Annotated in this window: 422 protein-coding genes, 3 tRNA genes, 1 other RNA gene, 4 pseudogenes and 1 riboswitch (2 of these 431 cut by a window edge); of the genes and pseudogenes, 275 read left to right on the plus strand and 155 right to left on the minus strand. The window is 71.0% G+C overall.

The window, feature by feature from the left end:
• From rpmG to truA, 53 genes are all read left to right on the plus strand, one after another.
• Positions 1-22, plus strand: the final stretch of a protein-coding gene (gene rpmG, locus ACQP2Y_RS04415; protein WP_067495822.1) for a 50S ribosomal protein L33. Its footprint begins 146 nt before the window's first position; the window shows 22 of its 168 coding nt (coding positions 147-168); its start codon lies off the left edge, out of view; its stop codon occupies positions 20-22.
• An 87-nt stretch (positions 23-109) separates the two neighbouring features.
• Positions 110-556: a MaoC family dehydratase N-terminal domain-containing protein gene (locus ACQP2Y_RS04420; RefSeq protein WP_360551777.1), complete on the plus strand. Its 447-nt coding sequence runs from the start codon at positions 110-112 to the stop codon at positions 554-556.
• A gap of 2 nt (positions 557-558) precedes the next feature.
• Positions 559-954, plus strand: a complete 396-nt coding sequence (locus ACQP2Y_RS04425; protein WP_433724830.1) for a MaoC family dehydratase — start codon at positions 559-561, stop codon at positions 952-954.
• A 97-nt stretch (positions 955-1051) separates the two neighbouring features.
• Positions 1052-1124 (plus strand) — tRNA-Trp (locus ACQP2Y_RS04430).
• Between the two features lie 126 nt (positions 1125-1250).
• Positions 1251-1613, plus strand: coding sequence for a preprotein translocase subunit SecE (secE, locus tag ACQP2Y_RS04435; RefSeq protein WP_433724832.1), 363 nt, complete (start codon positions 1251-1253; stop codon positions 1611-1613).
• A 27-nt stretch (positions 1614-1640) separates the two neighbouring features.
• Positions 1641-2369 (plus strand): transcription termination/antitermination protein NusG, encoded by a 729-nt coding sequence (gene nusG / locus ACQP2Y_RS04440; RefSeq protein ID WP_360813668.1) that lies wholly within the window; start codon positions 1641-1643, stop codon positions 2367-2369.
• A gap of 70 nt (positions 2370-2439) precedes the next feature.
• A complete protein-coding gene (gene rplA / locus ACQP2Y_RS04445; RefSeq protein WP_433724835.1) occupies positions 2440-3156 on the plus strand; it encodes a 50S ribosomal protein L1 in 717 nt (238 codons plus the stop codon).
• 62 nt (positions 3157-3218) lie between these two features.
• Complete coding sequence (locus ACQP2Y_RS04450; protein ID WP_433724837.1) at positions 3219-4172, plus strand: ATP-binding cassette domain-containing protein; 954 nt, start codon at positions 3219-3221, stop codon at positions 4170-4172.
• Positions 4169-4870, plus strand: a complete 702-nt coding sequence (locus ACQP2Y_RS04455; protein WP_433724839.1) for a hypothetical protein — start codon at positions 4169-4171, stop codon at positions 4868-4870. Before ACQP2Y_RS04450 ends, ACQP2Y_RS04455 begins: the two co-directional genes overlap by 4 nt.
• Before the next feature lie 274 nt (positions 4871-5144).
• Complete coding sequence (rplJ, locus tag ACQP2Y_RS04460) at positions 5145-5690, plus strand: 50S ribosomal protein L10 (RefSeq protein WP_433724841.1); 546 nt, start codon at positions 5145-5147, stop codon at positions 5688-5690.
• Between the two features lie 57 nt (positions 5691-5747).
• Positions 5748-6131, plus strand: a complete 384-nt coding sequence (rplL, locus tag ACQP2Y_RS04465) for a 50S ribosomal protein L7/L12 (protein WP_360227878.1) — start codon at positions 5748-5750, stop codon at positions 6129-6131.
• A gap of 612 nt (positions 6132-6743) precedes the next feature.
• On the plus strand, positions 6744-10184 hold the full coding sequence (locus ACQP2Y_RS04470; protein WP_433724843.1) for a DNA-directed RNA polymerase subunit beta: 3441 nt from the start codon (positions 6744-6746) through the stop codon (positions 10182-10184).
• 108 nt (positions 10185-10292) lie between these two features.
• Positions 10293-14183 (plus strand): DNA-directed RNA polymerase subunit beta', encoded by a 3891-nt coding sequence (locus ACQP2Y_RS04475; protein WP_433724845.1) that lies wholly within the window; start codon positions 10293-10295, stop codon positions 14181-14183.
• A 112-nt stretch (positions 14184-14295) separates the two neighbouring features.
• Entirely contained in the window at positions 14296-14610 is a 315-nt protein-coding gene (locus ACQP2Y_RS04480; protein ID WP_433731742.1) for a hypothetical protein, read from the plus strand.
• An 89-nt stretch (positions 14611-14699) separates the two neighbouring features.
• Entirely contained in the window at positions 14700-15194 is a 495-nt protein-coding gene (locus ACQP2Y_RS04485; RefSeq protein ID WP_360551798.1) for a hypothetical protein, read from the plus strand.
• Positions 15195-15581: 387 nt separating this feature from the next.
• A complete protein-coding gene (rpsL, locus tag ACQP2Y_RS04490; RefSeq protein WP_014440718.1) occupies positions 15582-15956 on the plus strand; it encodes a 30S ribosomal protein S12 in 375 nt (124 codons plus the stop codon).
• Between the two features lies 1 nt (position 15957).
• Positions 15958-16428: a 30S ribosomal protein S7 gene (rpsG, locus tag ACQP2Y_RS04495; protein WP_125812313.1), complete on the plus strand. Its 471-nt coding sequence runs from the start codon at positions 15958-15960 to the stop codon at positions 16426-16428.
• A 90-nt stretch (positions 16429-16518) separates the two neighbouring features.
• Positions 16519-18615 (plus strand): elongation factor G, encoded by a 2097-nt coding sequence (gene fusA / locus ACQP2Y_RS04500; RefSeq protein WP_433724848.1) that lies wholly within the window; start codon positions 16519-16521, stop codon positions 18613-18615.
• 127 nt (positions 18616-18742) lie between these two features.
• A complete protein-coding gene (gene tuf / locus ACQP2Y_RS04505; protein ID WP_433724850.1) occupies positions 18743-19936 on the plus strand; it encodes an elongation factor Tu in 1194 nt (397 codons plus the stop codon).
• A 369-nt stretch (positions 19937-20305) separates the two neighbouring features.
• Entirely contained in the window at positions 20306-20614 is a 309-nt protein-coding gene (rpsJ, locus tag ACQP2Y_RS04510; RefSeq protein ID WP_097322778.1) for a 30S ribosomal protein S10, read from the plus strand.
• Between the two features lie 11 nt (positions 20615-20625).
• Positions 20626-21279, plus strand: coding sequence for a 50S ribosomal protein L3 (gene rplC / locus ACQP2Y_RS04515; RefSeq protein WP_360551803.1), 654 nt, complete (start codon positions 20626-20628; stop codon positions 21277-21279).
• Positions 21276-21926 (plus strand): 50S ribosomal protein L4, encoded by a 651-nt coding sequence (gene rplD, locus ACQP2Y_RS04520; protein ID WP_433724853.1) that lies wholly within the window; start codon positions 21276-21278, stop codon positions 21924-21926. The genes rplC and rplD overlap by 4 nt, the downstream gene beginning before the upstream one ends.
• Positions 21923-22225, plus strand: a complete 303-nt coding sequence (gene rplW, locus ACQP2Y_RS04525; protein WP_203776595.1) for a 50S ribosomal protein L23 — start codon at positions 21923-21925, stop codon at positions 22223-22225. Before rplD ends, rplW begins: the two co-directional genes overlap by 4 nt.
• A 14-nt stretch (positions 22226-22239) precedes the next feature.
• The gene (gene rplB, locus ACQP2Y_RS04530) at positions 22240-23079 is read left to right on the plus strand and encodes a 50S ribosomal protein L2 (RefSeq protein WP_212987329.1); all 840 of its coding nucleotides are present in this window, start codon (positions 22240-22242) and stop codon (positions 23077-23079) included.
• A 13-nt stretch (positions 23080-23092) separates the two neighbouring features.
• Positions 23093-23374, plus strand: coding sequence for a 30S ribosomal protein S19 (gene rpsS, locus ACQP2Y_RS04535; RefSeq protein ID WP_020513590.1), 282 nt, complete (start codon positions 23093-23095; stop codon positions 23372-23374).
• Positions 23375-23405: 31 nt separating this feature from the next.
• Entirely contained in the window at positions 23406-23882 is a 477-nt protein-coding gene (gene rplV / locus ACQP2Y_RS04540; protein WP_433724856.1) for a 50S ribosomal protein L22, read from the plus strand.
• Positions 23882-24736 (plus strand): 30S ribosomal protein S3, encoded by an 855-nt coding sequence (rpsC, locus tag ACQP2Y_RS04545; protein ID WP_360813686.1) that lies wholly within the window; start codon positions 23882-23884, stop codon positions 24734-24736. Before rplV ends, rpsC begins: the two co-directional genes overlap by 1 nt.
• 3 nt (positions 24737-24739) lie before the next feature.
• Positions 24740-25165, plus strand: a complete 426-nt coding sequence (gene rplP, locus ACQP2Y_RS04550) for a 50S ribosomal protein L16 (RefSeq protein ID WP_360551813.1) — start codon at positions 24740-24742, stop codon at positions 25163-25165.
• Positions 25165-25401, plus strand: a complete 237-nt coding sequence (rpmC, locus tag ACQP2Y_RS04555) for a 50S ribosomal protein L29 (RefSeq protein ID WP_433724859.1) — start codon at positions 25165-25167, stop codon at positions 25399-25401. The genes rplP and rpmC overlap by 1 nt, the downstream gene beginning before the upstream one ends.
• Positions 25398-25673 (plus strand): 30S ribosomal protein S17, encoded by a 276-nt coding sequence (gene rpsQ, locus ACQP2Y_RS04560; RefSeq protein ID WP_360551816.1) that lies wholly within the window; start codon positions 25398-25400, stop codon positions 25671-25673. The genes rpmC and rpsQ overlap by 4 nt, the downstream gene beginning before the upstream one ends.
• Positions 25674-25778: 105 nt before the next feature.
• Positions 25779-26147, plus strand: coding sequence for a 50S ribosomal protein L14 (gene rplN / locus ACQP2Y_RS04565; RefSeq protein ID WP_360551818.1), 369 nt, complete (start codon positions 25779-25781; stop codon positions 26145-26147).
• Positions 26144-26464: a 50S ribosomal protein L24 gene (gene rplX, locus ACQP2Y_RS04570; RefSeq protein WP_433731744.1), complete on the plus strand. Its 321-nt coding sequence runs from the start codon at positions 26144-26146 to the stop codon at positions 26462-26464. The genes rplN and rplX overlap by 4 nt, the downstream gene beginning before the upstream one ends.
• Complete coding sequence (rplE, locus tag ACQP2Y_RS04575; protein ID WP_212987322.1) at positions 26464-27033, plus strand: 50S ribosomal protein L5; 570 nt, start codon at positions 26464-26466, stop codon at positions 27031-27033. The genes rplX and rplE overlap by 1 nt, the downstream gene beginning before the upstream one ends.
• A 2-nt stretch (positions 27034-27035) precedes the next feature.
• Positions 27036-27221 (plus strand): type Z 30S ribosomal protein S14, encoded by a 186-nt coding sequence (locus ACQP2Y_RS04580; protein WP_014440734.1) that lies wholly within the window; start codon positions 27036-27038, stop codon positions 27219-27221.
• Between the two features lie 73 nt (positions 27222-27294).
• Positions 27295-27702, plus strand: coding sequence for a 30S ribosomal protein S8 (gene rpsH, locus ACQP2Y_RS04585; RefSeq protein ID WP_203776587.1), 408 nt, complete (start codon positions 27295-27297; stop codon positions 27700-27702).
• Between the two features lie 13 nt (positions 27703-27715).
• On the plus strand, positions 27716-28258 hold the full coding sequence (gene rplF / locus ACQP2Y_RS04590; protein ID WP_433724862.1) for a 50S ribosomal protein L6: 543 nt from the start codon (positions 27716-27718) through the stop codon (positions 28256-28258).
• Positions 28255-28650, plus strand: a complete 396-nt coding sequence (gene rplR / locus ACQP2Y_RS04595) for a 50S ribosomal protein L18 (RefSeq protein ID WP_433724864.1) — start codon at positions 28255-28257, stop codon at positions 28648-28650. The genes rplF and rplR overlap by 4 nt, the downstream gene beginning before the upstream one ends.
• A 12-nt stretch (positions 28651-28662) precedes the next feature.
• On the plus strand, positions 28663-29283 hold the full coding sequence (gene rpsE, locus ACQP2Y_RS04600) for a 30S ribosomal protein S5 (RefSeq protein ID WP_125811511.1): 621 nt from the start codon (positions 28663-28665) through the stop codon (positions 29281-29283).
• On the plus strand, positions 29283-29465 hold the full coding sequence (gene rpmD / locus ACQP2Y_RS04605) for a 50S ribosomal protein L30 (RefSeq protein ID WP_203776584.1): 183 nt from the start codon (positions 29283-29285) through the stop codon (positions 29463-29465). Before rpsE ends, rpmD begins: the two co-directional genes overlap by 1 nt.
• Positions 29465-29914, plus strand: coding sequence for a 50S ribosomal protein L15 (rplO, locus tag ACQP2Y_RS04610; protein WP_433724867.1), 450 nt, complete (start codon positions 29465-29467; stop codon positions 29912-29914). The genes rpmD and rplO overlap by 1 nt, the downstream gene beginning before the upstream one ends.
• A 275-nt stretch (positions 29915-30189) precedes the next feature.
• Positions 30190-31536: a preprotein translocase subunit SecY gene (gene secY / locus ACQP2Y_RS04615; RefSeq protein WP_433724869.1), complete on the plus strand. Its 1347-nt coding sequence runs from the start codon at positions 30190-30192 to the stop codon at positions 31534-31536.
• A 74-nt stretch (positions 31537-31610) separates the two neighbouring features.
• Entirely contained in the window at positions 31611-32264 is a 654-nt protein-coding gene (locus ACQP2Y_RS04620) for an adenylate kinase (RefSeq protein ID WP_125804098.1), read from the plus strand.
• A gap of 2 nt (positions 32265-32266) precedes the next feature.
• Positions 32267-33121 (plus strand): type I methionyl aminopeptidase, encoded by an 855-nt coding sequence (gene map, locus ACQP2Y_RS04625; RefSeq protein ID WP_433724871.1) that lies wholly within the window; start codon positions 32267-32269, stop codon positions 33119-33121.
• 7 nt (positions 33122-33128) lie between these two features.
• Positions 33129-33563: a DUF1707 SHOCT-like domain-containing protein gene (locus ACQP2Y_RS04630; RefSeq protein ID WP_433724873.1), complete on the plus strand. Its 435-nt coding sequence runs from the start codon at positions 33129-33131 to the stop codon at positions 33561-33563.
• A gap of 51 nt (positions 33564-33614) precedes the next feature.
• Complete coding sequence (locus tag ACQP2Y_RS04635) at positions 33615-34175, plus strand: DUF1707 SHOCT-like domain-containing protein (RefSeq protein WP_433731747.1); 561 nt, start codon at positions 33615-33617, stop codon at positions 34173-34175.
• A gap of 217 nt (positions 34176-34392) precedes the next feature.
• On the plus strand, positions 34393-34614 hold the full coding sequence (infA, locus tag ACQP2Y_RS04640) for a translation initiation factor IF-1 (protein ID WP_007073013.1): 222 nt from the start codon (positions 34393-34395) through the stop codon (positions 34612-34614).
• 52 nt (positions 34615-34666) lie between these two features.
• Entirely contained in the window at positions 34667-34783 is a 117-nt protein-coding gene (gene rpmJ, locus ACQP2Y_RS04645; protein ID WP_015619018.1) for a 50S ribosomal protein L36, read from the plus strand.
• A gap of 170 nt (positions 34784-34953) precedes the next feature.
• Positions 34954-35334, plus strand: a complete 381-nt coding sequence (gene rpsM / locus ACQP2Y_RS04650; RefSeq protein WP_023358218.1) for a 30S ribosomal protein S13 — start codon at positions 34954-34956, stop codon at positions 35332-35334.
• A gap of 17 nt (positions 35335-35351) precedes the next feature.
• The gene (rpsK, locus tag ACQP2Y_RS04655) at positions 35352-35759 is read left to right on the plus strand and encodes a 30S ribosomal protein S11 (RefSeq protein WP_015619020.1); all 408 of its coding nucleotides are present in this window, start codon (positions 35352-35354) and stop codon (positions 35757-35759) included.
• Between the two features lie 15 nt (positions 35760-35774).
• On the plus strand, positions 35775-36401 hold the full coding sequence (rpsD, locus tag ACQP2Y_RS04660; RefSeq protein ID WP_433724877.1) for a 30S ribosomal protein S4: 627 nt from the start codon (positions 35775-35777) through the stop codon (positions 36399-36401).
• A 96-nt stretch (positions 36402-36497) separates the two neighbouring features.
• On the plus strand, positions 36498-37520 hold the full coding sequence (locus ACQP2Y_RS04665) for a DNA-directed RNA polymerase subunit alpha (protein WP_023358222.1): 1023 nt from the start codon (positions 36498-36500) through the stop codon (positions 37518-37520).
• Between the two features lie 65 nt (positions 37521-37585).
• Entirely contained in the window at positions 37586-38173 is a 588-nt protein-coding gene (gene rplQ, locus ACQP2Y_RS04670; RefSeq protein ID WP_433724880.1) for a 50S ribosomal protein L17, read from the plus strand.
• A gap of 100 nt (positions 38174-38273) precedes the next feature.
• Positions 38274-39089, plus strand: coding sequence for a tRNA pseudouridine(38-40) synthase TruA (truA, locus tag ACQP2Y_RS04675; RefSeq protein WP_433724882.1), 816 nt, complete (start codon positions 38274-38276; stop codon positions 39087-39089).
• On the opposite strand, the gene ACQP2Y_RS04680 is transcribed toward truA, so the two are convergent.
• Positions 39078-40409: a hypothetical protein gene (locus tag ACQP2Y_RS04680; protein WP_433724883.1), complete on the minus strand. Its 1332-nt coding sequence runs from the start codon at positions 40407-40409 to the stop codon at positions 39078-39080. The two genes, truA and ACQP2Y_RS04680, sit on opposite strands and share 12 nt — an antisense overlap.
• A 108-nt stretch (positions 40410-40517) precedes the next feature.
• Between ACQP2Y_RS04680 and ACQP2Y_RS04685 the strand changes: the two genes are divergently transcribed.
• The 9 genes from ACQP2Y_RS04685 to thiC all read left to right on the plus strand — a co-directional run bounded on the left by ACQP2Y_RS04685 (position 40518) and on the right by thiC (position 48750).
• Positions 40518-41132, plus strand: a complete 615-nt coding sequence (locus tag ACQP2Y_RS04685; RefSeq protein ID WP_433724885.1) for a class I SAM-dependent methyltransferase — start codon at positions 40518-40520, stop codon at positions 41130-41132.
• A gap of 31 nt (positions 41133-41163) precedes the next feature.
• A complete protein-coding gene (locus ACQP2Y_RS04690; RefSeq protein ID WP_433724887.1) occupies positions 41164-42819 on the plus strand; it encodes an ABC-F family ATP-binding cassette domain-containing protein in 1656 nt (551 codons plus the stop codon).
• Positions 42820-42959: 140 nt separating this feature from the next.
• Positions 42960-43071, plus strand: a riboswitch (TPP riboswitch).
• A gap of 14 nt (positions 43072-43085) precedes the next feature.
• Positions 43086-43709 (plus strand): thiamine phosphate synthase, encoded by a 624-nt coding sequence (gene thiE / locus ACQP2Y_RS04695; RefSeq protein WP_433731750.1) that lies wholly within the window; start codon positions 43086-43088, stop codon positions 43707-43709.
• Positions 43706-44743: a glycine oxidase ThiO gene (thiO, locus tag ACQP2Y_RS04700; RefSeq protein ID WP_433724889.1), complete on the plus strand. Its 1038-nt coding sequence runs from the start codon at positions 43706-43708 to the stop codon at positions 44741-44743. The genes thiE and thiO overlap by 4 nt, the downstream gene beginning before the upstream one ends.
• Positions 44740-44937 (plus strand): sulfur carrier protein ThiS, encoded by a 198-nt coding sequence (gene thiS / locus ACQP2Y_RS04705; protein ID WP_433724891.1) that lies wholly within the window; start codon positions 44740-44742, stop codon positions 44935-44937. The genes thiO and thiS overlap by 4 nt, the downstream gene beginning before the upstream one ends.
• 1 nt (position 44938) lies before the next feature.
• Positions 44939-45679, plus strand: a complete 741-nt coding sequence (locus tag ACQP2Y_RS04710; protein WP_433724893.1) for a thiazole synthase — start codon at positions 44939-44941, stop codon at positions 45677-45679.
• Positions 45673-46317 carry a thiamine phosphate synthase gene (locus ACQP2Y_RS04715; RefSeq protein ID WP_433724895.1) on the plus strand — a complete coding sequence of 215 codons (645 nt, stop codon included), beginning with the start codon at positions 45673-45675 and terminating at the stop codon, positions 46315-46317. Before ACQP2Y_RS04710 ends, ACQP2Y_RS04715 begins: the two co-directional genes overlap by 7 nt.
• Positions 46314-47081 (plus strand): bifunctional hydroxymethylpyrimidine kinase/phosphomethylpyrimidine kinase, encoded by a 768-nt coding sequence (gene thiD, locus ACQP2Y_RS04720; protein ID WP_433724897.1) that lies wholly within the window; start codon positions 46314-46316, stop codon positions 47079-47081. The genes ACQP2Y_RS04715 and thiD overlap by 4 nt, the downstream gene beginning before the upstream one ends.
• Before the next feature lie 82 nt (positions 47082-47163).
• A complete protein-coding gene (gene thiC, locus ACQP2Y_RS04725; protein ID WP_433724899.1) occupies positions 47164-48750 on the plus strand; it encodes a phosphomethylpyrimidine synthase ThiC in 1587 nt (528 codons plus the stop codon).
• Here thiC and ACQP2Y_RS04730 read toward each other — a convergent pair.
• The 5 genes from ACQP2Y_RS04730 to ACQP2Y_RS04750 all read right to left on the minus strand — a co-directional run bounded on the left by ACQP2Y_RS04730 (position 48738) and on the right by ACQP2Y_RS04750 (position 53369).
• Complete coding sequence (locus tag ACQP2Y_RS04730; protein ID WP_433724901.1) at positions 48738-49178, minus strand: ribonuclease domain-containing protein; 441 nt, start codon at positions 49176-49178, stop codon at positions 48738-48740. The two genes, thiC and ACQP2Y_RS04730, sit on opposite strands and share 13 nt — an antisense overlap.
• Positions 49179-49313: 135 nt before the next feature.
• Positions 49314-51293 (minus strand): hypothetical protein, encoded by a 1980-nt coding sequence (locus ACQP2Y_RS04735; RefSeq protein ID WP_433724903.1) that lies wholly within the window; start codon positions 51291-51293, stop codon positions 49314-49316.
• Positions 51294-51367: 74 nt separating this feature from the next.
• The gene (locus ACQP2Y_RS04740; RefSeq protein ID WP_433724905.1) at positions 51368-51682 is read right to left on the minus strand and encodes a cupin; all 315 of its coding nucleotides are present in this window, start codon (positions 51680-51682) and stop codon (positions 51368-51370) included.
• A complete protein-coding gene (locus tag ACQP2Y_RS04745; protein ID WP_433724907.1) occupies positions 51679-52608 on the minus strand; it encodes an LLM class F420-dependent oxidoreductase in 930 nt (309 codons plus the stop codon). The genes ACQP2Y_RS04740 and ACQP2Y_RS04745 overlap by 4 nt, the downstream gene beginning before the upstream one ends.
• A gap of 11 nt (positions 52609-52619) precedes the next feature.
• Entirely contained in the window at positions 52620-53369 is a 750-nt protein-coding gene (locus ACQP2Y_RS04750) for an ABC transporter ATP-binding protein (protein WP_433724909.1), read from the minus strand.
• Between the two features lie 274 nt (positions 53370-53643).
• On the opposite strand from ACQP2Y_RS04750, the gene ACQP2Y_RS04755 reads away from it, so the two are divergent.
• Entirely contained in the window at positions 53644-54636 is a 993-nt protein-coding gene (locus ACQP2Y_RS04755; RefSeq protein WP_433731752.1) for an ABC transporter substrate-binding protein, read from the plus strand.
• A gap of 69 nt (positions 54637-54705) precedes the next feature.
• Positions 54706-55530, plus strand: coding sequence for an ABC transporter permease (locus ACQP2Y_RS04760; protein ID WP_433724911.1), 825 nt, complete (start codon positions 54706-54708; stop codon positions 55528-55530).
• Between the two features lie 67 nt (positions 55531-55597).
• Here the strand turns inward: ACQP2Y_RS04760 and ACQP2Y_RS04765 are convergent, their stop codons facing one another.
• Entirely contained in the window at positions 55598-56761 is a 1164-nt protein-coding gene (locus ACQP2Y_RS04765; protein ID WP_433724913.1) for an ABC transporter substrate-binding protein, read from the minus strand.
• A 472-nt stretch (positions 56762-57233) separates the two neighbouring features.
• Here ACQP2Y_RS04765 and ACQP2Y_RS04770 point away from each other — a divergent pair, with 472 nt between their 5' ends.
• Genes ACQP2Y_RS04770 through ACQP2Y_RS04785 form a run of 4 tightly spaced genes read left to right on the plus strand, consistent with a single transcriptional unit; the run spans position 57234 to position 61978 of the window.
• The gene (locus tag ACQP2Y_RS04770; RefSeq protein WP_433724915.1) at positions 57234-60545 is read left to right on the plus strand and encodes a nitrate- and nitrite sensing domain-containing protein; all 3312 of its coding nucleotides are present in this window, start codon (positions 57234-57236) and stop codon (positions 60543-60545) included.
• A 2-nt stretch (positions 60546-60547) separates the two neighbouring features.
• Positions 60548-60961 (plus strand): roadblock/LC7 domain-containing protein, encoded by a 414-nt coding sequence (locus ACQP2Y_RS04775; RefSeq protein WP_199515804.1) that lies wholly within the window; start codon positions 60548-60550, stop codon positions 60959-60961.
• A 53-nt stretch (positions 60962-61014) separates the two neighbouring features.
• Positions 61015-61377, plus strand: a complete 363-nt coding sequence (locus ACQP2Y_RS04780; protein ID WP_360551876.1) for a DUF742 domain-containing protein — start codon at positions 61015-61017, stop codon at positions 61375-61377.
• A complete protein-coding gene (locus ACQP2Y_RS04785; protein ID WP_203776533.1) occupies positions 61358-61978 on the plus strand; it encodes a GTP-binding protein in 621 nt (206 codons plus the stop codon). The genes ACQP2Y_RS04780 and ACQP2Y_RS04785 overlap by 20 nt, the downstream gene beginning before the upstream one ends.
• Before the next feature lie 138 nt (positions 61979-62116).
• Here ACQP2Y_RS04785 and ACQP2Y_RS04790 read toward each other — a convergent pair whose 3' ends face one another.
• Complete coding sequence (locus ACQP2Y_RS04790) at positions 62117-63262, minus strand: uroporphyrinogen-III synthase (protein ID WP_433724918.1); 1146 nt, start codon at positions 63260-63262, stop codon at positions 62117-62119.
• A gap of 650 nt (positions 63263-63912) precedes the next feature.
• On the opposite strand from ACQP2Y_RS04790, the gene rplM reads away from it, so the two are divergent.
• From rplM to glmM, 3 genes are all read left to right on the plus strand, one after another.
• Positions 63913-64356, plus strand: a complete 444-nt coding sequence (gene rplM / locus ACQP2Y_RS04795) for a 50S ribosomal protein L13 (protein ID WP_433724920.1) — start codon at positions 63913-63915, stop codon at positions 64354-64356.
• A gap of 185 nt (positions 64357-64541) precedes the next feature.
• The gene (gene rpsI, locus ACQP2Y_RS04800) at positions 64542-64976 is read left to right on the plus strand and encodes a 30S ribosomal protein S9 (RefSeq protein ID WP_433731754.1); all 435 of its coding nucleotides are present in this window, start codon (positions 64542-64544) and stop codon (positions 64974-64976) included.
• Between the two features lie 150 nt (positions 64977-65126).
• Complete coding sequence (glmM, locus tag ACQP2Y_RS04805; protein ID WP_433724922.1) at positions 65127-66479, plus strand: phosphoglucosamine mutase; 1353 nt, start codon at positions 65127-65129, stop codon at positions 66477-66479.
• Positions 66480-66596: 117 nt separating this feature from the next.
• Here glmM and ACQP2Y_RS04810 read toward each other — a convergent pair whose 3' ends face one another.
• Complete coding sequence (locus ACQP2Y_RS04810; RefSeq protein WP_433731756.1) at positions 66597-67745, minus strand: pyridoxal phosphate-dependent aminotransferase; 1149 nt, start codon at positions 67743-67745, stop codon at positions 66597-66599.
• Positions 67746-67831: 86 nt separating this feature from the next.
• The gene (locus tag ACQP2Y_RS04815) at positions 67832-68986 is read right to left on the minus strand and encodes an MmpS family transport accessory protein (protein ID WP_433724924.1); all 1155 of its coding nucleotides are present in this window, start codon (positions 68984-68986) and stop codon (positions 67832-67834) included.
• A 199-nt stretch (positions 68987-69185) separates the two neighbouring features.
• Between ACQP2Y_RS04815 and glmS the strand changes: the two genes are divergently transcribed.
• Positions 69186-71069 (plus strand): glutamine--fructose-6-phosphate transaminase (isomerizing), encoded by a 1884-nt coding sequence (glmS, locus tag ACQP2Y_RS04820; RefSeq protein ID WP_433724926.1) that lies wholly within the window; start codon positions 69186-69188, stop codon positions 71067-71069.
• Here the strand turns inward: glmS and ACQP2Y_RS04825 are convergent.
• Together ACQP2Y_RS04825 and ACQP2Y_RS04830 are read right to left on the minus strand one after the other, a co-directional pair.
• Positions 71056-72534, minus strand: coding sequence for an alpha/beta hydrolase (locus ACQP2Y_RS04825; protein ID WP_433724928.1), 1479 nt, complete (start codon positions 72532-72534; stop codon positions 71056-71058). The genes glmS and ACQP2Y_RS04825 overlap by 14 nt on opposite strands.
• Entirely contained in the window at positions 72531-72809 is a 279-nt protein-coding gene (locus ACQP2Y_RS04830; protein WP_433724930.1) for a hypothetical protein, read from the minus strand. The genes ACQP2Y_RS04825 and ACQP2Y_RS04830 overlap by 4 nt, the downstream gene beginning before the upstream one ends.
• A gap of 161 nt (positions 72810-72970) precedes the next feature.
• Between ACQP2Y_RS04830 and ACQP2Y_RS04835 the strand changes: the two genes are divergently transcribed.
• The 12 genes from ACQP2Y_RS04835 to ACQP2Y_RS04890 all read left to right on the plus strand — a co-directional run bounded on the left by ACQP2Y_RS04835 (position 72971) and on the right by ACQP2Y_RS04890 (position 84425).
• Entirely contained in the window at positions 72971-73339 is a 369-nt protein-coding gene (locus tag ACQP2Y_RS04835; protein ID WP_360834870.1) for a holo-ACP synthase, read from the plus strand.
• 19 nt (positions 73340-73358) lie between these two features.
• Complete coding sequence (locus ACQP2Y_RS04840; RefSeq protein ID WP_433724932.1) at positions 73359-74807, plus strand: NAD(P)H-hydrate dehydratase; 1449 nt, start codon at positions 73359-73361, stop codon at positions 74805-74807.
• Positions 74808-74844: 37 nt separating this feature from the next.
• Complete coding sequence (gene alr / locus ACQP2Y_RS04845) at positions 74845-75996, plus strand: alanine racemase (RefSeq protein ID WP_433724934.1); 1152 nt, start codon at positions 74845-74847, stop codon at positions 75994-75996.
• Positions 75993-77099, plus strand: a complete 1107-nt coding sequence (locus ACQP2Y_RS04850) for an alpha/beta fold hydrolase (RefSeq protein ID WP_433724936.1) — start codon at positions 75993-75995, stop codon at positions 77097-77099. Before alr ends, ACQP2Y_RS04850 begins: the two co-directional genes overlap by 4 nt.
• Entirely contained in the window at positions 77096-77587 is a 492-nt protein-coding gene (gene tsaE, locus ACQP2Y_RS04855; protein WP_433724938.1) for a tRNA (adenosine(37)-N6)-threonylcarbamoyltransferase complex ATPase subunit type 1 TsaE, read from the plus strand. The genes ACQP2Y_RS04850 and tsaE overlap by 4 nt, the downstream gene beginning before the upstream one ends.
• A gap of 11 nt (positions 77588-77598) precedes the next feature.
• Positions 77599-78261 (plus strand): uracil-DNA glycosylase, encoded by a 663-nt coding sequence (gene ung / locus ACQP2Y_RS04860; RefSeq protein ID WP_433731758.1) that lies wholly within the window; start codon positions 77599-77601, stop codon positions 78259-78261.
• Between the two features lie 249 nt (positions 78262-78510).
• Complete coding sequence (tsaB, locus tag ACQP2Y_RS04865) at positions 78511-79167, plus strand: tRNA (adenosine(37)-N6)-threonylcarbamoyltransferase complex dimerization subunit type 1 TsaB (RefSeq protein ID WP_433724940.1); 657 nt, start codon at positions 78511-78513, stop codon at positions 79165-79167.
• Positions 79167-79595 carry a ribosomal protein S18-alanine N-acetyltransferase gene (gene rimI, locus ACQP2Y_RS04870; protein WP_433724942.1) on the plus strand — a complete coding sequence of 143 codons (429 nt, stop codon included), beginning with the start codon at positions 79167-79169 and terminating at the stop codon, positions 79593-79595. The genes tsaB and rimI overlap by 1 nt, the downstream gene beginning before the upstream one ends.
• Complete coding sequence (tsaD, locus tag ACQP2Y_RS04875; protein WP_433724944.1) at positions 79588-80640, plus strand: tRNA (adenosine(37)-N6)-threonylcarbamoyltransferase complex transferase subunit TsaD; 1053 nt, start codon at positions 79588-79590, stop codon at positions 80638-80640. The genes rimI and tsaD overlap by 8 nt, the downstream gene beginning before the upstream one ends.
• Positions 80641-80648: 8 nt before the next feature.
• On the plus strand, positions 80649-80903 hold the full coding sequence (locus ACQP2Y_RS04880) for a hypothetical protein (RefSeq protein WP_360830909.1): 255 nt from the start codon (positions 80649-80651) through the stop codon (positions 80901-80903).
• Between the two features lie 43 nt (positions 80904-80946).
• Positions 80947-82644, plus strand: a complete 1698-nt coding sequence (locus ACQP2Y_RS04885; protein ID WP_433724947.1) for an ABC transporter ATP-binding protein — start codon at positions 80947-80949, stop codon at positions 82642-82644.
• Entirely contained in the window at positions 82641-84425 is a 1785-nt protein-coding gene (locus ACQP2Y_RS04890; RefSeq protein WP_433724949.1) for an ABC transporter ATP-binding protein, read from the plus strand. Before ACQP2Y_RS04885 ends, ACQP2Y_RS04890 begins: the two co-directional genes overlap by 4 nt.
• A 24-nt stretch (positions 84426-84449) precedes the next feature.
• Here the strand turns inward: ACQP2Y_RS04890 and ACQP2Y_RS04895 are convergent, their stop codons facing one another.
• From ACQP2Y_RS04895 to ACQP2Y_RS04920, 6 genes are all read right to left on the minus strand, one after another.
• On the minus strand, positions 84450-85625 hold the full coding sequence (locus ACQP2Y_RS04895; protein ID WP_433724951.1) for an ROK family transcriptional regulator: 1176 nt from the start codon (positions 85623-85625) through the stop codon (positions 84450-84452).
• A 38-nt stretch (positions 85626-85663) separates the two neighbouring features.
• A complete protein-coding gene (locus tag ACQP2Y_RS04900; protein WP_433724953.1) occupies positions 85664-86920 on the minus strand; it encodes a sugar ABC transporter permease in 1257 nt (418 codons plus the stop codon).
• Positions 86917-87732: an ATP-binding cassette domain-containing protein gene (locus ACQP2Y_RS04905; RefSeq protein ID WP_433731760.1), complete on the minus strand. Its 816-nt coding sequence runs from the start codon at positions 87730-87732 to the stop codon at positions 86917-86919. The genes ACQP2Y_RS04900 and ACQP2Y_RS04905 overlap by 4 nt, the downstream gene beginning before the upstream one ends.
• A gap of 79 nt (positions 87733-87811) precedes the next feature.
• The gene (locus ACQP2Y_RS04910) at positions 87812-88909 is read right to left on the minus strand and encodes a sugar ABC transporter substrate-binding protein (RefSeq protein ID WP_360556056.1); all 1098 of its coding nucleotides are present in this window, start codon (positions 88907-88909) and stop codon (positions 87812-87814) included.
• A gap of 138 nt (positions 88910-89047) precedes the next feature.
• Positions 89048-89530 (minus strand): Cys-tRNA(Pro) deacylase, encoded by a 483-nt coding sequence (gene ybaK, locus ACQP2Y_RS04915; protein ID WP_433724956.1) that lies wholly within the window; start codon positions 89528-89530, stop codon positions 89048-89050.
• A gap of 11 nt (positions 89531-89541) precedes the next feature.
• On the minus strand, positions 89542-90708 hold the full coding sequence (locus ACQP2Y_RS04920; protein ID WP_433724958.1) for a class I SAM-dependent methyltransferase: 1167 nt from the start codon (positions 90706-90708) through the stop codon (positions 89542-89544).
• Positions 90709-90939: 231 nt separating this feature from the next.
• Here ACQP2Y_RS04920 and groES point away from each other — a divergent pair, with 231 nt between their 5' ends.
• From groES to ACQP2Y_RS04940, 4 genes are all read left to right on the plus strand, one after another.
• Entirely contained in the window at positions 90940-91254 is a 315-nt protein-coding gene (groES, locus tag ACQP2Y_RS04925; RefSeq protein WP_084297906.1) for a co-chaperone GroES, read from the plus strand.
• Between the two features lie 74 nt (positions 91255-91328).
• Positions 91329-92981 carry a chaperonin GroEL gene (groL, locus tag ACQP2Y_RS04930; protein ID WP_433724960.1) on the plus strand — a complete coding sequence of 551 codons (1653 nt, stop codon included), beginning with the start codon at positions 91329-91331 and terminating at the stop codon, positions 92979-92981.
• 95 nt (positions 92982-93076) lie between these two features.
• A complete protein-coding gene (locus ACQP2Y_RS04935) occupies positions 93077-93700 on the plus strand; it encodes a hypothetical protein (RefSeq protein WP_360556048.1) in 624 nt (207 codons plus the stop codon).
• Between the two features lie 286 nt (positions 93701-93986).
• Positions 93987-95567 (plus strand): molybdopterin-dependent oxidoreductase, encoded by a 1581-nt coding sequence (locus ACQP2Y_RS04940; RefSeq protein WP_433731762.1) that lies wholly within the window; start codon positions 93987-93989, stop codon positions 95565-95567.
• 169 nt (positions 95568-95736) lie between these two features.
• On the opposite strand, the gene ACQP2Y_RS04945 is transcribed toward ACQP2Y_RS04940, so the two are convergent.
• A complete protein-coding gene (locus tag ACQP2Y_RS04945) occupies positions 95737-96126 on the minus strand; it encodes a WhiB family transcriptional regulator (protein ID WP_433724962.1) in 390 nt (129 codons plus the stop codon).
• Between the two features lie 230 nt (positions 96127-96356).
• Here ACQP2Y_RS04945 and ACQP2Y_RS04950 point away from each other — a divergent pair, with 230 nt between their 5' ends.
• Entirely contained in the window at positions 96357-97199 is an 843-nt protein-coding gene (locus tag ACQP2Y_RS04950) for a response regulator transcription factor (protein WP_360556044.1), read from the plus strand.
• Between the two features lie 710 nt (positions 97200-97909).
• On the opposite strand, the gene ACQP2Y_RS04955 is transcribed toward ACQP2Y_RS04950, so the two are convergent.
• Positions 97910-98311: a DUF5319 domain-containing protein gene (locus ACQP2Y_RS04955; protein ID WP_433724965.1), complete on the minus strand. Its 402-nt coding sequence runs from the start codon at positions 98309-98311 to the stop codon at positions 97910-97912.
• Between the two features lie 119 nt (positions 98312-98430).
• On the opposite strand from ACQP2Y_RS04955, the gene guaB reads away from it, so the two are divergent.
• From guaB to ACQP2Y_RS04970, 3 genes are all read left to right on the plus strand, one after another.
• A complete protein-coding gene (guaB, locus tag ACQP2Y_RS04960) occupies positions 98431-99918 on the plus strand; it encodes an IMP dehydrogenase (protein ID WP_433724967.1) in 1488 nt (495 codons plus the stop codon).
• A 14-nt stretch (positions 99919-99932) separates the two neighbouring features.
• Complete coding sequence (locus ACQP2Y_RS04965; protein WP_360556041.1) at positions 99933-101051, plus strand: GuaB3 family IMP dehydrogenase-related protein; 1119 nt, start codon at positions 99933-99935, stop codon at positions 101049-101051.
• Positions 101052-101119: 68 nt separating this feature from the next.
• Positions 101120-102556 carry a M1 family metallopeptidase gene (locus tag ACQP2Y_RS04970; protein ID WP_433731764.1) on the plus strand — a complete coding sequence of 479 codons (1437 nt, stop codon included), beginning with the start codon at positions 101120-101122 and terminating at the stop codon, positions 102554-102556.
• A gap of 6 nt (positions 102557-102562) precedes the next feature.
• Here the strand turns inward: ACQP2Y_RS04970 and ACQP2Y_RS04975 are convergent, their stop codons facing one another.
• Positions 102563-103657, minus strand: a complete 1095-nt coding sequence (locus tag ACQP2Y_RS04975) for an LCP family protein (RefSeq protein WP_433724969.1) — start codon at positions 103655-103657, stop codon at positions 102563-102565.
• Positions 103658-103804: 147 nt separating this feature from the next.
• On the opposite strand from ACQP2Y_RS04975, the gene ACQP2Y_RS04980 reads away from it, so the two are divergent.
• The 3 genes from ACQP2Y_RS04980 (at position 103805) to guaA (ending at position 108960) form a co-directional block, all read left to right on the plus strand.
• Positions 103805-105571, plus strand: a complete 1767-nt coding sequence (locus ACQP2Y_RS04980) for a S8 family serine peptidase (protein WP_433724971.1) — start codon at positions 103805-103807, stop codon at positions 105569-105571.
• A 111-nt stretch (positions 105572-105682) separates the two neighbouring features.
• Positions 105683-107386: a S8 family serine peptidase gene (locus ACQP2Y_RS04985; protein WP_433724973.1), complete on the plus strand. Its 1704-nt coding sequence runs from the start codon at positions 105683-105685 to the stop codon at positions 107384-107386.
• Positions 107387-107406: 20 nt separating this feature from the next.
• On the plus strand, positions 107407-108960 hold the full coding sequence (gene guaA / locus ACQP2Y_RS04990; protein ID WP_433724975.1) for a glutamine-hydrolyzing GMP synthase: 1554 nt from the start codon (positions 107407-107409) through the stop codon (positions 108958-108960).
• Between the two features lies 1 nt (position 108961).
• Here guaA and ACQP2Y_RS04995 read toward each other — a convergent pair whose 3' ends face one another.
• Positions 108962-109237, minus strand: coding sequence for a PspC domain-containing protein (locus ACQP2Y_RS04995; RefSeq protein WP_433724977.1), 276 nt, complete (start codon positions 109235-109237; stop codon positions 108962-108964).
• A 228-nt stretch (positions 109238-109465) separates the two neighbouring features.
• Here ACQP2Y_RS04995 and ACQP2Y_RS05000 point away from each other — a divergent pair, with 228 nt between their 5' ends.
• The 3 genes from ACQP2Y_RS05000 (at position 109466) to ACQP2Y_RS05010 (ending at position 112556) form a co-directional block, all read left to right on the plus strand.
• Positions 109466-110413 (plus strand): NUDIX hydrolase, encoded by a 948-nt coding sequence (locus ACQP2Y_RS05000; RefSeq protein WP_433724979.1) that lies wholly within the window; start codon positions 109466-109468, stop codon positions 110411-110413.
• Between the two features lie 5 nt (positions 110414-110418).
• Positions 110419-111324: an NUDIX domain-containing protein gene (locus tag ACQP2Y_RS05005; RefSeq protein ID WP_433724981.1), complete on the plus strand. Its 906-nt coding sequence runs from the start codon at positions 110419-110421 to the stop codon at positions 111322-111324.
• 257 nt (positions 111325-111581) lie between these two features.
• Positions 111582-112556: a CDP-alcohol phosphatidyltransferase family protein gene (locus tag ACQP2Y_RS05010; protein WP_433724983.1), complete on the plus strand. Its 975-nt coding sequence runs from the start codon at positions 111582-111584 to the stop codon at positions 112554-112556.
• Between the two features lie 191 nt (positions 112557-112747).
• On the opposite strand, the gene ACQP2Y_RS05015 is transcribed toward ACQP2Y_RS05010, so the two are convergent.
• From ACQP2Y_RS05015 to ACQP2Y_RS05025, 3 genes are all read right to left on the minus strand, one after another.
• Positions 112748-113992: a phosphatidylserine decarboxylase gene (locus tag ACQP2Y_RS05015; protein ID WP_433724985.1), complete on the minus strand. Its 1245-nt coding sequence runs from the start codon at positions 113990-113992 to the stop codon at positions 112748-112750.
• A gap of 105 nt (positions 113993-114097) precedes the next feature.
• Positions 114098-114799: a hypothetical protein gene (locus ACQP2Y_RS05020; protein WP_433724987.1), complete on the minus strand. Its 702-nt coding sequence runs from the start codon at positions 114797-114799 to the stop codon at positions 114098-114100.
• Complete coding sequence (locus tag ACQP2Y_RS05025; protein WP_433724989.1) at positions 114796-116232, minus strand: PspC domain-containing protein; 1437 nt, start codon at positions 116230-116232, stop codon at positions 114796-114798. Before ACQP2Y_RS05025 ends, ACQP2Y_RS05020 begins: the two co-directional genes overlap by 4 nt.
• Positions 116233-116719: 487 nt before the next feature.
• On the opposite strand from ACQP2Y_RS05025, the gene ACQP2Y_RS05030 reads away from it, so the two are divergent.
• The 8 genes from ACQP2Y_RS05030 (at position 116720) to ACQP2Y_RS05065 (ending at position 126436) form a co-directional block, all read left to right on the plus strand.
• Positions 116720-117949, plus strand: coding sequence for an ATP-binding protein (locus tag ACQP2Y_RS05030; protein ID WP_433731766.1), 1230 nt, complete (start codon positions 116720-116722; stop codon positions 117947-117949).
• On the plus strand, positions 117946-118611 hold the full coding sequence (locus ACQP2Y_RS05035; protein ID WP_212986720.1) for a response regulator: 666 nt from the start codon (positions 117946-117948) through the stop codon (positions 118609-118611). Before ACQP2Y_RS05030 ends, ACQP2Y_RS05035 begins: the two co-directional genes overlap by 4 nt.
• A 14-nt stretch (positions 118612-118625) precedes the next feature.
• Positions 118626-120260, plus strand: a complete 1635-nt coding sequence (locus ACQP2Y_RS05040; RefSeq protein ID WP_433724991.1) for a peptide ABC transporter substrate-binding protein — start codon at positions 118626-118628, stop codon at positions 120258-120260.
• Positions 120261-120706: 446 nt separating this feature from the next.
• Positions 120707-122320, plus strand: coding sequence for a peptide ABC transporter substrate-binding protein (locus ACQP2Y_RS05045; protein WP_433724993.1), 1614 nt, complete (start codon positions 120707-120709; stop codon positions 122318-122320).
• 155 nt (positions 122321-122475) lie between these two features.
• A complete protein-coding gene (locus ACQP2Y_RS05050; protein ID WP_433724995.1) occupies positions 122476-123402 on the plus strand; it encodes an ABC transporter permease in 927 nt (308 codons plus the stop codon).
• Between the two features lie 7 nt (positions 123403-123409).
• On the plus strand, positions 123410-124378 hold the full coding sequence (locus ACQP2Y_RS05055) for an ABC transporter permease (RefSeq protein WP_433731768.1): 969 nt from the start codon (positions 123410-123412) through the stop codon (positions 124376-124378).
• 8 nt (positions 124379-124386) lie between these two features.
• Positions 124387-125421, plus strand: coding sequence for an ABC transporter ATP-binding protein (locus ACQP2Y_RS05060; protein ID WP_433724997.1), 1035 nt, complete (start codon positions 124387-124389; stop codon positions 125419-125421).
• The gene (locus ACQP2Y_RS05065; protein WP_433724999.1) at positions 125414-126436 is read left to right on the plus strand and encodes an ABC transporter ATP-binding protein; all 1023 of its coding nucleotides are present in this window, start codon (positions 125414-125416) and stop codon (positions 126434-126436) included. Before ACQP2Y_RS05060 ends, ACQP2Y_RS05065 begins: the two co-directional genes overlap by 8 nt.
• Positions 126437-126519: 83 nt before the next feature.
• On the opposite strand, the gene ACQP2Y_RS05070 is transcribed toward ACQP2Y_RS05065, so the two are convergent.
• A complete protein-coding gene (locus ACQP2Y_RS05070) occupies positions 126520-126810 on the minus strand; it encodes a chorismate mutase (RefSeq protein WP_203773738.1) in 291 nt (96 codons plus the stop codon).
• Positions 126811-127039: 229 nt separating this feature from the next.
• The gene (locus ACQP2Y_RS05075; RefSeq protein WP_433725001.1) at positions 127040-128902 is read right to left on the minus strand and encodes a bifunctional metallophosphatase/5'-nucleotidase; all 1863 of its coding nucleotides are present in this window, start codon (positions 128900-128902) and stop codon (positions 127040-127042) included.
• Positions 128903-129064: 162 nt separating this feature from the next.
• Between ACQP2Y_RS05075 and pcrA the strand changes: the two genes are divergently transcribed.
• Positions 129065-131500 carry a DNA helicase PcrA gene (gene pcrA / locus ACQP2Y_RS05080; RefSeq protein WP_433725003.1) on the plus strand — a complete coding sequence of 812 codons (2436 nt, stop codon included), beginning with the start codon at positions 129065-129067 and terminating at the stop codon, positions 131498-131500.
• Here pcrA and ACQP2Y_RS05085 read toward each other — a convergent pair.
• Together ACQP2Y_RS05085 and ACQP2Y_RS05090 are read right to left on the minus strand one after the other, a co-directional pair.
• Positions 131497-132306 (minus strand): M23 family metallopeptidase, encoded by an 810-nt coding sequence (locus tag ACQP2Y_RS05085; protein WP_433725005.1) that lies wholly within the window; start codon positions 132304-132306, stop codon positions 131497-131499. The two genes, pcrA and ACQP2Y_RS05085, sit on opposite strands and share 4 nt — an antisense overlap.
• 161 nt (positions 132307-132467) lie before the next feature.
• Entirely contained in the window at positions 132468-133199 is a 732-nt protein-coding gene (locus tag ACQP2Y_RS05090; RefSeq protein WP_433725007.1) for a M23 family metallopeptidase, read from the minus strand.
• A gap of 437 nt (positions 133200-133636) precedes the next feature.
• Here ACQP2Y_RS05090 and ACQP2Y_RS05095 point away from each other — a divergent pair, with 437 nt between their 5' ends.
• The 5 genes from ACQP2Y_RS05095 (at position 133637) to ACQP2Y_RS05115 (ending at position 138844) form a co-directional block, all read left to right on the plus strand.
• Positions 133637-134041 carry a cobalamin B12-binding domain-containing protein gene (locus ACQP2Y_RS05095; RefSeq protein ID WP_360821677.1) on the plus strand — a complete coding sequence of 135 codons (405 nt, stop codon included), beginning with the start codon at positions 133637-133639 and terminating at the stop codon, positions 134039-134041.
• A gap of 226 nt (positions 134042-134267) precedes the next feature.
• The gene (locus ACQP2Y_RS05100; protein ID WP_433725009.1) at positions 134268-134831 is read left to right on the plus strand and encodes a hypothetical protein; all 564 of its coding nucleotides are present in this window, start codon (positions 134268-134270) and stop codon (positions 134829-134831) included.
• A 197-nt stretch (positions 134832-135028) separates the two neighbouring features.
• On the plus strand, positions 135029-136207 hold the full coding sequence (sucC, locus tag ACQP2Y_RS05105) for an ADP-forming succinate--CoA ligase subunit beta (RefSeq protein ID WP_360556006.1): 1179 nt from the start codon (positions 135029-135031) through the stop codon (positions 136205-136207).
• A gap of 4 nt (positions 136208-136211) precedes the next feature.
• Positions 136212-137093 carry a succinate--CoA ligase subunit alpha gene (sucD, locus tag ACQP2Y_RS05110; RefSeq protein WP_433725011.1) on the plus strand — a complete coding sequence of 294 codons (882 nt, stop codon included), beginning with the start codon at positions 136212-136214 and terminating at the stop codon, positions 137091-137093.
• Between the two features lie 311 nt (positions 137094-137404).
• Positions 137405-138844: a cell division protein PerM gene (locus ACQP2Y_RS05115; RefSeq protein WP_433725013.1), complete on the plus strand. Its 1440-nt coding sequence runs from the start codon at positions 137405-137407 to the stop codon at positions 138842-138844.
• Positions 138845-138919: 75 nt separating this feature from the next.
• Here ACQP2Y_RS05115 and ACQP2Y_RS05120 read toward each other — a convergent pair whose 3' ends face one another.
• Positions 138920-139192, minus strand: coding sequence for a DUF4190 domain-containing protein (locus tag ACQP2Y_RS05120; protein ID WP_433725015.1), 273 nt, complete (start codon positions 139190-139192; stop codon positions 138920-138922).
• A 164-nt stretch (positions 139193-139356) separates the two neighbouring features.
• Here ACQP2Y_RS05120 and purN point away from each other — a divergent pair, with 164 nt between their 5' ends.
• The 4 genes from purN to mdh all read left to right on the plus strand — a co-directional run bounded on the left by purN (position 139357) and on the right by mdh (position 143174).
• A complete protein-coding gene (purN, locus tag ACQP2Y_RS05125; protein WP_360555999.1) occupies positions 139357-139974 on the plus strand; it encodes a phosphoribosylglycinamide formyltransferase in 618 nt (205 codons plus the stop codon).
• A complete protein-coding gene (purH, locus tag ACQP2Y_RS05130) occupies positions 139971-141530 on the plus strand; it encodes a bifunctional phosphoribosylaminoimidazolecarboxamide formyltransferase/IMP cyclohydrolase (protein WP_433725017.1) in 1560 nt (519 codons plus the stop codon). The genes purN and purH overlap by 4 nt, the downstream gene beginning before the upstream one ends.
• Positions 141530-142123 (plus strand): pentapeptide repeat-containing protein, encoded by a 594-nt coding sequence (locus ACQP2Y_RS05135; protein WP_433725019.1) that lies wholly within the window; start codon positions 141530-141532, stop codon positions 142121-142123. Before purH ends, ACQP2Y_RS05135 begins: the two co-directional genes overlap by 1 nt.
• Before the next feature lie 100 nt (positions 142124-142223).
• Positions 142224-143174, plus strand: a complete 951-nt coding sequence (gene mdh / locus ACQP2Y_RS05140; RefSeq protein WP_433725021.1) for a malate dehydrogenase — start codon at positions 142224-142226, stop codon at positions 143172-143174.
• Between the two features lie 46 nt (positions 143175-143220).
• Here the strand turns inward: mdh and ACQP2Y_RS05145 are convergent, their stop codons facing one another.
• Together ACQP2Y_RS05145 and ACQP2Y_RS05150 are read right to left on the minus strand one after the other, a co-directional pair.
• Positions 143221-143790 carry a Uma2 family endonuclease gene (locus ACQP2Y_RS05145; protein ID WP_433725023.1) on the minus strand — a complete coding sequence of 190 codons (570 nt, stop codon included), beginning with the start codon at positions 143788-143790 and terminating at the stop codon, positions 143221-143223.
• An 11-nt stretch (positions 143791-143801) separates the two neighbouring features.
• Positions 143802-144617, minus strand: a complete 816-nt coding sequence (locus tag ACQP2Y_RS05150; protein WP_433725025.1) for an MBL fold metallo-hydrolase — start codon at positions 144615-144617, stop codon at positions 143802-143804.
• A gap of 128 nt (positions 144618-144745) precedes the next feature.
• Between ACQP2Y_RS05150 and ACQP2Y_RS05155 the strand changes: the two genes are divergently transcribed.
• Positions 144746-145960: an NADP-dependent isocitrate dehydrogenase gene (locus ACQP2Y_RS05155; protein WP_433725027.1), complete on the plus strand. Its 1215-nt coding sequence runs from the start codon at positions 144746-144748 to the stop codon at positions 145958-145960.
• Between the two features lie 440 nt (positions 145961-146400).
• Here ACQP2Y_RS05155 and ACQP2Y_RS05160 read toward each other — a convergent pair whose 3' ends face one another.
• The gene (locus ACQP2Y_RS05160) at positions 146401-147039 is read right to left on the minus strand and encodes an FMN-dependent NADH-azoreductase (RefSeq protein WP_433725029.1); all 639 of its coding nucleotides are present in this window, start codon (positions 147037-147039) and stop codon (positions 146401-146403) included.
• Between the two features lie 124 nt (positions 147040-147163).
• On the opposite strand from ACQP2Y_RS05160, the gene ACQP2Y_RS05165 reads away from it, so the two are divergent.
• Entirely contained in the window at positions 147164-147673 is a 510-nt protein-coding gene (locus tag ACQP2Y_RS05165; protein WP_433725031.1) for a MarR family winged helix-turn-helix transcriptional regulator, read from the plus strand.
• 2 nt (positions 147674-147675) lie between these two features.
• On the opposite strand, the gene galT is transcribed toward ACQP2Y_RS05165, so the two are convergent.
• The 4 genes from galT to ACQP2Y_RS05185 form a co-directional block, all read right to left on the minus strand.
• The gene (gene galT, locus ACQP2Y_RS05170) at positions 147676-148767 is read right to left on the minus strand and encodes a galactose-1-phosphate uridylyltransferase (RefSeq protein WP_433725033.1); all 1092 of its coding nucleotides are present in this window, start codon (positions 148765-148767) and stop codon (positions 147676-147678) included.
• Positions 148764-149540, minus strand: coding sequence for a DeoR/GlpR family DNA-binding transcription regulator (locus tag ACQP2Y_RS05175; protein WP_360555984.1), 777 nt, complete (start codon positions 149538-149540; stop codon positions 148764-148766). The genes galT and ACQP2Y_RS05175 overlap by 4 nt, the downstream gene beginning before the upstream one ends.
• A 92-nt stretch (positions 149541-149632) precedes the next feature.
• The gene (locus ACQP2Y_RS05180; RefSeq protein ID WP_433725035.1) at positions 149633-150547 is read right to left on the minus strand and encodes a glycosyltransferase family 2 protein; all 915 of its coding nucleotides are present in this window, start codon (positions 150545-150547) and stop codon (positions 149633-149635) included.
• A complete protein-coding gene (locus ACQP2Y_RS05185; protein ID WP_360555981.1) occupies positions 150547-151497 on the minus strand; it encodes a sulfotransferase in 951 nt (316 codons plus the stop codon). The genes ACQP2Y_RS05180 and ACQP2Y_RS05185 overlap by 1 nt, the downstream gene beginning before the upstream one ends.
• A 62-nt stretch (positions 151498-151559) precedes the next feature.
• Here ACQP2Y_RS05185 and ACQP2Y_RS05190 point away from each other — a divergent pair, with 62 nt between their 5' ends.
• The gene (locus tag ACQP2Y_RS05190) at positions 151560-152342 is read left to right on the plus strand and encodes a WecB/TagA/CpsF family glycosyltransferase (protein ID WP_433725037.1); all 783 of its coding nucleotides are present in this window, start codon (positions 151560-151562) and stop codon (positions 152340-152342) included.
• Positions 152343-152396: 54 nt separating this feature from the next.
• On the opposite strand, the gene ACQP2Y_RS05195 is transcribed toward ACQP2Y_RS05190, so the two are convergent.
• The 8 genes from ACQP2Y_RS05195 to cysC all read right to left on the minus strand — a co-directional run bounded on the left by ACQP2Y_RS05195 (position 152397) and on the right by cysC (position 162754).
• A complete protein-coding gene (locus ACQP2Y_RS05195) occupies positions 152397-153395 on the minus strand; it encodes a glycosyl hydrolase (RefSeq protein ID WP_433725039.1) in 999 nt (332 codons plus the stop codon).
• A gap of 8 nt (positions 153396-153403) precedes the next feature.
• Positions 153404-154132 (minus strand): methyltransferase domain-containing protein, encoded by a 729-nt coding sequence (locus ACQP2Y_RS05200; RefSeq protein ID WP_433725041.1) that lies wholly within the window; start codon positions 154130-154132, stop codon positions 153404-153406.
• Positions 154129-155748, minus strand: coding sequence for a lipopolysaccharide biosynthesis protein (locus tag ACQP2Y_RS05205; RefSeq protein WP_433725043.1), 1620 nt, complete (start codon positions 155746-155748; stop codon positions 154129-154131). Before ACQP2Y_RS05205 ends, ACQP2Y_RS05200 begins: the two co-directional genes overlap by 4 nt.
• Positions 155745-156623 (minus strand): sulfotransferase family protein, encoded by an 879-nt coding sequence (locus ACQP2Y_RS05210; protein ID WP_433725045.1) that lies wholly within the window; start codon positions 156621-156623, stop codon positions 155745-155747. Before ACQP2Y_RS05210 ends, ACQP2Y_RS05205 begins: the two co-directional genes overlap by 4 nt.
• 34 nt (positions 156624-156657) lie before the next feature.
• Positions 156658-157887 carry a hypothetical protein gene (locus ACQP2Y_RS05215; RefSeq protein ID WP_433725047.1) on the minus strand — a complete coding sequence of 410 codons (1230 nt, stop codon included), beginning with the start codon at positions 157885-157887 and terminating at the stop codon, positions 156658-156660.
• A complete protein-coding gene (locus ACQP2Y_RS05220) occupies positions 157874-159289 on the minus strand; it encodes an O-antigen ligase family protein (protein ID WP_433725049.1) in 1416 nt (471 codons plus the stop codon). Before ACQP2Y_RS05220 ends, ACQP2Y_RS05215 begins: the two co-directional genes overlap by 14 nt.
• Positions 159286-161118 carry a Wzz/FepE/Etk N-terminal domain-containing protein gene (locus ACQP2Y_RS05225; RefSeq protein WP_433725051.1) on the minus strand — a complete coding sequence of 611 codons (1833 nt, stop codon included), beginning with the start codon at positions 161116-161118 and terminating at the stop codon, positions 159286-159288. The genes ACQP2Y_RS05220 and ACQP2Y_RS05225 overlap by 4 nt, the downstream gene beginning before the upstream one ends.
• 112 nt (positions 161119-161230) lie before the next feature.
• Positions 161231-162754, minus strand: coding sequence for an adenylyl-sulfate kinase (gene cysC, locus ACQP2Y_RS05230; protein WP_433725053.1), 1524 nt, complete (start codon positions 162752-162754; stop codon positions 161231-161233).
• Positions 162755-162910: 156 nt separating this feature from the next.
• Here cysC and ACQP2Y_RS05235 point away from each other — a divergent pair, with 156 nt between their 5' ends.
• Positions 162911-164230: a glycosyl hydrolase gene (locus tag ACQP2Y_RS05235; protein WP_433725055.1), complete on the plus strand. Its 1320-nt coding sequence runs from the start codon at positions 162911-162913 to the stop codon at positions 164228-164230.
• Between the two features lie 16 nt (positions 164231-164246).
• On the opposite strand, the gene ACQP2Y_RS05240 is transcribed toward ACQP2Y_RS05235, so the two are convergent.
• The gene (locus tag ACQP2Y_RS05240) at positions 164247-168257 is read right to left on the minus strand and encodes a hypothetical protein (protein WP_433725057.1); all 4011 of its coding nucleotides are present in this window, start codon (positions 168255-168257) and stop codon (positions 164247-164249) included.
• A gap of 146 nt (positions 168258-168403) precedes the next feature.
• Between ACQP2Y_RS05240 and ACQP2Y_RS05245 the strand changes: the two genes are divergently transcribed.
• Genes ACQP2Y_RS05245 through ACQP2Y_RS05265 form a run of 5 tightly spaced genes read left to right on the plus strand, consistent with a single transcriptional unit; the run spans position 168404 to position 172546 of the window.
• A complete protein-coding gene (locus ACQP2Y_RS05245; RefSeq protein WP_433725059.1) occupies positions 168404-169318 on the plus strand; it encodes an ABC transporter ATP-binding protein in 915 nt (304 codons plus the stop codon).
• Positions 169311-170174, plus strand: a complete 864-nt coding sequence (locus tag ACQP2Y_RS05250) for an ABC transporter permease (protein ID WP_433725061.1) — start codon at positions 169311-169313, stop codon at positions 170172-170174. Before ACQP2Y_RS05245 ends, ACQP2Y_RS05250 begins: the two co-directional genes overlap by 8 nt.
• Positions 170171-171082, plus strand: coding sequence for an ABC transporter ATP-binding protein (locus ACQP2Y_RS05255; RefSeq protein ID WP_433725063.1), 912 nt, complete (start codon positions 170171-170173; stop codon positions 171080-171082). The genes ACQP2Y_RS05250 and ACQP2Y_RS05255 overlap by 4 nt, the downstream gene beginning before the upstream one ends.
• Before the next feature lies 1 nt (position 171083).
• Positions 171084-171794 (plus strand): ABC transporter permease, encoded by a 711-nt coding sequence (locus ACQP2Y_RS05260; protein WP_433725065.1) that lies wholly within the window; start codon positions 171084-171086, stop codon positions 171792-171794.
• Positions 171795-171814: 20 nt separating this feature from the next.
• A complete protein-coding gene (locus tag ACQP2Y_RS05265; protein WP_433725067.1) occupies positions 171815-172546 on the plus strand; it encodes a class I SAM-dependent methyltransferase in 732 nt (243 codons plus the stop codon).
• Here ACQP2Y_RS05265 and ACQP2Y_RS05270 read toward each other — a convergent pair.
• The 3 genes from ACQP2Y_RS05270 to ACQP2Y_RS05280 are packed head-to-tail and all read right to left on the minus strand — an operon-like array spanning position 172539 to position 174942.
• Positions 172539-172961: a hypothetical protein gene (locus ACQP2Y_RS05270; RefSeq protein ID WP_433725069.1), complete on the minus strand. Its 423-nt coding sequence runs from the start codon at positions 172959-172961 to the stop codon at positions 172539-172541. The genes ACQP2Y_RS05265 and ACQP2Y_RS05270 overlap by 8 nt on opposite strands.
• Before the next feature lie 12 nt (positions 172962-172973).
• Positions 172974-173879 (minus strand): endonuclease/exonuclease/phosphatase family protein, encoded by a 906-nt coding sequence (locus tag ACQP2Y_RS05275; RefSeq protein ID WP_433725071.1) that lies wholly within the window; start codon positions 173877-173879, stop codon positions 172974-172976.
• 31 nt (positions 173880-173910) lie between these two features.
• Entirely contained in the window at positions 173911-174942 is a 1032-nt protein-coding gene (locus tag ACQP2Y_RS05280) for a hypothetical protein (protein WP_433725073.1), read from the minus strand.
• 105 nt (positions 174943-175047) lie between these two features.
• On the opposite strand from ACQP2Y_RS05280, the gene ACQP2Y_RS05285 reads away from it, so the two are divergent.
• Positions 175048-175635: a TetR/AcrR family transcriptional regulator gene (locus ACQP2Y_RS05285; RefSeq protein WP_433725075.1), complete on the plus strand. Its 588-nt coding sequence runs from the start codon at positions 175048-175050 to the stop codon at positions 175633-175635.
• On the opposite strand, the gene ACQP2Y_RS05290 is transcribed toward ACQP2Y_RS05285, so the two are convergent.
• From ACQP2Y_RS05290 to ACQP2Y_RS05305, 4 genes are read right to left on the minus strand one after another with little or no spacing between them, the layout of a single operon-like run.
• On the minus strand, positions 175622-176344 hold the full coding sequence (locus tag ACQP2Y_RS05290; protein ID WP_433725077.1) for a hypothetical protein: 723 nt from the start codon (positions 176342-176344) through the stop codon (positions 175622-175624). The genes ACQP2Y_RS05285 and ACQP2Y_RS05290 overlap by 14 nt on opposite strands.
• A gap of 10 nt (positions 176345-176354) precedes the next feature.
• Complete coding sequence (locus tag ACQP2Y_RS05295; protein ID WP_433725079.1) at positions 176355-176996, minus strand: maleylpyruvate isomerase family mycothiol-dependent enzyme; 642 nt, start codon at positions 176994-176996, stop codon at positions 176355-176357.
• Complete coding sequence (locus ACQP2Y_RS05300; RefSeq protein WP_433725081.1) at positions 176993-177436, minus strand: MarR family winged helix-turn-helix transcriptional regulator; 444 nt, start codon at positions 177434-177436, stop codon at positions 176993-176995. Before ACQP2Y_RS05300 ends, ACQP2Y_RS05295 begins: the two co-directional genes overlap by 4 nt.
• A gap of 5 nt (positions 177437-177441) precedes the next feature.
• Positions 177442-177813 (minus strand): MerR family transcriptional regulator, encoded by a 372-nt coding sequence (locus ACQP2Y_RS05305; protein ID WP_433725083.1) that lies wholly within the window; start codon positions 177811-177813, stop codon positions 177442-177444.
• A 78-nt stretch (positions 177814-177891) separates the two neighbouring features.
• Between ACQP2Y_RS05305 and ACQP2Y_RS05310 the strand changes: the two genes are divergently transcribed.
• Positions 177892-178584: an SDR family oxidoreductase gene (locus ACQP2Y_RS05310; RefSeq protein WP_433725085.1), complete on the plus strand. Its 693-nt coding sequence runs from the start codon at positions 177892-177894 to the stop codon at positions 178582-178584.
• Positions 178585-178650: 66 nt separating this feature from the next.
• Here the strand turns inward: ACQP2Y_RS05310 and ppc are convergent, their stop codons facing one another.
• Complete coding sequence (ppc, locus tag ACQP2Y_RS05315; protein WP_433725087.1) at positions 178651-181446, minus strand: phosphoenolpyruvate carboxylase; 2796 nt, start codon at positions 181444-181446, stop codon at positions 178651-178653.
• Between the two features lie 212 nt (positions 181447-181658).
• Between ppc and ACQP2Y_RS05320 the strand changes: the two genes are divergently transcribed.
• Together ACQP2Y_RS05320 and ACQP2Y_RS05325 are read left to right on the plus strand one after the other, a co-directional pair.
• A complete protein-coding gene (locus ACQP2Y_RS05320) occupies positions 181659-183236 on the plus strand; it encodes a lysyl oxidase family protein (RefSeq protein WP_433725089.1) in 1578 nt (525 codons plus the stop codon).
• Positions 183237-183396: 160 nt separating this feature from the next.
• Complete coding sequence (locus tag ACQP2Y_RS05325; RefSeq protein ID WP_433725091.1) at positions 183397-184971, plus strand: lysyl oxidase family protein; 1575 nt, start codon at positions 183397-183399, stop codon at positions 184969-184971.
• A 73-nt stretch (positions 184972-185044) separates the two neighbouring features.
• Here ACQP2Y_RS05325 and ACQP2Y_RS05330 read toward each other — a convergent pair whose 3' ends face one another.
• The 4 genes from ACQP2Y_RS05330 to ACQP2Y_RS05345 form a co-directional block, all read right to left on the minus strand.
• A complete protein-coding gene (locus ACQP2Y_RS05330; protein ID WP_433725093.1) occupies positions 185045-186112 on the minus strand; it encodes a glycoside hydrolase family 6 protein in 1068 nt (355 codons plus the stop codon).
• A gap of 3 nt (positions 186113-186115) precedes the next feature.
• Entirely contained in the window at positions 186116-188065 is a 1950-nt protein-coding gene (locus ACQP2Y_RS05335) for a galactose oxidase-like domain-containing protein (protein WP_433725095.1), read from the minus strand.
• A complete protein-coding gene (locus ACQP2Y_RS05340) occupies positions 188062-189891 on the minus strand; it encodes a glycosyltransferase family 2 protein (RefSeq protein ID WP_433725097.1) in 1830 nt (609 codons plus the stop codon). The genes ACQP2Y_RS05335 and ACQP2Y_RS05340 overlap by 4 nt, the downstream gene beginning before the upstream one ends.
• A gap of 84 nt (positions 189892-189975) precedes the next feature.
• Positions 189976-191769 carry a hydrogenase maturation protein gene (locus ACQP2Y_RS05345; RefSeq protein ID WP_433725099.1) on the minus strand — a complete coding sequence of 598 codons (1794 nt, stop codon included), beginning with the start codon at positions 191767-191769 and terminating at the stop codon, positions 189976-189978.
• 226 nt (positions 191770-191995) lie between these two features.
• On the opposite strand from ACQP2Y_RS05345, the gene mfd reads away from it, so the two are divergent.
• From mfd to ACQP2Y_RS05365, 4 genes are all read left to right on the plus strand, one after another.
• On the plus strand, positions 191996-195622 hold the full coding sequence (gene mfd / locus ACQP2Y_RS05350) for a transcription-repair coupling factor (RefSeq protein WP_433725101.1): 3627 nt from the start codon (positions 191996-191998) through the stop codon (positions 195620-195622).
• A 56-nt stretch (positions 195623-195678) separates the two neighbouring features.
• On the plus strand, positions 195679-196449 hold the full coding sequence (locus ACQP2Y_RS05355; protein ID WP_433725103.1) for a hypothetical protein: 771 nt from the start codon (positions 195679-195681) through the stop codon (positions 196447-196449).
• Positions 196449-197399, plus strand: coding sequence for a MazG family protein (locus tag ACQP2Y_RS05360; protein ID WP_433725105.1), 951 nt, complete (start codon positions 196449-196451; stop codon positions 197397-197399). The genes ACQP2Y_RS05355 and ACQP2Y_RS05360 overlap by 1 nt, the downstream gene beginning before the upstream one ends.
• A gap of 187 nt (positions 197400-197586) precedes the next feature.
• Positions 197587-199203 (plus strand): DUF885 domain-containing protein, encoded by a 1617-nt coding sequence (locus tag ACQP2Y_RS05365; protein ID WP_433725107.1) that lies wholly within the window; start codon positions 197587-197589, stop codon positions 199201-199203.
• Between the two features lie 716 nt (positions 199204-199919).
• On the opposite strand, the gene ACQP2Y_RS05370 is transcribed toward ACQP2Y_RS05365, so the two are convergent.
• Complete coding sequence (locus ACQP2Y_RS05370) at positions 199920-200609, minus strand: hypothetical protein (protein WP_433725109.1); 690 nt, start codon at positions 200607-200609, stop codon at positions 199920-199922.
• 44 nt (positions 200610-200653) lie between these two features.
• Entirely contained in the window at positions 200654-201271 is a 618-nt protein-coding gene (locus tag ACQP2Y_RS05375) for a hypothetical protein (protein WP_433725111.1), read from the minus strand.
• Positions 201272-201440: 169 nt separating this feature from the next.
• Between ACQP2Y_RS05375 and eno the strand changes: the two genes are divergently transcribed.
• From eno to ACQP2Y_RS05465, 18 genes and pseudogenes are all read left to right on the plus strand, one after another.
• Positions 201441-202724 (plus strand): phosphopyruvate hydratase, encoded by a 1284-nt coding sequence (eno, locus tag ACQP2Y_RS05380; protein WP_360555922.1) that lies wholly within the window; start codon positions 201441-201443, stop codon positions 202722-202724.
• 110 nt (positions 202725-202834) lie between these two features.
• Positions 202835-203458 (plus strand): FtsB family cell division protein, encoded by a 624-nt coding sequence (locus ACQP2Y_RS05385; RefSeq protein WP_433725113.1) that lies wholly within the window; start codon positions 202835-202837, stop codon positions 203456-203458.
• A complete protein-coding gene (locus ACQP2Y_RS05390; RefSeq protein ID WP_433725115.1) occupies positions 203459-203959 on the plus strand; it encodes a DUF501 domain-containing protein in 501 nt (166 codons plus the stop codon).
• 10 nt (positions 203960-203969) lie between these two features.
• Positions 203970-204473, plus strand: coding sequence for an amino-acid N-acetyltransferase (locus ACQP2Y_RS05395; protein WP_433725117.1), 504 nt, complete (start codon positions 203970-203972; stop codon positions 204471-204473).
• Positions 204474-204482: 9 nt separating this feature from the next.
• Positions 204483-205379, plus strand: a pseudogene (locus tag ACQP2Y_RS05400) (exopolyphosphatase); the annotation flags it as partial.
• Between the two features lie 242 nt (positions 205380-205621).
• Complete coding sequence (locus ACQP2Y_RS05405) at positions 205622-205951, plus strand: PadR family transcriptional regulator (protein WP_360555919.1); 330 nt, start codon at positions 205622-205624, stop codon at positions 205949-205951.
• Complete coding sequence (locus ACQP2Y_RS05410; protein ID WP_433725120.1) at positions 205948-206976, plus strand: HAAS signaling domain-containing protein; 1029 nt, start codon at positions 205948-205950, stop codon at positions 206974-206976. Before ACQP2Y_RS05405 ends, ACQP2Y_RS05410 begins: the two co-directional genes overlap by 4 nt.
• Positions 206977-207069: 93 nt before the next feature.
• On the plus strand, positions 207070-207699 hold the full coding sequence (locus ACQP2Y_RS05415) for an LppU/SCO3897 family protein (RefSeq protein WP_433725122.1): 630 nt from the start codon (positions 207070-207072) through the stop codon (positions 207697-207699).
• A 69-nt stretch (positions 207700-207768) separates the two neighbouring features.
• Positions 207769-208506 (plus strand): uracil-DNA glycosylase, encoded by a 738-nt coding sequence (locus ACQP2Y_RS05420; RefSeq protein WP_433725124.1) that lies wholly within the window; start codon positions 207769-207771, stop codon positions 208504-208506.
• A 52-nt stretch (positions 208507-208558) separates the two neighbouring features.
• On the plus strand, positions 208559-209257 hold the full coding sequence (locus ACQP2Y_RS05425) for a DUF4129 domain-containing protein (protein ID WP_433725126.1): 699 nt from the start codon (positions 208559-208561) through the stop codon (positions 209255-209257).
• The gene (locus ACQP2Y_RS05430; RefSeq protein WP_433725128.1) at positions 209254-209859 is read left to right on the plus strand and encodes a hypothetical protein; all 606 of its coding nucleotides are present in this window, start codon (positions 209254-209256) and stop codon (positions 209857-209859) included. The genes ACQP2Y_RS05425 and ACQP2Y_RS05430 overlap by 4 nt, the downstream gene beginning before the upstream one ends.
• Before the next feature lie 13 nt (positions 209860-209872).
• On the plus strand, positions 209873-210883 hold the full coding sequence (locus ACQP2Y_RS05435; protein WP_433725130.1) for an AAA family ATPase: 1011 nt from the start codon (positions 209873-209875) through the stop codon (positions 210881-210883).
• Positions 210884-210903: 20 nt separating this feature from the next.
• Entirely contained in the window at positions 210904-212247 is a 1344-nt protein-coding gene (locus tag ACQP2Y_RS05440) for a DUF58 domain-containing protein (RefSeq protein WP_433731770.1), read from the plus strand.
• A gap of 1 nt (position 212248) precedes the next feature.
• Positions 212249-212812: a hypothetical protein gene (locus ACQP2Y_RS05445; protein ID WP_433725132.1), complete on the plus strand. Its 564-nt coding sequence runs from the start codon at positions 212249-212251 to the stop codon at positions 212810-212812.
• 126 nt (positions 212813-212938) lie between these two features.
• A complete protein-coding gene (locus ACQP2Y_RS05450) occupies positions 212939-214294 on the plus strand; it encodes an NAD(P)/FAD-dependent oxidoreductase (RefSeq protein ID WP_433725134.1) in 1356 nt (451 codons plus the stop codon).
• Positions 214295-214364: 70 nt separating this feature from the next.
• Positions 214365-214446 (plus strand) — tRNA-Leu (locus ACQP2Y_RS05455).
• 108 nt (positions 214447-214554) lie between these two features.
• A complete protein-coding gene (locus tag ACQP2Y_RS05460; protein ID WP_433725136.1) occupies positions 214555-215388 on the plus strand; it encodes a Bax inhibitor-1/YccA family protein in 834 nt (277 codons plus the stop codon).
• Between the two features lie 83 nt (positions 215389-215471).
• Positions 215472-215789, plus strand: coding sequence for a hypothetical protein (locus tag ACQP2Y_RS05465; RefSeq protein ID WP_433725138.1), 318 nt, complete (start codon positions 215472-215474; stop codon positions 215787-215789).
• A gap of 217 nt (positions 215790-216006) precedes the next feature.
• On the opposite strand, the gene ACQP2Y_RS05470 is transcribed toward ACQP2Y_RS05465, so the two are convergent.
• The 3 genes from ACQP2Y_RS05470 to ACQP2Y_RS05480 all read right to left on the minus strand — a co-directional run bounded on the left by ACQP2Y_RS05470 (position 216007) and on the right by ACQP2Y_RS05480 (position 219254).
• Positions 216007-217251 (minus strand): acetyl-CoA C-acetyltransferase, encoded by a 1245-nt coding sequence (locus tag ACQP2Y_RS05470; protein WP_433725139.1) that lies wholly within the window; start codon positions 217249-217251, stop codon positions 216007-216009.
• A gap of 67 nt (positions 217252-217318) precedes the next feature.
• Entirely contained in the window at positions 217319-218125 is an 807-nt protein-coding gene (locus tag ACQP2Y_RS05475; RefSeq protein ID WP_360555903.1) for an SGNH/GDSL hydrolase family protein, read from the minus strand.
• 28 nt (positions 218126-218153) lie between these two features.
• Positions 218154-219254, minus strand: a complete 1101-nt coding sequence (locus ACQP2Y_RS05480; protein WP_433725141.1) for an SGNH/GDSL hydrolase family protein — start codon at positions 219252-219254, stop codon at positions 218154-218156.
• Between the two features lie 187 nt (positions 219255-219441).
• On the opposite strand from ACQP2Y_RS05480, the gene ACQP2Y_RS05485 reads away from it, so the two are divergent.
• Together ACQP2Y_RS05485 and ACQP2Y_RS05490 are read left to right on the plus strand one after the other, a co-directional pair.
• Positions 219442-219798: a YkvA family protein gene (locus tag ACQP2Y_RS05485; RefSeq protein WP_360555902.1), complete on the plus strand. Its 357-nt coding sequence runs from the start codon at positions 219442-219444 to the stop codon at positions 219796-219798.
• Positions 219799-219847: 49 nt separating this feature from the next.
• Positions 219848-221206, plus strand: a complete 1359-nt coding sequence (locus ACQP2Y_RS05490) for a cystathionine beta-synthase (RefSeq protein ID WP_433725143.1) — start codon at positions 219848-219850, stop codon at positions 221204-221206.
• A gap of 51 nt (positions 221207-221257) precedes the next feature.
• Here ACQP2Y_RS05490 and ACQP2Y_RS05495 read toward each other — a convergent pair whose 3' ends face one another.
• Complete coding sequence (locus ACQP2Y_RS05495; protein WP_433725145.1) at positions 221258-222172, minus strand: SDR family NAD(P)-dependent oxidoreductase; 915 nt, start codon at positions 222170-222172, stop codon at positions 221258-221260.
• 101 nt (positions 222173-222273) lie between these two features.
• Between ACQP2Y_RS05495 and ACQP2Y_RS05500 the strand changes: the two genes are divergently transcribed.
• A complete protein-coding gene (locus ACQP2Y_RS05500; protein ID WP_433725147.1) occupies positions 222274-222939 on the plus strand; it encodes a TetR/AcrR family transcriptional regulator in 666 nt (221 codons plus the stop codon).
• A gap of 27 nt (positions 222940-222966) precedes the next feature.
• Here the strand turns inward: ACQP2Y_RS05500 and ACQP2Y_RS05505 are convergent, their stop codons facing one another.
• Complete coding sequence (locus ACQP2Y_RS05505; RefSeq protein WP_433725149.1) at positions 222967-223911, minus strand: S1C family serine protease; 945 nt, start codon at positions 223909-223911, stop codon at positions 222967-222969.
• Positions 223912-224045: 134 nt separating this feature from the next.
• Here ACQP2Y_RS05505 and ACQP2Y_RS05510 point away from each other — a divergent pair, with 134 nt between their 5' ends.
• The gene (locus ACQP2Y_RS05510; protein WP_360555893.1) at positions 224046-224408 is read left to right on the plus strand and encodes a hypothetical protein; all 363 of its coding nucleotides are present in this window, start codon (positions 224046-224048) and stop codon (positions 224406-224408) included.
• Between the two features lie 255 nt (positions 224409-224663).
• Here ACQP2Y_RS05510 and ACQP2Y_RS05515 read toward each other — a convergent pair whose 3' ends face one another.
• The 4 genes from ACQP2Y_RS05515 to ACQP2Y_RS05530 all read right to left on the minus strand — a co-directional run bounded on the left by ACQP2Y_RS05515 (position 224664) and on the right by ACQP2Y_RS05530 (position 228869).
• Entirely contained in the window at positions 224664-225191 is a 528-nt protein-coding gene (locus ACQP2Y_RS05515; protein ID WP_433725151.1) for an N-acetyltransferase family protein, read from the minus strand.
• The gene (locus ACQP2Y_RS05520; protein ID WP_433725153.1) at positions 225163-226092 is read right to left on the minus strand and encodes a ribonuclease Z; all 930 of its coding nucleotides are present in this window, start codon (positions 226090-226092) and stop codon (positions 225163-225165) included. The genes ACQP2Y_RS05515 and ACQP2Y_RS05520 overlap by 29 nt, the downstream gene beginning before the upstream one ends.
• Positions 226093-226366: 274 nt before the next feature.
• Entirely contained in the window at positions 226367-227368 is a 1002-nt protein-coding gene (ppk2, locus tag ACQP2Y_RS05525; protein WP_433725155.1) for a polyphosphate kinase 2, read from the minus strand.
• A gap of 76 nt (positions 227369-227444) precedes the next feature.
• Positions 227445-228869, minus strand: a complete 1425-nt coding sequence (locus tag ACQP2Y_RS05530; protein ID WP_433725157.1) for a CHAD domain-containing protein — start codon at positions 228867-228869, stop codon at positions 227445-227447.
• A 110-nt stretch (positions 228870-228979) separates the two neighbouring features.
• On the opposite strand from ACQP2Y_RS05530, the gene ACQP2Y_RS05535 reads away from it, so the two are divergent.
• Positions 228980-229156 carry a hypothetical protein gene (locus tag ACQP2Y_RS05535; RefSeq protein ID WP_433725159.1) on the plus strand — a complete coding sequence of 59 codons (177 nt, stop codon included), beginning with the start codon at positions 228980-228982 and terminating at the stop codon, positions 229154-229156.
• A 230-nt stretch (positions 229157-229386) separates the two neighbouring features.
• Here ACQP2Y_RS05535 and ACQP2Y_RS05540 read toward each other — a convergent pair whose 3' ends face one another.
• The 3 genes from ACQP2Y_RS05540 to ACQP2Y_RS05550 all read right to left on the minus strand — a co-directional run bounded on the left by ACQP2Y_RS05540 (position 229387) and on the right by ACQP2Y_RS05550 (position 231077).
• A complete protein-coding gene (locus ACQP2Y_RS05540; RefSeq protein WP_433725161.1) occupies positions 229387-229710 on the minus strand; it encodes a hypothetical protein in 324 nt (107 codons plus the stop codon).
• 100 nt (positions 229711-229810) lie between these two features.
• Entirely contained in the window at positions 229811-230383 is a 573-nt protein-coding gene (locus tag ACQP2Y_RS05545; RefSeq protein ID WP_433725163.1) for a dihydrofolate reductase family protein, read from the minus strand.
• A gap of 82 nt (positions 230384-230465) precedes the next feature.
• A complete protein-coding gene (locus tag ACQP2Y_RS05550) occupies positions 230466-231077 on the minus strand; it encodes a dihydrofolate reductase family protein (protein WP_433725165.1) in 612 nt (203 codons plus the stop codon).
• Positions 231078-231247: 170 nt separating this feature from the next.
• Here ACQP2Y_RS05550 and ACQP2Y_RS05555 point away from each other — a divergent pair, with 170 nt between their 5' ends.
• On the plus strand, positions 231248-232327 hold the full coding sequence (locus tag ACQP2Y_RS05555) for an NAD/NADP octopine/nopaline dehydrogenase family protein (RefSeq protein WP_433725167.1): 1080 nt from the start codon (positions 231248-231250) through the stop codon (positions 232325-232327).
• Positions 232328-232868: 541 nt separating this feature from the next.
• Here the strand turns inward: ACQP2Y_RS05555 and ACQP2Y_RS05560 are convergent.
• A complete protein-coding gene (locus tag ACQP2Y_RS05560) occupies positions 232869-234719 on the minus strand; it encodes an AIPR family protein (RefSeq protein ID WP_433725169.1) in 1851 nt (616 codons plus the stop codon).
• A gap of 271 nt (positions 234720-234990) precedes the next feature.
• Between ACQP2Y_RS05560 and ACQP2Y_RS05565 the strand changes: the two genes are divergently transcribed.
• Together ACQP2Y_RS05565 and ACQP2Y_RS05570 are read left to right on the plus strand one after the other, a co-directional pair.
• A complete protein-coding gene (locus ACQP2Y_RS05565; RefSeq protein ID WP_433725171.1) occupies positions 234991-236370 on the plus strand; it encodes a YaaC family protein in 1380 nt (459 codons plus the stop codon).
• Between the two features lie 362 nt (positions 236371-236732).
• Positions 236733-236960: a winged helix-turn-helix domain-containing protein gene (locus ACQP2Y_RS05570; protein WP_433725173.1), complete on the plus strand. Its 228-nt coding sequence runs from the start codon at positions 236733-236735 to the stop codon at positions 236958-236960.
• Positions 236961-237308: 348 nt separating this feature from the next.
• On the opposite strand, the gene msrA is transcribed toward ACQP2Y_RS05570, so the two are convergent.
• The gene (gene msrA / locus ACQP2Y_RS05575) at positions 237309-237959 is read right to left on the minus strand and encodes a peptide-methionine (S)-S-oxide reductase MsrA (RefSeq protein WP_433725175.1); all 651 of its coding nucleotides are present in this window, start codon (positions 237957-237959) and stop codon (positions 237309-237311) included.
• 22 nt (positions 237960-237981) lie between these two features.
• Positions 237982-238404, minus strand: a complete 423-nt coding sequence (locus ACQP2Y_RS05580) for an HIT family protein (protein WP_433725177.1) — start codon at positions 238402-238404, stop codon at positions 237982-237984.
• A gap of 24 nt (positions 238405-238428) precedes the next feature.
• Here ACQP2Y_RS05580 and ACQP2Y_RS05585 point away from each other — a divergent pair, with 24 nt between their 5' ends.
• Genes ACQP2Y_RS05585 through ACQP2Y_RS05600 form a run of 4 tightly spaced genes read left to right on the plus strand, consistent with a single transcriptional unit; the run spans position 238429 to position 243497 of the window.
• Entirely contained in the window at positions 238429-239580 is a 1152-nt protein-coding gene (locus ACQP2Y_RS05585; protein ID WP_433725179.1) for a cystathionine gamma-synthase, read from the plus strand.
• Positions 239581-239604: 24 nt separating this feature from the next.
• A complete protein-coding gene (locus tag ACQP2Y_RS05590; RefSeq protein WP_433725181.1) occupies positions 239605-240972 on the plus strand; it encodes an amidase in 1368 nt (455 codons plus the stop codon).
• Between the two features lie 22 nt (positions 240973-240994).
• On the plus strand, positions 240995-242218 hold the full coding sequence (gene ilvA, locus ACQP2Y_RS05595; protein WP_433725183.1) for a threonine ammonia-lyase: 1224 nt from the start codon (positions 240995-240997) through the stop codon (positions 242216-242218).
• 46 nt (positions 242219-242264) lie between these two features.
• Positions 242265-243497: a M48 family metalloprotease gene (locus ACQP2Y_RS05600; RefSeq protein ID WP_433725185.1), complete on the plus strand. Its 1233-nt coding sequence runs from the start codon at positions 242265-242267 to the stop codon at positions 243495-243497.
• Here ACQP2Y_RS05600 and greA read toward each other — a convergent pair.
• Together greA and ACQP2Y_RS05610 are read right to left on the minus strand one after the other, a co-directional pair.
• Positions 243494-243988 carry a transcription elongation factor GreA gene (gene greA / locus ACQP2Y_RS05605; RefSeq protein WP_360823098.1) on the minus strand — a complete coding sequence of 165 codons (495 nt, stop codon included), beginning with the start codon at positions 243986-243988 and terminating at the stop codon, positions 243494-243496. The genes ACQP2Y_RS05600 and greA overlap by 4 nt on opposite strands.
• Positions 243989-244078: 90 nt before the next feature.
• Positions 244079-244498, minus strand: coding sequence for a DUF4307 domain-containing protein (locus ACQP2Y_RS05610; protein WP_433725187.1), 420 nt, complete (start codon positions 244496-244498; stop codon positions 244079-244081).
• A 112-nt stretch (positions 244499-244610) separates the two neighbouring features.
• Here ACQP2Y_RS05610 and mca point away from each other — a divergent pair, with 112 nt between their 5' ends.
• The 6 genes from mca (at position 244611) to purE (ending at position 252420) form a co-directional block, all read left to right on the plus strand.
• A complete protein-coding gene (gene mca / locus ACQP2Y_RS05615; RefSeq protein WP_360823092.1) occupies positions 244611-245492 on the plus strand; it encodes a mycothiol conjugate amidase Mca in 882 nt (293 codons plus the stop codon).
• 17 nt (positions 245493-245509) lie between these two features.
• On the plus strand, positions 245510-245866 hold the full coding sequence (locus ACQP2Y_RS05620) for a hypothetical protein (RefSeq protein WP_433725190.1): 357 nt from the start codon (positions 245510-245512) through the stop codon (positions 245864-245866).
• 259 nt (positions 245867-246125) lie between these two features.
• Positions 246126-248678: an EAL domain-containing protein gene (locus ACQP2Y_RS05625; protein ID WP_433725192.1), complete on the plus strand. Its 2553-nt coding sequence runs from the start codon at positions 246126-246128 to the stop codon at positions 248676-248678.
• Positions 248679-248713: 35 nt separating this feature from the next.
• Positions 248714-250702, plus strand: a complete 1989-nt coding sequence (locus tag ACQP2Y_RS05630; RefSeq protein ID WP_433725194.1) for a thioredoxin domain-containing protein — start codon at positions 248714-248716, stop codon at positions 250700-250702.
• Between the two features lie 51 nt (positions 250703-250753).
• Complete coding sequence (locus ACQP2Y_RS05635) at positions 250754-251926, plus strand: 5-(carboxyamino)imidazole ribonucleotide synthase (RefSeq protein ID WP_433725196.1); 1173 nt, start codon at positions 250754-250756, stop codon at positions 251924-251926.
• Positions 251923-252420: a 5-(carboxyamino)imidazole ribonucleotide mutase gene (gene purE, locus ACQP2Y_RS05640; protein ID WP_433725198.1), complete on the plus strand. Its 498-nt coding sequence runs from the start codon at positions 251923-251925 to the stop codon at positions 252418-252420. The genes ACQP2Y_RS05635 and purE overlap by 4 nt, the downstream gene beginning before the upstream one ends.
• A 6-nt stretch (positions 252421-252426) precedes the next feature.
• On the opposite strand, the gene ACQP2Y_RS05645 is transcribed toward purE, so the two are convergent.
• From ACQP2Y_RS05645 to ACQP2Y_RS05655, 3 genes are all read right to left on the minus strand, one after another.
• Positions 252427-252969 carry a Uma2 family endonuclease gene (locus ACQP2Y_RS05645; protein ID WP_433725200.1) on the minus strand — a complete coding sequence of 181 codons (543 nt, stop codon included), beginning with the start codon at positions 252967-252969 and terminating at the stop codon, positions 252427-252429.
• A gap of 19 nt (positions 252970-252988) precedes the next feature.
• The gene (locus tag ACQP2Y_RS05650; protein ID WP_433725202.1) at positions 252989-258076 is read right to left on the minus strand and encodes an SCO7613 C-terminal domain-containing membrane protein; all 5088 of its coding nucleotides are present in this window, start codon (positions 258074-258076) and stop codon (positions 252989-252991) included.
• Positions 258077-258243: 167 nt separating this feature from the next.
• Complete coding sequence (locus tag ACQP2Y_RS05655) at positions 258244-259683, minus strand: UDP-glucose dehydrogenase family protein (protein ID WP_433725204.1); 1440 nt, start codon at positions 259681-259683, stop codon at positions 258244-258246.
• A gap of 169 nt (positions 259684-259852) precedes the next feature.
• Here ACQP2Y_RS05655 and ACQP2Y_RS05660 point away from each other — a divergent pair, with 169 nt between their 5' ends.
• On the plus strand, positions 259853-261007 hold the full coding sequence (locus ACQP2Y_RS05660) for an acyl-CoA dehydrogenase family protein (protein ID WP_360555852.1): 1155 nt from the start codon (positions 259853-259855) through the stop codon (positions 261005-261007).
• A gap of 34 nt (positions 261008-261041) precedes the next feature.
• Here ACQP2Y_RS05660 and ACQP2Y_RS05665 read toward each other — a convergent pair whose 3' ends face one another.
• Complete coding sequence (locus tag ACQP2Y_RS05665) at positions 261042-262283, minus strand: Fic family protein (protein WP_433725206.1); 1242 nt, start codon at positions 262281-262283, stop codon at positions 261042-261044.
• Positions 262284-262350: 67 nt separating this feature from the next.
• Positions 262351-263886 (minus strand): hypothetical protein, encoded by a 1536-nt coding sequence (locus tag ACQP2Y_RS05670; RefSeq protein WP_433725208.1) that lies wholly within the window; start codon positions 263884-263886, stop codon positions 262351-262353.
• A gap of 50 nt (positions 263887-263936) precedes the next feature.
• Between ACQP2Y_RS05670 and ACQP2Y_RS05675 the strand changes: the two genes are divergently transcribed.
• Both ACQP2Y_RS05675 and ACQP2Y_RS05680 read left to right on the plus strand, forming a co-directional pair.
• Positions 263937-264452: an acyl-CoA thioesterase gene (locus ACQP2Y_RS05675; protein WP_433725210.1), complete on the plus strand. Its 516-nt coding sequence runs from the start codon at positions 263937-263939 to the stop codon at positions 264450-264452.
• Positions 264453-264468: 16 nt separating this feature from the next.
• Positions 264469-266412 carry an acetoacetate--CoA ligase gene (locus tag ACQP2Y_RS05680; RefSeq protein ID WP_433725212.1) on the plus strand — a complete coding sequence of 648 codons (1944 nt, stop codon included), beginning with the start codon at positions 264469-264471 and terminating at the stop codon, positions 266410-266412.
• Here the strand turns inward: ACQP2Y_RS05680 and ACQP2Y_RS05685 are convergent.
• Positions 266383-267111 (minus strand): TIGR03089 family protein, encoded by a 729-nt coding sequence (locus ACQP2Y_RS05685; RefSeq protein WP_433725214.1) that lies wholly within the window; start codon positions 267109-267111, stop codon positions 266383-266385. The two genes, ACQP2Y_RS05680 and ACQP2Y_RS05685, sit on opposite strands and share 30 nt — an antisense overlap.
• 172 nt (positions 267112-267283) lie before the next feature.
• Here ACQP2Y_RS05685 and ACQP2Y_RS05690 point away from each other — a divergent pair, with 172 nt between their 5' ends.
• Positions 267284-268429, plus strand: a complete 1146-nt coding sequence (locus ACQP2Y_RS05690; RefSeq protein ID WP_360555843.1) for a glycosyltransferase family 4 protein — start codon at positions 267284-267286, stop codon at positions 268427-268429.
• Between the two features lie 45 nt (positions 268430-268474).
• Positions 268475-269590 (plus strand): mannose-1-phosphate guanylyltransferase, encoded by a 1116-nt coding sequence (locus ACQP2Y_RS05695; protein ID WP_433725217.1) that lies wholly within the window; start codon positions 268475-268477, stop codon positions 269588-269590.
• Here ACQP2Y_RS05695 and ACQP2Y_RS05700 read toward each other — a convergent pair.
• From ACQP2Y_RS05700 to cofD, 3 genes are all read right to left on the minus strand, one after another.
• Positions 269587-270174: an NUDIX hydrolase gene (locus ACQP2Y_RS05700; RefSeq protein ID WP_433725219.1), complete on the minus strand. Its 588-nt coding sequence runs from the start codon at positions 270172-270174 to the stop codon at positions 269587-269589. The two genes, ACQP2Y_RS05695 and ACQP2Y_RS05700, sit on opposite strands and share 4 nt — an antisense overlap.
• A 178-nt stretch (positions 270175-270352) precedes the next feature.
• A complete protein-coding gene (locus ACQP2Y_RS05705; protein ID WP_433725221.1) occupies positions 270353-271384 on the minus strand; it encodes a coenzyme F420-0:L-glutamate ligase in 1032 nt (343 codons plus the stop codon).
• Positions 271384-272340 (minus strand): 2-phospho-L-lactate transferase, encoded by a 957-nt coding sequence (cofD, locus tag ACQP2Y_RS05710; RefSeq protein WP_433725223.1) that lies wholly within the window; start codon positions 272338-272340, stop codon positions 271384-271386. Before cofD ends, ACQP2Y_RS05705 begins: the two co-directional genes overlap by 1 nt.
• A 144-nt stretch (positions 272341-272484) precedes the next feature.
• Here cofD and ACQP2Y_RS05715 point away from each other — a divergent pair, with 144 nt between their 5' ends.
• From ACQP2Y_RS05715 to ACQP2Y_RS05730, 4 genes are all read left to right on the plus strand, one after another.
• Entirely contained in the window at positions 272485-273516 is a 1032-nt protein-coding gene (locus ACQP2Y_RS05715) for a hypothetical protein (RefSeq protein ID WP_433725225.1), read from the plus strand.
• Positions 273517-273580: 64 nt separating this feature from the next.
• The gene (locus ACQP2Y_RS05720; RefSeq protein WP_433725227.1) at positions 273581-274465 is read left to right on the plus strand and encodes a hypothetical protein; all 885 of its coding nucleotides are present in this window, start codon (positions 273581-273583) and stop codon (positions 274463-274465) included.
• A 117-nt stretch (positions 274466-274582) separates the two neighbouring features.
• A complete protein-coding gene (locus tag ACQP2Y_RS05725) occupies positions 274583-277096 on the plus strand; it encodes a bifunctional FO biosynthesis protein CofGH (protein ID WP_433725229.1) in 2514 nt (837 codons plus the stop codon).
• Positions 277097-277409: 313 nt separating this feature from the next.
• A complete protein-coding gene (locus ACQP2Y_RS05730) occupies positions 277410-277667 on the plus strand; it encodes a WhiB family transcriptional regulator (RefSeq protein ID WP_015619224.1) in 258 nt (85 codons plus the stop codon).
• A 32-nt stretch (positions 277668-277699) separates the two neighbouring features.
• Here the strand turns inward: ACQP2Y_RS05730 and ACQP2Y_RS05735 are convergent, their stop codons facing one another.
• Complete coding sequence (locus ACQP2Y_RS05735) at positions 277700-278185, minus strand: metallopeptidase family protein (protein ID WP_433725232.1); 486 nt, start codon at positions 278183-278185, stop codon at positions 277700-277702.
• Positions 278186-278360: 175 nt separating this feature from the next.
• Between ACQP2Y_RS05735 and ACQP2Y_RS05740 the strand changes: the two genes are divergently transcribed.
• Positions 278361-278726, plus strand: coding sequence for a DUF3499 domain-containing protein (locus ACQP2Y_RS05740; RefSeq protein WP_023358955.1), 366 nt, complete (start codon positions 278361-278363; stop codon positions 278724-278726).
• Here the strand turns inward: ACQP2Y_RS05740 and ACQP2Y_RS05745 are convergent.
• On the minus strand, positions 278707-279618 hold the full coding sequence (locus ACQP2Y_RS05745) for a polysaccharide deacetylase family protein (RefSeq protein WP_433725234.1): 912 nt from the start codon (positions 279616-279618) through the stop codon (positions 278707-278709). The genes ACQP2Y_RS05740 and ACQP2Y_RS05745 overlap by 20 nt on opposite strands.
• A gap of 167 nt (positions 279619-279785) precedes the next feature.
• Entirely contained in the window at positions 279786-280340 is a 555-nt protein-coding gene (locus ACQP2Y_RS05750; protein ID WP_433725236.1) for a DUF3455 domain-containing protein, read from the minus strand.
• 114 nt (positions 280341-280454) lie between these two features.
• Here ACQP2Y_RS05750 and ACQP2Y_RS05755 point away from each other — a divergent pair, with 114 nt between their 5' ends.
• Positions 280455-280973, plus strand: coding sequence for a GNAT family N-acetyltransferase (locus tag ACQP2Y_RS05755; RefSeq protein WP_433725238.1), 519 nt, complete (start codon positions 280455-280457; stop codon positions 280971-280973).
• Here ACQP2Y_RS05755 and ACQP2Y_RS05760 read toward each other — a convergent pair.
• Positions 280970-282406, minus strand: a complete 1437-nt coding sequence (locus tag ACQP2Y_RS05760) for an aldehyde dehydrogenase family protein (RefSeq protein ID WP_433725240.1) — start codon at positions 282404-282406, stop codon at positions 280970-280972. The two genes, ACQP2Y_RS05755 and ACQP2Y_RS05760, sit on opposite strands and share 4 nt — an antisense overlap.
• Positions 282407-282463: 57 nt before the next feature.
• Between ACQP2Y_RS05760 and ACQP2Y_RS05765 the strand changes: the two genes are divergently transcribed.
• The 22 genes from ACQP2Y_RS05765 (at position 282464) to hpf (ending at position 306050) form a co-directional block, all read left to right on the plus strand.
• The gene (locus ACQP2Y_RS05765) at positions 282464-283609 is read left to right on the plus strand and encodes an SUKH-3 domain-containing protein (protein ID WP_433725242.1); all 1146 of its coding nucleotides are present in this window, start codon (positions 282464-282466) and stop codon (positions 283607-283609) included.
• A gap of 72 nt (positions 283610-283681) precedes the next feature.
• Positions 283682-284956 (plus strand): GAF domain-containing protein, encoded by a 1275-nt coding sequence (locus ACQP2Y_RS05770; RefSeq protein WP_433725244.1) that lies wholly within the window; start codon positions 283682-283684, stop codon positions 284954-284956.
• Between the two features lie 38 nt (positions 284957-284994).
• A complete protein-coding gene (gene adh, locus ACQP2Y_RS05775; RefSeq protein WP_433725246.1) occupies positions 284995-286518 on the plus strand; it encodes an aldehyde dehydrogenase in 1524 nt (507 codons plus the stop codon).
• A 3-nt stretch (positions 286519-286521) separates the two neighbouring features.
• On the plus strand, positions 286522-286896 hold the full coding sequence (locus ACQP2Y_RS05780) for a DUF779 domain-containing protein (protein WP_433725248.1): 375 nt from the start codon (positions 286522-286524) through the stop codon (positions 286894-286896).
• Positions 286897-286963: 67 nt separating this feature from the next.
• Positions 286964-287644, plus strand: coding sequence for a deoxyribonuclease V (gene nfi, locus ACQP2Y_RS05785; RefSeq protein WP_433725250.1), 681 nt, complete (start codon positions 286964-286966; stop codon positions 287642-287644).
• Between the two features lie 78 nt (positions 287645-287722).
• Positions 287723-289102: a phosphomannomutase/phosphoglucomutase gene (locus tag ACQP2Y_RS05790; RefSeq protein WP_433725252.1), complete on the plus strand. Its 1380-nt coding sequence runs from the start codon at positions 287723-287725 to the stop codon at positions 289100-289102.
• Between the two features lie 47 nt (positions 289103-289149).
• Positions 289150-289332 carry a Trm112 family protein gene (locus ACQP2Y_RS05795; protein WP_212986348.1) on the plus strand — a complete coding sequence of 61 codons (183 nt, stop codon included), beginning with the start codon at positions 289150-289152 and terminating at the stop codon, positions 289330-289332.
• Complete coding sequence (locus ACQP2Y_RS05800; RefSeq protein WP_433725254.1) at positions 289332-290555, plus strand: SIS domain-containing protein; 1224 nt, start codon at positions 289332-289334, stop codon at positions 290553-290555. Before ACQP2Y_RS05795 ends, ACQP2Y_RS05800 begins: the two co-directional genes overlap by 1 nt.
• Positions 290552-291517 carry a cation diffusion facilitator family transporter gene (locus tag ACQP2Y_RS05805; protein WP_433725256.1) on the plus strand — a complete coding sequence of 322 codons (966 nt, stop codon included), beginning with the start codon at positions 290552-290554 and terminating at the stop codon, positions 291515-291517. The genes ACQP2Y_RS05800 and ACQP2Y_RS05805 overlap by 4 nt, the downstream gene beginning before the upstream one ends.
• A 22-nt stretch (positions 291518-291539) precedes the next feature.
• Complete coding sequence (manA, locus tag ACQP2Y_RS05810) at positions 291540-292727, plus strand: mannose-6-phosphate isomerase, class I (RefSeq protein ID WP_433725258.1); 1188 nt, start codon at positions 291540-291542, stop codon at positions 292725-292727.
• Positions 292728-292778: 51 nt separating this feature from the next.
• Positions 292779-293198, plus strand: a complete 420-nt coding sequence (locus ACQP2Y_RS05815; RefSeq protein ID WP_433725260.1) for a GNAT family N-acetyltransferase — start codon at positions 292779-292781, stop codon at positions 293196-293198.
• 514 nt (positions 293199-293712) lie between these two features.
• Complete coding sequence (gene ahcY, locus ACQP2Y_RS05820; RefSeq protein ID WP_433725262.1) at positions 293713-295197, plus strand: adenosylhomocysteinase; 1485 nt, start codon at positions 293713-293715, stop codon at positions 295195-295197.
• A 249-nt stretch (positions 295198-295446) separates the two neighbouring features.
• Positions 295447-296295 (plus strand): helix-turn-helix domain-containing protein, encoded by an 849-nt coding sequence (locus tag ACQP2Y_RS05825; RefSeq protein WP_433725264.1) that lies wholly within the window; start codon positions 295447-295449, stop codon positions 296293-296295.
• A 43-nt stretch (positions 296296-296338) separates the two neighbouring features.
• Positions 296339-296539 (plus strand): DUF397 domain-containing protein, encoded by a 201-nt coding sequence (locus ACQP2Y_RS05830; protein WP_433725266.1) that lies wholly within the window; start codon positions 296339-296341, stop codon positions 296537-296539.
• A gap of 140 nt (positions 296540-296679) precedes the next feature.
• Entirely contained in the window at positions 296680-297537 is an 858-nt protein-coding gene (efeU, locus tag ACQP2Y_RS05835) for an iron uptake transporter permease EfeU (RefSeq protein WP_433725268.1), read from the plus strand.
• Between the two features lie 11 nt (positions 297538-297548).
• A complete protein-coding gene (gene efeO / locus ACQP2Y_RS05840) occupies positions 297549-298691 on the plus strand; it encodes an iron uptake system protein EfeO (protein ID WP_433725270.1) in 1143 nt (380 codons plus the stop codon).
• A gap of 12 nt (positions 298692-298703) precedes the next feature.
• Positions 298704-299975, plus strand: coding sequence for an iron uptake transporter deferrochelatase/peroxidase subunit (gene efeB, locus ACQP2Y_RS05845; protein ID WP_433725272.1), 1272 nt, complete (start codon positions 298704-298706; stop codon positions 299973-299975).
• 103 nt (positions 299976-300078) lie between these two features.
• Complete coding sequence (gene mtrA / locus ACQP2Y_RS05850) at positions 300079-300768, plus strand: MtrAB system response regulator MtrA (RefSeq protein ID WP_023358973.1); 690 nt, start codon at positions 300079-300081, stop codon at positions 300766-300768.
• A 52-nt stretch (positions 300769-300820) separates the two neighbouring features.
• The gene (mtrB, locus tag ACQP2Y_RS05855; RefSeq protein ID WP_433731772.1) at positions 300821-302515 is read left to right on the plus strand and encodes an MtrAB system histidine kinase MtrB; all 1695 of its coding nucleotides are present in this window, start codon (positions 300821-300823) and stop codon (positions 302513-302515) included.
• Positions 302512-304332, plus strand: coding sequence for an LpqB family beta-propeller domain-containing protein (locus tag ACQP2Y_RS05860; protein WP_433725275.1), 1821 nt, complete (start codon positions 302512-302514; stop codon positions 304330-304332). Before mtrB ends, ACQP2Y_RS05860 begins: the two co-directional genes overlap by 4 nt.
• A gap of 10 nt (positions 304333-304342) precedes the next feature.
• Positions 304343-305182 (plus strand): ComF family protein, encoded by an 840-nt coding sequence (locus ACQP2Y_RS05865; RefSeq protein WP_433725277.1) that lies wholly within the window; start codon positions 304343-304345, stop codon positions 305180-305182.
• A gap of 247 nt (positions 305183-305429) precedes the next feature.
• Entirely contained in the window at positions 305430-306050 is a 621-nt protein-coding gene (gene hpf, locus ACQP2Y_RS05870) for a ribosome hibernation-promoting factor, HPF/YfiA family (protein ID WP_433725279.1), read from the plus strand.
• A 43-nt stretch (positions 306051-306093) separates the two neighbouring features.
• On the opposite strand, the gene ACQP2Y_RS05875 is transcribed toward hpf, so the two are convergent.
• Both ACQP2Y_RS05875 and ACQP2Y_RS05880 read right to left on the minus strand, forming a co-directional pair.
• Complete coding sequence (locus ACQP2Y_RS05875) at positions 306094-307227, minus strand: GNAT family N-acetyltransferase (protein WP_433725281.1); 1134 nt, start codon at positions 307225-307227, stop codon at positions 306094-306096.
• The gene (locus tag ACQP2Y_RS05880; RefSeq protein ID WP_433725283.1) at positions 307224-308348 is read right to left on the minus strand and encodes a GNAT family N-acetyltransferase; all 1125 of its coding nucleotides are present in this window, start codon (positions 308346-308348) and stop codon (positions 307224-307226) included. Before ACQP2Y_RS05880 ends, ACQP2Y_RS05875 begins: the two co-directional genes overlap by 4 nt.
• A 185-nt stretch (positions 308349-308533) precedes the next feature.
• Here ACQP2Y_RS05880 and secA point away from each other — a divergent pair.
• Together secA and ACQP2Y_RS05890 are read left to right on the plus strand one after the other, a co-directional pair.
• Positions 308534-311054, plus strand: a pseudogene (gene secA / locus ACQP2Y_RS05885) (preprotein translocase subunit SecA); the annotation flags it as partial.
• 71 nt (positions 311055-311125) lie between these two features.
• Positions 311126-311425: pseudogene (locus ACQP2Y_RS05890) on the plus strand (SEC-C metal-binding domain-containing protein); the annotation flags it as partial.
• A gap of 198 nt (positions 311426-311623) precedes the next feature.
• Here ACQP2Y_RS05890 and ACQP2Y_RS05895 read toward each other — a convergent pair.
• Positions 311624-312277: an NAD(P)-dependent oxidoreductase gene (locus ACQP2Y_RS05895; protein ID WP_433725285.1), complete on the minus strand. Its 654-nt coding sequence runs from the start codon at positions 312275-312277 to the stop codon at positions 311624-311626.
• Positions 312278-312367: 90 nt separating this feature from the next.
• Here ACQP2Y_RS05895 and ACQP2Y_RS05900 point away from each other — a divergent pair, with 90 nt between their 5' ends.
• Positions 312368-312751, plus strand: a complete 384-nt coding sequence (locus ACQP2Y_RS05900) for a winged helix-turn-helix transcriptional regulator (protein ID WP_433725287.1) — start codon at positions 312368-312370, stop codon at positions 312749-312751.
• 997 nt (positions 312752-313748) lie between these two features.
• Here ACQP2Y_RS05900 and ACQP2Y_RS05905 read toward each other — a convergent pair.
• From ACQP2Y_RS05905 to ACQP2Y_RS05915, 3 genes are all read right to left on the minus strand, one after another.
• On the minus strand, positions 313749-314336 hold the full coding sequence (locus ACQP2Y_RS05905) for an Rv3235 family protein (RefSeq protein ID WP_433725289.1): 588 nt from the start codon (positions 314334-314336) through the stop codon (positions 313749-313751).
• A 107-nt stretch (positions 314337-314443) separates the two neighbouring features.
• Positions 314444-314656, minus strand: a complete 213-nt coding sequence (locus ACQP2Y_RS05910; RefSeq protein ID WP_433731774.1) for a helix-turn-helix domain-containing protein — start codon at positions 314654-314656, stop codon at positions 314444-314446.
• Positions 314657-314721: 65 nt separating this feature from the next.
• Complete coding sequence (locus ACQP2Y_RS05915) at positions 314722-315192, minus strand: Lrp/AsnC family transcriptional regulator (protein WP_433725291.1); 471 nt, start codon at positions 315190-315192, stop codon at positions 314722-314724.
• Positions 315193-315285: 93 nt separating this feature from the next.
• Here ACQP2Y_RS05915 and ACQP2Y_RS05920 point away from each other — a divergent pair, with 93 nt between their 5' ends.
• Both ACQP2Y_RS05920 and ACQP2Y_RS05925 read left to right on the plus strand, forming a co-directional pair.
• Entirely contained in the window at positions 315286-315705 is a 420-nt protein-coding gene (locus ACQP2Y_RS05920) for a rhodanese-like domain-containing protein (protein WP_433725293.1), read from the plus strand.
• 207 nt (positions 315706-315912) lie between these two features.
• Positions 315913-316374, plus strand: coding sequence for a DUF6912 family protein (locus tag ACQP2Y_RS05925; RefSeq protein ID WP_433731776.1), 462 nt, complete (start codon positions 315913-315915; stop codon positions 316372-316374).
• A 5-nt stretch (positions 316375-316379) separates the two neighbouring features.
• Here the strand turns inward: ACQP2Y_RS05925 and ACQP2Y_RS05930 are convergent, their stop codons facing one another.
• The gene (locus ACQP2Y_RS05930) at positions 316380-317525 is read right to left on the minus strand and encodes a hypothetical protein (RefSeq protein ID WP_433725295.1); all 1146 of its coding nucleotides are present in this window, start codon (positions 317523-317525) and stop codon (positions 316380-316382) included.
• Between the two features lie 124 nt (positions 317526-317649).
• Between ACQP2Y_RS05930 and pruA the strand changes: the two genes are divergently transcribed.
• The 9 genes from pruA (at position 317650) to ssrA (ending at position 326097) form a co-directional block, all read left to right on the plus strand.
• Positions 317650-319278: an L-glutamate gamma-semialdehyde dehydrogenase gene (gene pruA, locus ACQP2Y_RS05935; protein WP_433725297.1), complete on the plus strand. Its 1629-nt coding sequence runs from the start codon at positions 317650-317652 to the stop codon at positions 319276-319278.
• A gap of 277 nt (positions 319279-319555) precedes the next feature.
• Positions 319556-320071, plus strand: a complete 516-nt coding sequence (locus ACQP2Y_RS05940; protein ID WP_125809187.1) for a PadR family transcriptional regulator — start codon at positions 319556-319558, stop codon at positions 320069-320071.
• A 66-nt stretch (positions 320072-320137) separates the two neighbouring features.
• Positions 320138-321250, plus strand: coding sequence for a peptide chain release factor 2 (gene prfB, locus ACQP2Y_RS05945; RefSeq protein ID WP_433725300.1), 1113 nt, complete (start codon positions 320138-320140; stop codon positions 321248-321250).
• A 164-nt stretch (positions 321251-321414) separates the two neighbouring features.
• Positions 321415-322095 carry a cell division ATP-binding protein FtsE gene (ftsE, locus tag ACQP2Y_RS05950; RefSeq protein ID WP_023358989.1) on the plus strand — a complete coding sequence of 227 codons (681 nt, stop codon included), beginning with the start codon at positions 321415-321417 and terminating at the stop codon, positions 322093-322095.
• Positions 322096-322156: 61 nt separating this feature from the next.
• On the plus strand, positions 322157-323032 hold the full coding sequence (gene ftsX / locus ACQP2Y_RS05955) for a permease-like cell division protein FtsX (protein WP_433725302.1): 876 nt from the start codon (positions 322157-322159) through the stop codon (positions 323030-323032).
• 116 nt (positions 323033-323148) lie between these two features.
• On the plus strand, positions 323149-324414 hold the full coding sequence (locus ACQP2Y_RS05960; RefSeq protein WP_433725304.1) for a M23 family metallopeptidase: 1266 nt from the start codon (positions 323149-323151) through the stop codon (positions 324412-324414).
• A gap of 78 nt (positions 324415-324492) precedes the next feature.
• Positions 324493-324969 carry an SsrA-binding protein SmpB gene (smpB, locus tag ACQP2Y_RS05965; protein WP_433725306.1) on the plus strand — a complete coding sequence of 159 codons (477 nt, stop codon included), beginning with the start codon at positions 324493-324495 and terminating at the stop codon, positions 324967-324969.
• A gap of 45 nt (positions 324970-325014) precedes the next feature.
• Positions 325015-325668: a cellulose binding domain-containing protein gene (locus ACQP2Y_RS05970; RefSeq protein ID WP_433725308.1), complete on the plus strand. Its 654-nt coding sequence runs from the start codon at positions 325015-325017 to the stop codon at positions 325666-325668.
• Positions 325669-325721: 53 nt separating this feature from the next.
• Positions 325722-326097, plus strand: a transfer-messenger RNA (tmRNA) gene (gene ssrA, locus ACQP2Y_RS05975).
• Positions 326098-326259: 162 nt separating this feature from the next.
• Here the strand turns inward: ssrA and ACQP2Y_RS05980 are convergent.
• The 3 genes from ACQP2Y_RS05980 to ACQP2Y_RS05990 all read right to left on the minus strand — a co-directional run bounded on the left by ACQP2Y_RS05980 (position 326260) and on the right by ACQP2Y_RS05990 (position 327459).
• Positions 326260-326634: a type II toxin-antitoxin system VapC family toxin gene (locus ACQP2Y_RS05980; protein WP_433725310.1), complete on the minus strand. Its 375-nt coding sequence runs from the start codon at positions 326632-326634 to the stop codon at positions 326260-326262.
• On the minus strand, positions 326631-326882 hold the full coding sequence (locus tag ACQP2Y_RS05985) for a type II toxin-antitoxin system Phd/YefM family antitoxin (RefSeq protein ID WP_433725312.1): 252 nt from the start codon (positions 326880-326882) through the stop codon (positions 326631-326633). Before ACQP2Y_RS05985 ends, ACQP2Y_RS05980 begins: the two co-directional genes overlap by 4 nt.
• Before the next feature lie 91 nt (positions 326883-326973).
• On the minus strand, positions 326974-327459 hold the full coding sequence (locus ACQP2Y_RS05990; RefSeq protein ID WP_433725314.1) for a MarR family winged helix-turn-helix transcriptional regulator: 486 nt from the start codon (positions 327457-327459) through the stop codon (positions 326974-326976).
• 77 nt (positions 327460-327536) lie between these two features.
• Between ACQP2Y_RS05990 and ACQP2Y_RS05995 the strand changes: the two genes are divergently transcribed.
• Positions 327537-328721: an FAD-dependent monooxygenase gene (locus tag ACQP2Y_RS05995; RefSeq protein WP_433725316.1), complete on the plus strand. Its 1185-nt coding sequence runs from the start codon at positions 327537-327539 to the stop codon at positions 328719-328721.
• On the opposite strand, the gene ACQP2Y_RS06000 is transcribed toward ACQP2Y_RS05995, so the two are convergent.
• The 3 genes from ACQP2Y_RS06000 to ACQP2Y_RS06010 form a co-directional block, all read right to left on the minus strand.
• Positions 328718-329089: a GntR family transcriptional regulator gene (locus ACQP2Y_RS06000; RefSeq protein WP_433725318.1), complete on the minus strand. Its 372-nt coding sequence runs from the start codon at positions 329087-329089 to the stop codon at positions 328718-328720. The genes ACQP2Y_RS05995 and ACQP2Y_RS06000 overlap by 4 nt on opposite strands.
• Entirely contained in the window at positions 329089-329865 is a 777-nt protein-coding gene (locus ACQP2Y_RS06005; RefSeq protein WP_433725320.1) for a hypothetical protein, read from the minus strand. The genes ACQP2Y_RS06000 and ACQP2Y_RS06005 overlap by 1 nt, the downstream gene beginning before the upstream one ends.
• A gap of 69 nt (positions 329866-329934) precedes the next feature.
• Positions 329935-330171, minus strand: coding sequence for a hypothetical protein (locus ACQP2Y_RS06010; protein WP_433725322.1), 237 nt, complete (start codon positions 330169-330171; stop codon positions 329935-329937).
• Between the two features lie 68 nt (positions 330172-330239).
• Here ACQP2Y_RS06010 and ACQP2Y_RS06015 point away from each other — a divergent pair, with 68 nt between their 5' ends.
• The gene (locus ACQP2Y_RS06015; RefSeq protein ID WP_433725324.1) at positions 330240-331061 is read left to right on the plus strand and encodes an MBL fold metallo-hydrolase; all 822 of its coding nucleotides are present in this window, start codon (positions 330240-330242) and stop codon (positions 331059-331061) included.
• Here ACQP2Y_RS06015 and ACQP2Y_RS06020 read toward each other — a convergent pair.
• Positions 331058-331489: a universal stress protein gene (locus ACQP2Y_RS06020; protein ID WP_360816293.1), complete on the minus strand. Its 432-nt coding sequence runs from the start codon at positions 331487-331489 to the stop codon at positions 331058-331060. The genes ACQP2Y_RS06015 and ACQP2Y_RS06020 overlap by 4 nt on opposite strands.
• A gap of 221 nt (positions 331490-331710) precedes the next feature.
• On the opposite strand from ACQP2Y_RS06020, the gene ACQP2Y_RS06025 reads away from it, so the two are divergent.
• From ACQP2Y_RS06025 to ACQP2Y_RS06040, 4 genes are all read left to right on the plus strand, one after another.
• Positions 331711-333621 carry an MFS transporter gene (locus ACQP2Y_RS06025; protein WP_433725326.1) on the plus strand — a complete coding sequence of 637 codons (1911 nt, stop codon included), beginning with the start codon at positions 331711-331713 and terminating at the stop codon, positions 333619-333621.
• 73 nt (positions 333622-333694) lie between these two features.
• The gene (locus tag ACQP2Y_RS06030) at positions 333695-334477 is read left to right on the plus strand and encodes an endonuclease/exonuclease/phosphatase family protein (RefSeq protein WP_433725328.1); all 783 of its coding nucleotides are present in this window, start codon (positions 333695-333697) and stop codon (positions 334475-334477) included.
• Positions 334478-334511: 34 nt separating this feature from the next.
• Positions 334512-335138, plus strand: a complete 627-nt coding sequence (locus tag ACQP2Y_RS06035; protein WP_433725330.1) for a hypothetical protein — start codon at positions 334512-334514, stop codon at positions 335136-335138.
• 68 nt (positions 335139-335206) lie between these two features.
• A complete protein-coding gene (locus ACQP2Y_RS06040) occupies positions 335207-337027 on the plus strand; it encodes a diguanylate cyclase domain-containing protein (protein WP_433725332.1) in 1821 nt (606 codons plus the stop codon).
• Here the strand turns inward: ACQP2Y_RS06040 and ACQP2Y_RS06045 are convergent.
• Positions 337002-337808: an S-methyl-5'-thioadenosine phosphorylase gene (locus tag ACQP2Y_RS06045; protein WP_360555350.1), complete on the minus strand. Its 807-nt coding sequence runs from the start codon at positions 337806-337808 to the stop codon at positions 337002-337004. The two genes, ACQP2Y_RS06040 and ACQP2Y_RS06045, sit on opposite strands and share 26 nt — an antisense overlap.
• Before the next feature lie 125 nt (positions 337809-337933).
• Here ACQP2Y_RS06045 and ACQP2Y_RS06050 point away from each other — a divergent pair, with 125 nt between their 5' ends.
• On the plus strand, positions 337934-338491 hold the full coding sequence (locus ACQP2Y_RS06050) for a YqgE/AlgH family protein (protein WP_433731778.1): 558 nt from the start codon (positions 337934-337936) through the stop codon (positions 338489-338491).
• A gap of 84 nt (positions 338492-338575) precedes the next feature.
• A tRNA-Ala gene (locus ACQP2Y_RS06055) sits at positions 338576-338648 on the plus strand.
• A 72-nt stretch (positions 338649-338720) separates the two neighbouring features.
• Here ACQP2Y_RS06055 and ACQP2Y_RS06060 read toward each other — a convergent pair.
• Positions 338721-341849, minus strand: coding sequence for a BTAD domain-containing putative transcriptional regulator (locus tag ACQP2Y_RS06060; RefSeq protein ID WP_433725335.1), 3129 nt, complete (start codon positions 341847-341849; stop codon positions 338721-338723).
• 267 nt (positions 341850-342116) lie between these two features.
• On the opposite strand from ACQP2Y_RS06060, the gene ACQP2Y_RS06065 reads away from it, so the two are divergent.
• Both ACQP2Y_RS06065 and ACQP2Y_RS06070 read left to right on the plus strand, forming a co-directional pair.
• Positions 342117-343241 carry a HesA/MoeB/ThiF family protein gene (locus ACQP2Y_RS06065; protein WP_433725337.1) on the plus strand — a complete coding sequence of 375 codons (1125 nt, stop codon included), beginning with the start codon at positions 342117-342119 and terminating at the stop codon, positions 343239-343241.
• Entirely contained in the window at positions 343238-344458 is a 1221-nt protein-coding gene (locus tag ACQP2Y_RS06070; protein WP_433725339.1) for a hypothetical protein, read from the plus strand. Before ACQP2Y_RS06065 ends, ACQP2Y_RS06070 begins: the two co-directional genes overlap by 4 nt.
• Positions 344459-344468: 10 nt before the next feature.
• Here ACQP2Y_RS06070 and ACQP2Y_RS06075 read toward each other — a convergent pair whose 3' ends face one another.
• Positions 344469-345596 carry an ATP-binding protein gene (locus ACQP2Y_RS06075; RefSeq protein WP_433725341.1) on the minus strand — a complete coding sequence of 376 codons (1128 nt, stop codon included), beginning with the start codon at positions 345594-345596 and terminating at the stop codon, positions 344469-344471.
• A 129-nt stretch (positions 345597-345725) separates the two neighbouring features.
• On the opposite strand from ACQP2Y_RS06075, the gene ACQP2Y_RS06080 reads away from it, so the two are divergent.
• Entirely contained in the window at positions 345726-346142 is a 417-nt protein-coding gene (locus ACQP2Y_RS06080) for a hypothetical protein (protein WP_433725343.1), read from the plus strand.
• Here ACQP2Y_RS06080 and ACQP2Y_RS06085 read toward each other — a convergent pair.
• From ACQP2Y_RS06085 to ACQP2Y_RS06095, 3 genes are read right to left on the minus strand one after another with little or no spacing between them, the layout of a single operon-like run.
• A complete protein-coding gene (locus ACQP2Y_RS06085) occupies positions 346128-346622 on the minus strand; it encodes a GNAT family N-acetyltransferase (protein WP_433725345.1) in 495 nt (164 codons plus the stop codon). The genes ACQP2Y_RS06080 and ACQP2Y_RS06085 overlap by 15 nt on opposite strands.
• Positions 346622-347581, minus strand: coding sequence for a helix-turn-helix domain-containing protein (locus ACQP2Y_RS06090; protein ID WP_433725347.1), 960 nt, complete (start codon positions 347579-347581; stop codon positions 346622-346624). The genes ACQP2Y_RS06085 and ACQP2Y_RS06090 overlap by 1 nt, the downstream gene beginning before the upstream one ends.
• Before the next feature lie 9 nt (positions 347582-347590).
• On the minus strand, positions 347591-348571 hold the full coding sequence (locus tag ACQP2Y_RS06095; protein WP_433725349.1) for an alpha/beta hydrolase: 981 nt from the start codon (positions 348569-348571) through the stop codon (positions 347591-347593).
• Between the two features lie 183 nt (positions 348572-348754).
• Here ACQP2Y_RS06095 and ACQP2Y_RS06100 point away from each other — a divergent pair, with 183 nt between their 5' ends.
• Positions 348755-349660: an LLM class flavin-dependent oxidoreductase gene (locus ACQP2Y_RS06100; RefSeq protein WP_433725351.1), complete on the plus strand. Its 906-nt coding sequence runs from the start codon at positions 348755-348757 to the stop codon at positions 349658-349660.
• Positions 349661-349662: 2 nt separating this feature from the next.
• Here the strand turns inward: ACQP2Y_RS06100 and ACQP2Y_RS06105 are convergent, their stop codons facing one another.
• The gene (locus ACQP2Y_RS06105; RefSeq protein WP_433725353.1) at positions 349663-350313 is read right to left on the minus strand and encodes a GntR family transcriptional regulator; all 651 of its coding nucleotides are present in this window, start codon (positions 350311-350313) and stop codon (positions 349663-349665) included.
• Between the two features lie 74 nt (positions 350314-350387).
• Here ACQP2Y_RS06105 and ACQP2Y_RS06110 point away from each other — a divergent pair, with 74 nt between their 5' ends.
• Both ACQP2Y_RS06110 and ACQP2Y_RS06115 read left to right on the plus strand, forming a co-directional pair.
• Entirely contained in the window at positions 350388-351683 is a 1296-nt protein-coding gene (locus ACQP2Y_RS06110) for a PQQ-binding-like beta-propeller repeat protein (protein WP_433725355.1), read from the plus strand.
• A gap of 46 nt (positions 351684-351729) precedes the next feature.
• Entirely contained in the window at positions 351730-352299 is a 570-nt protein-coding gene (locus tag ACQP2Y_RS06115) for a MerR family transcriptional regulator (protein ID WP_433725357.1), read from the plus strand.
• A gap of 3 nt (positions 352300-352302) precedes the next feature.
• On the opposite strand, the gene ACQP2Y_RS06120 is transcribed toward ACQP2Y_RS06115, so the two are convergent.
• From ACQP2Y_RS06120 to ACQP2Y_RS06175, 12 genes are all read right to left on the minus strand, one after another.
• Positions 352303-353835 (minus strand): ricin-type beta-trefoil lectin domain protein, encoded by a 1533-nt coding sequence (locus ACQP2Y_RS06120; RefSeq protein WP_433725359.1) that lies wholly within the window; start codon positions 353833-353835, stop codon positions 352303-352305.
• Entirely contained in the window at positions 353832-354473 is a 642-nt protein-coding gene (locus ACQP2Y_RS06125) for a type IV pilus modification PilV family protein (RefSeq protein WP_433725361.1), read from the minus strand. The genes ACQP2Y_RS06120 and ACQP2Y_RS06125 overlap by 4 nt, the downstream gene beginning before the upstream one ends.
• Positions 354470-356200 carry a putative Ig domain-containing protein gene (locus ACQP2Y_RS06130; RefSeq protein WP_433725363.1) on the minus strand — a complete coding sequence of 577 codons (1731 nt, stop codon included), beginning with the start codon at positions 356198-356200 and terminating at the stop codon, positions 354470-354472. Before ACQP2Y_RS06130 ends, ACQP2Y_RS06125 begins: the two co-directional genes overlap by 4 nt.
• A 59-nt stretch (positions 356201-356259) precedes the next feature.
• The gene (gene pilO / locus ACQP2Y_RS06135; protein WP_433725365.1) at positions 356260-356862 is read right to left on the minus strand and encodes a type 4a pilus biogenesis protein PilO; all 603 of its coding nucleotides are present in this window, start codon (positions 356860-356862) and stop codon (positions 356260-356262) included.
• A complete protein-coding gene (locus ACQP2Y_RS06140; RefSeq protein ID WP_433725367.1) occupies positions 356862-357575 on the minus strand; it encodes a hypothetical protein in 714 nt (237 codons plus the stop codon). Before ACQP2Y_RS06140 ends, pilO begins: the two co-directional genes overlap by 1 nt.
• Positions 357575-358600 (minus strand): type IV pilus assembly protein PilM, encoded by a 1026-nt coding sequence (gene pilM / locus ACQP2Y_RS06145; protein ID WP_360555318.1) that lies wholly within the window; start codon positions 358598-358600, stop codon positions 357575-357577. The genes ACQP2Y_RS06140 and pilM overlap by 1 nt, the downstream gene beginning before the upstream one ends.
• 15 nt (positions 358601-358615) lie before the next feature.
• Positions 358616-359401, minus strand: coding sequence for a prepilin peptidase (locus tag ACQP2Y_RS06150; protein ID WP_433725369.1), 786 nt, complete (start codon positions 359399-359401; stop codon positions 358616-358618).
• Between the two features lie 70 nt (positions 359402-359471).
• Positions 359472-359966: a prepilin-type N-terminal cleavage/methylation domain-containing protein gene (locus ACQP2Y_RS06155; protein ID WP_433725371.1), complete on the minus strand. Its 495-nt coding sequence runs from the start codon at positions 359964-359966 to the stop codon at positions 359472-359474.
• Between the two features lie 97 nt (positions 359967-360063).
• Positions 360064-361296, minus strand: a complete 1233-nt coding sequence (locus ACQP2Y_RS06160; protein WP_433725373.1) for a type II secretion system F family protein — start codon at positions 361294-361296, stop codon at positions 360064-360066.
• A gap of 1 nt (position 361297) precedes the next feature.
• Positions 361298-362434 (minus strand): type IV pilus twitching motility protein PilT, encoded by a 1137-nt coding sequence (locus tag ACQP2Y_RS06165; RefSeq protein ID WP_433731780.1) that lies wholly within the window; start codon positions 362432-362434, stop codon positions 361298-361300.
• Between the two features lie 132 nt (positions 362435-362566).
• The gene (locus ACQP2Y_RS06170; RefSeq protein WP_433725375.1) at positions 362567-364231 is read right to left on the minus strand and encodes a GspE/PulE family protein; all 1665 of its coding nucleotides are present in this window, start codon (positions 364229-364231) and stop codon (positions 362567-362569) included.
• Positions 364232-364320: 89 nt separating this feature from the next.
• Positions 364321-365304 carry a GlxA family transcriptional regulator gene (locus ACQP2Y_RS06175; protein WP_433725377.1) on the minus strand — a complete coding sequence of 328 codons (984 nt, stop codon included), beginning with the start codon at positions 365302-365304 and terminating at the stop codon, positions 364321-364323.
• Between the two features lie 52 nt (positions 365305-365356).
• On the opposite strand from ACQP2Y_RS06175, the gene ACQP2Y_RS06180 reads away from it, so the two are divergent.
• Both ACQP2Y_RS06180 and ACQP2Y_RS06185 read left to right on the plus strand, forming a co-directional pair.
• On the plus strand, positions 365357-366682 hold the full coding sequence (locus ACQP2Y_RS06180) for an MFS transporter (RefSeq protein ID WP_433725379.1): 1326 nt from the start codon (positions 365357-365359) through the stop codon (positions 366680-366682).
• Between the two features lie 109 nt (positions 366683-366791).
• Positions 366792-367331, plus strand: a complete 540-nt coding sequence (locus tag ACQP2Y_RS06185; protein ID WP_433725381.1) for a snapalysin family zinc-dependent metalloprotease — start codon at positions 366792-366794, stop codon at positions 367329-367331.
• Positions 367332-367378: 47 nt separating this feature from the next.
• Here ACQP2Y_RS06185 and ACQP2Y_RS06190 read toward each other — a convergent pair whose 3' ends face one another.
• Positions 367379-367696 (minus strand): STAS domain-containing protein, encoded by a 318-nt coding sequence (locus ACQP2Y_RS06190; RefSeq protein ID WP_360555302.1) that lies wholly within the window; start codon positions 367694-367696, stop codon positions 367379-367381.
• Between the two features lie 104 nt (positions 367697-367800).
• Between ACQP2Y_RS06190 and fxsT the strand changes: the two genes are divergently transcribed.
• Positions 367801-370221 (plus strand): FxSxx-COOH system tetratricopeptide repeat protein, encoded by a 2421-nt coding sequence (fxsT, locus tag ACQP2Y_RS06195; RefSeq protein WP_433725384.1) that lies wholly within the window; start codon positions 367801-367803, stop codon positions 370219-370221.
• Positions 370222-370224: 3 nt separating this feature from the next.
• Here fxsT and ACQP2Y_RS06200 read toward each other — a convergent pair whose 3' ends face one another.
• From ACQP2Y_RS06200 to fxsA, 3 genes are all read right to left on the minus strand, one after another.
• On the minus strand, positions 370225-371883 hold the full coding sequence (locus tag ACQP2Y_RS06200) for a putative bifunctional diguanylate cyclase/phosphodiesterase (protein ID WP_433725386.1): 1659 nt from the start codon (positions 371881-371883) through the stop codon (positions 370225-370227).
• A gap of 77 nt (positions 371884-371960) precedes the next feature.
• On the minus strand, positions 371961-373433 hold the full coding sequence (locus tag ACQP2Y_RS06205) for an aKG-HExxH-type peptide beta-hydroxylase (RefSeq protein WP_433725388.1): 1473 nt from the start codon (positions 373431-373433) through the stop codon (positions 371961-371963).
• Between the two features lie 3 nt (positions 373434-373436).
• Complete coding sequence (fxsA, locus tag ACQP2Y_RS06210; RefSeq protein ID WP_360831405.1) at positions 373437-373649, minus strand: FxSxx-COOH cyclophane-containing RiPP peptide; 213 nt, start codon at positions 373647-373649, stop codon at positions 373437-373439.
• 184 nt (positions 373650-373833) lie between these two features.
• On the opposite strand from fxsA, the gene ACQP2Y_RS06215 reads away from it, so the two are divergent.
• Together ACQP2Y_RS06215 and ACQP2Y_RS06220 are read left to right on the plus strand one after the other, a co-directional pair.
• Complete coding sequence (locus tag ACQP2Y_RS06215; RefSeq protein ID WP_360831408.1) at positions 373834-374058, plus strand: hypothetical protein; 225 nt, start codon at positions 373834-373836, stop codon at positions 374056-374058.
• The gene (locus ACQP2Y_RS06220; protein ID WP_360831411.1) at positions 374048-374443 is read left to right on the plus strand and encodes a hypothetical protein; all 396 of its coding nucleotides are present in this window, start codon (positions 374048-374050) and stop codon (positions 374441-374443) included. The genes ACQP2Y_RS06215 and ACQP2Y_RS06220 overlap by 11 nt, the downstream gene beginning before the upstream one ends.
• Positions 374444-374499: 56 nt before the next feature.
• Here ACQP2Y_RS06220 and ACQP2Y_RS06225 read toward each other — a convergent pair whose 3' ends face one another.
• The gene (locus ACQP2Y_RS06225; protein ID WP_360555289.1) at positions 374500-374784 is read right to left on the minus strand and encodes a DUF427 domain-containing protein; all 285 of its coding nucleotides are present in this window, start codon (positions 374782-374784) and stop codon (positions 374500-374502) included.
• A 152-nt stretch (positions 374785-374936) separates the two neighbouring features.
• On the opposite strand from ACQP2Y_RS06225, the gene ACQP2Y_RS06230 reads away from it, so the two are divergent.
• The 3 genes from ACQP2Y_RS06230 to ACQP2Y_RS06240 are packed head-to-tail and all read left to right on the plus strand — an operon-like array spanning position 374937 to position 378048.
• Positions 374937-375521 carry a hypothetical protein gene (locus tag ACQP2Y_RS06230; protein ID WP_433725391.1) on the plus strand — a complete coding sequence of 195 codons (585 nt, stop codon included), beginning with the start codon at positions 374937-374939 and terminating at the stop codon, positions 375519-375521.
• A complete protein-coding gene (locus ACQP2Y_RS06235; protein ID WP_433725393.1) occupies positions 375518-376579 on the plus strand; it encodes a hypothetical protein in 1062 nt (353 codons plus the stop codon). Before ACQP2Y_RS06230 ends, ACQP2Y_RS06235 begins: the two co-directional genes overlap by 4 nt.
• Positions 376576-378048, plus strand: a complete 1473-nt coding sequence (locus ACQP2Y_RS06240) for a hypothetical protein (protein WP_433725395.1) — start codon at positions 376576-376578, stop codon at positions 378046-378048. The genes ACQP2Y_RS06235 and ACQP2Y_RS06240 overlap by 4 nt, the downstream gene beginning before the upstream one ends.
• Here ACQP2Y_RS06240 and ACQP2Y_RS06245 read toward each other — a convergent pair.
• Positions 378025-379830 (minus strand): SpoIIE family protein phosphatase, encoded by a 1806-nt coding sequence (locus ACQP2Y_RS06245; RefSeq protein WP_433725397.1) that lies wholly within the window; start codon positions 379828-379830, stop codon positions 378025-378027. The two genes, ACQP2Y_RS06240 and ACQP2Y_RS06245, sit on opposite strands and share 24 nt — an antisense overlap.
• 92 nt (positions 379831-379922) lie before the next feature.
• Positions 379923-380780, minus strand: coding sequence for a bifunctional DNA primase/polymerase (locus ACQP2Y_RS06250; RefSeq protein WP_433725399.1), 858 nt, complete (start codon positions 380778-380780; stop codon positions 379923-379925).
• Between the two features lie 98 nt (positions 380781-380878).
• Here ACQP2Y_RS06250 and ACQP2Y_RS06255 point away from each other — a divergent pair, with 98 nt between their 5' ends.
• Entirely contained in the window at positions 380879-381622 is a 744-nt protein-coding gene (locus tag ACQP2Y_RS06255; RefSeq protein WP_433725401.1) for a hypothetical protein, read from the plus strand.
• On the opposite strand, the gene ACQP2Y_RS06260 is transcribed toward ACQP2Y_RS06255, so the two are convergent.
• Positions 381619-382638: a beta family protein gene (locus tag ACQP2Y_RS06260; RefSeq protein WP_433725403.1), complete on the minus strand. Its 1020-nt coding sequence runs from the start codon at positions 382636-382638 to the stop codon at positions 381619-381621. The two genes, ACQP2Y_RS06255 and ACQP2Y_RS06260, sit on opposite strands and share 4 nt — an antisense overlap.
• A 109-nt stretch (positions 382639-382747) precedes the next feature.
• Between ACQP2Y_RS06260 and ACQP2Y_RS06265 the strand changes: the two genes are divergently transcribed.
• Complete coding sequence (locus ACQP2Y_RS06265) at positions 382748-384049, plus strand: AAA family ATPase (RefSeq protein WP_433731782.1); 1302 nt, start codon at positions 382748-382750, stop codon at positions 384047-384049.
• Here ACQP2Y_RS06265 and ACQP2Y_RS06270 read toward each other — a convergent pair.
• A complete protein-coding gene (locus ACQP2Y_RS06270) occupies positions 384046-384411 on the minus strand; it encodes a nucleotide pyrophosphohydrolase (protein ID WP_433725405.1) in 366 nt (121 codons plus the stop codon). The genes ACQP2Y_RS06265 and ACQP2Y_RS06270 overlap by 4 nt on opposite strands.
• 51 nt (positions 384412-384462) lie before the next feature.
• On the opposite strand from ACQP2Y_RS06270, the gene ACQP2Y_RS06275 reads away from it, so the two are divergent.
• From ACQP2Y_RS06275 to ACQP2Y_RS06295, 5 genes are all read left to right on the plus strand, one after another.
• Positions 384463-384822, plus strand: a complete 360-nt coding sequence (locus ACQP2Y_RS06275) for a YbaB/EbfC family nucleoid-associated protein (RefSeq protein ID WP_433725407.1) — start codon at positions 384463-384465, stop codon at positions 384820-384822.
• Positions 384819-385133: a type VII secretion target gene (locus tag ACQP2Y_RS06280; RefSeq protein WP_433725409.1), complete on the plus strand. Its 315-nt coding sequence runs from the start codon at positions 384819-384821 to the stop codon at positions 385131-385133. Before ACQP2Y_RS06275 ends, ACQP2Y_RS06280 begins: the two co-directional genes overlap by 4 nt.
• Positions 385134-385302: 169 nt before the next feature.
• Positions 385303-385689 (plus strand): hypothetical protein, encoded by a 387-nt coding sequence (locus ACQP2Y_RS06285; RefSeq protein WP_433725411.1) that lies wholly within the window; start codon positions 385303-385305, stop codon positions 385687-385689.
• The gene (locus ACQP2Y_RS06290; protein ID WP_433725413.1) at positions 385686-386942 is read left to right on the plus strand and encodes a hypothetical protein; all 1257 of its coding nucleotides are present in this window, start codon (positions 385686-385688) and stop codon (positions 386940-386942) included. Before ACQP2Y_RS06285 ends, ACQP2Y_RS06290 begins: the two co-directional genes overlap by 4 nt.
• On the plus strand, positions 386939-388015 hold the full coding sequence (locus tag ACQP2Y_RS06295; RefSeq protein ID WP_433725415.1) for a S8 family serine peptidase: 1077 nt from the start codon (positions 386939-386941) through the stop codon (positions 388013-388015). The genes ACQP2Y_RS06290 and ACQP2Y_RS06295 overlap by 4 nt, the downstream gene beginning before the upstream one ends.
• Here the strand turns inward: ACQP2Y_RS06295 and ACQP2Y_RS06300 are convergent.
• The gene (locus ACQP2Y_RS06300; protein ID WP_433725417.1) at positions 387975-389231 is read right to left on the minus strand and encodes a hypothetical protein; all 1257 of its coding nucleotides are present in this window, start codon (positions 389229-389231) and stop codon (positions 387975-387977) included. The genes ACQP2Y_RS06295 and ACQP2Y_RS06300 overlap by 41 nt on opposite strands.
• Before the next feature lie 346 nt (positions 389232-389577).
• Here ACQP2Y_RS06300 and ACQP2Y_RS06305 point away from each other — a divergent pair, with 346 nt between their 5' ends.
• The 8 genes from ACQP2Y_RS06305 to ACQP2Y_RS06340 all read left to right on the plus strand — a co-directional run bounded on the left by ACQP2Y_RS06305 (position 389578) and on the right by ACQP2Y_RS06340 (position 397214).
• On the plus strand, positions 389578-390246 hold the full coding sequence (locus ACQP2Y_RS06305) for a hypothetical protein (RefSeq protein ID WP_360819712.1): 669 nt from the start codon (positions 389578-389580) through the stop codon (positions 390244-390246).
• Between the two features lie 138 nt (positions 390247-390384).
• Positions 390385-391110, plus strand: a complete 726-nt coding sequence (locus ACQP2Y_RS06310; protein WP_433725419.1) for a GntR family transcriptional regulator — start codon at positions 390385-390387, stop codon at positions 391108-391110.
• Between the two features lie 80 nt (positions 391111-391190).
• Positions 391191-392720, plus strand: a complete 1530-nt coding sequence (locus ACQP2Y_RS06315) for an NCS1 family nucleobase:cation symporter-1 (RefSeq protein WP_433725421.1) — start codon at positions 391191-391193, stop codon at positions 392718-392720.
• Positions 392721-392722: 2 nt separating this feature from the next.
• Positions 392723-393484, plus strand: coding sequence for an aspartate/glutamate racemase family protein (locus ACQP2Y_RS06320; protein ID WP_433725423.1), 762 nt, complete (start codon positions 392723-392725; stop codon positions 393482-393484).
• A gap of 9 nt (positions 393485-393493) precedes the next feature.
• Positions 393494-394504 (plus strand): 1-aminocyclopropane-1-carboxylate deaminase, encoded by a 1011-nt coding sequence (locus tag ACQP2Y_RS06325; protein ID WP_360555260.1) that lies wholly within the window; start codon positions 393494-393496, stop codon positions 394502-394504.
• 45 nt (positions 394505-394549) lie between these two features.
• Positions 394550-395383 carry a hypothetical protein gene (locus ACQP2Y_RS06330; protein WP_433725425.1) on the plus strand — a complete coding sequence of 278 codons (834 nt, stop codon included), beginning with the start codon at positions 394550-394552 and terminating at the stop codon, positions 395381-395383.
• Complete coding sequence (locus ACQP2Y_RS06335) at positions 395380-396465, plus strand: hypothetical protein (protein WP_433725427.1); 1086 nt, start codon at positions 395380-395382, stop codon at positions 396463-396465. The genes ACQP2Y_RS06330 and ACQP2Y_RS06335 overlap by 4 nt, the downstream gene beginning before the upstream one ends.
• Positions 396447-397214, plus strand: coding sequence for an SDR family NAD(P)-dependent oxidoreductase (locus ACQP2Y_RS06340; protein WP_433725429.1), 768 nt, complete (start codon positions 396447-396449; stop codon positions 397212-397214). The genes ACQP2Y_RS06335 and ACQP2Y_RS06340 overlap by 19 nt, the downstream gene beginning before the upstream one ends.
• On the opposite strand, the gene ACQP2Y_RS06345 is transcribed toward ACQP2Y_RS06340, so the two are convergent.
• Entirely contained in the window at positions 397215-398132 is a 918-nt protein-coding gene (locus tag ACQP2Y_RS06345; protein ID WP_433725431.1) for a hypothetical protein, read from the minus strand.
• 90 nt (positions 398133-398222) lie between these two features.
• Between ACQP2Y_RS06345 and ACQP2Y_RS06350 the strand changes: the two genes are divergently transcribed.
• Both ACQP2Y_RS06350 and ACQP2Y_RS06355 read left to right on the plus strand, forming a co-directional pair.
• Complete coding sequence (locus ACQP2Y_RS06350; RefSeq protein WP_433725433.1) at positions 398223-402443, plus strand: AAA domain-containing protein; 4221 nt, start codon at positions 398223-398225, stop codon at positions 402441-402443.
• A 108-nt stretch (positions 402444-402551) separates the two neighbouring features.
• Positions 402552-404159, plus strand: coding sequence for a restriction endonuclease (locus ACQP2Y_RS06355; protein WP_433731784.1), 1608 nt, complete (start codon positions 402552-402554; stop codon positions 404157-404159).
• A gap of 3 nt (positions 404160-404162) precedes the next feature.
• Here the strand turns inward: ACQP2Y_RS06355 and ACQP2Y_RS06360 are convergent, their stop codons facing one another.
• On the minus strand, positions 404163-405137 hold the full coding sequence (locus ACQP2Y_RS06360) for a GlxA family transcriptional regulator (protein WP_433725435.1): 975 nt from the start codon (positions 405135-405137) through the stop codon (positions 404163-404165).
• Positions 405138-405189: 52 nt separating this feature from the next.
• Here ACQP2Y_RS06360 and ACQP2Y_RS06365 point away from each other — a divergent pair, with 52 nt between their 5' ends.
• Positions 405190-405573 (plus strand): cupin domain-containing protein, encoded by a 384-nt coding sequence (locus ACQP2Y_RS06365; protein ID WP_433725437.1) that lies wholly within the window; start codon positions 405190-405192, stop codon positions 405571-405573.
• Here ACQP2Y_RS06365 and ACQP2Y_RS06370 read toward each other — a convergent pair.
• Complete coding sequence (locus ACQP2Y_RS06370) at positions 405570-407153, minus strand: restriction endonuclease (RefSeq protein WP_433725439.1); 1584 nt, start codon at positions 407151-407153, stop codon at positions 405570-405572. The genes ACQP2Y_RS06365 and ACQP2Y_RS06370 overlap by 4 nt on opposite strands.
• Before the next feature lie 379 nt (positions 407154-407532).
• Here ACQP2Y_RS06370 and ACQP2Y_RS06375 point away from each other — a divergent pair, with 379 nt between their 5' ends.
• The 4 genes from ACQP2Y_RS06375 to ACQP2Y_RS06390 all read left to right on the plus strand — a co-directional run bounded on the left by ACQP2Y_RS06375 (position 407533) and on the right by ACQP2Y_RS06390 (position 410759).
• The gene (locus tag ACQP2Y_RS06375; protein ID WP_433725441.1) at positions 407533-409299 is read left to right on the plus strand and encodes an EAL domain-containing protein; all 1767 of its coding nucleotides are present in this window, start codon (positions 407533-407535) and stop codon (positions 409297-409299) included.
• Between the two features lie 18 nt (positions 409300-409317).
• The gene (locus ACQP2Y_RS06380; RefSeq protein ID WP_433725443.1) at positions 409318-409707 is read left to right on the plus strand and encodes a cupin domain-containing protein; all 390 of its coding nucleotides are present in this window, start codon (positions 409318-409320) and stop codon (positions 409705-409707) included.
• Positions 409708-409824: 117 nt separating this feature from the next.
• On the plus strand, positions 409825-410007 hold the full coding sequence (locus tag ACQP2Y_RS06385) for a hypothetical protein (protein WP_433725445.1): 183 nt from the start codon (positions 409825-409827) through the stop codon (positions 410005-410007).
• A 278-nt stretch (positions 410008-410285) separates the two neighbouring features.
• A complete protein-coding gene (locus ACQP2Y_RS06390; protein WP_433725447.1) occupies positions 410286-410759 on the plus strand; it encodes a MarR family winged helix-turn-helix transcriptional regulator in 474 nt (157 codons plus the stop codon).
• Positions 410760-410783: 24 nt separating this feature from the next.
• Here ACQP2Y_RS06390 and ACQP2Y_RS06395 read toward each other — a convergent pair whose 3' ends face one another.
• A complete protein-coding gene (locus ACQP2Y_RS06395) occupies positions 410784-412790 on the minus strand; it encodes a TPM domain-containing protein (RefSeq protein WP_433725449.1) in 2007 nt (668 codons plus the stop codon).
• Positions 412791-412855: 65 nt separating this feature from the next.
• On the opposite strand from ACQP2Y_RS06395, the gene ACQP2Y_RS06400 reads away from it, so the two are divergent.
• A complete protein-coding gene (locus tag ACQP2Y_RS06400) occupies positions 412856-413944 on the plus strand; it encodes an S-(hydroxymethyl)mycothiol dehydrogenase (protein ID WP_433725451.1) in 1089 nt (362 codons plus the stop codon).
• Positions 413941-414534 (plus strand): MBL fold metallo-hydrolase, encoded by a 594-nt coding sequence (locus ACQP2Y_RS06405; protein ID WP_433725453.1) that lies wholly within the window; start codon positions 413941-413943, stop codon positions 414532-414534. The genes ACQP2Y_RS06400 and ACQP2Y_RS06405 overlap by 4 nt, the downstream gene beginning before the upstream one ends.
• Positions 414535-414538: 4 nt before the next feature.
• On the opposite strand, the gene ACQP2Y_RS06410 is transcribed toward ACQP2Y_RS06405, so the two are convergent.
• Together ACQP2Y_RS06410 and ACQP2Y_RS06415 are read right to left on the minus strand one after the other, a co-directional pair.
• Positions 414539-415885 carry an MGH1-like glycoside hydrolase domain-containing protein gene (locus ACQP2Y_RS06410; protein WP_433725455.1) on the minus strand — a complete coding sequence of 449 codons (1347 nt, stop codon included), beginning with the start codon at positions 415883-415885 and terminating at the stop codon, positions 414539-414541.
• 131 nt (positions 415886-416016) lie between these two features.
• A complete protein-coding gene (locus ACQP2Y_RS06415) occupies positions 416017-417087 on the minus strand; it encodes a DNA polymerase ligase N-terminal domain-containing protein (protein ID WP_433725457.1) in 1071 nt (356 codons plus the stop codon).
• 74 nt (positions 417088-417161) lie between these two features.
• Here ACQP2Y_RS06415 and ACQP2Y_RS06420 point away from each other — a divergent pair, with 74 nt between their 5' ends.
• The 3 genes from ACQP2Y_RS06420 (at position 417162) to ctaD (ending at position 420947) form a co-directional block, all read left to right on the plus strand.
• Positions 417162-417827 carry a helix-turn-helix domain-containing protein gene (locus tag ACQP2Y_RS06420; protein WP_433725459.1) on the plus strand — a complete coding sequence of 222 codons (666 nt, stop codon included), beginning with the start codon at positions 417162-417164 and terminating at the stop codon, positions 417825-417827.
• 132 nt (positions 417828-417959) lie between these two features.
• Entirely contained in the window at positions 417960-419069 is a 1110-nt protein-coding gene (locus tag ACQP2Y_RS06425; protein ID WP_433725461.1) for an FAD-dependent monooxygenase, read from the plus strand.
• A 123-nt stretch (positions 419070-419192) separates the two neighbouring features.
• On the plus strand, positions 419193-420947 hold the full coding sequence (ctaD, locus tag ACQP2Y_RS06430; protein WP_360555222.1) for an aa3-type cytochrome oxidase subunit I: 1755 nt from the start codon (positions 419193-419195) through the stop codon (positions 420945-420947).
• An 871-nt stretch (positions 420948-421818) separates the two neighbouring features.
• Here the strand turns inward: ctaD and ACQP2Y_RS06435 are convergent.
• From ACQP2Y_RS06435 to ACQP2Y_RS06450, 4 genes are all read right to left on the minus strand, one after another.
• Positions 421819-423105 carry an MFS transporter gene (locus ACQP2Y_RS06435; protein ID WP_433725463.1) on the minus strand — a complete coding sequence of 429 codons (1287 nt, stop codon included), beginning with the start codon at positions 423103-423105 and terminating at the stop codon, positions 421819-421821.
• 68 nt (positions 423106-423173) lie between these two features.
• Positions 423174-423743 (minus strand): isochorismatase family protein, encoded by a 570-nt coding sequence (locus ACQP2Y_RS06440; RefSeq protein ID WP_433725465.1) that lies wholly within the window; start codon positions 423741-423743, stop codon positions 423174-423176.
• A gap of 11 nt (positions 423744-423754) precedes the next feature.
• Positions 423755-424993, minus strand: a complete 1239-nt coding sequence (locus ACQP2Y_RS06445) for a nicotinate phosphoribosyltransferase (protein ID WP_433731786.1) — start codon at positions 424991-424993, stop codon at positions 423755-423757.
• 116 nt (positions 424994-425109) lie between these two features.
• Entirely contained in the window at positions 425110-427701 is a 2592-nt protein-coding gene (locus ACQP2Y_RS06450; RefSeq protein WP_433725467.1) for a LuxR C-terminal-related transcriptional regulator, read from the minus strand.
• Positions 427702-428029: 328 nt separating this feature from the next.
• On the opposite strand from ACQP2Y_RS06450, the gene clpS reads away from it, so the two are divergent.
• Together clpS and ACQP2Y_RS06460 are read left to right on the plus strand one after the other, a co-directional pair.
• On the plus strand, positions 428030-428320 hold the full coding sequence (gene clpS, locus ACQP2Y_RS06455) for an ATP-dependent Clp protease adapter ClpS (RefSeq protein WP_212992473.1): 291 nt from the start codon (positions 428030-428032) through the stop codon (positions 428318-428320).
• Positions 428321-428340: 20 nt separating this feature from the next.
• Positions 428341-428850: a DUF2017 domain-containing protein gene (locus ACQP2Y_RS06460; RefSeq protein WP_433725469.1), complete on the plus strand. Its 510-nt coding sequence runs from the start codon at positions 428341-428343 to the stop codon at positions 428848-428850.
• Here ACQP2Y_RS06460 and ACQP2Y_RS06465 read toward each other — a convergent pair.
• Positions 428847-429710: an aldo/keto reductase gene (locus ACQP2Y_RS06465; protein ID WP_433725471.1), complete on the minus strand. Its 864-nt coding sequence runs from the start codon at positions 429708-429710 to the stop codon at positions 428847-428849. The two genes, ACQP2Y_RS06460 and ACQP2Y_RS06465, sit on opposite strands and share 4 nt — an antisense overlap.
• Before the next feature lie 88 nt (positions 429711-429798).
• Between ACQP2Y_RS06465 and ACQP2Y_RS06470 the strand changes: the two are divergent.
• The 3 genes and pseudogenes from ACQP2Y_RS06470 (at position 429799) to ACQP2Y_RS06480 (ending at position 431654) form a co-directional block, all read left to right on the plus strand.
• Positions 429799-430301: pseudogene (locus ACQP2Y_RS06470) on the plus strand (Mov34/MPN/PAD-1 family protein).
• Between the two features lie 67 nt (positions 430302-430368).
• Positions 430369-430683 (plus strand): MoaD/ThiS family protein, encoded by a 315-nt coding sequence (locus tag ACQP2Y_RS06475; RefSeq protein WP_360828883.1) that lies wholly within the window; start codon positions 430369-430371, stop codon positions 430681-430683.
• Between the two features lie 5 nt (positions 430684-430688).
• Positions 430689-431654 carry a PLP-dependent cysteine synthase family protein gene (locus ACQP2Y_RS06480; RefSeq protein WP_433725474.1) on the plus strand — a complete coding sequence of 322 codons (966 nt, stop codon included), beginning with the start codon at positions 430689-430691 and terminating at the stop codon, positions 431652-431654.
• A gap of 46 nt (positions 431655-431700) precedes the next feature.
• On the opposite strand, the gene ACQP2Y_RS06485 is transcribed toward ACQP2Y_RS06480, so the two are convergent.
• Positions 431701-432090 (minus strand): hypothetical protein, encoded by a 390-nt coding sequence (locus ACQP2Y_RS06485; RefSeq protein ID WP_433725476.1) that lies wholly within the window; start codon positions 432088-432090, stop codon positions 431701-431703.
• Between the two features lie 334 nt (positions 432091-432424).
• Between ACQP2Y_RS06485 and ACQP2Y_RS06490 the strand changes: the two genes are divergently transcribed.
• The 5 genes from ACQP2Y_RS06490 (at position 432425) to ACQP2Y_RS06510 (ending at position 437131) form a co-directional block, all read left to right on the plus strand.
• Entirely contained in the window at positions 432425-433171 is a 747-nt protein-coding gene (locus ACQP2Y_RS06490; RefSeq protein ID WP_360555203.1) for an MBL fold metallo-hydrolase, read from the plus strand.
• 61 nt (positions 433172-433232) lie between these two features.
• The gene (locus ACQP2Y_RS06495; protein ID WP_433725478.1) at positions 433233-434489 is read left to right on the plus strand and encodes a glycosyltransferase; all 1257 of its coding nucleotides are present in this window, start codon (positions 433233-433235) and stop codon (positions 434487-434489) included.
• A gap of 24 nt (positions 434490-434513) precedes the next feature.
• Positions 434514-435242 carry a ribonuclease PH gene (rph, locus tag ACQP2Y_RS06500; RefSeq protein ID WP_360555199.1) on the plus strand — a complete coding sequence of 243 codons (729 nt, stop codon included), beginning with the start codon at positions 434514-434516 and terminating at the stop codon, positions 435240-435242.
• On the plus strand, positions 435239-435853 hold the full coding sequence (gene rdgB / locus ACQP2Y_RS06505; protein WP_433725480.1) for an RdgB/HAM1 family non-canonical purine NTP pyrophosphatase: 615 nt from the start codon (positions 435239-435241) through the stop codon (positions 435851-435853). The genes rph and rdgB overlap by 4 nt, the downstream gene beginning before the upstream one ends.
• A gap of 15 nt (positions 435854-435868) precedes the next feature.
• Positions 435869-437131 carry a hypothetical protein gene (locus ACQP2Y_RS06510; protein WP_433725482.1) on the plus strand — a complete coding sequence of 421 codons (1263 nt, stop codon included), beginning with the start codon at positions 435869-435871 and terminating at the stop codon, positions 437129-437131.
• On the opposite strand, the gene ACQP2Y_RS06515 is transcribed toward ACQP2Y_RS06510, so the two are convergent.
• The 10 genes from ACQP2Y_RS06515 to ACQP2Y_RS06560 form a co-directional block, all read right to left on the minus strand.
• Positions 437128-438441, minus strand: coding sequence for an FAD-dependent oxidoreductase (locus tag ACQP2Y_RS06515; protein WP_433725484.1), 1314 nt, complete (start codon positions 438439-438441; stop codon positions 437128-437130). The two genes, ACQP2Y_RS06510 and ACQP2Y_RS06515, sit on opposite strands and share 4 nt — an antisense overlap.
• A gap of 10 nt (positions 438442-438451) precedes the next feature.
• A complete protein-coding gene (gene hutH / locus ACQP2Y_RS06520) occupies positions 438452-439987 on the minus strand; it encodes a histidine ammonia-lyase (RefSeq protein WP_433725486.1) in 1536 nt (511 codons plus the stop codon).
• The gene (gene hutI / locus ACQP2Y_RS06525; RefSeq protein WP_433725488.1) at positions 439984-441132 is read right to left on the minus strand and encodes an imidazolonepropionase; all 1149 of its coding nucleotides are present in this window, start codon (positions 441130-441132) and stop codon (positions 439984-439986) included. The genes hutH and hutI overlap by 4 nt, the downstream gene beginning before the upstream one ends.
• Positions 441129-442412, minus strand: a complete 1284-nt coding sequence (locus ACQP2Y_RS06530) for a formimidoylglutamate deiminase (protein ID WP_433725490.1) — start codon at positions 442410-442412, stop codon at positions 441129-441131. The genes hutI and ACQP2Y_RS06530 overlap by 4 nt, the downstream gene beginning before the upstream one ends.
• Complete coding sequence (locus ACQP2Y_RS06535) at positions 442409-443587, minus strand: allantoate amidohydrolase (protein WP_433725492.1); 1179 nt, start codon at positions 443585-443587, stop codon at positions 442409-442411. Before ACQP2Y_RS06535 ends, ACQP2Y_RS06530 begins: the two co-directional genes overlap by 4 nt.
• Positions 443584-445218 carry a urocanate hydratase gene (gene hutU / locus ACQP2Y_RS06540; protein WP_433725494.1) on the minus strand — a complete coding sequence of 545 codons (1635 nt, stop codon included), beginning with the start codon at positions 445216-445218 and terminating at the stop codon, positions 443584-443586. Before hutU ends, ACQP2Y_RS06535 begins: the two co-directional genes overlap by 4 nt.
• An 11-nt stretch (positions 445219-445229) precedes the next feature.
• Positions 445230-446078, minus strand: coding sequence for a MurR/RpiR family transcriptional regulator (locus ACQP2Y_RS06545; RefSeq protein WP_433725496.1), 849 nt, complete (start codon positions 446076-446078; stop codon positions 445230-445232).
• Between the two features lie 82 nt (positions 446079-446160).
• Complete coding sequence (locus ACQP2Y_RS06550; RefSeq protein ID WP_433725498.1) at positions 446161-446790, minus strand: hypothetical protein; 630 nt, start codon at positions 446788-446790, stop codon at positions 446161-446163.
• 29 nt (positions 446791-446819) lie between these two features.
• The gene (locus ACQP2Y_RS06555; protein ID WP_433725500.1) at positions 446820-448241 is read right to left on the minus strand and encodes a WGR domain-containing protein; all 1422 of its coding nucleotides are present in this window, start codon (positions 448239-448241) and stop codon (positions 446820-446822) included.
• Positions 448242-448374: 133 nt separating this feature from the next.
• On the minus strand, positions 448375-448606 hold the 3' portion of the coding sequence (locus tag ACQP2Y_RS06560; protein WP_433725502.1) for a hypothetical protein. It continues 5 nt past the right edge of the window; the window shows 232 of its 237 coding nt (coding positions 6-237); its start codon lies off the right edge, out of view; it ends in the stop codon at positions 448375-448377.

Genomic DNA, 448606 nt, shown 5'->3' on the forward strand with positions numbered 1-448606 from the left:
CCTGCACCGCGAGACCCGCTGATCTTTCGTACGACGGCGTGGCGGTGACCCTCCGGGGTCGCCGCCACTTCTGTTTACCCGGGCCGTGACGGGCAGGTAGTTTCGCCTCATGCCCCTCGACCAGTCCTTCGTAGGCCGCAGCTGGCCGGCCACCGCGCCCTATCTCGTGGGCCGCGAGAAGATCCGCGAGTTCGCCGCCGCGATCGGTGCCACCGACGCCGAGTATCACGACCCGGAGGCTGCTCGCGCGGCCGGCTATCCCGACGTGGTGGCGCCGCCCACCTTCCCGGTCGTGATCACCATGGCGGCCAGCCGGCAGATCGTCGCGGACCCGGCCCTCGGCCTGGACTACAGCCGGGTGGTGCACGGCGACCAGAAGTTCGCCTACACCCGTCCGGTGGTGGCCGGCGATTCCCTCGTCTGTGTGAACACGGTGGACGAGATCACCTCGCGGGGCGGCCACGACTTCCTGACCACCCGCACCGAGGTCACCACCGAGGCCGGCGAGCCCGTCGTCACGGTCTGGTCCAAGCTCGTCCAGCGCGGGGAGAACTGATCATGACGGACACGCTGCCCACCCAGACGTTCACGGTCACCCGGCTCGACCTGGTCCGCTACTGCGGCGCCTCCGGCGACTTCAACACAATCCACTGGAGCGACCGGATCGCGAAGAGTGTCGGGCTGCCCGGCGTCATCGCCCACGGGATGTACACGATGGCTCTAGCCGGCCGCGCGGTCACCGCGTGGGCCGGTGCGCCCGACGCGGTCGTCGAGTTCGGCGTGCGGTTCAGCCGCCCGGTGCCGGTGCCGGACACCGACGAGGGCACCGAAGTGGTGATCAGCGGGGTGATCAAGGAGGTCACCGACGACGGGCTGACCAAGCTGGAACTGACCGCGACCTGCGGTGGCGACAAGGTGCTGTCGCTCGCGAGGGCCACCATCCGCAAGAGGTAGGCCCGGGTTGGGAATCACGCGGACCTACCCGTACACTGGTCCGCCGTGGGGTAGTGAACCCTGCCTTTCGCGCTGCGACGGGCAGGATGCCTCACAAAGGGGTGTAGCTCAATTGGCAGAGCAGCGGTCTCCAAAACCGCAGGCTGCAGGTTCAAGTCCTGTCACCCCTGCGCACCGATCGGCCCAGTAACCGGACCGGCCCCATGGCCGGTTCGCCCGGCGGCGGGCGGCCGGCTTGACCGACCGCCGCATACGGCGCCGATGCGACATCCCATCGACGACGGAAGAGGGCGGAAGTGGCCGAGAGGAAGCGACCCGGTGACGACGCTGCAGGCGACCGCCCCGAGGACGAGGCCTACACCGACAGCGACGTCCAGGACGACGCCGTCGAGGCAGCCGACGAGTCCGAGAGCCGTGGCGGCGACAAGGCCGAGTCCGGCAGCGTGTCGACCAAGCGTGAGGGCCGGCGCGGTGGCAACCGCATCGGCGGTTTCTTCCGCGAGGTCGTCAGCGAGCTGCGTAAGGTCATCTGGCCGACCCGCAAGGAACTGCTGACCTACACGGGCGTCGTGATCGCCTTCGTCACCGTGATGACCACCATCGTGGCGCTCCTGGATTACGGGTTCGGCAAGGCCATCCTGGCGACGTTCGGCAACTGAAGCTGAGAGTTACGGAAGTGAGCAAGCGTGCCTGAGTACGACGACGAGACCGCCCTGGCCGCCGACGAGCAGTCCGCGGTCGCGACGGCGGACGATGCCGAGTCGGTCGAGGCCGCCAGCGAAGAGCCAGCCGCCGAGGTGGAAGCCCCGGAGGCTGACGAGAACTACGACCCGGTCGCCGAGCTGCGGCAGAAGCTGCGCTACGCCCCCGGCGACTGGTACGTGGTGCACTCGTACGCCGGTTACGAGAACAAGGTCAAGACCAACCTCGAGACCCGGATCACGAGCCTCGACATGGAGGAGTTCATCTTCCAGGTCGAGGTGCCGACCCGCGAAGAGGTCGAGGTCAAGAACGGCAAGCGCCTCCAGGTGCAGAACAAGGTCTTCCCCGGCTACATCCTGGTCCGGATGGATCTCACCCCCGAGTCGTACTCGTGCGTGCGCAACACGCCCGGTGTGACCGGCTTCGTGGGTGCCACCGACCGGGTGGACCGCCCGGCGCCGCTCTCGCTCGACGAGGTGCTCAAGTGGCTCGCCCCGGCCGTCGAGGCCGAGGAGAAGAAGGCCAAGCCCGAGGTCCGCGTGCTGGACTTCGAGGTCGGCGACTCGGTCACCGTCACGGACGGCGCCTTCGCGTCGCTGCCGGCCTCGATCAGCGAAATCAATGCCGACCAGCAGAAGTTGAAGGTACTGGTCTCCATCTTCGGTCGCGAGACGCCGGTGGAGCTCAACTTCAACCAGGTCGCCAAGATCTAGTTCACAGACGGAAGTCGTGGGAGGGGCGCGAACGGCGCGTCCCGCCATCTACCACAGGAGTAAGAGAGACATGCAGCGCAGCAAGGCGTACCGCAAGGCAGCCGAGCAGATCGACCTCAACGCGCTCTACGCGCCGGCCGAGGCTGTCAAGATCGCCAAGAACGCCAGCCCCACCAAGTTCGACGCCACGGTCGAGGTCGCGATGCGCCTCGGCGTGGACCCCCGCAAGGCCGACCAGATGGTTCGCGGCGTGGTCAACCTGCCGCACGGCACCGGCAAGGTCTCCCGCGTGATCGTCTTCGCCCAGGGCGCCAAGGCCGAGGAGGCCGTCGCGGCCGGCGCCGACGAGGTCGGCACGGACGAACTCGTCGCCCGCATCCAGGGCGGCTGGCTCGACTTCGACGCCGCGATCGCCACCCCGGACCAGATGGCCAAGATCGGCCGGATCGCCCGCATCCTCGGCCCCCGTGGCCTGATGCCGAACCCGAAGACCGGCACGGTCACCATGGACGTGACCAAGGCGATCTCGGACATCAAGGGCGGCAAGATCACGTTCCGGGTGGACAAGCACTCGAACCTGCACCTGATCATCGGCAAGGCCTCGTTCTCCGAGGAGCAGCTGGTGGAGAACTACGGTGCGGTCCTCGACGAGGTCCTGCGGGCCAAGCCGTCCGCGGCCAAGGGCAAGTACCTCCGGAAGGTCACCGTCAGCACCACCATGGGCCCCGGCGTGCCGGTCGACCCGAACGTCGTCAAGAACCTGCGCGGCGACAACGCCGACGCCTGACGTATCCACAGGAAGCCCCCGGGGATCATCCCGGGGGTTTTCTTTGTGCCAAGCTGTCCGGCGTGCGATTCGACCAGGTCTGGTTCCGGTACGCACGCCGGGCCGAGTGGACCCTGCGGACGGTGGACGCCACTGTCGAGCCCGGCTCCACCGTGGTCGTGCTCGGCCGCAACGGCGCCGGCAAGTCGACGCTGCTCCAGCTCGCCGCCGGAGTGCTGCGCCCGGGCCGAGGTGCTGTGCGGGAGAGGCCGCCGGTCGTCGGCTGGGTCCCCGAGCGCTTCCCGGCCGACCAGCCCTTCACCGCCGGGCAATATCTGACGCGGATGGCGGCCCTGCGCGGGCTGCGCGGCACCGCCCGGGTCGAGCACTGGGTCGAGCGCCTCGGCCTCGCCGAGCACCGTCACACCCGGCTGGCCGACCTGTCCAAGGGCACGGCGCAGAAGGTCGGCCTGGCCCAGGCCCTGCTGGTCACTCCCGGCCTGCTGGTGCTGGACGAGCCGTGGGAGGGCCTCGACTCCGTCGCCCGCACGCTGATCCCGCGCATCGTCGGTGAGGTCACCGCGGCCGGGGGAGCGGTGCTGGTCAGCGACCACCGTGGCGAGATCGCCGGCCTGCCGGACGCGGTCCGCTGGACGGTGGCCGACGGCGCCGTCCACGTCGACGCGGCGCCTGACCCGGCCGGTGACCGCGACGAGGTCGTGGCCGACGGTGCCGTCCATCTCGACGCGGCGCCTGACCCGGCCGCTGAACGCGACGAGGTCGTGGCCGACGGTGCCGTCCATCTCGACGCGGCGGCCGACCTGGCCGATGACCGCGACGAGCTCGTGGCCGACCGTGCCGTCTACGTCGACGCGGCGGCCGACCGGATCGGTGATCGCGACGAGGTCGTGGTCGAAGTCGCCGTCCGCCGGGCGAACGCCGACGACACGGTGGCCCGGCTGCGTGCCGACGGTCACCGTGTCCTGGGGATACGCCGACCCGGCGGCGCACCGGCAGACGGGGAGGCGGCCCGGTGATCGCCCTCGTCCGCATGCGCCTCGCCGCCTTCGTGCGCGGTGGTCGCGCCCTCGCCCCGCTGATCGCCGCCCTGGCCCTGCTCGGCGTCATCCACGGCGGCGGCCAGTCACCGGCCGCCCCGGCCTACGGCTACTCAGCCGTGATGCTCTTCCCGGTGCTGGCCTGGCAGGCCAAACTCGTGCTCGACACCGAGCCGGACGGCCAGCGGCGATTGGCCCGCCTGGCCGTCGGCGCCCGCCGCGAGGCAGCAGCCGGATTGCTGGCCGCCACGATCCTGGGCCTGGCGTTCTGCGTCGTGGCCCTGCTCGTGCCGTGGTGGCCGTTCCACGCCATCAGCTCCCCGGAGGCCGGCTCCGCCGAGCCGTCCCTGGCGGCCGGCATCGCGCTCGGCGTCCTGGCTCATCTGCTGGCTGTGCCCGCCGCCGTGGCGCTCGGTGCCCTGGCCAGCCGAGCCGTGACCCGGACGGTCCGTAACGGCCTCATCGTGCTGGTGACCGGTTCCGTGCTGGTGGTCGTGCTCGGCCTGAGCGGCTCGGTCGCCCCGTGGCTGGTGCCGCCGGTGATGGCGACGGCGCGTGCGCTGAGCGCCGACCACCTGCCCGCGGCGGGGACGTTCTGGCTGCTCGCCGGCTGGACGACGCTGTGGTGCGCGGTTGCCTTCGGCGGTTACGGGCGCCTGCGCCGCAGCCGCTCATGACGGTGATTTGGAGGTAGCGCTCGCGCTCGCGTACAGTTTGCCGAGAAGTTCCACCCATAGACCGCTGGTCGTCGCCCTTCCTGTCGTTTGACGGAAGTGGCGGTCGAAGGTCCCGCAGCATTCGGGCGGCCCGCGCAGGGGAGAACGGTTCGTGATCATGTCGACGCGGCAACGTGTCCATGTCCCGCCCCGTGCGCCCTGCGCCGGGGCGTTTCTCGTGCTCGGGCCCGCTGAGAAGTTCCGGCCAGCGGCTGAGCACTGAGAGAGGAGGGACATGGCGGACAAGCCGGTCCGGGCCGACAAGGCCTCTGCCGTCGCCGAGCTCACGGAGAACTTCCGTAACTCCGCGGCCACCCTGCTGACCGAGTACCGCGGCCTCACGGTTTCCGAGATCACCGAGCTGCGGCGCTCGCTGGGCAACGACACCAAGTACTCCGTGTCGAAGAACACGCTCGCCAAGCGGGCGGCGACCGACGCGGGTATCGAGGGCCTCGACACGCTGTTCACCGGTCCTACCGCGCTCGCCTTCGTGGGCGGGGACCCGGTCGAGGCGGCCAAGGGCCTTCGTGCCTTCGCCAAGGCCCACCCCGTCCTGATCATCAAGGGCGGCGTCTTCGAGGGCAAGGCCGTCTCGGCCGAAGAGGTCAGCAAGATCGCCGACCTCGAGTCCCGTGAGGTGCTGCTGGCGAAGCTCGCCGGCGCCATGAAGGGCAACCTGACCAAGGCGGCGGCCACGTTCCAGGCCCCGCTCGTCCAGGTCGCCCGCCTGGCCGCGGCTCTGCAGGACAAGCGCGCACAGGACGGTTCCGCCGAGGCCTGATCGGGCCGCGCGGAAGTTCGACTTTCCATTCACAGAAACAACGAAAGGTTGCCAGACATGGCGAAGCTCAGCACCGACGAGCTGCTTGGCGCGTTCAAGGAAATGACGCTGATCGAGCTGTCCGAGTTCGTGAAGCAGTTCGAAGAGGTCTTCGAGGTCACCGCGGCCGCGCCGGTCGCCGTCGCCGCCGCCGGTGGCGCTGCTGCCCCGGCCGAGGCCGAGGCCGAGAAGGACTCGTTCGACGTCGTCCTCGAGGGTGACGGTGGCAAGAAGATCCAGGTCATCAAGGTCGTGCGTGAGCTGACCGGCCTGGGCCTCAAGGAGGCCAAGGACGCCGTCGAGGCCGCCCCCAAGGCGATCCTCGAGGGTGTCAACAAGGAGAAGGCCGAGGCCGCCAAGGCCAAGCTCGAGGGCGAGGGCGCCAAGGTCACCCTCAAGTGACCTGAGCTCCACCGCTTCACCTCGGCGCAGGCGAGGACCCGCAAGGGTCCTCGCCTGCCCCGTTTCCGGACGATGAAATCCCTGGTCAGAGGCGGTTTCGCCGGCCGTCGGATGGCTGACGGACAAATGTGGCCAGCCCCCGCTTTTCGTACGCTAAAGTCGCTATGCCGCGTCCGGTGGACGACGGCGCAGGACCGACCCGTGGCCGAACCCTTGACTGTGTGTCCGCTGACAGGCACGCTGACATCAGCAAGTTTCCGCGCTTGCGACAGCCGTCCTGTGGGTACACCCGCTTCAACCGGGTTCTCGCAGACCGGCACCCGAGGGAGAGACGCCGCGTTCCGAGCGGCCCCGCACGAGGCACTGACCATGAAGGCGCAGGTCAGAGGCCGCGGGGACACCGTTCCGCAGGCCCCCTCCGGTGTGGGCTGGACAGCGGTTAGCCGAGCGGCTACACTGCTAGTTTGCGCTGCCTTCTGTCATGAGCCCTGCAGGAACATCGATCCGGATGATTTCCTGGGGGTTCATTGGAGTGCACGCACACAAGTGACGCAGACAGTTGCATCAGCAGCTCAGCCGCATCAGCAGCACCGGTCCTCGGAAGGACGCATCTTGGCAGCTTCCCGCCCTGCGAAGACCAGTCGTACGTCGAGCGCTTACGCTCCCCGCCGTATCTCGTTCGGCAGGATCGATGAGCAACTCGAAGTCCCCAACCTCCTCGCCCTCCAGACGGAGTCCTTCGACTGGTTGGTCGGGAACGAGGCTTGGCAGACGCGCTCTACGGACGATCCACATGCCCACTCGGGCCTCGCAGAGATCCTCGAAGAGATCAGTCCCATTGAGGACTTCTCCGGCACCATGTCGCTGTCCTTCTCAGCGCCGCGCTTCGACGAGGTCAAGGCCTCTATCGAAGAGTGCAAGGAGAAGGACCTGACGTACTGCGCACCGCTGTTCGTGACCGCGGAGTTCACCAACAACACCACTGGCGAGATCAAGAGCCAGACGGTGTTCATGGGTGACTTCCCGATGATGACCCCCAAGGGGACGTTCGTCATCAACGGCACCGAGCGCGTCGTGGTGAGTCAGCTCGTCCGCTCGCCGGGCGTGTACTTCACCAAGGAGCCGGACAAGACCTCCGACCGTGACCTCTCCAGCGTCAAGGTCATTCCGAGCCGGGGTGCCTGGCTCGAGTTCGACATCGACAAGCGCGACACCGTCGGTGTCCGCATCGACCGCAAGCGCCGGCAGGCCGTCACCGTCCTGCTGAAGGCGATCGGTTGGTCGGCGGACCAGATCCGGGAGCGGTTCGGCTGGTCCGAGCTGCTCATGACGACGCTCGAGAAGGACCACATCGGCGGGCAGGACGAGGCCCTGCTCGACATCTACCGCAAGCTCCGTCCCGGCGAGCCCCCGACGCGTGAGAACGCGCAGACCCTGCTCGACAACCTCTTCTTCAACCCGAAGAGGTACGACGTCGCCAAGGTCGGCCGGTACAAGTTCAACAAGAAGCTCGAGATCGACGTCCCGATCGTCCGGGGCACGCTGACCGAGGAAGACATCGTCAAGACCGTGGACTACCTCTGCCGGCTGCACGCCGGTGAGGAGGGCTACGAGGCCGACGACATCGACCACTTCGGCAACCGGCGCCTGCGCACCGTGGGCGAGCTCATCCAGAACCAGGTCCGCGTGGGCCTGTCCCGGATGGAGCGCGTCGTCCGCGAGCGCATGACGACCCAGGACGTCGAGGCGATCACGCCGCAGACCCTGATCAACATCCGCCCCGTGGTGGCGGCGATCAAGGAGTTCTTCGGCACGTCGCAGCTGTCGCAGTTCATGGACCAGACCAACCCGCTGGCGGGCCTGACCCACCGGCGCCGGCTGAGCGCGCTCGGCCCCGGTGGTCTGTCCCGTGAGCGGGCGGGCTTCGAGGTCCGTGACGTGCACCCGTCCCACTATGGCCGGATGTGCCCGATCGAGACGCCGGAAGGCCCGAACATCGGCCTGATCGGTGCCCTCTCGACGTTCGCGCGGGTCAACCCGTTCGGATTCATCGAGACCCCGTACCGCAAGGTGGAGAACGGCCGGGTCACCGACCAGGTCGACTACCTCACCGCGGACGAGGAGGACCGCTTCGTCAAGGCGCAGGCCAACGCGACGCTGGCGTCCGACGGCACCTTCGCGCAGGATCGCGTCCTGGTCCGCCGTAAGGGCGGTGAGGTCGACTACGTGCCCGGCACCGAGGTCGACTACATGGACGTCTCGCCGCGGCAGATGACCTCGGTCGCGACGGCGATGATCCCGTTCCTCGAGCACGACGACGCCAACCGCGCCCTGATGGGTGCGAACATGCAGCGTCAGGCCGTTCCGCTGGTCAAGGCCGAGGCGCCGCTGGTCGGCACGGGCATGGAATACCGTGCCGCGGTCGACGCCGGTGACGTGGTCGTGGCCGAGGTCGGCGGTCTGGTCGAGGACCTGTGCGCCGACTACGTGACGGTGCACCAGGACGACGGCCACCGCCGGACCTACCTGCTGCACAAGTTCCGTCGCAGCAACGCCGGCTCCTGCGTCAACCAGAAGCCCGTCGTCTTCGAAGGCGACCGGGTCGAGGCCGGCCAGGTCATCGCCGACGGTCCGTGCACCGACGAAGGGGAGATGGCCCTCGGCCGGAACCTGCTCGTCGCGTTCATGTGCTGGGAAGGCCACAACTACGAGGACGCGATCATCCTGTCGCAGCGCCTCGTGCAGCAGGACGTCCTCACCTCGATCCACATCGAGGAGCACGAGGTCGACGCCCGCGACACCAAGCTCGGCCCGGAAGAGATCACCCGCGACATCCCCAACGTCAGCGAGGAAATGCTCGCCGACCTGGACGAGCGCGGCATCATCCGGATCGGTGCCGAGGTCGTGCCCGGCGACATCCTGGTCGGCAAGGTCACGCCCAAGGGCGAGACCGAGCTGACCCCGGAGGAGCGGCTGCTGCGCGCGATCTTCGGTGAGAAGGCCCGGGAGGTCCGGGACACCTCGCTCAAGGTGCCGCACGGCGAGACCGGCACGGTCATCGGTGTCCGCACGTTCTCGCGGGAGGACGGCGACGAGCTGCCCCCCGGCGTGAACGAGCTGGTCCGGGTGTACGTCGCCCAGAAGCGCAAGATCCAGGACGGTGACAAGCTCGCCGGACGCCACGGCAACAAGGGCGTCATCTCCAAGATCCTGCCGATCGAGGACATGCCGTTCCTGGAGGACGGCACCCCGGTCGACATCGTGCTCAACCCGCTGGGTGTGCCCTCGCGCATGAACATCGGCCAGGTCCTGGAGACCCACCTCGGGTGGATCGCCAAGACGGGCTGGGAGGTCGAGGGCGAGGACGCCGACTGGAAGCGCCAGCTGCGCGCCATCGAGGCCCACGAGTCGCCGAAGGACAGCAACGTGGCGACCCCGGTCTTCGACGGAGCCCAGGAGGACGAGATCAAGGGCCTGCTGGAGTCGACCCTGCTCAACCGCGACGGTAAGCGGCTGGTCAACGGCGACGGCAAGGCGCAGCTCTTCGACGGTCGTTCCGGTGAACCGCTGCCGGACCCGATCTCGGTGGGCTACGTCTACATCCTGAAGCTCAACCACCTGGTCGACGACAAGATCCACGCGCGGTCCACCGGCCCGTACTCGATGATCACGCAGCAGCCGCTGGGTGGTAAGGCGCAGTTCGGTGGCCAGCGCTTCGGTGAGATGGAGTGCTGGGCGATGCAGGCCTACGGTGCGGCCTACGCACTGCAGGAACTGCTCACCATCAAGTCCGACGACGTACTCGGCCGCGTGAAGGTCTACGAGGCGATCGTCAAGGGCGAGAACATCCCGGAGCCGGGAATCCCCGAGTCCTTCAAGGTGCTTCTCAAGGAGCTCCAGTCGCTGTGCCTGAACGTCGAGGTGCTCTCCAGCGACGGTGTTGCCCTGGAGATGCGCGAGACGGACGACGAGGTCTTCCGGGCCGCGGAAGAACTCGGCATCGACCTGTCCCGGCGCCCGAACGAGGGCGTCAGCAGCGTCGAAGAGATCTGACGGAGAGCGTCCCCGGCGGTCCGGCCCACTGCAAGGTGAGCCGAGCGCCGGGGACGCCCCCGCCGGCCTGGAATTTATCCGAGCAACGAAACACGAGGGATAGTCCAAGTGCTCGACGTCAACTTCTTCGACGAGTTGCGTATCGGCCTTGCTACCGCTGACGACATCCGGCAGTGGTCTCACGGCGAGGTCAAGAAGCCCGAGACGATCAACTACCGCACGCTCAAGCCCGAGAAGGACGGACTCTTCTGCGAGAAGATCTTCGGCCCTCAGCGGGACTGGGAGTGCTACTGCGGCAAGTACAAGCGGGTCCGGTTCAAGGGCATCATCTGTGAGCGCTGCGGCGTCGAGGTGACCCGGTCCAAGGTCCGTCGTGAGCGCATGGGTCACATCGAGCTGGCCGCGTCGGTCACGCACATCTGGTACTTCAAGGGTGTGCCGAGCCGGCTGGGCTACCTGCTCGACCTGGCGCCCAAGGATCTCGAGAAGATCATCTACTTCGCCTCGTACGTGATCACGAGCGTGGACGCCGAAGCGCGTCACCGCGACATGTCCACGGTCGAGAACGAGATCTTCGCCGAGAAGCGGCAGTCCGAGAACAGCCGCGACTCCGAGATCGAGAAGCGCGCCGGCAAGCTCGAGCAGGACCTTGCCGAGCTGGAGGCCGAGGGGGCCAAGGCGGACGTGCGCCGCAAGGTCAAGGAGGCCGGCGAACGCGAGATGCGCCAGATCCGTGACAAGGCGCAGCGCGAGATCGACCGCCTGGACGAGGTGCTCGACACCTTCCGCAAGCTCGACAGCAAGCAGCTGGTCACCGACGAGCTGCTCTACCGCGAGCTGCGCGACCGCTTCGGTGAGTACTTCACCGGTGGCATGGGTGCCGAGGCGATCAAGGCGCTGCTGCAGAACATGGACCTCGACGCCGAGGCCGAGTCGCTGCGCGAGACCATTCGCAGCGGCAAGGGCCAGCGGAAGATCCGTGCGCTCAAGCGCCTCAAGGTCGTCGCGGCGTTCCTGAACACCCGCAACTCGCCGCTCGGCATGGTCCTGGACTGCGTCCCGGTCATCCCGCCGGACCTGCGCCCGATGGTGCAGCTCGACGGTGGCCGCTTCGCCACGTCCGACCTGAACGACCTCTACCGCCGTGTGATCAACCGGAACAACCGGCTCAAGCGGCTGATCGACCTCGGCGCCCCCGAGATCATCGTCAACAACGAGAAGCGGATGCTGCAGGAGGCCGTCGACGCACTGTTCGACAACGGCCGCCGCGGCCGGCCGGTCACCGGCCCGGGTAACCGTCCGCTGAAGTCGCTGTCCGACATGCTCAAGGGCAAGCAGGGCCGGTTCCGTCAGAACCTGCTCGGCAAGCGCGTCGACTACTCCGGCCGTTCCGTCATCGTCGTCGGCCCCCGGCTCAAGCTGCACCAGTGCGGCCTGCCGAAGCAGATGGCGCTGGAGCTGTTCAAGCCGTTCGTGATGAAGCGCCTGGTGGACCTCAACCACGCGCAGAACATCAAGTCGGCCAAGCGCATGGTCGAGCGGCAGCGCGCGGTCGTGTGGGACGTCCTCGAAGAGGTCATCAGCGAGCACCCGGTGCTGCTGAACCGCGCACCGACGCTGCACCGCCTGGGCATCCAGGCCTTCGAGCCGCAGCTGGTCGAGGGCAAGGCGATCCAGATCCACCCGCTCGTCTGTACGGCGTTCAACGCCGACTTCGACGGTGACCAGATGGCGGTGCACGTGCCGCTGTCGGCCGAGGCGCAGGCCGAGGCCCGGATCCTGATGCTGTCGTCGAACAACATCCTCAAGCCGGCCGACGGCAAGCCCGTCACCATGCCCACCCAGGACATGGTCATCGGCCTCTACTACCTGACGCACCTCACCAAGGGTGCGAAGGGTGAGGGCCGGGTTTTCAGCTCGGACGCCGAGGCACGGATGGCGTTCGACAACGGCGAGCTGCACCTGCAGGCGCTCGTGAAGATCCGCCTGCCCGAGGTGCTCGAGGTCGACAACGGCGCCGGCGCCCCCACCTGGGAGCGTCCGGAGGGCTGGGAGTCGGGCGACAAGCTGACCGTGGAGACCACCCTGGGACGGGTGCTCTTCAACGAGACGCTGCCGCCGGGCTACCGCTACGTCAACTACGAGATCCGCAAGGGTCAGCTCTCCGCGATCGTCAACGACCTCGCCGAGCGCTTCCCCAAGGTCGCCCTGGCGGCGACCCTGGACGCGCTCAAGGAGGCCGGTTTCCACTGGGCCACCTGGTCCGGTGTGACGATCGGTATGGGCGACGTCGTCGCCCCGCCGCGCAAGCCGGAGATCATCGCCCGCTACCAGGGTGAGGCCGACCGGATCGACAAGCAGTACCAGCGTGGCCTGATGACCGCCGAGGAACGTCGCGGCGAGCTCATCGACATCTGGACCAACGCGACCAAGGACATCTCGAAGGAGATGGAGACGGCGCTGCCGCAGGAGAACCCGCTCTGGGTCATGATCAACTCCGGCGCCCGCGGTAACCTCCTCCAGCTCCGGCAGATCGCCGCGATCCGTGGTCTGGTGGCCAACCCCAAGGGCGAGATCATCCCGCGCCCGATCACCTCGTCGTACCGCGAGGGTCTGACCGTGCTGGAGTACTTCATCTCCACGCACGGTGCCCGTAAGGGTCTGGCCGACACCGCGCTGCGTACCGCCGACTCGGGTTACCTGACCCGGCGTCTGGTGGACGTCTCGCAGGACGTCATCATCCGCGAGGAGGACTGCGGCACCGACCGCGCGATCCCGATGCAGGTGGCGGACCGCGAGCCGGACGGCACCCTCGCCGTGCACACGCACGCCGAAACCGGCGTGCACGCCCGGACGCTGGCCGACGACATCGACGACGCCCAGGGCAACCGGGTGGTGTCGCGTGGCGACGACCTCAACTCGATCATGGTCGACAAGCTGGTCGCGGCCGGCGTGGAGACGGTCCGGGTGCGCAGCGTCCTGACCTGTGAGTCGAAGCTGGGTGTGTGTGCGGCCTGCTACGGCCGTTCGCTGCCGACCGGCAAGGCGGTCGACATCGGCGAGGCCGTCGGCATCATCGCGGCCCAGTCCATCGGTGAGCCCGGCACGCAGCTGACGATGCGTACCTTCCACACCGGTGGTGTCGCGGGTGAGGACATCACCCAGGGTCTGCCGCGTGTGCAGGAGATCTTCGAGGCCCGCGTGCCGAAGGGCAAGGCGCCCATCGCCGACACCCCCGGCCGTATCCGCATCGAGGACGGCGAGCGTTCGCGGAAGATCATCGTGATCCCGGACGACGGCAGCGAGGAGATCGTGTACGACAAGATCTCCAAGCGCGTCAAGCTGCGGGCCCACGACGGCGACCACGTGGCGGTCGGCGAGAAGCTCACCGAGGGCACCATCGATCCGCACGAGCTGCTGCGCATCATGGGCCCGCGGGCGGTCCAGGTCCACCTGACCAGTGAGGTCCAGGAGGTCTACCGCTCGCAGGGTGTGCTCATCCACGACAAGCACATCGAGATCATCATCCGCCAGATGCTCAAGCGGGTCACGGTCATCGATTCCGGCGCGACCGAGTTCCTGCCGGGCGTGCTGGTCGACCGGGCGCTCTTCGAGTCGGAGAACCGCCGGCTCGTGGGCGAGGGTGGCGAGCCCGCCGCCGGTCGTCCGGTGCTGATGGGTATCACCAAGGCCTCGCTGGCGACCGACTCCTGGCTCTCGGCGGCCTCCTTCCAGGAGACCACCCGGGTGCTCACCGACGCTGCGATCAACTCGCGCAGCGACTCGCTGGTGGGCCTCAAGGAGAACGTCATCATCGGCAAGCTCATCCCGGCCGGTACCGGTATCTCCAAGTACCGCAACATCCGGGTCGAGCCGACCGAGGAGGCCAAGGCGAAGGTGTACTCGATGACCGGGTACCCCGAGACCGACTACGGCTTCGGGCCGGCCAGCGGGCAGGCTGTGCCGCTGGACGACTTCGACTTCGGGTCGTACCGCTAAGGGTTCTGCTCTCCACCGCTGGGCGGTCGCGCTTCGATGCGCGGCCGCCCTTCGGCGTTCCTAAGATGAAGGGGTGACGTATCCCGCGATGACCGCACCCACCCGGCACCCGATGGATCCCGAACCGGCGCCGTCGACCAAGGCCCGGGCGGTCTTCGCGCTGGGGGTCGTGGCATTGCTGACCGGGGCGCTGGTCGGCGGCGTGATTCCCGCCACGGTCGCCCTGATCCTGGCCCGGCAGGTCCGCCGCCAGGCCTACGCCGCCGGCGGCTATCTCCTCGGGGCCGCCTGGGTCCGCCGCGGGGAGCGGCTGGCCTGGGCCGGGATCGTGCTGGCGCTGACCGCGCTGGTCGTCGCGTCGATCGCCGGCCTGCTGCACCTGGCCGGCACGGCCGGCGGCCAGGACTTCGACTCCAACACCGACTGAGCGCCCGGTAGCGGCCCCAGGGCTGCGCCGGACCACGTTCGGGTGACATGCTCGAAGATCCAGGGGTACGCGGCGAGAGGGACGGTCCGGTGACGCAGCAACCAGGTTCGTGGCCACCGGCCGGACAGCCGGTGTCGATGGCCGGCCCGCCCCCGCCGGTGCTGCTGCCCAAGCCGAGCGAGGCGTGGACCCCGGAACGCGTCGAGCCGGTCGCCGGCACCGAGTTCGCCCTGGTCCAGTTGCGGGTGGCGCCGATCACGTCCGGTCTGGCCACCGGCTCGCTCATCGCCGGCATCGGCGCGATCATGATCTCCACACTGGTGCTCTGCTTCGGCCTGCTCGGCCAGTCCGAGGGCTGGGGTGCCGTGGTGGCGGGCGCGTTTGCGCTGCTGGGAGTGCTGGTCGGCGGGGGCGCGGTGGGTGTCGGGCTGGCCGCCCGGCGCCAGATCAAGCGTTCCGGGCAGGACGGCAAGGTCCGTTTCGTGGGCCGGGGCGTGGCCACCGCGGGGATCTCCTGTGGTGCCGCGGGGCTGGGAATTGCGGCGCTGACGCTGCTGTTGGTAGTGGTGTTGCAGTTCTCGTGAGGCCTTGTGACGCCGGATCCGACACCGAGGCGTCGGCACGCCGAGGCACCCGGTACACTTGTTAGCTGGAGATGTCCATCAGGGGAAACAGTTCTCGTTTTGACCTGTGTCCCTGTGGTGGGTACTCTTTCCCCTCGTGCCCGGGCTAGCCCGGGCAACTCGTGCGTGCGCCCGAGTCTGTAGTAACCGACGGGGCAGTGGCACGACAGGGTTACAGCCCTGACAAAGACAGAATCCGCAGCGTGCGTCAAGCGCGCGGCGGGACCGTGAGCCGGACGACACGCCCGACCGCGGGTGCCGGGGATCCAAACGGGATCTCTCGGTGCACAAGGCAGAACGAAGACGGTGCGGCCGCTGAAGGGCGGCCGAAGGGAGCGGAGAAACCCGGTGCCCACGATCCAGCAGCTGGTCCGAAAGGGCCGCCAGGCGAAGACGAGCAAGACCAAGACGCCGGCGCTGAAGGGAAGCCCTCAGCGGCGCGGCGTGTGCACGCGCGTGTACACCACTACCCCCAAGAAGCCGAACTCTGCGCTGCGCAAGGTCGCTCGTGTGAAGCTCAGCAGCCAGATCGAGGTGACGGCGTACATCCCGGGCGTCGGCCACAACCTGCAGGAGCACTCGATCGTGCTCGTGCGTGGCGGTCGTGTGAAGGACCTCCCGGGCGTCCGCTACAAGATCGTCCGCGGTTCGCTGGACACCCAGGGTGTCCGCAACCGCAAGCAGGCCCGCAGCCGTTACGGCGCGAAGAAGGAGAAGAGCTGACATGCCCCGTAAAGGCCCAGCGCCGAAACACCCGCTGGTAGCGGACCCGGTCTACAACTCGCCGCTGGTCACCCAGCTGGTGAACAAGATCCTGGTCGGCGGCAAGCGTCAGCTCGCCGAGCGCATCGTCTACGGCGCCCTCGAGGGCTGCCGCGAGAAGAGCGGCACCGACCCGGTGGTCACGCTCAAACGAGCCATGGACAACGTCAAGCCGACCCTCGAGGTCCGCAGCCGCCGCGTCGGTGGCGCGACCTACCAGGTGCCGGTCGAGGTGCGCACCCCGCGCCAGACCACCCTCGGTCTGCGCTGGCTGGTCCAGTACTCCAAGGCCCGCCGCGAGAAGACCATGATCGAGCGGCTGCAGAACGAGCTGCTCGACGCCAGCAACGGCCTCGGCGCAGCTGTGAAGCGGCGCGAGGACACCCACAAGATGGCGGAGTCCAACAAGGCCTTCGCGCACTACCGCTGGTAAGACCCGCTGCCGGCCCGGTTCCCGCCGGGCCGTCGCAGTTCAGTCGTACCGGTCCTGCAGAGACGACGACGAAGAAGAGTAGGGATTGAAGTGGCTGCCGCAGACGCGCTCGCCAAGGTACGCAACATCGGCATCATGGCGCACATCGACGCTGGTAAGACCACGACGACCGAGCGGATCCTGTTCTACACCGGTATCACGTATAAGATCGGTGAAGTCCACGAGGGCGCGGCCGTCATGGACTGGATGGAACAGGAACAGGAACGCGGCATCACCATCACTTCCGCCGCCACGAAGTGCGAGTGGAAGGGCTACACGATCCAGATCATCGACACGCCCGGCCACGTCGACTTCACGGTCGAGGTCGAGCGGTCGCTGCGGGTGCTCGACGGCGCCGTCGCGGTCTACGACGGTGTCGCCGGCGTGGAGCCCCAGACGGAGAACGTCTGGCGTCAGGCCGACAAGTACCACGTTCCCCGGATGTGCTTCGTCAACAAGCTCGACCGGACTGGCGCGGACTTCTTCCGGTGCGTGCAGATGATGATCGACCGGCTCAACGCCACGCCGCTCGTCCTGCAGATCCCGATCGGCCTCGAGGGCGACCACATCGGCGTCGTGGACCTGGTCACCATGAAGGCGTTCACCTGGCGCGGGGAGACCCAGAAGGGTGACGACTACGCGATCGAGGAGATCCCGGCAGATCTGCTGGACTCCGCGACCGAGTGGCGCGAGAAGCTCATCGAGACGCTCGCCGACGTGGACGACGACGTCATGGTGAAGTACCTCGACGGCGTCGAGGTGCCCCAGGACGAGATCAAGGCCGCCATCCGGCGCGCCACGATCGCCAGCAAGGCGAACCCGGTGCTGTGTGGTTCGGCGTTCAAGAACAAGGGCGTTCAGCCCATGCTCGACGCCGTGGTCGACTACCTGCCCTCGCCGCTGGACGTCCCGGCCATCGACGGCACCGCGGCCGACGGCGAGACGCCGATCGTGCGCCGGCCGTCGAACGACGAGCCGTTCTCGGGCCTGGCCTTCAAGATCCAGACTGACAAGCACCTCGGCAAGCTGACGTACGTCCGGGTCTACTCCGGCACGCTCGATTCCGGTACCCAGGTGGTCAACTCCACCAAGGACCGCAAGGAGCGGATCGGCAAGATCTACCAGATGCACGCCAACAAGCGTGAAGAGCGTCCGACGGCGTGGGCCGGCGACATCATCGCCGTCCAGGGTCTCAAGCAGACCACCACCGGCGACACACTCAGCGACCCGGCACACCCGGTCATCCTGGAGTCGATGACGTTCCCGGAGCCGGTCATCCAGGTCGCGATCGAGCCGAAGACCAAGTCCGACCAGGAGAAGCTGGGTGTCGCCATCCAGCGCCTGGCCGAAGAGGACCCGACCTTCCGCGTCTTCAACGACGAGGAGACCGGGCAGACCGTCATCGCCGGCATGGGCGAGCTGCACCTGGACATCCTGGTGGACCGGATGCGCCGCGAGTTCAACGTCGAGGCGAACATCGGTAAGCCGCAGGTGGCGTACCGCGAGACGATCCGCGGCAAGGTGGAGAAGCTCACCTACGTGCACAAGAAGCAGACCGGTGGCTCGGGCCAGTACGCGAAGGTCGTCGTCACCGTCGAGCCGCTCGAGCTCAGCGCCGACGGCCCGACCTACGAGTTCGTCAACGCGGTGTCCGGTGGTCGTATCCCGAAGGAGTACATCCCTTCGGTTGACGCCGGTGCGCAGGACTCGCTGCAGTACGGCGTCCTCGCCGGCTACCCGATGGTCGGCGTCAAGCTGACCCTGGTGGACGGCCAGTTCCACGAGGTCGACTCGTCGGAGATGGCGTTCAAGATCGCCGGCTCGATCGTGATGAAGGAGGCGTGCCGCAAGGCCGACCCCGCCCTTCTCGAGCCGATGATGTCCGTCGAGGTCACCACCCCCGAGGACAACATGGGTGACGTCATCGGCGACATCAACTCCCGTCGTGGCATCATCCAGTCGATGGAGGAGCGTTCCGGCGCTCGCGTCATCAAGAGCCTGGTGCCGCTCTCGGAAATGTTCGGCTACGTCGGCGACCTCCGGTCGAAGACACAGGGCCGGGCGAGCTACAGCATGCAGTTCGACTCCTACGCCGAGGTTCCTCAGAGCGTCGCGAAGGAGATCATCGCCAAGGCCACGGGCGCGTAAGCTCCCAGCCTGATGAGGCACGTGCGGTCCGTCGAGGACCGCACGTGCACGAGCAGTCGACAGAGTCCTGATCGCCTTATCGGCGTGCCGGACGAGAAGAAGAGATCCAGTCCACAGGAGGACACCAGTGGCGAAGGCGAAGTTCGAGCGGACTAAGCCGCACGTCAACATCGGCACCATTGGTCACATCGACCACGGTAAGACGACGCTGACTGCGGCCATCACGAAGGTTCTGCACGACGAGTATCCGGACCTGAACCCCTACACGCCGTTCGACGAGATCGACAAGGCGCCGGAGGAGAAGGCCCGCGGCATCACGATCTCGATCGCGCACGTCGAGTACCAGACCGCGACGCGGCACTACGCGCACGTGGACTGCCCCGGCCACGCCGACTACATCAAGAACATGATCACCGGTGCCGCCCAGATGGACGGCGCGATCCTGGTGGTCGCCGCGACCGACGGCCCGATGCCGCAGACCAAGGAGCACGTGCTCCTGGCCCGCCAGGTCGGCGTGCCGTACATCGTCGTCGCCCTGAACAAGAGCGACATGGTGGACGACGAGGAGCTCCTGGAGCTCGTCGAGCTCGAGGTCCGCGAGCTGCTGAGCACCTACGAGTTCCCGGGCGACGACCTTCCGGTCGTGCGCGTCTCGGCGCTCAAGGCGCTCGAGGGCGACGCGGAGTGGACCGGCAAGCTGCTCGAGCTGATGAACGCGGTCGACACCGCGATCCCGCAGCCCGAGCGCGACACCGACAAGCCGTTCCTCATGCCGATCGAGGACGTCTTCACGATCACCGGTCGCGGTACGGTCGTCACCGGCCGGGCCGAGCGTGGCATCCTCAAGCCGAACGAGGAGGTCGAGATCGTGGGTATCCGCGAGAAGTCGACCAAGACCGTCTGCACCGGCATCGAGATGTTCCGCAAGCTGCTCGACGAGGCCCGCGCGGGTGAGAACGTCGGCCTCCTGCTGCGCGGTATCAAGCGCGAGGACGTCGAGCGCGGCATGGTCGTGGTGAAGCCGGGCTCCAGCACTCCGCACACGGAGTTCGAGGGCCAGGTCTACATCCTCTCGAAGGAGGAGGGCGGCCGCCACACGCCGTTCTTCCAGAACTACCGCCCGCAGTTCTACTTCCGCACCACGGACGTCACCGGCGTCGTCACGCTGCCCGAGGGCACCGAGATGGTCATGCCGGGCGACTCCACCTCGATGTCGGTCAAGCTGATCCAGCCGATCGCCATGGAGCAGGGCCTGAAGTTCGCGATCCGTGAGGGCGGCCGCACCGTCGGCGCCGGCACGGTCACGAAGATCAACGTCTGATTGAGGCCTCCGCCTCAATGGTGACCCCGATTAGCATTGCCGCGATCGATACGGCATACTAGTCAGGTTGCGTCCGCGCAGGGTGGTTGGCTGCTCTCGCTCTTGAGAGAGGGCGGTCAGCCACCCTCGCCGGGTGTCCGGCGTGTTTTGACTGGCCGCCGGCATCCCCGATCCCGACGGATCAAGGGCTTCCCTCCGGGGGAATCCTTGCGGGCAAGATCGCTCCAGAGTCCTGGGGCGGAGCTTGAACCCAGAGCGCGACACGCCCGACCGCGGGGGTCGGACATCGCAGGACCAACGGTCCTGCGGGCATGCGAGGGCCACAGCTTTCGCACGTAGCGGCATCGAGAGAAGGAAACAGAAGCCACCATGGCGGGACAGAAGATCCGCATCCGGCTCAAGGCCTATGACCACGAGGTCGTTGACTCGTCGGCACGCAAGATCGTCGAGACGGTCACGCGCACCGGAGCTTCGGTCGCGGGCCCGGTGCCGCTGCCCACGGAGATCAACCGTTTCTGCGTCATCCGTTCGCCGCACAAGTACAAGGACTCGCGCGAGCACTTCGAGATGCGCACGCACAAGCGTCTGATCGACATCATCGACCCGACTCCGAAGACGGTCGACTCGCTGATGCGCCTCGACCTGCCGGCTGGCGTCGACATCGAGATCAAGCTGTAGGGATCCGGACAATGGACAGGCAAGTGAAGGGCATCCTGGGCGCCAAGCTCGGCATGACCCAGGTCTGGGACAACAACAAGGTCGTCCCGGTAACCGTGGTGCAGGCCGGCCCGTGCGTCGTGACCCAGGTCCGCACCTCCGAGACTGACGGCTACACCGCGGTTCAGCTGGCGTACGGCGCCATCGACCCGCGCAAGGTCAACAAGCCGGAGGGCGGCCACTACGCGAAGGCGGGTGTGTCGCCGCGGCGCCACATCGTGGAGCTGCGCACCACCGACGCCACCGAGTACGAGCTCGGCCAGGAGGTCACCGTCGAGACGTTCCCGGTCGGCACGCCGATCGACGTCACCGGTAAGACCAAGGGCAAGGGCTACGCCGGCGTCATGAAGCGGCACGGCTTCCACGGCCTCAAGGCCAGCCACGGTGTCGAGCGTAAGCACCGCTCGCCCGGTTCGATCGGCGCCTGCGCGACCCCCGGCCGTGTCTTCCGGGGCACCCGGATGGCGGGTCGCATGGGTAACAAGCGCTTCACCGTGCAGAACCTGACGGTGCAGGCAGTCGACCTCGAGAACAACCTGCTGCTGGTCAAGGGCGCTGTGCCCGGTCCCAAGGGCGCGCTGATCCTGGTCCGCACGGCGGCGAAGAAGAAGGGTGGTGCCAAGTGAGCTCGGTTGACGTGATCAACGCCGAGGGCACGAAGGCCGGCTCGGTCGAGCTGCCCGACGACATCTTCGACGTGCAGGCGAACATCCCGCTGATGCACCAGGTCGTCGTGGCCCAGCTCGCCGCCGCCCGTCAGGGCACGGCCAAGGCCAAGACGCGCGGTGAGGTCGCCGGTGGCGGCAAGAAGCCGTACAAGCAGAAGGGCACCGGTCGCGCCCGTCAGGGCTCGATCCGCGCGCCGCAGTTCACCGGTGGTGGCGTGGTGCACGGCCCCGTGCCGCGCGACTACAGCCAGCGGACCCCGAAGAAGATGAAGGCCGCCGCTCTGCGGGGCGCCCTCTCGGACCGGGCCCGCGACGGCCGCGTCCACGTGATCGAGGCGTTCATCGTCGGCGACAAGCCGTCGACCAAGGCCGCGATCGCGACGCTGCGCAAGGCGACCGAGTCCACCAAGGTCCTGGTCGTGCTCAGCAGCTACGACGAGCTGAACTGGATCTCGCTGCGCAACGAGCCGACCGTGCACCTCATCGAGGCCGGCCAGCTGAACACCTACGACGTGCTGGTCGCCGACGAGGTCGTCTTCACCAAGGAAGCTCTCGACGAGTTCCTGGGTGTGCCGGCCGAGGCTGCCGAGGAGGGGGACAAGTGAGCACGATCGCCGACCCGCGCGACATCATCGTCGCGCCCGTGGTCTCCGAGAAGAGCTACAGCGTTCTCGACCAGAACTGGTACACGTTCCTGGTCCACCCGGACGCGAACAAGACCGAGATCAAGATCGCGATCCAGCAGATCTTCGATGTCCGTGTGCTGACGGTGAACACCATCAACCGCCAGGGCAAGCGCAAGCGCACCAGGACGGGCTTCGGTCAGCGTAAGGCGACCAAGCGTGCCCTCGTGAAGCTGGCTGACGGTGACCGTATCGAGGCCTTCGGCGGCCCGGTCAGCTAAGGGGTTTGTAAATCATGGCTATCCGTAAGTACAAGCCGACCACGCCGGGCCGTCGAGGCTCCAGCGTCGCCGACTTCGCTGAGATCACCCGGTCGACGCCGGAGAAGTCTCTGCTGGTTCCGCTGCCCAAGAAGGGTGGTCGCAACGTCCACGGCCGCATCACCACGCGGCACCAGGGCGGCGGCCACAAGCGGCAGTACCGGCTGATCGACTTCCGGCGCAACGACAAGGACGGCGTGCCGGCCAAGGTCGCTCACATCGAGTACGACCCGAACCGCACGTCCCGCATCGCACTGCTGCACTACGCCGACGGCGAGAAGCGCTACATCCTCGCGCCGAAGGACCTCAAGCAGGGCGACCGCGTCGAGTCCGGCGTGGGCGCGGACATCAAGCCGGGCAACAACCTGCCCCTGCGCAACATCCCGGTCGGTACGACGATCCACGGTGTGGAGCTTCGTCCCGGCGGTGGCGCCAAGCTGGCCCGTTCGGCCGGCGTGGGCATCCAGCTGCTCGGTCGTGAGGGCGTGTACGCCACGCTGCGTATGCCCTCCGGTGAGATCCGTCGCGTCGACATCCGCTGCCGCGCGACGGTCGGCGAGATCGGCAACGCCGAGCAGTCGAACATCAACTGGGGCAAGGCCGGCCGCATGCGATGGAAGGGCAAGCGCCCGACCGTCCGTGGTGTCGCCATGAACCCGGTGGACCACCCGCACGGTGGTGGCGAGGGTAAGACCTCAGGTGGTCGCCACCCGGTCAACCCCGCCGGTAAGCCGGAGGGCCGTACCCGCCGCAAGGGCCAGGAGAGCGACCGCATGATCGTTCGCCGCCGCTACGCCACCCGCAAGCGCGGGTAACGGGAGTTAAAAGATGCCTCGCAGCCTGAAGAAGGGCCCGTTCGTCGACGACCACCTGCTCAAGAAGGTGGAAGTCCAGAACGAGAAGAACTCGAAGAACGTCATCAAGACCTGGTCGCGACGCTCGACGATCATTCCCGACATGCTCGGGCACACGATCGCCGTGCACGACGGGCGCAAGCACGTCCCGGTGTTCATCACCGAGGCCATGGTCGGTCACAAGCTCGGCGAGTTCGCTCTGACCCGCACGTTCAAGGGTCACGAGAAGGACGACCGCAAGAGCCGTCGCCGCTAATCAGTCCACGGATCAGAAAGGGGTTACAGCGATGCCAGTCAAGAGCGATGCTCCGGTCCTTCCGGGCGCTCGGGCAGTTGCGCGCCACGTGCGCATCTCGCCGAACAAGGCGCGCCGTGTGATCAACCTCGTCCGCGGTCTGCCCGCGAAGGAGGCTCTCACGGTCCTGCAGTTCGCGCCGCAGGCTGCGAGTGAGCAGGTTTACAAGGTGCTCGCGAGCGCGATTGCGAACGCAGAGAACAACGAACGGCTCGACCCGGACGCGCTCCTGGTCAGCACAGCTTTCGTGGACGAGGGCCCGACGCTCAAGCGGTTCCGGCCGCGGGCGCAGGGCCGGGCGTACCGGATCCGCAAGCGGACCTGCCACATCACCGTGGCGGTCGAGGCGGTCCAGGTGACCACGCCGGCCCGCAAGGCCACGGCCAAGAAGGCCGCGCCGGCCAAGAAGGCTGCTCCGGCGGCCCAGCCGGCCGAGTCCCAGAGCAGCAGCACGGAAGGCGCCGAGTAATGGGTCAGAAAGTTCACCCCACCGGGTTCCGCCTCGGCATCTCCACCGACTGGAAGAGCCGCTGGTTCGCGGACAAGCTCTACAAGGACTACATCGGCGAGGACGTCAAGATCCGCCGCATGATGTCCAAGGGCCTCGAGCGTGCCGGCATCTCCAAGGTGGACATCGAGCGCACCCGCGACCGGGTCCGCGTGGACATCCACACCGCCCGGCCGGGCATCGTCATCGGCCGTAAGGGTGCGGAGGCCGACCGGATCCGCGGCGAGCTCGAGAAGCTCACCGGCAAGCAGGTCCAGCTGAACATCCTCGAGGTGAAGAGCCCCGAGTCGGACGCGCAGCTCGTGGCGCAGGGCGTCGCCGAGCAGCTGTCCAGCCGGGTCAGCTTCCGCCGGGCCATGCGCAAGGCGATGCAGTCGGCGATGAAGAACCCGATCTGCAAGGGCATCCGGGTGCAGGTCTCCGGCCGCCTGGGTGGCGCGGAGATGAGCCGCACGGAGTTCTACCGTGAGGGTCGCGTTCCGCTGCACACGCTGCGCGCCAACATCGAGTACGGCTTCTTCGAGGCCCGTACGACCTTCGGCCGCATCGGCGTGAAGGTCTGGATCTACAAGGGCGACTTCGTGCCCGGACGTGAGGTTGCCCCCGAGGCGCCCGCGCGTCCGCGCCGTGACCGCGCCGAGCGTCCCGACCGTCCGCGTCGTGGCCGTTCCGGCTCGTCCGGTACGACCGCGGGTGGCACCGAGGCCGGTCGCGCCGCTCAGGCCGCGGCTGCTACCCCCGCTCCGGCGGAGGCTGCGCCCACGACCGACACCGCCGTTGCTCCGGCTGCGGCCGAAACGCAGCAGGAGGGCTGACACATGCTGATGCCGCGTAAGCCCCCGAAGGGCTTCCGCAAGCCGCACCACCCGGACCGCCACGGCGCGTCCAAGGGCGGCAACCGGGTGGTCTTCGGTGAGTTCGGTATCCAGGCCCTGGAGCCGGCGTACGTGACCAACCGGCAGATCGAGTCGGCTCGTATCGCCATGACCCGCCACATCAAGCGTGGCGGCAAGGTGTGGATCTCGATCTTCCCGGACCAGGCACTGACCAAGAAGCCCGCCGAGACCCGCATGGGTTCCGGCAAGGGCTCGCCGGAGTGGTGGGTGGCGAACGTCAAGCCGGGACGCATTCTCTTCGAGATGTCGTTCCCGAACGAGACGATCGCGCGCGAAGCTATGCGTCGCGCGATCCACAAGCTTCCGATGAAGTGCCGCATCGTGACGCGCGAAGGTGGTGAAGGCTGATGGCAGCCGGCGTCAAGGCTTCCGAGCTGCGGGAGCTCTCCGAGCAGGAGCTGATCTCGCGGCTGCGTGAGTCCAAGGCGGAGCTGTTCAACCTCCGCGTACAGGGTGCGACCGGTCAGCTCGACAACCACCGTCGTCTGCAGGTCGTCCGCAAGGACATCGCGAAGATCTACACGATCATGCGTGAGCGTGAGCTGGGGCTCTCGGCCGCGCCGACTGAGGTGACTACAGCATGAGCGAGAACGCAGCAGCTGCGCCCCGGACCCAGCGCAAGGTGCGTGAGGGCCTGGTGATCAGCGACAAGATGGACAAGACCGTCATCGTCGAGGTCGAGGACCGCGTCAAGCACGCCCTTTACGGCAAGGTCCTGCGGCGCACCCGCAAGCTCCAGGCGCACGACGAGCAGAACGCGTGCGGCGTCGGTGACCGGGTCACCCTGATGGAGACCCGTCCGCTGTCGCGTACCAAGCGGTGGCGTGTCGTGGAGATCCTCGAAAAGGCCAAGTGAGTTTGCTGGGCCGGCCGGGACATCCCGGCCGGCCCAGCGGACCATCGTTCCGCCAAGCTCTGGTACGTCCCCGTGCCGGAGAACTGGCAGACATAGGAGACAGACGTGATCCAGCAGGAGTCGCGACTGCGCGTCGCCGACAACACGGGTGCCAAGGAAGTGCTGTGCATCCGCGTTCTGGGCGGCTCCGGTCGCCGTTACGCGAGCATCGGTGACGTCATCGTGTGCACGGTCAAGGACGCCATTCCGGGTGCCGGTGTGAAGAAGGGTGACGTCGTCAAGGCCGTCATCGTCCGCACCGCCAAGGAGCGGCGCCGTCCCGACGGCTCGTACATCCGCTTCGACGAGAATGCCGCTGTCATCATCAAGGACGGTGGCGACCCCCGCGGTACCCGCATCTTCGGCCCGGTCGGCCGCGAGCTGCGCGACAAGCGGTTCATGAAGATCATCAGCCTGGCGCCGGAGGTGCTCTGACCGTGAAGATCAAGAAGGGCGACACGGTCGTCGTCATCGCCGGCAAGGACAAGGGCGCCAAGGGTAAGGTCATCGCCGCCTTCCCGAGGCGGGACAAGGTCCTGGTCGAGGGCGTCAACCGTATGAAGAAGCACGAGAAGATCCGCACGACGCAGCGCGGTTCCAAGACCGGCGGCATCGTCACGCAGGAAGCCCCGATCCACATCTCGAACGTGCAGATCGTGGACTCCGAGGGCAAGCCGACTCGCATCGGCTTCCGGCGGGACGAGAACGGCCAGAAGGTTCGTATCGCGCGTAGCACCGGTAAGGACCTGTGATGACTGCCGCTACCGAGACCAAGACGCTGCCCCGCCTGAAGCAGAAGTACCGCAGCGAGGTCATCGCCGCGCTTCAGGAGCAGTACAAGTACGGCAACCCCATGCAGATCCCCGGCCTGGTGAAGGTCGTCGTGAACATGGGTGTCGGCGAGGCTGCTCGCGACGCCAAGCTGATCGACGGCGCCGTGCGTGACCTGACCACCATCACCGGTCAGAAGCCGCTGGTGCGGCGGGCGACCAAGTCCATCGCGCAGTTCAAGCTGCGCGAGGGCATGCCGATCGGCGCGAAGGTCACCCTGCGCAACGACCGGATGTGGGAGTTCCTGGACCGGCTGCTGTCGATCGCGCTGCCGCGTATCCGTGACTTCCGCGGCCTGGACGGGCGCAAGCTCGACGGGCACGGCAACTACACGTTCGGTCTGACCGAGCAGTCGGTGTTCCACGAGATCGACCAGGACCGGATCGATCGGACCCGGGGCATGGACATCACGGTGGTCACCACCGCCACGACCGACGAGGAGGGCCGGCAGCTGCTCAAGCTTCTGGGCTTCCCGTTCAAGGAGAACTGAGCATGGCTAAGAAGGCGCTGATCATCAAGGCGGCCGCGAAGCCCAAGTTCGCCGTACGGGCGTACACCCGCTGCCAGAAGTGCGGACGTCCGCACTCGGTCTACCGCAAGTTCGGTCTGTGCCGGGTGTGTGTCCGGGACATGGCCCACCGCGGTGAGCTGCCCGGCGTGTCGAAGGCTTCCTGGTAATCCTTGCAATACCGCTTCGCCGTAGGCCTGGGACTTCCCTGGGAACCCCGGCGAGAAAGGTTGACGAATACCCATGACGATGACGGACCCGATCGCAGACATGCTCACGCGTCTGCGTAACGCCAACCAGGCGTACCACGACAAGGTGACCATGCCCTTCTCGAAGATCAAGGCGAGTATCGCCGAGGTCCTCAAGGCAGAGGGCTACATCGCTTCCTGGTCGGCCGAGGAGCCCGCGGAAGGCGAAGTCGGCAAGCGCCTGGTGGTTGAGCTCAAGTACGGCCAGAACCGCGAGCGCAGCCTCGCCGGTATCAAGCGCGTGTCCAAGCCCGGCCTCCGGGTGTACGCCAAGTCCGACGAGCTCCCGCGCGTGCTCGGCGGCCTGGGCGTCGCGATCGTTTCGACGTCCCAGGGGCTGCTGACCGACCGGCAGGCCCGCAAGCGGAGCGTTGGCGGGGAAATCCTCGCCTTCGTTTGGTAACGGAGACTTAGACATGTCGCGAATCGGACGTAAGTCGATCCCGGTCCCGGCCGGCGTCGACGTCACCATCACGGGCCAGACCGTCAAGGTCAAGGGCCCCAAGGGCGAGCTGTCGCACACCGTCGCCGAGCCGATCACCGTCGAGAAGGCGGAGAACGGCGAGCTGGCGGTCAACCGGCCCAACGACGAACGTCGGGCCAAGGAGCTGCACGGCCTCTCGCGTACCCTGGTCGCCAACATGATCGTCGGCGTCACCGAGGGCTACAAGAAGACGCTGGAGATCAACGGCACCGGTTACCGCGTGACCGCCAAGGGCAAGGACCTCGAGTTCGCCCTGGGCTTCTCGCACCCGGTCAACGTGGTCCCGCCGACCGGCATCACCTTCACGGTGGAGCGGCCGACGCAGTTCACGGTCGCCGGTATCGACAAGCAGCTCGTCGGCGAGGTCGCTGCGAACATCCGGAAGATCCGCCCGCCGGAGCCGTACAAGGGCAAGGGCGTCAAGTACCAGGGCGAGGTCATCCGCCGCAAGGCTGGAAAGGCAGGTAAGAAGTGACCGCCACGCTGCTCAAGCGCCGCAATGGCGGCGGTGCGTCGTACAAGCGCGCCGTCGGCAAGGCACGTCGGCACTTCCGGGTCCGCAAGAACGTCCGCGGCTCCGCCGAGCGCCCCCGTCTGGTCGTCACCCGGTCCACGCGGAACATCACCGCGCAGATCGTCGACGACCTCAAGGGCCACACGCTCGCGTCGGCCTCCACCCTCGACCCGTCCCTGCGGGGCGGAGAGGGTGACAAGAGCTCGCAGGCCGCCAAGGTCGGAGCTCTCCTCGCCGAGCGGGCCCAGGCCGCGGGCATTTCCAAGGTCGTCTTCGACCGCGGCGGTAACCGGTACGCGGGGCGGATCGCCGCGCTTGCCGCAGCCGCCCGCGAAGCCGGACTCGAGTTCTAGGAGGGAAGACCTATGCCTGGTCAGCAGCGCCGAGGCGGCGGGTCCGGCGGTAACAACGAAGGTGGCCGCCGCGACAACCGCCGTGAGGGCGGTCGCGGTAACGCGCCCGTCGAGAAGACCCCGCATCTTGAGCGGGTCGTAGCGATCAACCGTGTCGCCAAGGTCGTCAAGGGTGGTCGTCGCTTCAGCTTCACCGCCCTGGTGATCGTGGGCGACGGCGACGGTACCGTCGGCATCGGCTACGGAAAGGCCAAGGAGGTGCCCGCGGCGATCGCCAAGGGTGTCGAAGAGGCCAAGAAGCACTTCTTCAAGGTGCCGCGCATCGCCGCGACGATCCCCCACCCGATCCTGGGTGAGGCCGCCGCCGGTGTCGTGCTCCTCAAGCCGGCGTCCGCCGGTACCGGCGTCATCGCCGGTGGCCCGGTGCGGGCCGTCCTGGAGTGCGCCGGCATCCACGACGTGCTCTCGAAGAGCCTCGGCTCGTCGAACCCGATCAACATCGTGCACGCGACGGTGGCGGCCCTGAAGGGCCTGGAGTCCCCGGAGGCCGTTGCGGCCCGCCGTGGCCTCCCGGTCGAGGACGTCGCCCCTGCGGCCATGCTGGCGTCGCGCGCGGAAGCGGCGGTGCGCTGATGGCACGCTTGAAGGTCACGCAGCTCCGGTCCGGTATCGGCCGTAAGCAGAACCAGCGGGACTCCCTGCGGTCGCTCGGGCTGAAGCGGATCAACGATGTGGTGGTCAAGGAAGACCGTCCCGAGATTCGGGGCATGATCTTCGCCGTGAGCCACCTCGTCAGTGTCGAGGAGGTCGAGTAATGGCGATCAAGGTTCACCACCTGCGCCCCGCGCCCGGTGCCAAGAAGGCCAAGACCCGCGTGGGTCGTGGTGAAGGCTCCAAGGGCAAGACCGCGGGCCGCGGTACCAAGGGCACCGGCGCCCGTTACCAGGTCTCGGCGGCGTTCGAGGGCGGGCAGATGCCCCTCCACATGCGCCTGCCGAAGATCAAGGGCCTGGGCAACCGCCCGCGCAACAAGGTCGTCTTCCAGGTTGTCAACCTGGACCGGCTCGCCGAGCTGTTCCCGAACGGTGGCGAGATCGGTCCGCTGGAGCTGGCCGACGCCGGCGCGGTCCGTCGGGGCCAGCCGGTGAAGGTTCTCGGCTCGGGCGAGCTGGGTGGCGTGGCGCTGCAGGTCTCGGCGCACGCCTTCAGCGAGTCCGCCAAAGAGAAGATCGCAGCCGCCGGCGGTTCCGTCACCGAGCTGTGAGGTTTTCCGGGGATGCTGGCCCGGGCATCGCGAGATGCTCGGGCGGCATCCCCGTTGTGGCGTCTGACCTGGCATTTCGCCGGGCCGGAGGCCGCCGCTCCCCAGGTCGTCCGGTTGCCCTTCGTCCCAGGGTGTTGCACATAGGGCGACCGTGCCTCACAACAGGCACGTCAGACTGTTAAAGTCCGTTCCCAGCTAGGGATATCGGTCGTCCGGACCGATGCCTCCCCCCATCCGCCGGATACTTGGCGGTCACCTCGCGCAGGAGGAAGAAGTTGCTCTCCGCCTTTTCCAGTGCGTTCCGGACGCCTGACCTGCGCAAGAAGTTGCTGTTCACAGTAGCGATCATCGCGGTCTATCGGCTCGGCGCCACTCTGCCCAGCCCAGGCGTGTCCTACACCAACGTCCGTAACTGTCTGGACGTAGTGAACAGCACCAACGCCGGCGGCGGGGTGTTGAACCTGCTGAACCTCTTCTCCGGTGGCGCGCTGCTCCAGCTGTCCGTCTTCGCGCTGGGCATCATGCCGTACATCACGGCGTCGATCATCCTGCAGCTGCTGACCGTGGTGATTCCCCGCCTCGAGCAGCTCCGCAAGGAAGGCCAGTCCGGCCAGGCCAAGATCACCCAGTACACCCGTTACCTCACCCTGGGCCTCGCCGTCCTGCAGTCCTCGGCGTTCGTCGCGCTGGCCCGCTCCGGCCAGCTCTTCGCCAACGCGTGCCCGCAGGACCAGTCGAACTTCCAGATCGTGCCGGAGAACACCGGCGTCCCGGTCTGGCTGACCCTCGTCATGCTCGTCGTCACGATGACGGCCGGCACGGGCGTGGTCATGTGGCTCGGCGAGCTCATCACCGACCGCGGCGTCGGCAACGGCATGTCCGTTCTGATCTTCACCTCGATCGCCGCCCGCCTTCCCGGCGAGGGCTGGACGATCAAGGAGAGCAGCGGCGTCGCCAAGTTCCTCCTGGTGATCGCGCTCGTGCTGATCGTCATCTGTGCGGTCGTCTTCATCGAGCAGGCCCAGCGCCGCATCCCCGTGCAGTACGCCAAGCGCATGATCGGCCGGCGCATGTACGGCGGCACCTCGACGTACATCCCGCTGAAGGTCAACCAGGCCGGTGTCGTCCCGGTGATCTTCGCGTCCTCGCTGCTCTACCTGCCGCAGCTGTACCTGCAGTTCTTCGACCAGAACAACCTCAAGGGTTATCAGCAGTGGATCCAGAACAACCTGGCCAACCCGAGCCACTGGATCTACATCACCACGTACTTCCTGCTGATCATCTTCTTCACGTACTTCTACGTCTCGATCACGTTCAACCCGACCGAGGTCGCGGAGAACATGAAGAAGTACGGTGGTTTCGTCCCGGGCATCCGGCCCGGTAAGCCGACCGCCGACTACCTGGACTTCATCCTCAGTCGGATCACCCTGCCGGGTGCGCTCTACCTCGGCTTGATCTCGGTCCTGCCGAACTTCTTCTTCATCTGGCTGAACAGCGCGCAATACCAGAACTTCCCGTTCGGTGGTACGGCGGTGCTGATCATGGTGGGTGTGGGCCTGGAGACGGTCAAGCAGATCGAGAGCCAGCTGATGCAGCGCAACTACGAAGGGTTCCTCCGGTAGTGGGGGCGCGGAGCCGGGGGGCTCTTGCGTCTGTGGTTTGCGAGGCTCGTTCTCACCGAAGCGAGGCGATGTAGGTGCGGCTGGTACTGGTGGGCCCCCCGGGGGCCGGCAAGGGGACCCAGGCTGAGTTCATCGCTGCCCATCTCGCCGTACCGAAGATCTCGACCGGTGACATCTTCCGGGCCAACGTCTCGCAGGGGACACCGCTCGGCGTCGAGGCGAAGCGTTACATGGACGCGGGCAATCTCGTCCCTGACGAGGTGACCATCAACATGGTCCGCGACCGGCTCGCCGAGCCCGACGCCGGCGACGGCTTCCTGCTGGACGGTTTCCCGAGAACCGTCCCGCAGGCGTCGGCGCTCGACAAGCTGCTGGCCGACCTCGGCATCGCGCTCGATCTGGTGATGGAACTGGTTGTCGACGACGACGAGGTGATCCGGCGGCTCTCGGGCCGCCGGACCTGCCGTGGTTGCGGCAAGATCTGGCACGTCGAGTTCGACCCGACCAGCAAGGAGAACATCTGCGACCGGTGTGGCTCCGAGCTGTTCCAGCGTGACGACGACAAGGCGGAGACGATCGCCAACCGCCTCGTCGAGTACGCGGACAAGACCGCGCCGCTGGTCGACTTCTACGGCGCCCAGGGCAAGCTGGTGGGCATCGACGCCACCGGGCCGGTCGAGGACGTCACGGTGCGCGCCATCGACGCCCTGCGGTCGTACGGGGGATAACGATGCGCCGTCCGCAGCTGGACATTCAGCTGAAGACCCCGGAGCAGATCGAGCTGATGCGCGGTGCCGGCCTCGTCGTCGCCGCCGCCCTGGCGGCGATGCGCGAAGCGGTCGCCCCGGGCGTCTCCACCGCCGACCTGGACGCGATCGCCGAGAAGGTCATCCGGGACGCCGGCGCGGTCCCGTCGTTCAAGGGCTACCACGGCTTCCCCGCCTCGATCTGCGCCTCGGTCAACGAGCAGGTCGTGCACGGCATCCCGGCCGCCGAGCAGGTGCTCAAGGAGGGCGATCTGCTCTCCCTCGACTGCGGCGCCATCCTGCACGGCTGGCACGGCGACTCGGCGATCACCGTCGGCGTCGGTGAGACCGACCCGGCCTTGCTCACCATGGCCCAGGTGGCCGAGGACGCCATGTGGGCCGGCATCGCCGCCGCGGCCCGCGGTGCCGCCAACGGCCGGGGCCGGCTGACCGACATCTCGTTCAACGTCGAGAAGGCCGTCCGCAAGGCGGGCCGCTACGGCATCGTGGACGGCTACGGCGGGCACGGCATCGGCACCGAGATGCACCAGGACCCGCACGTGCTCAACCACGGTAAGCCCGGCAAGGGCCCGCGCCTGGTGCCCGGCCTGTGCCTGGCGATCGAGCCGATGATCACCATGGGCTCGCCCCGCACGGTGGAGCTCGAGGACGGCTGGACCGTGGTCACCCGGGACGGCTCGATGGCCGCGCACGTGGAGCACACGATGTGCCTGCTCGACGACGGCGTCTGGGTCACCACGGCGGCCGACGGCGGCCGGGCCCGGCTGGGCGAGCTGGTCACCGCCCGCCAGCCGGCCGTTGACTCCCTGGCGGAGTGAAAGACCGATGAGCCGTGACGAGATGCGGGCCGGCGACAGCGACCGTCAGGCCATCGCCGACAAGCTCAAGACCGCGCTCGACGAGGGCCGGCTGGATCTGCACGAGTACGACGAGCGGTTGCAGCGGACGTACGGCGCCAAGACCTTCGGCGAGCTCGACTCCCTGGTGACCGATCTGCCCGGCACCGTCCCGGCCCAGCAGTCACGCGTGCAGCCCTATCAGCCGCCCGCTGCGCCCTCGCCGGCACCCGGGGCGGGCAATGTGCCCCAGCCGGGCGGCCCGCCGTTCCTGGCCTCGTACGGCGGCGTGGTGCTGGTCTGCTTCGTCATCTGGGGTGTGTCCTGCATCGCCTCCGGTGACTTCATCTACCCCTGGCCGCTCTGGATGCTGATCCCGCTGGTCTTCGGTGTGCTCGGCCGGTGGGGCAAGCGCGATCGCTGACGCCGGTCCTGGCCCGCTGCTGGCATGCTGGAGGGTATGGGCCGGGACGAGATGAGAGCGGCCGACGCCGATCGGCAGGCCGTGGCGGATCAGCTGAAGGCCGCGCTCGACGAGGGCCGGCTGGATCTGCACGAGTACGACGAGCGGTTGCAGCAGGCCTACGCCGCGAAGACCTACGGTGACCTGCGGGCTTTGCTCGATGACCTGCCGTCGGCCAGAGTGCCGGTGCCCGCCCAGCGCGAGCCTTCCGGCTCCGTCGTCGACCGGGACGCCTCCGACGCCGAGGTGACCCGCCGCTGGCTGCTGGCGGTGTGGTCCAGCTGGATCCTGGTCGTCGGGATCAACACCGTGGTGTGGCTGATGGTGAGCATCGGCAGCGCCGAGCTGATCTACTTCTGGCCCGTCTGGGTGGCCGGCCCCTGGGGCGTCGTGCTCGTCTTCGTCACCGTGGCCGGGCTCGTCGGTGGGGAGCCACGCAAGCAAGCCGACAAGAAGGCCCGCAAGCGCCAGGCGAAGCAGGTCAAACGGGAGCGCCGGGCTCTGGAACCGGACCCGATCCGGCCTGACGAAACACTCCACGAGCGTCCGAAGAGGGACAAAACGGCGGGCTGACCGGTCGTCCGACACACCCGACCCCGGGTTACGGGGACCTCGGTTTGGTGTCAATGCTCCTCGCGCGTACACTGGCTAGCTGGCGCGCAGCGTCCACTCTTCCATGTCCACCAGCGCTTCGGTGGCGGAGGAGCCGCGGCTGGTCCCGGTGCGAACCCTCAACCCGGGATGAACGTTGTGAGCCCGCCCCAGAACCCGATGTCAGGTAGCGGAGGACATGCCAAAGAAAGACGGAGCCATCGAGATCGAAGGCCGAGTGATCGAGCCTCTGCCGAACGCCATGTTCCGTGTGGAGCTTGCCAATGGTCACAAGGTACTGGCTCATATCAGCGGCAAGATGCGGCAGCACTACATCCGCATCCTCCCGGAGGACAGAGTCGTCGTCGAGCTTTCGCCGTACGACCTGACCCGAGGGCGAATCGTCTACCGCTACAAGTAAGGGTCGCGGGGGCTTTGCCTAGTCCCGTCTGACAGAGAGTCAAGGCACAACCGTGAAGGTCAAGCCGAGCGTCAAGCGGATCTGCAACAACTGCCGGGTCATCCGGCGGCACGGCCGCGTCATGGTCATCTGCAAGACCGACGCGCGCCACAAGCAGCGCCAGGGCTGAGTCCAGCTCCTCGCTGCCAGATCCGTACCACCGAACAAGCTCGTCCCAGCCGCGGATTCGTCTCACGATGAAGCGCGGCTTCACCCCCGGTCGGAGGCCGGGGCCCGCCCGGGCAGGCGGGGTGGGCCGGGCACAGACCTCCGTGAGACATCTGAGGAGTAAGCCCACCTATGGCTCGACTCGTCGGCGTCGATCTTCCCCGCGAGAAGCGGATGGAGATCGCGCTCACCTACATCTTCGGGGTCGGTCGGACCCGCGCCGTGGAGGCGCTCACCTCGACCGGCATTGACCTGAACAAGCGCGCCAAGGACCTCACGGACGAGGAGCTGGTCCAGCTCCGCGACTACATCGAGGGCAATTTCAAGGTTGAAGGCGACCTGCGCCGCGAGGTCGCCGCCGACATCCGCCGCAAGGTCGAGATCGGCTGCTACGCCGGCATCCGCCACCGCCGGGGTCTCCCCGTCCGCGGACAGCGGACGCGGACCAACGCTCGTACCCGCAAGGGTCCGAAGCGCACGGTCGCTGGCAAGAAGAAGCCCGGTCGGAAGTAATAGGAGCGCACTGACTTATGCCACCGAAGGCACGCGCCGGAGCACCCGTCAAGAAGGTCCGGCGCAAGGAACGCAAGAACGTCGCCCACGGGCAGGCGCACATCAAGAGCACCTTCAACAACACCATCGTGTCGATCACCGACCCGACCGGTGCTGTGATCTCCTGGGCCTCGTCCGGCCAGGTGGGCTTCAAGGGCTCCCGCAAGTCGACTCCGTTCGCCGCGCAGCTGGCCGCCGAGGCCGCCGCCCGCCGGGCCATGGAGCACGGCATGCGCAAGGTCGACGTGTTCGTCAAGGGCCCCGGTTCCGGCCGGGAGACCGCCATCCGTTCGCTGCAGGCCGCGGGCCTCGAGGTCGGTCAGATCTCCGACGTCACGCCACAGCCGCACAACGGTTGCCGTCCGCCTAAGCGTCGCCGGGTCTAAGGGAGAGATCGAAGCATGGCTCGTTACACAGGGGCGGACTGCAAGCGCTGCCGCCGCGAGAAGATGAAGCTGTTCCTCAAGGGCAGCAAGTGCGACGGGCCGAAGTGCCCGTTCGAGTCGCGTCCCTTCCCGCCCGGCCAGCACGGCCGCGGTCGGACCAAGGAGACCGAGTACCTGCTCCAGCACCGCGAGAAGCAGAAGGCCCGCCGCACCTACGGCGTGCTCGAGAAGCAGTTCCGCGGTTACTACGAGGAGGCTGTCACCAAGCCCGGCAAGACCGGTGAGGTGCTGCTGCAGATCCTCGAGTCGCGTCTCGACAACGTCGTCTACCGGGCCGGCTACGCCGCGTCCCGCGACATGGCCCGTCAGCTGGTCAAGCACGGCCACCTGCTGGTCAACGGGGTCAAGGTCGACATCCCGTCGTACCGGGTGAAGGACCACGACATCGTGCAGGTCCGGGAGAAGTCCCGCGAGATGACGCCGTTCGTGGTCGCGCAGGCCCAGGCGGGTTCCCGCCCGGTGCCGGCGTGGCTGGAGCCGATCCCGAGCGACATGAAGATCCTGATCCACTCGCTCCCGGCCCGCCAGGTGATCGACACCCAGGTCCAGGAGCAGCTGATCGTCGAGCTCTACTCCAAGTAGCGCTCTGGTCCCGGCACCCTCCGCGGAGGGTGCCGGGACTGCACCACCACAGGACGGGCTTCATATAGCGGAAGCCCCGAACGAAAGAAGAAACACGTGCTCATCAGCCAGCGCCCGAGCCTCTCGGAAGAGTCGCTCAGCGAGACCCGCTCCCGGTTCACCATCGAGCCCCTGGAGCCGGGCTTCGGCTACACCCTCGGCAACTCGCTGCGCCGGACCCTGCTGTCGTCCATCCCGGGCGCGGCGGTCACCAGCATCAAGATCGACGGCGTGCTGCACGAGTTCACCACGATCCCCGGTGTCAAGGAGGACGTGGTCGAGCTCGTCATGAACGTCAAGGAGCTCACCGTCAGCTCCGAGCACGACGAGCCCGTCAGCATGTACCTTCGCAAGCAGGGCCCGGGCGACGTCACCGCGGGCGACATCCAGCCCCCGGCCGGCGTCTCCGTGCACAACCCCGACCTGAAGCTGGCCACGCTCAACAGCAAGGGCCGGCTCGACATGGAGCTCACCGTCGAGCGGGGTCGTGGCTACGTCACGGCCGCGCAGAACAAGAGCGCCGGCGCCGAGATCGGCCGCATCCCGGTCGACTCCATCTACTCGCCGGTCATGAAGGTGACCTACCGCGTCGAGGCGACCCGTGTCGAGCAGCGCACCGACTTCGACCGCCTGATCATCGACGTCGAGTCGAAGGCGTCGATCTCGCCCCGTACCGCGCTGGCTTCCGCCGGTTCGACCCTGGTCGAGCTGTTCGGTCTCTGCCGTGAGCTGGACGAGACCGCCGAGGGCATCGACATCGGCCCGTCCCCGCAGGACGCGCAGCTGGCCGCCGATCTGGCGCTGCCGATCGAGGAGCTGGACCTCACCGTCCGGTCGTACAACTGCCTCAAGCGCGAGGGCATCAACACCGTCGGTGAACTCATCGGGCGGACGGAGGCCGACCTTCTGGATATAAGGAATTTCGGTCAGAAGTCGATCGACGAGGTCAAGATGAAGCTCGCCGGCATGGGCCTGGGCCTCAAGGACAGCGCGCCGTCCTTCGACCCCGCGCACGTGGTCGACTCGTTCGGCGACGTGGACTACGACACCGACGACTACCGCGAGACCGAGCAGCTCTAATCCCGGCTGCCGCGTGAGCTGGGCGGCTGAGCCGCCCGGCAGGAATTTCAACGAGGAGCAAGAAGATGCCCACGCCCACCAAGGGTCCCCGCCTCGGCGGCAGCCCGGCGCACGAGAAGCTGCTGCTGGCCAACCTGGCCACGGAGCTCTTCCGGCACGGGAAGATCAAGACCACCGAGACCAAGGCGAAGCGCCTGCGCCCCTTGGCGGAGCAGCTCATCACCAAGGCCAAGCGCGGCGACCTGCACGCCCGCCGCCGGGTCCTGGGTGTCGTCAAGGACAAGGACGTCGTCTACTCGCTGTTCGAGCAGATCGCGCCCCGGTACACCAACCGCCCGGGTGGCTACACCCGGATCACCAAGGTCGGTATCCGCAAGGGCGACGCCGCTCCCATGGCCGTCATCGAGCTGGTCGAGGAGCTGCAGGTCGCGGCCACCACGGCGCCGGCCAAGAAGGCAGCCCGCAAGGCCGCCGCGCAGCAGGACAAGGTGGAGGCGCTCGCCCGCGAGGACGAGGCTCCGGCCACTGCGGCCCCGGCCGAGACCGCTGCCGACCAGGACGCCGAGCCGCCGGTGAACGCTTCCGGCGACAAGGGTGCCGAGGGCCCGGGCGACCAGGCCGAGGGCGAAGACCCCGCCGACGCCAAGGCCTGATCTTCAGCTAGGTAGGAAAGCCCGGCACCCTTCGTGGGTGCCGGGCTTTCTTTTTCCGTACGGCTTCCTTGTCCACGAATCAGCGGAGGACTGCCCCCACATGACCGACGCGACCCGCCTGCGCCTGGACGTCTCCTACGACGGACGCGAGTTCTCGGGCTGGGCCGTGCAGCCGTCCCGGCGTACCGTCGCGGGCGTGCTCGTCGAGGCGCTGGAGCGGCTGGTCGGCGCCGATCACGACCTGGGTCTGACCGTGGCGGGCCGCACCGACGCGGGCGTGCACGCGACCGGTCAGGTGTGCCACATCGACCTGCCCACGGCTGTGTGGGAGTCGCTGGCGGACTCGCTCGTGCGGCGGCTCGCCGGGCTGATGCCGCCGGACGCGCGGGTGCGGGCCGTCACGCCCGTACCGTCGACTTTCGACGCCCGGTTCTCCGCCACGTTCCGGCGGTACGAATACCGGGTGGCCGACACCGTTTTCGGGCCCGAGCCGCTGCGGCGCTACGACACCATCGGCTGGATGCGGCCTCTCGATCTGGGACGGTTGCAGGAGGCGGCCGCCGGGCTGGTCGGGCTGCACGACTTCGCGGCGTTCTGCAAACGCAAGGAGCACGCCACCACCGTGCGGGCCATCACCCGGCTGGAGTGGCGCCGCGAGCCCGACGGGGTCGCCGTGGCCACCGTGCAGGCCGACGCGTTCTGCCAGGCGATGGTGCGCAGCCTGGTCGGGGCCATGCTCAGCGTGGGCGACGGCCGCCGCGACCCGGACTGGCCGGCCAAGCTGCTGACCCTGCGGGAGCGGTCCAGTGAGGTCACCGTCGCGCCGGCCCACGGGCTCACCCTGATCGCGGTCGGCTATCCCGACGAGACCGAGTACGCGGACCGCGCTGACGCCACCCGCCGGCTACGCGTTTAGGGTCCGCTTCCCGATGACCTGCTCGCCCAGGTACCGCTCGACGAGCTCGGTGGTGATCCGGGCCGCGTACGGGTCGTCGTCGGTGACGAGCTGACCGTCGGGCCGGGCGATGACGCAGTACAGCAGATAGTGACCGCGGCTGTGCCAGCCCACCTGGGCCAGCGGCTCGCCGAGCGGGTCGCCGGCCGCGCCGCCCAGCATGGCGAAAGTGCCCCGGCCGTTCTCGACCAGAGTCGCGGTCAGCTCACTGACCTGCGCCGCACCCTGCTCGTCGGCGAGGTTGAAGATGCCCGCGGTGACCTGGTAGCCGCCGTAGGGAGCCAGCATCCGGGCCCGGACGACGTGCTCGCAGCCGTAGTCGTCGAGGAGCGCGCCGAGGTCACCCGTCGTGGCGGTCCGGCACACGCTGTCGCTGTGGGTGAGGTCCACCCGGTAACCCGTGTCGCCGGCGGCGAGCCGGACCGCGGGCTCCGGGAACACCTCGCGCTTGGTCAGCGGCTCGGCGTCGACGGCCCGGGAGGCGATGCCCGGCTCGGAGCCGGGGGTGGCGGCGGATTCCCGCCCGTCCCCGCGGCGCTGCTCGGCGATGATGAAGAACGCGCTCAGCCCGACGATCGCCAGGACGATCAGCGCGGCGAGCCCGCGCATCAGCGTCTGCAGGGCCTGCTGTGGTTCCCGGGGCGCCCGCCGCTGCGGCGTGTGCCGCTGATGTGCGGCGGGGCCCGGCCATTGGCCGCTGCGATGCTGCCGGTGCTGCGGCGTCGCCGGCCGGTCGGTCACCACGGGGTCGGATCCCACCCACTCCATGGCGGGGGACTCGGCCGGTGGCAGGTCGCTCGCCGGAAGCCTGGTGCCCAGGAATCGGGCCCCGGGAATCCGGGTCCCCGGAATGCGGGTAGCCGGGAGCCGGGCCGCCCGGACCTGAGCGGCTTGAAACTCCGCGGCCAGCCGCACCACGGTCTGCAGCCCGACCGGCCGCAACCGGACCGTCCGCAGCCCGGCGGTCTCCCGTCCGGCGGTCTCCCGCCCCGCGGTCTCCCGCGCTGAGTCCTGTCGGCCTGAGTGCCGAGGGTCTGACGAATGCCGGCCCGCGTGCGGCGGATCCAGGCAAAGCCGCGCGGAGGATGTCCCGCCCGGGGTGTGGCGGTCGGCGGCTCGGCGGCCGCTGGTCTGGCGGGCCAGGGCTTGGCGGATGATCGCCTGCCGGGCCCGGGCGTGTCCCGCCTGCGCCTGGCGGACCAGGCCCTGCGGGGTCAGCGACGCGAGTCCGCCCGCCGGGCCGGCGCGGTGGGCGGAGCGGGGGTGCGGATCGCCAGGCATGCAGGCCACGGTAGGAGGGCACCCTGATCGATGGACGCACAGCGTGTGCGGCACCCTCCGGTGGCCTCCCGTCGTTGCGGTCGTGGGCATTGGGGGAGGATGGGCGGTGTGACCGCCGACCATTACTTCAGCGCCGAGCCCGCCGCGCCCGCCAAGCGGAGCCGTATCGAGTTCACCGCCGCCGGCCGGGCCTACGACCTGGTTGTCGCGGGCGGGGTGTTCTCCGCCGGGCGGCTCGACCCGGGCACCGCCGTACTGTTGCGCAAGGGTGACCTGCCCACGGCCGCGACCACCGGCACCCTGCTCGACCTCGGCTGTGGCTACGGCCCGATCGCGTGTGTGCTCGCCAGCGAGGCGCCGGAGGCCACTGTCTACGCGATCGACGTCAATGCCCGGGCCCGGGAGCTGACCGCGGAGAACGCCGCCGCCCTCGGGCTGGCCGGCCGGGTGCGGGTCGCCGCCCCCGACGAGGTGCCGGACGACGTCACCTTCGCGCAGATCTGGAGCAACCCCCCCACCCATGTCGGCAAGGCCGAGCTGCGCGCGCTGATGGAACGCTGGCTGCCCCGGCTCGCGCCCGGCGGGGTCGCCTGGCTGGTGATCAACCGCAACCTCGGTGGTGATTCGCTGCACACCTGGCTCGTCTCGCTGGGCTGGGAAGTGACGCGTACGGCCAGCCAGCGCGGCTTCCGGGTGCTGCGGGTGACCGGAAAAACCGGCTGACCACCGGCGGGTCGTCGGGGAGGATGCCCACGTGGGTTACGTAGACGTGTCAGGGGTCGGATTTGTGCTGCCGGACGGCCGGGAGCTCTTCTCCGACGTGTCGTTCCGGGTCGGCGAGGGTGCGAAGGTGGCGCTCGTCGGGCCGAACGGGGCCGGCAAGACGACGCTGTTGCGGATGGTCGCCGGGGACACGTCCACCCCGATCGGCACCATCGCGCGGGCCGGCGGGCTCGGGGTGATGCGCCAGTTCATCGGGATGATCGGCGACGACCGTACCCTCGACGACCTGGCCCTGTCGCTGGTCGCGCCGCCGCTGCGGGCCGCCGGCGCGGTCCTGGCCGCGGCCCAGTCCGCGCTGGAGAGCAACCCCGACGCCGAGAAGGCGCAGCTGGCCTACGCCAACGCGATCGCCGGCTGGGGCGAGGCCGGTGGCTACGACGTCGAGGTGCTGTTCGACGTCGTGGCCGTGGCCATCCTGGGCAAGCCGTGGGAAGAAGTCCGGCACCGGCCGGTGCGCACGCTCTCCGGCGGCCAGCAGAAACGCTTCGCGCTCGACCTGCTGCTGCGCGGCGGCGACGAGGTGCTGCTTCTCGACGAGCCGGACAACTTCCTCGACGTGCCCGGCAAGCGCTGGCTCGAGGCGCGGCTCAAGGAGTCGTCGAAGTCGGTGCTCTACGTCTCGCACGACCGGGAGCTGCTGGCCCAGACGGCGAGCCGGGTGGTGGCCGTCGAGGGCGGCAGCGCGTGGACGCATCCCGGTGGCTTCGCGTCGTGGCACGAGGCCCGTTCCGACCGGCACGAACGGCTTCTGGAGCTGCGCCGGCGTTGGGACGAGGAGCACGAGAAGCTGCGCGAGCTGGTCTTCACGCTGAAGAACAAAGCGGCGTACAACGACGGGCTGGCGTCGCGGTATCAGGCGGCGCAGACGCGGTTGCGCAAGTTCGAGGAGGCCGGGCCACCGCCGTTGCCGCCCAAGGAGCAGTCACTGCGGATGAACCTGCGCGGCGGGCGTACGGGTAAACGCGCGGTGATGTGCACCGGGCTCGAGCTGGAAAATCTGACATTCCCGTTCGACCTGGAGATCTGGTACGGCGACCGGGTCGCGGTGCTGGGCGCCAACGGCACGGGCAAGTCGCACTTCCTGCGGCTGCTCGCGGCCGGCGGCACCGCCCCCGACGTGGACAACAAGCCGGTCGACGGGGCACCGCTGGCCCACGTGGCGCACAACGGTGTCGCGAGGCTCGGCGCGCGGGTCCGCCCCGGTCACTTCTCGCAGACGCATGACCGGCCGGAGCTGCTGAAACGTACCCTGGTCGAGATTCTCTGGCGGGGTGACGACCACCGTTCCGGGATGGACCGAGCGGGTGCCATGAAGGCCCTGAACCGCTACGAGCTGGCGGCCCAGGGAGATCAGCTCTTCGGCACGCTCTCCGGCGGCCAGCAGGCGCGTTTCCTGGTGCTGCTGCTGGAGCTGTCCGGCGCGACCGTGCTGCTGCTCGACGAGCCCACGGACAACCTGGACCTGGCGTCGGCCGAGGCGCTGGAGGAGGGGCTGCAGGCGTTCGAGGGCACGGTGATCGCGGTGACCCACGACCGCTGGTTCACCCGCGGCTTCGACCGTTTCGTCCTTTTCCAGAGCGACGGCGAGGTCGTGGAGACCCCCGAGCCCGTCTGGGACGTCCGCTAGCGCGGCGTCCACGATGGACGGGCAGCTATTTTCCGCTGCCCGTTCTCCCAGCGTGCGGGCGCTGAGCGACGACGTGACCACCCACAGTGGAGGCGTGTGGGGGTTTACGGGCGGCGGGGCGCGGGTTACCGTCTGCTCGGAACCAACCCCACGGGAGTCCGGTGCACCGGGCTGAGAGGGGGGCTGTCGCGGCCCCCGACCGTCGAACCTGATCCGGGTAATGCCGGCGCAGGGAGGAGTGTGTTGTGGGCCTTGCCTTTCCGCACCTGCACGTCATCACGGACGCCCGGCACGGCCGGCAGCCGCTGACCGTCGTGGCCGCCGCCATCGCTGCCGCCCGGCGGCTGGATGCGTGTCAGCGCCTGGCGATCCAGGTCCGGGTCGAGGACGACGTCAGCGACCGGGACGCGTACGACCTGGCCGACGCCGTGCTGGAGCTGTGCCGCCCGTACGGGGTGTTGTGCCTGGTCAATGACCGGTTGCACGTGGCCCTCGCGGTCGGCGCGGACGGTGGGCACGTGGGCGCCGCCGATCTGCCGGTTGCCGTGGCCCGCAAGGTGCTCGGGCCGGTGGGCGTGCTGGGCGCAACGTGCCGGGACGTTGCCGCGGCCCGGGCAGCGCGGCGGGCCGGCGCCTCGTATCTCGGTGTCGGTCCGGCCTTCGCCACCACCACCAAGACCGGACTGCCGACTCCACTCGGGCCGGCCGCGGTGGGGGCGGTTGCTGCGGCCGTACCGGACACACCGATCGTCGCCATCGGGGGAGTGACCGCGGGCAACGCGCGGTCGCTGGTCGGCGCCGGAGCCGCCGCGGTCGCGGTGGTCGGCGCCGTCGCGGCCGCGGCGGACCCGGGCCGGGCGACCGAGGATCTGCTGCGGGCGCTGGCATGAGCAGCACCGAGGTCGTGGTCATCGGCGGCGGCATCATCGGGCTTTCGATCGCGTGGCGGTGCGCGCAGCGCGGGCTGTCGGTGACCGTCCACGACAGCGGCGGCGACGACGGTGCCTGGTACGCGGCGGCGGGCATGCTGGCCCCCGCCGGCGAGGCGGGATTCGGTCAGGAAGCGCTGACCGAGCTCATGGTCGACTCCGCCGCGCGGTGGCCGGACTTCGCCGCTGGGCTGCGGCGCGAGACCGGCATCGACGTCGGCTACGACACGGTCGGCACTTTGAGCGTCGCCCTCACCGCGGACGACCTCGCCGAGGCGCGACGGCTGTGGGAGTACCGCCGTGAGCACGGCCTCGGGGTGAGTCCACTGCTGCCCAGCGCCATCCGTGAGCTGGAGCCGGCGCTGTCACCGCGACTGCGCGGCGGTGCCCACGCTCCCGACGACCGGCAGGTCGACCCGCGGCGGGTTGTCGCAGCGCTCCGGGCCGCCCTCGGCCCGGCGATCGTGCCTGGACCAGTAGCGGACCTCCCGGCCTCGCGACCCGTGGTGGTCGCGGCGGGATCCGGTACGGCCGCACTGACCGGCCTGCCCGTGCGACCGGTGAAAGGCCTGGTGTTGCGGCTGCGCGGCGAGCCTGGACTGCTGCGGCACGTGGTCAGCGGCTGGGCCGACGGGCGGCACGTCTACCTCGTACCGCGCGCCGACGGTGAGGTGGTCGTCGGCGCCACCCAGGAGGAACGGGCGGACGCCACGGTGACCGCCGGGCAGGTGCTCGACCTGCTGCGCGCAGCCACCGACCTCGTGCCCGACCTGGGCGAGTGCGAGCTGGTCGAGACGCTCGTCCGGCACCGGCCGGCCACTCCCGACAACGCGCCGCTGCTCGGTGCGTACGGGCCGGGCGTGGCCGTCGCCGCCGGGCACCACCGCAACGGGGTGCTGCTCGCCCCGGTCACCGCCGATCTGATCGCCGAACTGGTGGCGACCGGGAAGTCGGCACCACTGCTGGACGCGTTCGCACCGGGGAGGTTCGGATGAAGGTCATCGTCAACGGCGCCGCCCGCGACGTCGATGTGGTCAGCGTCGAGGGGCTGGTCGAGCAGCTGACCACGGCCCGGCGCGGCGTCGCGGTCGCCGTCAACGGGGAGGTCGTGCCGCGTTCGTCGTGGCCGGCCGCGCGCCTGCGGGACGGCGACCGGGTCGAGGTCCTCACCGCGGCGCAGGGAGGCTGAGATGTTCGGCGAATCCCGGCTGATCCTGGGCACCGGTGGCGCAGAGAGCCTCGCCGCACTCGAGGCGGCGATCGTCGCCTCGGGCACCGAACTGGTCACCGTCGCGCTGCGCCGGGTCGACGCCGCAGGTCCCGGCCTGCTCCCGATGCTCGACCGGCTGGGCATGCGCATCCTGCCCAACACGGCCGGCTGCTACACCGCGACCGACGCCGTGAAGGCCGCCCACCTGGCCCGCGACGCGTTCGAGACGGACCTGGTGAAGCTGGAGGTCATCGGGGACGAACGGACCCTGCTGCCGGACGGCGTCGAGCTGTTGCGGGCGGCCGAGACGCTGGTCGCGGACGGGTTCCAGGTGTTGCCGTACACGAGCGACGACCCCATCCTCGCGCGCCGGCTCGCCGACGTGGGTTGCGCGGCAGTGATGCCCGCCGGGGCGCCGATCGGGTCGGGGCTGGGCATCTCCAACCCCCATCACATCCGGCTCATCCGCGACAGCGTGGACGTGCCGGTGGTCCTGGACGCGGGCATCGGCACCGCCTCGGATGCGGCGCTGGCCATGGAGCTGGGCTGTGACGCCGTACTGATCGCCAGCGCTGTCACCCGGGCCGTCGATCCGGCGCGGATGGCCGCGGCGATGCGGCACGCCGTCGAGGCCGGGCGGCTGGCCTTCGGCGCCGGCCGGATCCCCAAGCGCTACCACGCGCTGGCGTCCACATCGGATGAGGGGCGGCCGGCATGGTGATCCCGTCCGGCGTCGTCGTGCTCACCGACCGCCGGCTCGCGGCGCGGCCGCTCGTCGAGGTGGTCGCGGCCGCGGTCCGCGGCGGCGCCGAATGGGTCATCCTGCGCGACAAAGACCTGGGGTACGGCGAAAGGTACGCCCTCGCGGAGAGTCTGCGCGCGGTGGTTCCGGTGGGACGACTCGTGATCGCGGGCCCCGATCCGCTCGGTGGCGACGCCGTGCACCTGTCGGCCACCGACCCCGTGCCGCCGGGTGTCGGCCTGGTCGGCCGCTCCTGCCATGGGGTGCCGGAGCTGTCTACTGAGGACTACGTGACGTTGTCGCCGGTGTATCTCACGCCCACCAAGCCCGGCTATGGGCCCGCGCTGGGGCCGGACCGGGCGGCGGCACTGGCCGGTGGGGTGCCGTGGCTGGCGCTCGGCGGGGTGCACTCGGTGCAGCGGGCCGCTGCTTGCGCGGCTGCCGGGGCGAGCGGGATCGCGGTGCTGGGTGCGGTGATGCGCGCGGAAGACCCCGAGTCGGTGACCCGGACCCTGGCTCGGGCCTTCGCGGAGGCGGTGGAGGCGCGATGCGGCTTCGGACGAAGCGCCGGCCACGGCGCGGGCATGACGCTGGACGTGGCGGGGGTGTGGGCGTGACGCCGCGGGTGGTGTTGACCATTGCCGGGTCCGACAGCGGGGGTGGGGCCGGGATTCAGGCCGACCTCAAGACGTTCGCCGCGCTCGGGGTTTATGGGGTTTCTGTGTTGACGGCGGTTACCGCCCAGAACACGCTCGGCGTCACGGCCATCCATCCCGTGCCGGTGGAGGTGGTGGCGGCCCAGCTCGACGCGGTGCTCGGGGATCTGGCGCCTGATGCGGTCAAGGTGGGCATGATCGGAGACCCCGCGGTGGCTGAGCTCATCGCTTCCCGGGTCGGTGAGCTGCCCAATCTTGTCGTCGATCCGGTGCTCGTGGCCACCAGCGGGAGCCGGCTGTCCGGAGTGGACGCCGTTACGCCGCTGCTGCCGTACCGCTGCGTCTTGACGCCGAACCGGCAGGAAGCCGGCGCTCTGGTCGGTCGCCGGGTGACGACGGTGGCCGAGGCGGCCGAAGCGGCCGCTGAGCTGGCCGCCCGCGGTCCGGGGGCCGTCGTGGTCACCGGCAGCGAATCCGCCGTGGACGTGCTGCACGCGGACGGGGTGACCACCGTGCTCGACGGCGACCCGGTGCCCAGCGGCAACAACCACGGCTCGGGGTGCACCTTCTCGTCGGCGATCGCGGTGCGGCTGGCCCAGGGTGATCCGCTGCCGGTCGCCGTGCGCGCGGCGAAGGACTACGTGGGGCGGGCCCTCGCCGGCTCCCGCGACTGGAAGCTCGGCGCGGGACCGGGCCCCCTGGACCATTTCGGCTTCTCCCACTGAGCAACGACTGACCGGCTGTACCGGCGATCGGCGGTTCCGTGCTGCCGAATGCCGCCCTGTTTGCCCCTATATAGGAGGAACCATGAGGCGCAAGGTGTACGTCGAGGGCTCCCGTCCCGACCTGCAAGTGCCGTTCGCCGAGATCGATCTGACCGGGGACAACCCGCCGGTCCGGCTCTACGACACGTCCGGTCCCGGCAGTGACCCGGAGGTCGGCCTGCCGCCGCTGCGCGGGCCGTGGATCGCCGAGCGCGGCGACGTGGCACCGGTGGCCGGTCCGGGCACGCCGCTGGCCGGCACCCGGCCCACCCAGCTCGCGTACGCCCGGGCCGGGATCGTCACGCCGGAGATGGAGTTCGTCGCCATCCGGGAGAACGTCGAGCCCGAGGTCGTCCGGGAGGAGATCGCGGCCGGGCGCGCGGTGCTGCCGGCCAACGTCAACCACCCGGAGATCGAGCCGATGATCATCGGCTCGCGCTTCCTGGTGAAGATCAACGCCAACATCGGTACGTCCGCAGTGACGTCGTCCGTAGCCGAGGAGGTCGAGAAGCTCACCTGGGCCACCCGCTGGGGCGCCGACACCGTCATGGACCTGTCCACCGGCAAGCGCATCCACGAGACCCGCGAGGCGATCGTGCGCAACTCCGCGGTGCCGATCGGCACAGTCCCGATCTACCAGGCCCTGGAGAAAGTGGACGGCGACCCGGTGCAGCTGTCCTGGGAGGTGTTCCGGGAGACCGTGATCGAGCAGGCCGAGCAGGGCGTCGACTACATGACCGTGCACGCCGGGGTGCTGCTGCCGTACGTGCCGCTGGCGGTGGACCGGGTCACCGGCATCGTGTCGCGCGGCGGCTCGATCATGGCGGCCTGGTGCCTCGCCCATCATCGGGAGAACTTCCTCTACGAGAACTTCGCGGAGCTCTGCTCGCTGTTGGCCCGCTACGACGTGACGTTCTCGCTGGGGGACGGGCTGCGGCCGGGGTCCATCGCGGACGCCAACGACGCGGCGCAGTTCGCCGAGCTGCGTACGCTCGGGGAGCTGACCCACGTCGCCTGGGAGCACGGGGTGCAGGTGATGATCGAGGGGCCGGGTCACGTACCCATGCACAAGATCAAGGAGAACGTCGACCTGCAGCAGGAGCTGTGCGGCGGGGCGCCGTTCTACACGCTCGGCCCGCTGACGACGGACATCGCGCCCGCGTACGACCACATCACCTCGGCCATCGGTGCGGCGATGATCGGCATGTTCGGCACCGCGATGCTCTGTTACGTCACGCCCAAGGAACACCTCGGGCTGCCCGACCGGGACGACGTGAAGGCCGGGGTGATCGCGTACAAGATCGCCGCGCACGCCGCCGACCTGGCCAAGGGGCACCCGGGCGCGCAGGACTGGGACGACGCGCTGAGCAAGGCCCGGTTCGAGTTCCGCTGGGAGGACCAGTTCAACCTGGCCCTCGACCCGGAGACCGCGCGGGCGTACCACGATGCGACCCTGCCGGCGGCGCCGGCGAAGACGGCCCACTTCTGCTCGATGTGCGGGCCCAAGTTCTGCTCCATGAAGATCACCCAGGAGCTCAAGGAGTACGCGGCCCGCGGCATGCAGGACAAGAGCGAGGAGTTCGTCTCCGCCGGCGGCAAGGTGTACCTGCCGATCTCTCAGAGCTTGTAGAAGTTGACGTAGTGGTCGGGGGTGAACCAGGTCTCCCGGGTGGACCGGTTCACCACGATCCGGTACGCGTCCCGCGCGGCGCTCCGCGCCCGCGGGTACACGTCGTACTCGCTGTAGGTGGCGTTGACCGGCAGCTGGCGCTCGCGGTTCTGGAACGTGCCGCCGGTGTAGTTGTACTGCCCGTACGGCCAGCTGTACCAGCCCGCGCCGGTCGGCCAGCCGAGCGAGCTCCAGCCGGTGCGCGCGGTCCGGGCCGCCGAGCACCGGGACAACGTGCAGGTCGAGTACACAGCGGCCTCGGCGGCGGCGGTGTGCGTCGGCGCGACCACGGCGGGGGCGACGAGGCTGCCGCCGATGAGCGCGAAGGCGAGGGCGACCGCCGACAACAGGCGGCGCAGGCGGGACGGGCGGGGTGCGTCAACGGACATGGCGGACTCCGTAGCGTCGGGGGCCCGTCCGGGCCGGGCCGTGCCCCCATCCTGGAGCCGCCGGGCCCCGCCGCGGTACATCCCCGACGCATCATTCCATCGGCGTTCGCCTATGCGTCGGCTCCCGCTGGCCGGCTATTTGCCGAGGCCGCTGACCCAGTCCACATAGTCCTCGTCCTTGCCGCTGCCCTTGGACCGGCGCTTGCCGTCCGGGGTCCCATCAACCGGGCTCGGCGCCGCCTCCGCCCGCGGGGCCGGGGTGACCGACAGCGGCGGGGTGACCGGATCGGGGTGCGGCAGCGGCGCGCTGATCGGCGTCGGCTCCGGCGTCAGCGGCTCGGCGGACTTGCCCCGGCCGAACGGGCGCAGGCCACGACCCAGCCGGCCGCCGGCACCGCGCGGCTGCTCCGGGACGGACGTGCCGACACCGGGCGGGAGTGGGCGGGTGGCGGGCTCGGGGACGTATGGCTGCGGCTCGGGGCGGGGCGCCTGGGCGGCCGGGGACCACGGGGCGCCGCCGGATCGGGGAGCCGTCGTCGGGTCGGGCCTGCTGAAGGCATCGAACGGGGCCGGCTCGTGGTCGTCGGGCCTGGACCGGCCGGTGGTGTCCTCGTGCCGGGGTGTGGGAGTGCCGCTCGCCGGGGCGGCCGGGAACTCGCCGGTGCGGCCGATGAAGGCGTCGGCGAAGCTCGAACGGCGTCCGCGGCGGCGGGGCTTCTCGGGCTTGGTCGCGACCGGCGGCGGTCCACCGAGACCCGCGCCGAGATCCGCCGGCCCGGCAGCCGTGGCCCCGGACCCGGGACCAGATCCCGAGCCGTGAGCGGACCCGGGACCAGATCCCGAGCCGTGACCGGACCCCGGACCACCACGATCAGGGCCCGGACCACGATCGGACCCCGGACCACGATCGGACCCCGGACCACGATCGGACCCCGGACCACGATCGGACCCTGGACCGTGCTCAGCCCCGGCGCCGTGGGAGGGGCCGGCACTGTGTGATGGGCCGGTGCTGTGTGATGGGCCGGTGCTGGGAGAAGGAGTGGCAGTGGGGTCGGCCGCGGGGAAGGCGGGCGTGGGCGCGTCGCCGGGGCGGCCGCGTGGGGGCAGGTCGAAGACGCCGGTGTCGACCGGGCGCAGCGGCTGATCAACAGCCGGCCCGCCGCCCGCCGCCGCGATCGCCGACTCGGGCTGGTTGGTGCGCTTGGGCAGCGGCGGCTTCTCCGGCTCCTGACCGTCCAGCTCGCCGTCGTCGTCCGGCTCGGGACCGCGGCGCAGCACTGCGGCCAACACCGACCCGAGCACCCCGGCGCCCGTGGCGGTCATCGCCGCCCAGTACGGCACCACCTGGTAGCGGTCGTTGCCGCCGCCCGGACCCGCGATCAGGTAGGCGATGGTCAGCAGCGCCGGTCCGGGCAGCCCGGCCAGCGCGATCGTCAGTGTCGGCAGCTCGCGCCGCCGGGCCGTCCAGCCCAGCAGCGCGCCGATCACCAGGGCCAGCGCCGGCATCGTGGCCAGGGCCGTCCGCTGGGTCACCGCCGGGGACAGGAAGCCGGCGTCGAAGACACCCAGTCGGATCGCGGGCAGCGGATCGCTCGGCGCCAGCGACGGCGCCACCGACACCAGCGCGATCGCCCACACCGCCGCGCCCATCGTCACGAGACTCCACCGGGCGACCGCCTGGGCCAGCGCGGCCCACGCGGCGAACACGCCGACCAGCGTGCCCAGGCCGGCGCAGATGGCGATCACGACCACCGGGTTCACCCCCGCGACCTGCGCGGTCCGGGCCGGCTGCATGGTCAGCGGCACCACCACGCCGGCACCGATCGCGGCCGAGAGGGCCAGCGCCAGCTCGGTGCCCGGACCGACGGCCGGTGTGCCCGGCGACCAGCGCCGCAGCAGCACGGCCCCGGTCAGGGCGCCCACCACGGCCGCCACCATCGGCACCCAGGCGACCCAGGCCAGCTGGGCCGTCCACTGATCACGCGTGGTCACGTCCAGCACGCGGGTGAGCCGTACGATGCCGAGGCCGTACGCCAGTCCCAGCTGGCTCGCGCCGGCCAGCGCGCCCACGCCGAGGGTGGCGGCCAGCAGCTTGGCCCACGTCCGAAATGCCATGCCGGGCAGGGTACGGAATGGTCCGTGCCGCGGCCAGTCCAGAGCCTGCTTCTTAAGGCAGGCCAAATTTCCGCTCAGGCCGCTTCGGCGCCGTCCTTCAACTCAACGATGCGACCGACATACACAGTGTCACCGGCGTTGGTCAGCATGTGCGTCTGGCCGGGCTCGCGGTAGACGACGCTGCCGGTCTCCTCCTCGACGTCGATGCGCTCGCCCGCCGCCGTGTGGATCACGTTCTTGGCGCCCTGCACGGCGATCACCACGTACGCGAGGCCGTGGTGGTGCAGCGGCTGGGTCTCGCCCGGCGCCAGCGTGATGTGCCAGACGCGCACCCGGTCGTTCTCCAGCAGAATCTCCTGGCCGACCTGGCCCAGCACCTGCTCTGTCATAGCTCTCCCACCTGAGGCAGGACCCGGGACGCGATCAGCTCCACGTGCTCCAGGTCGGACATGTCGATGACCCGCAGGTGCACCCGGGTGGCGCCGATCGCGGCGAACTCCCCGATGCGCTGGACCAGGGCGTCCGGCGAGCCGACCACCGGGTCCTCCGGCGGTAGTGCGCTGGGCACGTGCAGGGGAGCGGCCCGGCGCTGGGCTTCCTCGTCGGTGCGGCCGAGGGCCACGACGATCCCTGCTGACAGCGTGACGCTGCGCCCGTACCGCCGGCTCACGGCCCGGACCCGGTCGAAGGCCGCCGCCGTCTCCGTCACCGTCTTGAACGGCATGTTGAATTCGTCCGCGTAGCGGCCGGCCAGCTCCGGGGTGCGTTTCGCACCGCGGCCGCCGACGATGATCGGTGGGCCGGGCCGCTGCACCGGCTTGGGCAGCGCCGGCGAGTCGAGCAGCTGGTAGTGCTTGCCCTCGTAGGAGAACCGGGCACCGTCCGGGGTCGACCACAGGCCGGTGATGATCGCCAGCTGCTCCTCCAGCCGGTCGAAGCGCTCGCCCAGCGGCGGGAAGGGGATGCCGTAGGAGGTGTGCTCGCGTTCCAGCCAGCCGGCGCCCAGTCCCAGCTCGACCCGGCCGCCGCTCATCGCGTCCACCTGGGCCACCATGATCGCCAGCGGCCCGGGCAGCCGGAACGTCGCCGAGCTGACCAGGGTGCCCAGCCGCAGCCGGGAGGTCTCGCGGGCCAGCCCGGCCAGGGTCAGCCAGGCGTCGGTCGGGCCGGGCAGGCCCGGGTCGGCGCCCATCGACTGGTAGTGGTCGGCGCGCAGGAAGCCCTCGAAGCCGCCGTCCTCGGCGTGCCGGGCCAGCCGCAGCTGGTCGTCGTAGGTCGCGCCGCGGTGCGGCTCGGTGAACAGGCTGACGCGCATCGGCGGATCCTTCAGGCCATCAGGAGTTCGTGCAGCTCGGCGCTGCATCGGGCGACCTCTTCGAGGTGCGCGCCCCGGCCCAGGGTGCGGGGCCGCGGGATGTCGATGTCGATGATCTCGCGGATCCGGCCCGGGCGCGGGCTCAGCACGACCACCCGGTCGGCCAGCAGCACCGCCTCGTCGATCGAGTGGGTGACGAAGACGATCGTGGTGCCGAGCTCCATGTGCACCCGCTGCAGCTCACCGGAGAGCTCCTCGCGGGTCAGCGCGTCCAGCGCGGAGAACGGCTCGTCCATGAGCATGACCCGCGGCTGGGCGATCATCGACCGGCACAGGGCGACCCGCTGCTGCATGCCGCCGGAGAGCTCGTGCGGCAGCCGCTTCTCGAAGCCGGTCAGCCCGGTCATGCTCAGCAGCTGCTGGGCGCGGTCGCGGTGGTCCGCCTTCTTGGCGCCGAAGATCTGCATCGGGAGCAGCACGTTGTCGAGCACCGTGCGCCACGGCAGCAGGGCCGGCTTCTGGAACATCATCGCGATGTCCCGGCGCGGCTTGGTCACCCGTTCGCCTGACACCTGGACCTCGCCCGCGCTCACCGGCAGCAGGCCCGAGATCAAACGCAGCAGTGTGGACTTTCCGCAGCCAGAGCGGCCGAGCACGGCGACGAACTCGCCGTCACCGACCGCCAGATCGATGCCGCGCAAGGCCTCCACCGTGCCGGATCGGCCGGCGAAAGTCCGGGAGACGCCGGTGAGACGGATCATCGTCGGGTGCTCCCGATAGTTTCGGATCGATGCGCTGACACTGTAGCCAGCCGTTGCCTCATTGCCGCGACCACCCCGTCCACAAGGGCTTCTGAGACATACCTGTCATCGATCATCCGCCCGGGGTCCCCTACGCTAACGCGCGAGTTCCCGCACACCACCATGCGGCGCCGGTGCACCCTCCGCCCCGACGCCGACTGCCTCGACACCCCCTCGGTTGGGAAGGAACACGGTGCACAGAAGAACGTTCACCCGCACGCTCGTGGCCGCCGCGCTGGCCACGACCCTCGCCGCCGCAGCCGGTTGCAGCGACGACGGGGATGACAGCAGCGCGTCCGGCGGCACGCAGACGCTGGAGAAGATCACCTACCTGACGTCGTTCGGCACCTTCGGCCGCGACTCGTACGCATACGTGGCCAAGGAGAAGGGCTACTTCCGCGACGCCGGCTTCGACGTCGAGATCAAGCCCGGCGGCGGCAGCGGTGAGGGCATCAAGCAGATCGTCGCCGGCACCGCCCAGTTCACGCCCATCGACCTGACCGGCGGCCTGCTCGCCGCGGGCGGCCCGGCCAAGGCCACCGGCTTCACCGCCGTGGGCGCCGTGCAGCAGCGCACGATGGCCGCGATCATGTCGCTCGACGGCTACGGCATCACCTCGCCCAAGGACCTCGAGGGCAAGACGCTCGCCGACACCCCCGGCTCCGTCGTGCGCAACCTGTTCCCGACGTACGCCAAGCTGGCCAACGTGGACGCGTCCAAGGTCAACTTCGTCAACGGCAACCCGCAGACGCTGTTCGGCACGCTGGCCTCGCACAAGGTGGACGGCATCGGCCAGTTCGTGGTCGGCAAGCCCACCATCGAGGGCATCGCCAAGAAGCCGGCCGTGCTGCTGCCGTACAGCGACTACCTCCAGGACCTCTACGGCAACGTGCTGATCACCAGCACCAAGTACGCCAAGGACAACCCCGAGAAGGTCAAGAAGTTCACCGCGGCCCTGCTCAAGGGCCTCGAGGACGCCATCACCAACCCGGACGAGGCCGGTACTCTGCTGAAGAAGAACGTGCCGACCGCCGACCCCAAGTCGGCCGCGGCGGAACTGACGCTGATGGCGCCGTTCGTGCGGTCCGAGGCCTCCGGTGTGCCGGTGGGCGCCCTGGACAGCCAGCGGGTCGCGCGCAGCATCGCCATCCTGCAGGGCTCCGGCCAGATCCAGGCCGGACTGACGCCCGAGCAGGTCATCAGCTTCGACCTGGTGCCGAACGCCTGATCCGGCCGGGCACGGGGCCTGTCATAGCCGGCCGGCCCCGTGCCTGGACCAGGGGAGCGAGAAAGACTGATGACTGACGTGGCGACAGCGCCCGCCCCGGCGCCGGCGGACCGGGCGCCATCCACCCGCCGCCGTACCCTCTCGGCCGTGGCCTGGCCGCTGCTCGGCCTGGCCGTCGCGATCGGCCTCTGGTGGGCCGGCACGGCCCTCTTCGCGATCAACACGGTCGTGCTGCCCTCACCGCCCGCGGTGATCGACGGCTTCAACCGCTACCGCCAGTTCCTCGTCGACGAGGCCGGGCACACCACCGCGGCGACGGTGGAGGGCTTCCTGCTCTCGGTCGCCGTCGGCGTGCTCCTCGGGGTGGCCATCGCCGCCTGGGGGCCGTTCGAGCGGATGTTCTCCCCGCTGCTGGTGGCCTTCAACGCGGTGCCCAAGGTGGCCCTCGCGCCGCTGGTGCTGATCTGGTTCGGCTACGGGCGCACACCGATCCTGGCGATGGCGTTCATGGTGTGCTTCTTCCCGATCGTGCTATCCACCGCGACCGGCCTGACCAGCACCCCGGCCGACCTGGTGGAGCTGGCCCGCTCGATGGACGCGTCCCGGGTGCAGACCTTCGCCCGGATCCGGCTGCCCGCCGCACTGCCGCAGATCTTCGTCGGGCTCAAGGTGGCGATGCCCCTCGCGGTCATCGGCGTGGTGGTCGGCGAGATGCAGTACGGCGAGAGCGGCCTCGGCACCATCATCGTGCAGACCAGTGGCCAGGGGGACACCTCGACGGCGTTCGCCGCCATCACCCTGCTGGCCCTGATCAGCATCGTCCTCTACTACGCGCTGGTCCTCGTGGAGCGGCTCGCGCTGCCCTGGGTGCGCGCCACGACCTCGCAGCGCTGATCCCGCGTACGAAGAAGCCGGCCGACTCCTCGTGAGTCGGCCGGCTTCTCTGTGTCCGAGGTGGAGATCAGCTCAACAGCCGCCAGCGGCCGCTGCGGGCCACCAGCAGGGTCAGAGCCTGCGGCATCAGTCCGGAGTGGTTGTCCGGGGTCAGCCGGATCGGGCCGGCCAGGCCGTCGGTCTGCGAGGTCTCCAGCACGTCGCGGATCCGCTGACGGTCGCCGCCGACCTTGGCCACCGCGTCGGCGATCAGCTCCACCGCGTCGGCCGCGAACGCCGCGACCCCCGAATAGCTGCCGTAGCGAGCGGTGTAGTCGCGGAACCACTGCTTGCGGGCCGCCTTCGCCGGCGTCGTGGCGATCACGTCGTCGATGGCCAGGATCTGGGTGAAGACCATGGTGGTCTTGTCGGTGGCGCTCGCGGCCGCCTGCGGCAGGAAGAGGTCACCGGCCGCGGCGGCGTCGAAGTAGACGCTGCCGGTGAAGCCGGCCGCCTTGGCGCTGGTGGCCGCCAGCGTGGCCAGATCCGAGCCGGCCAGCACCACCAGGGCCTCGGGGCCGGCGTCGGTCAGCGTGCCGACCGTCTGGCTGATCTCGGTGGCCGTCGGCTTGACGCTGCGGTTGCCGGACAGCGTGATCTTGGCCGCCTTGAGCTGTTCGACCATCTTCTTCTGCGCGGCCCGGCCGTAGAGATCGTCGGCGTAGAGCAGCGCGGCGGACTTGGTCTTCTTGCGGGTCAGCTCGGCCACCATGGCGGCCACGCTGTCGGTCGAGTTCGGACCGAGCTTGAAGACGTACCGGCGGCTCTGCACCGGCGTGGTCACCTCGTCGGCGGCGGCGAGCGCGATGGTCGGGATCCGCTGGTCGTTGATCGTCTTGGCCGAGTCGACCACACACTGGCCGCAGGAGCCGGCGATCACCGCGGCCACCGCCGGGTCCGCCGCGAAGGTGCTGATGTTGCGCAGCGAGGCGGTCGGGTCCGACCGGTTGTCCTGGGTGCGCAGCACCAGCTCCCGGGATCCGAGGACGCCCGAGGCGTTCACCTGGTCGATCTTGAGCTGCAGCGCGCGGGTGTACGCGTAGTCGACCGCGGAACCGGAGGCGTCCAGGTCGGCGCCGATCACGATCTGCGTCTTGTCGCCGGTCTCGGGGTCCGAGTCGCAGCCCGTCAGCGCGGCGACGGCGAGCGTCGATACAGCCACGGACGCTGTCAGACGGCGGGGGAGCCTCACTGCGGGTGCCTCCTAGGGGGCGGAGCCCGGGATTGAACCATCCCGGTGAACGCAACGTTGTCCGGTGTGGACCGCGCGAACACGGACAGTCCGTCCGTTCGATCGCGCCAAACCTTGCCAACGTGAAGGTCCCTGGTCAAGCTGCGCCGCAGACGGCCGCCGGGATGACTTTCCCACATAGTGGTTGGAATCTTGATGGATCAGCGTCACTGTACGAACACGGAAAGTTGCCATGGTTACATTCGTGCACGTCAACGCCTACGCAGTGTCGATTGTCGAGCCGAACGGTTGATTGTCAGCGCGCCGTGAACAGTGTTTCCGGAACGTCGCAGACTTCCCAAACCGTTGCCGTCTCTGATGAAATCGCGGCCGTGCCGCGTGTGGCACGAGCCCTGTCGCGTGGATCGGCTATTCCCGGGCGGCAGTATCGGGGTGGGCGAAGAGATGCGGGGATGACCAGCGAGGAGATGTCGTGAGCACCGGTTCTTCGACCCAGGCTTCGACCTACCCCGCTCGCGCCGCCGGAAACCCGGTGGGACCCAGCGCGGACGCCGGCCGGCCGAGCGGCGCCGGGACGCGGGAGCGGCGCGGGCGCATCCCGCGCCTGCGTGACGCCCGGATCCGGTCCAAGCTGGCCCTGATCCTCTTCGTGCCGCTGGTGGCCGTGCTCGCGCTGGCCACCGTCCGGCTCGTCGACGTGGGCGGCTCGGCGCTCGACGCCCGGCAGGTCGAGGACCTGACCGAGCTCTCCACCGACGTCTCCGACCTGACGCAGTACCTCCACAAGGAGCGGATGGCCGCGGCGCAGTATCTCGCGGCGCCGGACACCAAAGCGGACGGTTACAACGCCGCGATCGCCCAGAGTGACCAGCGCATCCAGCGGTACACGGCCGACCGCCGCGAGCTCGACGAGTCACCCCCCGCCGTGCAGGACCGGCTCAACCGCATCGACCAGCACCTGCAGACGATGGACGCCACCCGTAAGAAGGTGACCGACCGCGACGAGATCGCCGTCTCCGAGGTCGTGCTGCGCTACGGCGTCGTGCTCACCGACCTCGTGGGCTACGGCGAGGTCCTCAGCCAGTACGCGGGTGAGGGCACGGTCGCCGACAGCCTGCGCGCGGTCTCCGCGTTCGCCCGGGCCAAGGCCGGCACCGCCGAGCAGGAAGCAGTCGCGTACGCCTCCCGGGCCTCCGGTGACGTCAGCGTCGAGCAGCTCTCGGTCCTGACCGCCACGGAGACCAGCCAGCAGGAGGCGCTCGAGAGCTTCGCGCTGGTGGCGACCCCGCAGCAGCGCGCCCTGGTCGACAACACGGTCACCGGCGACGCGATCAACCTCGCCGACCAGTACGCCACCCGGCTCAACCGCTCCGACCCGATCGAGCCGGTCGAGCTCACCCAGTCCTTCGGCGCGGTCGTCGACCTGATGCGCTGGGCCGAGCAGCGGCTCGAGACCCAGGCGCTGCAGCAGGCGTCCGACGAGAGCTCCGCGGTGGGCCGCCAGGCCGCCATGGAGGCCGGCCTGGTGCTGCTGACCCTGATCATCGCCATCGCGCTGGCCGTGGTGCTGGCCCGCTCGCTCAACCTCTCGCTGCGCCGGCTGCGGGAAGGCGCCCTGGCCGTGGCCAACCGCGACCTGCCCGAGGCGGTCGCCCGGCTGCGCGACGTGCGCAACCTCGGCGACGGCGGCGCCGACGACATCGTGCGGCAGGTCCGCGACCCGATCCGGCTCAGCAACCGCGACGAGATCGGCCAGGTGGCGCAGGCGTTCAACGTCGTGCACCGCGAGGCGGTCCGGATCGCGGCCGAGCAGGCCGCCCTGCGGACCAGCGTCTCGGCGATGTTCCTCAACCTGGCCCGCCGCTCGCAGAGCCTGGTCGACCGGATGATCGGCGAGCTCGACCAGATCGAGCGCGGCGAGGAGGACCCGAAGCGGCTCGCGCAGCTCTTCGAACTCGACCACCTCGCCACCCGGATGCGCCGCAACGACGAGAACCTGCTGGTCCTGGCCGGCGCCGACTCCAGCCCGCCGCGCCGCGAGGACGCCCTCGTGGTGGACGCGCTGCGCGCCGCGCAGTCCGAGGTCGAGCTCTACAACCGCATCGAGTTCGGCACCGTCGACACCGACATCTCGATCGCGGCCGTGGCCGTCAACGACGTGGTGCGCCTGGTCGCCGAGCTGCTCGACAACGCGACCCGCTTCTCGCCGCCGAACACGGTGGTGGTCGCCGACGGCCGGCGCATCCGCGACTACGTGGTGATCCAGGTCGAGGACCGCGGGCTGGGGATGTCCGAGGAACAGATGGACTCCCTGAACCGGCGGCTGGCCGAGACCCCGGACGTCGACGTGGCCGCGTTCCGGCTGATGGGCCTGGCCGTGGTCAGCCGGCTGGCCAACCGCTACGGCGTCCGGGTGGAGCTGCGGGCCAACATCGAGGGCGGCACGGTCGCCCAGGTGATCCTGCCGAACCACATCGTGGTGCTGCCCAGCAACCGCCCGCTGGACCCGCCGAGCCGCGGCAACCGCCAGCTCGACGCGGCCCCGGCCAACTGGAACGACCCGATGCCGCTCGGCCGGGGCAGCGCGGCGACGGCGACCCTGCCGGCCATCGCGCCCGAGCCCTGGGGGCAGCAGCGCTCCGACGACGGCCTGATCCGGGCCGGTTCCGGCGGCTTCTCGGCCATCAGTAACCCGCAGCAGCCGCAGCAGCCGGCCCACCCGCAGCTTCCGCGGCAGCCCTCGCAGCTGCCAGGCCGCGGCGAAGGCACGCCCACCCCGGACCGTCCGGTCCTGCCCAAGCGTGGCGACGGGCTCCCGAGCACCGACCGGCCGCCGCTGCCCACCCGGGTCACACCGCCGGCCGAGTCCGCGCCGGTCGCCGGTTCGGGCTTCGGCTCCACGGCCACCAGCTCGCCGACCATGGCGTACCCGACCATGAAGGCCGCGGCGCCCGACCGGCAGCAGAACTACGCACCGGCCTCGGGCTTCGCGATGCCGGACGGTGGCACGGTGCCTGCCCCGCGGCAGCCGGCCAGCCCGAACCCGAACGGCTGGGGTGCCGCGCTCGCCGCGATGCCGCCGCCGCCCCCGCCGCCGGCCGCCCAGCCCGAGGACCGCGGCGAGACCTCGCCGATCTTCCTCGAGATGCAGCAGAGCTGGTTCAAGGGACACGCCGGGCCGATCTCCGAGGAGTGGAGCATGCCGACCGCGGGCTACGCGCCTCCGCCGAACCAGCCGCACGCCGCGGTGCCCGCCGCGACCGCGACGGCCGCCCCGGCGGCAGCGGCCCCGGCTCCCGCCCCGGCGGCTCCCGCTCCCACCCCGGCGGCGCCGGTCGCCCCACCGGCCCCACGGGCCCCGGTGGCCCCACCGGCGCCGGTCTCCCCGCCGGCCCGAGCCGAAACGACGACATCCCGCGCCCCGAACGCGGGGCAGAATGGTTCGCGACCGGCGGACGCCGGTCCGGACAGCGGTGCCCAGGTGCCCCGGCCACGCAGGTCGGCCGAGGATGCCTGGCGTACCGCCGCCGACGAAGGATGGCAGCGGGCGATGGCCGCGGCGGAACCCTCCGTCACCGACACCACCCGTTCCGGACTACCCAAGCGGGTGCCCCAGGCCCAGCTCGTCCCCGGTGGCGTGCAGAGCAGCCCGCGCAACCAGAACCGTCGCAGCCCGGATGAGGTACGTGGCCTCCTCTCCGCGTACCACCGCGGTGTGCAACGTGGGCGTACGGCCGGCAGTGAAGAAGCTGCCGCGGGCGCCCCTGCTCCGAAGGAGAACTAATAGTGACCAGGCCCCCCACCATGCAGGACATGGGCTGGCTGCTCAGCAACTTCGCCGACAGCGTGGCCGGTATCGCGCACGTCGTCGCGGTCTCCGCCGACGGCCTGCTGCTGGCCTCGTCGCGGGACCTGCCGGCGGACCGTGCCGACCAGCTCGCCGCGATCACCTCCGGTGTCGTCAGCCTCACCGACGGTGCGTCGCGGATGTTCAACGCCGGCGCGGTGCAGCAGACGATCATCGAGATGGACAGCGGGTACCTCTTCCTGATGTCCATCAGCGACGGGTCGTCGATGGCCGTGCTGGCCGCGCGCAGCTGCGACGTCGGCCAGGTCGGCTACGAGATGGCTCTGCTGGTCGAGCGGGTGGGTGCCGCCCTGGTGCCCGCACCCCGCGAGGCCGTCGCGCACCAGGTCTGACCCGTACGACCCCGCAACGCTGCTGATGTGTGCCGGAAGGAGGTGACCGCACGATGGGACAACCGAGTGACCCCCGGGGAAACCTGGTCCGCCCGTACGCGGTCACCCGGGGCCGGACGGAGCCGCGTCGCGACATCCCCATCGAGGCGGTCCTGGTAGCCAGCCAGGCCGCCGTGCAGGAATCCCGGTTCGCCGGGCATGACAAGTACCGCATCGCCGTGCTGTGCGAGCCGCGGGCGCAGTCGTTGGCCGAGATCGCGGCCTACAGCCGGCTCCCGCTGGGAGTCGCCCGGGTGCTCGTCGCCGACATGGTCGCCGACGGGCTGTTGACGCTGCACAGTGCCGCTCCCAAGGAAGGCTTCACGGAGCGGATGGATCTGCTGGAAAGGGTGTTGAGTGGACTTCGCAAGCTCTGAGCGGGCGGGGGCGCAACCCAAGGAGATCACCTCCGCGAAGATCGTCATAGCCGGCGGCTTCGGCGTGGGCAAGACGACCCTGGTCGGTGCGGTCTCCGAGATCGAGCCGTTGACCACCGAGGCAGTGATGACCTCGGCGGGACAAGGCATCGACGACGCGTCCAAGGTGCCCGGCAAGGAGACCACCACGGTCGCCATGGACTTCGGCCGGATCACCATGGCCGACGACCTGATCCTGTACCTCTTCGGCACGCCCGGCCAGACCAGGTTCTGGTTCATGTGGGACGAGCTGATCCGGGGTGCGGTGGGCGCGGCGGTCCTGGTGGACACCAGGCGGATCTCCGACGCCTTCGCGCCGCTCGACTATTTCGAGAACCGTCACCTGCCGTACCTGGTGGCACTGAACTGCTTCGACGGCGCTCCCCGGTACGAACCGGAGGAGGTCCGCGAGGCCCTGGCGATCGCACCGCACGTACCGCTGCTGATGTGTGACGCCCGGCACCGCGACTCGGTGAAGTCCGTGCTGGTCGGGGTCGTGGAGCACGCGATGGCGACCCTGGTCGCCGAGCAGGGCAGAGGGTTCCCCGCGACCGTGGGGTGACCCGGCATCGTCTTCTGCGTGGCGGTCCGTCCGGGTGCGGGCCGCCGCGTTCTGCTCCGCCGGGGAGCCGTTTGCTCCGCGGGGAGCTGTTTTGCTCCGCGGGGAGCTAGCTGTTTGCTCCGCCGGGGAGCGAACCGCTCAGGCGGGCAGGCGGTAGCCGCGTTTGACGACCGTCTGGATGACGCCCGGCGTGCCCAGGCCGGCACGCAGGCGGGCCACGGCCATCTCCACCGCGTGCTCGTCCGCGCCCCGGGGCAGGTCGCGCAACAGGGCCGCCCGGGACAGGACCCGCCCCGGAGTGGCAGCGAGCGCTCTCAGGACCGCCATCGGCGCCGGGGCCAGCGGCTTCAGGTCACCGTCGACGATCGCCGCGTGGCCGCGCAGGGTGAGCTTGTGCCCGGCCACCTCCAGCGACAGCGCCCGGCGGGGGAGCTCGTCCACGATCGTGCGGACCAGGGCGCTCAGCCGGGCGCGGGCCGGCGTGACCACCGGGATGTCGTGCCGGCGCAGCGGCGCCGCGGTCACCGGGCCCACGCAGGCGGACAGGACGTCCACGCGCAGGCTCTCCAGCAGCGGCTCGGTGCTCGGGCCGGCCGCCCGCAGCAGCGCCCCGACCGCCGGGGCTGAGGTGAACGTCACCGCGTCCACCAGGCGTCCGGTGATCAGGTCGACCAGGCGGTGCAGGGGTGCCGGGTCCACCGGCGGCGCCCAGCGGTAGACCGGGACCTCGATCACCCGGCCGCCGGCCGCCTGCAGCGCCTCGGTGTATTCCGGCTGGCTCTCGCCGTGCAGCTGCATCGCCACCGTCAGACCCGCGATGCCGCGGGCGGTCAGGTGCTCCACGACCTCTTCGTAGCTCTCACCCTCGGGTGACCACTGGTCCTGCAGGCCGGCGGCCCGGATCGCGGCCCGGGCCTTCGGGCCGCGGGCGACCAGGTACGCCCGGGAGAGCACCGCCCGCAGCGGCTCCGCCAGCCCCCAGCCCTCCGCCGCCTCCAGCCAGCCCCGCATGCCTATCCCCGTGTTGACCAGCACGATGTCGGGGGGCTGGGCCAGGCAGGCCCGGGTGGCCGCGCGCAGCTCCGCGTCGTCGGCGATCGGGACGATGCGCAGCGCGGGGGCGATCACCACGCGGGCGCCTCTGTTCTCCAGCAGACCGACCAGCTCGTCCCGGCGGCGGTCGGAAGTCACGCCTATCGTGTAGCCGGACAGCGACGCCGTGGGCTCCGCGAGCGCTGCTGCGGTGATCACGGTCCTTCGCGCGCTGCCGGCCCGTTCGGTCATCCGGCGGCCCGCCCTCCCCACACTGAGGTGCGGGGAGGGTTGCCAGAAAGCCGCGGCGTGGCCGGCCGGTCCACCGAAGGGCACGCTCGGAGACCGCCGTCCTCAGCGTCGACCCGCTCCCATGTCACGCCTGCGTTCTCCGCCGTACCTCCGACCGGCACACGCCGCGGCTTCCCGGTGCCGAGCCGGTCAACCGGCTCGGCGGGCACCGCCAGGTCCGTCCTCAACCCTGGCGGTGGTTCGTGGGTGGTGCGCCCGGGCGCGCCGCCGGGCCGGAGCCCTGGCCGCGTCGTCGGGTTGCCCGCACCACTTGCCATGTCCGAAGCGTGCCGGGGGGTAATTTCGGCTCCGCGTCCCGTATGTTTCGAGCCTGCTAAGAGGCATTCACGTCAGCGGGTCATCACCGTGGGTGGAATCACCCGGCCCCATGTCGGCGTGCCGCGGGGGACCGCCTAAACTAGGAGCGCTACGTTATCCGGTCCCGTCTGCACGGCGGGCCCACCGCCCGTTTTGACCGCGCGCCGCACAGGCGGGTATTGTTGCCTGCTGTTGTGCGACAGCTGCGAGCACGCCCGTTCGGGTAGGCTCGATGTTCGTGCTTGACGCGGCCAGCGCGCGCCCCCAGACCGACGACGAGACAAGGTAATTCTGTGCGTACGTACAGCCCGAAGCCGGGTGAGATCGAGCGTCAGTGGCACATCATCGACGCTTCCGACGTCGTTCTGGGCCGGCTCGCCACCCACACCGCCACCCTCCTGCGTGGCAAGCACAAGCCCACGTTCGCCCCGCACGTCGACACCGGCGACTTCGTGGTGATCATCAACGCGGGCAAGGTCGCGCTGACCGGCAACAAGCGGCAGACCAAGGTCGCCTACCGGCACTCCGGCTACCCGGGTGGTCTGAAGCAGGTCAACTACGAGGAGCTGCTGACCAAGCGCCCCGAGCACGCGGTCGAGCTGGCCGTCAAGGGCATGCTCCCGCACAACAAGCTGGCCCGCCAGATCATCAAGAAGCTGAAGGTCTACCCGGGCGCCGAGCACCCGCACGCCGCGCAGCAGCCGGTGCCGTTCGAACTCAAGCAGATCGCGCAGTGAGCGCGGGCGAAGGAAACAGCATGACCGACATCGTCGAGCCCGAGGTCGCCGAGACCGTCGTGGAGCCCGCCGCCGCCGAGGAGCCCATCACTGAGGCTCCCGCCGAGGAGCCCACTGTCGAGGAGCCCGCCGCCGAGGCCCCCACGGCTGAGGTTCCGGCCGCCGAGGTTCCCGCCGAGACCGTCGTGGTCGTCGAGGCCGCGCCGGCCGCGGTGCGTGCCCCGCGCCCGGGTGACCGTCCGATCCAGACCGTCGGCCGCCGCAAGGAGGCCATCGTCCGGGTGCGTCTCATCCCCGGGACCGGCAAGATCACCTGCAACGGCCGCGACCTCGAGGCGTACTTCCCGAGCAAGGTGCACCAGCAGCTCATCCGTGAGCCGTTCGCCACCGCCGAGAAGCCCGAGCAGTTCGACGTCATCGCGAACCTCCGTGGCGGCGGCATCACCGGCCAGGCCGGAGCGCTGCGCCTCGGCATCGCCCGTGCGCTGATCACGAACGAGCCCGACGACCGCCCGGCCCTCAAGAAGGCCGGCTTCCTCACCCGTGACTCGCGGGTCAAGGAGAGCAAGAAGTACGGCCTCAAGAAGGCCCGCAAGGCTCCGCAGTACTCGAAGCGCTGATCGCAGCGCTCGTCTTGCACCACGTCTGACCGGACGGCCGGGTGCGCCCCTCGTAGGGCGCGCCCGGCCGTTCGCGTTTCCCTCCCTCACAACACAGCACCGGCCCACCGCACCCGAGCAGGGGCGGGACCGGCGAAAGGAACGACCGCCATGGGGCGACTCTTCGGCACTGACGGCGTACGCGGGCTGGCGAACGGTGACCTGCTCACCCCGGAACTGGCCCTGTCGGTCGCGGTCGCGGCTGCCCGGGTGCTCATCGAGAGCGACGCCAGCCACCAGCCGCTGGCGATCGTCGGGCGCGACCCGCGGGCCAGCGGCGAGATGCTGGAGGCGGCGGTCGTCGCCGGTCTGACCAGCGCCGGCGCCAACGTCGTCCGGGTCGGCGTGCTGCCCACGCCCGCGGTCGCGTACCTGGTCGGCCAGGCCGGTGCGGACCTCGGCGTGATGCTGTCGGCGTCGCACAACCCGATGCCGGACAACGGCATCAAGCTCTTCGCCCCGGGCGGCCAGAAGCTCCCGGACGAGCTGGAGGAGAAGATCGAGGCGGCCATCGCGGACGGGCACGGCCTGGTCGGACGCCCGACCGGGGCCGGCGTGGGCCGGGTGCACGACCTGCTGGACGGCGCCGAGCACTACGTCAAGCACCTGCTCGAGGCGACCCCGCACCCGCTGACCGGGGTGAAGGTCGTGGTCGACTGCGCGAACGGCGCGGCCAGCGAGGTCGGCCCGACGGCGTACGAGGAGGCCGGCGCGGAGGTCATCGCGATCCACGCCGACCCCGACGGCCTCAACATCAACGACAACTGCGGCTCCACCCACCTGGAGGCGGTCCGCGAGGCCGTCCTGGAGCACGGCGCCGACCTGGGCCTGGCCCACGACGGCGACGCCGACCGCTGCCTCGCGGTGACCGCGGCCGGCGACGTGGTCGACGGCGACCAGATCATGGCGATCCTGGCCCTGGCGATGCGCGAGGCGGGCACCCTCACCGAGGACACCCTGGTCGCGACGGTGATGAGCAACCTGGGCCTGCGCCTGGCCATGAAGGACGCGGGCATCAAGCTGCTGGAGACCAAGGTCGGCGACCGGTACGTGCTGGAGGAACTGGCGGCGGGCGGCTACGCGCTGGGCGGCGAGCAGAGCGGGCACATCGTGATGCCGGCGTACGCGACCACCGGCGACGGCGTGCTGACCGGCCTGCACCTGATGGCGACGATCGCCAAGACCGGCAAGTCCCTGGCCGACCTGGCGTCGGTGCTGCACAAGCTGCCGCAGGTGCTGATCAACGTCCCGGTCAAGGACCGGCAGGCGGGCGCGGCGGCGCCGACCGTGCAGGCGGCGGTGGCGCTGGCGGAGGACGAGCTGGGGGAGACCGGGCGGGTGCTCCTGCGCCCGTCGGGCACCGAGCACCTGGTACGGGTGATGGTCGAGGCCGTCACCGAGGAGCAGGCGCGGACGGTCGCGGAGCGGGTTGCGGACGAGGTCCGGTCGGCCAGTCCGGCCTAGCTGGTGGTGAGCGGCGGGTCGGGCGGATCGCTCGGCCCGCCGGGTCGGCTTCGCCTTGGGTCGGCTTCGCCTTGGGTCGGCTTCGCCTCGGGCTGCTTCGCCTCGGCTTGTCGGGGGTCAGGCGAGGGTGCGGAGGCGCTTGGCGGCTTCGTCGATGACGTCCTCGCGTTTGCAGAACGCGAAGCGGATGAGCCGCTGGCCCTGCTCCTGGTGGTCGTAGAAGACCTGCGTGGGCACGGCCACGACGCCGCAGCGCTCCGGCAGTGACCGGCAGAAGTCGACGCCGTCCGTGCCGCCCAGCGGGGTGATGTCGGCGGTCACGAAGTAGGTGCCCTCCGACGGCAGCACGCCGAAGCCCGCGTCCGTGAGGCCCGCCACGAGCCGGTCCCGCCGGGCCTGGAGGCCGTCGCGGAAGCCGGTGAAGTAGGAGTCCGGCAGGGCGAGGGCGACGGCCACCGCCGGCTGGAGGGGTCCCGCGTTCACGAACGTCAGGAACTGCTTCACCCGCATCGCGGTCGACACCAGCGGGGCCGGGCCGGTCGCCCAGCCGACCTTCCAGCCCGTGCAGGAGAAAGTCTTGCCCGCCGAGGAGATCCGCAGGGTGCGCTCCAGCATGCCCGGCAGCGTGGCGAGGGGGATGTGTGGCGCGGCGGCGTCGGTGAAGACCAGGTGCTCGTAGACCTCGTCCGTGACGGCGTACACGTCGTGCTCCTGGCAGAGCCGCGCGATCAGCGCGAGCTCGTCGCCGGTGAAGACCTTGCCGGTCGGGTTGTGCGGCGTGTTCAGCAGGATCATCCGGGTGCGCGGCCCGAACGCGGCGCGCAGCTCACCCTCGTCGAAGCCGTACCGCCCGTCCGGGCCGGGCCGCAGCGTGACCGGCCGCCGGACCGCGCCGGCCAGGGCGATCGAAGCCGCGTACGAGTCGTAGTACGGCTCGAAGCACACAACCTCGTCCCCGGGCTCGCACAGCCCCAGAATGCTCGCGGCGATCGCCTCGGTGGCGCCGGCCGTGACCACCACCTCGGTGTCCGGGTCGCGTTCGAGGCCCCAGAACCGCCGCTCGTGGGCGACGATCGCGGCCCGTAGCGCGGGAATGCCCGGCAGCGGCGGGTACTGGTTCGCGCCCGAGCCGAGGGCGGCGGCGGCCGCGGCCAGCATCTCCGGTGGCCCGTCGGTGTCCGGGAAGCCCTGCCCGAGGTTGACCGAGCCGGTGCGCACGGCCAGCGCGGACATCTCGGAGAAGATGGTGGTGCCGAACGGGCGCATGCGCCCGACGAGCGGATCGGCCGGGGTCGACGTCGTCACGACGCCAGCCTACGACCGTCCGCTCGGCTGCCGCTGCCCACCGGAGGTCAGAACATCAGCTTGGTGCAGGCGGCGGTGATGAAGCTGCCCTGGCTCGTCTTCTGGGCCACTTCCTGGCCGTCGACCTTGGCGCTGCAGCTCAGCTTGCCCTCCGAGGTCGCGCCCCGGACGGCGATGACCGAGACCAGCGAGGAGCCCTTCATCGTCACCGTCTTGCGCCACGGCAGCGAGGCGTTGCGGACCCGCTGCGGGTCGCCGCCGAGCTTCTCCACGTACACGATCTCGGCCGGTCCGTCGCCGGTGACCTCGTACTCGACCTTGAGCTCCTGGTTCGGATCCACGTTCGGCAGGTTCGGCAGCCCGGTGGGCAGCTCGGTCGGGAGATCGGTGGGCAGCTCCGTGGGCAGGCCGGGCACGTCGGTCGGCAGGTCCGGCACCTCGGTCGGGAAGTTCGGCAGGGAGTCGATCTTCTCCTGGGCCTTGTCGGTGGCCCGGTTAACCAGCAGCACGGCCGAGGTCACGCCGCCGGCGCACAGCAGCAGCACTACCGCCACGAGCACGGCGACCAGCGGTACGTTGCTGCGCTTCGGCGGCGGAGGGGTGGCGCCGTAGCCGGGCTGGCCGTATCCCGGCTGCCCATAGCCGGGCTGGCCGTAACCAGGCTGGCCTTGGCCGGGCTGGCCGTATCCGGGCTGGCCTTGGCCGGGCTGGCCGTAGCCGGCCTGGCTGTACTCGGGCTGGCCCTGTCCGGGCTGGCCGTAGCCGGCCTGGCCGTACTCGGGCTGACCGTAGCCGGGAGGGGCGTAGCCGCCCGGAGGGGCGTAGCCCGGCGGCTGGTAGGCCGGCGGCGGGAACTGGCCCTGCTGGTCCGGCGGCGGATAGCCGGCCTGCGCGTCGTAGTGCGGCTGCGGCTGCCCGGGCTGGGCCTGCCCGGACTGCGGCTGGCCCGGCTGGGGCTGGCCCGGCTGGGGCTGGCCCGGCTGGGCAGGGAACTGCGAGGTCGGCGGATAGCCGTCCGGCGGCCCGCTGCTCTGCGCGTTGGGCTGCGGCAGCGAGGCATAACCCGGCTGAAACGACGGCGCCGGCGGGCGCGGTGGCTCGGCCGACAGGGAATCGCCCGACGGGGACGACCACGGCTGACCGGATACGGGTTCTTCCGCGGGGTACGGCCGCGTCGGGTCAGAAGGCGGTGGGTAGCTCAATCGTCTCTCCAGAGCAGGCGTCCGCCCGACGGTACGCCCTCGACGCCAGGATCGGATCACCCGGTCGTGTCAGCCGTACGCCTGACCTGGCCAAGGGTTCGGGCGCGACCGGCCGAACGGCTCTTTCGATCACGTCCGATGCGCGAAAGTATGGTTCTTGCGCAGCGGCCGTGAGCGGAAGTCCGCTACGCTGCCCCCCATGTGTGGGATCGTGGGTTACGTCGGCAGTCGGCCGGCTCTGCAAATCGTCCTCGACGGGCTCCGCCGGCTGGAGTACCGCGGTTATGACTCCGCCGGCATCGCCGTCATCGACGACTCGGTCATCCTGACCGAGAAGAAGGCCGGCAAGCTGGCAAATCTGGAAAAGGCGCTGGTCGAGCGCGCCGGTGACGGCATCTCGGTCGGCTCGACGGCGATCGGGCACACCCGCTGGGCCACCCACGGTGGCCCCACCGACCGCAACGCCCACCCGCACCTGTCGGCCGACGGCCGGGTCGCGGTGATCCACAACGGCATCATCGAGAACTTCGCCCGCCTGCGGGCCGAGCTCGAGGCGACCGGCGTCGAGTTCGTCAGCGACACCGACACCGAGTGCGCCGCGCACATGCTCGCCGCCGAGATGCGGGCCCTGCGCGCCGCCGGTTCCGAGGAGGGCCCGCAGCTGCTCGCCGAGGGCATGCGCCGCGTCGTACGCCGGCTCGAGGGTGCCTTCACCCTGCTCGCGATGGACGTCGACGTGCCCGACGCGGTCGTCGCCGCCCGGCGCAACTCGCCGCTGGTCGTCGGCCGCGGCGACGGGGAGAACTTCCTCGCCAGCGACGTGTCCGCGTTCATCGAGCACACCCGCGAGGCCGTGGAGCTGGGCCAGGACCAGGTCGTGCTGATCACGCCGGCCGGCATCGAGATCACCGACTTCGCCGGTGCCCCCGCGACCGGCAAGGAGTTCCACATCGACTGGGACGCCTCCGCCGCGGAGAAGGGCGGCTACGACTACTTCATGCTCAAGGAGATCGCCGAGCAGCCTCAGGCGATCGCGGACACCCTGCTCGGCCGGCTCTCCGAGCGCGGCGAGATCGTCCTGGACGAGGTCCGCCTCACCGACCAGGACCTGCGCGACGTGGACAAGGTCTTCGTCATCGCCTGTGGCACGTCGTACCACGCGGGCATGGTCGCCAAGTACGCCATCGAGCACTGGACCCGGCTGCCCTGCGAGGTCGAGCTGGCCAGTGAGTTCCGCTACCGCGACCCGATCCTGGACCGCTCCACGCTGGTGATCGTGATCAGCCAGTCGGGCGAGACGATGGACACGCTGATGGCGCTGCGCCACGCGAAGGAGCAGAAGGCCCGGGTGCTGGCCATCTGCAACACCAACGGCTCGACGATCCCCCGTGAGTCCGACGCGGTCCTCTACACCCACGGCGGCCCCGAGATCGCCGTCGCCTCCACCAAGGCGTTCCTGACCCAGCTGGTCGCCTGCTACCTGATCGGGCTGCACCTGGCCCAGGTCCGCGGCGTGATGTACGCCGACGAGGTAGCGGCCGTCGTCTCCCGGTTGCGCCGTACCCCGGACAATCTGCGGGAGCTGCTCGCCGACATGGAGGATGTGCGGGCGCTGGCCCGTGAGCTCAAGGCGGCTCCGACGATCCTGTTCATCGGCCGGCACGTGGGCTTCCCGGTCGCCCTGGAGGGCGCGCTGAAGCTCAAGGAGCTGGCGTACATGCACGCCGAGGGCTTCGCCGCCGGTGAGCTGAAGCACGGCCCGATCTCGCTGATCGACGACGGCACCCCGGTGGTGTGCGTGGTGCCGTCGCCGGCCGGCCGTGGCGTGCTGCGGGACAAGGTCGTCTCCAACATCCAGGAGGTACGCGCCCGCGGTGCCCGCACCATCGTCATCGCCGAGGAGGGCGACGACGCGGTGGCTGCCTACGCCGACCACCTCATCACCGTGCCGCGTACGCCAACCCTGCTGGCCCCGCTCATGACCACCGTGCCGTTGCAGATCCTCGCCTGCGAGATCGCCGCGGCCCGGGGTCACGACGTCGACCAGCCGCGCAACCTGGCCAAGTCCGTCACCGTGGAATGACATCGCCCTGCCCCACCGCGATGCCCGCGAGCGCGTCGAGCGCCGCGCTGCCGGGCTCCCAGTAGCCGAGGTGCCCGGCGTCCGGCTCGCTCGCGAACACGCGGGCGCCGAACGCCGGGTCACTCGGATTGGTGCCGAAGTAGAGGTCGTTCTCCGGCCGGGTGAAGGCCAGCAAGGCGCCACCCGGCACGGCTTGGCTGAGGGCCAGGTCCTCGACCAGGCTCCGCGGGGAGACGGCCGCCCACTGGATGACGTCGGAGTGCGAGGTCGAGGACCACACCCGGTCCGCCGGCACTCCCAGCTCAGCCGCGGAGTCCACGCCGACGCCGGGTGAGCCGACGAAGACGACGTCGTCGGTGGCCAGACCGGGCTGCGCTGCCGCGGTGCCCACGACCAGCGATCCGTAGCTGTGCCCGAGCAGGGTCTGGTGCGCCGGTGCGCCCAGGTGAGTGGCCCGCAACCCGTCCTGGAACCGCCGTAGCCCGGTGGCCCCGTCGGTGGCCTGGGAGCGGCTCGCGGCCTCGTGCACGAAGTCCGGAGCGTCGTAGCCCAGCCACATGACGGTGCTGGTGGCCTGCTGCGGGGCCAGTTCGGTCGCTCGGGTGGCGATCCGCTCGGCGCGGGCCAGCTCACCGCCGTACGAGGCGAGGTCGGCGGTCATGCCGGGCACCTGGGTCAGCACGTGCGCGGCCCGGTCCGGGTCGCCCAGCGCGACCACAGCCCGGCCCTCGCCCGCCGCATCGATCTGCAGGAGGTACGCCCGCGGCCCGTCCCCGTCGGCGAGCCGGTTCCGTAGCGCGTCGAGTCCGGGGAGCCGGGCCGGTAGCTCGTCCAGAGTCAGCCTGTTCGCCAGGTCCCGCACGCCGGCCGGAACGCCGTCCAGCGGACCCAGTCGGCCCGGCTCGGTGGCGAGCAGCCAACGGCGCTGCGCCGGAGTGAGCGCCTCCCACCACTGCCGCACCTGGGCCGGCGTGGCAGTGCAGGACGGCGGATCACCCGTCGGCGGGCTTGCTGTCCCGCCGGTGTCCAGCTCACTGAGCCTGCTCGTGGCAGCGCTGTCTGCCTCCGTGGCGATGGTCAACGCCGCTGTGATGGTCGCCGCAGTGTCGCGTACGGCTGCTGCTGGATGACCGCTCACCGTGCCGTTGTCGGCGACCGTGACGCCCGCCGGGGTGCCGCCCAGCATCGACCTGCTCCTGGTCAGAGCCGTGGCGAACTCGCTCAGCGCCTGGTCGGCGATCCAGCAGCCCAGCCGGAAGAGGTTGAGCCGGCGGATCAACGTGGCGAGGTGCGCCGTGGCGGCGTCGGCGGCCGAGCCGGTCCAGATCGTGCGGAGGCGGGTGGCGTGGGCGCGCAGCTCGGCGGCCCAGCGCCCGGCCGTCGCGGCCCACGCCCGCCACGCGGTGGCTGTGTCACGCCAGCGGCCGGGATCGGTGGCCCGCAGCAGGGGATAGGTCACAGTCATCGGACGGCTCGGAGTCGTGCCGCGCCGCGGTCGTCCGCGTCGTCGTAGTCGTCCGCTGCTGCGGCTGCCTGCCGGGCCGCCGCCGAGATGTCGTCCGCGAGCGCCCGGAGCTGCACCTGGGCGGCGTCGGCGGCGGCCGACGCGGCCTCGGTGGTGGACCAGGGCGGCCCGCTCGGCGGTGGGGGCGGATCAGTGCTGATCCGTGCGGCTGTCGCGGACAGCGCCCGGGCCCAGGCGCGGACCGCGGCGGCATCAACTTCGAGCTCGGACGTCATCGGCAACCTCCAGATCGCAACGGGTACGGCCGACGACGTTAGGGGAGTTCAGCCCCTCGGATTTCGGCCCTGTGGACAAGCCGCGGCGGGCGTACGCCGGTTGTCCACAGGCCTGGCGCACGACCGGCCGCCGGGGATCGTGGGCCGCTAGGGTTGCTCGTGTGATCGTGTCTGTGGGGATCGACGTCGTGCTGGTGGACCGGTTCGCCAAGGCGCTGGAGCGCACGCCGCTGCTCGCCGACCGGCTCTTCACCGACTCGGAGCGCATGACGTCCTCCGGCAACCCGCGGTCGCCCGAGTCGCTGGCTGCGCGGTTCGCGGCCAAGGAGGCCGTCGCCAAAGCGCTCGGCGCACCCGCCGGGTTGCGCTGGCACGACTGTGAAGTGGTCACCGATCCGGACGGACGGCCCTGGCTGACCGTCTCCGGTACGGTCGCGGCGGTGGCGGCCGAACGGGGCGTCAGCCGCTGGCACCTGTCGCTGTCGCACGACGGCGGCATCGCTTCCGCGATGGTCGTCGCGGAGGCCTGAGTTACCTGGGGGTTGGAGCATGCGGCAGGCGTGGCGCGTGGCGGACGTCCGCGCGGCGGAGAAAGCACTGATGGCGACCTTGCCGTCGGGCACGCTCATGCAGCGCGCGGCGGCCGGTCTGGCCCGCCGGTGTGCCCTGCTGCTGCAGGAGTCCGGCGGTGTCTACGGCGCCACGGTGCTGCTGCTGGTCGGCAGCGGCGACAACGGCGGTGACACGCTCTACGCGGGTGCCACGCTCGCCGCGCGGGGTGCGGGTGTCCGAGCCGTGCTGCTGCGGCCCGACCGGGTGCACCTCGCCGGCCTCGCCGCCCTGCGCCGGGCGGGTGGCGTCACAGTCACGGACCTGCCCGCCAAGGTTGACCTGGTGGTTGATGGCATCGTCGGCATCGGGGCCAGTGGCGGTCTGCGGCCGGAGGCGACCGCGCTGGTCGAGCGCCTGCCCAAGCTCCGCGGCCGGGACGGGGTGCGACCGCCGGTCGTCGCCGTGGACGTGCCCAGCGGGGTCGCGGTCGACACCGGTGACGTGCCGGGTGAAGCCGTGCACGCCGACGTCACCGTCACTTTCGGCTGCCTGAAGCCCGCGCACGTCGTCGGTCCGGCCGCGACCCTGGCGGGTCAGGTCGAGCTGGTCGACATCGGCCTGGGTGCGACGCTGCACGCCGATCCGGCGGTACGGGTGCCCGACGCCGCCGACATCGCCGCCTGGTGGCCCAAACCGAACGAGGCCTCGGACAAGTACAGCCGGGGTGTCGTTGGGGTGGCCACCGGCTCCGCGACGTACCCGGGTGCTGCTGTGCTGTCCGTCACCGGTGCCCTCGCCGGCCCGACCGGCATGGTGCGTTACGCGGGCAGCGCCGACCGGGAGGTCCTGCGCCAGCATCCGTCCGTGGTGGCCGCTAAACGCGTGGCCGAGGCGGGCCGGGTGCAGGCGTGGGTCTGCGGATCCGGCCTCGGCACCGACGACGCAGCCCGCACAGAGCTGCGCAGTGTGCTCGCCACCTCCCTGCCGGTCCTGCTGGACGCCGACGCGCTGACCCTGCTCGTCGACGGCCAGCACGCGGCTGACCTGCGCCGGGACGCGCCGCTTGTGCTCACTCCGCACGACGGCGAGTTCGCCAGGCTGGCCGGCGAGCGCCCGGGCGCCGACCGGATCGCCGCAGCCTGCCGGCTGGCGTCCTGGACGAACGCCGTGGTGCTGCTCAAGGGCGACCGGACGATCGTGGCGACGCCCGCCGGTGAGGCTTGGGCCAACCCGACGGGCACGGCGGCGCTGGCCACCGCCGGCAGCGGAGACGTGCTCGCCGGCCTGCTCGGCTCGCTGCTCGCCGCCGGTCTGCCCGCGGAACGAGCGGCGATCATGGCGGCGTACGTGCACGGGCTGGCCGGGCGCCGGGCCGAGCGTGAGGGCCCGGTGACGTCGGAGGATGTGGCCGCGGCGCTGCGGCCGGTCCTGGCGGACCTCCTGTGACACGGGTTTTGTCGTACCGCTCAGTAGGCTGGTGAACATGTGGCAGGCCGAGGTCCGGGTTGATCTGGACGCTATCCGGGACAACGTCGCGACGCTGCGCGCCGGCACCACCGCCGAGGTGATGGCTGTGGTCAAAGCCGACGGCTACGGGCACGGGATGCTGCCGGTGGCCCGGGCCGCGCTGGCCGGCGGGGCGACCTGGCTGGGCGTCGCCACCCTGGACGAGGCGTTGACGCTGCGCCGGGCCGGGCTGACCGTGCCGGTGCTGGCCTGGCTGCTCGCTCCCGGGTTGCCGCTGCACGACGGCGTTTCGGCTGATGTCGACCTCAACGCGGGCAGTCTGGCGCAGCTCGGCGAGCTGGTCACGGCGGCCCGGCGGGCGCAGCGACCGGCCCGGGTGCACCTCAAGCTCGACACCGGGCTCGCGCGCGGCGGTGCCACCCCGGCTGAGTGGCCCGCTCTGCTGGAGGCGGCAGCAAAAGCACAGGCCGACGGCGAGGTGGAGATCGTCGGCGTCTGGAGCCACTTCGTGTACGCGGACGCTCCCGGCCACGAGACCGTTGATCATCAGCTCGCTGTGTTCGCCGAGGGCCTCGCGACCGCGGAGCAGTACGGCATCGAGCCCCGATACCGGCACATCGCCAATTCGGCGGCCACGCTGACCCGGCCCGACGCTCACTACGACCTGGTCCGGCCGGGGGTGGCGATCTATGGGCTGTCGCCGTTGCCGCCTGAGCACGAGACGGGACTGCGTCCGGCGATGACTGCTCGGGCCCGGGTCACGCTGACCAAGCGTGTGCCGGCGGGGCAGGGTGTCTCGTACGGGCACGCGTACCACACGTCGAAGGAGACGACGCTGGCTCTGGTGCCGCTCGGTTACGGCGACGGGGTGCCTCGGCATGCGTCCAATGTGGGGCCGGTTTCGCTGGGTGGGCGTGTTCGTACGATCGCCGGCCGGGTGTGCATGGACCAGATCATCTTGGACTGTGGGGATGATCCGGTGGCGGCGGGTGACGTGGCGGTCCTGTTCGGGCCGGGTGATGACGGCACGCCTACGGCCACCGACTGGGCCGAGGCGATCGGCACGATCAACTATGAGATCGTGACCCGCTTCGGCGGCACGCGCGTTCCTCGTGTCTACGACGGCACCGCCGGCCTCCCGACCAGCGACCCAGGGGAGGGTGCGTGAGTCCCGCAAAGCCGTCCGCGAAACCGGCCGGGAAGGTCGATCCGCGACGACGCGCCAAGCAGGTCGGGATCGTCGGCGCTGCCATCGGTCTCGCCGCGGCCGGTCTCGCCACCGCCTTCGCCATCGAGCGCGCCCTCGTGCGCAAGTCGCTGAACGCCCCCGGCGACCCACACTCCGAGGAGGAGTTCGGCGACCAGCCGTTCGACCGCGAGCTCACCGTCACCGCCGCCGACGGCACCGAACTGCACGTCGAGATCGTCGAAGCCAAGGTCGCCGGAGCCAAGCCCACTGTCGTCTTCGTGCACGGCTTCGCGCTCGACATGGGCACCTTCTACTTCCAGCGGCAGGCGCTGACCGAGCTGGGCGAGAACAGGCTCGTCTTCTACGACCAGCCCGGGCACGGCAGGTCCAGCCGGCTGCAGTCCGGGGACTACGACATCGCCGCGCTGGGCAAGTCGCTCGCCGCCGTGCTCGACGAGACCGTGCCGGACGGGCACATCATCCTGGTCGGGCACTCGATGGGCGGCATGACGATCATGGCGTTCGCCGAGCAGTATCCGGAGTGGTTCGGTGAGCGGGTCACCGGTGTCGTCCTGATGTCCACTTCGGCCGGCCTGATCGACAAGAGCAAGCTCGGCATTCCGTCGCTGGTCGCGCGGGCCAGTGCCCCGTTCTTCCCGATCTGGGGCGGGGCCGCCCGCATCGGCGGCGGCGCCATCGACAAGGCCCGGATCGCGGTCGGTGACCTGGCCTGGCTGCTCACCCGCCGGTACGGCTTCGGCGACGCCCGGCCCAGCCCGTCGCTGGTGACCTTCGTGGAGCAGATGAACTCGAAGACCTCCGTCGAGACCCTCACCAAATATCTGAACACGCTCTACTCGCACAACCGCTTCCCGGCGCTGTCCGCGTTGCGGGGCGTGCCGGTGCTGGTGCTGGTGGGCACCAAGGACTATCTGACCCCGGTGGCGCACTCGGAGGAGATCCTGCGGCGGCTGCCCGAGGCGACGCTCGTGAAGATCGACAACAGCGGACACGTCGTCATGCTGGAGAAGGCCGCCGAGGTCAACGCCGCGCTGATCCCCTTCCTGGAGAAGATCTCGTGAGCGCGGAGGCATGGTCCGGACTCAGGCTGGCCACAGTGGACGACACCCAGGCCTTCGGTCGCCGTCTCGCCGCTGTGCTGCGCCCCGGGGATCTGCTGCTGCTCACCGGCCCCCTCGGTGCCGGCAAGACCGCGTTGGTGCAGGGCATCGGCGCGGGGCTCGGCGTGCAAGGAGCCATCACCTCGCCGACGTTTGTCATCGCCCGGGTGCACCGTCCCGATCCTGCGCAGGGCGGTGCGGTTCCGCTGGTGCATGCGGACGCGTACAGGCTGGGTGACGCGGCCGATCCGCGCGCCGAGATCGACGACCTCGACCTGGACGCGTCGGCGGACGACGCCGTCACCGTGGTCGAGTGGGGCGCCGGCCTGGTGGAGCAGCTCAACGACGAATACCTGGCCGTTCGGATCGACCGGCTCGACGACGACACCCGGGTCATCGACCTCGTCCCCCACGGCGGCGACTGGGCCGCCCGACTGGAGAAGATGTGAACCTGCCCGACATGCTCCCGCCCGCCTGGCGTACGGAGCTCCGGCCGTTCCTCGACGAAACGGCCACGGCAGCCCTCAGTGCCTACGTCGGCGAGCAGTACGCGACCAACACCGTGTACCCGCCCGTCGAGGACCTGTTCGCGGCCTACCGGCTGTGCCCGCCCGAGCAGGCCAAGGTGCTGATCCTCGGACAGGACCCCTATCACGGGCCGGGGCAGGCGCACGGCCTCAGCTTCAGCGTCCGGGAAGGGGTGCGGATCCCGCCGTCGCTGCGCAACGTCTTCAAGGAACTGGCCGAGGACGTCGCCGTCCCGCCGGCGACCAGCGGCGACCTCACCGGCTGGGCGCGGCAGGGGGTGCTGTTGCTCAACGCGGTCCTGACCGTACGCGCGGGAGCGGCGGCTTCCCACGCGAACAAGGGCTGGGAAGCGTTCACCGACGCGACGATCCAGGCGCTGAACGCCCGCGACGAGCGGGTGGTGTTCCTGCTCTGGGGCAGCTACGCCCGCAAGAAGGCGGCGCTGGTCAGCAACCCCGCGCACGTGGTGCTGGAGGCAGGCCACCCGAGCCCGCTGAACCCGAAGGGCTTCCGCGGCTCCCGCCCCTTCAGCGCGGCGAACAAGGCCCTGGCCGACGCGGGCCGGCCCCTCGTCGACTGGGACCCCCGAGCCTGACCCGGCCACGAGACCCGAACGGGTCCGGGGCCGAACTCCGGCGCCGTGATCGCCTGGACGGACCCGGACAGGTCGTGCGGTGCGCGGCCATACCCGGGCGGAACCCGACGGGCCGAGCCCGACCGGCCGGCCAACGGGACGGGGCAGGGCGGAGACAGCCGGGCCGAGCCGGAGTCCGCCGGGCGGCAGCCGGGCGGCAGCCTCGCGCCCGGCTCCGCCGAGGCGCTCCCAGCCGGTTAGGGTTCTCAGGTGCTCGTTCTCGCTCTGGACACCTCCACTCCCGCGGTCACCGCCGCTCTCGGGGAGGTCTCCGACAGTGGCATGAAGGGGATCGCCGAGCGCCGCACAGTCGATCCCCGGGCCCACGGTGAGCGCCTCGCCCCCCAGATCCAGCTGGTCCTCGACGACGCCGGAGTGCGGCCCCGTGACCTCGCCGCCATCGTCGCCGGTGTCGGCCCCGGCCCGTTCACCGGCCTGCGGGTGGGGTTGGCGACCGCCGCCGCCATGGGGCAGGCGCTGGGCATCCCCACGTACGGGATCTGCTCGCTTGATGCTCTCGGCCGGGCCGCCGGTCCGGGCCGGGTCCTGGTCGCCACCGACGCCCGCCGCCGGGAGGTGTATTTCGCCACCTATGCCGACGGCGTCCGGGTCACCGACCCCGATGTTGCCAAGCCCGCCGATGTCCTGGTCGCCGCTGATCGGGCGGTCGGTGAGGGCGCTCTCAAGTACAGCGAGGTCTTCGGCATCCCGATCGACGACCGGCTTCTTTTTCCCTCCGGGGAGGCGCTTATCGCGCTGGCCGCGGAGCAGGTCAGGCAGGGGGCGCCGGGGGATCCACTCACCCCTCTTTATCTTCGCCGGCCGGATGCTGTCGAGCCCACCGCGCGCAAGGCTGTGCTGCCCTGATGCGTCTCACCCGGTTCCGGTGGTGGCACATCGCCGAGGTGCTGCCCATCGAGGAGGACCTGTTCGGCGCCGAGAAGTGGTCGGCTGCCATGTTCTGGAACGAGCTTGCGCAGCGGCATTTCTACCTGGTCGCCGAGGAGGACGAGAAGGTGGCCGGTTATGCCGGCCTCGCCATCGTCGACCAGCAGGAGTCCTGGGTGCAGAACATCGCCGTCGACCGGCGGGCCCAGCGTGGCGGTATCGGGCGGCAGTTGCTGGAGGCGCTGCTCGCCGAGGCCGGTCAGCGCAAGGTGCTGCTGGAGGTCGCCGTCGACAATGCGCCTGCTCAGCGGCTTTATGCCGGCTATGACTTCGAGCCCGTCGGTCTGCGGCGGGGCTACTACCAGCCCAGCAACACGGACGCCCTGGTGATGATGCGTAATGCCTGACGAGCCCCTAGTTCTCGGGATCGAGACCTCCTGCGACGAGACCGGGGTCGGCATCGTCCGCGGGCACACCCTGCTCGCCGATGCGCTCGCGTCCAGCGTCGAACAGCATGCCCGCTTCGGCGGGGTGGTGCCCGAGGTCGCCAGCCGCGCCCATCTCGAGGCGATGGTGCCGACCATGCAGCGGGCGCTCGACGACGCCGGGGTCACCCTGGCCGACATCGACGCGATCGCCGTGACCGCCGGGCCCGGTCTCGCGGGCGCCCTGCTCGTCGGGGTCGCCGCCGCCAAGGGGTACGCGCTGGCCGCCGACAAGCCCATCTACGGCGTCAACCACCTCGCGGCCCACGTCGCCGTCGACACCCTCGAGCACGGACCGCTGCCCGAGCCGGCCATCGCCATGCTCGTCTCCGGCGGCCACTCTTCGCTGCTGCTGGTCGACGATCTCACCGCCGGGGTCACGCCGCTCGGCGCTACCATCGACGACGCCGCGGGGGAGGCCTTCGACAAGGTTGCCCGGCTGCTCGGGATGGGTTTCCCCGGTGGCCCGGTGATCGACCGGACGGCCCGCGACGGCGACCCCGCCGCGATCGCCTTCCCGCGCGGCCTCACCTCGCCGAAGGACCAGCTCAAGCACCGGTTCGACTTCTCCTTCTCCGGGCTGAAGACCGCCGTGGCGCGCTGGGTCGAGGCCCGCGAGCGCAGCGGCGAGCCGGTGCCGGTCGCCGACGTCGCGGCCAGCTTCCAGGACGCCGTCTGTGACGTGCTGACCAGCAAAGCCCTGGACGCGTGCCGGCAGCACGGCGTCGAGACGTTGATCATCGGCGGCGGGGTCGCCGCCAACTCGCGGCTGCGGGCGCTCGCCGAGGAGCGCGCCGCGAAGCTCGGCATCCGGGTGCGGGTGCCGCGGCCCGGCCTGTGCACCGACAACGGCGCCATGGTCGCCGCGCTCGGCTCGCAGCTCGTCGCCGCCGGCGTCGCGCCCAGCCGGCTCGACCTGCCGGCCGATTCCGCCATGTCATTGACCTCGGTCACTGTGGCGGGGTAGGAATCAGCATGATTGCTCGCATGTGGGAGGTACGGGCCCTGGGCAGCGGCTTCGACGAGCTGCTCAGCTGGGTCTGCGACGTGGCCCTGCCGCAGGTCGAGGTCCTGCCGTCGCACGTGTCGAGCGAGGTCTACTCGTCGACCGACCACCGCATCGTGGTCATCTCCCGCTGGCGGCACACCCCGGCCGACCTGCCCGCGCCGCCGGCGCACCTGACCGCCCGCGCACCGCACGCCTGGGATTTCACGCCCGTCGATAGATAACGTGCTTCCCCGTGACGGCGCAGTTTCGTACCGTCAGGGGAGAATGCGCGAGCTGCCGCCTGCCGACCCCGGCATTCCCGACGACCGGTCCGCCACCCGCTACCTGGGCTGGCTCGCCCGGCGCGCCTGGCCATCCACCACCGGTGGCGCGGTCTTCGGCATCATCTGGATGACCTGCCAGGCCCTGGTCCCGGCGGTCATCGGCCGGGCCATCGACGCCGGGCTGACCCACCGGGACGGCGGCGCCCTGCTCACCTGGAGCCTGGTGCTGCTCGGTATCGGCGTGGTGCAGGCCGCCACCGGGGTGACCCGGCACCGGCTGGCCGTCTTCAGCTGGCTGGCCGGCGCGTACCGCACCGTCCAGGTGGCCGTCCGGCAATCGAACCGGCTCGGCTCGGCCCTGCCGCGCCGGCTGGAGGCGGGCGAGGTCGTCGCCATCGGTACGGCCGACATCAGCCACATCGGCGGGGCACTGGACATCACCGCCCGTGGGGCCGGCTCACTTGTCGCGGTCGTCACGGTGACGGTGATCCTGCTGTCCACCTCGCTGCCGCTGGGGCTGGTCGTGGTGCTCGGCGTGCCGCTGCTGATGGCGGTCGTCGGCCTGCTGATCCGGCCGTTGCACCACCGCCAGCAGGCGTACCGGGAGCAGCAGGGCCGGCTGACCGGCCGGGCCAGCGACCTGGTCGGCGGGCTGCGGGTGCTGCGCGGGGTGGGCGGCGAGCCGGTCATGTCCGGCCGCTACCGCGCCGAGTCGCAGCGGCTGCGGGCGGCGGGCCTGCGGGTGGCGACCGTGGAGGCGTTGCTGGAGGCGGCCCAGGTGCTGCTGCCCGGCATCTTCCTGGTGCTGGTGACCTGGCTGGGGGCCCGCTTCGCCCTCTCCGGGGAGATCACCATCGGGCAGCTGGTCTCCTTCTACGGGTACGCGGCCTTCCTCGTCGCGCCGCTGCGGCAGCTCACCGAGACGCTGGACAAGCTCGCCCGCGGGCACGTCTCCAGCCGCCGGGTGGTGCGGATGCTGCGGGCCCGCACGGACCTGCCCGACCCGGTCCGCCCGGCACCCGCGCCGGGCCCTGGCGAGCTGGTCGACAGCGTGTCCGGGGTGGTGGTGCGGCCGGGACTGGTCACCGCGATCGCCGCGGCCGTGCCCGCCGACGCCGTCGCCATCACCGATCGGCTCGGCCGCTACGTCGACAGTGCACCGGGTACGGCGGCGACGCTGGCCGGCGTACCGCTGAATGATCTTGATCTGGCGACCGTGCGCGAACGGATCCTGGTCGCCGACAACGAAGCCCGGCTGTTCTCCGGTCCGCTTCGCGAGGATCTGGATCCGAGCGGTACCGCGCTGCTGGCCGGCGCGCTGGCGGCGGCCGGCGCGGACGAGATCGTCGCCGCGCTGCCCGCCGGTCTGCGCACCGAGGTCGCCGAGCGGGGCCGCACCTTCTCCGGGGGCCAGCAGCAGCGGCTGCGGCTGGCCCGCGCGCTGATCGCCGACCCGGAGGTGCTCGTGCTGGTCGAACCGACCAGCGCGGTCGACGCGCACACCGAGGCCCGGATCGCCGACCGGCTCGGACCCGCCCGGCGCGGGCGCACCACGGTCGTCTGCTCGACCAGCCCGCTGGTGCTGGACCGCGCCGACGTCGTCCTGCACGTCGAGGACGGCCGGGTGGTCGCCGAGGGCACCCACCGGGAGCTGCTGGCCGGCCACCCCGGCTACGCGAGGACGGTGTTGCGGGAGTGAGCAACGCGCTGCCCGTGGCGGACACCCGCCAGGTCCGCCGGTACGCCCGCACCCTGTTCCGCCGGCACCCACGTCCCCTGCTGCTCGCCGTGTCACTGCACGCCGTCGCCGCGATCGCCGGACTGGCCGGGCCGCGGCTGCTCGGTGAGCTGGTCGAGTCGCTGCAGCACGGCGCCGGCGTCGGCACCGTCGACCGGATCGCGCTGACCATCGCCGGGTTCATCGTGGTGCAGGCGGTGCTGGTCCGGTTCGCGTACCTGGCCTCGGCCCGGCTCGGCGAGCAGGTGCTGGCCGAGCTTCGGGAGGAGTTCGTGGACCGGGTGCTGGCCGTGCCGCTGTCCACGGTGGAGCGGGCGGGGACCGGTGACCTGCTCACCCGTACGTCGCGGGACGTCGACGCGTTGTCGCGGTGCGTGCGGCTGGCGGTGCCGGAGACGATGATCGCGTCGCTCACCGCGGTGCTGGCCGTCGGCGCGCTGATCCTGGTGAGCCCGTTGCTGGCGCTGCCGCTGCTCATCGCCGTACCGGTGATCGGGCTGTCCGCCCGCTGGTACCTGCGCCGGGCCGGTCCCGGCTATCTGCGCCAGAATGCCGCGTATTCGCAGGTCACCGACGGTCTCGCGGAGACCGTCGAGGGGGCCCGGACGGTGGATGCGCTGCGCCGGCAGACCGACCGGATCCGACGTACGGATGCCGACCTGAGCCGCTCCTTCCGCACCGAGAAGTACACGCTGTTCCTGCGCACGGTCTGGTCGCCCATCGTGGAGATCGGCTACGTGCTGCCGGTGGTCGGCACGCTGCTCATCGGCGGCTGGTTCTACCTGCGGGGCTGGGTCAGCCTGGGCCAGGTCACCGCGTCCGTGCTCTACGCCCAGCTGCTGATCGACCCGCTCGACCGGTTCCTCGGCTGGCTGGACGAGCTCCAGGTCGGCGCCGCCTCGCTGGCCCGGCTGCTCGGTGTGTCCGAGACTCCCGGCGCGGCACCGCAGGAGGACGCGGTGCCGCGGGGCGCCCGGATCGTCGCCGACGACGTGCGGTTCTCCTACGTCGCCGGGCGGGAGGTGCTGCACGGCATCTCGCTGACGATCGAGCCGGGGGAGCGGCTGGCGATCGTCGGACCGTCCGGTGCCGGCAAGTCGACCCTGGGCCGGCTGCTCGCCGGTGTCTACGCGCCCGGCGCGGGCTCGATCACGGTCGGCGGCGTGCCGCTCGCCGGCCTGCCGCTGCACCGGCTGCGCACCGAGGTCGCGCTGGTCAGCCAGGAACACCACGTCTTCATGGGTACGCTGCGCGACAACGTCGCCATGGTCCGGCCCGGTTGCCGGCCGCACGAGGTCCGCGACGCGCTCGCCGCCGTGCACGCGCTGAGCTGGGCCGACGCCTTGCCGGCGGGGCTGGACACGGAGGTCGGCACCGGCGGGGTGACGCTGTCGGCGGCGCAGGAGCAGCAAGTGGCGCTGGCCCGGCTGGTCCTGGCCGACCCGCACACGCTGGTGCTGGACGAGGCGACGTCACTGCTGGACCCGCGGGCCGCCCGCGACCTGGAACGGTCCCTGGCCGCGGTGCTGCACGGCCGTACGGTGGTGGCGATCGCGCACCGGCTCTTCTCGGCCCACGACGCGGACCGGGTGGCGGTGGTGGAGGACGGCCGGATCACCGAGCTGGGCTCGCACGACGACCTGGTGGCGGCGGGTGGCTCCTACGCGGCGCTGTGGGCCTCGTGGCACGGCGCGCCGCCGGTCACCGCAGCGCCGGCGCCACCCCGAGCAGCACCAGGGTGATGACAGGGGCACTTCAACGTTGGCTCACAACAGTGGATCGGCCAGCAGACGCTCGAAGGCGAGTTCGGCCGCGCCGATCAGGGCCGCGTCCGTGCCCAGCTCAGGTGTGCGGAGCCGGACGTGCTCGCGGCAGGCGGGCAGCGCGACCTCGTTGAGGCGGCTGCGGATCTGGGCCGCGGCGACCAGGTAGACGTCGCGCAGCGTGCCGCCGAAGATCACCGCCTCCGGGTTGAAGATGTTGATCAGGTTGCCCACGCCGAGTCCGATCCAGTCACCGACGTGCCGGACCGCCTGCTGGGCCTCCCAGTCACCGCGCATCGCCGCGTCCACCACGTCCAGCACCGCCTCGCGGCCGCTCAGGTGACCGCGGCCGGCCAGCTCCAGCAGCGCGAACTCGCCGATCTCGGTCTCCCAGCAGCCCCGCGACCCGCAACTGCACGGCCGGCCCTTCGGGTTGACGACCATGTGGCCGACCTCGCCGCCGTAGCCGCCGTGGCCGGTGACGCGCCGGCCGCCCGCGATGATGCCGCCGCCGACGCCCACGTCGCCGTACAGGTAGATGACGTTGTCGCGGCCCGCCGCCGCGCCCCGGCTGTGCTCGACCAGCGCCGAGACGTCGGCGATGTTGCCGACGATCAAGGGGCCGACGTCCCCGATCTCCTCGCTGAGGGCCTCGCCGACCGGTTCCTCGACCCAGCCGATGGTCGGGGCCAGGCGGACCATGCCGTCGTCGCGGCGGACCATGCCGGCCACGGCCAGGCCGCCGCCCACGTAGCGGGCACCCTCGGGGACATCCATCCGCATCTCGTGGATGAAGCCGGCCAGCGGCTGGATCGCGTCGATGACCTGCATGCCGCGCGGACGGTCGGTCTCGCGCCGGTCCAGGATCTTGCCGCCCAGCCCGACCCGGGCGGCGCGCAGCCGGTCCACCTCGATGGCCAGCGCGTACGCGTACACCTGGGACGACTCGGGCCGGACGACCAGCGAAGGTCGTCCGGCCCGGCGGGTCTGTTGCGGCGGTCGCTCGGTGACCAGCCCGGCGGCGGCCAGCTCGGTGGTCAGCGCACCGATGGTGCTGCGGTTCAGGCCGAGCTTGGTGGTCAGCTCCGCCCGGGACGTAGCCCCGTGAATGTGGACGTATCGCAGCAACGTCCCGAGGTTGTGCCGGCGTACCTCCTCCTGGCTGGGGCCCGCTCGCATCAGGTGGCTGCCCCCTTACCCGTGACCGTGAGGCTCGCTCATCGGTTCCCGGTGGCTGCCGCTCTCCGCCGCGACAACGCGTCCACGCTGGCGGCCAGAAGCAGGATAAGACCTGTGACGACGAACTTGGTACCGGCGCTGTATCCCATCAGGCCCATGCCGTTGTCGATCACCGCGATGACGGCCCCGCCGATGACCGCGTCCAGCACCCGTCCCTTGCCGCCGAAGAGGCTGGTGCCGCCGATGACGGCCGCGCCGACCGCGTACAGCAGCACGTTGCTGCCACCGGAGTTCGGGTCGACCGAGTTGGCCCGGCTGGCCGCGATGATGCCGCCGATCGAGGCCATGAACGAGCCGATCACGAAGACCGAGATGCGGATCCGGTCGACCGGGATGCCGGCGCGCCGGGCCGCCTCGGTGTTGCCGCCCACGGCGTACACGTGCCGGCCGTAGGCGGTCCGGCCGAGCACGAAGGTCCAGACGATCAGGAAGACCGCGATGATCGGGGCCACGATCGGTACGCCCTTGACCGACCCGCTGATCAGCGGGTTGATGCTGCGCTCGGCGGTGAGCACCGCGACGGCGGCGAACAGGATGACCGCCAGCGCCACGATCCGGCCGAGCACGATGCCCACCGGGTCGGTGACCAGGCCCCGGACGGCGCGGCCGCGGAGCCGGGTGAACTGCAGGGCGGCGTACCCGGCCACGGCCAGGACGGCGAGCGCCCAGCTCACCACGACCGACATGTTCTTGTTGGCCAACGAGAGCACGAACGTCTCCCGGATGGAGATGTTCTTGCCGCCGCTGAGCAGCACCAGCAGGATGCCCTGGAAGGCCAGGAACGCCGCCAGCGTGACGACGAAGGACGGGATGCCGACCTTCGACACCAGGAAGCCCAGCACGAAGCCGATGGCCAGCCCGGTGACCAGGGCGACGAGGATCGCGGAGGCCCAGTGCCAGCCGTGGTTGGTCAGCAGGATGGCCATGACCGCGCCGCACACGCCGCTGGCGAAGCCGGCCGACAGGTCGATCTCGCCCAGCAGCAGCACGAAGACCAGGCCCATGGCGATGAAGATGACCGCCGCGCCCTGTGAAAACAGGTTGGCGAAGTTGACCGCGCTGAAGAACGTGGGGCGGGCGATGCCGAAGATCAGGCAGAGCACGATCAGGCCGAGGATGGCCGGCAGGCTGCCGATGTCGCCGCCGCGGACCCGGCCCCAGTAGTCGTGCAGGTGGCTGGCGACCGTGGGCTTGACGACCTTGACGCCGCCGGCCGTTGTGGTGGTGGTTGTCATCGGTCCGCGTCTCCTGCAGGCGTGATGTCGGCGAAGCCGGAGGCGGCCGGCTTCTCGGGCGGCAGGCCGAGGTTGCCGCTGCGTCCGGAGGTGATGAGTTCGACGATCTGGGAGTGGGTGACGTCGGTGGTTTTGACCTGGGCGGCGGTGCGGCCGAGGTAGAGGGCGGCGACGCGGTCGGAGACGGCGAAGACGTCGTTCATGTTGTGGGAGATGAGGACGACGCCGAGGCCGTTGTCGGCGAGGCGGCGGACGAGTTCGAGGACTTGTGCGGTTTGGGCGACGCCGAGGGCGGCGGTGGGTTCGTCGAGGATGACCACGCGGCTGTTCCAGAGGACGGCTTTGGCGATGGCGACGGTCTGGCGTTGGCCGCCGGAGAGGCTGGCGACGAGTTGGCGCAGGCTTTTGACGGTGCGTACGGAGAGGCTGGCGAGGGTGTCGCCGGCCATTTGTTCCATGGTGGGTTCGTCGAGGACGAGTCCGCGGACTTTTTCGCGGCCGAGGAACATGTTCTGGACGATGTCGAGGTTGTCGCAGAGGGCGAGGTCCTGGTAGACGACTTCGATGCCGAGGGCGGAGGCGTCGCGGGGGCTGTGGACGGCGACCTGGTTGCCGTCGAAGGTGACGGTGCCGGCGTCGATGGTGTAGATCCCGCTGACGCATTTGACCAGCGTGGACTTTCCGGCACCGTTGTCGCCGACGAGCGCGGTCACCTCCCCCGGATAGACACTCAGTCCGACATCGTGCAGGACCTGGACGGGACCGAAGCTCTTGTCGATCCCGCGCAGCTCCAGAAGAGGTGTCGCGGCCACGGGTGTTTCTCCTTCAGTCGATGCGGCGCCGCCCACGCCCGGTCGGGGCATGGACGGCGCCGTCGGGCCCGAGGTGGGGTCAGCTGACGCCGTTGTCCGTGCAGAGCTTGGCGAAGTCGCCGGTGCACAGCTGTTCCTTGGTGACGAAGCCGTCCGCGACGACGTCCTTCACGCTGTCCTTGAAGATCGACTTCGGGGGCAGCAGCACCGACGGCACGGCCGCCTTCGACTCCGGGTCGGTGATCGTCTGGGCGACGTCCTTCTTCTGCCCCTTGGCCAGCGAGATGGCGAGGTCGGCGGCCGCGTCGGCCTCCTGCTTGATGGCCTTGTAGACCGTCATGCACTGGTCGCCCGCGAGAATGTTCTGCAGGCCCTGCACCGTCGCGTCCTGACCGGTGACCGGCACCTTGCCGTTCAGCTTGTTCTTCTTCAGCACCGAGATGACCGCGTTGCCGAGGCCGTCGTTGGCCGCCAGCACGCCCTTGATGTCCTTCTTCTCGGTCAGCATCTGCTCGAAGATGGTGCCGGCCTGCGCGTTGTCCCAGTCGGGTACGGACTGGTCCGGGCCCTTCACGAAGTCACCCGAGTCGTACTTGGGCTTGAGGACCGAGTCGTAGCCCTCCTTGAACAGGGTGGCATTGTTGTCGGTCGGGGAGCCGTTGAGCTCGGCCACGAGCGGCTTGGTGGCCTTCATGTCGGTGAGACACTTGACCAGGCCCTCGCCCTGGAGCTTGCCGACCGCCACGTTGTCGAACGACACGTAGTAGTTCGCGCCGCCGTTGAGCGTCAGCCGGTCGTAGTCGATGGTCGCGATGCCGGCGGCCTTGGCCTTGTCCAGCACGGCCTTGCCGGTGCCGGAGTCCAGGTTGACGATCATCAGCACCTTGACGCCGCTGGAGATCATGCCGTCGGCGATCGTCTGGAACTGGCTCTTGTCGCCCTGCGCGTTCTGGATGTCCACCGCCACCCCGGCCGCGTCGAACGCCGCCTTCAGGAACTTGGGGTCGTCGGTGCCCCACCGCTGGGAGCTGGCAGTGTCCGGCAGGATGACGCCCACCTTGCCGACGGACGAGCCGCCGGTGCTGCCGGAGTCGCTGCCGCTGTCGTCACCACACGCAGCCATGCTGCCGGTGGCCAGCAGGCCAGCCGCGGCAAGGGCGAACATTCCCTTACGCATTCCTCGAGTCCCTTCGGGTCAATCCGGGCCGTGCTTCGAATTCCTGATGGTGACGCTAGGTCACTTGCAGGGTCCGATTTGCCGGATCTCAGGAGAAAGGTCCCTGACGAGTCGTAACGGTGTCGTAACGGGAGGGCGCTACGTCCGGATCTTCGCGGTGGTGGCGTCAGTGAGCCTGATCAGGTCGGCCGGCGCCAGGGACACCTGCAGGCCGCGGCGCCCGGCGGAGACGTACATCAGCTCCAGCCCGAGCGCCGAGTCGTCGATCACCGTGGCCAGGCGTTTGCGCTGGCCCAGCGGGCTGATCCCGCCGCGGACATAGCCGCTGCTGCGCTCGGCGGCCACCCGGTCGGCCAGGGCGGCCCGCTTGCCGCCGGCCGCGGCGGCCAGCGCCTTGAGATCAAGATCGCCGGTCACGGGTACGACGGCCACGGTCAGCGTGCCGTCGACCTCGGCGATCAAAGTCTTGAAGAGCGCGGCCGGGTCGACACCGAGGGCCGCGGCGACCAGGGCGCCGTAGTTGGGGGCGTCCGGCGAGACGTCGTACGGGTGCAGCTCGTGCGCCACCTTCTGCGCGGTGAGCAGCACGGTGGCCGGGGTCCCGGCAGCCTTCTTCGCCACGATCAAGCAGGCTAGCGGCAGAGCAGCACGGTCGGCGCCCCCGCCACCCGGGTCAGCACCAGCGACGCCCCCGCACTGCCGCTGAGCCGCAGGTCCTTGCGCAACTGCTCCGGCTCCAGCGCCGAACCGCGCTTGCGGATCTCCAACCGGCCGATGCCCCGGTCACGCAGCAGGGTCCGCAGCCGCTTCAGGGAGAACGGCAGCACGTCGGTGATCTCCAGCCGCCGGCCGAACACCGTGTCGGCGGGCGCGTCGGTGTACACGTACGCGATCTCCGGGTCGGCGATCCGGCCCCCGACCGCCGCGGCGAACTCGGCGACCAGGTGCGAGCGGACCACGGCCGGGTCCGGGTCGTACAGGAAGGCACCGACCGGCCCGACCGGCGCGGCCTCGACGCCCGAGCCGGTCAGCTCGGCCCCGCCGGGCAGCAGCACGGCCCGCCGGGCGCACTCCGCGAGGGGCCCGCACCAGAAGGCGGCCTCCACCAGGTCGCCGTCGACGCTCACCCACTCGCCCTCGGCGCCGGCCGGCAGCAACGCGTGGTCGATGCCGGGCGCCAGCTTCAGGACCGTGCGCGGCACCCGTTCGGGCAGCGTGGCGATGAAGTCCCAGGACGGCGACCAGGACCGCGGATCCATCACCCGGCCGCGACCGGCCCGGCGCCGCGCCGGATCGGCGAACACCGCGTCGAACTGCTCCACCGGCACGGTCGTGGCGTCCGCGCACTCCACGGTGACCAGGCCGGCGAGCCCGGCGGCCTCGGCGTTGGCGGCGGCCAGGGCGGCGGTGAGCGGGTCCGCGTCCACCGCATGCACCCGGATGCCCCGGCGGGCCGCGGCCAGCGCGTCCGAGCCCAGGCCGCAGCCCAGATCGGCCAGGCTGCGGACTCCGGCCGCCGCGAGCCGGGCGGCCCGCCGGTCGGCGACCACCGCCCGGGTCGCCTGCTCCAGCCCCGGGCGGGTGAAAAGCATCGTGGCGGCGGCCGCGCCGAACTTCGCCGAGCCGCGCCGGCGCAGGTCGGTCTGGGTGAGGGCGGCGGAGGCCAGCTCGGGGGAGACCCCGCGGGCGCGCAGGGCGGTGGCCGCGGCCAGCGGCTCGCCGCCGGCGACGTCGGCGGCGGCCGCCAGAGCGGCAGACCCTTGGGCGGTACGCAGGGCAGCGAGCAGTTCGAGGTCCACGGCGAGTCATTCTGCTAGGAGGTGACGTGCTGGCACTCTGGTTGACGGAGTGCTAGTTCCGGCATAATCTCCGATTAGCACTCTCAACCTGAGGGTGCCAGCGCGCGCCCCATCCGGGATGCGCGCCTGCACCAGGCGGACCGGCACCCGCGACGACGGCCCCGCCCGGTGGCATGAGGCATCAGCCCGGCCTGTCCACTGGCCGGCGACAACACCTGTACCCAGGAGGGTATGCCCGTGACTACCGCGACAAAGGTTGCGATCAAGCCGCTCGAGGACCGCATCGTGGTCCAGGCGAACGAGGCCGAGACCACGACGGCGTCGGGCATCGTGATCCCCGACACCGCCAAGGAGAAGCCGCAGGAGGGCACCGTCCTCGCCGTCGGCCCCGGCCGGATCGACGACAAGGGCAACCGCGTTCCGATCGACGTGCAGGTCGGCGACACCGTTCTGTACTCGAAGTACGGCGGCACCGAGGTCAAGTACGCCGGCGAGGAGTACCTGGTGCTCTCCGCCCGCGACGTCCTCGCGGTCATCGAGAAGTAAGACCTAACCGACAGTGCTGACCGCCCTGGCCCGGCTCTCCGGTCCAGGGCGCCGGTGCGTTGAAGGGACCATAAATGGCGAAGATCCTCAGTTTCTCTGACGACGCCCGGCACCTGCTGGAGCACGGCGTCAACACGCTCGCCGACACGGTCAAGGTCACCCTCGGGCCGCGCGGACGCAATGTCGTCCTCGACAAGAAGTTCGGCGCTCCCACGATCACCAACGACGGTGTCACCATCGCCAAGGAGATCGAGCTCAGCGACCCGTACGAGAACCTCGGCGCGCAGCTGGTCAAGGAGGTGGCGACCAAGACCAACGACGTCGCCGGCGACGGGACCACCACCGCCACCGTGCTCGCCCAGGCGCTGGTCAAGGAAGGCCTGCGCAACGTGACCGCGGGCGCCAACCCGATCGCGCTCAAGCGCGGCATGGACCTGGCCGCCGAGGCCGTCTCCAAGGCCCTGCTGGAGAAGGCGGTCGAGGTCGGCGACCACAAGGCGATCGCCAACGTCGCCACCATCTCGGCCCAGGACGCCACCATCGGCGAGCTCATCGCCGAGGCGATGGACCGGGTCGGCCGCGACGGTGTCATCACCGTCGAGGAGGGCTCCGCGCTGAGCACCGAGCTCGACGTCACCGAAGGTCTGCAGTTCGACAAGGGCTTCATCTCCCCGAACTTCGTGACCGACGCCGAGTCGCAGGAGGCTGTCCTCGAGGACGCGTACCTGCTCATCACCACCCAGAAGATCTCCAGCGTCGAGGAGATGCTGCCGCTGCTGGAGAAGGTCCTGCAGGGCGGCAAGCCGCTGCTCATCGTGGCCGAGGACGTCGACGGCCAGGCGCTGAGCACCCTCGTGGTCAACGCCCTGCGCAAGACCTTCAAGGTCGCCGCCGTGAAGGCTCCCGGCTTCGGGGACCGCCGCAAGGCGATGCTGCAGGACCTGGCCATCGCGACCGGTGGCGAGCTCATCGCCCCCGAGCTCGGCTACAAGCTCGACCAGGTCACCCTCGACATGCTGGGCACCGCCCGGCGCGTCGTGGTCGACAAGGAGAACACGACCATCGTCGACGGTGGCGGCCGCAAGGCCGAGATCGACGACCGGGTCGCGCAGATCCGCAAGGAGATCGAGGCCTCGGACTCCGACTGGGACCGCGAGAAGCTCTCGGAGCGGCTGGCCAAGCTCTCCGGCGGCATCGCCGTCATCAAGGTCGGCGCCGCGACCGAGGTCGAGATGAAGGAGCGCAAGCACCGCATCGAGGACGCCATCGCGGCGACCAAGGCTGCGGTCGAGGAGGGCACCGTCCCCGGCGGCGGCGCCGCCCTGGCGCAGATCGCCTCGGTGCTCGACGACAACCTCGGCCTCACCGGCGAGGAGGCGGTCGGCGTGCAGATCGTCCGCAAGTCGCTGAAGGAGCCGCTGCGCTGGATCGCGCAGAACGCCGGCCACGACGGCTACGTCGTGGTGGGCAAGTCCGCCGAGCTCGGCTGGGGCCACGGCCTCAACGCGGCCACCGACGAGTACGTCGACCTGGTCGCGGCCGGCATCATCGACCCGGTCAAGGTGACCCGCAACGCGGTCTCCAACGCCGTGTCGATCGCGGCGCTGCTGCTCACCACGGAGAGCCTCGTGGTCGAGAAGCCGGCCGAGGCGGAGCCGGCCGCCGCGGGTGGTGGCCACGGCCACAGCCACGGCGGGCACGGACACCAGCACGGCCCGGGCTTCTGACCCGATTTCTGATTCGTCAGAGCAAAAGGGCGCGTCGCGTTTCAGCGGCGCGCCCTTTGTCGTGTGTGATGCGGGATTCGGGGAAAGAGGCGCGGATGATCGTGGTGGTGGAGGGGCCGACCGCGGCGGGCAAGACGTCGTGGTGCCGGCGGTACGTCGGCCGGTACGTCGCCGAGTACGCCGCGACCGGCCGGGAGCCCACCGACGCGGTGGCGCTGGCCCGGCACTGGGCCCGGGTCAGCATGCGGCGCTGGGCCGAGGCCGTCGACCTGGAACGCGCCGACGGGGTGGCGTTCTGCGACACCGACCCGGTCAAGCTGCACTACGCGTGGGGAATGGCGGCCCTCGGCCTGGCTCCGCGCGCGCAGTTCGACCGGGAGCTGACGGTGACCCGCGAGGCGTTCCGGGCCGGCCGGCTCGGCTTCGCCGACGCGGTGCTGGTCGGGCTGCCGGAGGTCGAGACGCTGCAACGCCGGCGGGACACGGACGAGACCCGGCGGCGGCGCAATTTCGCGGCGCACGTCCAGCTGCGGGAGCCGCTGCAGCAGTGGTACGCGGCCCTGGAGCGCCTCGATCCGGGCCGGGTGATCTGGGAACTGCCGGCCGAAGGCGTGCCGAAGCTGCCGGAGCCGCGCGCCGAGCGGTGCGCGGTGTCCCTGCTCGATGATCTGGTGGCCGCGCTGCCACCGCTGCGGCCGGCGGCCGTCATCGAAACGTAAGACCTGAGGCCCGGGTACGCGGGGCCGCCGGGTGGAGGATGGAGACGTGAAACTCTCCTTGCGGGCCGCGCTGGCCGGGGTCGCGGCGGCCGGTGTGGCCCTCGGCGTCGCCGAGCTGGTCGCCGTCTTCACCGGTCCGCTGTCGTCACCGCTGTTCGCGGTGGGCGGCGTGGTGGTCAACAACGTGCCCGCGCCGGTCAAGGACGCGGGGATCGCGATCTTCGGCACGCACGACAAGACCGCGCTGATCACCGGCACGGCGATCCTGCTGGGGGTTTATGCCGCTCTGCTGGGTGTGCTGGCTCTGCGCCGGCGGGTGGTCGCCGTGGTGGGCATCGCGTTGTTCGCGGTGATCGGGGTGGTGGCCGCGCTGACCCGCAACGACGCCGGTGTCCTTGCTGCGCTGCCGACGCTGGTCGGTGCGGGGGCGGCGTTCTTCGCTCTTCGTTACCTGCTGGGGGCAGCAGTCGAGGCGGAGCCTGATGCGGTGGTCGCTACCCCGACAGGTGGTTCTTCAGCGGCCGCTTCTGCGCCCTCTGGTTCAGGTCTTGCTGGTTCAGGGCCTGCGGGGCCCGGGTCCGCTGGTTCCGTGCCGCCCGGTTCCGCGACTGCGGAGTCCGGGTCCGTCGGATCCGCGCTGGTGGGTTCCGCATCCTCCGGGTCCGTGTCCTCCGATTCCCTGCGCGCCGGCTCTGGGGTCGCTTCCGGTTCCGGGGGCGCCGGCGGCGGTCGGCCGGCGGCGCTTGCCACCGCCTCGGCTGACGCTGATCGGCTTGCGCGTCCGCCGGTGTCGCCGAGTGCCTACCGGGAGGACGGCCGCCGGCGCTTCCTCATCGGGCTCGGCACCGCCGCCGGCGTCGCCGCGGTCGGTGGCGTGGGCGGCAGGCTGCTGACCTCCCGCCGCGCGGTGACCTCCGCCCGCAACGCGGTCGTGCTGCCCGCCGCATCGGCGGCCGGGCCCGTCCCGGCCGGTGCCCAGGTCGACGGCGCGACCGCCTACGTCACCTCGAACGACGACTTCTACCGGATCGACACCGCGCTGTACCCGCCGCAGATCGACCCCTCGACCTGGGAGCTGCGCATCCACGGCATGGTGCGCAACCCGATCACCATCACCTGGGAGCAGCTGCTGAAGCGGCCGATGGTGCAGCGCTACGTGACGCTGGCCTGCGTCTCCAACGAGGTCGGCGGCGACCTCATCGGCAACGCGCTGTGGCTGGGCACCCCGATAAAAGACCTGCTCGACGAGGCCCAGCCGCTGCCCGGCGCCGACCAGGTGGTGCAGCGTTCGAGCGACGGCTGGACCTGTGGCACCCCGACGGCCGTGCTGCGGGACGGCCGTGATGCCCTGCTCGCAGTCGGCATGAACGGGGAGCCGCTGCCCGTGCGGCACGGGTTCCCGGTGCGCATGGTCGTCCCGGGACTGTACGGCTACGTCTCCGCCTGCAAGTGGATCACTGAGATCGAGGTGACCCGGTTCTCGGACTTCGACGCGTACTGGGTGCCGCGGGGCTGGTCGGCGCTCGGCCCGATCAAGACCGAGTCACGCATCGACACACCGCGTGACGGTGCCAAGCGTGCGGCCGGGCCGGTCACGGTGGCCGGGGTGGCGTGGGCGCAGCACCGCGGGATCACCAAGGTCGAGGTTCAGGTCGACAACGGTCCATGGGCCGCTGCCACGCTCGCTCCGGTCGTCTCGGTCGACACGTGGGTGCAGTGGTCGTACTCGTGGCCCGCGACCGCGGGCAAGCACACTCTGCGGGTCCGGGCAACCGACAAGGATGGTCAGACTCAGACCAGCACGCCCGCCGCGCCCGCGCCGGACGGGGCCACCGGGTGGCACTCCGTGCAGGTCACGGTCGGCTGAATCGAGTCACGCGAAAGCCGCACTTTCGGTCCGACGACACCGTCAAGTTCGCTCATACGGTGGCTTGTATGTCCACCGACGCGGCTCACACGCCGCAGAACACGCCGACGCGGCTCCCCGCAGGGAACCGCGTCGTCACTTGTGTGGTGATGCCGCGCTCGGTCCGGCGTCAGGCCGCCGGTGCCTGCCGTTGTGCCGGCACCGTCGACTTGTGGGGCCGGCCCAGGCGGGCTTCGAGCCGAAGCAGGTCGACCCGTCCGTGAGTCCGATCGGCAAGGTCCTCCCAGCCGACCGCGAGCAGCCGCAGCCGCTCCGCTTCGCTGAAACCTCCCCAGACGCCGTACGGCTCACGGACAGCCAGCGCGTGAGCAGCGCACTCCGCCCGGACCGGGCAGGCTCCGCACATCGTCTTGGCCTTGGCCTCACGACGATTGCGGGAAGAGCCACGCTCACCGTCCGGGTGGAAGAACTGGGCGCTGTCGCGCCCCCTGCACAGGCCGAGTCGTTGCCAGTCCCAAAGATCGGCGATGGGCCCGGGCAGTCTGCGAACGTTCGACATCAACACCCTCCTCCCGCGCGGCACCGCGGAGTGCTGTCATGAGGGGCCTGGCTCAGGCCTGCCGCCGGTGTACCCCGGTGCAGGCTTCGTCACACACGACTTGTCGATGTCTTCGTCGGCCGTATCCCATCGGTGCGGCAAGCCGTACCGATGTTTCCTATTTTTTCCATCTAAAGCGCGTAATGCTGCGGCCGTTGCGTGATCTCCTCTGAGAGAGAAGGAGGATCACTGTGCGTACCGTCCTCGTGTGCGTCCGAACCCCACTAGCGGCCCAGACCGTCGCCTCCACAGCGGCCCGGCTCGGCATGACCGGGGTCGTGCGGACGGCGGTCAGCGAGACCGAGGCCATGATCCGACTGGCTGAAAGGCCGGCCGAGGTCGTACTGGCCGACACCGCCGTGACCCGTCCCGACAGCGTCGGTTTCACCCGGCGCGTCCTCGCCCGTGCCCCACAGGCACAGGTCGTCCTCTTCGGCGCCGAAGACCCCCGGGTCGCGGCGGCAGCCGTAGCCGCCGGCGCCCGCGGCGTCATCCGCGGCGTCGAACACGACCTGGTCAGTGTGGTCGCCAAGGCGTTGCTGCTCCTCCTGCTACCGGTACGCCCGCAGGGCATGCCGATCAACGGCGCGAACGCCCAACCGGCCGCGGTCGGCGGGGCGGGCCGCAACAACAACTCGGCCACGGCCCGCGGTCTGCACCGCGACGGGCTGGCCATGGCCGGCACACCGAACGCGGCCGGCATCCCGGCGATGCTGCCGAACTCCCCGATGGTCCCGGCCCAGCGCGGCGACGGATCGGACATCGACCCGGCAACGGGCCGCCCGATGGTCTGGCCGGGCAACGACACGGGCCGCACCGACGCCCCGACAGGCCGGCGACTCACGCTCACCGAGCGCGAACTGCAGGTACTGAGGGGCATGGCCGACGGAAAGAGCAACGCGGAGATCGGCCGGGAGCTGTTCGTCTCGGAAGACACGGTCAAGACCCACGCGCGGCGGCTCTTCCGCAAGCTCGGCGCCCGCGACCGGGCCCACGCGGTAGCGGCAGGCTTCCGGGCCGGCCTGGTCGCCTGACCAAGCAACAAAACGACCCGGCTCGCCCGGCCCGAGCGCGACCACCGGCTCGCGGCCGGGCCAGGCCGGCCCGGAGCTGAACCGGCGAACTTCGACCGGCCCGGTCGAAGTTCGCCGGCTTGGCTATTCGGAGACGGACTGGCGGCTGGGCCGGCTGGGTTGGATCGGTGACTGGGCCGGCTGGGCCAGCTGGGTTGGATCGGTGACTGGGCCGGCTGGGCTGAGCAGAGCTGGACCGGCGATAGGGCTGATCGAGGGCTGGACCGGCGATTGGGCCGGCCGGCCTGGTCGGTCCCGCTGGCCCGGCGGAGGTCGCCCGGTTCAGCCTTGCCGATTCGGGCGCGGCTGGTCATACCGCTGCCTCAGCTGGTTGCTCCCGCCTCGGCGGGCTTGACCGCATGGCCGGCTCCAGCTTTTTGCATGCGGCTTACCTGCCCGGGGGTGAGTCAACCGCGGTCGGCTGCCCTACCAGGTAGTAACCGCAACCAAAGTCGCACTTCGCCCGTCGGTGTCGAGGGTGCCAAAACAGGCTAGGCGCCCTTTGCCGCGGCCTGTTTTGGTGCACTCGGCACCGACCGCCTTGGGGTGAAGTGCCAGCCGAGCGAAGCGAGGCCATTTAACCGAGCCGTGGCCTGTTTTGGTGCACTCGGCACCGACCGCCTTGGGGTGAAGTGCCAGCCGAGCGAAGCGAGGCCATTCAACTCAGCCATTCAGCTCTGCTCGTCGTCCGTTCCTTCGGTCAACGTGTCGTGCACGCCGTCCGCGTAGCCCCGGGCGTACTCCCACGTCACGTAGTGGTCCGGGTCCGGGTCGTAGGCCGGCTCGTGCACCCGGGGCCGCCCGCTGCTCAGCAGGTGCCGGAGGTTCCCCCGCAGCAGGTCCCAGTCGAAGTAGTGCGGCTCGTGGCAGTCCTCGCACTCGATCACCAGGCCCCGGATCCCGGTCGGGCTCAGCAGGGCCTGGTAGATCTCCAGGTCGGAGAGGTCCTCGAGGACGTCTTGCCGCTCGGCCTCGGTCAGCGGGTCGTTCTCGGCGTCCTCCGTGAGGTCGTCGAGTCCGGCGGCCGGATCGGCGGGGTCGCCGTTGAACGGGTCGATCGGCTCTTCTTGCACGGTGTCTACCGTACCCATGTAGAGGCGGTGTGTGCTGGCCCGCACGCGCTGTCCGCCCTTCAGAGCCCCTCACCTGGATGGGTAGGATGAAACACTCCGCCTCTTGCTAGGGATGATCAGTGGATAACGAGTCCGCCCGCACGGTGCCCCTGGGTCTCACCTTCGACGACGTGCTGCTGCAGCCAGGCGAATCCGATGTCGTGCCGAGCCGGGTCAACACGATCACCCGGATGACGCGCAACGTCGAGCTCTCCATTCCGCTGCTCTCCAGCGCCATGGACACCGTCACGGAGGCGCGGATGGCCATCGCCATGGCGCGGCAGGGCGGCATCGGTGTGCTGCACCGCAACCTTTCCCTCGAGGATCAGGCTTCGCAGGTCGATCTGGTCAAGCGGTCCGAGTCCGGCATGATTACCAATCCGGTCACCTGCAGCCCTGAGGACACCCTGCGGGAGGTCGACGCCCTGTGCGGGCGTTACCGGATCTCCGGGCTGCCCGTCGTCGACGCCGAGGGTGTGCTGGTCGGCATCGTCACCAACCGGGACATGCGGTTCGTCACCGACCACGGCGTCAAGGTGCGCGAGGTCATGACCAAGATGCCGCTCATCTCCGCGCCGGTCGGGGTCAGCAAGGACGAGGCGCTCGCGCTGCTGCAGCGGCACAAGGTGGAGAAGCTGCCGCTGGTCGACGACTTCGGCCGGCTTCGTGGCCTCATCACGGTCAAGGACTTCACCAAGAGCGAGCAGTATCCGAACGCCGCCAAGGACCCGCAGGGCCGGCTCCGGGTCGCCGCCGCGGTCGGTGTCGGTGACGACGCCTACAAGCGGGCGCGCGCCCTGATCGACGCCGGCGTCGACGTCGTCATCGTGGACACCGCGCACGGTCACCAGCGTGCGGTCCTCGAGATGGTCGCCCGGCTCAAGAAGGACACCACCACCGACATCGTGGGCGGCAACATCGCGACGTACGCGGGCGCCAAGGCCCTGGTCGAGGCCGGCGCCGACGCGGTCAAGGTGGGCGTGGGTCCCGGCGCGATCTGCACCACCCGGATCGTCGCCGGTGTCGGCGTGCCGCAGATCACCGCGGTGATGGAGGCCTCGCGGGCCTGCCGTCCGGCGGGCGTCCCGGTCATCGCCGACGGCGGCATCCAGTATTCCGGCGACATCGCCAAGGCCATCGTGGCCGGCGCCGACACCGTCATGCTCGGCGGTCTGCTGGCCGGCTCCGAGGAGAGCCCCGGCGACCTGATCTTCATCAACGGCAAGCAGTTCAAGACCTACCGGGGGATGGGCTCGCTGGGCGCCATGCAGTCCCGCGGCCAGGCCAAGTCCTACTCCAAGGACCGCTACTTCCAGCAGGACGTCAACGAGGACAAGCTGGTGCCGGAAGGCGTCGAGGGCCAGGTGCCGTACCGTGGCCCGCTCTCCCGGGTCGCCCACCAGCTGATCGGTGGCCTGCGCGCGGCGATGGGTTACGTCGGCGCCGAGACCATCCCGGACTTGCAGGACAAGGGCCAGCTCATCAGGATTACCGCTGCGGGTCTCAAGGAGAGCCACCCGCACGACATCCAGATGACCGTCGAGGCTCCCAACTACCACTCCCGCTAAAGAGGCTTTGAATCATGCGTGACGTTGTGGAGATCGGTCTCGGCAAGACCGCCCAGCGCGGGTACCACCTGGACGACATCGCCATCGTCCCGAGCCGGCGGACCCGGGACGTGGACGACGTGTCCACGGACTGGAAGGTCGACGCGTACCCGTTCAAGATCCCCTGCGTCGCGCACCCGTCGGACGCCACGATGAGCCCGCAGTCGGCGGTCGCCCTGGGCCGCCTCGGCGGCCTGGGCGTGCTCAACGCCGAGGGCCTGTGGACCCGCTACGAGGACCCGACCAAGATCCTCGAGGAGCTCGCCGGGCTCGACGAGGAGGCGGACGCGACCAAGCGCCTCCAGGAGGTCTACTCCGAGCCGATCCGGCCCGAGCTGATCGCCGAGCGCGTGCGCACGATGCGCGAGGGCGGCGTGACCGTGGCCGTCCGGGTGTCGCCGCAGCACACCCTCGCGCTGGCCCCGGTGATCCTCGACGCGGGGGTCGACCTGCTCGTCATCCAGGGCACCCTGGTCTCCGCCGAGCACGTCTCCACCACCGACGAGCCGCTGAACCTCAAGGAGTTCATCGCCGACCTCGATCTGCCGGTGATCGTCGGCGGCTGCACGGACTACAAGACCGCGCTGCACCTGATGCGCACCGGCGCGGCCGGCGTCATCGTCGGCATCGGCGCGGACGAGTGGTCCACGACGGACACGGTGCTCGGCATCCGCGTCCCGATGGCCAGCGCGATCGCCGACGCCGCCGCCGCCCGCCGCGACTACCTGGACGAGACCGGCGGCCGCTACGTGCACCTCATCGCCGACGGCGGCATCCAGACCTCCGGGGACATCGCCAAGGCGATCGGCTGCGGCGCGGACGCGGTCATGCTCGGCGAGCCGCTGTCGCTGGCCGAGGGCGCCCCGGCCGGCGGCGCGTGGTGGCACTCGGCGGCGAGCCACCCGAGCCTGCCGCGCGGTGGTTTCTGCATCGCCGGCGAGCCCGACGGCACCCTCGAGGAGCTGCTGTACGGCCCGGCCGATCGGCCCGACGGCCAGCTCAACCTCTTCGGCGGCCTGCGCCGGGCGATGGCCAAGTGCGGCTACCACGACGTCAAGGAGTTCCAGAAGGTCGGCCTGGTCCTGGACCGCTGAGGCGATCGCGGGAGTGGGAGCGCGGCTTCGCCGCGCTTTCGCCGTGGGCACGTAACGTCGTTGCTGTGATGCAGCGAGGGCGTACGAGCAGGACAGCAGCCGCTATGGCCGTGGTGACGGCGCTGGCCGTCGCCGGGTGCACTGCCGACGACAAGACTCCGCAGGCGGCGGAGTCGCCGTCCGTGCCGCCGAGTTTCGCGCCCGGCGCCGAGGGTGCCGGCGACGCCTACTTCCCCAAGTACGGCAACGGTGGTTACGACGTCGCCGGGTACGACCTCAAACTCGACTACGCCCCCGCCTCCGGCCGGCTCGGCGGCACGGCGACCATCACCGCCACCGCCACCCAGGACCTGTCGGCGTTCCACCTGGATCTGGCCCGTCTGACGGCCGCCGAGGTGACTGTGGACGGACAGCCCGCCACCAGCAAGGCCGACGGCAACGAGCTCGTCGTGACCCCGGCCGCCGGGATCGTCAAGGGCAAGGCCTTCACCGTCGTCGTCGACTACAGCGGCAAGCCGCAGCCGCTCCAGAACGAGGCGCTCGGTGTCGGCGGGTGGCTGCGCACCAAGGACGGCGCCTTCGCCCTGGGCCAGCCTGAGTCCGCCAGCACCTGGTTCCCGGTCAACGACCATCCGTCCGACAAGGCCACCTTCGCGCTGGCCATGACCGTGCCCGACGGGGTCGAGGTGCTCAGCAACGGCGTGCCCGGCGAACGGGCCACCGGCGCCGGCAAGACCACCTGGCGCTGGACGGAGAGCAAGCCGCTGGCCAGCTACCTCGCGTTCGTGGTGATCGGGCAGTACCGGGTGCAGAGCACCATCCACGACGGCAAGCCGATGGTCATCGCGCTGCCCGCCTCCCTGCCCGCCAGCAGCAACGCCGCCCGTTCGCTGTCCCGCACCGCCGCCGTCACGGACTTCCTCGCCACCCAGTTCGGGCCGTACCCGTTCGACGCCAACGGTGGGGTGGTTCTCGACGACGACCGCGTCGGGTACGCGCTGGAGACCCAGTCCCGCCCGGTCTACGGCAACACGTTCTTCGTAAGCCAACCCAACACCACGGTGGTCGTCCACGAGCTGGCCCACCAGTGGTACGGAGACAGCGTCGCCCTCTCCCGCTGGCAGGACATCTGGCTCAACGAGGGCTTCGCCACGTACGCGGAATGGCTCTGGCAGGAGCACGAGGGCGAGCGGACCGCCCAGCAGTCGTTCGACCGGGCCTACTCCGGATTCGACTGGTCGGTGCCGACCGGTGACCCGGGCCCCGACCGGCTCTTCGGCGACGCCGTCTACCAGCGCGGCGCGATGACCGTGCACGCGCTGCGCCGCACGATCGGCGATCCGGCCTTCTTCGCCCTGCTCAAGTCGTGGCCGGCCGAGCACCGCGACGGCAACGCCACCACCGAGGAATTCATCGCGGCGGCCGAGCAGGCCGCCGGCGGCAAGGACCTCGGGGAGCTCTTCGAGGCGTGGCTTTTCGGCAAGCAGAAGCCGCCGCTGCCTTAGGGGGCCCTACCTGTTGACCAGCTCGGGGTGCTTGGCCAGGTAGGGCGCCGGGTCCCCGGCCGCCACCGCGCGCAGGAAGCCGCGTCCGGTCGCGGTGAGCTGCTCGCCGATGTAGCCGCCGCCACTGTAGACGCCGTCACCGGGCAGGCCCACCAGCGTCAGGCTGCTGGGCGTGAGGTCGCGCAGCGCGTACGCGTACTCGATCGGGGTCCGCTGCCCGGAGAAGACCAGCGTGTCGCCCAGCGCGTCCAGCACCGCCTGCAGTTTGGCCTGGTCGGTCGCCAGACCGGCGTCCTCGGCCTTGGTGAGCAGCGCCTTGACGAGCTGCCGCTGGTGGCGCTGCCGGGTGTAGTCGCCGCCGGCGGTGTAACGCTGGCGGGCGTAGTCGATGGCCTGCCAGCCGACCAGCTTGCGGGGGCCGGGCAGGTAGGTGGCCTGCGGGCCGACGTAGCCGCCACCGCCGGAGCGCAGCGTGCGCAGGCTGCCGTCGGGGCGGCGGTGCTGGGAGACGACCTTCTGGTCGATCTTGAGGGTCACGCCGCCGAGCGCGTCGGTGAGCTTGCTGAGGCCCGCGAAGGTCAGCACCGCGCCGGCGTCGAACTCCTTGATGCCGGTGTACTTCGAGATGGTCCGGGCGAGCAGTTCGTAGCCCTGCGCCACGTTCGCCTTGTCGGTGCCCTTTACCTTGGCGCCGTCGCTCATCGCCTCGGTGAGCTTGTGCCGTCCGCCGCCGTAGCCGTTCTTGGCGAACGCCGGCACGTCGACCCGCAGGTCCCGGGGCAGTGAGTAGAGGTAGCCCTTGCGCAGGTCGGCGTCGACGTGCAGCAGCATGATGGCGTCGGCGTGCGGTTGCCAGTCCGGGATCGTCGTGCGGGTGTCGACGCCAAGGATCAGCAGGTCGAGCGGGCCTTCCAGGTCGGCGCCGGGGGGTGGTGCGGGGCTGGCGGACGTGGGTGGCACCAGTGCCGGCGCCGAGCTGGGCGCAGCCACCGGATCGGGCTCGTCCGTGCCGCCGCGCAGGGCCACGACGATGCCCACGCCGGCCAGCAACAGCACCACGACCACGCCGGCCGCGGCCCAGAGAAGCCTGTTAGTCCGCATGCTGGAACAGTAGGGGACGCTCACCACGTGCTCAATGCCCCGGTGATCTCGCGTGGTGGAACGGGGCATGGACATCGGCAAGATCGGCCGTACGCTGACCGCCGCGATTGCCGAGGCGGCGGTCGGACACGGGGAGGCACGTCCTAGATGAAGCACGTCACACGGCGGATAACCGTCGGGGCGCTGTCGGCCGTGGTGGTCGGGACGATGGCCGGGGTCACCACCTGGGCCCTCGCCGCCGAGACCCCCGCCGAGCTGCCGGTGCGGTTGATCGTCGGCACCAAGCTGGGCGCGGACACCGCGGCTCCGCTGCGCACTGTTTCCACCATGGGCGTGCGGACCCTGGACACCGCCGGCCCGGCCCAGCAGGCGATGGCCAGCCTGCGCGCGCACACCCTGGAGGTGTCCGCGGCGCGCAGCGCGAAGGTCATCGCGGCCCTGCGCAGCGACCCGGCCGTGGCGTACGTCGAGGTCGACCGCGTGCGCAAGGTCTCCGACGTCACGCCGGACGACCCGATGTACACCGAGGGCCACCAGGGCGAGATCAACCAGGTGCGGCTGCCCGCGGCGTGGGAGACCACCACCGGGGACGCGGTCAAGATCGCCGTGCTGGACACCGGCGTGGCGAAGGTCGGCGACCTGACCGGCGCGGTCACCGGCGGCTGGAACTACGTCAGCAACAACAGCAACACCACCGACGACGCCGGCCACGGCACCACGGTCGCCTCGATCATCGCGGCCCGGGGCGACAACGGCGCGGGCATGGCCGGTGGCTGCTGGAGCTGCGTGATCCTGCCGGTCAAGGTGCTGGACCGTAACGGCAACGGCTACGACAGCGTCATCGCCAAGGGCATCGTGTACGCCGCCGACCAGGGCGCGAAGATCATCAACATGTCGCTCGGCGGCCCCGAGTACAGCAAGGCCCTCTCCGACGCGGTCGCGTACGCGAACCGCAAGGGCGTGCTGGTCGTCGCCGCGGCGGGCAACGCCGGCAACACCGCCAGCCGCAACACCAAGATGTACCCGGCCGCCCTGACCGACGTGGTGGCCGTCGGCGCCACGGCCAAGGGTTCCGACGCCCGCGCCAGTTTCTCCAGCTACAACAAGTCGGGCGACTCCTGGGTCGACATGGCCGCCCCGGGCGTCATCACCGGCATGGACCGCTACGGCGTCTACCACACCGACCAGTCGGGCACCTCCTTCGCGGCGCCGATGGTCGCCGGTGCGGCCGGCCTGATCAAGACGGTGCACCCGGCGTACACGGGCTGGTCGCTGCAGCTCTCGCTGCTCTCCTCGGCCCGGCCGATCGGCAGCTGGAACAAGTTCGGCATGCTCGACGCGGCCAAGGCCCTGACCATCGCCACCGACGTCACGCCGCCGGCGATCACGGGCATGGCCCCGCGGGCCGGCTCGCTCAACCGGGCCACGATCACGGTCACCCCGCACGGCGTCGCGGACGGTGGGTCGCGGATCAGCAAGGTCAACCTGTACGCGGACGGCGTCTACAAGGCCCAGAGCTTCACCGCGCCGTACACGCTGAAGTACAACAGTGCCGGGCGCAACGGCACGGTGAAGCTGCAGCTGCGGGTCTACGACAAGGCCGGCAACGAGACCCGGTACGACCGCTCGATCGTGGTGGACAACGGGCTGCCGGCGGTCAAGATCACCAGTGCGCCGAAGAACAAGGCGAAGGTCAAGGGCACGGTCCGGATCAAGGCCACCGCCTCCGACGCCAACGGGGTACGCCGGGTCGAGCTGCTGATCAACGGCAAGGTGAAGTCGCAGGACACCTCCTCGCCGTACGCGTTCTCGTTCACCGCCTCGAAGCAGCCGAACCCGATGAAGGTCCAGATCCGGGCGACCGACAACGCCGGCAACGTCAGGCTCGACACGGCCCGCACGTACACGCGCTGACCGTCCCTGATCGGAAGCCCTCGCCGGGCGCTCTCGGCGAGGGCTTCTCTGCTCCCGGAAAGCACCCGGACCGGTCCGACGGTTCGCTGCCTCGGCGCCGACCGTGGGGGCATGAATCTGCGCGCCTTGACCGTCGGTCTCCTGGTAGGTGGCATCGCCCTGGCGGGCGGTAGCCCGGCCGTGGCTGCGCCGGTGGACGACGAGGCGCCGGTCTCGCTGATCGTCGGTCTGCGCACCGACGCCGACGTGGTCGGCACCCTGGAGCGCAGCGTCGACGTGGTGGCCAGTGAGCCGCTGGCCGGCGCGGTCACCGTCGACGTCCCGGCCGACCAGGTGGGCGAGGCCGCTGACGCGTTGCGCGCCGACCCGGCCGTCGCCTACGTGGAACGCGACCAGGTCGCCCGGATCGCCGCGGTGCGCCCGGACGATCCCGCGTTCGGCTACCAGTGGGGCGTCAAGAAGACGCACGTCGACATCGCTTGGGAGACCACCCGGGGGTCCGCCGCGATCGTCGTCGCGGTCGTGGACACCGGCGTGAAGGTGCTGCCGGACCTCGCCGGCCGGGTGCTGCCCGGTCGCGACTTCGTCAACAACGACAGCAACGCCACCGACGACCAGGGGCACGGCACCATGACCGCGGGCGTGATCGCGGCCCGCGGTGACAACCGCACCGGGATCGCCGGGATCTGCTGGACCTGCCAGATCCTGCCGGTGAAGGTGCTCAACGCCAAGGGTTCCGGCTCGTACAGCGACATCGCGCAGGGTGTGCGCTGGTCGGCCGACCAGGGTGCCGACATCATCAACCTCTCGCTCAGCGGCACCGCCGACAGCCAGCTGCTGCGCGACGCGGTGGCGTACGCGACCGGCAAGGGCGCGCTGGTGATCGCCGCCGCGGGCAACGACGGCAAGTCGGCCCAGCACTACCCGGCCGCCATCCCGGCCGCGCTGGCCGTGGGCGCCTCCACCTCCACCGACAGCCGCTACTCCTGGTCCAACTACGGCAAGAGCTGGGTCGACATCGCGGCGCCGGGCTGCAACCCGGCGCAGGCGCGCGACGGTGTCGTCGGCAACTTCTGCGGTACGTCGTCAGCCACCCCGTTCGTCTCCGGTGTCGCGGCCCTGCTCGCCTCGACCTCGCCCACCCCGACCGCGGCGGTGATCCGGACGGCGCTGACCACCTCGGCCCACGGCATCGCCGGCACCTGGATCCCGAAGTCCTCCGGCCGGGTCGACGCGGCGGCCGCCCTGGCCTCGCTGCCGGTCACCGACGACTCGGTCCCGCCGGCCACGTCCTTCCTGACCCCCGGTGGCAACGCGCTGGTGCACGGGACGGTCACCGTGGCGGCGAAGGCGACCGACGACATCGGCATCGCCAAGGTGCAGCTGCTCGCCGACGGTGTCGTGGTGGGCACCGACCGGGTGGCGCCGTACAGCTTCTCGTGGAAGACCGGCGTGCGGCGCAAGGCCGTCACGCTCGGGCTGCGGGCGTACGACCGCGGCGGCAACGTGACCAGTGCCACCCGCCGGGTCACGGTCGACAACTGGGGTCCGTCGGTGCAGATCACCGGCGGCCCGGCCGGCGGCACCCGGCACGTGCGCAAGACCAAGTACGTGACCGCCACGGCCTCCGACAGCAACGGCGTGAGCCGGCTGGAACTGCTGGTCAACGGCAAGGTCATCCAGCGGTACGCGGGCAGCACCCACAAGTTCGCGGTGCAGACCTGGAAGCACGGCGCGGTCATGACCGTGCGGGTACGCGCCTACGACAAGGCCGGCAACGCGCGGTACGCCCCGGCCCGGAAGTGGTACCGCTGACGCCGGTAAACTCGCGCTCCATGAGCACACCCCGCCCGGTTCTCGTCGTCGATTTCGGTGCCCAGTACGCCCAGCTGATCGCCCGGCGGGTCCGTGAGGCGCGGGTCTACTCGGAGATCGTGCCGCACTCGATGCCGGTCGCCGAGATGCTGGCCAAGAACCCGGCGGCGATCATCCTGTCCGGCGGACCGTCCTCGGTGTACGAGCCGGGCGCCCCGGTGCTGGACGCCACCCTGTTCGACAACGACGTCCCGGTCTTCGGCATCTGCTACGGCTTCCAGGCCATGGCCCAGGCGCTGGGCGGCACGGTCGCGCACACCGGCTCGCGCGAGTACGGCCGTACCCTGCTCACTCCGGACTCCGCGGCCGGCACTCTGCTCCGCGAGCTCCCCACCGGCCTGCCGGTCTGGATGTCGCACGGCGACTCGGTGACCGAGGCCCCGGCGGGCTTCGCGGTCACCGCCTCCTCGGCTGGCGCCCCGGTGGCGGCCTTCGAGAACCTGGTCTCCAAGCGGGCCGGTGTGCAGTTCCACCCCGAGGTGGCGCACACCGAGCAGGGCCAGGAAATGCTCCAGCGTTTCCTGTACGACATCGCCGGCCTCGAGCCGACCTGGACCTCGTCCAACATCATCGAGGACCAGGTCGCCGCGATCCGCGCGCAGGTCGGCGACAAGCAGGTCATCTGCGGGCTGTCCGGCGGCGTCGACTCGGCGGTGGCCGCGGCGCTGGTGCACAAGGCGATCGGGGACCAGCTCACCTGCATCTTCGTCGACCACGGCCTGCTGCGCGCCGGCGAGGCCGAGCAGGTCGAGAAGGACTACGTGGCGGCGACGGGCATCCGGCTCAAGGTGGTGGAGGCGGCCGACCAGTTCCTCGGTCACCTGGCGGGCGTCACCGACCCGGAGCAGAAGCGCAAGATCATCGGCCGGGAGTTCATCCGGACGTTCGAGGCGGCCGCCCGCGAGCTCGACGCCGAACGGCACATCGAGTTCCTGGTCCAGGGCACCCTCTACCCGGACGTGGTGGAGTCCGGCGGCGGCACCGGCACTGCCAACATCAAGTCCCACCACAACGTCGGTGGCCTGCCCGACGATCTCCAGTTCGCGCTGATCGAGCCGCTGCGCACGCTGTTCAAGGACGAGGTACGCGCGCTCGGCGCCGAGCTGGGCCTGCCCGAGGAGATGGTGCAGCGGCACCCGTTCCCGGGGCCCGGCCTGGCGATCCGGATCATCGGCGCGGTCGACCGGCACCGCCTCGACGTGCTGCGCGCGGCCGACCTGATCGCCCGCGAGGAGCTGACCGCGGCCGGCCTGGACCGCGACGTGTGGCAGTTCCCGGTGGTGCTGCTGGCCGACGTGCGCAGCGTGGGCGTGCAGGGCGACGGGCGCACCTACGGGCACCCGGTGGTGCTGCGCCCGGTCTCCAGCGAGGACGCCATGACGGCGGACTGGTCCCGCCTGCCCTACGAGGTGATCGCCAAGATCTCCACCCGCATCACCAACGAGGTGCCGGAGGTCAACCGGGTCGTCCTGGACGTCACCAGCAAGCCCCCGGGCACCATCGAGTGGGAGTGAGTCACGGCGCGGTCGGCGGCTGACCCCAGGTGGGGTCGGCCGGGTCGCGCCACGCCGGCGCGGCCGGTGCGGGCTCCTCGGGCATCAGGAACCAGGCGATCGGGTACGCCAGCAGCGCCGTGCCCCAGGTGAGGGCGGCGAGCACGACGAAGCCGACCCGGATCAGCACCGGGTCGACGGCCAGGTAACGGCCGAGGCCGCTGCAGACGCCCGCCACGATGCGGTCGTCGAGCGGGCGGCGGAGCTGCTTGTAAGGGGCGACAGTCGGTGTAGTCATGCTCCAAGAGTGGGCCTGCGGGGTCCCTCGCCGCCTCGGTGACTGCCCCGATACCGACCCTGATTCGGGTCCCCGGGATGGGTGATTCGGGGGCATTGCTGGCTGTTACTGCCCGCCTGCGCTCCGTGCGGAGAACCGCCCTGATCAGCGATTACTGTGGGCTATCGTCCTGTCAGGAATCCGACAGTTGTTGCTCGGAGGTAACATAAACCGGGCAAGATGCCGCCCGTGACCCCCGCACTGGAGCCGCTCCGCAGGATCGCGGCATACGCCGTCGCGTCCGATCCCGAAGGCCGCGTCCTACTCGTCCGCGCCTCGACCCGTTCGGGCACCCCCGGCGTCTGGTCCCTGCCCGGCGGTGCCGTCGACCACGGCGAGGACCCCAACCACACTGTCGTGCGGGAGACCGCCGCGGAGACGGGCCTGTCCGTCGCCGTGAGCGGCCTGCGCGACGTGCTCGCCGACATGCGGTCGCTGCCGCACCGCGGCGTCACCATCCACACCGACCGCCTGATCTACGAGGTGACCGTCCGCGGCGGCAACCTCTACGACCGCGTCGGCCAGCCCACCGACCTCGCCCGCTGGCACACCCTGGCCGAGGCCGAGAAGTTGCGCCTGCGGCCCTTCACAGCCGCCGCCCTGGGGCTGTCCGCCGCGTCGGCCGACCTGCGGCCCGAGGAGGTGCCGGACTTCCCGTCCTTCTACGCCGTCGCCGGCCCGGACGGGCTGCACCGCGCGCAGCGCTTCGCGGCGTACGCGATCGCCACCGACCCGCACGACCGGCTGCTGCTCACCCGGATCGCCCCCGGCTATCCGGGCGCCGGCTGCTGGCACCTGCCCGGCGGCGGCACCGACTACGGCGAGCAGCCGGGCACCGCGCTCATCCGCGAGCTGGTCGAGGAGACCGGCCAGGAGGGCCGCCTGATCGAGCTGCTCGGGGTGGCGAGCCACCGCGACGCGGCCTCGCTGGGGCCCGAGGGCTACCCGATCGACTGGCACGGCGTGCGCGCCTTCTACCGGGTCTTCGTCGACGCGCCCACGGAGGTCATCGTCGCAGACATCGGCGGATCCACCTCCGAGGCCTGCTGGATGGCCCTCAAGGAGGTCGCCCAGCTGCCGGCGGACCAGCTGACCGAGGTGACGGCCGAGGCACTGCGGGCGGCGCGGCTAGCCTGAGGGGTGTGAAGGTCAGACGAATCGGCGCGTACGGCCTGTGCCGCGACGCCGCCGGCCGGGTCCTGCTCGCCCGCAACTCCCACCTGTCGGCGTTCCCCGGGCTGTGGACCCTGCCCGGCGGCGGCGTCGAGCAGGGAGAACACCCCGACGACACGGTCGTCCGGGAGTTCGCCGAGGAGACGGGCCTGACCGTACGCGTGACGAGCCTCCGATCCGTGACCGCCGACGTGTTCCGGCTGCCGATGACAGATACGTGGGAACACACCGACCGGATCATCTACGACGTGGAGCCGGTCGGCGGCAGCCTGCGCAACGAGGCCGAGGGCACCACCGAAGTGGTCGACTGGGTCGATCCGGCCGGCCTGCCGCTGATGCCGTTCACCGCGGTGGTGCTCGGGCGGGCGGGGACCCCTTCCGACGTACCGGATGATCCGGACGAAGCGGTCGCCCGGACGCCCGGCAAGGGTCAGCGTTTCGGCGCGTACGGGCTGGTCACCGACCCGGCGGGACGCATCCTGCTGACCCGGATCGCCGAGGGCTACCCGGGCGCGGGGCTCTGGCACCTGCCCGGCGGCGGCACCGACCACGGTGAACTGCCGGAGGCCGCCCTGGCCCGGGAAATTCTGGAGGAGACCGGACAACACGGACGGGTGACCGGGCTGCTGGGCGCCTCGCACCGCTACGACCCGGCCGCGCTCGGCCCGGAAGGGGTGCCGGTCGACTGGCACGTCGTCCGGGTCCTGTTCCGGGTGCAGGTGGACGAGCCGACGGAACCGGAGGTCGTCGAGGCCGCGGGCGGCTCCACCGCCGAGGCCGGCTGGTTCGATCCGGGCACGCTGCGTGATCTACCCCTGACGGAGGTCACCCGGGAGATGGTCGCCCGGCTCGCCGCCGAAACGGCTCATCGGTGATCGCTCTGGTGAGCCTCGGTTAGACTCGTCACAGGGCCAGGCAGTGAACGTGCCTCCCTCGCCCGTCGGAGGATGAAAACTCCAGAGGACGTCGTTGCACAAGGCGGTCGATGAGGTCTGCGAGGTCTATCGCCAAGACCGCTCGGCTATGCGATTGTGTAACCCGCCCAAATGACTGTCCGTAGACGTACGGGCGAAGGGCAGCACCCCGTGACGGCTCATGCCGGCGGGCACCCGACCCCAAGATGGAGGAGCACGTGCCGAGAACCCCTTGGCGCCGGCGTCGTACGACGGATAGTCCCCGTCCCGCCGGACGTCGTTGGGCAGGCCGGCTGCGCCGTGGCGGAACGCTCGCCCGGCAGGCCCTGTTGGTGCGCGTGGGGCGCAGGTCCGGCGACGCCGGGCGAGCCGCCACCGCCACCCGGGCCGAGGTGATCTACACCGGCACTGAGCTCGTCCCGTCCCCGTACGGCCGCGGTCGCACGGTCGCCACCTCCGGCAGCCACGGCCCCGCGGTCATGGCCCAGCCGGTCGTGGTCGAGGCCGACTCCGCCTCCCTGCTGCCCGGCGCGCACACCCTGCGCCGCCGGATCAGCTTCGCGCTCGTCAACGCGTGCACCCTGGCCAGCCTTGGTCTGGGCCTGCTGGCGATCTTCCTGGCCATGCAGGGCGACCCCCGCATCGCGGCGGCCTGCCTGGTGGCCTGCGTCGGCTTCGACGGGCTCGACGGCGCCCTGGCCCGCCGGCTGGGCGTCTCCAGCCCGTTCGGCGCGCAGATGGACTCGCTGGCCGACATGTGCTCGTTCGGCCTCGCCGCGCCGGTCGTGGTCTACGCCGCGCTGTCGCACACCGTGCCCACCGCCTTCGCGGCCGTCGCCTGCATGCTGGTGGCCGGGTGCGCCGCGATCCGGCTGGCCCGCTTCAACGTCTCGCCCAAGGACGGCAAGTTCTTCTCCGGCGTGCCGACCACCCTGGTGGCGGCGGTGCTGGCGCTGACCGTGCTGATCGAGCTGCCGCTGCCGGGCATCGCGGTGCTGGGCGGCGTGGCGCTGCTGGCCTTCGCGATGGTCTCCAGCTTCCCGTACGCGAAGCTGGCCCGGCTCGTGAAGCTGCCGCCGTGGCTGTGGCTGCTGCCGATCGTGGGCGCGCTGGTGGACCCGCGACTGACGTTCGTGCTGCTCGTGGGGGCGTACGTGCTCAGCGGCCCGCTGATGTGGATGCGCTCTCGGTAGCTGGCCTCGCCTCCGGCTCGGCGGGATTTGCGCCCCTCGAGGTCGTTGGGGAGGCCCCCGAAAATGACCACGGCAAAGGACGCCTAGTCATTTTCGGCGTCCTCCCCAACGACGGGCGCAATCCGACTCGGGTTGCGGTTACTACGCAAAAGGGCCGGCCCGTGCGGGCCGGCCCTTTTTGCGTCGGATCACTACTTCCAGCGGGCGATGACCGAGCTCGCGCCGATGACCTTGTCACCCACGGCGACGACCGCCTCGGCGCGGTCCGCCGGCAGGTAGACGTCCGTGCGGGAACCGAAACGGATCAGGCCCATCCGCTCACCCTTGGCCACCAGGGTGCCGACCGGGGTGCGCTGCACGATCCGCCGGGCGATCAGGCCGGTGCGCTGGGCCACCACGACGGTGCCGTGGTCGGTGTCCAGCACCGTGTACGCCGCCACGTTGTGCTCGGCGGCCGCGGTCATTGCGTTCGCATAGCCACCGTCGATCACGAAGTAGTCCGTCACCCGGCCGGCCACCGGCACCCGGTTGACGTGCACGTCCAGCACCGACAGGAACACGGCGATGCGCAGGAACTCGCCCGTGCCCAGGCGCTCGTCGGTGAGCCGCTCCACGGAGAGCACCCGGCCGTCACTGGCCGCCACGACGGCGTTCGCCTCGGTGGGCACATCGCGCTCGGGGTCCCGGAAGAACGCCGCGACCGGAGCCGCCGCCAGCGCCGGGAGCAGCCACAACTTCGACTTCGGCCGCAGCGTACGGGCCAGCCCGGCCAGGCCCAGCGCGATGCCGGCGGCCGCGACCCCGTTGGAGTCGATGTGCATGGACCGGGTGACCGGCACGCTCGACGGCCGGTACGCCGGCGCCAGCGTCGCGGCCACCTTGGTGTCGGCCTGGCTGAAGCGCAGCTTGTGCACGCGCAGCGGCGGCTGGTTGCGGGACACCAGGTCGGTGCCGACCCCGAACAGGGCGCTCTGGCGGAAAAGCTCGGCGGCGGCGCCTCCGGTGCGCCCCGGGACCGCCGGGGTCGCCACGGAGACCACAGCGCCCTCGGTGAGGTACTTGGACAGGCTCTCCAGGACCGCCCGGGCCTCCTCGGCGGTGCCGGTGAGCGGCTCGCCCAGGATGACCACGTCGGCCGGGTCGGCCTCGGCCAGGGAGTCGACGATCCGGACCCGGTCGGCGATCCAGCTGCCCAGCCCGGTGATGTGGTCCCGCAGCAGCTCAGCGGTGCTGCGCTCGCCGGCGACCAGGGTCAGGGTGTCGCCGGGCAGCAACGCCTCGACGGCGGCGGCGACCACGGTCGAGGCGTGATCGGCCCCGATGACCAGGGCGGTCGTGGCGGCGTTGTGACGGGCGAACTCGGCGGTGAGGGCGCGCGCGGCACGCGGCCCGACACCGGTCACGGGTGCGGTGGACACGGCGGGAAACGGCGTCATGGCGGTGCGGGCTCCTCGCGCTGTCGGGATTTCCTCTGCTCGGAGAGCATATTGCGCCGGTCGCGGGCCCCACCCGTTGGTGTGACCCGCGACCGGCGCGCCGCGTCAGCCCCGCCGGGGCGCGCCGTCCTGATCCTCGTCCGGGCCGTCGCCGGGCTGCACCTCGCGGCCCGTCTCCTGGTCCAGATCAACCCGGGTGACCTCGGTCGTCGGCTCGTCCCCGGCACCGGCGGCACTGCCGGCGGGCGGAAGCGGAGCCGTCGGCTCCTCGCTGGCCACGGTCGGCTCATCCCCGGCCGGACCCGCACTTCCGGGCACCGGCGGCGCGGAAGCAGGCTCGGCGGGCGGTGCCGACGCGGAGGCCGCGGGCGGTGCGAAGGTGGGCGCCGCGGGCGGCGCGGATGAAGGCGCCGCGGACGTCGGGGCCGCAGGCGGTGCCGAGGCCGGGCGGGTGCCCGTCGCCGGGTCCGGGACTGGGTGCTTCAAGTACGCCGGGTGCAGGTCGACCCGGTCCGCCGGGTTGTCCAGCAGTTCCCGGACGATGTCCGCGTGCAGCTCCGGCGGCAGGTCGCCCGGCGTCTCCACCTGGGCCTCGGCCTGCACCGGGGCGGGCACCTCGGTGCGCCGGCCGGAGCGGATCGCGCCGAGCAGCCCGATCGCGCCGAACATGATCAGGGCGCCGGCCACCAGCCAGCCCGCAGCGGGCAGCCGGACGGTCACGACCTGCGCGATCGCCCACCAGGCCGCGACGAGCAGGAAGAGCAGCCCGAAACTCAGCGAGATGCCGTCGGTACGGTGCGGCCTCATCGGGCCACCTCCAGGTCACCGGTGTTCAGTTCGATGGTCAGGTGCAGCGTGCCGCCGCCGGCGCCGTCCGACCCCAGGTCGGTGACCTCCTGCGAGCCGAGTTCCTTGCCGTCCCATTCGCGGCCGAAGATCCGGGCCCGGCCGCCGTCCATCCGCACCGTGGTGGTGGTGTCGACGTTGTCCGGCAGCAGGATCTTCATCTGGCCGACCTTCATCGCGACGGTGGTGGCCTGGTCCTTGCCGGTGAAGTCGACGGCGCGCAGGTCCAGGGTCGCCGTACCGATGGTGAAGTCGTAGCGGTCCGCGACCGCGGTGATGGTCTTGGGCCGGTAGGAGCTGTTGCCGAGCTCGCCGCCCCAGGTCTCGGCGCCGCTGGAGACGGCCAGGCCGAGGCAGGACAGCAGGGCGAGGGCGATGAGACCGCGGGCCCGGCCGAACCAAGCGCCGACGACCAGGCCCAGCCCGATCGTGGTCAGCGCGGCGGCGAAGTAGGCCGAGACGGAGACGTCGACGCCGGAGAGGTCGATCAGGGCCAGCACGCCCATGACCACCACGATCATGAAGAACGTGATCCGGCCGAGCTTGGAACGCTCGCGGCGCTGCTTCGGCGGACGCGGGGGCCGCGGCGGGGCCGGCGGGGTCACCCGGTGGTGGCTGCCCTGGGCCCACGGCCCATGCGGGGCGAACGGCGGGCGGTAGCCACCGGGCGGCGGCCCGAACTCGGGCGGCCGGGGCGGCGCGTAGGCGGTGCTCGGTGGCACGTAAGCCCCCTGGGTGTAGTTGGGCGGGGTGGGCGGCGGCGGCGCGCTCATCGGTTCGCGGGCCGGTGCGGCCGCGGCCGGGAACGGGGTCGTGCGGGGCTCGTCCGGAGCGGCCGGAGCCGGCGGAGGCGTGGGTACGGGCGGCGTGGCCGCGGCAGGCGTGGCCGGGGGAAACGGGGCGGGACCAGCCGCCGTGGCAGCAGACCAGGGTTCCGGCGTGGGGGCGGCTCCGGGCGCCGGGGCGGTGGCGTTCACCCGGTTGTTGCGCCTGAGCAGCAGCCCGCCGCAGACCAGCACCGCCGCCGCCAGCAGCGTGGCGCGGAAGCCGTCGCGGACGATGAACGCGAAGGTCAGCGCGGCCGCCCCGCCCAGGAGCACGATCGAAATCGGGGCGGTGGCCGAGCGGCCGCGGCCCAGCAGGGACTCGATCGGGGAGGCGGTGTCGCCCTCGGCCGGGATCAGCAGCCAGCCGACCAGGTAGATCAGCACGCCGACGCCGCCGAAGAAGCCCAGCACGGCCAGCAGCACCCGCCAGAGCACCGGGTCGGTGTTGGTGGCGTTGGCGATCGCACCGGAGACGCCGGCGACGTAGCGGCCGCGGGTGGGCCGGATCAGCTTCTCCCGAGCGAATGTGGGCCCGCTGTCGGGCGCACCGAACCACGGCGGCGGCATCGCACCGGGCGGCGGCGTCCCACCGGGCGGAGGCGTAGCTCCGGGAGGCGGGACAGCTCCGGGAGGCGGGACAGCTCCGGGAGGCGGAACGGAGTCGGAGGGAGGCGGGGGAGGGTCGGCCGCCGGCGGGGCGCCCGGTGCCGGAGGCTCGTAGGCCGGTGGCAGGTCGGACGCGGCCGCAGCGGGAGCCGGCGCCGGAGGCGGGACAGCCGAAGGTGCCGGAGCGTCCTGCGACGACCCGGCAGCTTCGCGGGACTGGGCAGCTTCGTCGGTCATGGCTTCGATACTGGCGGTCCGGCGACCCGAACCGCCTCAGGCGGCGACCCTGACGCCACCCTGAGATCCGGGGGTCCCGGTGATGGGGGAGTTTCCCCGTGGCCCGCGACCCCCCGGCCGTGTGACGATCGAACAGGCCGCAGCGCACGCCGCGCCCTGAGCTGGAGGAGGAGCGATCACCGCCACCGCAGTACCCCCGACACCGCGCCGGCTGTACCGGCCGCGCGACCACCGGGTCATCGCCGGTGTCGCGTCCGGTCTGGCGCGCCATCTGGGCATCCCGGTGACCGCGGTCCGCATCGCCCTGGTCGTCCTGCTCAGCTTCAACGGCCTCGGCCTGCTGCTCTACGCGGTCTTCTGGGCGGTCCTGCCGCAGCAGCTGCCCACCGGGGCCGGCCGCACCCGCCGCGACCTCGCGCTGCTGCTCCCGTTCGGCGCGATCGGTCTGGGCGTCATCCTGCTGCAGGGCCTGCTCTTCGGGGACAACGGCGTGGCCGGTACGGCGGGCTGGCTCATCGCGGTCACCGCGGTCGGCGCGGGCGTGATCTGGCACCAGTCCGATCCGACCCGCCGTGGCCAGTGGGCCGACGCGACGCCGCAGGCACCGTGGCTCGCCGCCGTGGTCGCCGAGAGCGACCGCCGCTCGTTCATCTTCCGCTTCATCGGCGGCGGGGTCCTGGTCGCGACCGGCGTGATCGGCATCCTCGCCGTGTACGCCCCGGCCGGCAACCTCAGCGCGGTCTTCAACGGGGTGATCTTCGCGCTGGTCGGCCTGCTGGGGGTCGGCGTGGTGGTCGCCCCGCTGCTCTGGCGCACGTTCAGCCAGCTCCGCTCCGAGCGCGAGGGCCGCATCCGGGAGCAGGAGCGTGCCGAGGTCGCGGCCATGATCCACGACCAGGTGCTGCACACCCTGGCGCTGATCCAGCGCAACTCCGCGGACATCAAGGAGGTGCAGCGGCTGGCCCGGGGCCAGGAGCGCAGCCTGCGCAACTGGCTGTACAAGCCGAGCGCCTCACCCACCGAGCGGTTCGCCGCGGCGCTCGAGCAGGCGGCTGCCGAGGTGGAGGACACGTACGCGATCTCGGTCGAGACCGTGGTGGTCGGTGACACCCAGTGCGACGAGTCGGTTGCCGCGCTGGTCGCCGCCGCGCGTGAGGCCCTGGTCAACGCGGCCCGGCACGCCGGCGTGGAGACCGTCTCGCTCTACGCGGAGGTGGAGGCCGAGGAGCTGAGCGTGTTCGTCCGCGACCGCGGCGCCGGCTTCGAGTTGACGGCGGTGGAGGATACGAGACACGGGGTACGCGGTTCCATCATCGGGCGGATGCGGCGGCACGGCGGCAAGGCCGAGATCCGCAGCGCGCCCGGGGACGGCACCGAGGTACGCCTGACGCTGCCGGTTTCCCGGGAGAGCGTCACCGCCGGAAAGGAGACAGCACGATGACCGAGCCTGTAGCCGAGGAGAACCGGCGGCTGACCGTTTTCCTCGTGGACGACCACGCCATGTTCCGCGCCGGCGTCCGCGCCGAGCTCGGTGCCCACGTCGAGGTGGTGGGCGAGGCGAGCACGGTGGCCGAGGCAGTGGCCCGGATCGCCGCGACGACTCCGGACGTGGTGCTGCTCGACGTGCACATGCCCGACGGCGGGGGCCGGGCGGTGCTGGACGCCATGCGGCGTACCCATCCGCAGGTGAAGTTTCTCGCCCTGTCGGTCTCCGACGCGGCCGAGGACGTGATCGGCCTGATCCGGGCCGGCGCCCGCGGGTACGTGACCAAGACGATCTCGCCCGACGAACTGGCCGCGGCGATCCGGCGGGTGGCCGACGGCGACGCGGTGTTCAGCCCGCGGCTGGCCGGCTTCGTGCTGGACGCGTTCGCGTCGCGCCCGGACGTCCCGGTGGCCGATCCCGAGCTCGATCAGCTGACCAACCGCGAGCGCGAGGTGCTGCGGCTGCTGGCGCGCGGGTACGCCTACAAAGAGATCGCCAAGGAGCTGTACATCTCCATCAAGACTGTGGAAACTCACGTGTCGAACGTTCTGCGCAAGCTGCAGATGTCGAACCGGTACGAGTTGTCACGCTGGGCGGCTGACCGCCGGCTCGTCTGAAGGAGTTCCGCACCATGGTCCGCAAGGCCCCACGGCTGGTGGCGGCTGCGGCAGTCGCCCTCGTCCTGTCGGCGTACGGCTGCACGGACCATGGCCCGGACGAGGACGTGCCCGACCGGACGGTGGTCATCGGCATTTCCGAGCCGGGGCATCTGATCCCGAGCAACACCGTGGACGTGAGCGGCAAGCAGGTGCTGTCCGCGCTGTTCCAGCCGCTGGTCACCTTCGACGCGCGCAGCAATCCGGTCCCGGCCGCCGCGCAGTCGGTCAAGGCTGACCCGACGGCCCGGATCTGGACCGTCAAGCTGAAGCCGGGGCTCACTTTCAGCAACGGCGAGCCGGTCACCGCGGACAGCTATCTCGACGCCTGGAACTACGGCGCGTACGGCCCGAACCACCAGAGCGCGACCTCCTACTACGACCGCATCGACGGGTACGCGGATCTGCAGGTGCGCGACCCGGACGGCGACTCGGGCCCGCAGCAGGCCGCGGATCCGCAGGCGAAGACCTTGCGGGGCCTGAAGAAGGTCGGTGACACCTCTTTCACCGTGACCCTGTCGGCGCCGTTCGCGGGCTTCGCCGCCCTGCTGAACGACGTGGCTTTCTATCCGTTGCCCAAGGCTGCTTTCTCCGCGCCGGGGGTCATCGCCGGCGCTTTCGAGAACGCGGTCGTCGGTAACGGGCCTTTCAAGATGAAGGGCGGATGGGAGCGCGGCAGCCGGATCCTGATGGAGAAGGCGTCCGGTTTCCCCGGGCCCGCTCCCAAAGTGGACGGCCTGCTGTGGAAGATCTATGACGACGCCGGTGACGAGTACGCCGATCTGGTCGACGGTGACATCGACGTGCAGACCCGCATTCCGCTCGAGCTGATCGACAAGGCCACCGATGACCTCGGCGGACGCCTGCAGAAGAGTCCGAACTCCACCTTCACGTTCCTCGGCTTCCCGATCTTCCAGCCGGACTTCGCCGAGCCGGAGGTGCGCCGGGCGCTCTCCCTGGCGATCAACCGCCAGGCGATGGTCGACGAGGTGTTCCACGGGACCGAGACCGCCGCGACCGCGTTCGTGTCGCCGGTGGTTCCCGGCTACCGGGCCGACTCCTGCGCGGAGTACTGCCGGTACGACCCCGCGCGGGCCAAGGAGATGTACCGGGCGGCCGGCGGTCCCGCCGCCATCACGGTCTCGTACAGCCGGGACAGCGGCCCGCGGAGCTGGGTCGACGTCCTGTGCCGGCAGATCACCGCGTCGCTGGGCATCAAGTGCACCGGAGCCGGGGAGGACGACCTCGCCGTGCTGCTGGGCCGGGTCGAGAAGCGGCAGCCCGTCGGCCTGATCCGGCTGAGCTGGACGATGGACTACCCGCTGCTGGAGAGCTACCTCTCCCCGCTGTACGCGACCAACGGCTCGTCGAATCTCTACGGCTACAGCAACCCGGCCTTCGACAGCCTGCTGGGTGAGGGCTCCAAAGCGCCGAGGCAGGCGCAGGCGGTCAAGAAGTGGCAGGAGGCGGAAGACCTCCTGGCTCAGGACATGCCTGTCATCCCCCTGCGTTTCGGGCAGAACCTCTTCGGGCACTCCGAGCGGGTCAGGAACGTGTCGATCGACTCCGCGCAGCGCATCGATGTGCTGGGTGTCGAGCTCGTCGGCTGAAGCTGTCCGGCCGCGCCGCGGTGCCCGCGGTGAACGGTGGCGAACCGCCCGGTTTGTGCTGGATCATTTGTGCGGTAATCGCCTCTGCGCTGCGCATTTGCACATATCCTGGGCCCGTATCGGATTGATAACACGTCTTTCGGTGCTGGGCCGGCAGGTGTCAGAGTTGCTTCGGCCTCACGCGCCTGTGGTGAGCCGCCGGGAGCTCAAGTAGAACGCTGTCGACGGCGGTGCATTGTGCGCGTGCTCCGGGGCTGTCGTCGTTCGGCCGTCGTGGTTGACAGGCGATGTATCGAGGTGTCAGAAGTTCCGACTTCCTGCCGCACCAGATCGGCGACCGCCGATCGGGGGCTGCGAGCAGGCGGGTGATCCAGACGTGATCACCAGATATGCACAAGAGGAGGCCCCCAACCATGAGAGTCTCGAAGCGGGCGAGGCTGGTCGCTATGACCGCGGCCGTTGCGCTCGTGGCGGCCGGATGCAGCGGTGGCGACGACAGCGACACCGACAATGCCGGCGGCGATACAGCGAACGGTGCCATCACCATTGACGGCACCCAGCCAGAGGTCGGCCTGATCCCGGCCAGCACCACCGAAACCGGTGGCGGCAAGATCATCGACTTCATGTGGACCGGTCTGGTCAGCTACCCCAACGACGGCAGCGCCCCGGTCAACGCCGTGGCCCAGTCGATCAAGACGACCGACTCCAAGGTCTACAACATCACCCTGAAGCAGGGCACCAAGTTCCACGACGGCACCGAGGTCAAGGCGAAGAACTTCGTCGACGCCTGGAACTGGGCGGCGTACTCGCCCAACGGTGCGCAGAACTCCAGCTTCTTCAGCGACATCGCGGGCTTCACGGACGTCAACACGGCCGACCCGGATGACGACGGCCCGAAGAAGGCGCCGGAGCCCAAGGCCAAGACCATGTCCGGCCTGAAGGTTGTCGACGACTACAACTTCACCGTCACGCTGGCCACGCCCTTCTCGATCTTCCCGACGAAGCTCGGCTACAGCGCGTTCATGCCGCTGCCCGACGCCTTCTTCACCCAGAAGCCCGAGGAGTTCGGCAAGAAGCCGATCGGCAACGGCCCGGTGAAGTTCGTCTCCTGGACCGACAACGTCGAGATCAAGCTGACCCGGTTCGACGACTACACGCTCGACGACAAGGTCAAGATCAAGGACGTCACGGTCAAGATGTACCAGGAGGACACGGCCGCGTACGCCGACCTCCAGTCGGGCAACCTCGACTTCCAGCAGCAGATCCCGGTCTCGGCGCTCGCCGGCGACAAGTGGAAGTCCGACCTCGGTGACCGCGCGCTCAACGTGCCCACGCCGACCACCGGCATCATCGCCTTCCCGCTGTACGACAAGCGCTTCCAGAACCCTGACCTGCGCCGGGCGGTCTCCAAGGCGATCAACCGCCAGGAGATCACCGAGAAGATCTTCTTCAACTCCCGGACCCCCGCGGACAGCTGGGCCAACCCGCTGACCCCGGGCAACCAGGCCGGCAACTGCACCGCGTGCAAGTTCGACCCCGAGGGCGCCAAGGCCGACCTGGCCAAGGCCGGCGGCTTCACCGGCGAGATGGTGCTCTACTACAACGCGGACGCCAGCCACAAGGAGTGGATGGAGGCCGTCGCGCAGAGCATCAAGAACGTGCTGGGCATCAATGTCCGCGCCGAGGGCATCCCGACCTTCGCCGTCTTCCGCCAGGGCATCAACGCCAAGCAGATGAAGGGCCCGTACCGCGCCGGTTGGCAGCAGGACTACCCGGACGTCGAGAACTGGATCGGTCCGCTGTACGTGACCGGCGGCTCGTCGAACGACGGTAGCTACAGCAACCCGAAGGTGGACGCGCTCTACAAGGAGGGCACCTCGGCGGCCGACGTCGAAGCGGCGCACGCCAAGTTCGCGGAGGCGGTGAAGCTGATCGACCAGGACGTGCCGACCATGCCGATCTACTTCTCGAACCAGCAGTCGGGCACCTCCGACAAGGTCAAGAACGTCAACACCAGCAACGTCGGCGAGATCGACCTCTCCTCGGTCGAGATGGCATAGGCGTAGCTTTCCAGTCTCAGGTCCGGCTCCGCACTCAGGGAGCCGGACCTGAGTCGGTCTGTGAGAGGCGTCACGGCGCCTGCTGGTACACACTGGGCAACACGAGCGCCCACATCCGCACGGGGCGCCACAAGCGCCCGTCTCTGGGAGGACCTATGGGCCGTTACGTCGTCAGACGGCTACTACAGCTTGTTCCCGTTTTCCTCGGAACCACCTTTCTCATCTACTGGCTCGTCTGGTCCGTCCCCGGCGATCCCTTCGCGGGCAAGTGCGGCGACCGTCCCTGCCCTGCGAACTACATCCAGGTCATGACGGAGAAGTTCAACCTCGACAAGCCCCTGTACGTGCAGTACTTCACGTACATGAAGAACCTGCTCCAGGGTGACTTCGGTTCGACGTTCGGCGGTCGCTCGATCAACGACCTCATCGCCGCGGCGTACCCGAACACCATCAAGCTGGCCATGGTCGCCCTGGCGGTGGAGGCGATCATCGGCCTCACCGCCGGTGTGCTGACCGGTCTCCGGCGCAACGGCTTCCTGGACAACCTGGTCCTGGTCTCCACGCTGTTCCTCATCGCGCTGCCGACGTTCGTCACCGGCTTCGTGCTGCAGTACCTGTTCGGCGTCCAGTGGGGCCTCATCAAGCCCACGGTCTCCAACCCGCCGTCGTTCACCGAGCTGCTCATCCCCGGCTTCGTGCTGGGCAGCGTGTCGATGGCGTACATCGCGCGCCTGGCCCGCACGAGCATCGCGGAGAACCGCAGTGCCGACTACGTGCGTACCGCCATCGCGAAGGGCCTGCCGATGCGGCGGGTGGTCGGGGTGCACCTGCTGCGCAACTCGTTGATCCCGGTCGTCACGTATCTCGGCACCGACCTCGGTGCCCTGATGGGTGGCGCCATCGTCACCGAGGGCATCTTCGGTATCAACGGAATCGGCCGGGAAGTCTACCGGGCCATCGTGACCAAGGAAGGCGCTACGGTGGTCTCCATCGTCGTCATCCTGGTGCTCGTCTACCTGGTGATGAACCTGCTGGTCGACATGCTGTACGCCCTCCTGGACCCGAGGATCCGCTATGAGTGATCCGACCATGAGCTCGATGGTCACCACGCCACGAGCCGAGCAACCCACCGCGCCGGGGGCCACCGCCCCCACGAACGCGGGACTCCCTGAGAACCAGCGGGCCGACAAGCCCCGCGGCCTTCTCGGTGACGCCTGGCGCGACCTGCGCCGCAAGCCGCTGTTCTGGATCTCCGCGTTCTTCATCGCGCTCTTCCTGGTGATGGCGGCCTTCCCGTCGCTGTTCACCTCGGCCGATCCGAGCTACGGCACGCTGTCCCGCAGCCGCGTCGGCCCGTCCGCCGACGCCTGGTTCGGCTACGACGTGCAGGGCCAGGACGTGTATGCCCGGGTCATCTACGGCGCCCGCGCGTCGATCCTCGTGGCGGTGCTCTCGACCCTCGGCACCGTGCTGATCGGCGGCCTGGTCGGTGTGATCGCCGGCTTCCGCGGCGGCTGGTTCGACACGATCCTGTCCCGGGTCGCCGACATCTTCTTCGGTCTGCCGTTCGTGCTCGGCGCGATCGTCATCCTGTTCACGTTCAACCCGCCGGGGGCCAATCGCGGCGAGTTCGAGATCATCATGCTGGTGGTCGTGTCGCTGGTCCTGCTGAGCTGGCCGGTGTCGATGCGGATCATGCGGTCCTCGGTGCTGGCCACCAAGGAGGCGGACTACATCGTGGCGGCCCGGGCCCTGGGCGCCAGCAACCTGCGGATCGTTTTCAAGCACCTGATCCCGAACTGCCTGGCCCCGCTCCTGGTCTACTCCACGATCCTGGTGGGTTCCTTCATCGGTGCGGAGGCGACGCTGTCGTTCCTCGGCGTGGGTCTGCAGTCGCCGGTGGTGTCCTGGGGCGTCATGATCAACGAGTCCCAGAACTACATCCGCGTCTCGCTGTATCTGCTGCTGTTCCCCGCCGCCTTCCTCGTGACCGCCGTGCTCAGCTTCGTGATGCTGGGCGAGGCTGTGCGCGAGGCCCTCGACCCGAAAATGCGGTAGGAGCCACCGTGTCCGAAGTTGTCATCACCGATCCCGAGTTCTCGACGACCGGCCGTCCCAGCGGCCGGCTGCTCGAGGTCGAGGATCTGCACGTCGAGTTCCGCACCCGCGACGGCATCGCCAAAGCCATCAACGGCGTCTCGTTCCACGTCGACGCCGGCGAGACGCTGGCCGTGCTGGGCGAGTCGGGTTCCGGCAAGAGCGTGACCGCCCAGACCATCATGGGCATCCTGGACCAGCCGCCGGGGCACGTCTCCGGCGGTCAGATCCGCTTCCACGGCAAGGACATGCTGAGCATGTCGGAGGAGGGCCGGCGCAAGATCCGCGGCCATGGCATCGCCATGGTGTTCCAGGACGCGCTGTCGGCTCTCAATCCGGTCTTCACCGTGGGCTTCCAGATCGGCGAGCAGTTCCGCATCCGCAAGGGGCTGAGCCGCGCCGAGGCCAAGAAGCGGTCGATCGAGCTGCTGGACCAGGTCAAGATCCCCAACGCGAAGCAGCGGGTCACCGAGTTCCCGCACCAGTTCTCCGGTGGCATGCGCCAGCGCGTCATGATCGCGATGTCGCTGGCCCTCGACCCCGAGGTGCTCATCGCCGACGAGCCGACCACCGCGCTGGACGTGACCGTGCAGGCCCAGATCATGGACCTGCTGGCCGACCTGCAGCGTGAGCGGCAGATGGGGCTCATCCTGATCACCCACGACCTGGGCGTCGTGGCCGACGTGGCCGACCGCATCGCGGTCATGTACGCCGGCCGCATCGTCGAGGAAGCCAACGTGCACGACCTGTACGCGCGGCCGGGGCACCCGTACACCGTGGGCCTGCTCAACTCGATCCCCCGGATCGACGAGAAGGGCCAGGAGCTCCGCACCATCAAGGGGCTGCCGCCGAACCTGATGCGGATCCCGCCGGGCTGTCCGTTCCACCCCCGCTGCCCCAAGGCGCAGCCCATCTGCGTCGAGAAGGTGCCCCCGCTGCGCGTGGTGGCACCGGCGCGGGGCAGTGCCTGCCACTTCGCCGAGGAGGTTCTGCGCGGTGAGTGAGACCATTCTCGAGGCCAAGAACGTCGTCAAGCACTATCCGGTCACCCGGGGCGTGGTCTTCCGCAAGACCATCGGCCAGGTCCAGGCCGTGGACGGCGTGTCGTTCAGCCTCAAGCAGGGCGAGACGCTGGGCATCGTGGGCGAGTCGGGCTGCGGCAAGTCGACGCTCGCCCGGGTGCTGATGAATCTCGAACGGCCCACCGCGGGCTCGGTCGAGTACCGCGGTCGGGACATGTTCTCGATGGGCGGCGGCGAGATGCGCAAGCTGCGGCGGCAGATCCAGCTCGTCATGCAGGACCCGTACACCTCGCTCAACCCCCGGATGACGGTCGGTGACCTGATCGGGGAGCCGTTCGAGATCCACACCGATGTCGCGCCCAAGGGCAGTCGTCGCAAGAAGGTGCAGGAGCTGCTGGAGGTGGTCGGGCTCAACCCCGAGCACATCAACCGTTACCCGCACCAGTTCTCCGGTGGTCAGCGCCAGCGCATCGGCATCGCCCGGGCGCTCGCCCTGCGGCCGGAGATCATCGTCTGCGACGAGCCGGTCAGCGCGCTGGACGTGTCGATCCAGGCCCAGGTGATGAACCTGCTGGACAGCCTCCAGAAGGAGCTGGGCCTGGCGTACATCTTCATCGCTCACGACCTGTCGGTGGTGCGGCACCTGTCCGACCGTGTCGCGGTGATGTACCTCGGCAAGATCGTCGAGATCGGCACCGAGGACGAGATCTACGAGCGGCCGACGCACCCGTACACGCAGGCGCTGCTGTCGGCAGTGCCGGTGCCGGACCCGAACAGCCGCAGCACGAAGGCGATCATCCGGCTCACCGGCGACGTGCCGAGCCCGGCGAATCCGCCGTCGGGATGCCGGTTCCGCACGCGGTGCTGGAAGGCGCAGGACATCTGTGCCGAGCAGGTTCCGGCGCTGGTGGAGCGGCCGGGCACGGATCACCCGAGTGCCTGCCACTTCGCCGAGGAGCGCGAGATCGTGGTGACCCACGAGGCCGGGACGCTCTGACCCGGCTCAACTGATCCGCGCCGCCGTGGTCCTCTGCCGAGGGCTACGGCGGCGCGCTTCGTTGTGGGGGCACGCCCGCTTCGTCAGAGCGGTCCGCGGCCGGCCCGCAGCAGCAGCAACGCCACCTGGGTGCCGTCCGGGCCGAGCGCCTCGCGGAAACGCTCGACGATCTCCCGCTCGCGCGACAGGACCAGCCGCGTGCCGCCCGATGCCATCCGGGTGCGGCCGACGTGCTGGGACAGGCGGGAACGTTCCAGCCACAGGTCGATCAGGGCCTGGTCGATCTCGTCGATCCGCTCGCGGATCGCCTTGATCTCCTCCGCGGCGGGTTCGGCGCCGGCGCCGGTCTGCTGGTCCATCAGGTCTGCGCTCATGTCGTGCTCCTCGGGTGCTGACGTCCCGGTCGGCCCGGCCCGGGCAGCATCAAGCCCCGGGCTCGGGAGCCCGGGGCTTGATGTAGGTCTGTCGTTCAGACGCGTCCTACGGTCGCCGGAGCTCCGGGTCCGTAGTAAAAAAATCGCGCCTGCTGGATCACGAAGCGAGTATGTACCCGGCTCGGGCCGCTCCGCAAGGAAACGGCCCGAACCGTGGGACGCGGCCCGATCAGCCGATCTTGGTGATCCGGTTGGCCGGGCCCGGCGCGACCGGGGTGCCCGCGCCGAGGTAGCCGATCAGGGCGTCGACGTCGAAGCCCGGTGCCGTGGTGCGACCCGTGCCCAGCGTCAGGTTGGTGAAGCCGTCGCCGCCGTTGGCCAGGAAGTCGTTCGTGGTGACCTGGTAGTTGGCGGCCGGGTCGATCGGGGTGCCGTTGAGGACCAGTGCGCTCACCTTCGAGCCCGCCGGGGCAGTGCTGTCCCATGAGTAGGTGAAGCCCGCCGACACCTGCAGGATGCGCTGGGTGGTCTGCCCGCCGAAGCCGGCGAACTGCTGCTCCAGCACGTTCTTGAGCTGCGCGCCGGTGAGGGTCTGGGTGACCACCAGGTTGTTGAACGGCTGGACGGTGAACGCCTCGCCGTAGGTCACCTGGCCGGTGGCCTCGCCGCCGGCTGACGCCTCGGCGTCGAAGTCGGCCCGGATGCCGCCCGGGTTCATCAGCGCGATCTGCGCGTTGGCGCTGGTCTTCGTCCAGGCCAGCTGGGCGTCCGCGATCACGTCACCGAGCGCCGACTCGCCGTTGGCGCCCGCCGTACGGGTGATGTCGCCGGTGATGGTGCCGACGACCCGGTTGGCGATCGGGGCCACCGCGGTGCGGTACTTGTCCGCGACCTTCTTGGCATTCGGGTCAACCGTGGCCGGGTTCTTCAGGAAGACGCCGGCGGCGTCCTTGAGCCAGCCGCCCTTGCCGTCGGAGACGCCGTTCTCCACCACCACGTTCTTGGCGGTAATATCGGCGAACCGGCCGGTGCGCCGGTCGATCGCGTAGTCGATGTCGGTGATCAGCTGGCCGTTGGTGCCGGCGCTGGTCACCACCGAGGTGCCGGCGGAGTTCGGCAGCGTGCAGGTGTAGAAGCGGTGGGTGTGGCCGGAGACCACCAGGCGGAACTCGGGGTTGAGGCCCGCGACGATCGGCACGATGGGCCCGGAGAAGGCGTTGCAGTCCGAGACGCCGGGGACCGGGACCTGCTCGGAGACGTTCTGCTGGCCGCCCTGGTGCACGAGCAGCACCTGCGCCTTGACGCCGAACAGCTTGAGCAGGTCACCCCACTTGTTGGCGGTCTCGACCTCGTTGGCGAAGCGCACGTTCTGGATGCCGGCCGGGTTGACGATGCCGGCGGTGCCCTCCAGGGTGAGCCCGACGAAGCCGACCGGCACGCCGTTGACGAACTTGATGTCGATCGGCGGCAGGATCGGCAGGCCGGTCTTCTTGTTGATGGTGTTCGCCGCGAGGTAGGTGAAGTCGGCGCCACCGAAGCCGTCGCCGTCCTGGCAGCCGTCCTTGGGGTGACAGCCACCGCGCTGCATCCGGATCAGCTCGTCGACGCCCTCGTCGAACTCGTGGTTGCCCACCGAGCTGACCTGCAGGCCGACCTCGTTCATCAGCTCGATCGTCGGCTCGTCGTGGAAGGCGGCGCTGACCAGCGGCGTCGCGCCGATCAGGTCGCCGGCGCCGACGGTGAGGGTCTTGCGGCCCTCGGCGGCGGCGTCGGCGCGCAGCTTGCGCAGGTAGGTCGCGAGGTATTCGACGCCGCCGGCCGGAGTGCCGTTGACGACCGCGCCGCTGCCGGCGGGCGGGTCGATGGCGCCGTGGAAGTCGTTGTAGCTGAGGAACTGGCCCTTGACCGTCTTGCCGGACGGTCCGTAGGACACGCTGGCCGGGGCCATGCCCGGCAGGTACTGGGCGACGGGCGTGGTGGCCGGTGCTGCGTCGGGCTTCGTCGTCGGCAGGGTGGCGACGACGGCCAGAGCAAGGGCCGGTACGGCGAGATGACGCAGCACGGCCCAGCCGCGGCGGCGGGGGTGGTCCATAGTATTCGGTCTCCCGGTCGGGTTACGGAGCAACCAACGCCTGCCAGCCTGCTTTATCGACGCTGGTCAGCGCTACGGCTTGGGGATGACAGCTTGGTTGCGGCGCGGGGGTGCGGACTGCCTGGAAAGATTGTCGGGGGTGCGGCATAGACTTGTCCGGCGATGCGAGCCCTTCCGGAAAACTCCCAGCCCCTGTTTACGATGCCGCCTGTCCAGGAGGCGAAAACCCCTGGTCAGGAGGCCCCGCCCAGGCGGCAGCCGGTCCGGCGGACGGATCCGGAGACGCTGCTCGACGGGCTCAACGGGCCGCAGCGCGACGCGGTGACCCACGCCGGCTCACCACTGCTGATCGTCGCCGGTGCCGGTTCGGGCAAGACCCGGGTGCTGACCCACCGGATCGCCTACCTGCTGGCCGCGCGGGACGTGCATCCCGGCCAGATCATCGCGATCACCTTCACCAACAAGGCCGCCGGGGAGATGAAGGAGCGGGTCGCCGCCCTCGTCGGTCCCCGGGCCCGGCTGATGTGGGTGTCGACCTTCCACTCCGCCTGCGTACGCATCCTGCGGGCCGAGCACGAGCACGCCGGGCTGAAGAGCACCTTCTCCATCTACGACGCGGACGACTCGCGGCGGCTGATGCAGCTCGTCGCCCGCGAGCTCGACCTGGACCCGAAGCGCTACACGGCCCGCGGTCTGGCCGCCCAGGTGTCCAACCTGAAGAACGAGCTGGTCGAGCCCGAGGAGTTCAAGGACCGGGCGAAGGGGCCCAACGAGCGGGCCGTCGCCGAGGCGTACGTGCTGTATCAGCGCCGCCTCAAGGAGGCGCACGCCCTCGACTTCGACGACATCATCATGGCGACCGTGCACCTGTTGCAGTCGCACCCGCACGTCGCGGAGGCCTACCGCCGCCGCTTCCGGCACGTGATGGTCGACGAGTACCAGGACACCAACCACGCCCAGTACATGCTGGTCAAGGAGCTGGTCGGGCCGGCCGAGGGCGAGATCGAGCCGGCCGAGCTGTGTGTGGTGGGCGACGCCGACCAGTCGATCTACGCGTTCCGCGGCGCCACCATCCGCAACATCCTGGAGTTCGAGCGCGACTACCCGAACGCCCGCACGATCCTGCTGGAGCAGAACTACCGCTCCACCCAGACGATCCTGTCCGCGGCCAACGCGGTCATCGACCGCAACACCTCCCGCAAGCCCAAGCGGCTCTGGAGCGACCAGGGCGCCGGCGAGCAGATCGTCGGGTACGTCGCCGACACCGAGCACGCCGAGGCCGACTGGGTGGCCCGCGAGATCGACCGGCTGACCGACAACCACGAGGTCCGCCCGGGTGACGTGGCGGTCTTCTACCGCACCAACGCGCAGTCCCGTGTCTTCGAGGAGGTGTTCATCCGCGTCGGCCTGCCGTACAAGGTCGTCGGCGGGGTGCGCTTCTACGAGCGCAAGGAGGTCCGCGACGCGCTGGCCTACCTGCGCGCGGTGGTCAACGACGACGACACGGTCAGCATCCGCCGCGTGCTCAACACCCCCCGCCGTGGCATCGGCGACCGGGCGGAGGCGTGTGTGGAGGCACTGTCCACCCGCGACCGGATCTCGTTCGGCCAGGCCCTGCGCGGTGCGAAGAACGCCCCCGGCATCTCGACCCGCGCGGCCAACAGCATCGCCGACTTCGTCCAGCTCCTCGACGACCTGCGGGAGATGTCCCTGACCGCGCCGCCGGAGGAGGTGCTGGAGGCCGCGTTGCAGCGTTCCGGCCTGCTGACCGAGCTGGAGGAGAGCCTCGACCCGCAGGACCAGGGCCGGGTGGAGAACCTCCAGGAGCTCGTCAGCGTCGCCCGGGAGTACACCGAGCGGGTGGAGGCGCAGGCGGCGGAGGACGAGGACGCGCCCGCCGCGACGCTGGCCGGTTTCCTCGAGCAGGTGGCGCTGGTCGCCGACGCCGACCAGATCCCCAGTGACGATCCCGAGCACCAGGGCGTGGTCACTCTGATGACGCTGCACACCGCCAAGGGCCTCGAGTTCCCGGTGGTGTTCCTCACCGGTCTCGAGGACGGTGTCTTCCCGCACATGCGGGCCCTGGGGGACAACGCCGAGCTGGAGGAGGAGCGGCGGCTGGCGTACGTCGGCATCACCCGCGCCCGCCAGCGGCTCTACCTGTCCCGCGCGGTGACCCGGTCGGCGTGGGGCCAGCCGCAGTACAACCCGCCCTCACGGTTCACCGACGAGCTGCCCGGCGAGCTGGTGCGCTGGGAGCGTACGGCGGGGTCGTACACGTCGTGGTCGGGCACCGGCGGCGGTGTCGGCGGCCGTGGTGGCGGTGACCGCGGGCGGGGCGGCGGCTTCTCCGGCGGCACCCCGAAGGCGCAGCAGCTCGCCCAGCGCCTCGGCGTGGACGCGAGCAGGCTGACCACCGCGAGCGAGATGAAGCAGGCGCCCAAGGTGGCGGCCGGCGACCGGGTCAACCACCAGCGGTACGGCCTGGGCCGGGTGGTGACCGTGGACGGCCACGGTCCCGGCGCCCGGGCTCAGATCGACTTCGGCGACCAGGTCATGTGGCTGGTCCTGCGGCACGCCCCGATCGAGAAGATCTAGCTCGCGTCGGCCGGGGTGGCGCAGCCGGTGATGTCGACGCCGTGCTCGCGCATCCAGGCGGTCGGCTCGATCGGGTTCTGGTAGCTGCCCTGGTGCACCTCGAAGTGCAGGTGCGGGCCGGTGGAGTGACCGGTCGAGCCCTCATTGCCGATCTGGTCGCCGGCCGCGACCTGCTGACCGACGGTCGTGGTGATCACGGACATGTGCCCGTAGTGGGTGAGGTAGCCGTTGCCGTGGTCGATCAGCACGGCGTTGCCGTAGCCCTCGGCGGGTCCGGCGGCCACGACGACGCCCGCGCCCGCGGCCCGGATCGGGGTGCCGTCCGGCGCGGCCAGGTCGACGCCGGCGTGCAGACGGCCCCAGCGCGGGCCGAAGCAGGAGGTGGTCGCGCCTTCCGGCAGCGGGTTCACCCACAGCGGCAGCGGCTTTTCCTTGCGGGCCTGCGGGACGAACGGCACGCCCTCGTCCACGAGCTGGATGCCGGCTGCGACGGCGGACGGGGACGAGGCGACCGGGGTGGGCGTAGCCGTGGGGGGCGGCGAGAGCGTGGGCGTCGGGGCCGGGGCGGGCGTGCTGGGCGCCAGGGTTGCCTGTGCGGCGGCCGGGCGGGTCTTCGCAGGGGCCGGGGAGGACGACGCGCCGTCGGTCGCCGTCGTCAAACCTGCGACCCCCACGCCGGCCACCAGAGCCGCAGCCACGGCGTAACGGCCCTTCTCGGTGACCGGGGTGCTCGGAGCGCGGTGGCTGTGCAGCGGCGTCGTTCTGCGGTGGCGGCCGCGGACGTTCCGGTTCGCTCGATGCTGCACGCGGGGTGATCCTCCAGGTCTCGGTGTCCGACACCTGCCTGTCGGCACCGTCCTGCGGATCTTGAGGGCAGCGGGCCCAGTGCAACCGACCCGGTTGCGGGACGGTTGCGGACATGAGAAACCGCCGGACCAGCAGCGGTCCGGCGGTGGGTGGAGCGGGATCAGGAGGCGGCGAGGTCGCCGTACACCGACTCGATGCGGAGCTTGATGTCGACGCCGTGCTCGCGCAGAAAGACGATCGGGTCGGTCGGCGCGCCCTTGACGTGCACCTCGAGGTGCAGGTGGGTGCCGTACGAGTAGCCCGTGTTGCCGACCTCACCGATGACCTGGCCGGCCTTGACCTTGTCGCCGCTCTTCACCAGCAGCCGCCGGGAGTGGGCGTAGATCATCTCGGTGCCGTCGGAGTGCTTGACGGTGATCGCGTACCCATAGCCGCCCTGGTAGCCGGCGGAGGTCACCTCACCGGCGTGCACGGCCATGTACGGAGTGCCCTCGGGCGCCGCCAGGTCGATGCCGGCGTGCAGCTTGCCGAAACGGACGCCGTACGCGGAGGTGAACTGGTAGTCGTTCAGGGGGAGCAGCCAGGCCTCGGCCTCGGCCTGCTCCTCGGTGATCTTGGCGCTGCTCTCGCGGTCCTCGCCGCGGGAGGCGCGCTCACCCTCGGCGGTGCGCTCGGCCAGGGTGTTGTCGGCGGACGAGGCCGCTTCCAGATTTTGCAGGACCGTGGGGTTGACGGCCTTGGCGTCCGGGAGCTGCGAGGCGGCTCCCAGGGCGACCACTCCGGCGCCGACAAATGCCGACGTGACGACGACGGCATAGCGGCTGCGCGGAGGGGTGGGGACGCGGCGACGGCCGCGATAGCGGTCGGGCTCAGACGACAAGCGCTGACGCACGAACAACCCTCCGTCGGTGGCAAAGAGCGGCAGCCACCGGGCGGGGAACAGATGCTGAACGGTGGTTTGCCGAGCGGTCGGTCCGGCGTTAACCGGTTGACAGCCGTGGGCCACGGTAACGAAACGCAACGCCAGTCACAAGTCGCAGCGCCAATTCCCTGACAGTTAGCTGTCGGCATTAGGGCGCGAATGTCCGAGTTGGCGGCAATTTTGAGGCGAAAGAGTGTTGGCTCTCCGTAACTGCGCTTCTAACGCAAAGTCATGTGACGTGGAATACGTTAAATGGTGCTTGCGCGCGGTGTCCTGATGGTCTTGGTGCCGGCGGGTAGTACGGAGCGGCGGCTTCCTCGGTTCAACCGTGCCGGGTTACCGTTCGTTCAGGTGGCAGTTTCCTTCTCGGCCGGCAGTGCAGCCGGTGAGCGCCGAAGGGGTCGTAGATGCAAGCACGGATCAGGGTCGTCGTCGCCAAACCAGGGCTGGACGGCCACGACAGGGGCGCGAAGGTAGTGGCACGCGCGCTGCGGGACGCCGGTATGGAGGTCGTCTACACGGGCCTGCACCAGACGCCCGAGCAGATCGTCGAGACCGCCATCCAGGAGGACGCGGACGCCATCGGGCTGTCGGTGCTCTCCGGGGCGCACATGACGCTGTTCCGGCGAGTGCTGGAACTGCTCGCGGAACGTGATGCGGCCGACATCGTGGTATTCGGCGGCGGCATCATTCCGGCCGACGACATAACCGAGCTCGAGAAGCTGGGCGTGGCCCATATCTTCACGCCGGGCGCGACGACCGCATCCATCATCGAATGGGTACGCGCCAATGTGGCCACGCCAGTGGCGTGACCAGACAACCGCAAAGAGTCAATAAGAAGTAAGGGAGAGGCCGGACGCACCCCTCACACGTCCGGCCTCTCTATGCACGATGCCCCGCCGCCACCCCTCGACCGACAGGGCATCGGCCGCTCTCGTCATCGCTCAGCGCTCCGACATCACACTCAACGACGCCCCCGAACCGGGGTTACGCGACTTGGGACGACTTTTTCGCGCGGTCCGCGTAGCCTCTCGCACCGTGCAGCCCTACCCCGTGGTCCCGCGCATCCCCGAGGACCAGCCGTTCATCGTCCGGCCCAGCGTCCGCAAGCGCGTCCTGGTCTTCGGCGGCTTCGTCCTGGCCCTGATGGCCTTCCTCGGCTGCGTGCTCGGCCTCGGCGCGATCGGCTCCGACAACGGCCCCGCCCTGCTGGTGCTCTGGCTGGTCATCAGCGCCGTCTTCGCGGGCCTGTTCGGCCTGCAGATCTGGCTGCTCGCCGGCGGCGGCCCGGTGCTCGCGGTCGGGCCCGCCGGCCTGTGGATCAAAACCCGGCCGAGCCGGGGCCAGGCCATCTGGCTGCCCTGGGAGGCGATCGGCATGATCTCCCGGCGGCGCTGGAGCCTGGAGAAGATGCTCTGCGTGGCGCCCCGCGACCCCCGGGCCGAGCAGAAGCTGGGCGCGTTCACCGCCTTCGACTCCATGGTCACCCAGGCCGCGTTCGGCACCGGCTTCACCGCGACGCTCAACTACGCCGACAAGAGCGAGCAGGAGATCCTGCAGGCCGTCGCCTACTTCGCGGCGGGACGCGTGCCGCTGACGTAGCCCGGCCGGCTGTGTGGTCTTGCACACCGTGCACCCGCGGCGGCGCACCCGGTGGTGAGGTGGCTAGGCTGCGAAATGAGGCCTCAGGGCCGACATTTCTCTCACGCTGGCGGCGACGCAACGACGCGCCGCGGACATCAGGTCGGGACGCGGGTACGCGGCTTGCCGGGGCAAGCGTCGCGAGCGAAAGGAGACACGTGGACCTGTTCGAGTATCAGGGGCGCGACCTGTTCGAACGGCACGGGCTGCCCGTGCTGGGCGGCGGCGTCGCCGAGACCCCGCAGGAGGCCCGCGCGATCGCCGAGCGACTCGGCGGCAAGGTCGTGGTCAAGGCGCAGGTGAAGGTCGGCGGCCGCGGCAAGGCCGGCGGCGTCAAGCTCGCCGACGGCGCGGACGAGGCCGAGGCCCGCGCGACGGACATCCTCGGAATGGACATCAAGGGCCACACCGTGCACAAGGTGATGCTCGCGGAGACCGCGGACATCAAGGAGGAGTACTACTTCTCCTACCTGCTCGACCGGGCCAACCGCACCTTCCTCTGCATCGCCTCCGTGGCCGGCGGCATGGAGATCGAGACGGTCGCCGAGGAGGACCCGGAGCGGGTCGCCAAGATCGCGATCGACGCCAACGAGGGTGTCACCGAGGCCAAGGCGCGCGAGATCGTCACCGCCGCCAAGTTCCCGGCCGAGGTCGCCGAGCCGATCGTCGACATCGCGGTGAAGCTCTGGCAGGCCTTCGTGGCCGAGGACGCGACGCTGGTCGAGGTCAACCCGCTGGCCAAGGTCGGCGACGGCCGGGTGCTGCTGCTGGACGCGAAGATCACCCTGGACGAGAACGCCGGCTTCCGGCACCCCGACCACGAGGCGCTGATCGACCAGTCCGCGGTCGACCCGCTGGAGCAGGCGGCCAAGGCCAAGAACCTCAACTACGTCAAGCTCGACGGCGAGGTCGGGATCATCGGCAACGGCGCCGGCCTGGTCATGTCGACGCTCGACGTGGTCGCGTACGCGGGCGAGGGGCACGGCGGCGTCAAGCCGGCCAACTTCCTCGACATCGGCGGCGGCGCCAGCGCCCAGGTCATGGCCAACGGCCTGGAGATCGTGCTGGGCGACCCGGCGGTCAAGTCGGTCTTCGTGAACGTCTTCGGTGGCATCACCGCCTGCGACGAGGTCGCCAACGGCATCATCCAGGCCCTCGCCCTGCTCGGTGAGCGCGGCGAGGCCGTCACCAAGCCGCTCGTGGTCCGCCTCGACGGCAACAACGCCGAGGCCGGCCGGGCGATCCTGGACCAGGCGAACAACCCGCTGGTGCAGCGGGTGGACACGATGGACGGTGCGGCCGAGCGCGCCGCCGAGCTCGCAGCTGCGGGGAAGTGACGACATGGCTATCTGGCTCACCAAGGACTCCAAGGTCATCGTCCAGGGCATGACCGGCGCGGAGGGCTCCAAGCACACCCGCCGGATGCTCGCCGCGGGCACCAACGTGGTCGGCGGTGTCAACCCGCGCAAGGCCGGCACGACCGTGGACTTCGACGGCACCTCGCTGCCGGTCTTCGCGTCCGTCGGCGAGGCGATCAAGGAGACCGGCGCTGACGTGTCGGTCATCTTCGTGCCGCCGGCGTTCACCAAGGGTGCGGTGCTCGAGGCGATCGACGCCGAGATCCCGCTGGCCGTCGTGATCACCGAGGGCGTGCCGGTGCAGGACTCGGCCGCCTTCTGGGCGCACAACATCGCCCAGGGCCAGAAGACCCGGATCATCGGCCCGAACTGCCCCGGCATCGCCTCGCCGGGCGCCTCCAACGCCGGCATCATCCCGGCCGACATCACCCCGGGCGGGCGCATCGGCCTGGTCAGCAAGAGCGGCACGCTGACCTACCAGCTCATGTACGAGCTGCGCGACATCGGCTTCTCCACCGCGGTCGGCATCGGCGGCGACCCGATCATCGGCACCACCCACATCGACGCGCTCAAGGCCTTCCAGGAGGACCCGGAGACCGACGCGATCGTGATGATCGGTGAGATCGGCGGCGACGCCGAGGAGCGCGCGGCCGAGTTCATCAAGGCCAATGTGACCAAGCCGGTCGTCGGCTACATCGCCGGCTTCACCGCCCCGGTCGGCAAGACCATGGGCCACGCCGGCGCGATCATCTCCGGCTCGGCCGGCACCGCCGACGCCAAGAAGGAGGCCCTCGAGGCCGCCGGCGTCAAGGTCGGCAAGACCCCGAGCGAGACCGCGCGGCTCATGCGCGAGGTCATGAGCTGACATTGGTACGGCCACAGGCGCGCCGCGGCCCGGACGGTTCACGTCCGGACCGCGGCGCGTCGCTGTGTCCGGCGACTTTCCGCCGCGCCCGGCCTCGGCAACCGTCCTCGGCGGCGGGCCACCTCCCGCGTACGGGTCGCGATGCGTACCTTATGGCGCGGATTGCGGCCCCGGGAGCGGTTGTTTCGGGTGGTTTGCCGGCACCCAGGTCCGCACAGGCGTTCGGATGTGGGGCTTTCCGGCGGTCGATGTGCGGCGCGTCGCCGTTTCTGCGTCGCCGCAGGCCGTCCGGCGTGGAAAAGTAGGCCGCGATGCCGACCACCCCCGACCGTCGCGACGGTCGACCCGCCGGCTCGGAGGACCAGTTCGAGGCCGCCGAGGCCGTTCACCTTGCCGCCCGCGAGACGGTCACGGTGCGCCCGTCGGCACCCGAGCGCCCCACCGTCCGGGTCGACCCGGGCGACCGCGCCACCGTGCGGATCGATCGGGGCAACCACCAGACGGTCAAGCTCCCCGGCCAGCGCCGCCCGCCGCCCGGCCCGGGTCGCGCCCCACTGCCGGTGGCAGCCGCCTTCGCGACCTGCTGGGCCGCCCTGGTGTCGTACGTGCCGGTGGCCGCGGTCATCGGCATGGCCCGCACGCTCGAAGGTCAGGGTGGCCTGGGCGGCGCCGCGCACGCCGGGCTGGCCGGCTGGCTGCTCGGCCACGGCGTCCCGATCGGCACCTCGATCGGCCCCCTAGGCCTGGCGCCGCTGCTGCTCACCCTGCTGGCCGGCTGGCGCCTCAACCGCGCCGGCCTGCACGTCATCCGCGCCATCGGCGCCCGCCGCAGCGGCTCACCCCGGGTCGCCCTGCTGGTCGCCGGCATGATCGGCATCTGGTACGCGCTGCTGGGCGCCCTGGCGGCGGTGCTCGTCAACGGCAAGGGCACCGAGGTGTCCGCGGGCCGGGCGGCGTTCCACTTCTTCCTCGCCGGGCTGGTGTTCTCCCTGATCGGCACGCTGCGCAGCACCGACGCGCTGGTCGTGACGGCCCGCCGCATCCCACCGGCGCTGCGCCACGGCCTGCGCACGGGCGTCGTGGCGGCGCTGCTGGTGCTGGCGGCCGGGGCGGCCTTCGCGGGCCTGTCGGTGGCGGTCGGCGGGGGACAGGCGGCCGACATGATCTCGGCGTACCGGACCGGGGTGGCCGGGCAGGCCGGGATCACGCTGGTCAGCCTGGCGTACGGGGCCAACGGCGTGATCTGGTCGGCGGCGTACCTGCTGGGGCCCGGTTTTCTGCTGGGCGCCGACTCCGCCGTACGGGTGACCGAAGTGACCCTCGGCCCGCTGCCGACCGTGCCGCTGCTGGCCGGCCTGCCGAACGGCCCGATGGGCGCGAGTGGCGCGGCGCTGCTGGCGGTGCCCGTGCTGGCGGCGATGGCGGCCGGCTGGCTGCTGACCCGGCGGCTGGTGAACCTGCATCACGTGGTCGACGCGCACCTGGTGCACGGGCGCACCCCGGGCGAGCCGGCGCCGGTCGAGCCGAGCTGGTCACTGGTGCTCGGCGCGGCGGCCCTGTCCGGTCCGGTGGCGGGTCTGGTGCTGGGCCTGCTGTCGTGGATGTCGGGCGGGTCGCTGGGCGACGGACGGCTCTCCGAGATCGGCCCGGTCCCGTGGCACGTCGCCCTGATCGCGACGATGGTGGTCACGGTCTCGGCCTGCATCGGCGCGGCGGCGGGCCGCGCGTTCCGCGCTCCGGCCCGCGGCTGAGCCGGCTTCCGGCGGATGCGCGAAGGGCGCCCCGGCCGTGGCCGGGACGCCCTTGCGGTGGTGCCGCTCAGATCGTCAGGAGTTCGACGACATGAGGTCGCCCAGCGCGCCGGTGGCGGCCAGGATGATGTTGATGATCAGCGCCAGCACGATGACACCGAAGGTCACGTAGGCGAGCGTGGGCTTCTTGCCGACCTTGCGGGCCTCGAGCAGGCTCAGCACGCCGAAGACGATGCCGAGGGGCCAGCAGCAGAAGGCGAAGACGATGCCGAGGACGCCCCAGAGCGTCACCTTGTCGTTGCCCGGCGCTGCGGGCGGCTGCTGACCGTAGTAGGGCGGTGGCGTCACGGGCGAATCCTCCAGATAAATCCGCGCAATGCGGTGATGTGCAAACCGGGCGCACGTGGACCATCACGTGAGCGGCCCGCAGCCTAACCGATGATCAGCGGTTTCCGCTGTCCTCGAAACGACCCGTTTGCCGTCGTCAGCGGCCACGACGATAGGGTGCTCGGGTGACAGACCCCGCGCCCGCCCGCCTGGTCGTCCTCGTCTCCGGCTCCGGCAGCAACCTGCAGGCCCTCCTCGACGCCGCCGCGGATCCCGCGTACGGCGCGAAGGTCGTGGCCGTCGGCGCCGACCGGGACGGCATCGCCGGACTCGACCGTGCGGCCGCCGCCGGTGTGCCGACGTTCGTCGACTCCGTCAAGGCCTACCCGACCCGTGACGACTGGGACGCCGCCCTGACCGCCCACGTGGCCGAGCACAAGCCCGACCTGGTCATCTCGGCCGGCTTCCTCAAGCTGGTCGGCCGGGACTTCCTGGCCGCCTTCGGAGACCGCTACGTCAACACCCACAACGCGCTGCTGCCGTCGTTCCCGGGCATCCACGGCCCGCGCGACGCCCTCGCCTACGGCGTCAAGATCGCCGGGGCGACGCTGTTCTTCGTCGACGCCGGTGTCGACACCGGCCCGATCATCGCCCAGGTCAGCGTGCCCGTGCTCGACGACGACACGGAAGAGACGCTGACCGAGCGGATCAAGGAAGCCGAGCGCCGCCAGCTGGTCGAGTACGTCGGCCGCCTGGTGCGCGAAGGCTGGACCATCACGGACAGGAAGGTCTCCATCCCATGACCGTCGAGGACGGCCGCCGGCCGATCAAGCGGGCCCTGCTGAGCGTGTACGACAAGACCGGCCTGGTCGAGCTCGCGCAGGCCCTGCACGCCGCCGGGGTGCAGGTCGTCTCCACCGGCTCCACCGCGTCGACCGTCGAGGCCGCCGGGGTCCCGGTGACCCGGGTCGAGGAGCTGACCGGCTTCCCGGAGACGCTGGACGGCCGGGTCAAGACGCTGCACCCCAAGGTGCACGCGGGCCTGCTCGCCGACCTGCGGCTGGAGACCCACGCCGCGCAGCTGTCCGAGCTGGCCATCGAGCCGTTCGACCTGCTGGTCAGCAATCTGTACCCGTTCACCGAGACCGTGGCGTCCGGCGCGACCGTGGACGAGTGCGTCGAGCAGATCGACATCGGCGGGCCCGCGATGGTCCGTGCGGCGGCCAAGAACCACCCGTCCGTGGCGGTGGTGACGGCCGTGGCGGCGTACCCGTTGATTTTGGACGCCCTGCGCGACGGCGGTTTCACGCTGACGCAGCGCAAGCTGCTCGCTGCTCGCGCCTTCGCCGACATCGCCGAGTACGACGTGGCGGTGGCCAACTGGTGCGCGACGACCCTGGCGCCTTCGGAGTGGCCGGAGTTCGCCGGGCTCGCGCTCAAGCGCGAGAGCGCGCTGCGCTACGGCGAGAACCCGCACCAGCAGGCCGCGCTCTACCTCGACCCGAACGCGCCCGCCGGGCTGGCCCAGGCCGTGCAGCTGCACGGCAAGGAGATGTCCTACAACAACTACGTCGACGCGGACGCCGCCTGGCGCTCGGCGAACGACTTCGCCGAGCCGTGCGTGGCGATCATCAAGCACGCCAACCCGTGCGGCATCGCGGTCGGCGCCGACGTCGCCGAGGCGCACCGCAAGGCGCACGCCTGCGACCCGGTGTCGGCGTTCGGCGGGGTCATCGCGGTCAACCGGCAGGTGACCGTGGAGCTGGCCAAGCAGCTCGACGGCATCTTCACCGAGGTGATCGTCGCGCCGTCGTTCACCGAGGAGGCGCTCGCGGTCTTCCGCGAGAAGAAGAACCTGCGCGTGCTCGTGGCGCCGGCCTGGAACCCGCCGCCCGCGGAGATCAAGCAGATCGGCGGCGGCGTGCTGGTGCAGATGTCCGACCGCATCGACGCCGAGGGCGACGACCCGGCGGGCTGGACGCTGGCCACCGGCGAGGCCGCCACCGCCGAGGAGCTCGCGGATCTGGCCTTCGCCTGGCGGGCGATCCGCTCGGTGAAGAGCAACGCGATCCTGCTCGCCCACGACGGCGCGACCGTCGGCGTGGGCATGGGCCAGGTCAACCGGGTCGACTCGGCGCACCTCGCGGTGAACCGGGCCGGCGCGGACCGGGCCAAGGGCAGCGTGGCCGCGTCCGACGCGTTCTTCCCGTTCCCGGACGGCCTCGAGGTGCTGATCGCCGCCGGCGTCAAGGCGGTCGTGCAGCCGGGTGGCTCCATCCGCGACAACCTGGTCATCGAGGCGGCCGACAAGGCCGGGATGACCGTCTACCTGACCGGAACCCGGCACTTCTACCACTGATGGACGTCGTCCGGAACGAGACGTTCGCGGGCCAGGACTGGGCCCTCGCCGAGGTGGAACGCGCACACTACGAGGACTGCGCGTTCCACGACGTCGACTGGTCCGAGGCGAAGCTGACCGGGTGCACGTTCACGCACTGCGAGTTCGGCAACGTGCGCTTCAACGCCGCCGAGCTGAACGCCTGCGCGATCACCCAGTCGGTGCTGCGGCGCTGCTCGTTCTTCGACGCCACCGTGACCGGTTGCAAGCTCACCGGCTCGCAGTTCCTCGACTGTGGACTGCGGCCGCTGACCATCGACGGCGGTGACTGGGGTTTCGTCTCGCTGCGCGGGCAGAACCTCACCGCCGCCAAGCTCGGCGGGCTGCGGCTGCGGGAGGCCGACCTCACCGGCGCCGACCTGACCCGGGCCGACCTGCGCGGCGCCGACCTGTCGCACGCCCGGCTCAAGGACGCCGTCCTGAAGGGCACCGACCTGCGCGGCGCCGACCTCGACGGGGTCGCGCTGCACGGCCTCCGGCTGGACGGCACCAAGATCGACATGGCCCAGGCGGTGCAGTTCGCGACCGCGTACGGCGCCAAGGTCAGCGCCTGAACAGTGGTTTACCTCGCCCCGGGCGGCCCTGCCCGGTAATGCGCCGTTAACCGACTGATACGGTCCGGAAAAAGCGTCCCGCCGACTGGGAGTGAGAGACATGGGCAAGAAGGTCACCGTCGTAGGCGCCGGTTTCTACGGGTCCACGACCGCACAGCGTCTGGCCGAGTACGACATCTTCGAGACCGTGGTGCTCACCGACATCGTCGAGGGCAAGCCCGAGGGCCTCGCGCTCGACCTGAACCAGTCCCGCCCGATCGAGGGCTTCGAGACCAAGGTCGTCGGCGCCACCACCGGCCCCAACGGCGAGGGCTACGAGGCCATCGAGGGCTCCGACGTCGTCGTGATCACCGCGGGCCTGCCCCGCAAGCCCGGCATGAGCCGGATGGACCTGCTCGGCGTCAACGCCAAGATCGTCCGCCAGGTGGCCGAGAACGTCGCCAAGTACGCCCCCAACGCCGTCGTCATCGTGGTGTCGAACCCGCTGGACGAGATGACCGCGCTGGCTCAGATCGCCACCCAGTTCCCCAAGAACCGGGTGCTCGGCCAGGCCGGCATGCTGGACTCGGCCCGCTTCACCAACAACGTGGCCGAGGAGCTGAAGGTCCCGGTGAGCAGCGTCAAGACGCTGACGCTGGGCTCGCACGGCGACACCATGGTGCCGGTGCCGTCGAAGTCCACGGTCAACGGCAAGCCGGTCGCCGAGCTGCTCCCGGCCGACAAGGTCGAGGAGCTGGTGACCCGCACCCGCAACGGCGGCGCCGAGGTCGTGGCGCTGCTCAAGACCGGCTCGGCGTACTACGCCCCGTCGGCCGCCGCGGCCCGGATGGCCCGCGCTGTCGCGGAGGACTCCGGCGCGGTCATGCCGGTCTGCGCGTGGGTCGACGGCGAGTACGGCATCTCCGGCGTCTACCTCGGCGTCGAGGCCGAGATCGGCGCGCAGGGTGTGAAGCGGGTCGTCGAGACCGACCTCACCGAGAGCGAGCTGGCCGGCCTCAAGGAGGCCGCCGAGGCCGTCCGCGCCAAGCAGGCGGACGTCGCTTCGCTCTGATAATTGTCAGAAAGGCCGGGGCCGTGTGCCCCGGCCTTTCCCATGTTCAGAAGTTGCGGGGGCGCAACGCGGCGATCGGGATCTCGAGTGGCCACGGGCTCGCGACGCTGATCACGTCGGTGAAGGACCCCGACGGTTCGTACGTCCCCGCCTCGCGGTTGAGCTGGTGCGTCTGCACGGTGATGCCGCCGTCGGTCTCGATCAGCCAGAAGTTCGGAATGCCGGCCTTCGCGTACAGGGCCGGCTTGAGCACTCGGTCCACGCTCTGCGAGCCCGGCGACACGATCTCCACCGCCAGCACGACCTCGTCCGCCATGAAGCTGCCGGCGCGCCGGCGGGCCGCCTCGAACGTGGTGACCAGCACGTCCGGGATGAACATCCGGCGCGTGCTGAGCTCCACATCATTGGCCTGACTCACGAAGAGGTCGTCCGGGCACGTCTGCTCGAGCGCGACACCGAGACGCATGGCGATGACCTGGTGGACGCTGGTCGGCAGCGGATACACGTGCAGCGACCCATCGACCAGTTCGCGGCGTGCGCCGTCGTCGGGTATGACGGCGAGGTCGGCGACTGTCCAGCCTTCTTCGGGCGGAAGCCCATTCAGCGGTGTAGTCACGGCGAAGCTCCTCAGCGTCCGTTGGGGGCAGCGGAGCTCGACGCCAGATACGGCTGACCCAGGTGCGACACCGCCAGCCACGAGCCACGGGTCGCGGCCGCGGTGAGCGCCTCCTCCCGGCTCTTGCGGGCGAGCTGCGCGTCCATGTCGTGCCCGTACGCGAGGGCCGGATCCACCAGCTGCACCGCGTGCACCAGCAGGTCCCCGGTCACCAGCACCGACTCGCCGTCGCCGGAGATCAGCACCGACTGGTGTCCCGGGGTGTGCCCGGGCGTGGAGAGGATCCGTACGCCCGCGCTCAGCTCGGTGTCACCCTCGACCACCTGTAACCGCCCCTGGTCCCGTAGCGGCCGCAGCAGCGCGTCCTGCTGGCGCGCGGCTGCGAAGGCCTCGACCTCCGCGCGCTGCACGATCACGCGGGCGTTCGTGAACGGCGAGTCCGCCGGGACGGCCCAGCCGATGTGATCGGTGTGCAGGTGGGTCAGCACGACCGCCTCGACGGCCGCGGCCTCGATCCCCGCCGCGGCCAGTTCGTCCGGCAGGTGCCCGGGTACGGGAGCCCAGTCGGCGGCGAGTGAGTGGGCCGGCCCGATCCCTGCGTCGACGAGGGTGACCGGGCCGCTGTCGCCGTACCGGATCGCGAAGCTCCGGAAGCGCAACCACCAGCGGCCGTCCGCGGTCCGCGCACCCGGATCGCGCTCGTCGGCCGCGGCCCACTGCTCGGCCGTGGCGTCCGGCAGCGCGTCCTCGCGCTGGTCGAAATGCGGGCCCTCGGCGTCCTGCAACGCGATGACGGTGAGCGGGCCGATCTTCCGGAGGGCAGACATCCCGCCATTCTGGCGGCGCGGGCCGGCTCGTGCGAGAGGGTTAGGGCGAGGCCGGGAGGCGATCTTCCACCGACCTGCAGTACGCTCGTACTGCTAGAAGCACGTGTCCCGGAGAGGAGCGCCGGTCGATGGCGAAGATCAAGGTCAACAACCCGGTCGTGGAGCTCGACGGCGACGAGATGACCCGGATCATCTGGAAGCAGATCCGCGAGCAGCTGGTGCTGCCGTACCTCGACGTCAACCTCGAGTACTACGACCTGTCGATCCAGTACCGCGACGAGACCGACGACCAGGTGACCATCGACGCGGCCAACGCGATCAAGCGGCACGGTGTCGGCGTCAAGTGCGCGACGATCACCCCGGACGAGGCCCGCGTCGAGGAGTTCGGCCTCAAGAAGATGTGGCGGTCGCCCAACGGCACGATCCGCAATATCCTCGGCGGCGTCGTCTTCCGCGAGCCGATCATCATGTCGAACGTACCCAGGCTGGTGCCGGGCTGGACCAAGCCGATCATCATCGGCCGGCACGCCCACGGCGACCAGTACAAGGCCACCGACTTCGTGGTGCCGAGCGCGGGCAAGCTGACCGTCACGTTCACGCCCGAGGACGGCTCCGCGCCGATGGAGTTCCACGTCGCGGACTACCCCGGCGGCGGCGTCGCGATGGCGATGTACAACTACGACGACTCGATCCGCGACTTCGCCCGCGCCTCGTTCCGGTACGGCCTGGCCCGCAACTACCCGGTCTACCTGTCGACGAAGAACACGATCCTCAAGGCGTACGACGGCCGGTTCAAGGACCTGTTCGCCGAGATCTTCGAGACCGAGTTCGCCGACCAGTTCAAGGCGGCCGGCCTCACCTACGAGCACCGCCTCATCGACGACATGGTGGCCGCCGCCATGAAGTGGGAGGGCGGCTACGTCTGGGCCTGCAAGAACTACGACGGTGACGTGCAGTCCGACACCGTGGCGCAGGGCTTCGGCTCGCTCGGCCTGATGACCTCCGTGCTGATGACCCCGGACGGCCAGACCGTCGAGGCGGAAGCCGCGCACGGCACGGTCACCCGGCACTACCGGCAGTGGCAGAAGGGCGAGAAGACCTCGACCAACCCGATCGCCTCGATCTTCGCCTGGACCGGCGGCCTCAAGCACCGCGGTCTGCTCGACAGCACCCCGGCGGTCACCGAGTTCGCTGAGACGCTGGAGAAGGTCTGCGTGGAGACGGTCGAGGGCGGTCAGATGACCAAGGACCTCGCGCTGCTCATCTCGCGGGACGCACCCTGGCTGACCACGGACGAGTTCATGAACGCCTTGGACGAGAACCTGGCTCGCAAGCTCGCCTGATCCCGTACGCCGTAAGCACGAAGGCCGCCGCGCAGTTGCCGGCGGCCTTTTTGCGCGGTATTAAGCTCGCAAAACGGATGTTTAGGACGGGTTTTTTAGGGTAGGCGGCGTAACTCCAGGGAAGGCCGGTCGTTTTCCTGGATAGAACGGATGACGGTCGCGTCGCGCTTTCGGTCGCCCGCCGGTCCGGCCGCCTTGTCCCGGGCGCCGACCGGTTCTGGAAGCAGCGCGCGATCAGTGGGCTGACGCCCGCCGTCCCTTCCCCGCGGGGGGCCTCGTCCCAGGCCCCCCGCGCCCTGCTTAATGGCCTCGCTCCGCTCGGCTGGCACTTCGCCCTAAGGCGGTCGGTGTCGAGGACACCAAAACAGGCCACGGCAAAAGGCGCCTAGCCTGTTTTGGCGCCCTCGACACCGACGGGCGAAGTGCGACTTTGGGTGCGGTTACTTCACGCCGAAGGCGCGGCCGGCTTCGGTGGCGGCGCTGAGGGCTTGTTGGTGGAGTTGGGTTGCCAGGTCTCGGAGGGGGGCCAGGGCTGGGTTTACGGCGGCGAGGGTCAGTTCGCGTTCTACGACTGTGAGGGTTGCGCCCCACTGTTCGGTGAGCATGCGGTTGAGGTACGGGGTTGAGTAGTCCCAGCCGTGTTTGGGGGTGCCCGGGCCGTAGGCGCCGCCGCGGACGGTGGCCAGGACGACCGGCTTGCCCGGGATCAGGCCTTCGGGGGCGCGTACGCGGGGGTCCGTCATGATCAGGTCGAACCAGGTCTTGAAGTGCTGGGACACGCCCCAGTTGTAGAGGGGCACGGCCAGCAGCACCGCGTCCGCGTTGACCAGTTCGTCGGTGAGGGTGGTGGCCAGTTTCACCGCGTTCGCCTGCTCGGCGGTGTGCTGCTCGGGCGGGACGAAGCCGGCGCCCACCGCGTGCCCCCAGGCGTCGGCGGGCAGCACGTCGACGCCGATGTGCCGCCGCTCGACCTGGTCGCCCGGGTGTGCGGCCAGCCACTCCTGCTCGACGAGGTCGGCGATCTCGCGGCTCGCCGAGCCCTCGACCCGGATGCTGGCGTCCAGCCGGAACAACGTCATGGTTCGTCCCCTTTGTTGAGTATGACTTCACGCTTGAAGTCAACGATGGCTCGCTTCAAGCGTGAAGTCAACCGTGAAGTGACGTACGTCAAGTTCGCTGATCAAGGCCGGTAGGCTGCATGCCGTGGAAGGCCGGAATGAACCCCAATGGCTGTCGAGCGACGAGAGCGACGCCTGGCTCGCCCTGTCCTGGCTCATGTTCCGGCTGCCGAGCGCGTTCGACGCCCAGCTCCAGCGGGACAACGGCATCTCGTTCTTCGAATACCTGGTGCTCGCGGGCCTGTCCATGTCGCCCCGCCGGCGCCTGCGGATGAGCGAGCTGGCCCAGTTCGTGAACGGCTCGCTGTCCCGGCTGTCCAACGTGGTCAAGCGCCTGGAGCAGCGGGGCTGGGTCTTCCGCGAGCCCAGCGCCGAGAACGGCCGGTTCGTCGAGGCGGTGCTCACTGACACCGGCTGGGACATGGTGGTGGAGGCCGCGCCCGGCCACGTGGCGGCGGTCCGGCGCTACGTCTTCGACGCGCTGCGCCCCGAGCAGGTGGCCGAGCTGCGCGACATCGGCCGCCAGGTGGCCCGGCAGGTCGCCCCCGACCACAACTGGCCGCCGAGCGCCCCGCGCAACATCGTGGCCGACTGAGGCTAGAGCGCCTCGCGCAGACGCTGGGCGGCCGCTTCCGGGACGATGTCGTTGACGAAGGCGCCCATCGCCGACTCCGAGCCGGCCAGGTACTTCAGCTTGTCCGCCGCCCGGCGGATGCTGAACAGCTGGAGGTGCAGGTAACCCAGCTCGCGGCCCTCACCGACCACCGCCTGGTGCCAGGCCGAGATGTAGGGCATCGGCTTGCCGAAGAGCGCGTCGAAGCGGCGCAGCACGTCCAGGTACAGCGGCGCGAAGGCGTCACGTTCCTCGTCGCTCAGGGCCGGGATGTCGGCGACCTGGCGGTGCGGGGCCAGCTGCACCTCGTACGGCCAGCGGGCCGCCGCCGGGACGTAGGCCGTCCAGTGCTCGTTGGACGCCACCACGCGGACCTGGGCCTTCTGCTCCGCGGCCAGCACGTCGGCGTACAGGTTGCGGCCGCCGGTGTGCTCGGCGTGCTTGCGCGCCGCCCGCAGCATGGCCTCGGTGCGCGGCGGCACCGTCGGGTACGCGTAGATCTGCCCGTGCGGGTGGCTCAGCGTCACACCGATCTCGATGCCGCGGTTCTCGAACGGGAACACCTGGGCGATGCCCGGCAGCGCCGACATCTCGGTCGTCCGGTCGGCCAGCGCGTCGAGCACCGTGCGGACCCGGGCCGGCGGCAGCGTGCCGAAGGAGCTGTTGTGGTCGCTGGTGAAGCAGACCACCTCGGTGCGCCCGATGCCCGGCCGGACCGGGACCATGTCGGTCAGCGCGGTGATCTCGTCCGGCTTGACCCGGTCGCTGAACGACGGGAACTGGTTTTCGAACACCACCACGTCGTAGTCCGGCGCGGGGATCTCGCTGGCGAACTCCGGCGTCGACGGGCACAGCGGGCACTTGTCGCTCGGCGGCAGGAAGGTGCGGGTCTGCCGGTGCGCCGCGACCGCCACCCACTCGTCGACCAGCGGGTCGTACCGCAGCTGGGAGGTCGGCGGCGGGGGCGGCAGGTGCCGGGTGTCCGGCCACTTGGCCCGGTCCGCGTCCGGGGTCTCGTCGAAGTAGATGAGCTCGCGGCCGTCGGAGAGCCGGATCGCAGTCCTCTGGGAGATCATTGGGCGCTTACCACCATCAGCTCGTTCACCTGTTCCACCAGGACCGCACGTGCGGCCTCGTCCAGTTGGTCATCCGTGATCACCACGTCGGCGCGGTCCAGCGGCACGATCGAGGAGATGCCCACGGTGCCCCACTTGGTGTGGTCGGCCAGCACCACGAGCCGCTCGGCCGCCTCCACCAGCGCCCGGTTGACGTCGGCCTCCATGAGGTTCGGCGTCGTGTAGCCGGCCCGCTCGCTCATCCCGTGCACGCCCAGGAACAGCATGTCCAGGTGCAGGGTGCCGATCGCGGCGACCGCCACCGGCCCGACCAGGGCGTCCGAGGGAGTGCGGGTGCCGCCGGTCAGGACCACGGTCTGATCCGGGCGCCCGGCGCGGTAGAAGACGTCGGCGACCGGGATGGAGTTGGTCACCACGGTGAGTGCCGGCACGTCGACGAGCCGCTGGGCCAGGCCCGCGGTCGTGGTGCCGGCGGACAGCGCGATGGCGTCACCAGGGGAGACCAGGGCGGCGGCGCGCATGGCCATCGCGGCCTTCTCAGCGCGCTGGCGCACCGACTTGGCTGCGAAGCCGGGCTCGTGGGCCGAACCGGGGCTCACCGTGGTCGCGCCGCCGTGTACCTTCGCCAGCAGGCCGCGGTCGGCCAGGGTCTCCAGGTCGCGGCGGATCGTCATGTCGGAGACGCCGTACTCGTTGGCCAGCTCGCTGACGCGGACGCCGCCGGCGGCCCGGACCCGGTCCAGGATCGCCGCCTGACGCTGCTGCGCGAGCATCAGCACTCACCGTCGCTACGACGGGATAACCGCACGAATTCGAACACGTGCGAACACTACCCGCTGAGCGGGTGTGCGCAAAAGGTGGTGTGTCAGATACCTCGGCCCCGCTTGTGCAGCGCCGACAGCACGTTCTCCACCTTCACCGCGCCGGTCATGGCCGCGAGGGCGATCGCCGTCCGCGGCTCCTTCCAGTTGGCGCGGACCGCCTCCTTGCTGAACTGCCACGCCTGACTCCGGTTGCCGGTCGCGGCCGACCAGCACGCGAGCTGACCGTAGACGCGGGCCGCGCCCGGGCCGCAGCCGCTGATCTCCGGGTGGCGTTGCATCATCCAGCGCAGCGACGAGATCTTGGTGGCGTACTCGTAGGCGTAGTGCGAGGTGCGGCCCCACAGGACCCGGACCAGCGGCTCGTCCAGGTGCACGATCGGCGCGCGGCGGGCCGCCCGCAGCAGCATGTCCCAGTCCTCGTTCTGGCTGCCCGGCGCGTCCTCGGCGACCAGCCCGATCGCCGACTCGGCCAGCGCGTCCCGGCGGATCAGGAACGACGACGAGTGCAGCATCGCCATCCGGGAACGGGCCAGCTCGTCGACCGTCACCCGGCTGCGCCCGGCCAGCCGCGGGGTGGTCCGGCCCTCGTACTCGACCTCGATCGCGCAGGTCGCCATCTCGGAGTCGGGCTCGGCCACCAGGGCGGCCACCTGACGGCGCAGCTTGTCCGGCGCCCACTGGTCGTCGTCGTCGCAGAAGGCCACGAACTCGCTGTCCAGCGCCAGAATGCCGGTGTTGCGGGCGCCGGCCAGCCCGGAGGTGCGCCAGTTCGTCAGCACCAGCACCTGGACGCCGTCGGTGGAGGCGAGCAGGTAGTCGGGCTCGGTCTGGTCGTAGACCACCACGATCTTCAGCTCACCCGGGTAACGCTGGGCGCGTACCCCGGCGATGGCCTTGCGGAGCAGTTCGGGACGGTTGCGGGTGGGGATCACGACACCGACGGACGGCCAGTTCATCACGCCTCCTGGGGCACTTCTGCGGGGTTGAGCGGGTAGCCGTACGCGCGCAGCATCGGGGCGCACACCGCGCCGACCAGCCGGCGCTGGCCGCTGGGCAGTGCGCGTACCCAGGCGTCGTCGCGGCGGAGCGGCAGCCGGCCGACGCTGAAGCGCATCGGGTTGCCGGCCGCGCTGTGGCCGACCCGGAGGTCGGCGTAGCCGTCGCCGAGGAAGCCGAGGTCGGCGTCGGAGACCGGGACACCGGCGTACTCGGCGAGTTCGCGCAGCGCGGCCCGCGGGTCGGTGAGGAACTGCTCGTAGCGGATCCGGCGGACCGGCACGCCGCGGCGCGAGAGCAGCCCGAAGGCCGCGTTGTGCGCGTTCCACAGCAGGGCCGAACGGCCGGGGGAGTAGCGCGTCATCTCCTCGCTGCCGTCCGTCTCCGGCCGGGCGACGGTCTTGGTCCACGAGTACGCGACCCCGCGCGCGTCCCGCACCACGTGCACGACCCGCAGATCGACGTCGTCGGCCCAGCGCAGCACGTGCGCCAGGGCGCTGTGCTTGGAGGAGTCGACGACCACCTGGGCCCCGGACACCGCCGCGGCCGCCGAGTAGACCCGGGCGTAGAAGCTCGCGTACTCGCGGACGTCGGCGCGCTGGGCCGGCGGCAACTGGGCGCCGGCCAGGCGGGGGATGTGCCGGGTGCGCTCGACGACGTCGCGCAGCGCGTGCACCCGCTCGACGTCCACATTGCCCCAGTGGCCGAAGGCGCGTTCGCCGACGCGCTTCCAGAACGTGCAGGCCGAGAAGCGGGCGCCGCAGCCGCAGCGCTCGTCGTCGCGGATGTCGCGCTGCCAGAGGTGGACGATCTCGCCGAGCGAGCACACGGAGGGCAGCTCGCCGAGGAGGCGCTCGACGAGCGTCGTTCCGCTTCGTCCCAATCCACCCAAATAAAGAACCCGTGCCACTTTGGCCCACCTTCGCTCGTTTCGCTCCTATAACGAGCGAACAAGGGTGAAGGAGGCGTCGCATGACGATCGAGGCATTCGACCGGGTGCATCTGGACGGCACGGGATTCGACCGGATCACCGAGGAGGAGGTGGTGGCCGTCGTCCGCGAGGCCATCGATGCGGGCCGGGGCGGCCGGATCCTGACCCCGAACGTCGACATCCTGCGCCAGGCCCAGGTGGACAGCGAGGTCCGTGGTTACCTCGACGACGCCGACCTGGTGGTCGCCGACGGCATGCCGCTGGTCTGGGCCAGCAAGCTCAGCGGCACCCCGCTGCCGGAACGCGTCGCGGGCAGCAGCCTGATCTGGTCGCTGTCGCGCGGCCTGGCCCACGACCGCCGATCGATCTTCGTCGTCGGCGGCACACCGGCGGCCGACGGGACCAAGGACGGTGCCACCCGGGCGGCCGACCGCCTGGCGGGTGAGTGCCCGGGGCTGCGGATCGCCGGGACGCTCTGCCCGCCGTACGGCTTCGAGCGCGACGAGGAGTCCTTCGCCGACCTCTGCCGCAAGGTGGCCGGGGCGGAACCCGACCTGGTCTTCGTCGGCCTGGGCTTCCCGAAGCAGGAGGGCGTGATCACCCGGCTGCGGGCCGAGCTGCCGCGGGCCTGGTTCATCGGCTGCGGCGCGGCGGTCAACTTCGTGGCCGGCGACGTCGAGCGGGCGCCGCGCTGGATGCAGAAGACCGGTCTGGAGTGGGCCCACCGGCTGGGGACCGACCCGGGGCGGCTGGCCGGGCGCTACCTCAAGCACGACGCCCCGTACGCGATGCGGCTGCTGGCCGGCGCCGCCGCCCGCCGATGACCCGGACACACCCGCGGCCGCCGGGCGGGTGGGCGCCCGGCGGCCGCGGGCGGCCTATCGGGGATTGAAGTAAGGGTCCCGGGTCAGCCGGGCGAACTGCTGGAACGCGGGTTTGTCCCCGGCCAGCTGGAACTGCTGCTTCGGCCCGTTGCCCTCGGGGTCGGACTCGAAGTAGACGACGGCCTTGATCTGCTTGTTGGCCTTGAAGGTGCGCTCGGCGTCGGCCAGCCAGGCCGCCCGGCCGGCCGAGCCCCACGCCTTGGCCACCCCGAACTCACCGATGATGATCGGCTTGGGCCGTTGCGCCGCCCACTGCAGGAACGGGCCCATGAGCTGACCGATCGGCTGGAACAGGTTCCCGGCGTAGACGTCCACGCAGGTCCAGTCCACCTGGTCGTCGCCCGGGTAGAAGGCCGGCGCGTCGCCGCGGATGAAGCCCTCCGCGGTCGGGCACCAGACCCACGACACGTTCTTGACCCGCTGCTCGGCGAAGATCTGCCGGATGTGCTTGTACGCGGCGATGTAGTCCTCCCCGGACCACATCGTGGCGCGCAGGTTCGGCCGGTCCATCTCCCACCGGATCCGCAGCAGCACCGGCTCCTTGACCTTGCGGATGGCCTTGGCCTGCCGGCGGATCAGCCGGTCGTGCTCGCCGGCCAGGATCGAGCGGTTGTCCCCGGTGGCCCAGCTGACCATCAGCGTGGCGTCGGTGTCCAGGAACTCCTCGTCGGACGCGGTGCCGACCATCTGGTCGAAGCGCCGGTACGTGTTGACGATGTCGAGCGGGCGCCCGAGGTCCTTCTCGAGTCCGTCGACGGCCTCGACCCGGCCGGCATGGGTCAGGGCGTCCGGCTTGATCCAGGCGCCCAGGTACGCACCGGTCTCCGGCGCCTCGAACGGGCCGGCCTCGAACGGGCCCGGGTTCACGGCCACGGCCACCGGCGCACTGGTCAGGTCGGGGGACGGCGTGGGCTCGGGCTCGGCCCGCCGGTGCGAGGTGCAGCCGGCGAGCACGAGGACGAGCAGGCCCAGCAGGGCGAGAACACGGCGCATGACAGTGGCTACTTCTTCCGCCGGGCGGTGTAGAGGACGTTGACCGCGAAGCTGTCGGTGCCGGGCAGTTTGCGGGCCGCCGCGTCGGCGGCGCGGGCCAGCAGCTTGTGGTCCAGCGACTCGGTCAGCATCGAGAAGCCCCGCCGTTCGATCACCTCGAAGCCGTGCCGGTCGAGCAGTTCGCCGACCTCCTCGTGGGACAGCTCGGCGAACCAGCGCTCCCCCGAGTGCCGCCGGGCCCGCAGGTGCCGCAGCGATCCGGCGTTGCCGTGGTTCTCCACCACGAGCAGCCCGGAGGCCGCGTCCGGCAACGCCTTGGCGGCGAACGCGATGGCCCGGTCCCGCACGTCGGCGTGCACGTTGAGCAGCAGCCGGAACATCGTCACGATCGCCGGGTGTCCGGCCCGCACCGGCTCCGGCACCGGGCCGTCCATCGGCACCTGGTGCCAGTGCGCCTGCGAGCCCACCTCGGCGGCCTTGGCCATCATCTCGGCGGACGTGTCGTAGCCGTGCGCCTCGCGGACTAGGCCGTGCAGCGTACGGATGGCGCGCCCGGTGCCACAGGCGAAGTCGTGCTGCACCGGTGCGGTGTCGAACTCCCGGGCGACGAGCTTGCGCAGGTACGCCTGCTGCCGCTCGTTGATCCGCGACGCGTAGCTGTCCGGCGCGTACGTGACGTGCTCGTACTTGTCGACGGCTTCGGCGTCCTGGAACACCTTGGTGTATTCGGTGGTCAACCGGTCCTCCTCTGAGTGAGCTTGCGGGGCTTGAAGGCGTTGAGGCCGAGACGTCCGCGCAGCAGCCACGCGCCGGCGGCGAAGGCGGGCACGGCCAGCGCGACAGCCAGCGACAGGCCGGCCGGGCCGGCGCCCGCCACGACGGTCACGAGCCGGGGCAGGACGCCGAAACAGGCGACGGAGAGCCCGGCGGCGGCCAGCGTCCCGGGGCCGAACGGGTGCAGCCGGGCGGCCCGGCCCACCTGGATCAGCGGCAGCACGTTGTTGGCGACCATCGCGCAGGCCAGCCCGATCGCGGCGCCGAGGGCGCCGTACCGGGGGATCAGCAGCACGTCCAGGCCGACGGTGACGCCCAGCGCGACCAGGACGTTGATCAGGTTCCAGGAGGTGCGCCCGGCCATCGCCAGCACCATGTCGACCATGCCGCAGCCGGTGGCGACGAGCATCGCGCAGCCCAGCACGACCACCACGTTCGCGCCGCTGCGGTAGCCGGCGCCGAACAGTCCGAGGTAGACCGGCGCGAACAGGATGACCAGGAAGGTGATCGGCCAGGTGACGAGCACCAGCCAGCCGGTGGCCGTCTGGTAGAGGTGGTTGGCGGTGTCCCGGTCGCCGACCGCGAGGGCCTCGGCCAGCCGCGGCTGCACCGACTGGGAGATGCCCTGGTTGGCGAACTGGATGAGCACCACGAACCGGCCGGCGACCGCGTAGATCGCGGCCGGGGCCAGCCCGCCGAGGGCCGCCACCAGCAGCACGTCGATGCGCTGCAGGGCCAGCTGCGCGACGCTGGCCAGGGCCCGCGGCCCGGTGAACCGCCAGAAGTCGCGACGCAGCTGCCGGCGGTCGCGGCGGCGGGTGCGCGGGCCGTCGGGCCGGGCGGCCAGGTACGTGCGCCGCAGAGCGACCGCCGCCAGGATCACCACCGGCAGATACGGCACCGCCCAGGCGAACGCGAACGCGGGCAACGTCGCCGTGCCCCACAGCGTCGCCACCCCGACCGCGCCGACGCACAGCAACTGCAGCGTGCTGCGCATGACGCGGTCCAGGGTGACGGTCGGCCGCATGGCCTTGTAGCCGCGGGTGGCGGTGAGCAGCGCGTCGGTGAGCGCCTGCAACGGCAGGAAGACGGCCAGCACCCGCAGGGCCGTGGTGTGCCCGGCCAGGACGTGCGGCGAGTCCTCGGCGGTGAGGTGGGCGATCGCCGGGGCACCGAACCACATCGCGACGGCCAGCACCAGCGCGAGCACGACGACCGGGGTCAGCGCGATCCGCAGGCAGGCGCCGAGCAGGTGGTCGCGGCCGGTGGCGCGCAGCCGGGCCGGCCAGTAGACCAGGCCCGTCTGCGTACCCAGCTTGGCCAGCCCGCCGGCCAGCACGAAGGCCGCCGTGGCGGCGAAGAACGCGCCGGCCTGCTCGGCGCCGAGGCTGCGGGCGACGATCCAGGTGACCACGACGCCGGTGCCGCCGGCCAGCGCCGAGCCGACCATGTTGGCCAGCCCGCCGCGGGCGACGCCCCGGGTGCCGCTGCGGTCCGGCGCCGCGACGTCGGTGACGGTCATGCTGTACCGGCTGGGCATGCCCTTCTGGCCCTCGCTGCGCTCGGTGCAGTCGGTCATGCCTGGCGCCAGATGGGCACCCGGCCCAGCCACGTGATCAGGGCGTCGTCGTGCGGCGCGAAGTGCTCGGTCAGGTCCTGGCGCAGCACCGGGTCCATGTCGGACTGCCGGGGCCGGGCGTTGTGCCGTTCGAACGGCGGGTGCCCGAGGTCGGTCGGCAGACCCAGGAACCGGCACACCTCGTCGTACGTCTGCTCGGGCTCGGCGAAGAACCGCTCGCTCTCCACCACGTGGATGCGTTCCCGGCCGACGTGCTGGGCCATCACGCTCAGGTAGCGGGCGTACTCGCCGCGGGCCCGGTAGGCGTGGTGCTGGTGGCCGAAGGAGTAGTAGGTCGGGTCGGTCGCCAGTTTGTGCTCCTGGCGGTGCAGCCGGGCGGCTTCGAGGGCCAGCGCGTTGCCGAAGTCGCGTTCCTGCTCGAAGCCCCGGGCCACCTCGTGGTGGTGCTGCGAGTAGGCCCGCTCGACCGGGTCCCGGACCAGCACCACGAGCTTCGCCCCGGGCAGGTCCGCGGCGATCCGGGCGGCCGCCTGCGGGTGGTACATGTAGTACGGGCTCGACTCGAAGGTCTGCGCGTCCACGCCGTAGCGGGTGCGGATCTTCTCCGCGCTGCGCTGCATCGGGAAGTGGCCCTTGTACCAGCCCATGCCCCGGTCGTAGGACACGTCGAAGTAGTGCACGCCCTTGTGCAGCACCGCTTTGAGCACCGCCGGGTGCGCGGCGAGCGCGCGGTAGAGCGAGGTCGTGCCGCAGCGCTGACCACCGCAGATCAGGAACGACGGGGTCATCCGGGCCGGGGCGGTGAGCCGGCCGTACGAGCGCGTGCCCAGGTGCACGACCCGCTTGACGGGTGTCGGAACTTTGGAGACGTCCATGGTTACTGCGGCCTTCCGATGGTGTGGTGGCGGGTCACAGCTCTTCGACCCGGCGGATCAGGACCGGCAGCAGCCAGGTGCCGAGCACGCCCAGCCGGGCGCCCGCCTCGGCCTGGCGGTCGGCCAGGTACCGCGCGGCCAGGTCGATCAGGTAGAGCAGGGCGGTCAGCTCCCGGACTTCGTCGGCCACCCCGAACGGCGCGAGCAGCTCCCCGGCCCGGCGCACGGTCGCCTCGACCGCGGCGGCGGCGTCGCCGGTGGATTGGATCCGCTTCTGCAACTCGTGGTGCACGGCGTCGAAGCCGACCGGCACTCCGGTGGCGAAGCGTTCCCAGTCCCAGACCAGCAGCGCGTCGGCAAGGTTGGCCATGTTCCATGGGGCCCAGTCGCCGTGCCAGGCGCCGTACCGCAGGGTGTGCTGCCCCGCGTGGGTGGCGAGCAGCTCCGCGGCCGAGGTCAGCGCGACCCCCTCGGGCCGGTCGCCGAGCGCCGCCAGCCGCCCGCGCAACTCGGCCCAGTACGCGCTGCCGACCAGCGTGCCGCTGTGATAGCCGCAGCACCCGGCGATGTCGAGCATGGCGGCGATCAGCCGGCGCTGGGTCAGCGGCGCCCGGGGCAGCCAGACCGGCAGCGCCGACTGGATCAGCACCTGCAGGCCGCGCCACTGCCCGGCGTGCAGCACGGTCGGCACGGCCAGCTTGGTCAGCCCGACGGTGCCGAGCGCGGTCAGCGCCGAGGTCTCGGCCTTGACCAGCCGCTGGGTCAGCGGGCCGGTGCCGAGCTTGCCGAAGCCGAAGGTCTCGCCCTCGGGACTGATGAGCTGCAGCACCGGCTTGCGGTTGGCCCGAGCCGGTCCGATGTGGATGCTGACCGACAGCTCACGGCCCAGCTCCTGGCGCAGGTGCCCGTCGATGCTCTCCCCGGCCGGGCCGGTGACCTTGATCCGGTCGCGCAGCAGCACCCCGGAGGCGCCGGTGCGCAGAGCCGCCACCACCGCGTCCCGCTTGAGGCGGGCGCTGCGGGACTGCGGTTCGGCGTAACGGCGTACCGCCGCGGCGGCGACCCGGCGGGAGGTGTTCGGCACCAGCAGCCGGGGCCGGCGCGCGTCCGGCACTACCAGGTATTCGGTGATCGGCTCGCCGGGGCCACCGGTGGTGTCGCACGGTGCCGGGTAGAGCAGCTCCAGCACCTCGGCGAGGTACTGCGTGCGCAGTGCCGAGTCGCCCGCCGTCAGGGCGGCGGGTGCGGTCTTAACGGGACTCATGGGCTGGCCCTCCGGATCTGTTCGCCTCTTGTTCGTTGCGCCAGAGCAGCGCGTACGCCAGGAACATGAAGACCAGGGGGGTGGCCAGCGAGTTGTACCAGAGCATCGCCGAGAAGGAGCTGACGATGGCGGCGCTGCCGGCGATCCCGACCGGGGTCCGGTCGCGCCGGAAACGCCACAGCCCGTAGCCGAAGAAGGCCAGGTAGGCGATGGTGCCGGCGGCGCCGTGGGCGTACATCAGCTGCCAGAACTGGCCGTTGCCGCCGACGGTGAAGTTGCCGCAGCGCTCACACTCGGAACTCTCGCCGACGGTGATCGAGTTGCGGCCGCCGATCGTGTTGCGGGTCGAGCCGAAGCCGATCACCGGGGACTCGGCGAAACCGTCGACTGCGCGCTCGATCAGGAACGAGCGCACCCCGTTGGACTTGCCGTTGTCGATGCGGGCGTTGACCGTGTCGCCGAGCGGGGTGGCGACCAGGGCGAGGACCAGGCCGGCCGCGGCGAACAGGACCGCCGCGATGACCCACAGCCGGCCCATGAGCACGTACCGGACGGCGACGTAGAGCACGACCACGCCGATGCCGATCCACAGGCCGCGGTTGAGCGAGACGACCGCCGGGACGATCGAGACGCCCAGGCAGAGCGCCGCCAGCAGCTTGACGCCACCGCGCCGCGCGGCCCCGGCCGCCACCACCAGCCAGACCATCAGCAGGCAGAAGTTGTTGCCCCAGGTGTTGGTGTAACCCCACGGCGCGGCCGGGCGGGGCTTCTCACCGCCGACCAGGTCCATGATCTGCGCGGCGTACGGGTGCACCATCGACTGCACGAAACCCTTGCTGCGCAGGCCCTGGGGCAGCAGCAGCTCGACCGGCGAGGTGAACTCGAACCGCCCGGCGACCATGCCGAGCAGCCCGCCGAGCACGGTGACGACGAAGAGCCAGCCGAGCAGCTTGACCAGGCGCCGGCGGGAGAGCTCGAGCTCGGTGAGGTTGCCCGCGTACACCAGCAGGACGGTCAGGGACGCGTACAGGGACAGCCGGTAGACGACCGCGATCAGGCGGCCGCTCGCCGGCTCGGCCACCGTCCCGCTCGGGTCGGCGCCCAGCGCCGCGATGCTCACCACGACCGCGGCCAGGAACAGCAGCCACCAGGCGAAGCCGGGCGGCAGCAGCACGGGCCGGCCGGCGGCCCGCCGGCGCAGCAGCAGCACCAGCATCGGCACCGCCATCAGCGGGAAGATCAGCACGCCCAGGCCGAGCGCCCACCACAGGGGATAGAACGCCAGCATGCTCGCCAGCGGCCAGGCCGGCAGGGCGGTCGTCCGCTTCGCCGGGGCGCTGTGCGCGGGCCCGGCGGCCCGGGTGCTGGTGGTGCCAGGGCCGCCCGGGACGACCAGCGTCACTTCTCGTCCGGCTGCTCGCCGGTCTTCTCGGCCGTCTTGGTCTGGGTGCCCGCCGAGCCCAGGTCGATGATCGCGGTGACCTCGTCCAGCTCGCTCGGGCGCGGGCGGACCGGGCCGCCCATCGAGGATCCGCCCGGCGTGGGACCGGCCGGCACCCGCCGCATCTGCTGGGTGCGCTCGGTGTCCAGCACCGCGGTCTCGTCCGGGCGCGGCTCCGACCGTTCCTCGCTGTGCTGCTGCTCCGGCCGCTGCGTGGGCCGCGGTTCGGGCCGGCGCTCGGCCGGCAGGGTGACCACCGGCAGGTTCTGCTCGTCGGCCCGCATCGCGTTCAGCCGGGGCAGCACTACGGCACCCAGCAGCGGCGTGCCGACCCGGCTGAGCTGCTCGGCCGCGTCCAGCAGGGCCGGGCGCTTGGCCCGGCGCAGCTCGACCGCGAGGATGGCCGCGTCGGCCAGGCTGGCCAGGCTCTGCGCGTCGGCGCTGCTGCTGGTCGACGGCGCCTCGATGACCACGTAACCGGTCTGCCGGCGCAGCGCCTCCAACGTGTCGCGCAGCCGCTGGGACTGCATCAGCCCGGCCGCGGTCGCTGCGCCGCCGGTCGTGATGACCCGCAGCGACGGGATGCGCGGGGTCCGCTGCATCGCCTTGTGCAGGCCGATCCGGCCGGCCAGCAGGTCGGACAGGCCCGGCATCGGCGCGACGCCGAGCATCCGGGCCAGCGGGGCCGCGTCCACGACGCTGTCCGGCAGGTGCGCGCCGATCAGCACGACATCACTTCCGGTACGCGCCAGCGCGGCAGCCAGGTTCGCCGCCACCAGCGTGGTCGCCGAGCCCCGGCTGGCCCCGGTCACCACGATGATCTGGTCCCCGCTGTTCAGGCTGGCCAGGATCTCGTTGCGCAGCCGGTTGAAGACCCGCCCGCCCGGCCCGTACGGCTGCAGCACGTCGTCGAAGTGCGGGGTGGTCCGCTCGTCCAGCGCCGCCAGCACCGGGATCCGCCCCCGGTCGCGTACGTCGGCCGCGCTGCGCAGGCGCCGGTCGAAGCGTTCCCGGATGAAGGCCAGTGCCAGCCCGGCCAGCAGCCCCACCATCCCGCCGGTGGCGATGTTGAGCATCGCGTTCGGGCTGATCGGGGTCTCCGGTACGCGGGCGTCGCTGATGATGCTGCCGGCGCTGACGGTGGCGGTGGTCAGCTCGTTGAGCCGGCCGGTGATGCTGTTGAGCTGGTTCTGCGAGTTGTTGCGCAGGCTCTCCAGGTTGCCGCGCTCGAAGCTGCCGTCCGACGCCTTGGCCAGCCGGTTGTTGATGCTGGTCAGGTTCGTGGTGAGCTGTTTGGCCTTGAGGTTCAGCGTCTTGATCTTCTGGTCCAGCTCGGCCCGGGCGGTCTCCTCGCGGTTGCGCAGGTACGCCTCCGCGAACGCGTGCGACCCGGCCTGCGCGCCCTGCGGGTTGTCCGCCTGGAAGCGGATCACCAGCACGGTGGTGTTGGCCGGCACCTCGACGGAGACGTCGTGGGCCAGCTCGATCGGCGAGATCGGCGAGCGCAGCAGGGCTGCGGCCTTGACCGCGACCGCGCCCGAGCCGACCAGCTGGGCCTCGGTGTCCAGGTTGATCGGGCCCTTGGTCCGGCCGCCGGAGGCGTTGGTGTCCCCGGACACGGCCTGCACCAGCACCGAGGTCGATGATTCGTAGACCTTGGGCACGACCTGGGTGACCAGGGCGCCGAGCCCGAGCCCGGCCCCCGCGGCGGCGAGCACGACCCACCAGTGCCGGCGGAAGACGCCCAGGTAATGCGAGAGGTCGGCGGACACCGGGCGCGGATCTTCCATCGGTTCGGCGGCCCTTTCGGGGTGTGGAGTGAGTTGACGGCAATCGGGCGTTTCGCCCCCGTAGGGGGTAAACGGCCCGTGCGCCGATGCGTAACTACTCCGCCGCCACCGGTTACTTCATGTTCGGTTCCACCCAGCCGCTCTCCACCAGGTACGCCAGCACCACATCGATCGCCTCGACCACGGTCATGTCCGTGGTGTCCAGGGTCAGCTCGGCGTCCGCCGGCACCTCGTACGGGTCGTCGATGCCGGTCATCCCGCGCAGCTGGCCGGCCCGGGCGCGGGCGTACAGGCCCTTGCGGTCGCGGCGCTCGCAGACCTCCAGCGGGGTCGCCACGTGCACCAGCACGAACCCGGCCCCGGCCTCGGTGGCCATCGCGCGTACGGCGGCCCGGGCGTCGGCGTACGGGGCGATCGGGCAGGCGATGGACATGCCGCGGTGTCGGGCCACCTCGGCCGCCACCCAGCCGATCCGCCGTACGTTGCGGTCCCGGTCGGCCCGGCTGAACCCGAGCCCGGCCGAGAGCTCGCGGCGCACCACGTCGCCGTCGAGGAAGGTGATCGTGCGCTCGCCGCTCTCCCGCAGCGAGTCGGCCAGGCCGCGGGCGATCGTGGACTTGCCGGAGCCGGAGAAGCCGGTGAAGAAGACGACCAGGCCGCGGTGGCGGCGCGGTGGCCGGACCCGGGACAGCTCCTTGGCCACGGCCGGCGGGGTGTGCCACTCGGGCAGCGGGAAGCCGCGGTCGAGCAGGTCCTCCACCTCGGCCGGGGTCATCGCCAGCCGGCGGTTGCGGGGCGGGATGTCGTCGCGCCAGCGCCACTGACCGTCGCGGTTGTCGTAGGCGAGCTCGCGGGGGACCAGCACCCGCAGGCCGCCGCCGGAGAGCATGTCGCCGGTGGACAGGACGTGGGTGACGCCGTACGCCGTCGCCACCCGGGCCCGCAGCAGCGCGTCGCGCATCTCGTCGTTGCGCGGCATCAGCGGCACCGCGACGATCGTGGCCGGCGGCATCCGGTCGCGGGCCGCGAAGATCGCGCGGACCAGCGCCTCCGGCGGCAGCCCGTCCGGGCCGGGGCCGGTGACCGGGATGATGATCAGCAGGTGTGCCGCCAGGGTGCGGGCGGCGTGCGCGATCTGGGCCAGCTGCGGGCGGTGCAGCGGCCGGTCGGCGATGACCCCGAGGACCCGGCCCGGCGGGAGCAGGGCCTTCACTTCCTCGGGGGTACGCCGCAGCCGTTGGAACGGTCCGTGCCCGCCGTCGCCCATCCGGCGCACCGTGCCGCCGATGGCGTACATCTGCTCGGTGGTCGGCCAGGCGTCGCTGACCTCCACCGCGGCGACGGGCGCGCCCTCGGGGTCGGTGAGCACCACCGTGCGGCGCAGCGGATCGTCCAGGTTCAGGGCCGCGCCCATCTCGGCGGGGATCTCGCAGGTGACCCCGACCGGCCACGGGGTCCCGTCGGCGAGCCGGCCGCGGCGGCGCAGGGCCGTCAGGTCGGCCCGCCCGAGGAAGCCGGTCAGCGGCGCGTACGCCCCGGAGAGCAGCAACTCCAGGTCGGCGAGTTCGTGTGCGCGCGGCGTGTACGACGGCGCGTCACGCAGCACGTCCTCGGGCAGCACAGAACCGTCGTTCACCTAAGACTCCCCTTGCAGCGGCTTGAGGGACAGTTTCGCAGCCGCACTCCTTGCGGTCGAGCGGGGTCGGCACTCTGTCTGATCTAGACCGTCGCCACGCGGCGAACCGGCGGTGGTAGTCGACAAAACGGACTTTAGGTCGGATAGTGGGCGATCGTGAGACGTCGACCGCGCCGGACCAGGCTCCTGCACCTCATCGCCATGACGGCGATCTTTGCCCTCTCCGTGGTGGCCACCCTGTCGTGGGCCTGGACCGGCGGCGTCGATCAGCTCGGACTGCCCGGCACCGAACCCGTGGTCACCCGGCCCGGCGGGCCCCTGCCCCCGCTGCCCGGCGCCCGGCCGCCGGCGGAACCCGGCGTGCCGGCGATCCCCGGCGCCCCGACGGCCGGACCCAGCGCCTCGGGAGTGCCCGTACCGTCCGGCTCGGCCGCCCCGAGTGCCTCGGCCGGCCGGCCGGGCCCGGGACAGACCGCGCTGGCCGCACCCCAGCCGGCGATGCGTGACCGCAACGGGCAGCGCTGTCGCACCGGGCGCAAACTCGTCCCGTCCTGCGGCGTGCTCTGGGGCGTGGCCCCCGGCGCCTTCACCGACGACCGCGGCCGGCGCGCGCTGGCCGACTTCGAACGCAAGACCGACCGGCACCAGGCCGTCTACCACGCCTACCACAAGGGCAACCGGCAGCTCTTCCCGACGGAGGCGGAGCGGAAGATCGCGCGCGAACCCGGCCGCGAACGCATCCTCTTCCTGAACTGGAAGCCGGCCGGAGCCTCCTGGGCCGCCATCGCCAAGGGCGACAAGGCCACCGACGCGTTCCTCGACCGGCTGGCCCGGCACATCAACAAGGACTACCCGGAGCAGTTCTTCTTCACGGTGCACCACGAGGCCGAGGACAACGTCAAGGAGAAGAAGGGCTCCGGCTACACCGCCGAGGACTACTCGGACATGTACCGGTACGTGGTCAAGCGGCTGCGCGGGCACGGGGTCGACAACCTCGTCACCGTGCTGGTGCACATGGCGTACGTGCCGCACACCAGCAAGAAGTGGTTCGACGACATGTACCCCGGCAACGACGTGGTCGACTGGATCGGCTTCGACACGTACGCCTACAGCGACCCCGGCTACGGCCACGGTGACTTCGCCGAACTGCTGAACCGGCAGAGCTCGGCCCGCCCGAACTGGCCCGGCTTCTACAACTGGGCCGCGAGCAAGCACCCGGACAAGCCGCTGATGGTGGCCGAGTGGGGCGTCTGGTCCTCGAAGAAGAACCCCGGGCACAAGGCGGAGTTCTACCGCGAGGTGGGCCGGCAGATCCGCAACTTCCCGAAGATCCGGGCGCTGGTGCACTTCGACACCCCGCACAACCAGGACGGTCGCGACTCGTCGGTGGACGCGACCCCGGAGGCCCTGATGGCCTACCGCAAGCTGGGCAAGATGCCGATCTTCCAGGTCGACGTCGCGCCCAGCCTGCCGTAAGCCGAATTGCCGCGGCTCAGCGGCGGACGGTGACGGCCTTGCTGGTGGCCTTGCCGTCGGTGTAGCCGGTCTTGCGGGCGATCACCGTGACGGTGACCTTCTTGTTGCGCATCGAGGAGGTCAGCTTCAGCGACGACTTGGTGGCGCCGCGGATGAGCTTGCCGCCCAGCCGCCACTCGTAGCGGTACGAGTCGGCCTTCGGCGACCAGGTGCCGGCGGACACCTTGACCGTGCGGCCGACCTTGGCCGTACCGGTGATGGCCGGCTTCTTGGTGGCCGCCGGGGCCTTGCCCTTGGCGACCGCGACCGACGCCGCGGAGGTCGCCGACCCGGCCTGGTGGCCCGACCGGATCGCGGTGACGGTCACCGTGAGCCGCTTGCCGAGCACCGCGGCGCCGACCGGGTACGACGACCCGCTCGCACCCCGGATCGCCGACCCGTTGGCCCGCCACTGGTAGGTGTACGACGTCGCCGCGGGCGTCCAGCTGCCGGCCGAGACCTTGACCGTCGAGCCGACCGCGACGGTGCCGGTGATCGCCGGTGCCTTGGTGGCCTGCAACGCCGTCAGCGTGACGGTGAAGGCGTTGGCCAGCACGACCGGCTCGGCGTCGGCGCCGAACGAGTCGATGCTCAGCGCGACCGGGCCGGTGGGAGCCGTGGTCAGATCGACCTCGGCGGTCAGCGTCCGGCGATCCGCCGACACCGACTTGACGGTCGCGGTCAACGCCGGGCTGCCCGACGGTGTGACCAGGACCGTGTCCCGCAGGTGCAGGGACGTGCCGGTGACGGTGATGGTGCGCTTGGCGCCGTTGGCCACCGACGCCGGCGCGGCCGCCGTCGCGGTGAACTTTTCCCCGCCGCAGAGCGGGCTGTGGCAGGTCGCATCGAGCCGGTACGGGTGCTCACTCGCGCGATTGCCGTTGGTCAGCAGGTACACGGTCGGCTCGAGCGGCTGCCGCCCGTGCCAGCAGTGGAACCCGCCCTCGCCGATCGCGCAGCTCTGCATGCCGCTGCTGCCGGTGACCACGTACATGCCGGCGTCCCAGAAGAAGCCGTCGTCCGGGTCGTCGGGGTTGTTGACGTCGATGGTCAGGTCGTCGTAGTAGCTGGCCGGGGCGACCACGCACAGCGCGGGCTTCGTGCTGCTCAGCGTGCCGGTGTACGGGCCGAAGCCGTACGCGGCCGACGGCACCTTGGCACACTCGGCGGGCGGCTGACCGTTGGCCCACACCTTCCACACATTGAGCTGGTACGCCGTGCTGCCGGTGCCCAGGCTCCACACCAGCACCTGGTACTTGCTCTCACCGGTGACCGCGCAGGCGCTGACGTAACCGGCGCAGCTGGTGGTCTCGCCGTCCGGGTCCAGCACGATCGTGCGCGACACGTTATCGGCGTCGCGACTGTCGATGAGCACCCGGTCGGCCGCGTTCGCCGACACCTGGTAGCAGCGCAGATCCCCGCGGGAGGACAGGGTGCCGGTCAGCGAGGGCGAACCGATCACTGTGGACGTGATCTGGGTGCAACCCGTCGCGGCTGCGGTGACGTCCCTGCGCGAGAACGAGAACGTGCCCGTCGCCGTGCTGCCCTCGACCAGGACCGTGGCGGCGCCCGCCTCCAGCTGGCAGACAGTGAAGTTGGCGTCGGAGGCCTGCGTGTAGCAACGCCGCGAGCCGGTCGGACCGAAGACGGACAGCCGGGCCTTGCCGGTCCCCGCGGTACGCCGGAACGACAGCACCTCGCTCGCCGAGTGCTGACCGGCCGGCAACGTGAAGCAGCCGACGTACTTGTCGCCGCCCAGCGTCAGCGACGGCGTGGCGCCGCTCGCCAGCGTCGGACAGGCCGGCCCGCCGCTGGTACGGGCGAAGGTCAGCGCGTACGGCCCGGTGACGGAGTCGGTGTCCTCGTCGAGGTGCAGCACCACGTGGAACGGCGCGGTGCCCTCCAGCACGCAGGAGTAGTCCCGGAGCTGGTAGATGTCGCACTCGTAGTTGCCGGTGGCGTCGTACACCGTCATCTCCGGGCGGCCCGTGCCGGTGGCGTCCTGCGGCTTGAGCAGGGCCAGGCCGGCGCCCGTGGGGGCGGGCAGGAGCAGGCAGTCGTACTGACCGGCGGCCTTGAACTCACCCTTGGCCGGGGTGGCGGTGGGCTGGTCGGACGCCTGCACGCAGCCATTCGCGGCACTGGCCGCCGGCAGCAGCACCGTGGCATAGGTGCTGCCCTCGGTCACCAGCGTGTACGACGCCGGCGCCGGGAAGGTGCAGCTGCCGACCTCGCACACGCGCTTGCCGGCCTGGTCGAAGATCGTGCCGTAGCCGTGGTAGTTCTCGTCGTCGACGACCTCGACGCGGTACTCGCCCGCGGCCGGCACGGTCAGCGTGCGGCACTCGGCCGCGGTGGGCGTACCGGCCGGGGCGGCGCCGTACCGGCCGACCGGGACGGTCGCGCATCCCTGCGGGTTGTTGAGCCGGCGTGCCTCGATCTCGGCCCACCGGTCGTCGGGGTCCTCACGCCAGGACGGCTCCGAGATGATCCGGTACGGCCCGTTCCCGGGCAAAACACAGCCCTTCTCGTCGTCCTCGCGGACCGCGTCGCAGATCCGCTCGCCGGTGGCGTCGGTGATCCAGCCGCCCGAGCGCAGATCGATCCGGTCGCCCGGCTGCGCGTCGAGCGGGTTGCACTCGACCTGCAGGGGCGAGGTCACCCGCACCCGTACGGCCGGGGTGTCCCAGGCGGTGCCGACGGACGGGCCGCAACCCGTCGTCGAGGCGAGCGGGAAGACGGCGACGGTGACGGTGTGCGGGTCGACCCAGGAGTCGCTGCTCTCGCCGAACAGCGTGTACGTGCCCGCGGCGGGCAGCGGGCACAGCTCGCGCTGCTCACCCCACTTGCTGCAGAGCACAGCACCGGTGCGGTCGGCCACCCGCCAGTTCAGGTACTGGGAGTTGTCGAAGGTGAGCAGGTGCAGGCCGGCGGCCGCGGTGAAGGTCTGGCAGGTGACGTTCTCGCCGCCGATCGTCGCCGAACCGGAGCGGTCGCCCGGGTCACCGAACGTCGCCACCGGCACGTCGTCGCAGCCGGCCGGGTCGGACAACCGGGTCACGGCGACCCGGTAAGCCGTCGCGGCGCCGTACTGCTCGGTCACGAAGAAGCTGTACGGCCCGGCGCCGGTCAGCGTGCACTCGCGGGCGTCCTGCAGGTAGCAGATGCTCTCGCCGGCCGCGTTCTCCAGCTGGCCGCGCACGTCGGAACCGCCGACGCCGCCCACCGAGATCCGGACGAGCGTGTCCTCGGCCTGGTCGATGCGGTAGCACCGCCCGGCCGAGCCGGCCGCCAGCGTGCCCTGCGTGGTGGTGACCGGGAAGGCCAGGGATTCGTTCTTCAGCGTGGCGCACGCCGACGGGTGTGACCGCGAGTCGACGCCGAGCGCGTAGGCGTTGCTGCCAGATCCGGAGTAGAGGCTCACCGTGATCGTGTAAGTGCCCGCGGCCCCGAGGACACAGTCACTCGGGTACGTCCCCAGGTAGCAGCTGGTCTCGCCGTCGGCGCTGGTGAGTGTGCCGCTCAGGCTCTCGCCACCCTCGACCTGCGCGCGCAGCACAAGGATCAGCCGCTCGCCGTCCGCCGTGGTGGTCAGCGTGTAGACGTGCTTCTGCTTGTCCTTGATCTCCTCGCAGTCCACTGCCGTGCCGAGGGTGATCACACCACCGCAGGGCTCGGCGGCGGCCACGTCAGCCCTGCTCGGCTTCGGCTTGGGCTGCGCCGTCGGCTGCGGCGCTTTGCTCGGGCTGGACGGCAGGGACGGATCAGGGGTCGCCGCGGGGGTGGTCTCATCGGCCGACGGGCTCGGCGTGACCGGCGGGGACGGCTCGGCGGGAGCCGACGCCGAGGCGGACGGTACGGGCTCCTCGGTCGCGGCGGAGGCGGTCTGCGGGGCGGTGAGCAGCGCGGCGGCGACAGCGATGCCTGCGAGCGCCTGAGTGAGCCGATGTCTGCCGTGCCGTGCGCGCTTCGTCAGGCGTGGTGCCATGCGCCGTACCCCCGTGTTGCTTCGATGTCCGATGAAATCCAGCGGCATCTTTGCATGTGATCCAGTCGCCGTGTGTCCCGTACTCAGGGGGGACTCGGGGGTTTACCTGATCCGCTTCGGTGACACGGGTTCCTAGGCTGTCGGCTGTGAGCCTCATCGTTACCCAAGGGTTGACCAAGACGTACGGCACGCAGGTGACCGCCCTGCATGACCTCACCGTCGCTGTCGAGCCCGGGATCATCGGACTGGTCGGCGCCAACGGCGCCGGCAAGTCGACCTTCATCAAGATCATGCTGGGCTTGATCGCGCCGACCGGCGGGCAGGTGCGGGTCTTCGACATCGATCCCACCGTCGACCCCGACCGGGTCCGCGCCAAGGTCGGCTACATGCCGGAGCACGACGCGCTGCCCCCGGACGTCTCCGCCGCCGAGTTCGTCACCCACCTGGGCCGGATCAGCGGGCTGCCGCGCACCGCCGCCCGCGAACGTGCCTCCGAGGCGCTGCGCCACGTCGGGCTCTACGAGGAGCGCTACCGGCAGATCGGCGGCTACTCGACCGGCATGAAGCAGCGGGTCAAGCTCGCCCAGGCCCTGGTGCACGACCCCGACCTGCTGCTGCTCGACGAGCCGACCAACGGCCTGGACCCGGCCGGGCGCGACGCCATGCTGGCGTTGATCCAGCGCATCGGCAACGAGTTCGGCATCTCGGTGGTGGTCTGCTCGCACCTGCTCGGCGAGGTCGAGCGGATCTGCGACTCGCTGGTCGCGATCGAGGGCGGCCGGCTGCTGCGCGCCGACCGCATCTCGGCCATGACCGAGGCCAGCGAGGTGCTGGCGGTCGAGGTCAGCGAGGGTACGGACGAACTGGCGGCGGCGCTGGAAGCGCTGGAGCTGCCGGTCACCCGGGACGGCCGGATGCTGCTCGTGCCGCTGACCCAGGAGGCCACCTACGACCACGTCCTGCAGGTGGTGGCCGATCTCGATCTGCCGCTGCACCGCCTGGACCAGCGACGCCACCGGGTGGCCGAGCTCTTCGCCACGAGGGAGACCGCGGATGCCTGAGTCGAGCGTCATCCACGACATCGGATACCAGCGCTACACCGGCCCGCGGCTGGGCCGCGGCGCCGTGTTCGCCGCCATCTACGTGCACGGCCTGCGCGCGGCCTACGGCTTCGGCCGGTCGGCCAAGGCCAAGATCTTCCCGTGGCTGGTCTTCGGGATCGTCGCCCTGGTCGCGGTGATCCTCGCGGCGGTACGCGCCCAGCTCGGCACCCTGCCGCTCAACTACATCCAGTTCGCCGACGCGATGAGCTGGCTGATCATCTTCTTCGTCGCGATCGTGGCTCCGGAGCTGGTCTCCCGCGACCTGCGCTCGGGGGTGCTGCCGCTCTACTTCAGCCGGCCGTTGCGGGCCGCCGACTACATCGGTGCCAAGGTCGCCGCGATGGTGACCGCGGTGTGGATCCTGCTGGCCGGCCCGCAGTTCATCATCTTCCTGGGCGGCGCGTTCACCACCAAGACCGGGATGTCCGGGGTCTGGAACGAGATCGAGGACCTGCTCCCGGCCTGGGGCTACAGCCTGATCTGGGCGCTGCTCTTCACCGCGATCGGCCTGCTGATCGCCTCCCTGACCGGCAAGCGGGCGTTCGCCGCCGGCGGCATCGTCGCCGTCTTCCTGATGACCACCCCGGTGGTCGGTGTGCTGTCCATCCTGCCGTCGTCCACCGCGCAGGACCTGGCCGGCCTGGCCAGCCCGATGACCGTGGTCAGCGGCGTCGGGCAGTGGCTGATCAGCGGGGCCAACACGGGCCTGAACATCGGCGAGTTCGGCGTGGTGTACGCCATCGAGGCGGCCACCCTGATCGCCACCTGCCTGCTGCTGCTACTGGCCCGCTACCGGAGGGTGGCCTCGCTGTGACCACAGTCGAGCTCGAGAACGTGTCCCGCTGGTACGGCAACGTGGTGGCGGTCAACGACATCAGCATGACGCTGGAACCGGGCGTCACCGGCCTGCTCGGCCCGAACGGGGCCGGCAAGACCACCGTGCTGCACATGATGGCGGGCTTCCTGTCGCCCTCGCGCGGCACGGTGACCGTCGACGGCGCGCCGACCTGGCGCAACCCGGAGATCTACCGCCGGCTCGGCCTGGTCGCCGAGCGCGAGGCGGTGCACGGCTTCCTCACCGCCCGCGAGTTCGTCCAGGCCAGCGCCAAGATGCAGAAGCTGCCCGACCCGAAGGCCGCTGCCGAGCGGGCACTGCACCTGGTCGAGATGACCGACGCCGCAGACCGCCGGATCGAGACCTACTCCAAGGGCATGCGCCAGCGCACCCGGGTCGCCGCGGCCCTGGTGCACGACCCGCAGGTGCTGCTGCTGGACGAGCCGTTCAACGGTATGGACCCGCGGCAGCGGATGCACATGATGGGCCTGCTGCACGAGCTGGGCGACCGGGGCCACACGATCCTGTTCAGCTCGCACATCCTGGAGGAGGTGGAGCAGGTCTCGGGCACGGTCCAGGTGATCGTGGCGGGCCGGCTCGCCGCCTCGGGCGACTACCGCCGGATCCGCCGGCTGATGACCAACCGCCCGCACGTCTTCGCCGTGCAGTCGTCCGACGACCGCCGGCTGGCCGTGGCCCTGATCGGCGAGAAGTCGGTCAGCGGCGTGGAGATCGACAACGCCGGGCTGACCGTACGCGCGTCCGACTACGGCAGCTTCACCCGCGCACTGCCGCGCATCGCCATCGGTGAGGGCATCCGGCTGCGCAAGCTGCTGCCCTCCGACGAATCCCTGGAGAGTGTCTTCTCCTACCTGCTGGAGGCCTGACGTGTCGACCGTTGCGTGGATCACTGCCCGCGGCCTGTTCGGCCGGCGCCGGGTGCTCCTGCTGCTGCCCCTGCCGCTGCTGCTGGTCGGCCTGGCCGTGCTGTGCCGCTCCTACGACGTCAACCCGGCCGACTGGGGCGCCCCGGTGCTGGTCGGCCTGGGCCTGGCCGTGGTGCTCCCGGTGATCAGCCTGATCGTGGGCACCGGCGTGCTCGGCTCCGAAGTGGACGACGGCACGATCGTGCACATCCTGACCAAGCCGCTGCCCCGCCGCGACATCATCCTGGCCAAGCTGGGCGTCGCGATCGGGGTCAGCGCGGTGACGTCGGCGGTGCCGCTGTTCGTGGCGGGCGCGCTGGCCGACTCGGCGCGACTGGGCCTGGGCCTGGCGGCGGCCGCGGTGGTCGGTGCGTGCGCGTACTCGGCGTTCTTCCTGCTGCTGAGCCTGCTGACCCGCCGGCCGGTGCTGCTCGGCCTGGTCTACATCCTGGTCTGGGAGGGCCTGCTGGGCCGCTTCGTCAGCGGCACCCGGGTGCTGTCCATCGAGCAGTACGTGATCACGATCGCCGACAAGATCGCCCCGACCGCCATCCTGGAGTCCAAAGTCTCCCTCACGGCGTCCGTGGTGCTGGCGGTGATCTTCGTCCTGGGCTGCACCCTGGCCGCGGTGGACCGGCTGCGCAGCTTCAGCATGGCCGGTGAGACGAGCTGACCGTGGGCGAGGATGAGCGGATGTCTTCCTTCCGCTCCGACCTCGCCTATGTCACCGACCAGGGGTACGGCTTCCACGCCGCCGCCTGCGCGCCCGGCATCCTGGCCCTGCTGGAACCGGTGCGGAAACGCGGCGGCCTGGTCCTGGAGATCGGCTGCGGGACCGGCCTGCTGACCAGATTCCTGGTGCAGGCCGGTCACCGGGTCGTCGCCACGGATGCCGCGCCGGCGATGCTCGAGCTCGCTCGGGCCGCCGTGCCGGGCGCTACGGACATCCGGACCCTGGTCCTGCCGGACGAGCCGGTGCCCCGGGCCGACGCGATCGTCGGGGTCGGGCACGCCCTGAACTATCTGCCGGACACCGCGGCGGTCCAGCGCGGGCTGGGCGCGCTGGCCGACGCGTTGCTGCCGGGCGGAGTGCTCGCCCTGGACCTGTGCGACCTGGACTGGGGCACGGCCCGGGCGGACGCGGTGGGGCAGGGCCGGGCCGGCGCCGACTGGGCGATCGTGACCCGGTTCAGCCGGCCGGCGCCGGACCGCTTCGACCGGGAGCTGACCACCTTCGTCCGGCTCCCGGACGGCACCTACCGCCGCGACGACGAGCACCACGGCAACGTGCTGATCGACACCACCACGGTCCCGGCTCTGCTGCGCGCCCACGGGGTGGCGGCGACCGTGGGCGACTCCTTCGCCGACGACGAGCATCCGCTGCCGCCCGGTCTGAAGAGCGTCATCGGCTACGCGGCTAGCTGATCCAGCAGTACAGCCGCTGCTCCTCGGTGCGAGCGAGCCGGCCGACCGCGCCGAGGATCTCGGTCGCCAGCTCCGGGTCGATGGGTTCGCCCTCGGCGGCCCGTTCGGCGGCCCACCGCCGGGCCACCTGCTCCAGCTCCGCTGCGCTCGCGCGACTGAGCGCCGCCTGGAGCTCCACGGAGGCGGCGACGACCTGGGCGCCGTCGTCCTCGTCGGCGATGACCGCCGAGGCGGACGCCGCGAGCGCGTCGTCGAAGCTGCGGCCGGTCAGCAGGCTGTCCCACTCCAGCAGGGCCAGGTCGGCGTCGAAGTTGCCGTAGGTGACCGACTCGTGGCCGGCGTCCGGACCGCCGTCGACCTGGGCCTCGGCGGCCTCGTCATCGGCGGCGACGAAGAATCTGATGATGCTGCTCATCGGGGTATCCCATCAGAGCCGGACCCGGGCCGCGACGGGCAGGTGGTCACTGCCGGTCGCCGGAAGGGACCAGAGCTCGGTGACGGTCACCGACCGTCCCATGATCTGGTCGATCCGCGCCACCGGAGCCCGGGCCGGCCAGCTGAAGGCGAACGTCGACCGGGCCGTACGCAGCTCCGCGCTGAGCGGCGCCAGCGCACGGTCGTCCACCGTGTAGTTCAGGTCGCCGAGGAGCAGCACCTTGGCGATCGGCTCGGCGGCGATCATCCGGCCGAGCCGGGCAGCGCTCTCGTCCCGCCGCGACGAGCTGAGCCCGCCCGCCCCGATCCGCACCGAGGGCAGATGGGCGACGTAAACAGCGACGTCCCCGCCGGGCAGCTCGGCGACGGCTCGCAGTCCCCGGTTCCAGTCGGTGCCGACCCCGCTCGGCCGGATGTCGACCAGTGCCGCCTCGGTCAGCGGATACCGCGACCACAACCCGACCGTGCCCTGCACGGTGTGGTGCGCGTACTCCGCCGGCATCGCCGCGAGGTAGGCGGGCAGGGCGGCCGGCGTCACCTCCTCCAGGGCGATCAGGTCGGGCCGTACCTGCACCAGCTCGCGGACCGTGCCGGCCGGGTCGGCGTTCTCGTCGCTGACGTTGTGCTGCACGGCGGTGAGGTCGTAGGGGGAGTCGCCGTCCGGCAGCAGATGGCCGCCGAAGAGGCCGAGCCAGGCGGCGAGCGGCAACAGCGTGGCCAGGGCGGCGATCCGGGAACGGCGCCACCACGCCAGGGCGAACAGCACCGGGATGGTCAAACCGAGCCAGGGCAGGAACGTCTCCACGAGACTGCCGAGATGCCCGACGGTGTTGGGCACGGCTCGATGAAAGAGCAGTACGCAGGCGACGATCACGGCTGACACGGCGAGGCTGCGCACCCCGCGATGTTGGCAGGGCCCCGCAAGGTCGTCAGCCTTTGCCGTAGACCTCGGCGAGCGCGGTGAACGCGGCCTTCGGCTCCCAGGGCAGATCGGGGTAGGTGTCGCCGGGGCGGTCCTCGTACACCTTCACGATGCCGTAGCTGGCCAGGTCGAGGTCGTCGCGGGGGTCGCCGCCGGGGCGGTGCGGGTGGTCGTAGAGGGCGAAGATGAAGACGAAGGTGGCGTCGACGCCGGCCGAGTCGAAGACCTCCAGCAGCTCGCGGAGGTAGGTGGCCTGGCCGTCCTCGTCGCGGAGGTGGTCGCCGGTCAGCCGCAACGGGCCGCTGTCGCCGTACTCGACGATCTCCAGGCCCTGCGCCCCGCGGTCGCCGGCGCCGCGGTACGTGGCCGAGCCGAACTCGGTGATCGCGACGGGCTTGCCCTGCAGGTCCGGGCTGCGCAGGCCCTGCGCGACCAGCTCGGCGAAGTTCCCGGCGATGGCGGCCGACCGGTAGACGTCCATGGCGACGATGTCGAACGGCGTCCAGTCCACCCGGTCGATGGGCACGGAGGCGTAGGTGACCCGGCCGCCGAAGCGCTCCCGGACGACGGCCACCGCCTTGCCGAGGAAATCGTTGACCCGGTCGCCGACCCCGGCGAGCACCGCACGGACGCGGTCCGGCTCGCTCAGCAGCGCGAGCCGCTCCTCGAGGCTGTCACCGGGCAGGAAATCCGGGGACATGATGCTGAGCTCCGCGCCGGTGACGAACACGACCTCGCAGCCGCGCACCCGCAGCCGTTCCGCCCGCTCGGCACAGTCGGCGAACAGCGCCAGCATCTCGTCGGCGCCCAGCTCCAGCGGGTACGGCGAGAACCAGACCTCCAGCCCGAGCCCGGCCGCGATCGCCGCGGCGAAGTCGATCCGCTCGGGGTCGCCGCCGGTGACACGTACGGCGTTGCAGTGCAGGTCGTCCCGGATGATCGTGAGCTCCCGCTCGACCAGCTCCGGCTCGAAGCGCCGCCGCGAGTTGACGCCGTGGCGGACGAACCCGGTGTCGTAGGTGATGCCCCTGGCCCGCACGTTCTTCTCCTCCCGTTGGGTACTGGCCGTACCCTATTTTGACTCTGGGAGGAGGTCAAGCTGATGCTGAGAGGGAACGACGAGTACCGAGGCGGAGGAGAACCGATGACCCAGACCCGCCGCCGGGGGGCGGCGCTGGAGGAGGCGATCCTCCGCGCCGCGGCCGACGAACTGACCGAGAACGGCTTCGCCGGCCTGACCATGGACCGGGTCGCCAGCCGCGCGGGCACCAACAAGAACGCGATCTACCGCCGCTGGCCGGACCGCCTGGCCCTGGGCATCGCCGCCTACCGCCACCTGGCCACGGCGATCCAGCCGCCGGACACGGGCACCCTCCGCGGCGACGCCCTGGAACTGCTGCGCCGGGCGAACCGGCACTGGAGCTCGCCCCTGGGCGCGGTTCTGCGCGACCTGCTGGCGGCTGCGGGCAGCGCCCAGAAGCTGGTGGCCCAGCTGCCGGAGCAGTCGACCGATGCGATGACCGCGATGTGGCTGACGGTTTTGGGCCGGGCGGTGGCCCGCGGCGAGGCGGCCCCGGAGTCGCTGCACCCCCGGGTGGCGACGGTGGCGATCGTGTTGCTGCGCAACGAGTTCGTGACCCGGGGGGTGCCGTCGGCCCCGGACGAGGTCCTCACCGAGATCGTCGACGAGGTCTACCTGCCCCTGGTCCGGCACCGGATCAGGTCCCGGTGATCTCGTAACGGTCCTCCGGGGCCTCCTTGGTCGGGGTGGGCCGTGTGGGTGTCGGCGTGGTGCCGTAGCCGGTGACGTCCAGAGTCCAGGCGCCGGCCGGCTCGGGCGGTGCCGTCGCGGCGGGCACGTCGACCACCAGCCGGCTCAAGCGTCCCTGATCGTCCACAGTGGCTGTGAACGTCGGCCTGGCCCCCTCGAGCCTGAACTCCAGCGGCTGCGTGGCAATGCCTCCGCCGATCGTCTTGGTGACGGCGAGCCTTCCCCGGATCGTCGGTCCGTCCATTGTGGCCGAGTCGACCATGCCGATCAGTTGCGTCGCCCCGGTCCGGTCGGGTTTCGTGATGGTCAGTCCCTGCCGGGCCACGGCCTCGGGCATCCGGGACAGGTCCAGGTGTTCCCACGGGGCGTCCCGGGTCTTTCGCGAGTACTTGTCCTCTCCGATCACCCGCTCGTCGATCACTTCGGGTTCGGCGTCGGTGAAGGTGGTGGACCAGGCCGCGCTGGCGCTGGGGAAGTCGGTCGTGCCGGTGACCTGCATGTCGTCCATGGCGACGGTGTAGGCGTAGTTGCCGGCCGTCAGTCCCGCGATCGACGCAGTGAGGGCCGCCTTCGGATCGGCGGATGCGGGTGCGGGCGCCGCCGGCTGGGAGCAGGCTGCGAGCGACAGGCCGCCGGCGAGCAGCAGGGCGGTGGATCGAAGGCGGATCATGGGCGAGAGCTTAGGGAAGCCTGCCGAGGAGAATGTCGCGGCCCGGGCCTTGCAGGTCGTCGATGGCTGCCGCTCGCCCGCAGGCCGCCATGCCCAGCGCCTCCGCCGTGCCGGTCACCAGCTCGCCGCCCCCACCTCGCCAGTCCGTGTCGGTGGCGACGAGCTCCAGCCCGGCGAGCCGCCCCGGCGGCACCAGCGCCGGCGCGACCGCCGGCGAGACCAGATAGTCCAGCAGGATGCGCCAATCCTCCACCGGTACGTCCGCAGCCAGCCCCAACGGCCGGGCGATGTCCCGCAGGTGCACGCACGTGTCGGCGAACGGGCCGAGCGGCCCCACCCGGGGCGGGTTCACCCGGTCGGCGGCGTGATCACGCAGCAGGCCGATCAACTCGTTGCGAGGCTGACGGGCCAGCCGCCGGGTGAAGTGGTCCACGGTCCGGTCCGTGTCGCCGCGGTAGCGCAGGGCCACCGCGAAGAACCGGCCGAAGCCCACCAGCATCGGCTGGACGAAGTGGGCGGCCAGATGACCCACGGTCCAGCCGGCGCACAGTGTCTGCGCCTGCCACTGGGTGTCGTCGAGGGTCTCCAGGAAGTCGGCGATCAGCAGACGGTTGCTGGTCGTCCGGGCGTAGATCTCGGCGTCGGTGCTCATACGGCCCGCCTCCGCACGTCGCGGCTCAGGGCGGCCAGGACCTTGGCCGCCGTCACGATCTCCTGCTCGGTGCAGTCCGGGGCCAGCGTGGCCAGCTGCCGCAGTTCGTCGTCGCGGATCCGGCCGATCACCTCGGTTCCGCTGCCGGTCAGCACGATCAGCACCGACCGCCGGTGGGCCGGATTCGGCCGGGACTCCACGTAGCCCAGTTTCAGCAGGTCGTTGACGTGCCGCTGGACGCCTTGCCGGGCCAGGTCGAGCCGGTCGCCGATGGCCGGGACGGTCGCCGGGCCGTGCTCGGCGAGGACTTCCAGCACTGCGCGGGTGCCCACGCTCAGGCCTTCCGGCCGCAGTGCCGCCTCGACGACCCGGGCCGAGTTCAGGACCAGCGGCCGTACGTGCCGCAGGACCTCGTACAGGGCAGCTCCGCGCGCCAACATGACAACTATGATGTCATACGCGTGCAGCTCGGGTGGGTCGGGTCAGCGGCGGCGGCGATCACCGCGTCCAGGCGGTCGCGGGTGGCGAGCAGGCCGGTGATCTGCTGGTCGATGCGGTCGCGCTCCGCCGCCAGCCGGGCCTGTGACTCCGGGGTGCTCACGCCCCGGTCCACGCACGGCAGCAGCTCCAGGATCGTGTGGCTGGACAGGCCCGCGGCGTACAGCTGCTGGATGAGCTGCACCCGGTCCAGCGCCGCCGACGGGTACGTCCGTTGCCCGCTCGGCGTCCGTTGTGAGGCCAGCAGCCCCTGCTCCTCGTAGTAGCGCAGCGCCCGTACGCTCACGCCCGCCGTGCCGGCCAGCTCGCCGATCCGCATGGTCTCTCCCGCCCGTGTTCGTGAGGCCCGTCACCACACTTGCCTCTGACGTCAACGTCAGGTTTTAGCGTAGCCGTCATGAAGATTTCTGGTTCTGTCGCGCTGGTCACCGGCGCCAACCGCGGTATCGGCCGGCAGTTCGTCCTCGAGCTGCTCGCCCGCGGCGCCGCCAAGGTTTATGCCACCGCGCGTAATCCCGAGCTCGTCGACATCCCCGGCGTCGAGGTGCTGGCCCTGGACATCACCGATCCGGCTTCGGTGGCCGCCGCGGCCGCGCAGGCCGGGGACGTCAACCTGCTGATCAACAATGCCGGCATCACGACCTACACCAACCTGGTCACCGGAGACCTGGACAAGATCCGGCTGGAGCTGGACACGCACTTCTGGGGCACGCTCAACGTCATCCGGGCCTTCGCGCCGGTGCTCGGCGGCGGCGCGATCCTCAACGTGCTGTCCCGGCTGTCCTGGGTCTCCTACAACGGCGCGAACGCGTACAGCGCGGCCAAGGCGGCCGAGTGGAGTCTCACCAACGGCGTCCGGCTCGAGCTGGCCGAGCAGGGCACGCTGGTCACCGGGCTGCTGCTCGGCGCCGCGGACACCGACATGATGGCCGGTTTCGACATCGAGAAGGCCGACCCCGCCGACATCGCCCGGGCCGCGCTGGACGGCATCGAGGCCGGCGCGATCGAGGTCATCGCCGACGAGGCGACCGCCGAGGTCAAAGCCGCCCTGGCCGGCGACCCACGGGTGCTGTACCCCGCGGCGGTCTGAACGTCTGAACACGAAACGGCCGGGCCCGCACTGCGCGGGCCCGGCCGTCGAAACCTTCGCGAGCGGTCAGCCCGTGTTGCGCATGCCGGCCGCGATGCCGTTGACCGTGGTCAGCAGCGCCCGCTCCAGCGCCGTCGAGTCCGACGCCGAGCGGCGCGCGCCCGGTGCCGTCGGCGCGGAACGCTCGTCGGCGTTCAGGTCGCGGTACTGGCGCAGCAGCGCGACCTGCAGGTGGTGCAGCGGCTCCAGGTACGTGTCCCGGACGCCCAGCGTGCGCGACAGCTCGGGCTGGCTGGACAACAGCTCGTCGCGGCCGGTGATGGCCAGGATCTGCTCGACCGTCTTGGCGTACTCCTGCTCGATGGTGCCGAAGATCGGCTTGAGCTCGGCCGGGACCAGCGTCTCGACGTACCGCCGGGCGATGGTCAGGTCGGTCTTGGCCAGCATCATCTCCACGTTGGAGACGAACGTGCGGAAGAACTGCCAGTTGGCGTACATCTCCTGGAGCACGTCGGCCTGACCGGCCTCCCGGACCGCGAGCAGGCCGGTGCCCACGCCGAACCAGCCCGGCACGATCTGGCGGGTCTGGGTCCAGCCGAACACCCACGGGATGGCCCGCAGGCCGCCGAGCCCGGCGTCGGCGTTCGGCCGCTTCGCCGGCCGGGAGCCGATGTTGAGCGCGCCGAGCAGCTCGGTCGGGGTGGCCGCCCAGAAGTACGCGGGCAGGTCCGGATTCTCGACCAGCGCCCGGTACGCCGTGAAGGCCGCGCCCGACGCCGTGTCCATCGCCCCGTCCCAGCGGGCCAGCGAGGAGAGGTCGACCGACGGCGACGTGTGCAGCAGCGTCGCCTGGAGCACGGCGGCCACGGTCAGCTCCAGGTTTTCCCGGGCCAGGGCCGGCAGCGTGTACTTGTCGGAGATGACCTCGCCCTGCTCGGTCACCTTGATCGCGCCGTCCAGCGTGCCGTACGGCTGGGCCAGGATCGCCTCGTGCGTGGGGCCACCGCCGCGGCCGACCGTGCCGCCGCGGCCGTGGAACAGCCGCAGCCGTACGCCGTGCCGGGCGGCGACGTCGCGCAGCGCGCGCTGCGCTTTGTGGATCGACCACTGGCTCGTGGTGATCCCGGCCTCCTTGTTGCTGTCGGAGTAGCCGAGCATGACCTCTTGCAGGTCACCGCGGGCCCGCACGATCTCCCTGTACGCCGGCAGGGACAGCATCTCGTCCAGCAGCTCGCCACCGGCGTCCAGCTCGGCCGGGGTCTCCAGCAGCGGCACGATGCCGATCCGGGCGCGCCCGGTGTGGATGTCGATCAGGCCGGCCTCGCGGGCCAGCACCGCCGCGGCGAGCACGTCGTCCACGCCCAGGGTCATCGAGATGATGTACGACTCGATGACGTCCGCGCCGAACCGGTCCTGCGAGTCGCGGATCGTGTTGAACACGTCGAACGTCTTGCGCGCCGAGTCGGTCAGCGGGGTGTCGTTGCTGGACAGCGGCCGCCGCCCGGTCAGCTCGGCGGCCAGCAGCTTGGTGCGCTCGGGCCGGTCCAGTGCCAGGTAGTCGTCGACCTCGCCGACCTGCGTGTACATCTGCGCCAGCACCTCGTGGTGCTTCTCGGCGTGCTCGCGGACGTCGAGCGTGGCGAGCTGGAGGCCGAAGGCGGACACCGTACGGATCGCCGACGCGACCGTGCCGACCGCGGTGAGCTGCCCGGAGTTGCGGGCCAGCGAGGCCCGCATCAGCTCCAGGTCGCCGACCAGCTCGCCGGTGCCCAGGTAGTCGCGGCCGGGCACGTGGGCGGTGCCGCGCCGCAGCCGTTCGCGGGTGTTGGCCAGCTTGGCCTTGATGCAGCGGACCTTCAGCCTGTACGGCTCCTCGGCGTTGGTGCGGCGGAACCGGGGCGCCACCTCGGGCAGCGCGTCGAGGTCCTTGGCCAGGCTGGCCGACAGGTCCAGGGACACGCCGCGCAGCCGCCGCGACACCGACAGCTCGTCGATCAGCGCGTCCATGGCCGCCTCGGTGGCCTGGATGCCGTGCTCGTGCTGGATGATCAGCACGTCGCGGGTGACGGCCGGGGTGACGAACGGGTTGCCGTCGCGGTCGCCGCCGATCCACGTGCCGAAGGTCAGCGGGCGCGACGTCGGCGAGGTCTCGACGCCGAGCTGCCGCAGTGTCTCGGCGAGGTCGTCGAGCACCTGCGGGGCGGCGTCGGCGTAGAGGTCCTTGAGGTAGTAGACCGCGTTGCGGGCCTCGTCGGTCGGGTCGGGCCGGTCCAGGCGCAGCTCGTCGGTCTGCCAGAGCAGGTCGATCAGCTCGGCGAAGCGGCGCGTGGAGGCGGTGGTGTCGGTCGCGCCGTACAGGATCGCGGCACTGGCCTCGCCGTCCAGCGAGTCGGCGAGCTGGCGCAGCTTCGACAGGATCGAGCGGCGGGCGGCCTCGGTCGGGTGCGCGGTGAAGACCGGCCGGACGGCCAGCCGGCGGGCGGCCGCGGCGATCTCGTCGGCGGGCACGCCCTGCTCGGCGATGCGCTTGGCCGCCTGGTCCAGCCAGCCGCCGTCGCGGGCGCGGCGGCGCTGCAGGTCGCGGGCGCGGTGCACCTGCTCGGTGATGTTGGCCAGGTGGAAGTAGGTGGAGAACGCCCGGGCCAGCTTGGTGCCGGTCGTGACGTCCAGCGCGGAGAGGCGCTCGGCGGCGGCCGGGGCGTCGGCCCGGACCAGCGCGCGGACCTCCTCGACCAGGTCGAGCAGCGGCTTGCCCTCCTGCCGGGCGAGCGTCTGGCCGAGCAGCGTGCCGATCCGCCTGATGTCGGCGCGCAATGCCGCATCAGGGCCCTCAGGGTCGAGTTGGCCGAGCTGGTCTGTCATCGGGGCGCTCCTCCGGTGAAGAACTGGCATGGGGTTTTCCGCCGCGGGCCGGATCGGTGTCGCGTGCGGAAGGACAGCGCTGTCCCGACTTCGCTGATCGTATCGGTGCCCCGCCCGGCCGGCGTGATTTGAGGTAAGTCTCATAGGCGCTTACGGCCGCTTCACGCCTTTCCGGATTACCTGTGCACCACAGAGCTCCGGGAGGACAAGAAATGCCAAGAAGGACCCGAATCGTGGTGGCCGGTGCTGTCGCCACCGCTCTCGGCCTGGCCGCGGCCGGCATGGGTGTGGCGGACGCCGCCGCGGCCCCGCCGCCGCTGGCCTTCACCATGGCCACGGCGAACGTGCTGGCCGAGCGGTACGTGTACGACGGCGAGCAGGGCTACCTCGACTTCGATCTGGGCGTGAACGTCATCGCCGGCAAGGACCCGCTGGAGATCCGGGCCAAGCGCTCGTCCTACGCCAAGCCGATCACCGCCGAGCAGATCGTGGTCAGGAACGGCAAGAAGAAGGCCGTGAAGCTGCCGGCCGGGATGGTCACCGGGTGGGGCGGCCTCAAGGACTTCACCACGATCACCATGAAGAACGCGGCGGGCAAGCAGGTCGCCGGCTACCAGACAGATTTCTGCCCGAACGCCTACGAATCCGCCCGGACCCGGCGGGACGCGCCGGCGCAGAACCCCTATCCGCGGGGCTGCTCCGAGGGCCCGTTCAACCTGGGCGCGGTCTGGGGCATCCAGGCCGGCTGGAACGCGCCCGTCGCGAGCCTGCCGCGGACCGGCGAGTTCGACCTGCCGGACGGCGTGTACACCGCGACGGTCAGCGTCAACAAGAAGTACCGGGACTACTTCAAGATCGCGGCGAAGAGCGCGACGCTGAAGCTCACCGTCACGGTCAAGACGATCGACCGGGGCGACGACGCGGCGGCCGCGGCCAAGGCCAGGGTCAAGGCGGCCCAGGCGGGCGATGACCCGGCCGAGGCGGCCGCTCTCGCCGAGCACGGCGAGCACGCCGGCCAGGGCGATCCGGATCTGCAGATCTCCGCGTACAAGCCGGGCTTCCGGCCGCCGGCCAAGCGGCCGCGGGCGGTCAAGGCCTCGGCCATCGCCAAGGGCCCGCGCCCGGACCTGCGTTCGCTGCCCGCCTCGGGCATCTCGCTGTCGCAGGAGGAGGACAAGAAGTGGTACGTGAACTTCGGCGCCACCGTCTGGAACGCGGGCACGTCACCGTTGCTGGTCGACGGTTTCCGGCAGACCGGCACCGAGCGGATGGACGCGTACCAGTACTTCTTCGACGCCAAGGGTAAGGAGGTCGGCTCGGTCGCGGCCGGCACGATGGAGTGGGACGCCCGCGAGGGGCACCGGCACTGGCACTTCACCGACTTCGCGCGGTACAGCCTGCTCAAGGCGGACAAGAAGGTCGCCGTGCGCAGTGGCAAGGAGGCCTTCTGCCTGGCCAACACGGACGCGGTCGACTACACGATCCCGAGTGCCAAGTGGCGGCCGGACAACACCGACCTGTCCAGCTCGTGCGGTCAGAACACGGCCGTGGCGGTGCGGGAGGTGCTCGACATCGGCAACGGTGACACGTACACGCAGGACCGGCCCGGCCAGTCCTTCGACCTCACCGGCCTGCCCAACGGCACGTACTACATCGAGGTCAAGGCCAACCCGTCGAACAAGCTCGCCGAGCTGAGCACGAAGAACAACACCGCCCTGCGCAAGATCGTGCTGGGCGGCACCGCGGCCAAGCGGACCCTCAAGGTGCCCTCGGTCAACGGGCTCGACTGATTGTCGGACGCCGATCCAAGGCGCCGGCTCCCTCGGGGGGCCGGCGCCTTGTTCTGTGTCCCCACCTGCGTGCTTCGAGGTGGGTCTCTCAAGCCCTTACGTCCGCTTCACGCCATTGAAGTTTACCTGTGCGTGATACCCGCCTCCGGGGAGGAAAAGCATGACAAGAAGGACCCGCATTCTGGTGGCCGGCGCCGTCGCCACCGCTGTCGGCATCGCCGCCGGCGGGATGGGAGTGGCCAACGCGGCCACCGATCCGCCGCCGCTGGCGCTGACGCAGGCGACGACCAACGTGGTCGCCGAGCGTTACGTCTGGGAGGACGAGACCTACCTGTTCTTCGATCTGGGCGTCAACGTGATCGCGGGCAAGGACCCGTTCGAGATCCGGGCCAGCCGCAAGTCGTACGCGGACCCGATCGTGGCCAAGCAGGTCGTCCTCAAGAACGGCAAGAAGACCGAGGTGACGCTGCCGGCCGGGATGGTCACCGGCTGGAACGGCCTCAAGGACTTCACCACGGTCAGCATCAAGAACGCCGCGGGCACCGAGGTCGCGAACTACAAGACCGACTTCTGCCCGAACGACTACTCCTCGACGCGGACCCGGCGGGACGCCCCGGCCGACAACCCGTACCCGCAGGGCTGTTCCTACAACCCGTTCACCCTCGGCTCGGTCTGGGGCATCCAGGCCGGCTGGAACGCGGTCACCGACAGCCTGCCGTCGACCGGCGACTTCGACCTGGCGGACGGCGACTACACGGCGACCGTCACGCTGAACAAGACGTACCAGGACTACTTCAAGATCGCGGCGGGCGGCGCCTCGCTCACCGCGAACGTCAAGGTGGAGACCGTCGACGAGGGCAAGGGCGCCGGCGAGGCCGTCAAGGCCAAGGCCAAGGCTGCCCGGGCCGGCGCGGACACCGCCCAGGCCGCGGCCCTCGCCGAGCACGACGAGCACGCCGCCCAGGGCGACCCGAACTCGCAGATCTCGGCCTACAAGCCGGAGTTCCGCCCGCCGGCGAAGAAGCCGAAGGCGGTCAAGGCGGCGGCCATCCCGAAGGGCCCGCGCCCCGACCTGCGCTCTTTGCCCGCCTGGGGCATCGCGCTGGAGCAGGGTGACGGCAAGGCGTACGTGAGCTTCGGCGCCACCGTCTGGAACGGCGGCACCTCGCCGCTGCTGGTCGACGGCTTCCGGCAGACCGGCACCGACCTGATGGACGCGTACCAGTACTTCTTCGACGCCAAGGGCAAGGAGGTCGGCTCGGTCGCCGCCGGCACCATGGAGTGGGACCCGCGCGACGGCCACCGGCACTGGCACTTCACCGACTTCGCCCAGTACAACCTGCTGACCTCGGACCAGAAGCAGACGGTGCGCAGCGGCAAGGAGGCGTTCTGCCTGGTGAACACGGACGCGGTCGACTACACGATCCCGAACGCCAAGTGGCGCCCGAGCAACACCGACCTCTCCAGCTCCTGCGGTCAGAACACCGCGGTGGCGGTGCGTGAGGTGCTCGACATCGGCAACGGCGACACCTACACCCAGTCGCTGCCGGGCCAGTCGTTCGAGGTCACCGACCTGCCCAACGGCACGTACTACATCGAGGTCAAGGCCAACCCCGCGAACAAGCTCAGCGAGCTGAGCACCACCAACAACAGCGCGCTGCGCAAGATCATCCTTGGCGGCACGCCGGCCGAGCGCACCCTCGAGGTGCCGCCGGTCAACGGCATCGCCGGCTGACCCGACCGATCGGCCCGCGGGCACCGACTCCAGTGTGGAGCCGGTGCCCGCGGCTCGTCAGGCTGGGTTGTAGTCAGGACTGGGAGCCCGCCAGGTCCAGCGCGTACTCCGGCCACCACTCGCCGGCCGGCGGCGCGCCGTTGCCGCAGGCGCCGTCGGACTCACCCGGGCGTTTGATCCACAGGTACGCGTCGGCCAGCGGCACGCCGGTCCGGGTGGTCGGCGCCTCACCGAGCGCCCGTCCGGGCGGATTGCACCAGTGCCGGTCGCCGCCGCCCTTCTGGGCCGGTCCGTTGCCGTTGCGGCTGGTGTCCACGACGAAATGCGCCCCGCTGAGCAGCGCGGACAGCCGGCTGCCGTAGGCCAGGTTGTCCGCCGTGGTCTCGAAGTTGGCCACGTTGAGCGAGAAGCCGGACGCCCGGGCGATGCCGGCCCGGCGCAGGGCGGCGGTCAGCCGGGAGGGCTGCGTGATCCAGGTCGGGTTGCCCGCGTCCAGGTAGACCAGCACACCCGGGACGGCCCGCAACGCGTCCACGGCGTCGGCGAGCAGGTCGTAGCGCTCGGCCGTGGCGTCCTCGTCCAGGCAGCCCTGCACCGCCTGCGGGACGGCGTCGGGTTCGAGCACGATCAGCGCCTGGTGACCGCGCAGGGAATCGGCCAGGGTGCGTACCCAGGCCTGGTAGTCCGCGGCGTCGGCCGCGCCGCCGGCCGACTGCCCGGAGCAGTCCCGCTCCGGGATGTTGTAGAGGGTGAGCACCGGCAGCCGCCCGGCCGCGGTCGCGGCCGCGACCAGCGTCCGGGCCCGTTCGGCGTAGCCCGGGGCCGCGTCGGCGAACCAGGTGGCGGTGGGCTGGTCGGCGATCCGCCGGATGGCGGCGATCTCAGTGGTACGCCCGGTGCCCTGCCACGCCGCGAGCTGGTTCACCGCCGCACCGTTGGGATCGACGTACAGCTCGCGGTCGCTCAGCCGCCCGCCGGACCCGGCGGCGTCACCGGATCGGACGGCCGCCGGACCGAGCACCACGGGGGAGTCCGCACCGCGCCGCGCGAGCACCACGATGGCGGCTATGACCAGCACGAGAGCCAGTCCAGCCACGGGCAGCGCCCAGCGGCCCCGCGTCGGGGTGGCGTGTTTCGGCATCCCTCAGCGCACCCGCACCCAGCGGCCGGTCGACGGCACGCCCTTGTCGTCGACCAGGAACAACATGTACCAGCCGGAGGGCACGAGCCCTCTGGCCTTCGGGATGGACAGTGCCACACCGTTCGCCGACGGAGTCACGTCGAGCGCGACCGAACGCTGGTCGACGTCGGTGACGTGGGTGACCGCGCTGGGCCGCAGCAGCCGGGCCGTGCGTACGCGACCGGCGTCCGGGGTGGCGAAGTCGACGGTCGTGCCGCGCTGTACCGAGGACGGTCCGGCGCCGACGACCGGCCGGCGACCCTTGAACAGGTACGGCGGCGAGTACACCTCGATGCGCTGCTCGAAGCTCCCCGGGTTCTTGCCGGCCGGGTCGTAGAGCGGGTCGCTGCCCATGGTGATGACCCGGCCGTCGGGCAGCAGCAGCGCCTCGGAGTGGTAGTTGCGGCCGATGGTCGACTCCGCGGCGGTCTCGAACCGGTTGGCCGCCGGCCGGTAGATCTGCACGTTGAACAGGTCGCTGCGGGTCCTGCCGCGGTACTCGCCGCCGCGATACCCGGAGGAGCCGCCGGTGGTCAGCACGGTGTCGTCGGGCAGCAGCACAGTGCTCAGATAGCGCGCCGGCTGCGGCAGATCCGGACCGGGCCGGTACGCGGGCGCCGCCTCATCCAGGTCCGCGATGGCCGTCCGCCGCGTGGAAACGGCCGACTCGCCCACCTCACCACCACCGAAGATCATCACCCGCTGGTCCTGCGCCGGGGGCAGCAGCACCGACGAACTCGTCTCGGTCATCCGCGGGTCCCGCAGCCCGGGCACCACCTGGAACTTGTTCTTCTCCAGGTCCCACAGCCCGGGCGTACGGCCGATGGTGTCCGAGCCGTAGCCGGAGTTGGAACCGGAGAAGAACAGCCGGCCGTCGCCCATCAGGTGCAGCGCGGGATAGGTGGGGAAGACCCGCTTGAGCTTCGGGGCGTCGACCCAGCGCTGCTGGTCCCGGCCGTACCGCTCGTTGTCGCCGGGCAGCATCCGGCCGAACTCGTCCAGTCCGGACACCGCGAGCACGTCACCGTTGGGCAGCTCGGCCAGCGTCGGGTACCACCGGCTCTTGACCATGTCGCCGGTGCGCACGTACCGCTCGGTCCGCGGGTCGAACTCGTAGGAGGTCTTGTCGCCGCCGTACTCCTGCTTCTCCCGGGTGATCTTGTCGGAGACGCCGTAGATGTTGCGCCGGTCCAGGCCCTCGAGCCCGGCGACCGCGTACTGGGCCGGGTGGTCCACCACCGCGGCGTCGCCCTCGGCCTCGGCGTCGACCCACACCTCGACCTCACCGGCGTGGGTCATCACCTTGTCGCCGTGCTTCATCGCGGTCGCGGCCGGCACGGTCACGTCCGTACGGGTCAGGTAGACCTTGCCGTCCGCGCCGGTCAGCCGGGTGCCCTTGGGGAAGGTCCGGGGGCCGCCGGCCGGCGACTCGTTCTTGATCTTCATGACGCCCGCGGCGTGCGTGATGTTCTTCGCCAGCACCTCGTACGACTTCGTCCCGCCGGCGATCAGCAGATTGCCGTTGGGCAGGAACGTGTGCCCGGCGCAGAACACGTCGGTCGGCGTGGGCACCTCGCTGAACGTGTCCCGGGCGGGGTCGTAGAGCACCGAGCGGAACGTGCCGGCCTCGAAGTTGTCCCGGTTGTTGCCGCTGCCCGCGACGATCAGCACCTTGCCGGTGCTCAGCAGGGCCGCGTGGATGGCGTTGACCCGGAAGCCGGGTGGGACGGGCAACTGCGCCCAGTGGCCGTACTTCTCCTTGTAGGACTGGCGGTTGATGGTGAAGTCGTGCAACGCGTTCGAGCCGAACGCCACCACGGGCCGGTTGACGAAGACGACCAGGCCCAGGACGACGAGGCCGATCAGTCCGCTCAGCAGGCGGCGCAGCAGCGACGGGCGGGGGCGGGGCTTCATACGTAGGTCTCCACGGGTTCGGCGGCGGACTTCTTCTCCGGTGTGTCGCCGGGCGCGGGTGGGGCAGCCCGGCGGCGCTGGTACTCCTGGCCGGCCCAGATGGCCGGCGGCATCAGGCAGATCACGAGGTTGAGGCTCGGCCACAGCCACATCGCGCCGTCGACGTGCCCGCCGATCGGCGCACAGATGAGCAGCACCAGATAGAACGCGGCCCAGCGCAGGCCCGGCCCGAACGTCAGCAACCGGTCCGGGCTGGCCGAGTCGCCCTTGGGCGTCACCACGAAACCGGTCTGCCGGCGCAACAGCGAGCTCAGGTACGACGAGACGTAGACCGGCGTGGACAGTGTGGACATCAGCATGCCCTTGAGTCCGGACGAGCCGGCCTCCTCGTGCGGGCTGGTGTTGTGCCGGCGGTTCCACACGTACAGGCCCAGCTGGAACAGGGCGGCGTCCACATAGAGCATCAGCCACACCTCCTGCGGCACCTGGACGCCCTTGGCGCCCAGCACCAGATAGCAGACGGCGTTGAGGGCGCCGAGCAGCCAGGCCAGCGCGGTCAGCGGGTAGTACGACATCAGCAGCCCGTAGTGCAGCGCCCGCCGGAAGCCGAGCCGCCACATCACCTTGACGAACGACGTGACGACGACCTCGTCCGTGCCCCGCGACCACCGGTGCTGCTGGGTGAAGTAGTCGGTCCACGACGACGGTCCCTCACCGACCGCGAGCACGTCCGGGGTGTAGACCGAGCGCCAGCGCTTGCCGGAGTGCGGGTTGCGGCTGCTGTGCAGGACCAGGCTGGTGGCCATGTCCTCGGTGATGGAGTCCTGCAGGCCGCCGATGCTGCGCAGCGCCGAGATGCGCACCGCGTTGTTCGTGCCGACCAGCATCGAGACCCCGAGCCGGTTGCCGGCCCGCTGCAGCAGTGAATGGAACAGGTACTGCTGGGACTCGGCCCAGCGGGTCACCACGTTGTCGTAGTTGCCGTAGATCTGCGGGCCGACCACGAACGCCACGTCGGGATCGCGGAAGTAGCCGAGCAGCCGCTCGCAGAAGTTGGGCATCGGCACGTGGTCCGGGTCGACCGAGACGAAGACGTCGTAGTCGTCGCCGTGGTCGCTGACCCACGAGTTGTAGTTGCCGTGCTTGGTCTTCGCCTTGAACGCCCCGGCCGGGGTGTTGAACTCGGCGCGGCCACGACGGCTGAAGTGGTGCACACCGGTCCGCGCGCACATGGCCTTGACCTCGTCGTCGTCGCCCTCGTCGAGCAGCCACACGTCGTAGCGGCCGGGGTGGCGGATCGCGCGGGCCGCGCGCAGGGTCCGCTCGACCATCTCGACCGGTTCCTTGCCCGGCACGATGGTGGTGAGGAACGCGACCCGCAGCGCCCGGTCCGGCACCATCGGCACCGGATCGCGGGCCCAGAGTGTGGCCAGGCACAGCGTGAAGACGTTGACCAGCCGGAACAGCTCGATCAGCCCGGTCGCCGCGATCATCACGACGGTGGCGGCGTAGAGCCACGGCTGCATCCCCGCATCCGGGATCTCCATCGAGGACAGCAGCCACGCGAAGAACGTGGTCTCGAAGGTGAAGGCGAACAGCGTGATCAGCACGGTGGTCAGCGGCCGGCGCTGGGCCAGCGGGCGCATCTTGACCCGGGCCGGGCCGGGGGCGGGCACCTCCGCGGGGCCGGCGAGCACGCTGTAGCTGCTGTACTCGTACTTGCCGGGGAGCAGGACGGTGGGGTTGTTCAATGCGCGCGCAAGGGCGGGGTCCACGGCCGCTCGGGGCGCGGGGATGGTCTGCGGTGGCGGAACGGGGTCGCTCATCGGCGTCCTCTCACAATCGGACCCGGGGCATGGCGGTGTCGGCGAGAACGCCCGGAGGCGCTCGCCGGAGCCGAGCAGGCAGCGTCAGGCGGACAGCGGCACGGCTGAGCGCACCCGCACCTGGGTGTCGGCCGCACTTCCGCCGCTGACCCGCGGCCGGTTGAGCTGGCGGGGACGGGCTGCGGGCTCCGTGCGCGGACTCATCAGCAGGTGGGCCGGCGTCGCGGCCGGGCACAGCTTGCCGACGAAAGCCTTACGGGCGGCGGCGAAACCGGACCGGTCACCGAACATGTCGCTGCTCATCTCGGCGAGCTCGCGTGCCTCGTAGACGTCCAGCGGCACGCGTTCGGCGGCGAGCCGCTTGGCCTTCGCGGACTGCCGGCGGCGGGCGTCACGGGCATCGGCGTGCCGGCCGGCGAGCGCGGTGAGCCACTCGGTGTACGCCTCGGGGTGGCGCGGGCCGACCTCGTCGACCAGGCCCAGCGACGCCGCCTGCTCGGCGCTGACCGGCAGCTTGGCGTCGATGAGGCGCTGCGCGGTGTCCGCCCCGACGCGCCGGGGGAGCGTGTACGTGTGCAGCTCGGAGCCGTACAGGCCGATGTCGTAGTAGGGGTTGAGCACGATGCCGCGGCGAGCGGCCACGATGTCGGCGCCCAGGCCCAGCATCACGCCACCGGCGCCGGCGCTGCCCGCGTACGCGGCCACCACGACCTGCCGGGTGCACGAGATGATCTCGCGGCACACCGCGTTGATGGCCTTGATGTTCGCCCAGGCCGCCGCGGCCGGATCGGCGGCGGCGTCGATCGCCGTGAGGTGGATGCCGTTGCTGAAGGCGTCGGTGCCGCTGCGCAGCACCAGCACCCGGGTGTCCTGGGCCGCGGCGTGCCGCAGCGCGGCCAGCAGCCGCCGGCAGTGCCCGGTCGACATCGCGCCGTTGTAGAAGTCGAAGGCCAGCCAGCCGACCGGCCCGGTCCGCCGGTAGCGCACCTGCCGGTACGACGGTCCCTCCGGTTCCGTGCCCGGGGGCAGCGGCGAGTCGGGTACGTCGTGCAGCCGCTTGCCGAGCAGCGTGGTGGCGGGCAGCTTCACCTGTCCCGGTCGGCTCGCGTCACGTAGCTGACCCAGCCACAGGCTGCCGTCGCCGGTGGCCACCAGCACGGCACCCTGGCGGCGGCTCAGGACTGTGCCGGGGCGGGCGCCGCGAGCCAGCCCGGGATGCGCGTCGTACGCGAACACCTCCAGCCCGCTCACCGTGGTCCGTACGCCGGGAGCACCGTCGGCCGCGCGGATCCGCCGCAGGATCTGCTCGCTGGACAGCGACCATTCGAACGCCCGGTCGGCCTGCTTCATCGCCGGGCGGGCCCGGGTGCCCGGCACCTCGATGGTCATCTCCGTGGCCGGCACCGGGCGGAACGCCGGATCGGCCGCCTTGGCCAGGACCTCGAAGACGCACTCCATCGCCGCGTCGGCCACCGGTCCCTGGTAGAGCGAGGACTTGCGCGGGGCGCCGACGGGCATCGGGAACGTACGGGTGGCCCAGATCGGCCCCGCGTCCATCTCCTGCACGGCCTGCAGCGCGGTGACCCCCCAGGTGGTCACGCCCTCGGTGATCGCCCAGTCCAGCGACGACGGGCCCCGGTCGCCGACCGGCCCGGGGTGGATGATCACCGTGCGGTACTTGCGCCAGACCTGGGCGGGGACCCGGTCCTTGAGGTACGGGCACAGGATCAGCTCGGGCTCGGTCGCGGCGACGCCGTCGATGATGTCCTGTGCACCCGTGGCGAGCAGTACCCCGACGTCGTGGCCCGCCTCCCGCAGCGCGCACCAGGCCCGCTGGCTCAGACCGTTGAACGCCGACACGAGCAGCAGAACCCGCACATTGCCTCCCCAGACAATTCCCCCAACGACCCGCGGGCAGTCTTTGCCACCTCTTTGTCGTTATGTCGGACATGCTGTCCGATAGCGGTCCACGGTCCCGATGGTGTCGGGCGGCGGACTAAGCTTTGGGGCATACCCCCCGTCCAACTGGCGTCGGGGTTTTTCGATGTGCCTCACGGGAGTCTTTTTCCATGCGACCTGATGGATCTTCGCGGAAGTTCCTCCCATGCAGCTGAGTGGCCTGATCCCGGCCGCCCTGCGCGATCGCGGGCTGGCCCGGGCCCGTGACCTGGCCCGCAAGGGCGGCGCCGATTCCGACGCGCTCGACCTGACCGCGCCCGCCGCGCTGCGGCCCTTCGTCGTGGCCGCCGTCGCCGGTCCGGCCGAGCACGGTGGCGCCGGCCGCCCGGTGCTGGCCGTGACCGCGACCAGCCGCGAGGCCGACGACCTGGCCGACGCGCTGGGCTGCCTCATCTCGCCCGACCGGGTCGCCGTCTTCCCGTCCTGGGAGACCCTGCCGCACGAGCGCCTCTCGCCGCGCTCCGACACCGTCGGGCGCCGGCTGGCCGTGCTGCGCCGCCTGGCCCACCCGGACGCCACCGGCGGCGAGCCGGTCCAGGTCATCGTCGCGCCGGTCCGCAGCCTGCTCCAGCCCCAGCTCAAGGGCCTCGGCGACCTCGAGCCGGTGGAGCTGGCCACCGGCGGCACCGCCGAGCTGGAGACCGTCGCGCGGCGGCTCACCGACATGGCGTACGCGCGGGTCGACCTGGTCACCAAGCGCGGCGAGTTCGCCGTGCGCGGCGGCATCCTCGACGTCTTCCCGCCCACCGACGAGCACCCGTCCCGGGTCGAGTTCTGGGGCGACGAGGTGGAGGAGATCCGCACCTTCGCCGTCGCCGACCAGCGCACGATCGAAGAGGTCCAGCGACTCTGGGCCCCGCCCTGCCGCGAGCTGCTGCTCACTCCGCAGGTGCGCGCCCGCGCCGCCGAGCTGGCCGAGCAGCACCCCGAGATCGGCGAGATCCTCGACAAGCTGGCCGACGGCATCCCGGTCGAGGGCATGGAGTCGCTGGCCCCCGCGCTGATGGACGGCACCGACTCCATGGAGCTGCTGATCGACTGCATGCCGCGGGGCACGCACGTGCTGCTCTGCGACCCCGAGCGGATCCGCACCCGGGCGCACGACCTGACCCGTACCTCCGACGAGTTCCTGGAGGCCAGCTGGGCCGCGGCCGCCGTCGGCGGCCAGGCCCCGATCGACGTCGGCGCCGCCGCGTTCAAGACCCTCGCCGACGTACGCGCCCACGCCGCGGTCCTGCACCAGCCGTGGTGGACCGTCTCGCCGTTCGGCCTGGACCCGACGCAGGAGGAGCCCGCCGCCTCGGACACCCCGTGGCTGGAGACGCCCGCCGTCGAGGTCTCACCCGACCTCGGCGACGCCATCAGCCTGCACGCCCAGCCCGTGCCGCTCTACCACGGCGACACCGCCAAGCTCGCCGCCGACCTGCGGCAGTGGGCCGGCGAGCAGTGGGCGATCGCGCTGGTCTTCGAGGGCCACGGCACCGCCCAGCGCGCCACCGAGCTGCTGCGCGACGCCGGCCTCGGGGTCACCCCGGTCGACGCCATCGGAACCGCGATCGAGCCGGGCCAGCTCCTGGTCACCTGCGGCGGGCTCAACCACGGCTTCGTCGACGAGAGCTCCCGGCTCGCGATCATCACCGGCAACGACATCACCGGCGGCCGCGGCGCGTCCACCAAGGACATGCGCAAGATGCCCAGCCGGCGGCGCAACACCATCGACCCGCTCGAGCTCAAGCCGGGCGACCACGTCGTGCACGAGCAGCACGGCATCGGCAAATACGTCGAGCTGGTGCAGCGCACGGTCAACGGCGCCGAGCGCGAGTACATGGTCATCGAGTACGCGGCCAGCAAGCGCGGCCAGCCCGGCGACCGGCTGTTCGTCCCCACCGACCAGCTCGACCAGCTCTCCCGCTACGTCGGTGGTGAGTCGCCGACACTGCACAAGATGGGCGGCTCGGAGTGGCAGAAGAGCAAGGCCCGCGCCCGCAAGGCGGTCCGGGAGATCGCGGCCCAGCTGATCCAGCTGTACGCGGCCCGGCAGGCGTCCAAGGGCCACGCGTTCGGGCCGGACACCCCGTGGCAGCGTGAGCTGGAGGACGCGTTCCCGTACACCGAGACCCCCGACCAGATGGCGGCGATCATCGAGGTCAAGCAGGACATGGAGCTGGCCGTCCCGATGGACCGGCTGATCTGCGGCGACGTCGGCTACGGCAAGACCGAGATCGCGGTCCGGGCGGCGTTCAAGGCGGTCCAGGACGGCAAGCAGGTCGCCATCCTGGTGCCCACCACACTGCTCGCCCAGCAGCACTACAACACCTTCGCCGAGCGGATGAGCCAGTTCCCGGTGACGATCAAGCAGCTCTCCCGGTTCCAGACCCCCAAGGAGGCCACCCAGACGCTGGAGGAGGCGGCCAACGGCAGCGCCGACATCGTCATCGGCACCCACCGGCTGCTGGCCGCGGCGACCCGCTTCAAAAACCTGGGCATGGTCATCGTCGACGAGGAGCAGCGCTTCGGCGTCGAGCACAAGGAGCAGCTCAAGACCCTGCGCGCCTCGGTCGACGTGCTGACCATGTCGGCCACGCCGATCCCGCGCACCCTGGAGATGGCGATCACCGGCATCCGCGAGATGTCGACCATCGCCACCCCGCCCGAGGAACGGCACCCGGTGCTGACCTTCGTCGGCGCGCACGACGCCAAGCAGGTGGCTGCCGCGATCCACCGCGAGCTGCTCCGCGACGGCCAGGTCTTCTACCTGCACAACCGGGTCGAGTCGATCGACAAGGCGGCCCGCCGGCTGCGCGAGCTGGTGCCCGAGGCGCGGGTCGCCGTCGCGCACGGCCAGATGGGCGAGGAAGCCCTGGAGAAGGTGATGGTCGGCTTCTGGGAGAAGGACTTCGACGTGCTGGTCTGCACGACCATCGTCGAGTCCGGCATCGACATCCCGAACGCCAACACCCTCATCGTCGAGCGGGCCGACCTGCTCGGCCTGTCCCAGCTGCACCAGATCCGCGGCCGGGTCGGCCGCGGCCGCGAGCGCGCGTACGCGTACTTCCTCTACCCGAGGGAGAAGCCGCTCACCGAGACCGCGCACGAGCGGCTGGCCACCATCGCGCAGCACACCGAGCTCGGCGCGGGCATGTACGTGGCCATGAAGGACCTCGAGATCCGCGGCGCCGGCAACCTGCTCGGCGGCGAGCAGTCCGGCCACATCGAGGGCGTCGGCTTCGACCTGTACGTGCGGATGGTCGGCGAGGCGGTCAGCGCCTTCAAGGGCGAACGGCCCGAGGAGGAGCCCGAGGTCAAGGTGGACCTGCCGATCGACGCGCACCTGCCGACCGACTACATCGCGGTCGAGCGGCTGCGCCTGGAGATGTACCGCAAGCTCGCCGAGGCCCGCGACAACGCCCGCCTGGACGAGGTCGTGGCCGAGATGACCGACCGCTACGGCGAGCCGCCCGAGCAGGTCAAGAACCTGATCGCGGTGGCCCGGTTCCGGCTCCTCGCCCGGGCGTACGGCCTCACCGACGTCTCGGTGCAGGGCAAGCACCTGCGCTTCTCGCCGGTGCCCCTGCCCGACTCCAAGCAGATGCGGCTCAAGCGCTACCACCCGGACGCCGTCTACAAGACCACCAACGACCAGGTCAGCGTGCCCCGGCCGACGACCCGGCGGGTGGGCGGCGAACCGCTGCGCGACCAGGCCCTGCTGCAGTGGTGCGCGCAGCTGCTCAAGGACGTGCTCGGCGAGGTTCCGGCCCCGGTGTCGGCATGATCCGATATCAGGGGGTGGGCGGTGTACGTCACATCAGCCGTGAGAGAGTGCTAACCATGCAGCGTGCCCGCCGACTCGCATCCACCGCCGTCGTCGCCGCCCTCGCGGTGAGCGGCCTGTCCGCCTGCCGCGCGGAGCCCGACGTGGCCGCGTACCTGGGTGACGGCAGGACGATCACCGAGGCCCGGGTCGAGGGTGTCTACGACGAGGCCCACGACGAGCTGACCAAGGCCCGCGAGCAGGTCCAGCAGCAGCAGGGCAACGCCGGCGCCTCGGCCCAGCCCGTCCCGCCGGTGCAGGTCCCGTTCAAGCAGAAGGACGTGCTGAACGCCCTGCTCACCATCCAGGTGCTGGAGCAGGCGGCAAGCGCGCACGGCGTGCAGGCCGCCGCCGAGCCGACGGTCGAGCAGGTCGCGCAGGGCTCGAACTACTCCGCCAACTGGGAGTACACAAAGCTCTACACGCGTACGTTCCAGCTGCGGGCGGCGCTGCTGCCCAAGGTGGCCCCGGCCCCGCTGACCGACGCCGACCTGCGCCCGGTCTACGACAAGCTGCTGTCCGGCAGCGAAGCCGGCGCGACGCCGTTCGAGCAGTTCAAGACCCAGCTCTCGGCGGAGAACAAGCAGGCCCTGCAGCAGAGCATCGGCCTGCGCAACGAGCTCGCCAAGATCGTGGCCGACGACGACGTCAAGCTCAACCCCCGCTACGGCAATCAGCAGCTCGTCCTGCTGTCGGCGCAGGCGGGCAACGCGGACGTGGCCCTGGTCGAGCTGTCGCTCTCCGGCGCCGACGCCTCCGAGGCCCCGTTCGTCACCGACGTCTCCTGATGGCCCCAGCCGGACGCATCGTCCTGCTGGTCACGTCCCCGCGGCTGCCGGCCGGTCTGCTCACGGCCGAGGCCTGGGACCTGCTCCGCGCCCACCCGGTCTACACCCCGGGCGAGAGCGACCAGGTGGACGCCGTGCGCTCCTCCGGAGTGACGGTCACGGTGATCGAGCCCGACCCGGAGACCCTGATCGCGGCGCTGCCCACCCACCCGACGGTGATCTGGCTGGCCGGTGCGGCCGGTGACGAGGACTTCGCCCGGCGCCTCGGCCTGCGCCTGGCCCGCGAGCCCGCCCTGGCCGAGCTGGAGCTCTGCTACGGCTCGTGGGACCCGCCGGGCGCCCGGCTGCTGGACGCGGTGGCGGTGATGGACCGGCTCGCCTCGCCGGGCGGGGACCCGTGGAAACTGCAGCAGACCCACGAGAGCCTGGCGCCGTACCTGCTGGAGGAGAGCTACGAGGCGTACGACGCGATCGCGGCGTCCGACCTCGACGCGCTGCGCGAGGAGCTCGGCGACGTGCTGCTCCAGGTGGTCCTGCACTCGCGGCTGGCGGAGAACCTCCCGGAGGACGAACGCTGGAGCGTCGACGACGTGGCCGGCGGCCTGGTGGAAAAGATGATCCGCCGCAACCCGCACGTCTTCGCGGGCGAGCAGGTCGGCGGTGTGGAAGACATCATCGACAACTGGGAACGCATCAAGAAGGCGGAAAAGGCCCGCGACTCGGTGCTGGAAGGAATAGCGCTGAGCCAGCCGGCCCTGTCCCTGGCAGCGAAGATCCTCCAGCGCGCCGAACGGGCCGGGGTGGGCGTGCCGCTGCCGTCCGGCCCGGGCCTGGGGCCGACGTTGCTGCGGCTGGTCGCGGATGCGCGGTCGCAGGGGCTCGATGCGGAGGCCGCATTGCGGCAGGCGGCCCTGGACCTGGCGGCCGAGATCCGCAAGGCCGAGGGCTGACGTCCCGCCTTGCCGCTCTGATCCGCCTGCCGCCCCGGTTCCGCCTGCCGCTTCCATCCGCTGCCGCTTCGATCTGGCTGGCCGCTCTGGTTCGCTGGCCGCTCTGATCCGCCTGCCGCTTCGATTCGCCTGTCGCTCCGGTCTCGCCGGCGCGAGATTGTCGTACCCGACGAGTAGATTTCGCTCCATGCCGGAGTTCGTGCCGCTCGCGGAGAGCATCGTCGACGCCATCCTGGAGACCGACCCCGCGCTGGCGTCGTATGCGGGTGACCACCGCTTCGACGATCGCCTGCCCGATCTGTCGCCCGGTGCGGTGGCCGACCGGGTGACCATGCTGCGGGACGCCGCCGACGCCCTGTCCGGCACGGATCCGGACGACTTCGACGACCAGGAAAAGGTCGACCACGCGATCCTGTCCGCCATCGTCGAGCGCGGCATGTTCGAGCTCAGCGACGTCCGCGAGCACGAGTGGAATCCGCTGGTCCACAACCCCGGGCCGATGCTGCACACCCTGCTGGCCCGCCCGTTCGCCCCCGCGGAGGAACGCCTCACCAGCCTCGGCGGCCGGCTGGCGGCCGTACCCGACGCCCTCGCCACCGCCCGCGCGGTCCTGCGCGACGTGCCCCGGCTGCACACCGAGATCGCGGTCGGCCAGTTCGCCGGCGCGGCCACCCTCATCCGCGACCAGGTGCCCGGCCTGCTCGCCGAGGCGCCGGGCCTGCGCTCCGCGATCGAGCCGGCCGCGGCCACCGCCCTGGCCGCCCTGGCCGAGTTCGACGGCTGGCTCAAGGCCCGGCTGGAGAGCGGCGAGCCGGGCCGCGACCCGCGTCTGGGCCGCCCGCTGTGGGAGGCCCGGCTGTGGCACACCCTCGACACCGAGCTGCCGGCCGCGGAGGTCCTGTCCCGCGCCGAACGCAATCTGGCCGAGGTCGGCGAGCAACTCCGCGCGGCCGCCGCCGAGCTGGCCGGTGGCCCGCCCACCGACGAGACCGTCCGCCGCGCCCTGGACACCCTGGCCGCGCAGCACCCCGACGACAGCACCATCGTCGACCTGGCCAAGGTGACAATGGGCGAGGCGACGGAGTTCGTCCGCGAGCACGCCCTGATGACCCTGATCGACGACCCGTGCGTGATCGAGGAGATGCCGGAGTTCGCCCGCGGCGTGGCGGTGGCCTACTGCGACCCGCCCGGCCCACTGGAAACCGCGGACGTGCCGACGTTCTACTGCATCGCCCCGGCCCCGTCGGACTGGCCGAAGGACCGCGTGGAGTCGTTCTACCGCGAATACAACGACCACATGCTGCGCAACCTGACGGTCCACGAGGCGATGCCCGGCCACTTCCTGCAGCTCGCGCACTCCCGCCGGTTCCGCGCCGACACCCGCGTCCGGGCGCTGGGCTTCTCGGGCCCGTTCGTGGAGGGCTGGGCGGTCTACGCGGAGGAGCTGATGGCCGGGCTGGGCTTCGGCGGCCTGCCGGTCCGCCTGCAACAGCTCAAGATGCAGCTCCGCATGAGCCTCAACGCGATCCTGGACCAGCTGGTGCACTGCGAAGACCTGACCGAACAGGAAGCAATGGCGATGATGACCGGCCGAGGCTTCCAGGAAGAAGGCGAAGCCGCCGGCAAGTGGAAGCGGGCGCTGCTGACCTCGACCCAGCTCTCAACATACTTCGTGGGCTACACAGAAATGTCGGCGATCGCAGCGGCCCGCCCGTTCGGCGCCACACCCAAGGCCTGGCACGACGCGATGCTGGCGCACGGGTCGCCGCCGCCTCGGCACTTGCGTACGTTGCTGGGGGTTTGAGGCTCTCCCGCGGCCTGGCGCGGGCCATCATCGGCCGGGGGCCGGGGGCCGGGGGCCGGGGGCCGGGGGCCGGGGGCCGGGTGGTGTCGGGTGGTGGTGTCGGGCTGGGCTGTGGCCTGGAGGGCTGCTGCGGCGCGCCGGGTGATGCTGTCTCGGCCTGGTTTCGGCGGGCTGGGCCAGCCCGACTGCTTCGGGCGCCGTCGCGGTGCGCCCGGCGATGCCGTGCACGGCCATGCCTTGCCCGGCCATTCCGGCCTGCCCGATCGGGAGTCGTCGCGATATGCGACATAGGGCCCAGCCGCGCCGGGCTGCGTCGCATCCGCGCCTGGCCGCGCCTGGCTGCGTCGCATCCGCGCCTGGCCGCGCCTGGCCGCGCCTGGCTGCGCCTGGCTGAGCGGTGCATCTAGACCTTGGTAATTATTGGCCGCTATAGGGAGCCGCTATAGGGGCCATCGGCCACCAAGATCTCCCACGCCGCCGGCCCATTGAGCTGACCCCGCTCCGGCCATGGCGGTGCAGCAAGCAACAGCCTCGTGCTGGGTCGCGCCAGGCCGCGTTGGGCGGCGCCAGGCCGCGTTGAGCAGCGCCACAGGCGGTCGATCCAGCAGTCGTCGTCTGTGAGGCCGCCGAAAGGTCAGGCCGGCGCCGCCACGGTGAGCTGGCCAATCCCAGCCGATCCAGCTGAGCCGCCGGCCCAGCAGACCCCCGGCCCGAAACTACCGGCCTCGGCGGTCCACGAGCTTGGCCGACTTGGGCAGGTCGAACATCGCCTCCTCGACCTCCTCCGAGTAGTGGGTCATCGCCACTTCCACCCGGGTCGAGTTGAGGATGCCGTCGAAGCTGCCCAGCACCCCCTCATTGGTGATGCACGTGGTGAAGTCGCGGGCCGCCGCGTCGTCGACACCCCGGAGCTGCACGCAGGTCGCGTGCCGTCCCGCGATTGTTGTGTCGTGCTGGTCGACTTCCACGTCGTTGTCGAGCACCGCCGCGTTCAGCAGGGCCAGCACCGTCGCCGGGGGGATCAGGCCGCTCTCGCCCGCGCCCTCGAAGACCTTCGCCGGGGCGGGGCTCGCCGCAGTTGAAGGCGCCATCAGGGTGCACGTTGTTGTTTTTTCCGTACGGCATTCCGTGGTCGCGTCCGCCGTCACCGTCACCTTGCCGCCGGGGTACACGTACGCCGTCCGGGCCGGTTTCCGGGTCTGCGCGACCGTTGCCTTCTCGCCGCCGGGCAGCTGGTAGTTCGCCTCGTACGTCAGATCCGCCGCCGACGTCATCTGCGCCGCCAGGTCTGCCACCAGGTCGTTGCGGGTCAGGCCCTGGCTCGACTCGTCCAGCTCCGAGCAGCCCGCCGTCGCGACGCACAGCATGAGTACGGCCGTGGCGAGGCGTCGGCTGAGTACTGGCACGTGCCCACCTTTGCCGATGCGTGCAACCGCGCGCAAACCAGTTCTCAGGCCCGGGTGCGGCTCAGCAGCTGCTGGCGCATCACGTACCGGCGGATCACCCGGGCCTGCGCCTCCGTCACGTCGAAGATGGCCACCAGCTCCACCGACATCGGTCCCGGTGGCACCTGCTGGGCCAGCCGTTCGACCTTCGACGCCGTGGCGCCCACGTCGATGATCTCGCTGCCCAGCTCGATCCGTAGCTGCAGGTCCTCGCCGTCGCGGACGTTCGTGTCCTCGAAGTGGGCCCGCATGCTGTGTTCGCTGATGTCGCGGATCCAGCCGTTCGCGTCCGGGAAGCCGGCCCGGTGCATGATCACCTGCTCGCCGCCACCGCCGCGGACGAAGTGGCGCTGCTGTTCGACCAGCGGTTCGCCGCGGGCCTCCACCTGCAGCCGGTTCTCGGCCACCGCCAGCACCGCGCAGGTCAGCGCGTACCGGCCGCGGGGGGCCGCCGACCAGCGCAGGGTGACGGCCGCGCCCACGACGGGGACGGCGACCAGCGGGGCCGACAGTGTCAGACCTTTGCCCTCCGCGTGCACGACACGGACACGGGCGGCCTGCTCGTCGGAGGCGGTCATCTCGACGTACGAGCCGGCATCGGGAAGGAGCACGGTAGTAGTCATGGCGATACCCGAGATCGGCATTTTCCGGCCTCGCCTGAGGCATGTGGCGGCGTAAGTTCACCGGCCGCCGCCACGGGCGACACCCCGGGTCGATACGCTCTAGCCCGTGGTGGGCCGCAGGGTCGCGGTCTGGAATCTATCCATACGAGCATGAGGAGCGACACGACAGATGGCCACCATTGAAGCGATCGTCGCCCGGGAGATTCTCGACTCGCGGGGCAACCCCACCGTCGAGGTCGAGGTGGGCCTGGACGACGGCACGGTCGGACGCGCCGCGGTGCCGTCCGGCGCATCCACGGGCGCCTTCGAGGCGATCGAGCTGCGGGACGGTGACAAGGGCCGCTACCTCGGCAAGGGCGTCGAGAAGGCGGTCAGCAACGTCGAGGACAAGATCGCCGACGAGCTGCTCGGCTACGAGGCCAGCGAGCAGCGCCTGATCGACGAGAAGATGCTCGACATCGACGGCACCGCCGACAAGTCCGAGCTGGGCGCCAACGCCATCCTCGGCGTGTCGCTCGCCGTCGCCAAGGCCGCCGCGCTCTCCGCCGAGCTGCCGCTGTTCCGCTACGTCGGCGGCCCGAACGCCCACGTGCTGCCCGTGCCGATGATGAACATCCTCAACGGTGGCGCGCACGCCGACTCGAACGTCGACGTGCAGGAGTTCATGATCGCTCCGATCGGCGCGCCGTCGTTCCGCGAGGCGCTGCGCACCGGCGCGGAGGTCTACCACGCGCTCAAGTCGGTGCTGAAGAAGAAGGGCCTGTCGACCGGGCTGGGCGACGAGGGCGGCTTCGCGCCGAGCCTGCCGACCAACGCGGCCGCGCTGGACCTGATCGCCGAGGCCGTGCAGGCCGCCGGCTTCACCCTGGGCACCGACATCGTGCTGGCCATGGACGTCGCGGCGACCGAGTTCCACAAGGACGGCGCGTACGTCTTCGAGGGCTCGCCGAAGTCGACCGACGAAATGATCAACTACTACGCCAAGCTCGCCGAGACGTACCCGATCGTCTCCATCGAGGACCCGCTCGACGAGGAGGACTGGGCCGGCTGGACCGCGCTCACCGCCCAGATCGGCGGCAAGGTGCAGATCGTCGGCGACGACCTGTTCGTGACCAACCCGACCCGCATCGGCCGGGGCATCGCCGAGGGCGCCGCCAACGCCGTCCTCGTCAAGGTGAACCAGATCGGCTCGCTGACCGAGACCCTGGACGCCGTGGACATGGCGCACCGGGCCGGCTTCAAGACGATGATGAGCCACCGCTCCGGCGAGACCGAGGACACCACGATCTCGGACCTGGCCGTGGCTGTGGGTAGTGGCCAGATCAAGACCGGCGCGCCGGCCCGCTCGGACCGCGTCGCCAAGTACAACCAGCTGCTGCGCATCGAGGAAGAGCTCGGCAGCGCCGCCCGGTACGCCGGTGCGGGCGCGTTCCCGCGTTACCGCACCGCGTAACGCTGCGTCGACAGATCATGGAGTTGTGGCTCCGCGTCGCCTGGGCATAGTGTCCAGATGCAGGTGCCGCAACTCCATGGTCTTGGGCGAGCTCCGGGGGAGGGGCAGGGATGACGCAGCGCCGCACACCGAGTGGTCAGGGCCCGGCCCGTCGTCCCACCGGTCATGCGGGACGCCCGGGCAGCCGTACGGCCGCTCGTCCGGCCCGTAGCCGCGACACCGCCGCCACCCGGATCGAGCCCCGCCGGACGCCGGCCACCCGCACCACCAGCGGCATCCGGTCCGGCAGCCGGCCGGCCGCCGCGCGCCGCGCGGCCGCGACCGGGGCGACCAAGCGCACCGTCGCCACCCGCCCCAAAGCCTTCACCGGCCGGGCCACCGTGCTGATCGTCGTGCTGGTGGCCCTCGCGCTGGCCTACACCTATCCGGTCCGCGTCTATCTCGCGCAGGAGTCCCAGATCGCCCAGATGCAGGCCGACCAGGCCTTGCAGCAGGCCAAGATCAAGGGGCTGACCGAGGAGGTGGCGAAGTGGAAGGACCCCGAGTACGTCCGCAGCCAGGCCCGCGACCGCCTCTTCTACGTGCGCCCCGGTGAAGTGCCGCTGCTGGTGCTGAACGACCCGGCCGGCGCCGCCCGGGACGCCGGCCGGAGCGCCCCGGCGCAGACTCAGAACCGCTGGTACGACACCCTCTGGGGCAGCGTCGCCGCTGCCAACTCTGAAACCCGGAAGTAGATGACGACACCCTCCGAGACGGATCTGCAGGCAGTCACCCAGCAGCTCGGCCGCCGCCCCCGCGGCACCCGGGCGATCGCGCACCGGTGCCCCTGCGGCAACCCGGACGTGGTGGAGACCTCCCCGCGCCTCGACGACGGCACCCCGTTCCCGACGATGTTCTACCTGACCTGCCCGCGGGCCACGGCCGCGTGCAGCCGGCTGGAGTCCGCCGGTGTCATGCGGGAGATGCAGGACCGGCTCGCCACCGACCCGGCGCTCGCCGCGCAGTACGAGAAGGCGCACGAGGACTATCTGCAGCGCCGTGAGGCCGTCGAGCACGTCGAGGAGATCAGGAACGTCTCCGCCGGCGGCATGCCCGACCGGGTCAAGTGCCTGCACGTGCACCTCGGGCACGCCCTGGCGGCGGGGCCGGGGGTGAACCCGTTCGGTGACGAGGTCCGCGCGGCGGTCGAGCCGTGGTGGACAGGCAGTCCGTGCGTGCCGCCGCCGGCTGAATAAACTCGGCCGCATGCAGGTCGAGATCCGCCGCGCGCGCACGTCCGACGTCCGGGCCATCCGGAACCTGGTGGACACGTACACGTCGGACCGCCGGCTGTTGAGCAAGGCCACCGTCACGCTCTACGAGTCCGTCCAGGAGTTCTGGGTGGCCGTGGACGGGGCCACCGACCAGGTCGTGGGCTGTGGCGCGCTGCACGTGATGTGGGAGGACCTGGCCGAGATCCGCACGGTCGCGGTGGATCCGGCGTACCGCGGTCTCAAGATCGGCCACCGGCTGGTCGCGGAGCTGCTCGATGTGGCCCGGCAGCTGGGCGTCGCGCGGGTGTTCTGCCTGACCTTCGAGACCCGGTTCTTCGGCTCGTTCGGCTTCACCGAGATCGACGGCGCGCCCGTCCCGCACAGCGTCTACGAGCAGCTGCTGCGCTCGTACGACGAAGGTGTCGCCGAGTTCCTCGACCTGGAACGGGTGAAGCCGAATACCCTCGGTAACACGAGGATGCTCCTCCATCTCTAGGAGAACAGCGTGAGAGTCGCGGCGATCGACTGCGGGACCAACTCCATCCGTCTGCTCATCGCGGACATCGCCGGCGGCCGCCTCACCGACGTGGCCCGGCGGATGGAGATCGTCCGGCTCGGGGAGGGCGTCGACCGCACCGGCCGGCTCGCGCCGGAGGCGATCGAGCGCACCCGCAAGGCCCTGCTCGGGTACGCGACCGAGATCGCCGAGCTGGGGGTGAGCCGGGTCCGGATGTGCGCGACCTCGGCGTCGCGGGACGCGGCGAACGCCGCCGACTTCACCGCGATGGTCCGCGCCACCCTGGGCGTGGACCCCGAGGTGATCAGCGGCGACGAGGAGGCCCGGCTGTCGTTCGCCGGGGCGGTCACCGGGCTGACGGCCGAGCAGCCGTACCTGGTGGTCGACATCGGCGGCGGTTCCACCGAGTTCGTGGTGGGCGGCGACGAGGTCCGGCACGCGATCTCGATGGACATCGGCTGTGTCCGGATGACCGAGCGGCACCTGCGCAGCGACCCGCCCACTGCGGCGGAGATCGCCGCGGCGGAGCAGGACATCACCAAGGCCGTCGACACCGCCCTGCGGACGGTGTCCGGCCACGGCACGGCCACGCTGGTCGGGCTGGCCGGTTCGGTCACGACGGTGGCCGCTCTGGCTCTGCACCTGCCCCGGTACGACGCGGAGCGGATCCACCACGCGCGGGTCCCGTACGACGACGTGGCGAAGGTGACCCAGGATCTGCTCGGCTCGACGGTGGCCGACCGCCGGGACCTGCCGGTGATGCATCCGGGGCGCGCGGACGTGATCGGCGCCGGGGCCCTGATCCTGCGCATCATCATGGAACGCGCCGGCAAGACCTCGGTGATCGCCAGCGAGCACGACATCCTCGACGGCATCGCCTTCTCCCAGGTGGATCCGGCCGCCGAGGAGGACGCGGTGCCCGCCGCCCACCCCGCGCGCAAGGCCGACGAGCCCACCCTGAAGAAGTTCTTCTCCACGCTGCGGTCCGCGACCCACCGCGACTGAGCCGCCCGGCCGCCTTGACCGGCGGTGCGAAAGTGGTCGGCAGGCCGGTAACGGACGTCGATTCGTCGGCGACGGTACCGTGCCTTTGACACTACTTCGCATCGCGAAGTAGTGTGCACCGCGTGGATACCACCCAGCTCCTCAAGGGCGTGCTGGACCTGGCCTGTCTCGCCGCCCTGCGCGACGAGGACGGCTACGGCTACGACATCCTGCGCCGGCTCCGGACGGCCGGGCTGGCCGAGGTCGGCGACGCCTCCGTCTACGGCACCCTGCGCCGGCTCTTCAACGCCGGCCTGCTCACCACCTACGTCGTGCCCAGCGACGAGGGTCCGCACCGCAAGTACTACGCGCTCAACCCCGCCGGCCGGGCCGAGTTGCAGCGCTCCGGCAAGGTCTGGCACGGTTTCGCATCCACGATGGACGATCTGCTTCGCGAGCGGGAGACGGCGTGATCACCACAGCTCAGGACGAGATCAATCTGTACGTGTTCGCGGTCCGCGCGGCCCTCGGTGACCTGCCCGAGTCGCTGCGCGACGAACTGCTCGAGGATCTGCCCGAGCACCTCGCCGAGGTGGCGGCCGACGGCGAGGGTTCGCTGACCGACCGCCTGGGCAGCCCCGAGGCGTACGCCGCGGATCTGCGGATGAGCGCCGGCTTCGTCGGTGGCTTCCCCGATCCGCCCGGGCGCACCGACCAGTTCAAGGAGATGCGCGACGTGGCCCTGGCTCGGCTGCGCGTCGCCGACGTGCGGCTCGGCCCGCTGTTCGGCGCCGAGCGGGCCAGCGACTTCCTGGTGCAGCTGCGCCCGGCGTGGTGGGTGCTGCGCGGCTACCTGGCCGCCATGGTGCTCGCCTGGATGCTCGACGACAGCGGTCAGCCGATCGGTCTGCTGCCGCGCATCGGTGGCAGCGAGGCCGTCGCCCTGCTGCTGCTCGCGGCCGGGATCCTCGGCTCGATCTGGCTCGGCCGCCGCTCGGTACGGCTGACCCACTGGCCCCAGCTGGCGCTCTACGCGGGCTCGGTGGTGCTGGTGCTCGTCGCGCTCGGCGGCTTCCTCAGCGCCGACAGCAGCAGCCGCGGCGCTCCTTATGCGGACGTCAACTACGACAACTCGAACCCGTACGGCAACGTCGAGGACCTTTTCGTGTACGACGAGCAGGGCCGGCTGGTGAAGAACGCGCGCATCTTCGACCAGAACGGTGCGCCGCTGCGCCTGGGCAACGCGTACTGCTACGACGAGTCGGGCAACTACACCGAAGTCCAGACGCTCACGTACCCGTACTGCGCCGAGCGGGATCCGTTCCGGGCGCCGACCGCCACGGCCAGCGCCGCAGCTGGTGAGGCGTCTGGTGCTCCTGGGGCGAACGGGCCGGGTCCGGTGCCGCCGATGGAGGACGGTTCCGGGGTCAGCCCTTCGGTCAGGCCCTCGCCCAGCCCTTCGGCCACTTCGCCGAGCGTCTCGCCGTCACCGAGGTAAAGGCCTGGTAACGGGGTCGCGGCGGCGCTGCCCGGGTCGCTACCTTGTGCTCCGATCGGCCGACCCCCTCGGCCGGACCCGAGAGGAATCATCGTGAGCAACCCGGTCGCGCCGCCGCCTTCTGCCGGTGACGGCTTCCCGCCGCCCGCCAACCAGGGCTTCGGCAATGCCCCTGCGCAGGGCCAGCCCTACGGCGCGCCGCCGGCGCAGGGTCAGCCCTACGGTGCTCCGCCGGCCCAGGGCCAGCCCTACGGTGCCCCGCCGGCCGGTGGCCAGCCCGGCCCCGGCCAGCCTGTGCCCGGCCAGCCGTACGGGGATCCGGCGCAGCAGGGCTTCGGCGGCCCGGCCGCCTTCCCGCCCGAGCCCAAGAAGAAGAGCGCGTTCGGCCGGATCGCGCTGCGCATCGTCGGCGCCATCGTCGTGTTCGTCATCATCGCCGTGGCTCGCGAGGCCTTCTTCGGCGACAAGGCCAAGGACGCCGCCGTCGGTGACTGCGTCGCCTCCTCCGAGGACGTGAAGGTCGACGAGGAGACCGAGGCCGACGCCAAGGTCGTCGACTGCAGCTCGGCCGACGCCGCGTTCACCGTGGTCGGCCGGGTCGACGGCGAGAGCAACACCAGCAGCAAGTCCTGCGAGAAGTTCTTCAAGGAGAACGAGGAGTACTTCGTCTACGGCAGCACCGCCGGCAAGGGCTACCTGCTCTGCCTGCGCCCGAAGGCCTGACCCACCCCGGTACGGCGGGAGCCCCACCCCGGCTGCTCCCGCCGTCCCGCGCAGTGCTGTGCTGGAGCCGTGCCCAGCCGTACCCCTGAAGACGTCGCCCAGCACGCGGCCGCCGCGCCCGACCTGCCGGTCCTCGACGCCGGCGTCGCCGATTGCTTCGCCTGCCCGCGCCTGGTCGCCTGGCGGGAGGAGGCCGCCCGGGTCAAACGGGCCTCGTTCCGTGACCAGACCTACTGGGCTCGCCCGATCCCGGGGTTCGGGCCCGGTGACGCGAGCATCGCCATCCTCGGTCTCGCCCCGGCCGCCCATGGTGGCAACCGCACCGGCCGCATCTTCACCGGTGACCGTTCCGGCGATGTCCTCTTCGCCGCCCTGCACCGGGCCGGCCTGGCCAACCAGCCGACCAGCGTCGCGGCCGACGACGGCCTGGCGGTGCGGCACACCCGGATCTTCGCCGCCGTCCGCTGCGCCCCGCCGGACAACAAGCCGCTGCCGGTCGAACGGGACACCTGCGCGCCGTGGCTGCACCGCGAGCTCACCCTGATCCGGCCCACGCTGCGCGTCGTCATCGCGCTCGGCGCCTTCGCCTGGGCGGCGTGGTGGCCCGCGATGACCGCCGTCTATGGCCTGCGGCCGCCGGTCCCGCGTCCCGCCTTCGGCCACGGTGCCCAGGTCAGCCAGCCCGGCGTGCCCGAGTTGCTGGGCTGTTACCACGTTTCCCAGCAGAACACGTTCACCGGCCGGCTCACCCCCGCCATGCTCGACGACGTCCTCGGTCGTGCCAAAGACCTCGCGGGCCTGGCATGATGCGGACTCTGCCGATTTTCCGCCGTGCACGGACGACCTAAGGCCGGGAGTGTTGGATCTCGCCGCACTGCGTCGCTGGTGGCCGCTGGCCGCCGTCCTCGCGCTGCTCTTTCTCGCCTCGCTGGCGGCCACCCGTTCGGCTCCCCAGCTGGACAGGTTCGAGCCCGACGCCCCGCCCAGCATCGAGGCCGCACCGCTGCTGCCGCCCTCGCTGGAAGCCCGCGTCGAGCCCTCGCAGGAGCCGTCGAAGGCCGGCGGTGACCTGCCCGACTGGACCGGCACCGTGGCCTTGGTGATCCTCGGCATCGTGGGCATCATCGTGCTCGGCCTGGTCGTCTGGGCCCTGCTGCGCCAGACGCTGAGCCGCCGCGGCAACCGCAAGGGCCGCCGGGAGCCGCGCCGGCCGGAGGCGCGCACCGCCGAGGACCTGGTCGCGGCCCTGGACGCCGGCCTGCAGGAGCTGTCCGACACCGATCGGGACCCCCGCCGGGCCGTGATCGCCTGCTGGGTGCGCCTGGAGCAAGCTGCCGCCGCGGCCGGCACACCTCGGCACGCCGGTGACAGCCCTACCGACCTGGTGGCCCGACTGCTGGCCGAGCAGCGCCTCGACGCCGGCGTGCTGACCCCGTTCGCCGCGGTCTACCGCCAGGCCCGGTACGCCACCCACACCGTCGACGACCAGATGCGCCAGCAGGCCCGCTCCGCCCTCGAACGGCTGCGGGTCGACCTCGGCGCCGGGGTCAGCTCATGAGCCGCGAGCAGGACGGCGGGCTCGAGGACCTCTTCGGCAGCCGGCCGGCCGAGGTCATGCTCCCCGACCCGCCGGAGGAGGAGGCCGAGAAACCGCGGTCCCGGATCGGCTGGGTCGTCCGCAACCTCCTGCTCGTCGCGGTCGCCACCGTCGTCACCGTGGCGGCGTTGCGGTCGCGCGGCATCAATGTCTCCGTCCTGCTGATCGTGGCCGCGTTCGCCGCGCTGCGGCTGCTGATGCTGGCCGTGTCCGAAGTGGCCCCGCCGCCGGTGCCCAGGCCGGCGACCCGCCGCGGCGAGGACGAGGGTGACTATCGATGGGCCGGCACCGATACCCTGCGGGCGGCGGTACGGCGCTGGGAGCAACGGCTGGAGTGGTCGCAGCACGACTTCGAGAGGTTCTCGCGTAACGTCCTGCCCGTGTTCGCCGAGCTCGCCGACGAACGCCTGCGGCTCAAGCACGGGTTCACCCGCGCGTCGGATCCGCGGCGGGCCCGGGAACTGCTCGGCGAGCCGCTGTGGGAGTTCCTGGACGAGCCGGGCCGGCGCTCGCCGAAGCCCCGTGAGCTGACCACGTACGTCGAGGCACTAGAGAAGATCTGAGAAGGGTGGTTCGGTGACGGACGCGAGCGTGGAGGCCCTGCCGCCGTACGAGGTCGGCAGGCTGGCCGGCGCTGTCCTGGACTCGGTGGGCAGCGTGCTGGTCGGCAAGCGCGAGTCCCTCGAGCTGGTGCTGGCCGGTATCCTGGCCGGCGGTCACGTGCTGCTGGAGGACCTGCCCGGGCTGGGCAAGACGCTGACCGCCCGCTGCTTCGCCCAGTCGCTCGGCCTGGACTTCCGCCGCCTGCAGTTCACCCCCGACCTGCTGCCCGCGGACGTCACCGGCTCCTTCCTCTACGACCAGCGCAAGGGCGACTTCGCGTTCCGGGCCGGCCCGGTCTTCACCAACATGCTGCTCGCCGACGAGATCAACCGGACGCCGCCGAAGACCCAGGCCGCCCTGCTGGAGGCCATGCAGGAGAAGCAGGTCTCCGTCGAGGGCGTCACCTACCGGCTGGACCCGCCGTTCCACGTGCTGGCCACGGCCAACCCGATCGAGTACGAGGGCACGTACCCGCTGCCCGAGGCCCAGCTCGACCGGTTCATGCTGCGCGTCTCGTTCGGCTACCCCACCCAGGACGAGGAGTGGGAGGTGCTGCGCCGCCGCATGTCCCGCCGCCAGGAGGAGTCGCAGCTTGCGCCGGTGGTCGACGCGCGCCGGCTGATGGCCATGCAGGCCGCGCTGGAGCAGGTCGTGGTCGAGGACTCGATCGGCCGGTACATCGTCGCGCTGACCTCCGCGACCCGCGAGCACGCCTCGGCGCTGGTCGGCTCGTCGCCGCGTGGCTCGCTGGCGCTGCTCCTGCTGGCCCGGGCCCGGGCGGTCATGGCCGGCCGGGACTTCGTGGTGCCCGAGGACGTCAAGGACGTGGCGGTCCCCGCGCTGGCCCACCGGATCACGCTGCGGCCGGAGATGTGGCTGCGCCGGGTCGACCCGGCGTTCGTGGTCCAGGAGGTGCTGCAGGCGGTGCCGGCGCCGGCCAGTGGTGCCCTGCCGACGTACGCGGGCGGGTACACCGGCCAGTGACAGCCTTGGAGCCGCCGTCGTTGCGGGCCGCCGTACCCCCTCAGGGGCCGGCGGCCGACGAGGGGTGGGCGGCGCCCGCCTGGGTGCCCACCCGGGCGCTGGGCCGCACGGTCCTGCTGACCGGGTTGCTGCTGGTCCTCGGGGTGGCGCTGGGCCGGGTCGACCTGGTGCTGCTGGCGGCGCCGTTCGCTGTCGGCGCGGCGATCGGGCTGCGCCGGATGCCGCGCTCCGCGCCCGAGCTCACCGTGGACGCGGAGGAGGAGCACATCGTCGAGGGCGGCAGCGTCGGCGCCGGGCTCACCGTGGCCAACCCCGACGTCATCCCGTACGACCTGGTGGTCGTGCGGACCCGGACCTCCCCGTGGCTGGAGCTGCGCGACGCCGACCGGCCGTTCGCGATCACCGTCGCGACCGACGGCTGGACCGCCGTCGAGCTGCCCGGCGAGGCGACCCGCTGGGGCCGGCACGAGGTGGGTCCGGCCGCGGCCCGCGTCGCCGCCTGCGGTGGCCTGCTGGCCTGCCGCCCGGTCGTGACGCCGGCCCGGCGGGTGCGGGTGTATCCGGAGACCGAGCCGTTCGCGGCCACCGAGGCGATGCCGGCGGCGGCCGGCCTGGTCGGCAACCACCGGTCGCGGCGGCCCGGCGAGGGCGGCGAGCTGGCCGGGGTACGGCCGTTCGCCCCCGGTGACCGCCTGCGCCGCATCGACTGGCGAGTCTCCCTGCGCACCCGCGACCTGCACGTGGCCTCCACCCTGTCCGACCGGGACGCCGAAGTGCTGCTGCTGCTCGACGTCCTCGGCGAGGCCGGCGCGTCCGGCGGCGTCAAGGGCCGGGCGTCCGTGCTCGATACGACGGTCCGCGCGGCCGCCGCCATCGCCGAGCACTACCTCCAGCGCGGTGACCGGGTCTCGCTCATGGAGTACGGCTCCTCCGCCCGGCGGCTGCGCGCCGCCACCGGACGCCGGCAATACCTGACGGTGCTCGAGTGGCTGCTGGACGTCCGGGCCGACACCGGTGACCAGGGCCCGCATGAGCACGTGTTCGGCGCCCACCACGTCTCCTCGGACGCGCTGGTCATGGTGCTGACCCCGCTGGTCGACCCGCGCTCGGCCGATATGCTGGCCGGGCTCAGCCAGTCCGGCCGCTTCACCGTCGCGGTCGACACGCTGCCCGCCGGGGTCACGCCGCCCAACCGCAGCCCGTGGACGCCGACCGCCACCAAGCTGTGGCGGATGGAGCGCGAGAACGTCCTGGGCCGGCTGCGCGAGCACGGCGTACCGGTGGTGACCTGGGCCGGGACCGGCAGCCTGGACCTGGTGCTGCGGGACGTGTCCCGGCTCGCCTCCGCACCGCGGGGGCGCTGACATGCTCGACGGCATCACCCGGCGGATCGAACGCACCCGGACCACAGTGGCCCGGGCGACGGCGCTGCCGCTGCTGGTCCGCGGCGGGATCGCCCTGGTCTTCGTGCTCGCGCTGATGGTGGCGTGGCCGGCCGCGCTGACCGCGAGCCGCTACGTCGTCCTGCTCGCCCTGGTCGGCGTCTATCCGGCCGTCGCCCCCCGCGGTCGCGGCGTGACCTTCGCCGTGCTGGTCGTGGTGGGCGGCTGGATCCTCGACACCACCTGGTACGACGCCCGGGTCGCGCTGTGGCGGGTGCTGAGCATCGCTGCCCTGACGTACCTCGGGCACACGCTGGCCGCGCTGGCGGCGGTGCTGCCGTACGACGCGATCGTCAACGTGGACGTGGTCGCCGGCTGGCTGGCCCGGGCTTTGCTGGTGGTGCTGATCTCGGCCGTGCTCACCGTGATCACGCTGGGCCTGACCGCGGAGCTGGCCGGGGGAGCGTTCGTGATCGCGACGCTGGTCGGACTGGCCGCGGCGGTCGGCATCACCCTGCTGCTGGGCCGGCTGCTGCGCCGCCCGTAACGGTGAGCGCACCCTAAGTTTCCAGCGAAATGGAACCGAAACGTGTGCGTTACGGCACTTGACTAACGGGGTTGTGCTTGGTCACAGAACCGCGCACGGCGGCCCTCGGATCCGGATGATGGAAGGGTGAAACCGCAGCGGATCGTCGTCGTAGGGGCAGGTCACGTGGGGCTGTACGCCGCTCTGCGCCTGTCGAGGAAGCTCAACTCGGTGCAGGCTGAGGTGATCGTCATCGATCCGCAGCCGCACATGACGTACCAGCCGTTCCTGCCGGAGGCCGCAGCCGGCAACATCTCGCCGCGCCACTCGGTCGTGCCACTGCGCCGCGAGCTCAAGCGCTGCCGCATCGTCTCCGGCGAGGTCACCAAGGTCGAGCACGCCCGCAGGACGGTGACCGTGCGGCCGATCGACGGGCCGGTCAAGGAGATCGCGTACGACCACATCATCGTGGCCCCCGGTTCCGTCTCGCGCACCCTGCCGATCCCCGGCCTGCGCGAGCGCGGCATCGGCTTCAAGACCATCGGTGAGGCCATCTACCTGCGCAACCACATCCTGGACCGGCTGGACATCGCGGCCACCACCCCGGACGCCGGGATGCGCAAGGCGTCGCTCAACTTCGTCTTCGTCGGTGGCGGTTACGCCGGCGTGGAGGCGCTGGCCGAGATGGAGGACGTCGTCCGCGACGGCCTGAAGTACTACCCCGAGCTGGAGCAGGACGAGGTCCGCTTCGTGCTGGTCGAGGCGTCGAACCGGATCCTGCCCGAGGTCGGCCCGGAGATGGGCGCGTACGCGGCCCGCCAGCTGCAGAAGCGCGGCATCGACATCCGGCTCGAGACCCGGATGGAGTCGTGCGTCGACGGCGAGGTGCGGCTCTCCGACGGCGAGACCTTCCGGGCCGAGACCATCGTGTGGACCGCGGGCGTCAAGCCGTCGCCCATGCTGGACCACACCGACCTGCCCCGCGGCCCGCGCGGGCACCTCACCTGCAACACGATGCTGCAGGTCGTCGACGGCGACAAGGTGCTCGACGGCGCCTGGTCGGCCGGCGACTGCGCGCAGGTCCCCGACCTGACCAACCCGGGCGCCTGGTGCTCGCCGAGCGCCCAGCACGCGGTCCGGCAGGCCTCCCGGCTGGCCGACAACATCCGCGCCGTGATCATCGGGGCCCAGCCCAAGGACTACAAGCACAAGTACGCGGGCAGCGTCGCCAGCCTCGGTCTGTACAAGGGCGTCGCCAAGATCTACGGCGTCAAGCTCAAGGGCTTCCCGGCCTGGATGATGCACCGCACGTACCACATGAGCCGGATCCCTTCGTTCAACCGCAAGGTGCGGGTGCTGGCCGACTGGACGCTGGCCTTCGTGCTCAAGCGGGAGGTCGTCTCGCTGGGCCAGCTGCACGCCCCGCGCGAGGAGTTCACCCACGTGACCCCGCCGCTGGGCGACGACCGCAGCGCCGAGCCGGTGGGCGCCGGGTCCCGCTGAGCGTGGTTTGTGCCCGTCCCGGCGTTCTGCGGGGCGGGCCCGACCGGCTACGGTGAGCAGCAACGCATCGGCCCGGGTGGTGGAACGGCAGACACGGCCGCCTTAAAAGCGGCTGCCCAAAAGGCGTGCGGGTTCGAGACCCGCCCCGGGCACGGTTTTCAGCCTGCTCACAGCTTTGCCGGGCGACATCCAGCTGGTATTGCGCTTACCCTTGAGCAGCACGCCCCTACGTGCCTCAACCTCAAGGGAGGCTGGACACAGTGAAGACTTCCAACCCGGTGCTCTCGCGCCTCGGCCAAGCGGCCGAGCGGGAGCGGACCGCCGGGTACAACCCGGCCGGACCGTACGGCCCGGCCGCCGGTCAGCCGGGTTACGGTCAGCCGTACCCCAGCGCACCGGGATATCCGGCTTCGCCGCCGGCTGTGCGACCCATGACGATCGACGACGTCGTCGTCAAGACCGTGACGCTGCTCGGCATCACCGGTGTCTCCGCTGTCGCGGCGTGGAACCTGGTCCCGGACTCGCTGCTCAGCGCCGCCTGGATCGGTGCCGCGGTGGTCGGCCTCGTGCTCGGCCTGGTCATCTCGTTCTCCCGGATGGCCAACCCGGCGCTCGTCGTGGCGTACGCGGTCATCGAGGGCGCGTTCGTCGGCCTGGTCAGCAAGTTCTACCAGGAGATCGCGGGCTTCCAGGGCATCGTCCTGCAAGCGGTGATCGCCACGTTCGGCGTGTTCTTCCTGATGGCGTTCCTCTACCGGGCCCGGGTCATCCGGGCCACGCCGAAGTTCGTCCGCGGCATGATCGCGGTGATGGCCGGCCTGTTCGCCGTCATGCTGGTCAACTTCGTGCTCTCGCTGTTCGACGTCACCACCGGGCTGCGCAGCAACGGCGCCCTGGGCATCGGCTTCAGCATCATCTGCATCGTCGTCGCCTCGCTGAGCTTCATCCTCAGCTTCAACGAGGTCGAGGAAGGCGTGCGGATGGGTCTGCCGCAGCGCTACTCGTGGACGGCGGCGTTCGGCATCCTGGTCAGCCTCATCTGGCTGTACCTGGAGGTTCTGCGCCTGCTGAGCTTCCTGCAAGGCGACGACTAGCCGCCCACAACGTCACACCCGGCAGCGCCCGGTCCGCCTCCCCGCGGACCGGGCGCTGCCCTGTTTGCCGATAGGGTCGCCGGGTGGGCGCAGCAGACTTCGAGACCGCCGTGCAACGGCTCATCACGCAGGTCGGCCACTGGGAGGCCGCCCGCTGGAACGCCCCGGCGGCCGGCGGCGGCAGCACCCGGGCCGAGGCCGTCCGCACGCTCGTCCAGCGCCTGGCCGACCAGGCCGCCGACGCCGAGCAACGCCGGCACCGCCCGGTTCCACGCCTGGCCGACACGGTCCTGCCTGACCAGCTCCGCGTGATGGCCGACGACCTGCTCGCTACGAAACCACCGGAGGACGTCCTCAGTCGCGCGACCGCAGCCGTGACAGACGCACGCGACGCCCTCTGAAAAGGTTCACCCGTGCACGGACCTGGCAGGGTGAGGGTGGCCGCTCATGAGCCGCCTGGCGAATGGTCACCCTGGCCCGGTCTCGGCGACGGTCAGTGCCATGCAATCAGGCACGACCTGACCTTGATCTTGATTGATTTCTGTTTCCGGGAACTGAACCGCCGAGCCCGACCGCCCCCTACGGCAGCCGGACCCGGCGGAAAATCAGGGAACGACCTCAGCTGAGGCGTTCGAGCACCATCGCCATGCCCTGGCCGCCGCCGACGCACATCGTCTCCAGGCCGATGCTCTTGTCGTGCCAGTCCAGGGAATTCAGCAGGGTGCCGGTGATCCGGGCGCCTGTCATGCCGAACGGGTGACCGACCGCGATCGCCCCGCCGTTGACGTTGAGCTTCTCCAGCGGGATGCCGAGCTCGCGGTACGACGGGATGACCTGCGCCGCGAAGGCCTCGTTGATCTCCACCAGGTCGACGTCGTCGATGGTCATCCCGGCCCGCTTGAGCGCCTGCCGGGACGCCTCGACCGGGCCCAGGCCCATGATCTCCGGCGACAGGGCCGTGACACCGGTCGACACGATCCGGGCCAGCGGGGTGATGCCCAGCTCGCGGGCCTTCGTGTCGCTCATGACCACCACGGCGGCCGCGCCGTCGTTGAGCGGGCAGCAGTTGCCGGCGGTGATCCGGCCGTCGGGGCGGAACACCGGCTTGAGGCCGGAGACGGCCTCCATGGTGACGCCGGGGCGGGGACCGTCGTCGGTCGAGACCACCTTGCCGTCGGGGGTGGTGACCGGGGTGATCTCCCGCTGCCAGAAGCCGTTCGCGATCGCCTTCTCGGCCAGGTTCTGGCTGCGGACCCCGAACTCGTCCATGTCCTGGCGGCTGACGTCGTACGCCTGGGCCAGGTTTTCCGCGGTGTAGCCCATGCCCAGGTAGATGTCGGGCAGGTTGCCGTCCTCGCGCGGGTCGTGCCACACGCCGCCGTTCTTGGCCGCCTCGGTCGTGCGGACCCGGGCCTCGGCGAACTTCGGGTTCTCCCAGCCGCCACCGACCAGCGCCTGGGCCTCCGGCGGCAGGCCGTCGGAGTTGCCCCGGCCGAAGCGGGACACCGTCTCGACGCCGGCCGACAGGAAGATGTCACCCTCGCCGGCCTTGATGGCGTGGAAGGCCATCCGGGTGGTCTGCAGCGAGGAGGAGCAGTAGCGGGTCACGGTGGCGCCGGGCAGGCCGTCCAGGCCCAGCAGGGTGGCGACCACGCGGGCCATGTTGAAGCCCTGCTCGCCACCGGGCAGGCCGCAGCCCAGGTAGAGGTCCTCGATGAGGGTGCGGTCGAGCTGGGGCACCTTGCTCAGCGCGGCGTCGATGATGGTCGCGGCGAGGTCGTCGGGGCGCAGGTCCTTCAGCGAGCCCTTGACGGCGCGGCCGATGGGGGAGCGGGCGGTGGCGACAATGACAGCTTCCGGCATGCAGCCAACGTTAACGCGCCGGTAACTTGACGCGGAAGCATCACTTCGTCACACCAGATTGTCGGTTTTATTCCTGGATCGAGCGGCGTCCAGCCGCCTGCGCCGCGTCGAGCACCGCCGGGTAGAGCGCGTGCGCCCACACCCGGTAGCCGTCGGCCGAGGGGTGGAAGCCGTCGTAGCAGAGCGTGCCCGCGTCGGCCCGGAACACCGCGCCCGTCTCCTCGGCGAGGTCGACCACGACACCGCCGGCCCCGGTCACCGCGGCCGCCTGGGCCCGCGCCACCCGGCGGCCGACCCACCCGGTGAGCTGCCGCAACGGCGGGGCGATCGACCGGACGGCCCCCAGATCGGGGCAGGTGCCGACGACGACCTGCACGCCGGCCTCGCGCAGCCGCCGGACGGCGTCACCGAGGTGCGCGGCCGACTCCTCGGCGCTGCGCAGGCCGGTCGCGTCCTGCGCGCCGATCAGCACCACGGCCACGTCCGGCCGGTCACCGAGCAGCGCCCGGGCCACCTGGGTCGCCAGGTCGGTCGAGCGGGAACCGGCCACGCCGACGCTGGACAGCAGCACGTGCCGCTGGCCGGTCTCCGGGGTGCCCTCGGCGAGCAGCCGGGCCAGCTGGCCGCCGACCGTCTCGGAGAGCCACTCCACGCCGACCCCGATGGCCGCCGAGTCGCCGAGCAGGACCAGTCGCAGCGTGGGGGCCGCGGACGGGCCCATCGAGGTGCGCAGGGCCAGGCCCATGGTGGGCTTCGCGTACCGCCGGGTGCGGGCCGCGATGGCCTCGCCCGCGAGCAGGGCGAAGCTGCCGACAGCCCCGGCGAACAACGTGGTCGCCGTCGCTTTGCTGATCCGTCCCGCCAGGCCCGTCATGTCGCCTCCCTGCCGCAGTACAACTCCGTCAGTCGACGGCTGTTTGATGATCCGCTGGGGTCCAGCCTACGGCTCCGGCGGCCGACCGGCCGGACACGCCGGGAACGGGACCCGCCCCGAACGACGCCGCCGCGCGGTGCCCGAACCACAGCCGGGGCTCGCCGAACCACGGGTGCCGGCGCAGCTGGGCCCAGCGGCCGGCCGGCCCGCGCTCGCGACCGTCGACCTTGGCCGGGGCGACCTCGGTGCCGGCCGCGCGGGCCGCCTCCTGGGCCGCCTCGGGCAGGCTGCGCACGCCGTCGGTGCCGGTGGCCGGGGCCCGGTCGTCCTCACCGAGCATCGCCATGAGCGTGGGCATCATGACCGCCGCCGCGCGGGCGTAACCCTCGGCGGACGGGTGGAAGCGGTCCGAACTGAACATCCGCACCGGGTCGGCCTCGAACGCCGGGCCCAGCAGGTCGCCGATGGACACCGTCCGGCCGCCGGCCTCGACCACGGCGACGGTCTGGGCCGCGGCGAGCTGCCGGCTCCACTTGCGGGCGAGCCAGCGCAGCGGCGGCTTGATCGGCTGGATCGCGCCGATGTCCGGGCAGGTGCCGACGACTACTTTGCAGCCGATCGAGCGCAGCCGCCGCACGGCGTCGGCGAGATGGCGCACGGCCGACGTACGGGCCGAGGCGTGCGTGACGTCGTTGGCGCCGACCAGGATGACGGCCACCTCGGGCTCGTACTCCAGCGCGGCGTCCACCTGATACTGCAGGCCGGAGGACATCGAGCCGACCACGGCGAGCCGGTGCAGGCGTACGGGCCGGCGCAGGCGCCGCGAGACGCCGGTGGCGATCAGGGCTCCGGGGGTCTCCCGGGGACGGTGCACGCCGTACCCGGCCGCGGAGGAGTCACCGAGGACGACCATGCTCAGCGGCTTGCCGGGGAACTTGGGGCCGTACACCCCGTCACCGCGAGGCGGCGGTGCCTCGGCCATCGGGATGATCCGGCGGGCGTCGGCGGCCTGGCGCAGCAGCACGCCCGCCGAGAGGACGGTCAGGCCGGCCGCTGCGCCGGTCACACCGCCCGCGATCTGGCCTGCGAGCCGGAGCCGCTGCCACTCCTCCGCTGTCAAACTGCGCACCTGTCGCACGCTCTCCCTCGCTCTCGCTCGGTGGGAACCTGCCCGTCAGCCGAGGGTGGAGACCCGGCTGCCGGCGATGGTGGGGACTTCGAGGCTAACTCGCCTGTGCGACAACTGTCTGAACCCCGCGCCGAGCGGGCACATATAGCGCGTTGCCGTCATGCTGAGGACAGCGAAAGGGGACGACATGGCCAGAACTCTGCGCCGGACCGCCGCGTTCACGGCGCTCGCGAAGGCGCTGATGGCAGGGGCCCGTGGCGGCCCGTCGATCGGCCAGCGGCTGGCTGCGCTGCCGCGGATGATCAAGGCAACCGCCAAGGGCGAGTACGACGGTGGCCTGCGGGTGGCCCTGATGACCGCCGCGACGCTGTACGTGGTCTCACCGATCGACGCGGTGCCGGAGGCGGCCCTGCTGGTCTTCGGCCTGGCCGACGACGCCGTGATGATCACGTGGCTGGCTGGCTCGGTGCTCAGCGAGACCGAGCGCTTCCTGCAGTGGGAGAAGGAGCGTGCCGCGGTCCTGCCGGGTTCCGTGGTGAGCTGAGCCGTAGGCTGGCCAGATCCAGGTCAGCACCGGAGAAGGGCACAGCGACGTGCGGTACTACGACAATGTCGTCGACATCATCGGGGACACCCCCCTGGTACGGCTGCGCAGCGTCACCGACGGCATAGCGGCGACCGTCCTTGCCAAGGTCGAATACTTCAACCCCGGCGGCTCCGTGAAGGACCGCATCGCCCTGCGCATGGTGGAGGACGCCGAGAAGGCTGGCCTGCTCCGCGAGGGCGGCACCATCGTCGAGCCGACCAGCGGAAACACGGGCGTGGGCCTGGCCCTGGTGGCCCAGCTCCGCGGCTACCGGTGTGTCTTCGTCTGCCCCGACAAGGTCAGCGAGGACAAGCAGAACGTGCTGCGGGCGTACGGGGCCGAGGTGGTGGTCTGCCCGACCGCCGTGGCTCCGGAGGACCCGCGCTCCTACTACAACGTCTCGGACCGGCTGGCCCGGGAGATCCCCGGCGCGTGGAAGCCGGATCAGTACAGCAACCCGGCCAACCCGCGCTCGCACTACGAGGAGACCGGCCCGGAGCTGTGGAAGCAGACCGACGGCCGGATCACCCACTTCGTGGCGGGCGTCGGCACCGGCGGCACCATCACCGGCGTCGGCAAGTACCTCAAGGAGCAGGGTCAGGTGCGCATCATCGGCGCCGACCCGGAAGGCTCGGTCTACTCCGGTGGCAGCGGCCGGCCGTACCTGGTCGAGGGCGTCGGCGAGGACTTCTGGCCCGAGACCTACGACCGGGGCATCTGCGACGAGATCATCGAGGTCTCCGACTCGGACTCGTTCGAGATGACCCGGCGCCTGGCCCGCGAGGAGGGCCTGCTGGTCGGCGGCAGCTGCGGCATGGCCGTGGTCGCGGCCCTGGACGTGGCCCGCCGGGCGGCCCCGGAGGACGTGATCGTGGTCCTGCTCCCGGACGGCGGCCGCGGCTACCTCTCCAAGATCTTCAACGACACCTGGATGGCCCGCTACGGCTTCCTGACCACGGGCGGCGACGAGGCCACGGTGGCGGCGGCCCTCGGCTCGAAGAGCGGCGAGATGCCCCCGCTGATCCACGTGCACCCGACCGAGACGGTCCGCGACGCGATCGACTACATGCGCGAGTACGGCGTCAGCCAGCTCCCGGTCCTCAAGGCCGAGCCGCCGGTCGTGACGGGCGAGGTGGCCGGGTCGATCGCGGAGAAGGCGCTGCTGGACGCGCTGTTCACCGGGCAGGCGCACCTGCACGACACCATCGAGCGGCACATGACCGACCCGCTGCCGATGATCGGCGGCGGTCAGCCGGTGAGCGAGGCGGTGACCCTGCTCGAGCACGCGGACGCGGCGATGGTCCTGGTCGACGGCAAGCCCGCCGGAGTTCTGACGCGCCAGGATCTGCTGGCGCACCTCTCCTGAGGTTCTGGATGCCGTCCGGCCCTGTGCGGGCCGGACGGCATCTTTGCGTGGTCACGCCGCGGCGGTTGCCCGGCCCACCGGGAATCGCACGCCGGTGAGGTCTTCCGAGACGGCCCAGAGGCGCTCCTGCGCGTTCAGGTCGTAGGACTCGGGGCTGGAAGTGACCAGCTTCGGGTAGCCGCGCCCCTCGACCAGGCCGTCGGGGCCGTAGTACTGCCCGCCGAGGACGGACGGGTCGGTGGCGGCCCGCAGGGTGGGCAGCGCACCCGCGGTCGCGGGCTGGCTGATCAGCGGGGCGAGCCAGGAGACCGGTCGGCGCATCGCCGGCGGGATGTTGCGGACCAGCTCGGTGTTGGAGATGCCGGGGTGGGCGGCCACCGCGGCGGTGGTGCCGTGCGCGGCGAGCCGGCGCTGCAACTCGTAGGTGAACATCAGGTTGGCCAGCTTGGACTGGCCGTAGGCGCCGATCCGGGCGTAGGAACGCTCCCACTGCAGGTCGTCGAAGTGGATGGCGGCGCGGATGCGGTGGCCGGTGCTGCTGACCGTGACCACCCGGGAGCCGGGCACGGGCAGCAGCAGGTCGAGCAGCAGTCCGGTGAGCGCGAAGTGGCCCAGGTGGTTGGTGCCGAACTGGAGCTCGAAGCCGTCGCGGGTGGTCTGCCGCGGGGTGTACATCACGCCGGCGTTGTTGATCAGCAGGTCGATCCGCGGGTGGGTGGCGCGCAGGCCGGCGGCCGCGGCGTGCACCGATTCCAGCGAGGTCAGATCCAGTTCCTGTACGGAGACGTCACCGTTGATCCGGGCGGCGGCCAGCTTGCCCTTCGCCGTGTCCCGCACGGCCAGCACCACCGACGCCCCGCGCTCGGCGAGCCGCCGGGCGGTCTCGAAGCCCAGCCCGGTGTTGGCCCCGGTGATCACGGCCACCCGGCCGTCCTGGCGCGGGATCTGCTGCTCGGTCCACTTCATCTCTGCTCCCCAATGTACCGCCGGTAACTTATGACCTGAACGGTAATGTACCGCCGGTACGGTGTCAAGAGACCGCCGGTACCTAAGCTAGGGTGGGCGGCATGACGTTCCAGCGGGCGCGCAGCGACGAGCAGCGTGCGGTCCGGCGCCGGGCGATCCTGGAGACGACCTCGGCGATGCTCGACGAGATGCCGGTGGCCCAGGTGACCCTGAACGAGCTGAGCCGGCGGGTCGGCCTGGCCAAGACGGCGGTGCTGCGCTATTTCGAGAGCCGCGAGGCGGTGCTGCTCGACCTGATGGACGACCGGACGGCGAGCTGGCTGGCCGAGCTGGAGCCGGAGCTGGCCCGCGGGATCGACCTGGGCCGGTCCGCGGTGGAACGGGCGGAGCAGGCGGCCGACGTGCTCAGCCGGTCGCTCGCAGCTCAGACCGTGCTCTGTGATCTCTTCGGCGCGCAGGGCGGGGTGCTCGAGCACAACGTCTCGGTCGAGGTGATCCGCCGGCACAAGCGGGCCTCGCTGGGCAACCTCGCGGTGATGGCCGGCCTGGTCCGGCGGCACCTGCCCGAGCTCGGTGACCGGGCCGAGATGTTCTGCCTGAACCTCCTGATCGTGGGCGGCGCGCTGTCCGCCTACACCTCGCCGCCGCCGAGCCTGCTCGCCGTCTACGAGTCCGAACCGGCGCTCGCGGTCCACCACGTCGATATGCGAACAGCCCTGCGGTTAGCGATCATCACGTCGCTGGTCGGCATGCTGCCGCGTCCCTGAGCCGGGAGCGCGGCAGCACCCTTCGGGTCAGGAGAGCTCGGCCGGGACGGTCACCACGTCCACGAAGGCGTTTTTCCGCAGGACAGTGATGGGCAGGTTCTGGCCGATCGCCGGGCCCAGCATCAGCCGTTGCAGAGCCTGGACCGTCTGCACCGCTTCGCCGCCCGCCGTGATCAGGATGTCGCCGAGGTAGATGCCCGCCGTGCCGGCCGGACTGCCCGGGACCACCTCGACCACGCGCAGGCCCAGCTTCTGGCCCAGGCGCTCCGCGATCGGCGGGGGCAGCGGCACTGGTACGCCCGCGACGCCGAGCCAGGCGCGGCGGACCCGGCCCGTGGTCACCAGCTCGCCGATGATCTGGCGGGTGGTCTTGTTGATCGGTACGGCCAGGCCCAGGCCGTAGCCCGCGACCGCCGTGTTGACGCCGACCACCGTGCCGGTGGAGTCGGCCAGGGCGCCGCCGGAGTTGCCCGGGTTGAGCGCCGCGTCGGTCTGGATGACGTTGTCGATGATGCGGACCCGGCGGCCGTCGCGGGCCGGCAGTGAGCGGCCCAGTCCGGAGACCACGCCGGCGGTGACCGAGCCGGCGAGGCCCATCGGGTTGCCGACCGCCACGACCAGCTGGCCGATCCGCAGCCGGTCGGCGTCGCCGAGCGGGGCTGCCGGCGCGCCGGGGTTGTGCACGCGGACGACGGCCAGGTCGGACAGCGCGTCGGCGCCGACCACGTCGAACTTGGTCTCGGTGCCCTCGGCGAAGGCGGCGGTGCCGCCGGTCGCGCCGGCGACCACGTGGGCATTGGTGAGCAGGAATCCGTCGTCGGTGAAGGTGACCGCCGAGCCCGCGCCGGCCCCGCGCGGGGTACGGACGGACAGCGCCGCGACGGACGGCAGCAGCTGGGCGGCGACGCCGGTCACGACACGGCTGTAGGCATCGAGCGCGCCCGTTTCGACACCCGTGTGTTCGGTATCCATGCAGTCCAGAACACCGGTTCGGCGGCCATCGATGCCGGTACGGCGTCCGCCCACGGCGAACAGGGCCAGTCACTGATAGTCGCGAAGGTCGCACAGATAGTCCGACCGGATGCCCGTTGCCGGGGGTTGTATGAGTGACGAAGGAGCTGAACGAGCCGGACGGAGGGGTGGGGATGGTCATCGTCGACGAGGCTGTACCGGCCGACATCGTGGACCGCCTGCTCTGGCAGGACGCCCAGCAGATGCTGCGGCGGCACGCCGAGGCCGGCCACGACGGCAACTGCGTCTGGTGCGGCTGGCGCTGGCCCTGCGCACCGCGCCGGCTCGGCGAACGCGCCGACCTCGCCTCCCGCCGGCCGTGGCGGGAAGCCTGGACCCTGCGGCACGACCTCAACAGCGTGCGCGCGATGCCCGGCATCCGTACCGGGCTGGACGGCAACATGGTCCGGCGCGAGACGCCGAAGATCGACGAACTGAACAGAGGCTATTTCGACTGAACGACCCCTGCAGACCCTCGACGTCATCCGGGACCTTGACCGTCCCCCGGCAAGAACCGACCTGCATCGGCCCGGACGACGTCGAACCGCGGTGATGCCCCCGTGCCCCGCCAGCACGCCGGCGTCCCGCACCCGGACCCGCCCATGAACCGCCGCGACCGGCACGCCTCCGCCGGTCGGCGCCTCCGGCCAGGCGTCAACGCGGTTCGGGCGGGCGCGGTTGGCGGGAGTGCGTGACCACAGGTTCCCCCGCATTCACTCGGTCACGCGCTCCCGCCCGCCCTCCACCGCTCGTCCGTAGCGCACCTGGAGGACCGGCTCACCGCCGATCGCCTCGGTCCGGGTTGTGCCGTCCGGAACCCAGCCGCCGCGCTCGTAGAAGCGCCGGGCCCGCTCGTTCGCCGCGAGGACCCAGAGCACGGCCCGGTCGCCCAGCTCGGCCAGCGCCGGTAGGGCGTCGGCCATCAGCGCCCGGCCGACCCCGGTGCCCACGTACGCCGGGTCGGCGTGGATCGCGTACAGCTCCGCGACGCTGTCCTCCTCGGTCGGTCCCACGTACGTGAAGCCCGCGAGGGTCGGGCCGTCGACTGCGACGGTCAGCCGGTGGGTGTCCTGCTCCCACTTCCACCGCTCCGCCCACCACTCGCCCAGCACCTCCGGCGAGCCGTGGGCCAGCGCGTCGGGGGAGAGGATGTCCGCGTACGCGGAGGCGCGCGAGTGGAAGTGCAGGGCGCCGATCGCCCGCAGGTCGTCGTTAGCGGCGGGACGCAGATGCACGCTCATCGGACGAACCTAGCCGGGGCGGCACCGGCACCCGCAGCAGATCCTCGGCGAGCACGATGTCGCCGTCGAACTCCGCGCGGGCCTCGTCGAGAAACCGGGTGCTGTCCGCGTACCGCTGGGAGAAGTGGGTGAGCACCAGCGTGCGTACCCCCGACTGCCGGGCCACCGACCCGGCCTGGCCCGCGGTCAGGTGGCCGACCTGGGCGGCCATCGCGGCATCTTCCGCGAGGAAGGTCGACTCGATGACCAGCAGGTCGGCGCCCTCGGCGAGGTGGAAGACGTTGTCGCACAGGCCGGTGTCCATCACGAAGGCGAAGCGCTGCCCGGGCCGGGGCGCGCTGACCTGCTCCAGCGTCACCCGGCCGAGACGGCCGGTGCGCTGCAGCTCGCCGACCGCCGGCCCGGCGATGCCGTGTGCGGCCAGCAGCGACGGCACCATCCGGTGGCTGTCGGGCTCGGCCAGGCGGTAGCCGTAGGTCTCGATCGAGTGGCGCAACGGCAGCGCGGTGAGCGCGCCGGCCGAGGTCTCGACCCGGAAACCGTCGGCCACCGGTACGGGCTGAAGGTCGGCGACGTCGTAGAAGCTGGTGGCGTGCCGGAGCCGGTCGAAGAACTCCTGGCCGCCGGCCGGGTAGTGCACCTGGACCGGGTGCGGGACCTTGTCGAGCGAGACGCGCTGGATGATCCCGGGCAGGCCGAGCGCGTGGTCCCCGTGGAAGTGGGTGATACAGATGCGCCGCAGCGGGGTCACGGCGAGCCCGGCCATCAGCATCTGGCGCTGGGTGCCCTCACCCGGGTCGAAGAGCACGACCTCGTCGTCCCAGCGCAGCAGGTAGCCGTTGTGGTTACGGTGCCGGGTGGGCACCTGGCTCGCAGTGCCGAGCACGGTCAGCTGGCGCATGATCAACTCCGGACATGAAGCGACCCCCGGGGACTTCCGCGCCGTAGCACGGTCCGGTCGGACTGGGCCGGATCCCCGGGGGCCGGGTGGCTGCCTGGTATTCGCCGCACCGCTGCCACACGGTCTCGACGTTTTCCTACGAAGCTGTCAAGGACAGCGGCTAGCGGACAGCCACCTCACGAGTCCAGTTGCTATACAACTTCGGACCACCTCCTCTCACGTGTACGGCCACGTTAACCACCCGTGGCCCCCGCCGACAACGCTTTTAAGGTCACTAGAGTCGCGGGAATACCTGGGGCGACACCTCGGTGCCCTCGACGAACTGGGAGGCGGGACCGACGATCTGCGGGTCGGGGGTGCCGACGATGCTGGTGTCCTTGTTGTCGTAGTCGAAGCGGTTGAGGACGAACCGGATCGCCTCCAGCCGGGCACGCTTCTTGTCGTTGCTCTTGACCACGGTCCACGGGGCGTCGGCGGTGTCCGTGTAGAAGAACATCGCCTCCTTGGCCTCGGTGTACTCGCCCCACTTGTCGAGCGACTCGAGATCCATCTTCGAGAGCTTCCACTGGCGTACCGGATCGACCTGCCGGATCGCGAAGCGGGTGCGCTGCTCACCCTGCGAGACCGAGAACCAGAACTTGATCAGGTTGATCTGCGAGCGGACCAGCATCCGTTCCAGGTCCGGGGCCTGCCGCATGAACTCCAGATACTCGGCGCGGGTGCAGAAGCCCATGACCCGTTCGACGCCGGCCCGGTTGTACCAGGACCGGTCGAAGAGCACGATCTCCCCGGCCGCGGGCAGGTGCTTGATGTAGCGCTGGAAGTACCACTGGTTGCTCTCGCGCTCGTTCGGCTTCTCCAGCGCCACCACCGAGGCGCCGCGCGGGTTCAGGTGCTCCATGAAGCGCTTGATCGTGCCGCCCTTGCCGGCGGCGTCGCGGCCCTCGAAGAGGATCACCATCCGCTCGCCGGTCCGCTTGCACCAGTTCTGCAGCTTCAGCAGCTCGATCTGCAGCAGCCGCTTGTCATGGTCGTACTCGGCCCGCGGCATCCGGATGTCGTACGGGTAGTCCTCGCGCCAGGTGTCCACGGGGGTGCCGTCGGCGTTGAGCAGCACCGGGTCGTCGTCATCGTCGTCGGCGACCCGGTAACCGCCCAGCTCGGTGATCGGACCCGTGTACGGGTCGGTGGTGAGCTCGTCGTCGAACTGGCGATCCTCGTGGCCGCCGTTGTCGCCCTGCTCGTGGTTCTGCTCGTGGTCCCGCTCCGCCTGCATGACCAGGGTTCATACCCACTGCGGCCGACCTGACAACTGGCGGACCGTATCCAGAAGGCGGACGGCGGGTGAACGCTCAGCCGAGCCAGCTCCGCACCCGCTTCTTCCGGGACGCTGCGACGACCGGAGGCAACCCGGCGCGGGTCTGCACGCCGACCTGCTCCTGCCGCGCCCACAGCACGCCGTACCCGAATCCGTCCGGCGCGGTGCGCGCCACCTCGCGCAGCACCTCCCGCGCGACCACCGAATCCTGATGCGCGCCGAGCACGTCCTGGAGCCCGGTCAGGGCCTTCACCAGGCGCTTGCCCGGCTTGCCGGCGCTGGGGGCGAAGATCTCCACCGCGTACCGGGCCCGTTTGTAGGCCTTGCGGGCCTCGTGCAGCTCGGCGTCGACGCCGCCGGCCATCGCCTCGTCCAGCAGCCGGTCGGCCTTGAGCAGCGCCTTGCGGGCCCGGCGCAGCGCACCCGCGTCGTCCGGCTCCGGGTCGTCGACGAGCTCGTCCATGGCGTCGAGCATGGCGAGGTAGCGGTCGCTGTCCAGCGCCTCGGTCAGCGCCGCACGGCCCCGCTCGACCTGGGCGTCGAGATGAGCGCGGATGCCACCGGACACCTCCGGGAAGCCGGACGTGTCGGAAAGCAGCTTGCCCTCGAGGACCTGACCGTCCCGCACGTCACCGAGGCAGTCGGCCAGCCACTTGAGCTCGTCACTGAGCGCGGCGGCCCGCTCCCGATCGAACGAGGCCTTGAACGTCTTCAGGGTGCTGCGCAGGCGCCGGGTCGCCACCCGCATCTTGTGCACGGCTTCCGGGTTCCCGGCGCGTACCCCCTGGTCCTGCTCCTCGACGGCCTCGCGATGCTCCCGCGCGTACCGGAGCACGGGGTTGATCTTGCGGCGCCGGCGCCGCGGCTCGGCGAGCCGGTCGCCGAGCGCCCGGGCCAGCTTCGACGGCCCGGCAGCCGGGGTGGCACCGGCTGCCCGCAGCAGGCCCTCGACGGCGTCGAGCACCTCCGGGCCGCCGTCGACCAGCTCAACCTCGAGCTCCTGCCAGTTCTGCTCGGTGCCGCCGGTCTCGGCGCCGACCCGGTCCTGGGCGACCAGCGCGAGGGTCCGGCCCTGCTCGTCGCGCAGCGGCGTCTCCACCCGATGCGTACGCAGCCGCGCCACCGGGCGCAGCGGCCGGGTCCGCACGATCGTGCGCACCTCCGCGACCAGCTCGGCGGGCACGTCGTCGCCGTCGGTCAACGGCAGCCGATGCTCGGTCCGGCTCGACCCGCCGGCCGGCGTCTTGAGATGCCACCCCGCGTCCTCGCCCCCGGTTCGCCGGCGCAGGGTCCGCTTGTTGCGGGCCAACCGCAGATCGTCGGTGTCGAAGTAGGTCGCGTCGAGCTCGTGCACCTCGGCCTCGCCGAGCTCCCGCACCCCGCCGGCACCGATGAGAGGCGGCAACTCGAAACCGGCGGGGACGTCGTACTTGCGTTCGTTCTCGGTTGCCGTCTCCATGTGACCAATATGCCTGCTGGCCGGCGACTCAGCTATCTCGGCAGGGCGACTCAGCTATCTCACAGCAGGCCGGGGCAGCATGGAAAGCCGGTCTTGAACTTGGAGGTGCCGTGAACGAGCCGGAACGACGCAAGATCTCCCTGGCCGGCCTCGGACTGATCGGCGCGGGTGCGGTGCTCGGGCTCGCGCTCGCCGGTCCGGGAACGAACCAGGACGAGGCCGCCGCGCAGGGGCCGGGTGCGAGTGCCCCGGCGGAGCCTCCCAAGCCTCCGCCGGTCGACAGCTGACGTTTTCGCTTGCTTCCGGCTCCCGGCCGGCTGCGGGTCCTGGCCGGCTTCCGCCCCTGGCTGACTCCCAGCTCATTTGGCGGTGTGGCACAGCGGTTTCCCAGAAATCCGCCGCACACTCGACTCAGGCCCCTGGTGGATCCGGCGCTCGTCCCCCGTGCGAGCGCCGGGTCCGTCAGGCCTGCGAGAGCGCCGCTCCGACCGCCGCCCCGGTCGGGGTGGCGCTTTTCTCATACATGGGCTTCCCCGTGGCTCCGGAGGTATTGGGCTCGGGAGTAGTAGGCCGCGGCGGCACCGAAGTACATCGTCGCGAGCGAGACGTGGAAACTGTTGTCGGTGAGCGCATTCTTGGCGTTGGCGGTCTCGGACCAGCGGATCTCGGCGTCGGATGCACTGATCCCGCGCCGCGCACAGCGAACGCGATTGAGCTCCTTGCCGATCCGCCAGGTCTCGAGCGCATTCTCGGCCTGCCGCATCATCGCCCGGGCCTTGTCGGCCAGCGACTCGGCCAACGTCCAGGCGACCCGCTCCTCCTCATTGTGAAACCTGGGCATGGTGAACCTCCCGAGGTCTACCTCCTGAATTGTCTTCTTGTTCAGTGTGTGAGGAGGGGTAGGAGGCTGTCGATCTTTTACACCCGTAGGGAGGACAGCATCAGTGCAGCGTAGGGCGGTAGATGAGCTCCTGGATGCGGCCGTCGAGCGTACGGGTCTCCAGCAGCTCGAGGTCAAAATCCTCGGCGCCGGCGAAGATCGGCCCGATTCCGGTCCGGCCGGTGACGACCGGAAAAAGCGTCACGTGTACGCGGTCGACGAGACCGGCGGCCATCAGCGCCCGGTTCAGCGAAAGGCTGCCGTGCGAGCGGAGCGGGACGTCGGACTGCTCCTTGAGGCGGCCGACGACATCGACGGCGTCACCGTGCTCGACTGTCGCGTCGGGCCAGTCGAGGGGGCCTTCGAGGGTGCTCGACACGATGGTCGTCGGCAGGTTCCGCATGCGGGTGACCCAGGGGTCGCGGACTGTTTCCTCGGTGTTCTCGGCCAGCAGGCTCGTGAAGATCCGGTAGGTGTTGGCCCCGAAGACCATGCGCTGGTCGGTGTTGTAGAGGGCGAGCCGGCGGTCGAGGAGCTCGGGGCCCTGCTTGCCCCAGTAGCCGGTCCAGTCCCCGCCGGCGGCGCCGAAGCCGTCGAGGCTGGAGAAGACGTCGAAGGTGTAGGTCGCGGTCATGAGGTTCTCCTTGAAGTGATCAGTGGTTGCCTCTCACTTCCGCTACGAACGCCCCTGCCCAGAATCGACAGGCTCCACTGATTCAGTCACGGGTGCGCTGCACCGGGAAGACAAGGTGGACGACCCGGTCCCCTTGGATACACACGGTCGGGTTGCCGAGCAGGACGTCTTCCGAGGTGAGTTCGCCGAAGAAGGGCCGGTTGCCCGCGCCCATCACCACCGGCACCAGGTCTACGGCAACCTCGTCCAACAGCCCAAGCTCCAGGCACTGCCGCGCAATGGTCCCTCCGGTGACCGTGACGACACGATCTCCAGCGAGCTCCTTGGCCCGAGTGATCGCAGCCTCGACTCCCTCGGTGACGAAGTAGAAGGGGGCATCGGGGTGCGCCTCGACCCAGTCGGTGGGGACCTGATGCGTCACCACGACGATGGGGACGTCCAGGGTGTGCCGGCCTTGCCAGCCGTCGGTTACGTCGAACAACGTCCGGCCACAGACCAGCGCACCGAGAGAAGACACCCATCGCTGCCAATGCTCCGCACTCTGCGGGGTGAGGTGGACGGTGAAGTCCCCAGCGGGGGTCGGAATCGCGACGTCGCCGTTCTGCAACCAGTCGAACAACCGGCCGATGGAGTTGTCCGGCTTGGCGACGTACCCGTCGAGAGACATGATGGCCTGCGCCTGCACTGTGCTCACGGAGTGTTCCTCTCAAGTGTGCCGAGATGGTCGCTGCGGAAATCAACGATCGACCCGCGTAAGATCTTCGACGGGAAGAACTTCCGAGATTCGTCGAATCGTCGAGGAAATACTTCCACCGATTGAACCTGCCGGCGTCTGCCAGGACGCCGGAGGATTGGGGAGCGACCATGAACGTCACCGTTATCGGTTCCGGCAACGGAGGCATGGCTCTCGCCTTCGACTGTGCTCAGCAAGGCCACCGCGTCTCGCTGTACTCCCAAGCCGCACACGCTCACGAAAACCTTGAGGCAGTCCGGGCCAAGGGCGGCATCACGAGCCAGGGACGGCTGGAGGGCTTCGCCCCGGTTGCGTACGCCGGTACGGACATCGAAGCCGCCATGGAGGGTGCCGAGATCGTCTTCGTGGTCGGGCCCGCGTTCGCCACCGAGCCGTTCGGTCGCGACCTCGCACCTCACCTGAGGCCCGGGATGACCGTGGTGGTCTGTCCCGGCTCCTGCGGCGGCGCCCTCGCCTTCAAGCGAGCCGCGGGTCTGGCGGTGCACGACGACAGCGTCATCGTCGGGGAGACCAGCACCCTCCCGTACGCGTGCCGGGCCGACGGCCAGGGCAACGTCCACGTATTCCACAAGTTCGACAAGGGCCTCTTCGCCGCGGCCGTTCCTCGGTCCGGCAACGGCAAGCTGCTGGAGATCCTCAGGCAGGTCTATCCCTCGTCCGTCGAGGCGGCCACGGTCTTCCAGACATCTCTGCAGAACGGCAACCCTGTCATCCACCCCGCGGTGACGCTCATGAACGCCGCCCTGCTGGAGCGGACCGGTGGCGACTTCCTCTTCTACGAGGAGGGCGTCACCCCGGCGGCGAGCCGTCTGATGGAGGCTGTCGACACCGAACGTCTCGCCATCGCGACGGCGCTCGGCGTGACGATCCTGTCCGAGCCGGATATCGGTGTGGAGCAGGGCTACATGACCGAGAGCAACTACACGACCGGGTATTCCCGGGCGCCCGGCTTCCGTGGCATCAAGGCCCCGACTGCCCTCGACTCCCGGTACCTCACCGAAGACGTCGGCTACTCCCTGGTCTTCTTCACCGACCTGGGCCGCCGACTCTCAGTGCCCACCCCGACGATGGACGCGATCATTGAATTGACCTCTGTCGTCCTCGCGCGCGACCTGCGTGCGGAAGGAGCCCGCACGATGAGTTCTCTGGGCCTCGACGACCTGACCGCCGAACAGCTACTGAGCCTCTGAGGACAGGTCCACGACTGGGAAAAGCCCGCCGAGATATTCGCCGGGCTCCTCGAGGCAGATGCTTCCACTGACTGATTTCGCCCTCGTCTGCACGAAACGTCATCGTTGATATAAGACAAAATGTGGAAGTCCACTCGGGCAGCCGGGTTATCCGGAAACCACTGTCAGCGAGGCCGCCTGACCGAAACCCGACGGCCTTGCCTCTGCGCAAGTCCAGCGGTCAGGCGTCGCTCTGGGCGACGCCGATCGGGCACCGATCGGGCACGTCCGTGGTTACGAGTTTCAATACAGGGTCAAGGCGGCCCGCTTCGCAGGCCGCTCGCGCCGCCCAGCAGGGCCGGGCCTGCGGCCCGCCGCTCGGGGACCCCGCGCCCGGCCGCTTCGCTGGGCGCACCCCGGCGGTTCCAGCCCGGCGGCAGGCGCGACATGTGAAGAAAGCCTCTGCCGGCGAAGAATTTGGCAGTTCCGGGGCTAACCAGTCCGCGGTGACGTGACGCCTCCGGCGGGGACTCTGACCTCTTGGATGGTGGAGCCGTGCTGCCTAAAGCTTGAGGTGCTGTTTGAACTGCGTGTAGATCTTGTCGTTGGACTCCACGGTCGCCTCCACCATCGATTGGAACTTCTCTAACGCGTCTCTTACGCGCTCGTTGTTTTTCAAGTCGTTGTCGGCTGCGGAGGTCAGTTGATTGACGAAAGGCAGTAGTGCCTGAACCAGCGGCCGCCAGCGCTCGACGCCTTCCGCTGGGCTGCAATTATCTTTGAATTCGAGCGACCGCCGATCTGGAATCACGTGACCGGTTACGCTCTCCAGGCTTTCCGCAACCGCGGCAACGAGCAGTGTGATGGAGCCGCGACGACGAAGGAAACCTAAATGCTTCTGTTGAGACGCCGTACGACCATCCTCGGGAAGTTGGGACAGCTCACGCTTGACTTCCTCTACTGCCTTTTGTAGCGAATAAGTCAGCACGATCTGTCGGGCAGTCGTATGATCGGTGAAGACGCTCGCATACACCCCATCGTTCTCCCAGATTCTCCGCGTCTCATTGTATGCCAAATTCGGCTTGCCCTGGAACGCTGCCAGAGACTGGGCGACAGTCTGATCCGCGAGTAGGAACTTCGAGCGCTCGATTGCATCCCGAATTCCTCCACGTCGGCCACCCCGGTAATCGGCATCAGGCACCGTGGAGAACTCATGCCGCAACCTGTCTTGCACTGCGTCCTTACTGCGGAAGTCGGTAGCCTCGACCTTGTTTTGGCTATTGTTGTATCTCACGATCTCGGCAAGTACGTCGCGGTCACTGCAGGAAACGAAGCGGACCATCACCTGCATGTCTTTCAAACCAGAAGCGTCAGCTTCTGACAGCGTCCCAATAGATCCGGTTGTCTGTGCACCGTTGATGATGCCGACGCCCGTCAACCGCAGCGTGGCCCCGGGCTGAGCGGAATTCGCGCCCACCTCGTAGTTGTTGACAAGAATCGTGAGTCCGTTGTTGTAGATCCAGAACCGGCCGGGCAGTTCCTTTGCGGTTGTTTTGATGCCATTATTGATGTTTCGGTCACTTCGAACTACGCCGAGATATTCTCGTACGTTCGGCGACATTAGGTCGGCCTTGTGTTTGATCCAGAGTTCTCGCAGCCATTCGCCTGGGACGGAAGTGCAGTAAGCGCGCCAGCTATCGCCGGTCACCTCAAAACCGCCTGGAACCTGGATCTCCAATTCTTCGGCAACGATGATCGGAGCCTGCGTGCGTCGGTACATCTCGTCCAGCGTGGCGGTTCCAATTTCCAGAACTGACACGTTCACCGACGTTTTCGGATAGTGCGTCCTTAGTAGGCTGACGGTCGTCTGCTGCACTTGTGCGAGTTCGCCCGCAACATTTTGCGACTCAGGCAGGTTGTGGCAGTACCAGACGTGGACTTCGTTAATTTTGTCGCTCAGAAGCGCATCGCGGACCTCGAGTGCAGCGGATTTGAGTGCCTCCGGCAGGGTGTCTAGCGCTCCGGTCAATAGCCAAGTTGCAGCGGTGTTGAGGTCACTTGCTTTGCCGGCGGGGGCTTCGGACTTCTGGTCATTCTGAGCGACGTAACCCTGAGCGAATACGAGGATTCCAGCGTCTCGGTCGACGTATACCAGGTCGCACTTCTTGTCATTGGAATGATCCGTTAGCGCGACTGCGGCTACTGAATCGATATCTCCTATGCTGAAATTGAGCTCGAGCGCGAACAGCATTAGCGCCTTATCTTCGCCGTACGCCATTAAATCCGCTCGTGCACGTAGGGCAACCATGCTGGGCGACGACGACATTAGATCCTCCGTGATCTGGGTACGCTGCCGTACTTGGCTCGTCGCATAGAGTAGCTGTCCACGTGGGAGTTGCTGAAGCGCCTTCACTGTTGCTCGTCGACCAGGTGCGGGCCGTGGCCGTGCCGGAGCCCGGCAGTGGAAGCGGCTTGCAGCCAGTGCAGCAGCCGCCCATACCGGGCGACCGGAGCGCCAGCGACTCGCAGCGGTACGGGGACGCCTACGGCTGAGGCATCTGGTAGCGGGGGGAACCAGGGGGGGCGGCGGACAAGTCGACCTGTACGCCGGCTAGTGACAGTGGCACGCTGTCGACCCGGGGCCCGTATCCACGGAGTGTGCCGAATCGAGTGCTGGAGTACATGTGATTGCATATGGAGCCTTCCGCCAGCAGTTCTCCGGGGCGCAGTCTTCCCTGAGCGACGCGCTCGCCGTGCTCGAAGGCTCAGGAATCTTCGAAGTGGTGTCCTCGAGGGCCGACGGTGACACTCAGTACATCGAAATCGTCTCCTACGACCAAGATCTCAGTATCCCGGTTGAGCGGCAGCGGAAGTACCTGGACGAGGCGGATCGCCTCCTTCAACCATTTAGTTTTGAGCGGCGGTCGCATGGCTCGACTACGCCGCAGCGCGCGTATGGGACAACAGTTTCAATTCCGCCAAACAGTTCAGACAAGGGTGTAGTCGCGCATCCTGAGCCCTTAAGCAATACTATTGCCTGGTCTAGCCTTCGCACCCTAGCCGAAGTTGAGAATGCAGGCGTAACCCTGTTTCAGGCTGGTGCGCATAATCCGATTGATCTTTGGCGAGAGTTTTCCGGATACGTCAGGCAGGCGCGGACATATTTTGACGCCGCAGAAAAAGTATCGGATACATCAGCGTCGCTTTTAATATACTACTGTGCACTGCAGCTGGCCAAGGCGGAACTGCTTCGAACCGTGCCAGATCGAGTTTATCAAACTAAGATTTACCACGGGATATCTCATGATATTGCGAACGCCGGCGACCCGAGCGTCGATCGCTTGAGGGTTATGGCAGACGGAGTATTTCCTCGCCTGTACGAGAAGAGAATGGGAACGAAGCTACCTCCGAATACCGAGCTGTCAATCTTGGAACTGTTGAAGTACGTTCCTGAGGTTGCAATGGAGGTAGAGGAAGCTGGACTGGGCGTTCATCGACCACTTCAAGCGTTCCATGTGGCCGCGATGACCCCTGACGCAGCATGGAGCAGTGTTCTGACCTTCTTCAATGGCTTTCTTAAAGATCCGGGTGAAGGCAGCACCCAAGCCATCGAAACAGAGTTTCAGCAGATGGCTCCCCCGCCCAACTGGCGGCAAATGATCGGCGCGAGCGTACGTATCAACCCAATGACACTTCGCTTTTACCAAGCTCGAAAAACTACGCCGCCGCACACAGGGATCTCTAAGTTGGCCGCGGTAACTGCGCCGAGCTTGCGGACGATGGCGGATAACTCGCTTATCCCGACGTGCGACTTCATGTTGTGCCCCACAATCGATCGCGCTGGCCTTATCCCCATGAACTGTGCCTTGGCCAGGTATCTACTCGTCTTCTATCTTTCATCACTTGTGCGATACAAGCCTTCGATTCTGGACTCGAGTCGTCACCCAACCTTCGCGTGGATTTTTGAGTCCTTCACTACGCAGGTCGCTTTGCCTCTGGTGGTCAACTTCTACGACGGGATAACCGGCCGATGGTCCGACTTCGGCGGTCGATACAGCGGCTAGCTATTGAGAAATTTAAACCATACCTACCTGGATGCTAGGCCATCGCCTAATCAGGCGGCCTATGTATGGACGGGGCAGCGGCTTGGTTGGTTGCCGCTAGGCCGGTTCGACCAGCCGCACTGCAGGGCCATCGATCGCTCTGCTAGGCGTAGGGCAGAGTGGACAGACGAAAGCCCGGAGCATCACGGTTGCTCCGGGCTTTCACCTCGACCACGGGTCGGCTCATCACCTCCGACCTCGCTGTCAGTGTCTCCCAAGCGCCAACCGAGGAGACGTATGGCCAACCTCCCACAGCTAGCGTTGGGTAGTCAAGGGCTAGTCATCGGTGCTCTACTCGGAAGTGCCAACCGAGGAGATCACCTGTGCCACCGCGTTACCGATACGAAGAGATCGCTGACGACCTCCAGCAGCGCATCAAAGCTGGCGAGTTCCCGCCCGGCTCACGTCTGCCCAGTCGCCGCGAGCTGATCGCCCACTACGAGGTGACCGAGCCCGTGATCGACCGGGCCATGCAGATCCTCCGCATCAAGGAGATCACCGAGACGCTGCCCGGCGTCGGTGTCTTCGTTCGCGACGACCCCGGCGCATAGCCCAGTCTGCTGAGCCAGTCGCGCCTGGCCTGCTGGCGGCGCAAGCGCCGGCATCGGCCGACGCGCGGGCTACATCGTGCATTGACGAGATCGGCCGACAACCACGCGGTACAACACAAAGATCTCGGACCTCTGGGATGGGATAAGCCATCCCGCCGTCCGTCGCCCCAGGCGAAGCCGAGCAGACCGCCGCCGGGACCGCCATCCTTCGTCGATACCTACCGCCGGGCGAGCCGTGGCGGCCCCGGCGTCGGCCCGCTCCCCGGTGGGTGGGTCGACGGCCGACGGGATGGCAGGCAGATGAACCGAGGTGCCCTCAGGCGTACGAGGACACCTCGATGCGAACAACTAAGCGGTCTTGGCAACGCCGATCGGGCAGGTCATCCCGTTCGGCCCGTGGTTGCAGTACCCGTTCGGGTTTTTATCACTTGAAAGGTACTGCTGGTGGTAATCCTCGGCGTAGTAGTACGCCCCCAGCGGAGCAATCTCAGTAGTGATCTGCCCCCGCCCAGCCTTGGTAACCACCGGCTGGAACGCCTCCACCGAACCCAACGCCACGGCCGCCTGCGAAGGCGTAGTCGTGTAGATCGCCGACCGGTACTGAGTCCCCACATCGTTCCCCTGGCGCATCCCCTGCGTAGGGTCGTGGTTCTCCCAGAACGCCTTCAGCAACTGCTCATAGCTGATCTTCGCCGGGTCGTAGACCACCTGCACGACCTCAGCATGCCCGGTTCGCCCCGAGCAGGTCTCCTCGTACGTAGGGTTCGGGGTCGTCCCACCCGCATAACCCACCGAGGTCGAGTACACCCCGGGCAGCCGCCAGAAGATCCGCTCGGCTCCCCAGAAGCAGCCCATGCCGAACACGGCCGTCTCGTATCCGGCCGGCCATGGGCCCTTCAGCGGGGTTCCGAGCACCGTGTGCTTCTCAGCCACCGGCATCTCGGCATCGTGGCCGGCCACAACACCAGGCAGGTCGAGCTTCTTGTACCGCAGGAACACGGTCACTCCTCTCATCCGCCCTCTACAACGCCCCGTCCAGCGCGATCCTTACCCGGTCCGCGTACGACTGCGCCTCCTCGTCGGAGGCGTACTTCGTCCGCGGCCAGAAGAAGCCGCGGAGCCCGTCGCCCTTGGTCCGGGGTACGACGTGCGTGTGCAGGTGAGGCACGGACTGTGACACCACGTTGTTGATCGCCACGAAGGTTCCCTGGGCGCCCAGGGCTGACGGGACCGCCGCAGCCACCCGTTGCACCAGGGCGAAGTAGCCCGGCAGCAACTCAGGCGGCAGGTCGGTCAGCTGGGAGACGTGCGGGCGGGGCACCACCAGGACGTGGCCCTTGAAGACCGGGCGGATGTCGAGGAAACCGACGCCGTCCTCGGTGTCCACCACCCGGAACGCGGGAACCGTACCCGCCACGATCGAACAGAACAGGCAGTCGGGCATCAGCGCAGACTAGCCTTGCCTTTCATGACGGGTAACACGTACGGCTTCGACACTCTGGCCATCCACGCCGGGCAGGACCCGGATCCGCGCACCGGGGCGGTGGTGCCGCCTATCTATCAGACGAGCACCTACGCGCAGGATGCCGTCGGCGCCCCGCGGCTGGGTTACGAGTACAGCCGCTCGGGCAACCCGACCCGCGACGCCCTCCAGGAGTGCCTCGCCGCGATCGAGGGTGGCCGGCGTGGCCTCGCCTTCGCCAGCGGGCTCGCCGCCGAGGACACCCTGCTGCGCGCGGTCTGCCGGCCCGGCGACCACGTGGTGATCCCGGACGACGCGTACGGCGGCACCTACCGGCTTTTCGCCAAGGTCGCGGAGAACTGGGGCCTGGACTGGACCGCCGTGTCGCTCAGCGACCTGGACGCGGTGCGGGCCGCGTTCCGTCCCGGGCACACCCGGCTGATCTGGGCCGAGACGCCGACCAATCCGCTGCTGAACATCGCCGACGTCACCGCCCTCGGCGCGCTGGCCCACGAGTACGACGCGATGCTCGCCGTCGACAACACGTTCGCCTCTCCTTACCTTCAGCAGCCGCTGGCGCTCGGGGCCGACGTGGTCATCCACTCGACGACCAAGTATCTCGGCGGGCACTCCGACGTCGTGGGTGGTGCCCTGGTCACCTCCGGTGACGAGCTCGGCGATCAGCTCGCTTTCCACCAGAACGCGATGGGCGCGGTCAACGGGCCCTTCGACGCCTGGCTGACGCTGCGCGGCATCAAGACCCTCGGCGTACGCATGGACCGGCACTGTGACAACGCCGAGCGGATCGTCTCCTATCTCCAGGACCACGAGGCCGTCGGCCAGGTGCTCTACCCGGGGCTGGAGTCGCATCCCGGACACGAGACCGCCGCCAAGCAGATGTCACGCTTCGGCGGCATGGTGTCGTTCCGCGCGGCCGGCGGCCCTGAGCAGGCGATCAACATCTGCAACCGGACCAAACTGTTCGTCCTGGCCGAGTCGCTGGGCGGCGTCGAGTCGCTGATCGAGCACCCGGGACAGATGACACACCTGTCCGCCGCGGGCTCACCGCTTGAAGTCCCCGCCGATCTCGTGCGACTGTCTGTCGGCATCGAAACCGTTGACGATCTGCTCGCGGATCTGGAGCAGGCGCTCGGCTAGGGCTTAGACAGACGGAGACGGGCCATGGAGAACCTGGCGACCACGTGGGTGGGTGCCACGGCGAAGCAGATCTCGCGTGCGGTGCGGCGCGGCGACACGACAGCCACCCAGGTCGTGGCCGATCACCTGGAGCAGATCGCGATCTCCGATCCGGCGATCGCGGCGTTCCGCGTGGTGCGGGCCGGTGAGGCGATCGCCGAGGCCGAGAAGGTCGACGACCAGGAGGACCTGGCCAACCTGCCGCTGGCGGGCGTGCCCGTCGCGGTGAAGGAGAACACGCCCGTCGCCGGCCTGCCGACCTGGCACGGCTCGGCGGCGGCGCGGTCCGCCGTGGCCGAGGACGACCACGAGGTGGTCCGGCGGCTGCGCGGGGCCGGCGCGGTGGTGGTCGGCGTGACCCGGATGCCCGAGCTGGGACTGTGGGGCACGACCGACGGCGCCGAGGAGCCGACCCGCAACCCGTGGGCGCTGGAGCGTACCCCCGGGGGTTCTTCGGGCGGCTCGGCCGCGGCCGTCGCCGCCGGCCTGGTGCCCATCGCCCAGGGCAACGACGGTCTCGGCTCGGTGCGCATCCCGGCCGCCTGCTGCGGCCTGGTCGGGCTCAAGCCCGGCCGCGACGTGATCCCCTGCGACCTGGGCATCGACGGCTGGTTCGGGCTGACCGAGAACGGCGTCCTGGCGACCACGGTCGCGGACGCCACGCTGGGCTTCAGCGTCATGGCGGGCCGCGCCCCGGCCAAGCTGGTCCAGCCGGACAAGCTGCGGGTCGGCGTCTCGCTGCGCTCCCCGGTCGCCGGGGTACGCCCGGACGAGCCCAACCGCGAGGCAGTGGCGAAGGCGTCCAAGCTGCTCGTCGGCGTGGGCCACGACACGGTCACGGCCGACCCGCCGTATTCGACTGCGGTCGGCCTGGCCGGGCTGCTGACCTGGTTCGCCTGCGCATACCGGGAGGCCGACGCCGCCGGGCTCGACGTCCGGACCCTGCAGCCGCGCACCCGCCGGCACATCGCGCTCGGCAAGTTCGTGTGGCGGCGCGGCTGGGTCAAGCAGCAGCAGCGGGACGCGTGGCGGGAGAAGAGCATCCAGTTCTTCGCCGACAGCGGCATCGACGTGCTGCTCACGCCCGCTCTGGCGACGGCGCCGCCACCCGCCGACGGGCACGCCGCGGGCAGCTGGCGGCGCAACATGCAGGTCAACATGGCGTACGCGCCGTACGCCGCGCCGTGGAACATCGCCGGGCTGCCCGCGATCGTGGTGCCGGTCGGCCTGCGCCCGGACGGCCTGCCGATCGCCGTGCAACTCGTCGGACCGCCCGACTCGGAGCTGCTGCTGCTGGCGATCGCCGGGCAACTAGAGGTGGCGAACCCGTGGCCTCGTCACGCCTTCGTATGAGCCGGGTGGCACGATTCGACTCATGACCGATCTGCTGGAGCTCGCCGACATCGAGGCCGCCCGAGCCCTGCTCACCGGGGTCGTCAAGACCACCCCGCTGGAGCACTCGATGCCGCTGACCCGCACGCTGGGCGTGCCGACGTGGCTCAAATGCGAGAACCAGCAGCGTGCGGGGTCGTACAAGGTGCGGGGGGCGTACACCCGGATCTCCCGGCTCTCCGACGCCGAGCGCGCCCGCGGCGTGGTCGCCGCGAGCGCGGGCAACCACGCCCAGGGCGTCGCCCTGGCGGCCAGCCTGCTGGGCGCCAGGTCCACGGTCTTCATGCCGGAGGGCGCGCCACTGCCCAAGGTCTCGGCCACCAAGGGGTACGGCGCCACGATCGAGTACGCCGGCACGACAGTCGACGACGCGCTGGCGGCGGCCCGCGAGTTCGCCGACGCGACCGGGGCGATCCTGATCCACCCGTTCGACCACCGCGACATCATCGCCGGGCAGGGCACCGTCGGCCTGGAGATCCTCGAGCAGTGCCCGGACGTCGGCACCATCGTCACCGCGGTGGGCGGCGGCGGCCTGATCTCGGGCGTGGCGGTGGCCGCCAAGGCGCTGCGCCCGGACATCCGGATCATCGGCGTGCAGGCGATCGGCGCGGCGGCCTACCCGCCCTCACTGGCCGCGGGGGAGCCGCTGACCCTGGACCGCTCGGCGACCATCGCCGACGGCATCGCGGTGATGCGCCCGGGCGTACTGAACTTCGCCCACGTCAGCAAGCTGGTCGACGACGTGGTGACGGTGACCGACGAGGACCTGTCGGCGGCCCTGCTGGTGCTGCTGGAACGCCACAAGATGGTGGTGGAGCCGGCCGGCGGCGCCTCGGTGGCGGCCCTGCTCACCGGCAAGGTCGACCTGAAGCCGCCGATCGTGGCCATCCTGTCCGGCGGCAACATCGACCCGATGCTGCTGCTACGGGTGATCGAGCACGGCCTGGTGTCGGCGGGCCGCTTCCTGCGCCTGGCCGTACGCACCGGCGACCAGCCCGGCGAGCTGGCCCGGCTGCTGGCGGAGATCGCGGAGCAGCGGGCCAACATCGTGGACGTGGCCCACTCGCGGCAGAACCCGCGGCTGAGCTTCGGCGAGGTCGAGGTGCAGCTCTCGGTCGAGACCCGCGGCCCGGACCACTCGGCCGCCCTGATCGGCGCACTGCGCAGCCAGGGCTACCCACTGACCCTGCTGTCCGGAACACCCTGATTTTCGGGACGCCGCCGAACCGCGCCGTCCGGCATGATCACCTGTCGTGACCTGCCCCCGGTGCTCCGCCGCCACCGTGACCGCCCGCACCGCCGCACCCTGGTGCCCGTCGTGCGAGTGGAACCTCGACCTCTTCGAACCGGACCGCCGCCGGCCCGAGCTCGGCTGGAAGTGGGCGGACCGGGCCACCCACCGGGTCGCCTGGCGGCTGACCACCGGGCAGTTCGCCCAGCTGGCCGGTGGGCCGCTGCGGCAGCGCGGCTCCACCGCGGCGCGGGTGGTGACCTTGACGGTCGGGGTGCTCCTGCTGCTCTTCGTCGCGCTGCTCGCCGGCTTCGGCGTGTGGCTGATCCTGTACGACTTCCCGCAGCTCACCATCGTGCCCGGGGTCGTGCTGCTGGTCCTGGCCGGGGCGTTGCGTCCCCGCTTCGGCAGCCTGGACGACGAGGCACATTTCCTGGACCGCGCCGAAGCGCCGGAACTATGGTCCCTGGTGGACCGGGTTGCCGCGCACACCGGTGCCCCGGTGCCGCATCTCGTGGGGCTGGACCACTCGCTGGGGGCGTACACGACCACAGTGGGGCTGCGCCGACGGCGGGTGCTCTGTCTCGGTGCGTCGCTCTGGTCCGCGCTCGATCCGCAGGAACGGGTCGCGCTCATCGGCCATGAGCTGGGCCACTTCGTCAACGGGGACCTGCGGCGGGGCCCGTTCGAGCACGTCGCGCTGACCACGCTGGGACGGCTGGCGTCGCTGACCCATCCGAACGGCGAGGGCGGGAACGGCATCGTCGACATGATCATCTCAGCCGTGCAGTGGGTGCTGGCCCACCTCATCATGAGTGTGCAGCTGCTGGTCGTCTGGATCGGCCAGCGCGACGCCCAGCGCACGGAATACCTCGCCGACGAGATCGCGGCGCGGGCCGCCGGGAGTGCTGCCGCGGTGCGACTGCTGGACGTGCTGCTGCTGCACGATGCGCTGGACACGGTGATCCGGCGGGAAGCCCGCGCCCAGCGCTCCGGTGCGGCGTGGCAGGAGGCTGCCGTCGTCGCGCGGGCGAACCTGGCTCCCGCCGTACCGGTGCTGCGGCAGCTCAGCAAGCGTGACGAGACGTCGCTCTTCGCGTCGCATCCGCCGACCGGCCTGCGGGCCCGGATGCTGGAGAGCCGGCCGCAGCAGGCGGCCGGCGTGGTGCTGACGGAGCAGCAGGCGGAGCGGATCGATCACGAGATCGCCGGACCCGTCGAGCGGGTCCGGCGGGATCTCGCGTCTGCGGGCTAGCCGCCGAAGGGGGCGAACTCCACCACGGTGACCTTGATGTCCGCGCCGCTGGGGGCGGTGTAGGTCACGGTGTCGCCCGGGCCCGCGCCGAGGATCGCCTTGCCGAGGGCCGACTCGGGGCTGTACACCGTGTAGTCGGTGGTCGCGGCGATCTCACGCGAGCCGAGCAGGAACGTCTCGGTGTCGCTCTTGTCGTCGTCGAAGTAGATCGTGACGACCGTGCCCGGTGCCACCTTGTCGGCGCTGGGCGCGTCGCCGACCTCCGCCTTGCGCAGGAACTCCTTCAAGTAGAGGATCCGGCCTTCCTGCTTGCCCTGCTCCTCGCGCGCGGCGTGGTAGCCGCCGTTCTCGCGGAGGTCGCCCTCCTCGCGGCGGGCGTTGATCTCGGCGGCGACGGCCGGCCGGGCTGCGATCAACTCGTCGAGCTCGGCCTGCAGCCGGTCGTAAGCGTCCTGGGAGAGCCAGGTCTTCGACGCCTCTGAACTGGTCACAGACTCTTCTCCTTGAACGTACGGGTGGAACGAACAGGCGTACGGAGCGAATCACCAAGCTTACCAGCGGTGCGCACGGCACCCGGGGGGTCAGCCCGCGGCCGCGCACCGGACGACGTCGCCGACGGCGGCCTTGGCTGTCGTCGGAACGACCTCGCTGGCGTCGATCGTCGTGGCGGATCCCGCGGCCGAGACGGTCACCGTGCGGCGGCCGACTTCCGCGCCACCGTAGTCGCGGGCGCGCAGGCCGCACGTGGCGGAGCCCCCGGCCGGCACCCGGACCTTGAAGCGGATCGTCATCTGCTTGTCGGTGACGTCCGACCAGCCGACGATCTGTGCGTCGTAGTCGGGGTCGCCATACTGCCCGTAGAGCCGGATCACCAGGAACACGGCGGCGATCCCGATCAGGAGCGCGAGCAGGGCGGGCAGCAGCAACCGGCGGCGTCCGTCGCGGCGCCGCCCGTAGCGGCCCGGCGGGAATACCGGAGCTGTGGCGCGCGTCTCGCTCACCAGGGGGACCTCTCCTGCGAAATATGTCGGTGCCATCGGCCAGAATGGCCGTGTCCATCTTCGCAGCCGGCACCGGGGTCCTGACGACAAGGCCCGGTCGAGGGAGAAATCAGTGGCTGAGCAGTTGCGTCTCATGGCGGTGCACGCGCACCCCGACGACGAGTCCAGCAAGGGCGCGGCCACGATGGCCCGCTACGTCGCCGAGGGCGTCGAGGTGCTGGTCGCGACGTGTACGGGTGGCGAGCGCGGCAGCGTGCTCAATCCGAAGATGGACCGTCCGGAGGTCATCGCCGACATCGCGAACATCCGCCGGGCCGAGATGGAGAAGGCCCGGTCCATCCTCGGCGTCGACCAGGCCTGGCTCGGCTTCGTCGACTCCGGCCTGCCCGAGGGTGACCCGCTGCCGCCGCTGCCCGAGGGCTGTTTCGGGCTGGTCGACCCGGCCGAGGGCGCGATCCCGCTGATCAAGCTGATCCGCGAGTTCAAGCCGCACGTCATGACCACCTATGACGAGAACGGCGGCTACCCGCACCCGGACCACATCATGTGCCACAAGATCTCGGTGGTGGCCTTCGACGCGGCCGGTGACCCCGAGCAGCACCCCGAGCTGGGCGAGCCGTGGCAGCCGTTGAAGCTCTACTACAACTCGGGCTGGACCCGCGCCCGGATGCTCGCCCTGCACGAGGGCATGCTCGCGGCCGGTCTCGAATCGCCGTACAAGGAGTGGCTCGAGCGCAGCGAGGAGCGGCCGGACCGCGGCGACAAGATCACCACCCGGATCGAGTGCGGCGAGTACTTCGAGGTCCGCGACGACGCGCTGCGGGCCCACGCCACCCAGGTCGACCCGGACGGCTTCTGGTTCCACGTGCCGATGGAGCTTCAGCAGAAGGTGTGGCCGACGGAGGACTTCGAGCTGGTCCGCTCGCTGGTCGACAGCCCGCTGCCGGAGTCCGACCTCTTCGCCGGCATCCGCGAGCGGGTCGAGGCCCGCTGAGGCGTACCGTGAAGGTCATGGACTTCGTGGTGGCGGTCAACAACTTCGGTGATACCCGATCGGGCGGCCTCGCCGGTCCGATGGGTCTGTTCATCATCGTGCTGATGGCCATAAGCACAGTCCTGTTGATCCGCAACATGAACAAGCGGTTGCGTCGGCTTCCCGACAGTTTCCCGGATCCGGCGGCCACCGAGCGGGCCGCCGAGATCGCTCGGCTCGATGCGGACCTGCAGCGACCCGGGGCCACGCCGCGTGGCCCCGGCGCTGCGGCGGACCCTTCCGACGCGCCCACCTCGGCAATGGATGCCGAGGTCAATGGCGTGGACCGGATCGACGGCCCGGCGGCCGGCGAGCGGCGCGACGAGAACGCTTAGTTACATCGGACTGAATTCCACTTTGTCAAGGTCCGCGGGCCGCTCTCCGGTGTGTTCTGTCTCGGCCGGAACATCGACAGTGCTCATCCGTCAACCCCTGTTGCGTTCTGCCGGATTGGCTTAGCCTTCCGCCGGGGGGCTTTGACGTCCCTCCACCCTGTGCGGAAAGGGGGCTGACGATGACCATCTTCCAGCCCTCGCTTCCTCCACTGCAGATGCACGTGCATCCGCCAGTGCCGCTGGTCAGCAGGGGGGTGGCATGACTTCCCAGCCCGTCCCCACGACCGACGCCCGGCGCGATCGAGGTCCCCTCAAGAGCGGTCCGGTGTCGCGACCCAAAGCCGGTCGGGTCCTTACCTGGATCGTCGTCGTCACGGCCTTGCTCGTCTCCGTGGCGGGCATGATCGTTCCGCTGCGCGGGCCGGAAATCGTGTCGCTTTCACCGGCCGGCGCGATCGGCATCGCCGTCCTGCTCGTGGCGGCCGCGCAACTCGCCCGGCTGCGTTTCCGGGTCGGCCGCGGCACGGTGAGCATCTCCTGGGGCGAGACGGCGTTCATCGTCGGCTTCGCGCTGGCTCCGCCCGGCTGGCTGCCCGCCGCCACTTTGCTCGGTGCCGTCGGGGCCTGGGTCGTCATCACCTGGCTCAACGATCAGCGTGTCGTCGCCGACCTGGTGCACCTGGCCGCCTCGCTGAGTCTCGGCGCCGCCGCGGCGACCACCATCGCGTACGCCATCACCGGCCCCGCCGCACCGCTGGGCAGCGCCCGCACGCAGGTCGGCCTCATCGCGGGCGCGTTCACCTATCTGCTCGTCACGATGGGTCTGGCGGTGCTGACCCTCTCCCTGCACCGGGACGCCCCGCCGGCCCAGATCGCCGTCCGCGCCCTGCACGCCAAGCTGCCGATGTTCGTCGGCAACGTGCTGGTCGGCCTGCTCTCGCTCTTCGCGCTGGTCAACGGGCCGATCTGGCTGCTCGGGCTGCCGCCGTCGCTGTGGCTGCTGCAACGCACCTACCGCTACCACCTGCGCGCCGAGGAGGAACGCCGGATCTGGGAGGCGTTCGCCCGCGCCACCCGCACCCTGGGCGGTTCCTCCGAGCTGGCCGTGGCGGCGGCCGGCCTGCGCGGGGCGCTGGACGTGTTCGGCGCCCTCCGGGTCGAGATCGAGGTCCTGCAGCGCACCGGCAGCCCCCGGCGGTACGCGGCCGACGGCGCCTCGCACGACCCCACCCCGGGCGCCCTGCCCGGTCCGGTGATCACGCGCACCATGACGGTCGGCGGCGCCGAGGTCGGCGAGCTGACCGTGTGGTTGTCCGAGCCGACCCTGCCCGTCGCCCGCGACGAACTCGCCGTCTCCGCGTACGGGGACGCCCTGGCCGGCGCGTTGCACGACGCGGCGGCGCACGAGAGGCTGGCTCAGCTGGAAGAGAAGGTGGCCCACGACGGTGTGCACGACCCGTTGACCGGCCTGGCGAACAGATCCGCGCTGCTCAGCGACGGCGACGCGCTGCTGCACTCGTTCGACCGGGACCGGCAGGTCGCGCTGCTGCTGCTCGACCTCAACGACTTCCGCGAGGTCAACGGCACCCTCGGGCACCGGGCCGGCGACGCCATGCTGTGCACGGTGGCCGAACGCCTCACCGACCTGGCCCGCGAGCAGGAGCTGGTGGCCCGCCTCGGCGACGACGAGTTCGCCGTGCTGCTGCCGACCATCGCCACCCTCACCGACTCGGCCACGCCGCTGCACGAGACGCCGAACCCGCTGCCCCGGGCCGTGCGCCGCGCCCGCGAGCTGGTCGACCAGCTCGGCCTGCCGATGGAGATCGGCGGCGTCCGGCTGGTCACCGAGATCGCGGTCGGGGTGGCGGTGTCCAGCGCCGGCTCCACCGACCTGGCCGAGCTGATCCGCCGGGCCGGCATCGCCCTCGACCAGGCCAAGGAGCTGCACGTCGGGGTGGCGGCGTACGACAGCGCGCACGACGCCAGCAGCACCGACCACCTGGCCCTGCCGGCCGAGCTCTACGACGCGCTCACCGCCGACGACCAGCTCGTGCTCGTCCTGCAGCCCGAAGTCGACCTGCAGACCGGCGCGCCGACCGGCGTCGAGGCGCTGATCCGCTGGAAGCACCCCCGGCGCGGCATGCTCAACCCGAACGACTTCATCGACACCATCGAGCACGGCGAGCTGCTCGCCCCGTTCACCCGCTACGTGCTCGACCACGCGCTGGCCGCCGCCGCTGACTGGGCCGGTCACGGCCTGGAGCTGCCCGTCTCGGTCAACGTGTCGGCGCGCAGCCTGCTCGACGCCACCCTGCCGGCCCAGGTCGCCGACGCGCTGCGCCGGCACCGGCTGGGCGCGGGCCGGCTGGTCCTGGAGATCACCGAGTCGGTGGCGGTCAGCGATCAGGAGGTCGTCGACGAGGTCATCGCCGCCCTGCGCGAGATGGGCGTGCAGATCTCGGTCGACGACTTCGGCACCGGCTTCTCGTCGCTGTCGTTCGTCACCCGGGTCGCGGTGGACGAGCTGAAGGTCGACCGGTCGTTCGTCACCGACATGACCGACTCTCCCGCGGCCGCCGCCGTGGTCCGGGGCGCGGTGGAGCTGGGCGCCCGGCTCGGCGCGCGGGTCGTGGCCGAGGGCGTCGAGACCGCCGACCAGCGCGCCGCACTGCTGGCGCTGGGCTGCACCTCGGCGCAGGGCTACCACTTCAGCCGCCCGCTGCCCGCCGACAAGATCGTCGCGGCGCTCAACCAGCTGGCCCAGGCGGCGCCACCCAAGGTCATTCCCCTGCGCGCGGACGGCGCCTCCTGAGGTTTAGCGGGGCCCGCTCGGGCTAGGTTGGCTGCATGGCCAACCGTCTTGCCGGCGCGACCTCGCCCTACCTGCTCCAGCACCAGGACAACCCCGTCGACTGGTGGCCCTGGTCCGACGAGGCGTTCGCCGAGGCCCGCCGGCGGGACGTGCCGGTGCTGATCTCGGTGGGCTACGCCGCCTGCCACTGGTGTCACGTGATGGCCCACGAGTCCTTCGAGGACGAGCAGGTCGCGCGGGTGGTCAACGACGGCTTCGTGGCGATCAAGGTGGACCGCGAGGAACGGCCCGACGTCGACGCCGTCTACATGACCGCGACGCAGGCCATGACCGGGCAGGGCGGCTGGCCCATGACGGTCTTCGCCACCCCGGCCGGCGAGCCGTTCTTCTGCGGCACGTACTTCCCCAAGGGCAACTTCACCCGCCTGCTCGACTCGGTCACCACCGCCTGGCGCGACCAGCGCGACGCGGTGGTCACCCAGGGGTCCGCGGTGGTCGAGGCGATCGGTGGCGCCCAGCTGACCGGCGGCGAAACCGCGCCGATCTCGGCGGAACTGCTGGACACAGCGGCGGACCTGCTGGCCAAGGACCACGACCGCTCGTACGGCGGGTTCGGCGGCGCCCCCAAGTTCCCGCCGCACATGAACCTGCAGTTCCTGCTGCGCCACCACCAGCGCACCGGCTCGGCCGGCGACCTGGAGATCGTCCGGCACACCGCGGAGCAGATGGCCCGGGGCGGCATCTACGACCAGCTCGCCGGTGGCTTCGCCCGCTACGCGGTGGACAACACGTGGACCGTGCCGCACTTCGAGAAGATGCTGTACGACAACGCGCTGCTGCTGCGCGTCTACACCCAGCTGTGGCGGCTCACCGGCGACCAGTTCGCCCGGCGGGTCGCCGACGAGACGGCCGCCTTCCTGCTGCGCGACCTGGGCACCCCGGCCGGCGGGCTGGCGTCGGCCCTGGACGCGGACACGGACGGGACCGAAGGCCTGACGTACGCGTGGACGCCGGCGCAGCTGATCGAGGCGCTGGGGGACGAGGACGGTGCCTGGGCGGCGGACCTGTTCCGGGTGACGACGAAGGGGACCTTCGAGCACGGCAGCAGCGTGCTGGTGGTGGCTCGTGACATCGAGGCCGCGGTGCCTGAGCTTGTGGAGCGGTGGCACGACGTACGCGGTCGCCTGCTCACGGCCCGCAACCGGCGCCCGCAGCCGGCCCTCGACGACAAGGTCGTGGCTTCCTGGAACGGCCTGGCCGTGACCGCCCTGGCCGAATATGCGCAGCTCACCGGCACGGACGGCACGCCGGCGGTCGAACTCGCGACGGTGCTGGCGGAACGGCACATCGTGGACGGCCGGCTGCGCCGCGTCTCCCGCGACGGCGTGGTGGGCGATCCGGCCGGCGTGCTGGAGGACTACGGCTGCGTGGCGGAAGCGTTCTGCGCGATCCACCAGCTGACCGGCGACGGGGAGTGGCTCAGCCGGGCCGGGGCGCTGCTCGACGTGGCTCTCGAGCACTTCCCGAGCGGGCAGGGCGGCTTCTACGACACGGCCGACGACGCGGAACGGCTGGTGACGCGGCCCGCGGACCCGACCGACAATGCGACACCGTCGGGGCTGGCCGCGCTGTGTGCTGCGTTGGTGGCGTACACGGCGCTGAGCGGTGAGACCCGGTACCGAGAGGCGGCCGATGCGGCGCTGGCGACGGTGGGTCCGCTGATCGGTGGGCATCCGCGGTTCGCCGGCTATTCGGCGACGGTGGCCGAGGCGGTGCTGGCCGGCCCGTACGAGATCGCGATCGTGACCACCGACCCGGCGGGAGATCCGCTGGTGAAGGCGGCCCACCGGCATGCCCCGCCCGGGACGGTGGTGGTGGCCGGCGAGCCGGACCGTCCGGGGGTGCCGCTGCTGGCCGACCGGCCGCCGATCGACGGCAGGCCGACCGCGTACGTCTGCCGTGGGTTTGTCTGTGACCGCCCGGTGACAACGGTCGAGGACCTCGTGGCCCGCCTGTCCGCCTGAGTTCGGGCCGCTTGGCGGGTGTGGACCGGGGCTCGTTAGGCTGGCGGCGAGATGGATACCCGAACCGGTCTGCCCGTAGTCGGCATGGTGGGCGGTGGCCAGCTGGCCCGGATGACCCACCAGGCCGCGATCGCCCTCGGCCAGTCGTTGCGCGTGCTCTCCGAGTCGCCCGACGACAGTGCCGCCCTCGTCGCCGCTGATGTGCGGATCGGCACACACACCGATCTGGCCGCGCTGCGGGAGTTCGCCAAGGGATGTGACGCGGTCACCTTCGACCACGAGCACGTGCCCAACGAGCACATCGCCGCGCTCGCGGCCGAGGGCGTCAAGATCTACCCCGGCGCTGACGCGATCCGGTACGCGCAGGACAAGCGGCAGATGCGGGAACGGCTGTCGGCACTGGGCGCACCGGTGCCGCGGTGGCGCCCGGTTACCTCCGTCGAGGACATCACCGCTTTTGCCGCTTCCGCCGCCGGGCCGGGATCCTCCGGTGAGGGCTGGCCGGTCGTGGCCAAGGCCGTGCGGGGTGGCTACGACGGTCGGGGCGTCTGGATGCTGGACGATGCCGCGGCCGCCGCCGAGCTGGTTGCCACGGGCACCGAGCTGATCGTCGAGGAGCGGGTGCCGCTGCGCCGGGAGCTGGCCGCGCTGGTCGCCCGGTCGCCGTTCGGGCAGGTCGCGGCGTACCCGGTCGTCGAGACCGTGCAGCGGGACGGGATCTGTGTCGAGGTGCTCGCGCCCGCGCCGGGCCTGTCCGAGGAGCTGGCCGTCGAGGCGCAGCAGCTGGCCATCGACCTGGCCAACGCCCTCGGAGTGGTCGGTCTGCTGGCCGTCGAGCTGTTCGAGACCGAGTCCGGCATCGTCGTCAACGAGCTGGCCATGCGGCCGCACAACTCCGGCCACTGGACCATCGAAGGGGCGCGGACGTCGCAGTTCGAGCAGCACCTGCGGGCCGTGCTCGACTATCCGATGGGCGAGACCTCCCTGGCCGCGCCGGCCGTCGTGATGGCCAACGTGCTCGGCGGCGAGCCGGGCGGCATGTCCATCGACGAGCGCCTGCACCACTTGTTCGCCGCCGACCCGGGCGCCCGCGTGCACCTGTACGGCAAGCAGGTCCGCCCGGGCCGCAAGATCGGCCACGTCACCGTGCTGGGCGACGACATGACCGCGGTACGCGCCCGGGCCGTGCGCGCCGCCCGCTGGCTCCAGGAAGGCAAGGAATGACACCCGTCGTCGGCGTGATCATGGGCAGCGACTCGGACTGGTCGACGATGGAGGCGGCGGCGCTGGCCCTCGCCGAGTTCGAGGTGCCGTTCGAGGTCGGCGTCGTGTCGGCGCACCGTACGGTGCAGAAGATGGTCGACTACGCGACGTCAGCGGTTGACCGCGGCCTCAAGGTCATCATTACGGGCGCGGGCGGGGCGGCCCACCTGCCGGGCATGGTGGCGTCGATGACCCCGCTGCCTGTCATCGGCGTACCGGTGCCGCTGAAGTATCTGGACGGCATGGACTCGCTGCTGTCGATCGTGCAGATGCCTGCGGGCGTGCCGGTGGCGACGGTGTCGATCGGCGGTGCCCGGAACGCGGGTCTGCTGGCGGTCCGGATCCTGGCGGCGTCGGATCCGGTACTGCTCAAGCGCATGCAGGCGTTCCAGACCAGTCTGGAGCAGGTCGTCGCGGAAAAGGACGAAGCGCTCCGCGCGCGCCTGCTCGGCTGAGGTCGGTCAGCCGCCGATGTTGTGGTCGGCCGGGGCGGTTTCCAGCAGCCGGGCAAGCGGCATTCTGACGGCGACCTCGTAGGTCTTGTCGGCGCTGAGCACGTGCAAAGTGGCTGTCTGCGCGGCGTCGCGGTCGATGACCCAGTAGCGCGGAATACCCGCCTGCGCGTATTCGCGGACCTTGACGACCTGATCCATCGCCTCGAAACCCAACGACACGATCTCCACCACGAGCAGCAGGTCTGTGACGGACAGCCAGATGCTGCGTGGCTGCGGCGCTGCCCAGACCGTCAAATCGGGGATCCGGCCGCCGACACCGTTCTGCCCGGGGAACTGGACGCCGGCAGCTTGCAGAAGCTGCTCCGCAGGCCACCCCGCGCGGGCAAGCCAAGCGCATATTCGGCTAGCGACAGCGGCATGCTCGGAATCCGCCAACGGCATTACCGACAGAACGCCGTCGGGGCTCATTTCATATCGACGACCGAGCTGGTCGGCGACGTTCATGGCCGCCACATCGTCGAGCGTGACGGCGGCCGGAGCATCCCTCACGGTGTCTCCGTCCGATGGCTCACCGCATGCGGACCAGGGCGCCGCGGAGGCGTTCCTGGGTTCGGCGGCGGTTTTCGTTTGTTGCGCCCAGGAAGAGCAGGATCACGCCCACCGGGACCAGGACCAGCCACGGGCCCACCAGCGTCGTGGCGAAGTGGATCGCCGCGATCGCCGTCGCCGCCGCGCCCACCACTACTGGCGCCTGCTGTTGCAAACGGGAGCCCACGATCAGAGTCGCCACGGCGCCCAGCAGGAGCAGCAGTTCGCGCAGGTCGCCCGCGTCCGTAGCGATCACGATGCCGATCGTCGGGACGAAAGCCGCCAGCAGAGCCGGCCCGTACGCCGCCCAGCTGCTCAGGTCCGGGCGCTGGCGGGCCTCCAGCACGCCCACCAGCAGCGCCAGCGCGGCGAACGGCAGTGTGTATGCCTCCGGCAGCGCCACGTCCGCGATCGCGATGAACAGCCAGATGCCGACGATCTCGAAGCCGACTGCCAGCCAGAACAGGTTGCGGCGCTGGTTCGGGGTGCGGCCCGGGCGGGTCGCCGTCAGGCCGAGCACCGCGCCCCACGCCGCCAGCAGGGCCGCCAGGTGCTCCGGGGAGTTGAAGGCCAGCGCGCCCGCGAGCAGCGCTGACGCGTAGCCGCTCCACTCGACCGTGGTTGCCTCGCGGCGGTACTCGGGCAGGCCCAGGCGGGGGAGCAGGGCCTCCAGCACCAGCAGGACCGCGCCCACCGCCAGCACGCCGAACGCCGCCCACGGCGGGGTCAGCCCGGCCACCAGGGCGACCGTCAGCACGAACATCTGGCCCATCACCGCGGCGAACAGCCAGCCCAGGATGCGGGCGAGCTGGCTGCGGCCGCCGATCGCGCCGATCAGGCCGACGATGATCGCCATGCCCAGGGTGAACAGCGTCATCTGCTGCTGGGCGAGGCTGCCCGCCAGGCCGGCCCCGCCGGCCAGCAGGCCGATGACGAAGACGATGTTGCGGGTGGAGCGCAGCAGCGCGGCCCGGGTGGCGACCGGCGGCGGGGTCAGCGCCAGCCCCAGCATGGAGATGGTGAAGACGATCAGGGCGGCCGTCGTCGACGCGGGCCAGCGGACATCCAGCGCGATCGGGGCGATCAGCAGGGTGATGGCCAGGCCGGGCAGGATCACCGGTACGGCCTCGGCCGGCTTGCCGCCGAAGCCCAGCGCGGCGAGCGCCGCCGCGATCGTCAGCAGCACGGCGGCGAGCACGCTGGTGCCGTCGACGTTGCCGGAGACCGGGTTGGCCAGGGCCGCGACAGGTCCGTCCCAGATGGCGCCGAGCTGTTGCAGCGGGTCGATGAGGGACGCGCGCAGCGCCGGGGCGATGGAGAACAACGCCAGGATCGTCGGCAGCGCCGCGACGACCACCGCGCCGGTCGCCGGGTCGACGAGCCAGCGACCCTTCAAGCCGCTCGGCCGGATCGTGGTCCAGCGGGGGCGCACGTAGCCGCCTTCGCCCCAATGGCGGTTCGGGGCGACGGTGAGGCCCGGCGCCGGGATGGCCCCGCGCAGCAGTTCCGCGACGACGCCGAGCAGCGCTGCCGCGGCTGCGTACAGGGCTGTGGGGTAGTCGCTGGGGATCGAGGCGAGCGCGGTGATCGTGGCCCCGCCGACCAGGCCGACCGTGGCCCAGGGCAGATACTGCGGGATCCAGCGGCCGGCCATCGCCAGCAGGGCGAGCGCGAGGCTCGAGCCGGCCAGTGCGGCGGTCAACACGACCTGGGCGGTGTTGCCGTTCTCTGCGGCCACCGCGGCGAGCACGCCGGGCGCGGCGAGCAGCGCGGCCGCGGTGCCGGCCCCGCCGATCTGGGCGCGGTGCCGGGGCATGCCGGTGTCGTCGAGGGCCAGGTTGAGCACCTGGTCACCGTCGGCCGTCTCGGCCCACTCGCGGTGCGCGCGCGGCGTCACGTCGGCCCGCGACATCCACGCGACCAGGATGCCGGTCAGCATGATGAGGCCCAGAGCGATCGCGGTGGACCAGGGCCGCACCAGGCCCGCGCCGGCCGCGTGCAGCGCGACCACGGCGGCGACGCCGGCCCGGTCGATCGCAGCGCGCGGGTCCGTCGCGGCGACGGCAGCGATCCCGTACGCCAGAGTGACCGCCCCGCCGATCAGCAGCGGCGACCACCACGGCAGTCCGAAGGCGGCGGGCGCGCCGATCGTGGCCAGCGCGACACAGACCGAGCTGACGTCGTATTTGGCCGGTCGGGGCAGCGCGGCAGACGCGGCCACCGCGGCGATCAGCAGCGCGACCGGAGCCTGCCAGGCACCCTGCGGCGGCGTCGTCGAGTAGGCGGTGACGTCGGAGTTCCAGATCGGGCCCGGCGCCGCGATGATGCGCAGGCCGCTGGCCAGGGCCTGCCAGCCGGCGATCGCCACCACGGCCAGGCCGGCGACCGCGACGCCGCGAACCGGGCCGCGACGCCAGTCCTCCGGCAGGGCGCGGACACCGAACGCCACGATGAGCACCACAAGAGCGGCGACGACGAGCGGGGCCTGTGGGAACGCCAGCGCGGCGACCCGGGCGAGCGCGCCGCAGATGGCCACGGTGGCCGCGGCGGCGGCGATGTCCGGTCCGTCGATCATCCGGTCGGCGCGGCGGCCGTTGTCCAGCGACTTGGCGAAGAACAGCAGGAGCGCGGCAGCCAGCAGCAGCGCGCCGACCCAGATGTCGGGGGCGGTGGCGCCGGGCGACAGCAGGGCAGCGAGGGCCATGGCGACCGCGCCCGCCCCGGCGCCGACGGTCAGCGGCAGACTGATCTCGCGGCGGGCGACCTGGAAGACGGCAGCGTAGGTCAAGGTGCCGGCCACGGCGAGGAAACCCATCGCCAGCGCGGGCACGGTGACGCTCTCGGTGGGCGGCGGACCGCCGCCGGGGTCGCGGGTGGCCAGTACGGCGGTCACCACGGCACCCGGGATGGCCAGGGCGGCTGCCCCTGAGGCCCAGTCACCGACGAGCCACGCGTACAGGCGTACCGGGATCTGCCGGGCCGCGACCGCGACCATCACGCCCGCGCCGGCCAGCGCGGTCAGCACCGCGGCCGTGAGCCACGACGCGCTCAGCGCGGCGGCCGCGCCGAACAGGCCCACGACCCCGGCCGCCGCGATGTGCGCGATGGCGACCCGGCGGGTCGGCGCGAGCAGACCGGCCCCGCCGAGCCCGATGGCCGCCAGCACCAGCGGCCAGGGGGCCTCCGACCAGGGCAGACTCAAGGAGGCGGGCACGGCCAGGGCGGTCAGCGCGACGCCGGCCACCGCGCCTTCGTGGCGGTATTCGGTCGGCAGGGCGAGGGCGGCGGCGATGGTCAGCAGCAGGGCACTGAACGCGAGCAGCCAGCCGGACTGGCCCGCCGCGTCGGCCAGCCGGTCCGCGTAGGCGGCGGTGTCCGCGTTCCACACCGGGCGGGCGGCCTGCACCGGCGCGATCGCCGCGCGCAGCGCGTCCACGGCGACGAACAGGCCGATGAGCGTGAGGGCGGCGGCCGACGCGTACTGCGGGCCGCGCCGGACCTCGTCGGGCACCATCCGGACGACGGCGCCGGTGATCGCCACGGCGGCCGCGGCGATCGCCAGGGTCCAAGCGGGGGAGGCCACGGCGGCGATGCGGGCGCAGGCCGCGATCACCGCGAGGGCGAGCACGCCGCCGGCGATGTTGCGGGCCAGGAGCTGGCCGACGAGCTGGGCGGCGGCCGACACCGTCACCGCGGCCAGGATCAGGATCAGCCCGGAACGCACCGCGTCGGGCACGGCGTCCGCGCTGAGCAGGGCCGCGCCCGCGTACAGCAGGGCTCCCGCTGCCGCGGCGCAGAGCAGCCCGAAGGTCAGGCCGCGCAGCCAGCCCGCCGAGGGCGGGGTGGCGGGCGGCGCGAGCGGGACGGAGCCGGCGGGCGGGGCACCGGCCGGTCGCGGGCCGGGGAAGATCCGGGTGGGCAGCCATTTCCAGCGGCGCCGCCCGGTCAGCCCGTCGATGATCAGGTCGGGCTCCTCCGGCAGCGACTCCGGGCGCGCCGGGGCACCGGCCTCGTAGGAAGCCGGGTCGGCCGGGTCGGCGTCGCGGGCGGCGAAGTCCGCCGCGCCGATGTCCCGCGCGTCGGCCTCGGCCAGGCTCTCCCGGTCGGCGGCGACCGGACGGCCGATCGGCCAGCGCGGCAGCAGCCGGCCCTCGCGGATCACCGTGGTGAGCAACAGCAGGTCGACCAGCGCGATGGCGCTCAGGGCCATCGCCCAGCCGGCCGGGCTCTCGATCACCGGATAGGCCAGCAGCGGCGGCACCGGCTGCACCGCTACGACGGTCGCGTAGCGCGGTGCCGCGAGACGGGTCATCCCCGCGTACACGAAGGAGGCGACCGCAGTGATGAGCAACGTCACCCCGAGAAAGACCGGAGCCGGGACCGCGGTGCCGCCGAGCGCACTGCTGCCGTGCAGCGCGAACAGGGTCATCGGCAGCAGCACCAGGCCGACCGCCGCCAGGGTCTCGGCGGTGGACGTGAGGCCGCGGCGCGAGACGCCCGGGGCGACGCCCAGCGCGATGACGGTGAAAATCGCCAGGATGACGGCGCGGCCGACCGCGTTGGTGGCCGCACCCGCGAAGACGATGGCGGCGATGCCGAGCACGAGCGCGCTGAGCGCGAGCAGAATGTTTTGCACCGACTGCGAGGAAGTCTCGGGCGCGTGGCCGTGCGGCGGCTCCGGCTCGGGCGGCAGCGGGGCGACCCGGCGGCGGCGCGGCGGCGGGGGCGGCGCCGGCGTCTCGGTCGGCGGCGGGTCGTCGACCAGCGTGGTCACGCCGTCGGTGGCCGCACCGGGCGGCCCCGTGTACGCAGTGCCGGGCTCGGCCCAGGACGGCGGCCCGTCGGTCGGCGGGCGGCGACGCACCTTGCGAGCGGGCTTCGCGGCGCGCTTCTTCTGCTGGTTGGCGTGGGCGAGGATGTCGCGCTGGAACTGCGCCGCCTGGATCTTGCTGGCGATCTGCGTGCGTTCCTTGGCGGCGGCCATGTCGCGGATCTTGAGATCCGCGATCGAGGCCTCGATGCGGGCGAGCTCCTCGTCGTAGCCGTCCGGCTCCTTAGCCTGCGCCACCGGCACCTCCTCGACCCGTCCACCGAAGCAACCGACACCTCATTAGAACAGTCTCAGGCAGGTCGAGATCAATGGAAACGGCCGCGAACCCGACAGGTTCGCGGCCGTAGGCCCAATTCGGTCGGGCTCAACCTCGGTTTTGCATGGGTTTTCCGCCGCGGGTCGGCTCAGAGCGTCGGTGCGGGCCGTCCCATGCCCCGGTACGCCCAGCCCGCGCGGGCCCACAGCACCGCGTCCAGGCAGTTCCGGCCGTCGATGACCCGCTTGCCGGCGACCAGCTCGCCGAGCACGTGCGGGTCGGCGTTGCGGAACTCGGCCCACTCAGTGAGAACGCACACCAGCTCGGCGCCGGCGACCGCGTCGGCCATCGAGCTCTCGTAGGTGAGGGCCGGCTGGGCCAGGCGCGCGTTCTCCATGCCCTGCGGGTCGTAGACGCGGACGTCGGCCCCCGCCTTGGCCAGCGCGGCGGCCACGGCGAGCGACGGCGCGTCGCGGACGTCGTCGGAGTTGGGCTTGAAGGCGGCACCGAGCACGGCGATCCGGGTGCCGGACAGGTCCGGGCCGGCCGGGCCGGAACGGCGGTCGAGCAGCTCGGCGGCGAGCTGGAGCACCTTGCTGCGGCGGCGCTGGTTGATCAGGTCGACCTCGTGCAGGAAGCGCAGGGCCTCGCCGGCGCCCAGCTCACTTGCGCGGGCCTGGAACGCGCGGATGTCCTTGGGCAGGCAGCCGCCGCCGAAGCCGACGCCGGCCTGCAGGAAGCGGTTGCCGATGCGCGGGTCGTAGCCGATGGCCCGGGCGAGCTGGGTGACGTCACCGCCGGCGACCTCGCAGACCTCGGCCATCGCGTTGATGAAGCTGATCTTGGTGGCCAGGAACGCGTTCGCGGCCACCTTGACCAGCTCGGCGGTGGCGAAGTCGGTGACCACCAGGGGCACCTCGCGGTCCTCGGTGGCGGCCAGGTCGAAGACGCCCTTGTGCGCGGCGTACAGCATGCCGTTGGCCCATTCGGACTTGACGCCGACGACGATCCGGTTGGGCCGCAACACGTCCTCGACGGCGAAGCCCTCCTGCAGGAACTCCGGCGACCAGGCCACCTCGATGCCCAGCTCCGGGTCGGTGTGCTTGGCGACCAGCTGCTCGATCCACTCGGCGGTGCCGACCGGGACGGTGGACTTGCCGACGATCAGGACCCGGCGGGTCAGGTGCCGGGCGAGATTGGTCACCGACGTCTCGACGTACGACAGGTCGGCGCCCATGCCGTCACCGCGCTGCGGGGTGCCGACGCAGATGAAGTGCACGTCGGCGAAGGCGGCGACCTCCTCGTACGAGGTGGTGAAGCTGAGCCGGCCCGAGGCCAGGTTGGTGCGCAACAGCTCGTCGAGGCCGGCCTCGTGGAACGGCACCTGCCCGGCGGCGAGCTTGGCGATCTTGGCCTCGTCGACGTCGAAACCGAGGACCTCGTAGCCGAGCTCGGCGAAACAGATGGCGTACGTCGCGCCGAGGTACCCGGTGCCGAGGAAGGCCAGCCGGGGGCGGGCTGCGCCGGAGGACGGCTCGACCTCGGCGAACGCGGGCACGGCCGGGTGGGTCGGGTACGGGATGGTCACGGGGGGAAACTCCACTCACATGGGGCGCAGGAGGGGGACCCGCGCCGAAACGTGGCATTCACCTTCTCATGGCACCGCTACCACGATCAGCGCGCCGTCCGGAAGGATAGTGCGCATACCCTACGCGTCGGTAACATAGGCCGGAGCCGCAGAGGAGAGGGCCACAACCATGCCTGATTTCGACGTATACCAGCTGCCGGAGGACCACGAGACCATCCGCGCGGCCGTCCGCGAGGTCTGCGACGCCCGGGTGGCGCCCAACGCGGCCGAGGCGGACGAGAGCGGCGAGTTCCCGAAGGCCTCGTACGAAGCGCTGCGGTCGTCGGACTTCCACGCCCCGCACATCCCGGTCGAATACGGCGGTGCCGGCGCGGACGCCCTGGCCACCGCTATCGTGATCGAGGAGGTCGCCCGGGCCTGCGCCAGCTCGTCGCTGATCCCGGCGGTCAACAAGCTCGGCACGATGCCGCTGATCCTGGCCGGCTCGGCGGCGCTGAAGGAGCGCTACCTGACCCCGGTCGCGGCGGGCGAGGCCATGTTCTCGTACTGCCTGTCGGAGCCGGAAGCAGGCAGCGACGCGGCCTCCATGTCGACCCGCGCGGTCCGCGACGGCGACTACTGGGTCCTCAACGGCGTGAAGCGCTGGATCACCAACGCCGGCGTCTCGGAGTACTACACGGTCTTCGCGGTCACCGACGCGAGCGCCCGCTCCCGCGGCATCTCGGCGTTCGTGGTGGAGAAGTCCGACGAGGGCGTCAGCTTCGGCGCCCCGGAAAAGAAACTCGGCATCAAGGGCAGCCCGACCCGCGAGGTCTACTTCGACAACGTGCGGATCCCGCTGGACCGGATGATCGGCGACGAGGGCACCGGCTTCGCGACGGCGATGAAAACCCTGGACCACACCCGCGTGACAATCGCGGCCCAGGCGGTGGGCATCGCGCAGGGCGCGCTGGACTTCGCCAAGGGGTACGTGAAGGAGCGCAAGCAGTTCGGCAAGGCGGTCGCCGACTTCCAGGGCATCCAGTTCATGCTGGCCGACATGGGCATGAAGCTGGAGGCGGCGCGCCAGCTCACGTACGTGGCGGCGGGCAAGAGCGAGCGCGGCGACGCGGACCTGACGTACTTCGGCGCGGCGGCGAAATGCTTCGCCTCGGACGCGGCGATGGAGATCACGACGGACGCGGTCCAGCTGCTCGGCGGGTACGGCTACACGCGCGACTACCCGGTGGAACGCATGATGCGAGACGCCAAGATCACCCAGATCTACGAGGGCACGAACCAGGTCCAGCGCATCGTGATGGCCCGTCAGCTCCTCAAGGACTGACCGGCGTCCGTCAGGTGCGCCGCGCCCGAGCCGATCAGGGAGCGGTGCGCCTGATGGTGGACGTGTAGTTGTCGAGCACATCCAGGATGCCTGTGTGCTGCCAGACCCGGTTCCGGCGCAGGCCGGTGCGCTCCACCAGGACCTGCCGATCGGCCAGCAGCTCCAGGGTGCGCTGTGCGGTGACGTCGTTCATCGCCAGCTCTGACGTCAGATATCTGGCGTTGACGATGGGCTGCCCCACCAGCCGGGGCAGTACGCGCCAGGCCGCCGCGTGGGGTCGGATGCCGGCGAGCTTGTCGCGGGCCTCGGTCAGCTGCGCCGCCAGGTCATCGACCAGGGTGCGGCCCGAGGCGGCAGCGAAGCGAGATGCGTCGGCGAAGCGGTGCACGATCGGCCCGGCGTCACCGGCTCGGAACGCGTTGAGAGCGTCGAAGTAAGTGCTGGTGTCGGTCAGCAGGCCGGCTGAGATCGGCACGGTGACGTGTTCGACGAGGCCCTTGCTCCGGAGCATGGCCTGCGCGAGAGCACGCCCGGTGCGGCCGTTGCCGTCGACGAACGGGTGGATCGTCTCGAACTGCGCGTGCGCGACCGCCACCTGGACCAGCACCGGCAGGTCGTCACGTTCGGCGAAGTCGACGATGTCCTGGACCGCGGTCGGCACCCGGTCATGGTGGGGAGCGACGAAATCGGCACCGATCGGCCCGGCGTTGTCCGGTCCGATCCAGACGATCTCCTCCCGGAACCGTCCGGCGTGCCGCTCGAAGCCGGGCTGATGCGCCATCAGTTCGCGGTGCATCGTCAGGATCGCCGACACTTCGATGTGGTCGGAGAGCCGCAGGGCGGCTTCCATGGCGCGGACGTTGCCGATGACGGTCTGGGCGTTCGCTTTGTCGCTCTGGCCGATCTCGGCGAGTGCCAGCTGGCGGGCGCTGGTCGTCAGGTTCTCGATCTGGGAGCTGGACGAGCTCTCCGTGCGAAGCAGGATCGCTGACATCGGCCCGAGGGCTGGGCTCTCGGCGCCGAGGATCTGTAGAGCGTGCAGGTCGAAGTCGACGAGCGCGCGGGCACCGTCCTCGACGTCCGCGGCGACAGGCGCCGGTAGGTCCGGTTGCCAATCAGCCAGCGGAGTGGGGACGATCGACTGGTAGGTCCCGCGCTGACGGCGCATTTCGGCTCGGGAGTAGTACCCGCGCTCGTCAGGTGTCCAGGTCTGGTCGTCGAACGTGGCGGCCGGGACCGGAACGGACTGTTGCGTGGCGGGCTCTTGAGTGACCACGCCTGCACCTTACTTACATTTCTTGGAAGAAGTGTAAGTAAGGGCTCGGCGAAGTATCGCTTCTGAGCTACAGGCGGTGGGTCGCGTCCTCCTCGGTTGGTGGGCGCTGGGTCGGCAGCTTCAGGGGCCGGGTGTCGTCCGCGGCCTCGTCGGCCGGGCGTTCCAGGCTGGTCACCGTCGTGGCCGGGCGGTCCGCGTTGGCCCGGGTGGTTGCCTCGCCGGGCTGCTTGGCCACCGCCGTCAGCCGCGTCGTCGGGTCCTCGCCCGGATCCGGACGCTCAGCCGCCACGATCGACGTGTTGTCGCGGGTCTGCTCGCCGGCGGAGGCAACCGGCGTCGCTACGGTGACGGGCTCCGCCGGGGCCGGGAAGCTCAGCAGCTGGGTGCGGTCGCCGGGCGGCTCCACCGTGCCGGACCGGATCACCTGCGTCCGTTCGCCGCGGTCGGTCGTGTCCGGTGCCGGGCCGTTCGCCTTGGGCAGGGTCAGCAGCTGGGTCTTCTCGTCCCCGTTGTCGCTGGCCGGCAACGTGAGCAGGGTCGTCTTGTCCTCCGCGGCCTCGCCGGCGGTGACGTTGCGAGTGGTCTCCTCCCCAGCGCTCGGCGACTCCTGCGCCGAAATGTCGCTCGTCGGATCCTCCGGCCCGGAAATGGTCGCGGTGGCATCCTCACTGGCCGCGACGTCCGCAGTAGCGTCCTCTCCGGCCGTGACGTCCGCAGTGGCGTCATCCCCAGCTGAGACGTCCGCAGTAGCTTCCTCACGACCCGACGTCACGGTCTCCGTCGGCTCGTCACCAGCTCGCGTCACGGCTTCGGTCGGCTCTCCGGCCGCCGGCGTAACGACCTGGGTCGGCTCTTCCCGAACAGGCTGCGGACCGAGCCGCATAACCGTCGTCTTCTCATCCCCATCAGCCGCCGGGGAGGCGGCCGCCAGAGGCCCGGCCGCCGGAGACCCAGCCGCCTGAGACCCGGAAACGGCCACCCCGGATCCGCCCGGCAAAGTCACGGTCGGCTGAGCCACAGTCGTCTGCCCATTGCCGATCACCTGCGTAGCGTCAGCCGACTGCCCCCCGAAGCCCGGCACAAACTCCGCCCCCACCCGCTGCTGCGGAATCACCGCCGTCCGCTCCGAAGCAATCGGCGTCCCCGCCACCGCCGCCGCCCCACGCGCCCGACCGATCGTCCCCACGAACAGAATCTCCGGCGGCTCGAACCCGCGCCACCGCCGCGCACTCAACGCGGTCCCCAGCAGCGGCACCGCCAGCAGCACCGCCAAGCCGTAACCCGGCGTGCTCAGGTTGAAGCCGTCCGAGGCCACATTCTCCGGCCACACCCCGGCATACGACGCCGGGGCGATCCGGGCCCAGGCGCCTACGCCGAGGAAGGCCAGGCCGGCCAGGAGCGGTCCGAGCGGGGAGATCGGGGAGAAGAGCAGGATCGCGTACGCCGTCCCGGCCAGCACGAGCAGCAGCACGCCCGACAGTGATTCGATGCCGCCGTTGTCGCGGGCCCGGCCGGTCAGGTCCTGGTCGAAGCCGACACCGCAGAGGATCCAGACCGCGGGGGCGAGGACGAGGGCATACAGGATGGATCTCAGATGGCGCACGTCCGGACCGTACCGGTCAGCGGCAACGGTGCGGAAGTAACGTGTCGGCCATGAGTGAGCATCCCGCGGGCCGGCCGACCTCGCACTCGCGGGTCACCCTCAGCCGGATCATGAACGCCACCGACGTCAACCTGTACGGGACGGTGCACGGTGGCGTGCTGATGAAGTTCGTCGACGACGTGGCCGGTGCGGCTGCCGCGCGGCACAGCGGCGGTACGGCCGTCACCGCCGCCATCGACGAGATCATCTTCGTGGAGCCGGTGCGGGTCGGTGATCTTGTCCACGCGTACGCGCAGGTGAACTGGACCGGGAGCACCTCGATGGAGGTCGGCGTGAAGCTGACCGGGGAGCGCTGGGACACCGCCGGCGGGGAGCCGCTCACCGTGGCCACCGCGTACCTGGTCTTTGTCGGCGTCGACGTCTCGGGGCATCCCCGGGCCGTGCCCCCGGTGCTGCCGGAGTCGCCGGAGGACGAGCGCCGCTTCCGGGAGGCGATCATCCGCCGCGAGCACCGGCTGGCCCGCCGCAAGGCGATCCAGGACGCCCGATCCGCACCGGCTGAATGATAGTTAAGGTGAGCGCATGACGACGGGCACAGTGCTGTGGACCCCGCCGGCGGACGTCCTGGAGACGTCCCGGATGGGCCGGTTCCTGACCTGGCTGCGCGCCGAGCGGGGCGTGGTCGCGGCCGACTACGCCGAGCTGTGGCAGTGGTCGGTCACCGATCTCGCCGGCTTCTGGCGGGCGGTCTGGGACTACTTCGACGTCATCCCGCACACCGAGCCGACCGCGACGCTGCCCGACGCGACCATGCCGGGCGCGCGCTGGTTCCCCGGCGCCACGCTGAACTATGCCGAGCACGTGCTGCGGATGCCGGGGCTGGCCGATGACGATCCGGTCGTCCTCGCGTACTCGCAAACCCGGGAGCCCGTCACGCTCACCGCCCGGCAGCTGCGCGACCAGGTCCGGCGGGTCGCGGCCGGGCTGCGCCGGCTCGGCGTCGGCCCGGGCGACCGGGTCGCGGCCTACGCGCCGAACATCCCGGAGACGTACGTCCTGATGCTCGCGACCGCCAGTCTCGGCGCGGTCTTCTCCTCGTGCGCGCCGGAGTTCGGCTCGCGCAGCGTCATCGACCGGTGGACCCAGATCGAGCCCAAGGTGCTGGTCGCCGTCGACGGCTACCGCTACGGCGACAAGCCGGTGGACCGCCGCGCCGAGGTCGCCGAGATCCGCGCCGCGCTGCCCAGCGTCGAGCACTTCATCGGCATCGGCTACCTGCACGGCGGCGGCGACTGGGCCGAGCTGGACGGCGACGACCCGCTGACCTTCGCCGCGGTCCCGTTCGACCACCCGCTCTACGTCCTCTACTCCTCCGGCACCACCGGCCTGCCCAAGCCGATCGTGCACGGCCACGGCGGCATCCTGCTCGAGCACCTCAAGATGCTGGCCCTGCACCACGACCTCGGCCCCGGCGACCGGTTCTTCTGGTTCACCACCACCGGCTGGATGATGTGGAACTTCCTCGTCTCCGGCCCGGCCGTGGGCGCGGCGATCGTGCTGTTCGACGGCAACCCGGGCCACCCCGACCTGGGCGCGCTGTGGCGGCTCGCCGCCGAGCAGGGCATCACCTACTTCGGTACGTCCGCACCGTTCCTGATGGCGTGCCGCAAGGCCGGCGTCGTCCCGCCGCCGACCGCGATCCGGGGGGTGGGTTCGACCGGTGCACCGCTGCCGGCCGAGGGATTCCACTGGGTGTACGAGGCGCTGGGCGACCGGCCGCAGCTGCAGTCGCTGTCCGGGGGCACCGACGTGTGCACCGGCTTCGTCGGCGGCACCCCGCTGCTGCCGGTGATCGAGGGCGTCATCTCCTGCCGGGCGCTCGGCGCGCGGGTGGAGGCGTACGACGCCGACGGCAAGCCGGTGCTCGGGCAGCTCGGTGAGCTGGTGGTGACCGCGCCGATGCCGAGCATGCCGGTGGGTTTCTGGAACGACCCGGACGGCCGGCGCTACTTCGAGGCGTACTTCGACGTCTACCCGGGCGTGTGGCGCCACGGCGACTGGATCACCATCGCCGAGGACGGCACCTGCGTGATCACCGGCCGGTCCGACGCGACGCTGAACCGCGGCGGGGTGCGGCTGGGCACCGCCGAGTTCTACACGGTGGTGGAGAACGTGCCCGGCATCGTGGACTCGGTCGTCGTGCACCTCGACGCCGACGGTCAGGACGAGCTGCTGCTCTTCGTGGTGCTGACCGAGGGCCTGGAGCTGGGCGACGAGCTGCGCGGCCGGATCCGCGGCGAGCTGCGAGCGGCGCTCTCGCCCCGGCACGTCCCCGACGAGATCCATCAGGTACGCGCGGTGCCGCGCACGCTGTCGGCGAAGAAGCTGGAGGTCCCGGTGAAACGCATCCTCACCGGCACCCCGGCCGACCGGGCCGCCGCCACGGGCGCCCTGGTCAACCCGGAGTCGCTGACCGCCTTCGAGCGGCTGGCGGCCTCACGTCAGCAGGAGCGTGACCTTCTCTGACTGCGCCCGGGCCTCGACCTTGGCCGGGTCCAGGTTGCCGCACAGCACGATGCTGGCCCCGGCGATGAGCGGCGCCAGCAGCCAGTCGGCCGGGTCGGGGTAGGCGCGGGCGTCGACCAGGACCCGGTCGCCGGGCTTGATGCCCAGCTCGGCGGCGCGCTCGGTGGCGGTGCGGCAGACCGAGAGGTGGCTCTCCTCGACCGGGCCGGCCAGCGCGCGGTCGTTCTCGCCGACCGGGGCCGACGCGACGAACCGGTCGCCGAAGCCGCGGACCTCGACGGTGTAGTCGATGAAGCCGGGCGGGACCTGGCGCAGCGGGGCGGCCAGCGGGAGCAGGCCGGTCGCGTACCGGTCGCCGGTGGACCAGGCCGCCGCGATCTCCACATGCTCCGGTGTGGTGAAGAGCACCTCCACCGGCTGCGGATCCGGGCCCAGGTCGGCGGCGAGCCCGGCCGCCCACCCGCCGAGCAGCACCGCGGCCGTCTGCCAGTGCGGCGGCAGCAGCACGGCCACCGAGTCGCCCGAGCCCAGGCCGACGCCGTCCACCAGCAGGTTGGCCGTCTTGGCGACCCAGTTGTCCATCGTCGCGCCGGACAGCTCGGTGCGGTCCCCGCTCGCGTCGTCGTACCAGGTCAGCAGGGGAGTGGTGGGGTCGCGGCGCACGGCCGCCGCGAGGGCCGCCGGAATCGTGTCAATCATCGGTGCTGACGATAGTCCGTTGACTGTGGGTGACCATTTGATCTCGGCTCGGCGCGGCTGTGCGACAGACACGCGAACGTCGGAAGTCCGGCGGTGTCGCGGTCGACACGAGACCCATCGAGCGGCGTACCCTTGCCAGTGGTCTGGCCCACAGCCCCCGAGGAGTTGCCACGTGACCGCCGGTCGTCCGCCCCGAGTCCTCGTCGACGCCACCAGCGTCCCCGCCGACCGGGGTGGTGTCGGCAGATACGTCGACGGCCTCCTGGGTGCCCTCGCCACCATCGGCCCGGAGCGGGTCGACCTGGCCGTCGTCGCCCAGCGTTCGGATGCGGAGCGTTACTCCCGGATGCTCACCGGCGCCGAGGTCATCGCCGGCCCGTCCGCGGTCGCGCACCGCCCGGCCCGGCTGGCCTGGGAGCAGACCGGTCTGCCGCTGCTGGCCCAGCAGGTCGGGGCCAAGGTGCTGCACTCGCCCTTCTACACGTGTCCCCTGCGGGCCGGTTGCCCGGTCACGGTGACTGTGCACGACGCGACGTTCTTCACCGAACCGGAGCATTACGACAACACCAAGCGGACGTTCTTCCGCAGCGCCATCAAGACCTCGCTGCGCCGGGCCGCCCGGGTGATCGTGCCCAGCAAGGCAACCCGCGACGAGCTGATCCGCCTGCTCGACGCCGACCCCACGCACATCGACGTGGCCTACCACGGCGTCGACCACACCGCGTTCCACGCGCCGACCGAGGAGGAGAAGGCGAGGGTCCGCGCCCGCCTCGGCCTCACGGACGCCGGCTATGTCGCTTTCCTCGGCGCCAAGGAGCCCCGCAAGAACGTGCCCAACCTGATCCGCGGCTGGGCCCGCGCGGTCGCCGACTGGCCGCACCCGCCGGCGCTGGTCATCGCCGGTGGCCAGGGCCACGACGACGACATCGACCGGGCGGTGGCCGAGGTGCCGTCGCACCTGCGCCTGCTGCGCCCCGGTTATCTCCGGTACGCGGACCTGCCGGGCTTCCTCGGCGGCGCGCTGGTGGCCTGCTACCCGTCCTTCGGCGAGGGTTTCGGTCTGCCCATCCTCGAGGCGATGGCCTGTGCCACGCCGGTGCTCACCACGCCGCGGCTGTCCCTGCCGGAGGTCGGTGGCGACGCGGTGGCGTACACGACGGAGGACCCGGACCGCATCGCCGAGGACCTCGCCGACCTGCTGCACGACGAGCCCCGCCGGCTCACCCTGGCCAAGGCGGGCTTCGACCGGGCCAAGGAATTCAACTGGTCGACCAGCGCCGAAGTGCACGTCGCGACCTGGAACAGGGTGGCGGCGTGACACTTGGCGCCCAACGGTAACCTGCGCTCGTTACACTCCGTGCGCATGAGTGAGAACCAGGGCGCCCTGTACGCCGTCATTCCCGCAGGTGGCAGTGGTACTCGTCTATGGCCGCTCTCGCGGGCCGGTCACCCCAAGTTCCTGCACCCGCTGACCGGTACGGACGCCTCGCTGCTGCAGGCGACCGTCGAGCGGCTGGCCCCGCTGGCCGCACCCGACAAGGTGCTGGTGGTGACCGGCGTCGCGCACGCGGCCGAGGTGTCCCGGCAGCTCGTCGCGGTCCCGGTCGAGAACATCATCGTCGAGCCGTCCCCACGCGACTCCTGCGCCGCCATCGCCCTCGCCGCAGCGGTGATCGCCCGCCGCGAGCCGGAGGCCCTGATGGGCTCGTTCGCCGCCGACCACCTCATCGCGGACGGCCCCCGCTTCATCGAGGTGATCGAGCAGGCGATGGCCGGAGCCCGGCAGGGGCTGCTGATGACCCTCGGCATCACCCCGACACGCCCGGAGACCGGCTACGGCTACGTGCAGTGCGGCGGCCCGGTCGGCGAGGGTTCGGTGCTGGCGGTCGAGGAGTTCAAGGAGAAGCCCTCGTACGACGTGGCCGAGAGCTACGTGAAGTCCGGCAACTACCTGTGGAACGCGGGCATGTTCGTCTGGCGGGTCGACGTCTTCCTGGCCGAGCTGGCCCGTCAGCAGCCGCAGCTGCACGCCGGCATCGCCCGAATCGCCCAGGCCTGGGACTCGCCGTCCCGCGAGGAGGTCCTGGGCGAGGCCTGGCAGACCCTGCCCCGCATCTCGGTGGACTATGCGGTGATGGAAGGCGCGGCCGCGGTCGGCCGGGTCGGCACGGTCCCGGGCGACTTCGGCTGGAACGACGTCGGCGACTTCCACACCCTCGGCGAGGTCCTGGCGGCGGACAGCGCGGGCAACGTGGTCGTCGGCCAGGACCCGTCGGGCAAGCAGTCGGTGCTGCTACGCGAGACCGAGAACCTGGTCGTGGTCCCGAACTCCGGCCGGCTGGTGGCCGCGCTGGGCGTCCGCGACCTGATCATCGTGGACACTCCGGACGCGGTCCTGGTCTGCCCGCGCGACCGCGCCCAGGAAGTGAAGTCCTTGGTCGACGACCTGCGCAACAAGGGCGAGCTGCACTACATCTAGCTCTCCGGCAGCCGGGCGAAGGCCGGTGCCAGCTGCTGGACGACACCATCGGCCAGCGGGCTGGGCAGCTCGTCGGCCATGAACCAGGCCAGGTCGGCCGACTCGTCGCTGATCTGCTCGACCGCGCCCGGCGGGCAGACGGCGACGAAGCGCACGTCGTGGTGATGGGTCGGCCCGGCCGGCTCGCCGGTGGCCGGCGCGCAGGTCACCGGGTGGATGTCGACGTCGATCGGGTCCGGGTCCAGCCGCAGCCCGGCGATGCCGGACTCCTCGGTCGCCTCCCGCAGCGCGGCCTGCGCCAGCGTGCCGTCGGTGGCCTCGCAGTGGCCGCCGACCTGCATCCACATGCCGAGGCGCCCGTGCAGGCAGAGCAGCACGCGGCGCTGCTCGTCGACGATGAGCACGCTGGCGGTGACGTGCCCCGGCCGGTGCTCGCGGGTCATCGCGACCGGGCCGGCGGTGAGCAGCTCCAGGGTGCGCTTGCGCGCGAGGTCGGCCGCCTCGGAGGTAGCGTCCCAGCGGCCGAGCGTCTCGACGGCGTTGTCGAACAGGGTCAAGGCATCATCCTTCGTAGGGTCGGGCAATCGGCCTTCGTGCGACCGGCTCGCCGAGCCGGCGAGGACGCCAAGCCTGCCGCGCAGGCGAGGACGCCAAGCCTGCCGCGCCCGGCAAGGACGCCAGCCCGGCGCGCCGGCGAGGACGCCCGCCGGGCGGTCGGGACGAGGATGCCAGCCCGGCGGTCGGGGCGCGGGGGCAGGCTGGTCACGCTCGGGAGACTGTGAGAATCGCGGTGGTGGCGTCGTAGGTGACGGTCGAGGACAGGGCTTCCGCGGACAGGGCGGCCCGCAGGCGGTGGACGTCGGCGCCGAAGCGCATCAGGCCGGCCGCCGTCACGTCCGGGGGAGCACAGCGCAGCACGCCCGCCGACGTCGTCTCCACGGCTGTGCCCTCGGCGAGCGATTCCGCCACAGTGGTCAGCGCGCGGCTGATCGCCGCGTCGTCAGCTGCCCGCGGGGCCTCGGCAGCCGGGGAGTCCGGGAGGGTCGCCGCGGCGCGCAGGCCGGCTGCCTGGGCTTCCGCCGTACCCAAGGAGAACATGTCGCTGGCCGCGTCGCGCAGCAGAGCGACCGCGCCGGCACCCTCGTCCGCCCCCGCTCCGGGGTAGCCGCGCACCACCGCGACCGGCACCTGGTCGCACTTGCCCTTGACCAGCTCGCCCGCCCCGGCCAGCTCGTCGATCACGGCCATCTGCGTGAGCTGCAGCTCATTGCCGTACGGGTCGATCTCGCCGCGGTGGTCGCGGAACGGCTCGATGCCGGCCGCACCCAGCGCGACGTCCGTCAGGCCGTTGCGCCAGGCCCGGCCCATCGTGTCCGACACGATCACGCCGACCCGCAGGCCGCGTTCGAACAGCGCGTCGCGCAGCGCGCGGGCCGAGGCGTCCGGATCCGCCGGCAGCAGCACCAGGTGGGTCTTGTCGACGTTGGACGCGTCGATGCCAGCCGCCGCCATCACGAAGCCGTGGTGGGTCTGCACGATCGCCGTCGGCCCGCGACGCGCGACCACCCGGCGGGTCTCGGCCATCAGGGCCCGCTCCCGGGCCTCCTCGCGCTCCGGGCCGTCGGCCGGGACCTCGACCAGCCGGCCCTCCGCCTTGGACACGATCTTGCTGGTCACCACCAGGACGTCACCGTCGCGCAGCCAGGGCGCGTTGGTGGTGATCAGCGCGGCCAGGTCGTCGCCGGCCGTCACGTCGCCGATGCCGCGCACCGGCAGCACCTCGAGACCGTCCATCAGGCGACCCCCGCCAGCTCCAGGGCCGCGGCGACCATCGTCGCCGTCTTGTCCTCGTCGGTCATCCACAACGGCACCGCCCGGGTCGTCACGCCCGGGATCGTCGTGCCCTCATCGGTCGTGTCGACCAGCCAGCCGTCGAGCAGGCCGTTGTCGGTGCGGCCGGCATACAGCCCGCCGACCCCGGCCGCGCTCACCTCGACGCCGAGCGTCGCCAGGCAGCGGTCGGCCATGCCGCGCACCGGCGCGCCGCCGATGATCGGCGAAACCCCGACGACCGGCGCCGGGCCGTCCAGCACGGCCTCCTTGAGCAGCGGTACGGCGAGAATGGGCGCGATGCTGACCACCGGGTTGCTGGGCGCCACCAGCACCACGTCCGCGTTGCCGATCGCCTCCAGCACACCGGCCGCCGGTTTCGCCGCCTCCGCGCCCACGAAGACAAAGCGGTGCGTCGGCACGTCACCGCGGTAGCGCACCCACCACTCCTGGAAGTGGATGGCCTTGCGCTCACCCTCGACCTCCACGACCACGTGGGTCTCCAGCCGGTCGTCGGTGGCCGGGAGCATGCTGATGCCCGGCTGCCAGCGCTCGCACAGGGCCGCTGTCACGGCCGACAGGGGATAGCCCGCGTTCAGCATCGTCGTGCGTACGAGATGGGTGGCCGTGTCCTTGTCACCCAGGCCGAACCAGGTCGGCTCGGCGGCATATTTGGCCAGCTCCTCCTTGACCACCCAGGTCTCGCCGACGCGGCCCCAGCCGCGCTCGGGATCGGCCGCGCCGCCCAGCGTGTACATCACGCTGTCCAGGTCGGGACAGATCTGCAGGCCGTGCATGCGCACGTCGTCACCGACGTTCACCACCGCCGTGACATCGGCACCGATCTTCCGCGCGTGGGCGCGCACACCCACCAGGAACCGGGCGCCGCCGATCCCCCCGGTCAGGACCACGATCCGCATCCGACCATCCTTGCGCACCCCGGCCGGATATGCGGCCCACGGGGCGCGGGTGTGATGTGCGTATCGGGTCTAGGCTGAGCCGGCTTGTCTCCATCCCCGTCTGTCTCGTCCCCGTGTCCCTCTTCCCGTGTCAGGAGTTCAGCTGTGACCAGCACACCGCCGCCGCAGCCCGCACAGCCCCCGGGGCGCCCGGTTGCCCAGGTGATCCGGCCGCTGCGTGACCTCACCGCGTACGCCCTGGTGGCGGCGCCCGCCATCTGGCTGTTCGTCGCGGTGATCCGGCTGATCCCGTCCGGGGTGGGCCAGGACTTCCTCACCCGGGTGCAGAACAGCTTCTACAGCTTCGTCAACATCGAACTGATCGCCCTGCCCCTGGCGGCGGTGCTGCTGGCGACCCTGGTCCAGCCGGTGCACAAGCACGCCAAACTGATCACGATCGCCGCGCTGGTGGAGTACGCGGTGGCGGCGTTCTTCGCGATCATCTTCGGCTTCCTGATCGCCCTGGTGAAGATCGCCGGCTGGAGCGTCCGGGTGGCGTTCGAAGAGTTCCTGGTCCGAGCGGCCTGGCTGGCAGTCTTCGCCGCGGCGGCGTACGCGGTGTTCCTGATCTGGCGGAACCTGTTCTACACCCCGAAGCCGAAGGCCCAGCCCGGGATGTACGGCCAGCCGCAGCAGTGGCAGCAGCAGCCGTACGGGCAGCCTGGTTACCCGCAGCAGCCCGGTCAGGCTGGTTTTCCGCCGCCGGGCCAGCCCGGTTACGCCCAGCCTGGCCCGCAGCAGCCTGGCCCTCAGCAGCCTGGCCCTCAGCAGCCCGGCCCTCAGCAGCCCGGCCAGTGGGGTCAGCCGCCGGCCGGGCAGGGGTGGGGAGCGCCGACCTCGGCTCCGCCCGCTTCGGCTCCGCCCGCCTCCGCGCCGCCGGCGTCCGCGCCACCCACTTCGGCTCCGCCGGCGTCGGCTGAGCCTGCGCCGGGCACGCCGCCCGGACCGTTCGCCCCGGCGCCGGGCCACCCGCAGGCCCCGGGCGCCTACAGCCAGCAGGCGTACCCGCCGCCGACCTACGGCCAGCCTCAGCAGCCGGGTGGCTACGCGGACCCGACGCAGGCGCTCCCGCACCACAACCCGGACGATGCTGACCGCACCCGCGTCGTGGGCGAGGAACCCCCGCCCCGCCAGTGACCGAACCCGACCCGCCGACGGCGCCCCACCCGGGGCGCCGTCGCTGTTCCCATGGAGACCGAGCGTGAAAGCGCACGAAACCGACGACGCGGGATCGCGCCGCCCGGCCGAACAAGCACCGTGCCCTCAGCCGCCCGTGCCCAGGCAGCGAAGTGGCGAGCCCGCAGCGCAGCACGGTGGCGGCGGGGAGGCTGCCGCTCATGAGACCGCGGTGCTCGGGGCGCAGAGTCGTGACCGTGTGACGGCCCGCGCTCGCGAGGCCGCGGCACAGAGCCGCGACGAGGCGAACGCTGCCGCTCGTGACGCCGCCGTGCTTGCGGCGCAGAGTCGTGACAGCGCCGAGGCGGCCAGCCGGGAGGCCGCGTCCCTCGCGTCGCAGCGTCGCAGCCACCTGGAAGCCGTCGCCCGCGAGGCCGCGCTCCTCGCGGGACAGCGTCGTGACCGTGCGGAAGCCACCGCCCGCGAAGCCGCAGTTCTCGCCGGCCGGCGCCTGGACCGCGCAGAGGCCGCCGCCCGCGAGGCCGTGATCCACGCAGCGCAGCGCCTGGATCGCGCGGAAGCCGCCGCCCGCGAAACAGCGACACTCGCAGCGCAGCGCCTTGATCGCGTGGAAGCCGCCGCCCGCGAAACAGCGACACTCGCAGCCCAGCGCCTGAACGAAGCCGAAGCCGCCGCCCGCCGAACCACTGCGCTGGCCGCCCAACGTTTCGCCGCCGCCGAGGCTGCCGCCCGCTTGACCGCGGCCCAAGCAGCCCAACGACTAGACGCCGAGGAAGCAGCCCAGCGGCAAGGCGTCCTCCGCAAACGCGACCGCGAGGCCCAACTGATCCGCGAGTCAGCCCTACGGGCAGCGCAACGACAGGTAGCCGTCGACGCCGCCCTCTTGCAGGCCGCGGTCCGCGCACAGCACCAGGACGACACCCTCCCGGCCGCCGCCGAGCCGGCGTGAGCAAAGGCAGACCGAGCCGGGAGAGCAGAGGCATCGGCCGCCAGGCGTGTTCCAGACCACTGCCACCGGCAGGTCGCCTCGGCCGCAGTTGCTCTCGATCCGGCCTAGGCTGCACAGGTGGCAGACGTGACTGAGGCCAGCATCCGTCGTGCGCTCAAGCGGGCGACCGATGGTAAAGCGATCGATGCCGGTGAGGCGACGGCTCTGCTTGCCGCCGACGGGCCGCTGTTCGACGAGCTGCTCGCGGTGGCCGGCGGTGTCCGCGACGCCGGGTTGCGGGAGGCGGGCCGCCCTGGCGTGGTCACGTACTCGAAGAAGGTTTTCATCCCGCTGACCCGGTTGTGCCGCGACCGCTGCCATTACTGCACCTTCGCGACGGTGCCGCACCGGCTGCCCGCGGCGTTCCTGGAGCGGGACGAGGTGCTCGCGATCGCCCGGGAGGGCGCCGCGCAGGGCTGCAAGGAGGCCCTCTTCACGCTCGGCGACCGGCCCGAGGAGCGGTGGCCGGCGGCCCGGCAGTGGCTCGACGAGCGCGGCTACGACTCGACCCTGGATTACGTGCGGGCCTGCGCGATCGCCGTGCTCGAGGAGACCGGGCTGCTGCCCCATCTCAATCCGGGCGTCATGAGCTGGGCCGACCTGCAGCGGCTCAAGCCGGTCGCGCCGAGCATGGGCATGATGCTGGAGACGACCGCCACCCGGCTCTGGTCCGAGCCCGGCGGCCCGCACTTCGGCTCGCCCGACAAGGAGCCCGCCGTCCGGCTGCGGGTGCTCGATGACGCCGGCCGGGTCGGTGTCCCGTTCACCACCGGCATCCTGATCGGCATCGGCGAGACGCCGGCCGAGCGGATCGACGCCATCTTCGCGATGCGTCGCAGTGCCCGGGAGTACGGCCACATCCAGGAAGTCATCATCCAGAATTTCCGCGCCAAGCCGGACACGGCGATGCGTGGCATGCCCGACGCGGAGTTGCGGGAGCTCGCCGCGACGGTGGCGGTCGCCCGGATCATCATGGGTCCCCGCGCCCGCCTCCAGGCCCCGCCCAATCTCATCGCCGGCGAATACTCCCTGCTGCTGCGGGCGGGCATCGACGACTGGGGTGGCGTCTCCCCGGTGACGCCCGACCACGTCAATCCCGAGCGCCCGTGGCCGCAGATCGAGGCGTTGCGCGAGCAGTCCCGCGCGGCCGGCTTCGAGCTGCGTGAGCGCCTAACCATCTACCCCGAGTACGTCCGCCGCGGCGAGAGCTGGCTCGACCCGCGGCTGGCGGCGCACGTGGCCGCGCTGGCCGACCCGGCGACCGGGCTGGCCCGCGAGGAGGCCATGCCGGCCGGGCTGCCCTGGCAGGAGCCGGACGACGCGTACGCGAGCGGCCGCACCGACCTCTTCGCCACCATCGACACCGAGGGCCGCACCGGTGACCGCCGCGGCGACTTCGACAGCGTGTACGGCGACTGGGACGAGGTGGCCGCGCACATCTCCGCCGAGGCCGTCGCCGCCGGTGCCGGCAAGGTCGTGCCGCGCATCGAGTCCGACGTGCTGGCCGGCCTCAAGCTCGCCGCCGAGGATCCGGCCGCGTTGCTGGACCCGGCGCACGAGGTCGAGGCCATGGCGCTGTTCAACGCGGACGGTTCCGCCCTGGACGAGCTCGCCCGCCTCGCCGACGACCTGCGCAAGGAGGTCAACGGCGAGGACGTCACGTACGTGGTCAACCGCAACATCAACTTCTCCAACGTGTGTTACGTCGGCTGCCGGTTCTGCGCGTTCGCGCAGCGCGAGCAGGACGCCGACGCCTACCGGCTGTCCGTGGAGCAGGTCGCCGACCGGGCCGAGGAGGCGTGGCGGGACGGTGCCACCGAGGTCTGCATGCAGGGCGGCATCGACCCCAAGATGCCGATCACCGCGTACGCCGACCTGGCGCGGGCCGTGAAGCGCCGGGTGCCCGGGATGCACGTGCACGCGTTCTCGCCGATGGAGATCGTCACCGGCGCGGCCAAGGCCGGGGTGTCGGTGCGGGAGTGGCTGACCGAGCTGCACGAGGCCGGGCTCGACACGATCCCGGGCACCGCCGCCGAGATCCTCGACGACGACGTGCGCTGGGTGCTGACCAAGGGCAAGCTGCCCGCCTCGGCCTGGATCGACGTGGTGACCACCGCGCACCAGGTGGGCATCCGGTCCAGCTCGACGATGATGTACGGCCACGTCGACCACCCCCGCCAGTGGCTGGGCCACTTCCGGGTGCTGGCCGGCATCCAGGACGTGACCGGCGGTTTCACCGAGTTCGTGGGCCTGCCGTTCATCCACACCAACGCCCCGATCTACCTGGCCGGCATCGCCCGTCCCGGCCCGACCTGGCGGGAGAACAGGGTGGTCCACGCGATGGCCCGCATCCTGCTGCACGGCCGGATCGACAACATCCAGTGCTCGTGGGTGAAGCTCGGTGACGAGGGCACGATCGCGATGCTCAACGGCGGCTGCAACGACCTCGGCGGCACCCTGATGGAGGAGACGATCTCCCGGATGGCCGGGTCGGAGCACGGCTCGGCCCGTACGGTCGCGCAGTTGAAAGAGCTGGCAGCGGCCGCCGGCCGCCCATCGGCCGAGCGCACCACGGTCTACGGCCGCCGCTAGATCACCCTCCCGGACACCCCTAGTCAACAGGTCACAAAATGGGGTAATTTGGACTCGACGCGCCGACCTCGCGTTACCTTCCGGTGGCCCGGACAGATAGGGCTGGAACGGGACCGCGAGGCCGCCATGGCGCCTCGGGGAAACGGGCCTATTTATCAGGTTCGGCTTGACGACGCACGTCTTACACGCGTGTAATTTCGGTGGGGTTGTGGGAAAGGCGCGTCGCGAACCGCGTATTTCCCGCAAGAAACACGCCGCGTGCGTGGGGGGTCAGCGCAGGCATCGCTGCCGGCGCGGAAAAGGAGGCACGCCGATGGAAGCGCAGGTTGAAGGGGTGGACCTGCTCGGGGACGCGCCCGAGTGGCAGGAGCGGGCCCTGTGCTCGCAGACCGATCCAGAGGCTTTCTTCCCGGAGAAGGGCGGTTCGACGCGCGAGGCGAAGCGGATCTGCGGCCGGTGCGACGTCAAGGCGGAATGCTTGGAGTACGCGCTCGGTCACGATGAGCGTTTCGGTATCTGGGGCGGGCTCAGCGAGCGCGAACGTCGCAAGCTCAAGCGGCGCGTGGCCTGACGCGATCTTCCTGCAGACGCCGGGGGGCCGTCTCAGGAAAGTTCGTCGGGATCCACACCCAGCAGGTTGGCGACCTGCTCGATGATCACGTCATGCACGAGGTCGGCGAGGTCCTCGCGGTCCATCGCCCGGAACTCCAGCGGCCGCCGGTAGAGCACGATCCGCGGCGGCAGCTCCTGGCGTCCGGGCCGGCCCGGCAGCAGGCGGGCCAGGGGGACCTCGCCGTCCTCGAGCACGTCGGAGTCGTAGACGTTCAGCTCCGGGGGCACGTCCTCGACGGCGAACTCGACGCCGGCGAGCTCCTTGGCGTAGCGCCGTTCGAGGCCCTCGACCGTGTCCAGGACGAGGTCGTCGAAGATCTCCGCCTTGGTCCGGGCGAGCGGCACGGTCGCCGGCACGAGCCGGCCGCGCAGGCCACGCCCGTGACGATCGCGGCGGGTGGGCCGGCCGGGCCCGGCGGTGCGGGCCGACCGGCCGGGATCGGCGCCGGAGCGGCGGCGGTCGGGGCTGGTAGTCACGTCGTCAGCCTAGCCCGCACGGGCCGTCTCCCGTGGTCAGGCTGTGTCCACCGCGTTTCGTTGCCGGGAATTCGTCCCATTGGGACGGCGTGTCGGTGCGCCATGTCGAAATCGTGATGCATGGTGGGTCGGCGTGTCGCGGCTACCGGCCGCCGCGGGGAGATAACGTGCCGCCGTGAGGTCACCACGGCGCTGCTCCCGGAACGGCTGTCCCCGACAGGCGGTCGCCACTCTGACCTACGTCTACAGCGACTCGACCGCGGTGGTCGGCCCGCTGGCGGCGTTCGCCGAGCCGCACACGTACGACCTGTGTGAGCCGCACGCCCGCAGCCTGACCGCCCCGCGCGGGTGGGAGCTGGTGCGCCACGACGGTGATTTCGCCCCGCCGCCGCCCACCACCGACGACCTGGTCGCGCTGGCCGACGCCGTCCGTGAGGCCGCCCGCCCGGCGCCGCCGCCGCGCCCGGAGGAGCACGACAATCTGCCGGGGCACCAGACCGGCCGCCGCGGCCACCTGCGGGTCATCCCGCCCTCGCACTGAGGCCCTGGCTGGGCAGCGCCACCAGCCGGTAGCGCTTCTGCAACCACGGGATCAGTTCCCGGTACGCCGAGATCGTGGTCGGCTGCCCGTAATCGTGGGACAGCACGATCGCGCCCTTGCCGACGTGCTTCTTCACCGCGTGCACAACCTTGGTCCGGTGCGCCGCGTCCGACTCGCCGCCCGGGTGTTCCCAGTCGCGCGGGTCCACCTGCCAGTAGATCGACGTCATGCCCAGCTCGGCGGCGGCGGCCACGAAGGCCGGCGTGAAGTTCCCGCCCGGCGCCCGCATGTAGCTGATCCGGGCTCCGGGCACGGCCCGCCGGATGGCGTCGTTGGTGCGCTGCAGGTCCGCCCGGATCACCGCGGGCTTCTTCTTACCGAGCGTCAGGCTGTGCCGCCAGGTGTGGTTGCACAGGGTGTGGCCCTCGGCGGCGATCCGCCGGACCAGCCCGGGGTACGCCGCGACGTTCTGCCCGACGACGCAGAAGGTGGCCTTGACCCGCTTCTGCTTGAGCAGGTCCAGCATCCGCGGCGTCTGCACGGGGTCGGGCCCGTCGTCGAAGGTCAGCGCCACCGCGGCGCCGCCGGTGCGCATCAGGCTGCCGGCGGGCCCGCCGGCGTGGGCCGGGACGCGCTTCGCCGGCTTCTTGCGCGCAGGGGCCGGGCCCTTCACGGGGACGGCGGCGGGCTTCGCCGGGGCGGGCTCGTGCCGGGCCGGCCTGGTCGGAGCCGGCGCCGGGGCCTCGGCGGTGGACCGCGACGGCGCCGGGGCGGCCGAGGTGGCCGGGGCGGCGCTGACCCAGCGCGGGTCGCTCTCGGCGGCCACGGCCGTGCCGCAGCCGGCCAGGACGCTCAGCGCGAGGCCGAGCAGCAACACCTTGGGGGTACGCATCGCAGAAAACTCCGTCCGTCAGTCACCAACGAGGACGGAGGAAATATGGTCCCGTACGCCGCCGCGAAGTTCGATCCCCCGCAGGGCTGGCACTCATCGGGGAGAAGATCCCGTCCGGCCGGCGGCGTTGGGGCAACGCCCCCGGACGGATCAGTCGGATCAGCGGGTCACGCGCTCCAGAACACGTACAGGGCGCCGTAGGGGACCGCCTTGGTCGTGCCGTCGGTGCAGGCGCCGGCCGGGGCCACGCCGCCGGAGGTGTAGAGCCGCTGGATGTGGGTGGCTTTGGCCAGCAGGCCGTTCTCCGGCCCACTGTGGCTGTTGATCTTGAGTAGCAGCTCGGCGATCGTGCCGGCGCGCGGCCGCTCCCCCTTCTTCTCCGCCGTCACCAGGGAACCGTCGCGCTCGGACTGCCAGCTCGGGCCCTTGAAGTGGTGCAGCAGGCCACCGGGGCCGGCCAGCTTGGCCTCGGGCACGGAACCTCCGGTGAAGACGCCGCCGGTGCAGGTGTACGTCTGGGTGCCCCTGACGACCCGGTAGCTGCCGAGCCGGACCGCGCCCGCCGGCGGATCGATGACCGACGGCGACGCGACCGGCCGCGGCCGGGAGCCCGGGGTGAGCTCGGCGGCGGACGCGTTGTAGCTGATCGCGCCGACGCCCACCAGCACGGTGGCGGCGGCGGCCATGGTCAGGGCACGGACGCGGGTTCGGGTACGGGGCATGGCAGTGATCTCCTCCGATAGGTATGTCGCACCCCAGTACGGGCACCACGCGACTACGGATGGCCGGTTGCCCGAAAGACACCTGTCATTGCCCGGATGGACGATCCTGTGTGGATGACAGACCTCGACCTGCGCCCGGTGACCGAAGCGGACCTGCCGATGTTGCGGCGTTTCGCTGTCGAGCCCGGCCTGATCGGCAACGACTGGTTCGGCTTCCGTGACCCGCGGGCCCAGGACCGCCGCTTCGCCCAGGACGGCTATCTCGGCACCGACAACGGCCGGCTCATCGTCGCCACCGAGGGGCAGGCGGCGGGCTTCGTCACCTGGTCCGAGGGCCGGTACGGCGGCTCGGCGAGCTATTGGGAGATCGGCATCGTGCTGCTCCCGCAGTGGCGCGGCCGCGGCCTCGGCTGGCGCGCTCAGGCCATGCTCTGCGACTACCTCTTTCTGCACACCCCGGCCCAGCGCATCCAGGCGGGCACCCAGCCGGAGAACATCGCCGAGCAGAAGTCGCTGGTCAAGGCCGGCTTCCGGCTCGAGGGCACGGTCCGGTCGGCGGAGTTCCGGGCGGGCCAGTGGCGCGACGGACTGCTCTACAGCCGGCTGCGCACCGACCCGCCGGTGGTCGTCTAGAGGTCGATGCCGGTCAGCACCATGACGCGCGGCTCGGTGTAGTCGTCCATCGCGCTGGCCACACCCTCCCGGCCCACGCCGCTGCCCTTCACCCCGCCGTACGGCATCTGGTCGGCCCGGTACGACGGCACGTCGCCCACGATCACGCCGCCGACCTTCAGGTCACGGTGCGCGGCGAACGCCGTCTGGATGCTGTGGGTGAAGATGCCCGCCTGGAGCCCGTACGCCGAGTCGTTGATCGCCGCGAAGCCGGCGGCGTCGTCGCTCACCTCGGCCACCACCAGCACCGGCCCGAAGATCTCCTCGGTGACCACCTTGGCGTCGGCCGGGACGCCGGTCAGCACCGTCGGCGGGTACGTCGCACCGTCGCGCTTGCCGCCCACCGCCACGGTCGCGCCCGCGGCCACCGCCTCGTCGACCCATTCCTCGACGCGTTTCGCCGCGTCCTCGCTGATCATCGGGCCGACCTCGACCTCCGGGTCCTGCGGGTCGCCGGTGCGCAGCGCGTTCACCGCGTCGAGCAGCTGCGGCAGGAAGCCGGTGAGGCTCGCGTGCACGTAGACCCGCTGGACCGCGATGCAGCTCTGACCCGCCTGGTAGGTGCCGAACGTCGCGACCCGCTGCGCCGCCCAGCTCAGGTCGGCGTCGCTGCTGTAGTCGCCGCAGAGCAGGACCGCCGCGTTGCCGCCCAGCTCGAGCGTCACGTGCTTGTCGGGCGCGGACCGGCGGATCTGCGCGCCGACCGGGCCCGAGCCGGTGAACGACACGATCGGCAGGCGCGGGTCGGCGACCAGCGCGGCGGCGCGGTCGTTCGAGACCGGCAGCACCGAGAACATGCCGGCCGGCAGGTCGGTCTCGGCCAGCAGCTCGCCGAGCAGCAGCGCGGTCAGCGGGGTGGCCGGCGCGGGCTTGAGCACGATCGGCGCGCCGACCGCGATCGCCGGGGCGATCTTGTGGGCGACCAGGTTGAGCGGGAAGTTGAACGGCGAGATGCCCAGCACCGGCCCGCGCGGCACGCGCTTGACCAGGGCGAGCCGGCCGGTGCCGCCGGCGTCGGTGTCGAGGCGCTGCAGGTCGCCCGCGAACCGGCGGGCCTCCTCGGCCGCCCACCGGAAGACCGACACGGCCCGGTCGGCCTCCAACCGGGCCCATTTCAGCGGCTTGCCGTTCTCGGCGGTGATCAGCGCGGCGACCTCCTCGCGGCGTTCGGCGAGGCGGCGCGAGACGTGATCGAGGGCGGTCGCGCGCACGTGCGCGGGCAGGGCCGCGGCCCGGTCGGCGACCTCGGCCGCTGCCGCGACTGCGGCTTCGACCTGCGCCGCGGTGGCCCAGGTGGTACGCCCGACCGGCCGCCCGTCGTACGGGTGGGTCACCGTGACTTCGTCGTCACCGTGCGCTGTTTCGCCCGCGACATAGAACGCTGTGCTGTCCACCCGGCCAGCCTATGTCGGCGCCCGCCGGTATGGTCGGCGCTCGGCCCGGGAGGATCGATGACTATGCAGCTGGTGCTGCCCAGCGGTGTGACGTTGCAGCGCCGTGACACTCCGGCGGACGCCCATGACCTGCCGCCGCACGTGCTCGAACGCATCGTGCTGCGCTGGGCGGAGCGCGCCGGCTGCGAGCCCGGGCAGGTGGTGCTGCACGAGGACGAGCTCGGCTGGTCCGTGCAGGCGCCCGGCGTCCGCGCGAGCTACGCCACGTTCGTCGACAAGGTCACCGGCCGGGTGGTGAGCTTCGCCAATCCGGCTTACCTGGACGATCAGTACCGCGAGCAGCTCGACTACGAGCGGGGCGTGCCACCACGACCCGGCTTCGGCGGCGCGGCGGTCGAGACGCCGGGGGTGGTCGCGGAGGTGGCGCTGAAGTCGTCCGCGACCGTGCATGCGAGCAGCGAGCGTACCGGTGAGCCGCCGGAGCTGCATCCGCTCGTGCGGGCCCGGCTCGACGCCGTCCCGGCCCGCGCCCGGGTCCGCGGCGCCGAGTGGCATCCCGAGCTGGTGGCGTTCGGACAGCTCGTGCGCGATCCCGATGACGTCGCCACGCACGTACGGCTGTGGCGGGTGCGGGAGCCGTCCGATCCGCGTCAGGGCCATGCCAACGGCGGACCGTGCGCCACCTGCACCGAGGTCCTCGGTTACCGTCCGCTGTGGCCCTCGGACCGGCCCGGTCGTAAGGCCGGTGACTCCGCCTGGCAACGCCGGCTCGCGCGCCGCCGGTTGCACCGCCGCCCGGCCCCGGCCAAGGAGCGCGTCGCCGAGCGGATCGAGCAGGTGCTGGCCGTCCGCGGGGTCGAGCACGAGCACACGGTCTCCCCGGCTGCGGTCGAGGCGCTCGAGCAGTATCTCGGCGCGGAATCCACTGTCCAGGTGCCCGGCCGCTCGGTGCGTACGGCGCCGTTCCACATCGATCCGGGGTGGGCCGCCGACACCGCCGACACGCTGGGCCGGGTGGCCCGGCGGGTCGGTGCGCCGCTCTTCCCGCTCGGCACCGCCGGCTACGAGGGCCTGCTGGCCATCGACCCGGCGCGGCGGGTGTTCCTGATCGACGAGTCCGGCGAGTGGTCACTCGGCACCGGGCTGCCCGCCGCACTCGACACGCTGCTGCTGGGCCGATCGGCACCCCGGGTCGAAGGCTGATCATGGGCCCGCTGAACAGGTGGTTGTCGTAGGGCGTGATGCCGGTCACGATGGACGGGACTGGAGGTGCGCATGTCCAACCCGTGGCTCGCGCTCGCCCTCGGCACCGACCCCGCGGAACGGATCACCCAGGTGGGCCGGGCCCACGAGCGGTTCGTGACCGGTGAACAACCGGTGACCCAGGTGCGCGACGTGGTGGCCGCGTCCTGGCGGCGCTCGGCCGGCGCGCTGGTCAGCCCGGACAGCACCGCGCCCATCGAGCTGAGCGACGGCGACCTGGAGGCGTACCGGGCCGCGCACCCGCTGGCCCGGGTCCTGCCGATCTTCCGGGACCTGCTCGGCGGGCTGGCCGACGACGGCGACCACCTGATGGCGGTCTGCGACGCGCACGGACGGCTGCTCTGGGTCGAGGGCACCGCGTCGGTGCTGCGCGGCGCCGAGTCGATGAACTTCGTCCCCGGCGCCCGCTGGGACGAGGCGCACGCCGGCACCAATGCCCCAGGCACCGCACTCGCCGTCGACCACCCGCTGCAGATCTTCGCCACCGAGCACTTCAGCCGCGGCGTGCAGCGCTGGACCTGCGCTGCTGCACCGATCCACGACCCGGCGACCGGACGGCTGCTCGGCGCGATCGACGTGACCGGCGGCGACCACCTGGCCAACCCGCACAGCCTCGCGCTGGTCCGGGCGACCGCGCTGGCCGCCGAGGCGTACCTGGGTGCCGGTCAGCCCGCGCGCGGCGCGACGGTGTCGGCCCTGGGCCGCGAGGACGCCGTCCTCTCGATCGGCGGCCGGCCGCACCGGCTGGGCCGCCGGCACTCGGAGCTGCTGGTCCTGCTGTTGCTCCATCCCGAGGGGCGCACCGGCGACCAGCTTGCCGTGGATCTCTACGCCGACGACCTCAACCCGGTGACCGTGCGCGCGGAACTCTCCCGGCTGCGCCGCGTCCTCGGTCCCGAGCTGCTGGACTCGAGGCCCTACCGGCTGCGCGCCGAGGTCGACGCCGACTTCCTGACAGTGACCCGCCTGCTGGAACGCGGCCTGGTCGCCGAGGCTCTGGCCGCCTACGCCGGACCGCTGCTGCCCTCCTCGGACGCCCCCGGCGTGGCCCGGCTGCGCCGCCTGATCGACTCCCGCCTGCGTGACGCCGTGCTGCGCCGCGCCGACCCCGCCCTGATCCAGTCCTGGGTGACCAGCCCCTGGGGCGCCGAGGACCTGTCGATGTGGGAGGCCTACGCCGCCGTCCTGCCACCCCACTCGCCGGCCCTCTCGCTGGCCACCAGGAGGATCGCGTCGCTCACGGCGGAATACGGGCTCGCAACGGTCTTGCAACGTCGCCGTAACTAACGTCGCCCGTACCCGAACTGGTACGGAGGGACACGCGCATGACCATCTATTCCCCGCCCGGATCCGACGGTGCGGTCGTCAGCTACGAATCCCGCTACGACCACTGGATCGGTGGCGAGTACGTACCTCCTGTCAAGGGTCAGTACTTCGAGAACCCCTCGCCGGTGAACGGCCAGAACTTCTGTGAGATCGCCCGGGGCACCGCCGACGACGTCGAGCGGGCCCTCGATGCGGCGCACGGCGCGGCCGACGCCTGGGGCCGCACGTCCGTCTCCGAGCGGGCGAACATCCTCAACAAGATCGCCGACCGGATGGAGGCGAACCTCGAGCAGCTCGCCGTCGCCGAGACCTGGGAGAACGGCAAGCCGGTCCGCGAGACCATGGCCGCCGACATCCCGCTGGCCATCGACCACTTCCGCTACTTCGCCGGTGCGCTGCGGGCCCAGGAGGGCACCCTCGGCGAGATCGACGACGACACCGTGGCCTACCACTTCCACGAGCCGCTCGGCGTGGTCGCCCAGATCATCCCGTGGAACTTCCCGATCCTGATGGCGGTCTGGAAGCTGGCGCCCGCGCTGGCCGCCGGCAACGCCGTCGTGCTCAAGCCGGCCGAGCAGACCCCGGCGTCCATCCACTACTGGATGTCGCTGGTCGCCGACCTGCTGCCGCCGGGCGTGGTGAACATCGTCAACGGCTTCGGCGTCGAGGCCGGCAAGCCGCTGGCCTCCTCGAACCGGGTGGCCAAGGTGGCGTTCACCGGCGAGACCACCACCGGCCGGCTGATCATGCAGTACGCCTCCGAGAACATCATCCCGGTGACCCTGGAGCTCGGCGGCAAGAGCCCGAACATCTTCTTCGACGACGTCAGCGCGCAGGACGACGACTTCATGGACAAGGCGCTCGAGGGCTTCTCGATGTTCGCCCTGAACCAGGGTGAGGTCTGCACCTGCCCGTCGCGCGCGCTGATCCAGCAGGGCCACTACTCCGACTTCCTCGCCGCGGGCGTCAAGCGCGTGGAGAACATGAAGCAGGGCAACCCGCTGGACACCGACACCCAGGTCGGCGCGCAGGCCTCCAACGACCAGCTGGAGAAGATCCTGTCGTACTTCGACATCGGCCGGCAGGAGGGCGCCAAGGTGCTCATCGGTGGGGCCCGGGCCGACCTCGGCGGGGACCTGGCCGGCGGCTACTACGTGCAGCCGACCGTCTTCGAGGGCGCCAACTCGATGCGGATCTTCCAGGAGGAGATCTTCGGCCCGGTGGTGTCGGTGACCTCGTTCTCCGACTACGCCGACGCGATCAAGACCGCCAACGACACCCTGTACGGCCTCGGCGCCGGAGTGTGGACCCGGGACTCGAACACCGCGTACCGGGCGGGCCGGGCGATCAAGGCCGGCCGGGTGTGGACCAACTGCTACCACCTGTACCCGGCGCACGCGGCGTTCGGCGGCTACAAGCAGTCCGGCATCGGCCGCGAGAACCACAAGATGATGCTGGACCACTACCAGCAGACCAAGAACCTGCTGGTCAGCTACTCGCCCAAGGCCATGGGATTCTTCTAGGCCATGGGAGCCCGAGTAGACGTGACACCCGCGGCGGCCGACCTGATCCGGTCGCTGCGGGGACAGCACGGCCCGCTGATGTTCCATCAGTCCGGCGGCTGCTGCGACGGCAGCGCCCCGATGTGTTACCCGGAGGGCGAGTTCCGTACCGGTGGAAGCGATGTGCTGCTCGAGGAGCTGCACATCGATGGCGTGGCCGAACCGGTGTCCTTCTGGATGAGCACCTCGCAGTTCGAGGCCTGGCGGCACACCCACCTCACCGTGGACGTGGTGCCGGGCCGGGGCAGCGGCTTCAGTCTGGAGGCGCCCGAGGGGGTGCGTTTCCTGATCCGCAGCCGCATCCTCACACCCGAGGAACTGGCGGCGCTGCCGTCTTGAAGAGGCCGGGCCGGGCGGCAGGAAACTGCCGGCCGGCCGGGTCCTCACTGCTATAGCGTCTCCGGCCATGACCGACTGGCCGCGTACCGAAGCCGAGGCGCTGGCTGTGCAGGATGCCCTCCGGTCGCGGCTGCTGGGCGGGCCCGGACCGCAGCGACCGGCGACGGTCGCGGGCCTGGACGTGGCCTACCACGAGGACGGCGAGCGGCTCGCGGCGGCGATCGTCGTGCTGGACACCGCTGACCACCGCGTCGTGGACATGGCCGTCGTGCAGGGCCGGGCGGCTTTCCCGTACGTGCCCGGACTGTTCGCCTTCCGGGAGATCCCCGCGCTGCTGACGGCCCTGGACCGGCTCACCATGCGACCCGACGTGCTGATCTGCGACGGCCACGGACTGGCGCATCCCCGGCGCTTCGGGCTTGCCTGCCACCTGGGCGTGCTCACCGGCCTGCCGTCGTTCGGCGTCGGCAAGACCCCGCTGGTGGGCAGCTGGGAGCCGCCCGGTGAGCGCCGCGGCGACCGGTCCGAGCTCGTCGACGACGGCGAGACCGTGGGCGCCGTGCTGCGGACCCGGGACGCGGTGAAGCCGGTCTTCGTCTCGGTCGGGCACCGGATGGACCTCGACACCGCCTGCGCGCTCACCCTCGGGCTCACACCACGCTTCCGGTTGCCGGAGACGACACGGGCCGCCGACCGGGCCTGCCGGGACGGATTGCGGCAGCCGGATGTAACAGTCCCGAGACGGTGACGCCACGCTGTTGCGACCCGGCGGTCACCCTGGCTCCGATAGTGTCGGCGGGTCGAACATCGTGCCGAGGAGTGACCGTTGTCTGATCTGTCCCAGCTCGTCAAGGCGTACGACGTCCGTGGCGTCGTGCCCGACCAGCTCAACGAGACCGTGGCCCGGGCCCTGGGCACGGCGTTCGTGGAGATGCTCCGCGAGTCGGGGGACGACGCGGACCGGATCGTGCTGGCCCACGACATGCGCGAGACCGGCCCCGCGCTGGTCGCCGCGTTCTCCGCCGGGGCCAACTCGGCCGGCGCCACCGTCGTGCACACCGGTCTCGGCTCGACCGACCAGCTGTACTACGCCTCGGGCGTGCTCGGCCTGCCCGGCGCCATGTTCACCGCCAGCCACAACCCGGCCAAGTACAACGGCATCAAGCTGTGCCGGGCCGGCGCCCGCCCGGTGGGCCAGGACAGCGGCCTGATCATCGTCCGGCAGCGCGCCGAGGAGCTGCTCAACGACATCGACGCGGTGGGCGAGGTGCCGCCGGCGATCGAGCACCGCGACCTGCTCGCCGACTACGCCCGGCACCTGCGCGGGCTGGTCGATCTCTCCGGCATCCGGCCGCTGAAGGTCGTCGTCGACGCCGGCAACGGCATGGGCGGTCACACCGTGCCGGCCGTGCTCGGCGACCAGGAGCTGGCCGCGCTGCCGCTGGAGATCGTGCCGCTCTACTTCGAGCTGGACGGCTCGTTCCCGAACCACGAGGCCAACCCGCTGGACCCGGCCAACCTGGTGGATCTGCAGGCCGCCGTCCGCGAGCACGGCGCCGACCTGGGCCTGGCCTTCGACGGCGACGCCGACCGCTGCTTCGTGGTGGACGAGAACGGCGACCCGGTCTCCCCGTCGGCCATCACCGCGCTGGTGGCCAAGCGGGAGCTGGCCAAGTTCCCGGGCAGCACGGTCATCCACAACGTGATCACCTCGGCCGCGGTGCCCGAGATCATCACCGAGAACGGTGGCGTCCCGGTCCGCAGCCGGGTCGGCCACTCCTTCATCAAGGCGGAGATGGCCCGCACCAACGCGGTCTTCGGCGGCGAGCACTCGGCCCACTACTACTTCCGTGACTTCTGGTTCGCCGACACCGGCATGCTCGCCGCGATGCACGTGCTCGCCGCGCTCGGTGGCCAGCCGCAGCCGCTGTCGCAGTTCGCGGCCGAGTTCGAGCGCTACGCCGCCTCCGGTGAGATCAACTCCACGGTGGCCGACGCGCCCGCCAAGATCGCCGAGGTCCGCGCCGCGTTCGCCGACGCCACGCTGGACGAGCTCGACGGCATGACCCTGCGGCTCAGCGACGGCGCCTGGTTCAACCTGCGTGCCTCCAACACCGAGCCGCTGCTGCGGCTGAACGTGGAAGCGCCGAAGCCGGACCGGATGGCGGCCCTGCGCGACCAGGTGCTCGCCATCGTTCGCGGTTAGGATCACCTGGATCCGCAAAGCCCGCGCACGTTATAAGGAGCCGTTCGGTGGCCCTCGACCCGCAGTTGCTGGAGATTCTGGCCTGCCCGGACACACACCACGCGCCGCTGGAGTACGACGCCGGCGCGCAGACGCTGACCTGCACCGAGTGCGGACGCGTCTTCCCGGTGCGTGACGACATCCCGGTTCTCCTCCTGGACGAGGCGATCACCGAAGGGAAGGCCTCCTGATGGCGGGTCCGTTCGAGGGAGCGGCCGGCCTGACCGGGCGCCGGGTGGCCGACGAGGCGCTGCTCTCCGACGAGAAGGCGATGCTCGAGAACGACCCGGGCGGCATGCTGCGGGCCACCGCGTCCGCCGGCGCCCAGGTCCGGGAGTCGGCCGCGCTGGCCGCCGAGGCCAACCTGAGCGTGCTCGCCGACGAGGGCCGGCCCCGCGCCGTCGTCGTCGCCGGCATCGGCACCGCCGGCCTGACCGGTGACATCCTGGCCACCGTCGCGGGCCCGCGCTGCCCGGTCCCGGTCATCGGGCACCGCAGCGCCGGGGTCCCCGGCTGGGTCGGCGCGGCCGACGTGGTCATCGCGGTCTCGGCCAGCGGTCGCAGCCCCGAGGCGCTGGCCGCCGCGGACGCCGCCGCCCGCCGCGGCGCGCGCCTGGTGGCCATCGGCAACCCCGACTCCGAGCTCCAGGCCATGGCCGAGCGCGCCCGGGCCCCGTTCATCCCGGTGCCGCGGCGCGCCCCGGCCCGGGCCAGCCTCTGGGGCCTGGCCGTGCCGGTGCTGCTGGCCGCCCGCAGCCTGGGCCTGGTCAAGGTCAACGAGGCCGACCTGGCCGAGACCGCCGCCCGGCTGGACGCCGACGCCGAGCGCTGCCGGGCCGGGGCCGAGTCCTTCGTCAACCCGGCGAAGTCGCTGGCGCTGGGCCTGGCCGGCTCGATCCCGATCGTGTGGGGCTCGTCCCCGCTGGCCACGGTCGCCGCCCGGCGCTTCGCCGACACCCTGGCCGCCAACGCCCGCTATCCGGTGATGGCCGGTGCGCTGGGCGAGGCCGGCCGCGGCCGGGTCGGCCTGCTCGACGGGCCGTTCGGCGGCCTGGCCGAGTCGTCGCGCGACATCTTCGCCGACCCGGACGAGCTCGAGGAGCTCAGCACCCGGCTGCGGCTGGTGGTGCTGCGCGACGGCGGTCTCAATCCCGAGGAGGAGGCCGACGAGCCGGTGGCCGTCGAGGAGCGCCGCGCGGACGCGGTGCAGACCCTCGCGGAGCGCCGCGGCGTGCGCTGCGACGTGGTCACCGCCGAGGGCGGCTCGGCCCTGGAGCGGCTCGCGTCGCTGGTCGCGGTCCCCGACTTCGCCTCGATCTACCTGGCGCTGGCCCACGGCCTGGACCCGATGGCCGTGCCGGCCATCAACGAGATGAAGGAGCTGAGCAACCCGATGCCGGAGGGACTCCAGTGAGCGCGGGCGGCGGCACCAAGGCGATCATCGCCGCCCTCGCGGCGAACCTGGGCATCGCGGCCACCAAGTTCGTGGCCTGGCTGCTGACCAGTTCGTCGTCGATGCTGGCCGAGTCCATCCACTCGGTCGCCGACTCCGGCAACCAGGCGCTGCTGCTGCTCGGCGGCAAGCGCGCGCAGCGCAAGGCCACCCCGGAACACCCCTTCGGGTACGGCCGGGAGCGCTACATCTACGCGTTCATCGTCTCCATCGTGCTGTTCAGCGTCGGCGGCCTGTTCGCGCTGTACGAGGCGTACCACAAGATCCAGGAGAAGGAGGGCATCCACGAGTGGCAGTGGGTGCCGGTGACCGTCCTGATCGTGGCGATCGGCCTGGAGAGCTACTCGTTCCGGACGGCCATCAAGGAGTCCAACCACACCCGCGGCAAGACCTCCTGGGTCAACTTCGTGCGCCGGGCCAAGGCTCCGGAGCTGCCGGTGGTGCTGCTGGAGGACGCGGGCGCGCTGCTCGGCCTGGTGTTCGCGCTGTTCGGCGTGGTGCTGACCCTGATCACCGGCAACGGCGTCTGGGACGGCATCGGCACGGCGGCGATCGGCCTGCTGCTGGTGACCATCGCCGCCATCCTGGCCCTGGAGACCAAGAGCCTGCTGCTCGGCGAGGGCGCCAACCCGGAGGACGTCGCCAAGATCCAGCAGGCGATCATGGCCGGACCCGGCGTCGAGCGGATCATCCACATGAAGACGCTGCACCTGGGCCCCGAGGAGCTGCTGGTGGCCGCGAAGATCGCGGTGCAGCCGTCGGAGCTCGCCGCGGACGTGGCCCGGCACATCAACGAGACCGAGTCGCGGATCCGCGAGGCGCTGCCCATCGCCCGCGTCATCTACCTGGAGCCCGACATCTACCACCCGCAGGCCGGGGCGACCTCGGCGGCCGAGGCCGGCACCCTGCCCGCGACGGCGTAACTCTTCACGAAACGGGGCGGCTGTGGCTGCTGTTCTCCCCCTGCGGGGTGTCATCCGGCCGTACGCCTGGGGCTCGCGGAGCGCGCTGGCCGAGCTGCAGGGCCGGCCGGCGCCCACCGACGCTCCCGAGGCGGAGCTGTGGCTGGGCGCCCATCCGGGTGACCCGTCCACGGTGACCGGGCCGGACGGCCCGGTCAGCCTGGCTGCGCTGATCGGTGACGACCCGAAGGGTCAGCTGGGCGCCGAGGTCGCCGACGAGTTCGGGGCCCGGCTGCCGTACCTGATGAAGGTGCTGGCCGCCGAGGCGCCGCTGTCGCTGCAGGCCCACCCCGATGCCGAATACGCGAAGCAGGCGTACGCGGCCCAGGAGGCCGACCCGCAGGCGCCGCGCAACTACACGGACGCGCACCACAAGCCGGAGATGCTGGTCGCGCTCACGCCGTTCGACGCGCTCTGCGGCTTCCGGGCCCCGGACGTGTCCGCGGCGGTCCTGGAGGGTCTGCGCATCCCGCGCCTGGCCCCCGTGGTCGCGGCCCTGCGGGCTGGTCCGGCCGGGCTGCGCGACGCCGTCCAGGAGCTGCTGACCTGGCCGGCGGACGACCGCGCGGCTCTGATCGGGGACGTGCTCACGGCGGCCCGCGCCGACGGCGAGTACGCCCAGAGCTACGCCCTCGCTCGCGACCTGGCCGGCCGCTACCCGGACGACCCGGGTGTGCTGGTCGCCCTGCTGCTCAACCAGGTCCGCCTGGCGCCGGGGGAGGCGATCTACATGCCGGCCGGCAACCTGCACGCCTACCTGAGCGGCACGGGTGTCGAGATCATGGCGGCCAGCGACAACGTCCTGCGCGGCGGGCTGACCCCGAAGCGGGTGGACGTCGACGAGTTGCTGCGCGTGCTGCGCTTCGAGGTCCTGGCCGAGCCGATCCTGCCGGCGACGCAGATCGCGCCGGGCGTGCAGACGTGGCCGGTGCCGGTGCGCGAGTTCGTGCTCTACCGGCTGGAGCTCGCGCCGGCCGGCCCGCCGCTGCCGCTGCCGGGGGAGGGGCCGCGCATCGTCCTGGGCGTCCGTGGCGACGTGTTCGTGGCCGAGGCGGTCGACGGCACGCCGGTCGAGGTGACGCCCGGTACGGCGGCCTACGTCCCGGCCGAGACGGGTCCGGCCACGGTGGCCGGCGTCGGCGAGGTCTTCGTGGCGGCCGTCGCTTCCTGACCCGTACGCGCTCGCGGCGACCGGGCGGAGGGCTCTGCGAGGATTTCTCGCATGGGTAGTGCTGAGAACATCGACATCCGCCCGGGCACCGTCGAGGACGTGCCGATCGTGCTGGGGTTGCTCGACAAGGCGGTCCGCTGGCTGGTGGCGCGGGGCCGGCCCGGTCAGTGGGGCACGGAACCGCTGTCCGCCCGGCCCCAGCTGCACGCCTCGACCAGCGACGCGGCCCGGGCCGGCAACCTGTTCCTGGCGTACCTCGGCGGGCAGCCGGTGGGTGCGCTGACGGTGGGCAATACGCCCGCCTACGTCCCGCCGGCTCCGGAGCCCGAGCTGTACGTGAACCTCCTGGTCACCGATCGCGACCACCCGGGACACAACGTCGGCGGACGGCTGCTGGACCACGCCCGGCAGCTGGGCCGGGCGCGTGGGGCAGTCCTGCTGCGGGTGGACTGCTACGCCGGCGACGACTAGGCGCTGATCCGCTACTACGAAGGTCAGGGATTCCAGCGGGTCAGTCTGTTCGAGGTCGCCCGGGACAACGCGGCCGCCTGACCGGGGCAGCTGCTTCAGGACCGCCTCGATGACGCGCCGTCACCCGCTGCGGACGCCACGACTTAAGGATTCGACCCGAAATTTGCCGATTTGCTTGACATGGCGTGTGCGGAGTGTGAATCTATAAACACGCAGCGTCATTGGTGATCGGGGGGTCCCACGGACGCGCGCGGTACCAAACCGGGGGGATGAACGGGGCGGCGGATCTTCGGATCCGTCGCCCCGTTCGCTGTCCGGAAGATCCTCCCGGCGGCTGGGTGACAGGGCGCGACGCCACGCCGGCCGGGCCGGGGTGCCGGTCCAGCCGGTGCTGCGGGTGTCGAGTTTGTGCGCGTACCGGAAAAGAACTGGCCCTTGCTCGTTCTCCAGGTGAAGCCGGGCCGTCGGCGTAATGTTGACGGCTGCCTTGACCCCCGTCTCTGGAGGAGCATGGATGACCAGCACACTCCCCGCCGCCGGTGCGCAGCGCCCGAAGACCGTCGCCGAGGGCGACTACAAGGTCGCGGACCTCTCCCTCGCCGCCTTCGGTCGGAAGGAGATCGAGCTGGCCGAGCACGAGATGCCCGGCCTGATGTCGCTGCGCAAGGAGTACGGCCCGGGTCAGCCGCTGCGGGGCGCGCGGGTGACCGGTTCGCTGCACATGACGATCCAGACCGCGGTCCTCATCGAGACGCTGACCGCGCTGGGTGCCCAGGTCCGCTGGGCCTCCTGCAACATCTTCTCCACCCAGGACCACGCCGCCGCCGCGATCGTCGTCGGCCCGGACGGCACCCCCGAGGCCCCGGCCGGGGTGCCCGTCTACGCCTGGAAGGGCGAGACGCTGGAGGAGTACTGGTGGTGCACCGAGCAGGTGCTGCGCTGGCCGGATGGCGAGGGTCCCAACATGATCCTCGACGACGGCGGTGACGCCACCCTGCTGGTGCACAAGGGCGCCGAGTTCGAGAAGCTCGGGTCGGTCCCGGCCGCGGACACCGCCGACTCGGAGGAGTACGCGGTGATCCTCGGCGTGCTCGCCCGTTCGCTGCGCGAGGACGACCGGCGCTGGACCCGGATCGCCGCCGGCATCAAGGGCGTCACCGAGGAGACCACCACCGGCGTGCACCGCCTGTACGAGATGCAGCAGCAGGGCACGCTGCTGTTCCCGGCGATCAACGTCAACGACTCGGTCACCAAGAGCAAGTTCGACAACAAGTACGGCTGCCGGCACTCGCTGATCGACGGCATCAACCGGGCCACCGACGTGCTGATCGGCGGCAAGGTGGCGGTGGTCTTCGGCTACGGCGACGTCGGCAAGGGCTGCGCCGAGTCGCTACGCGGCCAGGGGGCCCGGGTCATCGTCACCGAGGTCGACCCGATCTGCGCGCTGCAGGCCGCGATGGACGGCTACCAGGTCGCCACCATGGACGACGTGGTCGAGACGACCGACATCTTCGTCACCGCGACCGGCTGCTTCAACGTCATCACGGCGGAGCACATGGCCCGGATGAAGCACCAGGCCATCGTCGGCAACATCGGGCACTTCGACAACGAGATCGACATGGCCGGCCTGGCCCGGCGCGCCGACGTGCGGCGGATCAATATCAAGCCGCAGGTCGACGAGTGGAAGTTCGCCGACGGGCACTCGGTGATCGTGCTCTCCGAGGGCCGCCTGCTGAACCTGGGCAATGCGACCGGGCACCCGTCGTTCGTGATGAGCAACAGCTTCTCGAACCAGACGATCGCCCAGATCGAGCTGTTCACCAAGACCGACGGATACCCGGTCGGCGTCTACGTGCTGCCCAAGCACCTGGACGAGAAGGTCGCCCGGCTGCACCTGGGCGCGCTCGGGGTCAAGCTCACCGAGCTGACCAAGGAGCAGGCCTCGTACCTGGGGATCGCGGTCGAGGGCCCGTACAAGCCCGACCACTACCGCTACTGACTGTGGGAACCGCCGGTTCGTGGAAAAGCGAACCGGCGGTTGCCGCCACCGGTCCGCTTCCCTGTCTGCCGGCCACCCCCGCAGGCGGCCCGCAGGTGGCCGCAGCAACCCGCGGCCTGGTGCGCTGCCTCCCGCCCGGCGACCCGCACCAAAGTCTGCCTTCCCCTCCCATTACGACACGGTCCGGGCTCCACTGCAAGTGCATATAGTGTCGTGCAAGTTGCAGTCAGTCACCGGTACGGTGGTCCCGTGGCGAGGCCGACATCGATGGCCGCACGCCGGGAGCTCGGCGCCGAGCTGCGCCGGCTGCGCGGTGAGCGCCGGGGTGCCGAGGTCGTGGCTCTGCTCGGCTGGTCCGAGTCCAAGCTGAGCCGGATCGAGACGGCCCGGACCGGGATCAGCGAGGCGGACCTCGACCGGCTGCTCCGGCTCTACGCGGGTACGCCGGGGGAGCAGTCCCGCCTGCGTGACCTGGCCCGGCGCGGACGGGCCCGGGTCTGGTGGGCGCCCTACCGCTCATCGGTCGCCGAGCCCTACGACGAGTACGTGGCGTTCGAGGCCGAGGCCGTCGTCATCTGCGAGTGGGAGGCGCAGGTGGTGCCCGGGCTGCTGCAGACCGACGAGTACGCGCACGCGGTCATCGAGGTGGGCGCCGACCTGGACGACCCGGAGACGGTGCAGCAGCGGACCGCCCTGCGCATGGCCCGGCAGAGCGTGCTCACCCGCGACCCGCCGCCACGGCTCTGCGTGGTCCTCGACGAGTCGGCCCTGCACCGCGAGGTCGGCGGTCGTGACGTGCTGCGCCGCCAGGTGCAGCGGCTCTACGACGCCAGCCAGCGGCCCGGCGTCGAGCTGCACGTGCTCCCGTTCGCCGCGGGCGCGCACGCCGCGCTGGGCGAGGCGTTCGTCATCTTCGAATTCGGCGACTCCGAGCGGGCGCCGGTCGTGCACAGCGAGGACCTGGTCGGCGGCCAGTTGCGCACCAAAGACGCGCACGTGCGGGTCTACCGGGAGGCTTTCGCCGATCTCCGGCGGCGGGCGCTGACAGTGGACGAGACTCGGGATCTGATCGCTCGAACGGGGGATGGCCTGCGGTAGCCGATGGGCGTTACCCGAGGCGAGTATTCATCCGCGGAAGGGCATGACATTGCAGAACCAAGGCTTGACCTGGCGAAAGAGCACCCGTAGCGCCGCCGCCGGGCACTGTGTGGAGATCGCCTCGGCCGCCGCCGCGGTGTTCGTCCGGGACTCCAAGGACGTCGCCGGGCCGGTCCTGGAGTTCGGGCCCCGGGACTGGGCCGACTTCCTGGGCGGCGTCCGCGAGGGCCGCTTCGACCGCTGATCTCCGAGCAGGGCGGTTCTCCGGCGGAGGGCCGCCCTGACGTGTGACCGGCCCGATAGCGGCTCAGCTTGACGGATGTGGTTCGCCCGTGACTAAGGTATGCCGAGCCTTACTTAGGGATGCCTTAGCGACGGAGTGCCATGCTCGCCACCTACCTCATCGGCCTGCGTGAGGGGTTGGAAGCCACCCTGGTGGTCAGCATCCTCATCGCGTTCCTGGTGAAGTCCGACCGCAAGGACCGCCTCGTCCAGGTCTGGTCCGGCGTCGGGCTCGCCGTGGCGCTGTCGGTCTTCTTCGGCTGGCTGCTCAGCTACACCTCGACCACCCTGCTGCAGAAGTACGAGCACCGCGAGCTGTTCGAGGCGATCACCTCGATCCTGGCCGTGGTCTTCGTGACCTGGATGATCTTCTGGATGCGCAAGGCCGCCCGCTCGATCGCCGGTGAGCTGCGCGGCAAGCTCCATGACGCGCTGGAGGTCGGCTCGATCGCGGTGGCCGTGATGGCCTTCCTGGCCGTCGTCCGCGAGGGCCTCGAGACCTCGCTGATCTTCTACTCCGCCGTGCAGGGCGCCGCCGACAACAGCCGCCCGCTCTACGCGCTGCTGGTCGGCATCGCGTCCGCGGTCGTCATCGGCTACCTGATGTACGCGACCGCGGTGCGGATCAACCTCTCGGTCTTCTTCACCTGGACGGGCGCCCTGCTCATCCTGGTCGCCGCCGGCATCCTCAAATACGGCGTGCACGACTTCCAGGAGGCCAACGCCCTGCCCGGCCTCAACAACCTGGCGTACGACATCAGCGGCGTGCTCGACCCCTCGGCCTGGTACACCGCCCTGCTGACCGGCATGTTCAACATCACCCCGACCGCGTCGGTGCTCGAGACGATCGCCTGGGCCGCGTACGGCATCCCGGTGCTCGTGCTCTTCCTCCGGCCGGCGCGCAAGAAGGCGCCGGTCGTCACCCCAGAACCCACCCCGGCGCCCGCGCCGCAGCAGTAGGAGCCCCGTCCATGCGTACCACCCGAATCCTCGCGCTCGCCGCGGTCGGCGTCCTCGGCGGCGCCCTGGCCGCGTGCGGCGGCGACAAGGCCGACGACACCGCCGCCGGTGCCACGGGCGGGCCGATCACCGTCAAGGCCTCCGACACGGCCTGCGAGGTCGCCCGGAACCAGGCCGACGCCGGCACCAGCGTCTTCACCATCACCAACGGCGGCAACAAGGTCACCGAGTTCTACGTGTACGCCCCCGGCGACCGGGTCATGGGCGAGGTGGAGAACATCGCTCCCGGCCTCACCCGCGAGCTGCACGTGGAGCTGCCGGCCGGCTCGTACGAGACCGCCTGCAAGCCCGGCATGAGCGGCAAGGGCATCCGCGCCGCGCTGACCGTCGCCGGCTCCTCGGCCCCGCTGACCGACGACGCCAAGCTCGCCGACGCCACCGCCAGCTACTCGCGCTACATCAAGAGCCAGACCGCCGCGCTGCTGCCCAAGACCGAGGAGTTCGTGGCCGCGGTCAAGGCCGGCGAGGTCGACAAGGCCAAGGCGCTGTTCCCGGTGACCCGGACGTACTGGGAGCGCATCGAGCCGGTCGCGGAGATCTTCGGTGACCTCGACCCGAAGATCGACGGCCGCGAGGAGGTCATCGAGGAGGGCATGGAGTTCACCGGCTTCCACCGCCTCGAGAAGGACCTGTGGGCGGCCAAGCCGGACGTCTCCAAGGACGGCCCGATCGCCGACCGGCTGCTCGTCGACGTCAAGGAGATCGTGGCCAAGGCCAACGCCGAGAAGCTCTCCCCGCTGCAGCTGGCCAACGGCGCCAAGGGCCTGCTGGACGAGGTCGCCACCGGCAAGATCACCGGCGAGGAGGACCGCTACTCGCACACCGACCTGTGGGATTTCAACGCCAACGTCGAGGGTTCCAAGGCCGCCATCGCGTCGCTGCGCCCGGTCCTCGAGGAGCGTGACCCCGCGCTGGTCAAGACGCTCGACACCGAGTTCGCCAACGTGGACACCACGCTGGCGAAGTACCGCGACGGCGACGGCTGGAAGCTGCACAACACCCTCAGCGAGGCCGACCTGAAGGGTCTCTCCGACGCGATCAACGCGCTCGCCGAGCCCATCAGCAAGGTCGCCGCGGTCGTCTCGAAGAAGTAGGGGGACCCCTCGATGTCGGACAGCATCGTTTCGCGCCGGCGGGCCATCGCGCTCGCCGGCGTCGGCGTGGCCGGGGTGGCCGGTGCCACCGCCGTCGGTGGCGCCCTGGTCAAGGGCGCATCCGCGGAAGGGCCGCACCCCGTCGAGGGCGCGGTCGCGTTCACCGGCGAGCACCAGGCCGGCATCGTCACCCCCGCCCAGGACCGGCTGCACTTCGTCGCGTTCGACGTCATCACCAAGGACCGCGACCGCCTGATCAGCATGCTCAAGGAATGGACCGCCGCGGCGGCCCGGATGACCGCCGGGCGCGACGCCGGCGAGATCGGCGCGGTCGGCGGCATCCCTGAGGCGCCGCCGGACGACACCGGCGAGGCGCTCGGACTGCCGCCCTCGGCGCTGACCATCACGGTCGGCTTCGGCCCCACGCTGTTCCGCGACGCCACCGGCAAGGACCGCTTCGGCATCGCCGCGAAGCGCCCGGAGGCGCTGGCCGACCTGCCGCACTTCCCGGGCGACCGGCTGGACGACAGCATCTCCGGCGGCGACCTGTGCGTGCAGGCGTGCGCCAACGACCCGCAGGTGGCCGTGCACGCGATCCGCAACCTGGCCCGGATCGGCATGGGCGTGGTCAGCGTGCGCTGGTCGCAGCTCGGCTTCGGGCGTACGTCGTCGACGTCCACGACGCAGGCGACCCCGCGCAACCTGTTCGGTTTCAAGGACGGCACCGCCAACCTCAAGCTCGAGGAGACCGAGCTGCTGCGCGACCACCTGTGGGTGCAGCCGGGCGACGGTCCCGACTGGATGACCGGCGGGTCGTACCTGGTGAGCCGCAAGATCCGGATGATCGTCGAGACCTGGGACCGCTCCTCGCTGGCCGAGCAGGAGATGATCGTCGGCCGGCGCAAGGGTTCCGGCGCGCCGCTGGGCAAGACCGGCGAGTTCGAGGAGCCCGATCTCGACGCGCGCGGTGCCGACGGTGAGCCGGTGCTGGCCGTGAACTCACACGTCCGGCTGGCCCACCCGAAGTCGAACGGCGGGGCCCGGCTGCTGCGCCGCGGCTACAACTTCGTGGACGGCTCGGACGGCCTGGGCCGGCTCGACGCGGGACTTTTCTTCATCGCGTACCAGCGTGACCCCCGCAAGCAGTTCGTGCCGATCCAGCGCAACCTGTCGCGGACCGACGAGATGAACGAGTACCTCAAACCGGTCTCCCAGGCGCTGTTCGCCTGCCCGCCCGGCGTGACCGGACCGGCGGACTTCTGGGGCCGCGCGCTCTTCTCATAGCCTGGATTTTCGGGCGCCGGCGGGCCATGATCAGCAGCACCGCCGGCGCATGATCGCCGGGCGGTCACACGGGCCTGAAGGGGACAGTGCAATATTGGATCGCATGAGAGCCCGGGTACTCGTCGTCGATGACGACCCAGCGCTGGCCGAGATGCTCGGCATCGTCCTGCGCAGCGAAGGTTTCCTGCCCTCCTTCGTCGCCGACGGTGAGCGCGCACTGGCGGCGTTCCGGGAGAGCCGGCCCGACATCGTCCTGCTCGACCTGATGCTGCCCGGCATGAGCGGCATCGACGTGGCGCGGGCGATCCGCACCGAGTCCGGCATCCCGATCGTCATGCTGACCGCCAAGAGCGACACGGTCGACGTGGTGCTCGGCCTCGAGTCCGGCGCCGACGACTACGTCGTCAAGCCGTTCAAGCCCAAGGAGCTGGTCGCGCGGATGCGCGCCCGGTTGCGCCGGGGCGAGGACGCCGCGCCCGAGATGCTCACCATCGGACCGCCCGGCAACCAGATCACCATCGACGTGCCCGCGCACACCGTCTCCCGCGACGGCGAGGAGGTGAAGCTGACGCCGCTCGAGTTCGACCTGCTGGTCGCCCTCGCCCGCAAGCCGCGTCAGGTCTTCACCCGCGAGGTGCTGCTGGAGCAGGTCTGGGGTTACCGGCACGCGGCCGACACCCGGCTGGTCAACGTGCACGTCCAGCGGCTGCGCGCCAAGATCGAGCCGGACCCGGAGCGGCCGGAGATCATCCTTACGGTGCGAGGTGTCGGGTACAAGGCGGGCACCGGTTAGGAGCTCCCAGGGGCTAACCTTGCCCCCGATGCATGCTCCCGCCTGGCTACCGATGCCCATCCGCCGCACCCTGAGGGTGGTGCGGCGGCAATGGCGCATCGGCGTGCGCCACGGCCTCCGGCTTTCCGCACCCGCCCGCCGCGCCTGGCGCCGCTCGCTGCACCTGCGCGTGGTGACCCTGACCCTGGTGACCTCCAGCCTGCTGGTCGGCGGCTTCGGCTGGTTCATCGCCGACCGCAGCACCCAGATCCTGCTGGACCGGGCCGTGGACGAGGTCAAGGCGCAGATGCAGGGCAAGGTGGAATACGCCTACCAGCAGCTCTCCGTCCACCGTCAGGTGCGAGACCAGGAGCTGCCGGCGACCATCAGCGCCACGGTCGACCGGCTCGCCGACGGCGACTCCACCGAGAGCGGCGGCGCGATCGTCTCGTTGCGGGCCGACACCATCCCCGACATCAAGCCGGACTCCTCGATCACGGTCGAGACCGAGCCGCTGATCACCCGCGACATGGTGCGCCTGGTGGCCGGGTCCGAGCAGGTGGCCCAGCAGATCCGCACCCTCGAGGTGGCCGGGGCGCGGACCAAATACCTGGTGTACGGCTCCCCGGTGCCCACCAGCTTCGGTCACGTCGAGCTCTACTACCTCGTGCCGCTGACCACCGAGGACCGGGCGGCCAACCAGATCCGCACCACGGTGCTGGTCACCGGGCTGGCCCTGGTCATCCTGCTGGGGATCGTCGCCTGGCTGGTCACCCGGATGGTCGTCACGCCGGTACGGGTCGCCGCCCGCACCGCCCAGCGGCTCTCGGCCGGCCTGCTCGACCAGCGCATGAAGGTCGACGGCGAGGACGACCTGGCCCTGCTGGCCGCCTCGTTCAACCAGATGGCGGCCAACCTGCAGCGTCAGATCGTCCGGCTGGAGGAGATGTCCCGGTTGCAGCGGCGTTTCACCTCCGACGTGTCGCACGAGCTGCGCACCCCGCTCACCACCGTCCGGATGGCGGCCGATCTGATCTTCTCCGAGCGCGAGGACTTCGACCCGGCGGTGGCCCGCAGCGCCGAGCTGCTGCAGGCGGAGCTGGACCGGTTCGAGAGCCTGCTCACCGACCTGCTGGAGATCAGCCGGTTCGACGCGGGCTTCGCCGCCCTCGACGCCGAGCACACCGACCTGGTGCCGATCGTCGAGCGGGTCGCGGAGCGCCTCGCCGGGCTGGCCGAGCGGGTCGGCGTCAGCATCGAGCTGCGCCTGCCCGACACCCCGGTCATCGCCGAGGTCGACCCGCGCCGCATCGAGCGGGTGCTGCGCAACCTGGTCGGCAACGCCGTCGAGCACGGCGAGGGCCGGCCGGTGGAGGTCACTCTGGCCACCGACGAGGCGGCCGTGGCGGTCACCGTGCGCGACCACGGCGTCGGTCTCAAACCGGGGGAGGAGCGCCTGGTGTTCAACAGGTTCTGGCGGGCCGACCCGTCCCGGGCCCGGCAGACCGGCGGCACCGGGCTGGGCCTGTCCATCTCCGTCGAGGACGCGCGGCTGCACGGCGGCTGGCTGGAGGCCTGGGGCGAGCCCGGCGGCGGCGCGCAGTTCCGGCTCACCGTGCCGGTGCGGTCCGGGGATCGCCTGGTCGCCGCGCCGCTGCCGCTGATCCCGCGGGACCGCGCGGTGGACGCGGTGCCGCTCGCCATCGCGGCGGCGCCCACCGGCGCCGCCGACGGGATCACCGACGAGGCCGCCGAGGTGGTCCGGTGACCCGGCGGCTGCGCACGCTCCTCGCTGTCCCGCTGGTGGCCGCGCTGCTGGCCGGCGGCTGCGGCATCCCGGACAGCACCGAGGTCCAGCGGGTCGGGCCGGGACCGTCGACCGGCGTCTCGACCGGTGAGGACGTCACCCCCACCCGGCACGACCGTCTCGCCGGCTCGGATCCCGCCACCTTCGTGCGCTACTACCTGGAGGCGGCGGCCGGCGACCCGAACACCGCGATGGAACGGGTCAAGCAGTTCCTCTCACCGACAGCCGCCTCGTCGTTCGAGCCGGCGGCCGAGGTCCGGGTCGTCCACCTCGTCGACACCCCGCTGGTCAACCCGGGCAGCATCGACGTGCTGCTGCGCGCCCAGACGGTCGGCGTGCTCAACCACAACGGCATTCTCGACCCGGCCGCGGATGGCTACGCGCAGGAGTACACCTTCACCGTGTCGAGCACGTCCGGCCAGACCGGGCTGTTCGTCACCAAGGCGCCCCCCGTGCTGCTGATCTCCGACGACGCCCTGGACCGGTTCTACGAGCGGCGCAAGCTCTACTTCTGGAACCACGAGTACACCGGCCTGGTCCCCGACGAGCGGTACATGCCCCGTGACCTGCCGTCGGAGCAGCAGCCCAACGAGATCATCAAGTGGCTGATCGCCGGACCGTCACCCTGGCTCGGCAACGCGGTGGAGATCCTGCCCGAAGGCACCGCCCTGGACGGCAACGTGCCCGCCCCCAGCGGCGGGAAGCTGCAGATCAACCTCAGTGGTCAGGCGGTGCGCCCGCCCGACGACCAGACCAAGCTGGACCGGCTGCGGCGCCAGCTCATGTGGTCGCTGCGGCGGTCCGGCCAGTGGGACACCCTCGAGCTCAAGGTCGGCAACCAGAACAGCGTCGAGTACACCGGCACCGACTACTACACGAGCAACGCGGCCTACGCGCTGGAGACCACGCCGGAGCGGTTCCTGGTCTACAACGGCCAGGTGCGCCGGATGTCCGGCTCGCCGTACGCCTCGGATCCGGTGCCGCTGCTGCGCCCGGAGGACAACCGTTTCGTCCGGGCCGCCGCGCTGGCCGGCTCCGGCAGCCGCCGCTTCGCCGCCCTGGTGGTCACCGCGGGGGGTCGCGAGGAGTTGCGGGTGGGCGCCGGCGCCGCCGACGAGAAGGTCGCCCTGGCCAAGATCAGCCCCCTGCCCAAGGGCACGACGGGCCAGCCGGTCTGGGCGATCACCTCGACCGAGCCCACAGCGCCGGCCATCGGTCTGGTCACGGTCGGCGGCAGGCTCTACAGCTTCACCTCGGACAGCCCTCAGCTGACCAAGGTCGACGGGGCCGGCGACGGCATCACGGCGGTGGCGGTCGCGCCCGACGGCCGGCGCGTGGCGCTGGTCTCGCGGGGCCGGCTCTCCGTCGCGGCGTTGTCCACCGCCGGCGACAGCGTCCGGATGCTGCCCGCGGAGCAGATCCTCACGGCGCCGTTGAAGCAGGTCAGCGCGGTCGACTGGAGCAGCGAGACCTGGCTGACGGTGGCCGGCGGCCGGGTCGACAAGAGCCGGGTGGCCATCTTCGAGATGACCATCGACGGCTCGTTCGTCTCCGAGCGGCTCGCCGACATCGGCACGGAGAGCGTGAGCTACCTGACGGCGTACCCGGTCAGCCCGGTCAGTGGCACGGACAGCTCCGACACGATCGCGTACGTGGCCAACGGGGACGCCTTCGACGTGCTTTCCGACCCGGTCCGGATCAGCGTGGCCGACCTCGCCGTCCCGGTGCCGAACCCGCCGTCCGGGGTCAAGCCCACCTCCCCGTCCTTCCTGCGCTGAACGGAGCGGCATGCCGACGGCACGATGGTCCCGGCTGGGCGCGGACCTGGCCGACCTGGTGCTGCCCAGCGCCTGCGCCGGCTGCGGTGCCGAGCGGGTGCCGCTGCGCTTCGGGGTCTGCGCCGGCTGCGTGGCGTCCCTGGAGGCCCTGACGCCCTTTCCGACCGCTCCGGTGCCACCACCACCGGGGATGCCGTTCTGCACGGCTGTCGGGCCGTACGCGGGGCCGGTGCGGGGTGTGCTGCTGGCGTACAAGGAGAAGGGCCGGCACCGGCTCGCCCGGCCGCTGGGATCGCTGCTCGCCGTGGCGGTCGCCGAGGCCGCCCGGCGAGGCGGTGCCGGGCCGCGGACCCCGGTGCACCTGATCCCGGTCCCGTCGACCGCGGCCGCCGCGCGGGAACGCCACGGTGACCACATGGCGCGACTGGCCGCACACACCGTGCGGCGGCTGCGCGCGGCCGGCTGGGACGCTGACGTCGTCCAGCCGCTGCGCGCGCTCCCACGGGCGGACTCAGCGTCACTGGACGTAGCCGGTCGCGCTGCGGCGGCTGAGAATTCGCTGCGAATCAAGGGTGCCCGGATCCGGATTCCGCGACGCGGGCCGACGATGAGGGGCACGCTGATAGTGGTCGACGACATCGTCACGACCGGGGCCACGCTGGCCGCGGTGGCGGGTCGTCTGCGGGAGGCGGACATGCAGGTCACCGGGGCCGCGGTCGTGGCGGCCACCAGGCTGCGCGCCGGCCGGTCGCCGTACCGGGTCCGGGCGCCCACCGGGGCCCCGCCAGGGCCGAAAGTCACCGGGTCCGTTCCCCGAACGAGGGGTGACGGGCGGGCGTCAGCAGGTTAGCGTCTTGGTGACGAGGGTAAGCGGCCACGACTTACCCGCCACCGGAGCCAAGCCGGCAGCCCGCCTCTTCAGGGGCCCGGCCCGCCGCACCGGAAAGGAGCGTCCTCGTAAGCCGATTCGGTGATTTGCGTGGGTTCGCTCCGTGATCCCGGGCCACACCGAAGCCGGCACACCGCGTCGCAGTACGGCGCCCCCGGCACCCCGTCGCAGGGCGCCCGCAAGATCGTAACGTTGGGGGAGGTCACGAGTGGACATTGTCGTCAAGGGCCGCAACGTAGAGGTTCCCGATCACTACCGGGAACATGTCGCAGACAAGCTGTCGAAGGTCGAACGCTACGACCAGAAGCTGATCAGGGTCGACGTGGAGCTCTTCCACGAACGCAATCCCCGGCAGGCGGACAACTGCCAGCGCGTCGAGATCACCGTGGTGACCAGGGGGCCGGTGATCCGTGCCGAAGCGTGTGCCAAGGACTTCTATGCCGCGCTGGACTGCTCTTTCAACAAGCTCGACGGGCGCCTGCGCCGCGCCGCGGACCGTCGTCGCGTGCACCGGGGACGGCACGCGCCGGTATCCGTCGCCGAAGCCACCGCCAAGCTCCCGACCGATCTGCCGAGCCTGACGCCGCAGCCCGAGGAGTCGCCGGTCGCGACCGACCTCATGGAGCACGAGGACAACCAACCCTGGCGCATCGTGCGGGAGAAGGAACACCCCGCCGATCCGATGACCGTCGACGACGCTCTCTTCCAGATGGAGCTCGTCGGCCACGACTTCTATCTGTTCCATGACAAGGAGAGCGGCCGGCCCAGCGTCGTGTACCGGCGCCGAGGGTACGACTACGGCATTCTCAGCCTGGAAGCAACGGCCTGAGCTGAGGAGAAGCCCTCCGGCTGGCGTGCGGTGATCCCGCGCGTCAGCCGTCGAGGCGCACCACGTCCGCCAGCAGATCCTCGGCCAGCAGGGCGTACTGCACGTCGTCGCTGCGCCGGCCGTCGCTGCCCGGCAACCGCGAGCGCAGGTACGCCTCCCGCTTGAAGCCCGCCTTCTCCAGCACCCGCTGCGAGGCCAGATTGGCCGGCAGGGCACCCGCGATCAGCCGGGCGACACCCGTCTCGGCGAACGCCCACAACGACACCAGCTGCGTCGCCCGGGTCGCGTAGCCGCGCCCCCGCCAGCCCCGCAGCATGCTGTAGCCGATCATCGCCTGCCCGGTGCGCGGCTCCTGGTAGTACAACCCGATCTCACCCGCGTTCCGGCCGGTGGTGGCGTCGGTGATGACCATGTCCGCCCGTTCGCCGGCGAGCCAGTGCGCGGCCGCCCACGCGCACCGCCGGGTCACGTCCTCAGCCGTCGGCGCGGTCGGTGGCACGGCGGTGGCCACGACCTCCGGCAGGTGGTGCAGCTCGGCGTAGAAGTCGGCGTCGTCGCTGGTCAGTGGGCGTACCGTGACGACGCCGTCGGTCAGCTCGCCGCCCGGCAGGTCCGGCAGCAGCCGCTCGGTGGGTCCCGGCTCGTCGCCGGCCAGCCGGGCGTAGGCCAGCAGATCGTCGCGGCCGCCGTCGCGGTTGGGCAGCACCCCGCGGCGTACGCCCTCCGGCCGGAAGCCGGCCGCCAGCGCGACCCGCTGGCTGGGCGCGTTCTCCCGGTGGGTGAGCAACTCGATCCGAGCCATGCCGGTGTGGAACGCGTGCTCGGTCAGCGTGCGCACCGCCGCCACCGCGACGCCGCGGCCGCGGGCCCACGGGCCGACCCAGTAGCCCACTTCGCACTGGCCGCGGTGCGGCACCACCTTGTCCAGGCCGATCCCGCCGAGCAGCCGGTCGGTCAGCGGGTCGGCGATCGCCCAGAGCCCGCCGCCGTCGGCGAACATGCCCGGCGCCACGTCGCGGACGTACTCGCGCGCCTGGGCGTGGGTGAACGGCACCGGCAGCGGCGGCATGAAGCGCTGGAGCACCGGATCGGCGTAACCGGCCACGAGATCGTCGACGTCGCGGGGCGCGAGGCCGCGCAGCCGTACGCCGGGCCCCGACAGAGTCGCAACGATCATGGCAAGTCACCTTCCACCAGCGAGCCCACCCAGCAGTCCCGCCGTCCACCGCCGGTCCGCAGGGCCTGCCGCAACAGACCTTCGACCGTGAAGCCTGCCTTCTCCGCCACCCGCCGCGATGCATCGTTGCCCACCTCGGCGCGCCACTCGATCCGGCTCAGCCCCAGGTCGGCGAAGCCCCAGCGGCAGATCTCCCGCACCGCGGCGCCCGCGTAGCCGCGCCCGCGCGACCGCGGCCCGACCGCGAAACCGACCTCGCCCACCGCCGGGTCGCCGGGCCGGATCCGCAGATCCACCGAGCCGGCGTACGCGTCCGCGGCGTCGGCGATGGCGAAGACCGCCTCGACACCCCGGGCCCACCGGCGCGGGACGTTGCGGTCCACATGCGTACGGGCGTCCTCCGCTGTGTACGGCTGCGGCACCCCGAACCAGCGCGCGGTCTCCGGGTCGGAGCGGCACTCGACGATGCCCGGGATGTCGCGGCGTTCCGGCGGGCGCAGGGTGACCACCCCGGCGGGCAGCGTCGGATGGGCCCCGGCGAACGTGCGGGCTGAGCGGCGTACCGGATCGGGGACATCTGCGCCCGCGGCCGTGAGGTCGCCGGGAAGCAGGGCGCCCAGCCATTTGTCCGGGCTCTCGGGCCCGGTGCCGGGCTGCTCACCGATCATCGTGAAGCCGAGCCGTAGCGCCGTCAGGCGGGAGGGATGGTTGCCGACCGTGGCCCGCCAGTCGACCCGGGTCAGGCCCAGCCCCGCGCCGAAGGCCCACTGCAACAGAGCCCGAGCGGCCCGCTCGGCGACCCGGCGGCCGCGCGCCCAGGGCGCCGTCCAGTAGCCGAGCCCGGCCGTGCCGGCGTCGCGGTCGATCGCGATGAGCGCCACACTGCCGGCCAGCTCCCCGCCGTCGAACACGCCCAGGTGCAGGGCGGTGCCCTCGGCGAGCCGGCGGGGTGCGAACTCGCCGACGAAGGCGGCGGCGTCCGAGATCCGGTACGGCCACGGCAGGCCGGTGAGCCGGCGATGCAGTTCCGGATCCTGACACGCCCGGCAGACCGCCTCCGCGTCCCGGGCGTGCCAGGAGCGCAGGAGCAAGTCACCGGTACGGATCGCGACCGTGTCCACGCCGACATCGTGCCCCGACACGCCCTGGCCCGGCAAAAGGTTGCAGCGGCCGGTCCGGATGCGCTGTCAGCGAACTTGTCACCCCGTTTCACCCTCTTTGCGAGGTTAACCGGAGGCTCGGGTCACGGTCGCCCAGACAAGACGCCTACGATGGTTCGGCAGACCGTCTAGGGGAGCGTTGACCCGTGTCGATTTTGGAAAAATTCCTGCGCGCCGGCGAAGGCCGCATGGTGCGACGGCTCAAGGCGATCGCGAACGCGGTCAACTCGATCGAGGACGACTACACCGACCTCACCGACGACGAGTTGCGTGAGTGCACCGAGCAGTTCAAGGAGCGCGTCGCCGACGGCGAGTCGCTCGACTCGCTGCTGGTGGAGGCGTTCGCGGTGGCCCGTGAGGGTGCCCGGCGGGTGCTGGGGCAGCGTGCCTTCGACGTCCAGCTCATGGGCGGCGCCGCGCTGCACTTCGGCAACATCCCGGAGATGAAGACCGGTGAGGGCAAGACCCTGACCGGCGTCTTCCCGGCCTACCTCAACGCGCTGAGCGGCGAGGGCGTGCACATCATCACGGTGAACGACTACCTCGCCCAGCGTGACGCCGGGTGGGTCGGCCGCGTGCACGTGTTCCTCGGCCTGACCGTCGGCGTGATCCTGCCGAACAGGCCGGCTGCCGAGCACCGGGCCGCCTACGAGTGCGACATCACGTACGGCACCAACAACGAGTTCGGCTTCGACTACCTGCGCGACAACATGGCGTGGTCGGCGGCCGAGCTGGTCCAGCGCGGCCACAACTTCGCCATCGTCGACGAGGTCGACTCGATCCTCATCGACGAGGCCCGTACCCCGCTGATCATCTCCGGCCCCGGCGAGCACTCCGCCCGCTGGTACGGCGAGTTCGCCGCCCTGGTGGCCCGCCTGCAGAAGGGCAAGGACGGCGAGGGTGACTACGAGGTCGACGAGGCCAAGCGCACCGTCGCGGTCACCGAGCGCGGCGTCTCCCGGGTCGAGGACCGCCTCGGCATCGACAACCTGTACGAGTCGGTGAACACCCCGCTGGTCGGCTACCTCAACAACGCCATCAAGGCCAAGGAGCTCTACCGCAAGGACAAGGACTACATCGTCGACGAGAACGGCGAGGTCCTGATCGTCGACGAGTTCACCGGTCGCATCCTGCACGGCCGCCGCTACAACGAGGGCATGCACCAGGCCATCGAGGCCAAGGAAGGCGTCGAGGTCAAGCAGGAGAACCAGACCCTGGCGACCATCACGCTGCAGAACTACTTCCGGCTCTACAACAAGCTCGGCGGCATGACCGGTACGGCGCAGACCGAGGCCGGCGAGTTCAACCAGGTCTACAAGGTCGGCGTCGTGTCCATCCCGACGCACCGCCCGATGATCCGCATCGACCACCCGGACGTCATCTACAAGACCGAGAAGGCCAAGTTCAACGCGGTCATCGAGGACATCGCGGAGCGGCACGCCACCGGCCAGCCCGTCCTGGTCGGCACGGTCTCGGTGGAGAATTCCGAGATCCTCTCGACGCTGCTGCGCAAGCGCGGCATCCCGCACAGCGTGCTGAACGCCAAGTTCCACGCGCAGGAAGCCACGATCATCGCGCAGGCCGGCCGCAAGGGCGGCGTCACGGTGGCCACCAACATGGCCGGCCGCGGCACCGACATCCTGCTCGGCGGCAACCCCGAGTTCCTCGCCGCGAGCGAGCTGCGCCAGCGCGGCCTGGACCCGGACGAGTCCCCGGACGAGTACGCCAAGGCGCTCGAAGAGGTCCTGCCGGTCTGGAAGGAAGCCTGCGAGGTGGAGGCCGCCGAGGTCATCGCTGCCGGCGGCCTGTACGTCCTGGGCACCGAGCGGCACGACTCCCGCCGCATCGACAACCAGCTCCGCGGTCGCTCCGGCCGCCAGGGCGACCCGGGCGAGTCCCGGTTCTACCTGTCGCTGCAGGACGACCTGATGAAGCGGTTCCGCGCCGGTGCGGTCGAGGCGGTCATGGACCGCTTCAACATCCCCGAGGACGTGCCCATCGAGTCGAAGATGGTCACCCGGCAGATCCGCAGCGCCCAGACCCAGATCGAGGGCCAGAACGCGGAGATCCGCAAGAACGTCCTCAAGTACGACGAGGTGCTGAACAAGCAGCGCATGGTCATCTACGCCGAGCGCAAGCGCGTGCTCGACGGCGAGGACATGCACGACCAGGCCCAGCACATGATCAACGACGTGGTCGAGGACTACGTCCGCGCGGCCACCTCCGACGGCTACGCCGAGGACTGGGACCTCGACCAGCTCTGGGTCAACCTCAAGCGCCTCTACCCGGTCAGCGTCACCATCGACGACCTGGTGGAGAACAGTGGTGGCGAGCGCAGCACCCTCGACCAGGAATACCTGTTCGAAGAGCTGAAGAAGGACGCCCAGGCGGCGTACGCGGCCCGCGAGGAAGAGCTCGGCGAGGACGCGGTCCGCGAACTCGAGCGCCAGGTCCTGCTCGCGGTGATCGACCGCAAGTGGCGCGAGCACCTGTACGAGATGGACTACCTGCAGGAAGGCATCAGCCTGCGGGCGTACGCCCAGCGCGACCCGGTGGTCGAATACCAGCGCGAGGGCTTCGACATGTTCAACCAGATGATGGAGGGCATCAAGGAGGAGGCTGTCGGCTTCCTCTTCAACCTCGAGGTCCAGGTCGAGGAAGCCCCCACCGTCACGGTCGACCCGAGCCAGGCCGTCGCCCTGCCGGGCACCTCAACCGACGGCGAGGGCGACTCGCGGGTCGAGGTCCGCGCCAAGGGCCTGGGCGGCAACCGTCGCCCGCAGGCCCTGCAGTACACGGCGCCGACAATCGACGGCGAGGCCGGTGCTGGTGCGCCGCAGATCCAGCAGGAGCAGCAGGCTCCGGCTCTCGGTCTGGGGTCTCCCGTCGTTCCGGCTGGTCCGGCTCACGGGTCGGCCAACCGGCCGCGGAGCTCGGGGCAGGCTGAGGCCAGCAACGGGCCTTCTCGGAACGCTCCTTGCTACTGCGGGTCGGGCAAGAAGTACAAGCGGTGCCATGGGGCGCCTGGGGTCTCCTGATCCGTTCTTTTGAAATTACGGCCTCGCAGGGTTTTGCTCTGCGGGGTCGTTTTTCTTTTTGTTTGTGGGTGGTGGGGCTTGGGGGGCGGGGATGGCCCACGCAGCTCGTCAGGCTTGATATCTGCGTGGGCCATCCCCGCCCCCCCAAGCCCGCTGTGGGCACGGAACTGCATTTTCTCCGGGTGGTGGTCGGGGCTTTCAGTAGGCCAGGTTTACGTGGGCTCGGTTGTGGGATTGCTTTTCGATGAGGTCTACAAGGCCGATGGCGTAGTCGGCGCCGGAGATGGAGCCGCCGTCTTCGGGCTGGACGGCGATTTCGTCGCCCAGGCGGTACTTGCCCAGGCGCTCGCCCGGGGCGTATGAGCCGAAGTTGGCTGCGGGGCTCACGAAGACCCAGTTCAGGGTTTCCGGGGTGGCGGGGAGGTCGTCGGTGATCAGTGCGGCGCCGGCGAGGATCTCGGCGTGGAATTCGGCCGGGGCGTGGCTGAGGTCCTCTTTGAAACGGGGGGCGTCCGGTGCCGGACGCAGGGACGAGAAGCCGCCGACAACGAAGAGGCGAGCTCCCGCGGCGTCGGCGAGGCGGGCAACCGTGCGGTACACGTCACGGAACGACTCGGCGAGCGGACCACGGGGTGCGAGTGCGGCCACCACGACGTCCGCGCCGGAGATGACCGATGACAGGGCCGCTTCCTCTGTGGCGTCGCCTTGGACGTAGTTCACGCCTGCAAGCGCGTCGGCGTCGGTGGGGAGTGAGCGGCTGAACGCGGTGACCTCATGACCACGAGCGGCGGCCTCAGCGACGATGGCCGATCCGGCGTAGCCGGTGCCACCGATGACGACGATGCGGGACATGAAGTGCCTTCATTCTCAAGCTCGTTGACCCGTGTTCGGGTCGCATGGTTACCGTAAGAGAGCAGATCTCCATCGGGAAGTAGGCACCTTTTGGTAACCACCCAGGCAGGCCCGGCACTCGACGGCGACCCGTACAGCGCCGGCTGCGCGACCCGCCGCATCCTCGACCGCATCGGCGACCGCTGGACCGTTCTGATCGTGGGCGTCCTGGGCGAAGGCGACGCCCGTTTTTCGGAGCTCGGCCGCCGCATCGAAGGTGTCTCTCAGAAAATGCTGACCCAGACCCTCCGCGGCCTGGAACGCGACGGCCTGGTGCGCCGCACGGTCTACCCCGAGGTACCGGTCCGCGTGGAGTACGCCCTCACCGACGCCGGCCGAACTCTGCTGGAACCCCTCCGAGCCCTCCAGAAATGGGCAATCGAACACCTCCCAGACATATCCGCCTCCCAAACCGCCTACGACAACCCCGAATAACCACCCAGCCACCCGCGCCGCGTTGACGGGGTCGGTCTGACTTGGGCCGCGCTGACGGGGCTGCTTCGACGGGTCGCGCTGACGGGCTGCGGTGACTGGGGCGGTTGACGGGGTCGCGCTGACCAGCCGCGGTGACGGGGTCGCGCTGACCAGCCGCGGTGACGGGGTCGCGCTGACGGGGTCGCGCTGACGGCGCCGCTTCGACGGGTCGGGTTGATGGGTCGCGTGACGGGGCTGCGGTGACTGGGTTGGGTTGATGGGTCGCGGTGACGGGGCTGCGGTGACTGGGTCGGGTTGATGGGTCGCGCTGACTGGGGTCGGGCTGAGGGGGCGTGCACTGACTCGGGCCGGCTGACTTGGGTCGGGCTGGCTTGGGTCAGGCTTGCTTGGGTGGGGCTTGCTTGGGTGGGGCTGACTTGCGCCGACTTGCATTGCGCCGATTTGCGTTGCAACTGATTCGGGCCGCGCTGACCTGAGCTGCGCTGACCCGAGTCGCGTTGCGCTGACGGAGGTGGCGCTGACGACGACCTCGCGCAGATCTGCGGTGAATGCGGCATCGCCTTCGGATTGGCGGTGACGGGTGGCGCTGCTGGAGGGCGCTGGCGGGTGCGTGCTTAAGGTCGCGCTGACTGGAATTGCGCTGGCTCGTGTTGCGGTGACTCGCGCCACGCTGACCCGGGGCGCTGACAGGATCGCGCTGAACCGGGTCGTGCCGACCAGAGTTCAACCGCCTGACCGCCTGACCGGCCGGCGGCCGGGCCGGGCGGATGGGGTGTCCGCACACAGCTCATCTGCCCGGTCACTCAGCCCGCAGCTAGTGCAAATGCCGGACCACAACGGGCTTGGGGGCGGGGATGGCCCACGCAGACATCAAGCCTGACGGGCTGCGTGGGCCATCCCCGCCCCCAAGCCCCCACCGCAACCACCGAAAGTGAAACCCAGGACGCCCACCGCCAAAGAAGCACACCGACCGCCCCGGGCAGCTCAAATAAACCGATCAAATGAACCGAAGAACAGAAGCCACCCAAACCCCGTCATGAAGCTCAAGCCGAAGAGCCAAGGCATGAGTCCGCTCACCCAGCAGAAGAACAGCCGCCGCCTCCACCGCCCCCTCCCGCGGCTCGCAAAGCCGAAGCCGAACCACCGCAGCAGGAGCAGGCCGCCGAGGACGAGGCGCCCGGCCAGCGGTACGAGCTTGCCAGGCCTCGCTCACCCGCCGAGCCCCGGCCAACCCCTGAGCCACCACGTTCGCCGCCTCGCGAGGCTGGGACAGGCTCCGGAGATGGGCCGCCGGGCGATACCCGTTCAGCACCTCGACGCACATGCCGACGAACCGCCGGACCGCCAACTTCGCCTCCGCTGACGCCCCGGTCACCACAGTCCGCCGGACCGGCGGAGGGGGCGGCTCGGCCGGATGCTGCGGTGGCCGCGCCGGGACCGCCCAGTCGAGGGCCAGCTGGTGCGGCGAGGGCCAGGTGTGCGGGTCGCGTTCGTCGTCGAACGGGGGCTCGTGGCGGGGCGCCGGCCGCAGCCTGATCGCAGGCCTCGGACCCTGCCTTGTCACCTCGACCGTCGACATGGGCATCCGCCAATCCTTGCGTTTGCTTCCGTTTGCCTACGACAACGAGTGTGGCGGGACGCGTCGAGGTACGTCAATGGCGGGCTTCAGCCCTGTGGACAACGGAAGGTCGACTACTCGGTGTCGCGGTCGGTCAGCGGGTTCTGTTCCACCCAGGAGGCCGTCTCCGCGTACTTCTCTTCGATGTACTGCTCGAGTTTGGCGCGTTCCACGCGCCACTGGCCGCGGCCGCCGATCTTGATCGCGGGCAGCTCTCCCTTGCGGACCATGTGGTAGACCTGCGAGTCCGAGACGTTCAGCTCGGCCGCCACGTCGGACAGCAGCATGAACCTGGACTCCACGCCTGATCTCCCTACGCCGGTCGGTCCGGCCTCAGTTTGCCACCGTTTGACTACGACGGTTGATTCTGATCCCCAGGCGCGAGGGCGCGGCCCGGCAGCGGGCTTGAGTAGACCACGCTGGTGGTGACCGCGCCGAGGCCGGAGATCCGTCCGGTGACCTCTTCCAGGTGGCGCATCGAGCGGGTCAGCACCTTGAGCACGAAGCAGTCCTCGCCCGTCACGTGGTGCGCCTCGATGATCTCCGGCGTGGTGTCCAGCAGTGCGTGGAACGGCCGGTAGTTTCCCGTCGGGTAGCGCAGCCGGACCATCGCCATGATCTGCAGACCGACGCGTTCCGGGTCCACCACCGCGCGGTAGCCGGCGATCACCCCGGCCTCTTCCATCCGGCGGACGCGTTCGGCGACGGCGCTCGGTGACATCGCCACCACCCGGGCCAGGTCCGCGTACGAGGCCCGGCCGTCGCGCTGCAACTCCTCGAGCAGGCGCCAGTCGGTCCGGTCGATCGTGGGATCAACGGTCATGGCGGGAAACTACCGTTGATTCGAGCGCCCTGCCAAGTACAGACCGTGGACAGGCCCTGCTGGTGCCGGGCTCCGGAAAATAGCGTTGGGGCCATGATTACTCCTGCGCGAGCGGCCGAGATCTTCGCCGAGCGTCTTGCCACCGAGACCGACGTTTCCGACGTCCAGGCCGCACTGAGCACCGGGTCGCCCGGCTTCGTGCTCATCGATTCCCGTTCGACCGCTTCCTGGGAGCAGGGCTACATCCCGGGCGCCCTGCACCTGCCGACCGCCGACATTCCCAAGCGCGCCGCCGAGCTGCTCGACCCGGCTGTTCCCGTCGTCACGTACTGCTGGGGTCCTGGCTGCAACGGCGCGACCAAGGCCGCCCTGGCCCTCGCTCAGCTGGGGTATTCGGTCCGCGAGATGCTCGGCGGCGCCGAGTACTGGGTGCGGGAGGGGTTCGCCCTGCGTACCCCGGACGGGGAGGTGGCCCGGGACGCCGACCCGCTGGTGTCGCCATGCGGGTGCTGACCGCCGACTGAAAGCCGGGCGGGTGCTGACCGCCGACTGAAAACCGGGCGGGTGCTGATCGTCTGCTGAAAACGCCGAAAGGGACACGACCAGTGGAACTGCCCTTCCGGTAGCCTCCCCGGCGGTGTACTACGGGGACGGTCAATCGCAGGGGGAACAGTGCCGATCACCGATCTGGTCCGGGTGTACGTGCCGGCCACCGTACCGATGCTCGCCGAGATGCGGGCGTCCGGGCAGCTCAGCGCGGGACCGACGGTCGCGCATGCCGTGACCCCGGCGCTGCGCGAGTGGTACGCCGAGGGCGACGAGGAGGAGCTGGAGTACGTGGCCTTCACCCGCGCCGCCCAGGCCGCCCTGCAGCTCCTGCGGCACGACCCGAAGGCCCCGCGCCGGCGGGTGGTCGTCTCGGCCGACGTGGCCTCGACGGCGCTGGTGCGCGAGGACGTCGAGCTGGGTTCCAGCACCGTGCGCCTGCCGCAGGCGGTGTCCCTCAAGGAGGTCGCGTCGATCCACGTCGACGGTGAGAGCGCCGCCGAGGACGTCGGCGCCGCCGCCGACGTGGTCGAGGAGGCCCTGGCCGGGGATCCCGACGCCCAGTTCACGGTGGACGGGGCCGAGGATCACGAGCTCGAGTGGTACGCGGTCAGCGAACTCGACGAGCTGCTCTGATCGGGTCAGTCGTCGTGCCGCGCCGATACGGTCTGCGGCTCGTCGGCCCGCGCGGTCTCGCCGGATCCGGCCGCTTGTCCGTCCCGGGCGGGCGGCTCACTCCCGGCCGGCTCATTCTCGTCGGGGTCGACCGGTCGCTCGTCCCGGGCCGCCCGCTCGATCTCGTCCGGGTCGGCGGCCTGCCGGGGCGGCGCGGCCGGGGCCTCGGCGGTGGACTCAAAGGCCGGGGCCGCCGGGCCGAGCGTCCGGCCCACCGCGATGATCGCCGTGAACGCGCCCACGAAGAGCACGACGAGGCCGTTGTTGAGCCGCGACCCGCTCAGCATCTGCTGGACCGTGAGCTCCAGCTCGCTGACCTTGCCGGCCAGCTCCAGCACCCGCGAGCCGGCCGTGCGGGTCAGCCCCTCGCCGATGACCAGCAGCAGGCCGGGGCCCGCGCCGGCCAGTGCGTACAGCGGCCAGCGCAGGTCCGGGCCGGCGGCGCCGCGCCGGGCCCGGCGCAGCACGCGGTACGCCACCAGGGCCCCCGCCACGCCGCTGAGCACCGCCTGGACCAGGCCGAACCAGCCCGCGGCGTTGGTGCGTGAGGCAGCCGAGTCGCCCGAGCCGAGCACCGGCAGCAGCATGTCCTGCAGGACGTTGAGCACGAAGCCCACGACGAAGACCGTGATCGCGCCCCAGCAGACCGCCGCGGTCACCCGCCGGTAGCGGAACCCGGCAAGGGCTCCGCCGATCGTCGCCGCGGCCGCGACCGTGCCGCCGACGACCGCGTACAGCCAGCCCTCGGTGTTGATCGTGATGATCGAGAGCGCGCCCAGCAGGCCGACCGCCAGGCCGGTCCCGGTCGCGATGATGAAGCGGACCGTGACGCCCGGGGTGCGGCCGCCGCGGGTCAGGAAGGCGAGGACGGCCAGGGCGACAGCCGCGCCGGTGACCAGGCTCGCGGAGATCGCGCCGGGCATCGCGTACGCCGTCGACGTGACCTCCATCTCGGCGCTTGGGCGACCCGTGATCGTGGCCCGGGCCGACCAGAGCATCCCGGCCATCCAGACCAGGCCGACGGCGGCCAGCAGCAGCCCCCGCGAGGGCGCCTCCTCCGTGCCGTTCTGAGCGCCCTGGGCCGCGTTGACCTCGCTGTCCGCCTCACTCATGGCCCTCAGGGTACGCGGGCCCCCAGCGCCCCGTGAGGGCACCGGAACGCCGTTGTCCGCGTGCGAGGATGGACCGCGACACACAATGTCGTGACCAGGAACCCACAAGGTTGAGGAGTACGTGATGGACGCCCTGCTTGCCGTGCCGGAGCCGCGGAACGAGCCGGTCCGCAGCTATGCCCCGGGGAGCCCCGAGCGGGCCTCGTTGCAGTCGCGGCTGGACGCGATGGCCGGCGAGCGCCTCGATCTCACGATGACGATCGACGGCAACCGCAAGCTCGGCGGCGGCGCTGCGATCGAGGTCGTCCAGCCGCACAAGCGGCACCACGTCCTCGGCGTCGCCGGCAATGCCACGCACGAGGACGCCGCCGCCGCCGTTGCCGCGGCCAAGCGGGCCGCGAAAGGCTGGCGGGCCCTGCCGTTCAGCGAGCGGGCCGCGGTGTTCCTGCGCGCCGCCGAGCTGCTGGCCGGCGGCTGGCGCGACACCCTGAACGCGGCGACGATCCTGGGCCAGTCCAAGTCGGTGTACCAGGCGGAGATCGACGCGGCCTGCGAGCTGATCGACTTCCTGCGCTTCAACGTCGCGTTCGGCGAGAAGATCCTCGGCGAGCAGCCGCAGTCCTCGCCCGGGGTGTGGAACCGCTTCGACCACCGCCCGCTCGAGGGCTTCGTCTACGCGATCACCCCGTTCAACTTCACCGCCATCGCCGGCAACCTGCCCTCGGCTCCCGCGCTGATGGGCAACACGGTGGTCTGGAAGCCGTCGCCGACCCAGCAGCTCTCGGCGCACTTCACCATGCGGCTGTTCGAGGCGGCCGGCCTGCCGCCCGGCGTGATCAACATGGTGACCGGCGACGGTCTGGCCGTCTCGGACGTGGTGCTGGCCGATCCGGACCTGGCCGGCATCCACTTCACCGGCTCGACGGCCACCTTCCGGCACCTGTGGCGCGAGGTGGGGTCGAACATCGACCGCTACAAGTCGTACCCGCGGCTGGTGGGGGAGACCGGTGGCAAGGACTTCGTCTTCGCGCACGCCAGTGCCGACGCGGACATGCTGCACACGGCGCTGCTCCGCGGTGCCTACGAATACCAGGGCCAGAAGTGCTCGGCCGCGTCCCGCGCCTACGTGCCGCGCTCCATCTGGGAGGGCGGCCTGCGTGATCGGCTCGCGGCCTCGGTCTCCTCGATCCGGTACGGCGATGTCACCGACCTGTCCACCTTCGGCGGCGCCGTGATCGACGGCCGGGCGTTCGCCAAGCACGCCGCGGCGCTCGACCGGATCAAGAACAGCGCCTCCTGCACCGTGCTGGCGGGCGGCACCGCTGACGACAGCGAGGGCTGGTTCGTCGCACCGACCCTCGTGGAGTCCACCGACCCGGCGCACGAAGTCTTCACGACCGAGTACTTCGGGCCGATCCTCGGCGTGCACGTCTACGAGGACGACTCCTTCGCCGACACGGTGGCCCAGGCCGAATCCGTCTCGCCGTACGCGTTGACCGGCTCCATCTTCGCCACTGACCGCTCGGTCGTGGACTGGGCCGCCACCGCCCTGCGCGACGCGGCGGGCAACTTCTACATCAATGACAAGCCGACCGGTGCGGTGGTGGGGCAGCAGCCCTTCGGCGGCGCGCGGGGCAGTGGCACCAACGACAAGGCCGGCTCGGTGCTGAACCTGCACCGGTGGGTCTCGCCGCGGACGATCAAGGAGACCTTCGAGGCTCCGACGTCCTGGCAGTACCCCCATATGGGCTGATCGTCCGGGTTTGCGGGCCGTTGCGTGTTCTTCACGTGGCGGCCCGCTATCTTCGCGGGAGCGCCGACCTGGTTTGCCGGGGTTGGCGACCTAGAGCGCCGTCTGACCGTTTTCGTGAACCATTTTACCTCGCGAGAGTCGTCCTCAACGGCAAAACGCCCGGTCCCGACCCTCGTGGTCGGACTGTCTGTGCGGGACAGTCGCTTGTGGAGACGCAAATTGGACGGATCGGGCGAAATCCTGGACGCCGGGACGACAAAGTGGCAGCTTAGAAGGCATGCCCGACTCTCAAATCAATCCCACGGCTGCCGCCCTTCTGGGCCTGCTCCACGAGGGCCCGATGACCGGTGGACAGCTCATGGCGGCTGCCGAACGCCGCCTCGGGCCGTACTGGTCGATGACGCGGAGCCAGGTCTACCGCGAATTGCCCGTGCTGGCCGAGATGGGCTTCGTCCGCCTCGGCAAGCCCGGGCCGCGGTCCAGCCAGCCCTACGCCATCACCGCCAGCGGCAAGCGCGCGTTCAGTCGCTGGCTCGCCGAGTCGCCCGGTCGCGACGCGATCCGTAACCCGGTCGCGTTGCGGGTCGCCTTCGGCCAGCAGCACTCCGGTAACCAGCTCAAGACGCTCTACACCGGGGCCAACGAGTACCACTCGGAGGCTCTGGCGATGGCTCGCGAGCAGGCCAAGGAGGCCAAGAAGGCCGGTGACGCGTACGGCGCGGCCGCCCTGGAGTTCGCGGTCGCGTACCACAAGGCGGCCCTGAGCTGGCTGAAAGTGGCCCCGGCGGAGTAGCCCCGTTATCACGAAACAACGGCCGCCCGGCCGGTTGACCGGCCGGGCGGCGTATTCTCGACAGTCGTGAGTGCAGCCGACTTTCCCGAACAGCTCAAAGCCCTCGACGCCACCCTGCGCAACATCGAGAACGTCCTCGACGTGGACAAGCTGCGCCGAGACAAGGCGGAGCTCGAGGAGCAGGCCTCCGCCCCCGACCTGTGGGACGACCAGGCGCGGGCCCAGGAGGTCAACTCCCGGCTGTCGTACCTCAGTGGCGAGATCTCCCGGCTGGAGCGGCTCCGCCTGCGCATCGACGACGCCGAACTGCTGCTCGAGATGGCCCGCGAGGCCGGCGACGAGGACTCCGTCGCCGAGGTCGGCCAGGAGCTCATCTCCCTGAGCAAGGCCGTCGAGGAGATGGAGGTCCGCACCCTGCTCTCCGGCGAGTACGACTCCCGCGAGGCCGTCGTGGCCATCCGCGCGGGCGCCGGCGGCGTGGACGCCGCCGATTTCGCCGAGATGCTGATGCGGATGTATCTGCGCTGGGCCGAGCGGCACGGTTACCCGACGGAGGTCTACGAGACCTCGTACGCCGAGGAGGCCGGCCTCAAGTCCGCGACCTTCGCCGTCAAGGTTCCGTACGCCTACGGCACGCTCAGCGTCGAGTCCGGCACCCACCGGTTGGTGCGGATCAGCCCGTTCGACAACCAGGGGCGGCGGCAGACCAGCTTCGCCGGTGTGGAAGTCATGCCGGTGGTCGCACAGACCGACCATATCGACATTCCGGACAACGAACTGCGGACGGACGTCTACCGTTCGTCCGGTCCCGGTGGACAGAGCGTTAACACCACCGACTCGGCGGTGCGCCTCACGCACATTCCGACGGGCATCGTGGTGACGTGTCAGAACGAGAAATCTCAGCTGCAGAACAAGGCCTCCGCGATGCGGGTGCTCCAGGCGCGACTGCTCGAACGCAAGCGTCAGGAGGAGGAGGCGAAGATGGCCGGCCTCAAGCAGGACACCACCGGATCGTGGGGCGACCAGATGCGCAGCTATGTCCTTCACCCGTACCAGATGGTCAAGGATCTGCGCACTGAGCAGGAGACGGGCAACCCGAGCTCGGTCTTCGACGGCGACCTCGACGAGTTCATCCAGGCGGGCATCCGGTGGCGCAAGCAGACCCAGATCAAGGCCTGAGCGGGCGCCGACACGCCGCCTGAACGAACGGTCAGGCGGCGTTCGCCGGGTCGGTGTTCCGGGGTGCCCGCACGGGGGAGGGGTGCCTCGCCGGCGCTGAATGTGCCAAAATCCTGCCCCCGCCGGACTTGGAGTTTTCGTTACACCGCGTAGACTCTCGACCCGTGATTCAGCTCGAGAACGTGACGAAGACGTATCCGAAGGCGTCTCGGCCGTCGTTGGACGATGTCAGCGTCGGTATCGAGAAGGGTGAGTTCGTCTTCTTCATCGGCCCCTCCGGTTCCGGCAAGTCGACGATCATCAAGCTTTTGCTGCACGAGGTGGCCCCCTCGCGCGGCAAGGTCGTGGTGAACGCGAAGGATGTCACCACCATGCGGTCGTGGAAGATCCCGCACTTCCGGCGCTCCATCGGATGTGTGTTCCAGGACTTCCGCCTGCTGCCCAACCGCACCGCGTACGAGAACGTGGCGTTCGCCCTCGAGGTGATCGGCAAGACCAAGGCCGTCGCCCGCCGGGTGGTGCCCGAGGTTCTCGAGCTCGTCGGTCTGGGCGGCAAGGAGCACCGCTACCCCCACGAGCTGTCGGGCGGTGAGCAGCAGCGTGTCGCCGTGGCCCGGGCGTTCGTCAACCGGCCGCTCATCCTGCTGGCCGACGAGCCCACGGGCAACCTCGACCCCGACACCTCCATCGAGATCATGCGACTGCTGGACCGGATCAACCGGACCGGCACGACGGTCGTGATGGTCACCCACGACTCCAACATCGTCAACCAGATGCGCCGCCGGGTCATCGAGATCGAAAGCGGACGGATCGTCCGCGACCAGGCCCGAGGCGTGTACGGCTGACAGCCGGGCCCCGCCCACCCTGCATCTGAAGTAAGCCGCGGAGTCCCGAAAGGAACCCCCGATGCGTTTCAAGTACGTCCTCAACGAGGTGCTGGTCGGCCTGTGGCGCAACGTCACGATGACCATCGCCATGATCATCACGATGTCGGTCTCACTGACGATGCTGGGCGCCAGCGTGCTCATGTACATGCAGGTCGACCAGATGAAGAACTACTACTACGGTGAGATCGAGGTTTCGATCTTCCTGCGTGAGGACGTCACCGCCGCGCAGCGCGCCTCGATCGAGCAGCTGCTCAGCACCAACCCGCTCGTCGCCGAGAAGACGTACGAGTCGCGGCAGCAGGCGTACGAGAAGTTCCAGGTGCTCTGGCGGGACTCGCCCGACTTCGTCAAGTCGGTCACCCCGGACAGCCTGCCGGAGTCCTGGCGGGTCAAGCTCAAGAACCCGGAGCAGTACGCCGAGTTCAACTCGCAGATCGAGGGCACTCCCGGCATCCAGGACATCGTCGACCAGCGCGAGCTGCTCGACAAGGTGTTCAAGATCTTCAACGCGATCCAGGTGATGGCCCTGGTGGTCGCCGGCTTCATGGCCATGGCGGCGCTGTTGCTGGTCGGCAACACGATCCAGGTGGCGGCGTACAGCAAGCGCCGTGAGGTCGCGGTCATGAAGCTGGTCGGCGCTTCGAACTGGTTCATCCAGGCCCCGTTCGTGCTCGAGGCGGTGGTGGCCGGCCTGATCGGCGCGATCCTGGGCTTCGTGTTCATCTTCGTCGGCAAGGTGGTCCTGCTGGACGGCCGGTTGCAGGCGCTGACGAACGTGCTGACCCCGATCCCGGACGGGAACGTGTGGCTGATGTTGCCGCTGCTGGCCGGCGTGGGCGCCGGCGTCAGCGCGATCACCGCCTGGATCACTCTGCGGTTCTACCTGAAGGTCTGACCCGTTCCGTCCCGATCGCCGCGCATCCCCCAGGGATGCGCGGCGATTGCGTTTTTTGAGCGATAAGCGGCGCAACCTGCGAATTGTCACCAATAGTCAGAGTACGGTGACTCTTCGTGGACTCCAGTCACTCGCGACACAACCGGTTCACCGTCCTGCTCGCCGCCGGCCTGAGCGTGCTCTGCGCGGCCGCGGTGGCGCTGGCCGCACCCGGTGCCGCCGCCGCTGAGCCGGGGGACGACGCCAAGCGCGCGAGCCGGGCGGTCGACCGGGCCGAGGCGATCCTCGAGCACGCCACCGTGACCGCCCGCAACGCCGCCCGCCGCCTGGCCGCCGCCACAGCCGCGCTGCCCGAGGCCCAGAAGAAGGTTGCCACCAGCCGCGGCGTCGTCGCGGCGGCCTCGGTCCAGGCGGCGACCGCCCGGCGCAAGGCCGACACGGCCCGGGCGTCCTACAACGCCGTGGCGAGCCGCTTCGAGCAGGCTCAGAAACGCGTCGTGGTGGCCCGCGACCGGGTCGACGAGATCGCCGCCGCCTCGTACATGGGCGGCAACTTCGCCACCATCAACCTGCTGGTCGGCGCGCGCGGGCCGCAGGACGCCATGGACCGGCTCGGCCTCGTCGACCAGGTCATGCAGAAGCAGCAGGAGAGTGTCGGCCAGCTGCTGGGGGCGCGGCGCGCTGCCCGTACCGAACAGGACCGGGCCGGACTCGCCAAGCGGGTCGCCGAGGACGCCGAGCGCGAGGCCGCCGACAAGCTCGCGGCGGCGAAGCAGGCGCAGGTCGCGGCCCAGCAGGCCCGCTCCGCGGTCATCAAGCTCGCGCAGAGCCGCCGCTCGGCGCTGGCGGTCGCGCGCTCCCAGCGCGCCGCCGTGCTGGCCAAGTACGAGGCCGCCAAGGCCGAGGAGGCCAGGATCCAGGGTGCGCTGCGCGACTGGGACGACAAGAACGGTGGCGGGGGCGACTACACCGGCGGCAACCTGCTGATGCCCGTGCACGGCTGGAAGTCCAGCAACTTCGGCACCCGCTACGACCCCTACTACCGGGTCTGGCAACTGCACGCGGGCACGGACTTCGCCGCCGGCGGCGGCACCCCGATCCATGCGGCGGCCGGCGGCCGGGTCGTGCAGGCCGGCTGGAGCGGGGGGTACGGCAACTACACCTGCATCAACCACGGCAAGCGCGACGGCCGCAGCTTCTCCACCTGTTACGGCCACCAGTCCAAGATCCTGGTCAACCCCGGCGAGTACGTGCGGCGCGGCGAGGTTATCGGCCGGGTCGGCACCACGGGCGCCTCGACCGGCTTCCACCTGCACTTCGAGACGCGCTTCGGCGGCGTACCGAAGAACCCGCTCGACTATTTACCCGGATGCCTCTGCTGAGGCTCCGCGCGTACCATTGAGGGGTCCGGCCGGTCGGCCGGGCCTTTCTTTTTGCCGCCATCAGCAGGGAGCACACCGATGCCACGCGAACAGGGGCGCAAGGTCGTGGCCTCGAACCGCAAGGCTCGGCACGACTACGCCATCCTCGACACCTACGAGGCCGGCATGGTGCTGACCGGCACCGAGGTCAAGTCGCTGCGCGCCGGGCGGTCGTCGCTGGTCGACGCGTTCGGCCACGAGAACAACGGCGAGATCTTCCTGCACGGCATGCACATCCCGGAGTACACCCAGGGCACCTGGACCAACCACGAGCCCCGCCGGGTCCGCAAGCTGCTGCTCAAGCGCGACGAGATCCACAAGATGATGGGCAAGCTCCGCGAGGACGGCCTCACCCTGGTGCCGCTGTCGGTCTACTTCCACAACGGGTACGCCAAGGTCGAGCTCGGCCTGGCCAAGGGCAAGAAGGCGTACGACAAGCGCCAGGACCTGGCCGCCCGGGACGCGCAGAAGGAGATCAACAAGGCGCTGGGCCGACGTAGCAAGGGCATGGCCTGACCGGTAATGTCGCCGCGGCCCACCCGTCGCGCGAAGGGACCGCAGTTGCCCGGCAAGCACAACACCGTCATCCCCCTGCGCCGGTACACGTTCATCGCCGGGGCGGCCACGCTCCTGGTGGTCCTGGTCTCCTGGGTGGCGATCCGGGCCGTGGGGCCGGCCGAGGCGGACGGCCGCGTCCCGCTGATGGTCCAGCCGACGGTGCCCCTCGGCGGGGCTGAGCTCTCCGTCCCGCCCACGTCCGTCCCGCCGCCCTCAGCCGTGCCGCCCTCGGCGTCGCCCTCCTCGGCCTCGCCGACCCCGGTTCGGTCCTCCCCGCGTCCTTCCCGGTCGCCGAGCAAGAAGCCGGCGCCGCGGCGGACGACGTCACCACCAGCGCCCGCAGCCTCGTTCACGGCGGCATACCGGACCGGCGGGAGCTGGGACCGGGGCTTCATCGCCGGCGTCGAGATCACCAACAAGAGCGGCCCGGCCCGCAACTGGACGGTCCGGGTGAGTTACGACCCCGACGCCGGTGTGCGGGTCGGCAACACCTGGAACGCCCAGCTGACCCGCGACGGGAACACCTTCGTCCTCACCGGCGGCCCGCTCGCACCGGGTGCCACGGCGATGCTCGGCTTCGAGGCGTCGAAGCAGGTCAGGAGCCGGATCCAGCCGACTGCCTGCACCGTCGACGGCGCGCCGTGCGGGCTGGGCTGATACCGGAATGAAGTCCGGGGCCGGACGCGTTAGAGTTGGCGGGTACACAACTGGGGGGTGACTGGTTTCGACTTCGTACGTGGAGACAGGGGAAGCGAGCCGAGGAAGCCGACGTCGTCTCGAGAATCGGTCGTCGGAAACCAATAAGCGCCGATTCCAATCGCGCTGAGTTCGCTCTCGCCGCCTGAGGCGAGTAGCGACTCTGTCGGGCTGAGAACACCTTCGTCTCAGACTTCCGGCATCAGCTAGAAGGTTGGCCAACCGGTCCCGGTCGCGGGGACCGCACGGCGAGATTAATCAGCGACTGGGCCCGTCACGGCATCTTGCTCACGTGAACGCCGGGGCCGAGTAGAGGCATAGTGAGCTGCGCTCGGAGAAGCCCTGACGAAACACCGAAGGACCCGGGTTCGATTCCCGGCACCTCCACGAGGTCCCGAGGCCCTCCTGTCCGCGGAAAGCGCGGACCGGGGGGCCTCGTCATGTCTGCTCCGGGGGCCGAGCCCCCGGAGGCCCCGCGGTGCGGTGGTTGCGCTCGTGCGGTTTGGTTGCGCTCGTGCGGTGGTTGCGCTTGGCCGATCGGTCATGCTGGCGTCAGACGGCCAGCGTTTCGACGTCGTACTTCGGGATCTCGGCGTCGCGGGTCATCAGCGTCAGTCGTTCCACCTGAGCTTGGGCGATGAGCATCCGATCGAACGGATCCCGGTGGATGAGCGGAAGTCGTCCGGCGACGATGCCGTGCTCAGCAGTGAGATCCAGATGCCGGAAGCCGCTGTCGCGGATGCGCTCAGGGAGATCGGCCGGTTTGTCGAGTTTGCCGATCGACTGCTTGATGGCGACTTCCCAGATCGTCGCAGGGCTGACGTAAACGTCGGGTTCGTGGTCGAGCCGGTCCTTGATCTCGGCGGCGAGGGTGGGGTCGTCCGTAAGCCACCAGAGCACGACATGCGTGTGGAGGAGCAGGCTCATGCGAGGCCGAAGTCCCGTGCGATGGACTCATTGACCTCGGGGGAGTCCCAGTCCTCGGCCATGGCAAGTTGGCCGGCAAGGGAGCCTCGGCCAACTCTGTCGACCCTGCGGCTCAACGGGATCACCTTTGCGACCGGGGTGCCGGCTCGGCTGATGATGATCTCTTCGCCGTGCTCAACACGGTCGATGATCCGCGAGAGGTTTGTCTTCGCGTCGCGAATGTTGAACTGCGCGGGTGCCTCGGACATGACGGCCCTCCTTAGCTGAGAGGTTGCCCGATGGCGAGGTGTTGGGCGAGCTTCAACCGTCGCGGATGCGGCAGGGGCTCGATGGCCGGTGCTACTCGTTGTCCAGGGTCTGGAGGCGGGTGGTCAGGTCGGTGGCGAAGCGTTCGAGCAGACGTCCGAAGGTTCGGCGGTCCTCCGGCGACCAGTCTGCGAGTACGTCGCCGAGCAGGCCCAACACCGTCCCCATGTAGCGCCCCACCGCCGCCGTTCCGTCCGGGGTCAGTTCGACCAGCCGGGCGCGCTGGTCCAGGGCGTCCGGGATCCGCCGGGCCAGGCCGCGCCGTTCCAGTTCGTGGACCTGGCGGGTGACGTGCGGGCCGACGACCTGCATGCGCTTGGCGATCTCGCCGACCCGGAGCGGGCCGCCTCCCATGTGCAGCGTGACCAGCACCGAGATTGCCGGGCGGTCCAGATCGGCGCCGGCGCTCTCGGTGGCGCGTTCGATGAGCCGGCTCCGGTTCATGACCGTGCCGAGCCGGCTCAGGCGCGGCAGCACTGCCAGCAGGTCGAACTCTGCGTCGTCGGTGGTGTCGGTCATCACGCTCGTTTCGATACCTAAGTTAGGTATATAGTTTCCGGGATAGATACCTGAGGTAGCTACCTGGGAGGTAAGTCATGAGCAGGGTACTCATTTCCGGCGCGAGTATTGCTGGTCCCACACTGGCGTACTGGCTGCGGCGACGCGGTTTTGAGGTCACGGTCGTGGAGAAGGCGGGCGCGATCCGCGGGGGCGGCTATCCGATCGACATCCGCGGGACCGGGCTGGAAGTCGTACGGCGGATGGGGATCCTGCCGAAGCTGCGGGACGCCCACATCCACACGGAGCGGCTCACCTTTCTCAACCCGGACGGCAGCGTGATCACCTCGGTCAAGCCGGACGTCGTGGTCCGCGGGGTCGAGGGCCGGGACATCGAGGTCCCCCGGGGCGATCTCACCGAGATCCTGTACGCCACGGTCCGCGACGACGTGGAGTTCCGGTTCGACGACAGCATCGCGTCCCTCGACCAGCGCCCGGACGGGGTCGAGGTGACCTTCCGCAGCGGGGCGCAGCGCACTTTTGATCTCGTCGTCGGCGCGGACGGCCTGCACTCGAACACCCGGCGGCTGGCCTTCGGGCCCGAGGCGCAGTTCCACCGGTACCTCGGCCACTGCTTCGCCGGCTTCACCATGCCGAACGAGCTCGGCCTCTCGCACGAGGGTCTGACGTGGAGCCGCCCGGGCCGGGGTGCCGCCGTCTACGCGGTCGGCGACCGCCGGACCGTGCACGGCTTCCTCACCTTCGACCGGGAGGAGCCGCCGTACGAAGCCTTCCGTGACCCCGAGGCGCAACGTGAGCTCGTTGCCTCGGTCTTCGCCGATGACGGGTGGGAGATCCCTCGCATGGTCGCCGCCATGCGCTCGGCCGACGATCTCTTCTTCGACGTGATCAGTCAGATCCGGATGCCCCGGTGGTCCACCGGGCGGGTCGCCCTGGTCGGCGACGCCGCCTACGCCCCGTCGTTCCTGACCGGGCAGGGAACCAGCCTGGGCCTGGTGGGCGCCTACATGCTCGCCGACGCCCTGGCCACCGGTGCAGACCATGAAGCCGCCTTCGCGGCCTTCGAGGACGCCACCCGGCCGTTCGTCGAGATGAACCAGAACCTCGTCGGTGAGGGGGACTCCACCCTCTTCCCGCGTACCGAGGAAGCCATGGTGAAGCGCAACGAGATGCTGCGTAGTCTCGACTCCCTTCCGCCCGCCGAGGGGCGGCCCGAGCACTCGGCGCTCACCCTCCCGCTTTTCGAGGGCGGAGCGGCCTAAGACCGGGCGGTGGCCGGCACGGACAGGGCCGCCTCGACGATCCGGACCGCTTCGGTGCGATCGATGCCGACGCTGGCGATGAGCGCCGCGTACTCGCGGGCGGCGCGGTGAGCCTGTTCGCGGGCCTGCTCGCCGGAGGCCGAGACGAACGAGCCGGCCCGCCCGCGGGTCTCGATCAGGCCGGCCTCCTCCAGCGCCCGGTATGCCCGGCCGACGGTGTTCACGGCGAGGCCCAGGTCGGCCGCGAGCCGACGGATCGTCGGCAATCGCGCGCCGACGGCGAGCGATCGGTCCTGGATCTGCCGGGCGAGCTGGGCCCGGAGCTGCTCGTACGGCGGCATCGGCGAGGCCGTGTCGATGACGATCATCAGGTGGTCAGCGCTCGCCGGGCCGCCGTTGCGACACCCGTGGTGCGGGCCTGGATCAGGTAGAGGGCGATAGCGCCCGCCACGATGAGCGCCAGGGAGACTGCGTTCCACCAGCCGAGCGAATCCCCGTACAGGAAAATCGCCGGCAGCGACCACACCAGGCTGGGTGTCACCAGGGCGCGGGCGTCCTCGACCCGCATGATGACATCGGCCGTGAGTGACGCCTCGTCCTCCGCCACGGCCGGGCTCGCCAGGACCTGGCGCAGCTGCAGGACGGTCCCGGTCGCGGCGCCGGCCAGGCCGATCAGTACGACGATCGCGCCCTTCCGCAGGGTGGGGTCCGCGACCGGCAGCACGCTCACCGCGAGCAGCAGGGCGCCGGTGAAGGCGGCGACCGTGAAGGCCGCGTACGGGCGGCCCAGCACCGCCGCCCAGCCGAGCTGGACCGGATGGGCCACCCGCTGGGGCAGCTGCGCGCCGACCTGCCGGTCGGCGCGCCGCACCCACCCGGCGAGCAGCCACTGCGCCACCAGCAACGCGACCACCAAGGCCGCCAGGACCAGCAGCGGCAGCCGGGAGGGTGAGGCGTCGGCGGGCAGCGCCAGCACGTGCGTGAGGGCTGCGCCCATCAGGTACGCGGCCAGCAGAGCACTGTCGGCAACCTTGGCCCGCCGCCGCACCGCCAGCCGCCTTGCGATCAGCGGGGTCGGCTCGGCCTCAGTCAGGCCGTGCCGGGCCAGCCACCGCCCAGCCTCCGCGCGGTCCGCCTCGCGCATGTCGCCACCTCCGAATGTCGCAAGATTTGTCTCAAGACAATGAGTCATAGCATGCGACAATGTCAAGCCTCAGCCGGTCAGCTGGTTGAGCTTGCGGAGCTGGCTGTCGAAGGCCCGGGCGGGCACGAAGCGGCGCAGAGTGCGGGCGCGACCGGCGAGGGGACCGGCGGTGTAGCGCAGTTTCGGCTTCGGGTCCGTCGCGGCCTGGACGATCACCTTGGCCACGGTGGCCGGGTCGTCGCCGTCCTTGATCGCCGCCGCCATCACGCGGCCGAAGGCCTGGCGCTGCTGCGGCGGGCCGGTCACCCATGACACCATCCAGGCCGAGGTCGCCGGCGCCTGACCGGCTTCATGCCCAAGCGGAGGACAGCCCGGTGCTGAAACAAATCGCGGAGGGTGTGCTCGTCCACGAGAGTTCGTTCTGCCAGAGCAATGCCGTTGTCGTGCAGGGCCGGGACGGCGTGCTGCTCATCGACGCCGGGGTGCAGGACCATGAACTGGTCTGTCTGGCGAATGACCTGTCCGAGTCGGGTCGGACTGTGGTGGCGGGCTTCTCGACGCATCCGCATTGGGATCACCTGCTCTGGCATTCCGCGCTCGGCTCGGCGCCTCGTTACGGGACGGCCGGGTGTGCGGCCATGGTCCGGGCTCGGCTGTCGGACGCGGGTGCGAGGGCTCGTGTCGCTGCGCTGATACCGCAGGACATTGTCGCGCAGGTGCCGCTGGAGCTGCTCGGCCACATTGCTGGCCTGCCGGCCGGGGCGGCGCTGATTCCCTGGGACGGCCCACACGTCCAGATCATCGAGCATCAAGCCCATGCGTCGGGCCACGCGGCGCTGCTGATCGAGGAGCGGGGCGTTCTTGTCGCTGGGGACATGCTGTCTGACGTGCTGGTTCCGATGCTTGATCTGAACGGCGGCGCTGATCCGATCGAGGACTATCTGGACGCTTTACGGCTGCTGGAAGGTGCGGCGGGTGGCGTTGATGTTGTCGTCCCCGGGCATGGGTCGGTGGGCGGAGCTGATCAGGTGCGTGCGCGGATTGAGCTGGATCGGGCGTATGTGCTCGCCCTGCGGGAGGGGCACGGTGTCGATGATCCACGGGTCGGTTCGTCGGCTGAGCCGGGGTGGGAGTGGGTGAGCGAGGTGCACGACGGGCAGGTCCAGCGCCTCGCCCAGAGAGAACGCGAGCGCTAGCGGACCACGGTCACCGGGCATTTTGCGTAGGCGGCTACGTGTTGGCTCACTGAGCCCAGCACCAGCCCCGCGAACCCGCCGTGGCCGCGCTTTCCCACCACCAGCATGTCGGCGTTCTCCGACTCCTCGATCAGGACCTTGGCCGCCCGGCCCTGTTTCACCTGGGCCTTGATCAGGATCGCCGGGTTGTCGCCGAGCTCCTCCTTGATGACCTGGAGCAGATCGTCGGCCGTGCGCTGGCTCGGGTCGGGGACGTACCTCTCCGACACGCTCACGTTGCCCGCCGGGGGCAGCAGGGTGTGTTCCCACACGTTCACCACGACCAGGTCCGCGCCGTGGTCCGCGGCTTCGGCGGCGGACCAGGTCAGGGCCTTGCGGCTGCCGGGTGATCCGTCGACGCCGACCACGATGGTCTTCCATGTGCTCACCGTCGTCTCCTCTCCAGTGTCGACCGACCGGCGGAGGTGGGGTCACGCCGGAACGCCCGTGACCTTCGGATCGACGCTATTACAAGCCGTGGGGGGCGTCGAGGTTGATGCGTGCCTCGGCACTCATGCTGCACCACGTATCGACAGCGGTTGCGGGTCTTCCCGGATCGGTTTAGCGTCGAGAAACAGGTGACTTTGATCACAGTGGCCGGAGGGTCGCCATGACCACCACGACATCGGACACCGTCTCGACAGATGTGGGCCAGGCCGAGCGCCGGCCGCTCATGACGGGTCGCGCCCTGCTGATGATGAACCTCGGGTTCTTCGGGGTCCAGTTCAGTTTCGGCCTCACCCAGTCGGCGGTGAACCCGCTCTTCCTGCTCATCGGGGCCGACCCCGACCAGCTGCCGATCCTCAACCTGGCCGGGCCGGTCACCGGGCTGATCATCCAGCCGTTGATCGGCGCGATCAGTGACCGGACCTGGCATCCGCGCTGGGGCCGCAGACGCCCGTTCATCACCGTCGGCGCGCTGCTGTGCGCGGTCATCCTGTTCCTGTTCCCGTTCGTCGGCATCCTCTGGCTCGCCGTCATCTGCTTCTGGCTGCTCGACGCCGGCAACAACACCTCGATGGAGCCGTACCGGGCGTTCATCTCCGACCGGTTGCCGAAATCCCAGCTCGCGCGCGGCTTCCTGACCCAGAGCATGTTCACCGGGGCCGGCGCGGTGCTGGCCAACCTGTCGCTGTTCATCCTGCAGAAGGTGACGGCGCTGCAGGAGGAGGCCGGCAACGGCGTGCCCTACTGGATGTACGTCTGCTTCATGATCGGCACCGTCTGCATCCTGCTGACCGTGCTGACCGCGATGGCGCGTACCCGGGAACTGACGCCGTCGGACGAGGAGCTCCGCGAGATCCGGGCCACGCCCAAGGGTCTGCACCACGCCGTCGCGGAGATCGCGGACGCCGTCAAGGTGATGCCGGTCGCCATGCACAAGATCGGCGTGGTGTTCCTCTTCCAGTGGTACGCGATGTTCATCTACTGGCAGTTCCTGGCGGTCAGCCTGGGCGAGACGGTGTTCGGGGCCACGCCGGAGGAAGGCGGGGCGGGCTGGGACGCCGCGATCGGGTGGAGCGGGCTGCAGAACGCCGCGTACAACTTCGTCACCATGGTCTCCGCGTTGTTCCTGGTCGGTTTCGCCCGCCGGATCGGTGCCAAGCGGGTGCACGCGGTGGCGCTGGGCCTGGCCGCCCTGTCGCTGGTCTGGCTGTCCCGCATCGACAACCAGTACGTCGCCCTGCTGCCGATGATCGGGGTGGGCATCTTCTGGGCCAGCGCGGTCGGCGTGCCGTACCTGATGGTCGCCAGCATGGTCCCGGCCAAGCGCACCGGCGTCTACATGGGCATCCTGAACATGATGATCGTGGTGCCGATGCTGATCCAGACGATCACCTTCGGCTGGATCTTCCAGCACCTGCTCGGCGGCAAGGGCAGCAACGCGATCATGCTGGCCGGCGTCCTGCTGGGCATCGGCGCCGTGGCGATGCTGTGGGTGAACCCGCCCGACGAGGCCGACGAGTCGCCGATCGTGCCGCTCGGCAGCAAGCGCAGCATCACCGTGTACGACCGGGTCGTGGTCGGTTCGGACGGCACCCCGACCAGCCTGTACGCCGTCGACCGGGCCGCCGAGGTGGCCCAGGCGGCGCAGGCCAGGCTGGTCGTCGTCACGGCGTACCGGGAAGGCTCCGAACCGGCGGAAGGCGCCGCAGCGGGCCTGCACCGCGACGTCCATGGCGCCGAGGCTGCACGCGAGGCCCTCGCCAAGTCCGTCACCGGGCTGACCAAGGAACGGGCGAGGTACATCGAGCAGCGGCTCGTGGCGGGCGACCCGGCGCAGGCCCTGCTCGACACGGTCGGTGCCAATCCGGCCAACCTCATCGTCGTGGGAAACCGGGGGCTGGGCGCGAGTCAGGGGCAGCTGCTGGGATCCGTGCCGGCCGGCGTCGTGCGTAACGCCGTGTGCGACGTGCTGGTCGTGCAGACGTCGGCGTTGGACGAGGACCGCATGTTCGCCGGCGAGCGGACCGGAGCTGCCACCGAAGCCGACCCTGAAGGGGGGACATCCACCCGGTGACGGTCGTCGCGCACACCGGCAAAGCAACCGGGCCCCTACCCAACTGTGCCCAGCGGCGGCGATCGTCGTAGCCATGCCTCGCTCTCGCGCTGATCTGCGTCGTCTCCTGGTCTGGCTCTGCGCGTTGGCGGTGGTGGCGACGCCGACAGCCGCCCACGCCTCGGCCAGGGTGCTGATTCGTTCCATGGCGTTCAACCTGTGCGGAGTGATGTGCAGCAAGGGGTCCATGGCGCCGGCTTCCTACACGCTCACGCAGATCAGGAGCCGGTCCATCGACGTCGCCTCCCTGCAGGAGGTGTGCTATTCGCAGTACCGCTACATCACGGATCGTCTTCCGCGGGGCTACTCGGCGGCCTTCACCGCCACCAAGTCTCTCGCGACCTGCGACAACCATGACAAACGGTACGGCCGGAGCTACGGCATCGCGGTCATCGTGCGAGGGTCCATGCTCGGATCCAAGCACGTCAAGATCCTGCCCTCGGGTCGTCACTCGGTCGGGATGTACGCCCAGGTGAAAGGCCGGAAGCTCTTCGCCGCAAGCGTGCACAACGCCACGAGTGTCGCGCTCGGCAACGAGGAGGATCTCTTGTCGCTGTACGAGTGGCTGCTGACCAAGAGCGGGCCCGTGCTCTCCGCCGGTGACTACAACGCCTTCCTGTACCAGCCGGGCGTGGCCCGCTTGAAGACCTTCTTCACCGACGCCGACGAGGCCGACAACGAGATCACCTTCAACCCGTACGGTGGCCGGAAGATCGACTACATCTTCACCTCCCCGCACTTCGCGGGAGAGACGGGTGACACGCTCTACACCTCGGCCAGTGACCACCGGCTCTACCTCGGAGCCGCCTGGTTGTAGGGCTGCGCCGGTTCGCGTCTCATAGTCTAGGCACATGACCTGGCTCGACGTGATCGGCTGGACCGGCTCGGCCCTGCTCGTGTGGTCCCTGCTGCAGACGCGGCTGCTGCGCCTGCGCGCGTTGAACCTGATCGGGTGCCTCGTGCTCATCGGCTTCAACGCGGCGCTGGCGGTGTGGCCGATGGTGGGCCTGAACGTCGTCCTCGCGGTGATCAACGTCTGGTACCTGGCCAGGATGCTCGCCTCGCGCCACGACGAGAAGGCGTACCAGGTGGTCGAGGTGCGTACCGACGACGAATTCCTCGCGCACACGCTGCGGCTGCACAGCCGGGACATCGCCCGCTTCAACCCGGGCTTCCGCTGGGACGCCGCAGCCCAGGACACTGCCGCCTTCCTCGTGGTCAACGGCGACGAGGTGGTCGGGGTGGTGCTGTTCGCGGCCACCGAGGACGGCGTCGCGCGCGTACAACTGGACTACGTCACACAGCGGTACCGGGATTTCACGCCCGGGGAGTTCGTCTACCGGCAGAGCCAGTTCTTCCTCAGGCGCGGCTGCCGGACGGTGGTCACCCCGCCCGGCATGGTCTCGCCGTACTACGACAAGCTCGGCTTCCGCCGCGAGGGCGATTCCTACGTGCTGGATCTGAGCCCGGTCGGCTGATCCCTCAGGTGCGGCCCCGGCGCGTCGATCGTTCCGGCGTGCAGGGGCCCTCGCTAGTGCGTGATCCGGTGCTGCGTGTCCTCGTACCGCTGGCCCTGGGTCTTGTGGGGTTTTTTGCCCTCGGGGTGGGCGGCGACCGGCTCCAGGTGCTCGTCGGCTGGCTGAGCCTGCTCGCCACCGACGTGGGACTGTTCGTGCTGGCCCGGCGGATCGCCCGGATGGTGCAGACGCCGCCGGCGCCCCGGCGGTTCTGGAACGCCACCGCCTTCGCCGCGGCCGCCTTCAGCGTCGGCGACACCTTCAAGGTTGTGCAGACGCTGCTCGACCCCGCAGCCACCACCCTCACCGTCGGCTTCGTGCAGACCGTGGCCCTGCTGGTCGGCGCCGCGGCCATCGTCGGCGTGACCGTGACCTATCCCACCGGCGTGGGCTCCCGGCGGGCCCGCATCCGCTTCCTGCTGGACGCGGCGGCCACCATGACCGCGTTCGCCGTCGTGGCCTGGTGCCTGGTGACCCGGTCGGCGCTCGCCGCGGCCGGGACCGACACGCTGGTCACCGCCGTGTTCGGCACCGGCCTGATCATGGCCGGGGTCTTCGCCGCCGTGAAGCTCGGGCTCAGCGGGGTGAGCCCGATGTCGCGGGCCGCCGCCGTGGTGATGCTCACCGGGGCCGGCATCCAGGGCCTCGCCACCACCGTCCTGCCCGGCACCGGCTCGTCCGGGTCGCTGTCGTGGCAGCTCATCCTGCTCGTGACGCCGGCGATCCTGTTCATGGTCGGGCCGCGGATCCAGGCCCGGCAGGCGCAGCGCGACCCCGGGATGTTCCAGCGGCCCGGACCGCGCCGCTACAGCGTCCTGCCGTACTCGGCCACCCTGGTGACCTTCGTCGCGCTGATCGCGGTTCTGCTCGACAGCGGCCTGGGCTACCAGGCCTGGGGAGCGCTGGCCGGGCTGGTGCTCAACGTCGCGCTGGTTGTCGTACGGCAGATGCTCGCCCTCGCGGAGAACGCCGTCCTGCTGGACAAGCTCGACGAGAGCCTGCTGGAGATCACCCTGCGCGAGCGCCGGCTGGACTCGCTGGTCCGGCACTCGTCCGACATCACCTCGATCACCGACCGGGCCGGGCGCCTGGCGTACGCGAGCCCGGCCCTGCACCGGACGCTGGGCTACGACGTGGCGGACATCCTCGGCCGGCCCATGATCGCCTTCCTGCACCCGGACGACCTGCACGAGATCCGCCCGCGGCTCGGCCACCTGCTGGCCACCACCGGCGCCACGCTGACGTACCAGACCCGCTTCGCGCACGCCGACGGCTCCTGGCGCTGGCTCGAGGTGATCGCCACCAACCTGGTCGGCGAACCCGGCATCGACGGGGTGGTGGCCAACGCCCGGGACGTCACCGAGACCCGCGAGCTGCACGAACAGCTGCGTCACCAGGCCGACCACGACCCGCTGACCGGACTGGCCAACCGGCGGCTGTTCGCCGAGCGGATGCGCGACGCGCCCGGCTGCCGGGCGGCGGTGCTGCTCATCGACCTGGACGGCTTCAAGGCGGTCAACGACACGTACGGGCACCACACCGGCGACGAGGTGCTCCAGTTCGTCGCCGCGCGGCTGCGGGAGGCGGCCGGCGCGGACGATCTTGTGGCGCGGCTCGGGGGCGACGAGTTCGCCGTACTCGTGGCGGCCGGTGACGAACTCGCCGCCCGCCGCTTCGCGGACCGCTTCCTCGACCTGATCGCGCAGCCCGCGCTGATCGACGGCCGGACGATCGCGGTACGCGCCAGCGTCGGCCTGGTCGCCGGCGACGCCGCCGACGACCTCATCCACGCGGCCGACCTCAAGATGTACGAGGCCAAGCGGCTCAGGGCAGCGCGAAGGGAAGCTTGATCCCGTCCAGGGCGCTCCCGCAGGCGCAGGTGCGCTCGGTGGGCAGCGCCTGCACCGCGTCGAGCAGCACCTCGCGCAGCCGCGCCGTGTTCTCGGCGAAGACGGAGAAGACCTCCTCCTGGGTGACCCCGTGGTCGCCTTCCACACCGGCGTCCAGGTCCGTCACGAGAGCGATCGCCGTGTAGCAGAGGGCCAGCTCGCGGGCCAGCACCGCCTCCGGATGCCCGGTCATGTTGACCACCGTGCCGCCGATCGCGGTGAACCAGCGCGACTCCGCCCGGGTCGAGAACCGCGGCCCCTCGACCACGACCATCGTGCCGCCGTCGACCGGATCGATCCGCGCGCCGGCCCGCAACACGGCCTGCCGGCCGTCCGGGCAGTACGGATCGGCGAACGACACGTGCACCGCGCCGGAGTCGTAGAACGTCTGCTCGCGGCCGCTGGTCCGGTCGATGAGCTGGTCAGGGACCACAAAGGTGCCGGGACCGAGCTCCGGCCGCAGCCCGCCGACGGCACAGGGCGCGATGATCTGGCGTACGCCCAGCGACCGCAACGCCCACAGATTGGCCCGGTAGGGGATCTTGTGCGGCGGGAACCGGTGATCCCGGCCGTGCCGCGGCAGGAACGCCACCCGGCGCCCGCCGACCTCGGCCACGGTGACCGGATCCGACGGCGGACCGTAGGGCGTGGACACCTGATGCTCGGTCGCGCCGTCGAGGAGGGCGTAGAGGCCCGATCCGCCGATGACGCCGATCTCCGCCTCCGCGGGTGGCTCGTTCATGCGCCAGACCTTATCGGTGGCCGGAAACGCAGGCTAATGTCCAAGCATGGCGTTGACCGAAGGCCTCCAGGGGCGAAGGTGGGGCTGCCGTGTTCAGTGAAGAGCAGCGCATCGGAGGTCGCTCGATGGAGTCGATGACCGGTCAGCTTCTGGTCGCGACCCCGACCCTGAAAGACCCGAACTTCGACCGCACCGTGGTGCTGCTGGTGGCCCACGAGACCGGCGGCGCGCTGGGCGTGGTGCTGAACAGGGCGACCGAGGTCCCGGTGGCGGACGTACTGGGCAACTGGGGCGAACTGGCCGGCGACCCGGCAGTGCTGTTCGAGGGCGGCCCGGTGCAGCCCGAATCGGCGATCTGCCTGGCCCGCACCCGCCCCCAGGTGAAGAAGCGGGTGTCCGGCTTCCACCAGGTGGCGGGCGCGCTCGGCACGGTGGATTTGTCGGCCGACCCGGACCGCCTGCGCGAGAGCGTGGCGGGCATCAGGGTCTTCGCGGGTTACTCGGGCTGGTCCCCGGGCCAGCTGGAGGAGGAGATCGCGGCCGGCTCCTGGTTCGTCTTCGACGCCCTCCCGGGAGACCCGTTCGTCAACCGCCCGGACGACCTGTGGGCCATGGTCCTGCGCCGCCAGGGCGACATCCTGGCCGCGGTGGCCCACTTCCCCCCGGACGTCTCACTGAACTGACACGCCTGCCGCCCCCTCCGCACGAGGGGGCCCGGAAGGTGTGTACTATTCCGTGAGTGCCCGGGGGATCCCGGGGACAGGCAAGGGGCTGTGGCGCAGCTGGTAGCGCACCACACTGGCAGTGTGGGGGTCAGGGGTTCGAGTCCCCTCAGCTCCACCCTTGTGTAAGGCCCGGACTGATGTCCGGGCCTTTGCTGTTGGGTCGGCCTTTCGTCGCTCTCGCGTCCCTTCAGCCGCTGACGGTCTCGGCGAGCAGCCGGTGCGCCTCGCGCAGGCCGGGTTCGTGGCCGGTCGCCTCATGAATGCGCCGCGCCGCGTCGGCCGCCTCCCGGGCCTCGGCCCGCCGGCCCGCCAGCAGGTGCACCCGCGCCACCTCGTTGAGCGCCCGGCCTTCGAGCAGCCGGAACTGCCCCTTGCGGGCCGCGTCGACGGCTCGGGCCGCGAAGTCGGCGGCCCGGTCGAGGTCGGCCGGAGCGCAGGCCCGCGCCAGGGTGATCAGGGTCTGGGTCGTCGGGTAGTGGTTGCCGTACGGCTCCGCCTCGGCGAGCGCGGGCTCGAGGATCTCGGTCGCGTCGGCCGGCCGGTCCGCGGCGAGCAGCAGGTCAGCATGCCGGCCGGCCAGTTGCGTACGGGCCAGCACGTCCGTCGAGGCGGCCAGCACCGACCGGGCCTGGTCCAGCAGGTCCCAGGCCTCGGTGCGCTGACCGCTCGCGTACCGGATCACCGCCAGGTCGGCCCGGGCCAGCGCGGTGACGTGGGCGTTGCCCGCCTCCGCCAGCAGCGCGAGCGCCTCGACCAGCAGCTGGTCGGCCTGCACCGGGCGGCCCTGGAGGGTGCGTACCTCGGCCAGGTTGAGCAGGGTGATGGCCCGGCTGTAGCCGGCGCGGTGGCCGGGGCTGGCCAGGGTTCGTTCGAAGTGGTCGCTCGCCTCGGCCAGGGAGCCCATCAGCATTTCGATCAGGGCGACCTTGCCGAGGTACTGCGGCGGCTCGACGCCCAGCGCCATCGACCCGTCGAACGCGGACCGGGCGTGCTCCGCCGCGCTGCGCAGGTCGCCGCCGAGCAGGTGGTACACGCTCAGCGCGTTGTGTGCTTCCGGCTCCAGCTCGCGCCAGCCGGACTGCCGGGCCAGCTCGAGGCAGCGCTCGGCGTGCGGCATGCCGAGGCTGTCGTACCCGTTGGTGGTGTAGGAGTGGGCCATGGCCAGCTCGGCGGCCGGCCGCGCGCGGGGGTCGGTGCTGAGCTCGGCCGCGGCCAGTGCGGCCCGGCCCAGCGAGAGCATGGTGGCCCGCTCGATCGTGGCGTTGAGGAACGGCTGACCGGCGAAGACCAGGCGCCACACCGCATCCGGGTGGCCCAGGGCCGTACCGGTCTCCACCACCGCCACCAGGTTCGGCAGTTCGGCGGTGAGCCACCTCGCGGCCTCCTCCGCCGTCGCGAACGGCGGAAACGGACCGGTCGGGGGCAGCCTGATCCGGGCGGGATTGTGCCGCGCGGCCGCGGTCTCGGCGCCCGTCACGAACCAGGACAGCACCCGGGCCAGCGCCGCGGCCCGCTCCTCGCGCAGGTCCGCGGGGCCGGCCCGGTGCCGGGCGTACTCGCGGACCAGGTCGTGCATGGTGAAACGGCCGGGCCGGTGCTCGGCGACGAGATGGGCGTCGGCCAGCGCCCGCAGCGCAGCCTGCGCCTGCCCGGCTGTCCGGCCGAGGAGCTGCGCGGCGGCCGCGGCGGTGAGGTCCGGAACCGGTGCGGACCCGAGGAGCCGGAAGGCCCGCTGCGTGGCGGGCCCGAGGCGACGGTACGACTGGTCGAAGATCGTCCGCAGGCTGCTCTGCGGGTCCCCGTCGACCAGCAGCGCGTCGAGCCGCCGGCCGCCGAGCAGCTCCCGCACGTACGCGGCGATCCTCGTCCGTGGCCGGGCGGCGAGGTTCGCTGCCGCGATCCGCAGGGCCAGGGGCAGGAAGCCGCAGGCGCGGATCAGGTCGTCGGTCGCCTGCGCCTCCCCGGCGACCCGCTCGACGCCGAGAATGCGGGCGAGCAGCTCCACGGCGTCCCCGGGCGACAGTAGGCCGACCTCGACGCGCCTTGCCCCGTCCCGCGCGATCAGTCCACCGAGCGCGTCGCGGCTGGTCACCAGGACGAGCGTGCCCGGAGTGGCCGGCAGAATCGGGCGCACCTGCGCGGCAGAAGCGGCGTTGTCCAGCAGGATCAGCACGCGGTGACCCGCGATGGTCGCGCGGTAGAGCGCCGCCGCCTCGTCGACATCAGCGGGGATCTGTCGCGGTGGAACGCCCAGCGTCCGGAGCATCACGCCGAGCGCCTCGGCGGCCGGCAGCGGACGGCGCTCGTCGTACCCCCGGAGGTCGAGGTAGAGCTGCCCATCCGGGAAGCGTGCGGCGATCCGGTGCGCCCAGTGCACGGCCAGCGCGGTCTTGCCGACGCCGCCGACGCCGACGACCGCGCTGACGATCACCACGTCGGTCCCGCCCGGCGTGGCCGTGAGCAGCGCGTCCAGCCCCGCCAGCTCCGCGGACCGCCCGGTGAAGTCGGGGATGTCGTGCGGCAGGAAGTGCCGGGCCGCCCCGCTGCCGGCTTCCCGGGCGGCAGCGGGCGTACGCAACGCGTCGTCGTTGCGCAGGATCCGGTCGTGCAGTTCGGTGACCGGCGGGCCCGGATCGATGCCCAGCTCGCCGGAGAGGGTCTGCCGGAGGCGGCGATAGGTGGCGAGCGCCTCGGCCGGGCGGCCGCTGCGGTAGAGCGCCAGCATCAGCGCGCCGGCCAGCCTCTCCCGGAAGGGATGGGCGGCGGCGAGAGCGGCCAGATCGTCGACCACGGCATGGTGATTGCCGAGCTCGTTCTCCGTGTCGAACAACGTCTCCAGCGCGGCCAGCCGTTGATCTTCCAGCTGGTGCCGGGCCTGGTCGACGAAGGCGCCGCTCACTCCGCCGAGTGGCGTTCCGGACCACAGGCCCAGACCGGACCGCAGGGCGGCGACGGCCCGCGTCAGCTCGCCGGCCCGGGCCAGCTGCTGCCCCCGGTCGCGGTGCTCGGTGAACGCGAGCAGGTCGAGCTCCGCAGCGGTCACGGTCGCCCGGTAACCACCTCCGGCGCTCGTGACCGGCTCCCGCCCGGCGGTGCGCAACGCCCGGCGTACGGCCGAGACCGCCGCGAAGATCTGCCTTTTCGCCGTCGCCGGTGGCGCGGCCCCCCACAGGGCGTCGATCAGCTGATCCGTCGTAACGGTCTGGTTGGGGTGCAACAGCAGATAGGCCAGCACGGCCCGCCGCTGCGCGCGTTCGATGTGCACCGGCCGTCCCTCGACGACCACCCCGACCGGCCCCAGCAGCACCAGTTTCACGAAAGGCCCCCGTCGGTCCCCGTATCCCCGGAAGGCGAACGTATACCAAACGTATCAATGGCCTGCTTCACCCTTGTGGATACGTGATGGGCGGACGAAGTCCGGACGTGCGAGGGAGGTGAGATTGATGAAGATCATCATCCGTACGGTGGAATCGGTGAAGTCCACGCAGTGGCCGGACTCCTGATGACGTGAGGTGGACGGCCGCAGCGGCACCGTGCGGCCGTCCGCCCTTTCCTTGCGGTGCGGCCAACACGGAGGTAAACGATGCGGATCGGCCTGAAACCCTGTGCCTGGGAACGCGCCGGCACCGCCCTGTACGTGGTCTGCGATCCCAGCCGCTCGGTGGAGCTCGACGACCCCGACGGCCAGGTCGAGCGCCTGCTGACGGTGCTGCGCGACCACCCCGGCACGGCGGCGGAGCTGCGGTCCCGGCTCGGCGCCGACGGCCCGGCGGTCGGCCAGGGCGAGCTCACCGAAGCGCTGACCGCCCTCGACGGCCTGCGGATGCTGCGCGACGTGGACCGCGCCGTCGACCGCGAGCGGGCCGGCCGCGACTTCAGCAACCTGGCCTTCTTCGAGCTGTACGCGTCGCTGGAGGTCAATGAGGCGGACCTCCAGCAGCGGGTCCGCGACGCCCACGTGCTGCAACTGGGCACCGGCGGGCTCGGCTCCAACGTGCTGCAGAGCCTGGCCGGGCTCGGCGTCGGCCGGCTCACCCTGCTCGACGACGACGAGGTGGAGCCGAAGAACCTGGCCCGGCAGTTCCTCTACCGCGAAGCCGACCTCGGCACCCCGAAAGTGGAACGGGCCGCCGACTGGGTGCGCGCCTTCAACCCGGGCATCGACGTGCGCACGGTGCGCCGCTGGGTGCGCGGGCCGGACGACGTGACCGGCCTGCTCGACGGCGTGGACCTGGTGGTGTCCGGCATCGACCAGGGCGAACGCATCGACAACTGGGTCAACGAGGCCTGCGTGCGGGCCGGGATCCCCTGGGTGCGCGGCGGCATGACCGGTTCCCAGCTCATCTACTTCTCCGTCGACCCGGGACGCAGCGGCTGCTACGAGTGCCGGGTGCACGCGTACGGCGACGGCAAGGGCATCGCGTCGGCGGTGCTGCCGCCGGCGGCCGTGACGGCCCAACGCCTCAGCGCCCGGATCCCGCGGGTGAACCGGGCGAACGGACCCTCGGCTGCGCTGATCGGATCACTGGTGGCGTTCGAGGCGCTGCGGTATCTGACCGGCTACGAGCCGCCGTACGCCGCCGGGGCCGAGGTGCTGCTGGACGTCTCGGCCGGTGGCGCCCAGCGCCGGGAGCCGTGGCCGCGGAACCCGGACTGTGCGCTGTGTGCCGCGGCCGCTGTCGCCCGTTCGGCCGGGGCACCGTCGTGAGTGTCGTACCGGTGCCCGGGGACGCCACCGTCCGGCTCCGACCGCTGTCGGTGGTCGACGACGGCGACGACGTGCTCATCGGCGACCCGGAGCAGGGCACGTTCGTCGCCGTGCCCGCAGTGGGTGGTGTGATGGTGCGGGCGCTGCTCGCCGGCGCCACCGTGGCCGAAGCCGGCGAGCGCGCCTCGGCGTTCGCCGGTGAGCCGGTGGACATGGCGGACTTCCTGACGGCGCTGAGTGAGCTCGGTTTCATCGACGACGAGGCGCGGACGGCCGCACCGGTGGCGACCGCGCCGGTGCAACAACGGGGGTGGATCGGCGGACCACCGGCCGTCCTGGTGCGGCCGTTGTTCTCCCCGGCGGCGTGGTGCGGCTACGGCCTCGCCGCGCTGGTGGCGGTGGCGTGCTTCGCCGTACGCCCGGATCTGTGGCCGCGGCCCACCGACCTGCTGGTCACCGGCGACATCGGCACCAGCCTGCTGCTGATGCTGCCAGTCACCTACGCACTGGTCGCGGTGCACGAGAGCTGGCACTGGCTGGCCGCCCGGGCGCTGAACCTGCGCACCCGCTTCGGCGTCGACCGGCGGCTGTTCTTCCTGGTCTTCGAGACCGACCTGTCCCAGCTCTGGAGCGTCCCGCGCCGCAAACGGTACGGGCCCCAGCTCGCGGGCCTGGCCATCGACGCTGTGCTGATCGCGGTCCTGCTGGTCGCGCAGCTCGTGGCCGGACCCGTCCAGCCCTTGCCGGCGTTGGTGTTCGTGCTGGTGGCGAGCATCCTGTGGCAGTGCATGATCTTCCTGCGTACCGACCTGTACGGCGTCCTGGTGACGGCCACCGGCTGCCGTGACCTGTGGCGCGTCAAGTCGCTCCTGCTCCGGCGGGCGGTCGGCCGCCTGGACCAGCAGCAGCGCGCCGAGCTCCACCAGGCCGATCCTCAGGACCTGCGGGTGGGGGCGTGGTTCCGGTGGGTGTGGCTCGCGGGGTGTGGGCTGGCTGTGGGTTACTTCGTCGTCTTCTACCTGCCGCTGCTGTCCTATGTCGCCCGCTGGGCGGGCGAGGGGTTCGGCGCGGGGGTGGGCAGTGGCCGGTTCTGGTGGGGTCTGGTGGTCGCTGTCATGGTCTACGCGCCGATCCTCGCGACATTGTGGATGGCCCTGAAGCGCTCGCGGCGGCGCACCACGGTGACGGACCCGGCCGGTGTGACGGAGCGCAGCTAGCGCGGATGAGCTATCGGCTGATGGGTGTCCAGAGCCGGTCGACGGGCATGACGTGGATACGGTCCTCGTAGGTGAACGAGCGCAGCCCGGTGCTGAGCGCCACTCCGGCGATGAACCTGTCGCCGAGTGTGTCTCGCAGCCTCCGGAGGCCTTTGAGATCAGCGCCCGGAACGCGTTCGTTCGCCTTGACCTCGAACGCCAGGACCTGGCCGTCATCGAACTCGATGACGTAGTCGACCTCGTCGCCGTCGTGGGTGCGCCAATGTCCCGTGGAGACCTGCTCGTCCAGCCAGGAGACCTGCTTTCGGAGCTCGCCGACGACGAAGGTTTCGAGCAGATGCCCGAATTCCGCCAAGGCGGTCGGGTCGAGGGTGGCGAGCTTGGCGGGTGTGATGCGCATGAGCCGAGCGGCCACCCCGGTGTCGATGACATGTACTTTCGGTGATGCCGCGGCTCGCGTGCGTAGCGTTTTGCCCCAAGCGGGAAGCCGGTCGATGAGGAACAGGTCTTCGAGAAGGCGGATGTAGTCCTCGATGGTTTTGCGTTCACCGGGAAGGCCCTGAGACACGTTGGCCACGTTCAGCACCTGCCCGGTTCGCCCGGCGAGGCGACCCAGCAGCTCACGAAGCATGTTGCGCTGACGGATCCGGACAAGCTCGATGGCATCGCGTTCCAAGGACTGGCGGATGTAGTCGTCGAACCACCGATCTCGTGCGGTGCCCGCTCGGCGCAGGGCCAGCGGGAATCCTCCGGCGCAGAGCCGGGCAACGTACTCCGTACGGGAAGTCGTCGATGAAGGATGGGCCGCGACCGCCGCGTCGGGCTCTGCACGAAGTGCCGGTAGGAAGTTCTCGCTGACGCCGCCGATCTCCCCTTGTGACAGCGGCCAGATGGTCAAGGTGTGCAGCCGGCCGGTGAGCGCCTGGGCCGTACGGGGCAACGCGTCCTGGCGGGTCGACCCGGTTAGCACGGCGGTGCCCGGCAGGGTGCCTTCGCGATTCAGCCGAGCCTTCAAGGCGTCGAGGATCTGTGGGGCATGCTGATATTCGTCCACGCACAGCAGGCCTGGCGTCGCGACCGCCGTCTGCGGGTTGGCCACCACGGCATCTCGAGTGCCTAGTTCGTCCAGGTCCAGCACGCCTGAGACACCAATCTGTGGCCTGTAAACTACCAAAATCCCGCTGTCACAACTACCAAAATTTGAGGCAGTGTTACTACCAAATCTTGAGTACCTGATGCGGCTGTCTGGCGTGGCAGACTGCGGTCGATGAACATCGACTATCTGACGACCGGGTTGGTCGGTTTCAGCGAGGACGAGTTTCCCGAGGCGCGCGACCTCACCGTCGAGTTCTCGACCTGGGCGTACGGCCTCAACCTCACCTACACAGTCCCGTCGCTGGGGATTGTCATGCCTTGGGGATGGTTGAAAGAGACTGAGGCGGAGATGCGGGCCTGGACCCTCGCCGACGTCCCCTGCGGCACGTTGACCGAGCCGTACCACGACTCCGATCAAGGCTGGAACGTCATGCTCTGGCAGCACGGCGACCACGTCTTCGTCGCGGAGGGGGACGGGGACTGGGACGAGGTGCGGGAGTCGAACACCTACACGAGGTGGTTCAAAGTGCCCCGCGAGCTGTACTTCGAGGCCTGGGCGGCCGCCCTCGATCAGCTACGGACCCTCTGAGGGCCGCAGCTCGAGGACGTGCCGGATTCCGAGGCGGCCGGGCAACGACACCTCGCCGATCGGCCGGAACCCGGTGCGGTGCAGCACTTTCAGCGATCCGGCGTTGTCTCCCGCCGCGTCCGCGATCAGCCTGCTCAGGCCGTACTCGCCGGCCGCCAGGTCGCAGATCCGGCGGACCCCGTCCGTGGCCACGCCGCGCCCCGCGACCCGCTGCGCCACCCGGAAGCCCAGCTCCGCCTCCCCGTCCACCGCGTCCACCAGGTTGAACCGGCCGATCACCGCCCCTTCCTCGTCGACTGCGACGTGGAAGTGGCACAGCCCGGTCGCCTGTTCCGCCAGCAGCGCCGCGTGGCGGGCCGGGAACTCCGTGAAGTAGTCGTCGCCGCGGTCGGAGATCGAGCGGGTGAACCATTCCCTGTTCTCCCGCTCGAAGCGCAACACCTCAGCCGCGTGCCGCTCGGTCAGGCGCTGGAGCTCCATCACGGGTGCCGGTGCAGTCGGCGCAGGGCCAGCGCCAGCTGGAGGCGTAGGCGGCCTTGTGGGGAGCGGACGTTCCAGCCCAGCAGGTGTTCCGCGTGGGTGATCCTGTCCTGCAGCGTCGAGTGGTGCAGCCGCAGTGTCGTCGCCGCCGCGCGCAGGCTGATGCTTGTCGCCATCGTGTGCAGGGTGGTCAGCATCCAGGGCGCCGCCGCGGCCGCGTGGTCCAGCGCTCGCACGTCCGGGGTGTTCGACTGGTCGCCCACCTCCGCCAGCAGGGCCAGGGCGCCCAGCTCCTCGGCGTGGACCACCTGGGAGCCCGGGTCCTCGTCGGTGCCGTCCGCGGCGAAGCGCAGGGCCACCTTCGCCGCCGCCCAGGACGCCGGGAGGTCCAGGATCGCCGTCGCCGGGCCGATTCCGGCCCGGCCCGGCAGCTTCGGCAACGGTCCGGACCGCACCTGGATCTCCGACGGCCGGGCGATCGCGTACGCCGGTTCCGTCAGCCCCAGGCGGCGGGCCGCTTGCCGGCGTACGTCCGCCGGAGCCGACGCGTCCACGATCAGCTCGGCCGACGCCGGGTCGGCCGCGGGTGCGCGGCCCCGGGTCCGGTCCAGGACCGCCCGGGCCGCACCCGCCGCCCGTTCCAGGATCATCGCCTCCACCGGGCCCGGCGGGCCGGCGCGTTCCAGCCACAGCGTCGCCGAGCCCGCCCCGGTGGTCATCCAGTCCGGCGCCGGGGGATCGTCCTGCCAGGCGCTCACGCCCGCCGCGGTGACCCGGATCCGCACCCGGCGTTCGTCGTCGCGCAGGCGGGCCGGGCAGTCGGCCAGCACCGCCGCGCCGCGCACGATCGACTGGAGGCCGGCGCGGGACTCCACCAGGCTGTCGAAGTACGAGATGACCCGCAGCGCCGCGCCCGCGTCGGCGTCGAGCGCGGCCAGCCGGACGGCGAGGTCCTTCATTCCCCGAGGCTAGACGTCCAGCAGGCGGTGCAGCCAGCGCACTCTTGCCGCGCGGGCCTCCTGGGAGATGCCGGCCTGCGGCACCGTCGCGTCGAAGCCGTGGAACGCGCCCGGCCAGACGTGCAGCTCGGCGCGGCCGCCGGCCTGCCAGATGCGGTTGGCGTAGGCCACGTCCTCGTCGCGGAAGGTCTCGGCCGAGCCGACGTCGATGAAGGCCGGCGGCAGGTTCGACAGGTCCGTCTCCCGGGCCGGCGCCGCGTACGGGGACACGTCCGGCCCGCCCCGCGCCGAGCCGAGCAGAGCCGTCCAGCCGGTGTCGTTGGCGGTGCTGTCCCAGATGCCGCGGCCGGCCATCTGGCGCGACGAGTACGTGTCGTTGCGGTCGTCCAGCATCGGGTAGATCAGCATCTGGCCGGCCAGCGCCGGTCCGCCCTTATCCCGGGCCATCAGGGCCAGCGCCGCGGCCAGCCCGCCGCCCGCGCTGCCGCCCGCCACGATCAGCCGGCCGGCCTCGTAGCCCAGTTCGTCGGCGTGGTCGGCGGTCCAGGTCAGCCCGGCGTAGCAGTCGTTGATCGGGCCCGGGTGCGGCGTCTCGGGGGCCAGCCGGTATTCCACCGACACCACTACCAGGCCGAACTCCTCGGCCCAGTCCAGCGCCTCCAGCACGCCGGTGCGGTTGTCGCCGAGGATCATGCCGCCGCCGTGGGTGAAGTAGACGCAGCCCAGGGTGCCGGTGGCGGCGGTCGGCCGCAGGATGAGCAGCGAGATGTCCGGGTCGCCGTCGAGGCCGGGGACCGTGCGCTCCTCGAGGGTGAACTTGCCCTCGCGGCGCAGGTCGTCGTCGGTCGGGGCGCCCAGGGGACCGCCGGCCCGCAGGGCGGGAATGAGGTCCGCGGTCAGCGCGGCGGGGATCATCTCGGTGATGGCCGGCAGGGCCGCGCCGAGCTCCGGGTCGAACGGTGGTGGCGTCATCTCCACGGACAGGGTCATGGGCGGGCCTCCTGGTTTCGAGCAGATCACAAGCGTGTGATCGCTGTCCTCAGCTTGGGTGGTCGCGGCCCGCGGGGACGAGCGCCAACTGGCGGAAAGTCCCCGCCATTCGGCGGGTACGCCGACAGCGAAACCGGCGGCCACGGGCGGGCACCCGGGCCGGGGCGGGACCAGAATCGCGCCATGGCCGACTTCGCGCTCCAGGCTCAGCCCACCGACGCCGCCGACTGGCTCGACCTCGCCCGCCGCGCGGAGGCGGCCGGTTTCGACACGCTGCTCGCCGCCGACCACCCCGGCTCCTGCGCGGCGCCGTTCGTGGCGCTGGCCGCGGCCGCCGCTGTCACCACGACCCTCAAGCTGGGGTCGTACGTCTCCAACGCCGCGGTGCGGGAGCCGATCCTGCTGGCGACCGACGTGGCGACGCTGGACGTGGTCTCCGGCGGGCGCGCGCTGCTCGGCCTCGGCGCCGGGCACACGCCGGCCGAGTGGGATGCGATCGGCCAGGTCCGCCCGGACGTGCGCGGCCGCGTCGACCGGTGCATCGCCGTCGCCGAGGCGACCAACCGGCTGCTGGCGGGGGAGAAGGTCACCGTGGACACGCCCGGGCTGACCATGCTCAACGCTCTGCTGGAGCAGCCGCGCCCGGTGCAGGACCGGATCCCGCTGCTGATCGGCACGGCGAACTCGCGGCTGCTGCGCTGGGCCGGCGAGCACGCCGACATCGTCGGCCTGACCGGCTTCGGCCGTACCAAGTCCGACGGGCACCAGCACGAGGCGCGCTGGCGGCCGGCCGACATCGACGCGCAGGTCGCGTTGGCGCGGGAGGGTGGCGACGCCACGCTGGAGGCGCTGGTGCAGCTGGTTGAGGTGACCGACGACGCGGCCGGTTTCCTCGCCGAGCACGCCGAGCGGCTGGCGATGAGCGTCGACGAGCTGCGCCAGGTGCCGTTCCTGCTGGTGGGCACGGCCGAAGAGATCGTCGCGGCGGTGCGGGCGCACCGCGAGCGGTGGGGGATCACCCGCTATGCCGTACGCCGGGCCGGGCTGGACGTGCTCGGCCCGCTGCTGCCTCGGCTGGCCCAGGCGTAGCCCTACTCCGAGAAGAGGACCTGCTCGACCTTGGCGCGGTATTCGACGTAGATCTGGCGGTAACGCTCCAGGGCCGCCGCCGAGTCGCCGGACTCCAGATGCTGCAGGATCTCCTCGTGGCCGGTGATCCACACGTCCCAGAGGTTGCTCTCCGCGCCCATCGCCAGGATGCGCAGCGTGCGCGCCACCACCAGGTCGACCATGGACTGCAGCTCACGGTTGCCGCTGGCCAGGATGACAATGGTGCTGAAGTCGGCGCCCGCGGCCCCGGCGGCCAGCACGTTGCCGGTGCGCAGCCCCTCGACGAACTCCTTCTGCCGCTGGCGCATCAGGTCGAGGTGGGTGCTGGTCAGGTTTTCCACGCCCCACTCGAAGCCCGCGCAGGCCAGCACGCCCATCACATCGATGAGCTCGAGCGCGTTCTTCTGGGTCATCTTGGTGACGTGCCGGGTGCGGTTGGGGGCGATGTCGATCAGGCCCTCGACCGAGAGCTGGGCGATGGCCTCGCGCACCGGCGTGATGCTGACGCCGAGCCGGGCGGCCAGCTCGGCGTCCTTGATGAGCGTCCCGGGCGGTAACTCACCGGTGACGATCTCGTTACGGAGCTGTTGGACGACCGCGGCCGTGCGGGTCGGCGGCACCGTGTAAGACATACCGGCAGCCTACCCACAGTGATGAGTGACAGCGGACCGTACCCATGGTCGCTTCTGCCCGTCATGCTGAACGCGTGGCTGACGCCGTACCGCTCATAGATCTCGACGCGTCCCCGCGCGCCGAGCCCGGCGCGGCCGCACCGCGGCCCCGGCTCAGCGCGCCGCGACCGGTCCTGATCCTCGCTGTGCTGGTCACCGCCCTGCTCACGCTGGTGGCGGCCACGCCGCCGGCGCGGACCATGGAGCCGATCCTGGCCGCCGGGGGTACGGCGGCCGCCGCGTTCACCCTCGGCCCGGACGCGCTCTACACCGCCAGTTTCGGCGCGAACCCCAACAGTGAATCGGGCATCCGCCGGTACGCCCTGCCCGGCGGCGAGCAGCTGTGGGCCACCTCGCTGCCGCAGAACGTGCAGAACCTGACGCTCGACGGCGGCGTGCTGCTGGCCCGATCGGGCAGCGCCCCGCGGATGTCGTTCCTCGACGCCACCGAGGGCAAGGTGCTGTGGACCCTGAACGAGCCGAACGCCACGGTGGTCACCCTCAGCGGCGGCCACGCGCTGCTGCGCATCGACACCGACGACGGGGGTACGGAGCTCCGGCTCGCCTCCGCGCGCACCGGTGCCACGATCTGGAGCCGGATGGTCGCCGGGGTCGGCGAGATCCTCAACGACGACCTGTTCACCGACCGCCCCGACCGGATCGTGGTCCTCGGGGTCGACGGGCAGGTCACCACGCTGCAGTTCGCCGACGGGTCGGTGCTCGGCCAGGGTGACCTGGGCGTACGGCTGCCGGCGGAGCCGGACGGCACGCTCTCGGCCGACTTCGTCGGTGTCACGGTGTCCGGCGACCAGTTGTACCTGTCGCGGCGTGAGCAGGGGCGGGCTTCGCTGGCCGCGTACCGGTTGCCGCAACTGACCCGGCGGTGGCGCACCGAGGGCGGCCCGACCGGGTTCGTGCACGACTGCGGGCCGGTGCTGTGCATCGCGGACACCGGCCGGGTGAGCGGGCTCGACCCCAGCGACGGCTCGGTGCGCTGGTCGGACCCGGCCTGGCGCAACGCGTTCCGGCTCGGCGAGGGCACCCTGCTCGCGTACGACCAGCAGGAGAACCCGGAGTCGGCGATCCTCGACGCGCGCACCGGGGCGGTACGGCGCGAACTCGGCCGCACGCTCTCGGTCGGCGGTCTGGAGCTGCGCGAGGACAGCAAGCTCACGGGCCGGACCTGGGTGGCGGTCGCGGACGGCGGCGACGGCACTGTGCACACCGTCGGCTCGATGCAGACCGGGGCGCCGTACGGCTGCATGGTCCGCCGCCCGTACCTGGCCTGCCCGACCTCCGCCGGGCCGACCACCGTCTGGCAGATCCCGTGACCGCAGGCTTGCTCCTCACGTAACGGAAGGACCTAGCGTCTCCGTCATGGGCACCTGGAGCGTCGGCGAACTGGCCACAGCCACCGGCCTCACCGTGCGCACCCTGCACCACTACGACGAGATCGGCCTGGCGCGGCCCTCCCTGCGCAGCCCGGCCGGGCACCGGCGGTACACCGACGCCGATGTCCGCCGGCTGCACCGGATCGTCGCGTTGCGCGGCTTCGGCTTCGCCCTGGTCGAGATCGCGGCGCTGCTGGACGGCTCCGGGCCCGAGGCCCGCGAGCTGCTGCGCAGCCAGCTGGACCAGGTCCGCGACCGGATCGCCCGGGCGACGCGGCTGCGGGACCGGCTCGAGGTGGTGCTGGGACAGTTCGACGCCGCGGGCACCCCGTCCGCGGCGGTCCTGGTGACGTTGATCGAGGAGATGACCGCGGTGGAACACACCTACACACCCGAGGAACTGCGCGAGATGGCGACGCGGCGGCAGGCCCTGGCCGCGCAGCTCAGCCCGGAGGAACTGGCCGAGATGGCGGAACGCCGAAGGCGGGCGCGCGAGAGCATGACCCCGGAGCAACTGGCCGAGCTGCACCGCAGCCGTCCGCCCCTGCCGGGGTAAACCTCATCTCTCCCGCGTGTTGGTCAACGTCAGCGGCTCGTTGAGGTTGGCCGGCGCGTTCCACTTCTGGAGCTCCGACTTGCTGCAGACGGCGACCTTGACCTTGGCGGTGCCGTCGGGGTGCGTGTCGGGGTTGGCCACCGTGATGTCGGTGGGAACGAGGCAGTAGCCGTACGAGTCGACGATGCGGTAGCTGGTGGTGTAGTCGCCGGTGTCGCCGTACACGATCCACTTCATGCTCGCGTCGGTGAGCGTGCCGGTGGCGGCACACGGGCCCATCGTGACGTACTTGTTGGCGGCGGTGGACCCGGGGCTCTTGAGGCAGTATCCGGAGTTGGGCGACCGGATGCGCTCCGGTACCGCCCCGACCATCGAGGTCGCCTGGGCGGGAATGGTCCACTTCTGATTCCACGGGATGTTCCCGTCCGGCGACTGCTTGCAGAACCAGACGATCATGTAGCTGAAGGTCGGCGTGAAGTTGGTGACGTCCAGGCAGCGGCTGAACTGCTTGTAGTTCACCAGCTGACCGACCTTCGCCGAGGCCATGCCGGCGCCGACCCCGCTCTGCGGCCGGAAGATGCGCACGTTGTCGCCGCCACCGCAGGCACCCAGCACGACGTCGCTGCCGGCGGTGCCCGCGGTCTTGAGGTTCAGGCAGAAGTCGCCGAGCTTGACCTCCTTCTCCCGGGTGCTGCTGAAGTTGGAGTTGTCGTTCAGGCTCCACTGCTGGCGCGGCGACAAGCCCTCGCACGGCCGGAACACCGCCGGGTCACCGGTTGCCCGCGGGTACGGGACGTCGATGCACATGCCGCTCTGCGCGTCCGAGGTCTCGGAGCCGATCAGTTTGAGGTTGAGATCGGAGGTGTAGCCGAAGCGCTGGTCGCTGCTGCCGCCGGGCTTGCAGACCTGGACCTTGACGCGGGTGCCGGCGATCGGGGAGGCGTCCTTCCCCGCGTCCATGCACAGCGGGTTCGTGGTGGGCGAGGCGAGCTGGATCGCACCGCCGGTGATGTTCTCGTTGTTGGTCCGGAAGGTGTAGGTCGCCTCGACAGTGCGGGTACCGGGGCTTCCGACGGTCAGCGAGTCGGCTGTCGTCGACCGGCCGCCGGTGGCCGACAACGTGGCCATGACCGGCACATAGATCGGCGGGCAGGGCTGCGGTTCGGGCTCGTCGACGGTGTCGCCGAGCTTGTAGTAGGTGATCGTCACCCGGTAGCGCATCCGGGCGGGCGCCGCGCCGGTGCTCAGGTCGGGCCCGGTGCCGCCGGTCATCGTGCAGGGCGGCAGCAACTCCAGGTCGCCCGCCCCGCTCGCGTTGGTGGCACTGCGCAGCTGACCCAGCGCCATGTCGATACCGGCCTGCGCGGCCTGCAGTTCCTGGGTGCGGTTGGCGACCGCGCGGGTACCGCTGATCTGGGTCACGACCACGGGCACGAGCGCCGCGCTCACCAGGATGCCGACGAGGGTGATCAGCATGGCGAGGGGCATCGAGCCGCGGTCGGAACACGTACCGGTGTCAGTGGTCCGGACGGTCATGACGTGGGTCTCCCTTCGCTGCACGTGTGGGTGGCCGGGGTGTTGCGGGAGGTGTTGAGGGCGGTGAAGGTCGTGTCCACCGTGGCGACGCCGGTGCCGACCTTGGCGGTCAACCGCACCCGCAACCGCTGGAAGTCCGGGGTGAACGGGACGGCGTCGGCGATGGTGTCGCCCGCCGGTTGGAGCTCGAAGGGCGCGGTGGCGGTGTCCAGCTGCGAGCCGATCGTCTGGTTCGGCCGGGTCTTGACCGCCGGGGTGCCGGGCTGCCACCGGATCAGTTGCAGCACACCCTGGCCGTCGATGTCGTTGTCCTTGACCAGGGGAGGCGCGGTCTGGAGCCGGAGTTGCAGGCACTCCTTGCCGTCGTACGAGGCGAACTCCACGTACCAGGCGGTGCCGACCTTGCCGGGCTGCGCGATCCAGGACGCGTAGCGCAGCTCCCGGTCGAACCGTTGGAAGGCGAGCTGGAGCTGGGACCGCGCATCGGCCGTGTTCTCCACCTGCCCGCTGGTCCGGAACACCTGCAGGACGGCGGTGGTGAAGATGACCATCAGGACGCTCATCAGGCCCGCGGTCACCACGACCTCGACCAGCGAGTAGCCCGCCTCGCCCGCGGCACGCCGCCGCGCGCCGGTCACGGAGTCACCTTCCAGGTGAACATCGTGTTCGCCACCCGGCCGCTGTTGTCCTGCACGGTGAGTTTGACGATGTACGTGCCGGTGGTGGTCGGCTTGCCCCCGAACACTCCGCCGGCACTGAAAGTGACACCGGGCGGCAGACCTGAGGAGGACCACGTACGGCCGGCGGAACCGTTGGAGGCGGTGGCGTTCCCCGGCAGCGCGGCGGCGATCGTGCTGGTCCGGTCCACGAGCGGGCTGGTCACCCGGAGGTCGTTGTTCTGCGGGGTCACGTTGCAGACCACGGTGACAGTCGCCGTGCCGCCGGCACTGTCGGTGACGACCGCGGTCACGACGTACCGGGTTCCGTTGGTGGCGACGCCGGTCACCACGCCCGCGGTGCTCATGGAGAAGCCGTCGGGCAGCCCGGACGCCTGCCACGTGTACGGCGGCAGGCCACCGGAGACCGGCACGGTGAAGTTTCCGGCGCTCGAGCCGCTGGCGAAGGTCTGCGTCGGCGGGGTGGCCGCCTGAACCTGGGTGAGCACCCGCCAGCCGAACGACACCGAGGCGGTCTTCTTGCCGGCGTCGACCACGGTCACCGTGACGGGCTGCATGGTCTTGGCCTCGGTGGTGGGGTTGCCGGTGATCACACCGGTCGACGTGTTGATCGTCAGCCCGGCCGGCAGGCCGGTGGCCGACCACACCCTCGGCGTGTGTCCTCCGGTGACGGCGATGGCGAGGTTGACGCCGATGCCGATCCGGCTGGTCTGATCGCCGGGGCTGGTCAGCGCGGGCGGTTGGGCGATGGCCCAAGTGAACGTCGCGTCGTCGGTCTTGCTGTCCCGGTCCGTCACCACGACGGTGACCGACGAGGAGCCCACGGTCGTCGGGGTCCCGGTGATCGTGCCGGTGCCGGGATCCAGGGTCAGGCCCGGCGGCAGCCCGGTCTGCGTCCAGGTACGCGGCAGCCAGCCACCGGTGGCGGCCAGTTGCAGGTTGGCGGCCTCGTTGACGTAGCCGTACTGGGTCGGCGGCGTGGTGACCGTGGGCGGCGGGCGCTTGATGTCGAAGATCGGGTCCGTACCGGGACTGACCAAGGTGGTGGCCACGTAGGCGCACACCCCCTGGACACACGATCCCTGCGTCACCGACCTGCGGGCGGTCCAGGTGACGGCGACGACGACCTGGAAGAAGGCCACGTCGGTGGCCTGCGTGAGGGCAGGGGCGCAGTCGGCGACCACCGTCTTGGACGGATCGACCCGGGGCTGCCAGCAGCGACCGACGTACCAGTTCTGGCTGTACCGCGTCCCGTAGACCGTGACGACGCGTGGCTCGGTGGGCAGCGGCGCGGCGGCGCCGGCGAGGACATCCGCCGGATCCCAGTCCTGCTTCATCGTGGTCAGGTAGGCACGCACCCGATCGGGGGCGTCCGCCCACTGCTTCTTGGTGGTCTGCTCGCCCCGGCCGACCAGCAGCGACGACGGCTTGAGCGCGCGGGCGCGTTCGAGGGCGTCGTTGGCGATCTCGACCGCGGCCTGCTCATCGCGCTGCTGGGACACCATCACCACCGAGGTGACCAGGAAGGGCAACATCGCGGTCATCACGGTGCCGATCACCGCGAGGGCGACGATCACCTCGACGACCGACAGTCCGTCGTCGCCGGTCCCGCGCAGACGCGGGCCGCCTGCCCGGACCGGCTTCCGCGGTCCGTGGCATGTCGCGACGATGGCTCGATCGGTCGGCATACCCTTCCGTTCTCTCAGGTCTGGTCGTTCCATCGGTCACGGCCGCCGGTGGTTGAGGTTCAATCCGAGGTGACGATCGGGGCCCCGGCTCCGGCCGGCGGCGCCACGAACGCCTTCAGGCTGAGGTTCAGGCTCATCGTCCGCGCCGCGCCCTTAGCGTCGCCGCCCTCGTCGCTGAGACCAGCGGTCTGGATCAGCACCGCTCGCTTCTGGCCGGAGTCCTGCAGCTCGTCGAGAAACGCACCGAGCTTGGCGACGGGCCCCTCCGCGGTGAGCTGGATCGGCAGGGACCAGACTCCGGGCACGTCCTTCTCCGCCGTCGGAAGGCCGACGGTGACACCGCTGACGTCGACGCCCACCTTGGTGCCCGACGACTGCAACTGGCGCAGGAACGCCGGCACGCTGGACCCGGTGGGCAGCGCGGCCGTATTGGCGTTGCGCTGGCGGGTGAGTTCGCCGATCTGCGCCTGGGCAGCCGCCAGCTTGGCGGTCCGCGCGCGCAGCTGGGCAGCCTGTGTCTCGGTCGTACCGGTCTGTTCCCGCAGGTCCGCGGCCTCGGTACGTTGGGGGCCGACGAGCAGCAGCCAGGTGACGAGCACGAGCAGGGCGACGACGGCCACACCGGCGATCAACCACAGCCGGTCGGCGTGCCGGGTACGCATCACTTACCTCCTGCGGGCTTGCACGCTTGGGTGAACCGGCCGCAGAGCGCCGTCTGCGTGATGTCGACGGTGAGGCTGAACGTGACCCCGTCCTTCTCGTCCGTCGCCACACTCGTGATGTACGGGTTCGCGACCACGGTCTCCTTGGCCAGGGCGTCGACGTACGCGGCGACAGCCTGCTTGTCCGGCCCGGATCCGGACACCGTGAGAGTGCCGACGGCGGCCGTGCTGTTCGTGCGGGGCAGCGTGTTGGCCGCGGAGGTCCCGCCGCCCTCCGCGCCGTTGATCCGGCCGTTCACGCCGTCGACCTGGATTCCCGACGGTGCGCCGGCGTTGCGGACCGTGTTCAGCAGGGCACTCCAGTCGAGGTCGTCCGCCATCACCGCCTTGAGCTGGGTGCTGAGTGCGGTGATCTCGTTCTGCACCTGAACGGTCTTGGCATAGGTGCGCTGCTCGCGCTGCAGGTCCGTGACCCTGACCGTGGCCGCGTCGAGGTCGCGTTCGGCGGCCAGCTTCTCGCTGCGGGCCATGGTGAACCAGGCCGCGCACAACGCGGCGACGAGGACGACCATCACGACCACCCAGATCAGGGCGCGGCGGGCCCGGCGGGCGGCGATGGTCTCCTCGGGCAGCAGGCTCGCCGAGATCATCGGGATCCGGTTGGCCCGCTGGGCCGATACGGCCGGATCGATCGGCATCAGGGTCGTGGCCATCAGGCTGCCGCTCCCAGGGTCAGGCCGATCGACACCGCTGCCGACGGCACGAAACTGTCGAATCCGTGCTGGCGGGCCGCGCGCGTGTCGCGCAGGCGGCCGGCGGCGTCGGCGTACATGACCTGGACTCCGAGCTGGTTTTGGATGTGCTCGGCGAGGCCCGGCATCAGGGAACTGCCACCGCACAGGGAGACCCGGGTGACCTGCTTCTGCCGCTCACCGGAGGCCAGGTAGGTGAACGAGCTGCGCAGCTCGTTGACCAGCGGCCGGATCGCGTCGGCGACCGCGGCCGCGGTGTCCGGCCGGTCGTCGCCGTGCAGGCCGTAGCGGCACTTGAGCGCCTCGGCCTCCGCCGGCGTGGTGCCGAGCCGGGTGGCGATGCTGGCGGTGATCTCGACGCCGCCGCGCGGCACGGTGCGGACGATCAGCGGCTCGCCGTCGGCGTGCACGACCACGCTGGTGACCTCGGCGCCGATGTCCACGATGGCCTCGACCTGGGAATCCAGCCGGGACGCGGCCCGCAGCATCGCGAACGAGCCCAGGTCGACGTTGACCACGCGCAGTCCGGCCTTCTCCACGGCGTCGACCAGTGCCATCACGGCGTCCTTGGGCATGGCGATCAGCAGCCCGCGCACGGTGGGGCTGTCGCCCGGATCCTCGAGCGGGCGGAAGTCCAGCAGGGAGCGCTCGACGGCCAGCGGCAGCATGTCGCGCACCTGGAAGGGCAACGACCTGCGCATCTCCTTGGCGGGCAGATTGGAGACGGACGTCTCGCGAACCACCAGCTGCGGGTTGGTGACGCCCAGCATGACCTTCTTGGTGGTGAACTTGCAGGCGGCCCAGAGCTGCTTGAGGGCCGAGGTGACCGCGATCGGGTCCTCGAGCACGCCGCCCTGCACGGTGCCCGGGGGCAGCGGCACCTGGCCGAAGTTGCTCAGGGAGTACTCGTCCTTCGCGCGGCGGACCTCCACGGCGCGGATGGACGACGAGCCGATGTCCAGCCCGATCGGATTGACGCCAGCCATCGGTTTCCTTCCTCGTCAGGCGGTGGGGAGGAGCAGGGATGCGTACCAGTCGGTGATCGGTGCCGCGGCGAAGACGGCCAGGAAGGCGCCGGCGAGCATGTACGGCCCGAACGGGATCCGGCTCTTGCGACCGGCCAGCCGGGTGGCCATCAGCATCACGCCGACGACCCCGCCGAGCAGGAACGCCGCGAAGGCACCGACCGCCACCGGGCCCCAGCCCAGCCAGCCGAGGTAGAAGCCGAGCAGCGGCGCGAGCTTGACGTCACCGCCGCCCATGCCGCCGAAGTGGGCCAGCCCGCGATAGAGGACCCAGAGCAGCGCCGCGGCGGCGAGCCCGCGGACGATCGGGGCCGGCCCGTCGCCGAGCAGCGCGGCCGGCACCAGCAGCGCGGCCGCGACCAGGTAGGACGGCAGCACGATGGCGTTCGGCAGCCGCATCACGTCGAGGTCGATCAGGGCGAGGGCGATCGCGACGGCGGCCAGGTAGAGGTAGGCGGGCAGGGCCCAGGACAGGCCGAACCGGGCGGCCACGGCCACGAAGAGGGCCGCGGTGCCGGCTTCGACTAGCGGATAACGGACGCTGATCGGGGTACGGCAGTCGGCGCACCGGCCGCGCAGCAGCAGCCAGCCGAGTACCGGGACGTTGTGCCGGTTGCGGACCGCGGCACCGCATTGCGGGCAGTGTGAGCCGGGGCGGATCAGGGATTCGTCGCGGGGGACGCGGTGGATGACGACGTTGAGAAACGAACCCACGGCTAGGCCGAGCAGGGCGACGATGCCGAGCAGCATGGGCTGGGGCATGACGATCCTCCTCGGTCTTTGTCGGTGGGTGACTCCGGGTGGCGCCGGCTCGGCGCCACCCGGAAACGGATCAGGAGGTGGTGAGGCTGGCGCAGTTGGTGACGTCGGGGCTGGCCCCGGTGGCGGGCTTTACGGAGCCACCCTTCGAGCTGTCGTAGATGTAGACCTTGCCGGTGCCGCCCTCGTTCGTGGCACAGATCTTGTAGCTGCCGGCCGTGCCGGCCAACTGGGTGAAGTGGTAGACCATCTTGGTGTTGTCCGACAGCGTGACGTGCTTGGGACTGGTGGCCGTGGGGCTGGCGTCGAGGCTGAAGCTGACGGTCTGCGGGCCGACGGTAGCCGGGTACTTGTTGCCGTTGTCCGTGTACCACTGCTCGACCGCGCTGACCGCGCCGCGCACGTCGGACTGGGCCGACTTGTCGGCGGCGCCCTGGCGGTAGTTCAGGTAGACCGGGACGGCGATGGCGACCAGCACGCCGATGATGACCACGACGACCAGGAGCTCGATGAGGGTGAAGCCCTCGTCCTGCTTCTTCGCGCGCATCCGGCTGATGATGTCCTGCATTTGGGGTGCCTCCAGTGGCGTCAGGGGTGGGGATGGGGTTGCTCGGGCTCGGGCGCCCGACGTCGACCGGAGACCGGTCGCTTTCTCGCCCAGGGCGTCAGTTGCCCTGGATGTTCTGGTAAATGGTGAACATCGGTAGGTAGAGACAGATCACCATTCCGCCAACCACGGAGCCCATGACGAGGACCATGATCGGTTCGATCGAAGCAGTCAGGGACTCGGCAGCGCTGTCGACTTCCCTGTCATAGAAATCGGCAACCTTGTCGAGCATCTGACTGATTTGACCGCTTTCTTCGCCCACTTCGATCATCTGGGTGACCATCTCGGGGAAGACTTTGTGCTGGCGCATGGCCGAGGACATCGGCTGCCCGTCGCGTACGGCCGACTGGACGTCGCGCATGGCGATATTGATGATCTCGTTGCCGGTGGTCTCGCCGACCACGGCGAGCGCCTGCATGACCGGTACGCCGACGTTGAGCAGCAGGCCGAGGTTGCGCGAGAACCGGCTCATCGCCAGCTTGCGGAAGAGCGGGCCGAAGACCGGCATGCCGAGCTTCACCTTGTCGACCTTGAGGCGGAACTCTTCGCTCGAGCGCATCTTGCGCTTGTAGAAGACCGCCCCGCCGATGCCGAGGCCGAGCGCCAGCGGCCCGATCCACCACATGTTGTGGCTGGTGTCGACCAGGAACTGCGTGATGGCCGGCAGCTCGCCGCCGAGATTCTTGAACATCGCCTCGAAGATCGGGACGATGAAGATCAGCACAGCGGCGATCATGACGAAGGTGAAGGCCAGCACGATCGCCGGATAGGTCAGCGCACCCTTGATCTTGCCGCGGAGCGCGGTGTCCTTCTCCAGGCTGGCGGCGATCTGCTCCAACGCGCTGTCGATCATGCCGCCCGCCTCGCCGGCGCGGATCATCGCGACCATCAGGCGGGGGAACACCTTGTCGTGCTTGGCCATGGCGGCCGAGAGCGACACGCCACCGGCCACATCGGTACGCATCTCGCCGGTCGCCCGTTTGAGCGGGACCGCGCTGGTCTGCTCCTCGAGGATCGACAGCGAGCGCAACAGTGACATGCCCGACCCGGTCATCGTGGAGAACTGCCGCGCGAAGACCGCCAGATCCTTCAGCTTGGTCCGGTTGCCCAGACCCGGGATCTTGAGATCCCGGTTGATGCCCTGACCGGCCTGGGTCAACTCCAGCGGGGTCTCGCCACGCTGCCGCAGCGCGTGCGTGGCCGCGGTCTCGTTGGCCGCCTCCACGGTGCCTTTCGACTTGCGGCCGTTGGCGTCGATGCTGTTGTAGTGGAAGGTCTTGGTGGCCGGCATGTCACATCCGTCCGATCAGGCGCTTGAGCTCTTCCTGGGAGTGGCAGATCTCGAGGGCGGCCTGCATGGAGACCACGCCCTCGCGGACGCGCTCGGCCAGGTGCTGGTCGAACGCCAACATGCCGTCGTTGCCGCCGGCCTGCATGAAGGACGGGATCTGGTGGGACTTGCCCTCGCGGATCAGGCTCCGGATGGCCGGTGTCGCGGTGAGGATCTCGCAGATCACCGCCCGGCCCTTGCCGTCGGCCCGCGGCGCGAGCGCCTGCGTGACGACACCCTGCAGGCTGGCCGCGAGCTGGGCCCGGATCTGCAGCTGCTGGTGCGGGGGGAAGATGTCGATGACGCGGTCGATCGTCTGGGTCGCGCTCTGCGTGTGCAGCGTCGCGAGTACGAGGTGACCGGTCTCGGCGGCGGTCAGCGCCGTCGCGGTCGTCTCGAGGTCCCGCAGCTCACCGACCAGGATGATGTCGGGATCCTGGCGCAGCGCGTGCTTGAGTGCCTGCGGGAAGGTCTCCGTGTCGGAGCCGACCTCCCGCTGGTTGACCAGGCTGCGCTTGTGCGGGTGCAGGAACTCGATCGGGTCCTCGATGGTGATGATGTGCGCGGCGCGACTGCGGTTGGCCAGGTCCAGCACCGAGGCCAGAGTGGTGGTCTTGCCCGAGCCGGTCGGGCCGGTCACCAGCACCAGGCCGCGCGGCAGGTGCGCGAAGCGGGACACGGAGTCCGGCATGCCCAGCTCGTCCAGCGGCTTGATGGTGTGCGGGATGGCCCGGAAGACCACGCCACAGGAGTTGCGCTGGATGTAGAGGTTGCCGCGGAACCGGGAGACCCCGGTGATGCTGTGCGCGAAGTCCATCTCCTGGTCGCGCTCGAACGTCTCCCACTGCTGGGGGGAGACGGCGGCGCGGGCCAGCAGGGCGGTGTCGGCGGAGTTCAGTTTGCCGTAGCCGGGCAGCGCCCGCAGGGTGCCGTCGACGCGGATCATCGGCGGAGAGCCGACGGTCAGGTGCAGGTCGGAGCCGCGGGCCTCGACGAGCGAGATCAGCATCTGGTCCAGCACGGCCAGGTCGCCCGGGCCGGGCGCGGCCGGGTCAACCGGTGCCGCCTGCGGCGGTACCTCGTGGTCGAGCGTGTACATGAGCTGCACCGGCAATCTCGTCGTGAAGGCTGACGCCTATTCATTCGGCATCGCGGGGGGCTGGTTTAGGACGGTTTTCGCGAGAAATCCACGGGCGCTCGAAGCGCGCGATACTCTGCCGGCGCCCGCCGGTCAGACCGCGACGCGCGAGACCTCGCGGATGGAGGTGAGCCCGCCGGCCGCCTTGGCCAGGCCGTCCGAGCGAAGCTCGTACATGCCCTGGTCGAGCGCCACCTCGCGGATCTCGTTGGAGGAGGCCCGGCGGATGGCCAGCGACTCGATCTCCGGCGAGATCGGCATGACCTCGTGCAGCGCGACCCGGCCGCGGTAGCCGGTGTTGGCGCAGTTGCGGCAGCCCACCGGCCGGTAGAGCGCTTCGGGGATCTTGAGGTCGTGCACCGGCCAGCGGGCGCCCTCGAGCTCCTCGTCGGTCGGCAGGTACGCCTCCTTGCACCAGTCGCAGAGCCGCCGGGCCAGCCGCTGGGCCAGCACACAGTCCAGCGACGAACCGACCAGGAACGGCTCGATGCCCATCTCGGTGAGCCGGGTGACCGCGCCGGGGGCGTCGTTGGTGTGCAGGGTGGAGAGGACGAGGTGGCCGGTGAGCGACGCCTCGACGGCGATCTGGGCGGTGTTGCCGTCGCGGATCTCACCGATCAGCACGACGTCGGGGTCGGAGCGCAGGATCGCCGGCAGCACGGCCGCGAACGTCAGGCCGGCTTTGGCGTTGACCTGCACCTGGTTCACACCGCGCAAGCGGTACTCGACCGGGTCCTCAACGGTGATGACGTTGATCTCCGGCTTGCTGATCCGGCCCAGGGTCGCGTACAGGGTGGTCGATTTTCCGGAGCCGGTGGGGCCGGTGACCAGGAGCATGCCGTGCGGTTTGGTGAAGGACTCGGAGAAGCGGTTCAGGTTGTGCTGGGTGAACCCGAGCTTGGCCAGGTCCAGATCGATCCCGCCGGTGTCGAGCACGCGGAGCACGATCTTCTCGCCCCAGACGGTCGGCAGCGTCGCCGTCCGGAGGTCCACCTGCCGGTCCCGGATGGTGACCGTGATCCGGCCGTTCTGGGGGATACGCCGCTCGGTGATGTCCACGCCTGACATGATCTTCAGACGGGAGGTCAGCGCTGCCATCACGCCGCGCGGCACCGTGTCGAGCTCGTGCAGGACGCCATCGATGCGGTAGCGCACCCGCATCTCGTCCTCGGTGGGCTCCAGGTGCAGGTCCGATGCGCGGTTCTGGACGGCCTGCTCGATCAGGTTGTTGACGTACCGCACGATCGGCGCGTCGTCCGCGCTGGTCGCCTGGGCCGCCATGGGCTGCTCGTCGAGCGAGCTGTCGGCCAGGTCGCCCAGGTCGCTGGACTCGCGCTGCAGTCGCTCGATGATCCGGCGAACCTCGCTGCGGGCCACCACGACCGGGCGGATGGTCATGCCGGTGGAGGCGCGGATGTCGTCGAGGGCGACCACGTCGCCGGGGTCGGTCACGCCGACGACCAGCTCGCCGTCGTTGATCGCCAGGCCGAGCACCCGGTGGCGCAGGACCACCGGGAGCGGGATGCGCTTGAGCGCGGCCGGGTCAGGCGAGTAACCGACCAGGTCGAGGGTGTTGATGCCGAACGCGGCCGCGGCGGCCGAGGTCAGCTGCTCCTCGGTGACGACCTGGTCGTTGATCAGGACCGCCCGCACCGACCGGCCGCTGCGCTGGGCCTCGTCGGCCGCGGCGTCGACCGCGACCGGGTCGATGCCGATCTGCTTGAGCGCGTCAAGCAGCGGGCGGAAGGTCTGGTCCATGACATCCTCAGGGAAACGGTACGTTCGGGGTACGTCCGTCCCATCGGACACTTATGCCCGTTCCTGAGGCCGCCGGGGCTGGCTGGACGTCACGTCTGACGGAATGCCCGCCGGTAGGCCGACGGCGCGACCCCGATCGTCGCCCGCAGGTGCTGGCGCAGGGCCGTCGCGCTGCCCAGCCCGGACCGCCGGGCGACCACGTCAATGCTGAGATCCGTCGACTCCAGCAGCAGCCGGGCGTGGGCCACCCGCTGCTGGAGCAGCCACTGCAGGGGGCTGAGCCCGGTCTCGTCACGGAACCGCCGGGTGAACGTGCGCACGCTCATCCGGGCGTGCCCGGCCAGCTCCTCCAGGCTCAGCTGCTCGGCCAGCCGGCTCAGCGCCCAGGCCCGGGCCGGTTCCGTGCCGGCGCCCGCCACCGCCGGCACCGGCTGCTCGATGTACTGGGCCTGGCCGCCGTCCCGCCACGGGGCCACCACGCAGCGCCGGGCCGCCTGGTTGGCCACCGAGCTGCCGTGGTCCTGGCGGATCACGTGCAGGCACAGGTCCACGCCGGCGGCCACCCCGGCCGAGGTGAGGACGTCGCCGTCGTCCACGAACAGCACGTCGAAGTCCCAGTTGACCTGCGGGTACAGCCGGGTCAGCCGCTTGGCCCAGGCCCAGTGGCTGGCGGCGGTGCGCCCGTCGAGCAGGCCGGCCGCGGCCAGCACCGAGGCGCCGGTGCAGATGGAGATGATCCGGGCGCCGCGTGCGTGGGCGGCGCGCAGGGCCTCGGTGACGGCCGGCGAGACCTTGCCGTCGGTCATCGTGGTGCCGCCGCTGACCCCGGGCACGAGCACGGTGTCGGCGGTGGCCAGCGGGCTCAGGTCGTGATCCGGGACGATCTGGAAGCCGCCGCGCTCGGGGCGTACCGGGCCGGGGCCGTCGCCGCAGGTGGTCACCGAGTAGAGGAAGCGGTTGTCGGGATCACGGGCCGCGCCGAAGACCTGCGGGGGGACACCGAGGTCGAAACCGACCACGCCGTCGAGGGCGAGCATCGCCACGGAATGCACCATGGCCCGATTCTTGCGCATGATGGCCTCCCGGCCACTCGTCCGTCCGTCTCCACCTCCGCAGAATGATCGGGTGACCCTTCGCCGTCTTCATCCCGCCTGGCTCGTCGCCGCCGTCGCCTTCATCGCGCTGGTCGGCGCGGCCGGCTTCCGCGCCACCCCGTCGGTGATGCTGCAACCACTGCACGACGAGTTCGGCTGGTCGCTGGGCACGATCTCCGCGGCGGTCTCGGTCAACCTCCTGCTGTACGGCCTCACCGCCCCCTTCGCCGCAGCCCTGATGGAGAAGCTCGGCATCCGCCGGGTGGTGGCCGGCGCGCTGGTGCTCGTCTCGGCCGGCAGCGGGCTGACCGTCTTCATGCAGCAGAGCTGGCAGCTGATCCTCTGCTGGGGTGTGCTGGTCGGGCTCGGCACCGGCTCGATGGCGCTGGGCTTCGTGGCGGTCGTGGCCAACCGCTGGTTCGTGGCCCGGCGCGGGCTGGTCGTGGGCGTGCTGACCGCCGGTGGTGCGGCCGGGCAGTTGGTCTTCCTGCCGCTGCTGGCCCGGCTCACGGGAGCTCACGGCTGGCGGGTCGCCGCGCTGACCGTGGCGGCGGTCGCGCTGTCGGTGGTGCCGCTGGTCTGGTGGCGGCTGCGGGACCGGCCCACCGACCTCGGGGTGACCGCGTACGGCGCCGGACCCGACGATGTGGCCTCGCTGCCCGCCGCGGCGCCCGGCGGTGCGGTGCGCGTCGCGTTGCGTTCCCTGGGCCAGGCCGCCCGGACCCGGCCGTTCTGGCTGCTCGCGGGCGGCTTCGCGATCTGCGGGGCGACCACCAACGGGCTGATCGGCACCCACTTCATCCCGGCCGCGCACGATCACGGGATGGCCCCGACCACCGCGGCGAGCCTGCTCGCGCTGGTCGGCCTGTTCGACATCATCGGCACCATCGCCTCCGGCTGGCTCACCGACCGGGTGGACAGCCGCTGGCTGCTGGCCGGCTACTACGCGCTGCGCGGGCTGTCCCTGCTGGTGCTGCCGTCACTGTTCGCCGCGACCGCGCACCCCTCGATGGTGGTGTTCATCCTGTTCTACGGTCTGGACTGGGTGGCCACAGTGCCGCCGACGGTCGCCCTGTGCCGGGAGTACTTCGGTGCCAGTGGTGCGGTGGTCTTCGGCTGGGTCTTCGCCTCGCACCAGTTCGGCGCGGCGATCGCGGCCACCTCGGCCGGCCTGGTCCGCGACCAGCTCGGCAACTACGACGCGGCCTGGTACGGCGCCGGTGCGCTGGCCCTGCTGGCCTCGCTGCTCTCGCTGATGCTGCTGCTGGGCAAGCGCCGCAAGGATGTCGGCCCGGCCGGCCCCGGCATCGGCCTGGCGTTCCCGGCCGCCACCACCTCGGCGGCGCCCGCCTCGTAGCCATCACATGGCGAGAGGCGGCAACCGGTATGGCCGCCGCGCATCGACAATCGTCTCTTTCTGGCTACGGTGTGGACACCCCGTCCCACACCCCCAGGGAGGACCCCCGATGCTGCGCAAGAGACTGCTCGCCGCGCTGGCAGCCGTCGCGATGCTGGTCGGCCTGCAGGTCACCACCGCCGGGCCGGCCGCTGCGGCACCCCGCATCCTGTACTACGACGCCAGCCAGGCAAGTGAGTTCATCTCGGCCGTCAACCAGGGCGCCCAGATCTGGAACAGCCGGGTCACCAACGTCCAGCTCCAGCCCGTCCCGGCCGGCCGGACCCCCAACATCCGGGTGTACGCGGACAACGGCTGGCCCCGCACCTACTCGACCTCGCTGGGCAACGGCCGCTGGTACATGGGCCGTGAGGCGGTCAACCAGGGCTACTACACGCCCCGGATCGCGGCCCACGAGTTCGGCCACATCCTCGGCCTGCCGGACCGCCGTACCGGGCTGTGCACCGACCTGATGTCCGGCAGCAGCGCCCCGGTCTCCTGCCGCAACCCCAACCCGAACACCACCGAAGCGAACACGGTGAACAACAACTTCCGCTCAGCGGCGGTGGCGGCGTCGATCCCGGCCCGCGAGTTCGTCTGGGTCGGCTGACCCTGCTCTCATCGGGCGCGGGCCACCGGTCCGCGCCCGATCTGTGCTCACTCGGTCAGGGTGACGACCTCGAGCACCCCGCTCAGCACCAGGATCTGCCGCACCCCGCGGCTCGGATGGGCCAGCTGGAACTCCACACCCTGGTCCCGGGCCCGCTGGAAGCCGAAGATGATCGCGCCCAGGCCGGTCGAGTCGATGAAGGACAGCTCGGCCAGGTCGACCACGATCGTGGCCGGCCGGCTCTCCAGGGCCTCGACCAGACAGACGCGCACCTGGTCGACGTTCAGGACGTCGATCTCGCCGTGCAGGCGCACGGTGACCACGTCGGCGTCGCGGTCGAGGCTGGTTACGGGTTCTTCGGACACCGGGGCCTTTCCGTTCGGCGCAAGCTTCCGCTGTGGTGATGATTCCACGTACGGTAATCGGCACAACGACAGTAGATGGCCGAGTCACCAGTGGGGAGAGCGGCGTGCCGATCCGGGGTGGGCTGCCGCCGCGCAATTCGCGTTTTGTCGGCCGGGAGAGCCTGCTCGCCGACGTGCGCGGGCTGCTCGGCAACGGCCCGGTGGTGCTGCTGCCCGCGGCCGAGCATCAGCTCGGTGGCACCGGGCGCACCCAGCTCGCCGTCGAGTACGCCTATCGCTACGCCGACACCTACGACCTGGTCTGGTGGATCCCGGCCGAGCAGACCGCCGGTATGCGCGCCGCGCTGGTCGGGCTGGCCAGTGAGCTCAAGCTGCCCGAGGCCCGCGACATCAACCGCACGCTCGGCGCGGTCCGGGACGCCCTGAGCCGCGGCGAGCCGTACCGGAACTGGCTGGTCGTCTTCGAGAACGCGAACCGGCCTGAGGACATCAAGCCCTACCTGCCCAGCGGTGCCGGGCACGTGCTGGTCACGTCCCGCAATCCGCGGTGGACGTCCGAGGTGGCGCAGGCCGTGCCCGTGCCGGTGTTCGACCGTACGGACAGCGTCGACTTCCTGCGCCGGCGCACCGCGGAGCTGTCCACCGACGACGCCGAGCGGCTGTCCGAGCGGCTCGACGACGTGCCCATGGCGCTGGATCTGGCCGCCGCGGTCCGCACGGCGACGGGCTGGAGCGTCGCTGACTATCTGCGGCACTACGACGAGCGGGCCGCCCAGCTCGCCTTCCCGACGCCGATCCGGGTGGCGTGGGGACTGGCCGCCGACTCGCTGCGGGACGCCTCGCCCGCCGCCGCCGAGCTGCTGGAGCTCTGTGCCTTCCTGGCCAGCGCGCCCGTGTCGTGGGAGCTGCTCTGGGCGGCCCGCGGCCTGGTGTCGCCGGAGCTGGCCCGCACGGTGCGCATCGAACGCCGGCTCAAGGCCGCGCTGCGCCTGATCGGCCGGCACGGGCTGGGCGAGCTCGACCCGCCCGGTGACAGTCTGCTCGTGCATCCGCTGGTCCGGGGCATGCTCGGCCAGCAGCTCAGCTCCGAGCGGCACGCCGCCCTGCTGCGTACGGTCCGGGCCATGCTCGCGGCCGCGGACCCGGGCGACCCGGACAACCCCACCCACTGGCCCCGGTACGCGGCCATCGTCCCGCACCTGGTGCACTCCGACGTGCTCGGCGGCGACGCCGAGGAGATCCGCCAGCTGGTGATCAACTGCGTCCGTTTCCTGTACGCCCGCGGCGACTGGGACTCCAGCCGGGACCTGGCGGCGCAGGCGGTGGCGCGCTGGCGCGACAGCCTCGGCGAGACCGACGAGCAGACCCTGCTGGCCTCGTTCCACCTGGCCAACGCGTTGCGGGCGGTCGGCCGTACGGCGGACGCCCGGGCCCTGAACGCGCAGACCCTGCGCTCGCAGCGGGAGGCGCTCGGCGGCGACGACGAGACGACCCTCGCCACGGCCAACAGCGTCGGTGCCGATCTGCGGATGCAGGGCCACTTCAGCCAGGCCCGCCAGCTCGACGCCGACAACCTGGTCCGCTACCGCCGGTTGTTCGGCGAGAGCTTCCCGACCGCCTTGCGCTGCGCCAACAACCTGGCCGTGGACCTGCGGCTGCTCGGCGACTTCCGCGGGGCGCGGGCGCTGGACGAGCAGGTGCTGCGGCACCGGCAGATGATCTTCGTAGAGGGTCATCCCGAGACCCTGTCGTCCCGGGCCGGGCTGGCGTTCGACCTGTTCGGCCTCGGTGACTACGCGGGCGCCACCGCGCTGCTGTCCAACGGGCACGCCGAAGCGCTCGGCGCCGACCATCCGATGGCGTTGTGGGCCGGGCGGTTCGCGGCCATCGCGGCGCGCCGGCGGGGGCTGCCACAGGCCCGTGAGCTGGCCGCGACCAACGTGGAGCTGTACAGGCAGAAGTTCGGCGACCTGAACGTGGAGACGCTCGGTGCGCTGGTCTCGCTGGCCAACTGCGCCCGCGAGGACGGGGACCTGGAGGAGGCGCACCGGCTGCTGGAACGCGCGGTGGTCCGCTATCACGCGGTGCTGGGCGACGAGCACCCGTTCACGCTGGCCGCGGCGGCGGACCTGGCCGGGGTCGTCCGGGCCGGTGGCCGGTTCGCGGAGGCCCGCACGATCGACACCGAGGCGCTGGGCGGGCTGCGGCGCAGCGTCGGCGCCGACCATCCGTTCACGCTGAGCTGCGCGAACGGCCTGGCCGCCGACCTGCTGGCCACCGGTGACGCGCAGCAGGCCCGCGAGATCGCCCTGGACACGGTCTCCCGGTCGCGGGCGCTGCGCGGAGCTTCGCATCCGGACACGCTGGCCTGCGCGTTCAACGTGGCGCTGGACGCCGGCGACGAGCCGTCGATGCACGCCGCCGTCGAGGAACTGCAGAAGGCGTACGGCGAGGGCCACCCGTTGCTGGCCCGGGCCCTGGCCGGGGTCCGCCTGGAGACCGAGATCGAGCCGCCGCCGCTGTAAGCCCTACGCCGACAGCGCGGACTGCCTGTTCAGCAGGGATGTCAGGTCGTCGGCCGGCATCGGGCGGGCGAAGTGGTAGCCCTGGGCCTGGGCGCAGTCCAGCTCGCGCAGCCGGCTGGCCTGGGTGGCGTCCTCGACGCCCTCGGCGACCGGCGCCAGGTTGAACGTACGGGCGATCTGCAGCACCGCCTCGGCCACCGAAGCGCCGTTGCCCTCCTGCATGGCCTGCACGAACGACTTGTCGATCTTCACCACGTCGACGGGCAGCGTGCCCAGGTGGCTCAGCGACGAGAAGCCGGTGCCGAAGTCGTCCAGCGCGATCCGCACGCCGAGGCTCTTGAGCGCGCCCAGCACCCGGGCCGACTCGATCAGGTCGACCAGCGCGACCGACTCGGTCAGCTCCAGCACCAGCAGCGCGGGCGGCAGACCGGTGCGCTCCAGCACCGCGCGGACCTCGTCGACCAGCGCGGGATTGCCGAGCTGGCTGGCCGACAGGTTGACGTTGAGCTCGAAGCCGGGCTCCTGCGCCTGCCACAGCGCGGCCTGCCGGCAGGCCTCCTCGAGCACCCAGCCGCCGAGCCGCGGGAGCAGGCCCAGCGTCTCGGCCAGGTCCAGGAAGGCGATCGGGGGCAGCAGCCCGCGCACGGGGTGGTTCCAGCGGACCAGCGCCTCGACGCCGACCGTACGCTCGCCGTCCAGGTCGACGATCGGCTGGTAGTGCACCTCGAACTCGCCGTCGTCGAGCGCGCGGCGCAGGTCCGCCTCCTCCTGCCGGCGCTGCTCGGCCACGGCGAACTGGGCCGGGTCGAAGCGCCGGGCGACGCCCTTGCCGTCGGCCTTGGCCTGGTACAACGCCAGGTCGGCCTCGCGCATCACGTCGTCGACGGCCATGCCGCTGCCCCGGGTCAGGGCGATGCCGGCGCTGGCCGGGATGGTCAGCACGGTGTCGCCGATGACCAGCGGCTGGCTGAGGTCGCGCAGGATCCGGTTGGCCACGGTGTCGGCGATCCGGTCGTCGACCAGGCGGGGGAGCAGCACCACGAACTCGTCGCCGCCGAGGCGGGACACGGTGTCGTTGGTCCGCACGTTCGCGGTGAGCCGTTCCGCCGCCGTCCGCAGCAGCTCGTCGCCGGTGGCGTGCCCGTACGTGTCGTTGACCTCCTTGAACCCGTCCAGGTCGAACAGGATCACGGCGGTCATCGTGTCGTCGGCGTCCGCGAGGGCGTCGGTGGCGTGGTCCATGAACAGCTTGCGGTTGCCGAGCTCGGTCAGCGGGTCGCGGAACGCCTGCCGGGCGAGCTGGGCGCGCTGCCGGGTCAGGTCACGGACCAGACCCTCGTTGGTGCGCGCGCCGAGGAACTGCCGGACCAGGATGATCGCCGCGACGGCGATGACGAGCCAGCTCAGGCCCGGGCTGATGGTGCCGCTGCGGGCGAGCCCGGCGGCGGCCGTCAGCACGGCGGCGGCCACGGGGGCGTACTGCACCAGCGGCCGGCGCTCGGCCAGCACGAGCACGCCCAGGCCGAGGAGCCCGACCGCGCCGAGGCCGATGAGCACACCGGCGACACCACGCGCTTGCTCGCCGACCATCAGCGGCCACGCGAGCAGCAGCAGCGACGTGAAGATCATGGTGCCGTCGACCACCCGACGCACACGATCCATGGTCTTCCCGGTCCGACCCATGCCTCACCTCCGACAGGAGCCCTCATCGGTGGGCGGGGGGCGTTCCTGAGCGATCTTCAGGAAGAAAGCCAATCGGCCAGGGCCAGCGGATCGACGGCCGGGTCACCCAGCGTGCGGTGGACGGCGGCGACCACCTCCGGTGTGTCGCGCAGGGCGCCCCCGGCCCCGCTGAGCGCGAGCCCGGTCCAGGCCGCGTCGTCCCCCGGGTCCGTGCCGACCCTCTTCCGGTACGCCCGCAGCGCCGCCGCCGCATCACCCCGCACGTAAGCCAGATCACCGTCGGCCGCGCCCGCCGGGGCCGGCTCTCCGCGCAGCGTGGCGTGGATGAGGTCGAGGCGGCCGCTGGCCTCCAGGGCCCGGCGCGGCGCCGGACGCAGTGGGGACTCGACCCGGGGCGCAGGCCGGCCCTGCGTCCACGCGTCCGCGAGCAGCCGGGCGTCCCGTGGCTGCACGTGGCGGTTACGCAGCCGCCAGCGCAGGTAGTGGTCGGAGTTGGCGGCGGTGGCGAGCCGGGCGACTGCCGCCGGCACCTCGTCGGCGAGCCACGACCGCACCTCGGCCCGCAGCGCGGTCACGAAGCGGGTGCCGGCCGCGGTCAGCGTGCCGCCGGCGAGCAGCCCGTCCGCCGCGCTCAGCACGGCCGCCCGCCAGCGGGCGAACTCGAACGCAGCCAGCGGGTCCGCGCGCCGGGTGCGCCAGAACCGGGTGACCGTCAGGTAGGCGTAGGCGCCGTGCAGGATGCCGGCGGCGGGACGGGGATCGTCCCGCCAGGGGGAGTAGCCCAGCGCGTCCGGCTGGTGGTGCAGGTCGAAGAGGTACTGCACGGCGTTCAGCAGGCTGTGCTGGGTCTCGTGCAGCAGGCCGACCGCGAGGGCGGTGGCGTCGGCCGGCTCGGACATGGCCACCGCGCCGAACGCGTCCACTGAGGTGGCGCTGATCCCGCGGGCGGCCGGATCGGGCACGACGGGCACGATGCAGTCCAGCACCGTGGCCAGCACTTCGGCGTCCGGGCGCAGCTGCTCGACGAGCCGCCGCCAGGCATCGGTCAGCAACTGCTGCCACCGGTCCAGCTCGGCGGTGGTCAGCGTGGGGGCCGGTGGGAGCCCCAGACCGGCGCGCAGCGGGTCGCTGTCCTCGATCCGTACCGTGATCGACCGGCCGTCGTGGGTGGCAGTGAGCTGCCGGGCGGCCGGTCGGGTGACGGCCGCCAGGGTGGCCAGGTAGTCCAGCGGGGCCTGCGGCGGCCGGCCGGCTCGCAGGGCGCTCAGGCAGCGGGTGGCCCACACGCCGACCAGCGGGCGGGCCAGCAGGGCGCGGACTCCGGCCGGATCTTCGCGTTCGGCCGCGACCAGTTCGGCGTACCCCGGGACCGGTACGGCCGCGACCAGCTCCCGCAGCAGGAGCAGATGCTTGCTGAGCTGGGACCGGCGCAGCTCGTCGAGGGTGGCGGCATCCGGGCGGCCCGCGGCGAGCGCGGCGAAGGCCGGGTCGCTGAGCCGGTGCACCGGCAGGGTGGCAGTGGGACCCACGGCTCAGAGGGCCGAGTTGAAGCCGGCGATCGGCTCGCCCGGCCGGGCCAGGTCGTCGGCCAGCCGGCGCAGGCAGTGCGCCAGCACCGAGTCGTCGGTCTCCGCCGGCGGGCCCGCGCCGGCGAGCTCCGCCAGGGACAGCCCGGAGACGTCCACCATGGCGGACCGCCACTCGGGTGTCGCACCGGTGGTGCTCGTACCCCCGTCCACGGGCACCTACCCTCACCTCAGGGCCGGCGCTGCTTGCCGACCGGCAACGATCAATGTATTGCCGCCACATTACGGCGGTCGCCGGGTCGGGTGATGTCCGGGCGTTACCGGACGCTGCGCTCGCCGGGGTTGACGCGGCGTGATCTCATAGGACGCCAACACAGCAAAAGTCGGCAACGGAGGACAAACTGTGCTGGGACGGAACGTGGAGGGTGCGACGAGCTCGGAGGACGAGGTGCACGATCAGATCGACGCCGCGGTCGAGGAGGCCGCAGACGCCGAGGGCAGTCCCGAGCAGCCGGACGCCCCGGTGATGCCGGCCCCGCCGTTCCCCACCTTCTCCAGCCGGCCCACCCTGCCGCACCAGGTGCCGGGCGTGGGTTTCGAGAGCGGACGGGACAGCCGTGCCCGCTGAGGACTCCCGGCCGCAGCTGCCGCGCCGTGGACCCGCGCCGCCCGTCGACCGGATGGACAACGCCGAGCTGGCCCGGCTGGTCGAGGCGGAGCACCCGTACCGGGGCAAGGCGCTCTTCGAGCTCTCGGACCGGATCGCGGTCGACGACGACGCGGCGACCAAGGTGGCGATGCTGAGCCGGCTGACCTCGTTGCGGACCGCGCGGCTCTTCGACCGGGTCTCGCTGGCCTGGTCGGCCATCATCGCGCTGCTGGCGGCGGAGACGCCGCACTCGCGGTCCTCGGCCTACGAGGCGTTCTACGCCCTCGGCGAGGCCGAGCAGCGCGACATGCTGGACTATCTGGAGGTCACCGCGATCGAGGACGCGCACCCCCGGATCGGCTAGCCCCGGATCGGCTGGTTGGCGCGGACCCTTGGGGAGCCCGCGCCGTCGGGTGATCCTCAGGCCTCGACCTTGACGCCCTTCCAGAAGGCGACCCGGTCCCGTACGGCCTTGGCGTCGGGCTTGGGCTCCGGGTAGAACCAGACCGCGTCCTGCGTGACGTGCTCACCTGACTCGAGCGTGTAGTACGACGCCTTGCCCTTCCAGGGGCAGACGGTGTGCGTGTCCGAGGGGCGCAGCACGTCCTCGCGCACCGAGGAGCGCGGGAAGTAGTAGACGCCCTCGACTACCACGGTGTCGTCGCTCTCAGCGATGATCTCGTCGTTCCAGATGGCCTTCGGCATACCCCGAACGTAGCGCGCCACCGGGGCACTGTCCGATACGCGCGGCTTATTCACCTCCCGTGGGTGAAACGTGGTGAGTCGTCCGCACATTGCCGGGGCGCTGTACGAAGATCTAGAGTCGATCCGCCAGCCCCCCGACGGAAGCGGCCGCCATGACCCGCTTGAGCACGCTGCCGAGCACCCGCGAGCAGGCCCGCCGGGCCCTGCTGCTGATCGGCGCCCCGGCCTCGTCCCGGCTCGTCGTCGACGTGCACGGCGCGCTGTTCGACGGCGACCTGACCGTGACGGCGCTGGTGGCGCTGCTGCGCGACGAGGAACGCGTACGCCCGGCCGGTGACTCGTCCGCGTACCGCATCTGCCCTGCCCTGCAGCCGGACCTGACCGCCGCCCGCGGCCTGCTCACGCTCTCCGCCTGGCCGGTCGAGGGCCGGGTCGCGGCCCCGCCGGCCGACCTGTTCGCGGCGATCGTCCGGATCGCCGAATTCATCGCCATGCGTGAGGTCGCCGGAGCGGCCGCCGCCGCCCTGCTGCGCCGCCTCGCCGACGAGGTCCCCGGCGGCCCGGAGGCGTGGGCGGTGCAGGATCCCGCCGCCCTGGCCGACGCGGCCCGCTCAGCGCTCGCCGCCGTCCCGGTCGCGCCGCTGCCGGCCGAGACCGTGCAGCGCTGGGAAGGCCTCGACGAGCAGCAGCGGTTCTTCGGCCTGCCGCGGATGCCGCAGCAGCGGGGCCGCGCGTGACCGCGGGACTCGACCGGTTGCGCGGAGCCACCCCGCCGAAGCGGCACAACGCCCGGACGATCGCCGCGCTGACCGGCAATCCCGGCTGCACCCGCCGGGCCGTGCTGGACGCCGCCGGGGTCGACAAGCCCCAGCTGGCCCAGCGGATCGGCTTCCCCGGCAGCTTCGGGCAGTCACGGTTCGCGCTGGCCCGGGGCAACGGCTTCGAGGCGATGCTCAAGGCCGACGACTGCGCCCTGCTGCGGGAGGTGCTGGCCGGGTGCCTGGGGCTGGACGCCTCCGGGGCGTACGACGACCTGGGTGAGGACGCCGACGACACGCTCACGGCCCGGCACGGGCGCACCCGCGAGCTGCTCGCCGAGTCGGCCGGTGCCGCCCTCATCGACCACCCGCTGCTCACCCTCGACGTCGCCGGTCAGCGGGTCTTCCTCGAGCCGGACCTGATCGCGTTCCAGGCCGGGGGGCGCCTGCACGTGGTCGAGATCAAGTCGTTCGCGATCGTGGACGGGCAGGCCGACAGCCCCAAGGTCTCCGCCGCGGCCGTGCAGGCGGCGGTCTACGTGCTCGCCCTGCGCCGGCTGCTGGAGGAGCTCGGCCACGATCCGGCCCTGGTCAGCCACGACGTCGTGCTGGTCTGCACCGAGAACTTCTCGCTCCAGCCGGTCGCGGTGGTCCTCGACGTGCGCAAGCAGCTCTCCACCCTCAGGCGCCAGCTGACCCGGCTGGCCTCGGTGTCGTCGCTGGCCGCCGAGCTGCCGGAGTCCGTCAGCTTCGACGTCGCGCTCGCGCCCGCCGACCTGATCACCGCGCTGGGTCACGTCGAGGCCCGTTACGCCCCCGAATGCCTCTCGACCTGCGAGCTGGCGGTCTACTGCCGGCACGAGGCGGCCGGCAGCACGGCGGCGCTGGGCCGCCCGGTCCGCGACGCGCTCGGCGGGGTCGACACGGTGGCCGAGGCCCTCGCGCTGGCCGCGGGCACTGCCACGCCCACCGAGGAGCAGGCCGAGGCCGCGGCGCTGCTCCAGGCCGCTGCCCGCCTGCGGGCCGAGATCCTATGAGTACGCTCACCGCCCTCGCCCGCGCGCAGGCGCTGATCGAGGGCCGGGCCCAGCCCGTCGCCACCGTCCGCCACCTGCACGTCCACTCCCGGCCGCTGGTGCTGATCCCCCTCGCGATGGCCGGTGAGGCGAACGCCCCGCTGGCCGCGATGGCCGGCACCGACCGCTCGGCGCCCCGGCTGCTGGTCGTCGCGCAGCCCCGCAACCGCAGCGACCGCTTCGCCTTCGCCGCCGAGCTGGCCGAGGTCCTCGTGCCCTACGTGGACAGCTTCACCTCCGAGACCGAGGCGGTGGCGGTGGACCGGGGCCGCGACGTGCGGCACAGGTTCACCGACGCGCCACAGCTCTGGGTGCCGAACACTGGCGGCGTCGACTTCCTGCGCCTGTTCGGCCGGTCCACCCGCTTCCGCAGCACCGAGGGGGAGTACGCGGTGCCGCCGTCGGTCCCGCTGCTCGGGCGCTGGCTCACGTTCTTCGCCAACGCCGCCGAGGTGGCCGGGTCGTCGCTGCTGCTCAACGCCGTACAGGCTCTCGGTCTGCACTGGGCGAGCGGGCAGAGCAGCGCGGAGGACGCCCAGCTCGCCGCCCTGCTCGGCTGGATCTCCCCGCCGCCGGGGCGCACCGGCGCCGAGGCCGCGCGGGCGGCCGAGAACCCGGAGCTGTGCCCGCCCGCCGGACCGGCCACCGACCCGGCCTTCGACAACCACGTGCTGGCGCCGCTGCTGTCCACGGCCGACCCGGACGTCGCGGCCCTCACCGAGGTGCTGCGCGCACAGTTGCGGCCGACCTGGGAGCTGATGTGGCGCACCCTCGACCTGCTGCGTGAACTGCCGCCCGGCGCCCGGGTGGCCGGCCGGTGGGACAGCGACCGCGACACCTACTCCGGCTTCGTGCAGCACCTCGCCGAGGGTGGCCCGCCGCAGCCCCGCCGCGACGGCGCGGTGGCCGCCGCGGCCCGCCTGCACCGCCTGGAGAACGCGGCCACCCGGTACGCCGTCCAGCGCGCCTTCGACGACCCGCTGGTGATGGCCGAGTACCGGCTCACCGGCGCGGCGTTCGTCGGCGACGTGACCCTGGCCAAGGCGGACCGGATCGACGACAGCGGCAAGCGCCCGGTGCTGCGCCCGCGGATCATGGTGGTGACCACCGAGACGGTCCGGGTCGAGCCGGGCGCCACCCTGTCCTCGCCGCAGCGGCCCGGCCAGAAGGCGCTGGTGATCTCGGTGACGGCGGTCGACGAGAAGACAGAGGTGCTGCTGGAGCTCTCCGGCGGCATGGGTCGCAAGCTGGTGGCCGAGCCCGGCAGCGTGCCCGAGGTGGGCGAGCGGTTGCTGCTGACGACGCTGAGCGAGGCGTACCGGCCGGGCGGCGCCTTCCCGGAGCCGGATCAGACCCCCTGGACCCACGGCGGCCCGCCCGTCGCTTATGAGCCGCCCGAAGCCGGCTCAGAGCAGGCGGATCAGCAGTAGGGCGATGTCGTCGGCGCGGCGGCTCGCCGCCTCGATGAGCCGCTCGCACAGCTCGTCCCCGGGCCGGCCCGGGTTGTCCCGCAGCGCCTGCTCGACCAGGGCGATGCCGTCGTCGAGCAGCCGGCCCGGCGTCTCCACCAGCCCGTCTGTATATAGCACCAGCGTGGAGCCGGGCGGAACCGTGCGGACGTGGGTGGCGCGGTCGTTGCGGGAGACCAGCCCCAGCAGCGGCTCCGGTGTCGTCCACCAGGTCTCGACCGTGCCGTCCGGGAGTAGCAGCAGCGGCGGCGGGTGACCCGCGTTGGAGTACGACAGCGTGTACCGGTCGGCCTCGCGGCGCAGCCGGGCCAGCACGACGGTGGCGGCGGCCGGGACCCGCAGCCCGCGCAGCGCCTTGTCGAGCTGGCTGAGCAGCGGGCCCGCCTCGTCGTCGCGGCCGAACGCGTCCCCGCGGACCAGATTGCGCAGCTGACCCATGGTCGCGGCGGCCTCGATGTCGTGGCCGGAGACGTCACCGACCGCCAGCATCACCGAGCCGTCCGGCTGGGCGAACGCGTCGTACCAGTCGCCGCCGACCGCCGCGCCGTCCTGGGCCGGCAGGTAGCGGGCGTGCAGCTCGATGCCGTCGATCGTGGGCAGCTCAGTGAGCATGCTCTGCTGCAGCACCTCGGCGACGTGCCGCTGCTGGCGGTAGAGCCGGCTGTTGTCGATGGCCAGCCCGGCCCGGCGGCCGATGTCCGTCCCGGTGCGCTCGTCGGCGTCGCTGAACGCCGGCCGGGACAGCCCGTTGACCAGCGTGATCGTGCCCAGGACCCGGTGGCTCACCGGCGCGGTGATCGGCACGACCAGGAACGACGCGTAGCCCAGCCGCTCCGCGATGGTCGCCAGCTCGGTGTCGATGGTGCGTTCCAGGATGTTCGCCGCGCTCTCGCCGTCGCGGCGGATCGGCCGGCCGGTGCCCTGGACCGCGAGCACGATGGACTTGGCGTTGAGACCGGTGGCCATCAGCTCGGCGAAGCGGGCCACGTCTTCGGCGCGCTCCGGGTCGCGGTGAGCAGTGGAGACCTGCCGGGGCATGCCGTCCGGGCCGATCAGCGAGATCAGGCACCAGTCGGCCAGCCGCGGGGTCAGCGCCCGGCCCAGCGAGCCCAGCGCCTCGTCGATATCGGTGGTCGCGGCCAGGGTCTCGGTCAGCTCGGCCAGCATCGCGAGCTGGTCGTGCGCGTTCTCGGCGTGCCGGCGGGCCTCCTCGGCGAGCTCCCGGGAGATGCGCAGCCGCAACTCCGAGGAGCAGGCCTCGGACAGGTCGCGCAGGGTCGCCAGCTCCGCCTTGGTCCAGGCCCGCGGCTTGGTGTCGATCGCGCAGAGCGAGCCCAGGGTGCGGCCGTCCGCGTCGGTCAGCGGCATGCCCGCGTAAGCCACCACGCCCAGCTCGGGGATGGCCAGGTTGTCGCGGACCTGCGCGTAGATCCGCGCGTCCGGGAACACCTTGGCCTCGCCCTCGATGACCACGTGCTGGCAGAACGAGTGGGACAGCGGGGTCTCCCGCTTGGTGAGCCACGGCTCGGCCAGACCGACCTGGCCGGGAAAGAACTGGCGCTGGTCGTCGACCAGCGAGACCAGCGCCACCGGCACGTCGAGCAGCCGCTTGACCAGGCTCGCGAAGCGGTCGAAGGCCTCGTCCGGCTCGGCACCGACACAGACGCGCTGCAACGAACGCAGGCGCGCGGGATCGGCCAGACTGCCCGCGTGTGCCGCGGCAGCCTCGACGTCCTCGGCCATGCGCCCTCCAACCGTCGCCCCCCGGCGGTGGCCCGACAAGCCAGGTTACCCGGCACCGGCCGGGTTACCAGGGTGGCGCTGTCGCCGCCTGATCACGCCACGTTGCGCCGTCCCGGGTCGAGCGGCTGACGCCGGCCGGCGGTCAGACCCGAGCGGATCGTGCGGATCGTCTCCGTCCGGCCGAGCCCGGCCCAGCGGGCCGCCGCCGACAGCTCCTCGGTCACCAGCGCGGGCTCCAGCAGACCCGCCCCGACCAGCCGGCCCAGCGCGAACGCGGCCCGGTTGAGGGTGTCGTTACGGGTGCCCACCGGCGCGCGGGCCACCCGGTCGGCCTCGGCGGCCAGGGCCACGGACGCGTAACGATCCGGGTGGGCGATCCGCTCCGGGCCGGTGCCACTGCGCCGGGACGGTGGCTCCGGGCCGGCGATGAGCTCACGCAGGGCGGGCGGGGCCTCGGGTGGTTCCGCGCCCGGGCCCGTTGTCCAGTAGTAGGTGGTGCGGTCGGCGTGCCGGGACGGGGGTGCGACCACGTACCCGCCCGCGCCGCGCCAGTCGACGCCCGGCAGCAGGTTGACGCGGTTGCCGTACCCCAGCGGGCGGAACCAGAAGTGCCAGCCGCCGCCGCCCGTGCGGACCTGGGGACCCACCGGCATCGCGTCGCCGAGCAGGTGGCGCAGGCCGTGCCAGCCGCCCGGGGAGTCGACGTCGGCGACGTCCATCACGATGCCGGTGCGCAAACCTATGTTCGCCGCCGGCCAGCGCGCCCACCACATCTCGATCCGGCGCGGGTCGACGCTGGCGTCGGTCAGGCCGTGACGCAGCCGCGGATGCTTGCCGGGCCGCTCGCAACCGGGCCGCTCGCAGGAGCAGGAGCCGTCGGCCGCAGGCGAGTGCACCGGCAGGACGGGAATCCCGTGCCGGGCGTACGCGAGAGCGGCATCGAGCAGCATTGGCACAAGTGTACGAAGAAAGCCGGGACTGCGGCAGCCAACGACGGCCTCTATGCTGCGCTCGCACCACTCACCACCGTTCGAGGAGATCCACCGCCGTGACGAAGGAGCCGCACGCCGAGCCCGCGCCTGCGGAGATGTCGCCGGTCGAGCAGCCGCCCCCACCGGCCGACGACACCGTGCCGGCGCGGATGAAGCCGGTCGTGATCGGGCGCCCGCGCACCCGCGGGACGCTCTCCCGCCGGCTCGTCACCGCCTACTTCGCGGTCGGTCTGGTCCTGCTGCTCGCGGGCACCGCCGCCGTGGTCTACCTGGCGGCCGGCATCTACGACCGGGCCGCGACCGAGCTCAACGCGGCGTCGCCGGCCCCGCGCGCCTCCGGGCGGGTGACCGCGCCCGGGCTGATCGAGCCGTCCGGGCCACTGCTGGAACGCATCGGGCCGCAGCGGCTGGCCAACGGCGAGAAGTTCGTCGTCGAGGGCGAGCGCGGGGTGCGGTTCGAGGTCACCGTGCGCACCGGCAAGTTCCGCAGGACCGGCTGCGACTCGTTCGCCCGCAAGCCGGAGAACGGCGGCTACCTGCCCACCGAGCTGCGGGTGAAGGTGCTGGCCGGCGAGCCGGACGTGACCGACTACGCGTTCCGCTTCCAGCAGCGCGACGGCACCTGGCTGAATTCGGCGTACGGCAGCAACTGCGACAAGAACTACGGCGCGTTCGTCCGCCGGCTCGTCGCGGGCCGCACCTACAAGACGACCATCGTCTTCGACGTGCCCAACACCAAGGGCGACATCGTCTTCGTCTGGCCGACCATCGACGTCATCGCCACCTGGCACCTCGGCTAGGTCTGGGCGCTCTCCTGGGGGAGGGCCCGCAGGACGTGGGCGATGTGGTGGGACGTGCTCCAGGCGATCCAGTTGGCCGAGCTGCCGCCGCCGCGCGCACTGCGGGCCTGCCGGGCGATCTGCGCGTCACCCCACGAGAAGCGGGCGCCCGCGGCCGGCCACTGGGCCGAGCCGACCAGGGTCCGGCACAGGTCGTGGCAGCGGTCGTCGCTGCGGGCGCCGCGCCGGGCCCACCGGTAGATCCACCAGTCGCGGTCGGCGGTGTAGCGCAGGGTGGGCAGCTGGCGGTGGTTGATGCCCAGACGCCGTACCGGTGAGGTCACGCCGTAGTCGGCATAGCCCACGCCGGGCGCCGACAGCCGCGCCCACACCTGGGCGTCCAGGCGCCCGACCGGGACGGCCTCGTCGGTGGGCAGGTCGTCCAGGTTCGGCGGCATCGCGCCGGCGGCGACGGTGACCGAGCGCCACGGCGACGAGCGCGACCAGCGCAGGACGTGCCGGGCCCGCTCCTCGAACCTGTTCGCGTGCGCCGCGCAGGCGGTCTCGGCCAGGTCGATGACCAGGTCGACCCGCTCGGCCTCGAGGCCGGCCCCGGCGAGCAGCCGGTCGGTGGTCTCGGTCGCGGTGGCCGGATTGCGCGCGTCGCGGTGCGGCTGCAGCCGCAGCACGGCCCGCCCGAGGTGCATGCGAGCGGCCAGGCCGTGCTCCACCAGCCGGCGACGGCTGTCGTACGCCCGCAGCACCGGCAACATGGCCACACCGACCTCGGCCAGTTCCTCGGCGAGCTCCAGCGGCGGTGAATCGAGCGGGTCCTCGGGCTCGTCGACCGCGCTCAGGTCGACGGCGATGGCGCCGGTCCGGGGTGGCATCTGCCGGACGAGCTGGGGCAGGCGGTCGCCGGGGGAGAGCTCGATGATCGGCATGACCCGGCCGGCGGTGGCGGCGTCCAGGTGGTGCAGGGCGGCGAGTTCACCGCGCCGGGGCCGCAGGATCGGACGGTATACCCCATCGGTCATTCACTCAAAGTAGCGTCAGATATCCGACGGGTGACAATGTGGAGGCTTTTCCTCACCCCAGGTGAAGATCCCGGGTGGCGACGTCACGGGATACGGTGCCTCGGTGACCATGTCCCTGGACTCCCCGGCCGCGGCGGCCGCCGACGTCGTCGACGCGGTGCTGCGGGACCTCGCGACCTCCGAGCAGCGCGGCGTGGTGGTCGACTCACCGCCCGGCGCGGGCAAGAGCACCCTGGTGGTACGCGCGGCCGGCGTCCTCGCCGCGACCGGCACCTCCCTGATGATCGTGGCGCAGACCAACGAACAGGTGGACGACCTGATCGAGCGCCTCGGCGTGAAACACCCGGCGCTGGGGGTGGGCCGGCTGTCCGCGGTGGACTACACGGCCTCGGAACGCGTCCGCAACCACCCGTCGTGCCGCGTCGGCGCGAAGGTCCCGGACCTGGGCGGCCCGTCGGTGACGATCGGCACGGCGGCGAAATGGGCCACGGTCACCGAGGGCACCTGGCCCTGGGCGATCGTCGACGAGGCGTACCAGATGCGCTCGGACGCCCTGCTGCGCGTGGCCCCCCGCTTCGAACGCGCCCTGTTCGTCGGCGACCCCGGCCAGCTCGACCCGTTCTCGACGGTGGAGGTCGACCGCTGGACGGGCCTGAGCTGGGACCCGATGCAGAGCGCGGTGGCTGTGCTGCTGCGCCACAACCCGACGCTGCCGGTCCATCGCCTGCCGGTGTCGTGGCGCCTGCCGGCCTCGGCGGCGCCGGTGGTCGCGGCCGCGTTCTACCCGTTCACCGGCTTCCGCTCGGGCACCGGTCCCGAAGACCGCCGGCTGACGTTCACCGAACCGGCGTCGACCGACGTGGACCGGGTCCTCGACGTGGCGGCGGCCACCGGCTGGGGCCTGCACGAACTCCCGGCCCGCTTCACGGTCCGCACGGACGCCGAGGCAGCGGCAGCGTGCGCCCTGATCGCGGCCCGGGCGCTGGCCCGCGGCGCGCTGGCCGTGTCGGAGACCGGCGAGACCCCGCTGACGGCGGACCGCATCGCGATCGGCGCGGCCCACCGCGATCAGGTGGCGGCGATCAGGTCGTTCCTGCCGGCCCACGCACGGGAGATCACGGTGGACACGGCCAACCGGCTGCAAGGTCGCGAGTACGACCTGACGGTGGTCCTGCACCCGCTGTCGGGCCGCCGCGACGCGACCGCGTTCCACCTGGAGTCGGGGCGGCTGTGCGTGCTGACCTCGCGGCACCGGCATGCGTGCGTGGTGGTGGCTAGGGCGGGAATCGCGGAGCTGCTGGACGCCCACCCGTCGACGGAACCGGTCCATCTCGGCGTACCGGTGAAGTTCCCGGACGGGTGGGAGGCGAACCAGTCGATGCTGGCCCACCTGGCCGGCCTGGCTCTTTAGCTGATTTCGTCGCGTGCCTTTGCTGCGGAGCCGCGGGCCTGGTCGACCGGGTAGCGGCGGGCCGAATCGGCGAGCTTGTCCAGGGCGGCGGCGACCAGGTCGATGCCCAGCACGTCGGCGAGCCGGACGAGGTAGATGGTGACGTCGCCGAGCTCGGCCCGTACCCGTGGACCCAGCTCCGGATCCGCCATGACGGCGGCGGACTGATCGGCCGTGAGCCACTGGAACTCGGCGACCAGCTCGCCGACCTCCCCGGTCAAAGCCATGGCAAGGTTCTTGGGAGTGTGGAACTGCTGCCAGTCCCGCTCGTCCGCGAAGGCCCGGACGCGGGCGGTCAGCTCCTGGATCGACGACGTGGTCACCGGCCGAGACTAGAACGCCTTTCTGTCGCACCCCGGCACTACGGTGGATCCATGTTCGAGGGACCGGACCTGGACGCGGCCGAGCGCCGCGTCGACGACTGGCAAGCCGGATTCGAGCAGCGGGCGGCGCAGGCCCGCGAGCTCGCCGCCCGGCTCGCCCAGCTCAGCGGCGCGGCCCGCAGCGACGACGGCCTGGTCACGGTGACCGTCGGGGCCGGCGGGGCGCTGACCGGCCTGGAGCTGGATGAGGGTATCCGCCGGCAACCGGCGACGGAAACAGCCCGGCAGATAGTGGCGACCCTGGCCGCGGCGCAGGCTGATCTGACGGCGAAGGCGACGGTGATCACCGACGAGACCGTCGGCGCCGACTCGGAGACGGGCAAGGCCGTGATTGCCTCGCTGACGCGATGACAGACCAATTCGAGGTACGCCCGCAGGAACTGGTGACCCACGCCGGCCACGTGGAGGCGATCGCCGGCCGGGTGACGACGGCAGCGGAGGCGGGGGCGGCAGTCCGGCCGGGCTTCGACGCGTACGGGAAGTTGTGCGTGATGGTCCCGGTGATGCTGGGTGCCCTGCAGGACGTGGTGGTCGACGGCATCGGGGCGGCGGCGGAGGCGCTGGAGGACACGGGCGCGCGCCTTCGGGCGACGGCGGAGTCATACGCGGCCATCGACGAGAGCCGCCGGCAGAGACTGCTGGACATCCAGGACGGCATGTGACCGAGCTGATCAGTTCCGTCCGTGTCCGCCGGACCAGGAGAAGTGAACCGGTTCGGGTCCGGGGGACGTGTTGCTGGCGGATGGGGGATGTGAGCGCGGGCTGACGGACGTCGGCCGGTGTCGATATTTCTCTGCGGGGTCCGCGCCCGGGACGACACGGGAGGCAGCGATGAGCGACAGCTCGATACACCTGGAAACGGGCGGCCTTGTCGAGTTCGCCGGTGACGTGCGGTTCTATGCCGAGAAAGTCGACCCGGTCGACGTGGCGCGGTCCCGGCAGTCGTTCTCCGCGGGCATCACCTTCGGCACCACCAATGCCAGCGAGGCCGTGTTGCGGGCCAAGGAGAGTTACGCCGAGGCGCTGGCCCACTCGCTGACCAATCTGACCCGCTTCGTCGAGGCCGCGCGGATCCTCGCTGATGCTGCCGAACAGGCGGCCCAGGACTTCCGGGCCGTTGACGATCAGTCGGAGCGGAGCATCAGCAACATCAAAGACATGTTGACCGCGGCGACGGATCAGACGCGGGCCGCGCGGTCCGGTGTGGAAGCGCCATGAGCGACGGGACCTTCCGGCCGAGTGGCGTGACAGCCTGGTCGTCCTACAACACGCCGCGGATCTGGGCGATGGTGGAGCGCGAGGACGATCCCGAGTCGTGGCGGCAGGTCGCCGCCCTGGGTTCGATGGCCGGGCTGCTGAAGGATCAACGTTCGCGGCTCGAGGCCGCCAAGCAGAAGCTGATCGACGCCTGGCCACCGGAGCGGAACAAGGCCGCCCGTGCGTTCGTCGACGAGATGGATGGGCTGCTGTTCACCATGCAGGCGAACAAGGACATCGCCGATTCCAACGCCGGCGCGCTGGGCCAGATTCTTGAGGCGTTGCGGCAGGCGAAGGAGAAGATCGCGCCGCTCTACCAGTCTTATCTCGACAAGAGTGACGACTGGGTGCCCGGCTGGTGGGACCATGCCGAGGAAGAGCTCGACGAGCAGGCCCGCCAGCACATGCGCGAGGCCGAGGAGTGGGTGGCGCATCCGGGCAACGCCATCACCGCGCCGGCGATCTACGAGTTCCAGCCCGACGAGACCCGCACCCGGCCGGACGACGAATCAGGTGGTGACCGGCCGGCAGTCGGGGCCGGCGCTGCGGACAGCATCGCGGTTCCGCACGATCCACCGCCTCCCGTGCCTGGCCAGGAGTCGGCCGGCCCTACCGCGCCGGGTACCACGCTCCCGGCCGGGCCCTCGCTGGCGGAGGCGATCACTCCAGCGCCGGCCAATCCGGCGCCGAGCGTGGTGGCGCCGGCTACCGCTGCAGCCGGGGGTTCGCAGCTGCCGGGACTCGTCATCGGTGGCGGAGCGAGCCAAGGCCTGACCGGCACCCCGCTCGGCGGTGGTGGGGCAGGCCGGGGTCTGACGGGCACCCCGCTCGGCGGTGGTGGAGCAGGCCGGGGCCCCACCGGCACCCCGCTAGGCGGCGCAGCGCAGCGAGGACTGCCGCCGGGTGCGGTCATCGGCAACGGCGTGCCCGGCCGGGGTCCGACCGGCCCGGCCGGACCGGTCAAGCCGACGCCACCCTCCTGGCTACCACCGGCATCAGGGCAGGCCCCGCGAGCCGGCACGGGTGCAGCGGGGTCATCTGCCCTGCCGATGAGCGGAAGTCACCATCCGGACGCCGACGATCGGGATACGGAGATCACCTTGGACGTGGACAGCCGATGGGTGACCTCGCAGGGCGTCGCTCCGGTCATCGAGCCGTCCCGCAAGACGTACCGTCACGATCCGGGCCCCGGAGTCATCGGGTGGCACGGGTGAAGCGGGCCGTGATGCTTCGGGGCGTCGCCACGGTTGTCGCGGCGGCCCTGGTGATGCCCGTGCTCGGCGGCGCGCCGGCCCGGGCCGACCAGCGCCGGAACGCGCAGTGGTATCTGAAGCGGCTAGACATCGCGGCTGCTCACCAGGTCTCCGAAGGGGCCGGCGTCACTGTTGCCGTCATCGACACGGGCGTCCAGGCCGATCGGCCCGACCTCAAGGGCGCCGTGCTGCCCGGCTCCGACGTGACGGCTTCCGGCGACGGACGTCAGGACGAGCTGGGACACGGTACGGCCATGGCGGGCATCATCGCCGCCCGAGGCCACGGCACCGGTCGTGGCCTGCTCGGCATCGCACCGCGCGCCCGGGTTCTGCCGGTCAGGCCCGCGAGCGGCCCGCTCGTCGTAGCGAAAGCGATCGAGTGGGCGGTGGACCACGACGCCAGAGTGATCAACATGTCCTTCGCCGTCGGGGGCGGTGATGATCTGGCCGCAGCCGTCGCCGCCGCTGCCAGATCCGACGTGGTGCTGGTGGCGGCCACGGGCAACGACGGCGAAGAGGGCATCGACGGCGACTATCCCGCGGCCTATCCGGAGGTTCTCGCGGTCGGGGCCAGCGGACGCAAAGGGGAGGCGACGAAGTTCTCGCACCGGGGGCCGCAACTGGACCTGGTGGCGCCGGGCGTCGACATCCCTGTGATCGGCGGCAAGCTGGACCGCGAGTACCGGGTGGTCGAGGGAACCAGCGCTTCCACGGCGATCGTGTCCGGCGCGGCTGCTCTGATCAGGTCGAAGTATCCGAAGCTGTCAGCCGCCGACGTCGTATCCGTTCTCGAGTCGACGGCCACGGACAAGGGAGCGCCCGGGCGGGATGACACCTACGGGAACGGGGAGCTGAATCTGGTCGCCGCGCTGAAGGCTGCTGCTCGGCCTTCGCGGCCGGCGCCGGCGACATCGGCCGCTGTCATCGCCGGTACGGGTGACGACGACGACCTGCCCGTCCTGGCGATCGGCATCCTCGTGCTCACCGGTGCCGTCATCGCGCTGGTTGTCGGGGTTCGGCGGCGTCGGGCCTGAGCCACGACAAGATCTTCGGCTGGCAGGCGTTCTGCACCTGCTCCCACTGCATCCCCAGCGCCCCCTCGGCCGCCTCCGCCGGCGGTTCGCCTCGGCGGGCCACCTCCGTGAAGAACGTCAGCATCTTCGGTTCGCCGTACGTTTCGGCCAGGCAGCGCATCGCCAGGAAGCCCATCGCGTAGTAGCCGAACCTCTCCGTCGGTTCCGTCGACCACTCCAGATCCAGCCGGCCGTTCCAGCCCGACTCCTCCACATGCCGGCGCGCGTCCGCCACCAGTTCGTACGACTGCACCGGCGCGCCCGCGTACGCGATGTATTCGGCCAGGCCCTCGATGGCCCATTCGTCCTGGTTGTCCAGGGTGCCGAGCAGGGTTGCGATGTGGCCGAACTCGTGGCGGAGCAGACGTTCATCGGTCGGGTCCGCGTCCAGCGCCGTCGCGTCGATGATCGCGAAGGCCGTCTGCTCGCTGGTCCGGTCCACGAAGGCCGCCGCCTCGCGGTCCTCGCCCAGTGACTCGCGCCAGTGCTTCTCGTCCGCCAGGAAGACCACGTATGTGCCCGGCCGGGTCAGGGCGTACCGGTCCGCCACCTGCGCCGCGCGTTCCGCCGCCGCCAGCCAGGCCTCTGGGTTCGTACCGGTCAGACCCTTCGCGGCCGCCACCACCACCCGCCGGCCCGGGGCGAAGCTCAGCGTCCCGTGTTTCCACGGCACCGAGCCGTCCGTCCCGGTCTGGTCGAAGGCCGTCAGGACGGCCCGGTCACCGGTCACCAGCCATTCGGTACGGGCCGAGATGACGTCACCCGCCGGCACGTACGTCTCGGGCGTCCGCGGGCACGCCGGCGCCGAGAAGCACACCCGGATCTGGATGTCCGCCGTCCACCGCGGTCCCGTCCGCACGTTGCGCGTACGGGGCAGCCAGCCCGACACGCGCAGCCCGCGCAGGTTCGCGTACAGGCGGGTCAGGTCGCCGGACAGTGCCGGGTCGACGCCGCTCAGCCACCCGCTTCGGTCCCCGCGCAGCAGAGCGGCGCCCTGCCGGTCGAGGGTTGCGCGGATCGCCCGCTCGACCTGCTGCACCCGGCCGGCGGTGACCCGGCTGCGCGCCACGCTGAAGGCGAAGACGCCGCCGCACACCAACGCCAGCACGCCGAACAGGGCCAGCCAGCGGTCCGCCCGCCGGGGCGGCGGCGCTGTGGTGCCGGCCGGGTCGATCACAGCCGGGGACGTTACCGGCTCCGCGAGCCGCCGACGAGCCTTGATCACTGTCCGTTGATGTTCGCTAGCTGGTCATCGGCTCGAAATATGGGAGGAGTTCACTGTCGGATAGAGGACTGATTCGCGAGCCGGCATGCAACTTGCACAGCGGTTCGCCATGCAAGTTGCATGTTTCGCGAGTCGCGGACCTGCTGCTCCAATGTCGCCGCAACGGTTTGACCGTCCTGCCGGTTTTCATTCATGGATGTTTTTGAGATCGGCGATGATTGGTCTTCCAGTCGATCTCCGTGAGTGGAACTGTTCTACCCAGACGTAGCGCCAGCGACACGGACGGTGGTGGTACCGCATGCGCCCAGACGTTCTCGTCGGTCCCAGTGAGTGGGTGGTCGAGCAGTTCGGCGACAAGGTTGCCGCAGAGCTCTGGACCCGAGTTCCCGAAGCTTTGAGCACGGCGATCGACCGCGAGGTCCATGCTCATCCCGCTATGACGACGACCACGGAACGAGTGCTCACCAACCCTCGGTGGCCCCTGCCGTACGAGGAGTTGGTCCTTTTTCTCGGCACCCTGCCGGGAGCCGAGATCATCAGCGTCCCCCGGTCCGTCTACCAGCTCGTGGTCATCAACGGCCACGTGGTGGTGCCCTGGTGCTACGGCCAGTCGGCGCGGATGTCCATGGCGGATGCCGAGGTCGGCCGCTCCTTCGGCCGGCTGGCCCGCGAGTTGCTGCGCCGGTTCGGGCCGCCGTGGCGCCGCTCGCAGGCCGAGGCGCCGCTGCCGCTCGACGCGGTCGACGAACGCGAGGTGTCGAAGATCTGCGCGGCGATCGCGCAGCTCGATCCGACACCCGAGGTGGTCATCGCCGGCTACGCCGGTGCGCCGAACCTCGGCCTGCTGCGGGCCTGCCTGGGTGAGATCAAGTCGACCGACAACGGCTCGCTCAACTGGAGCCACCTGGCCGACCTGCCGCTGCCGCCCCCGGTGATCCCGCGGCCGCGCCGCATGCAGTTCCCCTAGAGCACGTCCCCCTCCGTCCGCCGCCCGGCAGAAAGCCGCAGGCGGCGGACGTCTGTGTCAGCTGCCCGAGCAGCCGCAACACAGCGATAACGTGGCGGGAATAGGGTCAGGGCCACATCCTCGGTCCGAGGAGGGGCGATGCCCAACCCGCGCGTCCGCTCGGTGCTGCTGTCCCGGCTGGCCAACCGCCCGCACGGCAGCTCCCAGCGCGAGATCCTCGACGAGTTGCGCCGCTGCATCCTCGACGGCGAAGTGCCGCCCGGGTCGCCGATCCCGGTGGACGGCGTGGCCGCCTCCTTCGGGGTCAGCCGCATCCCGGTCCGGGAGGCGCTGATGACGCTGATCGGTGAGGGGCTGGTCGACCACCGGGCGCGCACCGGCTACCGGGTGGCCCGGATGACCATGGCCGAGTTCGGCGAGATCTACCTGGTCCGGGAGGCGCTGGAGACCGCCGCGCTGCGGGTCGCCGTGGCGCTGGCCGGCGCCGAGGACGACGAGCAGGCCCGGGCCGCGCACGCCGCGCTGGAGGCCGCCGTCATCGCTGGCGACGGCCGCGCCCACCACCGCGAGAGCCGGCGTTTCCACCTCGCGCTGATCCGCGCCTGCCGGATGCGCCGGCTGCTGCACATGCTCAGCACGGCGTGGAACATGACCGAGCCGTTGCAGCCGATGTCGCACCTCGGCGCCGCCGAGCGGGCCCTGCTGCACCAGGACCACGCGGCGATGCTGGCCGCCTTCACCGCCCGGGACACCGACCGGCTCATCGCGGTCTGCACGGCGCACCACCAGCGCCTGCAGGCCTGCATCGCCCACCTGCCCCAGGACACCGGGCTGTTCACCGAGGGCGAGCGCAGCCCGGGATAGATATATCTCTCCGCTCATCACCGCGAAACAGCCCGTTCCTAGCGTGAGCGCAACGAAGCCGCTCGACCCCAGGAGTGGGCATGGCCGAGACCACTGTCGCCAAGAGTTCCGATCTCGTCGAAGCCGCCGGCATGCCGGTCGGCTCGGGAGAGATCAAGCCCGGGTACGACCCCCGGCTCACCAACGAGGACCTCGCCCCGCTGCGCAAGCAGAGCTGGGGCTCGTACAACATCTTCGCGTTCTGGATGTCCGATGTGCACAGCGTCGGCGGGTACGTCACCGCCGGCAGCCTCTTCGCGCTGGGCCTGTCCAGCTGGCAGGTGCTCGTCTCGTTGCTGGTCGGCATCTCGATCGTCTACTTCTTCTGCAACCTGGTCGCCAAGCCGTCGCAGCAGACCGGGGTGCCGTACCCGGTGATCTGCCGCACTGTCTTCGGGGTCCTCGGCGCCAACGTGCCGGCCATCATCCGCGGCGCGATTGCCGTCGCCTGGTACGGCATCCAGACCTACCTCGCCTCGGCGGCGCTGGACGTCGTGGTGCTCAAGCTCTTCCCCGATCTGATGCCGTACGCGGACGTCAACCAGTACGGCTTCCTCGGGCTGCCGCTGCTCGGCTGGTGCACCTACGCCGTGCTCTGGGTCCTGCAGGCGGCGGTCTTCTGGACCGGCATGGAGACGATCCGCAAGTTCATCGACTTCTGCGGGCCGGCCGTCTACGTCGTCATGATCGCGTTGACCGGGTACCTCATCTACAAAGCCGGCTGGGGAGCCATCAACTTGAACCTCGGTGAGGTCAAGTACAGCGGGGCCAGCGCCATCCCCGTCATGCTGGGCGCGATCGCCCTGGTGGTGTCGTACTTCTCCGGGCCGATGCTCAACTTCGGCGACTTCTCCCGGTACGGCCGGTCGTTCCGGGCGGTCAAGCGGGGCAACCTGCTCGGCCTGCCGGTGAACTTCCTGGCCTTCTCGATCCTGGTCGTGGTCACGTCGTCGCTGACCATCCCGGTCTTCGGCGAGCTCATCACCGACCCGGTGGCCACCGTGGCCCGCATCGACAGCACCTTCGCCATCGTGCTCGGCGCGCTGACCTTCACCATCGCCACCATCGGCATCAACATCGTCGCGAACTTCATCTCGCCGGCATTCGACTTCTCCAACGTCAGCCCGCAACGGATCAGCTGGCGCGCCGGCGGCATGATCGCCGCCGTCGGCTCGGTGCTGATCACGCCCTGGAACCTCTACAACAATCCCGATGTCATCCACTACACGCTGGAGACGCTGGGCGCCTTCATCGGCCCGCTGTTCGGGGTGCTGATCGCCGACTTCTACCTCGTCCGCAAGCAGCACGTCGTGGTCGACGACATGTTCACCATGGCGCCCGAGGGCCGCTACTTCTACCACAAGGGCTACAACCCGCCGGCCGTCATCGCGACGGCGATCGGCGCGGTCGTGGCCATGGTGCCGGTGCTGTGGACCGGCGGGCCGGGCATGCACACCACCGCCCAGTACAGCTGGTTCATCGGGATGGCCCTCGGCTTCCTGGTCTACCTCTCGCTGGCCCGGCGGATGCGGGTGCGGGAACGCAGCCGGGTGCTCGAAGAGGTCGCCTGACCATGCACATCCGGGTCATCAACCCCAACACCACCGTGGCGATGACCGAGAAGATCGAGCTGAGTGCCCGGGCCGTCGCCGGCCCGGGCACCCGCCTCGACGCGGTCACGCCCGCGCTGGGCCCGGCGTCGATCGAGAGCCACTACGACGAGGCGCTCAGCGTCCCCGGCATCCTGACCGAGGTCGCCGCCGGGGAACGGGCCGGCGTCGAGGGGTACGTGATCGCCTGTTTCGGTGATCCCGGCCTGGATGCGGCGCGGGAGCTGGCGTCCGGGCCGGTGGTCGGCATCGCCGAGGCCGCGATGCACGCGGCCATGCTGCTCGGCCGCGGTTTCAGCGTGGTGACGACGCTGGACCGGACCCGCGGCCGGGCCTGGGAGCTGGCCGCGCGCTACGGCGCGGGCCGGGCTTGCCGAGGCGTGTACGGGTGTGCCATCCCGGTCCTGGAACTGGAAACGGACCCGGACACCGTCGAACGGGTGATCGCCGTGGGTCGGGCCGCCCTGGAACGCGACGACTCGGACGTCATCGTGCTGGGCTGCGCGGGCATGGCCGACCTCTGCGCGCGGGTGTCCGCCGAACTGGGCGTCCCGGTGGTGGACGGCGTGGCCGCCGCGACGGTGTTCGTGCAGTCGCTGGTGACGCTGGGTCTGCGGACGTCACCGCGTACCGAATATGCGACGCCGCCGCCGAAGAACTACACCGGCCTTCTCGCCGGGTTCACCCGGCCTGACCTGGCAGGATGGTCGGCAGGACCCGACTGAGGAGCTGCCATGCCGCTGGACGACTTCGACCGGTACCCGCTGCTGTTCGGGCCCTCGCCCGTGCACCGCCTGGACCGGCTCACCCGGCACCTCGGCGGCGCCGCCGTGTGGGCCAAGCGCGAGGACTGCAACTCCGGCATCGCGTACGGCGGCAACAAGACCCGCAAGCTCGAATACCTGGTCGCCGACGCGCTGGCCCAGGGCTGCGACACGCTCGTCTCGATCGGCGGCGTGCAGTCCAACCACACCCGGCAGGTCGCCGCCGTGGCCGCGTACGCGGGACTGAAGTGCGTGCTGATCCAGGAGAGCTGGGTCGACTGGCCGGACAGCGTCTACGACAAGGTCGGCAACATCCTGCTCAGCCGGCTCGCCGGGGCCGACGTACGGCTGGTCAAGGCCGGCTTCGGCATCGGCTTCAAGGAAAGCTGGGACCAGGCCATCGCGGAGGTGGAGGCGCGCGGCGGGAAACCGTACGCGATCCCGGCCGGCGCCTCGGACCACCGGCTCGGCGGTCTCGGCTTCGCCAACTGGGCGCGCGAGGTGGCCGACCAGGAGGCCCAGCTCGGGGTCTTCTTCGACACGGTGGTGGTCTGCTCGGTGACCGGCAGCACCCAGGCCGGAATGATCGCGGGCTTCGCAGCGCTGGGCGACGACCGGCCGCGGCGGGTGCTGGGCATCGACGGCTCGGCCAAACCGGCGGAAACCTGGGACCAGGTGGCCCGGATCGCCCGCAACACGGCCGAGCTGATCGGTCTGGGCCGCGAACTCCGCGACGACGAGATCCTGCTGGACGACCGCTACCACGCCGGCATCTACGGCATCCCGGACGAGACGACCCTGGAAGCGATGCGGCTGGCGGCCCGGACCGAGGGCATGATCACCGACCCGGTGTACGAGGGCAAGTCGATGGCCGGCCTGATCGACCTGGTCACCCGGGGCGAGATCAGCAAGGACGCGACGGTCCTGTACGCCCACCTCGGCGGCCAGCCGGCCCTGAACGCGTACAGCGCCATCGTCTGAAAATCAGCGGACGGCGGGCCGCGCCGGGGCCCACACTGCCTGGCGATGACTTTCTACGAATCGGCCCGGACCATCGCCGGGCAGGTGCAGCGCGGCCTCGGCCGGGGCGCTCACGACGTGAGCGACGCCGAGACCGTGTACGCGTGCGTCCGCCGTGACTACCGCTGGTGGTGGAGCATCGACGAGCGCGCCGTCTATCTGGCCCGGTTGATCCGTGACCTCGGACTGAGCGTCGAGCCGCTCATCGACCGGCTGCACGCCGCGGATCCTGACGAAGAAAACAATGAGTTCACCAACACGCTGGAGGTTCTCGAAGTTCTGGGCCGGGCCGGTGTGGACGGCGTGGTGGACGAGGTGCGCCGCTACGTGATCGAAGGGGTGGACGGCCCGGCCGCGCCGAAACTGGCCGTCCCGCCGGGCGATGAGGAGCGGGAGACGGCCGACCCGGACCGCTGGAACAGGTTGCTCCTCGCCGCGGCCCACGGCGATGAGTCTGATGTGCCGCTGCTGCTCGACGGCATCGCTTGGCTCGATACCCGCGCCGGCGACCGTTGCGGCTACGACCGCCTCGTCGACGGACTGGCGCGCATCGGCGGACCGGGCACGGCCGGCGTCCCCAAGCTGCTGCGCCGGTTGTGGTTCACCCCGCACAGCTACGAACGCGCGAGCTATCTGCGTGCTTACCTTGCGCTGGATCCGGACGGCGCCGAGAGCGGCCTGCGAGAAGGACTGTGGGACTGCGAGGGGGACGTCCGCCTGCTGGCCGTGCAGCGGGTGCGGCTCTCCTCCTGGATCCGGGAACGCCTGGTCTACCTGCGCGACGATCCGATCGAGACCCCCGAGGTCCGTGACGCGGCGGCGGCTCGGCTGGCGCCGTGATGGACTACGACTCCCCGAACACCGTCGCCGGGCAGTTGCAGCGGGGACTCGGCCGGGGCGCCCGCGCGGTCCCGGATCCGGTGCTCGTCGAGGCCTGCCTGCGGCATCAGTACGCCTGGGACTGGCAGGTCGACTCGCGGGACGTCTATCTGGCCCGGCTCGTCCGGGACCTCGGCATGCCGGTTCAGCCGATCCTCGCGCGGCTGCACGCCGAGGAGCCGGAGTTCACTGGCGCTCTCGGTGTGCTGGCCTGTCTGGGCGCGGCCGGATTCGAGGAGGTGATTGCCGGCGTCCGCGACTACATCGGACGCGGGCGGCGCGGACCGGAGGTGCTCGAACACGTGGCGTCCTGCTGGCCCAGCTTGTTCTGGGAGGACCGGGAGCCTCCGGCGCAGCGGAGTGCGCCGCCGTCGCGGCACCGGACGTGGTCGATGGGCGAGTTGCTGGCCGTGCTGCGCGATCCGGCACCCCGGTCGCTGCACCGGTCGGTGCTGCGTGAACTGGCCCGGCGCCCAGGCGAGGCAGGGCTGCTCGACGTGCTGAACACAATGGACACCGCCGGGCTCGGAGGTGCCATCGCCCGGGCCGTCGCGCAACTGGGCAGTGCCGCGGTGCCGGCCGCCCGGCGATGGGCCGCAGCCGATGGCCCGCTACGGGGAGCGGCCATCTCCACGCTCGCTGCCCACGGCGACGAGACCGACGTGCCACTGCTGCTGGCCGAGGTCGCCCGCCTCGACAGCACGCCGGACCACCTCTGCGGGTACGACGAGCTGGTCACCGGCCTCGCCCGGATCGGTGGCCCGGTCACCGCGATCCTGCGCCGGGTCTGGCCCACGCCGCACAGTTACGAACGTGCGAGCTATCTGCGGGCGTACCGGATCGCTGCCCCGGCGGTCGCACAGAGCCTGCTCGTCGAAGGGCTGTGGGACTGCGAGGAGGGCGTCCGCCGAGCACGTGGCGCTCGATGCCGAGACCCGCGAGCGGTTGAGCTACCTGCGCGACGACCCGATGGAGGACGCCGGTGTGCGCGGCGCCGCAGCCGCCCGGCTGGAAAGCTGACGGCATGGCTTCCTACGTGGTGACCGGCGGTGGACGTGGCGTCGGCCGGGCCGTGGTCGAGCGACTGGCCGGCGAGCACGACACCGTGGCCGTGCTCGAATTCGACTCGGCGGCGCTGGACTGGATCGGTGACCATCCGGCCGCCGGGCGGATCCTGCCGGTCATCGGTGATGCCGCCGACCCGGCGGTTGCCGAGCAGGCCGCCGCCGTCGCCGCGGCGGCCGGACCGCTCACCGGCTGGGTCAACAACGCCGCCGTGTTCCGCGACGCGTGGCTGCACGAGGTGCCGCCGGCCGAACTGCTCGCGCTGATCGGCCGCAACCTCGACCCGGTGGTGGTCGGCAGCGCGGCGGCGGTCCGGCACTTCCTGCCGCAGGGCACCGGAGCGATCGTCAACGTCTCGTCCCACCAGGCGCAACGCCCGGTTCGGGGCGCGCTGGCCTACGCCACCGCCAAGGCGGCGATCGAGGGGCTGACCCGGGCGCTCGCCGTCGATTATGGACCCCGTGGCATCCGGGTGAACGCGGTCGCGCTGGGTTCGATCGCCACCGAACGGTCCGATGCCTACGTGGCTGGGCTGGACGAGGCCGGGGCCGAGCATTTCGCGCGCGAGATTCGGCTGCTGCATCCCGTCGGGCGGCTCGGCCGGACCACCGAGGTCGCCGACGCGGTGGCGTTCCTGCTGTCGCCGGCGGCCTCCTTCATCAACGGGGCGGTGCTCCCGGTCGACGGGGGTCGCGCCGCTCAGGGGCGCGACCCGGAAGAAGCCTGATCAGGCGGCGCCGGGCAGCAGGTTCGCCGTGGTGAACGGTTCGCGGCGGGCGCGCATGTCGGCGTACGTGGTCACCAGCAGCGGGGCGAGGATCACGTAGCTCACCACGTAGTACGCCGTCTGCAGCAGCGTGTTGATCACCGTGGCCGTGCTGTTCGGGGTGGTGTAGCTGCCGCCGAGCGTCACGTCGACCAGCGTGGTCACGAGCGTCAGGAGCAGGCCTCCGCCCACGCTCAGGCCGAAGATCGTCGCGATCCGGGCCACCGAGACGCCGATGCTCGCGTGGAACAGCTGGAAGCAGCGGCCGATGCCGTTGCCGCGTTCCAGCAGGACCACCACCGGCAGCACCGTCAGGGCCGCGCCCACGTAGAAGACCGGGAAGAAGCACAGCACCGTCGCGACGATCAGCACCGGGATCGCCAGCAGATACCAGCCGAGCAGCGCCGGGAGGCGTTTCGCCGCGGCCAGCAGGGCCGGGCCCACCAGGTTGCCGGTGCGGCCGGTGGCGGTGAACACCACGACCTGCTGGTTGGCCAGCTGGCCGAGCATGTAGAAGAGGCCGGCCACGGCGGCGGCCGGCAGCAGGACGGTCAGTCCGGCGAAGAACAGGGAGAAGTCCGGCTGGGTGCCCGCGTCGACCGACGCCTGGAGGCTCTCCTGGGCCACCCGCTGCTCGTCCTGGAAGGCCAGCATGGCCGGGAGCAGCAGCACCAGCGTCGGGAGGGAGACGATCAGCTGGATCACCGCCATCGGCCGCCACGCCGCCTTGAGCAGCCGGAAGCTGCGCTGCCACCAGCCGTTGAAGTCGTTGCTGACCAGCGGGTCGGCCGGATCGAAGCCGACCTGCTGCGGGTAGGGATACGGGTACGGCTGGGGTTGCGGCGCGGCGCTCCAGTCCTGCCAATCACCCTGCGACATGAGTTCCCCCTCCAGGCGTCGAAACCATAGCGGTGCCGGCGCCCTCCGCGCCGCCCCTGGTAGCTGCGGACATCGGATAACCTGCGAAGAATGTCCGCGCCGCATGTTGAGTCGCCCACCGTCATCCGGGACCGGGCCGTCTCCGTCGCGGATTACCTGCTCGCCGTCCGCGCGCACATGGAACGCCCCGCGCGGACGCTGCCCGCTGACGCGTACCGGATGGATGCCCTGCCGGAGCACCCGGCGTGCTCGATCGGACCGGCCGCGGACGGCACCGGCTGGCTGCGGGTCGGCCTGCCGGACCCGCCGGCCCCGGTCGCGGTGCCCGCCGAGCTGCGCCGCCGGCTCAACGAGATCAGCCCGACCGACGAGCCCAAGGCCGACGGCGAGGAGTTCGAGACCTGGCGGGACGAGGTGTGGCGGCCCTGGTCGCTCGCCAGCGCCGAGGCCGAACGGGCCCGGGTGCTGCACCGGCAGCTGTTCGACCTCATGCACCAGGTCGACATGGCCGCCGCCAGCACCGAGCTGGTCTGGGGCCACGGCATCCTGGACACCGTCATCGCCGGCCACCGGGTGCGGTATCCGCTGGTCGCGACGCCGGTGCTGATCGAGTACGACCCCGACCGCTCGCTGATCACCGTCTCGCCGCAGGGCCCGTCCCGCTTGCAGACCGACGCGCTGGCCGGTCTGGACGAGCGCTACCTCGGCCAGCTCCTGGGCCTGGCCGGGCCGGCCGGCACCCTGGAGGTGGACCTCTGGGACGACCTGGAACGCCGTGAGCTGTTCGAGCGGGCCCTGGGCCGGCTCGGCTACGACCGGCGGGTGGTCGCGCCCGGCGAGACCGGCACCGGCTCGCACATTGTCGACACCGGTGTGCTGTTCGCCCGGCCGCGGCAGCGGCTGCTGCGCGGCTTCCTCGAGAGCCTGCGCGACCGGTTGCTCGCCGGCGACACCACCAGCATCGGCGCGCTGGCCGCGATCGTCGCGCACGAGCCGAGCAAGCTGCGCATGCCCGACGACCGGCCCGAGGACTGGCACCGGGTGGGGGAGCGGCTGCTCATGCCGTTGCCGACCAACGAGGCCCAGGAGTCGATCGCCCGCCGGCTCGCGCTGCACCGCAACGTGGCCGTGCAGGGCCCGCCCGGCACCGGCAAGACCCACACGATCCGCAACCTGATCTGCCATCTGATGGCCAACGGCAAGCGGGTGCTGGTCGTCGCGCAGAAGGAGGACCCGCTGCGGGTGCTCCGCGACGGGCTGCCGCCCGAGGTGCAGGCGCTCTGCCTGGCCGTGCTGGGCCGCACCACGGACCAGCTCGTGCAGCTCCAGCTGGCCGCCCGGGAGCTGTCCGACCGGGCCGCCACCCTGGACCAGCACGCCGAGGCGGGCCGGGTGCAACGGCTCACCCGGCGGCTCGAGGACGCCGAGCAGGATCTGGCGGCGGCGCTGGGTGGGCTGCGGGCGATCGCGGAGAACGAGGCTGCGACGTACCGGATCGACGACGTGCGGCTCTCACCCGCCGAGGTCGGCGCCTGGCTGCGGGAGCGGGCCGCCGCGCACGGCGGCATCCCCGACCCGGTCTCGCCGGCCGACCGGCCGCCGCTGTCCGCGGACGAGTTCGCCGCTCTGCTCCAGCTCGCCGCGCAGATCTCGCCGGCCGACCGGGCGGCCGCGCTGCGCCCGCTGCCGGAGGTCGCGGCGCTGCCCGACGCAGCGACCGCAAGGCAGGCGCGGGCCGAGCGGGAGTCGGCCGCCGACCGCGTCGCCCGCCTGGAGGCGGCCGGGGTCGACACCGATGCGGTACGCACCCAGGGCGCGAGTGCCGTCGCTGAGCTGCTCGACGGCCTGCGTGACGCGGTCGCGTGGCTGCACCGCCGGGAGGGCACCTGGACGGACCGGCTCGGCCGGCTGCTGTCCGACCCGCACTGGGCGACCCTGTGGACCGACCACGTCACCGCGACCGAGGAGCTGCAGCGCACCCTGGCCGAGCTGGCCCGCGCCCTCGGCGGGCACCGGGTCACCGCCTCGGCAGCGCTGGCCGCGGAGCCGAAGAGGCTGCTGATCGGCCTCGGCGAGCTGCGCGAACGGTTCGCCGCGGGCCGGGGTGTCAACCGGATCCTGCAGGCCGGCCTGTGGCGCATCGCCGACGAGGTCCGGGTCGACGGGGAGGCCCTGCGCACGGTCGAGGACGTGGACCTGGCTGCCGCGTGGGTGCGGCGGGGGCAGGCCCGGCGGCGCCTCGGCGAGCACTGGGCCGAGTGGATCCAGCGGCTGGCCATTCCGGAACGCCCCGGCGACCCGGAGGTGTGGGCCGGCACGCTGCTGGCCGAGGCCGCCCAGTCGCTGGGCTGGGACGCCCGGCAGTGGCCCGAGCTGTCCGCACGGCTGCGGGTGCTCGTACCCCAGGAAGAGCTGGACCTCGACGCGGCCCGGCTGGCCGAAGTCTCGGCTCTCCTGGACGACGGCCCGGTCGTTTTTGAGCTTGACGATCTGGACGCCGCCGACCGCGCGGTCGCGGACGCCCTGGTGCCGTGGCCGCCGCTGGCCGCGGCATGGTTCGCGCCTGACCTGGAGGAATGGGACGCGCTAGTCGCCGAGGCGCGCCGGCTCACGGCCCTGCGGCCCGACGTGCAGCGGTACGTGGACCTGCGCGACCAGCTGGCGGAGGTGGCCCCGGAGTGGGCCGCCCAGGTCGACGCCGGGCTGGTGCCGGCCGTGTCCGGCACTCTCTGCCTGCGGGCCTGGCAATGGCGGCAAGCTCAGACGTGGTTCGACCAGGTCGTCGGCAGCGTCGACCCGGCCGTGCTGAACCGCCGGGTCGAGCTGGCTCGCGACAAGATCCGGCGGCTCACCGGTGACCTCGTCGTCGCGTCCGCGTGGCTCGAGGTCTCCCGCGCCCTCGACGACCGGCGGCGGGCCGCGCTGGCCGACTGGACCACCGCCCTGCGCAAGATCGGCAAGGGTACGGGCCGCAGCGCGGCAGCCTGGCAGGCGCACGCCCAGCGGGCCATGGAGTCCGCCGTCGAGGCCGTGCCGGTCTGGGTCATGTCGGTGGATCGCGCGATCGAGCAGTTCGCCGGGGGCGCGCACTTCGACGTGGTGATCGTGGACGAGGCGTCGCAGGCCGACCTGTTCGCCCTGCCGGTGCTGTCGCTGGCCGAGCGGGCCGTGGTGGTCGGCGACGACCAGCAGATCGGCCCGCAGCTCGGCTTCGTCGGCTCGGTCGCCGGGCTCATCCACAGCCACCTGGACGACGTGCCGTCGGCCGAGCACTTCGACCCGGAGTCCTCGCTCTACGACCACGCGGTGCGGCGCTCGCCGGAGCGGATCCTGCTCACCGAGCACTTCCGCTGCGTGCCGCAGATCATCGAGTTCTCGTCCCGGCACTACTACGACGGCAAGATCCAGCCGCTGCGCGCGGACCGGGCGGTGCATTCCCCGGTGCGGCCGATCTTCGTGCCGGACGGGACCCGGCAGCCGCTGCCGCCTTACGGAGACGTCAACGTCGCCGAGGCTGAGGCCTTGGTGGCGCAGGTGTCCGCTCTGGTGGCCGATCCGTCGTATGCCGGTAAGACGATCGGAGTCATCAGCCTGCTCAGCACCAGCGGGCAGGCCACCTACCTGCTGGCGCGGATCCGCGAGGCGATCGGCGAGGACGAGATGGAGGCCCGGCGGCTGCGGGTCGGCGACGCGTACACCTTCCAGGGCGACGAACGCGACGTCGTGCTGGTGTCCATGGTGGTCTCCGACAACGACGGCCGGCCCTCGGCGTTCACCAAGCGCGAGTACCACCGCCGGGTCAACGTGGCCGCCTCCCGCGCCCGGGACCAGCTCTGGATCTTCTACTCGGTCCGGCCGTCGTCGCTGCTGGCCGACGACGCGCGGGCGCTGCTGCTGAACTACGCGCTGAACCTGCCGGTGCAGACCACCGCACCGGACCTGGAACTGCTCTGCGAGAGCGACTTCGAACGCGAGGTGCTGCGCCGGCTGGTCAAGCGCGGCTACCGGCCGACCCCGCAGTTCCGGATCGGCGGCTACCGCATCGACTTCGTGCTCAACGCCCCGGACGGGCGCCGCCTGGCCATCGAGTGCGACGGGGACGCGTACCACGGGCCGGAGCAGTGGGAGAGCGACATGCGCCGGCAGGCGGTGCTGGAAAGGGTCGGCAACTGCGTCTTCGTCCGGATCCGCGGCAGCATCTTCGCCCGCGAACCGGAAGCGGCCCTGCGCCCCCTCTGGCAGCGCATCGAGGAGCTCGGCATCGACCCATGGCGACCGCCGGCCATCGAGTCCGCAGCCGACACCGCGTGACTCCTCGTGCTTGGATGATTGCCGCGTGTATCGACCGGCAGTGCAATCCTCGTTAGCCTGAACAGTCACACGTCGATTTGTCGGCGACGTCTCGAGACTGGCGGCTTGATGGCGACGAACAAGCGACCGAGTTCCGGTGACCTGGCGCGCTGGCGGCAAGCGCAGATCCGGCAGGCGGAGCGCGACCAGCGTGCTGCGGAGAGGGCGGCGGCACTCCAGCGGCGGGCTGAAGCGGATCAGTACGTGGCAAGCCGGCGGGACGAAGCCGCGATGCGGACCGTGGCGCTCGAGAAGGCCGTCGAAGAGCTGACCCACCTCTTGATCGTCGGGCTGCGCCGGCGGGCGCGTATCAATCTTCAAGGATTCCGTCGCGAGCCCTCAATCCGACAGTTCGATCCGGGGCCGCTCAGTCATCCTCTACCGCGTCCGGAGTGGCGTGACTTCGAGCCGCCTCCGCCTGGCGCATTGGGTGGCCTGTTCGGTGGGAAGGCTCGATACGAGACAGCAATGAAAGTCGCCCGCCGCCGATACGACACGGCTCAGGCCCGGTGGGAACAGGCAGAAACTGATCGCCTCGAGCGGCTCGCCGCTGCGCGGGCGGCACATGATCGGCTCGTCGCCGTTGAAGTTGCCGACTGCGCCAAGCAAAACCAATTGATCCACCAGGAGATCGCTGGGTTGATGGAACGACGTCGTGAGCCTGTGGAGAGGTATCTCGACCAAGTGCTGGTCCGGATGCCGTTGCCCGAGGACTTTCCGCGTCGGGCTGAGGTGGCGTACAACCCTGACGCCGAGCAAGTTGTGGTGCAACTTCAGCTACCCGGGACGGATGTCGTACCCGCAGTCAAGTCGGTCAAGTACATCCAGAGTGGCCCCAACGCCGACACGATGCCTGAGACTCGGCGACCGGACAAGGAACTCAAGGAGCTCTACCGGGACGTCATCGCACAGGTGGCACTTCTAGCGGTGAGGGATCTGTTCGATGCGGACGAGCTGCTCCGTACCGTGGCCTTCAACGGCCACGTCGACACCATCAACCGCGCGACCGGGCAGCGAGAGTATCCCTGCCTCGTCAGTCTGAATGTGGAGCGGGACAAGTTCGAGGAACTGATCCTCGATCGGGTGAGCCCGGCCGACTGCCTTCGCCATCTCAATGCGCTCGTCTCTCCGCATCCCTTCGCCCTGACCCCCATCCAACCGGTGCTGAGGTTCGACCTTTCAAGGTTCAACTTCATCAAGGGCTTCGATGCTGTCGCCACGCTGGACCACCGGCCAGATCTGATGGAGATGGGTCACGGCGAGTTCGAACACCTCGTTCGACAGATCTTCGAAGCGATGGGTATGCAGGGTTGGACGACGACGTCGAGCAACGATGACGGTGTCGACGCGGTGGTTGTCAATCCCGATCCGTTCGTCGGTGGGCTGACAATCGTTCAGGCGAAGCACTACAAGAATGTCGTGGGCGTGAGCCACATCCGCGAACTCGCCGGTGCGATGGAGGAGAAACGTGCAGGTCGCGGGATCCTGGTGACAACGTCTTGGTTCACTGCGGGCGGATGGCAAAAGGCCCACGAACATGGCCGCATGCAACTGGTTGATGGTCAGCACCTGACGTTCCTGATCAAGCAGCACCTCGACAGAGACGTCTTGATCAGCGTCAACCGCCCAAGGAATGCGGCCTCGGGTCCGCCGACTACCGCGTCCGGAGCGACCTGAGAATCAGCCTCGACCGGGGTTCGTTTCGAAGCGACGGCGATACTCCGTCGGGGTCAGACCCGTCTCCCGGCGCAGCAGAGCCCGCAGGTTAGTCGCGGTGCCCAGGCCCGTGCGCCGGGCCACCACCTCGGGGCGGGACTCGCCGCGTTCGATCAGGCGGCAGGCCAGGGCGACGCGTTCGCCGGTCAGCCAGGCCAGCGGCGTCGTGCCCAGTTCGGCGCGGAACCGGCGGTGCAGGGTCGCCTGGCTGATCGCCGCGTGCCCGGCCAGGTCGGCCACGGTCAGCGGCTGGTCCAGGTGTTCCTGCACCCAGGCCAGCAGCGGCGCGAGGGACTCGTCGCGGATCGCCGGCACCGGGCGTTCCACGAACTGGCGCTGGCCGCCGTCGCGGTGGGCGGCGAAGACCAGGCGGCGGCTGACCGCGTTGGCGACCTCGGCGCCGAAGTCGCGCCGGACCACGTGCAGGCCCAGGTCCAGCGCCGCCGCGCTGCCCGCGGCCGTGAGGATGTCGCCGTCGTCGACGAACAGGACGTCCGGCTCGAGGGTCACGGCCGGGAACCGGGCGCGGAAGTCGTCCGCCCACTGCCAGTGGGCGGTGGCCCGGCGCCCGTCCAGCACACCCGCCTCGGCGAGCGTGAAGGCCCCGCTGCAGAAGCCGATCAGGCGGGCGCCGCGGGCGTGGGCGCGGCGGATCGCCGCCAGCACCGCCGGGCGCCGGGGCACCTCGACGTCGGGGCGGTTCGGGACGATCAAGGTGTCGGCCTGCTCGGCCGCCTCCAGCCCGGCCACGCCGGTCAGCGTGTAGAAGCCGTCGCGCATCGGCGTGCGCGGGGTGGGGGAGCAGAGGCGGAAGTCGTACAGGTCGCGGCCCAGCTCGGGGCGGCGCAGGCCGAAGATCTCGGTCGCGCACCCCAGCTCGAACGGGTTGGAGTTGTCGTCGACGACAACCACGACCCGGTGCAAGGATTCTTGCGTCATCCGCGATTCCTAGCACTCCCCGGCCCGGCCGGCCAGCGGCGAGGATGAGCTGATGAGCGACGAACCGATCTCCCTGAGTGCGGCCCTGGCCTCCTTCGACACCCTGTGGAGCCCGCGCATCGTGACCCGGGTCAACGACTACGACGTACGCGTGGCCAAGGTCCAGGGCGAGCATCTCTGGCACACCCACGACAACACCGACGAGTTCTTCCTCGTGCTGGACGGCGAGCTGCAGATCGCCCTGCGGGACCGTACGGTCGTGCTGCGCCAGGGTGACGTCTTCACCGTGCCGCGGGGCACCGAGCACAAGCCGAGCTCGCCCGGCGGCGCCCAGATCATGATGTTCGAACCGACCGGGACGCCGACCGTCGGCGACCGGCACGAGGAGATCCCCGACCACGTGGACGCCACCACCGGCCACCAGCTGGACGGTTAGGCAGACTCGATCCGGGCCTTCACCCCCGAGTGCTCGGCCAGCAGGTTGAGCAGGGCGGAGCCGTCCAGCAACTCGACCGGGCGGCCCGCCACCGCCTCGTACGCCTCGACCTCGTACCCGTCGACGGCGACCAGGATGCCCTTGGTCGCGCCCGCCGCCGCGACCTCCTCGGCGAGGCCGGCGGCCGTGGCCGCGCTGACCGGCTTGCCGCGTACGGCATAGATCACGACCGCGCCCCCGAACAGTGGCCGGGGATCGGTGGCCAGCCAGCGCGGGCCCTCGGCGGCCTGGCCCATCTCCAGTCCCATGTTGCCGAACAGGTCGCAGAGCAGCTGCTCGTACTCGGCGGCCGGCAGGGTGGCCAGGTTGGGCCGCTCGTCGATGTCGGCCAGCACGTTGAACTCGCCGGTGAAGTCCTCCCCGGCCTCCCGATCGAAGTCGATCATCGGGGTCACGCCGTCGAGCTGGTCCGGCTGGGCGGAGAGGCCGGCCGGCAGGTGCTTGACGCAGGCGATCGGGTCGACCCGGCGCAGCTTGATCGCGGCGAACGTGTCCCGGTCGGCCCGCACCGACACCAGGCAGGGCCGCACGAACTGGCCGGTGCGCCGGTCGATCGTGTCGACGATGCCGTTGAACAGCACCTCACCCACCAGGGCGCCGCGGTCGGCCTCGATGATCTCGTGGATGGTCCGCAGCGCCACCATCGAGATGATCTCCGTGTACCGGCGGCGGATCTCGCCCTCGTCGCGCGGCACGGCCACCAGGTCGTCCCGGACCCGGTCGTAGCGGTACTCCTTGACGACCGGGATCACCTCGACCGGCGGCAGGTGGTACTCGACCAGCAGGCGGCGCTGCTTCGCCTGGTACGCCAGCCGGAAATGCTGCGGGAAGTCGTCCGGATACACCGAGTTGCCCAGCACCATCGCGAAGTACTCGACCACGGACGCCGGATCGGCCCCGGCCACGGCCGCCGCGAAGCGGTCCACCTCGGCGTTGTACGAGATCAGCTTCGCCTCGTACCGGCTGCGGTTCTCCTCGTACTGCAGCTCCCGGGCCGCGAGCTGGCGCAGCCGGCGGGTCTCCGCGTCGATCCAGCGCGCCCGCGCGTCCTGGTACGCCCGTTTCGCGGCTTCCACCTGCTGCTGGTGAATCCGCTCACCACCGAGGATCTTGCCCACCCCGCGCGGCTCCGGCGGGGCGAAGCTCTCCCACACCGGCTCCGGCAGCGGCCGGCCGAGCTTGCCCGGGTCGAACGGCGGCACCCGCAGCGGCTTCTTGAACCGGTCCAGGTCGATGTGGTCGTCGACATCCAGGGTGGACAGCAGCAGCGAGTCGAGCTCGGACAGCCGGGCCCGGATGTCCGCGTTCGTCGCTGCCGCCTCGGCTGTGCGGGCCTCCGCGTACAGCCGGCGGTGTTCGCGTTGCTGCTCCGCGTCGGCGGCTGCCCGCTGGGCGGCCGCGGCGGCCAGGTCGGCGTTACGCCTGATCAGCTGGCGCTGCTGCTCGGCGGCAGTCTGTGCCCGCTGCTCGGCGGCAGTCTGGGTCGCGTGCGCCCGCTGCATGTCCCGAATGATGCCCATGCGTCGTCGTCCTCGCTCACGTGTCCGAACAGCCACCATATCCACCGTCTCCGGATCTCGTTACGCGGCGCATGCCTGTCGCGCCTTTGCGTGCATGTTGATCGTGGAGAGCGGGTAGGGGTCGCACATGGTTCCACAGTAAGCACAGCAAGTAACTGTCTGTCATGGATCCGAGGGTGACCGGGCTCTCGCTGAGCGCGGCGGCAGGGTCGACCGATCGGCCAAATTACGGCCCTGAACGGTGGAGAACGTGCAGTTCGTTGTTTTGTTGGGCCAGCTGCGAAAACATTGTCGTGGGTGCCCACTGTTACATCGACCTGTGACGGGTCGTAATAGGTCAGGGGCAACGGTTGACCTGGGAGGGAGGTAGCGACGGCGCATGACGGCACCCGAAGAACGCTTTCCGCGTCCCCGCGCGTTGCGCGACCGCCTCTCCCGCCGCCCCCGGCTCACCCCCAACCAGGGCCACCAGCTGCCGCTGCCCGAGCCCCGCACGGCCCCCGACGACGAGGCCTGGTTCACCTACCTGGCCGCCGGCGAGGAGATCGTCTGGTCCGACGCGCTCGCCGGCCTGCTCGGCCGGCCGCCGGGCGGCAACGAGCTGACCCAGCAGATCCTGGCCCGGCACGTGCACGTCGACGACCACGCCAAGGCCCTCGGCGCGATCACCCGCGCCTGGACGGCGCGCGAGCCGGCGCGCACGACGGTACGGCTGATGCGCGACGACGGTGGCTGGTTCGACGTGGACTGCCGGCTCGAACCGATCATCGGCCCGGACAACGCCGTGGTCGGCATCCACGGCTCCCTGCGTGACGTCTCCGCCCGCGAACGCGCCCGCCGTGAGGTGGCCCGGTTGAGCCGCCGCGGCGAGACCGTGCAGGCGTCGGTCGTCGAGAAGGACCCGGCCACCGGCCTGCTGACCCGCGCCCGTTTCGCCGACGAGGTGGACCGGGCACAGCGCCGCGGTGGCGGGGCGGTCCTGGTCGTTCGGGTCGAGCCGGACAGGGCCGAGGGGGTCAGCGCGGACCGGCACGCCGATCTGCTGCAGCGGGCTGCCCGCGTACTCGAAGGTCTGGCCCGTCCCGACGACCTGCTGGGCCGGGCCGGCCCGAACGAGATCGCCGTCCTGCTGCCCGGCGCCTCCTGGGTGATGGCCCGCCGGCAAGCCGACCTGTTCGTCGAGGCCCTGCGCTCGCAGCCGTTCGTGCTGCCGGACGCCTGGCTGCGCGCCCGGGTGTGGGGCGGCCTGGTGCGGTTCCGCGCCGAGGGCGAGGCGGACAGCCACGATCTGCTGATCGACGCCGAGCAGGCGTGGCGGCAGGCCCGCGACGCGGAACGGCCGCTGATCCTGGTCTCCGACCCGATACCGGCCCGCGACCGGCAGGACACCTACCGCGACCGGGTCGCCGACGCGCTGGGCACCGACCGGTTCACGCTGTTCGCCCAGCCGATCCTGGAGCTCCAGACCAACCGGGTGCTGCGGCACGAGCTGCTGCTGCGCGTCCTCGACGAGGCCGACAACCCGCAGTCGCCCGAGCAGGTGCTGCAGATCGCCGAACGCCTCGACACGATCTACGACATCGACCTGTGGGTGGTCGAGCGGGCGATGCAGCTGGCGGCCGAACGCACCGACCTCTGCCTGCAGATCAACCTCTCCGGCCGGTCGGTGGGCGACCCCCGGCTGACCGCCGAGGTCGAAGCCCTGATCGAGCGGTACGCGGTGAACCCGGAACAGCTGACGTTCGAGATCACCGAGACGGCCCTGATCGGCAACCTGAGCGAAGCGCGGCACTTCGCCGACCGGATCCGCGACCTGGGCTGCCAGCTGGCCCTGGACGACTTCGGCTCGGGCTACGCGTCGTTCCGCTACCTGCGGCTCTTCCCGATCGACCTGGTCAAGATCGACGGCGAGTACGTGGTCGACCTGGTCCGCAACCCGGAGGACCAGGTGCTGGTCCGGGCGCTGGTGCAGGTCTGCCAGGCGTACGGCATCCACACGGTGGCCGAGTACGTGCAGGACGAGGCGACGCTGCGGATGCTGCGCGAGATGGGCGTCGACTTCGTGCAGGGCTACCTGATCGGCCGGCCGGCGCCGGTGGAGGAACTGCGCCCGGCGACCCGGCTGCGGCGTTCAAACTTGCAGTGATCCGGGTATGTGAGTGGCATGGAGCACTACACGATCGCCACCGTTGCCGAGAAGAACCCGGACTTCCGCCGCGTGCTGTGGACGGGCAAACACACCCAGCTCGTGATCATGACGATCCCGCCGGGCGGCGAGATCGGTGAGGAGGTCCACGAAGTGGACCAGATCCTCACGTTCGTGAGCGGCGTGGGTGAGGCCAAGGTCAGCGGCCAGACCCGCAAGGTCAGCCAGGGCGACCTGGTGGTGGTACCGGCCGGGCACAAGCACAACTTCACCAACGAGGGCCCGAACCCGCTCGTGCTGTACACGGTCTACGGGCCGGCCGAGCACGCTGAGGGTGCGGTCCACAAGACCAAGGAAGAGGCGGATGCGCTGGAAGAGGCCGGTAAGGACGAGCCGCCGGCTTCCTGAGCTCGCCGCCCTCCGGGGCGGGTTGCTCGTGCATCGGGTGTAGGGACGGCCGCGCTCAGCGTGACGCGCAGGCCGTCTCTCGCCGTGCCTGCGGTTCGACGTCAGGAGCAGTAACCCGTGGGCAGATACCGCTGGCGGACCACGCTGCGCTCGGCCCTGCCCGCTCGGTGCATGACGTTGCTGCCGAAGGGAAGCCACGACTGCGGCGACCACGACTGGTACAAGAGCGCCGAAAACCTCTACCGCTGCTACCACTGCCGGCCGGGCGCCAGAACCAGCCCACCGGACAGCGCAGCCTGACCGCAGGGGTGGGGCCGCTGTCTGGCGCGGCGGCGTGGCCAAGGAGGCGGGCGGCCGGAGCGACACAGCGCCGGGGCCGGCCGAGGCCCCCCAGCCAGCCGGTCCCGGCGCCGTGCCGGAAGGGTAAAGTCTCCGCGCATTTTACCCTTGAGGCTTCAATGAAGTCGATCGACCTGCCCGAATGTTCTTGCCTTGTTTCCCGAAGATTGGGGCGCGACGGAACGCTGATCCCGGCCCCGGGGGAGCTTGCTGGGAACCCCGTTAACTAATCTGCTGCCATGGACGAGCCACGGTGGTTGACCGACGAGGAACAGCAGGCGTGGCGCCGGTTCATCGAGGTGCTGGTCAAGCTCCCGGCCGCGCTCGAGGGTCAGCTACAGCGGGATGCGGGCCTGACCCATATGGGATATCTGGTGCTGGCCACACTGTCCGAGCGGGACGACCGCCGCCTGGCGATGAGCCGTCTGGCGCGTAAGGCCAGCGCTTCACTGTCCCGCCTGTCGCACGTGGTCGCCCGGCTGGAGGCGCAGGGTCTGGTTCGCCGCGAGCGTGACCCGGAGGACGGCCGCGTGCAGATTGCGGTGCTGACCGACGAGGGCTTCGCGAAGATCGTGGGGGCGGCGCCCGGTCACGTGGACGCTGTGCGGCACCTGGTCTTCGACCGGCTGACCCCGGCCCAGATCCGCCAGCTCAGCAAGCTCTGCGACGCCCTCCTGGAAAACCCTGCCCCCGCCGAGAAGCCCTGCACCTGAGCCGAGATCGACGCCCGGAAGACGTCAGAAGCGGCCGCCTCCACCTCGGCGTCCACCGCCGCCACCTCCGCCGCCTGATCGCCGGCCCCGGCTGGCGCTGCCGCCGAAGCCCCCGCCACCCCAGCCGCCTCCACCGAAGCCGCCGCCGCCACCACCGCCCCGCCCGAAGCCGCCGCCGAAGCCACCTCCGCCGCCGGACAGGATCCCGCCGAGCACCGCACCCGCAAACGCCTCGTCGAAGCCCCCGCGACTGCCATAACCCCCACCCCAGCTCTGCACATCCGCCCGCGCAGCCTGCCCGGCACTCGCCGCCAACTGCTGCGCCTGCTGGGCCTCACCCAGAGCCACCACCGGATCTGACCCCGCCAGGCTCTCGGCCAACGCCAGATGCCGCTGAGCCTCCGACAGCGACGCTCGCGCCCCCGCATCGACCGCCCCGCGCCGGGTGGTGATGAAGTCACCCGCCGCCGCAACCTCGGCCCGCGCCACCGGCAACGCCTGGGCCAGCAGCCCCCGGGCCCGGGCCGCACGCTCCGCAGCGTCCTGCGCCTCCGCAAGCGCCCGATCCAGCGCCGCATCGGCGGCCTGCAGCGTCGCGACCGCAGTCACAGGGTCAGTCTTCGATCCGGAAAGCTGCCGGCGCACCTCAGCCGCAGCCTGCTCGGCGCCAGTCACCGCAGCCCCGAGCCCGGCCGGCACCGCACTGCCTCCAGCCAGCGCCGCCCGCCCCGCCGCGATCTCCGCGTCCAGCTCCACGATCAGAGCGTCCGCCGCCGAACGCGCGGTCGCCAGCTCGGCCCCGGCCCGCTGAACAGCCGACACCAACTGCTCGGCCTGCCCGACAGCCTGCTCACCGGCCCGCAAAGCCAGCGCAGCCTCAGCCCGGCCCCCGCCCGTCGATCCGGCCCCGGCAGCCGGACTCCCGGCCAGAGCAGCGCGAGCCCGCCCCACCGCCTCACCCGTGAACCGGACCCGCTCCCGAGTCTGATCGAGATTCGCCGAGATGCCGGTGACCGTCGGTCCCGCGTACCGGTGGGTCAGGTCTTGCAGTGCCTCAGCCGCCGCCGGCAGGGCGGCCTCGACCGCCGCCCGGCGCCGGTCCACCTCGTCGGCCACCTGCTCCGCCCGGCCCTCCAGGTCGCGCAGCCGGTCGAATGCCTCGGACTCCGCGTCCAGCCGCTCGTCGGCGGCCCGGCACTTCGCGATGATCTCGCCGAGCGTGCGGCGGCGGGTCGCCTCGTCCGGCGCCGGCTCCTCTTCGAGCGTCATCCGCAGCCGGAACGCCTCGGCGACGTCCTGCCGGGACGCATCCAGCGCTGCCCGGAACGGCGCCGTCGCCTCCGGGCCGTATTGCGCGGCGGCCAGAGCCAGCTCGCTCTCGCTGGCCCGCAGGTCGTCGTCGAGCTCGATGAGCAGGGCGTTGGCCGTGGCCGTCAGCTCCTCGGTCGGCGGGCCGGTGACCTGCGGCGGGGTCGGCCGGGCGCGACGGCGGCGGCGCAGCAGCACCCAGATCAGCGCGCCCGCGATGATCACCGCGAGCAGGATCAGCACCCAGATCAATGACCCGCTCGAGCCCGCGGCCGCCTCCGAGTAGCCCTCGGCGGCGGCGATCACCGCGCCGGACCAGTCGCCACGGGACAGCGCCGGCTCGATGTCGTTGCCGGCCACGTCGGCGAGCTCCGCGTTGGAGAAACGCGAGTCGTCGGGGAACGAATACGCGTACGAGCGGTCGCGGGTCGCCACCGCGAGCAGCGCGTCGCGCTCGCCCAGGTCGCTCAGCCGGGCTGTCTCGTCTGTCCAGGTCTGGGCCGGCGTGCCGTCGAAGGACTCCACGAACACCACGAAGAGCTGCGTGCCCGTGTCGGACTGGAGCCGGGCCAGCGCCGTGTCGACCGCGGCCGCGCGGCTGCCCAGTGCGCCCGCCTCGTCGGTCACCTGGGTGGGCACCCGCATCGGCGCGTCCGCGCGGGCCGGTGCGGGCACCAGGAGCAGGGCCAGGACGGCGAGCAGCGTGCGGCGCAGGACGGTCACCACCTCAACTTAGATCCTGGGTCCGACAACCCGCGCGGTGAGCCGGAGGTGAGAAGGTGGGAACCATGAGTCAGCGAGTCAACGGAGTCATCGCCCGGGCCAAGGGTGCGCCGGTCGAGGTGGCCACGATCATCGTGCCGGATCCCGGTCCCGGGGAGGCCGTGGTCAAGATCCAGGCCTGCGGGGTCTGTCACACGGACCTGCATTACCGCGAGGGTGGCATCAACGACGACTTCCCGTTCCTGCTCGGCCACGAGGCCGCCGGGATCGTGGAGTCCGTCGGCGCCGGGGTCACCGACGTCGTCCCGGGCGACTTCGTCGTGCTCAACTGGCGGGCCGTCTGCGGCGACTGCCGGGCCTGCCGCAAGGGCAAGCCGTGGTACTGCTTCAACACCCACAACGCGACGCAGAAGATGACGCTCGAGGACGGCACCGAGCTGTCCCCGGCGCTGGGCATCGGCGCGTTCGTGGAGAAGACACTCGTGCACGCCGGCCAGTGCACCAAGGTCGACCCGCGGGCCCGGCCCGCCGCCGTCGGCCTGCTCGGCTGCGGCGTGATGGCCGGCATCGGCGCGGCGATCAACACCGGCGGGGTCACCCGCGGCGACTCGGTGGCCGTGATCGGCTGCGGCGGGGTCGGCGACGGCGCGATCGTCGGTTCCGCGCTGGCCGGGGCCACGACGATCATCGCGGTGGACACCGACCCGCAGAAGCTGGAGTGGGCCCGCAAGTTCGGCGCGACGCACACCGTCAACGCGCGCGAGCAGGACGTGGTCACCGCCGTGCAGGAGCTGACCGGCGGCAACGGGGCCGATGTGGTGGTCGAGGCGGTGGGCCGCCCGGAGACGTACAAGCAGGCGTTCTACGCCCGCGACCTGGCCGGGACCGTGGTCCTGGTCGGCGTGCCGACCCCGGAGATGACCGTCGAGCTGCCGCTGCTGGACATCTTCGGCCGTGGTGGGGCGCTCAAGAGCAGCTGGTACGGCGACTGCCTGCCGACCCGCGACTTCCCCATGCTGACCGAGCTCTACCTGCAGGGCCGGCTCGACCTGGACGCGTTCGTGTCCGAGGAGATCCGCCTGGACCAGGTCGAGGACGCGTTCACCAAGATGCACCAGGGCGGCGTGCTGCGTTCGGTGGTGCTCTTCTCATGAGGGTCGACCACGCGGTGACGCACGGCACGTTCTCGCTGGACGGGGAGACGTTCGACGTCGACAACAACGTCTGGGTGGTCGGCGACGACGAGGAGTGCGTGGTGATCGACGCCCCGCACGACGTCCGGACCATCCTCGACGCGGCCGGCGGCCGGCGGATCGTCGCGATCGTGCTCACCCACGCGCACGACGACCACGTCCGGGTCGCTCCCGAGCTGGCCCGGCAGACCGGCGCCCCGCTGCTGCTGCACCCGGCGGACGAGGTGCTCTGGAAGCTGGTGCACCCCGGCGAGCCGATGCCCGCCCCGCTGGCCGACGGTGACGAGATCGCCGTCGCCGGTGAGGTGCTGCGGGTGCTGCACACGCCCGGGCACAGTCCCGGCGCCGTCTGCCTCTATGCGCCGGCGCTGGGCTGCGTCTTCACGGGGGACACCCTGTTCCAGGGCGGTCCGGGCGCGACCAGCCGTTCACACAGCGACCGGCCGACGATCGAGCGTTCCATCCGCGAGCGCCTGCTCACCCTGCCGCCGGACACGGTCGTGCACACGGGCCACGGCGCGGACACGACCGTACGGGCGGAGGAGTTCTGAGCGCTCAGGCGGCCCGGGCGTAGGCGGGCACGCTGCGGTCGGCGAGCAGGTCGAGGGCGAGGGCCGCGGTCCAGCTGAACGTCGGGGCGCCGATCCCCGCCCCGGTCCGCGGGTGGTAGTACTCGAAATGCCCGGAGGTGTGCACCAGCCGGATCATCGCCAGCCGCAGGTCCTCGGCCTCGTCGAGGTAGCCGTGCACGAGCATGCCGCGCCGCAGCAGCCAGTTGATGTTGATCCAGACCGGTCCGCGCCAGTACCGCAGCGGGTCGAAATCAGGCGCGGTCCGGTCGTAGCTGGGCACCGGCAGCCCGGTCTGCGCGGGCAGGCCGAAGCGCGGCGAGCCGGCCTCGGCCATGATCGCCTCGACCTGCCCGGTGGGCAGGTCGGGCAGCAGCAGCGGCACCAGGCCGTTGACACACGGGGCCGGGCTGAGGGTACGGGTACGCACATCGCGCGACCGGAACGTGCGGGTCTCGGGGTCGAACAGGTGCTCGGAGATCGCCCGGGTGATCCGCTTCGCGCGCTGCCGGTGCTGCGCGGGATCCGCCCCGACCACCGCGGCGATGTGCGCCAGGGCCAGCTCGGCCGCCGCCAGGATCGTGTTGAACGACGGGCACTCCACCACGAACGCGTGCCGGTGGGCCAGCTCGACGTCCGAGTAGCCGCCGTCGCGGTAGTCGACCACCAGGCCGACGTACCGGGCGTAGTCGGCGTCGGTGGGCCGGTGCGCCGCGTCCGCGTTCTCGATGTCCCGCCGCCGGAAGCGCTCAAGCAGCGTCAGGTCGGCCGGCACGGCCGCCAGGGCGGCGTCCCAGGACGGGCTGTTGTCCAGGCCTGACTCCCACGGGTGCACGATGCTGACGAGCCCGTCACCACCGGCGTCGCGGCGCCCGGTCAGGTATTCCTGCTGGGCGACCAGCCGCGGATAGAGCCAGGCGAGCTGGTCGCCGGCCTCGCGGGCGCAGGCCACGCCGTGCGCCGCGGCGCGCCGGTAGACCTCCCACGCGGCGAGCGCGTGCAGCGGCGGCTGCACCAGGCCGGTGCTGCCGCGGGCCGGGCGGTCACCGTACGCGGGCACGTCCCAGAAGCCCGGCCCCGGGAAGTAGTCGTCCTCCGCCGTGCGCGGATCGAAGACGATGTGCGGCACCCGGCCGTCGGGCCATTGCGCCTCGAACAGACTCCGCAGATCACGCCAGGCGCGGGTCGGGTTGACATAGGCGAGCCCGACAGCGATGAACGCGGCGTCCCAGCTCCACTGGTGGGGGTAGAGGCCACGCGAGGGAACCATGTGATCGGTGGACCAGTTGGTGTCGAGGACCTGAGCGGCGGAGTTCCAGAGATCTGCAGACATATCCGAATTCACAGCGGTCGGCGGCTCGAGCTTCGGGCAACGCATTCAGGTATAGCCCTTTCCGTCGCCGGGACCGGTAAACCCCTTCATCGGGTGCGCCCGGCTCGGATCAAGGAAAAACTGAGGTGCGCTCAGCCGGCGTCGATGGCCAGCCACAACCGGCTGCGCCGGCCCGGCAGGTACGGCGAGTCGAGCCGTTTCGCGATGACGCCGGTCAGCCCCTGGGCCCGGGCAGTCTCGAGCGCGAAGGTGCCGCCACCCGGAAAGTACGGCGGGGTCTGCCAGTTGTCGCCGCTCACGTTCAGCCCGTCGAGCAGTTCCCGCCGTTCCGCATAGCGCACCAGCTCCACCGTGGAATGGCCCTCCAGCCACAGCAGGTCGTAGGCCAGGAACTGCACCGGCGTCCGTTCCGCGGCCCGGCGGGCGGCCGCTGAGTCACGTGGTGGCTTGCGGCGTTCCAGCAGCTCGGGCGCGATCCGGGGCCCGTCGAAGGCCACGATCTCCCCGTCCAGGACGGCCTCCAGCGGGGCCAGCGCCTCGCCCAGCGGGCGCAACTCCGGATACCACGAGGTCACGTCCGTGCCCTCCGCCGTGGCGAGCCGGACCCGGCCACCGGACACGTGGACCAGGGTGCGGCGGCCGGCCCAGCTCAGCTCGTACCCCCAGTCCTCGTCGTCGGGTGGCAGCCCGGCGGCCCGGGCAGCGAGCATGGGCTCGACGGCCTCGGGCATGCTCTGCCAGCCCGGCTCGGCCGGGTCCATCCGGCGGACCATCCAGTCGTTGCCGCCGGTCTGGAAGAAGACGTAACGGCCGCTGGTGCGCTCGCCGTGAAAAGTGACGCCTATCTCGTCGTCGCGCCATTTGTCGGTCTCGTAGGTGCCGTGATCATGGATCGACATCCGGCCGCCGCCGTACTCGCCGGCCGGGATCTCGCCGGCGAAGGTGAGGTACTCCATCGGGTGGTCCTCGGTGTGTTTGGCCAGGTTGTTGCGGCCGCGGTCGCGGGGCAGCCCGCGTGGGACGGCGAAGGAGACCAGCACGCCGTCGCGTTCGAGCCGCACGTCCCAGTGCAGGCTGCGGGCGTGGTGCTGCTGGATCACGAACCTGTTTCCGCTGGTCGGCCGGGGTCGGCCGCGGGGCACGGGCTCGGGGGTACGGCGGGCGTCACGCTTACGCCGGTATTCGTCCAGCTGGTCGGTCACCACCCAATTGTCCGCCGGAGTTACACGGTTGTCATTCGGAGAACTTGTCGCACCCCCGTGCCAAGGTCTGGGGCATGTACGTCGAATGGGCCGCGAAGCTTCCGCACGTGATCGCGTGGCGAAGCACGGTCCCGCCGGGCTGCCCGCCGACGCGGATCCTGCCGGACGGCTGCATGGACCTGATCTGGCACGACGGTGCCGTCTTCATCGCCGGCCCGGACACCACCGCCCAGCTCGGCACAGCCCCTCCCGGCAGCCGCTTCTTCGCCCTGCGCTTCGCCGTCGGCACCGGCCCCGGCGTGCTGGGCATCCCGGCCGACGAGTTCACCGACCGGCAGGTGCCGCTCGACGCGGTGTGCCCCGCGACCGAGCAGCGCCGGCTGTCCGAGGCCGCCGACCCCCTCGCCGCGCTCGAGGATTTCGCGCGGCGTCGTTGGCAGGAGCCGGATCCGGCGATGGTCGCGCTGGCGGCCGGCGCCCGGGCCGGGCGCCCGGTCGGCGCGATCGCCGACCGGTGCGGCCTGAGCCCGCGCCACCTGCAGCGACGATGCCGGAGCACCTTCGGGTACGGCCCCAAGACGCTCGCCCGGATCTTGCGGTTGCAGACGGCGGTGGCGCTGGCCCGGTCCGGCCGTCCCTTCGCCGACGTCTCTGTGTCCGCGGGCTATGCCGACCAGGCCCACCTCTCCCGGGACGTCAAGGCGCTGGCGGGTGTGCCCCTGCGCGAGCTGGTGGCCTGACGTGTCGGCCCGCGCGCTCCGCTGTCTCCCACAAAACGGACACAAGCATGATCGTGGCTTTCGCGCTCCAGTGGCGGCCTGTAGTGTCTTGGCTCCGACGCGTATCGACCACCCCTCGGAGGCGTTGTTGCGATGACCTTGCGCATCCTCGTCGTGGGCGCCGGCATCAGCGGCCTCGCGGCGGCCCGAGGGCTCAGAGTCGCCGGCTTCCGGCCCGACGTGGTCGAGGAGCTGCCGGCCAGCACCGTCCCCGGCGCCGGCATCTTCCTGCCCGGCAACGCGTCACGCGCGATGCGGCAGCTCGGCCTCGACGCACCGCTGCGCCCGCTCGGCGACCTCATCTTCCGGCAGGTCTTCCACGACTCCGGCGGTGACCTGCTGTTCGAGGTCGACCTGGCCGGGCTGTGGGCGGGAGTCGGCGAGAGCCGTGCGCTGTCCCGGGCTGACCTGCAGCAGGTGCTGCTCACCAGCGTCGGCGGCGAGGTGCGCTACGAGACCGCCGTGCGTGACCTGGAGATCGTCGACGGCGGGGCCAAGGTCGAGTTCGGCAACGGCGCCATCGCCGAGTACGACCTGGTCGTCGCGGCCGACGGGCGGCGCTCCATGATCCGGGCCAAGGCCGGGCTCGGCGGCGCCGCGGTCCCGACCGGCCAGATCGTCTACCGCAGCGTGGTCAGCGGCGGCCCGTCGCTCAGCGACTGGACCTGCCTGCTCGGCGAACGCTCCCAGTTCGTCGTGATGCCGATGGGCGGCCGCCGGCTCTACGTCCACGCGGACGAGACGGTCGAGGCGGGCACCCCCAACCCCGAGGACCCGCGCGCCCGGCTCCGTGAGCTGTTCGGCGGCTTCGGCGGGCCGGTCCCGGCCGTCCTCGCCGCGCTGGAGAAGGTCCAGGTCGCCCGCACCGACGAGGTCGTGCTGGACGGCTGGACGAAGGGCCCGGTGCTGCTGGTCGGCGACGCGGCCCACGCGACCGCCCCGACGCTGGCCCAGGGCGCCGCGATGGCGCTCGAGGACGCCGTCGTGCTCGGCGAAGTGCTCAAGGCCACCCCGCACGACGTGCCGGCCGCGCTCCAGGCCTTTGAGCAGCGCAGACACGATCGCTGCGCCCAGGTGCGCGAGCACACCCGCCAGCGCGACCAGACCCGTGACGTCGCCCCGGCGGAGCGCGACCCTATGCTGCGCAGGCGGGGTCAACGGATCTTCGCCGATCAGTACCGGGGACTCGTCGAGCCGTTCTGAGACCTGGGTGCTCTTTGGTCACCCCGCGCCCGCCGGGGGTCGGCGGGGGACTATTCTGCCTGCGAGGTACGCCTTTCCACTCGGGTGTACGCAGTGGGACGAACGAGACACCGGAGGCTATCCGTGACGACCGTTGCGCCTAAGCCGATCGTGACCCGGCCCTGGCCGGTGCGACAGCAGGTGAAGGGCTCGGCCCTCGCGCGGATCCTGCGGACGACGGACGCGAAGCAGATCGGGATCATGTACATGATCACCGCCTTCGTGTTCTACATCCTCGGCGGATTCATGGCCCTGCTCATGCGATCGGAGCTGGCCCGTCCGGGCATGCAGTTCCTCTCGCCGGAGCAGTACAACCAGCTGTTCACGATGCACGGCACGATCATGCTGCTGTTCTTCGCGACGCCGATCGTGTTCGCCTTCGCGAACTTCGTGGTGCCGATCCAGATCGGCGCGCCGGACGTGTCGTTCCCCCGGCTCAACGCGTTCGCCTACTGGCTGTACCTGTTCGGCGGCACGATCGCGATCGGCGGGTTCCTGACCCCGGGTGGGGCTGCCGACTTCGGCTGGTTCGCGTACACCCCGCTCAGCAACTCGCTGCACTCGCCGGGCATCGGCGGCAACATGTGGGTCGTCGGCCTGGCGCTCTCCGGCCTCGGCACCATCCTCGGTGGCGTCAACATCATCACCACGATCATCACGCTGCGCGCCCCCGGCATGACGATGTTCCGGATGCCGATCTTCACGTGGAACATCCTGGTCACCAGCCTCCTGGTGATCATGGTCTTCCCGTTCCTGGCCGCGGCGCTGTTCGCCCTGGCCGCCGACCGCGTCCTCGGCGCGCACGTCTTCGACGTGGACACCGGCGGCCCGATGCTCTGGCAGCACCTCTTCTGGTTCTTCGGCCACCCCGAGGTCTACATCGTGGCGCTGCCGTTCTTCGGCATCATCACCGAGGTCATCCCGGTCTTCAGCCGCAAGCCGGTCTTCGGCTACAAGGGCCTGGTCGGCGCGACCCTGCTGATCGCGGCGCTGTCGATGAGCGTGTGGGCGCACCACATGTTCGTCACCGGCCAGGTGCTGCTGCCGTTCTTCAGCTTCCTGAGCTTCCTCATCGCGGTCCCGACGGGCATGAAGTTCTTCGTCTGGATCGGCACGATGTGGCGCGGGCAGATCAGCTTCGAGACGCCCATGATGTTCGCCATCGGCTTCCTCGTGACGTTCCTCTTCGGTGGCCTGTCCGGCGTGCTGCTGGCGGCCCCGCCGATCGACTTCCACGTCTCGGACTCGTACTTCGTCATCGCGCACTTCCACTACGTGCTGTTCGGCACGATCGTGTTCGCGGTGTTCTCCGGCATCTACTTCTGGTTCCCGAAGATGTTCGGCCGGATGCTCGACGACCGCCTCGGCAAAATCCACTTCTGGCTGACGTTCCTCGGCTTCCACGCCACCTTCCTGGTCCAGCACTGGCTGGGCGCGGAAGGCATGCCCCGCCGGTACGCGGACTACCTGCCGAGCGACGGCTTCACCTTCCTGAACACGTTCTCGACGATCGGCTCGTTCGTCCTGGGCGCCTCGACCCTGCCGTTCATCTACAACGTATGGAAGTCCTACAAGGTCGGCCAACTGGTAACCGTCGACGACCCCTGGGGCGCCGGCAACTCCCTGGAATGGGCGACCTCGTCGCCGCCACCGCTGCGCAACTTCGACAAGATGCCCCGGATCCGCTCCGAGCGGCCGGCCTTCGACGCGAAGTTCCCGGAGCTCGCGGCCGGCGCGCAGTCGCTGGCAGGCCCGCCGGAGGGCGGCGCCCGCCCCCTGACCAGCGAGTCCGACGGCGGCGCGACGTACCAGGAAGACGTCAGCGACCGTAAGCACTGACCTGTATCTGCTTCGCGGCCCGTCCCTTTCCGGGGGCGGGCCGCTTGCGTTTGTGCGGCGGTTCCGTCACTGGTCGTCGCGCACGGGGCTCGTCGTGGGGCCTTGGCCGTGGATCCGGCGCAGGCTTCGGGAGGCGGGCGTCGACGTAGGCGCGCTGAACGTCGCGGCCGTGGCGGTGGCCGCCGCTGGTCACGGCCTGGTCTCTGTCGGCTGGCCACGTCCCGCTGCCACGTCCCGCTGCAGGCGGCCGCCGTCGGTTAGCTTGCGGCGCGTCGCTCCTGCGGTCGCCGTCAGCAGAACCGCCAACTTGCGGCCTTGCCACCGACAGCGGGCAGTCGGGGCGAGCAGCGCCGCTGTCCGTGGCCGCTGCCCTGCTCCCGCGTTGCCTCGCGCCTGCGTTGCCTCGCGCCCGCGCTGGCCGCGGTGCTTGCGCTGCCGATGGCAGCGGTGTCTGCGTTGCAGGTGGTAGCGGTGTATGAGCTGCTGCGCCTGCGGTGCCTGTGTCTGCGCTGCTTGCGCCCGCGCTCTGCCTTCTCCCGCGCTGTTCGCGCCCCGCGCCTAAGCTCCCGGCGGCCCGGCGGCCCGGCGGCCCGGCGGCCCGGCGGCCCGGCGGCCCGGCGGCCCGGCGGCCCGGCGGCCCGGCGGCCCGTGCCACGCTGGCCGAGGTGCCTGTGCTCCCGGCGACCCGCTGCTCGCGCTGCCCGTGCCCGCGCTGCCTGTGCTGCCGGCGACCCGCTGCTCGCGCTGCCCGCGCCTGCGCCGTCCATGCTCGCGCGCGCCTGCGCTGTCCGTGCCCACGCGGCCCAGCCCTCACGAGCAAGCCGCGAGCAAGCCAGTGGCGCCAACAGCGCCCGCGAAGGGGACACCCGCCTCAGCGACGAGGCGCCGCCGCGTCGGGCGCCGGAAACTCCGCCGCCGGCCCAGCCACCCCCGACCCCAACGAATCCGCCGAACCCTGACCAACCTCACTGTCCAACCCGCCATCAGCCTCCCGCCGCCGACGCAGCTCGGCCGGCAGGGCCAGCACAGCCACCACCACCCCAACCCCACCAACCGCAGCAAACCCCCAAGCAGGCGACCACGTATCCATAACCACACCAGCCAACGGCGCCCCCAGCGCCACCCCCACCGTCAGCGACGAGTTGTGCAACCCCATCGCCTCCCCTCGGGCCGACGCCGGGGTCATCCTGCTCACCGCGTCCGCCGTCGCCGTGATCGTCGGAGCGCACAGCGCCCCCGCCGGCAGGAGCAGCAGCGCGAGCAGCCACCAATGGCCACCCGCCAGCCCGACCGGGATCGTCAGCAGAGCCATCGGCGCCAGCAACGCCAGCGGCGACAGCCCCCGCTTCACCGTGCCGTACGCGAACCCGCCCACCAGCGAATAAGCCGCCCACATCCCCAGCACCGCCCCGGTCCACTCGACCTCTCCGGAGCTCTGCAACACCGCCACCACCGCCACGTCCGTGCCGCTCAGGACGATGGTTGCCGCGCTTGTGATCGCCAGGATCGCGACCAGGCGGGGCTTGAGCCAGGTGCTGCGGGGGACACGTTCGCCCGCGGAGATCGGCTTTTCGTCCTTACCGCGGATCGGCGGGTTCAGCAGGTACAGCCCTATGCCGGACAGCAGGATGCCCGTGCCGACCGCCAGCATCGCCACCCGGGCGCCCGCTGTTGTGCTGATCAGGACGCCCAGGGCCGGGCCGGCCATGAAGGACAGCTCCGTGGTGATCGAGTCCAGGGCGAAGGCCGGCAGGCGGTGCGACTCCGGCGCCAGCGCGGCGATCGACTGCCGGGCGACCGCGAACGCCGGCAGGGTCAGGAAGCCGCCCACCAGGGCCGCCATGAGCAGCGCCCAGTACGGCATGGCCTGCGCCGTCGTCCAGAACGTCACCTCGGCCACCGTGGTCAGCACCAGCACCGGGCGCAGGCCCTTGCGGTCGGTGACCCGGCCCAGCACCGGCGCGCCCAGCGAGCTGCCGACGGTGAAGGCGGCCCCGACCAGGCCCGCGGCGCCGTAGCCGAGGTGCAGGTCCTGGGTCACGTGCAGGGTCAGCGTGACCGTGCCGGCCGTGATCGGGATGCGGGCGAGCGTCGCCACGATGAGCAGCGAACGGATCCCGCGCAGCGCGAGGGTCTCCCGGTAAGGCGTGAGTGTCATGGCGGTCCTAACCTCCGCCGGACAGTCAACAGCAGGGGTACGACAACTCCCAATCGATTAGACAGAGGTCACGCGACGACCGGCGCGCCTGTCGTTTCGACCGCGGCCTCCTCGAACTGCGCCAGCGCCGCGGTTGTCGTCGCCGCGGCCACCCCGGCCGTCAGGTCCAGCAGCACCGTCGTGGCGAAACCCGCCTGCTTCGCGTCGAGCGCTGTCGCCCGTACGCAATGGTCCGTGGCGATGCCCACCACCTCGACCTCCGTCACCGACCGGGCCCGCAGCCAGTCCGCCAGCCCCTCGCCCTCGCGGGTGTGTCCCTCGAAACCCGAGTACGCCGCCTTGTGCTCGCCCTTGTGGAACACCGCCTCCACCCGTTCCGTCTCCAGCGCCGGGTGGAAGGACGCGCCTTCCGTGCCGACCACGCAGTGGGCCGGCCACGAGTCGACGAAGTCGGGGTGCTCGCTGAAGTGCGCGCCCGGGTCGATGTGGTAGTCCTTCGTCGCCACGACGTGGTCCCAGCTGCCCGACCTCAGGGCGGCCGAGATGCCGGCGGCCACGCCCGCGCCGCCCGCTACGGCCAGCGAGCCGCCCTCGCAGAAGTCGTTCTGGACGTCGACGATGATCAGTGCGCGTGACATGGTCACACCTTTCAGGCGGTGGGGACGACGGTGACCGGGATCGCCGGGTCGCCGGCGGAGAGCTTCAGGCCCTCCCACGGGATCGAGATCAGGCACTGGCGCAGGTGGTCGCGGGACTCGGCCAGGGTCGGCAGCGGTGCCACCTCGCCGCCCACGACGAACGAGCGCTGCAGCAGCCGGTCGTTGGTGTTGTGGTCCGGCACACCCTGGGACACGATGATCTCCTCGGTGGCCGTACCCGTGGGCTTGTGCCGCCGGACGGCGGTCTTGCGGCCGCCGACCGTCGCCTTGTTCTCCGAGCGCTTCACCACGGCCCGGCCTTCGACCTCGACCAGCTTGTAGACCAGGCCCGCGGTCGGCGCGCCGGAGCCGGTGACCACCGCCGTGCCCGCGCCGTACATGTCGACCGGCTCCGCGGCCAGCGTCGCGATCGAATATTCGTCCATGTCGCCGGAGACGATGATTTTCGTCTCCGTGGCGCCGAGGGAGTCGAGCAGCTCGCGGGAGTGCTGCGCCAGCACCGACAGGTCACCCGAGTCGATGCGGATCGCGCGCAGGTCGGGCCCGGCCACGGCGATCGCGTTGCGGATGCCCTGGGCGATGTCGTAGGTGTCCACCAGCAGCGTCGTGTTCTTGCCGAGCGCCGCCACCTGCGAGGCGAACGCGGCCGGCTCGTCGTCGTGCAGCAGCGTGAACGCGTGCGCCGACGTGCCGGTCGTGGGGATGCCGTAGCGGCCGCCGGCCGCGAGATTCGAGGTCGAGGCGAAACCCGCGAGATAGGCCGCGCGGGCCGCGGCCACGGCGGCTTCCTCATGGGTACGGCGTGAGCCCATCTCGATGATCGGCCGGCCCCGGGCGGCGGTGACCATCCGGGCCGCTCCCGCCGCGATCGCGCAGTCGTGGTTGAGCACCGACAGGATCAGCGTCTCCAGCACCACGCACTCGGCGAAGCTGCCGGACACGGTCAGGATCGGTGAGCCGGGGAAGAACAGCTCGCCCTCGGCGTACCCGTCGATGTCGCCGGTGAAGTGGTAGTCCGCGAGCCAGGCCGCGGTGGTCTCGTCGACGACCCCGGAGCGGCGCAGGTGCTCGATGTCCGCGTCGGTGAAGCAGAAGTCGCGGATGAGCTCCATGAGCCGGCCCTGACCGGCGGCGACACCGTAGCGGCGCCCGGACGGCAGGCGCCGGGCGAACACCTCGAAGACGCTGCGGCGGTTCGCCGTCCCGTCCTTGAGGGCGGCACTGACCATGGTCAGCTCGTACTGGTCGGTCAGCAGCGCAGGTGCGAAGTCGGTCACAGAACTACCTTAGGCGTCCCCTCCTGGCCCTCGCTGCGCTCGGTGCAGTCGGTCACGCCGCGCCTACCTTATTGCGGGAGCAGGCGCAGTGCCGGTGCAAGTTCCAGCCTGCCGTTGACTCCCAGCTTGGTGTAGACGCGCTGTAGATGGTTCTCGACCGTGCGTGGTGACAGATACAGCCGGTCGGCGATCTCCCGGCTGCGGACCCCCTCGGCGGCCAGCTCGGCCACCTGGCGTTCGCGGACCGTCAGCGCCGGCTGGACCGCCAGTAGCGCCGGGGTCCGCAGCGCACCGCAGCGGCTCAGCACGTCGGCCATCAGCGTGCTGGCGGCCAGGGCCCGCGGATCCCGGGCCGTGCGGAAGACCCGGACCGCACCGGCCGCGGCCTCGGCGGCGAAGAGCTGGTAGCCCAGCACGGCGAACTCCCGGGCCACCGCGAACAGGTCCTCGCCGGACTCGGCCGCGGCGGCCGCCGCATGCCGGATCACCAGCGCCGTCGCCGGGCCGCCGACCAGCGGCGCCAACTCCCCGAGCCGGGCGGCGGCCAGCTGCGGCTGCCCGAGCCGGACCAGGTCGTAGAGGGCGAGCAGCTCCTGACCGTGCAGGTGGTCGGCCCGCAGCCGGGTCACCGCGCGCTGCACCACCCGTACGGCGGCAGCCGGCTCGCCCTGGCTCACCAGCGTCCACGCCCGGGCCTGCTCCTGCCACGGGTAGTAGAGGCTGACGGCGGTGCCCGCGGCCGCCTCGGCGGTGGCCAGGGACTCGGTGGCGATCGTGCTCTCGCCGCGCAGCGCCGCCACGTTGGCCCGGGCGAAGTGGGCGCTGCCGTCGTACACCCGGGCCGGGGCCAGCGACGCGCAGGCCTGCTCGGTGGCGTGCAGGGCCTCGCCGGTCCGGCCGCGCAGCAGGCTCGCCTGGGCCTGCAGCAGCGACACCCAGCCGGAGCCGAAGCCGAAGCCGCCGGCCTGGGCCAGGTGGGCGAACTCCGCCGCCAGGATCCGGTCGATGGCGGGCAGGTCGAGGGCCACGCTGACCCGGGTGCCCTCGGCCATCTGCAGGGCGTACTGCAGGGTCGGGGTGTCGCGCCGCCAGTCCGCCGTGTCGGCCTCGACCGCCGCGATGAGCTCGGCGCTGCCGTCCGGGTCGCCGCCGGCGGCCAGCAGGTAGGCCAGCACGCAGCGGGCCAGCGCCCGGGTGGCGATCCCGGCCGCCGGCTCCTCGAGCACGCCGCGGGCCAGGCTCCGGGCGGCCGGCAGCTCGTCGAGCTGGAGCCGGATGAACGCCTCGAACGCCCGTACCCGGGCCCGCTCGGCCGGGTGGGCCGGCTGCGCCGCCGCCAGCGTGTCCGCCGCCTCGGCCCGGCCCAGCCCGAAGAACTCCACGGCGGCCCGCGCGGTGAGCCGGCGGGCGCTGTCGTCCGGATCCGTGCCCAGGACCGTCAGCGCCTCCTCCGGGCAGTCGGCGAACAGCAGCACCGTGGCCAGCAGCTCGGCGGCGGCCCAGCCGGCTCCGGCATCGCGGGCAGCGGCGGCGAGGCGCCGGGCGAGGTCGATGTCGAAGCGGTTGAAAGCCTGGCGGGCCGCGTCCAGCAGCAGCGTGCCGTCCTGCGCCGTACCGGAGTCGAGCCGCCAGACCGCGACCCGCAGCAGGTCGTCCCGGCGCCGGGCGCCGGCCCCCTCGACTAGGTCGGCGAGCGCGGCGAGCAGCCGCCGGGACCGGGTGACCGGGCAGCCGCGGCGGACCACCTCGCCGTAGAGCGGGTGGGCCAGGCGTACGTCGCGGCGGCGCTCGTCGACGACGATCCGGATCAGCCCGCGCTCCTCGGCGGCTTCCACGTCGGCGGCCGCGGCGGCCCGCATCAGCAGCGTGAGCCCGACCGGCTCCCCGAACGAGACCATCTCGAGCACGTCGCGCACGCCGGGGGTGAGCCCGCCGATCCGGGCGCCGACCAGGTCGGCCAGGCTGGGGGCCAGGGTGAGCCGGCCGGTCCAGCGCCAGAATCCGTACGTCTCGGACAGCTCGCCTCCGCTCAGCGCCGCGAGCACGAGCTCGCGCAGCAGCAGCGGGTTGCCGCCGCCCAGCCGGATGAGCCGCTGCGCGGAGCCCGGCTCGACCGGCCCGCGCACCAGTGCGGACAGCAGCAGGCGGGACTCGTCGTCGGTCAGCGGATCGAGCTCGGCGTGGCTGAGCAGCCCCTCGGTCCACAGCGCGCTGATCGGGGACGGCACCGGCTCGGCCGTGCGCAGCGTGCCGAGCAGGGTCGCGCCCTCGCGGACCAGCAGGTGGGTCAGTGCCGCGGACGGCGGGTCCAGCAGGTGGGCGTCGTCGATGGCGAGCACCATCGGCCGGTCGCCGGACTCGGCGTGCAGCCCATCGACCGCCCAGCGCAACAGCCCGGCGGGGGACAGCCCGGCCGGCGGGTCGGTGGGCAGGATCTGGGCCAGGCCGCCGAACGGCAGACCGGAACTGGCTATGTTCGCCGAGGCGCGGTGGACGGCGTAGTGCTCCTCCGGCAGCCCGGCGACGGCCTCGTGCAGCAGCCGGCTCTTGCCGATGCCGGCGCTGCCGCTCAGGATGAGGCCGCGGTCGGAATCCCCGGTGGCGACGGTCGTGATCCGGGTCAACTCGTCGGCGCGACCGACGAATCCCCAGTGCTCCACCGGGTCAGCATATCGAGATCCGTCACCTTCACATCACCGCCCGTACCACGTTCGAGAATGAGTAAGAGTGCATGAAACGGTGAGTAATCAGGCATCTGTCCGCCCCCGCTGCCGTCCCATACGGTTCGGCGGTGCCGGCGTGACTGCCCGGGCCCAGCCTGGCGGGGCGGGTCCGGGCGCCCCGCCGGTTCCACCGGCTGTTTGCGCCGGTGAGCGGCTTTTACCGCGGGCGCGGCGCAGGCTCGGGGCTGCGCCATCCCACCCCTCCCGGCGCGCCTGGCGTGCTCGGTTCGACTCCCGCCCGAATCGGCGTGGCACGATGGGGGGCATGGCGTTGCCTCAGGTCGCTCCCGCAGAGACGCCGCAGATCGAGGAGGTACCGGCTGATGACCGGCCGTGGGTGACCATCGTCTGGGACGATCCGGTCAATCTCATGTCGTACGTGACCTGGGTCTTCCAGAAGATCTTCGGGTACAGCCACGACAAGGCCGAACAGCTGATGATGGACGTGCACAACAAGGGCAAGGCGGTCGTGTCCAGCGGCGCGCGTGAACGGATGGAAATGGACGCTGCGCAACTCCACGGCTACGGTCTGTGGGCGACGGTGGACCGCGGTTGAGTGAGCGGGTGAACTGAACGATGTTCCGACGCAACGGGAACCAGTGCGTGGCCACCTTCGCCATCGACGAGGTGCGCGTGCTGCGCAAGGTCGCCGGTGAGGTCGTGGGCCTGCTCATGGACGGGTTCGACCACACTGATCCGGTGGTCGGCCGGCTCTTCCCGGACATCTACCCGGACCGGCCCGACGACGCGGCCGAGTTCCGCCTCTACACCGAGGGTGACCTCAAGACGGGCAAGATCGACCAGGCCGGGGCCATCCTCGCCGCGCTGCCCGACGACGGCCCCGGCGAGGTGCGCCTGGACGGCGAGGAGGCCGAGGCCTGGCTCCGGGCGATCAACGACGCCCGGCTGGCCATGGGGACCCGGCTCGACATCCAGGGCGACACCGACCTCGGTGACGAGCTCGACGAGGCCGTGGTGCGCGACCCCGCGTCGAGCCGGGTCTTTCAGCTGTCCGTCTACGCCTATCTCGGCTACCTCCAGGAGTCGCTGCTCAACGCCCTCCCGGAGATCGAGGAACGGCCTTAGGCGGCCTGGTCCAGCCGGGCCAGCTCCTCGTCGGTGAGGGTCAGCTCGGCCGCCCGCACCGAGTCGGTGATCGACTCGGGACGGCTCGCGCCGGGGATCGGGATCACGTGCTCACTCTTGGCCAGCTCCCAGGCCAGGGTCACCTGCTGCGGGCTGACCCCGTGGGCCTCGGCCACCTGGGCGAACCCGGCGAAGTGGCTGCCCAGCTCGCCGGCCTTGGCGATGCCGCCCAGCGGCGACCACGGCAGGAAGGCGATGCCGAGCTCGTCGCAGAGCCGCAGCTCGTCCTCCGAGGAGCGGAACGCGGGCGAGAACTGGTTCTGCACCGACACCAGCCGGCCGCCGAGGATCTCCTGGGCCTGGCGGATCTGCTCGACGTTCGCGTTGGAGATGCCGGCCAGCCGGATCTTGCCCTCGTCGAGCAGCTCGCGCAGGGTGCCGACGGAGTCCGCGTACGGGACCTTGGGGTCGGGCCGGTGGAACTGGTAGAGGCCGATGGCGTCGACGCCGAGACGCTTGAGCGAGCCCTCGACGGCTTCCCGCAGGTGCGCGGGGGAGCCGTCGACGGTCCACGAGCCGTCGCCGGGACGCAGGTGGCCGCCCTTGGTGGCGACCAGCACGCCGGAGGTGTCACCGCTCCAGCTCGCCAGCGCCTGGGCGATCAGGGTCTCGTTGTGCCCCACCTCGTCGGCGTGCAGGTGGTACGCGTCGGCCGTGTCGATCAGGGTCACGCCGGCGTCGAGCGCGGCGTGGATGGTGCGGACCGAGCGGTCGATGTCGGGCCGCCCCTCGATGGACATCGGCATGCCGCCGAGCCCGATGGCGCTGACCTGGACGTTTCCGATTGATCGCTGCTTCATGTCTCCACCCCTACCCCACGTGGTGATCCGTACGCGCGTGAGCACTGCCACGCCCGGTCCGGCGCCGCGCCACGGTAATGTGAACAGCGTGCTGACCATCGACAGCGCGATCGTCGACGCGATCGTCGCCCACGCCCGCCGGGACCACCCCGACGAGGCCTGCGGTGTCGTCGCCGGGCCCATCGGCAGCGACCTGCCGACGCGGCACATCGCGATGGACAACGCGGCCCGTTCGATGACCTTCTATGAGTTCGACTCGATGGAGTACCTCCGCGTCTGGCGCGAGATGGACGACAACGACGAAGAAGCTGTGGTCATCTATCACTCGCACACCGCGACCGAGGCCTACCCCTCCCGGACGGACGCCGACATCGCCGGCTGGCCGGACGCCCATTACCTTCTGGTCTCGACCCGCGAGCCGGATTCCGAGGAGATTCGCTCGTTCCGTATCGTGGACGGTGTGGTGACCGAAGAAGAGGTCAACATCGTGGATGCGACGGTGGACGCGTGAGTGGGAGTGCGGACGGCTACGCCGTCCAGTCGTACATGTTCGGGCAGAGCCCCGCGTCGGTCTACTACGAGTGTCGCTGACGCGCGACCTCAGCAGACCCTGCCCTCGAACTCTCTCGACTTCTCTTTTCCTAGGAGCATCACAGTCATGGCTATCGAAGTTCGCGTTCCCACCATCCTGCGCAGCTACACCGGCGGCTCGAAGGTCGTCGAGGGCTCCGGTGCGACGCTCTCCGGCCTGATCGACGACCTGGACACCAAGCACTCGGGTCTCAAGGGCCGGCTGCTCACGCCCGAGGGTGGCCTGCACCGCTTCGTCAACGTCTACGTCAACGACGAGGACGTCCGCTTCCTGGGCGCGCTCGACGCCCCGCTGAACGACGGCGACTCCGTCACCATCCTGCCGGCCGTGGCCGGCGGCGCACTGGGCTTCGCCGCCGCAGCGGCCCTGCTCGGTAGGTAGAAGCCGTGGCTCGCTACGAGAGCCTGCTGGACGCTTGCGGGGGCACGCCGCTGGTCGGCCTGCCCCGGCTGTCGCCGACGGTGCCCGAGGGGGCGCCGCCGGTGCGGCTCTGGGCCAAACTGGAGGACCGCAACCCGACCGGCAGCATCAAGGACCGCCCGGCGCTGTACATGGTGCGTGAGGCGGAGGAGTCCGGTCGCCTGCGCCCCGGCGACACCATCCTCGAGCCGACCAGCGGCAACACCGGCATCTCCCTGGCCATGGTGGCCAAGCTGCGCGGCTACCGGCTGGTCTGCGTGATGCCGGAGAACGTCTCCTCCGAGCGGGTCCAGCTGCTCCGGATGTACGGCGCGGAGATCATCTTCTCGCCGGCCGCCGGGGGCTCCAACCAGGCGGTCGCGACGGCCAAGCAGATCGCGGCCGAGCACCCCGACTGGGTCATGCTGTTCCAGTACGGCAACGCGGGCAACGCCCGGGCGCACTACGAGACGACCGGGCCGGAGCTGCTGCAGGACCTGCCGACCATCACCCACTTCGTGGCGGGCCTGGGCACCACCGGCACGCTGATGGGCACGGGCCGCTACCTGCGGGAAAAGGTCGAGGGCATCCAGATCGTCGCGGCCGAGCCGCGCTACGGCGAGCTGGTCTACGGCCTGCGCAACATCGACGAGGGCTATGTCCCGGAGCTCTACGACGCGACGGTGCTGAGCCGGCGCTTCTCGGTCGGCACCCGCGACGCGGTGCTGCGCACCCGGCAGCTCGTCGAGGTCGAGGGCATCTTCGCCGGCTTCTCCAGCGGCGCGATCCTGCACGCGGCGCTGGCCGTGGCGCACGAGGCGGTCAAGGCCGGTCAGCGCGCCGACGTGGCCTTCGTGATCTGCGACGGCGGCTGGAAATACCTCTCCACCGGTGCCTACGGCGGCACGCTGGCCGAGGCCGAGGACGCTCTCGAGGGTCAGCTCTGGGCTTGAGCAAGAGGCGGGGCGGCACTGCCGCCCCGCCTGCTCAGCAGCCGGCTCAGTAGGCCACGGCCAGCATGATGTCCGCGATCAGCGGCAGGGCCGCGGCCAGCAGCAGCAGCCACGGCAGCACCCGCCGGTGGATGGAGAGAAACGCTCCCACCGACAGGGCCACGCTGACCATGCCCAGGAAGGCCAGCACCAGCACGTACCAGCCGGGCACCCCGCCGCCGATCTGCGAGACCAGCCCGCGGATGCCGATACCGACACCGGCCAGGCCCAGCAGCGACGCGTACAGGGACATGGCCAGCAGCCGCCGGGTCCCCGGCGCCGGATCGTCCGGGGTGGGGAAGCGGAAGTAGACCTCGCCGTCGATGTCGTCCATCAGGTCGGCCGGACCCGGTTCCCAGCCGAACGGGACCACGTCCGGCGCCGGAGAGTCCTGCACCGGGACACGAGTCCGTCTCGGCTCCTGCACGCCCGTCGTCGCCACTGCGCTCCTCCGTTTGACCCTGGTGGTCCTTCACGGTGTGCAACGAATGCGACTCACGTGGCGTAACGGATGGGATAATGATGCAGGTCACGACCGGTGTGACCTGCGTTGTCGATTTCGCGACAAATCGATCAGACATTTAGCCGACGTGCTGGCCCCGGCGTAGGCTGCGCAGCGTGATTGACTGGTCTGCCGTCTCGACCAAGGACCGTTTCCTGGGGGCAAAGGACTTTCAAGGAGCATGGGTCTTGGCCGAGTGGACGACCGAGCGTGAACCAGAGGAACCCGCATGCGACTGACCGTCCTCGGCTGCGCCGGCAGTTTTCCCGGCCCCGAGTCGGCTTGTTCGGCCTACCTCGTGGAGGCGGAAGGGTTCCGGCTGCTGATCGACTTCGGATCCGGCTCCCTGTCGGCCCTCCAGCGGTACGCGGGCATCGGCGCCGTCGACGCGATCATGCTGACCCACCTGCACTGCGACCACATGCTGGACGCGTGCACCTACGTGGTGGTGCGCCGCTACGCCCCGGGCGGCCCGCTCCCGCCGCTGCCCGTGTACGCCCCGATGGGCGCCGCCGAGCGCATCTCAGCCGCCTACAGCGCCGAGAACGAGCCGGTCGACGACGTGTACACGTTCTACGGTCTGCAGCCGGGCACGTTCCCGATCGGCCCGTTCACCGTGACCGCCGACCGCGTCAACCATCCGATCGAGACGTACGGCGTCCGCGTCGAGCACAACGGCCGGGTGCTGGCGTACTCGTCGGACACCGCGCCGTGCGACGCCCTGCTGCGCCTGGCCCAGGGCGCGGACCTGTTCCTGTGTGAGGCGAGTTACCTCGACGGCGTGGTCAACCCGCCCGACCTGCACCTCACCGGCGGCGAGGCGGGGGAGGCGGCGACCAAGGCGGACGTCGGCAAACTGTTGCTGACCCATCTGGTTCCCGCCTGGGGCAGCGAGGCCTCTACTGTGGAGGCCGCGTCCGCCGCGTTCGTGGGTCCGGTGGAGGTCGTGCGACCCGGCTCCCGCTACGATCTCTGAGCTTGCCGAGGGGACGGCACGAGCGGACCACCGACCTCGAAGTGACCTTGGAGTGCCTTGCATGACCGGTCGATCAGTGGGTGAACGCAAGCTGCGTATCGTCCGACTGGCGAACTTCGTCTCACCTCGTTCGGGCGGGTTGCGCACCGCGCTGCGCAACCTCGGCGAGGGCTATCTGCGGGCCGGCCACGAGCCGATCCTGATCGTGCCGGGGCGGGAGCGCTCCGACGAGATGACCGAGCAGGGCCGGGTCATCACGCTGCCCGGCCACCGGGTGCCGCGCACCGGGGGCTACCGCGTGCTGGCCGGCCGGCGGGAGCTGACCGGGCTGCTGGACGGCCTGCAGCCGGACCGCATCGAGGTCTCCGACCGGGCCACCCTGCGCTGGACCGGCCGCTGGGCCCGGGAGCGCGGAGTCGGCTCGATGATGGTCTCCCACGAGTCCCTGGCCGGCCTGCTGGGCGTCTGGGGCATGCCGCACCGCGACTCGCTCGCCGACCGGCTCAACCGGCGTACGGCCGAGGTCTTCGACCAGATCGTCTGTACGACCGCCTTCGCGGCGGCGGAGTTCCGCCGTCTCGGCGTGCCGAATCTCGTCGAGGTGCCGCTCGGCGTCAACCTGCGTCAGTTCCACCCGAGCCGGGCCGACGCCGCCGTCCGGGCCCGCTATGCCCGCCCGGAGGAGCTGCTCGTCGTCTACTGCAGCCGGCTGTCCGCCGACAAGCGCCCCGAGCTGGCCGTCGACACCATCGCCGCGTTGCGCGCCGCTAGGGTGCCCGCCGTGCTGGCGCTGGCCGGGGACGGCTCGCGGCGGGCCGCGCTGGCCTATCGGGCGGCCCGGCTGCCGGTGCGGTTCGCCGGGCACATCTCCGACCGCGACGACGTCGCCGCCCTGCTGGCCAGCGCGGACGTGGCCGTGGCGCCCGGCCCGGTGGAGACCTTCGGGCTCGCCGCGCTGGAGGCGCTGGCCTGCGGCACGCCCGTGGTGGTCAACGCGGCCAGCGCGCTGCCCGAGGTCGTCGGCGACGCCGGTGTGGCTGTTCGCGGCACCCCGGAGGCCTTCGCCGAGGGGGTGCGCAGCCTGATGGAGCGTCCCGAGGGCGAGCGCCGGGCGGCCGCCCGGGCCCGCGCCGAGCTGTTCGGCTGGCCCCAGGCCGTCGACGGTTTCCTGCGGGCCCACGGCGCCCTGCCGCAGGCGCGCAGCTCAGCGGTCCTGACCCGGCAGCCGATGCCGGAGCGGGCGCTGCGACCGGCCGTGCCGGCGGTCGCCGCCGTCGCCTCCAGTGCCTGGGCGACGGCACCCGGCGACGCGCTGTAGCGGCGATCAGCCTAGGCTCTTCCCATGGCGCGACCCGACGGCCGAGAGCCCGGCCAACTCCGACCCGTGACCCTCACCCGCCGGTGGAGCATTCATCCCGAGGGATCGGTGCTCGTCGAATTCGGCGACACCCGGGTGCTCTGCACCGCCAGCGTGACCGAGGGCGTGCCGCGCTGGCGCAAGGGCTCCGGCCTGGGCTGGGTGACCGCCGAATACGCCATGCTGCCCCGCGCGACCAACACCCGCGGCGACCGGGAGAGCGTCAAGGGCAAGGTCGGCGGCCGCACCCAGGAGATCTCCCGGCTGATCGGGCGCAGCCTGCGGGCCTGCATCGACCTCAAGGCCCTGGGTGAAAATTCCATCGTGCTCGACTGTGACGTGCTGCAGGCCGACGGCGGCACCCGGACGGCGGCCATCACCGGCGCCTACGTCGCGCTGCACGACGCGGTCAACTGGCTGGCCGACCGCAAGTCGCTGGCCGGCAAGGTCGAGAAGGTGATGCACCGCTCGATCCAGGCGGTCAGCGTCGGCATCATCGACGGCGAGCCGCGCCTCGACCTGATGTATCTCGAGGACGTCGCCGCGGAGGTGGACATGAACGTGGTCTGCACCGGCGACGGCGACTTCGTGGAGGTGCAGGGCACCGGCGAGGCCAACGTGTTCCGCCGGGACCAGCTCGACGCGCTGCTCGACCTGGGCGTGCTGGGCTGCGCGGAGCTGGCGGCGGCCCAGCAGAAGGCGCTGGCCTCGTGAGCGCCCGCCTGCTGCTCGCCACGGCGAACCCGAAGAAGCTGGTGGAGCTCCAGCGCATCCTCGACAACGCGCTCGGCTCCGGCGGCATCGACCTGGTCGGGCTCGGCGAATTCCCGGACTACCCGGACGTGCCCGAGACCGGCCTGACCTTCGGCGAGAACGCGCTGATCAAGGCCCGCGAGGGTGCCTCGCGCACCGGCCTGCCGACGGTGGCCGACGATTCCGGGCTGGCCGTGGACGCGCTCAACGGCATGCCGGGCGTCTTCAGCGCCCGCTGGGCCGGTGGCCACGGCGACGACCAGGCCAACCTCGATCTGGTGCTGACCCAGATCGGCGACGTCCCGGACGAGCACCGCGGCGGCGCCTTCGTGTGCGCGGCCGTGCTGGTGCTGCCCAACGGCCGCGAGCACCTGGTCGAGGGCAAGCAGCGCGGCCAGATCCTGCGCTCGCGGCGCGGCACCGGCGGCTTCGGCTACGACCCGATCTTCCTGGGCGAGGGCCAGCGCCGGACCAACGCCGAGCTGAGCGCCGAAGAGAAGGACGCGATCAGCCACCGGGGCAAGGCGTTCCGTGAGCTCGCCAAGGTCATTGCCAAGGAGCTTCCCCGCTAGCTTTACTATGCCGCCGTGACCAAACGGGGGATGGGTGTCGCGGCCGCCGCACTGGTGCTGGCCGCTGCGGGGTGCACGCCGGGCAGCACGTCGGCGCAGACGGTGGAGCTGGTGGCCGGTGGCGGCGAGGCCGACGGTGGCCCGGCCATGGACGCGTTCATCGACGGCCGGCTCGTGGACATGACGGTCGACCGGGCCGGGACGCTGCGGGTGCTGACCGAGACCAACGCGGTCGCCACCATGTGGACGGTGCAGGACGGCAAGCTGTCCCATGTGGCGGTGCCCGGCTTCAGAGCCGAGTACGTGAGCCAGATGACGGCCGGCCCGGACGGTGCCGTCTACGTCGCCCTGTGGAACGGCGAGGGCGGCGTCTGGCAGATCACGCCGGAGGGCAAGGCCACCCAGCGGCTCGGCATCAACCGCGACACCTACCGCGGTGACCGCAAGCCGCCGGCCGACGGTGCCGCGGCGGACGGCGCCTACCTGCGGTATCTGCACGGTGTCGCGGTCGGGCCGGACAACCGGATGTACTTCGCCGAGGAACGCAACGACCCGACGACCCACCAGCTGGTCCGTACGGTCGACGGCGGCAAGATCAAGACGATACTGGGGCGGGATCTGGCCGGGCTCACCGCGCGGCAGTGGCGCTCCGCGCGTACCCGGGAGGGCGGTTTTCCGGACGGCACCCCGGCCACCCAGATCGCCCTGGAGGGCGGCCTGAACGACCCGATCGCGATCGGCGCCGACGGCACTCTCTACGCTGCGCCGGGCCGGCGCAGCGTCGTCGCGGTCCGCGCGGACGGCTCCGCGCACGAGCTGATCGGCAACGTCGCCGGCGGCGGCCTCGACGGCGACGTCGACGATCCGGAGAAGCCGTTCGCCGACCGCGGCCAGGCGGCGCGGGCGTCGGTCTGGCTCCGGGGCAGCCGCACCGGCCAGCGCGGCGAGAGCAACGCGAGCCTGGTGACCGACGAGCGCGGCAACGTGTACGTGACCAGCGTCCGCACCGGCGCCGACGACCTGCCGAGAAGGTTCGACTGGACCGGCGACGCCACCGGCCGGCAGCGTGACCTGCTGGTCCAGTCCCGGAAGCGCCGCGACATCGGCACCGACACGACCGAGGTGCTGCAGATCCGGCCGGACGGGTCGCTGGCCACCGCGGCCGGTCACGCCGACGCGGCCGCGGTGCACGGCGACTGGCTCTACCTGGCGCGGGCCTTCACCGACGACGAGAGCACCGACCGGGTGCTGGTGGTCCGCACGGCCATCCCGCGCTAGGAGGCCCGCCGGCCGCCGAGCCGCAGCGCCTGGATGACCACGCCCGGGCGCAGCAACTCGCTCGGCGGCATCAGCAGCTGCTGCACGCCGAGGTAGATCCGGCTGAGCTCGGGCGAGGACTGCGAAGCGACGGCGAGCCGCTTGGAGTACCAGTTGGTGAGGCGGACACCGTGCGGCCGCGGCCCGGCGGTCTGCGGATACGCGAAGTCGTTGCCGACCGCGAACCGCCACGGGACCGCCATCAACTCCGCGGCGGTCCGGTAGTAGTCGCGGGCGGCCGCGGTCGTCGCGGCGCCATGCCGGTCCAGGGTCTCGCCGAGCGCGCCGGCCGCCATCGCGGCGACCGTCATGCCCTGCCCGTAGATCGGGTTGAAGCTGCACACGGCGTCGCCCACGGTGAGGTATCCGGCCGGGAGCCGGTCCAGTTCCTCGAAGAGCCGGCGGCGGCTGGACCGGAACCGGAACGGGAGCGGCTCCCCGAGCGGCTCGGCCCGCGCGATCAGGTCGGCGACGATCGGGTCGGGCAGGCTCCGGGCGTATGCCTCGAAGCTCGCCACGTCGCTGGGCACCGGGTCGACGTGCCAGCCGCCGACCGCGACCAGCCACCGGTCGTCCTCGATGGGCAGCACCAGCCCGGCCTTCTTCTCGTGCGGCGGCTCGGGCAGCACCAGTGCCGCCTCCCAGCCCTCCAACTCGCCCGGCCCGCGCCGATAGACCCGGGTGGTGTAGGCGACGCCGATCTCCACCTCGAGCTGTCGTGGTGCCGGCAGGCCGAGCTCGCCGAGCCACCGGTCCGACCGGCTGTTGCGTCCGGAGCAGTCGACGACGAGGTCCGCGGCGATGCTTTCGCCGGTGTCCAGCACCACCCCGGTGACCGCGTCGGAGGCCCCGATCAGGGCGGTCACCGCCACCCCCTCGCGGATGGTCACGGTCGGCTCGGTGGCGACCCGCGCGCGGATCACCGCCTCCAGCAGGGGCCGGCTCACCGAGGTCAGGTCCTGACCCGCCGGCGCGGGGGTGCGGCGGCGGCCGAACCGGTAGTTGCACAGACCGGTCCCGAGGTCGAAGCGCCGGGCGCCGAGGGAGATCAGCTCCTCGCCGAGGCCGGGGAACAGCTCGGTCAGCACCCGCAACCCGGAGATCAGCAGGATGTGCCCGTGCGCGCTCTGCGGCACCCCGCGCCGAGGCACCCCGTCGGCCGGCAGCAGGTCCCGGTCGAGGACCGTGACCTGGGCGTACCGCCGGCTCAGCACCCGCGCGACGGCGAGCCCGCCGATGCCGGCCCCGATGACCACCGCTGTGCCGTCCATGGTGGAGAGCCTAGAGCAGCGGCCCGATCGCCTCCTCGATCGCGGCGCGCAGGGCCCGCCCTCCGACGACCGCGCGGGTCTGCTCGATCACCGGAGCCAGGAAGACGTCCGGTCCCGGTTCCCCGGCGAAGCCCACCAGGGCGGCGACCGCCGCACGGCCGGCCGGTGACGGGCTCAGCGGCGCCCGCAGCTGCAGGCCCCGCGTCGCGGCCAGCAGCTCGACGGCGAGCAGGCTGGTCAGGTTGTCCAGGACCGTACGCAGCTTCTTGGTCGCGGCCCAGCCCATCGACACGTGGTCCTCCTGCATGCCGCTGGTGGGCAGGGAGTCCACGGAGGCGGGTGCCGCGAGCCGCCGGTTCTCCGCGACGATGCCGGCCGCCGTGTACTGGGCGATCATCAGGCCCGAGTTGACCCCCGCGTCCGGGGTCAGGAACGGCGGCAGCGTGCGGTTGCGGGTCACGTCGAGCAGCCGGTCGACCCGGCGCTCGGCGATCGCCCCGACCTCGGCGGCGGCGATGGCGAGGAAGTCGGCGGCGAAGCCGAGCGGCGCGCCGTGGAAGTTGCCGGTGGACTCCACCCGGCCGTCCTGGAGCACGACCGGGTTGTCGACCACGGACCGCAGCTCCCGGCCGGCGGTGGTCCACGCGAACTCCAGCGTGTCCCGGGCAGCCCCGGCCACCTGCGGCGCGCAGCGCATCGAGTACGCGTCCTGCACGGCGTGGGCCAGGTCGTCGCGGTGCGAGTCCATGATCGCCGAGTCCTGGAGCAGCCGGTGGATGTTGGCCGCCGAGTCGGACTGCCCGGGGTGCGGCCGGATCGCGTGCAGCTCCGGCAGGAACGGCCGCTCGGAGCCGAGCATCGCCTCGATCGCCAACGCCGCCGTCACGTCCGCCATGGTGAACAGGTGCCGGGCGTCCTCGATGGCCAGCAGCAGCATGCCGAGCATGCCGTCGGTGCCGTTGATCAGGGCCAGGCCCTCCTTGGCGGCCAGCGTCAGCGGCTGGAGGCCGGTGCCGTGCAGGGCGTCGGCGGCGGCCATCCGGGAGCCGTCCTTGCCCAGGACCCAGCCCTCGCCGAGCAGCACCAGCGCGCAGTGGGCCAGCGGCGCCAGGTCACCGGAGGCGCCCAGCGAGCCGTGCTCGGGGACCCACGGGGTGATGTCGTTGTTGAGCAGGTCGACGAGTCCCTGCGCGAGCACCGGCCGTACCCCGGACAGGCTCAGGGCCAGCGAGCGCACCCGCAGCAGCATCATCGCCCGCACCACCTCGCGGGGCATGGGGGCACCGATGCCGGCGGCGTGCGAGCGGATCAGCGCGTGCTGCAGCTCGGCCCGGCGCTCCGGGGCGATGGAGGTGTTGGCCAGCGCGCCGAAGCCGGTCGAGACGCCGTACACCGGGCGGCCGGAGGCCTCGATGCTGTCGACGATGGCCCGGCTGCGGGCCATGGCCGCGTAGGTGGCCTCGGAGATTTCCACCCGGGCGTCGTGCCGGGCGACGGCCAGGACATCGGCGGCGGTGATGCCGGTGGGTTCGACTGAGACGGTCATTGGGGCACTCCGTTGTGCAGCACTGTGCTGATGAGCGGAACACCCGGCCGGTAGGCCAGGTGCAGATACGAGGGCGCGTCGAGGACGGCCAGGTCGGCGCGGGCGCCGGGGCGCAGCACGCCGACGTCGTCGCGGCGCAGAGCCCGGGCGCCGCCCGCGGTCGCGGCCCAGAGGGCCTCGGCGGGCGTCATGCGCATTTCCCGTACGGCGAGAGCCAGGCAGAAGGGCATCGACGACGTGTACGACGATCCGGGGTTGCAGTCCGTCGCCAGCGCCACGGTCACCCCGGCGTCGAGCAGCCGGCGGGCATCCGGGTACGGCGACCGCGTCGAGAACTCCGCCCCGGGCAGCAGCGTCGCCACCGTCCCGGAGCCGGCGAGGGCGTCCACGTCAGCGTCACTGAGATGCGTGCAGTGGTCGGCGCTGGCGGCTCCGAGCTCGACCGCCAGCCGTACGCCCGGCCCGGCGGTGAGCTGGTTGGCGTGCACGCGCAGCCCCAGCCCGGCTTTCGCCCCCGCGGTCAGCACCGCCCGGGCCTGGTCGCCGTCGAAGGCGCCTCGGTCGCAGAACACGTCGATCCACCGGGCGTACGGCGCGGCGGCGGTCAGCATCGGCCCGCTGACCAGGTCCACGTAGCCGTCCGGGTCGTCGGCGTACTCGGCCGGGACGACGTGCGCGCCCAGGAACGTCGTCTCGTCGGTCAGGTGCCGGGCGATCCGCAGGGTGCGGGCCTCGTCGGCGACGCTGAGGCCGTACCCGCTCTTGATCTCGATGGTCGTCGTGCCCTGCCGCCGCGCCTCGGCGACCAGCCGGCTCGCCGCGGCCAGCAGGGTGTCGTCATCGGCCGCGCGGGTGGCGGCGACCGTGGTGCGGATGCCGCCGCCGGTGTACGGCTCGCCGTTCATCCGGGCCGCGAACTCCCCGGCCCGGTCGCCGGCGAAGACCAGGTGGGCGTGGCTGTCCACGAAGCCGGGGATGACCGCGGCGCCGCCGGCGTCGAGGCGCTCGTCGGCCTCGGGTGCGTCGCGCATCGGGCCGACCCAGGCGATCCGGTCGCCCTCGACGACCACGGCCGCGTCGGTCAGGACGCCCAGGTCAGGATCGTTGGTGACCAGCTCACCGATGGCACCGATCAGCAGGCTCATGTCAGGGCCTCCCGCAGTGCGGCCGGGACGTCGAACGCGGTGTGCCGCCCGCTGTCCACGATCAGGCGGCCGTCCGCGACCACGTGGGTGACGTCGGCCGCGGTGGCCGCGAAGACCAGGCCGGCCGGGTCGACGCCCGCGGTGCGCACGCTCTCCAGCGACACCGCGACCAGGTCGGCGCGCCGGCCGGCCGCGATCGTGCCGGCGTCGTCCCAGCCCAGCGCCGCGTGACCGGAGACTGTCGCCGCGGTAAGCAGCTCTGCGGCGGTGAAGTGACCGCGCCGCTCGGTGGCGAGCCGCTCGTCGAGCTCGACGCTACGGGCCTCCTCGAAGAGGTCGATGACCGCCTGGCTGTCGCTGCCCAGGCTGAGCCGGGCGCCCGCGTCGGCCAGCGCCCGGGCCGGGCCGATGCCGTCGGCCAGATCACGTTCGGTGCTCGGGCACAGGCAGACGTGCTGGTCGCCGAGGATCCGCAGGTCGGCGGGGGACAGGTGGGTGGCGTGCACCGCGGTCGTCATGGGCTGCCAGACGCCCATGCTGTCCAGCAGTTCGGCCGGTGAACAGCCGTGCACGGCCTGGCACTGCTCGTTCTCGGCGCGCTGCTCCGAGAGGTGGACGTGCACCGGCAGCCCGTCGGTGCGGTGCGCGAACGTCGCCATCCCGTCGACCGGCACCGCCCGTACCGAGTGCAGGGCCGCGCCGATCTTCACGCCCGGAGACGCGCGCAGCCCGTCGAAACGCGCGGCCCAGCCGTCGTAGTCGCCGTCGCCGAACCGGCGCTGGACGCCTTCGAGCGGCTTACCGTCCACGCCGGACGTCAGATAGACAGCGTCCAGCAGAGTGATCCGGATGCCGGCTTCCTGGGCCGCCTCGATCAGTGCGTGGCCCATCGCGTTCGGGTCGGCGTAGGGCGTGCCGTCCGGGCCGTGGTGCAGGTAGTGGAACTCGCCCACGCAGGTGATCCCCGCCAGGGCCATCTCGCCGTAGACCGCCCGGGCCAGGGTGAAGTAGCTGTCCGGGTCGAGCCGGCCGGCCACCTCGTACATCAGCTCGCGCCAGGTCCAGAAACTGCCGCGGTCACCGTGGGTGCGACCGCGCAGAGCCCGGTGGAACGCGTGCGAGTGCGCGTTGGCCAGCCCGGGCAGGACGAGCCCGGGCAGCAGAGTGCCGGTGGGCGCCGAGCCCGGGGTGACGGCGGTGAAGCGCCCGTCCTCAATCTCGATGCGGACATCACGCGCGACCGTCCCGCCGGCCCAGGCGTACTGCGCGAAGTACGTCATGCCGCGAGCTCCCCGAGCACGGTGGCCAGCGCCTCGACGCCGGCCGTGCAGTCGGCGTCGGTGGCGTGCTCGGCCGGGGAGTGCGAGACGCCGGTCGGGTTGCGGACGAACAGCATCGCGGTCGGCACGTGCGCGGACAGCACCCCGGCGTCGTGACCGGCGCCGGTCGGCAGGATCGGTGCGTCGCCCAGCAGCGTGGACAGCCGGGATGCCAGCGTGGTGTCGAAGGCGACCTCGGGGGAGGCTGATTCCGGTTCGACGCTGACCTGCGTACCGTCGTCGGCCGCGCGGTCGACCGCCCGCTTGACGATGGTCTCGACCAGCCGGTCCATGGTGGCGGTGTCCGCCGCCCGGGCGTCCAGCCAGGCCCGCACCAGCGACGGGATCGCGTTGGTGGCGTTGGGCTGCACCGAGACGCGGGCGATGGTGGCCAGCGCCCCGGCCAGCCGCGCCTCCTCGTTGGCCGCCAGCACGGTGGCCGCGAAGGTCAGCATCGGGTCGTGCCGGTCGGCCATCCGGGTGGTGCCGGCGTGGTCGCCGTGGCCGGTGAAGTCCAGCCGCCAGCGGCCGTGCGGCCAGATCGCGCTCGCGACACCGACCGGCACCTCCAGCGCCCGGCCCTGCTCGATGTGCAGCTCCACGACGGCGCCGACCCGGCTCGCCAGCGCGGGCAGCGCCCCGGCCGGGCGGCCACCCAGCGCCTCGCCGAAGCTCACCCCGTCGGCGTCACACAGCGCGGCGGCGGCGTCCGGGCTGATCGCGCCGGTCAGCAGCCGGGAACCGAGACAGGGCAGGCCGAAGCGGCCACCCTCCTCCTCGACGAACGCGGCCACGCCGATCGGTCGCGAAGGCGTCACGCCCGCGGCCCGGAGCCGGTCAACGGCCAGGAACGCACTGACGATGCCGAGCGGGCCGTCGTAGCCGCCGCCGTGCGGGACCGAGTCGAAGTGCGAGCCGGTCAGCACGGTGCCGGGCCCCCACTGCCGGCCCCACCAGGCGAACAGGTTGCCGTTGCCGTCGTCGGTGACCGTCATGTCGCGGCGGTCGGCCTGGTTGCGGAACCAGTCGCGCAGGATCAGCTCGGGGTCGCTGAGGGCGTACCGCAGATAACCGCCGGTCCGGTCGCGGCCGATGGGCGCGATCTCGGCCCAGAGTCGCGGGAAGGCCGCGGTCATTCTTTTTCCCGCATGGGGATGTGCACGGAGGCCGCGGCGGCGGACTCGTAGCCGGCGTCGACGTGCCGGATGACGCCCATGCCCGGGTCGTTGGTGAGCACGCGTTCGATCTTCTGCCCGGCCAGGGCGGTGCCGTCGGCGACGCAGACCTGCCCGGCGTGGATCGACCGGCCGATGCCGACGCCGCCGCCGTGATGGATGGACACCCAGCTCGCCCCGCTCGCCGTGTTGATCATCGCGTTCAGCAGCGGCCAGTCGGCGATCGCGTCCGAGCCGTCCAGCATCGCCTCGGTCTCCCGGTACGGCGAGGCCACCGACCCCGCGTCGAGGTGGTCACGCCCGATGACCAGCGGCGCGGAGACCTCGCCGCGCGCCACCATGTCGTTGAACCGAACTCCGGCCTTGTCGCGTTCGCCGTAGCCGAGCCAGCAGATCCGCGCCGGCAGCCCCTGGAAGGCGACCCGCTCGCCGGCCAGCCGGATCCACCGGGCCAGCGGCTCGTTGTCCGGGAACAGCTCCAGCACGGCCCGGTCGGTGGCGGCGATGTCGGCCGGGTCGCCGGACAGCGCGGCCCAGCGGAACGGCCCCTTACCCTCGGCGAACAATGGCCGGATGTACGCGGGCACGAACCCGGGGAACGCGAACGCCCGGTCGTACCCGCCGAGCTGGGCCTCGCCGCGGATGGAGTTGCCGTAGTCGAACACCTCGGCGCCGGCGTCTAGGAAGCCGACCATCGCCTCGACGTGCCGGGCCATGCTCTCCCGGGCCCGGTCGGTGAACTCCTCGGGCTTGGCGGCCGCATAGTCAGCGGCGTCACCGGGGTCGGTGCCGATCGGCACGTAGCTCAGCGGGTCGTGCGCGCTGGTCTGGTCGGTGACGATGTCGATCGCCACGCCCCGGCGCAGCAGCTCGGGGAACACCTCGGCGGCGTTGCCGGCGACCCCGATGCTGATTGCCTGCCGGTCCCGCTTGGCCGCCTCGGCCTGCCGGACGGCGTCGTCCAGGTCGGCCGCCACCGTGTCCAGGTAGCGGTCCTTGACCCGGCGCCGCAGCCGCGACTCGTCGACGTCCACGATCAGGCAGACGCCGCCGTTCATGGTGACCGCGAGCGGCTGGGCGCCACCCATGCCGCCGCAGCCGGCGGTCAGCGTCAACGTGCCGGCCAGGTCGCCGCCGAACCGCTTCGCCGCCACGGCCGCGAACGTCTCGTAGGTGCCCTGCAGGATGCCCTGGGTGCCGATGTAGATCCAGGAGCCGGCGGTCATCTGGCCGTACATGGTCAGGCCGAGCTGCTCCAGGCGGCGGAACTCCGGCCACGTCGCCCAGTCCCCGACGAGGTTGGAGTTGGCCAGCAGCACCCGCGGCGCCCACTCGTGGGTGCGGAACACCCCGACCGGCTTGCCCGACTGCACCAGCAGCGTCTCGTCGTCGGCCAGCACGTCCAGCTCCCGGACGATCGCGTGCAACGACGGCCAGTTCCGGGCGGCGCGCCCGGTGCCGCCGTAGACGACCAGGTCGTCGGGGCGCTCGGCCACGTCGGGGTCGAGGTTGTTGAGCAACATCCGCTTGGCGGCCTCCTGCGGCCACCCCTTGGCGGTACGGGTGGTGCCCCGTGGCGCTCGCACTGACATACCGAACTCCTTCACGCTTCGAAGATGTGGCGGCGGGAGGCGGTCGCCTCGAACTCCTCCAGGCGGCGCTGGGCCTGCTCGGGCGCGGCGTCGCACATCGCCTGGAGCAGCACCATGGCCATGGCCATCGGCCCGGTGTGCAGGTCGAACACCAGCTGGGTGCCGACCGGGGCAGGCAGCACCACGTCGGCGTACGCGGCGGCCGGGCTCACCGCCGAGTCGGTGAGCGCGACGACGGCCAGACCGGCGGCCCCGGCCTCGCGGATCACCTCCAGGGTCTCCCGCGGATAGCGCGGCAGCACAATCGCCAGCATCGCGGTCGCGCCGGCCGCGCGGGCCTGATCGAGCCGATCCAGCAGCATCGTGCCGCCGTCGTCGAGCACCCGGACGTCCGGCTGCACCTTGGCGGCGAAGTAGCCGAAGTACGCCGCGAGCGGTCCGGCGGCGCGCAGCCCCAGCACCGGCAGCGGACGGCTGGCCGCGAGCAGCCGGGCGGCCTGCCGCACGGCGTCCAGGCTGCTCAACTGGTCGGCCATGCGTTCCAGATGCTGGGTCTCGGCCCGCAGGGCCCGCTGCACGGGGTTGTCCCCGTTGTCGGCGGGTGGGGTGCCGACTCCGACCAGGGCGCGCAGCTCGCGCCGCAGGGCCGGATAGCCGGCGTAGCCCAGGGCCATGGCGAACCGGGTGACCGACGGCTGGCTCACCCCGGCCAGCTCGGCGACCTCGGCGGCGGAGAGGTAGGCGGCGGAGGGCGCGTGCTGCACGAGGCTGTGCGCGATCCGCCGCTGCGTCGGGGTGAGCCGAGCGCCCTGGAAGAGATCCACCACCCGCTCGGCCGTCCTGGCCGCTCCGTCATTCACCCCCGCAGCCTATGCATGAAAACTTTCAGAGCGCTACCCCTGTCGCCGATCCGGCTGGTTCGCCACACCGGCGCCGGCTGCGTCAGCTTCCGAGAGGTGCGCTGATCTGCAGACGCCTGTCCACCGCAGCAGTGAGCGGATCCGCCAGCTCAGGGTCGAGGTCATGCGCCCAGGGACGCATGGCGGCCAGGAAACCGGCGAGATTCTCCTGCACCGCGCTCAGCAATGCCGGCAGGGCGTCGCGCGGCACGTCGATGTGTGGTTCGTCGAGGTTTGGCCACTGCCCTCTGGGAAGGTGACCCCCGTCTTGCCACACTCGGACAACGACACCGCGGTGCTCCATCAGAACGTCGGGGTCGTGCCCGAGATCGATCACCTCACCGTGGGCGATGCGCAGCCAGTCGCGCCATTCGTCGAGGCCGACACAGCAGCCGGGGTCGATGACGACATCGCCGGCACCGACCCGCAGGCCGCCAGGCGCGTAGTCCTCGTCCTCGCCGGCCAAATACGCTTCGATCGCCTCGGTGGCATCCCTGGCGGTGATCGACAAGTCATCGGCGGTAACGCTGCGTCCGATCAGTGCCCACATCACCGTGCCCACCTGCCGAGGCGTCGGCCGACGCTGGACCGGGAAAAGGTAGTCGGTCGGATCAACCGGCCAGAACGGGCAGTCGGCAGCCCAGCGCGCCAGCATCGGCGTCAGCGTGATCATCCCCGCAGGCTAGTGCCCGGTCGCGGCGGCTACACCAGCCGGCGGATCTCGCCGTACGCCCGGTAGAAGCCGCCGCGGCTCGCCTCGCGGATCCCGGTCACGACGTAGCGGCTGCCGTGCTCGCGGATGCCCTTCGGGAACTGGACCTGCCAGTCGCGGTGGTAGCCGGTCGACACGACCCGGATCCGCAGCCGGCCGCCCTCGTCGACGCACTCGACCACCACACCACCCGCCACGTCGTGGACGATCTCCACAGTGGTCGACGGGACGACCGCGGGCATGCGCGGCGGCGCCTTCACGTCGATCACGTGGGGAACGCTGCCGCCGACCGCGGACCGGATCGCCTCCTCGCTGGCGTCGATGCACGCCAGGGAGCCGTCGGTGGTCACGATGTAGAGCCGCTCGTCGCGGTACTGCATCGAGTACGCCGAACCGCAGCCGGTGCCCAGCTTCCACAGCCTGGTCCCGGCGGCGTCGAAGCAGTAGATGGACGAGGCACTGTCGCCGGCGAAGACATAACGGCCGTCAGCGGCCGTGGCGCACGAATACACCGCCGCGTCACAGCGGTACGTCTGCCGGGCCGACCCGTCCTTGCCCAGCTCGACCACCTGCCGGGTGGCGGTGCCCGCGTAGAGCGTGTCGCGCTCCTGCCAGCCGAACAGCACCGCGCCGGTGGGGGTGTGCCAGAGCTCGCGCCCGGTGCGCCAGTCGTAGCTGGTCACCCCGCCCGAGTGACCGTGGTGCACAGCGCCGGGATCGCACCGCACCATCCAGGCCGACGAGCCCCGCCCGGGCCGCTGCCAGAGGAACTCGTCCTCGTGGTCGATCGCCGAGATGCCACCGTTGGCGTCGGAGACCCCGAGGACGCCGTCGTGAATGTCCAGCCAGTAGATGTCGATCTCGGGGGCGATCCGGTAGGCCAGCCGCGGCACCTTCCCGGACAGGTCGTAGACGTTGCCGTCGTCGCACCCCGCATAGATCCAGCCGTCGTCGGCGACGATGCACTTCACGCCCTCGGGCAGCCGGAACTGGCTCAGCACCTCGGCATCGTGGCTCAGCGTCGTGATCAGGCCGCTCTCGTTGCCGACCATGCACACGTCGTCGTCGACGAAGATGCCGAACGCCGGACTGTGCGAGGCGTAGCGCCACAGCACCGGCGCCCGGGTGGCGGTCGAGCGGCTGCTGATGATCTGTCGCCGGGAGACGGCCCGCTTCGCCCGCCCGCCGGGGACAGCCGGGGCGTACCCCTCGCGGACCTTCTCGCCGATCTTCTTCGCCGCCTCGGCCGTCGCCTTGTCCCGGCTGGTGAAGGACGACTGCCGCAGCTGGCCCCGCTCACCGATCCGCCCGAAACGGATGGTCAGCTCGGTGCCGTCGACGGTCACCTCATAGAACTTGTGGGCGCTGCCGCCGTCTTCGGAGAGCTCGAGGTACGTCGTCTCGGCAGGCATGAGGGCCACCCTTCGGCGTGCGGATGCAGGGGTACGGAGGCGCGCTCTCGTACATCGACGCAGGGACCGTACCGACCGGGTCCGACAATTTCCGGTGGTGTCGACTGTGGACCGGTGATCGGTCGGACCGGTGTCAGCCGGCGGCCCGCTCGGCGAGTCCGGCAAGGTTGCAACACCAGGGCATGGAAGTAGGCCGCCGCGCCGACCGCAATTCTTCTGTCCGGTACTCCTCGAAGAGCTTCAGAATCGCGGCGACGGCGTTTGCGTTCCTGGCGGAGCGCCATTGCCGGCGCATCGAAATGATTGCGACCGCCAAGGCGGTCGAGGAGATCACCACGGGAAGCGCGCCGAGAACCACACCACCC

Source organism: Actinoplanes sp. CA-051413 (assembly GCF_050955795.1).
In the GTDB taxonomy this organism is placed as follows: domain Bacteria; phylum Actinomycetota; class Actinomycetes; order Mycobacteriales; family Micromonosporaceae; genus Actinoplanes.

What these genes read in the sequence shown, in the direction of transcription:
- ACQP2Y_RS05630 (WP_433725194.1), top strand. Translation starts at nt 248,714, where the DNA reads ATGGCCAACCGTCTTGCCGGCGCGACCTCGCCCTACCTGCTCCAGCAC.
- ACQP2Y_RS06275 (WP_433725407.1), top strand. Translation starts at nt 384,463, where the DNA reads ATGTTCGAGGGACCGGACCTGGACGCGGCCGAGCGCCGCGTCGACGAC.
- ACQP2Y_RS05685 (WP_433725214.1), bottom strand. Translation starts at nt 267,111, where the DNA reads ATGATTGACACGATTCCGGCGGCCCTCGCGGCGGCCGTGCGCCGCGAC.
- ACQP2Y_RS05555 (WP_433725167.1), top strand. Translation starts at nt 231,248, where the DNA reads ATGAACGTCACCGTTATCGGTTCCGGCAACGGAGGCATGGCTCTCGCC.
- ACQP2Y_RS04900 (WP_433724953.1), bottom strand. Translation starts at nt 86,920, where the DNA reads ATGACAACCACCACCACAACGGCCGGCGGCGTCAAGGTCGTCAAGCCC.
- ACQP2Y_RS06090 (WP_433725347.1), bottom strand. Translation starts at nt 347,581, where the DNA reads ATGAAGGACCTCGCCGTCCGGCTGGCCGCGCTCGACGCCGACGCGGGC.
- ACQP2Y_RS06345 (WP_433725431.1), bottom strand. Translation starts at nt 398,132, where the DNA reads ATGTCGCAGGGTGATTGGCAGGACTGGAGCGCCGCGCCGCAACCCCAG.
- ACQP2Y_RS05705 (WP_433725221.1), bottom strand. Translation starts at nt 271,384, where the DNA reads ATGGACGGTCTCGAGGTGCTGCCGGTGCGCGGCATCGGCGACGTGACG.
- ACQP2Y_RS06460 (WP_433725469.1), top strand. Translation starts at nt 428,341, where the DNA reads ATGTTCCGACGCAACGGGAACCAGTGCGTGGCCACCTTCGCCATCGAC.
- ACQP2Y_RS04885 (WP_433724947.1), top strand. Translation starts at nt 80,947, where the DNA reads ATGCGCGAGCTGCCGCCTGCCGACCCCGGCATTCCCGACGACCGGTCC.
- ppc (WP_433725087.1), bottom strand. Translation starts at nt 181,446, where the DNA reads ATGACAGACCAGCTCGGCCAACTCGACCCTGAGGGCCCTGATGCGGCA.
- ACQP2Y_RS06320 (WP_433725423.1), top strand. Translation starts at nt 392,723, where the DNA reads ATGCACATCCGGGTCATCAACCCCAACACCACCGTGGCGATGACCGAG.
- ACQP2Y_RS05155 (WP_433725027.1), top strand. Translation starts at nt 144,746, where the DNA reads ATGGCGAAGATCAAGGTCAACAACCCGGTCGTGGAGCTCGACGGCGAC.
- eno (WP_360555922.1), top strand. Translation starts at nt 201,441, where the DNA reads ATGGCCACCATTGAAGCGATCGTCGCCCGGGAGATTCTCGACTCGCGG.
- ACQP2Y_RS06005 (WP_433725320.1), bottom strand. Translation starts at nt 329,865, where the DNA reads ATGCGCGAGGCGGACCGCGCGGAGGCTGGGCGGTGGCTGGCCCGGCAC.
- ACQP2Y_RS04970 (WP_433731764.1), top strand. Translation starts at nt 101,120, where the DNA reads ATGCAGCGAGGGCGTACGAGCAGGACAGCAGCCGCTATGGCCGTGGTG.
- tsaD (WP_433724944.1), top strand. Translation starts at nt 79,588, where the DNA reads ATGCCTGACGAGCCCCTAGTTCTCGGGATCGAGACCTCCTGCGACGAG.
- ACQP2Y_RS05295 (WP_433725079.1), bottom strand. Translation starts at nt 176,996, where the DNA reads ATGAGCACCGACGCCGAGATCTACGCCCGGACGACCAGCAACCGTCTG.
- ACQP2Y_RS05205 (WP_433725043.1), bottom strand. Translation starts at nt 155,748, where the DNA reads ATGACCGACTGCACCGAGCGCAGCGAGGGCCAGAAGGGCATGCCCAGC.
- ACQP2Y_RS05990 (WP_433725314.1), bottom strand. Translation starts at nt 327,459, where the DNA reads ATGACCGACACCACCGACGACGCAGAGTTCGACCTGCTGGCAGTGCTG.
- ACQP2Y_RS05250 (WP_433725061.1), top strand. Translation starts at nt 169,311, where the DNA reads ATGCCTGAGTCGAGCGTCATCCACGACATCGGATACCAGCGCTACACC.
- ACQP2Y_RS05745 (WP_433725234.1), bottom strand. Translation starts at nt 279,618, where the DNA reads ATGCGTACCCCCAAGGTGTTGCTGCTCGGCCTCGCGCTGAGCGTCCTG.
- ACQP2Y_RS05940 (WP_125809187.1), top strand. Translation starts at nt 319,556, where the DNA reads ATGCCCGACTCTCAAATCAATCCCACGGCTGCCGCCCTTCTGGGCCTG.
- ACQP2Y_RS06065 (WP_433725337.1), top strand. Translation starts at nt 342,117, where the DNA reads ATGCGGATCGGCCTGAAACCCTGTGCCTGGGAACGCGCCGGCACCGCC.
- ACQP2Y_RS06245 (WP_433725397.1), bottom strand. Translation starts at nt 379,830, where the DNA reads ATGGCCGAGGACGTCGAGGCTGCCGCGGCACACGCGGGCAGTCTGGCC.
- ACQP2Y_RS05270 (WP_433725069.1), bottom strand. Translation starts at nt 172,961, where the DNA reads ATGAGCAGCATCATCAGATTCTTCGTCGCCGCCGATGACGAGGCCGCC.
- ACQP2Y_RS06465 (WP_433725471.1), bottom strand. Translation starts at nt 429,710, where the DNA reads ATGAAGCAGCGATCAATCGGAAACGTCCAGGTCAGCGCCATCGGGCTC.
- ACQP2Y_RS05660 (WP_360555852.1), top strand. Translation starts at nt 259,853, where the DNA reads ATGCCTGATTTCGACGTATACCAGCTGCCGGAGGACCACGAGACCATC.
- ACQP2Y_RS06490 (WP_360555203.1), top strand. Translation starts at nt 432,425, where the DNA reads ATGCGACTGACCGTCCTCGGCTGCGCCGGCAGTTTTCCCGGCCCCGAG.
- rplL (WP_360227878.1), top strand. Translation starts at nt 5,748, where the DNA reads ATGGCGAAGCTCAGCACCGACGAGCTGCTTGGCGCGTTCAAGGAAATG.
- ACQP2Y_RS06435 (WP_433725463.1), bottom strand. Translation starts at nt 423,105, where the DNA reads ATGACACTCACGCCTTACCGGGAGACCCTCGCGCTGCGCGGGATCCGT.
- ACQP2Y_RS06355 (WP_433731784.1), top strand. Translation starts at nt 402,552, where the DNA reads ATGGCGACGAACAAGCGACCGAGTTCCGGTGACCTGGCGCGCTGGCGG.
- ACQP2Y_RS05590 (WP_433725181.1), top strand. Translation starts at nt 239,605, where the DNA reads ATGGAGAACCTGGCGACCACGTGGGTGGGTGCCACGGCGAAGCAGATC.
- rplC (WP_360551803.1), top strand. Translation starts at nt 20,626, where the DNA reads ATGGACAGGCAAGTGAAGGGCATCCTGGGCGCCAAGCTCGGCATGACC.
- ACQP2Y_RS05905 (WP_433725289.1), bottom strand. Translation starts at nt 314,336, where the DNA reads ATGCCCATGTCGACGGTCGAGGTGACAAGGCAGGGTCCGAGGCCTGCG.
- ACQP2Y_RS05695 (WP_433725217.1), top strand. Translation starts at nt 268,475, where the DNA reads ATGAGTGAGAACCAGGGCGCCCTGTACGCCGTCATTCCCGCAGGTGGC.
- ACQP2Y_RS04780 (WP_360551876.1), top strand. Translation starts at nt 61,015, where the DNA reads ATGGGACAACCGAGTGACCCCCGGGGAAACCTGGTCCGCCCGTACGCG.
- ACQP2Y_RS06330 (WP_433725425.1), top strand. Translation starts at nt 394,550, where the DNA reads ATGACTTTCTACGAATCGGCCCGGACCATCGCCGGGCAGGTGCAGCGC.
- ACQP2Y_RS04995 (WP_433724977.1), bottom strand. Translation starts at nt 109,237, where the DNA reads ATGACTACACCGACTGTCGCCCCTTACAAGCAGCTCCGCCGCCCGCTC.
- ACQP2Y_RS06555 (WP_433725500.1), bottom strand. Translation starts at nt 448,241, where the DNA reads ATGCCTGCCGAGACGACGTACCTCGAGCTCTCCGAAGACGGCGGCAGC.
- ACQP2Y_RS06370 (WP_433725439.1), bottom strand. Translation starts at nt 407,153, where the DNA reads ATGGGCATCATTCGGGACATGCAGCGGGCGCACGCGACCCAGACTGCC.
- ACQP2Y_RS05095 (WP_360821677.1), top strand. Translation starts at nt 133,637, where the DNA reads ATGCAAGCACGGATCAGGGTCGTCGTCGCCAAACCAGGGCTGGACGGC.
- ACQP2Y_RS05190 (WP_433725037.1), top strand. Translation starts at nt 151,560, where the DNA reads ATGACGATCGAGGCATTCGACCGGGTGCATCTGGACGGCACGGGATTC.
- ACQP2Y_RS04975 (WP_433724969.1), bottom strand. Translation starts at nt 103,657, where the DNA reads ATGCGGACTAACAGGCTTCTCTGGGCCGCGGCCGGCGTGGTCGTGGTG.
- cofD (WP_433725223.1), bottom strand. Translation starts at nt 272,340, where the DNA reads ATGCGGATCGTGGTCCTGACCGGGGGGATCGGCGGCGCCCGGTTCCTG.
- ACQP2Y_RS05150 (WP_433725025.1), bottom strand. Translation starts at nt 144,617, where the DNA reads ATGTCTGCCCTCCGGAAGATCGGCCCGCTCACCGTCATCGCGTTGCAG.
- ACQP2Y_RS05910 (WP_433731774.1), bottom strand. Translation starts at nt 314,656, where the DNA reads ATGCTGCTGTCCGACGTGGCGGCCGAGCTGAACGTCTCGGACTCGCAG.
- ACQP2Y_RS05445 (WP_433725132.1), top strand. Translation starts at nt 212,249, where the DNA reads ATGCTCGACGGCATCACCCGGCGGATCGAACGCACCCGGACCACAGTG.
- thiO (WP_433724889.1), top strand. Translation starts at nt 43,706, where the DNA reads ATGAGCAGCACCGAGGTCGTGGTCATCGGCGGCGGCATCATCGGGCTT.
- ACQP2Y_RS06080 (WP_433725343.1), top strand. Translation starts at nt 345,726, where the DNA reads ATGAACATCGACTATCTGACGACCGGGTTGGTCGGTTTCAGCGAGGAC.
- ACQP2Y_RS04810 (WP_433731756.1), bottom strand. Translation starts at nt 67,745, where the DNA reads ATGCGCCCGTTCGGCACCACCATCTTCTCCGAGATGTCCGCGCTGGCC.
- rpsE (WP_125811511.1), top strand. Translation starts at nt 28,663, where the DNA reads ATGCCTGGTCAGCAGCGCCGAGGCGGCGGGTCCGGCGGTAACAACGAA.
- ACQP2Y_RS06175 (WP_433725377.1), bottom strand. Translation starts at nt 365,304, where the DNA reads ATGCGCAAGAATCGGGCCATGGTGCATTCCGTGGCGATGCTCGCCCTC.
- ACQP2Y_RS06095 (WP_433725349.1), bottom strand. Translation starts at nt 348,571, where the DNA reads ATGACCCTGTCCGTGGAGATGACGCCACCACCGTTCGACCCGGAGCTC.
- ACQP2Y_RS04745 (WP_433724907.1), bottom strand. Translation starts at nt 52,608, where the DNA reads ATGCGCGTCAGCCTGTTCACCGAGCCGCACCGCGGCGCGACCTACGAC.
- ACQP2Y_RS05195 (WP_433725039.1), bottom strand. Translation starts at nt 153,395, where the DNA reads ATGCGCCGTGTTCTCGCCCTGCTGGGCCTGCTCGTCCTCGTGCTCGCC.
- ACQP2Y_RS05225 (WP_433725051.1), bottom strand. Translation starts at nt 161,118, where the DNA reads ATGGAAGATCCGCGCCCGGTGTCCGCCGACCTCTCGCATTACCTGGGC.
- ACQP2Y_RS05075 (WP_433725001.1), bottom strand. Translation starts at nt 128,902, where the DNA reads ATGGACCACCCCCGCCGCCGCGGCTGGGCCGTGCTGCGTCATCTCGCC.
- ACQP2Y_RS05520 (WP_433725153.1), bottom strand. Translation starts at nt 226,092, where the DNA reads ATGCGCCAGCTGACCGTGCTCGGCACTGCGAGCCAGGTGCCCACCCGG.
- glmM (WP_433724922.1), top strand. Translation starts at nt 65,127, where the DNA reads ATGGGGCGACTCTTCGGCACTGACGGCGTACGCGGGCTGGCGAACGGT.
- rpsD (WP_433724877.1), top strand. Translation starts at nt 35,775, where the DNA reads ATGGCTCGTTACACAGGGGCGGACTGCAAGCGCTGCCGCCGCGAGAAG.
- ACQP2Y_RS06130 (WP_433725363.1), bottom strand. Translation starts at nt 356,200, where the DNA reads ATGCCGACCGATCGAGCCATCGTCGCGACATGCCACGGACCGCGGAAG.
- ACQP2Y_RS05830 (WP_433725266.1), top strand. Translation starts at nt 296,339, where the DNA reads ATGACATTGCAGAACCAAGGCTTGACCTGGCGAAAGAGCACCCGTAGC.
- thiC (WP_433724899.1), top strand. Translation starts at nt 47,164, where the DNA reads ATGAGGCGCAAGGTGTACGTCGAGGGCTCCCGTCCCGACCTGCAAGTG.
- ACQP2Y_RS06535 (WP_433725492.1), bottom strand. Translation starts at nt 443,587, where the DNA reads ATGACCGCGGCCTTCCCGCGACTCTGGGCCGAGATCGCGCCCATCGGC.
- rpsJ (WP_097322778.1), top strand. Translation starts at nt 20,306, where the DNA reads ATGGCGGGACAGAAGATCCGCATCCGGCTCAAGGCCTATGACCACGAG.
- rpsC (WP_360813686.1), top strand. Translation starts at nt 23,882, where the DNA reads ATGGGTCAGAAAGTTCACCCCACCGGGTTCCGCCTCGGCATCTCCACC.
- ACQP2Y_RS05580 (WP_433725177.1), bottom strand. Translation starts at nt 238,404, where the DNA reads ATGCCCGACTGCCTGTTCTGTTCGATCGTGGCGGGTACGGTTCCCGCG.
- ACQP2Y_RS05050 (WP_433724995.1), top strand. Translation starts at nt 122,476, where the DNA reads ATGGGCCGTTACGTCGTCAGACGGCTACTACAGCTTGTTCCCGTTTTC.
- ACQP2Y_RS06285 (WP_433725411.1), top strand. Translation starts at nt 385,303, where the DNA reads ATGAGCGACAGCTCGATACACCTGGAAACGGGCGGCCTTGTCGAGTTC.
- ACQP2Y_RS06165 (WP_433731780.1), bottom strand. Translation starts at nt 362,434, where the DNA reads ATGTACACGCTCGACCACGAGGTACCGCCGCAGGCGGCACCGGTTGAC.
- ACQP2Y_RS06100 (WP_433725351.1), top strand. Translation starts at nt 348,755, where the DNA reads ATGGCCGACTTCGCGCTCCAGGCTCAGCCCACCGACGCCGCCGACTGG.
- pilM (WP_360555318.1), bottom strand. Translation starts at nt 358,600, where the DNA reads ATGGCTGGCGTCAATCCGATCGGGCTGGACATCGGCTCGTCGTCCATC.
- rpsG (WP_125812313.1), top strand. Translation starts at nt 15,958, where the DNA reads ATGCCCCGTAAAGGCCCAGCGCCGAAACACCCGCTGGTAGCGGACCCG.
- ACQP2Y_RS06405 (WP_433725453.1), top strand. Translation starts at nt 413,941, where the DNA reads ATGAGGGTCGACCACGCGGTGACGCACGGCACGTTCTCGCTGGACGGG.
- ACQP2Y_RS06185 (WP_433725381.1), top strand. Translation starts at nt 366,792, where the DNA reads ATGCTGCGCAAGAGACTGCTCGCCGCGCTGGCAGCCGTCGCGATGCTG.
- ACQP2Y_RS04825 (WP_433724928.1), bottom strand. Translation starts at nt 72,534, where the DNA reads ATGACTGTGACCTATCCCCTGCTGCGGGCCACCGATCCCGGCCGCTGG.
- rpsQ (WP_360551816.1), top strand. Translation starts at nt 25,398, where the DNA reads ATGAGCGAGAACGCAGCAGCTGCGCCCCGGACCCAGCGCAAGGTGCGT.
- rplF (WP_433724862.1), top strand. Translation starts at nt 27,716, where the DNA reads ATGTCGCGAATCGGACGTAAGTCGATCCCGGTCCCGGCCGGCGTCGAC.
- rplO (WP_433724867.1), top strand. Translation starts at nt 29,465, where the DNA reads ATGGCGATCAAGGTTCACCACCTGCGCCCCGCGCCCGGTGCCAAGAAG.
- ACQP2Y_RS04425 (WP_433724830.1), top strand. Translation starts at nt 559, where the DNA reads ATGACGGACACGCTGCCCACCCAGACGTTCACGGTCACCCGGCTCGAC.
- ACQP2Y_RS04735 (WP_433724903.1), bottom strand. Translation starts at nt 51,293, where the DNA reads ATGGCATTTCGGACGTGGGCCAAGCTGCTGGCCGCCACCCTCGGCGTG.
- ACQP2Y_RS06410 (WP_433725455.1), bottom strand. Translation starts at nt 415,885, where the DNA reads ATGTCTGCAGATCTCTGGAACTCCGCCGCTCAGGTCCTCGACACCAAC.
- ACQP2Y_RS05385 (WP_433725113.1), top strand. Translation starts at nt 202,835, where the DNA reads ATGACGCAGCGCCGCACACCGAGTGGTCAGGGCCCGGCCCGTCGTCCC.
- ACQP2Y_RS06045 (WP_360555350.1), bottom strand. Translation starts at nt 337,808, where the DNA reads ATGAACGAGCCACCCGCGGAGGCGGAGATCGGCGTCATCGGCGGATCG.
- groES (WP_084297906.1), top strand. Translation starts at nt 90,940, where the DNA reads ATGCCCGTGACTACCGCGACAAAGGTTGCGATCAAGCCGCTCGAGGAC.
- rpsM (WP_023358218.1), top strand. Translation starts at nt 34,954, where the DNA reads ATGGCTCGACTCGTCGGCGTCGATCTTCCCCGCGAGAAGCGGATGGAG.
- rplQ (WP_433724880.1), top strand. Translation starts at nt 37,586, where the DNA reads ATGCCCACGCCCACCAAGGGTCCCCGCCTCGGCGGCAGCCCGGCGCAC.
- ftsX (WP_433725302.1), top strand. Translation starts at nt 322,157, where the DNA reads ATGCGTTTCAAGTACGTCCTCAACGAGGTGCTGGTCGGCCTGTGGCGC.
- ACQP2Y_RS05325 (WP_433725091.1), top strand. Translation starts at nt 183,397, where the DNA reads ATGACAAGAAGGACCCGCATTCTGGTGGCCGGCGCCGTCGCCACCGCT.
- ACQP2Y_RS05285 (WP_433725075.1), top strand. Translation starts at nt 175,048, where the DNA reads ATGACCCAGACCCGCCGCCGGGGGGCGGCGCTGGAGGAGGCGATCCTC.
- ahcY (WP_433725262.1), top strand. Translation starts at nt 293,713, where the DNA reads ATGACCAGCACACTCCCCGCCGCCGGTGCGCAGCGCCCGAAGACCGTC.
- ACQP2Y_RS05985 (WP_433725312.1), bottom strand. Translation starts at nt 326,882, where the DNA reads ATGTCCGAGGCACCCGCGCAGTTCAACATTCGCGACGCGAAGACAAAC.
- ACQP2Y_RS06380 (WP_433725443.1), top strand. Translation starts at nt 409,318, where the DNA reads ATGGAGCACTACACGATCGCCACCGTTGCCGAGAAGAACCCGGACTTC.
- ACQP2Y_RS06120 (WP_433725359.1), bottom strand. Translation starts at nt 353,835, where the DNA reads ATGACCGTCCGGACCACTGACACCGGTACGTGTTCCGACCGCGGCTCG.
- ACQP2Y_RS06170 (WP_433725375.1), bottom strand. Translation starts at nt 364,231, where the DNA reads ATGGACCAGACCTTCCGCCCGCTGCTTGACGCGCTCAAGCAGATCGGC.
- ACQP2Y_RS05035 (WP_212986720.1), top strand. Translation starts at nt 117,946, where the DNA reads ATGACCGAGCCTGTAGCCGAGGAGAACCGGCGGCTGACCGTTTTCCTC.
- ACQP2Y_RS05290 (WP_433725077.1), bottom strand. Translation starts at nt 176,344, where the DNA reads ATGATCCGCCTTCGATCCACCGCCCTGCTGCTCGCCGGCGGCCTGTCG.
- ACQP2Y_RS05025 (WP_433724989.1), bottom strand. Translation starts at nt 116,232, where the DNA reads ATGCCGCCGCCGTGGTTCGGTGCGCCCGACAGCGGGCCCACATTCGCT.
- ACQP2Y_RS05895 (WP_433725285.1), bottom strand. Translation starts at nt 312,277, where the DNA reads ATGTCCCGCATCGTCGTCATCGGTGGCACCGGCTACGCCGGATCGGCC.
- ACQP2Y_RS05545 (WP_433725163.1), bottom strand. Translation starts at nt 230,383, where the DNA reads ATGACCGCGACCTACACCTTCGACGTCTTCTCCAGCCTCGACGGCTTC.
- ACQP2Y_RS06240 (WP_433725395.1), top strand. Translation starts at nt 376,576, where the DNA reads ATGAGTACGCTCACCGCCCTCGCCCGCGCGCAGGCGCTGATCGAGGGC.
- ACQP2Y_RS05115 (WP_433725013.1), top strand. Translation starts at nt 137,405, where the DNA reads ATGCCGACCACCCCCGACCGTCGCGACGGTCGACCCGCCGGCTCGGAG.
- ACQP2Y_RS05585 (WP_433725179.1), top strand. Translation starts at nt 238,429, where the DNA reads ATGACGGGTAACACGTACGGCTTCGACACTCTGGCCATCCACGCCGGG.
- ACQP2Y_RS06225 (WP_360555289.1), bottom strand. Translation starts at nt 374,784, where the DNA reads ATGCCGAAGGCCATCTGGAACGACGAGATCATCGCTGAGAGCGACGAC.
- ACQP2Y_RS05320 (WP_433725089.1), top strand. Translation starts at nt 181,659, where the DNA reads ATGCCAAGAAGGACCCGAATCGTGGTGGCCGGTGCTGTCGCCACCGCT.
- alr (WP_433724934.1), top strand. Translation starts at nt 74,845, where the DNA reads ATGTGGCAGGCCGAGGTCCGGGTTGATCTGGACGCTATCCGGGACAAC.
- ACQP2Y_RS06375 (WP_433725441.1), top strand. Translation starts at nt 407,533, where the DNA reads ATGACGGCACCCGAAGAACGCTTTCCGCGTCCCCGCGCGTTGCGCGAC.
- ACQP2Y_RS05470 (WP_433725139.1), bottom strand. Translation starts at nt 217,251, where the DNA reads ATGCCGGAAGCTGTCATTGTCGCCACCGCCCGCTCCCCCATCGGCCGC.
- efeU (WP_433725268.1), top strand. Translation starts at nt 296,680, where the DNA reads ATGCTCGCCACCTACCTCATCGGCCTGCGTGAGGGGTTGGAAGCCACC.
- pruA (WP_433725297.1), top strand. Translation starts at nt 317,650, where the DNA reads ATGGACGCCCTGCTTGCCGTGCCGGAGCCGCGGAACGAGCCGGTCCGC.
- ACQP2Y_RS05625 (WP_433725192.1), top strand. Translation starts at nt 246,126, where the DNA reads ATGACTTCCCAGCCCGTCCCCACGACCGACGCCCGGCGCGATCGAGGT.
- ACQP2Y_RS05330 (WP_433725093.1), bottom strand. Translation starts at nt 186,112, where the DNA reads ATGCCGAAACACGCCACCCCGACGCGGGGCCGCTGGGCGCTGCCCGTG.
- ACQP2Y_RS05160 (WP_433725029.1), bottom strand. Translation starts at nt 147,039, where the DNA reads ATGACGTTGTTCCGGCTGGACGCCAGCATCCGGGTCGAGGGCTCGGCG.
- ACQP2Y_RS06550 (WP_433725498.1), bottom strand. Translation starts at nt 446,790, where the DNA reads ATGATCACGCTGACGCCGATGCTGGCGCGCTGGGCTGCCGACTGCCCG.
- ACQP2Y_RS05310 (WP_433725085.1), top strand. Translation starts at nt 177,892, where the DNA reads ATGAAGATTTCTGGTTCTGTCGCGCTGGTCACCGGCGCCAACCGCGGT.
- ACQP2Y_RS05390 (WP_433725115.1), top strand. Translation starts at nt 203,459, where the DNA reads ATGACGACACCCTCCGAGACGGATCTGCAGGCAGTCACCCAGCAGCTC.
- pilO (WP_433725365.1), bottom strand. Translation starts at nt 356,862, where the DNA reads ATGCGTACCCGGCACGCCGACCGGCTGTGGTTGATCGCCGGTGTGGCC.
- ACQP2Y_RS04715 (WP_433724895.1), top strand. Translation starts at nt 45,673, where the DNA reads ATGGTGATCCCGTCCGGCGTCGTCGTGCTCACCGACCGCCGGCTCGCG.
- ACQP2Y_RS05355 (WP_433725103.1), top strand. Translation starts at nt 195,679, where the DNA reads ATGCAGCGTGCCCGCCGACTCGCATCCACCGCCGTCGTCGCCGCCCTC.
- ACQP2Y_RS06325 (WP_360555260.1), top strand. Translation starts at nt 393,494, where the DNA reads ATGCCGCTGGACGACTTCGACCGGTACCCGCTGCTGTTCGGGCCCTCG.
- ung (WP_433731758.1), top strand. Translation starts at nt 77,599, where the DNA reads ATGCTCCCGCCCGCCTGGCGTACGGAGCTCCGGCCGTTCCTCGACGAA.
- galT (WP_433725033.1), bottom strand. Translation starts at nt 148,767, where the DNA reads ATGATCTCCCAGAGGACTGCGATCCGGCTCTCCGACGGCCGCGAGCTC.
- ACQP2Y_RS04945 (WP_433724962.1), bottom strand. Translation starts at nt 96,126, where the DNA reads ATGTCGAACGTTCGCAGACTGCCCGGGCCCATCGCCGATCTTTGGGAC.
- ACQP2Y_RS05040 (WP_433724991.1), top strand. Translation starts at nt 118,626, where the DNA reads ATGGTCCGCAAGGCCCCACGGCTGGTGGCGGCTGCGGCAGTCGCCCTC.
- mdh (WP_433725021.1), top strand. Translation starts at nt 142,224, where the DNA reads ATGGGCAAGAAGGTCACCGTCGTAGGCGCCGGTTTCTACGGGTCCACG.
- rplP (WP_360551813.1), top strand. Translation starts at nt 24,740, where the DNA reads ATGCTGATGCCGCGTAAGCCCCCGAAGGGCTTCCGCAAGCCGCACCAC.
- ACQP2Y_RS04935 (WP_360556048.1), top strand. Translation starts at nt 93,077, where the DNA reads ATGATCGTGGTGGTGGAGGGGCCGACCGCGGCGGGCAAGACGTCGTGG.
- ACQP2Y_RS06085 (WP_433725345.1), bottom strand. Translation starts at nt 346,622, where the DNA reads ATGGAGCTCCAGCGCCTGACCGAGCGGCACGCGGCTGAGGTGTTGCGC.
- ACQP2Y_RS04420 (WP_360551777.1), top strand. Translation starts at nt 110, where the DNA reads ATGCCCCTCGACCAGTCCTTCGTAGGCCGCAGCTGGCCGGCCACCGCG.
- ACQP2Y_RS05375 (WP_433725111.1), bottom strand. Translation starts at nt 201,271, where the DNA reads ATGACTACTACCGTGCTCCTTCCCGATGCCGGCTCGTACGTCGAGATG.
- rplE (WP_212987322.1), top strand. Translation starts at nt 26,464, where the DNA reads ATGACTGCCGCTACCGAGACCAAGACGCTGCCCCGCCTGAAGCAGAAG.
- ACQP2Y_RS06530 (WP_433725490.1), bottom strand. Translation starts at nt 442,412, where the DNA reads ATGACGTACTTCGCGCAGTACGCCTGGGCCGGCGGGACGGTCGCGCGT.
- ACQP2Y_RS05430 (WP_433725128.1), top strand. Translation starts at nt 209,254, where the DNA reads ATGAGCCGCGAGCAGGACGGCGGGCTCGAGGACCTCTTCGGCAGCCGG.
- ACQP2Y_RS05620 (WP_433725190.1), top strand. Translation starts at nt 245,510, where the DNA reads ATGGACTTCGTGGTGGCGGTCAACAACTTCGGTGATACCCGATCGGGC.
- ACQP2Y_RS04840 (WP_433724932.1), top strand. Translation starts at nt 73,359, where the DNA reads ATGCGGCAGGCGTGGCGCGTGGCGGACGTCCGCGCGGCGGAGAAAGCA.
- ACQP2Y_RS05925 (WP_433731776.1), top strand. Translation starts at nt 315,913, where the DNA reads ATGCTCGCCGAGATGCGGGCGTCCGGGCAGCTCAGCGCGGGACCGACG.
- ACQP2Y_RS05915 (WP_433725291.1), bottom strand. Translation starts at nt 315,192, where the DNA reads ATGACCGTTGATCCCACGATCGACCGGACCGACTGGCGCCTGCTCGAG.
- hutU (WP_433725494.1), bottom strand. Translation starts at nt 445,218, where the DNA reads ATGTCAGTGCGAGCGCCACGGGGCACCACCCGTACCGCCAAGGGGTGG.
- ACQP2Y_RS06260 (WP_433725403.1), bottom strand. Translation starts at nt 382,638, where the DNA reads ATGACCGATGGGGTATACCGTCCGATCCTGCGGCCCCGGCGCGGTGAA.
- ACQP2Y_RS06280 (WP_433725409.1), top strand. Translation starts at nt 384,819, where the DNA reads ATGACAGACCAATTCGAGGTACGCCCGCAGGAACTGGTGACCCACGCC.
- ACQP2Y_RS05675 (WP_433725210.1), top strand. Translation starts at nt 263,937, where the DNA reads ATGAGTGAGCATCCCGCGGGCCGGCCGACCTCGCACTCGCGGGTCACC.
- ACQP2Y_RS05770 (WP_433725244.1), top strand. Translation starts at nt 283,682, where the DNA reads ATGTCCAACCCGTGGCTCGCGCTCGCCCTCGGCACCGACCCCGCGGAA.
- ACQP2Y_RS04750 (WP_433724909.1), bottom strand. Translation starts at nt 53,369, where the DNA reads ATGATCCGTCTCACCGGCGTCTCCCGGACTTTCGCCGGCCGATCCGGC.
- ACQP2Y_RS06250 (WP_433725399.1), bottom strand. Translation starts at nt 380,780, where the DNA reads ATGCTGCTCGATGCCGCTCTCGCGTACGCCCGGCACGGGATTCCCGTC.
- ACQP2Y_RS05765 (WP_433725242.1), top strand. Translation starts at nt 282,464, where the DNA reads ATGACTATGCAGCTGGTGCTGCCCAGCGGTGTGACGTTGCAGCGCCGT.
- ACQP2Y_RS06440 (WP_433725465.1), bottom strand. Translation starts at nt 423,743, where the DNA reads ATGTCACGCGCACTGATCATCGTCGACGTCCAGAACGACTTCTGCGAG.
- ACQP2Y_RS06350 (WP_433725433.1), top strand. Translation starts at nt 398,223, where the DNA reads ATGTCCGCGCCGCATGTTGAGTCGCCCACCGTCATCCGGGACCGGGCC.
- ACQP2Y_RS05045 (WP_433724993.1), top strand. Translation starts at nt 120,707, where the DNA reads ATGACCGCGGCCGTTGCGCTCGTGGCGGCCGGATGCAGCGGTGGCGAC.
- mtrB (WP_433731772.1), top strand. Translation starts at nt 300,821, where the DNA reads ATGCCCATCCGCCGCACCCTGAGGGTGGTGCGGCGGCAATGGCGCATC.
- sucD (WP_433725011.1), top strand. Translation starts at nt 136,212, where the DNA reads ATGGCTATCTGGCTCACCAAGGACTCCAAGGTCATCGTCCAGGGCATG.
- ACQP2Y_RS06495 (WP_433725478.1), top strand. Translation starts at nt 433,233, where the DNA reads ATGACCGGTCGATCAGTGGGTGAACGCAAGCTGCGTATCGTCCGACTG.
- ACQP2Y_RS04910 (WP_360556056.1), bottom strand. Translation starts at nt 88,909, where the DNA reads ATGCGTAAGGGAATGTTCGCCCTTGCCGCGGCTGGCCTGCTGGCCACC.
- ACQP2Y_RS05780 (WP_433725248.1), top strand. Translation starts at nt 286,522, where the DNA reads ATGGGAGCCCGAGTAGACGTGACACCCGCGGCGGCCGACCTGATCCGG.
- ACQP2Y_RS06035 (WP_433725330.1), top strand. Translation starts at nt 334,512, where the DNA reads ATGACCTGGCTCGACGTGATCGGCTGGACCGGCTCGGCCCTGCTCGTG.
- ACQP2Y_RS06230 (WP_433725391.1), top strand. Translation starts at nt 374,937, where the DNA reads ATGACCCGCTTGAGCACGCTGCCGAGCACCCGCGAGCAGGCCCGCCGG.
- ACQP2Y_RS06400 (WP_433725451.1), top strand. Translation starts at nt 412,856, where the DNA reads ATGAGTCAGCGAGTCAACGGAGTCATCGCCCGGGCCAAGGGTGCGCCG.
- ppk2 (WP_433725155.1), bottom strand. Translation starts at nt 227,368, where the DNA reads ATGCAGGCGGAGCGGGACCACGAGCAGAACCACGAGCAGGGCGACAAC.
- ACQP2Y_RS04630 (WP_433724873.1), top strand. Translation starts at nt 33,129, where the DNA reads ATGAGCCGTGACGAGATGCGGGCCGGCGACAGCGACCGTCAGGCCATC.
- ACQP2Y_RS05180 (WP_433725035.1), bottom strand. Translation starts at nt 150,547, where the DNA reads ATGAACTGGCCGTCCGTCGGTGTCGTGATCCCCACCCGCAACCGTCCC.
- ACQP2Y_RS05515 (WP_433725151.1), bottom strand. Translation starts at nt 225,191, where the DNA reads ATGAGCGTGCATCTGCGTCCCGCCGCTAACGACGACCTGCGGGCGATC.
- purH (WP_433725017.1), top strand. Translation starts at nt 139,971, where the DNA reads ATGACCGTCGAGGACGGCCGCCGGCCGATCAAGCGGGCCCTGCTGAGC.
- ACQP2Y_RS06160 (WP_433725373.1), bottom strand. Translation starts at nt 361,296, where the DNA reads ATGCCGGCCACCAAGACCTTCCACTACAACAGCATCGACGCCAACGGC.
- ACQP2Y_RS05360 (WP_433725105.1), top strand. Translation starts at nt 196,449, where the DNA reads ATGGCCCCAGCCGGACGCATCGTCCTGCTGGTCACGTCCCCGCGGCTG.
- ACQP2Y_RS06105 (WP_433725353.1), bottom strand. Translation starts at nt 350,313, where the DNA reads ATGTCTTACACGGTGCCGCCGACCCGCACGGCCGCGGTCGTCCAACAG.
- ACQP2Y_RS06475 (WP_360828883.1), top strand. Translation starts at nt 430,369, where the DNA reads ATGGCTATCGAAGTTCGCGTTCCCACCATCCTGCGCAGCTACACCGGC.
- ACQP2Y_RS06030 (WP_433725328.1), top strand. Translation starts at nt 333,695, where the DNA reads ATGCCTCGCTCTCGCGCTGATCTGCGTCGTCTCCTGGTCTGGCTCTGC.
- ACQP2Y_RS05980 (WP_433725310.1), bottom strand. Translation starts at nt 326,634, where the DNA reads ATGAGCCTGCTCCTCCACACGCATGTCGTGCTCTGGTGGCTTACGGAC.
- ACQP2Y_RS05300 (WP_433725081.1), bottom strand. Translation starts at nt 177,436, where the DNA reads ATGTTGGCGCGCGGAGCTGCCCTGTACGAGGTCCTGCGGCACGTACGG.
- hutH (WP_433725486.1), bottom strand. Translation starts at nt 439,987, where the DNA reads ATGACCGTCTCAGTCGAACCCACCGGCATCACCGCCGCCGATGTCCTG.
- ACQP2Y_RS06445 (WP_433731786.1), bottom strand. Translation starts at nt 424,993, where the DNA reads ATGGTCAGTGCCGCCCTCAAGGACGGGACGGCGAACCGCCGCAGCGTC.
- ACQP2Y_RS06290 (WP_433725413.1), top strand. Translation starts at nt 385,686, where the DNA reads ATGAGCGACGGGACCTTCCGGCCGAGTGGCGTGACAGCCTGGTCGTCC.
- truA (WP_433724882.1), top strand. Translation starts at nt 38,274, where the DNA reads ATGACCGACGCGACCCGCCTGCGCCTGGACGTCTCCTACGACGGACGC.
- rimI (WP_433724942.1), top strand. Translation starts at nt 79,167, where the DNA reads ATGCGTCTCACCCGGTTCCGGTGGTGGCACATCGCCGAGGTGCTGCCC.
- ACQP2Y_RS06265 (WP_433731782.1), top strand. Translation starts at nt 382,748, where the DNA reads ATGTCCCTGGACTCCCCGGCCGCGGCGGCCGCCGACGTCGTCGACGCG.
- ACQP2Y_RS04710 (WP_433724893.1), top strand. Translation starts at nt 44,939, where the DNA reads ATGTTCGGCGAATCCCGGCTGATCCTGGGCACCGGTGGCGCAGAGAGC.
- clpS (WP_212992473.1), top strand. Translation starts at nt 428,030, where the DNA reads ATGGCGTTGCCTCAGGTCGCTCCCGCAGAGACGCCGCAGATCGAGGAG.
- rplB (WP_212987329.1), top strand. Translation starts at nt 22,240, where the DNA reads ATGGCTATCCGTAAGTACAAGCCGACCACGCCGGGCCGTCGAGGCTCC.
- ACQP2Y_RS05210 (WP_433725045.1), bottom strand. Translation starts at nt 156,623, where the DNA reads ATGGACGTCTCCAAAGTTCCGACACCCGTCAAGCGGGTCGTGCACCTG.
- ACQP2Y_RS06140 (WP_433725367.1), bottom strand. Translation starts at nt 357,575, where the DNA reads ATGGCCACGACCCTGATGCCGATCGATCCGGCCGTATCGGCCCAGCGG.
- ACQP2Y_RS06340 (WP_433725429.1), top strand. Translation starts at nt 396,447, where the DNA reads ATGGCTTCCTACGTGGTGACCGGCGGTGGACGTGGCGTCGGCCGGGCC.
- map (WP_433724871.1), top strand. Translation starts at nt 32,267, where the DNA reads ATGCGCCGTCCGCAGCTGGACATTCAGCTGAAGACCCCGGAGCAGATC.
- rph (WP_360555199.1), top strand. Translation starts at nt 434,514, where the DNA reads ATGGCGCGACCCGACGGCCGAGAGCCCGGCCAACTCCGACCCGTGACC.
- rplA (WP_433724835.1), top strand. Translation starts at nt 2,440, where the DNA reads ATGCAGCGCAGCAAGGCGTACCGCAAGGCAGCCGAGCAGATCGACCTC.
- ACQP2Y_RS05540 (WP_433725161.1), bottom strand. Translation starts at nt 229,710, where the DNA reads ATGCCCAGGTTTCACAATGAGGAGGAGCGGGTCGCCTGGACGTTGGCC.
- ACQP2Y_RS05020 (WP_433724987.1), bottom strand. Translation starts at nt 114,799, where the DNA reads ATGAGGCCGCACCGTACCGACGGCATCTCGCTGAGTTTCGGGCTGCTC.
- ACQP2Y_RS06420 (WP_433725459.1), top strand. Translation starts at nt 417,162, where the DNA reads ATGTACGTCGAATGGGCCGCGAAGCTTCCGCACGTGATCGCGTGGCGA.
- ACQP2Y_RS05175 (WP_360555984.1), bottom strand. Translation starts at nt 149,540, where the DNA reads ATGCTCGCGCAGCAGCGTCAGGCGGCGATCCTGGACCGGGTCCGGGCC.
- ACQP2Y_RS04760 (WP_433724911.1), top strand. Translation starts at nt 54,706, where the DNA reads ATGACTGACGTGGCGACAGCGCCCGCCCCGGCGCCGGCGGACCGGGCG.
- ACQP2Y_RS05730 (WP_015619224.1), top strand. Translation starts at nt 277,410, where the DNA reads ATGGAAGCGCAGGTTGAAGGGGTGGACCTGCTCGGGGACGCGCCCGAG.
- ACQP2Y_RS04895 (WP_433724951.1), bottom strand. Translation starts at nt 85,625, where the DNA reads ATGCGAGCGGGCCCCAGCCAGGAGGAGGTACGCCGGCACAACCTCGGG.
- ACQP2Y_RS06390 (WP_433725447.1), top strand. Translation starts at nt 410,286, where the DNA reads ATGGACGAGCCACGGTGGTTGACCGACGAGGAACAGCAGGCGTGGCGC.
- hutI (WP_433725488.1), bottom strand. Translation starts at nt 441,132, where the DNA reads ATGAGCCTGCTGATCGGTGCCATCGGTGAGCTGGTCACCAACGATCCT.
- pcrA (WP_433725003.1), top strand. Translation starts at nt 129,065, where the DNA reads ATGCGAGCCCTTCCGGAAAACTCCCAGCCCCTGTTTACGATGCCGCCT.
- ACQP2Y_RS05070 (WP_203773738.1), bottom strand. Translation starts at nt 126,810, where the DNA reads ATGAGCGCAGACCTGATGGACCAGCAGACCGGCGCCGGCGCCGAACCC.
- smpB (WP_433725306.1), top strand. Translation starts at nt 324,493, where the DNA reads ATGCCACGCGAACAGGGGCGCAAGGTCGTGGCCTCGAACCGCAAGGCT.
- ACQP2Y_RS05995 (WP_433725316.1), top strand. Translation starts at nt 327,537, where the DNA reads ATGAGCAGGGTACTCATTTCCGGCGCGAGTATTGCTGGTCCCACACTG.
- ACQP2Y_RS05485 (WP_360555902.1), top strand. Translation starts at nt 219,442, where the DNA reads ATGGCCAGAACTCTGCGCCGGACCGCCGCGTTCACGGCGCTCGCGAAG.
- ACQP2Y_RS05530 (WP_433725157.1), bottom strand. Translation starts at nt 228,869, where the DNA reads ATGGAGACGGCAACCGAGAACGAACGCAAGTACGACGTCCCCGCCGGT.
- ACQP2Y_RS05920 (WP_433725293.1), top strand. Translation starts at nt 315,286, where the DNA reads ATGATTACTCCTGCGCGAGCGGCCGAGATCTTCGCCGAGCGTCTTGCC.
- ACQP2Y_RS05865 (WP_433725277.1), top strand. Translation starts at nt 304,343, where the DNA reads ATGCCGACGGCACGATGGTCCCGGCTGGGCGCGGACCTGGCCGACCTG.
- ACQP2Y_RS06360 (WP_433725435.1), bottom strand. Translation starts at nt 405,137, where the DNA reads ATGACGCAAGAATCCTTGCACCGGGTCGTGGTTGTCGTCGACGACAAC.
- ACQP2Y_RS05505 (WP_433725149.1), bottom strand. Translation starts at nt 223,911, where the DNA reads ATGGATACCGAACACACGGGTGTCGAAACGGGCGCGCTCGATGCCTAC.
- ACQP2Y_RS06315 (WP_433725421.1), top strand. Translation starts at nt 391,191, where the DNA reads ATGGCCGAGACCACTGTCGCCAAGAGTTCCGATCTCGTCGAAGCCGCC.
- ACQP2Y_RS05475 (WP_360555903.1), bottom strand. Translation starts at nt 218,125, where the DNA reads ATGACGGGCCTGGCGGGACGGATCAGCAAAGCGACGGCGACCACGTTG.
- rplJ (WP_433724841.1), top strand. Translation starts at nt 5,145, where the DNA reads ATGGCGGACAAGCCGGTCCGGGCCGACAAGGCCTCTGCCGTCGCCGAG.
- ACQP2Y_RS06425 (WP_433725461.1), top strand. Translation starts at nt 417,960, where the DNA reads ATGACCTTGCGCATCCTCGTCGTGGGCGCCGGCATCAGCGGCCTCGCG.
- ACQP2Y_RS05135 (WP_433725019.1), top strand. Translation starts at nt 141,530, where the DNA reads ATGGACGTCGTCCGGAACGAGACGTTCGCGGGCCAGGACTGGGCCCTC.
- ACQP2Y_RS05755 (WP_433725238.1), top strand. Translation starts at nt 280,455, where the DNA reads ATGACAGACCTCGACCTGCGCCCGGTGACCGAAGCGGACCTGCCGATG.
- ACQP2Y_RS05750 (WP_433725236.1), bottom strand. Translation starts at nt 280,340, where the DNA reads ATGCCCCGTACCCGAACCCGCGTCCGTGCCCTGACCATGGCCGCCGCC.
- ACQP2Y_RS05815 (WP_433725260.1), top strand. Translation starts at nt 292,779, where the DNA reads ATGGGTAGTGCTGAGAACATCGACATCCGCCCGGGCACCGTCGAGGAC.
- ACQP2Y_RS06155 (WP_433725371.1), bottom strand. Translation starts at nt 359,966, where the DNA reads ATGCAGGACATCATCAGCCGGATGCGCGCGAAGAAGCAGGACGAGGGC.
- ACQP2Y_RS04965 (WP_360556041.1), top strand. Translation starts at nt 99,933, where the DNA reads ATGCGTGACGTTGTGGAGATCGGTCTCGGCAAGACCGCCCAGCGCGGG.
- ACQP2Y_RS06310 (WP_433725419.1), top strand. Translation starts at nt 390,385, where the DNA reads ATGCCCAACCCGCGCGTCCGCTCGGTGCTGCTGTCCCGGCTGGCCAAC.
- rpsH (WP_203776587.1), top strand. Translation starts at nt 27,295, where the DNA reads ATGACGATGACGGACCCGATCGCAGACATGCTCACGCGTCTGCGTAAC.
- ACQP2Y_RS05930 (WP_433725295.1), bottom strand. Translation starts at nt 317,525, where the DNA reads ATGAGTGAGGCGGACAGCGAGGTCAACGCGGCCCAGGGCGCTCAGAAC.
- groL (WP_433724960.1), top strand. Translation starts at nt 91,329, where the DNA reads ATGGCGAAGATCCTCAGTTTCTCTGACGACGCCCGGCACCTGCTGGAG.
- ACQP2Y_RS06025 (WP_433725326.1), top strand. Translation starts at nt 331,711, where the DNA reads ATGACCACCACGACATCGGACACCGTCTCGACAGATGTGGGCCAGGCC.
- ACQP2Y_RS05215 (WP_433725047.1), bottom strand. Translation starts at nt 157,887, where the DNA reads ATGAGTCCCGTTAAGACCGCACCCGCCGCCCTGACGGCGGGCGACTCG.
- ACQP2Y_RS06150 (WP_433725369.1), bottom strand. Translation starts at nt 359,401, where the DNA reads ATGCCCCAGCCCATGCTGCTCGGCATCGTCGCCCTGCTCGGCCTAGCC.
- ACQP2Y_RS06115 (WP_433725357.1), top strand. Translation starts at nt 351,730, where the DNA reads ATGGGCACCTGGAGCGTCGGCGAACTGGCCACAGCCACCGGCCTCACC.
- ACQP2Y_RS04730 (WP_433724901.1), bottom strand. Translation starts at nt 49,178, where the DNA reads ATGTCCGTTGACGCACCCCGCCCGTCCCGCCTGCGCCGCCTGTTGTCG.
- rpmC (WP_433724859.1), top strand. Translation starts at nt 25,165, where the DNA reads ATGGCAGCCGGCGTCAAGGCTTCCGAGCTGCGGGAGCTCTCCGAGCAG.
- ACQP2Y_RS04480 (WP_433731742.1), top strand. Translation starts at nt 14,296, where the DNA reads ATGGATCCCGAACCGGCGCCGTCGACCAAGGCCCGGGCGGTCTTCGCG.
- nfi (WP_433725250.1), top strand. Translation starts at nt 286,964, where the DNA reads ATGACCGACTGGCCGCGTACCGAAGCCGAGGCGCTGGCTGTGCAGGAT.
- ACQP2Y_RS04830 (WP_433724930.1), bottom strand. Translation starts at nt 72,809, where the DNA reads ATGACGTCCGAGCTCGAAGTTGATGCCGCCGCGGTCCGCGCCTGGGCC.
- ACQP2Y_RS04580 (WP_014440734.1), top strand. Translation starts at nt 27,036, where the DNA reads ATGGCTAAGAAGGCGCTGATCATCAAGGCGGCCGCGAAGCCCAAGTTC.
- ACQP2Y_RS05055 (WP_433731768.1), top strand. Translation starts at nt 123,410, where the DNA reads ATGAGCTCGATGGTCACCACGCCACGAGCCGAGCAACCCACCGCGCCG.
- ACQP2Y_RS05635 (WP_433725196.1), top strand. Translation starts at nt 250,754, where the DNA reads ATGGATACCCGAACCGGTCTGCCCGTAGTCGGCATGGTGGGCGGTGGC.
- ACQP2Y_RS05340 (WP_433725097.1), bottom strand. Translation starts at nt 189,891, where the DNA reads ATGAGCGACCCCGTTCCGCCACCGCAGACCATCCCCGCGCCCCGAGCG.
- thiS (WP_433724891.1), top strand. Translation starts at nt 44,740, where the DNA reads ATGAAGGTCATCGTCAACGGCGCCGCCCGCGACGTCGATGTGGTCAGC.
- ACQP2Y_RS04740 (WP_433724905.1), bottom strand. Translation starts at nt 51,682, where the DNA reads ATGACAGAGCAGGTGCTGGGCCAGGTCGGCCAGGAGATTCTGCTGGAG.
- ACQP2Y_RS06365 (WP_433725437.1), top strand. Translation starts at nt 405,190, where the DNA reads ATGAGCGACGAACCGATCTCCCTGAGTGCGGCCCTGGCCTCCTTCGAC.
- ACQP2Y_RS05335 (WP_433725095.1), bottom strand. Translation starts at nt 188,065, where the DNA reads ATGAAGCCCCGCCCCCGCCCGTCGCTGCTGCGCCGCCTGCTGAGCGGA.
- ACQP2Y_RS05395 (WP_433725117.1), top strand. Translation starts at nt 203,970, where the DNA reads ATGCAGGTCGAGATCCGCCGCGCGCGCACGTCCGACGTCCGGGCCATC.
- ACQP2Y_RS05015 (WP_433724985.1), bottom strand. Translation starts at nt 113,992, where the DNA reads ATGACGCCGTTTCCCGCCGTGTCCACCGCACCCGTGACCGGTGTCGGG.
- rpmD (WP_203776584.1), top strand. Translation starts at nt 29,283, where the DNA reads ATGGCACGCTTGAAGGTCACGCAGCTCCGGTCCGGTATCGGCCGTAAG.
- mfd (WP_433725101.1), top strand. Translation starts at nt 191,996, where the DNA reads ATGCAGCTGAGTGGCCTGATCCCGGCCGCCCTGCGCGATCGCGGGCTG.
- ACQP2Y_RS04985 (WP_433724973.1), top strand. Translation starts at nt 105,683, where the DNA reads ATGAATCTGCGCGCCTTGACCGTCGGTCTCCTGGTAGGTGGCATCGCC.
- ACQP2Y_RS05680 (WP_433725212.1), top strand. Translation starts at nt 264,469, where the DNA reads ATGACGACGGGCACAGTGCTGTGGACCCCGCCGGCGGACGTCCTGGAG.
- ilvA (WP_433725183.1), top strand. Translation starts at nt 240,995, where the DNA reads ATGACCGATCTGCTGGAGCTCGCCGACATCGAGGCCGCCCGAGCCCTG.
- ACQP2Y_RS05240 (WP_433725057.1), bottom strand. Translation starts at nt 168,257, where the DNA reads ATGGCACCACGCCTGACGAAGCGCGCACGGCACGGCAGACATCGGCTC.
- efeB (WP_433725272.1), top strand. Translation starts at nt 298,704, where the DNA reads ATGTCGGACAGCATCGTTTCGCGCCGGCGGGCCATCGCGCTCGCCGGC.
- ACQP2Y_RS05265 (WP_433725067.1), top strand. Translation starts at nt 171,815, where the DNA reads ATGTCTTCCTTCCGCTCCGACCTCGCCTATGTCACCGACCAGGGGTAC.
- rpsS (WP_020513590.1), top strand. Translation starts at nt 23,093, where the DNA reads ATGCCTCGCAGCCTGAAGAAGGGCCCGTTCGTCGACGACCACCTGCTC.
- ACQP2Y_RS04680 (WP_433724883.1), bottom strand. Translation starts at nt 40,409, where the DNA reads ATGCCTGGCGATCCGCACCCCCGCTCCGCCCACCGCGCCGGCCCGGCG.
- ACQP2Y_RS04880 (WP_360830909.1), top strand. Translation starts at nt 80,649, where the DNA reads ATGATTGCTCGCATGTGGGAGGTACGGGCCCTGGGCAGCGGCTTCGAC.
- guaA (WP_433724975.1), top strand. Translation starts at nt 107,407, where the DNA reads ATGAGCACACCCCGCCCGGTTCTCGTCGTCGATTTCGGTGCCCAGTAC.
- rplV (WP_433724856.1), top strand. Translation starts at nt 23,406, where the DNA reads ATGCCAGTCAAGAGCGATGCTCCGGTCCTTCCGGGCGCTCGGGCAGTT.
- ACQP2Y_RS04790 (WP_433724918.1), bottom strand. Translation starts at nt 63,262, where the DNA reads ATGACCGAACGGGCCGGCAGCGCGCGAAGGACCGTGATCACCGCAGCA.
- ACQP2Y_RS06200 (WP_433725386.1), bottom strand. Translation starts at nt 371,883, where the DNA reads ATGGATCGTGTGCGTCGGGTGGTCGACGGCACCATGATCTTCACGTCG.
- ACQP2Y_RS06305 (WP_360819712.1), top strand. Translation starts at nt 389,578, where the DNA reads ATGCGCCCAGACGTTCTCGTCGGTCCCAGTGAGTGGGTGGTCGAGCAG.
- adh (WP_433725246.1), top strand. Translation starts at nt 284,995, where the DNA reads ATGACCATCTATTCCCCGCCCGGATCCGACGGTGCGGTCGTCAGCTAC.
- efeO (WP_433725270.1), top strand. Translation starts at nt 297,549, where the DNA reads ATGCGTACCACCCGAATCCTCGCGCTCGCCGCGGTCGGCGTCCTCGGC.
- purE (WP_433725198.1), top strand. Translation starts at nt 251,923, where the DNA reads ATGACACCCGTCGTCGGCGTGATCATGGGCAGCGACTCGGACTGGTCG.
- ACQP2Y_RS05365 (WP_433725107.1), top strand. Translation starts at nt 197,587, where the DNA reads ATGCCGGAGTTCGTGCCGCTCGCGGAGAGCATCGTCGACGCCATCCTG.
- ACQP2Y_RS04635 (WP_433731747.1), top strand. Translation starts at nt 33,615, where the DNA reads ATGAGAGCGGCCGACGCCGATCGGCAGGCCGTGGCGGATCAGCTGAAG.
- rpsK (WP_015619020.1), top strand. Translation starts at nt 35,352, where the DNA reads ATGCCACCGAAGGCACGCGCCGGAGCACCCGTCAAGAAGGTCCGGCGC.
- ACQP2Y_RS05800 (WP_433725254.1), top strand. Translation starts at nt 289,332, where the DNA reads ATGGCGGGTCCGTTCGAGGGAGCGGCCGGCCTGACCGGGCGCCGGGTG.
- ACQP2Y_RS05495 (WP_433725145.1), bottom strand. Translation starts at nt 222,172, where the DNA reads ATGAAGTGGACCGAGCAGCAGATCCCGCGCCAGGACGGCCGGGTGGCC.
- infA (WP_007073013.1), top strand. Translation starts at nt 34,393, where the DNA reads ATGCCAAAGAAAGACGGAGCCATCGAGATCGAAGGCCGAGTGATCGAG.
- ACQP2Y_RS05305 (WP_433725083.1), bottom strand. Translation starts at nt 177,813, where the DNA reads ATGCGGATCGGCGAGCTGGCCGGCACGGCGGGCGTGAGCGTACGGGCG.
- ACQP2Y_RS05875 (WP_433725281.1), bottom strand. Translation starts at nt 307,227, where the DNA reads ATGATCGTTGCGACTCTGTCGGGGCCCGGCGTACGGCTGCGCGGCCTC.
- mtrA (WP_023358973.1), top strand. Translation starts at nt 300,079, where the DNA reads ATGAGAGCCCGGGTACTCGTCGTCGATGACGACCCAGCGCTGGCCGAG.
- ACQP2Y_RS06515 (WP_433725484.1), bottom strand. Translation starts at nt 438,441, where the DNA reads ATGGACGGCACAGCGGTGGTCATCGGGGCCGGCATCGGCGGGCTCGCC.
- ACQP2Y_RS04980 (WP_433724971.1), top strand. Translation starts at nt 103,805, where the DNA reads ATGAAGCACGTCACACGGCGGATAACCGTCGGGGCGCTGTCGGCCGTG.
- ACQP2Y_RS06050 (WP_433731778.1), top strand. Translation starts at nt 337,934, where the DNA reads ATGGAGTCGATGACCGGTCAGCTTCTGGTCGCGACCCCGACCCTGAAA.
- glmS (WP_433724926.1), top strand. Translation starts at nt 69,186, where the DNA reads ATGTGTGGGATCGTGGGTTACGTCGGCAGTCGGCCGGCTCTGCAAATC.
- ACQP2Y_RS06000 (WP_433725318.1), bottom strand. Translation starts at nt 329,089, where the DNA reads ATGATCGTCATCGACACGGCCTCGCCGATGCCGCCGTACGAGCAGCTC.
- ACQP2Y_RS05500 (WP_433725147.1), top strand. Translation starts at nt 222,274, where the DNA reads ATGACGTTCCAGCGGGCGCGCAGCGACGAGCAGCGTGCGGTCCGGCGC.